The sequence below is a fragment of the Anaerocolumna sp. MB42-C2 genome (assembly GCF_030913705.1).
Taxonomy (GTDB): Bacteria; Bacillota; Clostridia; order Lachnospirales; family Lachnospiraceae; genus Anaerocolumna.
Genome location: NZ_CP133190.1, coordinates 461,371 through 922,743 on the forward strand (window position 1 = coordinate 461,371; position 461,373 = coordinate 922,743).

At 35.9% G+C, this 461,373-nt stretch carries 412 protein-coding genes, 3 tRNA genes, 3 pseudogenes, 2 riboswitches and 2 other annotated features (2 of these 422 cut by a window edge); of the genes and pseudogenes, 57 read left to right on the forward strand and 361 right to left on the reverse strand.

Annotation, left to right across the window (positions count from 1 at the left end):
• Positions 1-662 carry the 5' end (the start) of a 30S ribosomal protein S12 methylthiotransferase RimO gene (gene rimO, locus RBU59_RS02075; RefSeq protein ID WP_308146227.1) on the reverse strand. Its footprint begins 712 nt before the window's first position, so 662 of the gene's 1,374 nt are visible here — the first part of the coding sequence; its start codon is at positions 660-662; its stop codon lies off the left edge, out of view.
• Positions 663-1,007: 345 nt separating this feature from the next.
• On the opposite strand from rimO, the gene RBU59_RS02080 reads away from it, so the two are divergent.
• Entirely contained in the window at positions 1,008-2,615 is a 1,608-nt protein-coding gene (locus RBU59_RS02080; protein WP_308146228.1) for a CvpA family protein, read from the forward strand.
• A 105-nt stretch (positions 2,616-2,720) separates the two neighbouring features.
• Here RBU59_RS02080 and RBU59_RS02085 read toward each other — a convergent pair whose 3' ends face one another.
• The 6 genes from RBU59_RS02085 to RBU59_RS02110 form a co-directional block, all read right to left on the reverse strand.
• On the reverse strand, positions 2,721-3,377 hold the full coding sequence (locus RBU59_RS02085) for a hypothetical protein (protein WP_308146229.1): 657 nt from the start codon (positions 3,375-3,377) through the stop codon (positions 2,721-2,723).
• Positions 3,378-3,395: 18 nt separating this feature from the next.
• A complete protein-coding gene (gene folD / locus RBU59_RS02090) occupies positions 3,396-4,235 on the reverse strand; it encodes a bifunctional methylenetetrahydrofolate dehydrogenase/methenyltetrahydrofolate cyclohydrolase FolD (protein WP_308146230.1) in 840 nt (279 codons plus the stop codon).
• A 127-nt stretch (positions 4,236-4,362) separates the two neighbouring features.
• Entirely contained in the window at positions 4,363-6,657 is a 2,295-nt protein-coding gene (locus RBU59_RS02095; RefSeq protein WP_308146231.1) for a hydratase, read from the reverse strand.
• A 349-nt stretch (positions 6,658-7,006) separates the two neighbouring features.
• Complete coding sequence (locus RBU59_RS02100) at positions 7,007-7,858, reverse strand: sugar phosphate isomerase/epimerase family protein (RefSeq protein ID WP_308146232.1); 852 nt, start codon at positions 7,856-7,858, stop codon at positions 7,007-7,009.
• A gap of 115 nt (positions 7,859-7,973) precedes the next feature.
• Complete coding sequence (locus RBU59_RS02105; RefSeq protein WP_308146233.1) at positions 7,974-9,455, reverse strand: UxaA family hydrolase; 1,482 nt, start codon at positions 9,453-9,455, stop codon at positions 7,974-7,976.
• Positions 9,456-9,470: 15 nt separating this feature from the next.
• Positions 9,471-10,934, reverse strand: a complete 1,464-nt coding sequence (locus tag RBU59_RS02110; RefSeq protein ID WP_308146234.1) for a tagaturonate reductase — start codon at positions 10,932-10,934, stop codon at positions 9,471-9,473.
• Between the two features lie 272 nt (positions 10,935-11,206).
• Between RBU59_RS02110 and RBU59_RS02115 the strand changes: the two genes are divergently transcribed.
• The gene (locus tag RBU59_RS02115; protein WP_308146235.1) at positions 11,207-12,208 is read left to right on the forward strand and encodes a LacI family DNA-binding transcriptional regulator; all 1,002 of its coding nucleotides are present in this window, start codon (positions 11,207-11,209) and stop codon (positions 12,206-12,208) included.
• 18 nt (positions 12,209-12,226) lie between these two features.
• Positions 12,227-13,627: a glucuronate isomerase gene (uxaC, locus tag RBU59_RS02120; protein WP_308146236.1), complete on the forward strand. Its 1,401-nt coding sequence runs from the start codon at positions 12,227-12,229 to the stop codon at positions 13,625-13,627.
• Positions 13,628-13,823: 196 nt separating this feature from the next.
• On the opposite strand, the gene RBU59_RS02125 is transcribed toward uxaC, so the two are convergent.
• From RBU59_RS02125 to RBU59_RS02135, 3 genes are all read right to left on the reverse strand, one after another.
• Entirely contained in the window at positions 13,824-14,012 is a 189-nt protein-coding gene (locus RBU59_RS02125; protein ID WP_308146237.1) for a ferredoxin, read from the reverse strand.
• A gap of 224 nt (positions 14,013-14,236) precedes the next feature.
• Positions 14,237-15,565, reverse strand: a complete 1,329-nt coding sequence (locus RBU59_RS02130) for an FtsX-like permease family protein (RefSeq protein WP_308146238.1) — start codon at positions 15,563-15,565, stop codon at positions 14,237-14,239.
• A complete protein-coding gene (locus RBU59_RS02135; protein ID WP_308146239.1) occupies positions 15,555-16,634 on the reverse strand; it encodes an ATP-binding cassette domain-containing protein in 1,080 nt (359 codons plus the stop codon). Before RBU59_RS02135 ends, RBU59_RS02130 begins: the two co-directional genes overlap by 11 nt.
• A 270-nt stretch (positions 16,635-16,904) precedes the next feature.
• Here RBU59_RS02135 and pyrB point away from each other — a divergent pair, with 270 nt between their 5' ends.
• Both pyrB and RBU59_RS02145 read left to right on the forward strand, forming a co-directional pair.
• Positions 16,905-17,825, forward strand: a complete 921-nt coding sequence (pyrB, locus tag RBU59_RS02140; RefSeq protein ID WP_308146240.1) for an aspartate carbamoyltransferase — start codon at positions 16,905-16,907, stop codon at positions 17,823-17,825.
• Complete coding sequence (locus RBU59_RS02145; RefSeq protein WP_308146241.1) at positions 17,819-18,244, forward strand: aspartate carbamoyltransferase regulatory subunit; 426 nt, start codon at positions 17,819-17,821, stop codon at positions 18,242-18,244. The genes pyrB and RBU59_RS02145 overlap by 7 nt, the downstream gene beginning before the upstream one ends.
• A 216-nt stretch (positions 18,245-18,460) precedes the next feature.
• Here RBU59_RS02145 and RBU59_RS02150 read toward each other — a convergent pair whose 3' ends face one another.
• The gene (locus RBU59_RS02150; RefSeq protein ID WP_308146242.1) at positions 18,461-19,045 is read right to left on the reverse strand and encodes a superoxide dismutase; all 585 of its coding nucleotides are present in this window, start codon (positions 19,043-19,045) and stop codon (positions 18,461-18,463) included.
• Between the two features lie 300 nt (positions 19,046-19,345).
• On the reverse strand, positions 19,346-21,016 hold the full coding sequence (locus RBU59_RS02155; protein ID WP_308146243.1) for a formate--tetrahydrofolate ligase: 1,671 nt from the start codon (positions 21,014-21,016) through the stop codon (positions 19,346-19,348).
• A 393-nt stretch (positions 21,017-21,409) separates the two neighbouring features.
• Between RBU59_RS02155 and RBU59_RS02160 the strand changes: the two genes are divergently transcribed.
• Entirely contained in the window at positions 21,410-22,057 is a 648-nt protein-coding gene (locus RBU59_RS02160) for an HAD family hydrolase (protein WP_308146244.1), read from the forward strand.
• A gap of 156 nt (positions 22,058-22,213) precedes the next feature.
• On the opposite strand, the gene RBU59_RS02165 is transcribed toward RBU59_RS02160, so the two are convergent.
• From RBU59_RS02165 to RBU59_RS02225, 13 genes are all read right to left on the reverse strand, one after another.
• Entirely contained in the window at positions 22,214-23,008 is a 795-nt protein-coding gene (locus RBU59_RS02165) for a flavodoxin family protein (protein ID WP_308146245.1), read from the reverse strand.
• 19 nt (positions 23,009-23,027) lie between these two features.
• Entirely contained in the window at positions 23,028-23,372 is a 345-nt protein-coding gene (locus RBU59_RS02170; protein WP_308146246.1) for a DsrE family protein, read from the reverse strand.
• Between the two features lie 137 nt (positions 23,373-23,509).
• Positions 23,510-24,832: an aspartate--tRNA(Asn) ligase gene (gene aspS / locus RBU59_RS02175; protein ID WP_308146247.1), complete on the reverse strand. Its 1,323-nt coding sequence runs from the start codon at positions 24,830-24,832 to the stop codon at positions 23,510-23,512.
• Positions 24,833-25,323: 491 nt separating this feature from the next.
• Positions 25,324-26,214: an ATP-grasp domain-containing protein gene (locus RBU59_RS02180; RefSeq protein WP_308146248.1), complete on the reverse strand. Its 891-nt coding sequence runs from the start codon at positions 26,212-26,214 to the stop codon at positions 25,324-25,326.
• Between the two features lie 140 nt (positions 26,215-26,354).
• The gene (locus tag RBU59_RS02185) at positions 26,355-27,257 is read right to left on the reverse strand and encodes an ATP-grasp domain-containing protein (RefSeq protein WP_308146249.1); all 903 of its coding nucleotides are present in this window, start codon (positions 27,255-27,257) and stop codon (positions 26,355-26,357) included.
• Positions 27,258-27,362: 105 nt separating this feature from the next.
• The gene (locus tag RBU59_RS02190) at positions 27,363-30,128 is read right to left on the reverse strand and encodes a DNA translocase FtsK (RefSeq protein ID WP_308146250.1); all 2,766 of its coding nucleotides are present in this window, start codon (positions 30,126-30,128) and stop codon (positions 27,363-27,365) included.
• 432 nt (positions 30,129-30,560) lie between these two features.
• The gene (locus RBU59_RS02195) at positions 30,561-30,812 is read right to left on the reverse strand and encodes a YlzJ-like family protein (protein WP_308146251.1); all 252 of its coding nucleotides are present in this window, start codon (positions 30,810-30,812) and stop codon (positions 30,561-30,563) included.
• Positions 30,812-31,525: a ClpP family protease gene (locus RBU59_RS02200; protein WP_308146252.1), complete on the reverse strand. Its 714-nt coding sequence runs from the start codon at positions 31,523-31,525 to the stop codon at positions 30,812-30,814. The genes RBU59_RS02195 and RBU59_RS02200 overlap by 1 nt, the downstream gene beginning before the upstream one ends.
• A gap of 344 nt (positions 31,526-31,869) precedes the next feature.
• Positions 31,870-33,153 carry a sn-glycerol-1-phosphate dehydrogenase gene (locus tag RBU59_RS02205; RefSeq protein WP_308146253.1) on the reverse strand — a complete coding sequence of 428 codons (1,284 nt, stop codon included), beginning with the start codon at positions 33,151-33,153 and terminating at the stop codon, positions 31,870-31,872.
• Positions 33,154-33,471: 318 nt separating this feature from the next.
• Complete coding sequence (locus RBU59_RS02210; RefSeq protein WP_308146254.1) at positions 33,472-34,953, reverse strand: FGGY-family carbohydrate kinase; 1,482 nt, start codon at positions 34,951-34,953, stop codon at positions 33,472-33,474.
• The gene (locus RBU59_RS02215) at positions 34,946-35,884 is read right to left on the reverse strand and encodes a transketolase family protein (protein WP_308146255.1); all 939 of its coding nucleotides are present in this window, start codon (positions 35,882-35,884) and stop codon (positions 34,946-34,948) included. The genes RBU59_RS02210 and RBU59_RS02215 overlap by 8 nt, the downstream gene beginning before the upstream one ends.
• Positions 35,877-36,701: a transketolase gene (locus RBU59_RS02220; protein WP_308146256.1), complete on the reverse strand. Its 825-nt coding sequence runs from the start codon at positions 36,699-36,701 to the stop codon at positions 35,877-35,879. The genes RBU59_RS02215 and RBU59_RS02220 overlap by 8 nt, the downstream gene beginning before the upstream one ends.
• A gap of 9 nt (positions 36,702-36,710) precedes the next feature.
• Positions 36,711-38,114, reverse strand: coding sequence for an L-fucose/L-arabinose isomerase family protein (locus RBU59_RS02225; protein ID WP_308146257.1), 1,404 nt, complete (start codon positions 38,112-38,114; stop codon positions 36,711-36,713).
• A 282-nt stretch (positions 38,115-38,396) separates the two neighbouring features.
• Here RBU59_RS02225 and RBU59_RS02230 point away from each other — a divergent pair, with 282 nt between their 5' ends.
• Complete coding sequence (locus RBU59_RS02230; protein WP_308146258.1) at positions 38,397-39,410, forward strand: LacI family DNA-binding transcriptional regulator; 1,014 nt, start codon at positions 38,397-38,399, stop codon at positions 39,408-39,410.
• Between the two features lie 104 nt (positions 39,411-39,514).
• Here RBU59_RS02230 and RBU59_RS02235 read toward each other — a convergent pair whose 3' ends face one another.
• The 14 genes from RBU59_RS02235 to RBU59_RS02300 all read right to left on the reverse strand — a co-directional run bounded on the left by RBU59_RS02235 (position 39,515) and on the right by RBU59_RS02300 (position 55,924).
• Positions 39,515-40,783 (reverse strand): 4Fe-4S dicluster domain-containing protein, encoded by a 1,269-nt coding sequence (locus RBU59_RS02235; protein ID WP_308146259.1) that lies wholly within the window; start codon positions 40,781-40,783, stop codon positions 39,515-39,517.
• 332 nt (positions 40,784-41,115) lie between these two features.
• A complete protein-coding gene (locus RBU59_RS02240; RefSeq protein WP_308146260.1) occupies positions 41,116-42,390 on the reverse strand; it encodes an O-acetylhomoserine aminocarboxypropyltransferase/cysteine synthase family protein in 1,275 nt (424 codons plus the stop codon).
• A 101-nt stretch (positions 42,391-42,491) separates the two neighbouring features.
• Entirely contained in the window at positions 42,492-43,742 is a 1,251-nt protein-coding gene (locus tag RBU59_RS02245) for a M16 family metallopeptidase (protein WP_308146261.1), read from the reverse strand.
• A gap of 192 nt (positions 43,743-43,934) precedes the next feature.
• On the reverse strand, positions 43,935-45,110 hold the full coding sequence (locus RBU59_RS02250) for a winged helix-turn-helix domain-containing protein (protein WP_308146262.1): 1,176 nt from the start codon (positions 45,108-45,110) through the stop codon (positions 43,935-43,937).
• A 40-nt stretch (positions 45,111-45,150) separates the two neighbouring features.
• Complete coding sequence (locus RBU59_RS02255; RefSeq protein ID WP_308146263.1) at positions 45,151-45,567, reverse strand: DUF3795 domain-containing protein; 417 nt, start codon at positions 45,565-45,567, stop codon at positions 45,151-45,153.
• A 70-nt stretch (positions 45,568-45,637) separates the two neighbouring features.
• Positions 45,638-46,177, reverse strand: a complete 540-nt coding sequence (locus tag RBU59_RS02260; RefSeq protein ID WP_308146264.1) for a GNAT family N-acetyltransferase — start codon at positions 46,175-46,177, stop codon at positions 45,638-45,640.
• 174 nt (positions 46,178-46,351) lie between these two features.
• Positions 46,352-47,269, reverse strand: a complete 918-nt coding sequence (locus RBU59_RS02265) for a helix-turn-helix transcriptional regulator (RefSeq protein ID WP_308146265.1) — start codon at positions 47,267-47,269, stop codon at positions 46,352-46,354.
• A gap of 249 nt (positions 47,270-47,518) precedes the next feature.
• The gene (locus tag RBU59_RS02270) at positions 47,519-47,743 is read right to left on the reverse strand and encodes a CsbD family protein (RefSeq protein WP_308146266.1); all 225 of its coding nucleotides are present in this window, start codon (positions 47,741-47,743) and stop codon (positions 47,519-47,521) included.
• A gap of 196 nt (positions 47,744-47,939) precedes the next feature.
• A complete protein-coding gene (locus RBU59_RS02275) occupies positions 47,940-49,028 on the reverse strand; it encodes a radical SAM protein (protein WP_308146267.1) in 1,089 nt (362 codons plus the stop codon).
• A gap of 362 nt (positions 49,029-49,390) precedes the next feature.
• Entirely contained in the window at positions 49,391-50,431 is a 1,041-nt protein-coding gene (locus RBU59_RS02280; protein WP_308146268.1) for a sulfate/molybdate ABC transporter ATP-binding protein, read from the reverse strand.
• On the reverse strand, positions 50,428-51,108 hold the full coding sequence (gene modB, locus RBU59_RS02285; protein ID WP_308146269.1) for a molybdate ABC transporter permease subunit: 681 nt from the start codon (positions 51,106-51,108) through the stop codon (positions 50,428-50,430). The genes RBU59_RS02280 and modB overlap by 4 nt, the downstream gene beginning before the upstream one ends.
• A gap of 106 nt (positions 51,109-51,214) precedes the next feature.
• Positions 51,215-52,135: a molybdate ABC transporter substrate-binding protein gene (gene modA, locus RBU59_RS02290; protein WP_308146270.1), complete on the reverse strand. Its 921-nt coding sequence runs from the start codon at positions 52,133-52,135 to the stop codon at positions 51,215-51,217.
• Positions 52,136-52,602: 467 nt separating this feature from the next.
• Complete coding sequence (locus tag RBU59_RS02295) at positions 52,603-53,607, reverse strand: helix-turn-helix transcriptional regulator (protein ID WP_308146271.1); 1,005 nt, start codon at positions 53,605-53,607, stop codon at positions 52,603-52,605.
• 229 nt (positions 53,608-53,836) lie between these two features.
• The gene (locus RBU59_RS02300) at positions 53,837-55,924 is read right to left on the reverse strand and encodes a polyribonucleotide nucleotidyltransferase (protein WP_308146272.1); all 2,088 of its coding nucleotides are present in this window, start codon (positions 55,922-55,924) and stop codon (positions 53,837-53,839) included.
• A gap of 578 nt (positions 55,925-56,502) precedes the next feature.
• On the opposite strand from RBU59_RS02300, the gene RBU59_RS02305 reads away from it, so the two are divergent.
• Positions 56,503-57,927, forward strand: coding sequence for an NAD(P)/FAD-dependent oxidoreductase (locus RBU59_RS02305; protein ID WP_308146273.1), 1,425 nt, complete (start codon positions 56,503-56,505; stop codon positions 57,925-57,927).
• A 42-nt stretch (positions 57,928-57,969) separates the two neighbouring features.
• Here RBU59_RS02305 and RBU59_RS02310 read toward each other — a convergent pair whose 3' ends face one another.
• Entirely contained in the window at positions 57,970-59,352 is a 1,383-nt protein-coding gene (locus RBU59_RS02310) for an MATE family efflux transporter (protein ID WP_442871706.1), read from the reverse strand.
• 275 nt (positions 59,353-59,627) lie between these two features.
• Positions 59,628-59,894 (reverse strand): 30S ribosomal protein S15, encoded by a 267-nt coding sequence (gene rpsO / locus RBU59_RS02315; protein WP_308146275.1) that lies wholly within the window; start codon positions 59,892-59,894, stop codon positions 59,628-59,630.
• 358 nt (positions 59,895-60,252) lie between these two features.
• Here rpsO and dpsA point away from each other — a divergent pair, with 358 nt between their 5' ends.
• Together dpsA and RBU59_RS02325 are read left to right on the forward strand one after the other, a co-directional pair.
• Entirely contained in the window at positions 60,253-61,143 is an 891-nt protein-coding gene (dpsA, locus tag RBU59_RS02320) for a dipicolinate synthase subunit DpsA (protein ID WP_308146276.1), read from the forward strand.
• Positions 61,130-61,717 (forward strand): dipicolinate synthase subunit B, encoded by a 588-nt coding sequence (locus RBU59_RS02325; protein WP_308146277.1) that lies wholly within the window; start codon positions 61,130-61,132, stop codon positions 61,715-61,717. The genes dpsA and RBU59_RS02325 overlap by 14 nt, the downstream gene beginning before the upstream one ends.
• 170 nt (positions 61,718-61,887) lie before the next feature.
• Here the strand turns inward: RBU59_RS02325 and RBU59_RS02330 are convergent, their stop codons facing one another.
• The 11 genes from RBU59_RS02330 to RBU59_RS02380 all read right to left on the reverse strand — a co-directional run bounded on the left by RBU59_RS02330 (position 61,888) and on the right by RBU59_RS02380 (position 75,023).
• Positions 61,888-62,547, reverse strand: a complete 660-nt coding sequence (locus tag RBU59_RS02330; RefSeq protein ID WP_308148527.1) for an undecaprenyl diphosphate synthase family protein — start codon at positions 62,545-62,547, stop codon at positions 61,888-61,890.
• A gap of 450 nt (positions 62,548-62,997) precedes the next feature.
• On the reverse strand, positions 62,998-63,483 hold the full coding sequence (locus RBU59_RS28725) for a J domain-containing protein (protein ID WP_308146278.1): 486 nt from the start codon (positions 63,481-63,483) through the stop codon (positions 62,998-63,000).
• A 94-nt stretch (positions 63,484-63,577) separates the two neighbouring features.
• Entirely contained in the window at positions 63,578-65,131 is a 1,554-nt protein-coding gene (locus RBU59_RS02340) for a glycoside hydrolase family 5 protein (RefSeq protein ID WP_308146279.1), read from the reverse strand.
• 13 nt (positions 65,132-65,144) lie between these two features.
• Positions 65,145-65,975 carry a carbohydrate ABC transporter permease gene (locus RBU59_RS02345; RefSeq protein ID WP_308146280.1) on the reverse strand — a complete coding sequence of 277 codons (831 nt, stop codon included), beginning with the start codon at positions 65,973-65,975 and terminating at the stop codon, positions 65,145-65,147.
• Between the two features lies 1 nt (position 65,976).
• Positions 65,977-66,855, reverse strand: coding sequence for a carbohydrate ABC transporter permease (locus tag RBU59_RS02350; protein WP_308146281.1), 879 nt, complete (start codon positions 66,853-66,855; stop codon positions 65,977-65,979).
• Positions 66,856-66,933: 78 nt separating this feature from the next.
• Positions 66,934-68,193: an ABC transporter substrate-binding protein gene (locus tag RBU59_RS02355; RefSeq protein ID WP_308146282.1), complete on the reverse strand. Its 1,260-nt coding sequence runs from the start codon at positions 68,191-68,193 to the stop codon at positions 66,934-66,936.
• A 251-nt stretch (positions 68,194-68,444) separates the two neighbouring features.
• Positions 68,445-69,548 carry a response regulator transcription factor gene (locus tag RBU59_RS02360; RefSeq protein ID WP_308146283.1) on the reverse strand — a complete coding sequence of 368 codons (1,104 nt, stop codon included), beginning with the start codon at positions 69,546-69,548 and terminating at the stop codon, positions 68,445-68,447.
• Entirely contained in the window at positions 69,535-71,304 is a 1,770-nt protein-coding gene (locus tag RBU59_RS02365) for a sensor histidine kinase (RefSeq protein ID WP_308146284.1), read from the reverse strand. Before RBU59_RS02365 ends, RBU59_RS02360 begins: the two co-directional genes overlap by 14 nt.
• A gap of 428 nt (positions 71,305-71,732) precedes the next feature.
• Positions 71,733-72,872, reverse strand: a complete 1,140-nt coding sequence (locus tag RBU59_RS02370; protein ID WP_308146285.1) for a GGDEF domain-containing protein — start codon at positions 72,870-72,872, stop codon at positions 71,733-71,735.
• A 101-nt stretch (positions 72,873-72,973) separates the two neighbouring features.
• Positions 72,974-73,507 (reverse strand): CDP-alcohol phosphatidyltransferase family protein, encoded by a 534-nt coding sequence (locus RBU59_RS02375; RefSeq protein WP_308146286.1) that lies wholly within the window; start codon positions 73,505-73,507, stop codon positions 72,974-72,976.
• Between the two features lie 379 nt (positions 73,508-73,886).
• Entirely contained in the window at positions 73,887-75,023 is a 1,137-nt protein-coding gene (locus RBU59_RS02380) for an aldo/keto reductase (RefSeq protein ID WP_308146287.1), read from the reverse strand.
• 309 nt (positions 75,024-75,332) lie between these two features.
• On the opposite strand from RBU59_RS02380, the gene RBU59_RS02385 reads away from it, so the two are divergent.
• Complete coding sequence (locus RBU59_RS02385) at positions 75,333-75,713, forward strand: MerR family transcriptional regulator (protein WP_308146288.1); 381 nt, start codon at positions 75,333-75,335, stop codon at positions 75,711-75,713.
• Positions 75,714-75,834: 121 nt separating this feature from the next.
• Here the strand turns inward: RBU59_RS02385 and RBU59_RS02390 are convergent, their stop codons facing one another.
• Both RBU59_RS02390 and RBU59_RS02395 read right to left on the reverse strand, forming a co-directional pair.
• The gene (locus tag RBU59_RS02390) at positions 75,835-77,421 is read right to left on the reverse strand and encodes a putative ABC exporter domain-containing protein (RefSeq protein WP_308146289.1); all 1,587 of its coding nucleotides are present in this window, start codon (positions 77,419-77,421) and stop codon (positions 75,835-75,837) included.
• Positions 77,418-78,221, reverse strand: a complete 804-nt coding sequence (locus tag RBU59_RS02395) for an ABC transporter ATP-binding protein (RefSeq protein WP_330698462.1) — start codon at positions 78,219-78,221, stop codon at positions 77,418-77,420. The genes RBU59_RS02390 and RBU59_RS02395 overlap by 4 nt, the downstream gene beginning before the upstream one ends.
• A 210-nt stretch (positions 78,222-78,431) precedes the next feature.
• Between RBU59_RS02395 and pdxR the strand changes: the two genes are divergently transcribed.
• Positions 78,432-79,856: a MocR-like pyridoxine biosynthesis transcription factor PdxR gene (gene pdxR / locus RBU59_RS02400; RefSeq protein WP_308146290.1), complete on the forward strand. Its 1,425-nt coding sequence runs from the start codon at positions 78,432-78,434 to the stop codon at positions 79,854-79,856.
• A 298-nt stretch (positions 79,857-80,154) separates the two neighbouring features.
• On the opposite strand, the gene RBU59_RS02405 is transcribed toward pdxR, so the two are convergent.
• The 32 genes from RBU59_RS02405 to RBU59_RS02560 form a co-directional block, all read right to left on the reverse strand.
• A complete protein-coding gene (locus RBU59_RS02405) occupies positions 80,155-80,583 on the reverse strand; it encodes a hypothetical protein (protein WP_308146291.1) in 429 nt (142 codons plus the stop codon).
• 36 nt (positions 80,584-80,619) lie between these two features.
• Positions 80,620-81,546, reverse strand: a complete 927-nt coding sequence (locus RBU59_RS02410; RefSeq protein ID WP_308146292.1) for a bifunctional riboflavin kinase/FAD synthetase — start codon at positions 81,544-81,546, stop codon at positions 80,620-80,622.
• Positions 81,547-81,788: 242 nt separating this feature from the next.
• Entirely contained in the window at positions 81,789-82,697 is a 909-nt protein-coding gene (truB, locus tag RBU59_RS02415) for a tRNA pseudouridine(55) synthase TruB (protein ID WP_308146293.1), read from the reverse strand.
• Positions 82,694-83,677 carry a DHH family phosphoesterase gene (locus RBU59_RS02420; RefSeq protein WP_308146294.1) on the reverse strand — a complete coding sequence of 328 codons (984 nt, stop codon included), beginning with the start codon at positions 83,675-83,677 and terminating at the stop codon, positions 82,694-82,696. The genes truB and RBU59_RS02420 overlap by 4 nt, the downstream gene beginning before the upstream one ends.
• A 131-nt stretch (positions 83,678-83,808) precedes the next feature.
• A complete protein-coding gene (gene rbfA / locus RBU59_RS02425) occupies positions 83,809-84,303 on the reverse strand; it encodes a 30S ribosome-binding factor RbfA (RefSeq protein WP_330698463.1) in 495 nt (164 codons plus the stop codon).
• Positions 84,304-84,688: 385 nt separating this feature from the next.
• The gene (gene infB / locus RBU59_RS02430) at positions 84,689-87,799 is read right to left on the reverse strand and encodes a translation initiation factor IF-2 (RefSeq protein WP_308146295.1); all 3,111 of its coding nucleotides are present in this window, start codon (positions 87,797-87,799) and stop codon (positions 84,689-84,691) included.
• 18 nt (positions 87,800-87,817) lie between these two features.
• On the reverse strand, positions 87,818-88,198 hold the full coding sequence (locus tag RBU59_RS02435; RefSeq protein WP_308146296.1) for a L7Ae/L30e/S12e/Gadd45 family ribosomal protein: 381 nt from the start codon (positions 88,196-88,198) through the stop codon (positions 87,818-87,820).
• Entirely contained in the window at positions 88,188-88,463 is a 276-nt protein-coding gene (gene rnpM / locus RBU59_RS02440; RefSeq protein WP_161838954.1) for an RNase P modulator RnpM, read from the reverse strand. The genes RBU59_RS02435 and rnpM overlap by 11 nt, the downstream gene beginning before the upstream one ends.
• Positions 88,464-88,470: 7 nt before the next feature.
• Positions 88,471-89,526 (reverse strand): transcription termination factor NusA, encoded by a 1,056-nt coding sequence (gene nusA, locus RBU59_RS02445; protein WP_308146297.1) that lies wholly within the window; start codon positions 89,524-89,526, stop codon positions 88,471-88,473.
• A gap of 54 nt (positions 89,527-89,580) precedes the next feature.
• The gene (rimP, locus tag RBU59_RS02450; RefSeq protein WP_308146298.1) at positions 89,581-90,048 is read right to left on the reverse strand and encodes a ribosome maturation factor RimP; all 468 of its coding nucleotides are present in this window, start codon (positions 90,046-90,048) and stop codon (positions 89,581-89,583) included.
• 405 nt (positions 90,049-90,453) lie between these two features.
• Positions 90,454-91,713: a bifunctional phosphoribosyl-AMP cyclohydrolase/phosphoribosyl-ATP diphosphatase HisIE gene (gene hisIE, locus RBU59_RS02455; RefSeq protein ID WP_308146299.1), complete on the reverse strand. Its 1,260-nt coding sequence runs from the start codon at positions 91,711-91,713 to the stop codon at positions 90,454-90,456.
• A 31-nt stretch (positions 91,714-91,744) separates the two neighbouring features.
• Positions 91,745-92,335: an imidazoleglycerol-phosphate dehydratase HisB gene (gene hisB / locus RBU59_RS02460; RefSeq protein WP_308146300.1), complete on the reverse strand. Its 591-nt coding sequence runs from the start codon at positions 92,333-92,335 to the stop codon at positions 91,745-91,747.
• A gap of 15 nt (positions 92,336-92,350) precedes the next feature.
• On the reverse strand, positions 92,351-93,643 hold the full coding sequence (gene hisD / locus RBU59_RS02465) for a histidinol dehydrogenase (protein ID WP_308146301.1): 1,293 nt from the start codon (positions 93,641-93,643) through the stop codon (positions 92,351-92,353).
• Between the two features lie 4 nt (positions 93,644-93,647).
• On the reverse strand, positions 93,648-94,301 hold the full coding sequence (gene hisG / locus RBU59_RS02470) for an ATP phosphoribosyltransferase (protein ID WP_308146302.1): 654 nt from the start codon (positions 94,299-94,301) through the stop codon (positions 93,648-93,650).
• A 20-nt stretch (positions 94,302-94,321) separates the two neighbouring features.
• Positions 94,322-95,581 (reverse strand): ATP phosphoribosyltransferase regulatory subunit, encoded by a 1,260-nt coding sequence (gene hisZ / locus RBU59_RS02475; protein ID WP_308146303.1) that lies wholly within the window; start codon positions 95,579-95,581, stop codon positions 94,322-94,324.
• A gap of 321 nt (positions 95,582-95,902) precedes the next feature.
• Positions 95,903-96,445, reverse strand: a complete 543-nt coding sequence (locus RBU59_RS02480; RefSeq protein ID WP_308146304.1) for a Holliday junction resolvase RecU — start codon at positions 96,443-96,445, stop codon at positions 95,903-95,905.
• A gap of 20 nt (positions 96,446-96,465) precedes the next feature.
• Positions 96,466-97,428 carry an RluA family pseudouridine synthase gene (locus RBU59_RS02485; RefSeq protein WP_308146305.1) on the reverse strand — a complete coding sequence of 321 codons (963 nt, stop codon included), beginning with the start codon at positions 97,426-97,428 and terminating at the stop codon, positions 96,466-96,468.
• Positions 97,429-97,502: 74 nt separating this feature from the next.
• Positions 97,503-98,147 carry an HAD family hydrolase gene (locus tag RBU59_RS02490; protein ID WP_308148529.1) on the reverse strand — a complete coding sequence of 215 codons (645 nt, stop codon included), beginning with the start codon at positions 98,145-98,147 and terminating at the stop codon, positions 97,503-97,505.
• Between the two features lie 66 nt (positions 98,148-98,213).
• The gene (locus RBU59_RS02495) at positions 98,214-98,936 is read right to left on the reverse strand and encodes a pseudouridine synthase (RefSeq protein ID WP_330698465.1); all 723 of its coding nucleotides are present in this window, start codon (positions 98,934-98,936) and stop codon (positions 98,214-98,216) included.
• Positions 98,937-99,076: 140 nt separating this feature from the next.
• Positions 99,077-100,465, reverse strand: a complete 1,389-nt coding sequence (locus RBU59_RS02500; RefSeq protein WP_308146307.1) for an RsmB/NOP family class I SAM-dependent RNA methyltransferase — start codon at positions 100,463-100,465, stop codon at positions 99,077-99,079.
• A 26-nt stretch (positions 100,466-100,491) separates the two neighbouring features.
• Complete coding sequence (locus RBU59_RS02505; RefSeq protein WP_308146308.1) at positions 100,492-101,295, reverse strand: GTP pyrophosphokinase; 804 nt, start codon at positions 101,293-101,295, stop codon at positions 100,492-100,494.
• 199 nt (positions 101,296-101,494) lie between these two features.
• A complete protein-coding gene (locus tag RBU59_RS02510) occupies positions 101,495-102,538 on the reverse strand; it encodes a M23 family metallopeptidase (protein WP_308146309.1) in 1,044 nt (347 codons plus the stop codon).
• 179 nt (positions 102,539-102,717) lie between these two features.
• A complete protein-coding gene (locus RBU59_RS02515; protein WP_308146310.1) occupies positions 102,718-104,055 on the reverse strand; it encodes an LCP family protein in 1,338 nt (445 codons plus the stop codon).
• A gap of 416 nt (positions 104,056-104,471) precedes the next feature.
• Positions 104,472-105,698, reverse strand: a complete 1,227-nt coding sequence (locus RBU59_RS02520; protein ID WP_308146311.1) for a CapA family protein — start codon at positions 105,696-105,698, stop codon at positions 104,472-104,474.
• 2 nt (positions 105,699-105,700) lie between these two features.
• Positions 105,701-107,152 (reverse strand): aminoacyl-histidine dipeptidase, encoded by a 1,452-nt coding sequence (locus RBU59_RS02525; RefSeq protein WP_308146312.1) that lies wholly within the window; start codon positions 107,150-107,152, stop codon positions 105,701-105,703.
• Between the two features lie 213 nt (positions 107,153-107,365).
• Positions 107,366-108,730 (reverse strand): PFL family protein, encoded by a 1,365-nt coding sequence (locus tag RBU59_RS02530; protein ID WP_308146313.1) that lies wholly within the window; start codon positions 108,728-108,730, stop codon positions 107,366-107,368.
• Between the two features lie 157 nt (positions 108,731-108,887).
• A complete protein-coding gene (locus RBU59_RS02535; protein WP_161838938.1) occupies positions 108,888-109,160 on the reverse strand; it encodes an ACT domain-containing protein in 273 nt (90 codons plus the stop codon).
• Positions 109,161-109,224: 64 nt separating this feature from the next.
• Positions 109,225-110,022: an MBL fold metallo-hydrolase gene (locus RBU59_RS02540; RefSeq protein ID WP_308146314.1), complete on the reverse strand. Its 798-nt coding sequence runs from the start codon at positions 110,020-110,022 to the stop codon at positions 109,225-109,227.
• 226 nt (positions 110,023-110,248) lie between these two features.
• A complete protein-coding gene (locus RBU59_RS02545) occupies positions 110,249-112,366 on the reverse strand; it encodes a cell division FtsA domain-containing protein (protein WP_308146315.1) in 2,118 nt (705 codons plus the stop codon).
• Positions 112,367-112,514: 148 nt separating this feature from the next.
• A complete protein-coding gene (gene coaE / locus RBU59_RS02550) occupies positions 112,515-113,102 on the reverse strand; it encodes a dephospho-CoA kinase (RefSeq protein ID WP_308146316.1) in 588 nt (195 codons plus the stop codon).
• Between the two features lie 100 nt (positions 113,103-113,202).
• A complete protein-coding gene (polA, locus tag RBU59_RS02555; RefSeq protein WP_308146317.1) occupies positions 113,203-115,851 on the reverse strand; it encodes a DNA polymerase I in 2,649 nt (882 codons plus the stop codon).
• A gap of 23 nt (positions 115,852-115,874) precedes the next feature.
• Positions 115,875-116,504, reverse strand: a complete 630-nt coding sequence (locus RBU59_RS02560) for an anti-sigma factor family protein (RefSeq protein WP_308146318.1) — start codon at positions 116,502-116,504, stop codon at positions 115,875-115,877.
• Between the two features lie 215 nt (positions 116,505-116,719).
• Here RBU59_RS02560 and RBU59_RS02565 point away from each other — a divergent pair.
• Positions 116,720-116,802, forward strand: a tRNA-Leu gene (locus tag RBU59_RS02565).
• Between the two features lie 229 nt (positions 116,803-117,031).
• Here the strand turns inward: RBU59_RS02565 and RBU59_RS02570 are convergent.
• A complete protein-coding gene (locus RBU59_RS02570) occupies positions 117,032-117,901 on the reverse strand; it encodes an aminoglycoside 6-adenylyltransferase (RefSeq protein ID WP_308146319.1) in 870 nt (289 codons plus the stop codon).
• Positions 117,902-118,373: 472 nt separating this feature from the next.
• On the opposite strand from RBU59_RS02570, the gene RBU59_RS02575 reads away from it, so the two are divergent.
• Positions 118,374-119,006 (forward strand): hypothetical protein, encoded by a 633-nt coding sequence (locus RBU59_RS02575; RefSeq protein WP_308146320.1) that lies wholly within the window; start codon positions 118,374-118,376, stop codon positions 119,004-119,006.
• Between the two features lie 286 nt (positions 119,007-119,292).
• On the opposite strand, the gene RBU59_RS02580 is transcribed toward RBU59_RS02575, so the two are convergent.
• From RBU59_RS02580 to nrdR, 46 genes are all read right to left on the reverse strand, one after another.
• The gene (locus tag RBU59_RS02580; protein WP_308146321.1) at positions 119,293-119,895 is read right to left on the reverse strand and encodes an endolytic transglycosylase MltG; all 603 of its coding nucleotides are present in this window, start codon (positions 119,893-119,895) and stop codon (positions 119,293-119,295) included.
• A 37-nt stretch (positions 119,896-119,932) separates the two neighbouring features.
• Positions 119,933-120,571: a DUF6115 domain-containing protein gene (locus tag RBU59_RS02585; RefSeq protein ID WP_308146322.1), complete on the reverse strand. Its 639-nt coding sequence runs from the start codon at positions 120,569-120,571 to the stop codon at positions 119,933-119,935.
• Positions 120,572-120,585: 14 nt separating this feature from the next.
• The gene (locus RBU59_RS02590) at positions 120,586-120,900 is read right to left on the reverse strand and encodes a hypothetical protein (RefSeq protein WP_308146323.1); all 315 of its coding nucleotides are present in this window, start codon (positions 120,898-120,900) and stop codon (positions 120,586-120,588) included.
• 14 nt (positions 120,901-120,914) lie between these two features.
• Positions 120,915-122,519 (reverse strand): DUF342 domain-containing protein, encoded by a 1,605-nt coding sequence (locus RBU59_RS02595; protein WP_308146324.1) that lies wholly within the window; start codon positions 122,517-122,519, stop codon positions 120,915-120,917.
• A 15-nt stretch (positions 122,520-122,534) separates the two neighbouring features.
• A complete protein-coding gene (locus RBU59_RS02600; protein ID WP_308146325.1) occupies positions 122,535-123,302 on the reverse strand; it encodes a FliA/WhiG family RNA polymerase sigma factor in 768 nt (255 codons plus the stop codon).
• Between the two features lie 26 nt (positions 123,303-123,328).
• Complete coding sequence (locus RBU59_RS02605; protein ID WP_308146326.1) at positions 123,329-123,595, reverse strand: hypothetical protein; 267 nt, start codon at positions 123,593-123,595, stop codon at positions 123,329-123,331.
• 40 nt (positions 123,596-123,635) lie between these two features.
• Entirely contained in the window at positions 123,636-124,121 is a 486-nt protein-coding gene (locus RBU59_RS02610; RefSeq protein WP_308146327.1) for a chemotaxis protein CheD, read from the reverse strand.
• Positions 124,122-124,128: 7 nt separating this feature from the next.
• Complete coding sequence (locus tag RBU59_RS02615) at positions 124,129-124,743, reverse strand: chemotaxis protein CheC (protein WP_442871697.1); 615 nt, start codon at positions 124,741-124,743, stop codon at positions 124,129-124,131.
• A 12-nt stretch (positions 124,744-124,755) separates the two neighbouring features.
• A complete protein-coding gene (locus RBU59_RS02620; RefSeq protein ID WP_308146329.1) occupies positions 124,756-125,208 on the reverse strand; it encodes a chemotaxis protein CheW in 453 nt (150 codons plus the stop codon).
• A 12-nt stretch (positions 125,209-125,220) separates the two neighbouring features.
• Positions 125,221-127,323, reverse strand: a complete 2,103-nt coding sequence (locus RBU59_RS02625; RefSeq protein ID WP_308146330.1) for a chemotaxis protein CheA — start codon at positions 127,321-127,323, stop codon at positions 125,221-125,223.
• A gap of 1 nt (position 127,324) precedes the next feature.
• On the reverse strand, positions 127,325-128,443 hold the full coding sequence (cheB, locus tag RBU59_RS02630; RefSeq protein WP_308146331.1) for a chemotaxis-specific protein-glutamate methyltransferase CheB: 1,119 nt from the start codon (positions 128,441-128,443) through the stop codon (positions 127,325-127,327).
• 17 nt (positions 128,444-128,460) lie between these two features.
• Complete coding sequence (locus tag RBU59_RS02635) at positions 128,461-129,228, reverse strand: flagellar brake protein (protein ID WP_308146332.1); 768 nt, start codon at positions 129,226-129,228, stop codon at positions 128,461-128,463.
• Between the two features lie 18 nt (positions 129,229-129,246).
• On the reverse strand, positions 129,247-130,164 hold the full coding sequence (locus tag RBU59_RS02640) for a MinD/ParA family protein (RefSeq protein WP_308146333.1): 918 nt from the start codon (positions 130,162-130,164) through the stop codon (positions 129,247-129,249).
• Entirely contained in the window at positions 130,164-131,390 is a 1,227-nt protein-coding gene (gene flhF, locus RBU59_RS02645) for a flagellar biosynthesis protein FlhF (RefSeq protein WP_308146334.1), read from the reverse strand. Before flhF ends, RBU59_RS02640 begins: the two co-directional genes overlap by 1 nt.
• Positions 131,390-133,423, reverse strand: coding sequence for a flagellar biosynthesis protein FlhA (flhA, locus tag RBU59_RS02650; protein ID WP_308146335.1), 2,034 nt, complete (start codon positions 133,421-133,423; stop codon positions 131,390-131,392). Before flhA ends, flhF begins: the two co-directional genes overlap by 1 nt.
• A gap of 258 nt (positions 133,424-133,681) precedes the next feature.
• Positions 133,682-134,791 carry a flagellar biosynthesis protein FlhB gene (flhB, locus tag RBU59_RS02655; RefSeq protein ID WP_308146336.1) on the reverse strand — a complete coding sequence of 370 codons (1,110 nt, stop codon included), beginning with the start codon at positions 134,789-134,791 and terminating at the stop codon, positions 133,682-133,684.
• A 24-nt stretch (positions 134,792-134,815) separates the two neighbouring features.
• Entirely contained in the window at positions 134,816-135,547 is a 732-nt protein-coding gene (gene fliR, locus RBU59_RS02660; protein WP_308146337.1) for a flagellar biosynthetic protein FliR, read from the reverse strand.
• A gap of 32 nt (positions 135,548-135,579) precedes the next feature.
• Positions 135,580-135,852 carry a flagellar biosynthesis protein FliQ gene (gene fliQ / locus RBU59_RS02665; RefSeq protein ID WP_308146338.1) on the reverse strand — a complete coding sequence of 91 codons (273 nt, stop codon included), beginning with the start codon at positions 135,850-135,852 and terminating at the stop codon, positions 135,580-135,582.
• A gap of 49 nt (positions 135,853-135,901) precedes the next feature.
• Positions 135,902-136,768 (reverse strand): flagellar type III secretion system pore protein FliP, encoded by an 867-nt coding sequence (fliP, locus tag RBU59_RS02670; protein WP_308146339.1) that lies wholly within the window; start codon positions 136,766-136,768, stop codon positions 135,902-135,904.
• Between the two features lie 15 nt (positions 136,769-136,783).
• Positions 136,784-137,179, reverse strand: a complete 396-nt coding sequence (locus RBU59_RS02675; RefSeq protein WP_308146340.1) for a flagellar biosynthetic protein FliO — start codon at positions 137,177-137,179, stop codon at positions 136,784-136,786.
• Positions 137,180-137,206: 27 nt separating this feature from the next.
• Positions 137,207-137,569 carry a response regulator gene (locus RBU59_RS02680; protein ID WP_308146341.1) on the reverse strand — a complete coding sequence of 121 codons (363 nt, stop codon included), beginning with the start codon at positions 137,567-137,569 and terminating at the stop codon, positions 137,207-137,209.
• Between the two features lie 36 nt (positions 137,570-137,605).
• The gene (fliY, locus tag RBU59_RS02685; protein WP_308146342.1) at positions 137,606-138,769 is read right to left on the reverse strand and encodes a flagellar motor switch phosphatase FliY; all 1,164 of its coding nucleotides are present in this window, start codon (positions 138,767-138,769) and stop codon (positions 137,606-137,608) included.
• A gap of 6 nt (positions 138,770-138,775) precedes the next feature.
• Positions 138,776-139,753: a flagellar motor switch protein FliM gene (gene fliM / locus RBU59_RS02690; protein ID WP_308146343.1), complete on the reverse strand. Its 978-nt coding sequence runs from the start codon at positions 139,751-139,753 to the stop codon at positions 138,776-138,778.
• A gap of 70 nt (positions 139,754-139,823) precedes the next feature.
• Positions 139,824-140,339, reverse strand: coding sequence for a flagellar basal body-associated FliL family protein (locus RBU59_RS02695; protein ID WP_308146344.1), 516 nt, complete (start codon positions 140,337-140,339; stop codon positions 139,824-139,826).
• 40 nt (positions 140,340-140,379) lie between these two features.
• The gene (locus RBU59_RS02700; protein ID WP_308146345.1) at positions 140,380-141,198 is read right to left on the reverse strand and encodes an OmpA/MotB family protein; all 819 of its coding nucleotides are present in this window, start codon (positions 141,196-141,198) and stop codon (positions 140,380-140,382) included.
• Positions 141,191-142,006 carry a motility protein A gene (locus tag RBU59_RS02705; protein ID WP_308146346.1) on the reverse strand — a complete coding sequence of 272 codons (816 nt, stop codon included), beginning with the start codon at positions 142,004-142,006 and terminating at the stop codon, positions 141,191-141,193. Before RBU59_RS02705 ends, RBU59_RS02700 begins: the two co-directional genes overlap by 8 nt.
• 12 nt (positions 142,007-142,018) lie before the next feature.
• The gene (locus RBU59_RS02710) at positions 142,019-142,228 is read right to left on the reverse strand and encodes a flagellar FlbD family protein (RefSeq protein WP_308146347.1); all 210 of its coding nucleotides are present in this window, start codon (positions 142,226-142,228) and stop codon (positions 142,019-142,021) included.
• A gap of 98 nt (positions 142,229-142,326) precedes the next feature.
• A complete protein-coding gene (locus RBU59_RS02715) occupies positions 142,327-143,799 on the reverse strand; it encodes a flagellar hook protein FlgE (protein WP_308146348.1) in 1,473 nt (490 codons plus the stop codon).
• An 84-nt stretch (positions 143,800-143,883) separates the two neighbouring features.
• Positions 143,884-144,282 (reverse strand): TIGR02530 family flagellar biosynthesis protein, encoded by a 399-nt coding sequence (locus tag RBU59_RS02720; protein WP_308146349.1) that lies wholly within the window; start codon positions 144,280-144,282, stop codon positions 143,884-143,886.
• A 66-nt stretch (positions 144,283-144,348) separates the two neighbouring features.
• Entirely contained in the window at positions 144,349-145,182 is an 834-nt protein-coding gene (locus RBU59_RS02725; protein ID WP_308146350.1) for a flagellar hook capping FlgD N-terminal domain-containing protein, read from the reverse strand.
• 21 nt (positions 145,183-145,203) lie between these two features.
• Entirely contained in the window at positions 145,204-146,619 is a 1,416-nt protein-coding gene (locus RBU59_RS02730; protein WP_308146351.1) for a flagellar hook-length control protein FliK, read from the reverse strand.
• 78 nt (positions 146,620-146,697) lie between these two features.
• The gene (locus RBU59_RS02735) at positions 146,698-147,528 is read right to left on the reverse strand and encodes a MotE family protein (protein WP_308146352.1); all 831 of its coding nucleotides are present in this window, start codon (positions 147,526-147,528) and stop codon (positions 146,698-146,700) included.
• A gap of 11 nt (positions 147,529-147,539) precedes the next feature.
• Complete coding sequence (locus RBU59_RS02740) at positions 147,540-147,992, reverse strand: flagellar export protein FliJ (RefSeq protein WP_308146353.1); 453 nt, start codon at positions 147,990-147,992, stop codon at positions 147,540-147,542.
• 8 nt (positions 147,993-148,000) lie between these two features.
• The gene (fliI, locus tag RBU59_RS02745) at positions 148,001-149,311 is read right to left on the reverse strand and encodes a flagellar protein export ATPase FliI (RefSeq protein WP_308146354.1); all 1,311 of its coding nucleotides are present in this window, start codon (positions 149,309-149,311) and stop codon (positions 148,001-148,003) included.
• A 42-nt stretch (positions 149,312-149,353) separates the two neighbouring features.
• Positions 149,354-150,190 carry a FliH/SctL family protein gene (locus tag RBU59_RS02750; protein WP_308146355.1) on the reverse strand — a complete coding sequence of 279 codons (837 nt, stop codon included), beginning with the start codon at positions 150,188-150,190 and terminating at the stop codon, positions 149,354-149,356.
• Entirely contained in the window at positions 150,174-151,184 is a 1,011-nt protein-coding gene (gene fliG / locus RBU59_RS02755) for a flagellar motor switch protein FliG (RefSeq protein ID WP_308146356.1), read from the reverse strand. The genes RBU59_RS02750 and fliG overlap by 17 nt, the downstream gene beginning before the upstream one ends.
• A 48-nt stretch (positions 151,185-151,232) precedes the next feature.
• The gene (locus RBU59_RS02760; RefSeq protein WP_308146357.1) at positions 151,233-152,828 is read right to left on the reverse strand and encodes a hypothetical protein; all 1,596 of its coding nucleotides are present in this window, start codon (positions 152,826-152,828) and stop codon (positions 151,233-151,235) included.
• Between the two features lie 24 nt (positions 152,829-152,852).
• A complete protein-coding gene (gene fliE, locus RBU59_RS02765; RefSeq protein ID WP_308146358.1) occupies positions 152,853-153,164 on the reverse strand; it encodes a flagellar hook-basal body complex protein FliE in 312 nt (103 codons plus the stop codon).
• 13 nt (positions 153,165-153,177) lie between these two features.
• The gene (gene flgC / locus RBU59_RS02770; protein WP_308146359.1) at positions 153,178-153,618 is read right to left on the reverse strand and encodes a flagellar basal body rod protein FlgC; all 441 of its coding nucleotides are present in this window, start codon (positions 153,616-153,618) and stop codon (positions 153,178-153,180) included.
• A gap of 11 nt (positions 153,619-153,629) precedes the next feature.
• Entirely contained in the window at positions 153,630-154,019 is a 390-nt protein-coding gene (flgB, locus tag RBU59_RS02775) for a flagellar basal body rod protein FlgB (RefSeq protein ID WP_308146360.1), read from the reverse strand.
• Positions 154,020-154,310: 291 nt separating this feature from the next.
• Positions 154,311-155,081, reverse strand: coding sequence for a GTP-sensing pleiotropic transcriptional regulator CodY (gene codY, locus RBU59_RS02780; RefSeq protein ID WP_308146361.1), 771 nt, complete (start codon positions 155,079-155,081; stop codon positions 154,311-154,313).
• A gap of 380 nt (positions 155,082-155,461) precedes the next feature.
• Complete coding sequence (gene topA, locus RBU59_RS02785) at positions 155,462-157,525, reverse strand: type I DNA topoisomerase (RefSeq protein ID WP_308146362.1); 2,064 nt, start codon at positions 157,523-157,525, stop codon at positions 155,462-155,464.
• A gap of 44 nt (positions 157,526-157,569) precedes the next feature.
• Complete coding sequence (gene dprA, locus RBU59_RS02790; RefSeq protein ID WP_308146363.1) at positions 157,570-158,658, reverse strand: DNA-processing protein DprA; 1,089 nt, start codon at positions 158,656-158,658, stop codon at positions 157,570-157,572.
• Positions 158,659-158,740: 82 nt separating this feature from the next.
• Positions 158,741-160,291, reverse strand: a complete 1,551-nt coding sequence (locus RBU59_RS02795; protein ID WP_308146364.1) for a YifB family Mg chelatase-like AAA ATPase — start codon at positions 160,289-160,291, stop codon at positions 158,741-158,743.
• Between the two features lie 222 nt (positions 160,292-160,513).
• A complete protein-coding gene (locus RBU59_RS02800) occupies positions 160,514-161,059 on the reverse strand; it encodes a GNAT family N-acetyltransferase (RefSeq protein ID WP_308146365.1) in 546 nt (181 codons plus the stop codon).
• 39 nt (positions 161,060-161,098) lie between these two features.
• Complete coding sequence (gene nrdR / locus RBU59_RS02805; RefSeq protein WP_308146366.1) at positions 161,099-161,557, reverse strand: transcriptional regulator NrdR; 459 nt, start codon at positions 161,555-161,557, stop codon at positions 161,099-161,101.
• A 367-nt stretch (positions 161,558-161,924) separates the two neighbouring features.
• Between nrdR and RBU59_RS02810 the strand changes: the two genes are divergently transcribed.
• Entirely contained in the window at positions 161,925-162,188 is a 264-nt protein-coding gene (locus tag RBU59_RS02810) for a YlmC/YmxH family sporulation protein (protein WP_308146367.1), read from the forward strand.
• A 95-nt stretch (positions 162,189-162,283) separates the two neighbouring features.
• Here the strand turns inward: RBU59_RS02810 and sigG are convergent, their stop codons facing one another.
• The 30 genes from sigG to RBU59_RS02960 all read right to left on the reverse strand — a co-directional run bounded on the left by sigG (position 162,284) and on the right by RBU59_RS02960 (position 198,076).
• Positions 162,284-163,063 (reverse strand): RNA polymerase sporulation sigma factor SigG, encoded by a 780-nt coding sequence (gene sigG, locus RBU59_RS02815; protein WP_308146368.1) that lies wholly within the window; start codon positions 163,061-163,063, stop codon positions 162,284-162,286.
• A gap of 103 nt (positions 163,064-163,166) precedes the next feature.
• Positions 163,167-163,907, reverse strand: a complete 741-nt coding sequence (sigE, locus tag RBU59_RS02820; RefSeq protein ID WP_308146369.1) for an RNA polymerase sporulation sigma factor SigE — start codon at positions 163,905-163,907, stop codon at positions 163,167-163,169.
• 57 nt (positions 163,908-163,964) lie between these two features.
• Positions 163,965-164,927: a sigma-E processing peptidase SpoIIGA gene (locus RBU59_RS02825; RefSeq protein WP_308146370.1), complete on the reverse strand. Its 963-nt coding sequence runs from the start codon at positions 164,925-164,927 to the stop codon at positions 163,965-163,967.
• Between the two features lie 354 nt (positions 164,928-165,281).
• On the reverse strand, positions 165,282-166,523 hold the full coding sequence (gene ftsZ, locus RBU59_RS02830) for a cell division protein FtsZ (RefSeq protein WP_308146371.1): 1,242 nt from the start codon (positions 166,521-166,523) through the stop codon (positions 165,282-165,284).
• 202 nt (positions 166,524-166,725) lie between these two features.
• Positions 166,726-167,472: a cell division protein FtsQ/DivIB gene (locus RBU59_RS02835; protein ID WP_308146372.1), complete on the reverse strand. Its 747-nt coding sequence runs from the start codon at positions 167,470-167,472 to the stop codon at positions 166,726-166,728.
• A 48-nt stretch (positions 167,473-167,520) separates the two neighbouring features.
• Positions 167,521-168,774 (reverse strand): UDP-N-acetylglucosamine 1-carboxyvinyltransferase, encoded by a 1,254-nt coding sequence (gene murA, locus RBU59_RS02840; protein ID WP_308146373.1) that lies wholly within the window; start codon positions 168,772-168,774, stop codon positions 167,521-167,523.
• Between the two features lie 98 nt (positions 168,775-168,872).
• Positions 168,873-170,018 carry an FtsW/RodA/SpoVE family cell cycle protein gene (locus RBU59_RS02845; protein WP_308146374.1) on the reverse strand — a complete coding sequence of 382 codons (1,146 nt, stop codon included), beginning with the start codon at positions 170,016-170,018 and terminating at the stop codon, positions 168,873-168,875.
• Positions 170,019-170,114: 96 nt separating this feature from the next.
• Complete coding sequence (gene murD / locus RBU59_RS02850; RefSeq protein WP_308146375.1) at positions 170,115-171,473, reverse strand: UDP-N-acetylmuramoyl-L-alanine--D-glutamate ligase; 1,359 nt, start codon at positions 171,471-171,473, stop codon at positions 170,115-170,117.
• A 21-nt stretch (positions 171,474-171,494) separates the two neighbouring features.
• Positions 171,495-172,463 (reverse strand): phospho-N-acetylmuramoyl-pentapeptide-transferase, encoded by a 969-nt coding sequence (mraY, locus tag RBU59_RS02855; RefSeq protein WP_308146376.1) that lies wholly within the window; start codon positions 172,461-172,463, stop codon positions 171,495-171,497.
• A gap of 96 nt (positions 172,464-172,559) precedes the next feature.
• Entirely contained in the window at positions 172,560-174,509 is a 1,950-nt protein-coding gene (locus RBU59_RS02860) for a penicillin-binding transpeptidase domain-containing protein (RefSeq protein WP_308146377.1), read from the reverse strand.
• A gap of 73 nt (positions 174,510-174,582) precedes the next feature.
• The gene (locus RBU59_RS02865; RefSeq protein WP_308146378.1) at positions 174,583-176,727 is read right to left on the reverse strand and encodes a peptidoglycan D,D-transpeptidase FtsI family protein; all 2,145 of its coding nucleotides are present in this window, start codon (positions 176,725-176,727) and stop codon (positions 174,583-174,585) included.
• Between the two features lie 111 nt (positions 176,728-176,838).
• Complete coding sequence (locus RBU59_RS02870) at positions 176,839-177,351, reverse strand: septum formation initiator family protein (RefSeq protein WP_308146379.1); 513 nt, start codon at positions 177,349-177,351, stop codon at positions 176,839-176,841.
• Between the two features lie 19 nt (positions 177,352-177,370).
• On the reverse strand, positions 177,371-178,330 hold the full coding sequence (gene rsmH, locus RBU59_RS02875) for a 16S rRNA (cytosine(1402)-N(4))-methyltransferase RsmH (protein WP_308146380.1): 960 nt from the start codon (positions 178,328-178,330) through the stop codon (positions 177,371-177,373).
• 11 nt (positions 178,331-178,341) lie between these two features.
• On the reverse strand, positions 178,342-178,770 hold the full coding sequence (gene mraZ, locus RBU59_RS02880) for a division/cell wall cluster transcriptional repressor MraZ (RefSeq protein WP_308146381.1): 429 nt from the start codon (positions 178,768-178,770) through the stop codon (positions 178,342-178,344).
• A 329-nt stretch (positions 178,771-179,099) separates the two neighbouring features.
• Entirely contained in the window at positions 179,100-180,038 is a 939-nt protein-coding gene (gene lgt / locus RBU59_RS02885) for a prolipoprotein diacylglyceryl transferase (protein ID WP_308146382.1), read from the reverse strand.
• A gap of 17 nt (positions 180,039-180,055) precedes the next feature.
• Positions 180,056-181,153, reverse strand: coding sequence for a redox-regulated ATPase YchF (ychF, locus tag RBU59_RS02890; protein ID WP_308146383.1), 1,098 nt, complete (start codon positions 181,151-181,153; stop codon positions 180,056-180,058).
• A gap of 13 nt (positions 181,154-181,166) precedes the next feature.
• Positions 181,167-181,823 carry a thiamine diphosphokinase gene (locus RBU59_RS02895; RefSeq protein ID WP_308146384.1) on the reverse strand — a complete coding sequence of 219 codons (657 nt, stop codon included), beginning with the start codon at positions 181,821-181,823 and terminating at the stop codon, positions 181,167-181,169.
• Between the two features lie 21 nt (positions 181,824-181,844).
• Positions 181,845-182,501 (reverse strand): ribulose-phosphate 3-epimerase, encoded by a 657-nt coding sequence (gene rpe / locus RBU59_RS02900; protein WP_308146385.1) that lies wholly within the window; start codon positions 182,499-182,501, stop codon positions 181,845-181,847.
• 84 nt (positions 182,502-182,585) lie between these two features.
• A complete protein-coding gene (gene rsgA / locus RBU59_RS02905) occupies positions 182,586-183,464 on the reverse strand; it encodes a ribosome small subunit-dependent GTPase A (RefSeq protein ID WP_308146386.1) in 879 nt (292 codons plus the stop codon).
• Positions 183,464-185,656: a Stk1 family PASTA domain-containing Ser/Thr kinase gene (gene pknB, locus RBU59_RS02910; protein WP_308146387.1), complete on the reverse strand. Its 2,193-nt coding sequence runs from the start codon at positions 185,654-185,656 to the stop codon at positions 183,464-183,466. The genes rsgA and pknB overlap by 1 nt, the downstream gene beginning before the upstream one ends.
• Positions 185,657-185,672: 16 nt before the next feature.
• A complete protein-coding gene (locus RBU59_RS02915; RefSeq protein WP_308146388.1) occupies positions 185,673-186,395 on the reverse strand; it encodes a Stp1/IreP family PP2C-type Ser/Thr phosphatase in 723 nt (240 codons plus the stop codon).
• Positions 186,396-186,472: 77 nt separating this feature from the next.
• Positions 186,473-187,516 carry a 23S rRNA (adenine(2503)-C(2))-methyltransferase RlmN gene (gene rlmN / locus RBU59_RS02920; protein ID WP_308146389.1) on the reverse strand — a complete coding sequence of 348 codons (1,044 nt, stop codon included), beginning with the start codon at positions 187,514-187,516 and terminating at the stop codon, positions 186,473-186,475.
• Between the two features lie 83 nt (positions 187,517-187,599).
• A complete protein-coding gene (gene rsmB, locus RBU59_RS02925; protein WP_308146390.1) occupies positions 187,600-188,964 on the reverse strand; it encodes a 16S rRNA (cytosine(967)-C(5))-methyltransferase RsmB in 1,365 nt (454 codons plus the stop codon).
• On the reverse strand, positions 188,957-189,652 hold the full coding sequence (locus tag RBU59_RS02930; protein ID WP_308146391.1) for a zinc metallopeptidase: 696 nt from the start codon (positions 189,650-189,652) through the stop codon (positions 188,957-188,959). The genes rsmB and RBU59_RS02930 overlap by 8 nt, the downstream gene beginning before the upstream one ends.
• Before the next feature lie 138 nt (positions 189,653-189,790).
• Positions 189,791-190,732, reverse strand: a complete 942-nt coding sequence (gene fmt / locus RBU59_RS02935; protein ID WP_308146392.1) for a methionyl-tRNA formyltransferase — start codon at positions 190,730-190,732, stop codon at positions 189,791-189,793.
• 187 nt (positions 190,733-190,919) lie between these two features.
• Positions 190,920-191,399, reverse strand: a complete 480-nt coding sequence (gene def / locus RBU59_RS02940) for a peptide deformylase (RefSeq protein ID WP_308146393.1) — start codon at positions 191,397-191,399, stop codon at positions 190,920-190,922.
• 232 nt (positions 191,400-191,631) lie between these two features.
• Entirely contained in the window at positions 191,632-193,899 is a 2,268-nt protein-coding gene (gene priA, locus RBU59_RS02945; protein WP_308146394.1) for a replication restart helicase PriA, read from the reverse strand.
• Positions 193,900-193,946: 47 nt separating this feature from the next.
• Entirely contained in the window at positions 193,947-195,407 is a 1,461-nt protein-coding gene (locus RBU59_RS02950) for a UDP-N-acetylmuramoyl-tripeptide--D-alanyl-D-alanine ligase (protein WP_308146395.1), read from the reverse strand.
• 37 nt (positions 195,408-195,444) lie between these two features.
• Entirely contained in the window at positions 195,445-196,926 is a 1,482-nt protein-coding gene (locus RBU59_RS02955; RefSeq protein WP_308146396.1) for a UDP-N-acetylmuramoyl-L-alanyl-D-glutamate--2,6-diaminopimelate ligase, read from the reverse strand.
• Between the two features lie 301 nt (positions 196,927-197,227).
• Entirely contained in the window at positions 197,228-198,076 is an 849-nt protein-coding gene (locus tag RBU59_RS02960; RefSeq protein WP_308146397.1) for an MBL fold metallo-hydrolase, read from the reverse strand.
• A 225-nt stretch (positions 198,077-198,301) separates the two neighbouring features.
• Between RBU59_RS02960 and RBU59_RS02965 the strand changes: the two genes are divergently transcribed.
• The 3 genes from RBU59_RS02965 to RBU59_RS02975 all read left to right on the forward strand — a co-directional run bounded on the left by RBU59_RS02965 (position 198,302) and on the right by RBU59_RS02975 (position 200,946).
• The gene (locus RBU59_RS02965; RefSeq protein ID WP_308146398.1) at positions 198,302-198,676 is read left to right on the forward strand and encodes a zinc ribbon domain-containing protein; all 375 of its coding nucleotides are present in this window, start codon (positions 198,302-198,304) and stop codon (positions 198,674-198,676) included.
• Between the two features lie 99 nt (positions 198,677-198,775).
• Entirely contained in the window at positions 198,776-199,411 is a 636-nt protein-coding gene (locus RBU59_RS02970) for a TrkA C-terminal domain-containing protein (RefSeq protein WP_308146399.1), read from the forward strand.
• Between the two features lie 584 nt (positions 199,412-199,995).
• A complete protein-coding gene (locus RBU59_RS02975) occupies positions 199,996-200,946 on the forward strand; it encodes an ArsR/SmtB family transcription factor (protein WP_308146400.1) in 951 nt (316 codons plus the stop codon).
• Between the two features lie 214 nt (positions 200,947-201,160).
• On the opposite strand, the gene lepB (RBU59_RS02980) is transcribed toward RBU59_RS02975, so the two are convergent.
• The 7 genes from lepB (RBU59_RS02980) to RBU59_RS03010 all read right to left on the reverse strand — a co-directional run bounded on the left by lepB (RBU59_RS02980) (position 201,161) and on the right by RBU59_RS03010 (position 205,440).
• Positions 201,161-201,814 (reverse strand): signal peptidase I, encoded by a 654-nt coding sequence (gene lepB, locus RBU59_RS02980; protein WP_308146401.1) that lies wholly within the window; start codon positions 201,812-201,814, stop codon positions 201,161-201,163.
• A 30-nt stretch (positions 201,815-201,844) separates the two neighbouring features.
• Positions 201,845-202,354 (reverse strand): signal peptidase I, encoded by a 510-nt coding sequence (gene lepB, locus RBU59_RS02985; protein WP_308148530.1) that lies wholly within the window; start codon positions 202,352-202,354, stop codon positions 201,845-201,847.
• Between the two features lie 298 nt (positions 202,355-202,652).
• The gene (gene rpoZ, locus RBU59_RS02990; protein ID WP_308146402.1) at positions 202,653-202,898 is read right to left on the reverse strand and encodes a DNA-directed RNA polymerase subunit omega; all 246 of its coding nucleotides are present in this window, start codon (positions 202,896-202,898) and stop codon (positions 202,653-202,655) included.
• A 164-nt stretch (positions 202,899-203,062) separates the two neighbouring features.
• Complete coding sequence (locus RBU59_RS02995) at positions 203,063-203,335, reverse strand: DUF370 domain-containing protein (protein ID WP_308146403.1); 273 nt, start codon at positions 203,333-203,335, stop codon at positions 203,063-203,065.
• A 23-nt stretch (positions 203,336-203,358) separates the two neighbouring features.
• Positions 203,359-204,237: a YicC/YloC family endoribonuclease gene (locus RBU59_RS03000; protein WP_308146404.1), complete on the reverse strand. Its 879-nt coding sequence runs from the start codon at positions 204,235-204,237 to the stop codon at positions 203,359-203,361.
• A gap of 275 nt (positions 204,238-204,512) precedes the next feature.
• Complete coding sequence (locus RBU59_RS03005; RefSeq protein ID WP_308146405.1) at positions 204,513-205,028, reverse strand: hypothetical protein; 516 nt, start codon at positions 205,026-205,028, stop codon at positions 204,513-204,515.
• Positions 205,018-205,440: a hypothetical protein gene (locus RBU59_RS03010; RefSeq protein WP_308146406.1), complete on the reverse strand. Its 423-nt coding sequence runs from the start codon at positions 205,438-205,440 to the stop codon at positions 205,018-205,020. The genes RBU59_RS03005 and RBU59_RS03010 overlap by 11 nt, the downstream gene beginning before the upstream one ends.
• A 301-nt stretch (positions 205,441-205,741) precedes the next feature.
• Between RBU59_RS03010 and RBU59_RS03015 the strand changes: the two genes are divergently transcribed.
• The 4 genes from RBU59_RS03015 (at position 205,742) to RBU59_RS03030 (ending at position 209,561) form a co-directional block, all read left to right on the forward strand.
• On the forward strand, positions 205,742-207,499 hold the full coding sequence (locus RBU59_RS03015; RefSeq protein WP_308146407.1) for an Rqc2 family fibronectin-binding protein: 1,758 nt from the start codon (positions 205,742-205,744) through the stop codon (positions 207,497-207,499).
• 102 nt (positions 207,500-207,601) lie between these two features.
• Positions 207,602-207,892, forward strand: a complete 291-nt coding sequence (locus RBU59_RS03020) for a hypothetical protein (RefSeq protein ID WP_308146408.1) — start codon at positions 207,602-207,604, stop codon at positions 207,890-207,892.
• A 486-nt stretch (positions 207,893-208,378) separates the two neighbouring features.
• Complete coding sequence (locus RBU59_RS03025; protein ID WP_308146409.1) at positions 208,379-209,191, forward strand: histidinol-phosphatase HisJ family protein; 813 nt, start codon at positions 208,379-208,381, stop codon at positions 209,189-209,191.
• The gene (locus tag RBU59_RS03030; RefSeq protein WP_308146410.1) at positions 209,178-209,561 is read left to right on the forward strand and encodes a GNAT family N-acetyltransferase; all 384 of its coding nucleotides are present in this window, start codon (positions 209,178-209,180) and stop codon (positions 209,559-209,561) included. Before RBU59_RS03025 ends, RBU59_RS03030 begins: the two co-directional genes overlap by 14 nt.
• A gap of 134 nt (positions 209,562-209,695) precedes the next feature.
• Here RBU59_RS03030 and mnmA read toward each other — a convergent pair whose 3' ends face one another.
• The 4 genes from mnmA to RBU59_RS03050 are packed head-to-tail and all read right to left on the reverse strand — an operon-like array spanning position 209,696 to position 212,976.
• Entirely contained in the window at positions 209,696-210,778 is a 1,083-nt protein-coding gene (gene mnmA, locus RBU59_RS03035; RefSeq protein WP_308146411.1) for a tRNA 2-thiouridine(34) synthase MnmA, read from the reverse strand.
• An 8-nt stretch (positions 210,779-210,786) separates the two neighbouring features.
• A complete protein-coding gene (nifU, locus tag RBU59_RS03040) occupies positions 210,787-211,224 on the reverse strand; it encodes a Fe-S cluster assembly scaffold protein NifU (RefSeq protein ID WP_308146412.1) in 438 nt (145 codons plus the stop codon).
• A 60-nt stretch (positions 211,225-211,284) separates the two neighbouring features.
• Positions 211,285-212,469 (reverse strand): cysteine desulfurase NifS, encoded by a 1,185-nt coding sequence (gene nifS, locus RBU59_RS03045; RefSeq protein ID WP_308146413.1) that lies wholly within the window; start codon positions 212,467-212,469, stop codon positions 211,285-211,287.
• Positions 212,470-212,496: 27 nt separating this feature from the next.
• Complete coding sequence (locus tag RBU59_RS03050) at positions 212,497-212,976, reverse strand: RrF2 family transcriptional regulator (protein ID WP_308148531.1); 480 nt, start codon at positions 212,974-212,976, stop codon at positions 212,497-212,499.
• A 197-nt stretch (positions 212,977-213,173) separates the two neighbouring features.
• Between RBU59_RS03050 and RBU59_RS03055 the strand changes: the two genes are divergently transcribed.
• Positions 213,174-214,712 (forward strand): putative polysaccharide biosynthesis protein, encoded by a 1,539-nt coding sequence (locus RBU59_RS03055; RefSeq protein ID WP_308146414.1) that lies wholly within the window; start codon positions 213,174-213,176, stop codon positions 214,710-214,712.
• On the opposite strand, the gene RBU59_RS03060 is transcribed toward RBU59_RS03055, so the two are convergent.
• The 7 genes from RBU59_RS03060 to RBU59_RS03090 all read right to left on the reverse strand — a co-directional run bounded on the left by RBU59_RS03060 (position 214,705) and on the right by RBU59_RS03090 (position 222,191).
• Entirely contained in the window at positions 214,705-216,087 is a 1,383-nt protein-coding gene (locus RBU59_RS03060) for a sensor domain-containing diguanylate cyclase (RefSeq protein WP_308146415.1), read from the reverse strand. The two genes, RBU59_RS03055 and RBU59_RS03060, sit on opposite strands and share 8 nt — an antisense overlap.
• 489 nt (positions 216,088-216,576) lie before the next feature.
• Positions 216,577-216,662, reverse strand: a riboswitch (cyclic di-GMP riboswitch).
• 497 nt (positions 216,663-217,159) lie between these two features.
• Positions 217,160-218,389 carry a DUF5050 domain-containing protein gene (locus RBU59_RS03065; RefSeq protein WP_308146416.1) on the reverse strand — a complete coding sequence of 410 codons (1,230 nt, stop codon included), beginning with the start codon at positions 218,387-218,389 and terminating at the stop codon, positions 217,160-217,162.
• Positions 218,390-218,612: 223 nt separating this feature from the next.
• Positions 218,613-219,431 (reverse strand): MBL fold metallo-hydrolase, encoded by an 819-nt coding sequence (locus tag RBU59_RS03070; protein WP_308146417.1) that lies wholly within the window; start codon positions 219,429-219,431, stop codon positions 218,613-218,615.
• A gap of 111 nt (positions 219,432-219,542) precedes the next feature.
• Positions 219,543-220,037 carry a hypothetical protein gene (locus tag RBU59_RS03075; RefSeq protein ID WP_308146418.1) on the reverse strand — a complete coding sequence of 165 codons (495 nt, stop codon included), beginning with the start codon at positions 220,035-220,037 and terminating at the stop codon, positions 219,543-219,545.
• A 65-nt stretch (positions 220,038-220,102) separates the two neighbouring features.
• Positions 220,103-220,918 carry a phosphotransferase gene (locus RBU59_RS03080; RefSeq protein ID WP_308146419.1) on the reverse strand — a complete coding sequence of 272 codons (816 nt, stop codon included), beginning with the start codon at positions 220,916-220,918 and terminating at the stop codon, positions 220,103-220,105.
• An 88-nt stretch (positions 220,919-221,006) separates the two neighbouring features.
• Complete coding sequence (locus RBU59_RS03085; RefSeq protein ID WP_308146420.1) at positions 221,007-221,750, reverse strand: N-acetyltransferase; 744 nt, start codon at positions 221,748-221,750, stop codon at positions 221,007-221,009.
• A 192-nt stretch (positions 221,751-221,942) separates the two neighbouring features.
• Positions 221,943-222,191, reverse strand: coding sequence for a hypothetical protein (locus RBU59_RS03090; RefSeq protein ID WP_308146421.1), 249 nt, complete (start codon positions 222,189-222,191; stop codon positions 221,943-221,945).
• A 542-nt stretch (positions 222,192-222,733) separates the two neighbouring features.
• Here RBU59_RS03090 and RBU59_RS03095 point away from each other — a divergent pair.
• From RBU59_RS03095 to RBU59_RS03120, 6 genes are all read left to right on the forward strand, one after another.
• Positions 222,734-223,060, forward strand: a complete 327-nt coding sequence (locus tag RBU59_RS03095) for a LytTR family transcriptional regulator DNA-binding domain-containing protein (protein WP_308146422.1) — start codon at positions 222,734-222,736, stop codon at positions 223,058-223,060.
• Positions 223,061-223,451: 391 nt separating this feature from the next.
• Positions 223,452-223,566, forward strand: a riboswitch (FMN riboswitch).
• 142 nt (positions 223,567-223,708) lie between these two features.
• Entirely contained in the window at positions 223,709-224,824 is a 1,116-nt protein-coding gene (gene ribD, locus RBU59_RS03100; RefSeq protein WP_308146423.1) for a bifunctional diaminohydroxyphosphoribosylaminopyrimidine deaminase/5-amino-6-(5-phosphoribosylamino)uracil reductase RibD, read from the forward strand.
• Positions 224,797-225,426 (forward strand): riboflavin synthase, encoded by a 630-nt coding sequence (locus tag RBU59_RS03105; protein ID WP_308146424.1) that lies wholly within the window; start codon positions 224,797-224,799, stop codon positions 225,424-225,426. Before ribD ends, RBU59_RS03105 begins: the two co-directional genes overlap by 28 nt.
• Positions 225,427-225,435: 9 nt before the next feature.
• Complete coding sequence (locus RBU59_RS03110) at positions 225,436-226,638, forward strand: bifunctional 3,4-dihydroxy-2-butanone-4-phosphate synthase/GTP cyclohydrolase II (protein WP_308146425.1); 1,203 nt, start codon at positions 225,436-225,438, stop codon at positions 226,636-226,638.
• Positions 226,639-226,654: 16 nt separating this feature from the next.
• Positions 226,655-227,128, forward strand: a complete 474-nt coding sequence (gene ribH, locus RBU59_RS03115; protein ID WP_308146426.1) for a 6,7-dimethyl-8-ribityllumazine synthase — start codon at positions 226,655-226,657, stop codon at positions 227,126-227,128.
• Positions 227,121-227,762, forward strand: a complete 642-nt coding sequence (locus RBU59_RS03120) for an HAD family hydrolase (protein ID WP_308146427.1) — start codon at positions 227,121-227,123, stop codon at positions 227,760-227,762. Before ribH ends, RBU59_RS03120 begins: the two co-directional genes overlap by 8 nt.
• 306 nt (positions 227,763-228,068) lie before the next feature.
• On the opposite strand, the gene metA is transcribed toward RBU59_RS03120, so the two are convergent.
• The 4 genes from metA to RBU59_RS03140 form a co-directional block, all read right to left on the reverse strand.
• Positions 228,069-228,974, reverse strand: a complete 906-nt coding sequence (gene metA, locus RBU59_RS03125; RefSeq protein WP_308146428.1) for a homoserine O-acetyltransferase MetA — start codon at positions 228,972-228,974, stop codon at positions 228,069-228,071.
• A 268-nt stretch (positions 228,975-229,242) separates the two neighbouring features.
• Positions 229,243-229,496: a binding site (T-box leader), on the reverse strand.
• A 489-nt stretch (positions 229,497-229,985) separates the two neighbouring features.
• Positions 229,986-231,950 (reverse strand): NAD-dependent DNA ligase LigA, encoded by a 1,965-nt coding sequence (gene ligA / locus RBU59_RS03130; protein WP_308146429.1) that lies wholly within the window; start codon positions 231,948-231,950, stop codon positions 229,986-229,988.
• A 229-nt stretch (positions 231,951-232,179) separates the two neighbouring features.
• Positions 232,180-233,514, reverse strand: a complete 1,335-nt coding sequence (gene rluF / locus RBU59_RS03135; RefSeq protein WP_308146430.1) for a 23S rRNA pseudouridine(2604) synthase RluF — start codon at positions 233,512-233,514, stop codon at positions 232,180-232,182.
• 303 nt (positions 233,515-233,817) lie between these two features.
• On the reverse strand, positions 233,818-234,588 hold the full coding sequence (locus RBU59_RS03140) for a hypothetical protein (RefSeq protein ID WP_308146431.1): 771 nt from the start codon (positions 234,586-234,588) through the stop codon (positions 233,818-233,820).
• Positions 234,589-234,816: 228 nt separating this feature from the next.
• Here RBU59_RS03140 and RBU59_RS03145 point away from each other — a divergent pair.
• Positions 234,817-234,889: transfer RNA gene (locus tag RBU59_RS03145), tRNA-Arg, on the forward strand.
• A 160-nt stretch (positions 234,890-235,049) separates the two neighbouring features.
• Here the strand turns inward: RBU59_RS03145 and RBU59_RS03150 are convergent.
• From RBU59_RS03150 to RBU59_RS03270, 25 genes and pseudogenes are all read right to left on the reverse strand, one after another.
• Entirely contained in the window at positions 235,050-235,700 is a 651-nt protein-coding gene (locus RBU59_RS03150) for a site-specific integrase (RefSeq protein WP_308148532.1), read from the reverse strand.
• A 4-nt stretch (positions 235,701-235,704) separates the two neighbouring features.
• Complete coding sequence (locus RBU59_RS03155; RefSeq protein ID WP_308146432.1) at positions 235,705-236,343, reverse strand: hypothetical protein; 639 nt, start codon at positions 236,341-236,343, stop codon at positions 235,705-235,707.
• A 461-nt stretch (positions 236,344-236,804) separates the two neighbouring features.
• On the reverse strand, positions 236,805-238,835 hold the full coding sequence (locus RBU59_RS03160) for a hypothetical protein (RefSeq protein WP_308146433.1): 2,031 nt from the start codon (positions 238,833-238,835) through the stop codon (positions 236,805-236,807).
• A gap of 65 nt (positions 238,836-238,900) precedes the next feature.
• A complete protein-coding gene (locus tag RBU59_RS03165) occupies positions 238,901-239,299 on the reverse strand; it encodes a hypothetical protein (RefSeq protein WP_308146434.1) in 399 nt (132 codons plus the stop codon).
• A gap of 25 nt (positions 239,300-239,324) precedes the next feature.
• A complete protein-coding gene (locus RBU59_RS03170) occupies positions 239,325-245,540 on the reverse strand; it encodes a helicase-related protein (protein ID WP_308146435.1) in 6,216 nt (2,071 codons plus the stop codon).
• Positions 245,541-245,782: 242 nt separating this feature from the next.
• A complete protein-coding gene (locus tag RBU59_RS03175; protein WP_308146436.1) occupies positions 245,783-246,622 on the reverse strand; it encodes a GNAT family N-acetyltransferase in 840 nt (279 codons plus the stop codon).
• Between the two features lie 97 nt (positions 246,623-246,719).
• Positions 246,720-247,394, reverse strand: a complete 675-nt coding sequence (locus RBU59_RS03180) for a zinc dependent phospholipase C family protein (RefSeq protein WP_308146437.1) — start codon at positions 247,392-247,394, stop codon at positions 246,720-246,722.
• A gap of 79 nt (positions 247,395-247,473) precedes the next feature.
• On the reverse strand, positions 247,474-248,004 hold the full coding sequence (locus RBU59_RS03185) for a chloramphenicol phosphotransferase CPT family protein (protein WP_308146438.1): 531 nt from the start codon (positions 248,002-248,004) through the stop codon (positions 247,474-247,476).
• A 244-nt stretch (positions 248,005-248,248) separates the two neighbouring features.
• Positions 248,249-248,479, reverse strand: a complete 231-nt coding sequence (locus RBU59_RS03190; protein ID WP_308146439.1) for a hypothetical protein — start codon at positions 248,477-248,479, stop codon at positions 248,249-248,251.
• A 1-nt stretch (position 248,480) separates the two neighbouring features.
• A complete protein-coding gene (locus RBU59_RS03195) occupies positions 248,481-249,473 on the reverse strand; it encodes a ParB N-terminal domain-containing protein (protein ID WP_308146440.1) in 993 nt (330 codons plus the stop codon).
• Positions 249,457-250,248, reverse strand: coding sequence for a ParA family protein (locus RBU59_RS03200; RefSeq protein WP_308146441.1), 792 nt, complete (start codon positions 250,246-250,248; stop codon positions 249,457-249,459). Before RBU59_RS03200 ends, RBU59_RS03195 begins: the two co-directional genes overlap by 17 nt.
• Before the next feature lie 306 nt (positions 250,249-250,554).
• Positions 250,555-251,484, reverse strand: coding sequence for a Fic family protein (locus tag RBU59_RS03205; RefSeq protein WP_308146442.1), 930 nt, complete (start codon positions 251,482-251,484; stop codon positions 250,555-250,557).
• Positions 251,485-251,826: 342 nt separating this feature from the next.
• The gene (locus RBU59_RS03210; RefSeq protein ID WP_308146443.1) at positions 251,827-252,231 is read right to left on the reverse strand and encodes a HEPN domain-containing protein; all 405 of its coding nucleotides are present in this window, start codon (positions 252,229-252,231) and stop codon (positions 251,827-251,829) included.
• Positions 252,216-252,542: a nucleotidyltransferase family protein gene (locus tag RBU59_RS03215; RefSeq protein ID WP_308146444.1), complete on the reverse strand. Its 327-nt coding sequence runs from the start codon at positions 252,540-252,542 to the stop codon at positions 252,216-252,218. The genes RBU59_RS03210 and RBU59_RS03215 overlap by 16 nt, the downstream gene beginning before the upstream one ends.
• A 974-nt stretch (positions 252,543-253,516) precedes the next feature.
• Positions 253,517-253,969 carry a MarR family transcriptional regulator gene (locus RBU59_RS03220; RefSeq protein WP_308146445.1) on the reverse strand — a complete coding sequence of 151 codons (453 nt, stop codon included), beginning with the start codon at positions 253,967-253,969 and terminating at the stop codon, positions 253,517-253,519.
• Positions 253,970-254,014: 45 nt separating this feature from the next.
• Entirely contained in the window at positions 254,015-254,677 is a 663-nt protein-coding gene (locus RBU59_RS03225; protein WP_308146446.1) for an L-2-amino-thiazoline-4-carboxylic acid hydrolase, read from the reverse strand.
• A gap of 17 nt (positions 254,678-254,694) precedes the next feature.
• Positions 254,695-255,705: a methyltransferase gene (locus RBU59_RS03230; protein WP_308146447.1), complete on the reverse strand. Its 1,011-nt coding sequence runs from the start codon at positions 255,703-255,705 to the stop codon at positions 254,695-254,697.
• Positions 255,706-256,044: 339 nt separating this feature from the next.
• Entirely contained in the window at positions 256,045-256,797 is a 753-nt protein-coding gene (gene gpmA / locus RBU59_RS03235) for a 2,3-diphosphoglycerate-dependent phosphoglycerate mutase (protein WP_308146448.1), read from the reverse strand.
• Between the two features lie 13 nt (positions 256,798-256,810).
• On the reverse strand, positions 256,811-257,695 hold the full coding sequence (locus tag RBU59_RS03240) for a fructose bisphosphate aldolase (RefSeq protein WP_308146449.1): 885 nt from the start codon (positions 257,693-257,695) through the stop codon (positions 256,811-256,813).
• 338 nt (positions 257,696-258,033) lie between these two features.
• Positions 258,034-258,303 (reverse strand): hypothetical protein, encoded by a 270-nt coding sequence (locus RBU59_RS03245; protein WP_308146450.1) that lies wholly within the window; start codon positions 258,301-258,303, stop codon positions 258,034-258,036.
• 438 nt (positions 258,304-258,741) lie between these two features.
• Positions 258,742-259,314, reverse strand: a complete 573-nt coding sequence (locus tag RBU59_RS03250) for a class I SAM-dependent methyltransferase (RefSeq protein ID WP_308146451.1) — start codon at positions 259,312-259,314, stop codon at positions 258,742-258,744.
• Positions 259,314-260,699, reverse strand: a complete 1,386-nt coding sequence (locus RBU59_RS03255) for an MATE family efflux transporter (RefSeq protein ID WP_308146452.1) — start codon at positions 260,697-260,699, stop codon at positions 259,314-259,316. The genes RBU59_RS03250 and RBU59_RS03255 overlap by 1 nt, the downstream gene beginning before the upstream one ends.
• A gap of 200 nt (positions 260,700-260,899) precedes the next feature.
• Positions 260,900-261,382, reverse strand: coding sequence for a MarR family transcriptional regulator (locus tag RBU59_RS03260; RefSeq protein ID WP_308146453.1), 483 nt, complete (start codon positions 261,380-261,382; stop codon positions 260,900-260,902).
• An 88-nt stretch (positions 261,383-261,470) separates the two neighbouring features.
• The gene (locus RBU59_RS03265) at positions 261,471-262,364 is read right to left on the reverse strand and encodes a DMT family transporter (protein ID WP_308146454.1); all 894 of its coding nucleotides are present in this window, start codon (positions 262,362-262,364) and stop codon (positions 261,471-261,473) included.
• 56 nt (positions 262,365-262,420) lie between these two features.
• Positions 262,421-262,831: pseudogene (locus tag RBU59_RS03270) on the reverse strand (M24 family metallopeptidase); the annotation flags it as partial.
• 2 nt (positions 262,832-262,833) lie between these two features.
• Here RBU59_RS03270 and RBU59_RS28605 point away from each other — a divergent pair.
• A pseudogene (locus tag RBU59_RS28605) lies at positions 262,834-263,115 on the forward strand (type II toxin-antitoxin system YafQ family toxin).
• Positions 263,116-263,324: 209 nt separating this feature from the next.
• Here the strand turns inward: RBU59_RS28605 and RBU59_RS03285 are convergent.
• The 3 genes from RBU59_RS03285 to RBU59_RS03295 all read right to left on the reverse strand — a co-directional run bounded on the left by RBU59_RS03285 (position 263,325) and on the right by RBU59_RS03295 (position 265,949).
• The gene (locus RBU59_RS03285; RefSeq protein ID WP_308146456.1) at positions 263,325-263,957 is read right to left on the reverse strand and encodes a GyrI-like domain-containing protein; all 633 of its coding nucleotides are present in this window, start codon (positions 263,955-263,957) and stop codon (positions 263,325-263,327) included.
• Positions 263,958-264,006: 49 nt separating this feature from the next.
• Positions 264,007-265,062 carry a BtrH N-terminal domain-containing protein gene (locus RBU59_RS03290; protein WP_308146457.1) on the reverse strand — a complete coding sequence of 352 codons (1,056 nt, stop codon included), beginning with the start codon at positions 265,060-265,062 and terminating at the stop codon, positions 264,007-264,009.
• A gap of 68 nt (positions 265,063-265,130) precedes the next feature.
• Complete coding sequence (locus RBU59_RS03295; RefSeq protein ID WP_308146458.1) at positions 265,131-265,949, reverse strand: MerR family transcriptional regulator; 819 nt, start codon at positions 265,947-265,949, stop codon at positions 265,131-265,133.
• Between the two features lie 631 nt (positions 265,950-266,580).
• Between RBU59_RS03295 and RBU59_RS03300 the strand changes: the two genes are divergently transcribed.
• Complete coding sequence (locus RBU59_RS03300) at positions 266,581-266,757, forward strand: winged helix-turn-helix transcriptional regulator (protein WP_308146459.1); 177 nt, start codon at positions 266,581-266,583, stop codon at positions 266,755-266,757.
• A 299-nt stretch (positions 266,758-267,056) separates the two neighbouring features.
• Here the strand turns inward: RBU59_RS03300 and RBU59_RS03305 are convergent, their stop codons facing one another.
• The 15 genes from RBU59_RS03305 to RBU59_RS03370 form a co-directional block, all read right to left on the reverse strand.
• On the reverse strand, positions 267,057-267,689 hold the full coding sequence (locus tag RBU59_RS03305; protein ID WP_308146460.1) for an HAD family hydrolase: 633 nt from the start codon (positions 267,687-267,689) through the stop codon (positions 267,057-267,059).
• A gap of 104 nt (positions 267,690-267,793) precedes the next feature.
• Entirely contained in the window at positions 267,794-268,111 is a 318-nt protein-coding gene (locus RBU59_RS03310; protein WP_308146461.1) for a hypothetical protein, read from the reverse strand.
• Positions 268,112-268,360: 249 nt separating this feature from the next.
• The gene (locus RBU59_RS28730; RefSeq protein ID WP_442871707.1) at positions 268,361-268,507 is read right to left on the reverse strand and encodes a DUF3795 domain-containing protein; all 147 of its coding nucleotides are present in this window, start codon (positions 268,505-268,507) and stop codon (positions 268,361-268,363) included.
• 222 nt (positions 268,508-268,729) lie between these two features.
• On the reverse strand, positions 268,730-269,194 hold the full coding sequence (locus RBU59_RS03315) for a GyrI-like domain-containing protein (protein WP_308146462.1): 465 nt from the start codon (positions 269,192-269,194) through the stop codon (positions 268,730-268,732).
• A gap of 246 nt (positions 269,195-269,440) precedes the next feature.
• Positions 269,441-269,641 carry a hypothetical protein gene (locus RBU59_RS03320; RefSeq protein ID WP_308146463.1) on the reverse strand — a complete coding sequence of 67 codons (201 nt, stop codon included), beginning with the start codon at positions 269,639-269,641 and terminating at the stop codon, positions 269,441-269,443.
• 363 nt (positions 269,642-270,004) lie between these two features.
• Complete coding sequence (gene cpaB, locus RBU59_RS03325; protein ID WP_308146464.1) at positions 270,005-270,748, reverse strand: Flp pilus assembly protein CpaB; 744 nt, start codon at positions 270,746-270,748, stop codon at positions 270,005-270,007.
• A 305-nt stretch (positions 270,749-271,053) separates the two neighbouring features.
• Entirely contained in the window at positions 271,054-271,512 is a 459-nt protein-coding gene (locus tag RBU59_RS03330; RefSeq protein WP_308146465.1) for a hypothetical protein, read from the reverse strand.
• A gap of 209 nt (positions 271,513-271,721) precedes the next feature.
• A complete protein-coding gene (locus tag RBU59_RS03335) occupies positions 271,722-272,132 on the reverse strand; it encodes an L-2-amino-thiazoline-4-carboxylic acid hydrolase (protein ID WP_308148534.1) in 411 nt (136 codons plus the stop codon).
• A 181-nt stretch (positions 272,133-272,313) separates the two neighbouring features.
• Entirely contained in the window at positions 272,314-272,904 is a 591-nt protein-coding gene (locus tag RBU59_RS03340) for a DUF6144 family protein (RefSeq protein WP_308146466.1), read from the reverse strand.
• Between the two features lie 156 nt (positions 272,905-273,060).
• Complete coding sequence (locus RBU59_RS03345; protein WP_308146467.1) at positions 273,061-273,885, reverse strand: phosphorylase family protein; 825 nt, start codon at positions 273,883-273,885, stop codon at positions 273,061-273,063.
• 272 nt (positions 273,886-274,157) lie between these two features.
• Positions 274,158-275,447: a LysM peptidoglycan-binding domain-containing protein gene (locus RBU59_RS03350; RefSeq protein ID WP_308146468.1), complete on the reverse strand. Its 1,290-nt coding sequence runs from the start codon at positions 275,445-275,447 to the stop codon at positions 274,158-274,160.
• Between the two features lie 105 nt (positions 275,448-275,552).
• Positions 275,553-275,849 (reverse strand): hypothetical protein, encoded by a 297-nt coding sequence (locus tag RBU59_RS03355; protein WP_308146469.1) that lies wholly within the window; start codon positions 275,847-275,849, stop codon positions 275,553-275,555.
• A 456-nt stretch (positions 275,850-276,305) separates the two neighbouring features.
• Positions 276,306-277,139, reverse strand: a complete 834-nt coding sequence (locus RBU59_RS03360) for a creatininase family protein (protein WP_308146470.1) — start codon at positions 277,137-277,139, stop codon at positions 276,306-276,308.
• Between the two features lie 536 nt (positions 277,140-277,675).
• Entirely contained in the window at positions 277,676-278,164 is a 489-nt protein-coding gene (locus tag RBU59_RS03365; protein ID WP_308146471.1) for a GNAT family N-acetyltransferase, read from the reverse strand.
• A 98-nt stretch (positions 278,165-278,262) separates the two neighbouring features.
• Positions 278,263-278,475 carry a hypothetical protein gene (locus tag RBU59_RS03370; protein WP_308146472.1) on the reverse strand — a complete coding sequence of 71 codons (213 nt, stop codon included), beginning with the start codon at positions 278,473-278,475 and terminating at the stop codon, positions 278,263-278,265.
• 225 nt (positions 278,476-278,700) lie between these two features.
• Here RBU59_RS03370 and RBU59_RS03375 point away from each other — a divergent pair, with 225 nt between their 5' ends.
• From RBU59_RS03375 to dgoD, 5 genes are all read left to right on the forward strand, one after another.
• Positions 278,701-279,204: a GNAT family N-acetyltransferase gene (locus RBU59_RS03375; protein WP_308146473.1), complete on the forward strand. Its 504-nt coding sequence runs from the start codon at positions 278,701-278,703 to the stop codon at positions 279,202-279,204.
• 235 nt (positions 279,205-279,439) lie between these two features.
• A complete protein-coding gene (locus RBU59_RS03380) occupies positions 279,440-280,222 on the forward strand; it encodes an IclR family transcriptional regulator (RefSeq protein ID WP_308146474.1) in 783 nt (260 codons plus the stop codon).
• Between the two features lie 27 nt (positions 280,223-280,249).
• Positions 280,250-281,197 (forward strand): sugar kinase, encoded by a 948-nt coding sequence (locus RBU59_RS03385; RefSeq protein WP_308146475.1) that lies wholly within the window; start codon positions 280,250-280,252, stop codon positions 281,195-281,197.
• An 82-nt stretch (positions 281,198-281,279) separates the two neighbouring features.
• The gene (locus RBU59_RS03390) at positions 281,280-281,927 is read left to right on the forward strand and encodes a bifunctional 4-hydroxy-2-oxoglutarate aldolase/2-dehydro-3-deoxy-phosphogluconate aldolase (protein WP_308146476.1); all 648 of its coding nucleotides are present in this window, start codon (positions 281,280-281,282) and stop codon (positions 281,925-281,927) included.
• Positions 281,908-283,056: a galactonate dehydratase gene (dgoD, locus tag RBU59_RS03395; protein WP_308146477.1), complete on the forward strand. Its 1,149-nt coding sequence runs from the start codon at positions 281,908-281,910 to the stop codon at positions 283,054-283,056. Before RBU59_RS03390 ends, dgoD begins: the two co-directional genes overlap by 20 nt.
• Before the next feature lie 245 nt (positions 283,057-283,301).
• Here dgoD and RBU59_RS03400 read toward each other — a convergent pair whose 3' ends face one another.
• From RBU59_RS03400 to RBU59_RS03425, 6 genes are all read right to left on the reverse strand, one after another.
• Positions 283,302-284,012 carry a DUF421 domain-containing protein gene (locus RBU59_RS03400; protein ID WP_308146478.1) on the reverse strand — a complete coding sequence of 237 codons (711 nt, stop codon included), beginning with the start codon at positions 284,010-284,012 and terminating at the stop codon, positions 283,302-283,304.
• Between the two features lie 148 nt (positions 284,013-284,160).
• Positions 284,161-285,123 carry a DUF5688 family protein gene (locus RBU59_RS03405; RefSeq protein ID WP_308146479.1) on the reverse strand — a complete coding sequence of 321 codons (963 nt, stop codon included), beginning with the start codon at positions 285,121-285,123 and terminating at the stop codon, positions 284,161-284,163.
• A gap of 659 nt (positions 285,124-285,782) precedes the next feature.
• Complete coding sequence (locus tag RBU59_RS03410) at positions 285,783-286,535, reverse strand: lysoplasmalogenase family protein (protein ID WP_308146480.1); 753 nt, start codon at positions 286,533-286,535, stop codon at positions 285,783-285,785.
• A gap of 112 nt (positions 286,536-286,647) precedes the next feature.
• Positions 286,648-288,237 carry a putative bifunctional diguanylate cyclase/phosphodiesterase gene (locus tag RBU59_RS03415; protein WP_308146481.1) on the reverse strand — a complete coding sequence of 530 codons (1,590 nt, stop codon included), beginning with the start codon at positions 288,235-288,237 and terminating at the stop codon, positions 286,648-286,650.
• A 219-nt stretch (positions 288,238-288,456) separates the two neighbouring features.
• Positions 288,457-289,842 carry an NADPH-dependent glutamate synthase gene (gltA, locus tag RBU59_RS03420; protein WP_308146482.1) on the reverse strand — a complete coding sequence of 462 codons (1,386 nt, stop codon included), beginning with the start codon at positions 289,840-289,842 and terminating at the stop codon, positions 288,457-288,459.
• A gap of 57 nt (positions 289,843-289,899) precedes the next feature.
• Positions 289,900-290,787, reverse strand: coding sequence for a sulfide/dihydroorotate dehydrogenase-like FAD/NAD-binding protein (locus RBU59_RS03425; protein WP_308146483.1), 888 nt, complete (start codon positions 290,785-290,787; stop codon positions 289,900-289,902).
• Positions 290,788-291,180: 393 nt separating this feature from the next.
• Here RBU59_RS03425 and RBU59_RS03430 point away from each other — a divergent pair, with 393 nt between their 5' ends.
• Together RBU59_RS03430 and RBU59_RS03435 are read left to right on the forward strand one after the other, a co-directional pair.
• Complete coding sequence (locus RBU59_RS03430) at positions 291,181-291,876, forward strand: response regulator transcription factor (protein ID WP_308146484.1); 696 nt, start codon at positions 291,181-291,183, stop codon at positions 291,874-291,876.
• A 14-nt stretch (positions 291,877-291,890) separates the two neighbouring features.
• Positions 291,891-294,107 carry a sensor histidine kinase gene (locus RBU59_RS03435; RefSeq protein ID WP_308146485.1) on the forward strand — a complete coding sequence of 739 codons (2,217 nt, stop codon included), beginning with the start codon at positions 291,891-291,893 and terminating at the stop codon, positions 294,105-294,107.
• An 18-nt stretch (positions 294,108-294,125) separates the two neighbouring features.
• Here the strand turns inward: RBU59_RS03435 and RBU59_RS03440 are convergent, their stop codons facing one another.
• On the reverse strand, positions 294,126-294,614 hold the full coding sequence (locus RBU59_RS03440) for a CYTH domain-containing protein (protein WP_308146486.1): 489 nt from the start codon (positions 294,612-294,614) through the stop codon (positions 294,126-294,128).
• A 166-nt stretch (positions 294,615-294,780) separates the two neighbouring features.
• Positions 294,781-295,440, reverse strand: coding sequence for an HD domain-containing protein (locus RBU59_RS03445; RefSeq protein WP_308146487.1), 660 nt, complete (start codon positions 295,438-295,440; stop codon positions 294,781-294,783).
• Between the two features lie 276 nt (positions 295,441-295,716).
• Between RBU59_RS03445 and RBU59_RS03450 the strand changes: the two genes are divergently transcribed.
• Both RBU59_RS03450 and RBU59_RS03455 read left to right on the forward strand, forming a co-directional pair.
• Positions 295,717-296,532, forward strand: coding sequence for an alpha/beta fold hydrolase (locus tag RBU59_RS03450; RefSeq protein ID WP_308146488.1), 816 nt, complete (start codon positions 295,717-295,719; stop codon positions 296,530-296,532).
• A gap of 314 nt (positions 296,533-296,846) precedes the next feature.
• Entirely contained in the window at positions 296,847-298,400 is a 1,554-nt protein-coding gene (locus tag RBU59_RS03455; RefSeq protein WP_308146489.1) for an ABC-F family ATP-binding cassette domain-containing protein, read from the forward strand.
• A 98-nt stretch (positions 298,401-298,498) separates the two neighbouring features.
• On the opposite strand, the gene RBU59_RS03460 is transcribed toward RBU59_RS03455, so the two are convergent.
• The 21 genes from RBU59_RS03460 to speD all read right to left on the reverse strand — a co-directional run bounded on the left by RBU59_RS03460 (position 298,499) and on the right by speD (position 325,521).
• The gene (locus RBU59_RS03460) at positions 298,499-298,948 is read right to left on the reverse strand and encodes a GtrA family protein (protein WP_308146490.1); all 450 of its coding nucleotides are present in this window, start codon (positions 298,946-298,948) and stop codon (positions 298,499-298,501) included.
• An 11-nt stretch (positions 298,949-298,959) separates the two neighbouring features.
• Positions 298,960-303,621, reverse strand: a complete 4,662-nt coding sequence (locus tag RBU59_RS03465; RefSeq protein ID WP_308146491.1) for a DUF5057 domain-containing protein — start codon at positions 303,619-303,621, stop codon at positions 298,960-298,962.
• A gap of 156 nt (positions 303,622-303,777) precedes the next feature.
• Positions 303,778-304,374 carry a PulJ/GspJ family protein gene (locus RBU59_RS03470; RefSeq protein ID WP_308146492.1) on the reverse strand — a complete coding sequence of 199 codons (597 nt, stop codon included), beginning with the start codon at positions 304,372-304,374 and terminating at the stop codon, positions 303,778-303,780.
• 62 nt (positions 304,375-304,436) lie between these two features.
• On the reverse strand, positions 304,437-304,982 hold the full coding sequence (locus RBU59_RS03475) for a pilus assembly FimT family protein (RefSeq protein WP_308146493.1): 546 nt from the start codon (positions 304,980-304,982) through the stop codon (positions 304,437-304,439).
• On the reverse strand, positions 304,979-307,105 hold the full coding sequence (locus RBU59_RS03480) for a hypothetical protein (RefSeq protein WP_308146494.1): 2,127 nt from the start codon (positions 307,103-307,105) through the stop codon (positions 304,979-304,981). The genes RBU59_RS03475 and RBU59_RS03480 overlap by 4 nt, the downstream gene beginning before the upstream one ends.
• A gap of 3 nt (positions 307,106-307,108) precedes the next feature.
• Positions 307,109-308,440, reverse strand: a complete 1,332-nt coding sequence (locus RBU59_RS03485) for a type IV pilus modification PilV family protein (RefSeq protein WP_308146495.1) — start codon at positions 308,438-308,440, stop codon at positions 307,109-307,111.
• Between the two features lie 12 nt (positions 308,441-308,452).
• Positions 308,453-309,286: a hypothetical protein gene (locus RBU59_RS03490; protein ID WP_308146496.1), complete on the reverse strand. Its 834-nt coding sequence runs from the start codon at positions 309,284-309,286 to the stop codon at positions 308,453-308,455.
• A gap of 52 nt (positions 309,287-309,338) precedes the next feature.
• Positions 309,339-310,976, reverse strand: a complete 1,638-nt coding sequence (gene pilM, locus RBU59_RS03495; RefSeq protein ID WP_308146497.1) for a pilus assembly protein PilM — start codon at positions 310,974-310,976, stop codon at positions 309,339-309,341.
• A 9-nt stretch (positions 310,977-310,985) separates the two neighbouring features.
• On the reverse strand, positions 310,986-311,777 hold the full coding sequence (locus tag RBU59_RS03500; RefSeq protein ID WP_308146498.1) for a prepilin peptidase: 792 nt from the start codon (positions 311,775-311,777) through the stop codon (positions 310,986-310,988).
• 126 nt (positions 311,778-311,903) lie between these two features.
• Positions 311,904-312,371 carry a type II secretion system protein gene (locus tag RBU59_RS03505; RefSeq protein ID WP_308146499.1) on the reverse strand — a complete coding sequence of 156 codons (468 nt, stop codon included), beginning with the start codon at positions 312,369-312,371 and terminating at the stop codon, positions 311,904-311,906.
• A gap of 40 nt (positions 312,372-312,411) precedes the next feature.
• Entirely contained in the window at positions 312,412-313,626 is a 1,215-nt protein-coding gene (locus RBU59_RS03510; RefSeq protein ID WP_308146500.1) for a type II secretion system F family protein, read from the reverse strand.
• A 211-nt stretch (positions 313,627-313,837) separates the two neighbouring features.
• Positions 313,838-314,896: a type IV pilus twitching motility protein PilT gene (locus RBU59_RS03515; protein ID WP_308146501.1), complete on the reverse strand. Its 1,059-nt coding sequence runs from the start codon at positions 314,894-314,896 to the stop codon at positions 313,838-313,840.
• Positions 314,897-314,908: 12 nt separating this feature from the next.
• Positions 314,909-316,624, reverse strand: coding sequence for a GspE/PulE family protein (locus RBU59_RS03520; protein ID WP_308146502.1), 1,716 nt, complete (start codon positions 316,622-316,624; stop codon positions 314,909-314,911).
• Positions 316,625-316,885: 261 nt separating this feature from the next.
• Positions 316,886-317,524, reverse strand: a complete 639-nt coding sequence (gene sigK / locus RBU59_RS03525) for an RNA polymerase sporulation sigma factor SigK (protein ID WP_308146503.1) — start codon at positions 317,522-317,524, stop codon at positions 316,886-316,888.
• A gap of 129 nt (positions 317,525-317,653) precedes the next feature.
• A complete protein-coding gene (locus RBU59_RS03530) occupies positions 317,654-319,348 on the reverse strand; it encodes a methyl-accepting chemotaxis protein (protein WP_308146504.1) in 1,695 nt (564 codons plus the stop codon).
• Entirely contained in the window at positions 319,332-319,475 is a 144-nt protein-coding gene (locus RBU59_RS03535; protein ID WP_308146505.1) for a hypothetical protein, read from the reverse strand. Before RBU59_RS03535 ends, RBU59_RS03530 begins: the two co-directional genes overlap by 17 nt.
• 372 nt (positions 319,476-319,847) lie before the next feature.
• On the reverse strand, positions 319,848-320,996 hold the full coding sequence (nspC, locus tag RBU59_RS03540; protein WP_308146506.1) for a carboxynorspermidine decarboxylase: 1,149 nt from the start codon (positions 320,994-320,996) through the stop codon (positions 319,848-319,850).
• A gap of 135 nt (positions 320,997-321,131) precedes the next feature.
• Entirely contained in the window at positions 321,132-322,331 is a 1,200-nt protein-coding gene (locus tag RBU59_RS03545; protein WP_308146507.1) for a saccharopine dehydrogenase family protein, read from the reverse strand.
• Positions 322,332-322,398: 67 nt separating this feature from the next.
• Positions 322,399-323,247: a polyamine aminopropyltransferase gene (gene speE, locus RBU59_RS03550; RefSeq protein WP_308146508.1), complete on the reverse strand. Its 849-nt coding sequence runs from the start codon at positions 323,245-323,247 to the stop codon at positions 322,399-322,401.
• Positions 323,247-324,704, reverse strand: coding sequence for an aminotransferase class I/II-fold pyridoxal phosphate-dependent enzyme (locus RBU59_RS03555; protein WP_308146509.1), 1,458 nt, complete (start codon positions 324,702-324,704; stop codon positions 323,247-323,249). Before RBU59_RS03555 ends, speE begins: the two co-directional genes overlap by 1 nt.
• A 16-nt stretch (positions 324,705-324,720) precedes the next feature.
• The gene (gene speD / locus RBU59_RS03560; protein WP_334307748.1) at positions 324,721-325,521 is read right to left on the reverse strand and encodes an adenosylmethionine decarboxylase; all 801 of its coding nucleotides are present in this window, start codon (positions 325,519-325,521) and stop codon (positions 324,721-324,723) included.
• A gap of 515 nt (positions 325,522-326,036) precedes the next feature.
• On the opposite strand from speD, the gene RBU59_RS03565 reads away from it, so the two are divergent.
• The gene (locus RBU59_RS03565) at positions 326,037-326,555 is read left to right on the forward strand and encodes a hypothetical protein (protein ID WP_308146511.1); all 519 of its coding nucleotides are present in this window, start codon (positions 326,037-326,039) and stop codon (positions 326,553-326,555) included.
• 95 nt (positions 326,556-326,650) lie between these two features.
• On the opposite strand, the gene RBU59_RS03570 is transcribed toward RBU59_RS03565, so the two are convergent.
• The 9 genes from RBU59_RS03570 to mtaB form a co-directional block, all read right to left on the reverse strand.
• The gene (locus RBU59_RS03570) at positions 326,651-327,877 is read right to left on the reverse strand and encodes a peptidase U32 family protein (RefSeq protein ID WP_308148535.1); all 1,227 of its coding nucleotides are present in this window, start codon (positions 327,875-327,877) and stop codon (positions 326,651-326,653) included.
• A 269-nt stretch (positions 327,878-328,146) separates the two neighbouring features.
• Positions 328,147-328,824, reverse strand: a complete 678-nt coding sequence (locus RBU59_RS03575; protein ID WP_308148536.1) for an O-methyltransferase — start codon at positions 328,822-328,824, stop codon at positions 328,147-328,149.
• A gap of 42 nt (positions 328,825-328,866) precedes the next feature.
• Entirely contained in the window at positions 328,867-329,400 is a 534-nt protein-coding gene (locus tag RBU59_RS03580; RefSeq protein WP_308146512.1) for an endolytic transglycosylase MltG, read from the reverse strand.
• Between the two features lie 21 nt (positions 329,401-329,421).
• Complete coding sequence (locus RBU59_RS03585) at positions 329,422-331,095, reverse strand: ribonuclease J (RefSeq protein WP_308146513.1); 1,674 nt, start codon at positions 331,093-331,095, stop codon at positions 329,422-329,424.
• Between the two features lie 80 nt (positions 331,096-331,175).
• On the reverse strand, positions 331,176-331,649 hold the full coding sequence (locus RBU59_RS03590) for a Fur family transcriptional regulator (RefSeq protein ID WP_308146514.1): 474 nt from the start codon (positions 331,647-331,649) through the stop codon (positions 331,176-331,178).
• A gap of 300 nt (positions 331,650-331,949) precedes the next feature.
• The gene (locus RBU59_RS03595) at positions 331,950-332,225 is read right to left on the reverse strand and encodes a DUF1292 domain-containing protein (RefSeq protein WP_308146515.1); all 276 of its coding nucleotides are present in this window, start codon (positions 332,223-332,225) and stop codon (positions 331,950-331,952) included.
• Positions 332,225-332,692: a Holliday junction resolvase RuvX gene (gene ruvX / locus RBU59_RS03600; protein WP_308146516.1), complete on the reverse strand. Its 468-nt coding sequence runs from the start codon at positions 332,690-332,692 to the stop codon at positions 332,225-332,227. Before ruvX ends, RBU59_RS03595 begins: the two co-directional genes overlap by 1 nt.
• Before the next feature lie 282 nt (positions 332,693-332,974).
• Positions 332,975-333,235, reverse strand: a complete 261-nt coding sequence (locus RBU59_RS03605; RefSeq protein WP_308146517.1) for an IreB family regulatory phosphoprotein — start codon at positions 333,233-333,235, stop codon at positions 332,975-332,977.
• Between the two features lie 121 nt (positions 333,236-333,356).
• Positions 333,357-334,805 carry a tRNA (N(6)-L-threonylcarbamoyladenosine(37)-C(2))-methylthiotransferase MtaB gene (gene mtaB, locus RBU59_RS03610; RefSeq protein ID WP_308146518.1) on the reverse strand — a complete coding sequence of 483 codons (1,449 nt, stop codon included), beginning with the start codon at positions 334,803-334,805 and terminating at the stop codon, positions 333,357-333,359.
• A 277-nt stretch (positions 334,806-335,082) separates the two neighbouring features.
• On the opposite strand from mtaB, the gene RBU59_RS03615 reads away from it, so the two are divergent.
• Entirely contained in the window at positions 335,083-335,316 is a 234-nt protein-coding gene (locus RBU59_RS03615) for an HPr family phosphocarrier protein (RefSeq protein ID WP_161838760.1), read from the forward strand.
• Between the two features lie 121 nt (positions 335,317-335,437).
• Here the strand turns inward: RBU59_RS03615 and thiI are convergent, their stop codons facing one another.
• The 13 genes from thiI to gpr all read right to left on the reverse strand — a co-directional run bounded on the left by thiI (position 335,438) and on the right by gpr (position 352,493).
• Positions 335,438-336,613, reverse strand: coding sequence for a tRNA uracil 4-sulfurtransferase ThiI (thiI, locus tag RBU59_RS03620; protein ID WP_308146519.1), 1,176 nt, complete (start codon positions 336,611-336,613; stop codon positions 335,438-335,440).
• 34 nt (positions 336,614-336,647) lie between these two features.
• Complete coding sequence (locus RBU59_RS03625; protein ID WP_308146520.1) at positions 336,648-337,808, reverse strand: cysteine desulfurase family protein; 1,161 nt, start codon at positions 337,806-337,808, stop codon at positions 336,648-336,650.
• 32 nt (positions 337,809-337,840) lie between these two features.
• Positions 337,841-338,587 carry a 16S rRNA (uracil(1498)-N(3))-methyltransferase gene (locus RBU59_RS03630; protein WP_308146521.1) on the reverse strand — a complete coding sequence of 249 codons (747 nt, stop codon included), beginning with the start codon at positions 338,585-338,587 and terminating at the stop codon, positions 337,841-337,843.
• A gap of 52 nt (positions 338,588-338,639) precedes the next feature.
• Positions 338,640-339,593, reverse strand: coding sequence for a 50S ribosomal protein L11 methyltransferase (gene prmA / locus RBU59_RS03635; RefSeq protein WP_308148537.1), 954 nt, complete (start codon positions 339,591-339,593; stop codon positions 338,640-338,642).
• 145 nt (positions 339,594-339,738) lie between these two features.
• Positions 339,739-340,881 (reverse strand): molecular chaperone DnaJ, encoded by a 1,143-nt coding sequence (gene dnaJ / locus RBU59_RS03640; protein ID WP_308146522.1) that lies wholly within the window; start codon positions 340,879-340,881, stop codon positions 339,739-339,741.
• 235 nt (positions 340,882-341,116) lie between these two features.
• A complete protein-coding gene (gene dnaK, locus RBU59_RS03645; protein ID WP_308146523.1) occupies positions 341,117-342,973 on the reverse strand; it encodes a molecular chaperone DnaK in 1,857 nt (618 codons plus the stop codon).
• 114 nt (positions 342,974-343,087) lie between these two features.
• Positions 343,088-343,756 (reverse strand): nucleotide exchange factor GrpE, encoded by a 669-nt coding sequence (gene grpE / locus RBU59_RS03650; protein ID WP_308148538.1) that lies wholly within the window; start codon positions 343,754-343,756, stop codon positions 343,088-343,090.
• Positions 343,757-343,900: 144 nt separating this feature from the next.
• Positions 343,901-344,926 (reverse strand): heat-inducible transcriptional repressor HrcA, encoded by a 1,026-nt coding sequence (gene hrcA / locus RBU59_RS03655; protein WP_308146524.1) that lies wholly within the window; start codon positions 344,924-344,926, stop codon positions 343,901-343,903.
• Between the two features lie 337 nt (positions 344,927-345,263).
• Complete coding sequence (gene hemW / locus RBU59_RS03660; protein ID WP_308146525.1) at positions 345,264-346,421, reverse strand: radical SAM family heme chaperone HemW; 1,158 nt, start codon at positions 346,419-346,421, stop codon at positions 345,264-345,266.
• Between the two features lie 12 nt (positions 346,422-346,433).
• A complete protein-coding gene (gene lepA, locus RBU59_RS03665) occupies positions 346,434-348,242 on the reverse strand; it encodes a translation elongation factor 4 (RefSeq protein ID WP_308146526.1) in 1,809 nt (602 codons plus the stop codon).
• A gap of 286 nt (positions 348,243-348,528) precedes the next feature.
• Entirely contained in the window at positions 348,529-349,686 is a 1,158-nt protein-coding gene (locus tag RBU59_RS03670; RefSeq protein WP_308146527.1) for an Ig-like domain-containing protein, read from the reverse strand.
• Positions 349,687-349,946: 260 nt separating this feature from the next.
• Positions 349,947-351,347, reverse strand: a complete 1,401-nt coding sequence (spoIIP, locus tag RBU59_RS03675) for a stage II sporulation protein P (RefSeq protein WP_308146528.1) — start codon at positions 351,345-351,347, stop codon at positions 349,947-349,949.
• A gap of 216 nt (positions 351,348-351,563) precedes the next feature.
• A complete protein-coding gene (gene gpr, locus RBU59_RS03680) occupies positions 351,564-352,493 on the reverse strand; it encodes a GPR endopeptidase (protein ID WP_308146529.1) in 930 nt (309 codons plus the stop codon).
• 191 nt (positions 352,494-352,684) lie between these two features.
• Here gpr and rpsT point away from each other — a divergent pair, with 191 nt between their 5' ends.
• Positions 352,685-352,948 carry a 30S ribosomal protein S20 gene (gene rpsT / locus RBU59_RS03685; protein ID WP_161838746.1) on the forward strand — a complete coding sequence of 88 codons (264 nt, stop codon included), beginning with the start codon at positions 352,685-352,687 and terminating at the stop codon, positions 352,946-352,948.
• A gap of 198 nt (positions 352,949-353,146) precedes the next feature.
• On the opposite strand, the gene RBU59_RS03690 is transcribed toward rpsT, so the two are convergent.
• The 3 genes from RBU59_RS03690 to RBU59_RS03700 form a co-directional block, all read right to left on the reverse strand.
• Entirely contained in the window at positions 353,147-353,710 is a 564-nt protein-coding gene (locus tag RBU59_RS03690) for an SOS response-associated peptidase (RefSeq protein ID WP_308146530.1), read from the reverse strand.
• 18 nt (positions 353,711-353,728) lie between these two features.
• A complete protein-coding gene (locus RBU59_RS03695; protein WP_308146531.1) occupies positions 353,729-353,998 on the reverse strand; it encodes a late competence development ComFB family protein in 270 nt (89 codons plus the stop codon).
• Between the two features lie 313 nt (positions 353,999-354,311).
• Entirely contained in the window at positions 354,312-356,477 is a 2,166-nt protein-coding gene (locus tag RBU59_RS03700) for a glycoside hydrolase family 3 C-terminal domain-containing protein (protein WP_308146532.1), read from the reverse strand.
• A 358-nt stretch (positions 356,478-356,835) separates the two neighbouring features.
• Between RBU59_RS03700 and RBU59_RS03705 the strand changes: the two genes are divergently transcribed.
• Positions 356,836-357,774: a helix-turn-helix transcriptional regulator gene (locus tag RBU59_RS03705; RefSeq protein WP_308146533.1), complete on the forward strand. Its 939-nt coding sequence runs from the start codon at positions 356,836-356,838 to the stop codon at positions 357,772-357,774.
• A 124-nt stretch (positions 357,775-357,898) separates the two neighbouring features.
• On the opposite strand, the gene RBU59_RS03710 is transcribed toward RBU59_RS03705, so the two are convergent.
• The 11 genes from RBU59_RS03710 to RBU59_RS03760 form a co-directional block, all read right to left on the reverse strand.
• Positions 357,899-359,701, reverse strand: coding sequence for a M56 family metallopeptidase (locus RBU59_RS03710; RefSeq protein ID WP_308146534.1), 1,803 nt, complete (start codon positions 359,699-359,701; stop codon positions 357,899-357,901).
• Positions 359,702-359,704: 3 nt separating this feature from the next.
• Positions 359,705-360,082, reverse strand: coding sequence for a BlaI/MecI/CopY family transcriptional regulator (locus RBU59_RS03715; RefSeq protein ID WP_308146535.1), 378 nt, complete (start codon positions 360,080-360,082; stop codon positions 359,705-359,707).
• A gap of 297 nt (positions 360,083-360,379) precedes the next feature.
• Positions 360,380-361,183, reverse strand: a complete 804-nt coding sequence (locus tag RBU59_RS03720; RefSeq protein ID WP_308146536.1) for a hypothetical protein — start codon at positions 361,181-361,183, stop codon at positions 360,380-360,382.
• A gap of 177 nt (positions 361,184-361,360) precedes the next feature.
• Entirely contained in the window at positions 361,361-362,545 is a 1,185-nt protein-coding gene (locus RBU59_RS03725) for a C40 family peptidase (protein ID WP_308146537.1), read from the reverse strand.
• 506 nt (positions 362,546-363,051) lie between these two features.
• Positions 363,052-363,963, reverse strand: coding sequence for a DUF362 domain-containing protein (locus RBU59_RS03730; protein WP_308146538.1), 912 nt, complete (start codon positions 363,961-363,963; stop codon positions 363,052-363,054).
• 299 nt (positions 363,964-364,262) lie between these two features.
• A complete protein-coding gene (locus RBU59_RS03735) occupies positions 364,263-365,135 on the reverse strand; it encodes an AraC family transcriptional regulator (RefSeq protein ID WP_308146539.1) in 873 nt (290 codons plus the stop codon).
• 546 nt (positions 365,136-365,681) lie between these two features.
• On the reverse strand, positions 365,682-366,725 hold the full coding sequence (locus RBU59_RS03740) for an ABC transporter ATP-binding protein (RefSeq protein ID WP_308146540.1): 1,044 nt from the start codon (positions 366,723-366,725) through the stop codon (positions 365,682-365,684).
• Between the two features lie 158 nt (positions 366,726-366,883).
• Positions 366,884-367,921 carry an ABC transporter ATP-binding protein gene (locus tag RBU59_RS03745; RefSeq protein ID WP_308146541.1) on the reverse strand — a complete coding sequence of 346 codons (1,038 nt, stop codon included), beginning with the start codon at positions 367,919-367,921 and terminating at the stop codon, positions 366,884-366,886.
• The gene (locus tag RBU59_RS03750; protein WP_308146542.1) at positions 367,905-368,834 is read right to left on the reverse strand and encodes an ABC transporter permease; all 930 of its coding nucleotides are present in this window, start codon (positions 368,832-368,834) and stop codon (positions 367,905-367,907) included. Before RBU59_RS03750 ends, RBU59_RS03745 begins: the two co-directional genes overlap by 17 nt.
• Positions 368,835-368,837: 3 nt before the next feature.
• Positions 368,838-369,836, reverse strand: coding sequence for an ABC transporter permease (locus RBU59_RS03755; RefSeq protein WP_308146543.1), 999 nt, complete (start codon positions 369,834-369,836; stop codon positions 368,838-368,840).
• A gap of 123 nt (positions 369,837-369,959) precedes the next feature.
• Positions 369,960-371,894, reverse strand: a complete 1,935-nt coding sequence (locus tag RBU59_RS03760) for an ABC transporter substrate-binding protein (protein WP_308146544.1) — start codon at positions 371,892-371,894, stop codon at positions 369,960-369,962.
• Positions 371,895-372,242: 348 nt separating this feature from the next.
• Here RBU59_RS03760 and RBU59_RS03765 point away from each other — a divergent pair, with 348 nt between their 5' ends.
• The gene (locus tag RBU59_RS03765) at positions 372,243-372,608 is read left to right on the forward strand and encodes a helix-turn-helix domain-containing protein (protein WP_308146545.1); all 366 of its coding nucleotides are present in this window, start codon (positions 372,243-372,245) and stop codon (positions 372,606-372,608) included.
• 25 nt (positions 372,609-372,633) lie between these two features.
• On the opposite strand, the gene RBU59_RS03770 is transcribed toward RBU59_RS03765, so the two are convergent.
• From RBU59_RS03770 to RBU59_RS03790, 5 genes are all read right to left on the reverse strand, one after another.
• Positions 372,634-373,704 carry a hypothetical protein gene (locus tag RBU59_RS03770; protein WP_308146546.1) on the reverse strand — a complete coding sequence of 357 codons (1,071 nt, stop codon included), beginning with the start codon at positions 373,702-373,704 and terminating at the stop codon, positions 372,634-372,636.
• A 200-nt stretch (positions 373,705-373,904) separates the two neighbouring features.
• The gene (locus RBU59_RS03775; protein WP_308146547.1) at positions 373,905-374,738 is read right to left on the reverse strand and encodes an AraC family transcriptional regulator; all 834 of its coding nucleotides are present in this window, start codon (positions 374,736-374,738) and stop codon (positions 373,905-373,907) included.
• A gap of 87 nt (positions 374,739-374,825) precedes the next feature.
• Positions 374,826-375,410, reverse strand: a complete 585-nt coding sequence (locus tag RBU59_RS03780) for a nitroreductase family protein (RefSeq protein WP_308146548.1) — start codon at positions 375,408-375,410, stop codon at positions 374,826-374,828.
• Between the two features lie 190 nt (positions 375,411-375,600).
• The gene (locus RBU59_RS03785; protein WP_308146549.1) at positions 375,601-376,587 is read right to left on the reverse strand and encodes a hypothetical protein; all 987 of its coding nucleotides are present in this window, start codon (positions 376,585-376,587) and stop codon (positions 375,601-375,603) included.
• A gap of 143 nt (positions 376,588-376,730) precedes the next feature.
• Complete coding sequence (locus RBU59_RS03790) at positions 376,731-380,858, reverse strand: DEAD/DEAH box helicase (protein WP_308146550.1); 4,128 nt, start codon at positions 380,856-380,858, stop codon at positions 376,731-376,733.
• A 193-nt stretch (positions 380,859-381,051) separates the two neighbouring features.
• Here RBU59_RS03790 and RBU59_RS03795 point away from each other — a divergent pair, with 193 nt between their 5' ends.
• Positions 381,052-381,735 (forward strand): YjjG family noncanonical pyrimidine nucleotidase, encoded by a 684-nt coding sequence (locus RBU59_RS03795; RefSeq protein ID WP_308146551.1) that lies wholly within the window; start codon positions 381,052-381,054, stop codon positions 381,733-381,735.
• A 106-nt stretch (positions 381,736-381,841) separates the two neighbouring features.
• Here RBU59_RS03795 and RBU59_RS03800 read toward each other — a convergent pair whose 3' ends face one another.
• From RBU59_RS03800 to RBU59_RS03895, 22 genes are all read right to left on the reverse strand, one after another.
• Positions 381,842-383,119: an MFS transporter gene (locus RBU59_RS03800; RefSeq protein WP_308146552.1), complete on the reverse strand. Its 1,278-nt coding sequence runs from the start codon at positions 383,117-383,119 to the stop codon at positions 381,842-381,844.
• Positions 383,120-383,188: 69 nt separating this feature from the next.
• Positions 383,189-384,073 carry a CPBP family intramembrane glutamic endopeptidase gene (locus RBU59_RS03805; RefSeq protein ID WP_308146553.1) on the reverse strand — a complete coding sequence of 295 codons (885 nt, stop codon included), beginning with the start codon at positions 384,071-384,073 and terminating at the stop codon, positions 383,189-383,191.
• Positions 384,074-384,305: 232 nt separating this feature from the next.
• Positions 384,306-384,647 carry an HXXEE domain-containing protein gene (locus RBU59_RS28735; RefSeq protein WP_442871698.1) on the reverse strand — a complete coding sequence of 114 codons (342 nt, stop codon included), beginning with the start codon at positions 384,645-384,647 and terminating at the stop codon, positions 384,306-384,308.
• A 232-nt stretch (positions 384,648-384,879) separates the two neighbouring features.
• Positions 384,880-385,122, reverse strand: coding sequence for a GNAT family N-acetyltransferase (locus RBU59_RS28740; protein WP_442871699.1), 243 nt, complete (start codon positions 385,120-385,122; stop codon positions 384,880-384,882).
• A 7-nt stretch (positions 385,123-385,129) separates the two neighbouring features.
• The gene (locus tag RBU59_RS03810) at positions 385,130-385,348 is read right to left on the reverse strand and encodes a hypothetical protein (RefSeq protein ID WP_308146554.1); all 219 of its coding nucleotides are present in this window, start codon (positions 385,346-385,348) and stop codon (positions 385,130-385,132) included.
• 113 nt (positions 385,349-385,461) lie between these two features.
• Positions 385,462-385,549: transfer RNA gene (locus RBU59_RS03815), tRNA-Ser, on the reverse strand.
• Between the two features lie 25 nt (positions 385,550-385,574).
• A complete protein-coding gene (gene holA / locus RBU59_RS03820) occupies positions 385,575-386,564 on the reverse strand; it encodes a DNA polymerase III subunit delta (protein WP_308146555.1) in 990 nt (329 codons plus the stop codon).
• A 119-nt stretch (positions 386,565-386,683) separates the two neighbouring features.
• A complete protein-coding gene (locus RBU59_RS03825; RefSeq protein ID WP_308146556.1) occupies positions 386,684-387,262 on the reverse strand; it encodes a xanthine phosphoribosyltransferase in 579 nt (192 codons plus the stop codon).
• A gap of 461 nt (positions 387,263-387,723) precedes the next feature.
• On the reverse strand, positions 387,724-388,506 hold the full coding sequence (gene trpA / locus RBU59_RS03830) for a tryptophan synthase subunit alpha (protein WP_308146557.1): 783 nt from the start codon (positions 388,504-388,506) through the stop codon (positions 387,724-387,726).
• A complete protein-coding gene (gene trpB / locus RBU59_RS03835) occupies positions 388,499-389,683 on the reverse strand; it encodes a tryptophan synthase subunit beta (RefSeq protein ID WP_308146558.1) in 1,185 nt (394 codons plus the stop codon). The genes trpA and trpB overlap by 8 nt, the downstream gene beginning before the upstream one ends.
• Positions 389,684-389,808: 125 nt before the next feature.
• On the reverse strand, positions 389,809-390,435 hold the full coding sequence (locus RBU59_RS03840; RefSeq protein WP_308146559.1) for a phosphoribosylanthranilate isomerase: 627 nt from the start codon (positions 390,433-390,435) through the stop codon (positions 389,809-389,811).
• Complete coding sequence (trpC, locus tag RBU59_RS03845) at positions 390,422-391,213, reverse strand: indole-3-glycerol phosphate synthase TrpC (RefSeq protein ID WP_308146560.1); 792 nt, start codon at positions 391,211-391,213, stop codon at positions 390,422-390,424. The genes RBU59_RS03840 and trpC overlap by 14 nt, the downstream gene beginning before the upstream one ends.
• A 26-nt stretch (positions 391,214-391,239) precedes the next feature.
• The gene (gene trpD, locus RBU59_RS03850) at positions 391,240-392,247 is read right to left on the reverse strand and encodes an anthranilate phosphoribosyltransferase (protein ID WP_308146561.1); all 1,008 of its coding nucleotides are present in this window, start codon (positions 392,245-392,247) and stop codon (positions 391,240-391,242) included.
• A gap of 120 nt (positions 392,248-392,367) precedes the next feature.
• Positions 392,368-392,967, reverse strand: coding sequence for an anthranilate synthase component II (locus RBU59_RS03855; protein WP_308146562.1), 600 nt, complete (start codon positions 392,965-392,967; stop codon positions 392,368-392,370).
• On the reverse strand, positions 392,964-394,418 hold the full coding sequence (trpE, locus tag RBU59_RS03860) for an anthranilate synthase component I (protein WP_308146563.1): 1,455 nt from the start codon (positions 394,416-394,418) through the stop codon (positions 392,964-392,966). The genes RBU59_RS03855 and trpE overlap by 4 nt, the downstream gene beginning before the upstream one ends.
• Before the next feature lie 326 nt (positions 394,419-394,744).
• Positions 394,745-394,991 (reverse strand) — a binding site (T-box leader).
• 85 nt (positions 394,992-395,076) lie between these two features.
• A complete protein-coding gene (locus tag RBU59_RS03865) occupies positions 395,077-396,012 on the reverse strand; it encodes an NYN domain-containing protein (protein ID WP_308146564.1) in 936 nt (311 codons plus the stop codon).
• Positions 396,009-396,179: a hypothetical protein gene (locus tag RBU59_RS03870; protein WP_308146565.1), complete on the reverse strand. Its 171-nt coding sequence runs from the start codon at positions 396,177-396,179 to the stop codon at positions 396,009-396,011. The genes RBU59_RS03865 and RBU59_RS03870 overlap by 4 nt, the downstream gene beginning before the upstream one ends.
• Positions 396,180-396,507: 328 nt before the next feature.
• Positions 396,508-397,563: a sugar ABC transporter substrate-binding protein gene (locus RBU59_RS03875; protein WP_308146566.1), complete on the reverse strand. Its 1,056-nt coding sequence runs from the start codon at positions 397,561-397,563 to the stop codon at positions 396,508-396,510.
• A 39-nt stretch (positions 397,564-397,602) separates the two neighbouring features.
• Entirely contained in the window at positions 397,603-397,971 is a 369-nt protein-coding gene (locus RBU59_RS03880) for a response regulator (protein ID WP_308146567.1), read from the reverse strand.
• Positions 397,964-399,490 carry a sensor histidine kinase gene (locus tag RBU59_RS03885; RefSeq protein ID WP_308146568.1) on the reverse strand — a complete coding sequence of 509 codons (1,527 nt, stop codon included), beginning with the start codon at positions 399,488-399,490 and terminating at the stop codon, positions 397,964-397,966. The genes RBU59_RS03880 and RBU59_RS03885 overlap by 8 nt, the downstream gene beginning before the upstream one ends.
• Before the next feature lie 30 nt (positions 399,491-399,520).
• Entirely contained in the window at positions 399,521-400,507 is a 987-nt protein-coding gene (locus RBU59_RS03890; RefSeq protein ID WP_308146569.1) for a sugar ABC transporter substrate-binding protein, read from the reverse strand.
• A 129-nt stretch (positions 400,508-400,636) separates the two neighbouring features.
• Complete coding sequence (locus tag RBU59_RS03895; protein ID WP_308146570.1) at positions 400,637-401,089, reverse strand: hypothetical protein; 453 nt, start codon at positions 401,087-401,089, stop codon at positions 400,637-400,639.
• 214 nt (positions 401,090-401,303) lie between these two features.
• Between RBU59_RS03895 and RBU59_RS03900 the strand changes: the two genes are divergently transcribed.
• Positions 401,304-402,395, forward strand: coding sequence for an aldo/keto reductase (locus RBU59_RS03900; protein ID WP_308146571.1), 1,092 nt, complete (start codon positions 401,304-401,306; stop codon positions 402,393-402,395).
• 397 nt (positions 402,396-402,792) lie between these two features.
• On the opposite strand, the gene RBU59_RS03905 is transcribed toward RBU59_RS03900, so the two are convergent.
• On the reverse strand, positions 402,793-403,434 hold the full coding sequence (locus RBU59_RS03905; protein ID WP_308146572.1) for an SGNH/GDSL hydrolase family protein: 642 nt from the start codon (positions 403,432-403,434) through the stop codon (positions 402,793-402,795).
• A gap of 193 nt (positions 403,435-403,627) precedes the next feature.
• On the opposite strand from RBU59_RS03905, the gene RBU59_RS03910 reads away from it, so the two are divergent.
• Positions 403,628-405,322 (forward strand): S8 family peptidase, encoded by a 1,695-nt coding sequence (locus RBU59_RS03910; protein WP_308146573.1) that lies wholly within the window; start codon positions 403,628-403,630, stop codon positions 405,320-405,322.
• Between the two features lie 158 nt (positions 405,323-405,480).
• Here the strand turns inward: RBU59_RS03910 and RBU59_RS03915 are convergent, their stop codons facing one another.
• The 20 genes from RBU59_RS03915 to rhaB all read right to left on the reverse strand — a co-directional run bounded on the left by RBU59_RS03915 (position 405,481) and on the right by rhaB (position 424,114).
• Positions 405,481-406,437 (reverse strand): AraC family transcriptional regulator, encoded by a 957-nt coding sequence (locus RBU59_RS03915; RefSeq protein ID WP_308146574.1) that lies wholly within the window; start codon positions 406,435-406,437, stop codon positions 405,481-405,483.
• A 66-nt stretch (positions 406,438-406,503) separates the two neighbouring features.
• Positions 406,504-406,947: a EutP/PduV family microcompartment system protein gene (locus tag RBU59_RS03920; RefSeq protein WP_308146575.1), complete on the reverse strand. Its 444-nt coding sequence runs from the start codon at positions 406,945-406,947 to the stop codon at positions 406,504-406,506.
• On the reverse strand, positions 406,944-407,321 hold the full coding sequence (locus RBU59_RS03925; RefSeq protein ID WP_308146576.1) for a BMC domain-containing protein: 378 nt from the start codon (positions 407,319-407,321) through the stop codon (positions 406,944-406,946). The genes RBU59_RS03920 and RBU59_RS03925 overlap by 4 nt, the downstream gene beginning before the upstream one ends.
• Positions 407,322-407,395: 74 nt before the next feature.
• Complete coding sequence (locus tag RBU59_RS03930; RefSeq protein WP_308146577.1) at positions 407,396-408,187, reverse strand: glycyl-radical enzyme activating protein; 792 nt, start codon at positions 408,185-408,187, stop codon at positions 407,396-407,398.
• 32 nt (positions 408,188-408,219) lie between these two features.
• Positions 408,220-410,745 (reverse strand): glycyl radical protein, encoded by a 2,526-nt coding sequence (locus RBU59_RS03935; protein ID WP_308146578.1) that lies wholly within the window; start codon positions 410,743-410,745, stop codon positions 408,220-408,222.
• 159 nt (positions 410,746-410,904) lie between these two features.
• Positions 410,905-411,663 carry a DeoR/GlpR family DNA-binding transcription regulator gene (locus tag RBU59_RS03940; protein WP_308146579.1) on the reverse strand — a complete coding sequence of 253 codons (759 nt, stop codon included), beginning with the start codon at positions 411,661-411,663 and terminating at the stop codon, positions 410,905-410,907.
• Positions 411,664-411,891: 228 nt separating this feature from the next.
• A complete protein-coding gene (locus RBU59_RS03945; protein WP_308146580.1) occupies positions 411,892-412,440 on the reverse strand; it encodes a BMC domain-containing protein in 549 nt (182 codons plus the stop codon).
• Positions 412,441-412,462: 22 nt separating this feature from the next.
• Positions 412,463-413,800 (reverse strand): 4Fe-4S dicluster domain-containing protein, encoded by a 1,338-nt coding sequence (locus RBU59_RS03950; RefSeq protein ID WP_308146581.1) that lies wholly within the window; start codon positions 413,798-413,800, stop codon positions 412,463-412,465.
• 9 nt (positions 413,801-413,809) lie between these two features.
• Complete coding sequence (locus RBU59_RS03955; RefSeq protein ID WP_308146582.1) at positions 413,810-414,076, reverse strand: EutN/CcmL family microcompartment protein; 267 nt, start codon at positions 414,074-414,076, stop codon at positions 413,810-413,812.
• A 105-nt stretch (positions 414,077-414,181) separates the two neighbouring features.
• Positions 414,182-414,826 carry a phosphate propanoyltransferase gene (gene pduL / locus RBU59_RS03960; RefSeq protein ID WP_308146583.1) on the reverse strand — a complete coding sequence of 215 codons (645 nt, stop codon included), beginning with the start codon at positions 414,824-414,826 and terminating at the stop codon, positions 414,182-414,184.
• Positions 414,827-415,017: 191 nt separating this feature from the next.
• The gene (locus RBU59_RS03965; RefSeq protein ID WP_139241294.1) at positions 415,018-415,296 is read right to left on the reverse strand and encodes a BMC domain-containing protein; all 279 of its coding nucleotides are present in this window, start codon (positions 415,294-415,296) and stop codon (positions 415,018-415,020) included.
• A 308-nt stretch (positions 415,297-415,604) separates the two neighbouring features.
• Positions 415,605-415,889 carry a BMC domain-containing protein gene (locus RBU59_RS03970; protein ID WP_308146584.1) on the reverse strand — a complete coding sequence of 95 codons (285 nt, stop codon included), beginning with the start codon at positions 415,887-415,889 and terminating at the stop codon, positions 415,605-415,607.
• Between the two features lie 157 nt (positions 415,890-416,046).
• Positions 416,047-416,322, reverse strand: coding sequence for a propanediol utilization microcompartment protein PduA (gene pduA / locus RBU59_RS03975; protein ID WP_161838678.1), 276 nt, complete (start codon positions 416,320-416,322; stop codon positions 416,047-416,049).
• A gap of 116 nt (positions 416,323-416,438) precedes the next feature.
• The gene (locus RBU59_RS03980) at positions 416,439-416,753 is read right to left on the reverse strand and encodes a BMC domain-containing protein (protein WP_308146585.1); all 315 of its coding nucleotides are present in this window, start codon (positions 416,751-416,753) and stop codon (positions 416,439-416,441) included.
• A 20-nt stretch (positions 416,754-416,773) separates the two neighbouring features.
• On the reverse strand, positions 416,774-417,979 hold the full coding sequence (locus tag RBU59_RS03985) for a zinc-dependent alcohol dehydrogenase (RefSeq protein WP_308146586.1): 1,206 nt from the start codon (positions 417,977-417,979) through the stop codon (positions 416,774-416,776).
• Between the two features lie 63 nt (positions 417,980-418,042).
• Positions 418,043-419,437: an aldehyde dehydrogenase family protein gene (locus tag RBU59_RS03990; RefSeq protein WP_308146587.1), complete on the reverse strand. Its 1,395-nt coding sequence runs from the start codon at positions 419,435-419,437 to the stop codon at positions 418,043-418,045.
• A complete protein-coding gene (locus RBU59_RS03995; RefSeq protein ID WP_308146588.1) occupies positions 419,431-420,075 on the reverse strand; it encodes a GlcG/HbpS family heme-binding protein in 645 nt (214 codons plus the stop codon). Before RBU59_RS03995 ends, RBU59_RS03990 begins: the two co-directional genes overlap by 7 nt.
• 51 nt (positions 420,076-420,126) lie before the next feature.
• Positions 420,127-420,924, reverse strand: a complete 798-nt coding sequence (locus tag RBU59_RS04000) for a class II aldolase/adducin family protein (RefSeq protein WP_308146589.1) — start codon at positions 420,922-420,924, stop codon at positions 420,127-420,129.
• Between the two features lie 359 nt (positions 420,925-421,283).
• Entirely contained in the window at positions 421,284-422,537 is a 1,254-nt protein-coding gene (locus RBU59_RS04005; RefSeq protein WP_308146590.1) for an L-rhamnose isomerase, read from the reverse strand.
• A gap of 158 nt (positions 422,538-422,695) precedes the next feature.
• Entirely contained in the window at positions 422,696-424,114 is a 1,419-nt protein-coding gene (gene rhaB / locus RBU59_RS04010; protein WP_308148539.1) for a rhamnulokinase, read from the reverse strand.
• 903 nt (positions 424,115-425,017) lie between these two features.
• Here rhaB and glmS point away from each other — a divergent pair.
• The 3 genes from glmS to RBU59_RS04025 all read left to right on the forward strand — a co-directional run bounded on the left by glmS (position 425,018) and on the right by RBU59_RS04025 (position 428,541).
• Positions 425,018-426,841, forward strand: coding sequence for a glutamine--fructose-6-phosphate transaminase (isomerizing) (gene glmS, locus RBU59_RS04015; RefSeq protein ID WP_308146591.1), 1,824 nt, complete (start codon positions 425,018-425,020; stop codon positions 426,839-426,841).
• Between the two features lie 484 nt (positions 426,842-427,325).
• A complete protein-coding gene (locus tag RBU59_RS04020) occupies positions 427,326-427,880 on the forward strand; it encodes a chloramphenicol phosphotransferase CPT family protein (protein WP_308146592.1) in 555 nt (184 codons plus the stop codon).
• Between the two features lie 157 nt (positions 427,881-428,037).
• Positions 428,038-428,541: a flavin reductase gene (locus RBU59_RS04025; RefSeq protein WP_308146593.1), complete on the forward strand. Its 504-nt coding sequence runs from the start codon at positions 428,038-428,040 to the stop codon at positions 428,539-428,541.
• Between the two features lie 96 nt (positions 428,542-428,637).
• Here RBU59_RS04025 and RBU59_RS04030 read toward each other — a convergent pair whose 3' ends face one another.
• From RBU59_RS04030 to RBU59_RS04070, 9 genes and pseudogenes are all read right to left on the reverse strand, one after another.
• The gene (locus RBU59_RS04030) at positions 428,638-429,699 is read right to left on the reverse strand and encodes a substrate-binding domain-containing protein (protein WP_308146594.1); all 1,062 of its coding nucleotides are present in this window, start codon (positions 429,697-429,699) and stop codon (positions 428,638-428,640) included.
• Between the two features lie 211 nt (positions 429,700-429,910).
• On the reverse strand, positions 429,911-430,657 hold the full coding sequence (gene truA, locus RBU59_RS04035; RefSeq protein WP_308146595.1) for a tRNA pseudouridine(38-40) synthase TruA: 747 nt from the start codon (positions 430,655-430,657) through the stop codon (positions 429,911-429,913).
• A 440-nt stretch (positions 430,658-431,097) separates the two neighbouring features.
• Positions 431,098-433,203, reverse strand: coding sequence for a glutamine synthetase III family protein (locus RBU59_RS04040; RefSeq protein WP_308146596.1), 2,106 nt, complete (start codon positions 433,201-433,203; stop codon positions 431,098-431,100).
• A 353-nt stretch (positions 433,204-433,556) separates the two neighbouring features.
• Positions 433,557-434,450, reverse strand: a complete 894-nt coding sequence (locus RBU59_RS04045; protein WP_308146597.1) for a mechanosensitive ion channel family protein — start codon at positions 434,448-434,450, stop codon at positions 433,557-433,559.
• Positions 434,451-434,490: 40 nt separating this feature from the next.
• Positions 434,491-436,695 (reverse strand): annotated as a pseudogene (glgB, locus tag RBU59_RS04050) (1,4-alpha-glucan branching protein GlgB); the annotation flags it as partial.
• 34 nt (positions 436,696-436,729) lie between these two features.
• Positions 436,730-437,380 (reverse strand): YesL family protein, encoded by a 651-nt coding sequence (locus RBU59_RS04055; protein ID WP_308146598.1) that lies wholly within the window; start codon positions 437,378-437,380, stop codon positions 436,730-436,732.
• Between the two features lie 69 nt (positions 437,381-437,449).
• Entirely contained in the window at positions 437,450-438,382 is a 933-nt protein-coding gene (manA, locus tag RBU59_RS04060) for a mannose-6-phosphate isomerase, class I (RefSeq protein ID WP_308146599.1), read from the reverse strand.
• A 68-nt stretch (positions 438,383-438,450) separates the two neighbouring features.
• Positions 438,451-440,157 carry a S8 family peptidase gene (locus tag RBU59_RS04065; RefSeq protein ID WP_308146600.1) on the reverse strand — a complete coding sequence of 569 codons (1,707 nt, stop codon included), beginning with the start codon at positions 440,155-440,157 and terminating at the stop codon, positions 438,451-438,453.
• Between the two features lie 153 nt (positions 440,158-440,310).
• On the reverse strand, positions 440,311-442,563 hold the full coding sequence (locus tag RBU59_RS04070; RefSeq protein WP_308146601.1) for a YcdB/YcdC domain-containing protein: 2,253 nt from the start codon (positions 442,561-442,563) through the stop codon (positions 440,311-440,313).
• A 343-nt stretch (positions 442,564-442,906) separates the two neighbouring features.
• On the opposite strand from RBU59_RS04070, the gene RBU59_RS04075 reads away from it, so the two are divergent.
• Both RBU59_RS04075 and RBU59_RS04080 read left to right on the forward strand, forming a co-directional pair.
• Complete coding sequence (locus RBU59_RS04075) at positions 442,907-443,602, forward strand: AzlC family ABC transporter permease (protein ID WP_308146602.1); 696 nt, start codon at positions 442,907-442,909, stop codon at positions 443,600-443,602.
• Positions 443,602-443,934 (forward strand): branched-chain amino acid transporter permease, encoded by a 333-nt coding sequence (locus tag RBU59_RS04080; protein WP_308146603.1) that lies wholly within the window; start codon positions 443,602-443,604, stop codon positions 443,932-443,934. The genes RBU59_RS04075 and RBU59_RS04080 overlap by 1 nt, the downstream gene beginning before the upstream one ends.
• A 106-nt stretch (positions 443,935-444,040) precedes the next feature.
• Here the strand turns inward: RBU59_RS04080 and RBU59_RS04085 are convergent, their stop codons facing one another.
• Complete coding sequence (locus RBU59_RS04085) at positions 444,041-445,282, reverse strand: DUF1015 domain-containing protein (protein WP_308146604.1); 1,242 nt, start codon at positions 445,280-445,282, stop codon at positions 444,041-444,043.
• Positions 445,283-445,726: 444 nt separating this feature from the next.
• Here RBU59_RS04085 and RBU59_RS04090 point away from each other — a divergent pair, with 444 nt between their 5' ends.
• The gene (locus RBU59_RS04090) at positions 445,727-447,265 is read left to right on the forward strand and encodes an alkaline phosphatase (protein WP_308146605.1); all 1,539 of its coding nucleotides are present in this window, start codon (positions 445,727-445,729) and stop codon (positions 447,263-447,265) included.
• A gap of 157 nt (positions 447,266-447,422) precedes the next feature.
• Positions 447,423-448,667, forward strand: a complete 1,245-nt coding sequence (locus RBU59_RS04095) for a YibE/F family protein (RefSeq protein ID WP_330698477.1) — start codon at positions 447,423-447,425, stop codon at positions 448,665-448,667.
• A gap of 214 nt (positions 448,668-448,881) precedes the next feature.
• Here the strand turns inward: RBU59_RS04095 and RBU59_RS04100 are convergent, their stop codons facing one another.
• The 10 genes from RBU59_RS04100 to RBU59_RS04145 form a co-directional block, all read right to left on the reverse strand.
• Positions 448,882-450,042, reverse strand: coding sequence for a phosphoglycerate dehydrogenase (locus RBU59_RS04100; protein WP_308146606.1), 1,161 nt, complete (start codon positions 450,040-450,042; stop codon positions 448,882-448,884).
• 27 nt (positions 450,043-450,069) lie between these two features.
• Complete coding sequence (gene serC, locus RBU59_RS04105) at positions 450,070-451,155, reverse strand: 3-phosphoserine/phosphohydroxythreonine transaminase (protein ID WP_308146607.1); 1,086 nt, start codon at positions 451,153-451,155, stop codon at positions 450,070-450,072.
• A 394-nt stretch (positions 451,156-451,549) separates the two neighbouring features.
• On the reverse strand, positions 451,550-453,232 hold the full coding sequence (gene ilvB, locus RBU59_RS04110) for a biosynthetic-type acetolactate synthase large subunit (protein WP_308146608.1): 1,683 nt from the start codon (positions 453,230-453,232) through the stop codon (positions 451,550-451,552).
• A gap of 56 nt (positions 453,233-453,288) precedes the next feature.
• Entirely contained in the window at positions 453,289-454,959 is a 1,671-nt protein-coding gene (gene ilvD, locus RBU59_RS04115; protein ID WP_308146609.1) for a dihydroxy-acid dehydratase, read from the reverse strand.
• A gap of 175 nt (positions 454,960-455,134) precedes the next feature.
• A complete protein-coding gene (gene pepT / locus RBU59_RS04120; protein WP_308146610.1) occupies positions 455,135-456,361 on the reverse strand; it encodes a peptidase T in 1,227 nt (408 codons plus the stop codon).
• A 425-nt stretch (positions 456,362-456,786) separates the two neighbouring features.
• Entirely contained in the window at positions 456,787-458,292 is a 1,506-nt protein-coding gene (locus RBU59_RS04125; RefSeq protein WP_308146611.1) for a hypothetical protein, read from the reverse strand.
• A 409-nt stretch (positions 458,293-458,701) separates the two neighbouring features.
• Positions 458,702-459,259, reverse strand: coding sequence for an elongation factor P (gene efp / locus RBU59_RS04130; protein WP_308146612.1), 558 nt, complete (start codon positions 459,257-459,259; stop codon positions 458,702-458,704).
• Positions 459,260-459,412: 153 nt separating this feature from the next.
• On the reverse strand, positions 459,413-459,847 hold the full coding sequence (aroQ, locus tag RBU59_RS04135; RefSeq protein WP_308146613.1) for a type II 3-dehydroquinate dehydratase: 435 nt from the start codon (positions 459,845-459,847) through the stop codon (positions 459,413-459,415).
• Positions 459,819-460,355: a shikimate kinase gene (locus RBU59_RS04140; RefSeq protein WP_308146614.1), complete on the reverse strand. Its 537-nt coding sequence runs from the start codon at positions 460,353-460,355 to the stop codon at positions 459,819-459,821. Before RBU59_RS04140 ends, aroQ begins: the two co-directional genes overlap by 29 nt.
• A 52-nt stretch (positions 460,356-460,407) precedes the next feature.
• A complete protein-coding gene (locus RBU59_RS04145; RefSeq protein WP_308146615.1) occupies positions 460,408-460,920 on the reverse strand; it encodes a YqeG family HAD IIIA-type phosphatase in 513 nt (170 codons plus the stop codon).
• A 342-nt stretch (positions 460,921-461,262) separates the two neighbouring features.
• Here RBU59_RS04145 and RBU59_RS04150 point away from each other — a divergent pair, with 342 nt between their 5' ends.
• Positions 461,263-461,373, forward strand: the start of a protein-coding gene (locus RBU59_RS04150) for an aldose 1-epimerase family protein (protein WP_308146616.1). 780 nt of this gene lie beyond the right edge of the window; the window shows 111 of its 891 coding nt (coding positions 1-111); the start codon lies at positions 461,263-461,265; its stop codon lies off the right edge, out of view.

Consider the following 461,373-nt stretch of genomic DNA (forward strand, 5'->3'; position numbering starts at 1 on the left):
CATAATTCTCTTAATAACCTGGGAAGCCTCTTTTCATTATAGATATCTTTACCGTAAAGGGTAGTTTCCTGCGCAACTAATATTAATTCCTTAACGCCACCCTGTACCAAATTCTCTGCTTCCTTAATCAGCCGTTCTATGGGGACACTTCTATAATTTCCCCTGATTTTAGGTATAATACAGTAAGTGCAATGTTTATCGCATCCCTCCGCTATTTTTAAGTATGAAAAATAACCTCCGGTGGTATTAATTCTTTCTGCATCTACAAATGAAATTTCATCCGGTTCTTTGATTGATACCGTTTTTTCACCTTCCAATACCCGGTTTATCACACCTACGATTTCATTATAACTGGAAGTTCCTAAAATAGCATCCACTTCACTGATTTCTTTTTGAATATCTTCTTTATATCTCTGACCTAAACAACCGGTTACAATTAACCCTTTCAGTTTTCCGGTTTTTTTATACTCGGCCATCTCTAAAATAGTGTTAATACTTTCTTCCTTTGCATCATTTATAAAACAACAGGTATTTACTACAATGATATCTGCTTCCTGTTCATCGTTAGTAATCTGATACCCCTTTTCCCGTATTAAGCCTAACATTACCTCGCTGTCCACTAAATTTTTATCACAACCTAGTGAAACAAATAATATATTCATGTGTACCTCCAAATAATATAGTAAAAATATTTTTATATATTCAGTGATATTTATTCTTACACTGTTTTATTATATATAAAAAATATCATCCTTGACATTTTAACAGTTTTTAAATAAAAAGGAAACTATTATTTTAGTTTCGCATGGGATTAAAATAATATTATCTATTTCTAATCTATTTATAATTGACATTTGCCTTGTTTTTGTTATTATTATAGCAAATAAGAAAAGATTGGAGAATCCAGGGCAATGATTTTTCAAATCTTACACACAAAGTTTAAAACTGTTTAATATCTGGTACAAACTTTATATATGCATCATGTATGCATTGAAACGGAGGAATTTATGTTAAAGTCTTTAAAAATATTTATTTCTATTGTTATTCCATTAATTGCTGCGTACATTTATTATTATATCACATTACCCGCAGTTAATATCCATTCACCAGGATTTTGGTTTTTTATTATCGGAGCTTTAGTTGTATTCTGCGTTGTAATCGGTTTAATCGCAGCTAATCGGAGTAGCAGCTTATACCGAGGATCGGTTTTAAAAAGCAAACTGTTCACTGTCCTATCTGGAATCACCATAATCGTTGTATTAATATATATCGTAGGAAGCATCTTATCTTCACCAATGATTAACGCGAAAAAGTACCAGCAGATGTTAAAAATTAAAGATAGTAATTTTACAGAAGATATAAAAGAAATATCTTTAAACAAAATACCAATCCTGGATAAAGACTCCGCCGCTTTGTTAGGCTCCAGAAAAATGGGCAGTATCGTGGAATATGTATCCCAGTTTGAGGTTGGCAACAACTATACCCAGATCAATTTTAAAGGTATTCCCACAAGAGTCTCTCCTTTGCAATACGGAAGTTTCTTTAAATGGATCTCCAACCGTTCAGAGGGTATCCCCGCTTATATGCAGATTGATATGACAACTCAGGAAGTTAATCTGATGAAATTAACCAAAGGGATCCATTATTCGGAATCCGAATACTTTGGCAGAAACATTCACCGTTATTTACGTTTTAATTACCCTACCTATATTTTTGATACCATTAATTTTGAAATTAATGATGAGGGTATCCCCTATTGGATCTGCCCTGTTAAAGATTATACGATTGGATTATTCGGAGGACAGACCATTGGCAAAGTCGTTATGGTAAATGCAATTACCGGAGAAACAAAAGATTATTCCGTATCGGACGTACCCAAATGGGTAGACCGGGTTTTTTCAGCCGAACTATTAATTTCCCTGTACGATTATTACGGAACCCTTAGGCATGGGTACTGGAATTCCGTAATCAGTCAGAAAGATGCACTGCAGACCACCGATGGTTATAACTATGTTGCCTTAAATGATGATGTCTGGGTATATACCGGTGTAACCAGTGTTGCCAGAGATGAATCCAATGTAGGTTTTGTTCTTATGAATCAGCGAACCGCAGAAACCCGTTTTTATCCTGTATCCGGAGCAGAAGAATATTCTGCCATGGCTTCTGCGGAGGGTCAGGTTCAGCATCTGGGTTATAGGGCCACTTTCCCGCTTTTACTTAATATCGGCGGTGAACCTTCTTATTTTATAGCTTTAAAAGATGCTGCAGGGCTGGTTAAAAAATATGCTATGGTTAATATATCCCAATATCAGATTGTTGCCATAGGTGATACTGTTAATGAATGTGAAAAAATATATCTGGAATTAATGAAATCTAATAATATTAAAGTGGAAGACACGTCGAACCTCCCGCAAATCACCGGTACTATTACAAAAATTGCAGAGGGTGTTGTTGACGGCAATTCCCATTATTATATCCTGTTAAATAGCAGCAATGCAATCTTTGATGTTGAAGTGGTTAATTTTATCAATATCATTAAATATAATGTCGGTGATACAATAACTTTCTCTTATTCAGAAGGAACGGAGTCCAATACCGTACTGGGAGTTAAATAAACTTCTATAAAATAAAAAGCCTGTTACTGACCAAACAGTTTGTTGAAATGGTCAGTAACAGGCTTTTTACTGGTTTTTCTTATACTTATTAATTAGTATTTACCTTTATATCTGAAAAGATTTTATACGTGAATAATAGTTTTTAATTTTCTGAGCATAAGATTGAAAAGGAATTTTCTTCTTATTACTGCATTTACTCATTTTACCCGGACGATCATAATCTCCAACAAAAGAAAACTTAATATAATGCTTTATACATTTCATATCCCTGGTTTTATTTAAATTTCTAAGACCTAAATCAAGGTTTTTTCTAACACGTAGCATTGCTTTACTATGATCAATCGTTGTAACCAACCTGCCATCCTGAAAAATAAGTTCCCAAACAACTTTATAGCTGTAGCAGGGAATCTCATCTTCTGTACCATAATTTTTTATGAAAGTATTACCAATCACAATTGCGCCACTGAATTTTACCGATATCATAATATTATTATACTGCACCGTCTCCGGTCCTTTTTCAGAATAAAAAGGTTCCGGTTTAATACCGTTTATGATTGGGTAACCAATGTCTCCCGTTATTATTAAGTTCTTTAAATACAATTGATAATCTTTTATTTCAAAGTCAGAGTTGTATCTAAAGTTCGGATCGTTTGACCATATTGGCGATATGCCAACGTTTTCCGGTTCAAATATGGTTTTCATATCACATTTTAAAATCAAAAAAGTTGATTCATCAGAAATTATAGTATCTTGCGCATCCATCCTTCATCTCCTCTACCATTATTTCCGGATACTTTCAACACAATTATTCATAAGCATGGCTATGGTCATCGGCCCAACTCCTCCTGGTACAGGGGTTATGGCACTGACATGATCAACTACGCTGTTAAAATCCACATCACCGCATAACTTATTGTTTTCATCTCGGTGAATTCCAACATCTATCACGACAGCCCCCTCTTTTATATAATCCTGATTGATAAATCTTGGTTTGCCGATTGCTACAATCAATATATCAGCTCGTCTTGTTACTTCTTTTAAATTTGCTGTCTTGGAATGACATATGGTTACCGTACCGTTTTCTCGTAATAACAATAAAGCCATGGGTTTCCCGACGATATTACTTCTTCCTATAACAACACATTCTTTTCCTTCTATTTTGATACCGGAACGTTTTAATAATTGAATTACACCAGAGGGCGTACAGGAAACAAAACCCTTTTGTCCAATACTTAAGGCACCGACACTTTGGGGGTGAAATCCATCTACATCTTTATCCGGTGCAATCGTCTGTATCACCAAATCTTCGTTAATATGTTTCGGTAGAGGCAGTTGAACTAATATACCATTAACATCGTCTCGTAAATTAAGTTCTTTCACTAGATTCAGAAGCTCTGCTTCTGTTGTTGCTTCCGGAAGCTCATATGCCAAAGAACGAATTCCTATATATTCACAAGCTTTCTTTTTATTTCCAACATAAACACCGGAAGCCGGATCATTACCTACCTGAATTACCGCAAGTGTAATCTGGATTCCCTGAGATTTGAAAACGGATACTTTATCTTTTAATTCATCCTTAATATCCTGGGAAACTTTTTTACCATCAATAATTAATGCCATTCTAATACACCTAACCTTTCCATTTGATTCCTAATGGGCGCCGCTATGGATTAATCTGAATCGGCAATCTTAACAGCATCCCTATTTCATTTATTTATAACTTAACTCAATCCAGATAACCCATTGTTTATTGTTTATTAATATCACGATAAAAGTTAATTAAACAACCTTTTTCAACGATAACTCTCTCATCATCTGTTAGTTCTCCCAGCTTTAAAGTAAATTCCTTCATGTCCTTATTTACTACATATGCCTTGATTTCAGATATTTTATCGATGATAGTTTTTTTAATATCTTTAATCAAGATGTAATCTCCGTTTTCAAACGGTAATTCTTCCGTTAAAATAAAAGGCAGCATACCCCAGTTAATTAAGTTAGAGCGGTATCTTTTCGTTGCATATTCTTTTGCAATATTGGCTAAGCCACCAAGAACTTTCTGACAGCTTGCCGCCTGTTCTCTTGCTGAACCGTCTCCCGGTTTTACCGCATAGATAACACTTCCGATTTCAGTAGATTTTTCATCAATCTGGAATTTAGTATTAATTTTATCAAAAATATCTTTTATTTCTGCATTGGAATTAAATACATCTTCACCGTTTATTCTTGCTTTCTCTGCTTTTTGTATTTCTTTCGCACGTCCGACATATGCCGGATCTTTTCTGGATAAGGTGAATTCCGCAAGTCCTAAAGGATTGGAGCGGTAAGAGGATGTCTCTCCTGATGGAATTAATTCATCCGTGGTAGTAACCGGATCCTGTATAACTGAGACAACTTTTAATACCATATCATCGGTTAAACAAGATATAGCCGGCCAGTCTACAATTCCAGGCCCAAACTTAACTTCCACGTCGGTATCCGGTCTGCCTGTACCATCATAAACACGATTTTCATATATCTTACTGTCAAAGAAATATTTTGGTTTTGAAAATTCAATATCTATATTTTCTGCAGAAGTTAAATAACCTTTGTTAGCAGCTGTTGCAGCAATGGATTTCGCATCCATTAAAGCTACGGATGCAATCTGTCCGCTGGTAACCTTGGAACCCTCTCTATTCGGGAAGTTTCTGGTGGAATGACGGATACTTAATCCATTATTGGGCGGAACATCTCCTGCTCCGAAGCAAGGGCCACAGAAAGCAGTACGGATTGTAGCACCTGTCTCCATTAATTTAGCCGCCACACCATTTTTCACCAATTCCATAAAGATAGGCTGGCTCGCCGGATATACACTTAAAGAGAATTCATCCGCCCCGATATATTTACCGTTTAAAATATCTGCCGCATCACATATGTTTTCAAAACCACCGCCTGCACATCCGGCAATAATACCCTGGTCGATGTACAATTTACCGTTTCTGATTTTATCTCTTAGAGTATATTTAATATTGTTATTACCAAGGCTGATTAAAGCTTTCTTCTCAACTTCTTCCAATATATCGGAAAGATTTGCATTAAGTTCATCAATGGTATACACATTGCTTGGATGAAAAGGCATTGCAATCATAGGTTTGATTTCTGATAAATCCACATAAATCATACCATTGTAGTACGCTACTTTCTTAGGTTTTAATTCCTTAAATTCATCCGGTCTGTTATGGATCTCATAAAATTCCCTAACAGCATCATCTGTGATCCAGATAGAAGAAAGACAAGTTGTTTCCGTGGTCATAACATCAATACCGATACGATAATCCACGCTGAGGTTTTTCACACCGTCACCGATAAATTCCATTACCTTATTATTTACATAACCGCCCTCAAATACAGCACCGATAATTGCTAGAGCAACATCCTGCGGTCCTACGCCTTTCCTTGGTTTACCGGTTAAATAAACGCCAACCACTTCAGGCATATTGATATCATAGGTTCTTGATAAAAGCTGTTTTACTATTTCGGGCCCCCCCTCACCCATTGCCATGGTACCTAATGCACCATAACGGGTATGACTGTCAGAACCTAAAATCATCTTACCGCCGCCGGCAAGCATTTCACGGGCAAATTGATGAATAACTGCTTGATGAGGCGGAACATATACTCCACCATACTTTTTCGCACAGGATAAACCAAACATATGATCATCTTCATTTATGGTACCGCCTACGGCGCATAAACTGTTATGACAGTTAGTAAGTACATAGGGTACGGGAAATTTCTCAAGTCCGCTTGCTCTTGCAGTCTGAATGATACCGACAAATGTTATGTCATGAGAAGTTAATTTATCAAATTTAATCTTTAATTTATCCATATTGCCGGATGTATTGTGAGCTTTTAATATATCATATGCCAAAGTATTCCTGGCAGCTTCCTCCTTTGAATAGCCGACGCCAAGCTTAGCGTTAAGCAGCTCTGCAGATACTTCTTTTTCATCAATTATCTCATTGCCATTTAATACATAGGCACCTTTTTCATATAATTTAATCATATTTCTTATCTCCTTCTGTGGCTTTTTGTTCCTATGGTATAAAGTTTCACACTGCTTTTTATTAAAAGTTACTATGATTGAGTAACAATTTTAACCAGAGAAATCTTATTGTCTCAATGTAAAATTAACATGTCATTCCTAATGATAATATTTATAGAGGAAATAATCAAGAATTTTTTATTTTTTTATAAAAAAATTCATTATATATGTATATATATGCATATTCTAATACCTAGGCAGAATAATTTAAGGGAAGTCAACCGGCTTCCCTTAGTGCTATATTTATCTTATAATATATTCCAGTCAAAACCTTGCCACCCTTTCACAATACTTACATATAACAGTTGTTTTATCCCTCCTTTGCGGAGATATTTTGATAAATTTCTTCTAAGTATTTTCTGGCAGTAACTGACTCAGAAGGTTTAGTACCTTCTAACAACACATGTATAAACGGCTTTTGCTTTTTTATAAACGCTAATAATAATTCATGATGAAAAGAACCGCATCCTGTAGCAGTTTCCACAATCTCTTTATTCTCTACACGAAAATCCTTAGAATGTATCGCTGCAATGTCTTTGCCAAATAATTGAAAAGCACCTTTTATTATGTCGTCCTGTTCCTTATAATTATCATAACTCAAAAGGTTCACAGGATCGAAAATAATCTGCAGATTTGGAGATTTCACTTCACTAATAACTCTGTATGTACGCTCCAGATTAGATACGATATGTTTATATACAGGCTCTATACCGATAATAACACCCATTTTTTCCGCATAATCCACTAATCTCTTAATATTTTCAATAAATATATCCAATGCTGCTTCCGAATGATTGGATTTTTTAAAAGTATAATCCGGGTTAAGCGATCCAGTCTCGGTCCCAACCATACCGCAGCTAAGAAGACTGGCAAATCGGATATGGGTTTTATATGCCTCCAATATTTGTTTGCGTTCCTGATCTATTAGATTCGTTAGATTTAGGTAACACCCGAGAACCGCAATATCCACTTTATTCTTTGCAAATATTTCCTTAATATAGAAAGCCATACCGGGAGTCATGGCATCTATATCGACATTAAATTCAGAAATCGCTTTCTTTACGGCAAGCTGGGCACAGCAAAACCCTTTGCTACTTATATTCTGAATCATTTCCTCAAAAGGTGCTCTCTCCATATCGTGTACACGTATACCAATCCTCATATCTGCTCCTCCCTGTTCTTAACCCTGAAATCCTGTTTACACCAACTGTTCATCTCTAATTTTACTATAATCGCTTTAAAAATACTACCATTTATTATCAATATAATATATTTAATTAAAGCGTAACACCTTTTTTAAATATAGCCATATCGTGGTATCCCTCTTCTTCTGCTTTTACTTTTTTTCCGGAAGCCACTTCCATTACATAGTGCAATAACTGCTCTGCTAACTCGTCCATACCGCTGCCCTCCACCAGCTGACCAGCATTAAAATCAATCCAATTTGCTTTTTTCATAGACAAAGGTGTATTACTGGCTATTTTCACCGTAGGAACCGGTGCTGCAAACGGTGTTCCCCTGCCTGTAGTAAAAAGAACAATATGTGCACCAGCTGCAGCTAAAGCAGTTGAAGCAACCAGATCATTACCTGGAGCGCTTAAGAGATTCAATCCTTTTATCTTTACAGTTTCACCATATGAAAGTACATCGGAAACCGGTGCATTACCCGATTTCTGAGTACATCCCAAAGATTTATCTTCAAGGGTTGAAATTCCCCCCTTTTTATTACCCGGAGATGGATTTTCATAAACAGTCTGGTTATTGCTAATATAATATTGTTTGAAATCATTTATTAATCGAACTGTCTTACCAAACAGCTCATTATTCTTACAACGGTTCATAAGCAGGGTTTCAGCGCCGAACATTTCGGGTACTTCTGTTAAAATAGTAGTTCCGCCTTTGGAAATAGTTAAATCCGAAAAGACTCCTACCAAGGGATTGGCTGTAATTCCGGAGAATCCGTCAGAACCGCCGCATTTTAAACCAATGATTAATTCTTCCGCACTTATCTGCTCTCTTTGAAAGGAATCCGTATAATCCGCTAAATCCTCTAATAAAGTCATAGCTGCTTCCAACTCATCATCAACATCCTGGCACTGAAGAAATTTAACACGCCTCTCGTCATACTTACCGATATAAGGCTTTAATTCAGCAATATTACTATTCTCACAGCCTAATCCTAACACCAGTACCCCGCCGGCATTTGGATGATTGATCATATCTGCCAGTATTTGTCTGGTATTTTCCTGATCATCCCCCATCTGGGAACAACCGTAGGGGTGGGGGAATGATACGATTCCCTCTATATTATTCCGTACAAGGGATACTGCCTGTTTCTCTAATGCAGTTGCTATGGAATTGACACAGCCGACAGTTGGTATAATCCATATCTCATTACGGATTCCCACTTTTCCGTCGTTTCTTTTAAAACCCTGAAAATAGACTTTTTGTGATGGTTTAATATCTTTAACTTCCGGCCGGTATTCATATTCCTGACTTTCATCCAGGGTTGTCTTAATATTATGAGTATGAACCCAGCTGCCGATTTTAATGACTTCTTTTGCAACTCCAATGGTTGAACCATATTTAATAATTTTATGATTAAATCCAATCTCTTTAATGGCAAATTTATGACCTGCCGGAATTGCCTCTATTAACCGAATACTTTTATCATCTATTGGTATAGTGACTCCCTCCTGCAAATCAGTTAATGCCACAGCCACATTATCCAGTTTATGAATTCTTATAAATTTCTGCATATTAGACTCCTATCTTTACCGGGAAACTTTTTTCATCGCTTTACGCATTCCGTTTTTTTCTATATCTTCCATGTATAAGGTAATGATATCAGCCAGGCTTTTGTATTTTTCTATATCATCTCCAAATAAGGACTTATCATTAAGATATGCCTCCACCATTTCTCTGGTCGGACGTTTTGAGTATTTAGCAAAAAAATCCAATACATATTTATCATCCAAAATCATATAAGTTTCATTATCCCTACGGCCGATTAAACTATTTTCACCACGTTCCTCACTGCGGTAGAAACTAAGTAATGCAGCTAAGGAAAAAGTTAAATGAGACGGGATTCTGCCGAATTTACTAACATAACCCTGAAAACTGGGAAGACAGCGTGCTTTCCATTTGGATACGGAATTAAGAGAGATGGATAACAAAGCGTGTTTGATAAAAGGATTTTCAAATCTCTCAATCACCGATTCTGCAAAGGTCATCAGTTCTTCCTTAGGTAAAGATAAGGTTGGTATAATTTCATCAAATAGTGTTTTAGTCATAAACGTTTTAACATCTTGATCTTCCATGGATTCCCGTACATAGTTATTACCCGCAAGATAAGATGCAAGCACAAAAGAAGTATGGGCACCATTTAAAATTCTAACTTTTCTCTCTCTGTAGGGCTTCTGATTCTTGGTAAAGATTACAGGAAGCCCCGCCTTATCTAAAGGTAATTCATTCCATATCTCCTTCTCACTTTCAATTACCCATAATCCGAAGATTTCACCGGTTACTAATAAGGCATCTTCATATCCTAATTCTTTATATATTGCTTCCGATTCCTCTTTGGGATAACCCGTTACAATTCTGTCTACCAGTGTGCTGCAGAATATACAGGCCTCATTGATCCAGTTAAGAAAACCTCCGTCCAGTTTCCACAAGTCGGCATATTTGAAAATGCATTCTTTTAAGGTTCCGCCATTATTTTCAATTAATTCGCAAGGGATCATCACCAAACCTTTGGTTGAATCACCTTTAAAATACGTAAATCGTTCATATAAGAATTTTGTTAATTTACCAGGGTATGTTTTAGGCGGATTTTCTTTAAAAGAATCTGTTTTATCAAAAGCAATACCCGCTTCTGTGGTATTGGATACTATAAATCTTAAGCTTTCCGATTTTGCATACGCACTATATTTATCATATTCCTTGATACAGTCTATCGCATCGGAAACACTAGTAACAATCCGGTTTAATACCTTTGTTTCACCGCTTTCCTTTCCTCTTAAAGAAACGGTATAACAACATTCCTGTTTAAAAAATGCATCCAGATTGCCGTAAGCAATCGGTTTTACAATAGCAATGTTTCCGTTAAAAATTCCCTGCTCATTGGCAATATCAATCATATAATCTACAAAAGCACGCAGAAAATTACCCTCTCCGAATTGTAATATCTTAACCGGCCTTTCTTTCGTGTTCATAATTGATTTGTTCAAACTTTTCATAATCGTCTCCTTGGCTTTTATTTAATAGTATTATTGTCTCTCATTTCCATGGTTTTAATATATGTAAGCACTTACATTTTATTTTAATAGCAATACATGTTGGTGTCAATCCTTTATCAAAAATATTATAAAATATTATGTTAATCTAATGTTATTACCAAAATTTTATTAGATTCATGTATTGTAACTGAAGTAATTATATAGTATAATAAGTCCAGGTTAAGAATCTAATTTGCAGTCAATGTAAGCATTTACATTAATTGAGGTGATTTATGAATATATATGATGTTTCAGAAAAAGCCGGAGTATCCATAGCAACCGTCTCCAGAGTTATCAACAAAAATTCCAAGGTAAGCGATAAAACAAAGCAAAAAGTTATGAAAGTTATGGAAGAACTTGGTTATACTCCTAACGTTTTTGCCAGAGGTCTTGGGTTAAATACTATGAAAACCATAGGAATCATGTGTGCTGATTCTTCTGACCCGTTTTTAGCCAATGCTGTTTATTATTTAGAACGAGAACTTCGTAAAAATGGATATGACTCCTTCTTATGCTGTACCGGATATGAACTAAAGAATAAGCAGAATTATCTGAAACTTCTGCTCTCTAAACGAATAGATGCTTTAGTAATAGTCGGTTCCTACTTTTTAGAAACAAATCCGAAAGATAATACCTATATTATGGAAGCTGCCGAGGAAGTTCCAATCATGCTTATGAACGGAGCTTTAATTAAACACAATATTTATTGTACCTTATGCGATGACCATCAGGCTGTTTATGATGCGGCTTCCCTCTTACTCAATCAAGGGAAAAAAGATATCTTATTCTTATATACCTCCAAATCCTACAGCAGTATTCAAAAAATAAATGGCTTTAAAGCTGCTCTTATGAATCATATTCATACAGTAAAGGAGGAAAACATCTATAAATGCCCGGCTACCATAGAGGGTACCAGGGATTTATTGCTTCATTTATCATCAAATGGTCTTATCTTTGATGCTGTTATCGCCGCTGAGGATATTCTTGGAGTTGGTGCCATTAAATATGCTAAAGCAAAAGGACTTCGTATCCCGGAAGAATTAAGTATCATTGGTTATAATAACTCACTGTTAGCAACCTGCTGTGAACCGGAGCTTACTTCCATCGATAACCATGTAGAAACCTTAAGTATAACAACGGTTAATTCCTTAATGCGCGTAATAAACGGCCAGAAAGTACCAAACAAAACTACCATATCCAATGATCTGGTAGTTCGTTATACAACAAATCTATAATATCAGGAGGATCTAAAAATGAAAGCTTTTTTGGATAAAGATTTTTTATTATCTACCGAAACAGCAAAAGAACTATTCCATAATTATGCGGCTGGTATGCCAATCATCGACTACCACTGCCATATCAGTCCAAGAGAAATTGCAGAAAATATCAGTTTTAAAAATATTACACAGGTTTGGCTTGGAGGCGATCATTACAAATGGCGTTTAATGAGAGCCAATGGGATTGAAGAAAAATATATTACCGGAGATGCCCCGGATAAGGACAAATTTATAAAATGGGCCGAAACGCTTCCAAAGGCAATCGGGAATCCGTTATATCATTGGAGTCATCTGGAATTACAACGCTATTTTGATTATCACGGTGTTTTAAATGTAGATACAGCTGAGGAAGTCTGGAATTTATGTAACGAAAAACTTAACCAGCCTTCCATGAAAGTACATAATATAATAAAGCAGTCCAATGTGGAAATTATCTGTACCACCGACGATCCTGTGGACTCTCTTGAATGGCATAAAAAAATAAAAGAAGATTCTTCTTTTGATGTTAAAGTTCTTCCTGCTTTCCGTCCGGATAAGGCTATGAACATTGAAAAACCGGAATACCTTGATTATTTGTCTGATTTGTCTAAAGCAAGCAAGATATCCATAACTGATTTCGCCTCCCTTTGTAATGCCCTGGGTAACAGAATTAAATTCTTTGATTCCATGGGCTGCAAAATATCGGATCATGGTCTGGAATATATTATGTATCAACCTGCCGGAATGGATGAAATTGAAGCTATTTTCTCAAAAAGGATGTCAGGTATGTTACCAGACGAAGCAGAACAATTAAAATTCAAAACTGCTTTTATGCTATATGTTGGAGGGCAATATAATAAATTCGGCTGGACCATGCAGCTGCATTACGGTACAAAACGCAATAACAACTCCATACAATTTAGCAAATTAGGACCGGATACGGGATTCGACTGTATAAACAGCAACTCTTCTTCCGCACAGATGTCAGAATTTTTAAATGCTTTAAACCGTACGGACGAATTACCTAAAACCATCATCTATTCCTTAAACCCGAATGATAATACAACAATTAATACCGTTATCGGTTGTTTTCAGGATGAGAAAGCCATCGGTAAATTACAGCATGGATCGGCCTGGTGGTTTAATGACCATAAGATGGGTATGACAGATCAGATGTCTGCTCTTGCTAATGTGGGACTTTTATCTAATTTCATTGGTATGTTAACAGACTCCAGGAGTTTTATTTCCTATACAAGACATGAGTATTTCAGGCGTATCCTGTGTGACATGATTGGCAAGTGGGTTGAAAACGGTGAATATCCTCATGATATGAACTATCTGAGTCAGATGGTGAAAGATATTTCTTATAATAACTCTAAGAGATATTTCGGCTTCTAGTCCGTTGAATACATTTCAAACCAGTTTACAAAATTACATAATATGCTAAATAGTTAAAAGGGTTAAGTGTATTTACGTATGGATGATTCCATTCGATACCAATACACTTAACCCTTTTTTAATCCACATGGAAGCAAAGTCAGATTTTACATACCTTTCTTCATGTTATTACGATTATTTTTATATTACTTTGTTATTAATCTAAATCAATTGCACTTGTGGGACAACTGTCACGGGCATTTTCAGCCTCAGCCAGCTTCTCTTCCGGAATGTCTTCCTCGATAGCATGTGCATAGCCATCATCACCCATGCTATATACTTCAGGACAAATATTCGTACATAATTCACATGATATACAAAGATCTGGATCTACTTTAGATTTCATGCTAATTTCCTCCTTAACATAAGACGTCAGAGTTTAAAACGTCATTATTTATTATCATATTTATTATAACATTTTTCTGGATAAAGTATACATATATTCAGTCGACTTTGTTTATCCAAACACATTATCTTCATTCATCATCGAAAATACCTGGTGTTTTATAACAGAATTCTTAAGGAAACGTGCTTCTCTCAACAGTTTTATTTTTATCTAAGTGAGTTAATTTAATATCTATAAGTCAACAACAGTTTTAAATAACGTTTACTGATGATACAAATTATTAGAAAATAGCAAAGATATAATATTGAAAAGCAAATAATAAACCATCCGACAGACTTTATTATTGAATTATGTGCAATATCAGGTAATATCATATTTATCTTATAGTTAACCAATGGTGTGCAAATCAGTAAAAGTACGAAACACATCAATGTTGGCACAAGCAACTTTAGCATTACTTGCGTTTTAAGTAGAAACTTAATCTGAGCCAGACTTTTTCCCATATAGTGAAGAATAAGAATACTTTTTGCTTGTCTCTTTAGCCCAATAATTAGCTGTAAGGATAAAATCGAAAAATAAATTGTCATAAAAATTATACTTATGCTAATCTGCAAAAAACCCATCCAATGCTGCTTTACAGGATTATTAATTACTACGCTCTCATTAAGTAGAAGCGCTCCATTTACATAGGCCATTATTGCGAAAAGTAAGCAGATACTGAAGACAGAATTCAATAAAACATCAGTTTTCGTTCCTGTTGTCATTTCCGCAATACGATAAATCCGATTTCCTTGGTATAAATGCTCTGATAGCTTTAGTCGTTTCGATGAAAAATATGCATATAGCCATTTATAAAATGCAACAATACAACATAGCAAAGGGATAGATATAAAGGGGATAATAGCATAAGTACTTTTTTCTGATAAAAATGTAACTGAGCATAATAATACAAACAGAATTAAAAAGCTGATAGTACACCCGATTAACCAGAAGGTTTTTCTATCCTCTCTCAACGATTGGTTGCGGCGATTCTCAATCATCAATTCAGAAATTTGCAATCCGTACATTTTTTTCCTAATACGAACCGCAGAAAGTCCCTCGACGATAACTAAATAGATAAGTGTATGCAAAATACTTTTAATCATAAATAGCTGTTGAAGTTTCGGACCTCGAAAAGTATTGAATAATATAACAAGATAAGCACCTGATCCAAGTAATCCTCCAAAAACAAAGCATATAATCCCAATGAAACAAAACTCTATAAGAAACATCTGTGATAGTTTGCCTTTTTCCATACCAAGCAATAAGTAGTTTGCAAATTCCTTTGCTCTTAGTTTTATCATAAAAGTATTAATATAGTTCACCAAAACTACCATAATTATAACGATTAGCAATGGTAGCGATGCGGTTTGAAATCCTTCCTGTATATCCCCTAAAATTGCAATACAATTTGATAAATGCATTATGGCACTAAGAATTGTCATGGTTATAATGTACATCAAATAATCAAACGTTGAACGTTTAAAATTACGCAAAGCAAGTTTAATATACATATCCACCCCTTTCTGTAAGCCTAGCCATTACATCTAAAATATTAGCAAAAAAAGTATGTCTATTTTCCTGCCCTCTTTCCAAAACCTCTTTTATTTCTCCATCCTGCATAAATAGTATCTTGTCACAATAACTTGCTGAAAATGCGTCATGTGTAACCATTAAAATCGTAGCAAAGAATTCACTACGAAACATTAATAATATCTCTAACAGTTGCTTAGCAGAATGACTGTCTAATGCCCCCGTAGGCTCATCCGCGAGAATTAGACTTGGATTCACCGCAATCGCCCTTGCACAGGCACAGCGTTGGCGTTGTCCTCCCGATACCTCATAGGGAAATTTATCCAGTACGTCTGCAATTTCAAGTTTATCAGCGATGGCTAAGATCTTGCGTTTCACACTTTCTTTAGGAAATTTCTTTATTGTCAATGCCAGAGCAATGTTTTCGTAAATTGTCAATGTATCCAGTAAATTATATTCTTGAAATATGAAGCCTAAATGCTCTCGACGAAATGCAGCTAAATCCTTTTCTGAAATTTCTGCAATATTTTGACCGCTGATTTCAATTGTCCCACTAGTCGCCTTATCTATGGTAGCTATCATGTTCAGAAGTGTGGATTTTCCAGACCCGGATGCTCCCATAATACCCAAAAAACTTCCTTTGTGAATCTCTAAACTAATGTCATTTACAGCCTTAGTTAATGAATTTTCTGAATTATATACTTTTTTGACGTTTTGCAATCTCAAAACCAGATCTTTATTGTCATATTCTGTGCGTAAATCCCACCGATCTTTACCGAGCCAGCTTGTAATTACTTCTAAAAGAACTTGATTTGACTTTTCTTTTAAATTTTCTTCTAAAATAAAATCACCTAACAACAGTTCATTTAAAGTGATTTCCAATAAATCGCACAATGAAGTAAACAAAGATAAGTCAGGCATAGATTTTCCAGTTTCCCACTTCGATACGGCTTTATCAGTAACGCCTAGCTTTTCAGCTAACTGACTTTGAGTAAAGTTATGTGCCTTTCGGCGCGCAGCAATAAAACTCCCTATTTTCATTTGATTCATTCGATTATAGACCTCCTTTTTGATACTAATCTTACACTATCTATACAAATTGTACACCTACTAACAGTAGAGTAAGCGCAAAGATCAATAATTTCGTATCCTTATGAACCCTCCTCATTATGACACAAATTATGTTATTTACTTATTATATTTTTTAATAAGTATTAATTATATTAATTAATTATAAAATATAAAATGGTTATTGTAATAAAAATCATACTATAGTATAATATGCAGTTGAATAATAAACCTAATTATACGGAGGTGCTTATGAAACATCTGATCAGTCCCCTAGACTTATCTGTTTCCGAATTAAAGGAAATTCTGGATTTAGCGGGTGATATCATTTTAGATCCGGGAAAATATGCTAATGTGTGCCATGGCAAAAAATTAGCGACTCTATTTTATGAACCAAGTACAAGAACCAGATTAAGTTTTGAAGCTGCCATGCTAAATCTTGGCGGCAGTGTTTTAGGTTTTTCTTCTGCAGATTCCAGTTCAGCTGCCAAAGGCGAAAGCGTCGCCGATACAATTCGAGTTATTTCCAGTTATGCTGATATTTGTGCTATGCGTCATCCTAAAGAAGGCGCTCCCTTAGTTGCTTCTACTTATTCTTCCATTCCAGTAATCAATGCCGGTGACGGCGGTCACAATCATCCCACTCAAACACTTACCGATTTATTAACAATTCAAATCTTAAAAGGACGGTTAGATAATCTTACCGTTGGCTTTTGTGGTGACTTAAAATTCGGCCGAACTGTCCATTCCTTAATTAATGCATTAGTTCGATATGAGAATATAAATTTTGTATTAATTTCACCGGATGAATTAAAGATTCCTACTTACTTAAGGGAAGAAGTACTGGATGCCAATCATGTATCATACAAAGAAGTCAAAGTATTGGAAGAAGTTATGCCGCAACTTGATCTACTTTATATGACCAGAGTACAGAAAGAACGTTTTTTCAATGAAGAAGATTATATCCGCTTAAAAGATTCCTTTATTCTTGACACTAAAAAAATGGAATACGCTAAAAAAGACATGCTGGTGCTCCATCCTCTGCCCAGGGTAAATGAAATCGCCACTGAAGTTGATAAAGATCCGAGAGCTGTTTATTTTAAACAGGCTGAGTTTGGAGTTTATGTACGAATGGCACTGATTATGAAATTATTGGAGGATGAATCATGTTAAATATCGGTGGATTAAGTCAGGGAATCGTAATTGATCATATTGAAGCTGGCGGTGCCATGAAGATCTATTCTTATCTAAACTTAGAGAAACTGGACTGCAGCGTAGCAATTATTAAAAATGCCAAAAGCAATAAAATGGGAAAAAAAGATATTATAAAAATTGAGGGTCATTTAGATATTGATCTTGATATTCTGGGTGTTTTAGACCGGAATATCACTGTTAATATCATTGAAAACGGGCAGATTATCACAAAACGTAATTTAAATCTTCCAGAAAAAGTTACCAATATCATTAAATGCAAAAACCCCAGATGTATTACATCCATCGAAAGAGAATTACCCCATAGTTTTAAATTAACAGACAAAGAAAAAGGAGTCTACCGCTGCATCTATTGCGAACAGGCTTTTAAGAGAAATTAATAGTAGTCAATAAATAAAATAAGGCAGACAAAGTATTTATTTGGCCTCCTGATATAAATCATAGGAGGCCAAATTATCTATTATACTGTTGCGATTATCTTTCAATATTCTCTGGTTAAATGTTGGAACATAAGTGATACCCAGTGCATTAAGACACTAACAATGAAAAGTGTATTTTTATCTCATTAGTATAGTTATCTCAGATAAGTTATATCATCACAAGCTTTCAATTCGATCCTTTACGACGCTCCAATCAATATTCTTCATAAAATTGTCTATGTACTCCGCTTTATTATCTGCATATTGGAGAAAATAGGCATGTTCATACATATCCAGGACTAATAATGGAATTGACATGGCTACATTACCGTAATCATGTAAATCCAGGCTTAAGTTTCGCAGCATATCGGAACGGGGATCATAGCTGAGGATTACCCACCCACGGCTGGCTTTTGCTGTAGCCACAAAATGTTTTTTCCACAGATCATAACTTCCGAAAAATCTGGACAGGAAATTCATCTCCACTTCATCCGGTTCATTATGAGTAGATCCGATATTCTCAAAGTAAAACTCGTGTAAAATGACTCCATTTAAAGCATAGGTTTCGCCTCTTTTAATACCTCTGAATTCACTGTAAGTGGCATTTGCATCTTCTAAATCCGGATTATCCGCAAGTAATTCATCAATTTCATTTATTTTTTTAACATAACCCTCATACAATCTCATATGTGCCTCAAATTGTTCCTTATTGATTACGGTGACATCATCTGAATATTCAAAATTCAGCTTTACTATCTCCATTACAAATAAACCTCCATGTTACTCTTATTTTATAATATAAGTATACGCAACACTTGGAGGTTTATTATTAACTATTATGGTTCCAGTGTCAAAAGGTCAATTTAAATTATAGTTCGCTAATTTGCACAATTTTATTTCTGATTACGTGATAGAGGTGCAGATGCGTAATTGACGAACGTAAATTATTTAAATGACTTTTGACACTCAAACCTATTATTTACTGCTTATTTTTCAGTTTCTAGATTCATATCCAAATTAGTTTAACCTAAGGACGTCCTTTTGGTATAATTCTTTAAAAATTTAGAATAATCCGGTTATAACACCATCACTGTTAACATCAATGCCCTCCGCCGCCGGTTTCTTAGGAAGTCCTGGCATAGTCATAACCGTACCGGTTATGGCAACCACAAATCCGGCACCGGCAGAAAGATAAACCTCGCGGATATGGATATTAAAACCGGTTGGTCTTCCAAGCTTAGACGGATCATCCGATAAGGAATATTGATTTTTTGCCATACATACCGGCACTTCTTTAAATCCTAATTCTTCAATATGAGCTATTGCCTTGTCAGCAGCAGGATCATAGGAAACAGTTGCGGCACCATATATTTCTTTAGCAATGGTCTCTATTTTATCTTTCAGCGGAATGTTTAACTTGTATAGAGGTTTAAAATTACTTTCTTTCGTTTCAATAACCTGCAATACTCTGTTAGCTAAATCAATTCCGCCCTCGCCGCCTTTTTCCCATACTTCGGATAAGGAAAAATCACAACCTTTGCTTTCACAGAATTCTTTTACATAGTTTAGTTCTGCATCCGTATCTGTTACAAAACGGTTTAAGGTAACAACAACCGGCACCCCATATTTTTGAAGATTTTCTATATGTTTTTCCAGATTTACAATACCATTCTTTAACGCAGCTAGATTCTCGGCAGCCAAATCTTTCTTTTCTACACCGCCGTTATATTTTAAAGCACGAACCGTCGCTACTAATACAACTGCACTTGGTTTTAAACCGGCACTGACACATTTTATATCAAAGAATTTTTCTGCGCCCAAATCTGCACCGAAACCTGCTTCCGTTACGACAATATCCGCTAATTTTAGAGCAGTTTTGGTGGCTCTGACACTATTACAGCCATGGGCAATATTAGCAAACGGTCCGCCGTGTATAATAGCCGGAGTATTCTCTAAGGTCTGAATAAGATTCGGTTTGATTGCATCTTTTAATAATGCTGCCATCGCTCCTACCGCATTTAAATCTCCGGCTGTTACAGGTTTACCCTCGTAAGTATAGGCAACGATGATTCTGCTAAGTCTATTTTTCAAATCATTTAAATCATCGGCAAGGCAAAAGACTGCCATAATTTCAGAAGCAACCGTTATGATAAAATGATCCTCTCTTACCACACCATCTGCTTTTCTTCCAAGTCCTACCACAATGTTTCTAAGTACTCTGTCATTCATGTCAAGGCAGCGTTTCCATACTATTTGATTTGGATCAATGTTTAATAAATTTCCCTGCTGGATATGATTATCCATCATAGCTGCCAATAAATTATTTGCAGAAGTAATAGCATGAAAATCACCGGTAAAGTGTAAATTAAGATCTTCCATGGGAACTACCTGAGCATACCCTCCGCCGGCTGCTCCTCCTTTAATTCCAAAACACGGTCCTAAGGAAGGTTCTCTTAGTGCAATTACCGCCTTTTTCTCAAGTAATCCCAATGCCTGTCCAAGACCAACTGTTGTAGTTGTTTTACCCTCTCCGGCTGGAGTAGGATTAATCGCGGTTACCAGCACCAGCTTACCATCCGGATTATCTTTTATCTTATCCCATAATTCATCCGAAAATTTAGCTTTATATTTACCGTAATAATCCAAATCTTCTTCCCGTATATTTAGTTTAGCAGCTACTTCTTTAATATGCTGCATTTTTGCTTCCTGAGCTATTTGTATATCGGTTTTCATAAGGTAAGCCTCCTGATTATATTATAATTTACTATTAAACTCATTGCATTTTTTGATAAAAGACGTCATTTTTTGCTGCTTAACATCTGATTATAGGAACAGATTTTTTCGTTTCTATAATATGTTAATGTTTCCAAATCTATTATAGCAAATTAATTTGAGAAAGAAAGGCTTATATTCATTAATATTTGAGATTAATTTCATTAATAAATATACTTTGACCTTATCAATGGTTAGAGTTATAATAAATTTGAATAGCTAAAATGTAATTTAGCAGGGTAATGCAGTAAATTATAAGATTCTTATGCACTACAATTATTTATTATAATTTATTTTAATTCTATGATTTAGGTATCTAATCCCTGCTGCAAAAGAATTGGATTGGAGAAACAAATGAAATATAACACAATAATTTTTGATTTAGATGGTACACTTTTAAATACTCTGGAGGATTTAACCGATAGTGTTAATTATGCTTTAGGTAAATTCGGTTATCCGTTAAGATCTATAGATGAAATTCGCCGGTTTGTCGGCAACGGCGTTAAAGTATTGATAAATCTTGCTGTTCCAAACGGTACCTCTGCCGAAGAATCCGACAAATGTCTGGAACTATATCGAAAACATTATTCCGAAAACTTGCAGAACAAAACCCGTCCATATGATGGAATATCAGAAATGTTAAAATGCTTAAAAGAAATGGGTATAAAACTTGCAGTTGTATCAAATAAGTATGACACTGCGGTAAAAGCTTTATGTAACGATTATTTTAGGGAATTTATCGAAGTTGCCATTGGTGAATCACAGGGTGTAGCAAAAAAACCTGCTCCAGACAGTGTATATGCCGCTCTGAAAGTACTCGGTTCAAATAAAGAAGAAACCCTTTATGTAGGAGATTCAGATGTAGATGTTCATACGGCTCATAATGCAGGTATAAAATGTGTTGGTGTGACCTGGGGTTTTCGTAACCGGGATATTTTAAAAGCCGAAGGTGCTAATTATATCATAGATAAACCGGAAGATTTGTTGCAATATGTGAAATAATATTATTAAAAGATAATATTCTACTATGTACTATTGGGAAAATTTAATAATTTGTAAGAGGAGCCAGTTTATATCTCCTCTTACTTCGTTTATAAGATTAAAAAAATTATATAATTTTACAATTACCTAAGTTAGCAGGGTTAAACCACTTCCATATCAAACAAAAAATTTAGAAATAATCTTTCCCAATGCTCTTGCTGTTTTACTTTTAATCGGTAAACATTTATGATCTATATAATAATTACAATACGGCTCTAACCAACCTTTCGTTTTCCAATACTCATAATCCAGTTTATTTCTCTTACTACTTTCCTTTTGCCAGTAAGTTTGCTGTATTTTAAATATCATATATGAATAGACGGTCGGATGCAAAGGTTTATAATTATCTATGGAATTAAAAAAAACGGTTGCTAATTTATTTACTTTGTCACTATACTTTTTGATAACATCCGGTTCTGCTACTAATGGTCCACCCATACGAAATCTATATTCTTCTGCTATATAAAATCCCCATGTACATAGAGCATTTCTCATAGTTTTTAAGGCATGTTTAGTGGAACTCGCACCTGAAGTTGTAAAAATAAGTGCAGATTTTCCGTAATATGCAGGACGATGGCAATTAAACGCCATACGATCTATCAAATTTTTCATCAATCCATTTACATCTTCAACATATACAGGGCTTCCAAGAATTATTGCGTCTGCTTCCTGTAATTTACTTCTAACCAGAGCAAGATTATCTTTCATTGGGCACAGATCTTCACCTTTTTCAAAACAAAGCCGGCATCCACGGCATGGCTCGATATTTGTTTCTCCAAGAGAAAAGTATTCAATCTCTAGTGTTTTTCCTTTTTCTTTCGCTATTTTAAGCAGGGATTGGTCCATTAGTTGAAATATTCGTTCAGTATTTCCATGTTTTCTAAAACTACTGTTAATTGCAAGAATCTTCATAACATCTCCCATTTTTTTATTAAATGGTTATGAGCTTTTCATCTTCTTTTAAAATTTCAGTTAGCCCCTCTCCCCAGTATTTAACCTCAATCCCTAATTCCGTCAGCTTTTCCGTTACATTTAGCTGTTCTGCGCAGGCCTTGCATGCGGTGAATTTCACACCTGCATGGAGAGCTATTTTAATTTTCTCCTGAATCATCGTATTTTCACTGACAAGTTTTGCTGTTGCACCCCATATAATCACTATTACCTCATTCCACCAATTATTCAGTTTACTATTTAACGCATACATAAGTACCATTTTTTCAGAAGTAATAATATTATCATTCGTCCATAAAATATTTAAAGTATTCGCTTGCTTCATTAGAGAACCCTCCTATAATTTTATCAAGATGCTAACAGCGTAAGCAGTTACATTTAAAAGTTATTTTAACATACTCTGCTTCCATCTTACTCATCTAATATAATACCACATTTTGGAATTCATGTACATTTATTTAATTATGGCACCAAACGGTTCTGGTCTCTTGGAAACAGGGACGCTTCTCTTACATTCTTTTGATTTAACAGACACATAGTAAAACGCTCCAATCCCATTCCCAGACCGCCGTGCGGCGGCATTCCATACTTATGAATCATTAAAAAACTTTCAAATAATTCAGGATTCATATTCCGATATTCCATTTTAGCAATCTGCTCTTTATAATCGTGAATTCGCTGCCCTCCGGTGGTAACCTCTACTCCGCGAAACAATAAGTCAAAGCTAAGTGTATATTCTTTGTTAGCAGGATCCTCCATAGCATAAAACGGTCTCTTAGCTGTCGGATAATGAGTTACAAAAACAAATTCACTTCCGGTGGATTTCTTTATACATTCGCAGAGTAAACGTTCTTCCTCCGGTTCAAAATCCCCCATATCTTTAATTTCCCTTTGATAGGTTTTACTGATTAACTCTTTTGCTTCTGTAAACCGTATGGAGGGTATCTCTGTTAAGTTGGGTATATTCACCTTTAATAATTCAATTTCCGGAGAATAATTTTTTAATAAATGATCCATAACATTCTGCAGCATTCGGACTTCCATTTCCATTATATCTGTAAAATTATCTATATATCCCATTTCAAAATCCAAACCGGTATATTCATTTAAGTGTCTGGACGTATCATGTTTCTCTGCCCTGTAAACCGCACCGATTTCATAAACTCTGTCATATACACCAACCATCATCTGTTTATAAAATTGTGGACTTTGAGCCAGGTAAGCTTCCCTGCCAAAGTAGTCCAGCTTAAAAATATTCGCTCCGCCCTCTGCGCCGGCATATACTATTTTAGGGCTATGAATTTCAGTAAATCTCTGTTCCTGTAAAAATTTTCTTGCCGCAATACAGATACCCTCTTGTATTTTGAAGATGGCACGTTCTTTTTCATTCCGCAAGGTAATAGGTCTGTAGTCGAGAATTGTTTCCAGGGATGCTTTGATCTCTTTATTATTAATTACTACCGGCATTTCTTCTTCCGGTTTCGATAAAACTGATATATCTTTTATACGTACTTCGTACCCCGTCTTGGAACGGCTGTCTTCAACGACCTCCCCGTCTAAATGAATGCAGCTATTTTCTTTTAATTCCTCTATATTATAATCTGTAAATTCTTTACTGAAGATACACTGAACAAGAGAACGTTTCATTCTAAGTATAACGAATGAAAATCCGCTCATATTCCTTATTTTATATACAGAACCTGTTAGTGTAACTTTTTTTCCTATATAATTGTTTAACTCTTCTGCTTCCATATTCTGTTGTATTGTACCTGTTATTTTCATCATAATAGATTCCTCCTTATTGGAAATAGACTTTATAATCAAGCGTTATAACTAATTAATTTCTTAAACATAACATAATTTAAGTCATCGTTCAGCCTATTATTAGATCCTTTCCAACATAATCTATATGCTGCATACTATCACGCCCCTTTATTCTAAGAATATTATGTAAAAATCCAGTTTACCGGACTTTATTGACAACCAATCAGGTCCACCAATTCGTATTTTTTTGAAATAGCCCTACAAAAAAAACCGCATGGATATAATAAAAATAAATTATTATACCAATGCGGTTTTAATTCGTATATTATTAATATGAATCGAATATTAACTCCTGCACAGGTACAAGCCTTTTAGCGCTTATACCTATGGAAATCCACAGCTATAAGCGCCGAATATCGTCGTCCCTATTAAACTGAAAGCTAAATAATTGAATCATATTATAATCTCCTGAAGTCGAAATAAATTTTTCTTAGTTTAGCACCTTACATAGATTATGTCAATGTTATATTTCTATTTGAATATAATACTTTAGATTTTATATAATCCAAATATAAACCAACCAAGTTAATATTGCTGGTCTGATACAGCATTCTTGCGCCAACAACATCCTCGATTTCATTGAAGATCAGTTCATTCCTATCACCAATGATAAAATCGATTCCAACCATACCAAAATCAAACTTGGAAATTATTTTATTCACTAATTGTATTTCAGTGGAGTTCAACTCATATCTTTCTACGTCACCTCCCAATGAAAAGTTCGACTTAAAACCCTCTCTGGCAGTGCGAAGTACACTGGCTATGATTTCTTTTCCAATGATATATACCCTGAGATCCTGATGTCTGGACCCAATGAGTGGCTGTATCACAACATCTGAATTATTAAGTTTCTGATAGAAATCATCCTCAAAATCATTAATATCACCCGGCTTCCTTAAAAAGACCTGGCTTCCGCCATGTCCGGCTACGGCTTTAATAACTGCCGGTTCAGTTATGTTTTCCAATTCCTTTTTTATCAAGGAATTTTTTACGAATTTAGAATCTATCATTGGTATTCCAAGCTGAGCTATATATTGATATGTTTTCGCTTTGTTATTACATATTTCCGCAATATGGGAGTTATTAAAAACCGGTAATCCCATATACTCCAACTGTGCGTTTAACAGGGGATATATGGTTCTGCATATAGCAAAATCCGGAAGTTTTATATCGTTCCTGTTATACGTTAGATACCAACTGTCCCCTCTTACACCAAATACTAATTCTTCAGCTAATATCAATTGTATCGTAATATTGCGAAGCATACCTTCCTCTTTATAAAATTGGATATATCTATGATTCTTTTTCACATCCAGTTTACTATATATCAGCCATCCAACCATGATTTCTCCCAATAAGCTTTTATTAACATCGTATTTACTCTAATTCTAATATTAATAACTGCACCTTACAAATCGATTATCTTAAATCGCAAATAAAATAATTCTATTCTTTTAATACAAAACTTTTCAAGAATTTAATCTTATCTCTTTCCAATACAAATTCTTTTTATTATATAAGCCAGTATAGAGTCTGCCACATTAATTCCGGTACATTCAAATATATTTTTAAAATGCGCATTGGAATTTACTTCACATACAATTGGTTCCTGATTTTTTCCAAATAAAAGATCTACACCTGCAAAATCAAGTCCCATTATTTTACAGCACCGTAATGCTAATTCTATTTGCTTCTGATCCGGTTCATATGGTTTCATTTTACCGCCATTGCTTACATTAGCTCGAAAATCTCCATTCTCTGAATAACGGTACATGGTTGCTACCACTTGATTTCCAACTACCTGCAGTCTTAAATCTCTGCCTTTGCTGTTTTGGATAAATTCCTGAAACAGCATAGGTTTAGCACCAATATCAGTAACACAGTCTATAAGTTCTTGTCTGTTCCCTGCTAAATACACCTGTTGACCAAATGACCCAAAACATTCCTTTATCACAATTGGATAACCTAATTCCCTTACAACACAGTCTAAAAAATCAAGATTTGTATACCCAATATTGGAAAAAGTCATAGGTGCCACAATGGTGCGGGGCATCTTAATACCTGCACTTTGCAGATACAGATGTGTTAATGATTTATCATCACATGCGGCAATAGCCTGGGAAGAATTAAATACTGAAAAGCCTTTTATCTCCAGATATTTTGCCAGTCTGACATCTTTATCCCAGAATAAAATAAAATCCGGTCTTTCATGAGAATTCTTTGATTCTACATTAGTAGAATTTGAATCCAGAAGCACTAAAACTTCTGCATTCGTTTTAATTATTAATTCTACACCCAATTTTTTTGCCGCTTCTGTTAACCAGAGATGAATTTCCGTAAATTTATGGGTATGTAAAAAAGCATTGGTAATTAGCCAGCCCCTCATAATATACTCCTCTCATATCTAACTGAAATAGACGTTGCAAAATTATATTACTTTGAAATACTCCAAAGCTTCTTTAGCCATTATAATTTCACAAATACCTGTTACTTAGATATATTCATCTACATATTGCTCAAACTCCTCCAGGGACATTAATATCTTCCTTGGTTTTGTACCTTCCTCAGGACCTACAACACCCGCTTCAGAAAGCTGATCCATAATTCTTGCAGCCCGGTTAAATCCAATTTTATATACTCTCTGCAACATTCCAATAGAGGCTTTATCTTTATCTATAATAAACTTCCCGGCTTCAATAAAATAGTCATCACGGTCATTTGCAGCAGCACTCGTAGAATTTTCAACTGCCTGTGCATTGGAAATTTTATTGACCACCTCTTCGTTATATTCCGCCGCACTATTCTGGGCCGTTAAAAATTCCACCACAGCACTTACCTCTTTATCTGAAATAAAAGCGCCCTGTACTCGAACCGGTTTGGGATAACCGGAAGGGAAAAACAACATATCTCCTTTACCCAGCAGCTTTTCTGCACCTGAACCATCTATAATCGTTCTGGAATCGATAGCAGAAGATACTGAAAATGCAATTCTGGAGGGAATATTTGCTTTAATAAGGCCTGTAATAACATTAACCGATGGTCTCTGGGTAGCTATAATTAAATGTAACCCAGCCGCACGTGCCATCTGAGCAAGTCTGCAGATAGCATCCTCTACTTCCCCGGGGGCGACCATCATAAGGTCTGCCAGCTCGTCTACGATTATTACTATCTGAGGAAGTTTCTGATATCTTTCATCCTGATATTCAGCAACCGTTGCAACCTTTTCATTATAGCCCTTTACGTCTCTTACTCCTAAGTCAGCAAACTTATTATATCGCTCCGTCATCTCCATAACCGCCCAGTTTAAAGCAGCAGAAGCTTTTTTAGGATCTGTCACAACAGGTATCAAAAGATGAGGTATACCATTATAAACACTTAATTCAACAACCTTAGGATCCACCATAATCATCCTTACATCGGATGGTTTCGCTTTATATAAGATACTCATAATCAAAGTATTGATACATACCGATTTACCGGAACCGGTAGCACCGGCGATGAGTAAATGAGGCATTTTACCAATATCCGTTACAATGGTTTGACCACCAATATCTTTGCCGACCGCAAATGCTATATCGGAAGGATGCTGCTTAAAATCTTTACTTTCGATTAATTCCCGAAACATTACCGCTGAATTCTCTTTATTAGGTACTTCGATACCCACCGCAGCCTTACCCGGTATCGGTGCTTCGATTCTTACATCCGCAGCCGCCAGGTTCAGTTTAATATCATCAGCCAAACCTGTTATCCTGCTTACTTTCACACCTTGTTCCGGCTGTAATTCATATCGGGTTACGGCCGGTCCGCAGCTTACATTGGTTACCGTTACCCGAACTCCGAAACTTTCCAGTGTTTTTTGAAGTTTTAGAGCAGTCTCTTTTAAATCTCTGTCCATCATACCTTTTGTATCATTCTTGGGTTTTGATAATAAATTAAGGGGCGGAAAAATATATGTTTTCTTTTCTTCCGAATTTTGATTAATTTTTATTTCATCCAGATTCGATCCGCCCTCAGCCGTTATAAATTTCTTTTCAGACTTTTCCATAGAGTTTCTTGAGAAATCTGTGGTTTCTGCCGCATTACCGGGTTGAGTTGTGGTTATTTGAGGTTGTTCATCATTTTTAAATGCTTCTGCAGCTTTTTCATTCGTCTGTAATTCAATATCCTCATTTGCAGCATGAAGAAGTTTCTCTATGTCTTCGTCAATACCGGGACGTTCTACATTTGGTTGCATCTCATTTAATTCTTCGGTATTTTTACCGAACTTCAATTTCATCTGTTCATCGATTGTATCTATTTTATCAACAGTGCTTGTCCCATCCGTATATAAGCCACTGCGCTGTATGGAGATATCACTGACCGTACTTGATGTAATCTCTTCCATATCAAAATTAGCTGCGTTGATCGTATCCTCTTTGCCAGGTCTCGTTTTTTTCTTCTTTAACATGCTAAGGAAGCCGTCTTCTGCAGCCTTACCGGAGTTATTGGCTGTTGAATCTTTTATATCTGTTGATAAGTCATTTTTCTTAAGAAGTACTGTTCTGGCTTTTCTTCTAGGAACAGCTTCTTCCTCTGCATTCTCTTCATAAACATCCTCTTCCTCCTGGCGTATTCTTCTCTCCCGTATTTGATTCAGTGATTCTTCACTTTTAGAACTTAAGTATGCAAACAGTGCTTTACCTGTAATAAACATAAAGGATATTATCATAAAAGCGATTAAAATAATATAGGTTCCAACAGCTCCAAATAGCGGATATAATAAACGGCACAGTAAGCCTCCAATAATACCTCCGCCGTTTTTTAATTTGGCAGAACTAATATAGTATTCAGTCAATTTAATATCGGATGAATAGCCAACGATAGTCAGTTGAATTAATGCCGTAAAGATAATACCTAATATAATACTACTGATTAACTTTCGCAGAGCGATGGGATTTCCTCTGTTCGCAATATAAAAGGCAATGCCAAAAAACAGAAAAAAAGGCAATAAATATGCAGCAAATCCAAATAACCCAAAAGTAATTCCGTTAATGGTTTTGCCAAAACTTCCACTCAAATTAAAATTACTTAATATTAGCAGCAGAGATATCACTAAAGTAATTATTAAAGTTATCTCATCATGGTACAGTTCTTTATTAGGATCATCATTTATCTTATTATGTACTTTTTTGCTTCCGGTAGATTTCCTTTTTCCTGTTGTACGATTTGTCTGCCTTTTCGAACCTGATTTGTAACTTTTATTTTGACTTGCAGCCACACCATATCCTCCTTAAGCTACTATAAGTATATATGTTAATATTTTATTTCCGTAATTATATAAAATAATTGGTTCTTTCATTACAATCGCGTAAATAAGAATTGATTCTAAGCCTACCTTCCAAATTGGACAGGTTAACATAGAACCAATTTTATTATACCCTTATTTTACTATTGTTGCAAGGAAAAATATTGAAACTGTCGAAAAAACGTTCGATAAAAGTAACTGTTCACAGGCAACAACGCGACGTGTTTTTTGTGAGTGTATTGTCACAGAAAACCGGAGAATTGCAGCGCCAAAACGCTTTCTTTGCGTTTTGTGTGTATCGCGAAGCGTGTTATTGTTCGCGGAACTGCTGCTTTTTGCAGGGGAGTGAACAGTAACCGATAAAAAACGTAAGAAACAGACCGTAAGTCTTGGTCTGATCTCCTATTAATCAGGAGTAATTACAGATCCGGGAGAATATTCTTTTTTTAGATAATCCCTCATATCTGTAGAATTAATTCCCTCCACTATATAATTTTCCCCCTCTCTTCTGGCACTGATTTTTCCATGTTTCAACGTTATATCCTTAAATTCTACAGCTGTATCCTCTTTTTTATCTTCTTTTTCGTGCGTATTAATTAAGAGACTCTCTGTTCTATTGCTGTAGATTCTTTCTAACGGAACTACGGTATATAACATTATTCTTCACCTCTTCCGGCCATTTGATATAATTTGTTCAAAGCTTCCTTAATTCCGCCGACCTCGTCGATAATTCCCATTTCAATTGCTTCCTTACCGATTAAAATGGAACCCACATCTTTAGCCAGTTGCTTGGTATTATGCATTAAACTTTTTAGTTCTTCTTTATCTATTTTGGAATGGCTGGATACAAAATTTAATATCCTATCCTGTATTTTCTCAAAATAATCGTAAGTCTGAGATACTCCGATTACCGTTCCATTCATTCTGACTGGATGAATAATCATAGTTGCCGTCGGAACAATAAAACTATATTGTGCAGAAACAGCTAAAGGTACACCAATGGAATGGCTTCCGCCTAAAACCAGCGAAACTGTTGGTTTACTTAATGATGCAATCATCTCTGCAATAGCAAGACCGGCTTCCACATCTCCTCCAACAGTATTAATCAATATTAGTAGCCCATCAATATCAGAGCTGTCTTCAATAGCTGCCAGTTGCGGTAAAACATGCTCATATTTTGTTGTTTTATTATGTTGAGGAAGACATTCATGTCCCTCAATTTCTCCAATAATGGATAATAAATGTATTTTAGATTTTCTTTGCTCATTTACAAGTGTTGTTTGTCCATACTCCCGGATTTTACCGTCATCCAATTCTTCTTTCTCTTTTTGCTCTCTTTCCTTGTCAATGTTAGTTGTATTGTTTTCCATATAAATCTCCTTACGAGTTATTATTTAACATAAATATTTTGTTTTATGTCAGCTTTTATTCAGTGTTTTTCCGATAGATAGCATAATGTATAGAAAAAACAGAATTAATCTATAATACTAACTTATTATATGGAAATTTATAATTTTTATTTATCCAGATTTAGTTTTCAATTGACTAACATGATTTGAGCGTCATAGTTCCATTATATATTATGCTTCCGTCATTTATAATTTGTATGGCTTTTGACACTTAATCCTAATAAATAAGCACATAAGATTTAAAAAGATTTTTATTGTATAATAAAAAATGGGGGCTTTTATGAAAAGCTCCCATTAAATAATATTTAAAAAAGTTGTATTAATTTTGTCAGTCTCATAAAGGTAAGCCTGTTTCTAACATAAGGGGATAAGCAGATTGTTTTAGGAATAATATGTTCATCTAACCCAATTTCATGAACGTATTTAACACATCCTCCTTTAGTCAATAATTCATCTATTCGGTCAACGGAAGGAAGTTTATCCAATATATCAGCAATCTGAGGCAATATCCTTTCAAATTCCATAACATCGATCTGTTCCAGCGGGTCCGGTGTATTTTCCTCTAACATTCCCTCGTATAAACCTTTAGGTCCAAAAGATTCCTTTAAATTCAAATAATCTAAACCATTATAGGATATCATTTCATATTGTCCGTTACGTATTGCTTCTTTCATGGTATGGTAAGTTTCAGCAGCAATCATAAGTCCGATAGAAACTTTTTCACCATGATAGGCATCCAGAGGATGGTTAATAACGTCCATTTCCCAGAGATGAGATATATGGTGTTCCGCACCGGATGCCGGCCTGGAATTACCAACCATCTGCATTGCAATACCGGATAAAAGCAAAGCATACATCAATTGTTCATATGCCTTTAATCGTGCTTCTTCGGATACATCGCCCCGCAAATCTTCTAAACAACTGCAAACTTCATTTAAAGCTGTTAACTCTAAATCGCAGACCCGATTGCAGATATATTCATCCGTAACCAGATGAGCGACCTCCCAGTCAACTAATGCCGTATATTTACCTAACAGATCCGAAATACCGGAAGCTGTCAGCCTGTAAGGCGCTTTTGAGAAAATGGTGCTGTCCGCCACCACAAGAATAGGCGAAACTGCCGGAAATGTTTTTTTAAATCCATTCCAGGTCATTGCAGCAACAGTGGAAACAAATCCATCCACACTAGCTGCAGTCGGTACGGAAACAAAGGGAATACCTCTTTTATTTGCAAGGTATCTGCTTAAATCATGTATGGTACCGGAACCTACTGCAAGGATTAATTTAATATGATTCTCTAATTTTTCTTCTGCCAGCTTAACACCGTGATTATCAGCATGAAGTCCTTTAGATGGTAACACGATTACCTTGCAGCCTTTTACTTTATCTTCTACCTGCACTCCGGCGGCCGAATATGTATTATCATCACATATAATACAGATCTCCTCCGGTTTTCCGGTAAAGATTTCAGTTAACAATTCGGGTATTTTATTGATTGCTCCTGCTTCAATTAAGATATCTTTTACATGAATCTTATGTTCTCTGCCACATGGACATGGAGCCGAAAAACTACTTACATCAATTTTCATAACAATCTCTCCCTTAAAATTTTACGTCATTCCAAGTTTACAGTTACGCCAAAAAGTCCCATACAGAACATTATATATGATTGCACTTTTTTCTTCAATCCTATTTTAAGTTTAAATAAATCACATTTCTCTTCTTCTGAAAAAGAGATATAAAAATATCCTTTTGTCTGAGTTACGAAAACCGTTATTTTATAATAAACTTATAATACTATGAAAGAATGTGGATTACATATAATATAATCCACATTCTTTCAATTAGAATAACGTATAAATTTTAGCTGAGGTTCTGTATTAGTAAAAGAATTAAGCAGATATAATTTAATTTAATATGATAGAAACAGCCTGCTTCCAACCCTGGTATTTGATTTCCTTATCGGAAAGATTCATGGAGGGTTTAAATTCTTTTCTATTGATATTATTAAAAATGTCTTCTTTCTGATATAATCCATATTTAATACCTGCACCAAATGCCGCACCCATACCGCTTAATTCCTCTACTTCGGGGACCTGAACAGGAATATCGGTTAAATCACTTTGCAGCTGCATTAAATACTCATTACGGGTGGGACCCCCATCAACCCGTAGACTATCTATTTTAACAGCCGAGTCTTCTGCCATCGCCATAATAATATCTGTAATCTGATAAGCGATACAGTCCAGACCAGCCTTAACAATCTCTGATTTACCGGTTGTTCGGCTCATTCCTACCAATATTGCTTTTGCATCATTTTTCCAATACGGAGCACCTAAGCCGGTAAAAGCAGGAACCAGATAAGTCGTATCAGTAGGGTTTGCTTTTTTCGCCAATTCTTCTGACTCCTCCGCAGAACTGATTAACTGCATATCATCTTTCAGCCAGCTGATAACAGAACCAGAATAATTTAGATTTCCCTCCAATACATATTGAACTTTCCCGTCAAATCCCCAGGCCAGGGATGTAACTAACCCATGGTTACTTTTTATGGGCTTATCTCCTATATTCATCATAATAGAGGAACCGGTGCCGTAAGTAGCTTTTATCATTCCCTTAGCATGACATCCCTGGCCAAAAAGGGCTCCATGTGAATCACCTATAGCGCATAGAATTGGAATCTTCTTATTTAAATATCCGTTAAAATCAGTTTCACCAAAGAATTCATCTGAATTGCAAACCTCAGGTAAATTAAATGTATTTATTCCGAACAGTTTGCCAATTTCTCTGTCCCATTGTAAGGAATACAAATTAAACAACTGTGTTCGGGAGGCATTGGAATAGTCTGTTTTATAGGAAGTGCCATTAGTCAGCCGATAAATTAAATAACTATCCATGGTTCCATATCTTAAATCACCGGCGAGGTCTGTCTCTCTGGCACTGTCTACATTACCAAGTATCCAGGATATTTTTGCTGCAGGAAAATACGGAGAAAGAGGAATCCCTGTTTTTTCTTTCACCAGATCCCCATAACCTTTTTCCGATAATTTTTCTGTTATTTCCTTGGCCCTGGAACACTGCCATACAATAGCCGGTGTAATGGGAAGTCCGGTATTTTTATCCCAGGCAATGGAAGTTTCCCTCTGATTGCTGATACCGACACAGGTTATGTCATTTTTATCAATGGAAGCTTTTTCAACCACCATAGGTATGAGTTTTATGACATTTTCAAAAATTTCATTACCATCATGGGAAACCCAGCCTTTATCATTTACCATTTGCTTATGGGGAAGATCACATCTTGCAACCAGAAAGCCCTCGCTGTTAAATAACAGAGCTTTTGTGCCCTGGGTACTTTGATCAATTCCTAATACATATTTTTCAGACATTTCTCATCAGCTCCAACCCTATTTTAGCAATATTTTCTGCATTTAAACCATAATGGTTAAATATCTCTTTAGAATTACCGGTTACAACCGGAGCATCAGGTAATGACATATTGATGACTTTTTTCGGACATTCGCTGCTTACAATCTGACTTACCATTGCACCAAGACCGCCGATAAAGGTATGCTCCTCTACTGTAATAATTGCTTTTGTTTCTTTTGCTGCTTTTATAACGGCATATCTATCGATAGGCTTTACGCAATACATGTCTATAACTCTTGCGTGTATTCCTTTCTTTTCTAAAATGTCAGCCGCATCTTTTGCAGGTTTTACCATTTCCCCGCAAGCAATAATTGTAATATCATTACCTGATTTAACTTCTGCAGCCTGATCCATAACAAACGGTGTATTAGATTCTTCATAAACATCTTCCACCGGATTTCTTCCTACCCTTAAGTATGCTGGTTTTTCATCCTTAAGCAAAGCTTCTACCAGATATCTGGTCTGAAATCTATCGCTGGGAATATACACACGCATACCCGGAATGGACGCCATAGTAGCAATATCCTGGGCGGAATGATGAGTCATACCCAAAGCACCATAACTTACACCACCGCTGATTCCTATCAGGGTAACGTTAGTACCCGAATAAGCCACATCAACTTTAGCCTGTTCCATACTTCTGGTAGATAAAAAGCAGGCAGGAGAAGCTGCAAATGCTTTTTTTCCACATTTGGCCAGGCCGGCAGCTATACTTACAAGGCTTTGTTCTGCAATTCCTACTTCCACAAATTGGTCCGGATGAGCAGCAGCAAAACCTGTCATAGAGGCAGAACCCCTGGAATCGCTGCATAAAACAACGATATCTTTATCTTCATTTGCTCTTTCTAATAGAACATCACATATAACCTGACGATTTGGAATATTATTCATAGGATGCTTTCCTCCTTGCTTCCAATTCAATAACTGCCTTTTGATACTCTTCTTCACTTGGTACTTTATGATGCCATGGTGCTGAATTTTCTATGAATGATACTCCATAACCTTTAATCGTATCTGCAATTATAACAGTTGGCTTACCCTTAGCAGATTTTGCTTCTTCAAAGGTTTTATCTAATGCTATTATGTCGTTTCCGACAGCATGAATTACATTCCATCCAAAACTTGCCCATCTATCATCCTGTGAGTCCTGGGACATAACTTCTTCCGTACTGCCGGAAATCTGCAATCTGTTTCTATCCACCACCGCACATAAATTGTCTAAATGATAATGGCCGCCTGCCATAGCCCCTTCCCATACGGAGCCCTCTGCCAATTCACCGTCTCCCATAACCGTATAAACACGGTAAGAAGCTTTGCTCATTTTTCCTGCCAAGGCCATACCAACGGAAACGGATAACCCATGGCCCAGAGAACCGGAATTCATCTCGATACCGTTTATTTTATTATTCGGATGTCCTATATATTTTGATTGATACCGAGAATAAGTGAGGAGATCTTCTTTCGGGAAAAATCCTCTATCCGCCAAAACAGCATACAGCGCTTCCACGGAATGCCCTTTACTTAAAATGAATCGGTCACGCTTTGGGTCATTTACCAGTTCTGGGGATATGTTCATCTGTTTATAATAAAGTGTTACTAAAATATCAAGAACACTGAAATCTCCTCCGATATGTCCGCATTTACCGCGGTATATCATATCCAGAATATCTTTTCGGAGTTCATATGCTTTTGCAGTTAAATTTTCCATAAGTTCCTCCTAATTTTCTCCGCGAAGATAAGCTTTTACCTCTTCTTCAATGGGATCGTAAAGGTCCGGTTTCACTTTGATATACTTACATGCTTCATATAAAACAGGTACTACATCTTTATGAATACCGACACAGTGATGGATATACGGTCCTTCAACAATTTTTGCTTCCAGTCTCTTCAGGTTTTCTACTTCTACCCATACAAAAGTACCTTTTGTATGAGGTCCGTCCACACCTTTGGCACGGCCTAACAATAAGGAATATTCTCCGTTGTCTCCATCAAATCTGCAAAGTGTCATATTTCCCTGCTTTGCTTCTGCTTCCACTGCTCCCGGATGTTCAAAAGCAAGAGGATAACCGATGGTAGGTTTTTCTTTCGCAACAGAGATAGGCCATGGTCCGCAGTGCTGAAGCAATTCTCCATTTTCATTATCCGGATGGCGTACGGTCCAATCCGCAAAGAAAGATCTGGTATCATCTAAAGCAGCAGCTTCTACCATTAATGCGGTTATGGCACCGTGTATATCTGTCTCACAGACTACCGGAATTCCCTCTTCATTTAATAAAGAGTTAGCCGCACAGGGCATGATTCCAATCTCACCCTGTAGAGCGTTCCAGCATTGGATTGCAATTGCATTACATCCGTAATGTTCAGCCAGTTGTTTCATTGCAACTTTAAGCGCTGCCACATTTAGAAGCTCATTTTCCTTGATTTTTACGTTCATATTCTCTTTAAGATAAGCAATTACTTTGGCTACTTCACTGCCCTCTGCTTTAACCTTCTTTACTTTCTGTGTTAATTCAGGCATGGGGATAGGGGAAAGCTGTATATTAAATTTTTCCAGCAATTCTCCTTCATTGCACATAGTTGACCAGAAATCAAACGGCCTGGGTGCAATTTGAAGAATTCTGGTATGTTTAAATACCTTAACAACGTTACATACTGCTAAAAAGTCATAAATTCCTCTGGTAAACTCACTGTCTTCGAGACGGCAGTTATTCATATATGTAAACGGTACCTGAAATCTTCTTAATACCTTACCGGTAGCAAATAATCCACATTGGCTGTCACGTAAACGAATACCATTTTCATCCGGCCTTTCATCTCTTGGTCCCCAAATCAGAACCGGAAGATTCATCATTCTGGCTAATCTGGCCAGAACATATTCCGTGCCAAAGTTACAATGGGGAAAGAATAACCCATCTACCTTTTCTTTCGTAAACTTTTCATAAACCTTTTGCATATCCTCATCGTTATATAATAAGCCTTCTTCATTAATATCTGTTATATCAACAAACTCTACACCAAGTTCCTCTAATTTCTTTCGTGTTAGATTTGCGTATTTTACTGCATCCGGTGCACTGAAAATGCTTCTTCTGGTTGGTGCAAACCCTAGTTTTACTTTTTTCATCCTGCTCTCCAATCTGTTCACTAATAGGAACGAAATAAATTTGGTATTTACTTTACTACTTAATTTATTACTGAATTTATAATTTAATTATATTTAACATTTATTAAATTGTCAATCTAATTAACTTAATTATTTGTTGAATTATTAAATAAATTTATTAAACTTAAATTTTCATTGACGTAGACAAGATTTTACTGTACTCTATTTTATGTAACAGGAAATTGCATCCTATTACATAATTAAATTACATATTACGAATAGGTATGTGAATGGAGGTTTTTTATGCCAATCTCTGCAAAAGAACTTGCTGAAATTTTAAATTTATCACCTGCAACGGTTTCCATGGTATTAAATAACAAACCGGGAATAAGTGAAAAGACCAGAAAAATAGTATTGGATACTGCTGCTGAACATGGGTACCAATCTTCAAAGAAACAGCTTCAAAAAAATACTAACAGAACCATTCAATTTGTTATATATAAAAAATATGGTACAGTAGTTACAGATACGCCTTTTTTTTCACAGGTAACAGAAGGTATTAATTATCAATGTTCCGGAAATGGTTATCATCTGCAGATAACATATTTATATGATAATCAGGATAAAAACAAACAAATTGAGGGATTAAAGAAATCTAACTGTGACGGAATTTTACTTTTGGGAACAGAAATGACGGTAGATGATTTAAACCTATTTCAAAGTTTAAAAATCCCATATGTGATTGTAGATAGTTATTTTGATGATATCAATTGTGATTCAGTGTTAATTAATAATGTTCAGGGAGCTTATCTGGCTACGGAATATCTGGTTGCAAAGGGCCATAGAGAGATTGGTTACTTAAGGTCCAATACCCGGATAAGCAACTTTACCGAACGCGAAGACGGTTATTATAAATCTCTGCGCCATAATAATATTCCAACCAGTCACCCTTATGTAGTAAATATCACACCCACAACAGAACAGGCATATATCGATTTTATAGAATATTTAAACGTGGGTCCTGCATTCCCTTCAGCATATTTCGCAGACAATGATATCATTGCCGCAGCAGCTATCAGAGCATTTAAGGAATTTAATATAAAAGTTCCTGAACAGATCTCTATTATAGGTTTTGATGATATGCCAATATGTCAATTTACCGATCCCACTTTAACTACCATGTATGTTCCAAAACAAAGACTGGGTGCTCTTGCAGTTGACCGGTTATTAAACCGAATAGAAGAATCTAATACAGATAATATAAAGATAGAATTAGCAGTTCAGCTGATTGAACGAAATAGTGTAAAAGTAATATAACTCTTAATCTTATCAGATTACATTATATAATAAAACTGGGCTTGGCAAAATCAGACATCAATATAACTGATTCTTTCTTTTGCTTAAGCCCAGTTCTTATTTTTTTATTTTTTAGCCATTGTAATTAGCCTTTCTAAATATATGGATTTCATCTGCTTACTGGCCATAGCCTGCTTTAACGGCGGCATTTTTAATATTGCTGACAAAACTGCTGCCATAGCTCTGTGACTTCCAAAGGCCTGATTATCAAAAATCAGATTCTGCAGGGTTCCTTTTTCTATTGCCATAAGTACGGTTCTATGAACGGAATTTACCGGGGTTATAATTTTCTGGTTTCTTCTTTGAAGCATAATACTGTTCTTACTGCAATTTCTTACACAAACTCCACATCCCAGACAGATATCCTCATTAATTTTCATAAACTGTGTTCCTTTTTCATCTGTAACTTTCTCAATTGCACCGATCGGACAGACTTTCGCACATTTACCGCAATTAATACAGGTATTATCATTAATTTTAGGAATAAAACTAGTGGTCTGTACCGGATGCAGCATACCAAATTTCTTAGCAGCTATCATTGCCTCACAGCAACATCCGCAGCAATTACAGATAAATGTTACATCTTCCCTGACATTTTCACCGCACTGAACCAGATTATGTTCATAAGCTTTATGAAGAAGTTCGATACCCTCTGATGCATCAACTCTTCTGGCATAATTATATTTAATCAGGGAAGCCGCAGCATTTCCAAATGTCATACAGATATCCATGGGGGCATCGCAGGCACGTCCCACATGATGCATTTTATGGCGGCAGTAGCAAGTACTGATTCCAATATGTGATGCACTTTTAATGATATGGCTTGCCCTCTCAAAATCCAGAATCTGTACTTCATTTTCATTAGTAAGCACTCCCTCCTGAACAAAAACTCTGCCAAGTCTGGTTTCCGTACTTAAAAATAATTCCTTAACAAAATCTTCTTCCACATTCAGATATTGATAAAACAATTCTCCCAGCAACTTCTGATCAATATCATCACGAGTTCTCATCATAGAAAACTCAAAAAAACCCGCCATAGGAGGCGGCAGCATAAATTGTTCCGTGCCATGATTATCCATATCCAGAAGTAACGCCCTGCTTGCAAGCTGCTGTAAGAGCTTTCTGGTACTTACTTCATCCATCTTCCAAGCCTTAGCTGCTGTTTTGACAGTAAATGGCCTGATAGGAAGCTGAGCCACGTAAGCCGCTTCTTTCTCGCTAAAAAGTATACTTAAAATCTTATAAAGTGTTTTAGAAGGCGGCGCACCTTGCGGAAATTTATTGATTCTTTCTTCTAAGCTTTTATAAGCTGATTTACCTACTATATGGGACATTTTTCCACCACCAGTCATTTTTATTAGAATATATCACATAAAAATTTTTTAGTAAAGTAACTTTACATAAAATTCGTTACGATAAATTGTACATTTATTACTGTTCACGATGCTGCTGCTTTTTGCAGGGTGAGTGTACAGTAACGTACCTTCTTATACTGATTTCACAAATAACTGCATACTTCTGTATTTTTATAATATAAATTAGATGCTAAATCAGAAACGATTTTTAACTTGAAACTAAATACATGAAAAAGGATTTTAAATCAAGTCTTAAATTCACTAAATTTAAAACGTAATATAAAATCCTTTATATAAATTTAATAATATATTTATATTAGCTCTAATGCCTGTTCTATATCTGAAATAATATCATCTACATATTCAATCCCAATGGACATACGAATTAAATCAGGCGCAACTCCGGCGCTTACCAGTTGTTCATCCGTTAATTGTCTGTGGGTAGTACTCGCAGGGTGAAGAACGCTTGTCCTCGCGTCGGCAACATGAACAACGATAGCTGCTAATTTTAAATGATCCATTAATTTAACGGCGGCTTCTCTTCCACCCTTAACTCCGAAAGATATAACGCCGCAGGTACCATTAGGCATATATTTCTGAGCCAGGTTATAATACTTGCTGCTTTTCAGCCCCGGATAGTTCACCCAGGCAATTTTATCATTTTCCTCCAGCCATTTGGCTACCGTTAAGGCATTACTGCAATGACGCTCCATTCTTAAATGTAAGGTTTCCAGACCAAGGTTTAATAAAAATGCGCTGTTAGGTGACGGGGAGGAACCAAGATCCCTCATTAACTGCACTCTGGCTTTAACAATGTAGGCACTTTTCCCGCAGGCTTTCGTATAAATCATTCCGTGGTAGGATTCATCCGGTGTTGACAACCCTGGAAATTTACCGTTATCCCAGTTAAAATTACCGCTGTCAACAATTACTCCGCCTAATACTACCGCATGTCCATCCATATATTTTGAAGTAGAATGTACTACAATATCCGCGCCAAATTCAAAAGGCCGGCAATTAATCGGCGTCGCAAACGTATTATCAATAATTAAAGGTATTCCGTTCTTATGTGCAACGGTTGCAAACTTTTCAATATCCGTTACGACTAAAGCCGGATTTGCAAGAGTTTCTGCAAAAATCAGCTTAGTATTTTCTCTAATTGCTTTCTGTAATTCTTCTTCGGTAGCTTCCGGATCTACAAAAGTTACTTCTACTCCAAGCTTTTTTAATGTAACAGCAAATAAATTCGTAGTACCTCCATAGATAGCAGCAGATGATATCATATGGTCGCCGGAACCGCAGATGTTTAATATGGCGATTAAACTGGCAGCCTGTCCGGAAGAAGTACACATGGCACCAACCCCTCCCTCTAATGCTGCTATTTTCTTCTCTACACAATCAACTGTAGGATTTGCTAATCTGGTATAGAAAAATCCCTCTTCTTCCAGATCAAATAGTTTTCCTACATGTTCACTGGAATCATATTTGTAAGTTGTGCTTTGATAAATCGGCAGTACTCTGGATTCGCCGTTCTTAGGTGTATAACCCTCCTGAATACATTTGGTATTAATGTGATAATTCTTCATTTTTTTGCCTTTCTTTCGTTCGTTATTTGTATGGAATGTATTGTTGCCCTGGTTAGAGGCAGTAACACTTCTGCCCGCAGATAGTTATGCAAAGGGATCTTTTATGGTAAGAATTTAAGTTTGTCAATGTTTTCTATGTTACCGACTAAAGATACACTGCACTTATCTTTCACTAGATATTTTCTGGTAAAATCCATAATTTCATCTTTCGTAACTTCGTTTACTTTGTCAATCGTTTCTTCCAATGGGATAATATAATTTTTAAGAAGAGTGGATTTGCCGTTACTGTTCATCCTGTTTTTAGCACTTTCATTACCCATGATCAGTTCAGTTTTAATCTGTTCTTTTGACATGGATAACTCATCTTCCGTTAAACCCTTCTCTTTTAAATCTTCAATAACATCAAAAGAATTTTTAAATACCTGTTCCAGCTGGTTAGGATTCATAGCTCCGTATATATGCAGTAAACCGGCTTTTTTATAGGAACTCCCATATGAGTATATAGTATAGGTAAGTCCTAGATTTTCCCGGATAACCTGAAATAACCTGGAATTAATACTGCCGCCTAATACGGAATTTAAAATGGTTAAAGCGTACTTTTCATCTGCATCTGCTACAACGGACTCAAAAGCTATATTTAGATGAAGCTGTTCCACATCTTTTTCCTTAGTGTAAATGGAGGGGTGATAGATTGGTACTGTACAGTCAGGTTGTCTTTGCCCCGCAGGAATACCGGAAAAGCTTGCTTCTAACAGATCCATTACTTCCTCTTCGTTGATATTTCCCGCTACTGATATAACTATATTCTCCGAAACATAATACTTATCTATAAAGTCTAGAATTTCCTGTCTTGTTATTGCTTTGACCGTTTTTTTACTGCCTGAAATCTGGTATCCTAAAGGATGCTTATCCCATATTTTCATTTGAAGCATTTCGTGAACCAAATCTTCCGGTGAATCATCATACATATCGATTTCTTCTATAATAACACCTTTTTCTTTCTCCAGTGCTTTTTCATCAATCAATGAATTATTTAACATATCACCAAGGATGTCGATCGCTATCGACAAATGTTCATCCAAAGTTACCGCATAAAAAGAGGTGCATTCCTTACTGGTGTAAGCATTGATATCTCCTCCGATTCTTGCCATATCATCGGCTATTTGTTTTGCCGTACGATTTTTAGTACCCTTAAAAAGCATGTGCTCAATTATATGTGAAATACCATTATTTTTTTCATTTTCATTGGATGATCCTACCTTGACCCATACACCAAAAGCAGCACTCCTTAAATAAGGCATTGTCTCTAAAACTACAGTTATTCCATTTGATAACTTTTTACGGTTAACCATGAATTACTTCCTTTCTATTTTTCATATAGCCTAAATTGTATCACTAACGATAAGAATATACAATATAAGATTAATTGTAACCGATATAATCTTTGATATTTAGGAAAACATAGCGCATTTTTATGAAATTGGATACAACCTGTTAATTTAAAAAAGACCGGAATTTTCGCAAATCCAATCTTTCTTATCCGATCAATACTGTATAGTATTACATTCATTAAATCCAGCAAATCTGTTAACTGCGCGCTTCAGATTTTCAGCTAATTTTTCCGTTGATTTAATCCCATCTTCCAACCATATATTTTTGACCTGAAGACATTTGTTTTTCCGGTCATTTATAAGCTCTATCCTTCCTATAAATGAGTCACCGTATAAAACAGGGAGTACATAATAACCGTACTTGCGCTCTGTCTGGGGCGTATAGATTTCCCATTTATAATCAAAGTTAAATATTACTTTTATCAGTCTTCTGTCCCATATCATGTTATCCAGGGGAGCGATAAATTCCATACGATTTTTTAGTACGGGATTACTCTGGATCTGTTCTAATATCCTTAAGTCTGATTTAAGACAATAAAACTTCTCTTTTATGTCTTCTACCGTAATTTCCAGAATTTTTTCTTCCCGGAGTAAATCATCAAATACCTGATTTCTTTCATTCGCTTTCATATTACGGATAACTAACCAGGCATCTGAGGGTTTATTCCATAACAGTCCAACAGCTGAAATCCTGCGTAAAACATTCCATTTCATGTATTCCAAATCTACCTGGTTTGGTTCTTCTGCTTTTAGTATCCCCTCAGGTATGTAATCCTCCGACAGAGCATAATATTTTATCGCTCCTTTTTTATGATGGATGATTAACTCACCACGAAAATACATTGTTTCCAATGCCACTCTTGACAGACTGGTACTGTTCCCCCAGTACCAGTCTATCTTCTGACCAAAGTCTATATCTTTGGAGCAGGCCGGTCCGTTTTCTCTTATAAAATCTTTAATCCGATCAGCTACCGCATCTACCGCAGCCTTATTTCTGCTGCTATTTCTATAATATTCCCTGATCCGTCCGAAATATTTCCAATCCTCAATCGCTATTATTGCAAGGTTTTTATCATAGTAATCAATTAATAACCGTTCTTTATACAGTAGTTCATAAAGCATCTGTTTTGAGAATCCTTTAATCCTTGACTGTAATACCAACTCGGCATTTTTACCGCAGATATCAATAGGATCAAATTGAATACAGCCTGCCTGTCCGATAAATTCTAATATACCTCGTTTACCGGAAAACATAAAACTTCCTATCAGACCCTGCTTAAGCAAAATAAATCTTCGTGCCTGTTTATTTGTTAGATATATTGGTTCCATATATTACTCCCTATAATCAATCATAATTACCTATTGATGCTTATTTTGCATATTTACTATTTAATCCATTATGTAATAAATCAATAACTGCTTCTTCATATTCTAAATTATCATAATCTTTGTTCCAACCATAAATAATACCAATTTTTTGATTTTCAACAACATATTCTGCTAGTTTTTCTATGCTCTCATTTTTGGCTACTTTTACAAAAGTGCGATTTCTAATATCGTGATTTTCACCGAACATATCTCTATCACAAGGTCCTTCTTCACATTCCCAACAACCATTTATCCCTTTTTTAACACAACAGTTAAATTGAAAGCAGCCTTCATCACTTAAATATTTCCCGCAACAGTTACTTTCGGATTTACATCCAGCACATTTATCCGCCTCATGGCATAATGTACAGACTAAACCGCAATACCCTATATTTTGAGCAATATGTGTTATATCCACTTAAAATCCCCCTTGCTTAATCGGTTCGCTACATGATACGATTACTTTTCATTTCTTTTTATCTTATGTATTAATCCCCATATGGAATAATGGAACCATTCTCTAATTTAGAATATCCGCAGTTTAAAAGTGCTGAAATTCTTTCTATCGCCGTAGGAATTGCTTTTGTAAATACTTTATTAACTTGAAATAAATCATAGAGATTTTTATTTACTGCTTTTATAAGTTCTGTTATAATCTCTTCTTTTTCATAAGAAGAGGAGATATCTAATCGTAATACTCCTAATTTCCCAAACCCCTCTGCCTTTTTTAACCAAGGGCAAAATTCTATGATTCCAATAACACGCTTATTGCTTTTATCAATAATACTAAACCTGACATATACTTTATCCAGATATTCACGTTCCCATACATTCATATATGCCAACATCTCATTAAGGGTCTGAAAGTAAAAATTAGTATGGCAATTATCTGCATTAAAAAACTTTACTGCTTCCTGGTCCGAATAACATTGTAAAAGATCTTCTGCATCTTCCGGTATTGTCTTTCTTAACTGGAAATTGACGGTTTCAAAAGACTGGCATTGTTCAAATGGATTCATTTTAGACATAATATATACCTTTCAATATGTATTGGAATAACAAAACCATGATACTTACCTGCTTTATTTTGTTATTCCTGAAAATATCTTATCATAGGATATACGACATCAGTATGTCAGAGTTATTGATGTGCAAATCGACGAATATAAATTGTTTGTATGGCATTTGACGCTCAAATCATATTATGTATATAAATCATATAACCCACGAGCAACGGTTTTCATCCGCTCTTTTAATATATCAGGCTCAAGAACTTCTATATCCTTTCCAAACCCCATTAATAAAGAAAACCACATTCTTTCCTGGGTTGGTTCCTGTAACTGAAGAATAAAAAAATTGTCATTCTCTTCCAATATAACACCTCTTAAATACTCCTGAACGGGTATTTTGACTTCATTTTTGCATTTTAATTTTATAGTTATATAACTCTGATTATCTTCCGCTTCTATTCGTTTTATTAATTGCTCAGCAGCTTCATGTTCTCTGGAAAATGGTATATTGGTTTCAACCAGTTCACGCATACGGATCAGTTTATACCACCTGTAATTTTTACTCATATGGCAGTAAGCAAGCAAATACCATGCATACCATTTATATTGCAAGGCAATTGGCTCTACTTCTTTCGCCGATGTCTGATTATTAGAATTCGTATAAGTAAATTGGATACAGTTTTTATCCGTTATGGATTTTTCTATACACTTTAGGTAATCATCCATATAATTGCCCTCATGACATACGGTTAAATCCATGAAAATATTCTGTTTTATTTCTTTATCCGATGTATTATGTAATATTTTTTCAAAAGTATCCCGTACTCCTTTCTGATTATAACCGGACTGAAACCCCTGTAATGCAGTGAGAATATAGGAATAATCTTCTTCATCCATAAGCTTGCTGTCTAATTTATAATTATCCAATATTTTATATCCCCCGCCGGTACCGTACAGGGACGTGATCGGAATACCGGATAAGCTGAGAGTTTCCATATCCCTTAAAATAGTACGTATGGATACTTCGAATTCTTCTGCCAGTACTCTGGCACTGACCACACCATGATTCAACAGATAAATGGTTATTCCTAGTAAACGGTCAATTTTCATAATACCCCCATTGCGTAACACATCTGCAGGCAAATGTATTACTGTCATATAATACACGAAACATGTTACACCAGATTTTAATTATCCGAACAAAGTTTCTGTTCATTATATTGTAATATTATATATTTAAAATATCAAGTATAATCGGCTGTAACAAACTTTGTTCATTTACCGGCACAATTAAAAAAGCCTTCCCGGAATACTCCGAGAAAGCTTACTTTTCTCAGGCGAATCATATGATATTATTATTCATTTTTTCTTTTTATCCTCAATTACTACATTAGCTTTATCTAAAAGATCATTTGCTTTTCCTACTACATCATCTTTCATATCATCTGCTTTTTCCCCAATGACAGCTTTCATACCTTGAACTTTACCCTGGAATTCCAGATCTTCATCATCCATCCATTTCCCTGCTTTTTCTTTCATTTTACCTATGGCTTTATCTTTGCCATTCTCCAATTTGTCCATCATATTACTTCCTCCTAAACTAATTAATTTATGTTAATAATTGTGTTATAGGAACAAAAGCGTGTTCCTATAATCGGAAGCACGGCAAAAAGCACCGGCTTATATCGGAAAATAAAAGCTATTTCCGATAAGTAATAATATTAGCAAATTGATGAAAGACTATGCAAAAGGGACCGATTGCTGCAATATATTAATAATTTTAGTTAATTAGTGTTTCTACTATGTCCTTATTCTCAAACAGGATACAGCCTCCTTTATGTTCACCCAATAAAATATTGTTGTTTCTTAACTTTTTAAAAAAAGGCGACTGTAATGCTTCTTTTAACGTTATTGATTTTAAATTTGTGTCCGAATAGGGCGAGAAAGGACAAGGCTCTACCCCACCCTGATAATTAATATGGAAAAAACCCCTTCCAGCCGCCAGGCATCCTCCTGATGACTTTTCATCTCCGGGAAATGAGATAAAAATCATATCGTCATAGATTTTTCTTAAGGCTAATAATTGTTTCTCCAGATACAATCTGTCATCTTCTGAGGGCGCTATATCTATGGTATCTGTTGTTACAGGAACATATTCTACATAAAATATTACCTTGCAGCCCAAATTATTAAGAGCGGATAAAAAACTTTTTTGGGTTACTTCTTCTAAATTCTTTTTACTAACTGTTATGGATGTTCCATAAAGAATTCCTTTATTTTTCATTTCATTCATACCCAACAATAATTTGGAATAAATACCAGCTCCTCTTCTTTCATCCGTCGTTAAAGAATCACCCTCTATACTAAATACTGGAATTAAATTTCGGTTATGATTTAATAACGTTATGTAATCTTCGTCTATTAAAGTACCATTTGTAAAAATGGGAAATATAATATTTTTATGTTTGGCTGCTGTCTGAATTACTTCTTTACGTAACATGGGTTCACCACCGGCAAGTAAAATAAATGAAATGCCGATTTCACCTGCCTCTTCAAAAATCAAATTCCATTCCTTATCTGTAAGCTGATTATCAGGATCTTTATCTGTACAGGATTTATTTGCTCTGGCATAACAGCCTTTACAGTGAAGATTACAGGAATTCGTAATACTTGCAATAAGAAATGGCGGAATATGTTCTCCTGCAGCCTCCTGTTTCTGTCTGATTTTTCTGGATTTTTTAACCTCCAGCATATAATTTGCTATAAATACACTTTCTTTTGGATTCTTTAATGAAGCTTTGATTGCACCTTTTACTATATTTTCCACACCATTACTTAAGTATTCTTCTAACTTAAATTCTATATTCATCCCTGTCTCCCAACTTAATATTTTTCATGCTGCTTTCTAGCTTTTAATTGCCTTAACCATATTTTAATGACTTTTGTTTTGATCTAATATTTTTATTTTACCACTATTATATTCACATTTCTATCTTTCGGTAAATCCTAATGAAGTTTTAACGTTTTGTTAATCTGTTTTATTACTCATTTATAAGCCTTGGCAGAAACAGAAAAAACCGGTCGAAAAGATGATATTGTACCTCATCTGCATCAACCGGTTAATATAAATATGATTACTGTCGTGTCTATTCAGTCTCCTATGTTCTAACTTTATGTATGTTAAACACTTAAAAACTTTATTTAAAATTATAGATTATAAAAAAATAATATTTATTCCAGTAACATCAGATGTTCTTTGGGCAGCCTAATATAATCAGGTAATTTCTCATTTAGTGTATTAACCCAGTAAGATTTACTGATTTTCCACCATAATTCATTGGAATTACTGTTAATAATTAAATTTTTTTCAAAAGGACTATCAGTTATACGAATACTATTGCATGGCAGTGAATTTTCCATTGTTTTATCCTCAGAAGGCCGGATATCATGAGCACGGATTCCTACATATCTTATATTTTCATTAACTTCTTCTTTCGTTTTTAATAACATTCCCCAGTCTAAGGCTTCTACTGTATAATCCGACTGTTTTTTTACTCTTGATATATTCTTACATCCCGTCATTCTTGCCGCTGACAGTTTAACGGGTTTATCAAAGAGTTCTTTCGTGTTACCGCTTAATATCAAATTACCTGTATCCATAATAGCAATGCTGTCACATAAACCATAAATCTCATCCCTGTTATGGGATACAATAATAGTATCTCCGTGATATACTTTTAAAACTTCTAACAGTTCCTGCCAAAGATTTTCCTTAAGATAAGAATCCAGCGCTGAAAAGGGTTCATCCAATAAGACTACATCCGGTTCATACGCCAGTATTCTCGCTAATGCAACTCTCTGCTGCTGGCCGCCGGATAACTGCATGGGGTATCTTTTTTCTAAACCTTTTAAATGGAGGAATTCTACCATTTGGTCAACTCTGGGTTTTTTATTTTTTCTAGAGCCTTTTAATCCGCATCCAATATTTTCTTCCACTGTCATATTGGGAAATAGAGCATAATTTTGAAATAAATAACCGACATTTCTTTCCTGAGGCGGCAAATCAATCTTCTTTTTTGAATCATATAATAACCTGCCATTTAAAATAATACTTCCTTCATCCGGCTTTTCTATTCCGGCTATGCATTTTAATGTCATACTTTTGCCGCATCCGGAAGCCCCCAGGAGTCCCCTTCTTTCTTTATCCATATTCGTTTTAACATTCAGTGAGAAATTTCCTAATTTTTTTTTGATATCCACGGATAAGCTCATTTAATTTCCTCCCCGGTTCCGAATTTTTTCTTCCTGTTTGGCAGATAATTCATAAAGAAAACAACAGTAAATGATATTAAAACAATCAGTATGACCCAGATAGCGGCCCGATCCATCCTGCTTCCCTGAACTGCCATATAAATTGCAACTGGAATCGTCTGGGTTACTTTAGGTATATTACCGGCAATCATAAGAGTCGCACCAAACTCTCCCAAGGCCCTTGCAAATGCCAGTATTCCCCCTGATATGATTCCCGGAAGTGCAAGGGGCATGGTAATCTTCCAGAATATTTTCCACTCAGATATTCCCAGTGTCCTGGCTGCAAATAATAAATTGATATCAATCTGCTCAAATGCCGCCTTTGCGGAACGGTACATCAGAGGAAATGCGATCACAACCGCCGCCACCACCGTAGCAGACCAATGAAAGACAACCTGTATGCCTATGAAAGATAAAAGTTTACCCCCAGGACCGTGCTTTCCTAGCAAAACAAGGAGGAAAAAACCTGCTACGGTAGGCGGTAAAACAAGGGGAAGAGTAAACAAACCATCCAGAAACCATAGCAACCTGCCTCTTATTTTCAGAACCTGTTTAGCTGTATAAATACCAAGAAAAAATGTAATTATGGTAGCTGTTATTGCAGTTTTTAATGATATCAATAAAGGTGACCAGTCCATTTTCTTTATTCCTTCCTTTTATTAGTTTAGCTATATAAGTATTTGCGAAACAAATTATTGCACCTGTATACCATATAATTTATACAATTTCAAACTATATCCAGCCTTATTTATAAGGCGTAAATCCATATTTTTCAAAAACACCCTGAGCTTCCTCCGTTGTCAGATACTCTACAAATGCTTTAGCAGTTTCGGCTGCTTTCGTATCTTTCACAACAGCAGCCGGATAAATCACCTTAGAAGTACTTCCCTCCGGAGCTTCTGCTACAACTGTTACCGCATCACTGGATTTGGCATCCGTAGCATATACAACTCCTGCATCTGCATTACCGGTACCGACCCAGGACAATACTTCCGTTACATCTTTACCATAGGTTGCCTGTTTTTTTACATCCTCTAAGTTATTCAAGGAAGTAAATACTTCTTCCGCATATTGTCCCACAGGAACACTTTCCGCATCCCCTAAGGCGATTGTAGGTGCTTTTAATATATCCTTAAAACTAGTAATTCCAAGTTTACTGTCTTTTGGAACAATTAGTACTACCTTATTTTCTAATAATTCTTTTTTGGTTCCATCTAAGATCAATCCTTCTTGTTCCAATGCCTCCATTTGTTTTAATGCCGCAGACATAAATACATCCACCGGTGCACCCTGCTCAATCTGTTCCTGTAAGGTACCGGAACTGCCAAATGTGTAGGTTACCGTAATACCCGGGTTTTCTTTCTGATAGATTTTACCGATCTCTTCCATAGAATTTTGTAAGCTGGCGGCAGCCGCTACAAGAATCTCAACCGGTTTTGTCTCATTTAATCCGCTATCCTTAGTAGAATCGGTAATTTCCCTTGCTGCTGTATTACTGTCCGTATTACTTTCTTCGTTACTGCTTTCTGCCGTATCCTTTACAACTTCAGCTGTAGAACTGTTTGCCGAACCACTGACTGCATCGGTATCCTTTGCAGTACATCCGACTGTTAACAATACTGTCAAACAAATAATTAGTAATAATAAATACTTTCCTTTTTTCATACAAAGGTACTCCTTCCATATTGCTAACTAAACACAACCTAATATATACGCTTAACTGAGAGGTGTGTATTTCCCACCCGGAGGGCTTTTTATGCAATAGGACGCAACTACCTATTGCATAAAAAAGTGCCTAAGACATATTGTCTTAGACACCTTTGTCTTACCACAGTACTTTGTTTAAATTCATAGGTACTAATGGCAATTTAATTATTAATTTTATGTTTTATTAAGTTCTATTATGTTTAGTTATGTTTTGACTTGTTTCGTTTGTTTTTATGTTCTGTATTTTACTCGTATAAAAAAAGAATGTCAAGTAAAAAATATTATTTAATCATAATTTTTAATTATCTTTAATCATATCATCCATTCACGCTAAATTGTATTTAAAAAGCCTGTATAAACCTATTACATGCAAATTAAGATTATATAATAGTATCTACAGGCTTTTCTGTATTTTTGTTTTATTTTTAATCTAATATCTTTCCGATATCCGTAATATCATACCCGGATAAACCCTCTAATTCTTCTTTAAATTCCCTGGAATTAATAATCTGAACTAACGTATGATACCAGCTATACCTGGTTGCTTCCATTTTTACAACCATATCATAACTTTCCATCTGGATAGGTATAAATTCTATTCCCTTTAACTCTTTACTGTTCCGCTCATTACCCATCGATACATCTACGCTTCCTCTGGCAACTGCTCCTGCACAAGCAAGATGGGATGTTACTTCTTTCTCATACCCCTTAATCTGTGACGTTTTAATCCCCATTTTTAATAAATACTGATCTAATAAAATCCTGGTTCCGCTGCCTTTCTCACGGTTTATCATAATAACATCCTCCCGGACCAGATCCTTAAAATCTTTAATCTGCTTCGGGTTTCCTGCTCTTACGTAAAATCCCAACATCCGGCTGACTAGATGGATTCTCCGGTATGGAATTCCGGGAAGCATTTTTTTAACATATTCTTTATTATACTCTCCTGTCTCACCATCCCATAAATGTGCAGTTGCTACATCCACCTTTCCCTGATATAACGAATACAACCCATTATAACTACCAAGATAGGACCGGAATATAGGAAGCTCCTCAAATTGCACCGAGAGATAATTACATAATATTTCCAGCAAAATATCCTGTCCGCAAATAATAACTCCGCGATTATTATAAGATTCCCTGGTTATTTCCTCCCGTCTCTCCAATCCCGGATTTACATGCATCTCTTCCATATTTTGAAACTCATTTGTTTTTTCACTTTCCATTGAATGCTGAATATAAATTTCCTTTTCCAACGACTCCGATTTAGCTGCATTCAAATATTCTTCCAGATCATCATTACGGATCCTTAATTGTTTTCCTATCTTTCTGCATTTTAAGTCACCACGTTTAATAAGCTCATATACTGTATTCTTTTTGATTTTTAATAAGTCAGCTACTTCCTGTGGAGTAAATAGTTTATCACTCAATGTAAGCTCCTTTTTGTAAGCAAATAGTATGATCAATTGGTATCTTATATAGAAACTTTTATTTCAGACTTTTTATAAATTATAGTTGCAGGTGAAAATTTTGTCAACTCCAGAAAAGCACAAAAAACGAGGCAGTTACACATAGCATTTTTACGGCTAATGAATAACTACCTCAATTGTATATTAGTAATCTTATATCTTGCCAGATTATAAAAGTAATTCTTGCATTTTATTTTACATCCTTCATGCTAAAGCTGATTCTTCCCATTTTATCTTTACCAAGGCATACGACTTTAACAACATCACCCAAAGTAAGGACATCTTCAACACGGTCAATTCTATCTTTTGAAATCTTAGAAATATGAACCATACCCTCTTTACCTGGTGCAAATTCAAGGAAAGCACCAAATTCCTTAATACTTACTACTTTACCCTCAAAGATTTGACCCTCTTCAAAGTCAGTAACTATGGTCTGGATGATTTTAATTGCTTTCTGAATGCTATCGGAATCAACTCCGCAAACAGAAACAGCACCGTCATCCGTAATATCAATCTTAACACCGGTTTGGTCAATAATTGCGTTAATAGTCTTGCCTCTCTGACCAACTACATCACCAATTTTAGTCGGATCAATCTTGATCTGAACAATCTTAGGTGAATAAGGTCCTACTTCCGGACGAGGTACGGAAATACAAGGCGACATAATGTCATCTAAAATATAAGTCCTGGCTTCTTTCGTTCTATAGATCGCTTTTTCAATAATTTCTCTTGTTAATCCATGAATCTTGATATCCATCTGAATTGCTGTAATACCTTTATGGGTACCGGCTACCTTAAAGTCCATATCTCCAAAGAAATCTTCCAGACCTTGAATATCCGTTAATATAATATAATCATCATCACTTTCTCCGGTAACAAGACCTACGGAAATACCGGCTACCATTCTTTTAATGGGTACACCTGCAGCCATTAAGGATAATGTGGATGCACAGATACTGCCTTGAGAAGTAGATCCGTTAGATTCTAAAACTTCAGAAACGGTACGGATTGCATAAGGGAATTCTTCTTCTGTCGGAAGTACCGGAATTAATGCTCTCTCTGCTAATGCACCATGACCGATTTCACGTCTTCCCGGACCTCTTGATGGTTTTGTTTCACCAACAGAGTAAGACGGGAAATTATAGTGATGCATATATCTTTTAGAAGTTTCATTCTCATCGATACCATCTAATTTTTGAATTTCAGCCAAGGCACCTAAGGTTGTTATGGTAAGAACTTGTGTCTGACCACGGGTAAACATAGCAGATCCATGAGTTCTTGGCAAGATATCCACTTCTGCTGCTAAATGTCTGATTTGAGTAATGTCTCTTCCATCCGGACGTTTCTTATCTTTTAAAATCATCTTACGAACTGTCTTCTTCTGGAATTTATACACGGCTTCATCAAGAAGCGGAATCCAGTCGGGATTCGTTTCTTCATATCTTGCTGTTAATTTATCCTTGATTTCTCTGATATTGGCTTCTCTTACCTGCTTAACATCAGTAAAAACCGCTTCTTCCATCGCTTCCGGTGTGATAAAGGAAACCATATCCTTCCATAACTCATCCGGTGTATCACATTTTACATAATCATGTTTTGGTTTACCGCATTCCGCTACAATCGTATCGATAAATTCAATAATTTTCCTGTTTAAATCATGTGCCGCAAAAATTGCTTCTATCATTTTATCTTCCGGTAATTCATTGGCACCGGCTTCTATCATGATAACTTTATCTCTTGTAGATGCTACGGTTAAAGATAAAGTTGACTTTTCTCTTTGAGAACTTGTCGGATTAAATACGAATTCCCCATCAACCATTCCAACCATTGTGGAAGCGGTAGGACCATCGAAAGGAATATCAGAAATTGCGGTTGCAATTGCAGAACCTAACATAGCGGTTAATTCAGGACTGCAGTCCTGATCCACACACATAACCAGGTTATTAAGCGTTACATCATTGCGGTAATCTTTAGGAAATAACGGTCTCATTGGTCTGTCAATTACACGGGAAGTAAGGATGGCATTATCGGATGCTTTTCCTTCTCTTTTGATAAACCCTCCCGGAATTTTACCAACTGCGTATAATTTTTCTTCATATTCAACACTTAAAGGGAAGAAATCAATTCCCTCTCTTGGCTTATCGGATGCTGTTGCTGTTGATAAAACAACCGTATCGCCATAATGCATAAATGCAGCACCGTTTGCCTGTGCCGCAACTCTACCTACTTCAACGGTAAGAGTTCTTCCGGCTAAATCCATGGAAAAACTTTTGTACATATTTTGCTCTCCTTTGAAAGAATAATTTTTGTTGGAGATGCCGAAACTACTGAAAAACTCACCGAATCTATAGAAAAAAGTATTAAAAAAATTACTTTAACTCGATAATCTTTTCAGAAGTCTCGGAATATATCTCCAACATTCACTGATTAAAAAGGGTAAAAAGGCCCTCTAATAGTATATTATAGCACTAAAATGATAAAATTACTACTAAATTTTTCATTTTTTCTATCAATCTATTCCATTTTTGTTACTGTTCACTCTCCTGCAAAAAGCAGCAGTTCCGTGAACAATAACACGCTTCGCGTTGTTGCCTGTGAACATTAACCCATTTTTTAATATATAATTATAATTATAACCAGTTTTTCAAAAAATCCGATTCTCTATTGATTATTCGTATTTTTACTGTTGTACACACCGCTAATGTTTATATAACTCTAATTAACGAAATATATATTTTCTTGCATATTTATAAAATCTATGATAGAATTTCTGTTGGCAATCAGACATAAACACAGACGGTATTTAAGCTGAAACTAATTATTCAACTTAATATTAACGAATATCTAATCAGGGATATGATATTCAGAAAAGAGGTTACTATGCAAAAATATGATGTAATTATTATAGGAGCCGGCCCATCCGGTATTTTTTGTGCTTATGAATTAATAAAAGAAAATAAAGATTTAAAAATTTTAATGGTAGAAAAGGGACGTCCCATTGAAAAAAGAATGTGTCCTAAACGAACGACAAAACAATGTGTAGGTTGCAAACCCTGCTCAATAACGACCGGATTTGCAGGCGCAGGTGCCTTTTCAGACGGTAAACTTTCCTTATCCCCAGACGTTGGCGGGAACCTTCCTGACATCTTAGGTTATGAGAACACCATTGAACTGTTAAAGGAATCCGACGACATCTATCTTAAATTTGGTGCTGATACCAATGTATACGGAATCGATAAAGAGAATGAAATACATGAAATAAGAAGACGTGCGATCAACGCTAATCTTAAGCTAATCGAATGTCCTATCAGACATCTGGGTACGGAAGAGGGTTATAAAATTTATACCCGCCTGCAGGAACATCTGTTAGCTTCCGGTGTTGAGATGTTATTTAACACCATGGTTCAGGACATTGTTATAGAAGACCAACAGGCGAAAGGTATTATCATCAGTGACGGAACTACTTATTATGCCGATGAAATCGTATCTGCTATCGGCCGTGAGGGTTCGGACTGGTTCAGCCATATTTGCGCTTCCCACGGAATAGAAACAAAAGTAGGCACCGTCGATATTGGTGTTCGTGTTGAAGTTCGTGATGAGGTTATGGAGTTTTTAAATAAGAATCTATATGAAGCAAAATTGGTTTATTATACGCCAACTTTTGATGATAAAGTACGTACATTCTGCTCCAATCCATCCGGAGAAGTCGCAACAGAATATTATGAGAATGGTCTTGCGGTAGTAAATGGCCACGCTTATAAATCCAAAGAATATAAAACAAATAATACGAACTTTGCTATCCTGGTTTCCAAAAATTTTACAAAACCATTTAAAACTCCCATAGAATATGGTAAATATATTGCACAGTTAAGCAACATGTTATGTGACGGCAGGATTCTCGTACAGACATTCGGTGATTTCCAAAGAGGAAGAAGAACAACGGAAGAAAGGCTTTGCAGAAATAACCTTATTCCTACTTTAAAGGATGCCGTTCCAGGAGATTTATCCTTAGTCTTCCCACATAGAATTATGGTAGATATTAAAGAGATGATTCTTGCTCTGGATAAAGTAACACCTGGTATTGCCAGTGATGAGACTCTGCTTTATGGGGTGGAAGTTAAATTCTATTCCAACAAAGTAGTGGTAAACAAAGATTTTGAAACAAGCATTAACGGACTTCGAGCCATCGGTGACGGTGCTTCCGTTACCAGGGGATTACAACAGGCATCTGCCAATGGAATCAGTGTAGCAAGAAGTATCCTGTTTAAAATGAATCAGTAATTAAAAAAATGTTTCCTGCCGTCAGTCAGGAAACATTTTTTATTAAAATTCAGTTGCAACTAAATTCCTCAGCCACTTTTTCTTGCGATAACGTTTTATCCCAAGAATAAATTTATATACTTCTTCTATTAATACCATTGCATATACCGTATAAATTGGTAAATGCAAAACTAATCCGCCGATAAAAGCCATTGGTATTCCAATAAACCAAACTCCGGTACAGTCTAAGAATAAACAGGCTTTCGTATCTCCACCGCTTCTTAAAATCCCGACAATATTAATTGTATTAAACATTTTAAAGGGAAGATATAATATAAACACCATAAAGCATAATTTTACATATCCGGCAACTTCTGCTGTAGCTTCAAATAATCCGATTACAGGCTGTCTTATAAACAGACACAGAATACCTACAAATACAGTTAAGGTCAACTGAATAAATACAAGGTCTTTTGCATGCTTTTCAGCATCTTTTAAATGTCCTGCCCCCATTTCATTTCCAAGGATAACCGCAGCCGCATTACTTAACCCCATAAAAACAACCTGCATAATCTGTTCAACCGTCTGGGTAATTGTAATTGCTGCAACAGCAGTATCTCCCATTCTACCATATGCCAGTGAATATAAGGTTACTCCCAATCCCCACATAAATTCATTGGCAATAACCGGTGATACCGTTGTAAAATATTTTTGTATAAAATTCATATCAAGTGATAACATTTGCTTTATCTTTCCTGCCGCCGGTCCATTATCCTTATAAACATATATCAGCAAAACAGTACATTCAAAAATCCTAGCTATTAGTGTACCAATCGCAGATCCTGCAACACCCAGTTCAGGGAACCCATATTTACCATAAATCAGCAAGTAATTAAATGCTAAATTAATTAATATGGAAATACTGCTGATGACAACCGGAGCTTTGACCTGATTGATTCCTCTTAGCAGTGATACGTAAGCATTGGTGATCGCCGTAAACGGGTAACTGATCACAACAACAGCAAGATAGATAGCTCCTAATCTTATGGTCTCTTCACTATTGGTAAAAATACTCATCACAAATTTGGGAGCTAAGATACACGGCACTACAAAGAAAACAGACGCAGATAATACTAAAAGCAATGAGATTCCCAATACTTTGCGTATGTTAATGATCTCCCGTTTTCCCCAATATTGAGCTGTGAGAACTCCGGAACCGCTAATAATTCCAAAAACAAGAAGGGTAAATACAAAAAACACCTTATTTGCAAGTCCTACCCCTGCTATGGCATTTTCACCCAGTTTACCTATCATTAAAATATCAGCAAAATTCAGGGAAGTATTTAATAGTCCCTGAAATGCTATTGGGATAGCTATTGATATGGTTTTACTAAGAAATGACTTATCCTTAATTATATTTTTAATTCTATTTGTTATGTACATTATTTACCCCTAATCATTTCATATTTCTTCGAAATAAGATAAGAAAGAGTCTGGTTTACCAGACTCTAGCGCTGGCGCGCTGTCACTTTAGTGACAATCTACCCTAAAGGATATTATCCTTTTGCGTGTTCATGTGCATCCTGCCCGGTAGGTTTTTCAAACTTCTAAAACATAAAAAAGGATGGATAAAATCCACCCTTTCCGGTTTTTAAAACAGAATGTTCACGAAGTTATAATCTATGTTCCTGTAAAACAGCAACGAATCCTAAAGTTTTGAATTATTTTCTTAATCCTAAACGTTCAATTAAAGTACGATATCCTTCAATGTTCGTATTCTTTAAGTATTCCAATAAACCTCTTCTTTGACCTACCATTTTAAGAAGACCTCTTCTGGAGTGATGATCTTTCTTGTTAATCTTTAAATGCTCTGTTAATTCATTAATTCTAGCGGATAAAAGAGCGATCTGTACTTCAGGTGAACCGGTATCTTCCGGTGTTCTTCCATAGTTTGCAATTATTTCTTGTTTCTTTTCTTTACTAATCATGATTTTTTCCTCCTAAATTTTAAACGCCTGATACTAAGATTAAGGTCGGAGTGTCCTTATTCTGAGCATTGGCTTATTGACGTTTTTTATCATAGCATAGTATCGGTAAAAAGTAAACAGCTAATTCAAGATTTATATTATAAATACGTAAAATTTACATTTTTAGATTCCATTTTCTTCCATTATATTCCGAATAAATTAGACTAAACTCATATATTGTCATATAAAAATTTACGTTATCCATAATAGCCATGGATTATACAAGAACTTTTTCAATGAAATACCATATATTGAAGCATGCAGTACTTATTAACTGAAGAGTTTTTATAAACATTTTAATAAATTTGGGAGGCTTAGTATGAATCCTACTAGTTATGATTTTGCAATTATAGGCGGTGATAAGCGGCAGATATTTATGGCAAATGATTTAATCGCCCGTAATTACTCTGTTATTGTATACGGTCTTATGGATCAATTATTGGACTTAACCTGTACTACTGCCGATTCCTTAGCTGACGCTATTGATTCCAGTCAAATCATAATCACCCCAATTCCCGTTTCAAAGGATGGAAATAATATAATTGCTCAAACCACACAATCTGATTTAACAATACCCCAGTTGTGCAATTTACTTTCTTCCGGTCAAAAATTATATGGTGGGTGCCTTACAAAGGAAATGAAAAAACACTGTGATAATTCAGGTATCTATTATCATGATTTCATGGAACAGGAAGAAGTTATTCTCTTTAATACAATTGCAACTGCCGAGGGTACTATAGCAGAGGCAATTTTAGCAAGTACTACTAATCTTCACGGAAGTTCCTGCCTTATTCTGGGATTTGGACGTTGTGCCAGGACTTTAGCTGATAAACTTAGAGGTCTGTGCGGTCATATAGATATAGCTGCCCGCTCTCCCTTAGCTTTAGCTGCTGCAAATGCAGCTTCTTTTGGTACAGTGCCTCTTTTGACCCTGGGAGAAAAAATTGACCAGTACGATTACATTTTCAACACCATCCCCTCTCTAATAGTAACAAGAGAGCTGCTGGTCAAAACCAATCCAAATGTTGTAATTATCGATATCTCCTCTGCACCAGGAGGAATCGATTATGAAGCAGCAAAAGAGTTATCCAGAAATGCCAAACTCTGTCTTGGGCTTCCGGGTAAATATGCCCCTAAATCCTCTGCGACTTATTTAATTAATTACCTGCTAACTAATCTAGAAAGAAGTGATTCGTATGTCTTTGCATAATAAAAATATAGGAATAGCATTAACCGGTTCCTTCTGCACCTTTGATAAAGCATTTGATGAAATTGAACACCTTCTTGCCGAAAATGTCAACGTTTATCCGATACTTTCCTTTAATTCACAAAAAATTAACAGCCGGTTCGGCAAAGCCGCCGATTTCTACGACAGGTTAAAACAAATGACCGGCAAAGAACCGATAACTACCATTGAGGATGCCGAACAGATCGGTCCGAAAAGTATGTTCGATATTATGGCTATCATTCCCTGCACCGGTAATACCTTGGCAAAACTAGCAAATGGAATCACTGATACACCTGTTTTAATGGCAGCAAAAGCTCATATCCGCAACAGTAAACCGCTGGTAATATCCGTTGCTACCAACGATGCTCTTGGTTTAAACCTGAAAAATATTGGAACTTTATTAAACACGAAAGATATCTATTTTGTACCTTTTGGTCAGGATAGCCCGGACAATAAACCAAAATCCATGATAGCACATACCCACCTGTTAAAATTAACAATAGAAAGCGCCCTGGAAGGCAAACAGCTGCAGCCGGTTGTTATTAGTCCATTCTGATAGCCATCCTTCTTAAACGATTCATTCTCTTAATTAAACTAATCCTAACAGACAATATATGAAATTTAATTCTGTTATAAAGCAATTTGATAATTATGGGATACATGTATTAATTTATAAGATTATTCATGATATCCCTTACATATATTTTAGTTCGTCGCTTTGTTCTATCAGCCCCCCCTTGTTACGTCCTGGGTCTGGTACCACTCCAGAGCTTCATATAAATGCTGTATTTTAAATTCCGGCCACATATCATCTATTATATAAAAATCAGCATATATAGACTGAATTGGTAGAAATCCACTTAACCTTCTCCTTCCGCCCCACCTTATAATTAAATCAATTCTTGAAATGTCTGAGGACGCAATACCGGTATTAAAATAATCTTTCTGACCCTCCCGCGCGTTTTTTATGGATTGACTTAAATCCCAATCCCACCCATAGTTAACCAGAAAATTTACATTCATTAGGCCCTTTCCCAGGGTTACCCTCTTCGTAAAGGGAAGCAGTTCCTTAGGAAATAAAGGAGAACCGGTATTTCCTACTACCAAAAGATTTGCGTCCTGTCCCGTTAACTGCATAACAGAATCTACACAGGCTTTTTGAAATGCTTTCGTCTGAATGGCAGGCCTTTTGGTATTATCCTGGGTGAACCCATAAAAAGTCATTTCCTTAATACCCAATTCAATACATTCCCTATATAATTCAAACCCCGGGTTTATACCATGCTCGTATCCATCTTCTTTATTTAATCCGTTACTTAATGCCCATCTTCTATTTCCATCTGGTATGATACCAATATGCCGGGGAAGTCTTTTGAATTGCTGCATTTTTATTTCCTTTCTTTTTGACAAATGTTCTTCTTTTGTATAAGTTTCCTTGATGTATGTTTCTTTTATCATAGTACCAATAATATGTCTTGTTGTCATCCGTTTCTTTTACCGCAGTACATTTTTTTGTTTTAAATTAAGGTATATAACGTATGATGATACATATTTGGAATTATTATACGGTTATATGATGTTAAAAGTAGCATTTATTCTTAACCTGGTTTGAATAAACCCCATAAAGAAAATGACCCACAGCAGATGCAAATGGATCATTTTTAAAATTATTTTCAGGATTTAAGTGTCAAAAGGTCAATCTTGCTTTTTTGAATGAATACCAGTATATATTTAATTTAGCTGCCTGGCTTGATTTCTGGTCAGAGTAAAATATAAGTTATATATTTTATTATGTATTATTTAGTAAATATATTGATACAATAAAGTTTTAACCTGTTATTTTATATGAAGTGATTCAAATTGCTCAAGTAATTCAATAAATTTAGCTTCATCTCCGCCCGCATCCGGATGATAGATTTTAGCCAGTTCGCGAAATCTTTTCTTAATTGTACTTATGTCCGCATCAAACGGCAGTCCTAACTGTGCAAGTATATCCGGATCGTAAAAACTCATGTCCAGCATCCCGTTATCTTTATAGAACTGATAATAAACACCATAATAAAATTCACTAATGATATTTTTCAATTCATCCTTGTTCATTTTAGCTAATCGTTTTAACGGATATTTAACCGATTTTGAAGTACTCTCATGAAGGTCAAAGAAATCATCCCAGATCAGATTGGCATTGTTCATTTTCGTCCATATATTTTTATTATTACTATCAGAAAAATCCATTACATGAAAACGTATCTTAAGTTCCACTTTCTTTAAATTTCTAATTTTACGTTTAATATCACCATAACTAATATAACAATCCGACATTTCTACCCCCACGGCTTTGTGATCCTATTTTATGAAAGCAGGTTAATTAATGTTATTGTAGACTTTTACTCTTGTAATTGCAATACTAATCTGGTTATTCGAGTTTAATCCTATCTAATCGTATCCTTCCTTTTTCGCAGATTAAATTAATTTTCTTCTTACTATCTGTATCACACCGAAAGATAGCTGTATATGTTTTACAGATACCTACCGTATATTTTATTATTTCATCATCAATCTGAATCCGTAAGGTACCGCATCCGCTTGCAGTAACAAAAGCTGTAACAATTGGCTGCTTACTTATAAATTCATAACCGACAAGATCACCGGCGGTAAGCTGAATACAAATAGTTTCATTCTCAGGCTGTTCTTCTCCTCCATATCGTTTATAATCAACCTCACCGGATTTGCCATTTTTAAATAATAATGTTACAGGGTCTGTCATTCTAAGTATAACCCCCGGAATTCGAATTGATCTGATAGTAAAATCATCATAAGCTTCACAAGGAATATTTACCGGCACCTGTCTTTTTAAGGCACAAAAAACATTCCGATTTACTTTTCTTAAGGATATACAAGCAAGAAATTGATTAAATATCTCCTTCGCCCTCGTTGTATCCAAATTTTTTTTACCTTCGATCCAGTCCATCAGTTCATTCCAGCCAGCGGGTACAGAAAAGGTGATAGGGGAATTATCACAATCCATTTTCTTATAGGACCAGAATGACCAGCTAATATTCAAGCGTTCGTACAAAGGAAACATTGTAGTATACCATTCACAATTATTTTCTCCGCCTTCTCCCATATATAAAGGCACCTTAAGCCTTTTAGCCGTATCTGTAAAAGATTCCAGACTTTCTTTGTCCGGATTACTCCAGTATTTATGAAATTGCAGCATAATATTATCTTGGGCTTCTTCTTTCGTAAATTCCTGAAAAATACAGAAATCAGTTGCCCAATGAACTCCTTCCAGAATAATCAGATGGTTTTGATCTACTTTTCTTATTTCCTTAATCAGTTTACGGTATAAGGGCAAAACCATATGATTATATTGACTAAACCAGTTTGGCAGAGGTTCGTTTATTAAATCATAACCTGCAACCACTTCCTCATTTACATATCTCTCTGCAAGCTTTACCCAGATAGCTGCCAATTCTTCCTGGTATTTTACTTCTATAAATAATCCCGGTTCATCATTTTCACTGTCATCAATATTCTGCCCGGTTTGTCCGCCCGATGCTCCATGCATATCTAATATAACATAGATATTATATTTTTTACACCAGTCTATTAATTGATCAATTCTTTCTATTGTTTCCTTTATAAATATCAATTCACTATTATCTCTATCGCATAGTAACCTTGCATTGAGTGGTAATCTTATTGAATTAAATCCCTCTCCTGCTATTAATTCTATATCTTTCTCTGTTATATAACGTTCAAAATACTGATGCCAGAAATAATCAGCATATGTTTTTCCACAGAGTTCTTCAATCATTTTTTCCATTCTGCGTGGTCTGTCGCATTTCGTATAAAGTTTCCACATATACCCTTCCGGTAAAAACCAGCCGCCAAGACCAAAACCCCTGAGCAGAATTGGTTCTCCTTTGCAACTAAGTCCATTTGGAGTTGCTTTTATAAAATCCATATCTTCCTCATTTCTATCCTTTTATTGCACCGTCTGCGATTCCTTTTAATATTTGCTTTTGGAAAATGGCGTAAAAAATAATAACGGGAACCGCCGCTAATATCAGTGCGCTTAAGATGGCGGTCCAATCGCTGTTGTACTGACCGAATAATGTATTCGTCGATAAGAGTAAACTATATTTTTTGTTATCTGATATCGTAATTAATGGTAATAAGAAGTCGTTCCATATCCATAATACATTGGTAATGCAAATGGTGGCAGTAATTGGTTTTAGCATAGGCATTATTACTAATAGAAAAGTTTTAATCTTACTGCAGCCGTCAATGGAAGCTGCTTCCTCAAGCTCCGTTGGTATTCCCTTTACAAAACCATGATATAAAAAGATAGCCATACTGACTCCAAGACCGGCATATACAAACGAAAGCCCAAGAAGAGAATTCTTAATATGTAATAGTAATACCACCCTATACAACGGAATCATAATGGAGCTGAAAGGAATCAGCATAGAGACAACAAACAGACCGAATATTACAGTAGATAATTTTGTTTTCGTACGGCATAATCTCCACCCTGCCAGTGCGGAAAATAATATAATCATTCCCACACCGGTAAAAGATACAAATACCGTATTCATAAAACTGCGTATAAAATGCATCTTCTCTATGGTTCGTATATAGTTATCAAAACGGATAAAAGCCGGCAGGGATATTACGTTGGTTAGTAATTCCCCATTCGTTTTAAAGGAGTTCATAAAGGCCATCATTAATGGATAAAGCCAAAAAAATGCCGTTAGAATAAGGAGTGTATAAATAATTATGTTATTGAATAATCTTTTCTGCTTCATTTTATAACTCCTGCTCCCTTCTTTTCATTAACATTAATTGAATAACTGTGATAAGGAGTACGATTATAAATAAAACCGTAGACTTGGCTGTCGCATAACCAAACCGTATATTACCTGTAAAAGCTTCTTCATAAATATTAATTGCTGCAGATTGTGTTGCACGTCCGGGCCCGCCTCCCGTGAGAGAATAGATTACGTCAAACACCTGGAAGGATGAATTTAGCGTCCAGAATACACAGATCGTAACTGCATGCCGTATCATAGGAAAGGATACCCTCCAAAATTTCTGCCATCCGGTTGCACCGTCTAAGCCGGCGGCTTCTATCAAATAAACCGGAACTCCCTGTAGTGCTGCCATATAAATAATCATTAAATACCCTGCCATTCCCCATGCTGATACGATAATAATCGCTATAAAAGAATACTTCGGATCACCAATCCAGGATTTATCCAGGAATTTAATATTCCAGTTATCTGCCATATAATAACACACCTTTGTAAAGATAAAAGTCCACATATAACCTCCGATGATCATACTGATCATATTAGGCATATAAAAAAGGGTGCGGAAAAATCCTTTCCCCCTCTTCCTGCTTTCAATTCCTACCGCTAATAATAGTGCTACTATATTTGCAGCCAGTACCATTACGAATACATATTTTATAGTAAATATCATGGAATTCCAGAAATTAATATCCTGAAAAATCTCGATAAAATTAGTAAGTCCCACAAAATGATATGTTTTATTCAAACCATTCCAATCTGTCATGGAATAAAAAATTCCGGAAAATGCAGGGAACAGTTTAAAAATAATATAAACTATCAAAGCAGGAGCTGTAAATAATAATAAACTGAGATTTTGATTTTTTTTCTTAGTCAAATTGTCTTTCTCCTTTACCTTATTAAGGGCGGGCAACCCGCCCGCCCTCTATTTACCTGTGCGAAAACAAACCTGTTTTTAGTTCAAAGCATTGGCATCTTTAAAGGTCTTATCCAAATCTTTTATAATGTCCTCTTTCGTTATAGAACCAACATAATATGCCTGCAAAAGTTTTCCCTGCTCATCCGTTACTGCGGATGGTAACACTAAATCCTGATATGAACGCCCCTCCTCCACATATTTGGAGGCCTCAGCCACCCATGAGGAAGATTCATAATTATGACAAGTTGCTAAAGGATTAAAAGAACAGGATTTAAACAAAGCAGAGGAATCTTTGTCATCTAATACATAATTAGCAAATTTTAATGCTAAATCCAGCTCTTTACTACCTGGATATACGCCTAAAGTAGTGGAAGTTGAAAGATTAACTAATGTGCAGTCTTTATTATTGTTGATCGGTAGTGGAAATACACCCATATGCATATCCGCATTGGTTGTCATTATGGTTTGTGCCGCCCAGGTACCCTGAACAAACATAGCCGCTTTTCCGTTTGCAAAGTCCGCACTGGCTGCTTCACTTCCTTCTTCCATTGCTCTGTCTGTACCATTAGCAATAATCAGATCAATCGGATCAAAGATGTCTTTGATTTCCTCATAAGAACCCTGATCCTTGTACATACGTTTAAGCCAATCCGTTGTTTCACCGGAAACTTTACCGCCTATGGTAAGAGCCGTCATTAATTGAGGAACCCATTGTTCCTGAAATGCTAACAGAAATGGAGTATACCCTTTTCCTTTTAAAACTTCACACACATTTTTCAAATCATCTAATGTCTCCGGAACGCTTAACCCACAATCTTTAAATATATCCTTGTTATACAGAACCCCCCAGGCCTGGCTTTCAATCGGTACTGCATATAACTTTCCATCTGTGGATACGGTTTCTTTCACATTGTCATAGATTTTATCCGCTAATGCTTCTTTTGATATATCTGCCAAATTACCCGCCTTCGCATAGGCAGAGATATTGTTACTATGTAAAGTATATAAATCCGGTGCATCATCCCCTGACAATCTCGCCTGAAGTACACTGTCATACTGATCGGAACTTGGCATTTCAAGATTTACCTTTACTTTAATATTCTCTTCTTTTAGCATCTTATCTTCAAATTGTTTGCAGTAAGTTTCCCACTGATCCATATATTGCGGAAAACTCATCATAATATTTAATTCGGCTTCCTTAGTGACCTGTTCCCCATCGGTTGCTTTTGATTTACCGCAGGCAGCTAGAGATACTGCCATACAGATTGTAAGTGCTAGTGCAATAAACTTTTTCATATTTTACACCCATTGCATACCGCAGACAGGTCTGCGGTACTGCCACAATAAAAATGGTTGAAAGAATTCATATGTGGCATTCCTTCCATTTATTAAATTTTCTTTCAACTTTTTCCTCTCCATGTTCTTTTTACATATAATAATTTGGGGTAGCTACACCTGTAGTTAATACAAATATTGTGATTAACTATAGTAAGATAATACAACTATTACTGCAAAAAGGCATTTTCTATTTTAAGTATAATTTATTGTCAATTATTAAACTCCCTTATTTCTCCGGGTGTTTTACTGTAATATTTCTTAAAAGTTTTATAAAAATGAGCCTGATCCACATATCCGACTAAACTTCCCGCCTCTTTTATTGGTATTTTATAATCCAGAATTAGCTCCTTTGCTTTTTCCATTCTTAAAGCCGTTACATATTCCGAAAAGCCTTTCCCAATGGATGCTTTAAAAGTTTTACTTAAATATTCTTTACTGACATAAAACAATTCCGCAGTTTGTTCTAAGGTGATTCCCTCTGTATAATGTTCCATAACATAACCTTTTATTTTCCCGATATCCAGTTTATTTCGGTTTCTGGTCAATTCCTGTATCACTGAGGCAGCTTTTAAGTATAAGTGACAAACGAAAGATAACATCTCCTCTAATGTGCTTTCACTGCTGAAAACAAATGTTGTTGTTTCATCGGAAAAGACTTCATCCGGTTCATATTCCCTGCTTATGATAAATCTCTGTAAAACATTCATCAACGTATAATAAATACAGATCATATTTCCTTTTGATAAAGGTATATTCTGATTTTCCAGGATAATTAACTTCCTGACCGCCTCAAATTTCTGCTGTATTACCTGTAAATCGCAGGAGCATAATGCATCATATAACGCATCCCTTAAACCGTTAAATTTACCTGCCCAGCTTACATTAAGAAATCCCTCTTCTATATTAATAACTGCCCTGGTACTTTCTTTTTTATCCGATAGTAAGGCCAAACAATGGTCCAGCTGATTATTTAATTCTTCTTTTTTAATTGGTTTTAACAGATAATCTACCACCTCCAATTTAAGAGCACTACGGATATAGGCGTAATTATCATATCCGCTGATAAATATTACCAGTGATTTATTACCCTCTCTTCTTAAACTATCTATCAATTCGATACCGCTTAGCTGAGGCATCTTTACATCCGTAAGTATTATGTCCGGCGACGTCTGTCTGATTAATTCTAATCCATACTCCCCGTCCGAGGCTTCGCCGACAATTTCAAGTCCCTTATTCTCCCACTCCCCCAGACTTTTGATAACTTGTCTTGTCCATGGCTCATCATCAATAATAACTACTTTATATCTGATCATAATATACAACCTCCTTTACTGCTTTTAATAATACTTGTACCTTGGTTCCTTGACCGGCTGTACTGTCAATCGTTACGCCATAGTTATCACCGGGATACTTCAGTTTTATACGGGAATGTACATTACAAAGTCCTATATGGGAGCTTGCTTTTAATGCTTTTTCTGCATCATTCCCTAACATCTCTCTAATATCCTTTAATCTTTCTGGAGTAATTCCAATCCCGTTATCGGTAACGATCAAAAGCAAATCACTCTGCTCCGTTATAAGGCATTCCAGTTCAATGCTCCATTTACCGGATTTATTCGTAAGTCCATGCTCAAAACTGTTTTCCACAATTGGCTGTAAAATTAATTTTGGTATCATATAATCCATTAATTCTCTGGATATGTGCAAGTTTAAGTCGATGCGGTTACCAAATCTTTCATTCTGTATCATGAGATAACTTTGCAGATAATGAATTTCCTCCCTTAAAATAACCATTTCCTTAGAGAAATTTAATGTGTACCTCATGATATCGCTTAAAGCGGTAGTAACCGAATAAATCTCGGGAGCCTGTTTTTTAAGGGACATCCCTCCGATAACCTGAAGCGTGTTATACATAAAATGAGGATTGATCTGAGCCTGTAATGCCCGCAGTTGTGCATCTCTTTTATCAATTTTGCTCTGATATTCCTGCCTGATCAATCTCTGGTTACGTTCCAGCATGGTTGCAAAGCTATCCTGCAAAACACCGATCTCATCAGCTCGTTCTTCTGATTTCACATCTGAGTAATCATCCAGCATGACAGTAGTCATTTTTGCTGACAATTCAATTATTGGCTTGCTATATACCCGTGAAAAAAGTATGGATCCAATTACAGAGATGATAACGGCAAAAAACGCCACTAATAAACCACCCAATATAGTATTACTTAATGCAAATACAATGGTGCGGTTCGGAACAGTTAAAAGAACTTTTAATTTGGCGCCGTTTACGGATCTGTAAAACCAGAAATTGCCGTCTTCAAATGTTTCCTGCAAATGGGATTTATCCAACTTCGACATAATATGAACTGCCTTATCTGCATGTATTACCGAATTATTTCCGTAATCTGCTTCGATTAATTCATTCTGGTCATTATAAATCATAATGGATTCGTCCGCAGTCATTTTAATGTCCTCTAAAATGTCCTGAATTTCGTACGGACGCATTTGCATGGTAATTAAGGCAATCGGCTTATGGTTATAAAAATTATAAATTTGATGAGCGGCAGTAATTTCCTTACCATTTCTTAAGAATACCAGATTGGTCTGCAGACTGGAATCTCTTTGTTTCCACTTTGAAAGTCTGTCATCAGTCGGCATCAGGGAGGCTCCGGACCGTTTTGCCAATAACACCAGATTGCCTGACAGATTATATAATTCCATGGAATTAAGATTACTGTCCATGCTGATGGTTTCGTTTAAGGCAGAAATCAATCTTAATTTAGATTTATAATCCAATTCGTTTAATCTGCACCATTTTTTAATATCCGTTTTAATATCTTTATCAACTTCAAACTCATAAAAACGGTCCGTGTAATTCTTAAGTTCCAGGTCCAACCTGTCCTGCACCCATCGTACACTCATCCTGCGGTTATAGATTAACTGATCTTTCATTGTGTTATATGTAATATAAGCTGCTATCACAGTAATTAAAACAACCAGAAATACCGAGAAAGTTAACATACTGATTAATAATTTTTTGCGTATGGATAAGTTTTTGTTTCGTTGCATTTTGCCCTCCCGGCATTATATTGGTTTATATTTTATGTTATAATTTACTATTATATCATGTAAAGCTAAAAGCATAATGATTTTCTTTTGTATTTATTTAATCTGGATTATTGTATTTTATTAAACTTAATTACAAATCGTTTTTTTATTTTATGGGGCAGTTCGCAGAACCCACCTATGAAACGAAAAGAGTCTGGCGAGCCAGACTCTAGCGCTGACGCGCTGTCACGACAGTGACATCTTCCTTAAGTGCGTCAAACGCATCCTGCCTGGAAAGTTTTTTTATTGCATAGGTAAGTTCGGAGAACTTTCTATGCAATAAAAAAACCAGCATCACTATCTGATACTGGTCTTACAAAATTTTTTTACTTCCATATAATCTGTTAACAATGTTTATGTTCACTTTCAACCGATTGGCCACTAAGTAATTAATTTAGTTTCTTTTCTTTGGTAATCTGTTTATTATCATACATATATTTATCAATCAATTTCTGAAATTCTTTCGTACTTAGGTTCGAATTAAAATCATAAACAGAATAACCCATACTGAAGCTTAAATTAAAAGGCTCCGCATTGGTACAGTTATATTTTTCTAAAGCATATCTGATTTTTGTAACAGTCTCTTCTAGTTTTATTTCATCCGATATATCAAGAATGACACAAAACTCATCCCCTCCGAAACGCGAAATGAAATCATTTGAACGTAAGCACCCTCTTAATAATTTGGCCGATATCTGCAAAGCACGGTCACCTGTATCATGTCCATAGGTATCATTTATTGATTTAAAGTTATCCAAATCCAGCATTATTGCGGAAAAGGTCCTGGCGTTCGTACTTAAACTGATTTTCTGTTTTAAATATAATTCGAGTTTTTTTCGGTTATATACCCCTGTAAGATAATCAGTATATATATTATTGTTTTGGACATACAATGCCACAATTAATAAAGAAAATACAATTCCATGTAAAACAATGGATAAACCATAGAAATTAATCTGTATTATAATACAGACAAACGGTGAAACACCGCAAAAAATAAGTGAAAAAAAATGTTTCTTATCAATTCTGTCCCGATTGATTAGGGTTAGTATAAAAGCTGCCAGAACAAAACCTGTAGTCACAAGTGCTGCAAACAAAAAAAGTGGACCTCTATGATATATATTATCGGTATCAATATAATAATACCAACCGAAAAATTGTGTGCAAATTAGTAATACCAGATTCAAACCATTTACTGCATTTATTAATAATAGCAGGTATTTGGGTTTTTCTATTTTATGATATATCTGGTCATATACATAAACCAGCCATAAAGATGACATAATCGGGTTAAGCAAAAATACTACAAAATTACCAATATGGTTGATTAACGGGTAGAAAGGTTCTGTCTTACCGTCAAATCTGCTTAATATATCTACGAAAAGCATCAATATGGTGATTTTCAACAGCCATTTATATAGTTTATTCTGAAGAGAATTTTCTTCATTATGTTTTAATGAGAAGATATAGATGACTATAAGAATCCCGGTCGAATACATATTTATAATAATGTTACTAGCTAAATTCATATGCATGCTCCTTATTATAATTACTGGCTATAAAAGTTTTATATGTATTAAGTAATAGCTATTATCATATTCTCAATATATACTTCTATAATTCGATAAAACTATTTATCTATTAGAAATAAACTTTTTCGATCCCTGTTAAGCTGCTTTGAAGAAAGATGTATTAAGGTTTCTTCCAATGCGGATAAAACTGCTATGCAGATCAGCCAAAAAATTACACTCTGATGAGTAAAACTGATTATAGGAATAAAAAAGACAAATAATCCGGTAAGTTTATTACCCCAGGTATGTAATATAACAAAAGTATGATATTTAAATATTCCTATGCCAATATTAATCAGGCGAATAATCAAAATTAGTATAATAAATGGGATAAATCTGATGAAATCAATTCCCATCCACAATATAATGGATACCATGATTACAGCAAAAAAGAATAGATCAGCAATGGAATCTAATTTTGCCCCAAGTTCGGTTTGAGTATTTGTTTTTCGTGCAATATATCCGTCTAAAAGATCACTCGCGCCGCAAATAATATATAAGATTATAAATATCTGCGGATATCGGAACATAAAAAATAATATGAGGGATAAAAAAATTCTTGATACCGTGATTATATTAGCTATATATTTCAATGTTTACTCTCGCTCCTGTTTTCTTTCTCTCTCACTAAATCATTTAACTGGAATCTTCCAATATGTGGCATACCATTCTTTTATTACAATTTTTTTACGCTATGAATCATTATACCATCTTTTTTAAATTTTACTATATAAAATGTTAAATTTTCTCAAATTTAGGCAAATCTTGAAACTGGGGTTTGGTTCTCCATTTGTTATATCTCTAGTATTATGGCAAGTGAGGCTCCAATATTTACACTTTAATTTTATGTAAATAAAAACAGCTTTCCGTGATTCATAATACCTCAAATCACAGAAAGCTGGCACTTAAAACTATATTAACAGAAAGATTTAAATCATTTATAATTAATGTTATGACTACTGGATTCCTATATTATATGGCAGCTAAAATACTCTCGACTCGGCTTAATTCCTTACGGATTTTAAGCTTCTGAGGACATTTCTTTTCACAGAGGCCGCAATTTTTACAATTTTCAATTGTTTTGCCAGCTTCTGCTTTATATTTATTCATTTCTGATTTTGCATAATCCGTTAATCCATATACATTATGATAAGTATATAGGTTAAAAATGTGAGGAATATTAATACCCACCGGACATGGCTGGCAATAAGAACATCCGGTGCAATATAATTCACTGAATTTTTTAAGCTGCTCTACCGCATCACCTAATTGAGTCCATTCTTCTTTGGAAAGTAACGTATTATCACTACCGATAGCTAAATTTTTCTCTACCATATCGATATTCTGCATTCCTGACAAAGCACAGCTTAAATACGGATTACCTAATACAAATTTAAATGCCAGTTCATATGTAGCAATGGAGGGTTTACCGGTTAATTTGGTATAAAGGTCCGTAGGTGCAGCAAGTCTTCCTCCGCCAACCGGTCCCATTGCTACTACACCAAGACCTTTGGCACCTGCATAATTTATCATCTCTTCATTACTTCTGTCAAGCAGATTATACTGGACCAGCATGGTTTCCATCGGAATACCTTTTTCTTCAGCAGTATCAATAATATACTTAATATTCTGTGCATCATCATGAAATGAAAAGGAAATATGACGGATTAACCCTTCCTCTTTCGCTTTCTTAGCTTCTTCTAATAAATGCATTCCTATAATTCCCTCATCAAAAGATTTTTTATTGATACCCCAGAAATGATAAAAATCTATATATGGTGTATCTAATTTAGCAAGACTTTTTTCTAAAAATTTTCTGTAATCTCCGGTGGACTTACAATCAGTTACCGGTATCTTTGTAGATATCATAATCTTCTCGCGAACAGCCTTTAACGCTTTTCCCACTGCTTCTTCACTGTTAGAATGACAATAATATGGCGCAGTATCAAAATAATTAACTCCATTTTCATAGGCATGTAACAACATCTCTGTTGCTTTTTCCTGATCGACAAACCATTTACCGTCTTCTTCGTATTCCGGAAGCCTCATGCAGCCAAATCCAAGTGCAGATATTTTCTCACCGGTATTACCAAATTTTCTGTAATTCATTTTAAACTCCTTTCAAACCAATACATAATAGCTTATCATAAGTTACTTATCAAGCTTCTGATAAAAGGCGCTGTTTTTGCGTCGTGTATTTGACTATAGGAACAGATTTTTGCTTCTATAGCATAAACATAATTCGAGTATAGTCCATAGAGTTAACTCTAGGTCAATGTTTTTTTCTCATTCTATGTAAAATGAATAACCAGATATATGAATGTTATATCAAAAAAACGTATGATAATTGACACAATTTTTTTAATATGTTATTTTATATAGGATGGGGAAACTTAGGAGACAATGGAGGACGTTAGCATGGAATATACGATAAAACAGGTTTCAGAAAAAACCGGACTTTCCATATACGCTTTACGATATTATGATAAAGAGGGTTTATTGCCTCTGGTGAAAAGAAGCCCAAGTGGGATACGGAAGTTTACAGATAACGATATTGATTGGATTGGGTTAATCTGTTGCCTGAAGAATTCAGGAATGTCAATTGATAACATTAAAGAGTTTATGAATTTGTGCTTGCAAGGAAATGAAACAGTGGAGATACGAAAAAATATTCTTTTAAAACACAAAGAAAATATATTATCACAGATGAAACAATTAGAAAGCAGTTTAAGTACTGTTAATTATAAAATAGAACATTATAAGGAAATCGGAATTTTTCATATAGACAGTGAACACTAATTCAATTGAAATTATTAGGACTAGGTGCTTATAAACCAACTTAAGCACCTATTTGTTTCTTACACAAGCACTCTGTCATAACCTATACTGTCAGCCGGCTGACGCTCTATCTATAATTCTTTTATTTGCCTGTATATTCAGCTTTATCCAATAAATCCCCGCAAACCGCAAATATAAATATTGATATAACAATACAGCAGAATGTAAAAGGCACTGTTCCAAGAAACGAAAATGCTTTTGGCAATAATAGGATTGCTGCTACACTTGTACCTATTCCGGGAGCCATAACAATCATAAATAAAGACAGACCTAACATTGATGAAATTACTTTATTAGGCTGATTTCCAAGAACTCTCTGACACAATAAGGTATAACTGACAAAAATAACACCGGAAGAAGCATATGCAAGGCCCAAAAATATATTTAAGAGTGGTGAAGTTTTACTGATTATAGTGACGACAGTAAATATAATAACAGCATCAAAAAAAGGTTTGATAATACTGGTCATTGACGCCGATAACACTTTCCTAATTGACTTTTCAGGTATCAGATAAATATATGGCTTGGATAATTCATCCGATAACTTGCCCAATACAGTCAAAAAGAACTGGATATAAACTATAATTCCAAGTACAATATAAACCGAGTACTCCGTTTTCATAAAATAGCATAAGAAACCGGCACCTGCTGCCGTCAAAATCGTATAAGTATCAAGAAAAAGGAAACTGCTGGTTCTCTTCTGTTCTAATAAATGTTTATAGAATATGGCACTGTATCCTTTACCGCCCTGCAGCCCGATCTGTTCTTTTTTTATTTTTACCTTTTTTCTATTAGCTGCTCTTTTACCATTTTTAGCATCCTGAAGCCTATTATATGTCATCTCCGTGCTGACCAATACATCTTCATAATAATCAGCTTCACCAGTCGTAAACATGGATATAATAATGATACTGCTTATTAAAAATAACAATAAAGAAAGAAGCAGTGAAGCAACATTGCCCTCCACTGTAGCACTCATGAATAATACTGACCACCCCACAACAGGCATGAACTGAAATGGTTTATAGGTCATTAAATTTAATAAAGCATTTAATATGGTCCCACTATGTTGTAAATATTGAACATAGATTTCCAAAGCCGTTACTATAAACAATCCATATAAAACTGAGCTTATCAGATTCTTTCGTCTTTTATTCCCATTGGTAAATATATAAATTCCAATAGATAATAATTGGCAGAAAAATATGACTATAGCATAGACTAAAAATAAACTAAAGATAGCACCTAATCCCAGTCCAAAACTACTCCGTATTGATCGTATTTGGTAAAATATAAATATGGCACTTAAAAAAGTGGCAGCCATTTGCTTAATCAGTCCATAAATCAGTATCTTTCTTGTAGCTATTGGTGCCACAAAAAGAAGTCCAACATCTGCCATGGTAAATAAGGTAGATCCCGTTGACAAACCGGTATTAACAAAAGAAAATAAAAATATTGCTCCAATGCCTGCTACAATAGCATATAAGACCCGAATATCCGAATAATGTTTCGAGTTAGAAACACTACTTCCCGTTTGTATGGAAGAAATTATCATAAGCACAATTACAACCGCTATAATACCATACAAAACTAAATATGCAGGTTTTTTCCTAAGATTTAATATTCTGTTTTTAAATGTCGTTCTCATAAGGTAAATTAATGCTTTCATACTTTCACCTCAACTTGAGCATTTTTATTTCTTTCCGTAATTTCAAAAAACAGTTTTTCTAAATCTTCTCCGGTGCCCTCTATTTCCCTGCGCGATCTGGATGCAACGATTTTACCATTCATCATAATGTTTGTACTGTCCCAAAATTCAGAAACACTGTCAAGCATATGAGTACTTAATAATATTGCAGTACCATTCTGCTTGTATTCCACAAACAGATTTTTTAATTCTTTAATGGCATGCGGATCTAACCCAACTAAAGGTTCATCAAATAACAGTACTTTTGGATCTGGCAGAAGACCGCAGCAGATACTTACCTTTTGCTGCATACCTTTTGACAGTTCATTACCTAATTTATTCTTTTTATCATCCAATTCAAACCTTTGGAATAATTCTTCCGCCTTACCTTTCCAATTCTCAAGAGAATAAGCCCTGGCTATAAATTCCATATGCTCCCATATCGTCAGCATATCATAAAGGGCAGGTAATTCTGGAATATATCCTAAGTTGCGTTTAGCCTCTGTTGTTTTATTCTTTTTACCGCAGATTAAGATTTCACCTTGAAATCTTAATAAACCGGCGATACTTTTGATTATGGTAGACTTACCAGCTCCATTAGGACCAACCAGTATAGAAATTTCACCGGGAAAAACCTTAAAACTCAATGAATCATTCGCCAGGAACTTACCATATTTTTTTGTAACGTTTTTAACTTCTATCATACTAAAAATTTTTGCAGAACTACCGCAAAATCCCTCCTTTATTTTTATATAGTAACAGGCAACTGCAATTTGAAACATTTAATAAAATCTTAAACAATGAGTTATATTATTTCTGTATCCTTAATGCTTTCAGCTCTAAAAATCCGGAAATACCTGTACTACATGGTTTTGATTATCTCATACATATTATGGAAATGCAATAATAACTTGCTAAACAATTAAACAACTGGTATGATTCTATTATTATATAATTAACATTGTTACCATACCAATTTAGGAGGTATCCACATGCTTACTATTAATATTGATCCCCATTCATCCCTGCCAATGTATGAACAAATCTATAATTATATAAAAAACGAGATTAAAAACGGAACACTTCCTTATCGTTATAAATTACCTTCTACCAGGAGCTTAGCAATAAATCTGCAGGTAAGCCGGAATACGGTGGATATGTCCTATTCACAGTTGGTTTCAGAAGGATATATTGAATCCATACCCAAAAGCGGATATTATGTGGCTATGGTATCCGACCTGATGCATATAAATCCACATGGTCCTTCAGTATTAAAAACATCAATACAAACCAAACAGCAATATCGGTATGACTTCTCACCGTTTGCCATTGATATTAATAATTTTCCTTATAATATCTGGCGTAAGTTGTCTAAAAACTGTATGAATGAGTATAATAACGCTCTGTTTCTCTTAGGCGATAATCAGGGTGACGAAAGTCTTCGATATGCCATAAGCCGATATCTTTTTGAATCCCGCGGTGTTAATTGCAGTGAAGAGCAGATTATTGTTGGAGCAGGGGCGGATTACCTGCTTCAGCTGCTTTCCCAGCTTTTTCAATATGTAAATACCATTAGAACCATAGCCATGGAGGATCCAACCTACAAACAGGCATATAAAATATTTACCGGACTGCATTATTCCGTATTACCAATAGACTTAGATCATAATGGTATTAAGATGCAGCCGTTATATGAATCGGAAGCCAGTGTAGTATATGTAACTCCCTCTCATCAATATCCGCTTGGAATTGTTATGCCAATTAAACGCCGTATGGAATTATTACAATGGGCCGATAAGGATCCTGACCGTTATATTATTGAAGATGATCATGACAGTGAATTCCGATACAAAGGAAAACCGATTCCGGCCTTGCAGGGTATTGATTCCTCCGGTAAGGTTATTTATCTTGGAACCTTTTCCAGAGCAGTAGCACCGGCTATTCGTGTTGGTTATATGGTCTTGCCAAAAAGGCTTCTTGAATTGTATAAAAAACATTTATACTATTACTCTTCTACGGTATCCCGAGTAGATCAGAACATAATTACACACTTTATTACGGACGGATACTTTGAACGGCATTTAAATAAAATGAGAAAAATTTATAAAAGTAAACATGACCTGTTAGTTCAATGTTTGAAATTATTCAGAGAAAAAGTAGTTATTGAGGGCGAAAACGGTGGTTTACATCTAGTATTGCATTTTAATAGTAAGGCAACCGAGAATGAAATAATAGAAATAGCTAAAAAAAAGGAAATTAAATTGTACGGACTTAATGAACATTATATAAAAAAGGTTGATACTTTTTCTTCACCCTCAATTCTGTTAGGTTACGCCAATGTACCGGAAGATACTATTCCAGACGGAATTAATGCTTTATATGAAGTACTAAACAGTTACCTGGATCCTATGTTATAAAAAGAATATTATATTTTCACGACGCGCGCAGTCAGCAAATCTGTCAGAATATTGCACAGGAGTGCACATAATGAAAGGGGGAATAATATTCCCCCTTTCATTATGCTTAATTTTATAAAGTTATTTTATCCAAAAATGAATCAAAATATTTATTAGATTCTTGTTTATTTGTTAAAAGTATTATTGCTTTAAAATAAACAATTCCACAAATTATATTTTCAAAATAAGTTTTAAATACGAAGCATTAAACCATAAAACCTAAATTATGTAAATAAAAAATCCATATTTTCCGCTAATACTACTTTTTTAATACGGATAAAATTAAATTAGCCGGAAATAACCGTTGCTCGAACAAAAGAGTCAAAGATAATATACCTTGAACGAACCCTATCAAAAAAAATATTACATGAAGGGACGCAACAGCCTGAAGCATAATACATTGTACAATAATCCAAATAACTAACGCTCCGCTTATAACTCCGCTAAAATACCCTTGATACCGTATCTTAAAGCGAAACAGAAAAGCACAAAAAATATTTCCCAGACCCATAACGATAAACAATACGATCCCAGGTATAAAAAAATTATGAAAAGGGGAGAGTTTCAGAGCCTCGACTGTAATACCAAGAGGATTCCACGGATTGGATATCGCAGCATAACCACCTGCCATAGCCCCAAAACCAACAAATAAATGCAGTATCAGTAAAGTACGGTGTATTATTTTCATTCTTATTCCTCCTCATTATAATAAAAGGCAATTTCTTTAATACTTTATCTTTGAAAAATATTCTCGTCCGAATAGTATATCTTTTTGCATCTGCGCTTTCAGTTCATCTAATGACTGAAATTTAACTTCACGTCTCTCTTGGTTATATAAACAAACTTCAATGGTTGTACCGTATAAATCCGAATCAAAATCAAAAATATATGTTTCAACCCTGCGTTCCGGCGTAGTACCCACGGTCGGATTAAATCCAATATTGGTAACACCGGGATATTTTTTACCGTTTATAATAGTAATGGACGCATAAACACCATTCGGAGGCAATAATTTATGTTCTGCCGGGATCAGATTCGTAGTAGGAAATCCCAACGTACGTCCAATTTTTCTGCCATGCTGCACCTCTCCGATTATGGAAAACGGTCTGCCTAACATGGAGTTCGCCTTTTCTAAATTGCCTTCCAAAAGTTCATTCCGTATATAAGAGCTGCTGATTACCTGATCTTCCAATTTTATTTTATCAAATACAACTAATTCATAACCATAGATACCGGACATAGCTTCAAGCAAGGTTACATTTCCTCTCCGATTATGTCCAAAGCGAAAGTCCGAACCGACAACTATCATCCTTGCATCCAGGTTGTTAATTAAAACATCTTTTATAAAATCCTCCGGTTCTATGGAAGCGGTTTCTTCCGTAAAAGGGTATGAGACTAAGACATCCAAACCGCTTTGTTCTAATAAATACCGCTTTTCCTCTTCCGTATAGATGATATCAATTTCTATATCTGAAAACAGGTTGTTTGGATGAAACATAAAAGTAAACATCACAGCCTGATATCCTTTACTTTTTTGCTCTAATATCTTATCCAGCAAAAGCTGATGCCCGCGATGTATTCCATCAAACTTTCCTAAAGATACGACTGAATTATGAAGTTTAAAATCCGTTTTACCAGTTATATATTTCATATTTTCCACCCATCGCATATCGCAGGCCAACCTGCGATACTGCCACAAATAAGAAAAAGTGAAAGAATCCACATGTGGCATCTTTCTTTTCTAAATTTTCTTTCACTCTTCCAGACATGATGCCGCTCTGGCAGCATCCCAAATAATACATGAAGAAGCTTGCAATGAGTACCTTTTGCTCTCATTGTAAGGTTCTTCCAGTGGGAAAGCGTTTTTCTATCACGCTTGTACTTCTATTAAACTTACAAAAACATTTTTACCGGTTTAAATACTTTCTCTTTAAATACATATTCATATATCCCGATAAATTGATACTGCCAGTCATAAACCCGTAACTTTCTGTTATTATCATAATTTACAACAGTTTCTTCTTTTATCTGCTCCTTATAAAAAGAGTTCCCGTTATAAATTAATTTCGTATATTCCTCAGATACAATAATTTGGGGATAATCAGGGAACATATCATCTACTTTTATTATATAATTCTGTAAACGGTCTTGCACGAAAGCATCCTGAATTTCAGATAATTTTAAACTTTTTTCCAGAGAAAAGGCTCCGGCTTTGGTTCTTAACAGACTTTTCATACAGCCGCCGCATCCTAAAAAGGCACCGATATCATGGCATAAAGTTCTGATATAAGTACCTTTTGAACATTCCACTGATATTCTTATTTCATGTTTTTCTACATTAAAATCAAGAATTCGGATATTATGTATCCTTACTTTCCTGGTCTCCCTTTCAATCTCTTTGCCTTCCCTGGCCAGTTCATACAAGCGTTTACCGCCAACTTTTATAGCAGAATACATAGGCGGTAATTGATTGTAATCACCTACAAAACTAAAAATAGCTTTCTCAATCTGCTCTCTGTCTGCAGTAACCTCAGAAGTATTTAATACAGTACCGGATATGTCCTGCGTATCCGTAGTGAATCCAAGTAACAGAACAGCTTCATAAATTTTATCCCTTTCTGTCAGCATATCACATAGTTTTGTTGCATTTCCAAGACAAACAGGCAGTACCCCTTCTGCATCAGGATCAAGGGTGCCGGTATGTCCGATTTTTTTCTGTTTAATAATACCTCTTAATTTAGCAACGACATCATGGGAAGTAAATCCTTTTTCTTTATATACATTGATAATTCCGTTAATCAATATTCCGACTCCTGTTCACTTGTTAAATTCGCTAATTGATGTTCTATGTGCCCAGTCAGATTATTTACTACGTCGTGAATGGTACCGTGCATCGTACAACCGGCTGCCTTAATATGTCCTCCGCCGCCGAAATAAGAGGCGATCTTTCTGACATCAACTTCTCCGTTGGCTCTCATACTTACTTTGTATTCGTGAAAATCTGTTTCATAAAGCAGTATGGCTACCTCCACACCTTTCGTAATCCTGAGCTGGTCTATAATACCATCCAAATCTGCAGAGGTTGAATCATAAAATTCCAGCATTCTTTTACTAACGGAAGTTACAATACACTTGCCGCCCAGAATTAATATACTCTCTAACAGACACCGGCCTAAGATCTGGTTCTGATGATAGTTTTTTATATAGAATGTTTCATCAATTATTTGAGAAAAGGGAACACCTTTTGAAATAAGTTTACCTGCTATATTCATGGTTTTCTCCGAAGTATTGGAATGCTTAAATACCCCGGTATCATGAATAATTCCGAGATATAACGCTTTTGCTATGGATATTTCAATTTTATCTTCTTCAAATAAATCAAAAAGAACTTCACAGGTTGAACTTGCTTCCTCTTCTACGTGATTGACATCAGCAAAATTCAAATTACTGATATGATGATCTATATTTATAGTTTTATGTGCCTGCTCAAAATAAATCTGTGCAAATCCTAAACGATCTAAACTGCTGCTGTCTAAAGATATAAAAACATCATAAATAATACCTTCGGTATTCTCTTTCTTAATTACTTCGGTATCTCCAATGATTTTAAACTTCTCAGGAATTGTCTCCAGATATAAATCGATAACCGGATTTCCAGACAGATTTTTCTTTAAATAATGATATAATGCCAGACAGGAACCTGCACAGTCACCGTCTGGTCTAATGTGACCTGCAATTCCTATGGTTCTGGCATCTCTCAATTCATCTAATACATTTTTCATACTAACCTCCATACACAAACAATACCAGTAAAGCAATACAAATTCTGCTTCTTAACTACTTATGCCGCTTCTTAAGGTATCCCTCCATGTTTGTACCATTTTGGACTGTTTTCCTTTTTGTTTAGAAATCATTATTCTTCATCTGGTTTTGATTCATTTATTACTTTAATATCGTCTTCTACATCGTCTTCTACATCATCTTCTGACTCTTCATCAGAGTCATAACCGTCATCTTCCACTTCCGCAGAAGAATCCTCAGTTTGTTCATCTTCTAAATCTTTATTAACTTCATGAATCAACCGGGACATATTAACACCATATTCTATAGATTGATCTAAGATAAAGGTAAGTTCCGGTGTATTGCGTAAATTGATACTTCTGGCTAACTGTCCTCTCATATAAGGAGCTGCACTTCTTAAACCTGCCAGAGTGTTTTTCTGTGACTCTTCATCACCCAGAACACTGATATAAACTTTTGCATGTTTTAGATCCGGAGCTACTTCAACAGCAACTACTGAGGTCATTGGATTAATTCTTGGATCCTTAATTTCTCTGTTAATAAGCTGACTTAATTCCCGCTGAACTTCACCGTTAATTCTGGTATTCTTAATACTGTTTTTTCTCATTTTTACACCCATTACATACCGCTAACTGGTTTGCGGTACTGCCTCAATGAAAAGAGGTTGAAAGAATCCATCTGCGGCATCCTTTCACTTTCTATATTTTCTTTCAACCTTTCCGACATGACGCCGCTTAGGCGGCATCTCAAATAATGGAGGAAGAAGTCTGGAATGAGCACACTTTGTGCTCATTTCGAGGTTCTTCCCAAGTGAATTAATATGCATAATTCACTTTGTGAAGATGTTTTTTTCTTCACATTTAACCCATTGCATACCGCAAGAAAAATGCCTCAATTAATATAGCAGCGCCATAAAGGTACTATATAACAGCCCGTTTTTATGGCGCATATATTTTATCTTATTTATAAATTGGTATAATTACACGTATTTATTATCTGGGAACTTCCTGCATAATATACAGTTCTACCATATCAAATTCTTTAATATCATTGAATTTTTCAAATACAAGACCACATTCATATCCTGAAGCCACTTCTTTTACATCATCTTTAAATCTCTTTAAGGAAGCCAGGGTACCCTCAAAAATAAGTTCACCCTCTCTTGTTATTCTTGCAGAACAACCTCTCGTAATTTTTCCGTCAAGAACATAGGAACCGGCAATCGTTCCAAGTCCGGAAGCTTTAAATACCTGCCTAACTTCTGCATGACCGATTACTTTTTCCTCATAAGTAGGATCAAGCATACCTTTCATGGCGGCTTCCACATCTTCTATCGCATTATAGATTACACGGTATAATCTTAAATCTACCTTTTCACGGTCTGCAAGTTCCTTAGCCGTATTGTCAGGACGAACATTAAAACCAATGATAATAGCGTTGGAGGTACTTGCCAGTGACACGTCGGATTCATTAATAGTACCTACACCACCATGGATAATACGTACTGCTACTTCATCATTGCTAAGTTTAACCAAACTTTGTTTAACCGCTTCCACAGAACCCTGAACGTCCGCTTTAATAATCAGATTAAGTTCTTTCACATTGCCGGCTTTAATTTGTGAGAATAAGCCGTCTAACGATAACTTTGCTTTGGTATCAGCTAAAAGTCGTTCCCTGCCTTGTGATATATAAGTTTCTGAAATGGAACGTGCTTCTTTTTCATTATCTGTTGCAATAAAGATCTCTCCTGCATCCGGTACTTCATTTAAGCCTAATATTTCTACAGGAGTAGACGGAGTTGCTTCTTTTACACGTCTACCTTTATCATCCATCATCGCCCTTACTTTTCCGTAGGATGATCCTATGGCTATGGCATCTCCCACATGTAATGTACCTTTTTGTACAAGAATGGTGGCTACCGGACCGCGTCCTTTATCTAATTCCGCTTCAATTACAATACCTCGGGCATTACGGTTAGGATTAGCTTTTAATTCAACCATTTCTGCAGTAAGTATGATCATTTCCAATAACTGCTCAATACCTTCCCTGGTATGGGCCGAAACCGGAACAAATACCGTATCACCGCCCCAGTCTTCCGCAACCAGTTCATATTCTGTTAATTCCTGCTTCACTCTTTCGATATTAGCACTTGGTTTATCTATTTTATTAATTGCTACGATGATTTGAATACCGGCAGCTTTCGCATGACTGATAGCTTCAACCGTCTGCGGCATAACACCGTCGTCGGCAGCGACTACTAAAATGGCAATATCCGTAGATTGTGCTCCTCTCATTCTCATAGAGGTAAACGCTTCATGACCAGGCGTATCTAAAAATGTAATTTTTTCACCGTTAACTTCAACCACATAAGCACCAATATGCTGGGTGATTCCACCTGCTTCATGGGAAGTCACATTCGTTTCACGAATCGCATCCAAAAGTGATGTTTTACCATGATCAACGTGACCCATAACGCAGACAACCGGAGGACGTTTTACTAAATTCTCTTCATCTTCCTCTTTTTCTTTCAGCAATTCTTCAATAACGTCTATCTTAACTTCATGTTCTGCTATAATATCAAATTCAATTGCAATTTCTTCTGCTTCTTCAAATGTTATCTCCTGGTTAATAGATACCATTTTACCGGCTAAGAATAGTTTCTTTACCAAAGCAGAAGCAGGTAATTTCATTTTATCTGCCAATTCCTTAATCGTTAAAATATCCGGAAGTGTTATCGTTTTAATCTCATCTGCTTTTGCTTCCTGTATTTGAACCGGCTTTGGTTTAATAAACTGTCCTTTTTTCGGTATTTTAATTTCATCTAAGTTTTCCGTATCGATCTGTTTATGACTATAATTATTTTTCGTGTTTTTAACACTTTTATTAGCTCTGCTGTTTCTGTTGTTTGCAGAGTCACTTCTTGACATTCCTATCGGAGCATCAAATTTCTTTGTGTCACCGCTTCTGGTATCTGATCTGCCGGGCGTTCTTTTTCTAGCGTCTCCATCTTTATTATAATCATCTTTGTCTTTGTTCATACCGCCGTAACCGGGAGTATAGTTTCTATTCTGGTAACCGCCGGAGCCCTCTGAACCACCCTGTGGCCTGTTATAGTTATTGTATCCGCCGTTTTGACCCGGTCTGTTGTTTTGAGAATTATAGGGTCTTGCACCGCCTTGATTCGGTCTGTCATTTCCATTATTATAAGTATTCGGTCTGCCCTGTCCGTTATTCATTGGACGGTTTTGATCCTGATTATAAGGACGGTTTTGACGATACTGTCCGCCAGATTGATTATTCTGACCATAGGGACGGTTCTGTCCTGATGATGCGCCTTGACCGGCCGGACGATTCTGACCCTGTCCACCTCCCTGACCATAGGAATTGCCCTGATTATACGGACGACTTTGGCCCTGCCCATTTTGATTATACGGACGGTTTTGGCCTTGCCCATTCTGATTATACGGACGGTTTTGGCCTTGCCCATTCTGACCGTAGGGAGTACGGTTCTGATCGCCTTGATTATTCTGATTATATGGACGGTTCTGACTCTGCCCATTATTTTGCCCGTAGTTACGGTTTTGGGAAGAGGAATGTTGATTACCCTGACCGTATGTTCTCATACCATTGTCACCGGTATTTCTCTGACCTTGCTGATCTCCCTGCGGTCTGTTATACGGACGGTTTTGGCCTTGCCCATTTTGATTATACGGACGGTTTTGATTATATTGTCCAGATGTTCTTTGATCGCCTGAACTACCCTGGTTATACCTGGTATTTCCCTGGTTATTCTGGCCGGAATAACCGTTTCCTGCTGGTCTGTTGTTTTGCTGTGTAACTGAAGCTGTATGAACTGCAGTATTGGAAGCCGGTGCGGATGGAGCTGGAGCTGTTTTGGAAACATAATCTGTTTTAACTGCCGGTTGAGCCTCTGCCGGTTTAACATTAGGTCCAAAATGACTTTTAACCATAGAAACAGTACTATCATCAATACTGCTCATATGACTTTTTACTTCCATACCCTTTTCATTTAAAAAAGTAATAATATCCTTACTATGTTTATCTATTTCTTTTGCTAATTCATATATTTTAATTTTTGCCATACTTACTACCTCCACTTTTTACGACCTGGTGTATGTATCCATACTACCATCCTTGTTGATTGTGTTCAGTTGCTTTTCTACCATATCAGCCAAGCCTTGGTCTAACAGAACCAGAGATGCTCTGAATTCTTTTCCTATTGCATGGCCGAGATTTGTTTTTTCACCAAAAAAGTAAATCGGCACTTTATAGTAAGTACACATATTGGTAAACATTTTTTTCGTATTATTTGATGCATCCTCAGCAATAATTACTAATTTGGCTTTTCCTTCCTTAACGGCCTTTTCTGTCATAAATTCACCGCTTGTAAGATAACCTGCTTTGGCTGCTATTCCAATATAAGAAAATACTTTTTTTTGTGCAATAGGCCTGGGCCCGGTACTATCCTTTTCATAATTCAAGTCCACTCAGCTCCTTTTCTAATTCCTCATAGACTTCACGAGGAATACTCACCTTTAAGGAACGTTCCAGTCCACGGCTTTTTGCGGCTTTCTGAAGGCATTCTGTCGATTTGCATATGTATGCTCCTCTTCCGTTCTTCTTGCCGGTAGCGTCGATAATGATATTCTCTTCCGGTGTTTTTATAACCCTGATCATATCTTTTTTATTTTTCATTTCCCCACATCCGATACATTGTCTTTGGGGAATTTTTTTCGCAACACTCATTAATTACCTACTCCCATCCATACCCTTCTGCTTGCGATTCACTCTTAATATCTATTTTATAACCGGTAAGTCTGGCAGCTAATCTTGCATTCTGGCCTTCTTTACCGATGGCAAGAGATAATTGATAATCCGGCACGATTACGCGGGCACTTTTCTCGCCCTCTTCAACGTAAACGGATACTACTTTTGCAGGACTTAAGGCATTTTCAATTAAAATAGCAGGATCATCATTCCAATTAATAATGTCTATTTTCTCGCCTCTTAATTCACTCACAATCGCATTTACCCTGGCACCATTCATACCAACACAGGCACCAACAGGATCTACATCCGAATTATTGGAATATACCGCCATTTTTGTTCTGGAACCTGCTTCTCTGGAAATACTCTTTATTTCCACTGTACCATCCTTTACTTCAGTTACTTCTGCTTCAAACAACCTTTTTACCAATTCCGGATGGGTTCTTGAGACAGTGATCCTGGGACCTTTTGTAGTATCTTTTACTTCTAATACATATAACTTAATACGATCCGTAGGTTTGAAATGTTCTGTTTTAACCTGTTCATTTTCCGTTAGAACAGCATCTACTTTTCCAAGATTGATACTTACATTATTGCCTACATAACGCTGAACAATACCGGTTACTACATCTTTTTCCTTACTGTAATACTGATTAAATAAAACTTTTCTTTCTTCTTCCCTGATTTTTTGTACCACTACCTGTTTGGCTTTCTGGGCAGCAATACGTCCGAAATTTTTAGGAGTTACTTCAACATTAACGATATCACCAATATTATTTTTTGGATATTTTAATTTTGCTTCCACGGCGTTGATTTGTGTTACAGGATCCACAACGGTTTCAACAATTTCCCTTTCGGCATAAACAGCAACTGCACCGGTATCCCTATTAATATTTACCCTGATATTATCTGCTTTGCCGAAATGATTTTTACAGGCTGCAACTAAGGAATTCTCCATAGCTTCCAATAATATTTCTTTACTGATATCTTTTTCTCTTTCAATCTGATTTAATGCATCAATTAACTCTTTGTTGTTATTCATTTTCTGCTGATCCTCCTCATAAATGTTCTTATTTCTATCCCTTAAAATTAAGTCTTAAAAATCAAAAGCTAAACGAATGAGTGCCGTATTGGAACGCGGGATATCTATAGTACTTTCATCATCCAGTTTAATTATAAATTTGTCATCATCGTAACCAACCAGATAACCTACGATTTCTTTCTGTTTATTAATCGGTTTATAAAATTTTATTTCAACTTCTTTATTTATACTCCTTGCATAATCCTTTTCTTTCTTTAACTGCCTGCCTAAACCAGGTGAACTTACTTCTAGGATATATGCATCCGGTATATAATCAAACTGATCCAATAAATCACCCAGCGCTCTGTTTACCAGTTCGCAATCATCTACCGTAATACCGCCTTCCTTATCAATATAAGCACGAAGGTACCAGTTACCGCCTTCTTTCACATATTCCACATCAACAAGTTCAAAATTATTTTCTTGTATTATCGGTTCTAACAGTTTTTCTGTTTTCTGTTCATATTCTTCTCTTTTAGTCATATAATAACCAAACCTTTCTCACAACCAGCAAACTTTGAGCCGCAGGCACAAATATGCGTGTGAAAAATTTATTTTCCACACTAACGTCAATGCTTTATGGGTATAAATCCTTAAGAATAGCTGCTTTTGCTATTCTTTTAATGGCTCGCATGTTCTTGGCGAGACTATTCACACTACACATATGCTCTTTGGGTTTAATTCCGGAAAAACATCGCTTTTGCCATTCTTCTGGAGTCTCTTATCCGAAGCTTTTGGCTCGAATATACTATGCGAGCCTATCCACACAAATATAAAGAGTGGACTTTCGTCCACTCCCATTCGTCACTGTATCATACTTACATTAGCATATTATAGCACTTATCATTTTATAATGCAAGTGATAATTTAAAAATTTTTCCATTTCACTTATCTTCTATGTGCAAGTTCCTTGACAATGTCTGACCAATCCAAGTTACACTCCGCCATAAGTACCATCATATGGTAAAGAAAATCCGATATTTCATATTTTAGCTCTTCCGAATCCGGGTTCTTAGCTGCAATAATTATTTCTGTAGCCTCTTCTCCGCATTTTTTTAATATCTTATCAATTCCTTTTTCAAACAGATAATTGGTATAGGAGCCTTCCTTGGGATTTTTTTTACGATCCAGAATAACATTAAATACCTCATTAAATACTGTAAGCGGGTTGGTATCATCATATTCTTTCTTAACCAGTTCCGTATAAAAACAGGATACATTACCGGTATGACAGGCGGGACCAATCTGGAAAACTTTTGCTAAGATAGTATCCTTATCACAGTCTAACATAAGTGCTTTAACGTATTGATAATGCCCTGAGGTTTCGCCCTTGGTCCATAATGTGCTTCTGCTCCTGCTGTAATACGTCATTTTACCGGTTTCAATTGTTTTTCTAAAGGCTGCTTCATTCATATAAGCCACCATTAAAACTTCGCTGGTCTTATATTCCTGGACAACTACCGGAATCAAACCATCCTTATTTAATTTAAATTCATTGAAATCAATACTGCTGTCAAAGGTATTCACCTCTATATTCTGCGCTTTTAAAGACAACTTTGCCTTGAACATATCTTTATTTTTAAAATAATTGGTTGAAATACCAAGTACGGTGACCGGTTCTAACAAAGAGGCTATATCATTATTGGAAAGACTGTCCCGTATTATTACCGGTAGTTTAATTGAATTAATCGTGTTAATTAAATCCTTGGTTAATTCAACATGTTTTAGTAATAAAGCATAAACCCCCAAGTCTTTCATTGTGTCTATAAATTCTTCATTCTGAATGTCCTTATAATTTTCCAGTTCAAGAATAATAGTATCCTTACCGAATCGTTCGGAAGCTTCTTTTACTACATTATTGTTTTTGAGTAATGAGTATTTTATCATTACATAGGAAGCACCGCTATACAAAGCTTTTTTAACATCTTCAAATCGTTCCACATAACAGCCTATATAAACAGGTATGTCAATCTGTTTAGTAATTTCTTTTACTGCACCTAAAAATTCCTCCCGGGATGTTTCATCCTTAGAATAATTATATACAAATAATTCATCTGCTCCGCCGATTTCATACTGAACGGCCTCTGATATAACATTAACCGGCAGTTCATTTTCACAATTTATAAAAGGAATAATTTTTTTATACAATGCAAGACCTCCAAAAATGCTATTTTTATTACTAATCTACCGTACCTTTCGTTGAAAGTACATCCGATATCCGGGCATCCTGTCCGACAGCTTCATCAAGTGCCCGAGCAAAACCTTTAAATGCAGCTTCTATAATATGATGATTGTTTGAACCATGAAGCAATTTTAGATGCAGATTCATTCCCGCAGCATAACTTACCGCATAAAAAAATTCTTTTACTAATTCCGTATCCATATAACCCACACGGTCTATGGTTAATGGTACATCATAAACCAGAAATGGTCTGCCTGATAAATCAATCGCACACATTACCAGTGAATCATCCATAGGAAGGATGGAATCGCCGTATCTTTTTATTCCTTTTTTATCTCCCAAAGCCGCTTTGATGGCCTGACCTAATACAATTCCTGTATCTTCCACAGTATGATGGGCATCTACATGCAAATCTCCCACAGTATTTAACTTTAAATCAAAAAAACCATGTCTGGCAAAGCTGTTTAGCATATGATCAAAAAAACCGATTCCTGTATCGATGTCTGATATTCCGGTTCCATCTAAATTAAGCTGTAATACAATACTGGTTTCATTTGTTTTTCTTTGAATTTCCGCTGTCCTTTCCATTTTTATCCCTCCTTTTTAAGATTCAAACCGAACGGATATAGAATTAGCATGGGCCGTCAAACCTTCTGCTTTAGCAAATCTGACAATATCCGGGTAGATTGGTTTAAGTGCCTCTTTAGAATAAGAAATAATGCTGGATTTTTTGATAAAGTCATCCACACTAAGGGGCGAGAAAAATTTAGCAGTGCCATTGGTCGGTAAAACATGGTTAGGTCCTGCAAAATAATCTCCTAAGGGTTCACTGCTGTATTCTCCTAAGAAAATAGCACCGGCATTATGAATTTTGGTCATAATTAAAAACGGATCTCTGGTTATTATCTCCAAATGCTCGGAAGCTATATCGTTAGCCGTTTCAATTGCATCCTCCATAGAATCAGCTAATAAAATATAGCCATAATTATCTAACGATTTCTGGATGATATCTCTTCTTGATAATTGTTCCGTGAATTTAGCAACTTCAACAGATACCTGTTCTGCGATTTCTTTGCTGGTGGTGATCAATATGGCAGAAGCTAGTTCATCATGTTCAGCCTGAGACAAAAGATCGGCAGCGACATATCTTGGATTTGCTGTTTCATCAGCGATTACTAAAATTTCACTGGGACCGGCTATAGAATCTATGCTTACATGTCCATAAACTGCCTTTTTAGCTAATGCAACGTATATATTGCCTGGTCCGACAATTTTATCTACTTTTTTAATACTTTCCGTCCCATGGGCCAAAGCTGCTATTGCCTGTGCTCCACCCACTTTATATATTTCCGTAACCCCTGCTTCCCTGGCAGCGACTAAAGTTCCACAATATACCTTGCCGTCTTTATCCGGAGGTGTTACCATAGCAATTCTCTTAACGCCGGCTACTTTGGCAGGTATGACATTCATTAATACGGAAGAGGGATAGGCAGCCTTTCCGCCCGGAACATAAACACCCACAGATCCGATCGCAGTTACCTTCTGTCCTAAAATAATACCATTAGGCTCACTGTCAAACCAGCTGTATTGTTTTTGTTTTGCATGATATGTTTCTATGTTAAAAGCGGCTTTACGGATTACCTCCAAAACGGATGGATCAATTAAAGAGTATGCTTCCTTAATTTCTTCCTCAGTAACACGAATATTCCCTTCATTTAGATCTGCTTTGTCAAATTGTTTCGTATAGTAGAATAATGCCTGGTCTTTTTTGGATTTAACCTCTTCAATAATTTCACTTACTGTTTTCGCATAGTTTTCATATTGACTGGGACTTCTTTTTAGTAAATTCTCCAGAATACCTTTTTTAGATTCTGAATCCAACTTAATTATCTTCATGCACTTAAACCTCCTTGGTACTTAATAGGACTTCCTTTAAATCGTTTATTAATTTGGTTATCCTTTCATGTTCCATCTTCATACTTACCTGGTTCACTACCATACGTGCGGAAAGCTGGCATATTTCTTCCAATACTTCCAATCCGTTCTCCTTAAGTGTAGAGCCAGTCTCAACGATATCAACAATAACTTCAGACAAGCCGACAATTGGGGCTAATTCGATGGAACCATTTAATTTAATGATTTCGACCGTCTGATGTTTTTTATTATAAAAATAATCCTTAGCTATATTGGGGTATTTCGTTGCAACACGGATCAGTTCACCATGCCTTAATAATTCACCGGCTTCTTTCGGGCCTGCCACACACATTCTGCATTTACCAAGTCCTAAGTCAATTACCTCATATAACTTACGGCCTTCTTCCAGTATAGTATCCCTGCCGACCACACCGATATCAGCAGCCCCATATTCTACATAGGTAGGTACATCGTTGGCTTTTGCAAGAAAAATTTTAATTTTAAGCTCTTCATTAACAAAAATTAATTTCCGGGAATGGGGATCTTTCATTTCTTCACATGTAATTCCAATTTCTTCCAATATCTCAAGGGTCTTTTTTGCTAATCTGCCCTTAGCCAAAGCAAATGTTAAATATCTCATAAAACCTCCTTCTCTAAAACCTACCTCATAAAATCCTGAATATTTGCCTCCTGTACTTCACCGCTTTCCGAATTAATTACTTTAATCAGTTCCGCAGATTCGTAATACAGAATACCTCCATTTCCGTTACGTTTTGAATATGCTATATATTCTTCCAAGAGTGTATTCTCTTTTACACGTAATAATTCTATATTCATTCCCTGGTTTCTGAAATGATTCGCCAAAACGATGGCATTCTCTAAAAGGTTATGTTTATATAAAATCAAGGTATTTTCTGTTTCCGGTTTTATGTCAATCTTTTGTCTGGACAAAGCAAGCATAAGCTGGTCGACCATAATGGCTAATCCAATTGCAGGTGCATCTTTACCAAACTGCCCCACCAGATTATCATATCGTCCTCCGTTTGCAATGGTATCACCGGTTCCGTAAGTATAAGCCCGGAAGATAATTCCTGTATAGTAATTATATTTACTTAACATACCAAGATCAAAAGTAATATACTTCTCAAGACCATAAGCCGTTAAAATAGTATATAATTGTTCCAGACGTTCAATCGCATTTAATGCTCTATAATTCGTTGTTAATGACTTAGCACTAATTAGTTTATCTATTGTTCCAAATAATTCGGGCAAAGTAAGAAATACATTTTTTAATTCATCACTGATGTCTTTGCTGGAAATTAATTCTTCAACTCCAAACATATTTTTCTTTTCAATTAATATTCGCAGCTGATACTCTTCTTCTTCATCAAACCCGGCCTCTTCCACTAAACCGCGGAAAAAGTCTGCTTCTCCGATTTCAACCTGAAACTCGTTAAGGCCGGCTTCCAATAAGCATTCTATCGTTAAGGCCAGCATCTCAGCATCGGCATCCGTGGAACTGTCATTGATTAATTCTGCACCTAACTGGGTAGATTCCTTTAATTTCCCCTGATAACTGTTGTTGTTGATAAAGGTGCTGCCTATATAGGATAACCGTATGGGAAAAGACTCTTCTTTATAATATTTTGCAGCACATCTTGCTATTGATGGGGTAATATCCGGTCTAAGCACTAAAGTATTACCATCTCTGTCAAAAAATTTATACATATCTTTTGCAGCAACCGTACCACGTTCTTTACTGAATATATCAAAAAATTCAAAAGTTGGTGTCTGTATATCCTTAAAACCATGGAGTTTCATAACATGATGCAGACGGTTTTGTAATTGTAATTTTCTCTCGCATTCTGCATTATAGATATCCCTTACCCCTTCCGGCGTATGTAGTAATTTTTCTATCATAGTTTCCTCCAAGCTTTCATAAATATGCTTCTGTTTCATGGTGCTTTCATTTGATTTGCTTCATTGTGGTAACGTGATAATTCACTACCACGATAATGTTAACTATTATAGTACAATCATTTCATTAAGTCAACCGTCTGAATCTTTTTTGTAAGTCTTATTCTGTCTGATTTTATCCTGTCTGATTTTTTTTATAAGTCTCATCTGATATATCTTAAATAAAAGCCTTATCATATTTATAACCGTCCTGGCTTATTACATATATCTAATCTGTTGTTATAATTCAAACTTAATTAGACCGTAACGCCCTAATTCGTTATTTTACTGGTCCGGCTCTCTGCACTCTATATCTTTAGCGATATTCTCAAGATAATGTATAAATAAATTATTTTTACATGGTATTTCATTTTCCAAATCTAATTCCTCAAAACGAAAGCTCTTTCTTCCGCCGGTTTGAGCTCGATCCCAAAACCAGGACAATTGTTTGAACGGAAGATAATAATAAAAATTTCTCTTGGAATAATAAATCAACAGGAAAGCAATTCCTCCCTGTTCTTCAAAATCCCTCATAAAGTTGACCTGATGTTCATGTACATTCTGCAGTGCAAAGGTATCGGCCGCGCATTCTTTCGCGTCAAAGCATACCGGTACTCCCTGGACAACACCAATATAATCTACCGTACTTTTCTCTTCAAAATAAGCAAGTGTAATATGTCTATTCTCTTTATCAATATTGGTTGGTGTAATTGGTGTAGGAATCTTCTGTATCAGCGCCAGTTTTTTTTCCCGGTATCTCGCATTAGTCATATTAATTAATTCTTCCAGTGCAGAACCTCTAAGGCCTCTGGAATTCCATGAAGGCATATGCTTTCTCCTTTACTGTGCTACAATAATGTGTTCTGTATATTTTGAAAATAGTCCGGCACCTTAGCGATCAATTCTTTTCCTGACAAATCCTCAAATTCACTGTACATTTGCGGAAATATAAGCTGATAAGCATGTAATAACTGATGTTCTAATCCAAACTCTTTTCTTAATTCGGCATTAAGCATCTTATTTCCATATTTACCGTCTCCTGCTATAGGATGTCCTATACTGCTAAGGTGTGCACGTATCTGATGTGTCTTACCGGTAATCAGCTTGACCTTTAATAAGGTATATTTATCATTGTACCTAATCGGCTGGTATTCGGTCTGAATCGGCTCACTTCCCTGCAAATACATATCTGTTATTGATACTTTATTTGTTTTCTCATCTTTTTTTAAATATCCGGTTATTTTCTGAAATTCTTTAATCGTACCTTTCACGATACATAGATAAAATTTATCCAAAGTCCTTTCCCTAAACAACTCCGACATAGTCTGTAAACCCTGCAGCGTTTTGCCTGCCACTACCAATCCGCTGGTATTTCTGTCTAACCGATTGCAGACTCCTGGTTTAAAAGTTTGAAGTTCTTCTATATTAATCTCACCTTTTGATAGTAGGTAGGAAATTATATGCTCCACTAAAGATACGTCATCTTTAACTGCTTTTTGAGATAATAATCCGGCTGGTTTATTAACTACAAGGATATTGGAATCCTCATAAACAACTGTAAAATCATATTCTACAATCGTAGTGCGGAATGATTCGCTGAAATTTTCTATCGTTTCCTCAGATAAAAAAAGCTTAATTTCATCATTGAGCTGTGTTTTCTCAGAACCGTCCGCTTTTTTCCCGTTTAGAGTAATATTTTTCTTACGGAGCATTTTATAAATGAAACTTTTCGGCGCTTTATTTAATTGTTTTAAAAGAAGCTTATCCAGGCGCTGACCAGCTTCATTTTTGTCCACTGTTATTATTTTCATGTTTTTCTTCGTTTCCTGTTAAATATATTTAAATGAATATATTTACATATTGTTATTCTAAAAAAAAGAATCTGTCAAAACAGTTCTATGAAAGATTCAATATAATAATCTGCAAGCTCCTGTTTCTTATGGTTATCTTCCCTGGTAAAATGATCATAGACTGCACAAACTTTCATACCGGCATTTTTACCGGCCATAATTCCCTGTATAACATCCTCAAAAACCAGGCATTTATCCGCAGATACCTTTAAATCATTAGCAACTAACAGATAAATATCAGGTGCCGGTTTCCCCTTTTCTACCTCACAGGAAGTACGGATTGATGAAAAATATTCTTTCACATTTAATTTGTCAATTACTAAATCAACCAGTTCCCTTGAATTACTGGTTGCTATCCCCGCTTTGATCTGATTGTCCCTTAAGAATTGCAGCAGCTTAAAAGCCCCTGTTTTTAATGGAACCTGTGTCATATATTTTTCCCACGCCATCTGATTCCATTCTGTCTTTATTTCTTCAATGGTTAACTTCAAAGCAAAACGTGTTTTAAAATATATTGCCGTTTCCGAAAAACTCATTCCTTCTATTTCACTCTGCAGATTATCAGGAAATTCTATCCCGTATTTACTCAAAAACTCAATATCAATATCACGCCACATCCACATAGAATCAACCAAAGTTCCATCCAGATCAAATATCACAGCGTTAATATCTTGAAACATTCCATCCATTTTTTATACCCATTCCCTATCTCAGACAAGTCTGGGATAGAGAAATTTCTTTCCTGCTTATTCATTTCCTTTTAATTTATTTAATTCATATTCGGTAAGCTTACGATACTCTCCCGGTGCCAGAGATTCGTCCAAATATAATTCCCCCATACTTAATCTTTTTAAATAGAGAACCTCTTTAGAAACTGCCTCAAACATTCTCTTTACCTGGTGGAATTTCCCCTCATAAATAGTTACTTTAATATCTGAGATATCACCGGCTTCCAATATATCAAGCCGCGCCGGAAGCGTAATAAAATCTTCATCTAATTGTATACCCGACCTAAATGTTTCTACATCTTCCTTAGTTACCATACCTTTTATTCGTGCATAATATACTTTGGGAACATGTTTTTTGGGAGAAAGTAAACGGTGTGCCAAATCACCGTCATTAGTTATTAATAATAACCCCTCCGTATCTTTATCCAGCCGGCCTACCGGAAATAAATCTTTATTCCTGCCGCTTTTAATTAATTCTACAACTGTCTCACAATGGTTATCCACCGTTGCAGATACCACACCGGCAGGTTTATTCAGCATATAATATTCAACCGTTTCGTATACAATAGGTTCATTATCAAAATATACTTCTGAACTTATGGTGTTAATCTTGATATCCGGCTCTTTTACAATAATTCCGTTTATCTTTACTCTTCCCTTTCTGATATAAGTCTTGACTTCGCTTCTGGTGCCAATACCCATATCAGCAAGATACTTATCTAATCGGACTGGTGTACTCATACCCGCCATCCTCTCTTATTTAATTCATTTTCAGGTAATTACAAAACTTGCCCTTAGGGCAACTGAAGCTATGAAATTTGTATCAATTGTATGGCAGATTCTAAAAACTATATAGTTTCACAATTGCCTATAAATTTATATTACATCCATCGCCAACCTGGAAGATATTTATTCTTTAAGACATTATTGGTTAACTTTCCCCAACCCAGAGGATATCCATCAACATTTATCAGGTTCCAGCTTTCCTGATATTCACCTGTAACCGTTATCGTTTCACATTTTAGATATTTTATTACATCCGGATTGTCTGCCGTGAAATTAATGCTTTTCGGATAATCCCAGCTTTTTAAGGCACAGGCTAAAGCCTGGCTCGGTTCAAACCGGTTCTTTTTCATTTCACCGAGGAATAATCCAGGTCTTAATATGCGTAGACCCTTAATACTTGGAATATCTTCAGGTAACAGATATATTTTATCTTCTCTTAAACTCAGGTTTTTATAATCTATGGTCAGCCCTAGTTGATTTAAGAATTCCACCGCCTCCCCGGATAAACTTACTTTATCCTTATTCTCTCCATAAGAACCTGTCACTGTACCATCCGATGCTTTCTCCAACAAGGTTATAAAATGCCCTTCTCCATGTATTCGGTGAGGCCATAACCGAATACAGTTTGATAACTCCTCCGGTCCCTCCACCCATTCCGGCCTACCAAAAGAAAACCCCTCATATGAAACATCATTTGCATATTCGTCCTTTAACGGATTTAATATATGAAAATCCGGATATTGCTCCAGTAAGAATTTAATGGTACCCTCATTCTCTTCCGGTGAAAAGGTACAGGTAGAATAGAGTATTTTGCCTCCTGGTTTTAACATTCTGGCAGCGCTTAATATAATCTCTTTTTGCAGCTTATTATAATAATCCACACCATACTGTTCCCAGTTTTTCATAATGGAGGGTGTTTTTCGAAACATTCCCTCGCCTGAGCAGGGCGCATCTACTAAGATCTTATCAAAATATCCCTCAAAATAATTTACTAATTTTGCCGGAGCTTCACTCACCACAATCGCATTCTTAACGCCAAACAGTTCTATGTTTTTTAACAGTGCTTTTGCTCTGGAATTACTGATATCATTTGCAACCAGTACTCCCTCTCCTTTAAGCTTTGCTGCTAATTCCGTACTTTTTCCGCCTGGAGCGGCACATAAATCCAAGACTTTATCTCCAGGTTTAACCGGGAGTAAATTAGCAGGCGTCATTGCGCTGGGTTCCTGTATATAATATAAACCGGCATAATAATACGGATGCCTTGCCGGCTGTTCTTTTCCAATATAATAATAGCCATTTTCAATCCATGGAATTCTTTTGATCTCAAAAGGACAAATTTTTTCAAATTCTTCCGGTGTTATTTTTAAAGTATTGATCCTTAATCCACTGTAATGTTTCTCTTCAAAGCATTTTATATAATCTTCATATTCTTCCCCTAACAACTCCCTCATCCGGTTCTCAAAAAGCTTTGGTAATGTCATCTGTTTCTCCTTAAACTGTACTTTTCTTATCTTAGGCTTTGTGCCCGATATCCCTCCGATATAATATCCAATTCTTTGTTAAAACGTTCTAACTGTTCCAAATCGCCGGATTCGTAAATTTGGAAGAACTCATCCTGTATCTTAACAACTTCTCTTTTATTTGCCACTTTATATAGATTCTGAATGTTGGTCAATATATCTGCAACCATATTGGCCTTAATTTTAAAAGAATTTTGGGCATCCATGATTTCATCCCGGACAGAAGACATCTCCTGGTCTAATACAATAACAGCATCTGCTGCTTTGGAAAGCCTGTCCCGGATATGCTCCGGCATATTCTGCTTATATTTATATTGCAGGGAATGCTCTATCGTAGACCAGAAATTCATAGCCAATGTACGTATCTGTATTTCTGCCTGTAATTCTTTGGTCCCTTTAAGCGTCTGAACGGTATAATAAATTATAATATGATAACTTCGATAACCGCTTGGTTTCATCTTTGTAATATAATCCTTTTCACTTTTGATTCTCATATCGGTTCTTTTCTTAATTATCTCCACTACTTTCTGGATATCTTCAACGAACTGGCAGATAATACGGATTCCTGCAATATCTTCCACCTTTTCTTCCATATCCTCTAAAGGTATCTGCTTTTTTTGTGCTTTCTCCAATATACTGGAAATAGTTTTAACACGGCCGTTAACCTGTTCAATAGGGGAATAATCTCCCATCTTCCGATATTCTTCAATAATATGGTTAAATTTTACAACTAATTCATCTACCGCTAAAAAATATGGATCCAGTATTTCCCTCCATAATTGTATTTCCATCTAACCTCACTCCTTGTCCCCCATAAAATTAATACTTATCATAAACCAAAACTCCTATTTATGACTCTTGTTATAATTGGAATTTACTAGTAATCAGGCAATTCCTCATTCCGCTACATTATAACATAAACCCATTTGTTTGTGGAAAATATTTTATATTTACGACGATTTCAATGGAAGATTGTATCTGTCCCACCGGTTATTTTTTTTGACTTTTGTTTATGGAATCTAAATAAAGCAGAACAGAATAGGGATTCACGCTTAATTCTCCAAAATCCGTTTCAACATAAATTCCCACATGCAAATGAACATCAAATTTACCGACGGTTCCTTCTGTCCCATATCCGCTGTCTCCCATGTATCCTAAGAAGTCTCCTGCTTTTATACTGTCACCGATTTTTAGACCAGGCGCATACGACTCTAAATGTGCATAATAATAATAAGCACCATATGTACCGCGGATTCCGATTCGATAACCTCCCTTCTCCAGCCATCCCAGCTTTTCTACGGTTCCGTCCGTCATACTGACAATCGGATATACTCCTCTTATATTTTCCTTAGACATAATATCTGTACCCTCATGCCTTCTGCTGCCACCGTAACTTCGGTAGGCATTCCAGGTATCGATAAAATTAACATTTAAATCTCCGTCAGAATCAGGAATTACAGGGAAACATATGATATCGGAAAGTATGGCTTTATAATATGCTTTCAATTCCATAAAGCTTTTACTTTGAAATAACCTGCTTATTAGAAAATCACTGTTACTCTTACCAATTTTTCTGGTATTATTTAAATTATATCTGTTTAGCAACATGTCTAAGGTTATATAATCCATCGTATCATATTTCTGTGATTTATTATTTTCATATTTATTATTTTTTTGATATTTTTCACTTTTTTCATTTGTTTCTAATTCCTTATCCAATTTTCGTTTTATATCTTTTATCATTTTTGCCGGTATTAACATCTCGCGGAAAGAATCATAATCAATTCCCTCTTCCTTTACCTGTTGAACTACAATATTTAATTCAATCCGGTTTAAGGTAATTCCCACGATACATGTGCTTATGATAAATAACAGAATATAAAATCGAAGCTGCCCTCCGGTAATGAAACTATCACCCTTGTTATATCTATTAAAAGCATAAGGAATAGACTTTCTATACTTATATTGGGTTTTTCTTCTTATATAACGATTCTGTAATCTCCTGTTATTATAGATTTTTTTGCTCGTAAACATAATTATCTCCGGAAATAGTCTGGACGTCCTTATTATTATATGTTTACACAAAAAAGATATGCTAAAAACACAGTACGAAAAGGGCAATTGTAAGATTCTTATTGTATAAACCTGTTGTTACCAAGTCTTTATAATAAAAATTTACATCGCCCTTATTAATAGTAAGCCGGTAAAAGCCATTATTTATTTGAAATGTATTTCTTTCCAAAAATGAATTCATGTAATATCTTAACATTCTCCTGAAGGTCCGGAATTAAAACGGACATTTTACGTACATACCCCTCATCAAAAGTATGATCGGCAGGAAGTCTTAAATTTTGTATTTCTGTTAACCCCAATGACATGGCCGTTCTTAAATAGGTTTCAAAATCATCTTGTTTAATATCAGTCGTAATCAGGGGCAATATATCATTCATTAATAGTACCAGTTCCGGCATACTTTTAGATTTGTATTGATCAAAGATGGCATTTAATACAATTCTTTGTCTGGATGTTCTTCCAAAGTCATTAATTTGATCATCTCCTGTTGCTACATAACGAACTCTGCAATAGCCCAATGCCTGATTTCCATTTAAAACCTGGGAACCGCCCACGACATTTCTGAATTCCGGTTTTGAGATATAATTTGTCGTATTTAAATAATTTGCTTCCTCATCCGTTAATGTGATTTTAACCCCGCCAAGTTTATTGATAACATTTTCGAAATCATCAAAACCAACTAAAACATAACCATCTAGTTTAACATCAAAATTCAACTCTATTGTTTTATAAAGTAAAGGGATTCCCCCAATCTCATAGGCTGCATTTAATTTATTATCTTTATTATCCGGTATCTGTACCAGCATATCTCTCATTAATGAAGTTAATTTAAAGGATTTATCTATTGTATTCATAGTAGCAATCATCATTATATCCGTTCGACCCCGACCATTGCCGGAATCTATCGCTTCTTCTCCTAATAACAAAATGTTGGTTATCCCCTCTTCTATTCTGGCACTTTCGTCTGTTGTATTGGTATCCCATTGCACCGGAGTTTCCGTAGGTTTGACCGGTAATTCTGTTGAATCTTCTTCCACATCATCAACCACTTCCTGGGCAACTACATTTAGACCATCATCATAATTCATTTTACCATAAGCATAATTTGCAGCAGTCTGCCACAAAAAATTTCTGCCTAAAGGAGTCAAAAATAAAAATACAAAAATAAATAAAAGAGTCCCAACACCTGCAAGTGTATATTTCATCTTAGATGGCTTACCCTTTTTTCCTCCTTTTTGATCCATCTTGCTTTGTATTTCCATTTCAGTTAAAACTTGTCTGCCTAATGATTTATTTAAATTATCAAATATCTCTTCATCATTATTAATAACGATTTCTTTCTCTATAGGTTCTTCTGCCATTAGCTCCTCAATAAACTGCATATAATCAAATTCTTCTTCGGATAACTTGTCTGTTTTACCTTTATCGAATGTGGATTCCTCAGATACATCTGGGTTATTTTGGTTCTGCTTCTTCATATAATAACTCCTGCATATTTTTATTCGCAATTTATTTTCCAAATACTGGTATGGAATATTATAGCATGGTTCCCACAGAATGTAAAATTGTTTTTAAGCAAATGTAAATTATTCTATTACGGTGCTACTGTTCACTCCCCTGCAAAAAGCAGCTGTTCCGCGAACAATAACACGCTTCGCGATGCACACAAAACGAGGAGGCAGCGTTCCTACGCTGCAATTCTCCGGTTTTCTGTGACAATACGTCACAAAAAACACGTCGCGTTGTTACCTGTAAACAGTAACATTACAGTACTATAAAAACTCCCTTATTATTAGAGTTAACTATATTAATCTCTAATAATAAGGGAGTTTTTATTAACTTTAGGAAATTATCTACAGCGCAATATAGTTCTATCAACTTTTCTCCAATATATCTATTCCGAAATAATATTACCCTCTTCATCAAAATGAATACCGAAAGAGATATTCGTCATATACTTATAAAAATCATTTTTATCCGAATCGTTATCCAGTCCAATCGTTCGGGAATTTTCAGCTTTCCCTGGAAGTAATCGAATTTTTGCTTCATTTTGTTCATTCAGACTTACTTTCAGGAGGGCTGTTTGCTTTATAGAACTATAGAATATGAAATTGCCTAAACTATATATGATTGGTTTGCCGTTGTAATATTCAATTCCCTGTAATACATGGGGATGACTTCCAATAATCAAATCAGCTCCCGCATCTATGTATTGTTTAGCCAGATTACGCTGGTATTCTTCCGGTGAATCGTGCCTTTCTTTTCCCCAATGAACATAAACTACTACAAAATCACTTTGCGATTTGGCAGTTTTAATATCTTCAAGAAGAAACGCCGGATCATAGGTGGTTAACATACCTGGCTTAGTTTTATAAGCATTCCATTCAGGCTTTGGAATAACTCTGGAAGCTGCCAGATATGCTATCTTTTTACCATAAACTTCAAAATAATTTATATTTCTGGCTTCGTCCAAGTTATTACCTGCACCGGCATATTTTATGCCGGCGCCTTTTAAGGTGTTAAAAGAATCGGTTAATCCCTCTATTCCAAAATCCATGGTATGATTATTTGCCAAGGCAACCACATCGATCTGCATATCCTTAAATACCTGTACATTTTGAGGATCTACACGAAAGGTATACTGTTTATCTTCTGCTTTTTTCCCTCTGTTGGTGAAAGCAAACTCCTGATTAACCATAGTGATATCAGCAGTATGAAATTCTTCCTGTAAATCGTTTGAAAGAATACCGCTTAACCCATTTTGCTCATACTGATTTAAAACATAATCAGATAAATAGATATCTCCGCAAAAAAGCAAGTTTATATCTTTCCATAGGTGTTTAGTTTCATCGGTTTGGTTACTGTTTGTATCTTCTATTGTTTCGGGCAAAACGGCAGAATCAGTCTCCCCATCCCGTGTGGAAGTATCTGCTGATGCTGATGTTTCGCTTAGATTTCCATCAGCCGAACTTTCTGGTTTACTGGCGGTTTGTAATTCATTATTCGTTTGCTCTTCTGTACGATTTAAATATCGGTTAAATTCTACAGTTATTACAACAGCCAGTAAGCCAAATGTAAATAGTATAAATGCCAATAGACGATACATCTTCTTTTTACTCATTATTATTTCAATCCTTCAATTGCTTTCTCCAGGTATTTATAAACACGAATCGCTGAAGAAATACTTAGACGTTCTTTTGGTGTATGAATATCAAACATATCAGGTCCCAGAGATACAATATCCACGCCTGGAATTTTTTCTGCAAAAAAGCTGCATTCCAATCCGGCATGAATCGCTTCCAATTCAGGTTCCCTGCCATATTGTTCTTTAAATACTTTAATTAAGTATTCTCTTAGTGGAGATTCTTTTTTATATTCCCAGGCAGGATACTGTGACCTTACATAAAATTCTCCCCCAAGGAACTGGGACATATAACCTAATTTATCACATAAATATTGCTTATAGCTATTTACAGAACTACGCACGGAGAAACAGAACATTGCTTTCTCTTCCTCAACACGAAAAACTCCTAAATTAACGGAACTTTCAACCAGCCCAGGAATATCTGTGCTCATTACCTGTACGCCATTTGGAGTATTTAACAGCATAAATAACATTTTTTCAAAAGAGGTCGGATGCAGGTATTTAAACTCACCCTCTCCTAAATCATTCATCTGTATCTCCAGATTAGGTTCACTGGATACTAATTCATTTTTATATTTTTTAACCAATTCCTCAAATCCTGATTGAAACTCTTCTAAATCCTCCGGCTTTAAAAACAGATTAGCCACTGCATCCCTGGGGATTGCATTATCTTTTAAACCACCCATCATGTCAATTAATCCGAAATGAACATAATTTCTTAATTCAAACAGCATTCTGCCCATTAGTTTGGTTGCATTCGTCCTGTTCTTATGAATTTCTGCACCGGAATGACCGCCTTGTAATTCACTGACTGCTATATTAATTTTGATACCTTTAGCAGAAATACGGTTCACAGGCAAATCACAGGTACCGGTAAGTCCTCCTGCCGAACTGGTCCATAAGGAACCCTCATTTTCTGAATCAACATTAAGTAGATACTTTCCTTTTAATACAGAAACATCAACTCCGATTGCTCCATCCATTCCGGTTTCCTCATCTGTGGTGAAAACCGCTTCAATTCTGGGGTGCTTTAAACCTGCATCATCTAACAGCGCCAAGGCATATGCAACGGCTATTCCATTATCTGCACCTAAAGTAGTACGGTCTGCATGAACATAATCCCCATCTACAAATAGTTCAATCCCTTGCGTCAGGAAATCATGTGTACAGTCGTTGGTTTTTTCACAGACCATATCCATATGTCCCTGTATAATAATGGCCGGAGCATTTTCATATCCAGGGGCTGCTTCCTTTATTATTACCACATTTTCAAATTCGTCCTGAACATATTCTAAATTCCGCTTCTTGGCAAAATCCGCCAAATAGTTACTGATTGCTGTATTATTCCTTGATCCTCTGGGAACAGCTGATATTTCACTGAAGAAATGAAATACATTTTTATAATCCAGTTCTTGTAATTGCTGATTCATAATGGTAACCCTTTATACCGCATACTTTTTTGCGGTACTGCCACAACATAGAATGTGAAATAAGCTTCACAGGTGAAAGAATTCCTTGTGGCATCCTTTCTATCCATATTTTCTTTCATTTATTGATATTAATTTTAATTACATAACATAAAGCTTTGCCCTTTAACAGAAGTTAAAGGCAATTTCCTATAAATTCTATTAACATAAAAATCATTAATTTTTAAAACTATGAATTGGAGCAGGGATTCTTCCGCCTCGGTTAATAAATGCATCACAGCTGAAAGAATTTACCGGCATAACAGGAGCATATCCTAATAAACCTCCGAATTCAACCATATCTCCAACCTTTTTACCGATAACCGGTATCAGACGAACTGCGGTTGTCTTCTGGTTCACCATACCGATAGCCATCTCATCCGCTATAATTCCGGATATAGTCGTAGCTTTCGTATCTCCCGGTATTGCTATCATATCCAATCCAACGGAACATACACAAGTCATAGCTTCCAGTTTCTCTAAGGTAAGCGCTCCTGCCTGTACCGCATCAATCATTCCCTGATCCTCACTAACCGGTATAAATGCACCGCTTAATCCTCCTACATAAGAAGATGCCATAACACCACCCTTTTTTACCTGGTCATTTAAAAGCGCTAATGCGGCAGTTGTACCCGGAGCACCTGCATGTTCCAAACCAATTTCTTGAAAAATTTCAGCGACACTGTCTCCGACTGCCGGAGTAGGTGCTAAAGATAAATCTATAATACCAAACGGAATATTTAATCTTCTGGAGGCTTCCTGGGCAACTAACTGTCCGACTCTGGTTATTTTAAACGCAGTTGTCTTAATTGTTTCACATAAAGTTCCGAAATCAGCACCTCTGACATTCTGTAAAGCCGTTTTTACAACACCCGGTCCGCTTACACCTACATTAATAATAGAATCTCCTTCCGTAATGCCGTGGAAAGCTCCTGCCATAAAGGGATTATCATCCGGCGCGTTACAGAATACAACCAGTTTGGCACATCCTAAGGAATCCCTATCTTTCGTCTGTTTCGCGGTTTCTAATATAATTTCACCTAATAGTTTTACCGCATCCATATCAATACCTGTTTTTGTAGATCCTACATTAACCGAACTGCATACTCTTTCCGTGATAGCTAATGCTTTCGGAATTGAATTAATTAAGTTCAGATCACTGGTTGTCATCCCTTTGGAAACCAGAGCAGAGTAACCCCCGATAAAATTAACGCCTACTTTCTTTGCCGCATCATCCAGAGTCTGAGCAATCGTAACATAATCGTCCGGGCTTTTACATGCTGCTGCCCCAACTAAAGAAATAGGAGTAACGGAGATCCTTTTATTTACAATAGGAATACCGAATTCTCTTTCAATCGCTTTACCGGTTGCCACCAAATCTTTAGCAACGGTAGTAATTTTTTCAAAGATTTTTCGATTTACTTCAGCTAAATTATTATCCGCACAATCCAATAGGCTTATTCCTAATGTAATCGTCCGGACATCCAGATTTTCCTGTTCTATCATTTTATTGGTTTCAATAACTTCATTTATATTTATCATAGCAATACCCATTGCATAACACATCTGCCAAAAGATGTGTCACTGCCACATAATAAAATGTGAAACAAATTTCACAGGTGAAAGAATCGATGTGGCATACCTTTCTTTTATTATATTTTCTTTCGTCGCAAGCGGTGATCCTAAATTATCGAATTATTTATAGACGATGCATTTTATTAAAGATGTCCTCATGCTGCGCTTTAATGATAACACCAATTTCTTCACCAATCTGCTCTAATTCTGTTGCAAGATCTTCAAAATTCTTCGGAGCATCATTGGCATCAACGATCATCATCATATTAAAATATCCCTGTACAATGGTTTGGGAAATATCTAAAATATTCACTTTATTATTCGCCAGATACGTACATACCTTTGCAATAATTCCCACACAGTCTTTTCCAACAACAGTAATAATTGTTTTTTTCATTTTTTATCCTCCATAAATCTATGATATTAATTATAATGACGATTAAAATATCGCCCTAATGTATCTATAAGGTTGACAGCATGTCGGAAACCACATCTCTTTTCGCAACACTTAATATGGATTCTAAACTTTTATCCTGGGTATACTGGTTTAATTCTACCCGAACTGTCTCATATGCTAACTCTTCATAGTTATTTTCCTTACTTAAGTGAGCTAAGGTGATATATTTTAATTTTTCATGAAATAACCTGCAAATTAACCTGGCGGAATTCTCGTTGGATAGATGTCCCCTGTCACCTAAAATTCTTTGTTTTAAGTAATAAGGATAACCACCTACCATCAACATATTCACATCATGATTTGCTTCTAATAGAAGGATTTCAGATTCAGTTAATTTTGATATAATGTAATCGTCATATTTTCCCAAATCCGTAGCCATACCGATTTTATGACCGTCTGCCTGAAAGGTATAGCAAACCGGATTCGAAGCATCATGAGAGGTTGAAAATGGCTCCACCATAATATCATTTATCTGGAAAGCTTCATCCGGTACCACATAATGCAGCAACTCATCCGAAATACGTCCGATACTATTCATTTTAAGTATGGAATTAATGGTTTCTGCAGTACCATAAATCGGAGTATTGTAACGCCTGGCAAGTACACCCAGACCTTGAATGTGGTCTGCATGCTCATGAGTTATTAATATTCCTTGTATATCCTGCGGCGAAACATCTATACTGTTTAAACCGTTTTCAATTTTTTTCCCGCTGATTCCCGCATCCACCAACAGTTTTGTATGTTCGCTGCCTACAAAGGTACAATTCCCACTGCTGCCGCTTGCTATACTGCATAAATTCATAAGTACCTCCCTGACTTGATTTCAATAAAATTATGTAACTTGAGATTCTTTGATGTGTTACTGCTTAATAAGTATGTTATACACTTTGTTACATTACTTATTATGTCGGTTATACATCTTGCTGTATCATGAAAAAGTATCCCCTATTCCGTATGATTTGTCAACATAATATTTTCACGGATAAATCTGCTTTTAATGTTTATTCTGTTTTGCAGGAATGATTGGATTATTCCTTCCAATAGAGTTCAATTACATCCCGTTCTTTTAAAGGAGACGTAAAATCAGCTTTTTCCCCATTTAAGTTTACCACCAGTTCCGAACCTCCAATCTTTTTTAGATCAAAAGGATAGAAATCAAAGATATCAACAAATATATATTTACTTTTATTGGATAGTTTTACCGGTTCCTGATTAATAATTACATATAAGTCCGTTTTGGGATCGTTTCCCACTTTTTTACTGTTTTCTGTTTCGTTATTCTTAACGGCAGCAGCTGACACTTCAGTTTTAGAATTTAAGTCCTCGTACTCAGATTCCTCATATTGATCAGGCATTTCGCCCATGGCATCAAAAATCTCTTCTGACTGATCTTCTTTTAATTCACACTGAATAGTAAAATTTTCATAAACCTTTTCATCCATTTTAGCAGGCATATTATTTACGTATATGGTACCTTTAGTTTCTATATCCATAAATTCCAGTATCTGCTGCAAGGTATAATAATTCAAAATTTGAATTTCATCCTGATCCTCAATATTATAGAATTCAGAAACCAGCTTCCCGTTTGCCATAACAAATTTAGGGCATAATATACTTTGCCCGTTACATATAAATGATATAGTACCATTATATTCGGAAAGTTGTCTTACTTCGTAAACAGCATCTTCACCCACTGTTGATTCTATAATCTCGATTTTATCATTTTGTACGATACTATGGCTGATTCCAACCAACTCACCGTTTAATTTTACAACAGCTGCTTCACCCAGCTCGCCACGGACTAATCTCTTATTTCCGTTTAAGGTAAAATTAATCGCTTTTCCTCTTCTTGGAAATAATTTTTCATTGGGGAATCCTACTTGTATTGCCGCATCCACAATGGTAAGTTTATTATTATCATATAATTTTACACGTTCACCGTTCACATTAACAAAGATAAAATTATTGGTTTGATCATAGAAATTCAGACATATTCCAATCGGTGTTACCAGAAGCGGATCTTTTTTTATATTTTCCTGAAGGAAAGTAACATCTCCCAACACCTCTTCTCCACGAAGAGCGACTCTGTCCTTAGGAAGATTCAAATATTCTGCCAGACTGGTTACAAACCCGGGTATTTTTCCGCCACCGCCTACTACAAAAACGGCACTGACGGACTTTCCGCCATTGAGTTCAATAATTTTCTCCGCAACGCATTTCGTTATCTTATGTACTGCTTCGGAAACCGTATCAATGATTTCCTCAGTAGTTACTTTATGGCTGATTCCCATAATATCCTTATAGGTAACTTTTTTCTTCCTTAAACAGGCCAATTTCATAACTTCTGCCGTTTTAAATTCCACCAGATAATTTTGCACAATTGCATCTGTTATTTCATCGCCGGCAAAAGGAATCATACCGTAGGCAATGATACTTCCGTCCTTGGTTATGGATATATCCGAGGTTCCGGCCCCTACATCAATCATAGCTATGTTTAATAGACGAAATTTCTCCGGAATGGCCACATTAATAGCCGCGATAGGCTCCAATGTCAGATTCGCTACCTGCAGACCGGCGCGTTCTACAGCTGTATACAAACCATCAATAACCTCATCCGGTAAAAAGGTGGCTAATAATTCCGTCCCGATTTTACTGGCTTTATGCCCTTCTAATTTTACCATGGAATAACCGTTTAAAAAGTATCGTATCACAGAATAACCTACACAGTAAAAATTAATTTTATCATCTTTAACCTCTTCCCTGAGAGTATCGTATGCTTTTTCCACGCCAATTAATTCCAGGGAATGTATATGTTCTTCATTTAAAGTTGTTTCACTAGGGAATTCATATTCTGCACTTACCGTTACTGTTTTTAATACCCTGCCGGCGGCCGCAATACAAACATCCGTCAGCTTTCTGCCAATCTGGGCTTCTAATTCTTTTTTTACTTCAAGAATTGTTTCGGAAACTTTCAGAATATCGTGAATCTGTCCATCCATCATAGCACGTGTCTCATGCTCCCTTACACATTGGGCAACTACGATGAAATTTTGGTTGTTCTCCCGGTAGCCTACTGTGCCAACAATACTTCTGGTTCCGATATCTAATCCAAATACTAAATGCTCCGGATATCTTTTGTTTTCCATATAAAATCCCCCACAACTTATGCCTAAATTATTGATTGTTTAATCCTTTCATGAATATTAACCATGTCCATGAGCTTATTGTTCCGTTCTAAAAATGCAAGTAAACTTGTATTTTCCTCTCTCCGTTCTTATTATATCGTAACTTTGGTTATTTCTCTAGTAAAACTTCGATTTGCTCCAGTATTTTTTCCCTGGAGCAATCATTAATTATTACCTGGGTGCTGTTGTTACGGTACTCTGAATCGCTGATTTGATTCTTAAATATTTGATCTATTTTTTGCTCATCATAATTTCTTGATTGTTTCAGACGGTCCCTTCTAATATCTTCCGGAGCAAAAACATACCATATAGCATCGCAAAAATCTTTAAGTCCCGCTTGCAACGGTAAAGCAGTTTCCACGCAGATCAGATTCTCATCTTCTTCTCTTTTTTCTTCAATTAGTTTTTTTACATGAGCCATAACATAGGGATGAGTAAAAGAATTTAATATCAAGAGCTTTTCCGGTGTTTGATAAACGATGCTCCCTAAAGCTATCCGGTTAATATCACCGGATGAATTTAAAATTCCCTCCCCAAAATAATTAACTATGAGATTGTAACATACCTTTCCTTTTTCCATCAGTGCATGCGCAATCTGGTCCGTATTTATCAAATAAGCATGATAATGCTCTTTCATAATCTCTGCGATCAAGGATTTACCGCTGCCAACACCACCGGTAATGCCAATTACTTTCATATTCTTCTCCCGTATATAATGTTAGTTCGCTGTTATTCAGCCATAGATACATCGAAATCTCTTATGAAATGCTGCTAAACTGTAAGGCTTGGAATCGGCTTTATTTTGCTTCGTACCAGTTCGTACCTGTTTTAACTTCTACCTCTAACGGTATACTCATATCAGCAGCTTTCTGCATCTCTTCTTTTAAGATGCCGCTCACTTCATCCATTTCATCCTTAAAAGCTTCTATTAATAATTCATCATGAATCTGTAAAATCAGTCTGGAGCGGAGTTTTAATTCTTTCAGCCGTTCGTTGACACGAATCATGGCAATTTTAATAATATCGGCTGCCGTTCCTTGAATCGGTGAATTCATGGCAACTCTTTCTCCAAATGACCGCTGCATAAAGTTAGAAGAACTTAATTCCGGTATTGGTCTTCGTCTGCCGAAAAAGGTAGTAACATATCCATCTTTCTTTCCATTTAAAACCAAATCATCCAAATATTGCTTTACCCTGGGATAAGTTTCAAAATACCTGTTAATATAATTTTCGGCTTCTTTTCTGGATATATTTAGACCTTGTCCTAATCCGAAAGAGCTAATCCCATATACAATACCAAAATTTACTGCTTTTGCATTACTTCGCTGTAATGGAGTAACTTCATCAAGAGGTGTATGGAATACCTGGGAAGCGGTGATTCGATGAATATCCTGAGCCTCTTTGTAAGCAGCAATCAATCTTTCATCTCCCGACATATGAGCTAATACCCTTAGCTCAATCTGTGAATAATCCGCATCAAGAAAGATATATCCCTCTTCCGGAATAAATACCTTTCTTATTTCTCTGCCCAATTCCATTCGTATGGGAATATTCTGAAGATTTGGTTCCGTACTGCTGATTCTTCCCGTAGCGGCAATCGTTTGATGAAATTTGCCATGGATTCTTTCGTCGTTATCAATATATACAGCCAGCCCATCTGCATAGGTGGATTTTAACTTAGTTAACTGCCTGTATTCCAGGATCATGCTGACAACAGGATGCTCATTTGCCAGTTTATCCAAAATATCGGCAGAAGTGGAATAACCGGTTTTTGTCTTTTTACCAAAAGGAAGTCTTAATTTTTCGAATAAAACCACACCCAATTGCTTTGGAGAATTAATATTAAATTCTTCTCCTACCAAATCATAGATTTTAGATTCCAACTCTGCGATTCCCACAGCAAGTTTTTCCCCGTATTTCTTTAATTCCCCGCGATTTATATGAATTCCCCGCACTTCCATATCATATAGCGTATAAACCAACGGCATTTCAATTGTAACGAATAATTGATACATGTCCGTATTTTTTAAAGCACCAACTAAAGGCTCATATGCTTTGTAGCAGACATAACTCTGATAGCAGCAGTAGTTACGAAATTCTTTATTATTTTCAGGGTTTAAGTCCGCTATATCCGTTTTCCCAAATAAATCATTCATGGATGGTATAGTCATTTTCAAATAATCTCGTGCAATATCATCATAATAATAGGTACTATTTAAGGGATTTAAAAGATATGCGGCAATCCCTTCATCAAAAACATTACTTTTCTCAGTCGCCCTGATAAAATCTAATTGTGGTTTCAGATTTATTGTAGTCAGGCAGATAGAAGTGTTAAGCAAATTGCTTACCTTATCCTTTAAATATTCCTCGGTAATAAAGCCTTCCACCCTAATAAAGTAAATATCTTTATCACTGTAGGTTAAAGATAATCCTAAAATCTTATCACCTGCTGTTATAAACTGAATTCCTGCTGTCATTTGCGCTGATTCTGACTTTAACAGTTTATTAAAAACTGTCTCTGCCTGCTCCAAATCATTAAGTACTTTAAAATATTCTTCAATTCCCTCATAATGGGTCACTTCCAATTGAAAACGGTTTAACAGACTCTTAAATTCCAGTCTTTTGAAGAAAGAATAGGCACCTTCATTATATAAATTACCTAACAGCGCATCTTCCAGATGAAAATCGATGTCGCAATCTATTTTAATAGTTGCCAATGCCTTACTCAAAATGGCCAAATCATGGTTATTTCTTAAAGCTTCTTTTGCTTTGGCAGGGCCTATTTCTTCTAAATGTTCGTAAGCATTTTCAATGGAATCATAAGCGGATATGATTTTTCCAGCAGTTTTCTCTCCGATACCGGGAACCCCTGGTATATTATCGGAAGTATCTCCCATCAAACCTTTTAAATCAATAAATTGCTTGGGTGTCACACCATAGGTTTCTATAACATCCTTGGTGTTATAGTTTTCAATTTCAGTTCCGCCTTTTTTAGTTTTTGGAATACGTATTTTGATATTATCACTGGCCAGCTGCAATAAATCCCTGTCTCCGGATACTAAAGATACCTGATATCCATCCTGTTCACAGGTCTTTGCTATGGTCCCCAGAACATCATCTGCTTCAAAACCCGGCTTTTCCATAATGGTTATACCCATGGCTTTCAGTACCTCTTTCATAAGCGGAACCTGTCCGCGCAATTCCTCAGGCATAGATTTTCTGGTTCCTTTATACTGTTCAAACATCTCATGACGGAAAGTCGGCTGATGAACGTCAAAGGCTACCGTAAGATATTCCGGTTTCTCCTCATCTAATATTTTAAACATAATATTTAAGAAACCCAATATGGCATTGGTATGAATACCCTCGGAATTGGTCAAATCAGGTATCGCATAAAATGCACGATTTAATATACTATGGCCGTCAATTAAAACTATTTTTTTCACTTTGCTTCTCTCCTCATTCCTATTTAATAATTCCACAAAATCCAATCATTTAAGTCAAATTCCATTCCTATGCTTTTCTGAATTTCTGTATCTTTCCAAATCCGGTCGCCAAATTTTTCTTCCATTCGTTTTGCTCCATCCGGATCCGTTGTTTTAAGATAAACATATATATCAGATAGGTGCCTTACTGCTGTACCGGATAAACTATTCGTATCATACTCTTTATCTGTATTATTAAATGCTGCCGGTTTGTCTACCAGAAATATATTTTCTACTAAGAAATCGCTTTTCTTATTATCATTATTTAATACATCCTCTACTACAAATTCACCAATTCGGAAACTTGAGACGATTGCTACTAAAGTAATCACGATAATTAATATGATCCGTTTTCTGATATGTAAAAATTTGTCATGTATAATCCGGTCTTCCGCCAGTCTTAATATATCCATTAAATCCTGATGAAAGTTATTAGACAGCTCTTTGTCCTCGTCTAATTGTTTCATCCCGGCTAAAAGTACATAATGTACTTCTAATTCTTCCATGCAGTTTGGACACGAATGAACATGATGAATGAATTCCTCCAATTGACTTATATTTAATTCATCATTTATAAATGGCACAATGAGCCTTTGAATATCACTGCAATTCATAAATATCCTCCTGCGTATACAACTAGTAAATATTGTATCCGTTAATAATTCATTTTACCCTTTTTTGCGCAAGGTTTCAACTAATCTTTTGCATTTTGTGAGAATCATACGGCTCTTATTCAAATATATAGATAATTTAGAATTTTTTTCATTTCTTTCATATTAAGACTTGCATTATGAAATTAATTATGTTAGAATAATCTTCGCTGGTTCACGCGGATGTGGCGGAATGGCAGACGCAGCAGACTCAAAATCTGCCAAGGGTGACCTTGTGAGGGTTCGAGTCCCTCTATCCGCACTTTTAAACTCCTCAGAGCTTTGTTGTTAAAGGCTTTGAGGAGTTTTGTTGTTTCAAGAGTTAGATTACACTATAGTTCTTCTGAGGTAACAGAATTTTTACAATAAATATTTCATTCATCAAATCGTCTCCTCATATCTGTGTCCACCGGGGCATTCATAGGTACTTCGTTACTCGTGCTTACAGAATGCCCATTTCCCTTGACTTTTAGAAACAATAACATCAAATTTTAATAGAACTCTTTCCTATTTAACTTTCTCTGAACCAAGAAATCCCGTACTCTTTTTGTCTCTTCTTTGTCACAAATAAAGTTAAAGTGTTTTGCAACCTCCGATTCCAGTTCTTCAAAATAATCATACATGAGAAAAAGCTTATCCCATATATCTGCATACTCTCCATTTGGAAAAACACCTTGTACACGTTTCATTTCTTCTTCTGTAAGATACCTTTTTAAGTACTTACTATGTCCTCCGGTTGTAACCTTAAAAGCATAATGTATACCGATTTTCCAATTTAACATTTTTATGAACATTTCCATGATAAGAACCTCGTAACTGTATTTGGAATAATAGAATTCTTCTCTACATAACCCCTTCGATATGTAAATTGACAACCATCGAAATTCATTGGTAGTGTTATAGAATTCCATCTCTGTTGGTGCCTTAATATAAAATGCATTTTCACTCTCGATTGGTATCAGCTCTTTATAATTATCCTTGTTCAACAGAATGATTCTAGGCTCATCATTGCATTTTTCCTTTTCTATATTACATATATCTACAATCGACAGGTCAATTCGATTACCGTCTGCAAATTGTATCAGATAAGCGAATGTATCTCTACTTGTATAGTCATAGGGGTGCGAATACCAATCCATTGAATACTGAACAATCAATATATCACCAAAACACTTAACCCAGCTTTTATCTTTTGTGAATTCACGAACATCTGTGACAAAATAGACAATATCAAAGTCACTATATTGGTCATGAACAGCATTTCTATTTGCTCTTGAACCATCCATGGTAACAGCGCGTATTCTATCATCATTCATCGCCTTGCCCATAATTAAATCCATCATCTCTGCTTCTGTACGCATAAATTATTCACCTCCACTTATTCAAATCTTCAATTCCAGTCTATCTAGACCGCCAGATTGCTTTATTATCATGAAATGTAACATTTAGATTTGCTCGAACAATATTTTTCAAATAACCGCTGCACTATTTTCGTCTACCATACGAGCAACCTTTAAAAATTCTGATTAGCTTCTGTTATTGATATCAGATTCTTTAAATCAACTATATAATAACACAGTTCTATCCGTAATAATATTATATCGTTTTTCTAGGATGATTCAACCTACAATATGAATATAGTTTTAGTATTGGAACAAATAATGACGGAAATACGTTGGAAAGAAATATGAAAATCGAAGGATGTTAAACAGAAATGATACCAAAATATAATAAAGAGTAATTGTAATTTCCATCATAGAATAATTCTATTTATTTGGGGTAATAATTTAATGAATACAAGATATCATTATATGTATATAAGGAGGCTAAACAATGAAATTTAAAGTCTTATTTTTAACTTTATTATTATTCACTGTATTATTTACAGGTTGCACGAAAAAAAATACTGATCAAGGTCAGAATACCCAAGGTGAAACAACACCTACCGCAACACCTGCAGATACTAATACTGAAACTGATACGGCATCAAATACAGGCGAAACCACAACGGATGATCAACCGGATACGGTAACAACTGCTTCTATCGTAGATTCAGAAGATGCATTTGTTAAAGCAATTAGCAAAGATGGAACCTGGATTATCGCCACATTAAAGGATTTAACTATTAATCAGGATCTTAACTTAGAGGGTGAATTTAAAAACGGTAAAAAAGATGATCAGGGTAAAGATGTAATCCAACGTAAAATAGCACTATATACTCAAGATGAAAATAGAACTGTTACCGCAAGATTTACTTTAACCGCACCGAAAATAACAATAAACAGCCCTATGGCCAGTATTCAGCATGGTACCTTTAAAGGGGATGTATATGTAAATGTAAGTGATTTTCAATTAGTTGATGCCACTGTAGACGGAAATGTATATTTTACTACCGATGAAGCCAAGTCCACTTTCAAAATGGATGAAACCAGTAAAATAACCGGTAAACAGGAATTAAAGAAGTAATTTTATCGTTATAATTTGAGGAAGCTGCAGTATTATTAAAGATATCGGCATAAGATTTATTTAAGTCTATTCTTCATAATCTAACAGCTTCCTAATATTCTTTCTAATTTGCTGCTCCTGGCGCTGATACGCTTTCACTTCAATGACAGCTAAAACTTGAGCGTTATGTGTGTCCTGCCGTTCGAGCTTTTTATTTTCATGGAAAGTTCGGAGAACTTTCTTATGAAATAAAAAAGACAAATAACTTAATACGATAAATTATTTGCCAAGTGTTCCTGCTCATATCTTATTTCGTTATAATAGCATCTGCTATATCTTCATAAGAAGAGTATTTTTCTATCTGATATTCACCAATATTAATATCGGTAGTATACTTATTGATTTTTAAATATTGATTAAATGCTTTAGAATCTTCAATAATCCCTTTATTTTTTAATAGATTAGATACATCTTCCGAAGTCATTCCTGATGTAATTCGAAACGTAATACCTTTTTGATCTGTTTTATTCACTTCCGGTGTTGCAGCAGACGTATCGGTATTAGTTGTCTCCGGTTCATCTGCAGGTACAGAATCCGGGCTTTTTGCAGGTTTCACTTCCTTTGTATCAGTGGGTTTAACCGTAGGTTCAGCCGTCGGAGTCGCGGTCGGTTGTACTGTAGGAATTGCGGATGGATCCTTGGCAGGTTCTGCGGCAGGAGTTACTGATGGTTTAATAATATCATCCAAATCAGTATCACTTTGTTTTACCATGCCCAGATTTTCTGCCCGTTTAATAATCTCATCGTCGGATAACTGAGTTTTAGAGGATACATGATAAGAAGTTGCTAAAATAACGGTCGCAAATAAAATACCCACTCCCATACCTCTTAAATAATACTTTAGTTTCATATTAAATTCAAACCTTTCAATTTTCTAAGACCTACGATTATTTATCTTTATACAAATCAATAACCAGCTTTACTTCACCTTGTCCAAGTTCTAAGGTTCTGGATATATCTATCACAGAAAATCCTTGCGAATACATTTCAAGTATTTTTTGATTATGATTATTTAAAGTTTCCGTATCCGTATTTACGTTTAGGTTTTCTATCTCCTCTTTTACGGCTTTACGACTGACAGATTTAGAGTTGTTTTTAGCTTTAACGGCTTCCGGCTCCGTTTTATTCATTTCTGCTAAATTCATTTTTGCCTTATCAATATTCTTAACAGTTTCTTTTAGTTCTGTTTCTTTCTCGTTCAGCATATTGTATAAAAATACAACTTCCTCGTGATTTTGGTTTATTTTCTCCATTACCTGATTTGAAAAATCATTTACAGCAATAATCTTTTCATTTGATAACTGACTTAACTTATCTTCTGTTTTTGCTGTGATTTGCTCGGAAACTTCGGAAATTAATGTCTCAACTTTATCTTTTATGCCCTCCATTTCAGTCAGGCTTAATTCCCGCGCATTAGCAAGTGTTGCGTAGACATCACCGCTATTGCCTGATTTATCTACTAAGAAGCAACTCAGTATTAGGATTCCTGCTCCTACTATGATTAAAAAAATTACCAAAGGTGTCATTCTATTCTCTCCTGTTATATTTTAATATCTATGGAACCAGATCGAAATTTATCTTTAGGTACTGCTCCTTTGTTGTTCTTCTTTTTTTTCTTTTCTTTCGAACCGGAATAAGAATTATTACCTTTTTCTTTCGCATCATAACGGTATTCCTTATTCTCGCTTTTAATTGTTTCCACGGTTTGTTGGCTGTTATGTTTAATATGATTATTAATTTGCTGCCCTATCACGATCTGATCATTTAAAGGCTTTTGACTTTCCTGATGTTTATAAAGAGACGCCTCTTGTGATTTGGGAGCCATCGCTGCAATTTCAATCGGTGTAATTGGCATCGATATTCCCTCCTTTATAATCCCACTATCTTAATATCCGCTCTGTCACGAACGAACTTAGAATAATGAACTTCGCTGCGTACGTAATAATTGACATTTGAAATTACTATTTTAACACCGGGATAAGCAATGTTTTCTACTTTAATACTGCCGCTGTCACTGTTATTCATTTCAATTCGTAATTGGTCATATCGAATATTCGATTCTTTAATCTTACTTCTGAGAGTAAGGCAATTTTCCGTGGCGATTCTGACATAATCAAGTTTATCCTGTGACAATTTTTCTCCGGAGTTCAGTTTCTTCTTATATGTCTCCAGAATTGGCAAAATTTTTTCCATATCCGCATTCATACTTTGAATATTTTTCTCAAGATTTCGAAACTCTTCAATGATAGCAGGATCGATACCTACTTCCAATAAAGTACTGGTTCCCATAGTAGAGCCTGCGTTTTTGACGGTTATTGTAGTACCTGAATGGATTTCACCACCAGTAATAAAACCTTTCTTACCACCTACTATGATATCTCCTTTCGCAGATACTTTACTATGTAAAATTGCCTCCGTCGTAATATATCCGCCTGCTTTAACCTCAGCATTTTCTATAAATTTAGTGATAATATTACTTCCGGCTTCCATCTTACCTTTACTCATTCCCTGCATACCCCGCTTAAGAATGATTTGCCCTCCTGCAACCAAGTCAGCTCCTTCGACAACACCGTTTACGATAATATCACCTTTTGCCGTTATGGAGTATCCTGTTATCACATTCCCTTTGACGGATACATTACCCTCATAAACAATATCTCCGGTTGAAGCATCTACATCCGCCAGTACTTCGTAAGTATTCGATACGAAAACTTTTCCGTCTGTTACCACAGCATGTCCGCTTACATCGGAGTACATAACTAATCCATCCTCGGATAGATGAATATCACGCCCGTGTTTTAATATTTTATTTATAACTTTTTTAGGTGGAATAGGATTACCGCATACATCCATTCCTGTTTTCCCCTGTACGGCAGGACTTAAGGTAGCCAAAATATCCCCTTTGTTGATAGAACTAATCGTGTCCAATTGATGAAAATCTACAGTACCATCCTCATTTAACTTCGGTTTCAAAGTATTGTCAGTATTAAAATTATATGTTATGATGGCATCTTTACCTTCTACAGGATTTACGCCTCTTGCCAGTATATAGTCTTCACAGTATTTTCGATTAGTTAAAAAAGACTCAATACTGTTAGCTTGAATCCCATACTTAACGCCCGCCTGTTTTAAGCTGTTCAGAATATCATTCATCGTTAACGGACTACCCTGAGTAGAGGGCGGATAAAATCTTCCGACGGCATACATCCTGTCCGGATAAACATTAATTCTTACATATTCATTTTCCGGTAAAACGCTAACCGGAGTCAGTTTAACTTCAATTATCTGGTCACTTAAAGCAGTAATAGCACGCCCCAATGCTTTGTCGTCATAATCATAAATTCTTTTGTCATTTAAATAATTGTTGATTTCATCATAATTAATTGATTTTCCGATTCCAACTGCAGGATACAGTTTTAAATAGGTTCCATCCTGTTTTAAAACAAGACTGAAATAACTGTTTTGACTCTCCATAAGGTTCCCTCCCCATTAAGTCCTTATTAAAATATCAACATTACTTCCAAGCTTTAGCTTCATCTTCTGTAGCGCTTTTGTATGCAGTTGAGAAATTCTAGACTCCGATACTTCCAATATTGAGCTAATTTCTTTTAATGTTAAATCTTCATAATAATATAAAATTATCACCTTTTTCTCCTTTTCCGTTAAGGAATCCAAGGTTTTAATTAATATTTCTTTTAATTCCTGTTTTTCAATAATTTTTTCCGGAGTTTCATATTGTGCACTAAGGCTCGATTCCATCTTAACCTCACTGCCCTGTTCCATATACTCATCTAGAGAAAGGAGATTCGATACTTTTGTCTGGCTTTGCCAAACATCAAATTCTTCCAATGAAATCTCCAATTCGCTTGCAACTTCTTCGTCAGTTGCTACTCTTCCTTGCTCTGATTCTATTTTTTGGTATGCAGCATCAATTTTTCTCTGTTTTTGCCTTAAGGTTCTTGGTATCCAATCCATCTTACGGATTTCATCCAATATTGCCCCACGTATCCTGAAACTCGCATATGTTTCAAATTTTACACCTTTGCTGTAATCATATTTATCAACCGCATCGATCAACCCGAAAATCCCATATCCGACTAAATCGTCATATTCCACATTATAGCCTAAATACATGCTTAATCGTCCTGCCACAATTTTCACTAAACCAGCATATTCAATTATGATTTTTTCGCGACTTTCGGTAGATTTATATTTACTATAATCCTCCCAAAGTTTAGCTTTGCATTCCGCATTCATAATAGTGCTCCTTTTGTATCATGTGTTTATACGTCCTTATTTTCTTCTGTTTCTTCGGTTATACCTTCTTCTTCCATTGGGATGTTTTCTTCTATACTATCAGGTTCTTTCTCTGTCGCTGTTACTTTTCTAATGATTCTGGCAGCGATTCTCCCCAGTATGTAAAATAAAATCAGTACGAGTAATAATCGTTCCAGACCTTTTAAAAAGTCAATACCATTAATTATATTAAAAATGCTGACTACTGCCCCTGCAACCAACATAATGGCGGGAGCAATATATCTATCCCTCATATCATCACCCTCTTCTGATTAACATAAATCATTTGTTTACCTATAATATCTTTAGCGGTTTCCCTACTGATTTTATGTACAACTGTCCCGTTTCCGGATAAAATTCTATGGTTCTACCATAATCTAATCCGGTATCTTCAGCCATAATACGTATCCCTAAGGATTGCAACTTTAATTTACTGGCTTCCGTATTCCGTTCACCTATACGTAGCATATCATTATTTGAACTAAAAGCGAACATTTGCGCTCCGCCCGCTATCTTGGCAATTAAACGATTTCTGTTAGCTCCTATGGAAATTAATTTAGAAATCAAAGCATCGATTCCTGTGTCAGCAAATTTTGCTACATTCTCATTGTTTTTAATCTTGGTGCTGTCCGGTAACATAACATGCACCATTCCAGCAGTTTTACTCAATGAGTCATATAAAACTATACCGACACAGGAACCAAGTCCCAGTGTAGTCAACGCTTCCGGCGCCGCACAGACATTTAAATCTGCCATTCCAACTTTTATCATTACACTCATATTCCCCCTATAATCCCAAAGATGTCAGTATTACATCATATGATTCTATAGTAGGGATTAATATGAAATAACCATTTACATCAGAATCGTCTTTACTAAATTGTGTTTCAATAATTAGAGCTTTGTCACCGACTTTTCCAAATTCGATAGCTGGAACGCTTAAAATAGCACCGGCCATATCAATAGACATATATGGAACACTGGCATCGATTCTAATATTAATCAGTGTTGACAGGGAGGATAGATACGCCCCTGCGATAATGTTGCCGATTTCTTTTAATGCTGATAATTCCATTTCGCTAAATACCTCGTTTTCAACGGAATTTCCCATTAAAAGATTGACTAAATGATAAGCAGATTTTTGTTCCATCATAAACATCATCATACCGCTAATTTCCCCCTCCAGGGTAATTAAGATACCAACAACAATATTTTCTGCACCGCCTACCATATCAGGAAGCTCTTTAAATTCAAGTAGTGCAACTTTTGGAACACACATATCTACCTTACCGTTTATCATGGTAGAAAGGGCTGTAGTAGCATTACCTGCACCGATATTTCCTATTTCTTTTAATACGTCGAACTGCATACTATCAATTTGATCAAAGTTTATGTTTGACAATGGTAACACTCCTTAAACTGTTTCTTTTTCAATGATTACGCTGGAAATATTCAATAAGGAAATTAATCCTTCTTTATGTTTACCGATTCCGCTTAAGTAACCATATTTATCTTCTACGGCACTGTTTGTAACTTTCTCTATCATTGTATCGTCCAAAGTAACAACTTCCTTAACCTCATCCACAATAATACCTACGGCTGACTGGGGTTCTAATTTAATAATAATTATTCTGGTAGCGTTGGTAACCACATCATCTTCCAGTCCGAATTTCAGTCTCATACTCATAACCGGAATAATCTCACCTCGGAGATTGATAACACCTTTAAAAAAGGACTGCGCCTTAGGAACTCTGGTTATTCTCTGCATTCTAACAATATTATCCACATATTTAATATCTATACCATATTGTTCAATACCAATTTTCACCACTATAAACTGTTTTGAATCATTTACATTTGCTTCCATCGTTTCCACCCCCTAGACTAAAGTATTTACATCAAGTATCAGGGCAACTTCGCCATCACCAAGAATGGTTGCACCACCAATAATTTTATTATTGTTAATGTACTTACCAATGGATTTAATAACAATTTCCTGTTGTCCGATTAAGTTATCTACCACAATGCCGGCTAACCTGTCTCCCTTGGAAACAATAACTACTGTAAGGTTTTCCTGTTGTTTTTCTGTTTTTGGCACTTCCAACAGATTATCCAGCCGGATAAGTGGAATAACAGTGCCTCTTAAATTAATTACTTCTTTGGAATGTACATATTTAATTTCCGAATTAGCAACATCTTCTATAGTCTGAATACTTCCTAATGGAATAGCATATTTTTCAGGTCCCAGTTCCACCATAAGCGCCTGTATAATAGCAAGAGTTAATGGAAGACGGATAATAAAATTACTTCCTTCTCCTAATTTTGTCTTTGCTTCAATATCACCGCCAAGTGCCTCAATCTTAGTTTTTACTACATCAAGACCTACACCCCTGCCTGAAACATCAGATATTACTTCGGCAGTAGAAAAGCTTGGTTTGAATAACAAATCAATAACTTCCTTATCGGTCATTACTTCAGCCTGTTCGACAGTAATCGTTCCCTTTTCCACTGCTTTTTTCTTAACTTTCTCAACATTAATACCGGCACCGTCATCCCGAACCTCGATAACTACATTATTACCATCCTGGTATGCATCCAGGTAAATAGAACCCACCGCAGGCTTACCGGCAGCAACACGCTCTTCATTACTTTCCAGACCATGGTCAGCTGCATTACGAAGTAAATGCATTAATGGATCACCAATTTCGTCAATAACTGTACGATCCAGTTCTGTTTCCTCACCGGTCATATACAGTTCCATCTTCTTATCCAGTTTTTTAGATAAGTCACGGATCATTCTAGGGAAGCGGTTTACTACACTTTCAATAGGAACCATTCTGACTTTCATAACTGATTCATGAAGATTGGTCGTAACTCGTTCCAGATATTCAATCTGTTCATTAAATCCGGACTCATTTTTCGTATTCTTCTCATTGGCGCTAATAGACACCAATCCGTTTTTCGCAATGATTAATTCACTAACTAAGTTCATTAAAACATCCAGCTTTTCAATATCTACACGAACAGACCGGTTAACAACCGGTTTCGATGATGATTGTTTCGCTGCCGCTTGGGACCCTTTGCCGGTTAATACTGTCTGACTTGCTGCCTTTTCCTGATTTGTTTCCACTGTAACGCTATTTTCGTCAACATTATCGTTAATCTCACTATTGTCTACTCTGATTTGTTCAATAGCAACATCTTTGACTTCGGAAACATTCATAATCAGGCTTTTAATCTTATCTACATTTGCTTTTGTTAATAAAATTACGCTAAAATCCAGATCAAATTTTTCATCTTCAATATCCTGTACTTCCGGTTGGGATTTTATCACATCACCAAGTTCTTCCAAAGCTTTAAATACTAAAAATGCCCTGGCTGCTTTTAAAATACAATATTCCTGAATAAAAACAGTAATTCCGAAAGCATTGATTCCCATACCCTCCGCTTTATTAATTGCTCTTTTTTCATAATCGGCAATTGTCAGGTTATTATACTTAATGATAGTATTCTTCGTTATATTAGCTGCAGTACCGGCTGCTGACACAGTCGATTCCGCTGTATCTTTCTTGGGTTCCTTAGCTGTCTCTTTGCCTAAACCAATATTTAATATTGTATTTAATTGATTTATTATGTCTTCGTAGTCTTCGGTTCCCTCGTCCGCACTTTCCTGTATATTACTTAAATACGCTTCTAATGCATCCAGCCCTTTAAACAATACATCTACTAAATCTGCAGTAACGCTCATCTTACCATTTCTGATTTCGGAAAATACATTTTCCATATCGTGGGTAAGTCTCTGCATTCTCTTATATCCCATGGTACCTGCCATACCTTTAAGGGAGTGAGCGGCTCTGAAAATTTCATTAATTGTTTCAGTATTTTCCGGCTCAGTTTCTAAAACCAATAACTGTTCATTCAGACTCTGTAAATGTTCTTTTGTTTCATCGATAAAAATTTCAAGATATTGACTAACGTCCATCTTAACGCACCCCCAAGTTCTTTAGTATAGCACCGGATATTTGGTCTAAGGGAACAATTTCGTTCACAAGACCTGCTTCTGCAACTACCTTTGGCATACCATAAACCGTACTGGTTGCTTCATCCTGCGCTATAACATAAATATTTTTTTTCTCTTTTAATTTTTTGATACCTTTTGTACCATCGCCACCCATTCCGGTTAATACAACACAGATGATTTCCGTAAAATCCGTATCAACTAATGATTCATACATAATATCAGCACATGGTCTTAAGCCGTTCCTTGCCGGTTCTTCCGTAACGGATAACTGCCATGAACCATTTCCTGCCGGTGTTAAACGCATCTGTTTACCACCTTTTGCAATATAAGCCGCTCCGTTTTTAATTATTTCTTTATCTGCCGCTTCGCTTACCTGAATTTTACTCATCTCATTCAGCCGGTTTGCTAAGGAAGCTGTAAATCCTTCCGGCATATGCTGGACTATCAGTACACTGCAACCCAAATTATCCGTTAATAAAGGTACAACCTGTGCAAGTGCTTTTGGCCCTCCTGTAGAACAGGCAATCGCCACTAGTTTTTTAGTATTTAATGATTTATTAACAGGTCTTTCTGCTTGTACTAATTGAATGTTAGGCTTTTTCTTAGATTCATAGGGAATGATTTTTGGCATGTTCGGCTGTTCCTGAGGTAACACATCTTTTGCCGTCTCCTGGTATAGTTTCGTTGCAACTGCCAGGCAGTCGATAATCTTATTTTTAAAATTATCACTTTTCACATCAAAAAAGCTATCCGGTTTTGTTACAAAATCAAAAGCTCCTAATTCCAATGCACGGATTGTTTCTTTCGCACCTTCTTTCGCTACCGTACTTACTATAATTACTGTAGCTTTTACTTTATGCTTATCTAATTGTTCCAGTAATTCCAGTCCGCTCATCTTAGGCATATTTATATCTAATATGATAGCGTCATAAACTTCTCTTTCCTGAACTAAAAGATTAAATGCCTCCAACCCGTTTATTGCTATTTTTGTAACATGAAACCTTGAATCTAAATTTATTATATCAGAGAGCACTCTTCTCATGAGTGCAGAGTCATCAACAACTAAAACTTTTTTCTGCATTTTCCGCCTCCATTATACTAAGTTCGCCCTTTTTCTTTTTTTCTTTGACGACGTTCCTCTTCAAAAATAAATTTTATAATAGCCTCTCTCTCTTCTTTTAAGATATCTATGAATTGAACACGATGTTCATAAAATCCCTGACGATTTATCATTTTATTTGAAGATATAATCATAGCCTGTATAGTAAAATCTTTTGTACCTAAGCTGTTATTAAATTCCACAGACATCTGTACCATATTGCCATGTTCATGTCCATGTTCTGAAACAAATCTTGCTCCTCCGCCGCTTATATCTAAAATCGTCCCGGATAAACATTCTTTTTTTAAGTTATCCAAGGTTTGGATGTATTCTTGCTTTTCTTCTTCATCTTTAAAACTATTATTACGCAGTTTATTTAAAATCGATATTTCCATATCGGTAATTAAATAATATTTAAATTCCAGTAAGTATTCTAGTCTGTAATATTTTCTTCTCTGGTATTTTTCCAGATCTGAAGTGAATTGAACGTTCAAAATATAAATATTATTAATCCGTCCACGTTCTGTTATTACACATTTACATTGAAAAAGGCCTTTTTTGGTAAAAAAGCAAATATTATATTTGTCACCAACTGATAAAGGGATTATCCTGCCTCCTTCTATGGGCATTAAAATACTGGCTGTATCATCGCTGATAAAATCTAAAACCTGACTTTTATAAACTCTTTCATCTTCAACTTTTTTTGTACTGAAGTTTAATAATTTTAATTCCAGTTTATCACCTATGGATACTACATCACTAACCATAAACAGCCTCCCTGCCCATTATTTTTTGAATTTTAAACGTATTAAATTAGAAAAAAGTCCTGTTATTCCATTTATGGAATGTACTTTATTTGTAACGTTATTACACAATATATTAGCCAACTCAAAAACTGCTCTGGAAGAGGACGAATTGGGATACAAGGTAGAATAGGGTTTCTGTTGCATTACAGCTTTTGTTACATTAGAATCCTGTGGAACTGCCCCTAAAAAATCCATCTTTACAGTAAGAAACTTCTCTACTACCAAGTTTAATTTAGTATATAATTGCTTGGCTTCCTCATGGGAATCCACACGATTCGCGATCATTTTAATCACTGTACTCTCCGAAGAAATATCCATTTTACGGTTCAGGGTTTTAAGTAATGCATAGGCATCCGTTATAGATGTAGGTTCCGGCGTCACTACCAATAATACTTCCGAACTGGCAGTCACAAATTCCAGCACACTATCCGTTATACCGGCTCCGGTATCAATAATTATAATATCAGCTAATTCATCCAATTCATAAAGTTTCTGTGTTAAAAACAGTATTTGATCTCTGTTTATATTAGCTAATTCATGTATACCGGAGCCACCGGATATAAATCCAATATTCTCGGGACCTTTCGTAATGATATCCGAAATACCCTTCCCCCGAAACATTAAATCTGCCAAATTAAACTGTGGTCTGATTCCCAGCATAACTTCGACATTGGCTAACCCAAAATCAGCGTCCAAGATAATAACACGTTTTCCCAATCGGCTCATCTGTATGGCTAGGTTTACAGATATATTAGACTTGCCAACACCGCCTTTCCCGCTGGTCACAGTTATAACGCGGGCCATTTTTCTGGGTTGGTTTTGGTTATTAAGAGTTGGCTGACTCTGGCAGGCAGCGTTTTTTTTAATAATATTCCTTAATTGTTCTGCCTGATCCATTAATCATTGCCTCCTAACAACTTCTTAGCAGTTTCCTGAGTGTCAATCTTACCAATATCATCCGGAACATTTTGTCCATAGGTCGCGTAAGATAAATCAGCATTGGTTAACATTTTAATATTAAATATATTTCCAACCGATATGGTTTCATCCAACTTAGTAAAAATAAGCCTGTAATTGGTTATCTCAGAATAACTTTCCGTAATTTTGATTAAATCTTTATATTTGGTGGTAGCACTTAAAACCAGATATATTTCTCTTTCTTCTATATCTGCCGATTGGATTAAGCGTTCGATATCATCTCTTTGTTCACGGTTTTTATGGGACCTGCCGGCCGTATCGATTAGAACCACATCATAATCTTTAAATTCTTCTTTGGCATCCTTAATTTCATCTTCGGAATAAATTACTTTCATGGGAACTCCCAGAATATTAGCATAAGTTCTAAGCTGTTCTACAGCGGCAATTCGATAGGTATCTGAAGTCAACATAGCTACTTTAGCCTTTTTATTCAACTTTAAATTAGATGCAATTTTAGCGATAGTAGTGGTTTTTCCAACCCCTGTAGGTCCGATAAAAAATATATATTTTGTTTGATTATCCAACAGTTCAATTGTTTTAGGCTGCCCTAATTTCAAAATAATCTTTTGATAGACATTTGCCAGAACATTATCTATGGAGGCATCTTTTTTAAACTTATTTTCTATTTCACTTAATATTTGATTTGCATATTTTTCATCCATTTCATTCCTGACAAGTTGATTGTAAATCAGCTGAACATAGGGAAGATTTTTGTCTTCCTCTTTTTTTATCTCAGTCTTTTCCTCCATTTTTTTCTCATTCAACTGTCTTTCTAATAAATTCTGAAGATTATTCAATTTTTTTTCAATTGCTGAGGTTTCATCCGTGTCTTCTGTTAATTTATTTTCGTTTTCAATACCGGTTAAAGAACTTTCATAAATAATATTAGGATTAAATTTAAAACTACTCTTTTCTGTTTTCGTGATATCTTGTTTCATAGTATCTTGATTAGCAGTATCCTTTTTTGGGGTAACGGTATCATCAATTGCTGCCGTTATCTCAACAGAAGCTTTCCGGAATAGTTTATAAATTCCTTTGGGTGAAACTGTTTTTATGTTCATTACAATAGCGTCTTTACCCAACTCATCTTTAGCAAGCATAATAGCCTCAGTTTCTGTACCTGCTTGAAATTTCTTGATTATCACTATACTGTCACCATCCCTACCGACTGTAATTCTACATTAGATTCAATTTCATTATAAGATATAACAATTAAATCTTTAAAATAGTCTTGTGTTAATTTTTTAAAATACATTCTCACGATCGGAGAAGTAATAACAATAGGATTTTTACCGATATTCTCTAATTTCTGTATTTCTTCTTCCACAGAATGTATTATGTTTTGCGTCTTATCAGGATCTAATGCCAGATATGCACCCTGTTCTGTTTGTTTTACAGAACCCATGATTTCCTGTTCAATCTTTGGATCAAGAGTCACGACACTAGTAGTTTCACTGGAAGGAAAATATTTATTTGAGATTGCTCTTTTTAAACTTTGTCTTACATACTCTGTTAATACATCCGTGTCTCTGGTGGTAGCCGCATAATCTGCCAAGGTTTCAAAAATAGTTATTAAGTCCCTTATAGAAATACTTTCTTTCAGAAGATTTTGTAATACTTTCTGAACTTCACCCACACTTAATAGTTTTGGAACTAATTCTGTTATCAGCGTAGGATTTGCTTCCTGTACATTATTAATAAGGTTTTGTACATCCTGTCTGGTTAATAATTCATGTATGTGACCTCTTATAATTTCCGTTAAATGTGTTGCGATAATCGACGGAGGATCTACTACGGTATAACCCACAGATTCAGCTCTTTCCCTCTGATTTTCTGTTATCCAGATTGCGGGAAGATGGAATGAAGGTTCAAAAGTTGGTATTCCTGTAATTTCTTCTTCTACAAAGCCGGGGTTCATTGCCATATAGTGATCAAATAAAATTTCACCGTCGCTTACCGGTATTCCTTTTATCTTAATTACATACTGATTCGGATTAAGCTGGATATTATCCCTAAGACGTATCATTGGTACAACACAGCCAAGCTCTAATGCTATTTGTCTTCGAATCAGAACAACCCGGTCTAACAAGTCACCTCCCTGATTCACATCAGCAAGCGGGATGATACCATAACCGAATTCTAATTCAATTGGATCAACCTGCAACAAAGAGACTACATTTTCAGGCTTTCTGATTTCTTCTCCCGACATTTCATCCATAGAGGCCTGTTCTTCAATATCATCAACTTCAATCCTTCCGGCTATAACCCTTCCGCATATAATAAATACCACACCATAGGTACAGAACACAAGAGCGCTTAACGGGGTAACAATACCAAGAAAAATTAAAGTACCGCCAACCATGTATAGAACTTTCGGTATGGAAAACAATTGCTTAACCAGTAAATCTCCAAAATCTGCTTCTTTAGATACTTTTGTAACAAGAATACCGGTTGCCAAAGAAATCAACAGGGATGGTATCTGGCTTACTAAGCCGTCACCAATGGTTAATATGGTATATTTATCAAAAGCTTCTGCCATTGGAATCCCCTGTCTTATAACACCCATAGCGATTCCACCTGCAAAATTGATTACTGTAATGATTAAGCCGGCTACCGCATCCCCTTTTACATATTTGGTAGCACCATCCATAGAACCGAAGAAGCTTGATTCTTCCTGAATTTTTTCACGCCGTTCTCTCGCTTGTGTATCCGTAATCGCACCAGTGTTAAGATCCGCATCAATTGCCATCTGTTTACCGGGCATTGCATCTAAGGTAAATCTGGCCGTAACCTCTGCAACTCTTTCAGAACCTTTATTAATTACCATAAACTGAACTAAAATAAGAATGATAAACACAACAATACCAACGATCGGATCTCCGCCACCGACAAATCTACCAAAGGTCTCTACCACATTACCTGGTTCACCGGTTGTAAGAATTAGTCTTGTGGAAGATACATTTAAAGAAATACGGAAAATTGTAGTAAATAACAGGATAGTTGGGAAAGAAGCCATATTTAGTACTTCTTTTGTAAATAAAGCGTTAAAGAGGACGATTAAAGCTACTGAAATATTCATAGCTAATAAAATATCCAATAAACCGGAAGGAATTGGTACAATCAGAAAGATTATTGCAGCCAGAAGATACAGGCCTATGGCTAAATCTGCTTTTTTCATTTATACACCCATCGCATATCGTAAGCCTGCTTGCGATATTGCCACTAATAAATGCGGTTGAAAGATTTATAAAGTGGCATCCTTTCTTTCATTATATTTTCTCTCAACCATCCATTATGATACCGCCCGACATCTCAGCTCATAGAGGAAGAAGTTTGAAATCGGCACCTTTTATTTCCATTTTATTCTTCTAATGGCTCGTTTTGTCTTGGCGAAGCTATTCATACTTGCTACCCCAGGTAATCTTAGCAATGCATATTAAACCTGTTTATTCTTTAAACTATATACATAAGCCAGAACTTCAGCCGTCATCTGGTAAAGCTCCGGCGGAATCTCATTTCCAATTTCCACATTATAGTATAACATTCTTGCAAGAGGTTTATTTTCTACAATTTCAATCTTGTTCTCCCTTGCGACTTCTTTTATTTTTTGTGCTAAATAATCCGCACCTTTTGCAATAAGAATCGGCGCTTCTGAGGTTTCTTTATCATACTTAATTGCAGCAGCAAAATGAGTTGGGTTTGTAATAACTACATCTGCTTCCGGTAAATGCTGCATCATTCTTCGTTGAGAAGCTTCTCTCATCTTCGAACGTATTTTACCTTTAACCTGAGGATCTCCTTCTGCTTGTTTGTACTCATCTTTGACTTCCTGCTTGCTCATCCTCATATCTTTTTTAAATTTAAATTTCTGGTATATGTAATCAGCAAAACCAATCATAAGAAATATAATACTGATCTTATAACCCAAATCTAAGACGATATTACCGATTAAATAAATCGCCTGTAATAATTCCATATCATAAAGTTTTAAAAGCAAATCTTTATGTTTTATTAGAGTATCGTAAGCAAGGTAAATGATAACTCCAATTTTTATAACTTCTTTAATCAGTTCTACGATTTTATCTTTTGAAAATATCTTTTTAAATCCTTTAATCGGATTAAATTTACTGAATTTGGGCTGTAGCGGTTTGCCTGTAATCTGCCATTTTACCTGTGCTACATTGGTTATGATTGCTACTACAAAAGCTGATATAAATACCGGTATGGATATTCTGATAATTGTAAATGCTGTATCCTGAAAGATCCATTGCGCCGTGGCATGAGTAAAATCATCTTTCGCAAAGATTTCTATACTGTTATAGGTTTTTATAAATGTGCCGATAAAATTGTTTCCAATTGTTCCAACGAAAGTCTTTAAGGTCCAAAATAATGCTAAAAGCGCTGCTGCCGTAATTAAATCTGTACTTTTCGCAACCTGGCCTTCTTTTCTTGCATCCGTCAATTTTTTGGAGGTAGCTTCTTCTGTTTTTTCCCCCCCGGCTCCTTCTGCAAAATATTGCAGATTATACTTTAAAAGCCTCTCCATGCATTTAACCTCCCATACACTCCCTTAAGATAATGCTTCTATCGCTGATTTCATCATGGTTAACATCTCATCAAATATAAACCCTGAAACCGTCTGCGTAAAACCTACCAGCAGAAACAGTATTAATAACCCAACAAAAACTTTCAGCTGTAAGCCGATTACAAACATGTTTAATTGAGGTGCTATTTTTGCTAAAATTGCCAAAATAGAATTTACGATCAGCATTCCTGCAAATACTGGTAAAACAATGCGAAATCCAATAATAAAATAGTCTTTTATAAATTTCAGCATAAGAATATATAAATTGGGGTTAATAGAGGCTCCTCCTACCGGTATTACTTTAAAAGCATCAACCATTGCAATAATAATGTAGTGATGTAAATTTGTTACTAACATCATTAACATGACAATATACGAATAATAATTACTGGTAATAGTTGTCTGTATATTGGATACGGGATCGAACTCATTTACCATGGAAAATCCGATTTCCATATCCATCATACTGCCTGCAAAACTTAATATATAATAACTGACATTAGTAAAAAAGCCAATCACTAAGCCAACCATCATTTCATTGAATACTAAAGCAGCAAAACCAATAACTCCATCATATTGTATCTGTCCCGGTACTGTCTGAAATAATATCAACGAAAAGAACAGGGAAAACCCTACTTTAACTTTCTGAGGAACATTCTTTAAGCTAAAAAACGGTGCAACATAGATGAATGCTGTTATCCTCACTAGTATCAGCAAAAAAATCTCAAAATTATGTACTGTAAATGTCATTAGGACTTGATGTAGTAGCCGATATTTGTTATCAGATTAATTGTAAAATCTCTGACTTCTGTCATAATCCAACTTCCAAATAACATAATAACTAAAAACACGGCAATTAACTTTGGAACAAAAGTGAGGGTTTGTTCTTGAATCGATGTTACTGTCTGCAGGATACTTACAACAAGACCTACTATTAAGGATGTTAGCAGCATCGGTGCTGATACTTTAATAATTAACCAAAGTGTATCTCGGGCAATGTCAATAATAATATTTTCATTCATTTTAACCTCTCTTCCTGATAACTCCTTTCTGACTAAAGTACATAATAAATCAATAAAATGTTTTTACTAATTCACCTATAATCAGTCCCCATCCGTCTGCCAATATAAATAACAGTATTTTAAATGGCATAGATATTGTTGTAGGGGGAAGCATCATCATACCCATAGACATTAACGTCGATGCAACGACCATATCTATTACTATAAATGGGATATAGATAACAAAACCTATTATAAATGCAATACGTAATTCACTTATAATAAATGCAGGAATTATAACTGTTGTTGGAATCTTGTCGACTGATTCAACAGTCCCAATTTCAGCAATATCCATAAAGAGTTTTAAGTCTTTGGGTTTTACCTGTTTTAGCATAAACTCCCGAAGCGGAGCAACACCGGCTGTGATAGCCTGCTCCTGGGTTATCTCCCCGTTTGATAATGGTTTTACAGCATCATTATTAATTTGTGTAAATACCGGTGACATTATAAAAAATGTCAAAAACAATGCTAAGCCGATTAATATTTGATTCGGCGGAGTTGTTTGTGTTCCAAGAGCAGATCTTACAAAATGAAGTACTATTAATATTCGGGTAAAGGATGTAACCATTATGATAATGGAAGGGGCTAAAGATATCAGGGTTAAGACAACTAATATCTGCAAAGTGGAGGTTAATCCGCCATCCTCTCCTCCGGTATCCAGGTTAAATTCAAAAGGTCCTATATTACCCTTCAGATTCGAATCGGAATTATTTACTGTGTTTGCATTTTCTTCCGTCTTGGTATCTGGCGTTTTATTGTTACCCGTTTCCGTAGCATAAACAGGCGTAGCAAAAATAAAGGTTAATATACATATCACAAATAAGATTCTGATCTTTTCATACATGCTTCTTAAGTGCCGTTTAATAGATATATTCATGAATACCAACCTTTACTATTGATCATTTTTCTGATCATTTTTATTTTTATCTTTTAACTTCTTTAGTGAACTATTAAACAGATCCGTAAAGCTGCTTTTTTGCAGTTTTATATCATCCTGTTTTAAAATTTCATTTTCATTTAACTCTGTTAAAAACCGAATGTCATCTTTACTAACTGAGATAACAAAATATCTTGTACCTATTTGAATTAACTGAAGATATTTATTCTGAGCAATTTTATAAGTCTCAAGTACTTTAAAATTACTGTTTTTTGTAATGCTTAGCTTGGCTCCGCCAACAAATTTTGTTGTATAATAAGTTATAACAAGTATAAAAATAAATAAAATACTTACTCCAAGTAATTGAAGCAGATTATCTATATTTGAAATTCCTGCCGTTAAAATTATCATAATTGCTCCCATTGCATTACTGTAAAATTAACCAACAGCCTTTTTAACCGCCTCAAGTACTCTATCTGCCTGAAATGGTTTAACAATAAAATCCTTTGCTCCGGATTGGATGGATTCGATAACCATGGCTTGCTGTCCCATAGCAGAACACATAATAATATTTGCACTGGGATCTGCAGCTTTAATTTTCTTTAAAGCCTGGATTCCATCCATCTCAGGCATAGTAATATCCATCATTACTAAATCCGGTCTGGTTTCATTATATTTTTCTACTGCTTTTACTCCATTTTCAGCTTCGCCAACGATTGTATAACCATTCTTACTTAAAATATCCTTAATCATCATCCTCATAAAAGCTGCATCATCACAAATTAATATACTTTTTGCCATTATTTTAATCTCCTATCATATGTTTTATATATTAGTTTATTTAATTATTTCTGTAACCCGGATACCAAAGGATTCTTCGATGACAACAACCTCACCTTTTGCTACAAACTTACCATTTACTAAAACATCTATCGGTTCACCTGCAAGTTTATTTAATTCAATAATAGTACCAGGCGAAAATTCAAGTATTTCTTTTATTGATTTACTTGTTCTTCCTAATTCAACGGTTACCTCTAACGGTACATCCATTATCAAGTCTATATTTTCAGGCTGAATAACCGGATTCTGAGGTACCATAAACGGTTGGAACTGAGCTGGCTGTACATTTACATCTTGAACTGGTGGCATCATAAAATTCATCCCCCCATACATATTTTGTGTGCCTTGCATTGGCTGCATATACGGTATCTGTCCTTGCGGCATCTGCGTATTACTGGATGCGGTGTTATTTACCGGTTCTGCTTGTTTTATCTGCGGCTGCGGCACTTCTGCAGCTTTTTGTGAATTATTTTCTGACTGATTTTCTTTAATAAATTTTCTATATAAATCCCTTGCAAAATCAAACGGATATAATTGTAACAATTCGCTGTCTACCAAATCTCCTATTTGCATTTTAAAAGATACTTTCGTGAACCGGCTTTTCAGGAATGGAGAAATATCTGATGCATCAATTGTATCATTCAAATCAACCAGCTTGGCAATCGGAGGACTGATATCCACTCTTTTTTCCAACATCGATGAAATAGATGTTGACGCAGACCCCATCATCTGATTCATAGCTTCACTGATTGCACTTAAATGCAGTTCGGAGAGTTCACCATCTACATTAGTACCGTCCCCGCCCATCATTAAATCGGTTATGATCTTAACATCGGACTCTTTGAGTATTAAGATATTATTTCCATCCAATCCATCCTTATAATAAATCTGAATAAAGACACAGGGCCTTGTATAATTATCTGCCAAGTCATCCCATGTAGCATAAGAAACCACCGGTGTAGTAATAATAACCTTTTGATTAACCAGGGAAGATAAAGTAGTTGCTGCTGTTCCCATACTTATATTAGAAATTTCACCTATTGCATCTTTTTCAGCATCGGATAATGATTCTAAATCTGTGTTAGTTTCCGCACCCTCTTCGTTAGAACTCATCCCACTTAGAAGCGCATTAATCTCTTCTTGAGATAACATACCATCCATATTCTGTTACTCCTCTCTCATAATTGATGAAATTCTTACTGCATAAGAATCTGAAGATGCACCCGGTAATGCTTTAAATTTATTGATATTTCCAACATAAATATTCAGCTCATCCTCTACTTTTGTATTTAACTTAATAATATCGCCTCTCTGCAAACCAAGAAAATCATTAACTGAGATCGCGCTTTTACCAAGTACTGCTTTAATAGGAATTTTCGCTTTTGCTATTGCAACTTCAATTAGTTCTTTATACGTTTCGTCATCTTTAACCTGCATAGTTGAGAACCAGTATTTCGTATTTAATTTATCTATTACACTCTCCAAACACGCATATGGCAGACAGACATTCATCATACCTTCCACATTACCAATCTTTATATTCATAGTTACTATGGAAGTCATTTCACTTGGTGCAATAATCTGCGCAAACTGTGAATTCGTTTCGATTCGAATTAATCTTGGGTCTACGTGAATGACATTCTCCCATGGTTCACTTAACAGATTGGTACATACATTAAATATTCTTTCAATAATGGTTAATTCAATCTCGGTAAAATCTCTTGCTTTCTCTAATGGTGCACCACCTCCGCCTAACATACGGTCAACCATCGCATATCCGAGATTGTCTGCAATTTCAATAATGATATTACCTTCCAATGGTGAGAAATCTACGATTCCTAATAAAACCGGATTTGACAATGCATTGGTAAATTCAGAATAGGCAACTGCCTCAGAATTCATAACTTCAACCTGTACATTTTTCCTAAAATATGCCGGTAAATTCGTAGAAAGCAATCTCCCATAATGTTCAAATATAATCTCTAAAGTTCTAAGATGCTCTTTTGAGAACTTTGACGGTCTGGCAAAATCATAATTTTTTACCTGTTTTTCACCATTCCCCTTAAATTCGTCCGCGTCTAGTTCGCCACTGCTTAACGCCTTAAGCAGATTGTCAATCTCATTTTGAGACAAGACGTCGCCCATTGTCATTACCTCCCGGGTGATTACTTAATACTATATTATCACATAGTTCGAATAAAATCACCAAAATATTTTATTCAACGACTAATTTCCCGACTGAAATACTTATTATAAAATCTGATTTAAAATGTTCCTGTATCTTTTTTAATATCTCAGTTTTTATTTTTTCTTTATTATCATTTACAGTGGAAACCGTGTATTTCGAAAATTCATCGTTAATAATTTCTGTAATTGAACTTTGATTCGTTGCAATTGTGGGTTGCAGAGATTTATAATCCTCCGATTTTGTATTAATAGACAGGGATACGGATACTAATGCATAATGACTTTTTGTATCACCCGGGTCCTGCTTCAGGTTTATTGTCAAATCCTCCGGTATCTGATAAACCTCAATGTCAGCAATATCAACCTGCTCTGCATCCTTTTCATCCGGACTCTCAAGTTCCAAGTCAATGGTTGATGCTACTTTGGATATCAGATTGTTTGTTCTCATCGTTGTAGGTACTACAGCAAATACAATAACAGCTGTTAAGATCATGTTTAATATCCCTAATGCTAAGATGATAATCGTTAAGAAGTTTTTTTTCATAGTGTCTCCCATCTGCCTATTCAGGCAAGTTTCTTATGTCTTAATTATTTATATTATTATATATTTTAATCTCAACACGTCTGTTCTTTGCTCTGCCTTCAGGCGTAGCATTACTTGCAACCGGATCATATTCTCCCCTGCCTGTCCAGCTTAACGTTTTCGGATTTAATCTCTTTTCGTTCATTAGATAGGTAGCAGCATTTAATGCTCTGGCAGAAGATAACCAATTATTATTTTTAAAAGTATTGTTACGATTCACCGGTACATTATCCGTATGCCCTTCTAATTCAATATGATAATCCTTATAGACTTGTAAAATATCCCCCACCTTACTAAAAATTGGTACTGCTTCAGGTTTGATATCAGCCTTTCCGGAATCAAAAAGAATGGAACCGCTAAGTGAAATTTTAACAAACCGGTAATTGGTGTCTATACTTAATTCAATATAATCATCCAGTTTTTTTTGTTCTGCTAAATCAGAAACTTTATCATAAATAGCTTGGGTGGCTGCTTTATTTTGCTCTAATAATTCCTGCATGGCTTCAGATTGTTCCTCCTCACTGGGAGATGACGAATCCTCCGTACTCTTTCCAGTCGTATTATAATAATCGGATAAATCATTCAGCTGTGATATACCTGTTGAAATTAATCTTCCCTCATCTATGGCAGAACCGCCGCCGCTAAATATACTAAAACTGCTTGACATGGAAGCAACTATTTCTTCATATTTTTCGGCATCTACTGTGGAGGAAGCAAAAAGCAAAACAAAGAAGCATAGCAGCAGATTCATTAAATCTGCGAAAGTACTTAACCATGGGGCACCTGCACCACCGTCTTCCGCCTTTTTTTTTCTAGCCATCTATTTCACCGCCTTCAGCCTGATCAAACTCCAGACGATTTACAGGATTTAAGAAAGATTTTAATTTTTCTTCAATAACTCTTGGATTTTCACCTGCCTGAATCGATAATAAACCTTCAACAATAACTTCTTTCATCTGTATTTCAGAAGAATTGGTTATTTTTAATTTATTTACGACCGGTATACATACCCAGTTTGCCAACAAAGAACCATAAAACGTAGTAACTAATGCTACTGCCATATTCGGACCAATTGTAGATGGGTCATTTAAATTTTTTAACATGTTAATCAAACCGATTAAGGTACCGATCATACCCCAGGCAGGACCCATTGCAGAAAGCTTATCCCAAAATCCGATTACATCATTATGCCTTCCCTCAATGCAATTAAGTTCTGTTTCCAGAATACTTCGTACTAATTCAGGGTCAGTACCATCTACAATTAGTAAAATGCCCTTTTTTAAAAATTCATCTTCAATGCCATTCGCTGTTTCTTCTAATGCTAAAAGACCCTCTTTTCTGGCTACATTGGATAATTCAATAATACTTCTAATCGTTTCAATATCATTTACAGCAGGAGTTTTTAAAACCAGGCGGAAAGAAGCTAACTTTTCCAAGTAAGATTTCAAGCTTGGTTCCATAGTGATTAATGTGGTAAAAGAGCCACCGAAAGTTATTAACATTGAAGGAATATCTAAAAAATTCATTATTTTATGAAATTCAAAACTCATGGTATCCTGATTAAATACCATACCAAAAATCATTATTATAATTCCGCTTAATAAACCTAAAATAGAAGCTATATTCAAAACGCCACCTACCTAACTGTATTCTTTATCGTTAATATAACGCGAAAAAAGTTCTTTTTTGTATAATTTTACAAGATTAACAATCTCTTGTCTACTCTCTTTTACCAGTAATTTCTTCCCAGTCGTAAGTGTAATGACTGTATCAGGAGTTTCTTCTATTGTCTCAATAAGATCTGAATTTATTGTTATATTCATATTATTCATTTTCGTTACATTAATCATTAAACTCCCCCTATATTCGATATAAACTTGTTTGCTTTACCATTTTGGTTTTCTGATGGCAGATAACTGTCTGCCATCAGATATGTATTATATTACTTCTAACGTTTTAAATTAATTAATTCTTCTAACAGTGTATCTGAAGTTGTTATAATCCTGGAGTTTGCCTGAAACCCTCTCTGGGTTGTAATCATATCTGTAAACTGGGCTGATAAATCCACGTTGGACATTTCCAGGATACCTGAGGTCATAGCGCCGCCGTCACTGGTAACATCGTGACCGATTCCATCAAAATTTCCTGAATTCTGAGTCTCCGCAAACATATTGTCTCCTACCGATTCCAAACCTGAGGGATTCGAAAATGACGCAACTGCAATCTGACCTAATAATCTGCTATCACCATTGTCGTATTTACCATAAATTTTACCGGCTGTATCAATGCCGATACCGTTCATGGTTCCTGCTTTTCTACCACCGTTTTTGCCATCCGTAGTACCATTATCTCCTTCTATTGTGGTTGTTCCACTGGCACCGTATTGGGTTATGGTGGAGAAATCAACATTAATATTTTTAAAGGGATTATTTCCGGTAACGGTAATACTTAATTCTAATTTCTTTGATGTATCAGAAGGCGTGGTTGGAGGTGTCGCCGTTTCATCAATACCGATAAACTTACCGGCTGCATTAAAAGACATCGTATTATTTCCGGTGGAAGCCGGCCATGTTATTTTACCTGTTACCGGATCCACATTCGTATCCGTTATTTTCGGTAATGTCTGACCGCCGAATTTAACATTACCGATTGCAGTATTGGCTACATATTTTTTGTTGGCTTCATCATATTTTACAAATATAGATTTACCGTTTTTATCTGTAATATCTGTTAATGATACATCATATGCACTAGTAGAACCTCCTGTCTGTAATACCTTATATTTAGCAGTATATTCCTGTCCAATACTGTCATAAAAAGATGTTGAAACAAATTTACCACTTCCGCTGTGAACAATGTCCTTATCCTGAGGATCAATATTACCTGCGATATTTGCTTCTGTCGTAGCCTCCGGAGGAGAAAACAGATTCTCCGGTGATATAATTCTAAGAGGTGATACCGTATCTTTTAAGATCGTTGTCGGATCAGCGGGATCCGGTTTCCAACCCATAACGACGGCACCGCTTGAAGTAGCTAATGTACCATTTTTATCCGGCAGAAAATCACCGGCTTTGGTGAAATAGTTCGTGCCTCCTTTGTTAACGATAAAAAATGAATCTCCCGAAATCATAACGTCATATGGATTATCCGTTCTTTGAGATCCTCCGGTCTGGGTAATTGATGCAACGATGGAAGCTACACTTGCCCCAAGACCGATCTGTTTTGCATTTTGTCCTGCTGCACCGGTTGTTTCATTTGGCCCGGTTGCACTTTGTAAAGTCTGATAATATATATCGGAAAAATTTACGGAACTGGCTTTAAAACCAACTGTATTAACATTTGCTATATTGTTACCTATAACATCCATCTTTGTCTGGTGAACCCTTAAACCCGAAACACCAGAATATAATGACCTCATCATAATGAAATGACCTCCTTATTATTATGTGCTAGCGTACCCAATCAATCAGTCAAGGGTACTATGCCTCCCTTAGGTCCGGCATATTTAAATAATGATAGCACCGTCAATATTTGTAAAAACTTTATCATCACTGTCATTTACAGCAGTTACCACTGTTTTATTTTTAATGTTAACAATAAAAGCTATATTGTCAACCAAAACCAGTGACTCATTAATTCCCTTCTCTTGTGCCTTTTTAGCACCAGTGTTCAGCCTTTCCAGCTGTTCTTCGGACAAATCAATCTTCCGGCTGGTAAGCCTGTCATTGGCATGTTTTGAAAATTTTAATTTACCAGTTTCAACAGCCTGCTGTTTTTCCAATAAATCCAGGAAAGAAACTTTGCTGCTATCTGAAACCTGACTTGTAACGGTACTCTTATTTTTTAAGAGCTGTCCAGTCATTGACTCAATGGAAGTAAAATTAGCTTGTGATATAGGATTCATACAAACCTCTTTTCTGTCTTGTCAGTACTAGCCTTAACAATCACTGATTATATTAATGGTTATCTATTAAACTGTTCCATCCCCGGTATCAGGCTCCTCCTTTGTATCTGGATCCTCTCCTGTGTCTTTATCATCCCCGGTATCTGGAACCTCCGCAGGTGCTTCACCTTTTACTGTTATGGCTATTTCATCTGTAATTGTGGTATATAACGCATCATTAAAAACTAAAGCCGGCTTATAAACTCCATTCTCTAAGTCTTTAAAAGCTTCTTTCTTGATCGTTACTGTAGTACCTTTAACCGATACCAGCTTTTCATCCACTGCTTTTCCTCCAATGACTATTGCCACATCGGTAGCTACCGTTTCACCTTTACCTAGATTAACCTCGAAGGATATGTCCTTAGGATCTGATTTATCAAAAGTCGCCTCAACTTTCTTAGGTATATAGGGAAGACCTTGTTTAATCAGATAAGTATTATCAATTACCTGCTCTAACTGATCCAGAGTATATAAATTCTTCAAATCACCGTTAATTGCTAATTTAGCGGTTCCGTTTGTTATAACTACACAATCTACTGTTCCGCTGGTTTCAATACTCTTACCGGAAGAATCCGCTGTTTTCACAATAACATTCTTACCAACTAATCCAAATGCCTGGGAATTGGAATAAGTCTGATTCAGATTCTGCATCTGTTCCAACTGGGAAAAGGTTGCTAATTGTTCTACAAACTGAGTATCTGAACTAGGATTTAATGGATCCTGGTATTTCATCTGGGTTACCAGTAACTGCAGAAAAGCATCTTTACCTAAAGAGCTGTCTCCGGTTTTTGATGATGATTCTCTGCCTGCATTTGCTTGGTTTCTCAAACTATTAATAATTGATTGTGTTGTTTCGCTCATTCTTTTCTCCTTTCTCTTAGATTAAGCGGTATAATCAATACTGCTGCCGGTTTGGTTCATCGAACCGTTATCCTGCGTTTCATTTTCATTGGCATTCATAAGTTGATCTGCCTCAGCCGCATTCAGTTCATGATTCTCTGAATGATTCTGCTTCCCTTTTTCACTTTCGCCTGGCGTCTGACTGCTTTGGTCAAAAGAAAAATCTGAAACCGTTACTTCGATGGATTCAACTTTTAATCCCTGATTGTTCAGGTTATCCTTTAAAACCTGCATTTGACTTTCGATAGCTTCTTTCGCTAATTCATTTTGAGCCGTAAAATGTGCTGTCATAATACCGTCTTTAGCAACAACGGACAGATTGATTTTGCCAAGGTTTTCCGGATTTAATTGTATTTCCATGGAAGTCTGTTCAGGTTTAATAAAAATTTTGATCTGTTCTACGATTTGTCTTGTAATATCCTGCATTTGTCTTACATTAGCAATCTGTTCCGTAAAACTTAACCCGTTATCATTTCCCTTAACAGCAAGATTCTGAATAAACGTCTCAATAGGTGATTGAGTTTTTACTTCTGATTTTTTCTGATCGGAATCCTTGCTGAAAGACTGATTTGAATCTGTATCAGCATTCTTATCCGTAAAATTATGTATTTCAAAATTAATATCCTTTTGTTTATCATCTGTTACGTTGCTTATTTCAGGATCTTTTATTTCCGGCATTGTTTTTAATTCAGCAGCCTGAGCCGGTGTATCAGTTAATTGATCTTTCTGAAAGCGGCTTATAATATCTGAAAGCTCCTCTTTTGATATCGGTAAATCCGGATTCTCTTTTAAATCTTCTACAGCCTGTAGAAGCTGGTTAATTGTGTCAGCCAGATTTTCATCCGTTAAAATGTCTGAAACGTCATCGACTCCATTTATTTGCAGAACCAACTGCTTCAGTTTATCCGGATCAAATAAATCCATTGTTGTAAAACCAAGGTCTTCCATTGCCTTATTAAGTTCATCTTCATTAATTCCCAGACTTGTTTGTACTGTATTTTGCAGCATGCTTAGAATATTTTGAATAATTTCCATATAACCGGCTGATTCTGTGTTATTCTCTGCAGATTCCTCAGTTTGAAGTTTATCCGGTTTTTCATTATTTACCTTTTTACCGGTTGCCTGAGCATTATTATTAACCGTCTTAGTATCTACAACAGTATCTTGCCTTGTAACAGTTTTATTATCTGTATCCGGTGTTTTGGTATTGCCTTTACTGTTGTCAGCCTTATCATTCACAGTACTTTTCTCGTTTTTATCGGTACCTTGGGATTTTAAATTGCTGTCCATAATACTGCTGAAATTTTTACCGGAACTTTTAGCCACTGAAGATGTGTTACCGGCTTTTAAATCAGAGAATAAATTAACTGTCTGCGCTTTTATGCTTTGGGGCGTCATAGGTTCTCCTCCTTTCTCTCATAATATTTATACTTAAGCGGTATGAATAGGAAATACCGACATAAGTCTCTGGTAAAACTAGTTATTTGATGTACTGTCACTTTCCGTCGAATTTGTATTTGTTGTTTTCCTTATACTTTTATTCAGCTTTTCAGCATCCATATCAAGCATCTTTTTTGTAATTTTTGCCGCAGCTGTCGGATCCATCTGAGCCAATATCAGGGAACTTTCCGATGGTCTCATCGCTAACAGCATCTCGGATACAAAATCTATATCAGCAGTCATTGTTTGAAGAACCGCGGCTGCTTGCGCAGGTTTCATCTTACGGTAAATATCGGCTTTCTCCTTAATAGCTTGTGAGTATTGCAGCTGTTCAATAACCTGTCTGTATATTTCCTCCGCATGAGTCGGGTCAATACTCTCATAATATTTTTTATATTCTTCAATGTCCGGAGCCTGATCCGCAAAAACCACATTATCCTCAAATTCTTTTACCTTTTCTTCAAAAGCAGTTTGATTATCTTCAAAGACTTTTAATCTCTTAACCTCGGCGTTTAATTCTTTCACTTTATCAGCAGTGGACTTTTTGCTCTCTTTTTGAGTATCAAGTTCTGCTTCTAATTCTTTAATGCGATTAATCGCCTCTTCCAAGGTGGAATAAGGATAATCTTTTTCATAAGCAATCTGTTCTTCAGGCACATCCGGAAGAATCTTATTTACTAATGGCACATCTTTTAATAAAGGCCTAAGAATCGAGTTACCAAATCCGCCTACATCAAGTTTAATCAATACCGCAAAAACTGCAAGCCAGATAAGAACAATAAACAATACGATAACGGCTGCAATTATTTTACTCCCCGCGCTTTTTTCATTGTCATTATTATCAAGTTCCTTATTTTTTTTAGCCATTTTCTTTCCTCCTAGTAATCGGTAGGATTATTATATTTAAAACTGATTAATTCATCGATTTCTTTTCTTTGATCTGATTCATATTCTATAAAAAAATTAGTCAGAGCATTTTCTTTTAATTTTTCATGGGTTTTACGGTCAAGCATTGCGGCATTTAGGCGTACACGCATATTTTCAAGTTGTTTCTCCGCTTTTTTTACGGCATTTTGCTGCTGCTCGATCAGATGTTTCGTAACCTCAATTGCTTCCTCGCATTTTCTTATTTCAAGAAGTTTTAATCGGGATAACATGAGATTTTTTTTATGCTCCTGGTAAAGAATTGACTTATTTTTAAGAGCAAATAATTTATCTTCCTCTTCTGTAAGTTTCATACGTGCTAAACCGTAAGCTGTTTTTGCCTGATCTTCCATTTTATATTTAACGGATAAAATATTTTCCATCTTATAGACAAACTTAGTAGCCATTTAATCACCTAATCCTCAAAAATCTCCGCTAAGGAATCTATGATTTCTCCAAATTCCAATTTATCATCAACATCCTGTTTTAAAAATTCATTTACTGAATCAATTTTAGATATAGCATAATCAATGTTTTTGTTGGATCCGTTTTTATATGCACCAATATTTATCAAATCTTCCGCTTCACTATAAGTTGCTAAAACCATTTTTAACTTTCCTGCGGCTGTTTTATGTTCTTTTGTAACAATAGATGACATAACCCGGGATATACTCTGCAGTACGTCAATAGCCGGATAGTGGTTTTTGTTGGCTAATTTTCTGGTCAGCATAATGTGCCCGTCTAATATTCCTCTTGCTGTATCCGTTATGGGTTCGTTAAAATCATCACCATCCACCAATACGGTATAAAGACCGGTTATCGAACCGTGTTCGGAATTACCCGCACGTTCCAATAATTTAGGCATTTCAGAATATACACTGGGCGGGTATCCCCTGGAAACCGGCGGTTCACCGGAAGCTAAACCTATTTCTCTTTGTGCCATGGAAAAACGGGTAAGAGAATCCATCATTAACAATACGTCTTTCCCCTGATCCCTGAAAAATTCTGCTATGGCAGTTGCCGTTTTAGCTGCCTTTTTACGGATTAGAGCTGGTTTGTCCGAGGTAGCAACAACCACCACCGAACGTTTTAAGCCTTCTTCACCTAAATCTCTTTCAATAAATTCCCTTACCTCTCTTCCCCGCTCACCGATTAATGCGATAACATTGATATCCGCTTTCGTATTTCGTGCAAACATGCCAAGAAGAGTACTCTTTCCTACACCGCTGCCGGCAAATATTCCAATACGCTGTCCCTTACCGACTGTTATCATAGCATCTACAGCTTTAACCCCTAACGGAAGTACTTCATCAATTAATTTTCGTTTCATAGGATCCGGTGGTTCTGCTTCAACCGAATAGCTTTTAGCTAATTCTATACCGGAATTATCTATCGGCCTTCCTAATCCATCTAAGGTTTTACCGAGAAGACTTTCACCGACCCATACTTTTAACGGTTCTTTGGTGGATTCCACCGTACTTCCAACCCCAACACCTTCCACATTACCATAAGGCATTAATAAAATCCGATTATCCCGAAATCCTACTACTTCTGCCATAACTGTCTGCTTTTTGTCTTTTGAAACAATTAGGCATAAATCATTCAGATTTGCTTTGGGACCAATGGATTCAATGGTTAAGCCAACAACTTTAACTACTTTCCCCAGAGATTTTTCATATGATTTGTCAACTAAATTCCTGTACTTATTAAAATCTACAGTAATCATAAATGGCTCCCATTTCATAGTTTTATATTATATATAAATCTGCTAATTTAGACTGCTGGATAAAAGTTTAATATCCTGTATTAAATTGCTTAATTGAACATCCAGACTGCAGTCAATTACACTTGCATCCGTTTCAATCAGACATTGATTTTTTTGAAGTTCTTTATCCAAAATAATGTCAACTGTGGTATCTTCTTTTCCAAGAGCTATTAATTCGTCTTTTTTCGACATTATAAAGTCGAAATCATCCGCCGAAGATCTGATTGTATAGGTTTTACTGTTATCAGAATTTAACATTGCTTTATGTATCAGATAATGGATTACTTCCTTTTTATCTTCCACAATAATTCCGGTAACCCGTTCAACCAATAAAGCTACGATTTCAGCAAACTGTGGTTCCAGCTTATTGATCTGATCCAGGTATTCTAGATTCTGTTTCTGGGTTAACTGCTCCAGTTCTATTTCTTTTTGCTGTATTTCTGACATTCCTTTTTCAAAACCATCCTGATACCCTTTATTACGTGCTTCCTCATAAAGTAATTCGCTGGTTTTCTTTGCCTCTTCCTCTGCTGATTTTAAAATTCGCTCAGCTTGCTCTCTTGCTTCGCTTAAGATTTCTTCCCGTTTCTGGTTCGATAATTCATCTTCCTCTACCTCTGAAACAGTCTCAATAACAGTTGCATTAATACCCTCAATAAAAGTTATATTTTCCTCTTCTTTTGTGGCTGCTGTTTCTTCCCTGACGGATTCTGTTTTCATTTGTTTCGTAAGATTGATTAGGCGAAATTGTTCGCTTCTTTCATTTGAATCAATAACTTTTTTATTCTCACCATTTAAATAAATAAACCTTGACTTTATAATATTAGACAATAATCTCATCACCTCCACCTCTGGAAATAATAATTTCAGCGGAGTCCTCTAATTTTCTTATTATATTAACAATCTTTTGCTGTGCTTCTTCAACATCTTTTAATCTGATAGGACCCATAAATTCCATATCTTCCTTAATCATTGCGGCAAGACGTTTTGATAGGTTGTTAAATATAACTGTCTGTACTTCTTCATTGGAGCCTTTTAAGGCAACTGCCAATTCGTTATTGTCGACTTCTCGAAGCACTCTCTGTATCGATTTATCATCAAGAGAAAGGATATCTTCAAATACGAACATCTTTCTTCTTATTTCATCAGCTAATTCTGGTTCTTCGATTTCCAATGTTTCCATAATATGTTTTTCAGTACCACGATCAACTGTATTTAATATAGCTACGATGGAATCTACACCACCAACGATAGTATAATCCTGATTTACCAAAGAGGATAACTTACGTTCCAATACTCTTTCCACTTCTTTAATAACATCTGGTGAAGTACGGTCCATTTGAGCAATACGCTTTGCTACATCTGCCTGTTTATCCGGAGGCAATGCTGAAATTATGGATGAGGCCTGACCCGAAGAAAGGTAGGACAAAATAAGGGCAATCGTCTGTGGATGTTCATCCTGTATAAAGTTTAACATCTGACTGGCATCGGTTTTTCTTACAAATTCAAACGGACGAACCTGTAAGGAAGCTGTCAGTTTGCCAATTACATCTTTAGCTTTTTCTTCTCCTAAAGCTTTTTCCAAAAGTTCTTTGGCATAAGCGATACCACCTTCGGCAATATACTGCTGAGCTAAACAAATTTCATAAAATTCATCCAAGACCTGTTCTTTTGTAGCCGGTGAAACGCTACGGGTATTGGCAATTTCTAATGTCAGCTGTTCTATTTCATCTTCTTTGAGGTGTTTAAAAATACTGGCCGATTTTTCGGGTCCAAGGGCAATTAAAAGAACCGCTGCTTTTTGGACTCCTGTTATTTCACTATTCTTAGCCATATGGTATACTCCTTTAAGTTACTTACTAAAAACTGTAATACAGTTTCATTAACCCCATTCATCATTCAGCCAGTTTCTCAATAATTGAGCCACTGCTTCAGGGTTTTCATCCACAAATTTTTCAATCATCTTCTTAGTCTCAGATTTTTCACTAAATTCTATATCATCCAAAGATTGATTTTCTTTTGTTGTAGCCAAAAGCTGTTCTACCGATAATTCCGGTTCTAATTCTGTTACTTCAACCGGCGAAGTGCCTTTAAATACTACATATACTAATAAGGCTATAATTAACAGTGCAAGAATAATCTGGAGATAAAAAGTGAGTCCTCTTCCATTTGATTCTATCGGTACAAAAACCGGTTGTTCATATGCAACAATTGATAACCGGTCCACTGGTATACCCGTAGCATTTGAAACCATATTGTATATATCATCACCGATCGTAATCGGCTTTCGTTCCTGATTTTGTGCAACATATTGATCAAACGTCATATTATCTAAAGCACCTTGCGCTTTTAAGTCTTCCTCTTTATAAGTTACAACTTTGGTACATACGATACTTCCTGAAGATTGATCCGGTACTACTGCACCTACTTCATATTCCGTATTGGTTACTCTTTCACTTGGTAAATACTCTATTTTAACTTGTGAGGATGAGGAACCTTGATTCTTATCTGTCTGTACATCATAAGAAGTTTCATCATTAGAATCGGTACCCGGTGTCCCCCCTGCATCATTACTTGTGTTTTGGGTATCATAGGAATAATATGTTTTATATAAGCCCTGATCCGAACCTTCTGCCGGGATTTGTTCAGTATATAATTGAGTAACCTTATCCATATTAAGCACCCAATTAAACATAGGCTGAACGTCATTATATCCTAATTTCATCATTAGCATATAGATATTGTTGTTGTATGTATTCTGAAGTTTTTCGCGATAATCCAAGACAGAGTTGGCACTTCCAGAATACAAATCATCTTTGCCACCGAATAAGAGGTTGCCATTCTGATCAATTACCTTTATTTTCTCTGTAGATTCGTTACCAATTGCCGCAGCAACATATTCTGCAACAGCCTGGGCCGTAGATATATTAAAATCATCTGTAATGGTTAAAGCTACACTGGCCGGATAATCCTTTTTTTCAGATAAAACACTGAAAGTAGTTTCCTGAGGTACATATGTAACCTGTGCATCTTTAATACCAGTCATTGTAATTAAATATTTTCTGATTTCTGATTGTATATATAAATGGTTCTTTAAATTTCTGTCACTATTAGTAGTACTCAAGTCATTTTTCATCAGTTGTTCCATGGTTAACCCAGAGGTAGGAACATCACTGCTGTAAACTAAAAGAAGTGCATCCGAATATTTCTTTTTATCTACCATAATAGTAACTTTATCTGCATCAAGTTTGTACGGAATACCCTTGTCCTCTAATAGTTTGGCTACTTCACTTGCATCCTTTGTTGTTTCATTTTCAATTAAAGTTTTATACTGAACCCGATTCATAAGTGTCACTACAATAATCAATGCCAAAAAAACAGTCGCAATCACACAAATAATTATTGTTTTCTGCTTACTGGTATATTTATTCCATTGATTTAATAGCTGAACCGGAATCTGCTTTAGTTTCTCTACCATGTTACTGCTCCTCTAGTCATCGAGTTAGAATTGGAGATTCATAATCTCTTTATAAGATTCTAATACCTTATTTCTTACTGCTACTGTATATTGCAGTGATAGGTTGGCTTTTTGCTGTGCAACCTGCAAATCATGGGTATTTTCATTAAAACCCAATGCATAAGACATCTCCGCATTCTTTGCAGCATTCGTTAAATCATTTGTATTATTCACCATGGAGAGCGCTGATTGAAACAGGTTTTCAAAAGTTTCATTCTTATTTGTTTTATTTACTGCAGCTGTATTTCTGTCAAATGTACTAAGATCCGATATACCATTTAATAATGCTATGTCCATAAGTTACCCCCTATTATTTCCCTACTTCTAATCCCTTCAAAGCCATATTCTTAGTAGCATTAAAGGCTGTTACATTTGCTTCATATGACCTGCTTGCATCAATTAAGTTTGTCATTTCTGTTACTGCATTCACATTTGGGTATGCAACATATCCTTCTTCATTTGCATCAGGATGAGAAGGATCGTAAACCATCTCCATTGGCGTCTTGGTATCTTCTATAATCTGAGTCACTTTCACTCCATTACCAACTCTTTCTCCTGTTTTACTATGTAATATATCTGCAAATGAATCCGTTCCTTTTTCTGCAAATACTACCATCTTTCGTCTGTATACTTCCCCGTTTTCATCCCTTGTTGTCTTAACGTTCGCAATATTCTGTGAGATGATGTCCATTCTTAATCTCTGTGCAGTCATTCCACTGGCACTGACATTCATTCCATCCATTATAGACATATACTACCCTCCTAATTATTCACCAAAACAGATTTAATTCTGCTAAATTCCTGTGTCATAGAATCTAATAAAGCATAATATCTGATCTGATTCTCCGCCTCATTTGCTGATTCCGTATCAATATCAACATTATTTCCGTCAAGGCGGTAACTTAATGAAGCATGATCTGTATATACAGATGCTTCCAATGAATTCAGGTCTATCCCGGCAACTTTCTGATCTAAGGTACCCTCCCCTTTTAGCTCATCTGCCAGATAAGTCTGAAATTCTATATCTTTTCTTTTATAATTAGGTGTGCTCACGTTCGCAAGATTATTGGTTATTAACTTATTTCTCATCCAACTGGCATCTGCTGCTTTATCCAAGACATTGATATAATTAAATGCATTTGAACCTATCATTTATTTACACTCCTTTCGTATCTGGTATAATTATAATTATTTTATGACAAAAAAACAAGCAATTTTTAAACAACTAGTACTATTATATCATAAAATGTAGTATTTTATCGACAAGATTGTAGTAAAACATCAAAAAAAGAGATTTATGAGTTAAATTCATCATAAATCTCTTTCATTTTTTAAGATATTGTTTCAATTTTTTAAAAAACAAAGTCCAACTGTAATTATTTTATTTTATTTAAAATAAAAATTTATAAATTTTCAAAATATTAATAAAATTCATTATTATAATTATTTATTCAATTTTTTTAATTCATCAAATACCACATCATTTAACACTTTAATATAAGTACCTTTCATTCCGGAGGACCTGGATTCAATTACTCCAGCACTTTCGAACTTGCGTAATGCATTAACGATAACGGATCTTGTTATACCAACCCTATCAGCTATTTTACTGGCAACTAAGATACCCTCATTGCCTTCTAACTCTTCAAATATATGAATAATAGCTTCTAATTCAGAAAATGACAGTGTACTGATAGCTGATTTAACAATTTGAACTTTCCTGCTCTCTTCAGCATTTTCTTCATTCACAGAACGCATCATTTCAAGACCGACAACTGTGGTACCATATTCACTCAATATAATATCATCCAGATCATATTGTTTACTGCTTTTATATAGGAACAAAGTTCCAAGCCTTTCACCCGCTATATCTATTGGGTTTATGATCGCCTGATAATTATTCCCCTCTATAAATTCAAAACCTAAAGTCAGCAAATTAACATTCTCTTTTGTAGACAATATATTCAGCAATCTTTCATTTAATAATTGGTCGATATATCCGCCTACGGTGTCCTTAATTAATTCCTTGATTTCAGTGATATCATCCCTGTTCTTAATGCCTAATACTTTACCTTTTTTACTAATTACAAGAATATTGGATTCCAAAATTTCACTTAATACTTCACAGATATCATTAAAGACAACCTTATGGGAATTATTATTGTGTAATAGTTTGTTAATCTTTCTTGTCTTGTCTAGCAACTGTACGCTCATGAAACATCCTCCCAGTACCCCCACCGATTTGATACTTATCTTTCTCCCAGTATCCATCTGTACTAATTCAATAATTAATTTACCGACATTCAATTTTTGAAATGCTGATAAAGGCGGTGTACCTTACCGCCGTACATCTGATTATAGAATCCTATCATATTACTTATCAGAAGTTGATTCTTAAGCTTCTGACAGTAGGCGCTGTTTTTGCGCCGTGCATCCGATTATAGGAATACGATCTTTGTTCCTATATTTATTACGAATATGCCTTACAATTGTGTCATCAGATAAATCTTACCATACATTTTTCATAAAAACAATAGTTATTCACGTATTTTGACACATGCACACTAAAAAAATTGATATTTTTAACTTATTTATCAGTTTTTCGCAATAATGCATCCGCATTTTTCGTCATTACATACTAAACTCGTTCCCTTTTCAACCATAATTCCATTACATTTTGGGCAGCTTACTTCTGATGGCTTTTGCCATGTCATAAATTCACATTCAGGATTATTCTCACAACCATAATATCGTCGACCTTTTTTTGTCTTACGGATAACTACATCCTTACCGCATAACGGGCATGCTATCCCAATCTTCTCCAGATAAGGTTTTGTATTCCGGCAATCAGGAAATCCCGGGCAAGCTAAGAATTTGCCGTGAGGGCCATATTTAATAACCATATTACGTCCGCATTCTTCACATATTACATCGGTTTTCTCATCTTCTATCTTAATCTCATCCAGGCTTTCTTCTGCTTGAGATACAGCAGCCTCCAAATCAGGATAAAAATTACGAACTACCGTTTTCCATGCAACTGAGCCATCTTCAACCCTGTCGAGGAGAGATTCCAGATTCACCGTGAAATTTACATCAACAATACTTGGAAACGCTTGTTTCATAATATTATTAACGACTTCTCCAAGCTCCGTTACATATAAATTTTTATTTTCTTTCACAACATACCTGCGGGCCAGTATCGTTGATATAGTAGGCGCGTAAGTACTTGGCCTTCCAATTCCTAATTCCTCTAAAGTTTTAACCAGAGATGCTTCCGTATAATGTGCTGAGGGTTGCGTAAAATGCTGTGAAGGACTATAGTCCTTTAATATTAGTTCGGCATTTTCCGTTAAATTCTTTAGCATAGAATTATTTTGCTTTTCATCTTCTTCTGTTGTATATACGGACATATAACCATCGAATATTAATTTAGAACCTGAAGTAGAAAATCGATATCCATTTCCTTCTATTTTAACAGAAATTGTTTCGTATTTAGCAGGTTGCATTCTACTGGCTATAAACCGTTTCCAGATTAACTGGTATAAACGGAATTGATCCCTGCTTAAAGAATCTTTAACCAATACCGGTGTCAGATCAACATAAGTAGGACGGATTGCTTCATGAGCATCCTGTATTTTTTTGCCGTTATCCTTACTTTTTTCCTTATCTGCAACAAAGTCACTCCCATAATTGGTCGAGATAAAATCTCTTGCAGCTACATCGGCTTCCTCTGAAATTCTGACAGAATCTGTACGTAGATAAGTAATTAAACCAACCGTACCGTGATTTGTAACGTCCACCCCTTCATATAATTGTTGGGCCAAACGCATGGTTTTAGAAGTTGAAAAATTTAAATTCTTAGCAGCTTCCTGTTGCAATGTACTGGTTGTAAAAGGAAGCGGTGATTTCTTCTGTCTTTCTCCCCGTTTTATTTCATTAATTTTATATTCGGCATCCTTAAGCTTATCTAAAATACCATTTAATTCATCTTCCGAATGAATTACTATTTTATCATTGCCATAACCGTTAAATTTAGCCGTCAGAGAATTTTTGTCTCCTTTTACATCAAATACAGCTTCCAAATTCCAGTATTCTTCAGGTACAAAGGCATTAATTTCTTCTTCTCTGTCACAAATAATCCGAAGAGCAACAGATTGAACGCGCCCCGCACTTAATCCGCGTTTTACCTTAGCCCATAAAACAGGACTGATTCCATACCCAACCATACGGTCCAATATTCTTCTGGTTTGCTGAGAGTCCACCAGATTCATATCTATATCTCGCGCCTGTTTAATAGAAGATTTTACTGCATTTTTTGTAATTTCATTAAAAGTGATTCTGCTGGATTTTGTTTCATCTAATTTTAATGTTTTTGATAAATGCCAGGAGATAGCTTCTCCTTCCCGGTCAGGGTCAGTTGCTAAATAAACTTTATCTGCTTTTTTCACTTCTTTTCTAATTTTAGCTAATAATTCGCCTTTTCCTCTTATTGTAATATATTTAGGTTCAAAATCATTTTCTACATCAATCCCCAACTGGCTTTTGGGCAAATCCCTCACATGTCCGTTTGACGCAATTACTTCATAATTATTGCCTAAGAACTTTTTTATCGTTTTAGCCTTCGCCGGTGATTCCACTATAACTAGATTTTTTGACATATACCCACTCCCCTTATTTGGTTCTAATACATTTTAATATATAATTAAGATATATAAGCATAGTAATTTTTTCTGATCTGTTTAATGTAATTTTTCATTTCTAAATTCATAAGAATTTCCGTTAATTCCATTATACTTAGATTAGTCTCTCCAGCTATTTCATTCATATGCTTGGGAAAGAAACTTAAACAAGCATACACTATTTTTTCTTTGGTTTCAAGTAATTTATCAATTTTTTTCAATTGGGTTTTACAATTTTTATAAATTATCCCATAATCATCCAGTATATCTTCCGGTCCTGTAACCATTTTGGCACCTATTTTTATGAGATTATTACATCCCGCACTAAAAATATCATTAATACGTCCCGGAATGGAATAAATATTTTTCCCCTGCTCCAAGCCCATATCCACTGTAATCAGAGAACCGCTTTTTTCTTTTGCTTCTATTACCAGTATACCATCGGACATACCGCTGATTAAGCGGTTTCTCATTGGGAAATTACCGGCTTTAGGATAGCAATTTAGTCCGTATTCCGATATAATTCCTCCTTTTTGCTGCATTTCCATATAGATGTTAAAGTTCTCTTTGGGATAACAGATATCAACACTGCACCCCTCCACTGCACAGGTATAACCTCCTGCTAAAAGAGCACCCTCATGAGCATAACCGTCAATTCCCCTTGCCAATCCACTAATTATCTGGACACCAGCACTTGCCAATTCGCTGGAAATATTTCTGGATATCTCTTTACCATAATCAGAACAGTTTCTGGCCCCTACTATTGCTATACTTAACCTGTCCTCTTTCGGTAATTCCCCTTTAACATAAAGTCCATAAGGCGGATTGTATATATTATGCAGCTTTGATGGATAATGAGCCTCATCTTTCGTTAAAAAATATATGCCTTTGCTAATTAATTTAGCATAGTTATCTTGTATTCTTCCCACGTCTTTACTTTTTATAATTGTATTTCTATCAGCTTCTGATAATATTCCGATTTGATCAAGCCCAGTACCTTTATCCATAAAAGCCTGTTCGGGTGTTTCAAAAAACTCTAAAATAGCCTGCGTTTTCTTTATACCAATCCCATCCAGATTGCATAACCAAAACCAATATTCTTTCTGTATCATCTTTTTCCTCACTTATTATAAATTCCTTTATATACAAATCAATCTTGCTTATGTATATACTCTCGTAATGCTTATTATTTATCTAATCTTCCCAATATTTCCTGTCTAATGATCTATAACAGATAGCTTCACTTAAATGTTTTTCCTTAATATCCTCCGAACCATCCAAATCAGCTATCGTTCTCGATACTTTTAGTATTCTGTGATATGCCCGCGCGCTTAAGTTCATCTTCGTAAAAGCTTTTTCTATCAGACTCTTTTCTTTTTTACCCAGCTTGCAATAACGGCTTATTGTTTTAGGTGTCAATTGAGAATTAAAATAAAATATTTCATCCTTGTAACGTTCTAACTGTATATCTCTGGCTGCCATTATCCTCTTCCGGATATTTTCCGAAGTCTCTGACAGTTTATGATTCTCCAGTTCTTTATAGTTAACCTGCAGAGCTTCAATACAGATATCTATCCGGTCTAATAATGGCCGGCTTATTTTTCCTATATACCTCTTTACTTGATTTATGGAGCAGTTACATTTATTACGGTCCGGATAATATCCGCAGGAACATGGATTCATTGCGGCAACCAGCATAAAATCCGCCGGATATTTGTAAGTTCCGTAAAGTCTTGCAATAGTAACTTCGTTTTCCTCCAGGGGTTGTCTTAAAATTTCAATGGTATTACGGTTAAATTCAGGAAATTCGTCCAGAAACAGGACGCCGAGATGGGCTAAACTTATTTCACCCGGAATAGGAGTTCTGCCGCCTCCGGCTAGTGCCGCAGCAGTGATTGTATGATGGGGAGAGCGAAAAGGTCTTTTTTTAATCAGGGAACAATTATTATTCAGCAAACCAGATACACTGTAGATTTTTGAAATCTCTAAACTTTCTTCAAAGTTAAGTTCCGGCATAATCGTTGGAATTCTTTTAGCCAGCATAGTTTTACCGGCCCCGGGAGGACCGATCATTAGTAAATTGTGCATTCCGGATACTGCTATCTCGATAGCTCTTTTCGCGAGTTCCTGTCCGGTAACATCCGAAAAGTCCAGATTGTCCATGTCTTCTCTTATAAAAGACAAATCTTCCGTATGAATAAAATATGGTTCCAAGATTGTTTCATTATTTAAAAATCTTACTGCCTCCTGCAGATTATTAACACCGTAAACATCAATACCCTGTACCACTGCACCTTCCTTAACATTTTCAAAGGGAACGACACAACGTTTAAACCCCAGCTTATATGCATTATAAACGATGGGCAGTACACCATTAACCTTATTAATTTTACCATTTAGACTCATTTCACCTATAAAAATTGTTTTATTCAGATTTTCTTGGGGAATATAACCGAAAGCGGTTAAAATTGCGATTGCAATAGGCAGATCAAATGCAGTACCCTCTTTTCTAAGGTCTGCGGGAGATAAATTAATGGTAATTCTCTTAGCCGGCAGCTGATAACCTGAATTTTTAAGAGAGATTCTGACTCTTTCCCTGGCCTCTCTTACTTCGGAACCCAGGTAACCAACCAGATCAAAAATTGGTAATCCGTCACTGACATCCGCTTCCACGGATACAATGATGCCATCGATTCCGTTTACAGCAGCACTGTAAGCTTTACTAAACATATTTGCTCCTTTCATTGTCTCTCCAATAAAAGGAAACATCATCCAGATTCAGTATAACAAAGAACCTGAATTCTTACAAGATAATTTTCTACAAAATATAAAGGTTTTGTCAAATATTAAATTATAAATTTACTGTATAATATGGTAAAACAAAAACATTTATTCCCATATTTAAATAATAAATTGTATAATTTAAGATTAGCAAAACCTATTATCCTGAAAGTATTATAATTCTTTTTACTGTGTAACTAATCCTAAAAGCCATTCTTCCTTTTTAATGGAGTAACATATATCGTCATATACCTTTCCATTATAAATCTGACTTCCCATTCGTAAAATCCCTTCATATGTAAAACCGCATTTTTCTATTACCCGTTTGGATTGCACATTAAAAGGATAATGATAAATCGATAACAATGCCAAATCCAACTCTTCGAAAGAATAGCGGATTACTTCTCTTACCGCCTCCGGAATCAGCCCCATTCCCCAGTAATCTTCGGATAGCACATAACCAAGCATTTTAATATTAGCTGAATTTCTTTTACTGTCATTATGCAGTCCGATAGATCCGATTACTTTCCGATTTACTCTATATACAACCGCCCAGACTTCCTCCCGCTCTATAAATGAATTTAGTATTTTCCGTGATTCGTCAAGACTTTCATGAGGTTTCCATCCGGCCATTGGCCCTACATTAGGATTTTTTGCATACTCATAAAAATCTTCCAAATCAGAAATCTCCCAGTTTCTAAGCAGTAACCTGTCCGTTTCCAATACTTTCATCACTATCTCCCCTTATTACGAATTTTATAATTACATTTTCTAGTTGTCCTTGTCCAGTATCTTCTTTAATTCATTCATAAAAGTATTTACATCCTTAAATTCTCTGTAAACGGATGCAAATCTCACATATGCAACCGGATCCAAATCTTTTAGTTTATCCATAAGTATTTCGCCGATAATAGAACTGGGGACTTCCTTTTCTTCCAGATTAAAAATAGCATTTTCTACTTCATCCACTAAAGCGTTAATCTGGTCAACCGATATTGGTCTCTTATGGCAGGATCTGAATACACCCGCTTCAATCTTGGCCCTGTCATAAGGTTCTCTGTTATTATCTTTTTTAATAACTACCAACGGAATTGCTTCAACCTTTTCATAGGTTGTAAATCGTTTGGAACATTCATCACATTGACGTCTTCTCCTGATCGAACTGTTATCATCCGCAGGTCTTGAATCGATAACCCTGGTATTTTCTTTACCGCAAAATGGACACTTCATTGTTTACACCCATTGCAATCTGCAATTGCATACCGCAGACAAACCTGCGGTACTGCCACATAATAAAATGTGAAACAAGTTTCACAGGTTGAAAGAATCTGTATGTGGCATCCTTTCTTTTCTTATATTTTCTTTCAACCTAATACTTCTTCTTTTTATCAATTTTGCTAATTAACCCTAAATTAACGTAAAATCCTTCCTATATTAATTTAGTTCTTTTCTTTCCAATATTTTAATATAATTATAGCTCGATTATATTGAAGTTTTGCCTTTTGGTCAAGTCATTTTCTACATATATCCATATTTTGAAACATATATTAAATAATAAATGCAGCTGCTTAACCGAATCCAGTGAGGTGTTAGCAAGATGAGAATGTGTGAATTAAAAGAAAAAGAAGTAATAAACTGCAGAGACGGTGAAAGACTTGGCTATATTTGTGATTTGGAAATTGATATCCATACCGGAATTGTTGTTCGTCTTATTGTGCCCGGTCCATGTAAGATATGGGGTATCTTAGGCAGAGATCAGGAATATATCATTGATTATACCTGTATAAAACAGATTGGTGCTGATGTAATCCTTGTAGATATTGATGCGGAAAAAGCTCTTGTAAAATCCGCTTTTCTTTAAAATTGGTTGTCGCAAAATTTAGTAAATAATATAAATAAAATAGGATTTATATTTTAAAATTTTGCAACAACCTTTATTATTTTATATTCTGAAATTTATTGCACCAAATAATTTTTCATACTTTTTAATGCCGATTTTTCAAGTCTGGAAACTTGAGCCTGGGAGATACATATTTCTTTTGCTACCTCCATCTGTGTTTTACCTTCATAAAAGCGAAGTTCAATTATATTTCTTTCACGTTCAGATAATTTGGATAGGGCCTCTTTTAAAGAAATTTCCTCAACCCAGTTTTCTTCCTTATTTTTTTTATCACTGACCTGATCCATAATATAAAGTGTATCGCCGCCTTCCGAATAAACAGGCTCATAAAGTGAGACCGGGCTTTGTATTGCATCTAATGCAAATACGATATCCTCTTTGCTCAAGCCTATTTCATCAGCGATTTCACAAACGGTCGGTTCTTTGTCATTCTTTTTTAATAAAGCTTCTTTTGCATAAATAGCTTTATAGGCGGTATCCCTAAGAGAACGGCTGACACGTATGCTGTTATTATCTCTTAAATAGCGCCTTATTTCACCAATTATCATTGGGACAGCATAAGTTGAGAATTTAACATTTTGAGTAATGTCAAAATTATCAATGGCTTTCATAAGTCCTATACAGCCTATTTGAAATAAATCATCCACATTTTCATTACTATTGGAAAAACGTTGTATAATACTAAGTACTAACCGAAGATTACCTTTTATATATAATTCCCTTGCTTCTTTATCCCCCTTTAATATACGCTTAAATAATTCTTCCTTTTCACTATTGTTCAATAATGGTAATTTAGACGTATTTACACCACATATTTCTACCTTATAAAGAGCCATATTGAAACCTCCCAAATTATATTTCTAAATTAATGATTCACTATTTGGGTTCTCTTTATACGATAAATTAGAATGTAATAATTTCCTTTTTTGGCAATAAATTTTATTCCAGCCTTAACATTTCTTTTTTCAACCTTTTTATTATTTTCTTTTCTAATCTGGAAATATATGATTGAGAAATTCCTAAGAGATCCGCCACTTCTTTCTGGGTTCTCTCATTCCCATCCTCCGTGTTTAAGCCAAATCTTAACTGTACTATAATTCGTTCTCTTTCACTGAGTTTTGATAAAGCTTTTCCTAAAAGTTTCCGATCCACCTCTTCTTCAATATTTTTATAGATAACATCTTCTTCCGTACCTAAAATATCGGATAAAAGCAATTCGTTTCCATCCCAGTCCACATTTAAAGGCTCATCAATGGATACTTCCAGTTTTGTTTTATTATTTCTCCTTAAATACATTAATATTTCATTTTCGATACATCTGGAAGCATATGTTGCAAGCTTAATATTTTTGTCCGGATTATATGTATTAATTGCTTTAATTAAACCGATTGTACCTATGGAAATCAAATCTTCCACCCCGACACCGGTATTATCAAACTTTTTAGCTATATATACTACCAACCGCAAATTATGTTCAACCAAAATAGATTTTGCCTCTGAATCATATTCCGTTCCCAGTTTTGCAATTTCCTCCGCTTCCCTTTCTGCATCTAACGGTGCGGGAAGAACCTCTGCTCCACCAATATAATGTATATCTCCATGACCGCTAAATAATATACTTCTAAAGTCAGGAATAACCCTAAATTGAATTTTATTTGGTATTGTAATTTTCAATAGCATTTTTTACTTTTCCTCCCTTTACACTTTCACCCAATGCACCACTTCCGTACCTATCTGTCACATAATACCCCTATGTAAAATAACCTGATATTCCCGTCTTTTTGACAACTTTTCTTTGTTAATGGCCGTATATACTTTCTCACTGTATATCTTTTCATCACCATTAAATATAACTACCCGATTCATCACTATTGCAGGTAACATACCGTTTTTTTTACCGATTGAATGATATGGAATCATCATAATATTAAAAAACTCCTCTTCCTGCTCCTGTAAACTGCTGTTTTGTAATGAATTTTCCCTATCATTTAAAAAGGTGCGCCCTCCATCTAAAGTATCTGACAGTATTTGCAGTCGATTCTTTTGATGTACCGTTAATAACGGTTCTAATGCAGCTAATTCTGCAATTATTACCGGCTTTCCATAAATCGGATCATGTAAATCATTACCTGTATCTAACAATCCGATTATTCGAACACTCTTGTCTCCATAGGTTAATTCTGTCTCGTAAGTCTGTAATTCTTTGCTGCGTAAGTTTTTTAAAGTGAGAATAAAGATCTTCACTGCTAAAGTACCTACAAGGACCGCCAGGACAAAATAAGCCATGTTTTGATTCTGAAATAATCTTCCATGAATTAACTCTGTGAAATAATATCCCAACATGGAATGATAATAAAGAGAATTTAATACTCCACCTAAAAAAAATGTGGTAATATAAAGTATAGCAACCGCTTTTAATGTAGCTGCCAGGTTTCTAAACTGAAATGAAACAATTATCATAGCAAAACAAATTACGACATAAGCAGCTAAAAATTGTATCAGACCGTTTAGCCCCTGTAAAACCGCCAGTATACAAGCTCCCAAGGCTCCTATTGCAGCTCCTGACAATAATCGGAATATTGAATTTTTATACTTTAATATTTTCCTTACTATCCATAGTAATAGGATATCCATGATAAAATTAATAATAAAAATTACATCTACATAAATCTCAAGGTACAAGTCCACCCCCGCTTCCATAACTTGTATTTCTTTACCTATTATAGCTTCTTTACCTTGTATAATTTGTCATTTTCTGGTAATTAATTTCTCTTTTTCATTTACTCATACTTACAAAATAATAGTTATATATCACTTAGGTGCTTAAATATGTAATAATTTTACATTTTTTATCTTTTAATCGCAGCATATTATGTCCTGTCAGTTCCCTGTTACCGGAAACAGTATGCTGGTTCACTTCATCTGATGTATGTATAAATTGGTTAAAAATACATATAAATTCTTATTCTGTTACACGAAAAAAAACCTGTCCCAACTTTATGAAAAGTTGAGACAGGCTCTTATTAAATATTTATTTAATTATTTATTTATGAATTATTTATGATTCCTATTTTTCTGAAGAAATTCCGGTATTTTTATTCCGCTTGGTTCTGCCGTACCGGTATTAAATGGACTACTGCCGGAAGAAACAGGACTTGAACCTGGGTAGTTTTGTGAAGGTGTTCTATTTATATTGTTGCTGGTACTTGTGGCTGCCACCTGTGATTGTGCTTTCGAATAAGAGGAGGAAGTATTTACTCCACTGTTAAATTTATACTCTGGCCTGGTATTGGGTTGTTTTAAAAAACTAGGTCCTGATACATGTTGTTCTCCTGCTGCTGATGTTTTACTGTCTAAACCCGTAGCAATAACGGTAATAGTAGCCTCATCCGGAGTCGTATCATCATACATAGCACCAAAAATAATATTCGCTGCATCACCGGATAGTTCCTGAACCATTGTTGCAGCTTCATTGGCTTCAATAAGACTTATATCACCGGAAATATTAATGATAACATGAGAAGCTCCCTTAATAGTAGTTTCCAATAATGGGCTGGTGATAGCCTGATTTACTGCATTCACGCACTTATCGTCACCTTTGCCAACACCAATACCGATGTGTGCTACTCCTTTATCTTTCATAACTGTCTGTACATCAGCAAAATCCAGGTTAATCAGACCCGGAACATTGATTAAATCCGTAATTCCCTGTACACCCTGCTGTAATACTTCATCTGCTTTTCTAAGTGCATCCGGCATAGTAGTTCTTCGGTCTACAATCTCAAGTAATTTATCATTAGGAATTACAATCAAGGTATCTACATGTTCCTTCAGTTTTTCGATTCCGCTTAATGCGTTGTTCATACGGGCTTTTGCTTCAAATTTAAACGGTTTTGTTACAATTCCTACCGTTAAGATCCCCATCTCTTTGGCAATCTGAGCAACCACCGGTGCTGCGCCGGTTCCAGTTCCGCCACCCATACCACAGGTAACAAACACCATATCCGAGCCTTTGATAATTTCAGTTAACTCTTCTCTGCTCTCTTCAGCGGCCTGGGCTCCGATTTCAGGCTGAGCACCTGCTCCTAACCCTTTCGTTAACTTTTCGCCAATTTGAACACACTGTGGTGCTTTACAATTTTTTAAGTGTTGTTTATCCGTATTAACACAAATAAAATCCACTCCGATAATATTCTCTTCAATCATTCTATTAACAGCGTTATTCCCTGCACCCCCTACTCCAATAACAAGTATTTTTGCAGATGAATCAGCTTCATTTGTTCTTATCTCAAGCAAGGTACTTCCTCCTTCACTATACTAATCGTTCTAGACTATATTTCATAACCCTTATAAACTAATAACATATTCAAATGACAATTAATTTTTCCTTTTATATGCTTGTCCTACTTGTATGTATAATTAGACGAGTATATTCTTTAATCCTATAGTATATAATATCTTTAATTACTAAAATAATCAACCCTAAATTTATATTTTTTTACTCTAAGGGTTTGGCAATTATTTCATCTTGTTTCTCATTAAAGTCCGTCATATCCAAAATTATTTTTCTGCCTTTTGCTTTTGGTAGTACATTCTTTAATTCAGCAATCTGTTCATCATAAGTATCTCTTTTTCCTAATAAAATCTTAATATCTCCGCTGTATAACGTCACTTCTAAATTTGGATTAAATTGAATCGTATTTATTTTTAATCCAAATTTCTTAATCAGCTGTGTAATATTAAGAATTATATGAAACATGGACTTTTTCTGAACGTCAAGTTTCTCATATAAAATAATCCGGTCAAAGCTTAATCCGGTTATAAACGGAACCTCGTCCAGTTTTTCATTCGAACTCTCCACAACAATACCATCTTTATCAAAATACATGTAACCACCCATAAATTCTATGCAGCCGGTGACCACTTTCTCATATACATGGATTTTGACTGTATTTTTGTTAACCAGTTCAACATCTATATCTTCGACAAATGGAATACTCTCTACCTTTCCGTATTTATATCGCAGATAAAGTAAGATTGTATTCCAATCTGTCTTTTTCGTAATCACTTTGTCTTGTAATTCTTCATCTGTATAATGATTGCTGCCTTCTACAATTACCGTATCCAGCCTGCAGGTTACAAACAGTATAAACGCAGGAATGATTATAACAAGGCAGAGAATCAGCAATTTCATGAAACCCAGTAATAAACCGTTATTATGATATTTTTCCCTCTGTTCCCTCATATCAGCTCCTATCGTATTCCCTGTGCACTGTTTGCTGCTTTTGTTATACTAGGCCAGCATTTTAATATCTGCTCCTAACCCTCTTAAGTCTCTACATATATCCTCATATCCTCTTTCAATAAAATTAGGATTATATATAGTTGTTTTACCTTTTGCCATAAGTCCAGCTATAACCAGTGCTGCACCACCCCTTAATTCGCTGGCATATACTTCACATCCCATAAGCTCAGGTACACCATTTATAGTAGCTTCCCTGCCTAAGATGCGAATATCTGCTCCAAATTTAATCTGTTCTTTTACATTTTGATATCTTCCCTCAAATATCTCTTCTACAATCTTGCTGGTGCCTGCAGCCATCATAAGAACCGACATAAACTGTGACTGCATATCGGTTGGAAAACCAGGATAAGGCATAGTACGGATAAAAGGTATTGGTTTTGGTCTTCCCGAAGAAGCAATAATAATATAGTTTTCTCCGGTTAATATACTACAGCCCATTTCTCGTAATAACTTAATAACAGTGTGAAGGCTGTCACCTCCAATCCCTGTTAATACCGCTTCTCCCCCTGTTCCGGCTACAGCGGCTAAATACGTGCCTGCCACAATTCTGTCAGAGCAAGCGGTGAATTCAATAGGATACAAAAATTCAACTCCCACGATTTCAATTGTTTCCGTTCCTGCACCTCTGATCTTTGCTCCAGCGGAATTTAAAAATTTACATAATTCTGTTATTTCCGGTTCTTTTGCAGCATTAATTATACTGGTTCTGCCTGAGGCCAATACTGCAGCAAGTATTACATTCTCTGTCGCCCCAACACTTGGGAATTTTAAGAAGATTTCATTGCCTTTTATACCGGTAGTAGTACATTTAATCAGCCCGTCCTCTTCTTCCAATGAGATGTTCATATCCTGAAAAGCGCTTAAATGATAATCAATTGGTCTCGCGCCAATGGTACACCCTCCCGGATACGTAATGGTTACCGAATGTGTACGGCCTAACAAAGCACCCATTAATATGATGGAAGATCGCATCATTTTTACATATTCTTCCGGAACTGTCGATGTATTAAGCTTAGTAGTATCTATAATGAGTGAAGATTTTTCCCACCATACGATACAGCCGATTGCCTCTAATATTTTAATCATATGAAAAACATCCAATATTTTTGGGCAATTATTCAGCTTTATTATTCCATTTACCAGTACAGTAGCTGCCAAAATCGGTAATACTGCATTTTTTGAACCTTGTATGTTAACTTCACCATTCAGCTGCTTTCCTCCATTGATCTCTATAAATGCCATGGTGCACCTCATCAAACCCTAATATATAATTACTATATGAAATATTCTTTGATTTGTGCCATCAGCCAAATGGTAATAGTAAATACCAATTATTCGTACTATCGTTCGTATTTAATCTGATTTGAAACGCTGAGTGCAATACCCATTTCAAACAGTAAAACCATTAAAGAACTGCCTCCGTAACTAATGAAAGGCAGCGGAATTCCTGTGGAGGGAATCGTATTGGTAACTACGGCGATATTAAGTAATACCTGTACCGCTATATGGGTCAACACCCCTGTAGCAATCAATCCTCCATACAAATCAGATGCATTAATTGCAATTACAAATAATCTCCACACCATTAAAACAAACAGCATAATTACGGCAACTGCACCAAAAAGGCCAAGTTCCTCACAAATTACGGAAAAAATCATATCATTGTGTGATTCCGGTATAAAACCCAGTTTTTGCATACTTTCACCCAGACCTTTGCCAAAGATTCCTCCGGAAGCAATAGCATACAATCCCTGCAAAATCTGATACCCCTTCGGATGGGTTTCAACGTTCCTCCAAACATCAATACGAGTGCTGCGGTAACTTACCCCAAATACAAAGGCAGCACCGATTCCTCCCATTATGATTCCCGATACGATAAAATATAATTTTTTTCTGCTGGCAACAAAACAAATTGCAACCATGATTGCCGACATAACTAATGCCGTGCTAAAGTTCGGAATTAAAACCAATACGATTAGTGGTGCAATAAATACCGCTACCCTAATAAAACCTTTGAATTTATCCAGTTTCACTGGTGATAAATTTACTATGTACGCAGTAAATAAAATTACTGCTATCTTAGAGAGCTCCGAGGGTTGAAACCTGCCAAGAGAGCCCAAACTAATCCATCGTCTTGCACCATTAATTTTTTGTCCAAAAAACAAAACATAAGTCTGTAATAGAATACAGAGTATAAATAATAAAGTAACTGGTTTCACTTTTAATACCGGTAATTTAGTAATGTAAATACGATAGTCTATTTTTGATACAATTAGCATAACCACCGTGCCAAGTATTGCAAATGCACCTTGTTTTTCCAAATAATACGCAGGGTTACCATAATCCCTGCTTGCATTATACGAGCTGGTGCTATAAATCATAACCAACCCAAAGCATACCAGAAACAGCGTTAAGAACAGAAGACTGTAATCGTAATAGCTATGGAATTTTTTTAATTTTCCCTGATCTCTTTCTGCTCTTGTCATTGATTGCTCCTATCTGTACGAGATGTACCTATATACTGCCGGTTTAACTTTATTTATATTCAGATGAAAGTAACTTTATTCTATTTTAGTGATTTATTACACCAGATTTCTTACATATTCTTTAAATAAACGTCCGCGTTCCTCGAAATTTTTAAACATTCCCCAACTTGCACAGGCAGGTGACAAAAGAACGGAATCACCTTGATTGGCTTTTATAGCACATACATCAACAGCTTCTTTAAGACTTTCTACTATAATAATGTTTTCAAAGCCATGACGTTTCGCTGTATCTGCTATTTTATCCCGAGTCTGACCTAATAACACTAAAAAGCGGATCTTACCGTCAAAAGCTTCCAGCCACTCATCATAATCGGAACCTTTGTCATAACCACCGGCAATTAAAAGCGTCGGTGTCTGCATGGATTCAATTGCTTTCATGGATGCATCCGGATTCGTACCTTTGGAATCATTATAATATTTAACTCCGTGTTTCGTTGTAACATATTCGATTCGATGCTCCACAGCAACAAAATTCGTAATTGCAGTTTTAATTTTATCCATAGGAACACCAAGTGAAATTCCGCAGGCAACAGCAGCCATTACATTTTCATAACTGTGACGTCCGAAGATATTTAACTCCTTTATATTACAGACTAAGATTTTATTCTGTCCGTTTTTGTAAATAATATTTTCGTCCTCCAGGTAAATTCCCTTATCCAAAATATGCAAACTGCTAAAATAGAACACTTTTGTTTTTAGTTCCTGACCAATTTTTCTTAAAACTTCATCTTCATAATTTAATATACAAACATCCTTACTGTCCTGATTTAAGGTAATGTTTTTTTTCGCTTCTATATATTTTTCCATAGTATGATGTCTGTTTAAATGATCCGGCGTTATATTTAAGATAGCACTTACATTAGGTTTAAAAGATTCAATGGTCTCTAATTGAAAGCTGCTCATTTCTGCAACGGTAACAGATTCTTCTGTAGTATTTAAAACCATTTCCGTATAAGGCACTCCGATATTGCCAACAACAAATACACTATTAAAATAGGTTTTCATAATTTCGCCGACCAGTGTTGTCGTAGTTGTTTTACCGTTTGTGCCTGTAATACCTACAATTTTTCCCTTGGAAAAATAATAGGCAAGTTCTACTTCTCCCCAGATTGGAATCTTTTTATCCCTCATTTGATTTACTAAATTTAAATCAGTAGGTACACCAGGACTTAAAATCACCAAATCAAGAGTATTTATTAATTCTTCCGGAACAGCCCCCAAAAGAATGGTACCCTTAAAATCCTCAGGTAATTTAGATTTTATTTCATCTTTATCTAACTTATCGTTGCCATCATATAGGATAATATCAGCTGCCGCTTTCTGTAACAATTTCGCAGCAGAAATGCCGCTTATGCCGGTTCCAAATATTAAAATCCGTTTATCATTTAGTTTCATCGTCTTAAATCCTCCCAGATGTTATATTCCCATTAGAGCTATTAAGCAAAGAATTGCTGTTATAATAGAGAAAACTGCCACTACTCTTGTCTCCGCCCAACCGCATAATTCAAAATGATGGTGAATCGGGGCCATCTTAAAAATCCTCTTACCACCGGTTAATTTAAAATAACCGACTTGGAGTATAACTGACAGAACCTCAACCAGATAGATTAATCCTACAATTAGTATAAATAGAGGCATTCGTAGCATATAAGCCGAAGCCGCTACAAATCCTCCCAAAGCCAGGGAGCCTGTATCCCCCATAAATACTCTTGCAGGGTAAATATTAAATACCAGAAAACCTAACAAACTTCCAGCAACAGCACAGGTGATGGGAGAAATTCCGCTATGAATTCCAATTGCTACCACTGAAAAAAATGTAGCAATTAGAAGTGTTACGCTGCTCGCTAAACCATCCAGACCATCTGTAAAATTGGCACCGTTTACAGTACCTAATACAACCAAAAATAATAAAGGAATAAATAAATAGGATGTATCTAAATACATACCACCTTTAAAACCTCCGGTAAAAGGTATAAGCATAGTCGAACCAACATCGGTATAATTTACTAAATAATAACCAAAAATTGCAGTAACCAATATCTGTCCTACCAGTTTCTGCCATGCCCTTAATCCCATAGATCTTTTCATCACAATCTTGATATAATCATCCAGTAAACCGATAATGCCAAATCCAACTGTTGAGAATAAGACCGGTATCATATCCGGAAAATTACCGATATAAATTAAAGAAGTTAGGGTAACACTAAGCAATATAATAATTCCACCCATCGTTGGTGTACCCGATTTCTTTAAATGACTCTCCGGCCCGTCATCACGTACAAACTGCCCAAATTTTAATCTTTTTAAAAAAGGTATTAAAATCGGACATAAAATTACACTGATGACAAATGATATAATAACTGGCATTAATATTTTAAAATCCATCTTTTTTTCCTCCCAAGTGAATCCTCTTGTTATTTCTTTTGTAAAACCAACGTGACTATTAAGACAATCGTTTCAAACCAACTTTCTTATTATATGCTATTCCAAATATAGAATCAAGTCACTATTTAGATTTATCTTCTCACCTGGTAATGGGAATTGTTCCTTGATTGTTTCACCCTCACCTAAATAATAGATGTCACCATAATCGGTATCTTTTAAAATTTCTTTTATCTCATCTTTTTTCTTACCTACCAGATTGGGCATTTCTATGGTACCAACATTAAATTCTTTCGTTTCGGCTTCTGTATAATGGGGTTCAACGCCTAAGTAAGGAAGTACATTGTCAAATACCTCAGCAATAACCGGTGCTGCTATAGTACCGCCATAATAGATCCCGGTCGGTTCATCGATTAAAACGATTGCCATAACCTGTGGATTGTCTGCCGGTGCAAATCCTAGAAAGGAGGATATGTATTTGTTGCTGCTGCGAGGTAATTTTTCTGATGTCGCTGTCTTTCCCCCGATTTTAAATCCGGGTAAATAAGCTCTTTTACCGGTACCCTCAGAAACAACTGCTTCCAATAATTTTTTCATGGTTTCCGATGTTTCTTTTGAAACTGCACCTGGCGCGCCTTCATATTTAAAGGTTTTTACTGTAGTGCCCTCTGGACTTTTTACCTGAACACCAAAATGAGGAGTTACGATATTGCCTCCGTTAACAACTGCACTTGCTGCAACCAACAACTGGAGCGGTGTTATCTGAAATGACTGGCCGAAAGATATGGTCGCTAGTTCAACTGCTCCCACATTCTCAGGTTTATGCATGATTGATTTTGCTTCCCCTGGCAGATCTATACCTGTTTTATTGAAAAGTCCCAATCTGCCGAAATACTTATACATATTGGTGACACCAACCCGAGCTCCGATTTCCATAAAAACCGGATTACAGGAATTCTTTATGCCCTCTACGAAAGTTTCACTGCCGTGACCGCCCACCTTATGGCACCGTATTCTTCGGTCTTCTACTATTTTATAACCCGGACAGAAGAATTTATCATCCAGCTTAACGACCTTTTCTTCAAGTGCTGCAGTAGCTGTTACAATTTTAAAACAGGAACCCGGCTCATAGGTATCGCTGATACAGGCATTTCTCCACATATTATTCAACAGATCGTTGGTTTGTTTACTGGTTAAAGAAGATGCATCGGCACCTTTTAGCATATTATCCGTTAAGGTATACGGATCATTTAAGTCAAATTCAGGAACGTTAACCATTGCATATAATTCACCATTCTGTGGATTCATCAGTATCATCTTTACATTATTTGCATTTTTGGCTTCCATAATTTTCAAAGCGGCCTGCTCTGCGTATTTTTGGATATTTACATCCAGGCTGATATATAGATTATTACCGGCTTTTGGTTCTATCCGGTCCTCTGCGGCATTGTCAATCTCCACACCATAAGCTGTAGTTAAAGTCAGAATCGTACCATCGATTCCTTTTAAATATTTATCATATGCAACTTCCAAACCAATAATACCCTGGTTATCGCTACCGGTAAAACCAATTACTTTTGAAGCTAAACTGCCGTACGGATAATATCTTTTGTAATCCTCATCCACCATAACTCCGTCTAAATCATACTCACGGATCTTATCTGCAATTTCTTTATCTACATTGGATTTTATTCTTTCTATAGAAGATACTTTTTCAACCCTCTTCCTTACTTTTTCTTCACTCAGACCAAGTAAATCGCATAAAACCTGGATTACCCTTTCGGGGTCTTTGATCTGGCTATGTATAACAGAAATAGTACTGACAGGCTTATTCGTCGCAATAGCTATTCCATTTTTATCATATATGGTTCCTCTCTCCGCTTTGATTGCCCGCTCTCTTTCATGCAGATCTTCCGCACGTTGTGCATAGTCGGCTGATTTGAGAATCATCAGATAACCCAGTCTGACTGTCAATCCTATTGCTGCTATCAAAATTATGGCGGCAATAACGAGAACATTACGGCGGTTAAAGGTTTTATTACGTGCCATAAGGATAACCTCACTTATCTTATCGTTTTATTTTATTACAAACTTTATGAGGTTATGATAATATATTTATAAACTAATTGTTATTATCAGATTGTATATCCGACCCATTGTCGCTTTCTGAGGTATCCGGTATAAAATCAAGAATTTCACCATCTTCATCCGATTCCGGAAAAGTATTCTCATTGTTATATTCTAAACTGTCACCCTCTAATGAATCTGCAGTATTGACGGAATCTATATTATCTTTCTTATTTGTATCCTTATTATCTGCATCTGTAGTGCTCCCATCGGCATTATCTTCATTGGGATTCCCATTAGTCGTATCGGTATCCCCCAAGGTTTTCTTATCTGATTTTGCTTTTGTACCAGTACTGGGCAGGGCCGGAGTTGACTTCGATGTATTAAGCCCTTTTGTAGATTCGGTAGGATATATCTCTAAAAACGGCAATATATCTTTTAAGATTTCACCTGCAAATTTTGTAGCGATACCGCTTGATTGTGCTGAAGGCTCAATCTTCTGCGGATCATCAAGAACAACATATATAACCATTTCAGGTTTGTCTGCCGGTACGGCACCAATAAAGGATAACAGATGTCTTTTATCTTTTCTGGGGAATTTTTGCGCAGTACCGGTTTTGCCGCCTACTTTATAACCCGGAACCTTTGCTCCAGACGCAGTCCCGCCTTCCCCCTCTACGGTTAGATACATAGCATTTTTAATAAAATTAGAGGTTTCACTGGAAACAGATTCCTTTACCAGTACTTTGTCGATATTTTGTAAAGTTGCACCTCCCTGATTAATTATTTGCTTAACAATATGAGGCTCATAATAATAGCCGCCATTTACCAGAGAGGAGAATCCACTTGCCATCTGGATCATAGTAACAGTAAAAGTTTGCCCAAAGCTACTGATAGCTAAATCTACCGGACTTAATTTGTTTTCAGGAACTAAGATACCTACCGCTTCACCGGGGAGGTCTATTCCTGTCTTACGTCCCATCCCAAATGAATTCTGATAGTCATAAAACAGTTTCTTTCCTTCTTTGGCTCCAATCTGCATCAGTGCGTCATTGCAGGATTTCATAAGTGCTTGAGTCAGGTCAACTGTACCATGTATATGGGAACACCCAATTTTAACTCCGTTAATGCTTTGCCCTCCATCACAAACATAAGTATCATTCGGATGAATAATATTTTCTTCCAGACCTGCGGAGACAGTAAATGGTTTAAATGTAGATCCTGGCTCATACATATCACTGATAGTATAATTCCTCCAGATTGCATTCAGTGCATCTAATCTTTCCTTATCAGTCATTCTGTCAATTTCTTTTTTTGTGTAAAAAGAAGTCAGATCCGTTGGATTATTTAAATCATATTCTTCATTGGAGGCCATGGCTAATATCTCGCCGTTGTTTGGATTCATTACGATAACGCCTATATTTAAACAATCCATATCCTTATTAAATTTTTTAATGTGTTCCTGAACGATACCCTGAACATTTGCATCGATGGTTGATACAATGGTATTACCGTTTATTGCCGGTTTTGTCGTCTGTTCCAATTTTAATTCAGAATCAATATAACCATATTCAATGCCGTTTACTCCGTTCAACTGATCGTTATAAAATTGTTCTATCCCCCAGTTACCTACATTACCGCTGGATGTGAAACCAATTACATCGCTTGCTAATGTTTTATACGGATATTTTCTCACATAATCCTCTTCAAACCAGACGCCTTTTATGTTATTATCTTTTTCTTCTTTGTCCTTAAATTGCATCATTTTCTCGTAATTGATACCTTTTTTCAGGATGACATATCTGCTTTCCGGTCTTTTATTCACCAAATCCATTACAGTCTCTTCTTTGATACTGTCATAACAATCGGTTAATGCTTTGATTGTTGGGGTCAAATACTTTTTATCCTCCAACATAAATTTAACATCCAGAATAATATTATATACTTTCTCACTGGTTGCTAAAACAGTTCCTTTTCTGTCAAGAATACTTCCCCTTTGAAAAGGTATAACAGTACTTGTATACGTTTGCTGGGATAATACTTTTTTTGCGTATCGTTCCCCATCGGTACGGTTAATATGAACCAGCCTTACAATCAGGCCTATCATTGTGATGATAATAATGCAAAATACAAGCAATAACTTTGCTTGCATTTTATTTGTAAATTTTTTTATTTTTTTTTCTCTTAACGCATTTCTCATAGATACCCCTCAGCTAGATTAATTTATCAATTATGTCCGAAATATCTTTACTATCTTTATTATTTCATTAAGGCGGCTTAAGCAACATTCTCCTACAGATATATCGGATAATTATTTTAATATCCTATCTAGTAAATCAGAACCATTTTCTTCCGGTATATCTTCATATTGTCTTACATAATCGCTTAAATTACTTTTATATGATATGATCTGGTTATCTTTTGGATAAACCATACCAAGCTCTTTTGTTGCAACTTTATAGATATAAGCTAAATCCAGTGAGGTATTCAGTTCTGATAAAGCATCTTTGTTTTGATTCTGCAGTTTCAATAAACTGTGTTCTAATTCAGCTATTTCCTTATTTTGTTCCGTTAGACCCGTTTGAACCTGAAGATAATTAATACAGGTATATAAGGTCACAATAATAGCAATGGTTAAAAAAAATACAGAAAATAAATCGATACCGATATCAGCTTTCGGTTTTCTTCTTTTTTCTCTAACCGGCAATTTTCTGGGGTCTAACTCTTCTGGTTCGTTGTAACACGGAATAACCTGTAATTTTCTCGCATTGTTTCCATCTATGGAATAATTATTATATTGATAACGATGTCTTTTCGCCTCCATGCTTTTCTCCCCTCAATTCCTATAAATGTCTCTCAAAAACTCTAAGTTTTGAACTTTTTGATCTCTTGTTATCAATAATCTCCTGATCCGTCGGTAAGATTGGTTTTCTGGTAATAACCTTTCCTTTTGATACATTTCCGCAAACACAAACAGGAAAGTTTGGTGGGCAAGTACAAGGATCTTCATTATTTCTAAAACTGCTTTTTACAATTCTGTCTTCCAGGGAATGAAAGGTAATGATACATAATCTGCCATTATCCGCCAACATTCCGATCATATCATCCAGTGATTTAATTAAAACTTCCAGCTCCCGATTTAATTCAATTCGTATTGCCTGAAATGTTTTCTTAGCAGGATGACCTGTATTTTTTCTGATTTTCATTGGAATAGCCGCTTTAATTGCTTCTGTCAGTTCATCTGTTGTCTCAATGGTTTTTTCTTCTCTCACACGAACAATATGCTTTGCAATGTTCTTAGCGAACTTGTCCTCACCGTAGTCTCTAATAATACGATACAGATCAAATTCACTATACCCATTTACAATATCTTTTGCTGTTCTGTCATACCTGGTATCCATTCGCATATCCAGCGGTGCATTTTCTTTATAAGAAAATCCACGTTCTATGGTATCCAGTTGATAGGAAGAAACGCCCAAATCCAGTAATATACCATCTACCTTGTGAATCCCAAGCTCAGTAAGTACTCTCTTCATATCGGAATAATTGCTTCTTACTATGGTTACTTTATCTTTATATTCTGCGAGTCGTTCGCTTCCGGCCTTTATAGCTGCTTCATCCTGATCAATGCCGATTAATCTACCGGTTCCTGACAACCGTCTGCATATTTCATAAGAGTGGCCGCCTCCCCCTAAGGTTCCGTCTACATATATTCCATCCGGTTTTATATTAAGTGCTTTAATTGTTTCATCTAATAGTACGGATTTGTGTTTAAAATTAAAATTTTCTGATAAAGTGTCCAATCTAAAACCCCCTAAAAGCTTAGTCCGAACTCCGACATGTGTTCTGCAATCTGATCCATATCATCATAATCATTATTGCTTTCCCATTTATCTTTGCTCCAAATTTCTATTTTACTTAAGACTCCGACAAACACAATATCTTTTTCCAAACCAGCCTGTTCTCTTAACTTGTTTGGAATCAGTATTCTTCCCTGCTTGTCCACTTCACATGTGGCAGCTCCGGCCATAAAATAACGCTGTAATTGTCTGGCTTCTTTACTTCCGGGGAGATTTTTAAGCTGAGTGACGAAGTTCATCCATTCCTCATTAGGATATACAAATAAGCAGCCATCTAAACCTTGGGTAACAACAAATTCATCACCTAAAGCTTCTCTGAACTTGGATGGTATTATTATTCTACCCTTGGTATCAATCGTATGATTGTATTCTCCCATGAACATGGATCTCACCACCTATCTACCACTTACTACCACTTCGCACCACTTTCCTCCACTTCTAATGATATTTTATACCACTTATGGGAATTTATCAAGCATTTCTGCATAAAAAAAAGACAAGCAGCCATGGTTATATTTGGCAGCTTGCAACTTTATACATAACATGTACAATATATTGTATAAAATAAGTAAATGTACTTTATTTCAACTATATCTAGGCACAAAAAAAGGAATAGTCATTTGGTCCTATTCCTCAATGTCTTAACCTGTAAAAAGTTTGTCTCTATTATCGTGTTTTGATAATTTTAACAATATATATTGGTTAAATTAAATTATTTTATTGTAATCTTCTTTTTTAAAGAAATACGTTTGAAGATAATAACTGCTACAGCGGATATAACTAATAAACCGGATAATAACTGGGATACAGCAAATGGTGTATTCCACAAAAATAACTGATCCGTTCTTAAACCTTCTATCCAGACTCTTCCTAAACCATATCCTGCCAGGTATAATAAAAATATTTCACCATTAAATTTTTTATGTTTAGAATAGATTATCAATAATATCAAAACACATAAATTCCAAACAGATTCATAAAGAAAAGTAGGATGAACCTGAATATACGTTATTCCACTAATAACTACCGGATTCTCCCTGATCTCCATGATTCGCTTCAGTGCATCCGGTTTGCCCGAATATTTTTCAGTCAGATACGATACGGGAGCCGTATAATCACTGCTTACGTCCTTAATATCCAAAAGCATGGCAAACGGATTATTGGTATATTTGCCAAATGCCTCGCGGTTAAAAAAGTTACCCCACCTGCCTATCATCTGACCGGTTATTAAACCAAGACATCCGGTATCGGCTAAAAGGGCAAAGGAATATTTTTTGATCCTGGTGTATACAAAGGCTGTGATAATAGCGGTGATTACACCGCCATAGATAGCAAGTCCTCCATTCCTGATATTAAATATCTGTATCGGATCCGCCTTAAATTCATCCCAGGCAAAAATTACATAATATACTCTGGCTCCGATAACTGATAATATAATTGCATATAGTGCAAAATCCAGATACAAGTCTTTATCCTGACCGGTGCGTTTTGCCTGCCACTCCGCAACCAGATAACCAAGTGCCATTCCGCAGGCAATTACAATACCATAATAAGCGATTTCAAACCCAAAGACACTGATGTGCGAGCCCACATTTTTCAGTTCAATACCTAAATTAGGAAACCAGATACTAGTTGCAGCACTTATTAACATATTAGTTCACCACTTTCTTATACATTAAAACGGAATAATACTACATCGCCGTCCTGAACTACGTACTCTTTGCCTTCCGAACGTACTAAACCTTTATCTTTCGCTAAATTATAACTGCCGCATTCTACAAGATTCGCATAATTTACAATCTCTGCACGGATGAACCCTCTCTCGAAATCCGTATGGATTTTGCCAGCCGCACCCGGAGCTTTGGTCCCTTTCACAATCGTCCAGGCTTTGGTTTCTTTCGGTCCGGCTGTTAAATAACTGATTAAACCTAAAATATGATAGCTCGCACGAATTAATTTTTCAAGTCCTGATTCCTTAAGTCCCATATCCTCTAAAAACAATTTTTTCTCATCGTCGTCAAGTTCAGCAATTTCTTGTTCAATCTGGGCACATATTACAAAAACTTCAGAGTTTTCTTTTGTGGCAAATTCCTTAACCTTTTTAACAAAACCGTTTCCTGCACCATCATCAGCTAAATCATCTTCTTTTACATTGGCAGCATAGATCACCGGTTTATAAGTCAACAAATTATATCCGTTTAACAAAACAAGTTCTTCTTCATCGTCTGTCATAAAACCTTTAGCCATATTGCCTGCTTCCAGGTGTCCTTTCAGACGTTCCAATAAATCTAATTCCTTAGCAAGAGTTTTATCATTTTTAGATCCCTTGGATGTGCGGCTCATTCTTCTTTCAATGATATCCAGGTCAGAGAATATTAATTCTAGGTTTATGGTCTCAATATCCCTAAGTGGGTCAATCGACCCGTCAACATGGATTATATTGGTATCTTCAAAACATCTTACAACATGAACAATGGCATCTACCTCTCTGATATTGGAAAGGAACTGATTTCCTAATCCCTCACCCTTGGAAGCACCTTTCACCAATCCTGCAATATCCACAAATTCAATCGCTGCAGGTACTACCTTTTCTGAATGATATAAATCACCCAATACTTTCAATCTCTCATCCGGTACCGCAACAATTCCTATATTCGGATCTATTGTACAAAAGGGATAATTGGCGGATTCAGCGCCGGCTTTCGTTAGTGAATTAAATAATGTGCTCTTTCCTACATTGGGTAAACCTACTATACCTAATTTCATATGTGTCTTCCTTTCAATCTTTTGCTTCTATTACAATAAGTACGCCATCCTGCAATAAAATATCTGCTTGTTCCTCTACTACTTCGTTACTGGTGCCTATACTGTCACCTTTATACATTGTATAATCTTTTAAGGGGTATTTAAATCCCCTTAATGTAATTCCTTTTACAACCTCTGTAAAAGGCTGAAGCGAAACAAATGGACCAAACAGCTTATCTTTATATATGGTTGTACTTCTATTAATCATATATATTTTATTATGTTCATCTATAATAGAAGCTTTTATATTTTTATTCAGAGGTAAATATAATAAATGAATATTAGCCAGCATATGGTCAATACGAGTACCTGTCGCTCCTAATATAACAATTTCACCGCCATTTAACTCTATCCCTAAGTTTAATGCAATATGTGTATCAGTAGCATCTTTCTCAGGATTATATTCTTTAATGATAACAGCATTATCACTTCGGTAACTTTCTATTAATTCAGGCGGTACGGAATCAAAGTCACCTACTATATACTGTAGAGAAATTCCCAATTTACTGGCTGTAACCAGTCCGCTGTCAACAGCTATTGTAATATCAAACTTATTCTCTTTCAAAAAACCCCTTGCAAATTCGATTGATATGACTCCGCCTGTAATGATCAGAATACGATTTTCTTTCATTTATTTACCCGTACCTTCGATTTAGAAGTTATTAAATATTTTTTTAAAGTCAGCGATATTTTTCTGAATATCACCTTTAAATACTGCGGTCCCGGCTACAATAACATTCGCACCTGCTTCTATTACCTGTTCAACATTGGACGCAGATATACCACCATCCACCTCAATATCTATCTGGCAGTTTCTTTCACGTGCCATACTTTTTAAAGTACTTATCTTCTCAAGCATAAACGGTAGAAAAGTTTGTCCACCAAATCCCGGATTTACACTCATTAGTAGAATCATATCCACATCTTTAAGAACATATTCAAGTTCGGATAAAGGAGTTGTCGGATTGAGAGACACGCAGGTTTTCACTCCGTTTTCTTTGATTTTAGACAAGGTACGGTTTAAATGTCTGCATGCTTCCGCATGAACAGTGATTAAATCTGCACCGGCTTTTGCAAACTCGTCAATAAAACGAATCGGTTCCTCCACCATTAAATGAACATCAAAAAAAAGCTTTGTAACAGGACGTATTGCCTGTATAATGGGAACACCAAAAGATATACTCGGAACAAAAGCTCCATCCATTACATCAATGTGAAGATAATCCGCTCCTGCCTTTTCTACCTGTAGAATATCATTACCCAGATTAGCAAAGTCTGCTGCCAGAATAGATGGTGCTAACTTAATCATAATAATAACCAAACCTTTCTCACGACCTGCAGACTTAAACATCGCAGTCAAATAGCCGTAAATTTAATTATCTGTCAGTTTTTCTTAATATCTCTTTTGATTCTTAATTTCTTCATATATTTCTGTATAATTGTTATAACGGACTTTACTGATTTTTCCTAACTTTAATGCTTCTTTTACTGCACAGCCGGGTTCATTTAAATGGGCACAGCCATGAAACCTGCAATTACCTTCATATTCATGAAATTCAGCAAAATAATCTTTTAATTCCTCTTTCTCCATATCCTGAATATACAGGGAACTAAATCCAGGGGTATCCATAATAAAAGTGTTACCCTGTATATAAAATAATTCGGAATGTCTTGTGGTATGCTTACCTCTTTGTATTTTTTCACTGATCCTACCGGTCTGCATATTTGCATCCGGATGAATATTATTAATAATAGAAGATTTGCCTACACCGGACGGCCCTGCCAGAACTGTCGTCTTATCTATTAACAGTTCAGACAGGGTTTTAATCCCATCCTCAGTATACGTACTGGTAAAAATAACTTTATAACCGCATTTAATATATGCATCTTCTAAAAGACTGATTTCTTTTTCCGTTACAATATCTTTTTTATTAAAACAGATCACTGTTTCCACCTGTTGTTTTAACATTAAGATTAATAAGCGGTCCAATAAGTTCAGATTAGGGGCAGGCGCCGCAGCCGCAAAAATTATCAGTGCCTGATCCACATTAGCAACAGCGGGACGTAAAAGTTCATTCTTTCGTTCCAATATATCGCTAATATTACCTTTTTTCTCATTTTCATCAATTACATCAATAATTACATTATCACCAACTAAAGGTTTTATCTTTTGATTACGAAAGATTCCTTTCGCTTTGCATTCATACAAACCGAACGTTTTTACATAAACATAGTAAAAACCTGCGATACCTTTTATAATCTTGCCTTCCATTATTCTTCCACCGGTGTAAATTCAACTTGCCATGTTGTAGGATATTGTTCATATTTTATCAGCTTACCATTCTCACTGACAGCTCCGTCATCACCGTCTGCCGCTTCCCTGCCGACATACATCTTAACAGTTCCTTTTGAGCCGCTATCACTGGGATAATCGCCTATATTTAACGGGAAGCTGTCGTAATCCAGCTCTTCTTTTAAAAGCGTTGTTGTATTGCCATCCTGAATAAGCTGAATTTTAACAATTCCGCTGTCACCGGCATAGTCAAACGGATTTTCATCTATCTCTATATGACCGATATAAGTCTGGTTATTATCCTCCGGCGGATCAACTACACCAGCACCTAAACTGACTACGAAATCAATTGCCGTACCACTGTCTAATTCTGTTCCTTCTCCCTTACTTTGGGACATAACCTGACCTTTTGGATAGGTATCCGAATAATCCGTAGCAACTTCACCTTTTTTTAGTCCTGCAGCTTCTAACTTCTGAATTGCTTTTTTCTCAGTAAGACCCAGAATAGCCGGCACTTTAACCGTTTTGATTTCCGGACCGTTACTGATAATAACCGTAATCGTATCCCCTTTAACCGCATCCGTATCTCTGGCCGGTTTTGTTTCAATTACTCTTCCCTCTTCTGTCTCATCGCTGTAAGCATAGTCATGCTGTACAACAAGTCCTGCATCTTGTAATTTAGTTACCGCCTGATTATCCGTTAAGTTATATACATTAGGAACCGGGAAAGGTTTCGATCCAAGGCTGACTACCAAGCTAACCTCAGCATCGGATTCTACTTCTGTATCCTGCACCGGATACTGTTTCATAACCATTCCCTTTTCATATTCGTCCGAATATTGTTCCGTGGAAGTTACTTTTAAGAATTCCGATTTCGCATATAACGTATCCTCAGCATCTTTTAATTTTAATCCGACTACAGGAGGGATAACGATAGTTTCACTGGTCGCTTCTTCCGTTGTGGTTGAGTCTATCGATTCCTCTGATGTTGTTTCTGTAGTATTAATAACAGGATTCTTATCCGAACCCGGGAATAACTTAAAGAAACGCACTACAAAGAAAATGATCAATATGGTTAGAATTACACCTGCTGCAATGGAACCTACTAAAATTATTTTCTCAACTCTTGGATCTACACTGTCAAGTTCTTCCTCTTCCTCGGTTTCCTCCTGGTTATAATTAGTATCTGCCATCCTCCGCCCATCCGTATTCTGATAGATATCTCTGGAAGTGTCATAACCGGCTCCTGACATTTTCGTTGCACTTTTGATGTGATTTACTTCATCGTCCGATATGGTAATGGTTGGTGAATCATTTACCGATGCATTCGGAATTACAACAAAATCACCATTCGGATTGGAAATGGAACGTTTTAAATCTGCAATTAATTCCGAAGCAGAAAGATATCTGCGTTCCGGTTTTTTCTGCATACATTTCTGTACAATCCGGTCTACACTAAGCGGTATATTCGGATCCAGTTCTCTAAGAGGAGCTGCCTCACCCTGTATATGCAAAAGTGCTACGGAAACCGTATTATCCCCGGCAAAAGGTACTTGTCCTGAAAGCATCTCATATAAAGTAACACCGAGGGAATAGATATCACTCTTTTCATCACTGTAACCGCCCCTTGCCTGTTCCGGAGACAAATAATGTACGGAACCCATGGCATTAGAGGTAATCGTATTGGAAGTAGTCGCTTTAGCTATACCAAAGTCTGTTACCTTTACTTTACCTTCTCTGGAAATGATTATGTTCTGAGGTTTTATATCTCTATGGATAATATGATTCATATGCGCGGCTTCCATACCCATAGCAATCTGGATAGCAATACCGACAGCTTCCTTAACCTCTAATTTACCTTTTCTTTCAATAAAATTTTTTAAAGTAATACCCTCAACCAGTTCCATTACAATATAATGAAGACCGTTGTCATCACCGACATCATAAACATTTACTATATTCGGGTGGGATAAACCTGCCGCCGATTGTGCTTCCCCTCTAAACTTCTTAACAAAATTTTTATCATCACTATATTCAGGTTTCAGCACCTTAATGGCAACGAAACGATTTAACCTGTGACATCTGGCTTTATAGACATCTGCCATACCTCCAGAACCTACTTTATCAATTATTTCGTATCGGTCACTAATAAACATACCCGGTTTTAACATTCTTCCTCACCTCTTTCTATAGTTTAACAAGTACAATGGATATATTGTCATTCCCACCGTTTTCATTGGCTTTGTTTACCAACGTATTTGCAGCCATCTTAAGATCCTCGGGATATTCTCTGACAACCTCCAGGATATCTTTATCTTCCATCATATTCGTCAGTCCATCTGAACACATTAATACAATATCATCTTTATTTAATTCTACCTCAAAATAATCCGGTGTTACTGTCGCATTAGCACCCAAGGCTCTTGTAATAATGTTTTTATTCGGATGAAACCTTACATCCTTCCTATCAATTTCACCGGTTTTTACCATTTCTTCTACAAGGGAATGGTCCTCGGTAATTTGTTTTATATTGTCACGGATGACATAGAGTCTGCTGTCACCAACATTTGCCACATACATTATGTTTTCAATGATTGTTGCAAGTACGAACGTGGTACCCATCCCCTGAAGATCATTCTTCGTATTGGCTTCTTCCAATAACAAGTCATTGGTATATTGTAAAGCTTCTGATATCATTCCAATTGGGGTTTTTTGCTGATTCGTTCTGATTTTCTCCGTAAAGACTTCAACACAGAATCTAGACGCATAATCACCGGCATTATGACCACCCATTCCATCTGCAACAATAAACAGATTCGGAAGACCACCAATACTATTTTCCTCACAAAAAACGTAATCTTGGTTAATTTGTCTTTTCTCTCCAATATCCGTTATTGAAAATGATCGCATGCTTACACCTCCTTGAATTTCAATACCAGGCAAACCGACTGATTTGCTGGTTTCCATTTGAAATACAGAATTATTGCTTAACCAGAAGTTTTATCCATATAGCTTTTTCTTAATTGACCACAGGCAGCATCAATATCGGTACCCATTTCTCTTCTAATAGTAACATTAATTCTATATTTTTCAAGTATATTTTTGAAATTTTGTATACTTTTCATTTGTGATTGCTTATAATTTCTCTCTTTTATAGGGTTAACCGGAATTAAATTTACATGGCAGTTAAGGCCTTTAATACGCTTATATAATTCAAGTGCGTGCTCGGGTAAATCGTTTAATCCTTCTACCATACTGTATTCAAATGTTATTCGCCGCCCGGTCTTTTCATAGTAATAAATACAGGCTTTTAATGCAGAATCCATATCAAATCTTTCCGCAATAGGCATTAGCTGCTTTCTTACTGTATCATTAGACGCATGTAAGGAGAGTGCAAGGGTAATCTGAAGGTTTTCATCTGCCAGGGCTTTAATTTTATCTACCAGTCCGCAAGTTGATACGGTAATGTTTCTCTGACTAATATTTAAACCGTTTTCATCCGATAACATGTGTATAAAACGAACGAGATTGTCGTAATTATCCAGAGGTTCCCCTGTACCCATTACCACGACATTAGATACTCTTTCTCCGGAAATCCTTTGAATACAGTAGATTTGATCCAGCATCTCGGATACGGTTAAGTTTCTTTCAAAACCTCCTATGGTAGAAGCACAGAATTTGCATCCCATCTTGCAACCAACCTGGGAGGATATACAGACGGAATTACCGTGATGATATTTCATAAGAACACTTTCCAAAACCTGTCCGTCCCATAAACGGAATAAAAACTTTGTGGTTTCACCGTCTTCTGAATCCAATTTCTTAACCACTGTAAGGTTGGTAATTTCACTGATTTCATTTAACTGTTCTCTTAATTGTTTCGAAATATTAGTCATTTCGTCAAAATCAGAGACCAGCTTAACATGAAGCCATTCATAAATTTGCTTTGCACGAAACGGTTTGTCCCCTATTTGTTTGAGCAAATCCTTTAGTTCTTCTAAGTTTAATGCTTTAATATCAATTTTTGACATATTACTTCCTTTGTCTGATATAGTTCAAAAATGCCGCAGCATTTTTTGATTATTTATATTATGATAGTTGTGATAACTCAAAATCAATTTTTTCTTCGCAATTTTGCAATAAAAAAACCATCCGTATTATGAATTCCAGGCAGCAGCTGAATATAACCTTCCTTAGAAGTGTCACATAATAGGGATGACGGAAGAAATTCATCTATACTTTCCATTCTATAATCAAAATGTTCTGTAAACCATCGAACATTCTCAAGGTTTTCTTCTATATTTACCGTACAGGTACTATATAACAAGGTACCGCCTTTTTTCACATATTGCTGCACCACTGTTAGAATGTCCCGTTGCAACTTTACCAGATTCTTTTGTTTTTCCCTGGTCATATTATATTTAATATCCGGCTTTTTACTGATCACTCCCAGGCCGGAACAGGGTAGATCTGCTATAACAATATCTGCTTTTTCAATGCTTTCTTCATCAAGAATAAGAGCATCCGTTACGTAAGCTTTTATGTTGGTGTATCCGTTACGTAAGATATTCTCATTTATTAAGTTAACCTTAGCCTCCGATACATCTCTGGAATCCACGTGCCCGCTGGATTTTAACAACTCAGCAAGATGAAGAGATTTTCCGCCGGGTGCGGCACATACGTCTATAATGTAATCACCGCTTCTTACACCGGAAACAGCTCCTACTAACATTGAACTCTCATCCTGTACCTGAAAATACCCCTTTTTAAAGGCATTAAGCTGTCCCAGAAAGTTATAATCCCAGATCTTAAGTGCATAAGGAAGATATGTTCCAGGTTCCACAGTTACCTTATTCTGTTTCAGTAAAACTGTTAAATCTTCGACTGTTATTTTATCGGTATTACAGCGTATGATTGTCTTCTTATCCTGAAAAGAAGCCTCTAACATACTTTTAACCAAAGTATAATCATATTGGGAAAGAAAGTGTTTCACCAGCCATTCCGGTACGGAATAAACCACGCTTAAGAAAAACTCTTTTTCGGTTTCTTCATTGGGAAAGCTTACCTTTTTGGTATCCCGGACAATATTTCTTAAAACACCGTTTACAAATCCGGACAAATTCCCAAAACCTCTTTTTTTAGCTAATTTGACAGCTTCATTACAGGCTGCGGAATCAGGAATCTGATCCATATATTTAACTTGATATAGACTCATTCGGAGAAGGTTACGTATCAAAGGTTTCATTTTATTCACTTTAACACTGGAATACTGATTTAAAATATAGTCCAAGGTCAGCATTCGTTCTATAGTCCCCTCACAAAGCCGGGTAATAAAAGCTCTGTCCTGTTTTTCAAGGTATTGGTACTGATTCAGAGTACGACTCATAACCGTGTGACTGAAATTACTGTTCTGAACGATATCCATTAATATACCCAGTGCAATTTCCCTGGCGCTTATTTGCTCCTTTTTATCAGTCACGATTTCTTCCTCCAAACAGAATTAGCAGTCTTAAAAGCTGCAGTATGGAAGCCGCCGCTGCCGCAACATAAGTTAAAGCGGCTGCACCTAATACTTTCTTGGTATGAGACACTTCTTCTCCATATAATATACCCGTTTCATCTAATATCTTCACCGCTCTGGCAGAAGCATTCAGCTCCACCGGCAGGGTAATAAGCTGGAATAATACCGCACAGGAAAATAAGATTATACCTAAATAAATTAATGTTTGTGATCCTCCTAAAAATATGCCAATAAGAATCAACGGCCAGGATATGGTAGCACCGATATTGGCAACCGGGACAAAGGCGGTTCGTAAACGTAAAGGTACATAACCTTTGTCATGCTGGATGGCATGCCCGCATTCATGAGCTGCAACCCCAATGGCTGCAACAGATGTTTGCCCATATACATTATCCGACAATTTTAAAGTTTTATCTCTGGGATCATAATGATCTGTTAAATTTCCGCTTACATGCTGTACGGATACGTCATAAATACCTGCTGAATGCAGAATTCTCTCAGCGGCCTGTGCACCGGTCATTCCCGACAAGCTTCTGACCCTGTTATATTTGGCAAAGGTTGTTTGAACCATTGCAGAAGCACCTAAAGACAGAATGATACCAATGATAACCAGAATGTATGTTGGATCAAAAAATGGATAATACATAAGTTCCCTCCTATCTGTAAACTGTTAGCTGTTAGTAGACTCTAACCTTATTTGTTTAATACAAACGTTATTACTTCCTACCGATTGTTATTTGGGTTACAATTTCCGATTTAATTCAATTTGTTACTATTATATTCCTTACATGTTTTTATTATTTAGTATTTTTCCCGTATCAATAGAATAACCTCTTAAAAAAGCCTCCACCGTCATTCGTTTCTTACCCTCTAATTGAAGTTCTTTCATAGCCAGACTTCCTTTAGAAGTTTTAATTACTATAGTATCCTTTGTTACCTTTACGATTTCACCCGGAATTCCTGCAGTTTCCTCTGCAATTACATCCGCATCCCAGATTTTAAGAGTTTTTCCGTCCAAAAATGTATAAGCACTTGGCCACGGATTTAATCCTCTTATGAGACGTTCCAGCTCAATTGCCGGACGGTTAAAATCAATCAATCCCATGGATTTGTCCAATATTTTAGTATGGCAGGACTCTTCATCCTTTTGCTTTTCTCTGGGTGCAGTACCATCTTCAATAGCCTTTAAAGCTTCTAACAGTAATTCACCGCCGCATTCCGCTAATTTATCGTGCAAACTTCCACCGGTTTCTTTTAAATCTATTGGAACTTCTGCTTTCATAATCATATCACCGGTATCCACACCTGCATCCATATGCATAATAGTAACTCCGGTCTTATCTTCGCCATTTATAATGGACCATTGAATCGGTGCAGCACCGCGATATTTGGGTAAAAGTGACGCATGTACGTTTATACATCCATACCTGGGAAGCTCTAAAATTGATTTTGGTAAAATCTGTCCAAAAGCTGCAACCACGATTGCTTCCGGATTTAACTCTTTTAATATTGGAAGAAAACCTTCTTCTTTCACCCTGTTAGGTTGTAATATCGGGATATTATACTGTAATGCCAGTTCCTTAACCGGTGTAAATTGGACCTGCTTTCCTCTTCCTTTCGGTCTATCTGGTTGAGTTACCACGGCAAGAATGTCGTGCTCCGAATGAATTAATTTATCTAATACGACTGCCGCTAAATCGGGTGTTCCCATAAAAACTATATTCATGTATGAATGCCTCCTGTTACACAAAATCTGTCGTAAGGGACTGCTTTAAAAATCAAATGGTTATTATTTAACAACCCCTACGCTCATTATATAAGAATAAAAAAGCAAAATCTACAGATTAAGAAAGACTTTATATTATTTAAGAGTTTTTTAATCTTTATTCGTGACTGGTTTTTGACTAACTATATTATTCTTCTTTCTCTTCGTTAGAGTGTAAACCTCCGATTACTTTATCCACATATAAGATACCATTTAAGTGATCAATCTCATGACATAGTGCTCTGGCCAACAGTTCAGTACCCTCCACAATGATCTCTTCAAAATTTTCATTCAGTGCCTTCACCTTAGCATAATTAGGTCTCGTTACCAGTCCTGATTTTCCCGGAACACTTAAACAGCCCTCTTCTCCTGTTTGTTCGCCGCTTGTTTCAAGTATCTCAGGGTTAATTAATATAATAGGACTGTCACCCTCCGGTGATACATCTATTACAACCAGTCTTTTTAATATACCAATCTGAGGAGCTGCAAGTCCAACCCCTTCTGCTTTATGCATGGTATCGATCATATCGCCGATCAGTATTTTCAGTTTAGGTGTCTTCTCTGTTATTTCTTTGGATTTCTTGGTTAATATATTATCTCCTATCAATCGAATATTTCTAATCGCCATGTTATCTGTCCTTCCCGTTAAAATTAATCATTTATTTCATAAACGGCTGATTTAATGAATATATCTATAAAATTCTGCCGAATAAATAATCATATCCTTAAATTCACATTATGTCAATCAGTGGATTTAAAAATTACAGTCTTATTGTTACAAATTAGCCACAGGCCAAGCTGTAACTTTTCGTTTTTACTGATAAGTTAATTATATGAAAAGAGAATTAATGTTGCTAATATCAGTAACTGTTCATAGGGTTAAAATCAAATTGTACATTGCATGTTTCAAAATGTTCAGAAAAATTAATATAACCCTCCAGGTAGTTTTTTAATAGAATTAAATAATTATAATTAGATTGTTTTACATATATCATATAGCGATAAAAGTCATTTGCTTTGGATAAAACTGCCAAAGCCGGTCCTATAATAATAGTTTCTTCGGATATCTGCTCCGTTTTTACCCATTCTTTCGCCGCACCGCCAAGAAGTTTGGCTGCAAAAATTGCTTTATTTTCGTCTTTTGAAGTTATAAGTACCGCAAGAATATGAGCCGCCGGCGGATATTTTAGTAAATCCCTGTAGTTCATCTCCTGATTGTAAAAACCATCGTAGTCATTATTACTGGCCGCAGATATACTGTAGTGCTCCGGCTGATAGGTCTGTATCACAACCTCCCCGGGAAGTCTTCCGCGGCCTGCCCTGCCCGACGCCTGAACTAAAAGCTGATAGGTTCTCTCAGCCGCCCGGTAATCCGAAGCATATAAAGATAAATCAGCCGCAAGAATACCAACTAATGTAACCATGGGAAAATCATGGCCCTTTACAATCATCTGTGTACCTACTAAAATATCCGCCTCCTGATTAGCAAAGGCTGACAATATTTTCTCGTGCCCATCCTTTGTTTTAGTCGTATCCGTATCCATCCGTAATACCCTGGCCTCCGGAAATTCACGTTTCACCAGTTCTTCCACCTTCTGGGTACCGGTCCCAAAGGCAGCAATATACTTGGATCCACAGCTTGGACATTTCGTAGGAATCGCTTCTTCATGTCCGCAATAATGACATACAAGTGTCCCATTATTATGTGCTGTCAAAGAAACATCGCAGTGCGGACATTTCATTACATAACCGCAACTTCTGCAGGAGACAAATCCTGCGTAACCTCTTCGGTTAATAAATAATATTATCTGTTCTTTCTTATTGAGTCTATCCTTTATTAAATCTTTTAGATGCAGACTAAAGATTGATTTATTTTTTTTCTTTAATTCTTCCCTTAAGTCTTCAATCCAAATCTTCGGCATTCTTCCTTCCCCGTTTCGGGAGGGTAATGTAAATAATTTATATTCACCCTGCAGTGCTTTCTTATACGACTCCAGGGACGGTGTCGCTGATCCTAATATAATACTGGCTCCGGATAATTCCCCGCGTTTTATAGCTACTTCCCTGGCATGGTATTTGGGCGGATTCTCACTTTTATAACTGCCTTCATGCTCTTCATCCATAATAATTAATCCCAAGTCTTTAAAGGGAGTAAATAACGCGGATCTGGGACCAATCATAATATCAATGTCTCCATTCTTAGCCCGCATGAACTGATCATAACGTTCACCCTGGGATAACCTGGAATTCATAATGGATATACGGCTGCCAAATCGTTTATAAAATCGCATTACAGTCTGGTAAGTTAATGCTATTTCCGGAATCAGCATTATTACTTTCTTTCCCTGTTTTATAACTGAAGATATTATCTCTAAATAAACTTCGGTTTTCCCACTTCCCGTAACACCGTGAATCAGATAAGTTTTTCGTTTTCCGGCATTATAGTCACGAATTATTTCCTCTGTAACAAACTGCTGTTCCCTTGACAATATTACCGATTCTTTTTCAGATTCTTTATTGTTTAAAGGATTCCGGTATAACTTTTCTACTTCTGTAGTAATAACACCCATCTTTTCTAAATCCTGAATGGTAGTTCTTGCAATATTTAACTTATTTACTGCCAGCTCATATTCAAGCTCATCGATACCCTTAGACTGTACGGCCGAATCACCGAGGAAAGCTTCTAGCAAACGGACTCTGCCTTTATTATTTTTCTTCTTAAATACTTCCAGATAGTTTTCGGCTTCTTCGACTGAGACTGCCAGTCTGATTGTTTTCTTTTCTATGGATTTCACTGATTTTTTAACCGGAATAACCGTTTTCAGAGCATCATTCATAGTAGCTCCAAAGGTCTCCTTAATCCAATATGCCAGACTGATTAACTGACTTTCTATTACCAGACCACCGGGTACGATTTGGTGAATCGGCTTAATTAATTCTACTTTCCATTTTGGTGTTTCTGATAAACCGACGATATAACCATTTATAAATCGGTTGCCCTTTCCAAAGGGAACAATTACTAAAGCTCCTATTACTGCTTCCTCCCTGAATTCCTCAGGTATGGAGTATTGGTATGATTTATCTAAGTTTTCATGAGAAATATCTACTATAATATCTGCATAAGACATACCAAATCACCGCCTTTAATTCATCCCGACTGCCTTTGTGCAGCCTTTTATATTGTCCCTTTACTGATTGCTTTAACAATCTCATCCGTTTTCATTCCTCTGGAGCCTTTAATTAAGACACCGTCTCCGGCTTTTAAATGTTCTGACAAATATGTTATAACCTCTTGATTATTAGAAAATGTATGAGTTACAATATCCGCCTTTTTATCCTGAATCGCTTTGGCAATATGATAAGCCTCTTTACCAATGGTAATTACCTCATCGATTTTCTGGTCCGCAATATAAGCTCCCACATCATAATGCAGTTGTCCTGATAGCTCGCCCAATTCCCAGACATCGGCTAATACAGCGATTCTTCTTGTTATACCGTCTAATTCCAGTAATACATGAATACCGCTTTTCATAGAATCCGGACTTGCATTATAAGAATCATCAATAATTTTAACCTGATTCGCTTCTATAATCTGGCCTCTCATGGCGATTGGCCGGTACTCATAAAGACCTGCTTTGGCAATAGAAACCGGAATATTATATTGCTCAGCAACAGCTAATGCTGCCAAGGCATTAAATACATTATGCATTCCCAATACAGACAGTACTATTTCTTCGCCGTCACCATATAAACCCGAATCCTTGTCTTGTTTCTTCCTTAATATAAAATGAGTTTCCCCATTCATTGTCTGTATGTTCTCTGCTCTATAGTCACAGAACTCTTCCGTTCCAAACGCTGTTACTTTGGCGGTCAAGTATTTTTCCCTTGTCTTTTCACAGAGATTAAGATTGGTTAAAGGAGTATTATTATCTTTATATAATTTACTCAACAGATCATCATTACCATTTATAAATAAAACCGAGTCTTTCTGGAAACAGTTAATAATATTTAATTTCTCCCTACGGATATTTTCCCTTGTTTTAAGTTGTGCTATATGAGAAACTCCGATATTGGTCATAATAGCCGTCTCCGGTTTAGCAATAACCGCCAGTTTCTCCATTTCCCCCTCTTCACTCATACCCATTTCAATTACTGCAATATCATGCTCGGCATTTATACGAAGCATCATAAGAGGAAGCCCCACCTGGCTATTCATATTGCCATCTGTCTTTAGAACATTGTATTTTGTAGCTAATGCCGCGGCAACCATTTCTTTTGTAGTAGTTTTACCAACACTGCCGGTTATTCCGATAACCGGTATATCAAATCTACTTCTGTAGAATGTTCCTAACACCTGTAATGCCTTTAAGGTATCCGCTACTTTTATATATACTTTATCCGTCTTTTCTACCGTATCCGTATGCCTGCTGGTAAAACAGGCTGCTGCACCATTAGCAAAGGCATCCTCAATAAAATCGTGTGCATCTACTCTTTCCCCTGCAATTGGGACAAAAAGAGCTTTCGATTCCATATTCTTAGAATTGGTACTCACTGAAGTGATTTGAGTATTTTCATCACCACTTAAAATTATCCCGTCAACTGCCTTTGCAATTTCTCTTACACTTAATGCTTCCATTTGATTCCTGCCTTCTTACTTCTATACTTTTTTAAACTTAGATGATCTGGATTCCTTCTTTTTTTAAATCGTCCAATACCTCCTTAATTAAATCCCTTTCATCCATTTTATATTTTACACCTTTTATTTCCTGATAATCTTCATGCCCCTTACCTGCCAGAATGATTACATCACCGGTTTGTGCATTTTGGATGCAGTAACGAATTGCTTCTTTCCGGTCAATAATTGATATATAGTTTCCCGGACCCTTTTTCACTCCGGTTATTATATCATCAATAATATCCTGAGGTTCTTCATTTCTTGGATTGTCTGACGTAACCACGGTAAGATCTGCCAGTTTTGATGAAATTTCTCCCATCTCATATCTTCTTAATTTAGAACGGTTGCCGCCACATCCAAACAAACAGACCAGTCTTTTGGGATTATATTCTTTTAACGTTGTTAGCAGGCTTTCCAGACTCATGGCATTATGGGCATAATCAATCATTAAGGTAAAATTATCTGATATCGTTATCGGCTCAACTCTGCCTTTTACCTTTACAACCCTTAAAGCTTTTTGTATGATTTCTGCCGGAATTTCAAAATGCCTGCAGATGGCAATGGCTGTTAAAGAATTATATACACTGAATCTTCCGGGTACATTCATCTTCACTTCAAAATTCATCAGCCCTTCTGCCCTGTATTTGACACCCAGGCTTCCACCCATACTGTGTAAATCTATGTCTGCCGCACGTAAATCTGCATTAGCTGACAAACCATAGGTCTCCAATAAACAGGTGTGGCCCTCAAGCACTTTCCATACATGATTGTCATCCATATTAACGATACCGACTTTGCAGTTCTTAAATAACAGCCCTTTACAAAACATATATTCTTCAAAATCTTTATGCTCATTGGGCCCGATATGATCCGGCTCGATATTGGTAAAGATACCGAAATCAAATGTAAAACCTGCAACACGATTCAGCATTAACCCCTGTGAAGAGACTTCCATAACGACACAGGTACAACCGGCATCTGCCATCTTACGGAAATACTCCTGAACTACATAGGATTCCGGAGTTGTATTATTTGCAGGCATCACTTCATCACCAATAATTGCCTCAATCGTTCCGATTAAACCGGTTTTAATTCCTGCTCCCTCTAATATAGAACGTACCATATAAGTTGTTGTTGTTTTACCCTTTGTACCGGTTATACCGATTGTTTTAAGCTGTTTTGCCGGATATCCAAAATAAGCCGCCGACATCTGGGCTAAAACAAGCCTGGTATCTGTCACACGAATTACAGTAATCTCTTCCGGTACAGAAACTTCTTTTTCTACAACAACTGCCGTGGCACCTTGTTTTATTACTTCCGGAATAAATTCATGACCATCTCTTACAGCTCCTGAAATACAAACAAAGACAGAACCCGGAATTACCTTTCTGGAATCATAAACCAAGGCCGTTATCTCTCTCTTAAAATCACCTTGAAGACATGAATACTCTGCTTTTTCAAGCATATACTTTAAATTCATTGGAACCCTCCATATTTTATTACATATTAATTTCATTACTTATTCAAAAATTACTTTTATACTCCTGATAAAAAAAGTGCTTTTTACTATTCTATATTACAAAATCCCATCCAAAATATTCTCCGGATGGGAATGAATCAAAACAATAATACAATATGCCAAATAGAATATATGGTTTCCATAGTTTACTTTCACTTGGTATATTTCTCCGTTTATTATATAACAGGATATATGGCTTGTCAAATTTCTTTTCCTATTTGAACTACTGATTTTTCCTAAATATTTGGCACAATTAACAGACTTATAGATGTATCCGCATATTATCATAAGCAAAAAAAACATTCTTGTAGTTCTTTTCCATTGCTTGATAATCCTCATAAGTTTTACCCCAATCTTCTTCCAGATGGGTAATTATTACTTTTTTAATGTTATAATAATTTTGCAGTTCCAATATTTCATCCAGAGTAAAAAGTTCCTTACGTAACCCATTGTCTTTTTCTAAACGGAATCCATCTTTTAACATATCACCGACAATCGTATTACCGATAATTAAATAGTCTGCCTTATCAAACAATTTATTTTTAGGAAAAGGCTTAACATCACAAGGTGCATAAATTAATTTTTTATTATTTTGCTCAAATAAAAATATAGTTACATCTGCCTTACTATTTACCGGAAGTAACGTAATTTTAATATCCTCAATTATAATAGCGTCACTGATCTGTTCACGGACAATCAAATTCATGGACTTATAATACTCCATAATAGAGCCATATTTGGTATGTATTGCATTAATATCCTCCATAACAATAGGTAATGCCATAACTTTAATGGGATCTTTACACCGGATACCCACAGACATAGAAAGCCAGTCCAGTCTTAGCTGCTCGATTACTCTTAATCCCAGTGTATGGTCCGGATCTAAATGACTATATAAAATATAATCAATGGCATTAATATCACAATGATTTAAACCATGGACAATATCCTCCGGCGTATCGATTAATAAATTAATATCCTTTAATACCAGACTACAGCCGCATCTGGCATAAGGGTATCCCTTTAACCTTGCTTCCTTACATACCTTGCAGCCGCATAACGGTCTAGGCGTACATACACAACCTCCGGAACCTGTTATAATAAATTCCATATAATCTCCTCCTATGCCATTTACTATTATGCTATTTCATCATATTTTATTACAATCAATAGTATCATATTATGGAATTTTGTGGAATAATAAATTTACAGATTAGCGTTTGCTTTTTTATATTATAAGATTTAAATAAGTAGAAAATATTATTTCGCTGTGCTATACTTGACAAGTATACAAAATCAAGTATATTTAAAAATAAGGCATACAGAGGTGAATATTATGTTTTTTATTATGGGGATATCCTCCGGTCAGAAAAAGTTAGAATTTGTACAGACTATATTTTGTTCAAAATGCAGCCAATTCGGAAGGTTAGAACTTTATATCACATATACTTCTTTTACTTTATTTTTTATCCCGATTTTTAAATGGAATAAAAAATATTATGCTAAGGCTGCCTGCTGCGGCGCCCTGTATACAATAGAGGCAGAAATTGGTAAGAAAATTGCAAACAAAGAAACCATAACATTAACAGAACAGGATTTACATTTAATAAATAATCCGAATTCCTATACAAATGATAATCCATGTCCAAACTGCGGATATGCATTATATCCTGATTATTCATATTGTCCAAAATGCGGTTTCAGGCTTTAAATAACTGAGATAACATGATAAAATTATATGTCGATTATAATAAAGTAACGGAAATACTAATTATTAAAACGGAATATCGGACAAAAGACAGGAGATAAAATGGAAAAAAAAACCCAGATTACTAATCCAAGATATCAGCAGATAGCTATGGATATCGCATCGAAAATTGTAGATAAACATTACAGCATCGGTGATAAAATATATGCCAGGTCATCAGTGGCAAGCCAATACGGAGTATCTTCCGAAACAGCCAGAAGAGCTATGTGCATACTTTCGGACCTAAATATTGTGGATACCACCAAGGGAAGCGGAGTGCTTATAAAATCTTATGAGAATGCATTAAAATTTGTACGGCAATACAATGATATTCAAACCATCACCAATCTGAAGAAGGAAATAATGGACAGTGTTAATCGTCAATCAAAAGAAATTGATTACTTTAGTCAATGCCTTGAGAAATTAATCGATTATACCGACCGTTTTCGCTCAATTAACCCATTTGTACCATCCGAACTGGAGATTACCTCCAAATCTCCCTTTCTTAATAAAACGATTGAAGAAGTTAATTTCTGGCATAATACCAGTGCTACTATTATTGGAATAAAAAGAGACGTTTCGTTAATTTTATCGCCGGGTCCTTATGCTGTATTCTTAGAACATGATATATTATATTTTATCGGTGATGAAAACAGCTATGATAGAGTACGAAACTTTATGTATCCGCGCAAGAGTTAAAAGCTTATTAAACAACAGCACTGACCTGTTGGAATTCTATTTTTTATATCCCATGAGATAAGCCTTATACAAGTCAAACCGATTTGTATAAGGTTTTTTAATGGTTAATTTGACAAAGTATCAACTTATAATTTTTGTTAAGTTATTACTTCCGAATAATCTCTTTATTACAAAAGGCTTCCGCATATCCTTTCAATTGCTTAAATATATATTGATATTTAATAAATTATTCCTTGAATAATTTAAAATAATCACAAATAATTTAGTATTTTTAGATTAATATTAAGATACTAAATTATTTTTTTTATTCATATATTAATTTACATTCTTTTCGTTTCGAACTTATAGAACTCCAAATTTTATATAATAATTAATAAAATCTATGCAAAAAAAATAAAACTCATACAAAAACATTAAAAACTTATACAAAAAGTATTAACATTATAAAATAATTATTTTATTATTTTAAATTTATCTATATTAAATTTATCAGGTATAACAGGAACCACTCTTGCTTTATTTTAGATATTGCTTTATAATAATTTATAGGAAAAATATACAAAAAGAAGAGGGAGGTGTCCTACATGTTGCATATAAAAACATTGGATGAAGGCTTGGACGTATTCAAAGCTCTTGGTTCGGAGATCAGGATATCTATCATTAAGTTATTATTAAAAAATAAAGGTATGAATATGAACGAACTGGCCAGCAGTTTAAACATTACAAACGGTGCTCTTACCAGTCACATAAAAAAATTGGAAGATTGCGGAATCGTCACAATTGTAAGTGAATCAGCAGGACACGGCAATCAAAAGAAATGTATGGTACATCTGGATAAAATATTAGTCGAATTTGACAGCGAAGAACAAAAGAAAAATATCTATGAAACCGAACTTAAAATCGGGCATTATTCCGATTATAAGATATATCCCACCTGCGGTTTAGCAACTGTTAATCAACTTATCGGTGAAGTGGATGATGCCAGATATTTTGCTCATCCAAGCCGCATAGACAGTGATATATTATGGTTTACAAAAGGGTATGTGGAATATATTATTCCAAACTTTTTACCGGTGCAGCAAAAAATAGACCAGATAACTATCTCTGCAGAATTAGGTTCAGAGGCACCTGGAGTTAATGATATATGGCCCTCCGATATCCACTTTTTCTTAAATGAAAAATGTCTCGGAATGTGGACCAGTCCCGGAGATTTCGGTGACGTAAAAGGAATTTTTACACCTGATTGGTGGTATCCTAACTGGAATCAATATGGATTACTTAAATTAATTGTAATTAATAATGCCGGCACATTTATCGATGGGCTGCAAATATCAGGTGTATCCCTAAAGGATCTAAATCTTGATTACAGAAGTACGCTTAAATTCAAATTTGCTGTACCGGACGATGCGGAACATGTAGGCGGTTTAACTATATTCGGACGTAATTTCGGTAATTATAATCAAGATATTAAAGTGCGTATCCATTACAGTCCTATTGACGATAATTCTAATCAATCTAATATGGATTCCTTGTAAATATATAGGTATATAATTCAAAACATACTTTGAACTATATACCTTTTATTAATATGACTTCTGAGCCCATATTTAATGAAATACACCTTTTGCGGTTCATACGCATCACCGGCCAGGTTTTTATTTCATAGGAGAATTTCCAATGAAATAAAAGACAGTTACACATTGTGTTTCAACCAATCTGTAACTGTTTCCTACCATATTTTAATTATTATTATTTTTGATTTAATAGGCCAAATTTTTTAAGAGGCCATATTCGAAGAATTGCACGTCCGCCGATGTTTTCTTTCGGAACAACTCCTACTTCCTCATAGCGGCTGTCTAAGCTTACTTCCCGATTATCTCCCATAACAAAATATTCATCGTCTCCTAATGTCAGCGGTTCTTCTGCTGTACCGGCAAAGGTAATCGGTTCTTTTCCGTAATTTTCTTTCAGAATTTCACCATTGATATAAATATCGCTGCCTTTTATCTGTATCGTCTCTCCCGGCAAACCAATAATTCGCTTTACATAATACTCTTCGTTCTTCCTGCCATGAGGATAAAACACGACAATATCAAAACGTTTTAACTTATCTAAATGATAACTGATTTTTTCTACCATAAGGTGTTCCCCGTTATGCAACGTGTTTTCCATTGATGGACCATCTACTATAGTTCTTTGTATTACATAAGTCGGAATCAAATAAATACATGTATATATTATAATTGCATATATAATAATATCTGTCAGGATAGACAAGCGTTTCCGCTTTTTATCTTCTTTCTTTGTTCCCGTTTGGTCAATTGCATTATAAGGCTCGAATTCTTCTATATTCTCTATACCGTTTTCTTCTTCGTAATCTTCTGTTTTTTTCTCTCCGCTCATTATTCTAATCTCCAATCAGCTTTCAGTAATTTATTGATGCTCCAATACACCAAAATTCTCAAATGGCCAGATTCTTACCCATGCACGTCCGATGATAGCTTTTCTATCTACGGTGCCAATACTGGAATCCCGGCTGTCCTTACTGTTATTTCTATTATCTCCCAATAGAAAGTATTCATTTTTTCCTAAAACAATAGGTTCTTTCGCTATACCACCGTCTGCTATGGGGTTATTTCCATAATCTTCATTAAGGAGTTGATCATTAATATAGATATCACTTCCGATTATTTGAACCGTCTCTCCGGGAAGTCCTATTACCCTTTTTATATAGTAAGTATCTTTATCCTCCTGATAAGGTCTGAAGACAACAATATCAAAGCGCTTTGGTTTATTTATTTCATAAGATACCTTTTCCAATATTAAATGATCTTCGTTATGTAGCGTACTCTCCATGGAACTGCCGCTAACTTCTATCTGCTGCCCCACAAATTGATGTATTAACAACACAGATACAATGACCACAACAAAGTATAGAATCATTTCACTAATTTCTTTTCCGTAATTTATCTGTTTTTCCTTTGATTCCTCTTCCTGGCCATCCGTCGTATTTGTCTCTTCCGATACCCTTAACCAGGATCTATCCTTATTGTCTTCCATATAGATCTCCCATCTTAGGCTAAGGCTTATTAAGCCAAAGCATAATATATGATAAAGCACTCTCGCAGGATACCTTATTATTTTATGATGATTCTATAATTCTGCTATAGAATCTCAAATAATAATAAAGGATCACACGAAAGTGCTCATGAGAGCTCATCTAAATCATAACGAGCTAATATTATGCTTCTTTTGTTTCATCGTCATTCACTATTTTTACTTTTGACTGATATAATTCTTCCACTGCTATGGACAATGGTTTTGCGGAAGTTGCACGTACCAAAGGGTCAACTCCGTTAATCAGCTGCCTGGCTCTTTTAGCGGTTGCTAAAACGATGGAATATCTGCTATTTACTACAGGTTGTTCACCTGGCTCTACCTCACTGTTTACTACTTTCATTAAATCTGTATATGATGGATGTAACATAATAATCTCCTTCCGCAAGCTATAAGCTTCCTAAAAAATATTTAAATATGATATCTATATTTATCAATTTATATATAATAAATATAATTGTATACTTTTGTTTTATTTGTATACTTTTATTTATATATTTTCATTTATATATTCTTATTTATATATTTTTATCTTTAATCATTGTAATATACAGTTGTTTCAGTTTCTTCTTTTATATTTATGCGGTTTGCTATGGTTTCAGGCAACAAGGCAGATAATACCAGATGCCCGCTGTCTGTTACAATAACGGCTTTTGTTTTCCTGCCGCAGGTTGCATCTATAGCTGTCCCTGCATCCTTGGCACTTTGTACCATTCTTTTAATCGGTGCCGCTTCAGGGCTAATGATTCCAACTATTTTGTTCGAATTGACTACATTACCAAATCCAATATTAATTAATCGATTCAATTTCTGTACCTCATTTCGACATGTTATTCTATGTTCTGAATCTGTTCTCTTATTTTCTCAATTTCGGTTTTTAAATCTATCGCTTTATTCGTTATATGAATATCATTTGCTTTTGATAATATCGTATTAGCCTCTCGATTCATCTCCTGAGCAATAAAATCCAGTTTGCGGCCTATTTCTTCTCCGACTTCCAACGTATTTTTCATATTCATAATATGACTTCTTAACCTTACGGTTTCTTCATCCACACAAATCTTATCTGCAAATACAGTAACTTCGGTTGCAAGGATACTTTCCTCTAATTTGGTATCACCTAATAATTCATATACTTTAGCAGTAAGTTTTTGTCTGTATTCCGAAACAATCTGAGGTGATCTTTCTTCAATATAATTGATGTAATCAACCATGCCATCTAATTTAACGTATAAATCATTTTTCAGATTCAAACCTTCCGCAATTCTTGCCTCTACCAATTGCTCTGCAGCAGCTCTAACTGCTTTCTCAACTAATTTCCACAATTCCTGCTCATCTATGGTTTGTTCTTCCAGGGTAAATATATCCGGAAATCTGGATAAATTTGATACTCTTATATCATTCTCAATCTGAAAAGTTTCACTCATTTGAGACAGATATTTTAAATATTCTTTTGCAATGTCTTCATTATATTTTACACAAACATTATTCTCAGTAAAATCTTCATACGTGATAAATACATCCACTTTACCACGTCCAATATATTGTTTTAAAACATTTCGTATACCTGCTTCAAAAAAGCTAAGTTTCTTGGGCATCTTAATAGAAATGTCACAATACCGGTGGTTCACTGCCTTCATTTCAACAATTATCTTTCGTTCTACTCTTACTTCTTCACATCTACCGAAGCCAGTCATACTTTTTAACATATTCGCACGTTCTTTCAATATAAAGTTTATAATGCCTGGATTTACAATGATTCATCCCACCTTGTAATCTTTTACAGGCATTTGAATTTATTATAGTTGATATACTACGACAAGTCAAGACTGGTTCATAAAATATGTCAGAAAAATGTTACAATTCAGCCTTACGACTGAATTGTAACAAAAGACGCACTGCATATATGTCTTAGATTTTTAAGTGAGTTATACCCGGGTCAATTTATTCTGGAATAGATTAAATCAAAACCCGGGACGTACAGTCAACTATCTGACTCAGTTCTGCTGAAATTTTTAAAAAGCTTTATATTGTTTATGGCATCAATAATCTCCCAGCAGTTTGCACTTGCAAAACTCTCCATTGGATATGCTCCTCCCTGATTATTGCGTTCCCAATACCAACCGTTTGCATTTACCTTCCATACATTAAGCTCCTTAAGTCTGCTGGTCATCTTATCAATCTGCCATTCAAGTTCTTTCGACATGATTTCCTCGTTACCCTTATAATATACGCTGTTGGGCGATTTGATAAAAAAAGACGGTCTTCCGCACCAGCCGGTCCATTTAAGAGGTTCTCTCTCCATATATGTATTAACAGCCACCGTTAAACTATCTTTAACAGGTTTGATATCAAAACGTGACGTTAGATTATACTTTTCTATTTTACTGACCAAATCGCAATAACTTGAAATAGTAAAAAAATCGGTAAGAGCATCACTGAATCTACTAATAATACTCTCTAATAACGCTGCTGCCTTTTTACATATTTCAGTGTTCATTTAGAATATGGTATACAGCGTTAAAAAGATTATGGTTATCCATAGTATTTAAATATTTTTCTAAAAGAAACTTTTCTGTTAAACGAATCCGGTCACTGATGTTTCGGTTACGAATAAGCATATCTTCAAAAAAATTTTTCCAACCTTTAAAATAAACATCCATATCGCCGAAAACTCCATAGCTGTCTCTCATGTGACAGCTCGTAAATAAATGAGCCGACCAAAAATAGAACTGTATGGCAAACCGGGAAATATTGCTTTCGGACTTAATGGAGGCAGCGAGTGTCGGTTTGTCATAGATGCCGCAATAACCGCAAGAGGTATGTACCTTTGACGAAATAAATGGCTGTGCAGTTATCGGTTGATAAAAAAAATTCAGTTGAACCAATGGTTTTCCCTTTCTCAGCCTCATAAATCAGGATACCTGTTTCAGTAATTGGTATAGTAAATTCAGATACTTACATAATTTTCTACTTTTTTATATTATACCATGTGCAGTTATTTCTGTCATTGTTTACCTCATATGGATTATCGTTATAAAATTATTGCTTCTCATTCTGTCTAATGTTATACTATTTGGTATTAATTACTGTTTTATGAAGTTGTTCTATCATCAATAGAAGTATTACAAATCTTCTGTACTTACTCATAAATAAACATGGAGCAATTTTTATATAATAAGTTGTATCCACTTAATATAAAGGAGAAATAACATGGCTTTAGATGGACTTGTCCTATCCAACTTAATTTATGAATTAAAAACAAAACTCATAGACGGCAGAATCAGTAAAATCTCCCAGCCTGAGAAAGATGAGTTAGTTCTTACTATAAAAAATAACCGGGATAACTACAAACTGTTTCTTTCTGCAAACGCAAGTTTACCGTTAGTTTATTTAACGGAAGAAAGCAAACAAAATCCAATGACCGCACCGGGATTCTGTATGCTGCTCAGAAAACATTTAAACAGTGCAAGAATTTTAGATATTACGCAGCCGGGGCTTGAGAGAATTATGAGGTTTAAAATAGAACATCTCAATGAAATGGGTGATTTATGTATCAAATACCTCGTCCTTGAGGTAATGGGTAAACACAGTAACATTATCTTTCTGGATGACGAAGATATGATTATTGATAGTATAAAACACATTTCCCATTTAGTAAGCTCTGTACGTGAAGTACTTCCGGGCAGAGAATATTTTCTACCCTTAACCGGAGAGAAAAAAGATCCATTGACCTTAAATCAAGAAGATTTTAAGGAATCTGTTTTAAATAAGCCGCTTCCAATCGGCAAAGCGATTTATACTTCACTTACCGGATTCAGTCCGTTAATGGCTAATGAAGTCTGTTACCGTTCATCCATTGATTCGGAAGCTTCCACCAGCTCTCTTTCAGAGTCAGAGGGATTGCATTTATATAAGAATCTGGATCGTTTAATTTCTGATATTAAGAACCATAATTATAACCCTAATATCGTATTAGAGGACGGAGTTCCAATTGAATTCTCCTGTTTTCCCCTGACTTGTTATGATGGGCTTGAAAAGAAAGAATTTGAATCCATTTCAGAGGTTTTAGAATCTTTTTTTGCCGCTAAAAATACAGTTACCCGTATCCGCCAGAAATCTGTGGATTTGCGTAAGATTGTAGCCAATGCAATTGAAAGGAATACAAAGAAATACGAGCTTCAACTAAAGCAATTAAAAGATACGGAAAAAAGAGATAAATATAAAGTATACGGCGAACTGATTAATACCTACGGATACAGTTTGGAACCGGGTGTCAAGTCATTGACTGCTCTGAATTACTATACCAATGAAGAGATCACGATTCCTTTAGATCCAACAATTACTCCGGCCGAGAACGCCAAACATTATTTTGAAAAATACAACAAATTAAAACGTACCTATGAAGCGTTGTCAACTTTTATAGAAGAAACCAAGATGGATCTGGTTCATTTGGACTCTATACGAACTTCTCTGGATATCGCACTGGCGGAAGAAGATTTAGCCCAGCTAAAAGAAGAACTCATGGAATATGGATATATGAAACGTAAATACACCGCTGGCAAACCAGGTGCTAAAATTAAAAAACAAAAAATTACCAGTAAACCGTTTCACTATATTTCATCTGATGGTTATCATATCTATGTGGGAAAAAATAATTACCAGAACGACGAGTTGACTTTTAAGTTTGCCGTGGGTGCCGATTGGTGGTTTCATGCTAAAAAAATTGCCGGTTCTCATGTTATTATACAGACCGGAGGTAACGAGATACCGGACAGGACGTTTGAAGAAGCCGCAAGACTTGCCGCATATTACTCAAAATCCAGAGATGCAGACAAGGTAGAAATCGATTATACGGAAAAGAAAAACGTTAAAAAACCAAGCGGCGGAAAACCTGGTTTTGTAGTATATTATACGAACTATTCCATGCTGGTATCACCTGATATTTCCGGAATTGTTCAAATCTCATAAGCCGTGGTATAAATTCCCCTAAATTTCCCTGGATTTGCGTATTGATTTTTCGAACATTTGTTTGTATAATATATAACAACTACTTTAAGTGAGGTATATATTATGTCATTTTTCGAACCGGATCGGACTACGGAATATAAAATTGATTACAATAACCGTCAACCGGTGTCTGTGATTGCCGCCTTTAATCCCATGGGCGATTTTAAGCCGGTGAACTTCGGTATTATGGATTTATATGGTAATATTTGCAAAGTTAAAATCGAGGGGATTAAATATGCGAAAGAGGTGCGCGGCGGTAAGTCTTTCTGTTGTGTCTACCGGTCTTCCGATCAGCAAAAGGAATGTATATTGACTTATTATGTTTCGGATCACAGATGGGTATTGGGAATTTGAAATTGTTCACATTAACTTAACATTATTATCAAACCCTGTACACATATGAACGATATACTAAGTTCATAAGATAACAACAAGGTTCCCCGCCTTGCTAATATAAATCTTTTTTCATAAAACGGCCAGCAGGACAGACCTGCTGGCCCCTCCTCTTGTTTGGAGTTAATTTTATTTTATTAGATTCTCTAGATCCATTAATCTGTCGTACCGGGATACGATATGGAAAAATTTTGGCTTTACATCCTACCGATATTGATTTAAAATTAAAAATTATACCAGTTTATACATTAACCAGAGATTGATATAAATGGGCACACTACTTACTTTCGTTTAGCGCAAACTAAACGACCCATGTAATATTTAACCATTTTTCAAAATTAATATGAAAGTTTTTAAGATAAAGACCTATTACATACAGTAAAGAAGCAGTTTAACAGATATAAATACGGTGCACATACTCTAAACACTGCTTTATAGGAGGTTAAAATGATTATAGCCGATTACCATGTACATTCCTCTTTCTCAAGTGATTCTACTGCTTCCATGGAAGCTATGGTTGAAAAGGCCATCTCTCTCGGAATGAGTAAAATATGCTTTACTGACCATATGGATTATGATTTTCCCTCTTCCTATGGTCTGCCCTTTCTATTTAATCCGGAGGAATATTTTAAGAAATTAGCTGATATCACCCAGCAATATAAGTCAAAAATTAAGGTTTTAAAAGGAATCGAGCTTGGATTGCAGCCATACCTTGCTCCCAGGTACGAAGAATTAATCCAGAAGTATGATTTTGATTTTGCTATTGGTTCTTCTCATCTGGTTAACGGCTTGGATCCTTATTATCCCGAATATTGGATGAAACAATCACCGGAAGAAGGGGTTGACATGTACTTTCAAAGTATTATTGATAATACGAAAGCTTTCTCCGGGTTTCAAGTATACGGACATTTGGATTATGTTATCCGTTATATCCCTGATAAAGCTCTGATACAGACTTATTCTTATAAAAAACATGCAGATATTATTGATGAGGTACTAAGAACCATTATTCAACACGGTAAAGGAATCGAAGTAAATACTGCCGGCTATAAATACGGTCTTGGATTTGCTCATCCCCATAGTGATATTTTAATCAGATATAAAGAATTAGGAGGTGAGATAATCACCATAGGTTCTGATGGTCACGCTCCCGAACATCTGGGATATGACTTTCCAAAAGCTGAGGAATTATTACACTCCCTTGGTTTTAAGTATTATGTAACTTTTGAAAACAGAAAACCTATCTTTGAGAAACTATAATTACCGTCCCTTTTCTGAAGAACAGACAATTCGTGCGCTTGAAAATAGTCTTTATAATATCATAGCCGTTGATGATAAAGATGTTGTCGGTATGGGCAGATTAATCGGTGACGGATTGTATTTTACTGTTGTAGATATAGTTGTAGCCCCAGAATATCAGGGTAAAGGGATAGGGAGCGAGCTAATAAAAAGGATATTGAATTATGCAGATAGCCAAACACCTCCCGGTGGCCGAGCCAGTGTTCAATTAATTTCCGAAAAAGGGAAAGAGTCTTTTTATGAAAAAGCGGGATTTAAAAAGATTCCTCACCAATATTGTGGTTTTGGAATGAGAAAAGTCATACATAAGGAAAACCGAATACAAATTTGACTTAGTTAGGTCTATCATAATATCATAAAAGCAGATAATCAACATTGGATTATCTGCTTTGTTTACTATCATTCTCTAAATTATTAAAGCAAATACCTGCATCTTAATATTGTAAATATACATGCAAATACAAATTATGCCCGGACAATTGTACCTCCGCCGACAACATAATCACCATCGTAAAATACAACAGCCTGTCCGGGGGTTACTGCCCTTTGCGGCTCTTCAAAAGTACATTCTATTTTATTCTCATCCACTTTACGGATAATACATTTTGATCCTTTATGACTGTAACGAATCTTGGCAGTCACTTCCATATCCCCTGCTAAATCCTCGATGGACATAAAATTCAGATTATCAGCATACAACTTATTGCAGAAAACTTCTTCACTGTTACCAATTACAACTTCGTTTGTCTCGGGACGTATAGCGAGAACAAATACGGGATGTCCCATAGCAAGGTTTAATCCTTTTCGCTGCCCTACGGTATAATGTATGATTCCTTTATGTTTGCCGATAACCTTCCCATCCGCGGTAACAAAATTACCTTCCTCCGGTGCTTTACCGGAATATTCCGTAATGAATTTAGCATAATCATTATCCGGGATAAAGCAGATTTCCTGGCTGTCCGGTTTATTGGCAACTCTTAGATTAATATTAGTGGCAATACTACGAATCTCATCCTTCGTGTATTCACCCACCGGCATCAGGGTATGTGCAAGCTGATACTGTGTCAGGTTATACAAGGCATAGGTCTGGTCTTTTTCTGACGTTGCAGATTTTTTTAAAGTATATCTCCCATTATCCAATTGTACCACTCTTGCATAATGACCGGTAGCAATATAATCGGCACCTATATCCAAGGAACGTTTTAAAAGGGATTCCCACTTCACATAACGGTTACATGCGATACATGGATTCGGTGTGTTGCCTTTTACATATTCCTCAGCAAAATAATCTATAACAGCATCTTTAAATTCATTTTTAAAATTCATTACATAATAAGGTATATCCAGGGCAAAAGCTACCCTTCTCGCATCATCTACTGCACTTAATCCACAGCAGCCTCCGCTCTCTTCCTGTGCCGCCACCTCTTCATCCTGCCAAATCTGCATGGTAACACCAATTACATCGTAACCGGCATTTTTAAGCAGATATGCTGCAACAGAAGAATCAACTCCACCTGACATGCCTACTACTACTTTCTTTCTATCCATTAAACCTCCTAGTAGACTTCCTCTTCTTCCTCTTCACTGATATCTGATTTGGGCTTTTCCAATCCTTCAATCTCAATGTTATTCTTAGTCGCATAATCCCATAAAGCTGCATGAATGGCTTCTTCTGCTAATAAAGAACAATGAACTTTTACTGCCGGCAAACCATCTAGTGCATCCATAACCGCTTTATTGGTTATCTGTAGTGCTTCCTGAACATTTTTACCTTTTACTAATTCTGTAGCCATACTGCTTGTAGCTACAGCTGCACCACATCCAAAGGTTTTAAATTTAACATCATCGATAATTCCATCTTTATTAATATCCAGGTATATTCTCATAATATCACCGCATTTTGCATTACCGACAGTACCAACACCGCTGGCATTCTCTATTTCTCCAACATTTCTGGGGTTAGTAAAATGATCCATTACTTTCTCACTATACATCTCAATTCCTCCTTCATTATAAGACCATCACCAAATGGTGCAATTTTTATTTATACAAAATTACTTGTTGCTGCTTTTAACAAAATCCTCATATAGAGGTGACATAGATCGTAATTTCTCTACAATCTCTTTAATACGTTCGACTACATAATCCATCTCGTCTTCCGTATTATCTTCGCATAAAGTCAGCCTTAAAGAACCATGTGCAATTTCATGAGGTAGTCCAATTGCTAATAATACATGGGACGGATCCAGGGAACCGGAAGTACAGGCTGAACCACTGGACGCACAAATATTCTGCATATCAAGCATAATCAGAAGAGATTCTCCCTCGATAAACTGAAAACTAAAGTTTGCATTATTGGGAAGACGTTTCGTTCTGTGTCCGTTTAAACGTACATAAGGTACCTCTGATAAAATTCTCTTAATCAGCTTATCCCTTAATTCAATTTCTTTTTGCTGACGGTCTTTTAGAGTTTCCATAGCAATTTCAACTGCTTTACCAAATCCGACGATGGCTGGAACATTTTCAGTTCCGGCTCTTCTATGTCTTTCCTGTGCGCCGCCGTGTACAAAAGATTTTAATTTTAAGCCTTTACGAATATAAAGAAACCCAATGCCTTTTGGACCGTTTAATTTATGTCCGCTGGCGCTTAACATATCTATATTTAATTCATTCACATCAATAGCTAGCTGACCGAATGCCTGGACAGCATCTGTGTGAAATAATATATTATTTGCTTTTGCTATTTCACCGATCTCCTTGATCGGTTGAATGGTACCGATTTCATTATTGGCAAACATAACAGAGATTAAGATGGTAGTCGGACGGATTGCTTTCTTTAACTCATCTAATTTAATAACACCATTCTCGTCCACATCAATATAAGATACTTCCATACCATGTTTCTCCAGGTATTCGCAGGTATGCAAAATGGCATGATGCTCAATTCTGGAGGTAATAATATGATTGCCTTTTGAAGCATAAGCTTCTGCGGTAGCCTTTAATGCCCAGTTGTCAGATTCCGTACCGCCAGCCGTAAAATATATATCTGATATTTCCGTATTCAGAGCTTTTGCAATAATACCCCTGGCCTCATCTACTGCCTTTTTATTCTGTGTTGCAAGTTCGTACACGCTGGAAGGATTGCCAAAGCTCTCCGTAAAATATGGGAGCATAGCTTCCACTACTGCCGGACGTGTTTTTGTCGTAGCTGCATTATCTAAATAAATCTTTTTCTCCATCTGTGTCATCTCCTATTATAAAATTTACTATTGCCCGCAGGTCGGTCTTTTACGGCTATCACTTTCTAAAACTCCATGTTCGGATCGAATCTTTTCACTTTCTTCCATTAATTCAGATAGTTTCATGGTATCAACGGTATTGTTTATACTATCACTAATACGCATCCAAACATATTTTGTTACACAAAGATCCGCACCGGTGCAAGATGATCCACTGCCTATAATTTCGGCACAATCTACGGGATTTAAATCCCCTTCCAAGGCTCTTAGTATATCACCAACGGATATTTCTTCCGGCTTCTTAGCCAATACATATCCGCCCTGTGCACCTCTGATACTGTTTACGATCCCTGCTTTTTTCAATTTGGCGATTAATTGTTCCAAATAACTAATGGAAATATCCTGGCGCTCCGCAATTCCGCTTAAAGCAACTGCTTCATTTTTCCCATTGACCGCTAAATCCAAAACTGCGCGTAATCCATATCTACCCTTTGTAGATAGTTTCATCATACCACCTCACTTTTATCCATTTCGGGAGTTTAATTCCTACTATTTCATTTCCTAGCATTTTATTTCCTACTAAAACAGTGCACTTTCTTGTTACATATTATCATCACAGTTCCAATTTGTCAATAGATTAGGAATTGTTTTATACTCTCCGAATATATTTAAATAAGTTCTATTATTATCGGCAGGAAATATACATGACCAGAAATAAGAGCAATTTAATTAAAGGTACCGCAGTACTCACATTAGCGGGTCTGGCCACCCGTTTTATCGGTTTTTTTTACCGCATTTTTTTATCCAACGCGATGGGTGCTGAGATCATGGGAATCTATCAGCTGATATTTCCGATTTATATGATCTGTTTTACCATATTTGCTTCCGGCATTCAGACAGCCATATCAACCTTGGTGGCCAACGAACTAGGTAAAAAACATTATAAAAATCTACAGAACGTACTGAAGATCGGCATTATTATGTCATTAAGTGCAGCTATAGTATTAGCCTTTCTTGTATTCCGCTATTCCAATACGATTGCAGCCAATATACTAAGAGAACCAAGCTGTGCCTCCTCTTTACGGATACTTGCTTATGCTTTCCCTTTCTGCGGTATAACGGCCTGCATTAATGGTTATTATTATGGTTTAAAAAAAGCAGGAGTACCCGCAACTACTCAATTATTAGAACAAATAATACGTGTGATTTTTGTTTATATCGTTGCCACATATGTTGGAAAGGGAGATATAAAAATCACCAGCGAATTGGCAGTCTTAGGTGTTGTAATCGGGGAGATTGCATCACAGGTTTATAATATAGCGTCCCTGTATTGTACCAGCACTCCAAGGGAGTTATCACACCTTGCTAAATCTGCACCAACGTCGGCTTATAAAAACGAAAAAATAACCGGCCGTCTGTTTCGATTGACTGTTCCTCTGACGGCAAACCGGTTGCTAATTAGTATATTACATAGTGTGGAGGCTATTCTTATACCGAATATGCTGAAAAAATATGGCTTAAGCAATTCGGAAGCATTAAGCATTTACGGTATCTTAAACGGTATGTCCATGCCTTTTATTATGTTTCCCTCAGCAATAACAAATTCCTTATCCGTATTACTGCTTCCAACCATTTCAGAAGCCAGGTCCTTAAGTAATGATAACATGATTAAAAAAACTACTGCAATTTCTATTAAATATAGTATGTTAATCGGTATTTTAAGTGCCGGAATTTTTGTCAGTTTCGGCCAGGAATTAGGTAATATCATATTTCATAACGAACTTGCCGGAAGCCTGCTTACTATCTTAGCCTGGTTATGTCCGTTCCTGTATATTACCACAACATTAAGCAGCATTATTAATGGTTTAGGATTGGCCCATTTAACCTTTGCCAATTCCGTAGTCGGTATGTCCATCCGTATATTACTGATACTTTATCTGGTACCGAAACAGGGTATGAATGGTTATTTAATCAGTCTCTTAATCAGTCAATTAGTAATTACAGCCTTTGATGGTTTCATCGTAATTAAAAGAATAAAACCTCCTTTTGATGCAGCGGATTTTATATTAAAACCGGGAATTATTGTAGCCTTAAGCGGTTACCTGTTATACAGGTTATATGAATATATAGCACCGGCGGCTGGAAGTCTTTCCTTTGTGTTAGGATGCTGTTTTTTAGTCTGCGTATCTTTTATATTATTACTTGGCATAACAAAAGCTGTTTCCTTAAAAGATTTTAAGTAAACAGCTTAAATCCATCCTTGCCTTGGTCTTTCACGTCATATAAAGCTTTATCTGCACAATTTAGCAATTGGTTATAATTTATTCCGTCCCTTGGATATAAGGAAACTCCAATACTGCCGGAAACGGATATTTCATACTCTTCTTCCCGATAAACAGATCTTAATGCACGCTGCAGCAAATCTGCTTTTATAAAAACTGTTTCTTTATTGGAGATATCTCCTATAAACACTGCAAATTCATCTCCGCCGATTCTTCCTATGATTTCACCTGAAGTAAAAATCATCTTTACCTGATTAATTACAAAAGATAATATCTTATCTCCCTGCAAATGCCCATATCTATCATTAATGCTTTTAAAATCGTCAATATCCACGATCATAAAAATGTGTCTTGTATCACTGTGTTTTTGTATGTAATGGTCAATTAAATCCTTTGTAGCACTTTTGTTGTATACACCGGTTAATGGATCCCTTTTTGCTTTGTATTCTAATGTCTGCAGTTCTTTTTTGTGTAAATCAATATTAACTATCTTACCGATAACCCGGGTGGCACGTTTATAATCATCATAAATTGTTTTACCTCTGGTATGGCACCATACATAATCACTTTTAATGTCCTTGATACGAAATTCTGATTCAATCATCTCTTTACCGCTGCGCAGTGCCCTGCAATACTCAGAAAATACCCCCATATCTTCCGGATGAATCATGATTTCCGCATTGGTCTTTAGATCTGAAAAATGAGGTATTACCGGGGCCCTGCCATATAGCTCCTTATATTTATCTGCAAAGGTCATCAAGTCCTCATCAATCTCATATTCAAATAAAATGTCATTGGATATTTCGGCTGCTACCCGATACCGTTCCTCTTCCAATAAAAGTCTTTCCTGCATTAATTTTGATTCCGTTATATCGATCAGTACAGCGGATACGGTATGTTTTCCGTCTTTATCTTCAATATAATTACCATTTAATAATATCCAAATGATATTACCGCTTTTGGTTTTCATCCTGATTTCCTTTTGAATGTATTCCCCATTAAGGAAGTCATCTTTCAGTGCCGTAAATTTATCCAAATCATCCTGACAGACTAATGTTGTAACACTGTTCTCTAATTCCTGTTGTATTTCTTCTTTGCTGTAGCCTATAATATCATAATAACCGTTACTTGCATAAATTATCTCATAATTATGCTCCAAATTAAAATTAACAAAACCTGCATGAATACTGTTGGTTATATGCCTTAACTCCAGGGAAGCTTCTTTTACTTTTTTTTCACTGGTATACTTTAATCTTAAAATAATAATAATCGCCAGTATACACAATAAAACTAAGCAGAAGCAAAATACAGCAAAATAAACGGTATTCGAATACATATAAGAATCTTCCGTTAAATTTTCCTGAGCGTTAACTATTTTCGAAGAAAAAAATAAGACCAGTATAATATTTACGAATAAAATTGAGACAAATCTGCTACGCAAAGCTTTGTGAAAAATACAACATAATGTTGTCCCTTTTTTCACCTGATTCCACCTTCTTTAATTCACATTAATATTTATCATTACTGTTCTCTTTTGTAAATAAAACTCTGCAACATTCATTAGCATAAACCGGAAGAAACATTATGATTTATTTCTTCGGTTCGCGTGTGCACTTACATTCCTTAAAGCTTGCTTGCAAATGCTAGTTTTACCAACGCGTAATAATGACGCCCACTTGTTGAACGTCTTTAAATTAAACGCTATCCGCTCAAGTGAACGTCTTATGCAAATTATAACATCGGTTTAGAGCAGATGTTAAATTAAAAAAAGCCCTGTGAATAACACAGAGCTTAAATTGCATAGAAACAGTAATCTAAATTACCTTTGTGCAACCGGCTGTCGTATCTGTAATCAGATTTAGACCCTAAGCTTTGCGTCCTTATCTTTCGATAAGTTTGCCCTTACCAAATATAGGAATATTGTACTACATATTCCCATCTTATGCAACACCTTTTATTAATTTAAAACAAAATATTAACGACATACATTCGCATATTTAGCTTTAAAATCATTTTATTTTCATAACTTTTTCATATTAACACTAAATGATAATTTTTACAACTCATTTTTATACCATTTGAGTAATATTTTAAACAAGCTGCTTGTCTTATCCTCTTATCTTTCAAACATAAAATAACCTCGAATGGCTCGGGGTCAAGTCTGTTTAAAAAATAACTATCTGCCAGCGATTATTTTTTCAATCTGTACTCTTTCCGGCATTGACCGAATAGCACCTTTTTTCGTTGTTACCAGATATGCAGCAGCGTTAGCAAAAGTAAGCATATACTCTAAATCATCTTTATCTAAATTGTGTAGCCCGTTTATGACTCAAGTTGGTGAAACTTTTAACTTCTGAATTATAAACTTTCTTTTGTTCTGAATCTTATCCGCATATTCTAATATAGTTTTACTGAAACTGTGCGAGTATCTTGCCGTCAGAATCAGCGATATACCAGGTAACACTAACACACCTGCCTCTCCATCCATTGTTGGCATTATAATCCATACATGTCACGGGAATAAGTAGATAATCGCCATATTTTTTCACATGTGCAATATAATCAAGTTCCTTTTCTTGCTTGAAAGTAATATTAATAAACGATTTAATCAAATTGTTTTTGTTGGTTCCAGATGTAAAACAGGATATCAAAATCGATTCTTTACCGTCCGCTTTTGCACAATAGGTTTTATCTCCCAGAATATTGAAAGATTCTGTACCAGTGGTTTTATAAATATAAGAAGAGGTTTTACCGGTTTTTGTGTTGAATTGATAATGTTTTTCGCTATTATCGGTTCCATTATAGAAGATAATGTTATCGTTATGATATATTTGCTCCTCATATAATTGCTTTTCAATCACAGTTTTTATATTTGTTCTGGTATCTAATTTTATTAATGTTCCGTACCAATAGTTTCCGGTCCCTTCATAGGTACCATATTGATAATAGATACCTCCGTTTATTTTTTTAATATCTGACACCTCCGGAGATGTCCGTTCACTTCCATCTAACGCAATCTTGTCTGTGGTCAAAACAGCAAGCTTTTTTCGCTTCGCCGTCAAAACGTATAATGTAAGTTTTGAAGAGGTTTCATTAAATTCAGTAAAATACAATGTGTTGTCTGAGTTTTTTACAAAACGAAAAGTCATGTTACCTTTATAAATCAAAGTACTTTTCTTGCTCTCATAATCTCTTTTATACAACTTACTCACTTTGCCCTTAGTAACGGTATAGTAAATACTGGTGTCATCAAGACATACAAAGCAGCCGTTACATATAGTTTTTTTATCTTTGCCATCATTGGAAACCGAATAAGTCCGATAGATGTCTTTTTCCCCATCATAACTGGTATAATACAGCGTCTCTTTATGAATATCCATATTTATAATATCATTCTTTGACGATACCAGTTTAGTTTTATTACCCGAAGCAACCTCTAAGCGGTATATATCATATGAATATTCATCCCCCTCTATTGTCTGAATATAATAGATATCTCCTCCGTCCTCTAGCATGGGAGAATATTCGTAAACCATTGCGTTAGTGGCTGCACTGGTAATAAGGATATTCTCTGATTGTAAAAAGACAACTAAAAAGACTAAAATAAAACTAAGTATTTGTTTTGTTATTTTGTTCATTCCATTCTCCTTATTCTGAAATAGTATATATATAATAGTATTTATTTAGCAGTTTATGGTATTGACCTGGATTTACTTCAATTCATAGTTTTCACATATTAATTTCATAATCAATATATTCACCAGAAAAAAAGAATATCTTTATTCTCTCTCCTTTGATGAAGATTAAATCCAGAACTTTCAAAAATATGTTGAGCAGGAACTAATTTTGAATCTTTACGAATTAATCCTCAAGATTGATTACCAAACCTACCGAAAGTTGATGAACCATTTCTCCCAATTCTTCCTGTAAGATATTAAATGAACGGTTACCTGTGCAATGCCCCGTATAAATGTCCTCTACTCCTGTCATTTTAATTCTTCTAGCCAGCTCCCTGACTTCATCTTTTGACTTATTAAAAATATGAAGACCACCCACCAAAGCTTTAATTTTTTTATCAGGATAGGTTGCTGAGACTTCATTAATAATGTTATCCGCTCCTCCATGACAACAGCTATTGAAAATAATGAGCCCTGATGGAGTTTCAAAAACAAGACTTTGCTCATGGGAAAAATCATCCGGTATCCAACCTTTTTCATTACGTATGTACATCATGTTTTTCTTACCGATATCTGAAAGGCTTTTTGTCTTATGTGGAATCAATGATGCTCCAGGGAACATAGTGTAATCTCCCTCTGCATAAACAATACGCTCTTTATATTCATCCAATATATTCTTTGGAATACCGATATATTTACGAATAAACCATTTCTTCATATAACAATTTTCACCACAGCCATATCGTAGATAAAATTTAGCCCTGTTATTTGTTATGAAAAAATTCTTCATGCCATCTGCATGGTCATAATGCGCATGAGATAAAACAGCATAATCTATATTCTGAATATCAATTCCAAGTTTTTCTGCATTATCCAAAAACAGTCCTGATGCCCCAGTATCAAGTAAAATTTTCTTTTCACCATATTCAATAAATATACATAATCCCCATTCTCCTGATATATTTTCTTTTGAAATATTATCTACCACTACTGTAGCTTTCATAAAAAATTTTCCTTTCATTACATTCATCAATATTTTTTTCTTCTTAAAAATTTAATTAAATAATACGATGTGATATTACAATTACCTCTTTGAAATCTAAATTCAGAAATGTTAATTTACATATACTGTTACCGGAATAATTTTTCCCTTAACATCATAGAGTTCAAAACTCTTACAATTATCTGGAAGAATGACAGCAAAGGGTTTTGCAGGATCAACTAATATTGGAGAAATATCTTTATTTCCAAAAACAATTTTTTCTACCTTTTTACGGTTCATAGACAAAAGTGCTGAACCGTAATATTCATAGGTATATTCTGCCACTCCATCCGTTATTGCCTCAACGGAACCACCTGCATAAAAGAAGTAACCAAAAGAAAATCCTTTCCTGTTCAGGTAAATAGAAAATATCGATTCATCCGGCTGTTTTCCATAAAAAAGCATTGCACCTATATTATCACTGACTGCTTTTTCAGCAGACCAGGATTTATCAATATGTTGACTGCTTCTGGCATCCGATTCTAATTTTGATGCTGTGACTCCTATTATATCGGTACTATAGAGGAGCAGGAATATAAAAATAGTACTCACGACAGCAACAATCATTAATTTAACTTTTTTCTTTATAGCAACTCACCCCGCTTTGCTTCTAATTTATTTCCATGAAATAATTAATTTTCTATTTCGTTGCAATACTTATTTACCAATTCGAGCAGTATTTTCTTTTCATTTTCTGAAATCCATTCGCATAATCTTGCTGCTGCAACGGGTAATTCCCAACTATTAATATCCTCCATGCTTCTTTGCGATATTGTAAGATATTCTCTTATATATACTATGTAAATATGGTGCTGTATAAATGAAATTACCTTTCGTATAATCCAAGGTGCATGGGAAACTTCGCCATATTTCAACAGTAAACATGTCCGTGCAACATCAGCGCATGCATCTCCCCTGCAAGCTGTCATCCAATCTAAAATAACCTCTTTATTATTTGCTACCATCACATTTCCTGGATGAAAATCAAAATGGCACAGTTCATTGCCGTCAGGTAATTGCTTTAAGTATTTTCGAACAATTTCTTTGTTTTCATCTGAAAGTATATCAACACTATGTAAATCCGCTTCCAATTTTTCTTTTACAGTACATAGATTATCAATCACCGGCTTTTGTATGGATAAATGATAATGTGCTAATTCTTTAGCATAAACATTAATTTTCCATAAAGAACCCATCATGATTTTCAGCATGTCTTTTCCAAGGATTTCCTCATATATAATTCCATACCTGCCATTTATTTCAACCATTTCATATACTTTAGGCACACATTCCAAAACATTTTGTATGATAATACCGTTTTGATATTCTTTCTCAATAATACCCTTATTTAGCCCAATTCGAAACAGTTTCAGTATTTTGTTATCATCCAGTCTGTATATTTCAGCAGTATTTCCCTGACCTATCATTTGCTTTTTCCTTATTTCCATATGGTACTCCTCATATCTATAATAATTTAAACCGGAATCCTTATTGGATGAAAACTTTTATCGTGGTATGTGGGGACGATTGTGCATTTTATTTTTTAAGTATTCTCTTTAAGTAGGCGATATCTAACAAATTCACTGTCTCAAAACTCCCTTTATAAAACACACACCAGTTATTGAAAACACAAGGCAATTCCTTTGCTTTTTGTAGCGTATCCACATGAATTAAAGATACAGGAACATCATTCAGCTCACAATACTGTTTTATCAGCATGGCCCTTTCATAGACAAAGGGGCATTGCATATCATAATAAATTGTTAGCTCTTTGCTTTCAATTTCTTGCTTTTTAGCATTTTCTGCGAACTTTGGCCTTGTTCCGTCAAAAGAAAGTGCAAGCAATTCATATCCATTATCGGTAGAATCAACAACCTCAAAGCCGAACTTCTTCGCAAATGATTGGTTAGAAAGCCAAGCTTTTTGTTTTTTTGCTCCAAGCATACAAATACCAGATTTGCCACTTTCTTTGGCATCAGCCAAACAATACTCCATCAGTGATTTCCCATACCCTTTTCCTTTTTGACTACTCCATAAACAATACAAATAATAATAGTTGTCACCATTTATAGGAACCCAAGCTGTTTCAAGGGGAGCATATTCAATAAAAACCGGAGCCTTTACATTTAACTTTCTAAGGACATGACCTTCCTTTAGCCGGTCTGAAAGCCATTGTCGCTTTGCTTCAATACCTTGATGGGGCTTTTTACTGCGGATAATACAGCATAAATGCTCATTATCAAGGTTTTCTGCTGTTAGATTTACAAAATCAGTACACATATTTAAATTTCCTCTCTTACAATTCCTGTTTATCGCTTTCCAGTCTCAATAAATTTCATCAATTCATTTATATCATCAAAGCTATCATAATCACCATAAGTCTGCATCCATGAAGAATATAATAATTGTAAAAATATAATCTTAATGGCCTCCTAATCGTTATTTACCACTATGCCATCTTTCATTACAAAATTAACACTTTGATAGTAGATATGGCATTTCATACGGATTTCCTTTTACTGCAATGAGGTCAGCGATACAATTTTCTTCTATTTTGCCGTAATCTTCTCGGTCTAATATTTTAGCCCCATCTAAGGTAGCAGGAAAATCGAGATTTTCTCTGGATACCTTTAGGATTTTCTTATCATCAGTTAATATGTGAACAGTTACTCTTTCTCCGCAGCTGTCAACAATCGTTGCATTTTTCAGTAAGCATCTCATCTCTTTATTTACCTTCCATTTCTTGTATATACCAATGAATAACTAAAAAAACCATGACAAATATTTGCACACAACAAAACAAAATAATTGTTTCTCCACTTTTCATATTCAAAAATGTGTGATTAACGCGAGACGGGACCATAAATTGGATTTTTAATAAAAACCATTAAGTATTTTTAAATCAACTGACCTGTTGCACCATTTACCAAAACATTCATAATAGCTTCTCCTTTGCAAATTCCTATTTGCTACCGAGTTATTATAAAATTGTTTTTCCTTGTCTAAAATAATATCGCACATTTAGTCACATTATATCATTACAGAATATGGATTTCTACCTTTTTTTACCATCAACTCTTATCCACCTGCAACCTCAATTATCCTATAGGCGGTAATTTACTACATATTCTGTTTGTTTGAATATTAATTATCCTTGAGCACTTTCATTAATAATTAATTTTCAGTATAATATGCATGTTGGTAGTACTCCCATTGTATAGATAATTTTTGTCATCTATACTTGATATGAAAGGAGAACTTGATTGCTAATTAATTTAGAAAAAAACGTAAATCTAAAGGATATTGAAGTGTTAATTAAATATGCCAGTATGAATCCGACCCTCAATCGACTCATTACCTTGCTTAAATCAATGAACCGCGAATTAAAATGTATTAGTAATGAGAACAATCAAATATGGATTAGTGTTTTAGATATCTATTATGTTGAGAGTGTTGATAAAAAAACTTATGTTTATTGCGATAAAGCAGTATACCGTTCTTCTTTCTCAATATATAAATTGCAGCATATTCCTCTTCCAGTTCTTTTTTCACGCTTTCATAGATTTTCATTAGTTCCGGCATTTCCGTAAGCGATACCGATCGGACAATTTGGTTCTGAATCAAATAAGAATCCTCCAAAAATGAAGATAAAGATAATAATGAATCTGTCTGGCTTTATGGTTACAAGATTCTTAGTAATGGTTAACTTTTTATCTATTCCTTACTTTTACTAACATATTATTAAAAATGAGTATATCTGAACAATAGTAACCAATAATATCCTTATATATGCAGTGTTTCAGATGCTAGATATTATTAAATATTTTATTCAAGCTTTTCATCCTACTGGCTGTTTTACAATTCCAGTGAAGAGAACTTATTAGAGCCTGAAAGATATTTTATTTTTTTAATTTTAGTTATTTTCCATTTTATGTTATTTGACAATCATTATTAGAGTTGCTATAATGGCAGTAAATTAATATATGTCTTCAGGGCAGGGTGTAATTCCCTACCGGTGGTATAGCCCACGAACCGCAAGGTATGATTCGGTGTAACTCCGAAGCCGACAGTAAAGTCTGGATGAAAGAAGATTTTAAAGCCGCTTTTAGCGTTTTTCTTTGAACATTGCTCTGAAATGATTTATTCATTTCAGATTTTTTGTTTATAAAGATTAATTATTAATGTGAGCTACTGCCTTGAACTGTATGTTTAAGGCAGTTTTTTTATGGAGGAATCATATGACGGATGAAAAATATATGAACCTTGCTCTAACCCTTGCGACAAAAGGTATTGGTTTCGTAAATCCTAATCCCTTAGTAGGTGCAGTTATCGTAAAAGACGGTAAAATAATCGGCCAGGGTTGGCATGAAAAATACGGTGGATGGCACGCTGAAAGAAATGCACTAAGTAATTGTAGTGAAAGTCCAAATGGCGCAAGCATGTATGTTACCTTGGAACCTTGCTGCCATTATGGGAAAACTCCTCCTTGTACGGAAGCCATCTTACAAAATGGAATAAAAAAAGTGGTTATTGGTAGCTTAGACCCAAATACACTTGTTTCAGGAAAAGGAGTTGCTATTTTGCGCGAAGCAGGTATCGATGTAGTTACAGGAATACTGCAGGATAAATGCATAGAACTAAACGAGGTTTTCTTTCACTATATTAAAACAAAAACACCTTATGTTGTTATGAAATATGCTATGACAATGGATGGAAAAATTGCATCAGCCAGCGGTAAATCTAAGTGGATTACAGGACAAAAAGCCCGTGTACATGTTCATAAAAGCCGTAACCAATACTCTTCCATTATGGTTGGTGTTGGCACAGTAATTGCTGACAACCCCTCCCTTACCTGCCGCATTGATGGAGGTAGGAACCCAATACGCATCATCTGTGACACATATTTACGTACACCGCTGGAATCTACTATTGTTACCACTGCAAAAGAAGTAAGAACGATTATTGCTACTGCTTGCAATAATCCGGAAAAGCATAAACCATATCTTTCTAGCGGTTGTGAGATTCTAGAAATTCGACTTAAAGATAATCATATTGATTTAAACCATTTAATGCAGGAACTTGGTGCAAAAGGTATTGACAGTATCCTTTTAGAAGGAGGCTCTTCCCTTAATTTTTCCGCTCTGCAATGCAGGATTGTTAATAAAGTTCAAGCTTATATCGCACCGAAACTATTTGGCGGCAGTCAGTCAAAAACACCTGTAGGAGGCGTAGGTATTCAAAAAGTAAGTGACTGCTTTCACTTAAAAAATCAAACAATCACATGGTTTGATGAGGACATTCTGATGGAAGGAGTAGTAGATTATACATGTTTACAGGAATCATCGAGGAAATAGGTATTGTTAGAAATATAAAAAAGGGAGCGAAATCTGCAAGTTTGATTGTTGAATGTAAAAAAATTTTTGATGACTTAAAGTTAGGTGATAGTGTATCAACAAACGGTGTCTGCCTAACCGTAACTAATATAAGTAATTCTTCCTTTTCAGCTGATGTTATGAATGAAACTCTTTCCAAATCTTCACTTGGGAGCTTGAATATCGGAAGCAGAGTTAATTTAGAACGTGCAATGCCCGCAAACGGAAGATTTGGAGGGCATATAGTATCGGGACATATCGATGGAACCGGTAAGATTACGTCAATAAAAAAAGACGATATTGCCATCTGGTATACTATTATAGCCAGCCCTAAAGTAATGCATTATATCGTAGAAAAAGGCTCGATTGCTATAGACGGAATCAGTCTTACCGTAGCACAAGTTACACATGATAGCTTTTCCGTGTCAATCATTCCACACACTGCCGGAGAAACAACACTTTCAGAAAAAAATATAGGCAGTTTAGTTAATCTTGAAAATGATATTGTTGGCAAGTATATCGAAAAATTCTCACAAAGTAACAATTGCATAACCAGAGAATTTTTATATAAAAATGGATTTTAGGAGGTCTTTATGTTTCAATTTAATACAATTCCAAAAGCCTTGGAAGCTTTACGAAAAGGTGAAATCATTCTTGTTACGGATGATGAAAACCGTGAAAATGAAGGTGATTTTATCTGTGCTGCTGAATATGCCACGACAGAAAACATTAATTTTATGGCGATTCACGGTAAAGGTTTAATCTGCATGCCAATGAGTGAAGAAATATGCACACGCCTGCGGTTTCCTCAGATGGTATCAAATAATACCGAGAAGCATACAACGTCTTTTACCGTATCAATTGACCATGTGGATACCACGACCGGTATCTCCGCAGCTGAACGAAGCATCACCGCTCTTAAAGTGGTGGACGATAACGCTAAACCGGAGGATTTCCGCCGTCCAGGACATATGTTCCCTCTTCTGGCAAGGAAGAATGGAGTTTTAGAGCGTGATGGTCATACGGAAGCTACCGTAGATTTGATGCGTCTTGCAGGTCTGAAAGAGTGTGGTCTTTGTTGTGAAATTATGCGGGAAGATGGGTACATGATGCGGACTCCTGAGTTAACCTTGCTAGCGCAAAAGTGGAATATGAAGTTTATAACTATCAAGGCATTACAGGATTATCGAAAGAAATTTGATAATCTGGTAGAGCGTGTTGCAAGCCCTTTACTTCCAACTTCTTATGGTAATTTTCGCGCTTATGGTTATAGGAACAAAATAAACGGCGAACATCATGTAGCTTTAGTAAAAGGCGATATCGGTGAAGGACAAGCGGTTTTGTGCAGGGTTCATTCCGAATGCCTGACCGGTGATGTATTCCATTCCTCTCGTTGCGACTGCGGTGAACAATTAGCTCAGGCCCTGAAGATGATTGAACAAGAAGGACGTGGAGTTCTTCTATATATGCGACAGGAAGGAAGAGGTATTGGTTTACTGAATAAATTAAAAGCTTATGAGCTTCAAAGTCAAGGAATGGATACTGTAGAAGCAAACATTGCACTTGGTTTTGAAGAGGATTTGCGAGAGTATTATATCGGTGCACAAATACTTCATGATTTGGGAGTAAAAACCATGCGACTAATTACAAATAATCCCGATAAGGTATATCAGCTTTCCGATTTTGGTATTGAAATTACTGAGCGTGTGCCGGTGGAAATTGAAGCAAATGAACATGATGAACATTATTTAAGGACAAAACAATCAAAAATGGGGCATTTTTTAAATTTAAAATAAAGGAGTAACTATTATTATGAAAACTTATGAAGGAAAATTAGTATCAAAGGACATTAAAATTGGCATCGTTGCTGCAAGATTTAATGAATTTATTACATCCAAACTACTTGGAGGTGCCGTGGATGCTCTGGTTAGACATGAAGTGAACGAGGACAATATTGAAGTTGCCTGGGTTCCTGGAGCCTTTGAAATTCCGCTTATCGCTTCAAAGATGGCAAAAAGTAAAAAATATGATGCAATTATTTGTCTTGGGGCCGTCATCCGCGGGAGCACAACTCATTATGACTATGTTTGTAGTGAAGTATCCAAAGGGATTGCCCATGTGTCCTTAAACAGCGACATACCTGTAATGTTCGGAGTCCTTACAACCGAAAACATTGAACAGGCGATTGAACGCGCCGGAAGCAAAGCCGGTAATAAAGGATTTGACTCTGCAGTCGGAGCCATTGAAATGGTAAATCTTATTAGGAATATCGGAAGTAATGACTAATTTCCTTTTTGATTATGATGGTACCCTCCACAACAGCATAAAAATATATGCTCCTGCATTTCGTACAGCTTATACTTATCTTATAGAAAATGGTTTTGCTGACTCTAAGGAATTTACAGACCAGGAAATCTCCTATTGGCTTGGATTTACTGCTGATGATATGTGGAAGATTTTTTTACCCAACCTACCAGAGGAAGAGAAAAAGAAATGCAGTGCTATGATTGGTAAAGAAATGATACGTCTTGTTAATAATGGTATGGCAGAACTTTACCCTCAGGCTGAAAATATATTGCAGAAATTGAAAGACCTTGGTTATAACCTGATATTTCTAAGTAACTGTAAACGTGCTTATATGGAAGCTAACATCCGTCAATTTCGTCTTGACCGTTTCTTCTCTGCCTTTTACTGTTCAGAAGATTTTGGATTCATCCCCAAGCATGAAATTTTTATAACTATTAAAGAAAACTGTTCAGGTGATTATATCGTGATTGGCGATAGATTTCAAGATATGGAAATATCAGAAATGCATAATTTACAATCAATTGGATGTTTTTATGGATATGGGTCATCTAATGAATTACAACATGCAACTTATCGAATTAATAATTTATCAGATATTTTACTGTTCTTTTAAAAATATTTAAATCATTAGTATGACTTCCTCTGAGCCCCCACAAAAATACATTATGTATGCAAGCCGGATGTCCGAAATGGGTAAAAAAACAGACCTGAGACGGGGCGGTTTAATGCCCTATCTAGGTCTGAAATTTTTATTATTCTGCGATGTTTTCGCATTATTTTCTATTATGTCTACGAGGATAAACGAGGTTGCCTTTTGGTTATTGAGGTTTACCCGGCGACATAGTAGTTTTCAGAACATAATATCATTATATATAATTTACAGCCAAGCTTCAATAATATTGCTATAAAGCGGTTTTCATCAAAGCTCATACGGCGTCACCTGATATACATAATAATTCAGCCAATTTGTATACATCGCATTGGCATGGGCGCGCCAGATTAGATTTGGTCTTAGGTCATCCTTGTTATCGGGGTAATAATTTTTAGGCACTTGAATTTCTAATCCTTTTCCCTTATCCCGTTTGTATTCTTTATCTAAGGTTATCCTGTCATATTCCGGATGCCCCATAACAAATATCCGCTTACCCTCTTTAGCTGTTACGATAAATACACCTGCTTCATCGGACTCCGCTAATATGGTCAATTCGGGATTATTAATAATATCTTCTCTTGAAACGGTTGTATGCCTAGAGTGGGGTGCATAAAAAACATCATCAAAGCCACGGACAAACGGCACTTTGCGGTTTAAAACCTGATGAAGGAAAACTCCGAACATCTTCTCTTCCAAAGGTATTTTATGAATTCCGTAATGATAATAAAGGCCGGCCTGGGCTCCCCAACAGATATGAAGGGTGGAGGTAACATTTGTTTTTGACCAATCCATGATTTCCACTAATTCATCCCAGTAATCCACTTCTTCAAATTCCATTTGTTCTACCGGGGCTCCGGTTATAATGAGCCCATCAAACTTTTGATTCTTAACCTCTGCATAAGTTAAATAAAACTGATCCAGGTGGCTGGCTGCCGTATTTTTTCCCACATAGGAACCGGTTGTCAAAAAGGTGACATCAACCTGTAACGGAGTGTTAGATAAACTGCGCAGCAACTGAACTTCCGTATCTTCCTTCAAAGGCATCAGATTTAATATTGCTATACGAAGCGGACGTATATCCTGGTGCATAGCTCTGGTTTCATCCATGATAAATATATTTTCATCTTCTAATATTTTTTTAGCAGGTAAATCACTTTGTACCTTAATAGGCATATTATCACCATCTTTTCTACTATTTTTTAACTGCCCAACACTTCGGCAGTATTACTTTCATATTATTTAATATATACAAGATATAAATTATTTCCTTTAGCAACTTCCTATATAGGAATTATTACTTACTTCGAAAATAACGAGAGAATGCTTTGTATTCTTCTAAAAATCAGATTTATACTTATTGTCTCATTAATATTAAGAACAACATTTATTTCTCGTCAGATATTATCAGGGTACAAAAAAGCTATCCTCCTTTACTTATAATTTCAAGGACGATAGCATATATGCTTCGTGATACCACCTTAATTTATCTATATCTCACAATACAGACCTCTGCAAGTACGGAATTCGCTTCGATACTCTGATGCTATAATGGGCACTCCCATCGCAGCCTATACAAAAAATGTAGTCGGTGCGCAGCTCCAAGACCATCTTCTGCAATGTATTCTGTGCTTATTCTCACCATTAAAGCTCTCTGTTACATATTCCACTGCTTACTTTTCTTTTCATAGCCTTTATTTATTTTATAATCTTATACTATAATATTTTTATTAAAAAGTCAATCTTACAATCATTATCACAGCAGATAATTATTAGTATTATGTTATTGTTCACTCCCCTGCAAAAAGCAGCAGTTCCGTGAAAAATAACACGCTTGCGCGATGCACACAAAACGAGAAAGCAGCGTTCCTGCGCTGCAATTCTCCGGTTTTCTGTGACAATACGCTCACATAAAACATGTCGCGTTTGTTGACTGGGAAAGTGACAAAATTATCTGCTATACACAGTATCTCTAAATATTTATTTTTAACTTTAAACTCAATCTAAAATCTAATTATATAATTGCATTAAAAATTACATTTATTAATATCTTTATCAATAATTAATTATCGTACTTATTACATTCTGTACCTCTTATATGATTAAGATATTATCTGTATATATCGGCTATACTTTTTAATTATTCTTTTATTATTTTTATAATAGATTATTCATTATTATACAACATTATTCTTTGATCATTTGTATAAACTCTTCTTCAGTTATAACTGGGATTCCAAGTTCTTTTGCTTTTTTATTTTTCGAAGAATTCGAAAGATTATCGTTATTGATTAAGTAGTCGGTTTTGGCAGTGACAGAACCTGTTACCTTTCCGCCTTTTTGCTCAATCACTTCCTTTAGTTCATTTCGGTTGGTATAGTGTTCTACCGAACCGGTAATTACAAAGGTCTTACCCTCTAGCTTTTTTGCATTTTCTTCAGATACTTCAGATTGTTCAAACTGTATTTCCTTTAATAAATCATCAATCATAATCTGATTGCTTTCGTTTCTGAAAAATTCGATAAAAGCATCTGCTATAACACCGCCTATGCCGGGTATCGTTAACAGTCTTTCTCTCTCTGCATTTCTTATCTCTTCAAATTTATTTTTATATTCTTTACAGATTAACTTTGCATTGGATAAACCGATATTCTGAATTCCTAAACTGTATAAAAATTTGGCTGTAGTGGTAGATCTTGCTTTTTCAACGGAAGCAATAAGATTCTTATAGGATTTATCGCCAAAGCCCTCCATTGTGACAATCTCATCCTTATATTTCTTTAAATGAAACAAATCCGCTAATTCATGAATCATTCCCTTTGCAATAAATTTCTCAATAGTTGCTTCCGATAATCCCTCCATATTCATTGCATCCCGGCTTACAAAATGGGTAAAGGATTTGATTTTCTTCGCCAGGCATTCTGAATTGGTACAGAATAAAGCTTTCACATCATTTACCTTTTTTACCTGAGCCGGATGGGAACAGACGGGACAGACCTCCGGTATATCTATATGTCCGCTTCTGGTTAAATTGTCCGCAATCTGCGGTATAATCATATTGGCTTTATAAACCTGTATGGTATCTCCGATTCCAAGTTCTAAAGCTTCCATTATGCTGATATTATGAATACTGGCACGGCTTACCGTAGTTCCCTCCAATTCCACCGGATCAAATACGGCTATAGGATTGATAAGGCCGGTTCTGGATGCACTCCATTCTATCTCCTTTAAAGTTGTTTCCCGAATCTCGTCCACCCATTTAAATGCAATGGAATCCCTTGGGAATTTGGCTGTAGTTCCGAGAGAGATTCCATAACTTATGTTATCATAAGTTAATACCAGGCCATCGGATGGAAAATCATTTTTTGCCACATGCTCGGCAAACCATCTGACTGTCTCTTCCAGATTATCTTCCGTAACACTTTTATTTTCAACAATATCAAATCCCAAGCTTTTAAGCCAAAGCAGCTGTTTCTTTCTGGAATTATGAAATTCCACCTCTCCTGCCGTACTAACTAAACCAAAGGCGAAAAAATGTACCTTTCTGCTTGCCGTAATTTCATTATTTAATTGCCTTACACTTCCGCTGCAAAGATTTCTGGGATTCTTATATTTTGCTTCCACATCTGCTATTTCCTCATTAATCTTTTCGAAATCAGAATATTTGATTACTGCTTCTCCACGTAGCACCATATCTCCCTTATAAGCAACATTAAGAGGTATATTTTTAAACACCTTGGCGTTATTCGTAATAACTTCTCCATATTCACCATTTCCTCTGGTAACAGCACTGAATAATTTACCCTCTTTATAAGTCAATACGATTGTAAGTCCGTCCAGTTTCCAGGATAACAGGCCCTCTTGCCTACCAAGCCATTCCTGTAACGTCGGAACCTCTTTTGTTTTATCCAGGGATAACATAGGTTTTTCATGTCTAACCTTTGGCAGTTCACTTAAAATCTCATAACCAACATGTATGGACGGACTGTTTGATAAAACAATTCCGGTTTCCTTTTCTAACTCCAATAACTGGTCATACAGAGCATCATACTCAAAATTAGTCATGATTTCCCTGTTTTCCTGATAATAAGTCTTACCGGCTTCATTTAAACGATTGACCAGTTCTTTTATTTGCTCCATTTTATCTTCCATTTTAATACCTATTGCATAACACATCTTGTTTAGCAGACGTGTTACTGCCACACAATAAAATGTGAAACTAAGTTTCACAAAGTAAACAAATCATTATGTGGCATACCTTTCCTATCAATTTTCTTTCACTATTACAAAAAGGAACTGGCTAATAGTTTCTATTTTTCTTTTCGTAATGAGGTGACATGGCAGCTTATAGCAGCCACAAATGGCACATAATCCCGGATTATTATTTATTTCCACGCGAAGAGCTTTTGAATGATTTATTGAAAGTCTTTGTTTTTGGTTTGAATGAATTACTGCCTGAACCGCTGTTGCCCTTTGTATGATTAAACTTATTTCTTGTATTACCTTTTTCATTATCTTTAGTATAAACCTTACTATTATCTTTTGCATAAACTTTAGCATTATCTTTTACACTATCTTTTGAATAACTTTTACTATTACCTTTTATATTATTTTTCTGCAGATTTTTCTTATAAATAATCTCTTTATCATCTGATTCTCTATTTAATTTGGTTACAACTAATTCTTTACCATTTGTGATTTTTTTATTAAAGTCTTTATTATTAGTGCTTTTATCCTTTGTACTTCTATTATTTATAGTTTTATTATTTGTAGTTTTATTATTTGCATTTTTATTACTTACGCTATTCTTAGATATATCTTTTTTAGTTTTTCCCTGTTTAACTGCAGTAAATGCCTCATTTTTTCCATATGAATTATTGAATGTTTTAAAATGTTTTACCTTTGAATTTTTATCGTTGTTATCAACCGATGTCTCTTCTAATGAATTCCATACATCATCCGGAGTATTAACAGAATTGCTGATTAATTCATTTAATCCGGCAATTTCTTTCTCCGTAACATTACGATATCCACCTATCTGCATATATCCTAAATTTATATTCATGATTCTGATTCTTTTCAGTGCTAATACCTTATAATCAAAATATTCGCACATTCTTCTTATCTGCCGGTTTAACCCCTGGGTCAGTATAATTTGAAAAGTAAATTTATCTAAAGCTTTTATTTGACAGGGGCGGGTAACCGTATCTAAAATAGGTACCCCACTTTCCATTCCTTTTAGAAATTCCGATGTAATTGCTTTATTTAGTGTTACTATATATTCCTTTTCATGATTATTGCCTGCACGTAATATTTTATTAACGATATCACCGTCATTCGTAAGTAGAATTAATCCCTCTGAGTCTTTATCAAGTCTTCCTATCGGGTATATTCTCTTGGGATATTGAATAAAATCTATGATATTATCTTTCTCTCTTTTGTCTGTAGTACAGACGATTCCTCTCGGTTTATTAAATGCAATAAGAACCAGTGATTCATCTTTATTCACTGGTTTCCCATCTAATAAAATAACCTGGCCTTTTTTTACTTTAGACCCCATAACAGCTGTTATTCCATCTATTGTAATCTTACCTTCCGCGATATATTTATCGGCTTCTCTTCGGGAACACACACCTGCATCACTTAAGTACTTATTTAATCTGATATCCGTATCATTTGAAATAGTTTCAATTAATTTTTTTGTCCTTTTGGCCATATCCGTTCCTTCTCTGCGTTTTTAACGCCTGTACAAATCTTATAAGTAGTTTGTACACTTCTTAAATATTATAACAGCACTCAATAAAAAGTACAAGCGAAAGCTTACGTTTAAGGAGATAAATCAAATGTATGTTCGTATAGATTCCACACTTCGCTTTAGCGCAAAAGAACGAAAACTAAATATTGAGTGAGACAAAAAAATCTATCCCAATTGATATTGGGATAGACAACTATACGGTAATCTCGATCAGTATTAGCAAAACATAATAAAAATTTAACTTCTCATTACTAACAGGATAGATTAATTATTCATTGTTACATTTTTAGCAGACTCTTCAAGTTTCGAATAGAATTCATGCAACTCTTTATCATCTGCTACTACTTTCTGTAATTTATCATTAACGTCATAAATTAAATTCATTACCTCATCTGATTCACGCACTTCATCCAGATATTGCTTGGTTGCATTATTAATTTCACCTAAATAAATATAAGGCTCACCCTTTTCATTCATTTTTACATAGAATTCGTTCATGGCCGGTGCAAGTGCTTTAATGCTGGTAAATTTAACTTCATGGTATGCATAAACTATATAAGAACCTTCCTCAGGTCCTTTCTTTGTATAACAGGTTACGTTCTTATAACCTTCTATATACTTGGTTTTTCTTGCTATATCTTTCAAATCTATATAACTTACATCATTAACTAATGGTTTGAATTTATTAATTTTTTTACTTAACTTAGCGTTCAAATAGTTTTTAATCAATGTATTGATTTCTTTATGAGCATTCTTTTCCAAAGGACCCGCTTGATTCGACGCCTCATCGTCCTTAGTTTCCGGTACTTCTGTCGGTGTCGGTGTAACTGATGGTAATATAGAAGCAGCTTTCAAGGAAGCTTTACTTATATCCTCTGTCTCTATACTAGCTTTAACTTTAACCGCATCATCGCTTGAATTTTCTACTACTGTAGTGCTTTTATCTGATGGTCTGGAAATAGAAAAAGTAACTAATCCGATTCCCATTGTACACATAGTAATCATTACTACCAATTTTTTATATTTAAGTTTCATTGTAATCTCCTTTATTTAATCAACAGAGCCTTTTCAATTATCTATTTCCTATAATAACAAATTTTTGAAAAAAATGCAATACTATGTTTTTTCTTTTTCGTAATATATTTAATAATTATGTAATAATTATTGGAAGTTTATGTCAAATGGGCAAGATATTTTTTAAAATTTTTAAAATTTTAAAAAATATCTTGCCCATTTTCAATTTTTCATGTACAATGTGTCTATGCATCTATAGCTCAGTGGATAGAGCAGAAGCTTCCGAAGCTTCGTGTCGGGGGTTCGAGTCCCTTTAGGTGCATTTTTTGTTGCCAGGAAACAGGATGTGAATATGCCTGAAAGTATTGATTTTTCTGGATTTATACAGCATGAACAACTGCTCTATAAAATCCATTTCTACCGTTACGGTTCATTTTGGTTCGTTTAAAATCGTTTGTTTTGTAATCTTTTTATAATCAGATTTATATAACATCTAATAACTCTAAAGCCTGTGCTTTCTGATCTTTAATGATATGAATATACTTATTATAAGTTAAATTTATATCACTATGGCCAAGAATTTCGGATACCACCTTAATATCTATTTTACCTGTTGATAAAGCCATAGATCCCATGGTATGTCTTAAACTATGTATACTGTGATGTTTATAATCATCACCCATTCCCTTTTTTAATACCCTATCAAGTGTTCTTTGTAAATTTCTCTCATTTACCATGGCACCTTTGTCATTAGATACTACAAGATTAGTCTGAATATTATAATATTGATTATAATCCTGAATTTGTTTTAAAGCGTTAATAGCCGTATTGTTCAGCGGAATATATCTATCACCGTTAATTGTTTTAGTATCTGTGATGATTACTTTAGTTTTATTTTCAATGTCATTTTCATCCCTGTTTTTAATAATACTAACACTCTTACTAACATGAAGTACTTTTTTATCAAAGTCAATATCACTAAATTCTAGAGCAAGAACTCCTCCACATCTTAATCCAGTATTTAATATTAAAACAAAAACCGGAGCATGTTTATGTTTTCTCGATTTTTTACACATTACATCATTAGTGATATCTTTAATAACACTAACTTCTTTATCTGTTAATATATCTATTTTTTTAGTCTTTTATAGCCATTGAATTCTGTCTGGGCAATATTACTGCGTCACATGGATTTTTATGAATAACGCCAACCAAAACAGCATGTTTAAAACATGGTCTTAATAATTCAATTATTTTCTTAACACTAGAATATGATAAAGATTTACTCATTTTATTAATAAGTTTCTGTATATCATTTGACGTAATATTACCCATTTGATAGTATCCTATAGAGTCTTTTACATAATTATTGAATACACTTTCAAGCCTATCATAGGATGCCGGTTTCAATGAATAGAATTTATAAGCTTTTAACCACCTCTCTATATATTCTGCAACAGTTAGTTTTGATACCTCATTAATACCCTTTGCTATTTCTTTCTTATACTCTTTTAACTTACGTTTACATTCTGGTTCGGTTTTTCCGTATAATGCTTTTATTTTAGGCTTTCCGTCAAGCGTTTTACCTATCTGTATACGTTTACCGGCGTTTTTATTAAACCATTCCTGCATTTGTGCATCGGTAGTTACCCACTGCTTACCAATTTTAACTACAGGTAATAAACCGGAATTTAACACCTGTGACATCTTTGTTTTGCCAAACCCAAACATCACTTGTAAATCCTTACTATTTAAAATCTTTAATTCTTTCTCCATTAACCCAATCCTTTCTTAAATATAATGCATAAAAATAAGAGGACATTGCTGCCCCCCTTATGCCACTTCTAATTTTAATAAGCGTTGTTCTAATTCTTCTAATTTATTTTGTAACTGTTCATTTTCTGCTTTTAACTTTTGTACCTCATATACTGTCATAGTAGTCAATTCTTCATTGCCTCTGCTTGTTCCGCAATTTTATTAGCTGTATGCCTCCCTGCTCCAATTGTTGCTATGAAATTCTCCTTAGTCATTGTAATAGCTTCTTCATCTCTGATTCATATCTTTTATGTCCTAGCCCATCCTCCTGGATAACTCTGAGATATTTGTCCCATTTGCTTTTTGTATATCAGCTTCACTGTACTTATAATAGGATTATTCTGCACCGGTTTTGGTGCGATAAGTTATTCTCTCCATCTTCACGCTCCCTTACTATAAAGACAGGGTAATCATTCCTACGATTACCCTGCTTCATGCACCAGTTCTTCCGTTACTGTTATCATTTGTTCATATTCTTCCCGAATCATTTGCAGCTGCTTTTCCGTAACCGGTGAGTTTTGCTGCTCAACCGGTAGATGTTCGATCCATTTCTCGGCTACCTTACTGCCGTACACAATCCCTAATGTTCGTTCAAAAATCTTTGTTTTCTGTCCATTTTCAATCGAGCTATCACTTAGGATTTTACTTGTAAATTCGATTAGCATTTCGTTATACTTGTTTTCATTATCGAAGAATTGTTCAACATATTCCTCCTGCAGGCTCTCATAAGCTGCTTCCTGCAAATGTTCCATTTCCTTTTCTTCAATCAGTTCATCCACTGCTTTATAAACTTCACTGTGGTTTTGAGCTGCAACGGTATCATCCATTTCTCTGGCTTTATGCAGCACTTCCCATAGAGCATCAACGATTGCCTCTTTCTTTTGATCAATGGGTAAATCCTGTAGTTCTTCTTCCATGGAATAATAGATTTCCTCGATTGCATCCTTAAGTTCGTAAACTGCTTCTTTTTCAGTATCTATGGTATCTGACCCATCCTGATATTTCGCACCGATGTCTGCTGTTTCTGTATGTATTCCTTTATTTTCTCTCTCATAAACGATATTTCTCTCAAGTAAAGATATAATGCTGTAGTATAAGTTACGTAAATGGAGTTTAATACTATCCAGGATTCGGTTGATGGTTAATGTCATCCGTATTGCATGAATATCTTTTGCGGTGTAATTACCACTACTTAAGTTCTTCATCTCATACATATCATTCTGCAGACCAAGACGTAATTCTTTCATAACCTCATGGTCCAGATTACTGTAAGCATAAATGGCAACCGCCTCTGCTGTTAGTCCGTTTATGTAACCCAGACGGATTTCTCTGGCCTGCTCTGTGCTGAAGATGAACTGATTATTTTTATCTTTAAAAACCTCCAGACTAATACCATTTTGTAAGGCAAGTCGCATTTCCTTCATATATTCCGCACTGAGCCGGGGTGAATTTATTTCACCTGCATTTATTCCGCGGCTAATTGCTAACTTCAATTGATGCATCTGCTCCGGATTTAAATCCGGATTATCATATTCTGAAACATCAATACCCCAGCGATAACCGGATAAAATTTCTGATAGCTGCTCCTTGGACATTGTTTTCTTTTTGGCTTGTTTTTCAGCCGTTATCTCTGGTACAGCTTCTGAATAAACTTCCTGCGCACCGTTAACCGTTGCCGTATTCTCACCTGTCCCGGCTTCAATTGGACTACTCTCTTCCTCTGCATTCAAATCAGGTTCAAGAATATTTTCAGCAAATAACTTATTCGGTATTATCTGCCTGTCTTCTGTAAAAGCTATCATTTCTTCCAATGCTTCCTGCCTGTTATAGCCCTGTACTTTCATAGCCAATCCAATGATATCCTCATTACGGATTCCCTGCGTATTCCAATCCCATGTATTGGTCTGGTTATAGATAATCAATCCCTCATATCTTTTATCAGCAATAACAGCAAATTTACCACTATGCAGTTCTTTCACCGGAAGTCCTAATACCTTTAAATATTCCACGATTGGTATTTCTTTTACGACTCGGAACTCCTGATTGTTCCTTGCCATCCGGTCGGAAGATACCTCTCTATCTTCCTGGTTCTGTTCGTTCAGTTCCTCTAAATAAGCTCTGTTATATTCCTCCGCAGATAAATACTCCGCCCTCTCTTCTAACAGAATACTCATTGCCTCTTTCCAATCCGTATTCTCAACCTTTGCTACGAAGCGTATGGTATTACCATAATTATTTTCTTCCTCTTCACTGTCGGTTTTCCAGGAGTTATTTTCCTTGTATACGGTTATTACACTGGTTTCCGTATCTGCTATTCTGGCTACATTCTGATCTTCATACAATACTTCAATATTATTTTTGTAGGCATAATCCAGAATACTGACACTGTTGGCAATGTCCACTTTGGAGATTTGATTCTCCTCTTTTTTTGACCTGCTGTTGCTTTTGTCCATTTGCTTCCTCCTTTTTATATAAAAAAAGAACAGTAATTTTTACTGTTCCGGTTTCGGGTTACCAATTAAAATTTAAAATCTTTATTTGAATTAATCCGGTTAAGATATAGGAGCTTCTTTATCCCTGAGTGCAACTTTTTTATAATGAATCCGATTAGTTCAAACAGAATGTCCAATAAACACACCCCTATCCACACGATTCCTCCCAAAAGCGGTACCACAGTTAATGCTGCAAGCTTCCATAAGATAAGGTTATCCAGTTCATTAAATTTCCACATCAAAATATAAGGAATTAATCCTATGACAATAAATAAAATACCTGTAACAAGATTACTTAAATGATAAAATACATTTGCTATTTTTTTAGGAAGTTTTTCTTTTACTAAATCATAAAGGTACAGAAGCATGAAGCAACCTATGATTCCATAATAAATTCTGAATAACTCTCCTCTTATTAATTCCATTCTTCAACTCCTCTGTGCGCTTTTCTTATGGCTCTAGCTCATAATCTTCACTCTGTTCAGCCTGATAGTTCCTGAACTCGTTTGTGGTATTGGCCAGATTCTTAATTTCTGTTTCCATATCTTCATCCGCCAGTACCTCATCTTTTTTATCAATTTCAAGCATCTGATTTAATACCATCTGGCGGTTGATCTTGGCCTGTAATTCTTCCTCATATTGAAAAACCTTGTTGCAGTTACTCTTTGCTTCCTTTAAATTCTCCTTTGCAATCTCTAATCGTTCCTTAAAGTTTTCCAACTTATCTTCAAGACCATTGATTAGATTCTCTAATCTGCTTATATTTCCAAGGCCGCTGGTACCAATCTCCAGACTGTATGTTGTATTGCCCTCAACACTGATATAGCTCCTCATATGTACTGTTTCGGAAGTTATGGAACACAAACGAAATCCCCGGTACACACCAATCTCTTTTGGTATTTCACTCATAGTCATAATAGCCAGTAAGGTTTCGCCAGCTCTGGCCCGTTCCATATAAACAGCTCCCTGCAGGTTGATTAAAAATGAATCTTCGCTGATCGGCTGAGAATCCCTAAGTTCAATATCTTTTTGTGTAATTCTTATTTTCTCTTTATATTCGTCAATCTGAGCGGGATAAACTTTATGGACTCCTTCTTCATATTTATATTTCTCATTCAGGAAACCTGCCATAAGCATCTTTAACCTTGCCACTTCCGTATCAATATCCATCTTTTCTTTAATATATGGATTACCGGTTGCCAGTGCTTTCACTTCGGCATAGGACAATACAGTTTCATCAATATCCTCACAGGTACGCTCCACAAACTTATTGGTCATAATCTGTGAAATAAATTTCTGTTTCTGTTCCACCAACTGCCAGTTATAAGCGTCAAAGGTATTTTTTGTAACATAGCGGTAAATGGCGATTTCCTCATTCATATTTCCCTGCCGCAATCCACGGCCGCTTCTCTGTTCCAGATCGGCAGGCCTCCAGGGGCAATCCAGATCATGTAAGGCAACCAGTCTTTTCTGAATATTCACTCCGGTTCCCATCTTTGGCGTACTGCCTATTATAATTCTTTTAGTACCGTTTCTTAAATCTTCAAAAAGCCTTTCTCTTTGTTTTTCCGTATTCGCATCATGGATAAAACAGATTTCATTCTCCGGTATCCCAAAGCGTATTAACTCTTCCTTTATGTAATTATAAACAGACCATCTTCCGTCCTTATTCGGTGTGCCTACATCACAGAAAATAATTTGTGTTCCTTTGACAGGAGTACTGTTACGGTATTCTTCATAGACATTTTCAATACATTGATTCACTTTACTGTCAGGTTCATTTGGTGCGGCGGGATCCAGGAGCCGTGGATCTGTTCCCAATAATCTGGCTTCATTTGTAATCTTAAGCATATTGTCGATATAAGGTTTTACTTCTCCATTACGAATCGCTTCGGCTCTTTCCGCAAATATCTTCATGACCTCACTGGTGTATTCACCCGGTTCTGAAACCACGATATTATATTTACCGTTCTTTAACTTTGGAACCGGCAGATTCAGCATATCCGGAAGCTGTACATCTGCTATCTCACGAAACATAGTCATTAATTCCGGAAGATTGGTAAATCTGGCAAATCGGTTTTTAAAGCGGTAGCCGGTTCCCTCCGGTGCCAGCTCAAGGGAAGAGATTACTTCCCCGAAATTGGCAGCCCAGGCATCAAAATGTTCAATTCCTTTTTCTTTCAAGATTTGATTCTGCAAATATCGCTGCATGACATAGAGCTCCGTCATGGAATTCGATACCGGAGTTCCTGTGGCGAACACAACACCCCTGCCGCCGTTGATTTCCTGTATGTACTGGCATTTCATCAGCATATCCGTAGACTTTTTTGCCTTACTGGTGGATATGCCCGCTACATTTCGCATCTTGGAAAATACCGCACAATTTTTATAATAATGGGCTTCATCAACAAATAAGGTGTCAATTCCTAGTTCTTCAAAACATATCACATTGTCTCTGTTACTGTCTCTTAAGGAAAGCAGTTCAGTTTCCAGGCTCTTTTTAAACTTCTCCATCTGTTTTACCGACCAGTTCTCTCCATTATCCTCTTTAATCCGTTCAATAGCTGCCTCTGCCTGATTTATCTGTTCCTCAATCATTGCCTGCTCTCTTTCCGGAGATATAGGTATTTTCTCAAACTGGGTATGTCCGATTATAATAGCATCGTATTCTCCCGTTGCGATTTTACTGATAAACGTCTTGCGGTTTAACGGCTCAAAATCCGCCTTGGTTGCCACAAGTATATTTGCCGCCGGATAAAGCTTAATAAAATCATTACCAATCTTCTCTGTTAAATGGTTTGGTACACACAGCATAGACTTGCTGGCCAGTCCAACTCTTTTTAATTCCATGGCGCTGGCAATCATTTCATAAGTTTTACCGGCGCCAACACAGTGTGCCAGAAGTGCATTCCCTCCGTATAGAACCCGTGCTATGGCATTTTTTTGGTGTGGACGTAATTCAATTGCAGGATTCATACCGGGAAATTGCAGGTTCGAGCCGTCATATTCCCGAAGCCTGATATTATTAAACATATCGTTGTATTTTCGAACATATTTATCTCGTCTGTTTATATCAGACCAGAACCACTCTTTAAATCTTTCCTTAATCAGGCTCTGCTTTTCTCTTGCTAGGATCGTCTCTTTCTTATTCACAACATAATAATAATTACCGTCTTCATTAACCATTCTGTCCTTTACGACCACTGTCTTTAAGTTCAGGCTGTCTTCTATAATGAGATAAGCATTCATGCGGCTGGTTCCGTAGGTCTCAGAGGCACGTAGCCGTTCTGTAACATCATAAACTTTATTCGTTACGGAATAAGCAGAAGTAAAGTTGTTATATCGGATCGCTGTCACCCTTTCATTTTCCCGTCTGTCCTTTTCCAATCGGTAGGATTTTGGTGTTTCCAGCAGTTCGTACATGAATTGATTCAGATCTTCCTCCTCAATCCAGGTGGTTCCCAGCCTGACTTCTATATCACTGGCAGTTAGGTCTTCCGGTTGTACTTTGTTTAAATCAACTACATTCGCTTCAAAAATTTGATTCGTTTTTAAATACATTTCTGCTATCCTTAGCTTTGCTCTTACATTCCCGGAAAGGTATTCATCTTCTGTTTCATACCCTGAATAAGGCGATTCTTCGTCCATTTTTTCCGGATTCAGAAAGATTTCACCTTGTAGCTCCTTTACTACCTGTTCCGGGGTTATGCCTGCAAGCCCTGCTATATAAGGAATATCAACACCGCCTTTTTCCATCATGGATACTATCAATCCCTCCCTGGCCGTCTCCACATGTTCCACTACTTTATAAGGCTTTATGGTACGCTTTGAAAAGATATCAGCTTTTGCAACCTTGTTATCTTTATCTATATACTCCAGAGATAAAAGTAAGGGATAATCTGCATCCAGTTTAAATAAAGTATTATTTTTTCCGGATAAAACACCGTACTTCTTAACAAAAGGATGATAGGTTTCTTTCAGCTTCCTCTGTAATTCCATTAATTCCTTGTCGGTACAGTTATCCAGCTGGGCATCAATGAGGACTCTGGCAGCCATACGGATATCAATCAGGCCTTTTATCTGTTCTTCTTTGGATTTAGATACTTTAACCTCCTTCATGATAGAATTTTCACGGTAATATACTTTTTCATCTCTTATAGCGTAGCAAAAATTCTTTACTAATGGATCCGCCGGAATGCTATCTGTTTCCTCTTCTTTTACTTCATCCTTTTCTTGTTCGGAACCCTGTGCAATTGGTTTATTTAACTTTCCAACTGCCTGTATATAATCTTTGATCAAGTTCTCCGGATGTTCATTTACCAGTGTGGTATATTTACTGTCTTCCCCAAACATCTTCGTATCAAACACCATTTTTCCAAGCATCCTATCCGGATGTTCTATGTAATATTGGTTTACCGGAACCTGATCTTTTGTAAATCCCGTAAACACCCATTCCGGTTCGGTTACCTGCAGCCGTTCTCTTTTCTGAAAGAAGAGAATATCGCTGGTTACTTCTGTGTTGGCTTCTTTGAAAGCCATATTCGGCAGACGGATTGCTCCGATTAAGTCCACGCGCTCAGCCAGATATTTTCTTACGGACGGATTTGCTTTATCCAGAGTTCCTTTGCTGGTTATAAAGGCGATAATCCCTCCGGTTCTTACCTGATCGATGGTTTTTGCGAAGAAATACTCGTGGATACGGAAGTTGTGCTTCTTGTAGCGTTTATCAAAAACTTTGTAATCGCCAAAAGGAATATTTCCAATGGCAGCATCGAAGAAATTATCTGGAAAGTCAGACTGCTCATAACCACAAATCCGGATATCTGCTTTCTGATATAATTGTGTGGCGATTCGACCGGAGATGCTGTCCATTTCTATACCATAAAGCTTTGTTTTACTTTCTATGGACTCCGGTATATGGGAAAAGAACCTGCCGGTCCCCAGTGATGGTTCCAAAACATTTCCTCCCTGAAATCCAAACTGATGCAGTGCCTGATAGATTCCCTGAATAATTTCAGCCGGAGTATAAAAAGCGGTAGTTGTGGATGCTCTTGCACTTTTATATTCCTCATCCGTAAGTACTCCCTTAAGTTCTACATACTCGTTAGCCCAGGTGGTGTTATTTTCATCAAAGACTGAGGCTAAACCACCCCAACCGATATACCTGTTTAAAATAATCTGCTCATCCGGTGCAGCCAGACGATTCTCTGCTTCAATCTTTTTTAATAAAGTAATCGCAGTAATATTATTCTGATACCTTGTCTTTAAACTGCCTTCCATTCCGGGATCCGGCTGATAATGATAATTCCGTCTTTCATGTGTTAACTTGGTTTCTTGTAATATCTCAGCATTATGCGATATCTTGGCATCTTGTGATATTTGTGTTTCATTATCTATTAAAACCTTATTAATACTAAAGCTTTTTGTATCGGTCTCCGCTGGTTGCTCCCTGGCCTCTCCCGGCAGGTTTTCCAAAATCTCCTGGGATTGCTCCGTACTTTTTCCCATAAAAAAAGAAGAAGTAACAAGATGTCCTTCTTCTTTTTCTGTATTCTTATTTAATTGCCCAAAATCAAGTTCTAACTGTATATCACTTCCTGCAGCACGATTTCTTCCGCCTGATCGTGAATCCTTTGCCTGTGCCGGTAAGCTTCCATGGTGTTGCCCGGGTTCCTGATCGGATCCTCTTTCAGCATTTTCTCCTGAAGCTCGTCCATCATTTCCTCGGCCCTTGTCTGAATCTTGTGCATGGTCTCCATCAGATTTCCCTCTATCATTAGCATCTGCAATTCTACCGGTTTCTCTTCCTCCCAGTATTTCATTGCCAGGTTGCCGTATTTGCTCAGAGGTTTGCAATATTCTTTGTTCTGCTCCCCTTCCACTACTGCGAACCAGATTCCGTCCCTCTCTTCGTATTCCATCTGCATCCCGTTGGGCAGTTCTTCTATCTTCCTGTCTCCGTTCATTTTCATTCTCCTTCCTCATTTCAATAGCGATTTCCTTACTGTTTAGCAATAACTCCCTTGCTGCTTTAACAGCGTAGTAACCTATGGTATGTAGGGTGGTTTCATTAATCTCTTCGGGTTTATCCGTAAAATAAGCTTTCCTAGCTTTCTCCGTAAGGCAATTACAACGATATTGTACCATATAATCAATACTCTGGAACAAAAAATCGGTCATAAGTGCATTTCTGATTTCCATATTATTCTGTTCTTTGCTAATTGCCAACTTCCATTGCTCTATTATCATATTTTCTCTGACTGCTTCAAAGGATGTATAGAACTCATTTTGATACTTCTGATTTTTTAATAAGAACCGGGAAATAAATTCTTCACTGTCTTCCTCTTTTATTTCCCATATCCAGGGTTTCTGCTCCCCGTAAAGTTGTGTGATATCAAATAAATGAGCAACGCCATGTAGATTTTTAACCAGCACCGGAATACTTTTTTCTCCACGTTTAACCTGTCTTCCAACGGACTTCCAGGCTTCATAGGTTGCCAGCTGTGTATAGCTTTTATTTTGTTCATAAGCAGTGACTAAAGTTGCAAAGTCATACTTATACATATTCCCGGCATACTGCAGAAACTCTTTCCACTTTGATGGATCCTTAAGCATGTCCGATACGGAATAGTAATAGAGCAGTTTCAGTTTTTCTAGTTTATCCATGCTTCACCTTTCTATTATTTTTTGAATCCCCTCCTTTTATAGACTCTTAATTGTTTAAGAATCTATAAAAAAAGGGGACATTGTTGAGTTAACAATATCCCTGAGTTTGTTTATATTTTCGTTATTATATTTCTAAACCCTTGTCCAGATTTCTTTCTCGCTGGTATTGATAGTTGATAGACATATACCTATTCTTTATTTTTTAATACTCTATTGTGAAGTTAAATAACTTCAGATTATGCTCATATCATGCGTCTGGACATGTTTGTAAATCTTGGCCCAGACATAAAACCCATTTGACGATATATAAATTCCGCAGTATTGCCAACGTAAACAAATAACTTTATAAATGGTGCTATGCCATTTGATTCCGTTACAACCTTTCCTATCATGAATTTTGCTAGTCCAATACCCCTGAATTGAGGTAAAACACATAAGTCGGCAATTTCAACATAATCATTAACATAGTTTCTTCCTCTGCCAGCTAAGCAAACAGCCACTATTCTATTTGTTGTTTTTTCAACGATTACATGCGATAAGTCTTTATGTGAATACACCTCTAGCACTTTTTCTGCATCTTCAATAGCTTTCTCTAACGACGCAGCTCCATTTATTTCATCACAGATTCCTCCGGCATAACTTTGTATAATAACATCGCCAATTTCCTTTGCTTCCGCATTAATATTAACAGCACGACATATAAAGCCATTGGGTAAATTATGAGTTATGCAGTCTGCAGGACGACACATAACTTGATTGACAGTGTCAATTTTATAGCCAAACATAGGTAAAATGACAGAATCAATATCTAGAACACCTTTGATTCTTTCCCTACCGGAATGTTTTAAAACAAATGTCCAAAATGCTGTTCTGTCACAAAAAGGTGGAATTATAAATGGAAACATTATGGTATCGTCTGTGATAATGATACCACCGATCTTATGCCCATCTAATAGAACAAAATAGCATTGGTCTGTCCATTTCGTATCATCAAGTCGCTTTTTCCAATCAAACCACATTTCAATATCTGCATTAGAGTATATAGTTTGATAAATCGAAAATAAATCTTTATCTGCTTGCATAAGTGAATATTCCAAAACTCCAACCCTCTTCCTATTATATAAATATGTAGTTCCTACGCTAAGGCTTAGGTTTCCTACACTGTAATGATATTTTATTTCATAAATACTCTTCTTTCAGTATATTACATATTTTCTCAGCACTTTCATTAACAAATCGGTCCATCTCTATTTCACTTAAATATGTATATTCTCTCTCCAAATCATCTTTTTCTTTACTATAAAAACTCGTAATATATTCTCTTCTAATATCAAATGCATCGGCAACGAAAAAATCTATATATTCATTAAGGAAGCCAACTGCATTCTTATAAATTGAAAATGCTCTGAAATTAGGGTTATTTCTAATATAAAGAAAATCAAGATCATACCAATCTTTTTTTAATGTCCATATCCATTCAGTTCTGTCCTTATAATATAGATATTTAAACTTATCTTTGCATGGTCGAACTATAAGATTAGCCCACATCATATCTGTTAAAAGATGCGTCAGATAACCAAGATAAAAGGACTTCTGTTTACTGCTATATCGCTTTCTTTGCTCTATGGAAAAATACTGTTCCACATATTCGTTTAAATGAATATCTTTGAGGCCATCAGCATCTGTTGTTTTAAAATGTGAAACATCCCCACTTGGAGTAAAAACTGACCAATCATCATTGGGAATACCACTATCAGGTGCTATATTCCCAACTACAAATTCTGTATAGGAAAGGTTACATAATTCATCCAGTAATTTGTCTGTTATACGTAGATGTACCATCCAAGAAGCCATTTAGTTCTCCTTTTCATATATTACGCTGTTTAGAACATATGCGAACCAACTAAATCTCATTTTAAAAATCCGTTTCGTTTTATTTGAAAGTTTTATATATTTTTTGGGCACATTCTTGTAAAGACATTTTGTTTGTATCAACTACAACATCATAGCCGTCAAGAGGATACAATCCTTGCTTTACTTGCCATTCAGCATTTCCAATATCTCTATCCCCTCTGCTGACTTCTCGTCTCTTTAGCTCTTCTAATGAACATATCACTTTCACAAAGGTGAGTGGATAATTTTTTAATGTATCTCTACAAGAATTAAACAGGTTTTGCTCTTTACCATCTTCTTGATTAAGAACAACATGATCTACAATAACATTTAATCCCATATCTGAGTATGTCCTTATTGTATGATACATTGCATCGACAGCCATATACCATAAAGAATCGCCATCTATTCCGTTAAAATATCCACTCTCACAGGGTGCAATAATATCTGTAAATGTATCTTGTCCAATACAAAAATATGGTACTGGAAATATCTTTTGCAATTCTTGCGTCAATGACGACTTACCAGAGCTTGATACTCCATTAAGCCATATAATTTGCCCTTTCTCCATTTTCTTTATCCTCCAAATTCTTGTATTTTGTTTTTAATTTATAATCACTGTTCGCAATCACTACCAACAACGAATCAATATTTATACTATATCATACTGATCAGATCAATTCTACCTTTTTATTCCAACTCTATCAACTATCTATATTCATTTTTCAATGTACTTAATTCATTAAATCCTAATTCAGTAAGTAAATTTTGTTCACATATCTAATTTATTACAATCCCTTTTCAATTTTATTGAATTAGTTTACTATCTTAGGTAGCACAGCAATGTCTTCGTATATAGCTCCTTTTTCCCAGTAAACAATAATCACAGTTCCATCAGCCAGACGGTAAGTGAAAGAATTCACCACTTTTCTCATCATTTCGTATCCTATATTCTTATACTCTTTAAATAACTCAGTAATTGCATCAGGAACTGTCAGAATATCTTCATGAACTTTTAAAATATGCTTATACTCCGTATTAACCATCTTATTTCCCCTCATAATACTTTTCCAAGGCTTTATCAATAATTTCTTCTACTTCTTTCGCTGTCTGTTTTTCATTAAAGTACTTCTTCAGTATATTTGACTTTACTTTTATTCCACTAAAAATGGAGTGCGCCTTAACCGGTTTGTCATAGGTACCGGCTAAAACACTCTCCATAACAGATTCTGTCAGCTTATTCAGTTTTTGAAGTTCCCTTAGCCTGACAGCAGTTTTTATATCCACTTTATATTTATTATTATTTAAGATATCCACAAGATAAATCTGATTATCTTCACTTAGATAGGATAATTCAACACCGGCACGAATGCTTATTTCCTCAGAATCTATAAACCTTTTAAGCTCCTCACTTAATGAATCAATCCTCAAATACCTGGATACTGTCCTGCCTGAGAGGTCATATTCTCGGCCGGTTTCATCATCAGAATTTATCTTTTCGCCCACTGGGCGAGAAGTTATAGAATCGCCGTTTTCTTCTTCACTTAGAAGCATTTTTACCTCATTAATTAAATCCAATCTCTTACCCTGGCATTTCAATGCTTCATGGTGTCTTGCCAGAACCAGGGCCCTTTCTGAATGAAGTAAATCAGCGAAGGAGCGCTGCATTAAATTTGTTTCAGTTACGATCAGCATTGCTTCTTCATCGGTTAGTCCTTCCATTATTATAATTGGAACTTCCAGCATTCCTATATCTCTGGCGGCATTCCACCTATTATGACCTGCCAGTATTTCGAACTTGCTGTTATCTGCTTTATAAGGTCTTACTATTAAAGGCTGCAGGATTCCGTAATCTTTTATGCTTCGCACCATATCATCAAACCTTTTACCATAATATAATTTAAAGGGATGCTTTTCGAAAGGAACCAGAAGTTCTATTTTTATTTGTCTCTTCTCGGTATCGCTGTATTCCTCCGGTTCTTTATTACCGCCGAATAAGTCATCCAGGGATTGCAGTTTTTTCTTAATTGGCTGCGCCACGTTCTAACACCTCCTGGGCAAATTGCTTATAAGCTAATGATACTTTATTTTTATTTGCATATTCAATCACGGATTTATTATGTAGTATGGAATATCCAACCTGCACTGACTTTGGTACCCGACTCTCAAAAATGTGAATTTGACCTCCATAAGCCACTTCTATCATTTCCGTAATATCCTTTGAAAGGTTTGTCCGTTCAACAAACATGGTGAGCAGAATCCCATCTATTTCTATTTTGGGATTCAGTCTTTTTTTCACCCGGATGATGTTTTTTAATAATAACTCCAGTCCTTTTGCACTTAAATATTCCGGCGTAACAGGTATAATTACACTGTCACAGGCTGCCAAAGCATTGATTGTAAGCATACCCAGACTCGGTGAACAATCTATAATAATGTAATCATAGAATTCCTTTATTTCATCAATAATAGATTTCAGAATCAGTTCCCTGCTCATAGCATTTACCAGACTTACTTCAATTGCCGATAGCTCAATATTACAAGGAATTAGATCGATATTACCGGCTTTTACAATATAAAGTTCTCTGTCCGGCAGCTTTTCTTCCTCGATTGCCATTGCCATCAACGTAGCAATAGTAATATTGATATAGTCATTATCATCATAACCTAATGATACGGTTAAACTTCCCTGGGGATCCAAATCGATTTCCAGTACTTTCTTTCCTTGATATGCCAAGGCATATCCCAGATTGGATGCCGTGGTCGTTTTACCGACACCACCCTTTTGATTAACGATTGCTGTTACTTTACACATTACTATCTCCTTCTTTCTTTTTTATATTTACTCATCTCCGTTCATAGTTTAAGGTGGCGTTGCAACACCACCTTAAGAAAGAGATAAGTATTTGTGTCCCCGTCATGCCGATAGGTCAGCAATAAAAAAAGATATGGAAAAGAAAACTTTCTTTTTCATATCTTTTTATTTTAATAATACCTAAGATTCTTTCCTAACATACTAAAACCAAAAGAGGTTAACTTTTCGCCCAGTGGGCGAAAAGTAATCATGTAACCTATTTTATGATTAATTTACTCGCAGTTTATAAAAATAGAATAATATAACTCAAACATCTTCCTGCAGCATTTCCAAATACCTATCCAGCTCATTTTCAACATAAGCAGCCACCATCCTAATTATTGGTTCTGCATCTGCTTCTTGATGGTACGAGGTAAAGCAATCATAATACTTTCTTCTGTCTGTAAATTTTACATTAATCGGTAAATATCCATTCTGCATTAGTTCAAAATTCAATAAGAGCCTTCCTGTTCTGCCGTTTCCGTCAATAAACGGATGAATCCTTTCGAAATCCATATGAAATCTGGAGACTAATTCAATAATATGGAGTCTTTTTTTCATCTCAATATGCTCTTTCATAAGCTTTTCCATTAATACCGGAACCATATATGGCTGCGGGGGCTCATTTGCTGCTCCCATAATCCGGACAGGTATTTTGCGATATACGCCTCTGTCTTCCCGTCTGTCCATGAGAACCAGAGAATGAATTTCCTTTATTATTTTCTCAGAAAATTCCTGTTGATCCGATACAAGCTGTTTTACATACTCGAATGCTTCTTTATGTCCAACCGCTTCCAAATGATCTTTTAAGGGCTTTTTATCTATCGTTATACCCTCAAGAACCATTGCAGTTTCCTGCAAGGTGAGTGTATTGCCCTCTATAGCATTGGAATTATAGGTGAATTCCAGAAGAAATTCTTCCTGTAAACGTTTTAGCTCTCCCTGCGTCAAAGGCCTGCGAGAAGCGAGTTCTTCTTTTTTGGAATCAATTCTACGGAATAAGGCTCTATATTTTTCATCAATTTCTTTTCCTCGAAAAGTTCTTCCATCGAGAGGCTTAACCGCATCAATAGGAATCTGATAGGATCGTCCCTGTTTTATGACTCCTTCTATCATTCCCTCACTGCACATTAATCTTACTCTTCTGTCGCTTATATTCCACTTATCCGCTGCCTGACTGACTGTGATATATTCCATTTTAAACACCACCTTTCTTTTGGGAGTTATTATAGCACATTATCGGAATATTATCAATTAAAGTTTTACCTTTTAGCATGTGTATTATTCCTATAATAACATTTAATTATCTTCCTGAACTGTCAAACATATCTCAGGTTAATGCTCTGGTCATCTTATCGACACTACCCCCAAAAATAGATATCCATTTGTGTCCCTGCCTCACTGATAGATTAGCAACATATAAAAAAAGATATGATCAAGGAAATAGTTTCCTTCCATATCTTATTTACCCAAAATAAAACACCTGAAATCCGGATGTTTTTTGCAGTTTGATTTACCACTACATTTGAATGGTAGGTTCTACTTAAGTACTTGGCTTTCTTTCAGATAACCTTTAATAATTTCCAGAAAACCATCGGCTTTTACTAATTGCTCATGTGAATCCTGTTTTGAGGCAATATAGAAATCTACATAGTCTGATTTTTCCCTTAATTTTGATGCACTTGCAATTACTTTGGATAACTCTTTATCAAAAATACCGGTTTTTATATAGTTCTGATTAAAAAAAGCGATAATTCCTGAATGCTTTGACGAATCAAAATCATTCAGTATAGTAACCGCTCTCATTCCATGGAAGATAGCGTAATATGAACGATTGATTGATGCTTTATACATTGCGTTATTGTGATTCATCCTGGCTGTTTCCAGATCCTCTTCCGCCTTTTCAAAGCGATATTTTGCCAAGTCATTTATGCTGCCTTCCATAGTACCACACCATCTTTCTTAACATTCTTAAAAAATGGAAGTGTGTTTTCCCATTTTATAAAATCAGACACCTTTATATCAATGATAGAAAACACTCGATCATACTTTAAATTCATATCAACTATAAAATCCAATAATGGTTCTTCGTAATCCTTTGTGTTAATTGTATCAAGTATTACTGCTATATCAATATCTGATTCGGAAGTATTCGTATTTCTAGCTACGGATCCATATAAGATAACTTGCAATAAAACAGTTCCATAAATAGTATTTAAACCGTATAGTAGTTCCTGTATCATATTATCATTCACTAAAGGACACCTCTTTTCAAATAGTTTTTATACCAAGCAGCTTAAATTAATTATATCCTGTAATTATATTTTAACACATTTTTCCCAGTAATAAAACGATATTTAATCCATTCTTATTTAATTGACTAAAAAATAGCCATAAGGTTTCCTTATCATAAATAGTTTTTTTATCAGATGCATTGTAGTTTTACAATGCAATGTAACAATAAGCAAATAGTTGAACCTAAACCTTGACATATAGATGGGAGCATCCCAAGGTTTGTGTAAACATCTAATTGATGTAAAATAAAATTACTTCGTTTGGAAGTTTATAAAAACATTGGTATACTCCTATAAAACCAATTATTTCTTTTTTTTAACAAATTTATAAATAACAATAATTACTGCTCCAGAAGCTATGATATTTAAAATAGTCCAGAAAATATTTATAACATTAAAAATATTAATCACCCACCTTTATTTTTTTGCATGTAAATTATAAACAATATAATATTCAATATTAGTAACAAATGGCTTTTACCTTTATTTGTATTATAGGATTGTTATTTTTAATGTCAATATTAATTTTCGACCATATTTGAATATTAATTTATAGAATATACTCAACCTAAAATCATATATGCAGTCCGGTTTGTAATCATATTGTAATCATCAATGTTTTTCAAATTTAATTTATATAGTAAAATCAGTCATTTCAGTGATTTTTTTCAAGGTTCGAGTCCCTTTAGGTGCATTTTTTGTTGCAAGGAAACTGGATGCGAAAATGCCTGAAAATATTGATTTTACTGGATTTATACAGCATGAACAACTGCTCTGTAAAATCCATTTTTACCGTCATCAGATACTACAAGATTAGTCTGAATCTTATAATATTGATTATAATCCTGAATTTGTTTTAAAGCATTAATAGCCGTATTGTTCAGCGGAATATATCTATCAAGAGGAAGGATAATAACATTAATCCTCCAGTTATTTTAAAAATGATTTTCAATCAAAGCCTTTGCGTGCTTCAAAAATTCCTGAATGATATGAAGTTCGTTGTCATTCAAACTTTCAAGATAAGCAAACAACGGACGGTCATATTCCTGATGATACTGGTTATGAAGCTTATAAGCCATCTTCCCTTTTTCTGTAAGAAAAAGACAGAATCGCTTTTTATCCTCGTCATCTTCCTTTTTCTCGAGAAAGCCGTTTTCTTCAAGCTTTCGGACAGTTTTTGCTACTACAGCACGTGTTACATTAAAGCCTCGTGCCATTTCAGAAATAAATATACCTGGATGATCACCCACCATTTTAATCATATGGATTTCTCCACGATAGAATTTCATTTCTTCTAAGCCAAAATTTAATACATTTGTCTTTCCATTGGCTATTCGCTCTGTCATCTGTATAAAATCATTAATCACAAGTTTTTGTAGCTTTTCCATCTTGGATACCTCCTGTTTTATTAAGTAAAATGTTTAAAAGCAACCTTATTTTCTGTTTTCAAATCCTTCTTCTGGCGCCCACCTGCATATACCTCCTATTTCATAGTGGCAATTGCAACAATCATCTCCATCCCCAAGAGTTTTTGTTCGTGTAAATCCCAAATGAAGATATTCGCCAATCATATAATCCACCCGACATACTGCTGGGAATATACCAAGTGCATCAAAATCTGCAGCAATCGTTCTCATCCCACATCTTGTAATATCAATACCAAATCGCCTTTTGTCTTTTGGAATAAAATGAATGAAAAAATCATAGACGTGGACTTTTCCCTGTATTTCCTTTTTTTCATGTATTGGTGCTTTTTTACAAAAACTATTAAGATATATTCTTCCGCAGGTTTTGCGAAAAAACGGGGGAATGGTAGTAATTATCTTTTCACTCATCAGCCACAGGAGCTTTTGTATATCGTTATCGTTTGCACCAAGTTCGACGGCGGTTTTATACCACGCAATATAGGCGGGAGCAAAAGCATAATTAAACGCAAAAACGGATTTACCAATATCGGGCGTTTTTCGGTTGACCTGTATAAAGTATCTGTCTGACGTTGCGGTAAAGCGCATTGTGTATTCTTTCCCGAACTTTTTTTCCATTACACTGTGTGAGCGTATCATTCCGAGATGATATATCAAACCGTACAGCTTCATTTATCTGTCACCCACTTTCATTTTTTTAAGTAAAATTCACCTTGCAGCCCTTCAAATACTCCACCATCATCATCACTATGAATATGTTGAAATCCATGCATTATTAAAGCATTTTCAATATCCTTTTTTGTAAGCAGTACATCCAATCCATCCAAATGGCTGGACAACCAGCCAAGAATACTCTCAGGCGGATTCTGGTAATCCTCACTGACATTATGCGTAACAATATATAGGTAACCATTTGATGTTAAAGCGTCATATAATTTGCTCATCACGGAATCCAAATGGTCTTTTGCAAAATCCAGAACTCCTGAGGCAATAATCAGATCATATCCTTTTCCGATATCGTCTGCATTAAAGTCTCCCTCTATCACACTTACATGCTCGGAAAGATTTCGCTCTGACACTAATTCGCGTGGCAGCTGTGCTACGTTAGGGTGCTCAAAAACAACGCTTTTGCAATTCGGAAAAGTAATTGCAAGTTCTATTGCAAGAATCCCTGATCCTCCTCCGAGGTCAAGTATCTTATCAGGGGTTTTGTTTCCATAAAGACTTGTAACAGCCTGAATCAAAGACTGAACACGCCCTGTATACATTTCAGGAATACTCACACGTGCAGCCTCATAAAAATCATATACCTCTATCCCTTGATTATTATGAAGAACATTTTTGTCGGGACCGTTTATCAAACGCTCTTCGATATTTTGCAGAGACATCATTTTCTCTCTAAAAAGAATACTTTCTCCCAAATAAACGAGACTGTCTGGATTCAAAAAAACATTACTCTGCTTAGTATTTCTATAAGCTTCGCTGTTTTTTTCAAGTAATCCTATGCATGCTAATGCGTTTAGCACAAAAGATAAATTTCGCTCATTTAAGCCTGATTTCGTTGCAACAGCTTTTGGAGTTTCCCAGCTTTCCAGATAAGAGAACAACTTCACCCTTAATGCAGATAAAAGCAGCTCTGTTTCTCGTTTCTGATGAAGCATTTTATAATACAGCTTTTGATTTTCTTTTAACTGATACATTATTTCACTTCCTTACATTGGTTAGTTATCTCTAACTTATTGTATGCCAAGTATACATTCTTTTTATTTGTATGTCAAGCATACAAATAAATTAAATTTATCATTAACGAATATGTTTTCTTAATATATTTAGATTGACTTAATATAATAATCCTTATAGGAATAGCCACACCGCTTTTAAAAAAACAATGTGGCTATAAAGAAAATACTTTATTAAGGTAACTTAGCTCAATTAAAAACAGCTTACTTACTTTTATCCAATTTATAATTGTGCCTTAAAATGATATTAGATCATTTTTTCTAGTATTCGCTACCTCCTTGTATCTCATTGAGCGCTTTCTATTGTTTTACTTTTCCCTGATTTTCTACCATTTTCATTTTTGCGGCTATCACATCAGGATTTCCTAAAAACTGCTTTTTAATGACCGAGAGTGTATCATCTAGTCTATATTCCAACGGTATGCCCGTAGCCAGATTAAGTCCTATGATTTCCTCCTGGGAAAGATGCTCCAGATACATAACAAGCGCCCTCAGGGAATTTCCATGAGCTGTAATCAGTACCCTTTTTCCTGCCATAAGTTGTGGTCTGATCTGCTTCTCAAAGTATGGAATGACCCGTACAATGGTGTCTTTCAGACTTTCCGCTAACGGCAATTCATTTCCCACCACATTATGATATGCTTTCTGACGAGCGGGATTTCTTTCATCCTGCGGCTCTAAAGACGGTGGCTGTACATCAAAAGAACGCCGCCAGATTCTCACCTGTTCCTCTCCATATTTTTCAGACGTCTGTGACTTATTTAATCCCTGTAATGTCCCATAATGGCGCTCATTAAGCTGCCAGGCCTTTATTACAGGCAGCCATTCTGCATCCATTTCCTCCAGAGTTAAATTCAGCGTATGGATTGCACGTTTCAGATAAGAGGTATAGCAGATGTCAAACTCATATCCTTGCTCCTTAAACAAGCGACCCGCTTCTCTTGCTTCTTCTTTGCCGGCTTCTGATAAGTCAACATCCGTCCAGCCGGTAAACAAATTTTCTAAATTCCAGATACTTTCTCCATGACGGAGTAATACTAATTGATGACTCATATTCAGTCCCTCCCTATAAGGATGCTTCGTAAATTTCAATAATTGTTTTCAATAATACCGCATCAAATTCCTTCTGTGTCTGCTTTACAGAAAGATCGGAAAGAAGTGCTCTGGAAAAGCTGGCTATCAGCTTCGGGTTCTTTCTCAACAGTTCATTTGCCTCTTTACGGCTGTAACCACCGGAAAGTGCCACAATTCGCACAACTCTCGGATCATTCATTAGCCCATTGTAAGTTCCGGCTACAGAAGGGATAGACACCTTCAGCATAATGTTCATTGAATCATCCAGTTTTTTTAGATGGCTTATCATTTCCGCGATCAACATTTCCTCTGCTTCTTGTTTGCTATTGCTATGAATGTCTACCTCCGGTTCTAAAATCGGCACAAATCCGGCATCGGAAATTTTCTTACCTAATTCAAACTGCTGTTCTACAATCGCATGAATACCATCACCATTTGCTTCATGGATAACGGAACGCATCTTTGTCCCAAAAATATTTTTAGCGGTCGCTCTATTCAAAAGTTCATCCAGCTTAGGAATCGGCTTCATCAACTGAACCCCGTCTTTTTCTTCATCCAGTCCATTGTCAATTTTCAAAAAAGGAACAATCCCCTTTTTCTCCCATAGATAATCCGAAGTATACAGGTTGTCAATTTTACGTTCCATTGTTTTTTCAAATAGGATTGTCCCTAATATATGTTTGGATGAAAATGCCTTGCTTGCGATAACCCTGCTTCTCATCTGCTGAATCAGATCATACATTTCATCCTCTGTATGGTATTCTGACGTCTCAATTCCATAGTCTCTCAGAGCCTTCGGTGTGCTTCCTCCGCTCTGATCCAATGCTGCTATGAATCCTGCTCCATATTTTATTCGTTCTAATTGTTCTTTTATCATGTTATACATAGCCTCCTTTGTCTTCTAAGCCGTTTTCCAGAGCTGATAAAAACAGTTCTGCCTCTTGTTTATGAAAATAACTTCATCCTTAATATTGATGAAGACTTTTCTAATACTTCTTTTGACTGATACACTATTTCACATCCTTTCGCTGGTTAGTATTAACTAACTTATTTCTATAATAAGTATGCATCCTTTTTAATTGTATGTCAAGCATACGATTAAAACAATTAATTAAAAGCCTTCTCTGATAAAACGGAACAGGGTTTATCAATCTGGCTTCCCTGTCCCATTTTATTCATGACAATTGAAATTTCGCAAAGCGTACTTTCAATTGTTTAATTACTTCTTCTTACTGAGTTTTCAAATAGACTCAACTTCTTGAGAATACTGATAGCAAATATGATGGTAACAATCGTGGTCAATAAATCCGTAACAGCCTGGGAGTATATAATCCCTGTCAAACCTAGCATTGTCGGCAAAAGCAAAATTACCGGAATAAACATAATTCCCTGACGGCATACGTTCAAAATCCGGCCTGACAGAGCTTTCCCCATAGCCAGATACAACGTAGAATAAGTAAACTGCAAGCCAAATGTAAAAAACATGATTGTATTCGCCCTAAGTACGGAACCGCAATGCTTAATACCTGTGGATCATTACTGAACAAAGAAAGAATAGAATCAAAACAATGCAAATCATTTTGGATGCCAAATTACGTTTTTTCGTTCCATATTTCTCTACCAGACGATTCCCCACAATAAAGCACAGGCCATGTCACTACAAGCACCACACACTCTGACAAAACAAGTTTCCAGTTAATAAAAAAAGTACCAATCAGAATCAGCAATGCCATCACCACAGTTTTTACAATGGATGGGAGATTTTTTCTGTTTGTATACTTTTCTTTAATCAAAATTTGTCTGGAAACAATACTTGTTGTGTTCATCTAATTTTCATAGAAGCAGGCATCTTCAAAATATCGGATGCCTACTTTTATGAAAATCTTACATATTGTTCTAAGATCATTATTAGTTTTGAAATGATTATTTGTTCCTATCCTTTTGAAATATGTTAAATGACTGTCCCTTTAAAAAATTGAACGTATTAAGTTGAATAAAACCGGCTTTGTATAGCACTTCTTGTATTTCCGTTTCTGCTGCGCAGTACCCAGCTCGGCTTACATAACTTCCTCTCTCATTTGGAAGCCATTCGACAACTACAACTCTGCCACTCTGTTTGAGAACTCCATTAATATCTCTGAAATAGGAAACCGAATCTGAAAGGTGATGGAATACATTCCTCAAAAAAACAAGATCACAGCTTTCCTTTTGCAAAGGGCATCCATTACCTTTTCCGATAATGGTTTCAACATTACAAATATGTTGCTTTTTCATAGATTTATCTATATATGACAGTAGTTTTCTGTTCGTGTCCACAGCAAACACCTTGCCATTTTCTCCTACAGCTTTTGCAAACCGTTCCGAAAAGTATCCACCACCAGAGCCAATATCTGCGACAGTCTGTCCTTTCACTATTCCAATCGATTCGAGAAGCTTTTGGAAATCTCTTTTGGCCCTATTGTTAAGCATTATTGCTTGTATTTCTGTCCAGCACATTATAAATTCTCCTTCCTCATCCTTGTATCAGAAGCTGCCTCTAATGCTTTCATATTTTTGTTAAGAACCAGTGCAAGCACTGCCGTCAAAATAACTGTTAGTAAATCAGCCACGGGTTGTGTCCAAATAACACCTTCAATTCCAAGCAGATGCGGCATAATCAGGATAGCTGGGATAAAAAACAATCCTTGACGGCTGATGCTAAGGATACCGCCTTCTCTTCCTTTGCCCATAGCAAGGAACAGCGACATATATACCTGCTCAAATCCAAACAAGATAAAAACAATTCCATTTACCCGCAACGCCCTAACGCCGATATCAATTAATACAGCATCGTTTTTTGAAAAAAGTGAAATAATCGGTTCAGGAATAATGATCAGCAAAAGTGCTGCGGCTGCACAGAATATTGTTGACCACTTAAGCGACACTTTAATAGCTTCATTCAGTCGATTATAGTTTTTAGCACCATAATTATATCCTGCTACCGGCTGGAAGCCTTTCATAAAACCAAATACTATATAGGTTCCGATAGCCATAATGCGGGTTACCACCCCAATTGCTGCCACTGCAGAATCGCCATATGTACTCGCCGCTGAATTGGAAAGCCCCATAGCCGCACTAGACAGAAGCTGATAAACGAGAATAGGAATACCGACCTTGAAAATCTCCCCATAAATCGCACCGCTAAAAGTAATACTACGAATTGAAAAACGCAGATAACCTTTTTTACACAAGATATACCATAGGTAAAGACTAGTCGTTACAGCTTGAGAAATGACTGTAGCAATAGCGGCGCCTTGAATACCAAAGCCCAGCGGAAAAATAAATATGGGATCTAATATTACATTGAGTCCTCCGCCAATCAGCATGGATATCATGGTCAGCTTCGACCTGCCTTCGGCGATGATGATATTGTTCATGGTGACATTAAAAATACTCAGAATGGAACCTGCAATATATATAATGGCATACTCCCTTGCATAAGGAAGTATGGTTTCCGTCGCTCCCAGAGCGACCAGTATGTTGTCGAGAAAACACAGGGATATCACGATGGATACAACCCCGACAAAAAGGCTGGAAAACAATGCTGTTGATGCCGTCCGGTTCGCATTTTCGGTATCTTCTCCTCCCAAGAGTCGGGATATGTAGGATGCCGCTCCGCTGCCGAAGGTCATGCCAAGCCCAATAATAATTTGTACCACGGGGAACACGATAGATACAGCACCCATCTGACTGGTACCCAGCCCCCCGACAAAGTAGGCGTCCACCACGCTGTAAAGAGCTGAGACCATCATGCCGATCATGGTTGGCATTCCCATTTTAATTAGTAGCTTTGGGATTTTTTCATCCCTCATCATTTGAATTCTTTGGTCATTTGAGTTCATATTAATCAAATCCTTTCCTATGTTGTGTATACCTGCTATACGCTTATTTTAAAAAATATAAATCTTATATTAATTTGTTTCACTTTAAATTAAGGTGGTTTTGCATAATTTGTTTGCATAAAGAGTGTAGCAACTATACGCTTTACGCAAAAAAACACTGTACTTGTAAACACTAGCATATCATTATTGCCCTTTCATAATCATAATTCAATATGTTCTTCTTTTTCGAAAATGTCAATTTGCTCGTCAAATGAGTTGAGAAAACTTTTCAGAAACGCTTTGTTTTCCTCTGTTGCATTTTTGAGTACGCCATTAAAAAGCTCATCATATTTCTGATGCAGCTTTTCATGATGCAGATATGCAGTTTCACCTTTTGAAGTCAGTCTTAGCACTAGCCTTGACAGATTACGCGGATCGGTATCTTTGATGATCATGCCCTTATGCTCAAGCTTCATAATAATCTGGGAAACTGCGCCTTTCGTCACGCCCAGCATATCTGCCAAACCCGTTACGTGAATACCTTCATTCTCTTTGATGGATTTGATCATGTGAATTTCAGCTTCGTATAATGGATGATCCGTCCCATAATACCGAGTTTTCCTGTCAAGTTCGGAAATCTTTGTAACTATCCGCAAAAAAGTGTAGCTCATTTTGGTTCTGTTCTTAAATTTCATATTCATCATGAAAATAGTATATAGCTGCTAAACACTTTTGTCAAGCGATTACACATGAACAATATGCAAATCATGTTCTATTTTCTCCATCTGCATATTATCCTTCCATGCCTAGTATTATGATACCAATTGCAGCAATGGCAATGACAAGATACTGCTTCCATGAGAGCTTTTCCTTCAAAGTAATTCTTGCCCATACAAGTGAAAAAATGCAGTAAGATGAAATCAATGGAGCCGCTACAATAGCATTATTACCCAATGCATAGATATATGCAAATTGTCCTGCAGTTTCAAATACACCTGCAAGCAGCTTTGGCTTTTCTGCGTATAGTTTAATTTTTTGCTTTTTAATAAAGACCACATACGCCAAAGCAAAAATCGCCATAATAAAAAATGTAAACTCATATGCGATATTGGCAGATTCTTCTTTGATATACCTGTCAAGAATCAAAGCATCTGCAAATGTACCCAGTCCATCAATGATGCAATAAAAAACAGGAAAGAAAATAGCAACAAAGCTGTGCGTATATTTTCTGTCCGGGACTATACCAGCTTGCATGCGTTCTGCATCATCCTGTTTCTTTTCAAAAACAGAAAGCAAAAAAATACCAATACATACCAACGCTACCGCAACAAACTGTAACCCGCTCATTGCCTCTTTCAGAATGAGAAAGCACAGAAGAGCTGCAACTGCGCCTGATGAATTACAAATCGGCGTAGAAACGGAAAGCACTACATAACGCAGACCGATATAACCAAGTATCATTGCAAAAATATATAAAAAAGATACTGGTAAATATGTAAAGATATCTGAAAGTCTAAACTCAGCTCCACGTGAAAGTTCAATAATAGCGTGAATACCCATAACCGTACCAACCGCGATAACCATTTTCCAATGGCTGTATTTATCCTCTGGCTTTGAACCTATTTTTGAAAAAAGGTCAGAGCCGCTCCAAAAAATTATTGCAACAAGTGAAAACCAAAACCACATTGTATTTCTCCTATCGTTACCATTTTCGGCTTGAATATATTGCTGATTTGCTGGCATTAATAGGCTAGTATCTCATAGCCATCATTAGTGACTAAAACCATAACTTCCCATTGGGCTGATGGCATTCCATCTGCCGTATAAACTGTCCAGCCATCATTATCATCTACAAAAGTTTCATCAGTTCCCATGTTCACCATTGGCTCAATCGTAAATACCATACCTGGGACTAAAAGCATTTCTGTTCCATTTTTTGAAACATAGCTTACCCACGGTTCCTCATGAAATTGCAAGCCAATACCATGTCCCCCTATTTCCTGTACAACCGTATATCCATTACTCATAGCATGTTCATGCACTGCTTGCCCCATATCACCTAAAAATCCCCATGGCTTTATTTGTGCTAATCCTAATTCAATTCAATCCTTAACCACATCCACCAGTTTCTTTTTTTCAGGACTTACATTGCCGGATGAAGCCTAAGTATGGAGTTACAGTTACTAATCAGTATAAAAAGGATATAAAAGTAGCAAAAAAGAGAAAGCTTGACATAGACTTTTTAGAAGCCATTGTTGCCAAGTTAGCGAATGGTGAAGTTGTTGACCCCTAAATTCTAAACCCCGCTCTCACAGGTAATTACAGAGGGTACAAGGAGTGTCACATTAACCCCGACTGGTTACTGTTATATAAGGTACAGGATGATATACTAATACTTACCCTGCAAAGAACAGAAAGCCACAGCGATTTATTCTAAATAAAAGGAAGCTTGAAGTTAATAGCTGTATGCTCCCTTTTTTTTGATTATATTTCAATTTTTCGATAAATAAATTAAAATTTTCTTAATATTTCCATATTGTATTTACAAATTAATTTGTCCACGTCATTATTATTCCAGATATTAGCATAATATGGATATATAAGGAGTTTATCTGTTTCCGATTGTGCTGATAATATTCAGAAGCATTAAGCCTTTTTAATCGGATGACGTATAACTGTTTTCCATTTTGAGGATTCGACTTTGCGAGCATCCGAAAGATAGATTTCATGGTGTAACCGGGTATCTGATAAATCATTTATATATCCGTTTTCATTCAAATACTTATTCATAATCGCAACGGTGGCAGGTTCATCATCAAATGGACCTATGTGCATGATTTGCACACATAGACCCTCTTCGACTGTTAGGTACTCTGCCAAAGAGCAATCCAGCTTTTTCTTTTTCGTCGCTTCTACTACCGCCCAATCGAAATCATTTTTTGACACAAAGTCCGGCAGACGGATAACTGAAATCCAGTGAAACGAGTCCTTATTTCCATAGTCAACACCCTCAACATTATCCTGCCACCAAAAGCCTTCCAGCGGAGGCACTACATATTCAAAAAAGCCCTCAATCTTATGTGAACCCTTATAGCTCATTTTGATTGTATATGCAATTGCATAAAGAATGCCAATAGCTTGCTGATATGTTCCGCCTTCTTGATTTGGGTTTCCTATACCTCTTACAGCGATATAATTTGTGACCGGAACAATTACTATTTCCGGTGTGTTCTTAGGCATATAAAACTCTTTGTACTCTTTCTTAAAATCAAAAGCCATACTTCTACCTCCAAGTTTAATTTATTATCATTGGATTAAGTCGGGAATGTTAACTTCCTAAAATAACAAACCCATCCGTCATGATGTTCATTACCTTTGTGAACAATCCCGGCAGTTCGTTTGTCTTGTCCTTTTCCCCAACGAGATAGGTTACGATTACATTTGTAATTTCAGAAATGATTTCGGCTCCTTTTTCAAAATGTTCGGATGCCTCAAGCCACACCTCATTTCCATATTCTCTTCCCATGTCAAGGAGAATACGGCTCATTTTATCAAATCCACCACCAAAGCTCATCTCATCCGGCTCCTTGAATCCCCTTAAAGCGTTTGGAACAGTTGGCACCGTGCCGAAAAACGCTACCATATTGGAGAGTATCTTATTGTAATCCTCTTTCATAAGTTCGCTTTTCAGCATGGGCAACTCATGAATGAATTTTTCAAATCCCTTCCTGCCGACAAATCCCACCGGCGGGTTCAAAAACACCTCGCCCTTTTTGTCTAACGCTTCCTTTGCTATCTGGTATTTATTCTTCGTAGTGTTCATTCTGACCGCGCAGACAGTGTTAGGTTTTGATAGACCCGGGTAGCTGCAATTCCAAGCGTAACGCAGTTCATCGTAGGAAATCATCTGCACCTCCTCGCGTCCACAGTCAAGCAGATAAATACACTGTGCAACATCGTCATACCCAACCATCAAAACATAATGAAAAGGAATATGTTCTCTATGATATAGTTTTGAAAAGTAAGGCAGATAGTACATATCCAAAGCTCCCAAAACAGTTGGATACCCGTTATAAATTTCCGCCCTGGCTTTTTTCATTGCCTGTTCAAACGTTTCATACTCGTAATGCTTGTATTCAAATCCCACAATGGGAGCAAGAAATTCATACATCTGTTTCGTTCGCCCGTCCCCAAACGCAACCATTCGCTTAAGTTCTGACTTCGGCGTTTTCATGTAACAGAACGAGCCAAATGAGGAAAGGCTGAAAAAGAAGCTCGGGGGAAGGTTTTCTCCGGTATCCCGGATATATAAATCCTCTATACCATTCCACATACATTCGTAGTCGTCTGCATGGTGCTTTAACTTAATCAATTTCTCTTGCATAAATTGTATCCTCCTATCGTTTATATCATTCTTACAATAGGAGCATAAACCCTCGCATCGTGCGAGAGTCAAGAACTATTTTTGATAGGGTAGCAAATTTCGGTGACAAAGTTCTCCGGGTTTGGTTCATTTTCCGGAGATATATAATACACATTGAACGCCTTTCCTGATATCCTATAACCATTTTCCACAATCCAATGATAAATGTATCTATTGATATCACCTAACCGACTGTATTTGCCCTGAAACGCCACGACAGCCGCTTCAGTTTCAAGCATCTCCGAAAATTGCAGTCCCTCTATGTTCGATCCAGCCTGCTCGACGACTCTAAAGACCTCAGTGTCGATTAATTTATTTTCAAAATTCACGCTGTGCGTCATTGCTATACAATATTGCACATCCGCAAGCCTGACTCCATTTGCCCTGCATGCCATATCTAGGCGTTCCCACAGCAGCCCTTCTTCGGTGAATTCCCTTATAACATCGCGCAGGCTGACAACTCTGCGTGAGGAAAGTCTCTTAACGCTTACTGACAATGTGCATCCGTTCTGCGTATCAAGCTCATTGAGCGCCTGCCACATCTGCGCGATCTGCCTTTCCGTTATAGATAGGCTTTCTTCTTTTTCCCTTATCTTGCTTTCCAGAAAAGTTCTGATTCTTTCGTCTGTAGTGTTATCCATCAGTATTTCGGATATTTCATTTAGACCAAAACCAAGGCTTTTTAGCACTTGAATATGATTTGCACGGACAATTTGCTTTTCGCCGTAAAATCGGTAGTTGTTCATATGGTCTATTTGTTCCGGCTTAAGTAGCCCAATCTTGTCATAGTTTCGGAGCATATGGATGCTGATTCCGGACAGATTTGAGAATTCTCCGATTTTTAGCATAGTTCACCTCTTATGCTTATTCTGCATTATATAAATAACCAGAAATTCGATCTGCTCTATCAATTCCAGTTTATGGGTAACTTTAACAGCTGCATTTTTCTATCAGTATACCAGTAAACGGCTGTTCTATCAATAAAAAATACCTATTCTGTAAATTATATTTGCATTCACAATATCCCTTCCATGGTATGTGAAGGAGCAAAAGAGTTTACTACTAAGAAGAAACGTTAACTTTTTCTCAATATCGGTATTCCTTGTACCTGCCTTCCGTCATTGTCTTCTTTCATGACAGGACTTGCATAAGGATTGCCTATTGCTTTTATCCCAGAATAGTAAATCCTATTGAGTGAACAACATTTCTCACACATTTTTCTATATCCATGAGTTCCTTACCTTTATACAAATATAGCAAAATTATTTCTTATAACTCGTCAGTTTTTTCAAGTTAATAAAACGCACGTCTCTACGTGCGTTGAATGGTCAAAAAAGATACCGCTTGAACCTGGTGGTACCTTAGCGGTAGAGTGTACTTGTAATAACAGGATGATATGCTATGGAAATTGTATCTTAACTATGCAGATATTTTTTATATTACAATTCAACCTATAATTATGCTTATTGTGTAGGTGGTGTGCTAGGAATTTATCCAGCTAAAGAAGACTGTCTAATTATTCGCCATCAATACAATGAAATTCCACCAAGAGTAGAATATGAATTATCAGAGCTTAGTCAAAAACTCATAGTTGTTTTACAGTCTCTTGGTGAATGGGGGGGTGAAGTTTATAAATATAAAAAACTATCTGACTAATATAAGCCTATAGTTGATACATTTTATAATGAACTATCATTTTTCCGAAAATACAATTACCTATTAACAGCTCTTTTTCATTGTCAGTAATACCAGGTATCTTTCAAATGAAGAAATTGTATTTCAAAGAATAGCTGTTAGATAACCGTTGTCTATCCATGTATTACCTCCTGCAATTTATATTGAAATAAAAAAACCATCAACCGATATTGATAGGTGATGGGTATATACCTCTTACTTATTAATTTTATTTAGTACATAATACATTATTTATAAATGTTGCGAATCAAATGTTACACTCATAATACATTTAACAATTCATCTAAATTCGTAATTTCTGTATCTGGAAAGAATTCTTCTGTCTTGGGATTCTGCATTCCACCAAAACCTTGCTTAATCCATATTGTTTTCATTCCAATGACCTTTGCCGGAAATATATCGTTATCTAATCGGTCTCCTACCATAACTGTTTCAGAAGCGTTGTATCCTGATTGTTCGAGAGCTATTTGAAAGAGTTTAATATCTGGTTTCATAATTTGATAATCCCAGGATGAAATGATAAATGAAAAATACTTTAATATTCCCCATGAATTTAACCTATCTACAAGCCCATCTGTTTGATTAGCAATGATACCAAGTTTATATTTATGTGATAATGACTGCAAAACTAAATCAGTGTTATCGTATAGCTTTTCAAGTTCATGGCGATACGGAGCAGATTTTAAAAACCCAAACTTCTGTATAACTGTTCTATATTGAGGTTTATATGCTATCGTTGCACGAATGATTTCCTCATATATTTGCTTATGGGAAAGACCCAAAATTTTTACGTCTTCCATTTCTGCTTGTTCTATACATCGTTGCACCCATACATCATCCTCATTAATCAACGTATAACCAATATCGAAAAATATACATTTAATATTTTTCATTACATTCCTCCGGGTTAATTACCACTTAGTTCGTCATAGGGGTCTACAGCCAACCATACTCATATTATACCCCATAATTAGATTTATCGATATTTATTGAAATTCTAATCTAAGTTTACTAAGTAATTGACCTTTATCCCTTTTGCTAACGCATACTTGATTTCAGATTTTGTACTACTGCCGATATATCCGTCTACATTAACTACATAGATTTCATCGGCCATATCAATCTTCCTCTTATGCATATCATCAAGCATTTCCTTTGTTCCTTCAATCCAAACTTCATTATCACCAGAATGTCCGAACAATCCAACAGAAATAACAATAATGCCCTGGAGAGTTAATTGCTTTTGTGCTTCCAGAAAAGCATCTTTAAATTTCGTACTTCCGCACAAAGTAATGACTTTATATTTTCCTACCATAAGATCTCCTATCTTAGTCCGCTAAATCCTAATTACCTAAATACTTGTTCGATATAATCACTATTTAGCAATATAAAACTATTGTTACTCAATATGTAACATTGTGAAGTAAAACAATATATACGCTATTATCTGCAAATAAAACACTCTTCATTATTTTGTTCTTTGTAGGTTATCGCAAGATTTCTTAAATGCTCAACCACATTGGGATTCCAAGTAACTTTTTTAGTAAGCCAATCGCATGTAAATTCATTGCATAAACCGCAAAAATGAAACATTATGCTTATTAGCACATTTGTAAATCGGGCATCCGCCTGATTGCGACCATTCTTTGCAGTTTCCATCAGTTTCTATGCAACCTTTACATATATCTTCTCTAAGGAAATTGTCTGCTATCGAATGTCACTCAACATTAACTTATTATTTTGTGAAAGAAAATTATTCACATCCACCTCAATATTTCCAGTTAACTCGGTTATATTGATGTATTGGTAATTACTAATATTCATTGCTCACGTATAATCCAAATATCTCAGATGGTAATTGGATTATTTCCTTTCTCCCAAAAATTACTGGGTATTTCACCTCATATTCTCTATAATTCGTTACAATTGTGAATTATATTGCTATGATGGGAACAAAATTATCAGATAGGTGATATCCCATTTTATCTTTAAATATTTTTGGTGTTAACACATGAGCCATTGTATAACGTATAGTTGTATCATTTTCTTCCGTTGATAATTCAAAGCAACCACTTTCAATTACCCATTTACAAATTTGTTCTTTCGTAATATTACTATCCTCATCAGTGTCCCTTGACGTTGCAACAGCATATAGACCGCCTGGAAAATCTACTAATTTGTATTTATCAAAGTTGTCATAATTGTCAGGGACGGCAAAAACCCATTCCATATATTCTTCTTTCTCGTTATACCACATAAAGTCCCGAGGTGTGATATAATGACTTACGTCTATTGCCGACCACCATTTATCAAACGCCTCGAATTCTTCCATATTAGTTATTGCTCCTGAACTTACCACTTTTAATTGCGGTATATTGATTATTCTTATATTCTGCATGTAAATGTCCTCTTATTTTATTGTTTTTTCTATGCTTTATTCGTATTTGAAACCAACAGCGAATCAATATTTATACTATATCATACTGATTAGATTATTTCTACCTTTTTATTCCAATTATATCAGCTATCAATATTCAATTATTAATGTACTTAATTCACCAAATCCCAATTTACCTTTCTAATACAATATCAGTATTATCCACTCCCTGATATTAGTATTAAAGCAATTCTTTTTAACCCTCCATCAATGAAATGGTATTTCTTCATCCAAACTATCCGGCACCCTTACAAAACCTTCTCCACTTGCCTGACCGGTTTCCTGTTGCATCCCACGAGTTTTACTTTCCGCGAATTCCAGTTCATCAACCATTATTTTAATACCATATATCTTCTGTCCTTCCATATTAATGTAATTATCATTCTGGATTCTTCCCACAATAGCCAATATTTAAATTCGAAAGATAATTCATCTAACGATGTTCCGGTTTTGTGCTTTTTTCGGATTTCCTAATTGCGTAGTTTGTAATAATTTCGGGCGCCTGATTGCTCACCCCATTGTTTTTTCGACTTGATATTTGGAATATAAAGTGTTTCACCCGAAATATATGTTTGTAACTCTTGCAACTGTTTATCCGGTAGAATATCCTGTGCGTTTTTATATTTCATTTAGAAAATCCTCAAAGCAATCATATTCTCTAATGATTCCGCCGCCACCTGTAATTAGCTCTTTAACCTTGCTTTCTATAGCGTTTGCTTGAACCATAAACCCAGAGAGATTTTCTGAATTAAATTTTGACATCAATTCAAATTAATCAATACCAAAATCACTACACACACGATTTAATTCTTCTTGAAGCATTATTCCCCATATATATGTTTTGGTAACATCTTTTTTGTCCGCGTATTTACGGATTCTTAACCATGTGTATGACAATTCGGCATACCAATCAGCTAAATCTTGATAATTATTTTCCATACAAGGTTGAAGTGTCTCTTCCTCCGTATCTTCTTTATTTTTCGTATCTTCTTTCACATCGTTTCCCTTTGCGGTTGTACTGGCCAGCACTTTTACATACTTCAATTCTTCCGGTATATGGGTTTCATTCGTATTGGAATCCGTGGTTATGATACTTACAATATCCCCTGATAAAAGCTTACCGGATAAACCTGCTGCAAATGACTGCAAGGTAATACTCACTGCACTTTTTGTGCCGTCAAGATCCATAAGATATTCATCTTTGGATAAGGGCGAAGAAAATAGTTTCTTGGGAATGATATATTCGGATGGATACATTTCGATTGCCGCATATTTACCGATAACTTCGTTTTTTGACCGAATAACATCATCCGGCAGGTTATAACTCCCGACCTCTACGACCTTAATATCATCCTCTTCTATTAACATGCCTTTTTCAATTGACTTATCAATCTGGATCACTTTCGTTTTGGCTTCCAGTGATTTAGTGTATAACAGGGTCAGTATAAAGCAAATTAATATCCCGAATACAATGGCTATTATGCCAATGATAGTTTTATTTTTTAGTAATTTCATTTCATTTTCCTTTCTCTTTTTTAATTTTTTATGGTTTCGAAAACAGTAATAAGTATCAGCTTCTTTCTTTAAAATACACGAAAAAAAGTGCCCTCAATATCAATAATGATAAATGATTGCACTTAATTGTTTCATAGCATATTCCATAGCTTGTGTTTCGTTAAAGAAATGAATCTCTAAATTACCCTCATGCTAACGCCTATGCTATTTGGGCATAAATCCAGAAGAAAAGCGTCTTTTGCTATTCTTTTCAAGCCTCGTATCCGAGGCTTTTGGCCCGCATGTACTTGGCGAGACTATTCATACTAATTTTCATTCTTTAATTCTATTGTCTGAGTAGTACCATCTATAGCAATATTAACTTCTATTATTTCATCTGCACTTTCAATTGCGCCGCCTGAACTTGCTGAACTTAAAGTAAATACTCTTTCGGTTGGCTGAGCATCCTCATAATTTTCTTCTAATGTGCCACCGCTCACACTGCTTTTATATGATATCATTAAATTTTTCGTTGATGATAATTCTGATAGATCTTTCTGGTAAGTTGCTGTTAATACCTTACTGACATTGTTTTCATAACTTAACGTGCCTTTTTTCTCTGTAAATGTTTCTTCAGCATTAATATTTAGTTCAACGTTCCAAAGTTCATTTTCACCTTTAAAAGTATAGGTACTAATTTTGGTATCTTTATCAGTGTCCTTTTTATTAGAACAACCTGAAAACATAAGACATATTACAGTTAATAAAATAATTACTTTCCTCATACTTAACCCCACTTATTTTTTAGTTTGGCTCTATTAGATAATTAAATAAGGTATATAAAGATAAAATATCTTTTGTGACATTATCATATTGTATCACTCAATAATCCTCCCTTTTTTACATTCTACTATATGAGTTTTTGCTTTACAACAGATAAAGAATGCGAATTAACTCATATTCACATAATGCATCTTTTCATGTATAACGGCAACTATACTTTCACATAAATTTTATGGATACAACAATCATTCCCGCCCATAAGTGTTTGTATTACATCACAACCCAATTTACTGTTGAAACCATGGACGAAATCCTCGTCCATATTATAATGCAATGCATAGATCAGTTCATCTCTATTTATGTCATAAGCAATTTTTCCCACTAGGCATCCTGTAGACTTAATTAAGACGTGTTTATCATCTTTCTCAATAATGTTTTCATCAATTCCATGTGAAAAAGCAGGAATAATATCCATCACTTCAGAACCAAAAGCAATTCTCAATGATTCTATCAACATAAGCGTTCTCTCAAGATGCCATCGATATAATCCATAAGTGTCAATACCTTTTTCTTGAATTACTCTTAACGTTTCATCACCGAACTTTTCACGAACAGCGTCAATCCATACTTCAAAGAGTCAAGCCTAAACAAAGAATATATAAATTTTCTACTTCACAATAGATAACGATTTCGAACGATACAAACCATACCGATAAATTTTCAATTACCGCTTTGAATTATAAAAATAATGGGAACTCAGTATGACTAGTCTGACTTCTGGTTTTGCACTTTTTATGTACCAATTACTTATCTGTATACCAAACCTTAAAAATACAGTCTTTCCCATCTGTTGCAAATGTCTCAATAATATCCATGTTGCATAATTTTTCTGGAAAAACAAATTGGAAAATACTTTTTAATGTTCCCTGACAGCATCTACACCATGTAGTTGAGGGTGGATTTTTCCATCCTCCTTTAATAACATAACACACACAGCTATTTCCAAAACTAAAATGAGAATAAAATACGCCTTCCCTGTATTCAACTTTTCTTCCAGCACGGCCTCTGCCATCCAAAAATTCCGCTACTGCCTGCATATATTCTATATCTTCTTGATGTTTTGCACGTAATTCCTTGAAATATTTCGTATTATAAGTAGAATATTTATTAGCTTTAATACATGCACATTCTTCTCTAATTGATATTAACTCTTGTTCTTCAATGGATTCTTCTAGGCGTTTTGTCAATTTTTCTGCCCATTGTGCAATTTGTGTAGAACTTTCTTCTCCGGATAAATAGTCAAGTCCAGTAAGTATTTTATCAGCTTGTTCTTTACCAAATTTTAAAGTAATTTGTTTATGTAATTTTTCCAAATGCTTAATTGCATTATCCATAGAATTATATACCTCCTTTTATATATACAGCTATTGCCCAAGCACATATGCGAAATTGGCAAGGTTCCTTAAATCCTCCAGCGCAACATTGACGCCAAGCCGTTTAGCTTAAAATTTATTAATATCGTGTATTAAGTATATTGCAGATTATTTTTGTCAGGTACATCTGCCCGCTTTGATGAGATTGAGTATAATATTAGGCACAACCTCCCTTCTGACAAGCTGGCGATAATCTTCCTCAGTTTGTGTTCTTCCGCTTATCAACGATTTATTTGCCATCGTATTGTCAGAAGCGCAGAATAGGGCAACCAGAGGTTTTTTCATTAGTTTTGCTGCCCTGAATGCCACAGCCGTTTCCATGTCTAGGAGATTGCATCCCGTATTTATGATGCTATCAATATGAGGAAATTGTGCAAAAATCGTGTCAGTGCAGAAAGCCCTGCCGATATGCCATTTGACATTATTTTTATTGCAAATATTTTCCGTTTCTATTTTAAGAAGTTTGAGTAAGGATGTATCGGGATAAGCTTTTTCACCAAAGGTATCCACACCGAGTTTGTCCGAGGCTATGTATCGGCTTGCACCGTCACCACAGACAGAATACTCAGGGATAACAATATCCCCTATGCCTATTTCTGTATCCAAAGCACCAGCAGAACTGATAAATATAATTCTTTTACATTTTGATATACCCAAAGGTAGTAAAGTGTCCATGAATGCAGGAGCACCACAACCCGTCTTAATAAAAGTCATTTCCATATCACCATTTTTTATATTCCACACTTTAGAACCATATAATGGTGCAGATGAGGTAAGCAATTCCGCTTTGCCAAGACCAGGCATCTTTTGTGGCTCCCAACCAGGTGAAATAATTACATCATCGTTAATCATATTTGAAGCAATTCCTAAACTATTAATACATACATCCTCGTCACAGGCTCCAAACCGCTTCATGCCTGATATCAAATCGTTATAATCCATCAAGACCATCCCCCATAATAATATAATTTTAAGATTACTTTTTGTTACTACAGTGAATTTTATTATACTACCATAAACAGATTAGTTCTACCTTTTTATTCCAACTTTATCATTTATCAATATACAGTTTTTAATGTACTTAATTCACTAAATCTTAATTTACTTGATGGTATAAATTTTAGTTTAATACATTAAAAACTACCAACTGAATTTGATAGCTGGTAGTAAATTTGATTCTGTGTTAATCATATTAAAATCACTGTATAGCATAACTATATTAATTTAATTATATCAAAACTTGAGTTTATAGCTGTCCATAATTGTTGATAATAAACCATTATATTCCATACTCCACTTCCATAAAGGCCATATTCTATAATTATTTGATTTAGCGCGTCTATACTTCTTACGTCGATAAACCACACAATATGTTGAGCTGGATAGCCATAGATAAACTCATTATAGTAAAAGTATGGTGTTTGAGAAGCTTCATCAAATTGTATTATCGCATCTACATTATATGCTAATTCTAGTGCAGAATTAACAGTAAGTGAAAAAGCAACTGTCCTGTTGGGTACATATGGTAACTGCCAATCATAACCTATAACTGGCTTCCCAATAAAAATTTTATCTGATGATACTCCGGAAGCTACATAATCAATTAATACCCTTATATTATTTATATTGCTCACAGGTGCAGGCGGATTATTATTATAACCCCATACAAATTTTAAGAATATTAAACCATTTACATAATCACTTAGACTGGAATAATTAATTTGTTCAACTGATATTAAATTATTCGTTTCCTGTTCAGAATAGTTAATTGATATAAAAAATAATAATCCTTGCTGTAGAAGACGATTTGATATTTTTTTTGCAAAGTTCAGATAAAGTGACTGATTATTTTCATTTAAAAAATTAAAAACGAAATTAATACCCATATAACCCTGCTTTTTAATTATATTGATACATTCGTTAATAATTCTCTCCTGGTATACATCATTTAACAATATATTATATGCAGCTTCAGCTTTAGCAAATCCTTGAGGTGTCAGAACAGTTAACATTAAGAGAGGAATAACACCGTAATCTATTGCTGTTTTAATAGTATCTGAATCATCATGATAAGTGATTATACCGCCTCTATCTGTTATTGTATAATTAAAAATAGTCAGATAAGTTAAATTTGGTAAAGTTCTTATAAGTATGTCTTTTCTTATATAAGGATATGCAAAACCGTTTATTGCTATACTTTTACTCGTATTATAGCTAATAACTAATGTTTCCCCGGGATTAATATAATCCAGGGCAGCGTGACTGGGATTATTTCTTATAATTTGCATTAGTGTTACATTATAGAAATCAGCAATACTTTGTAAGGTTTCTCCTTCCTGCACTGTATGTGTCTGCTTAGGAAATGTTATTATCAAAGCCTGCCCGTTAACTAAATTATATGGATATATCAAGCCATTATCATCTACCAATTTATCAGGTGAAATCGCATATCTTTCAGCAATTGAATATATGCTATCACCTTGTTGAACTACATATATTTCCATAAAAATCCTCGATATTATAAATTACCTATTATCAATATTTATTTATCATTACAACATTTTATTACTTAATTAAATCCTATTTTACTTGATGAAAACAAATGTGAATTATATTGCTACGATTGGAACAAAATTATCAGATAGATGATATCCCATCTTTTCTTTAAATATTTTTGGTGTTAACACGTGAACCATTGTATAGAGTATAGTTGTATCATTTTCTTCCGTTGATAATTCAAAGCAACCACTTTCAGTTACCCATTTACAAATTTGCTCTCTAGTAACATTACAATCCTCATCAGTGTCCTTTGACGTTGCAACTGCATATAGACCGCCTGGAAAATTTACTAATTTAAATTTATCAAAGTCATCATAATTGTCAGGGATAGCAAATACCCATTCCATATATTTTTCTTTCTCGTTATACCACATAAAGTCACGAGGTGTGATATAATGACTTACGTCTATTGCCGACCACCATTTATCAAACGTTTCCTATTCCTCCATATTAGTTATTGCTCCTGAGCTTACCACTTTTAATTGAGGTATTTTGATTATTCTTATATTCTGCATGTAATCCTCTTTAATTATTATTTTTCTGTACTTAATTTGCTTTTAAACCTATAATGAATTTATGCTCAAATAATACCACAATACTCAGATTATCTCTACCTTTTTATTCCAATTTTATCAACTTTCAATATTCAGTTTTCTATGTGCCTAATTCGCTAAATCTTAATTTAATCATAGTGAGTAAATTTTAGTTTGTTTACCTAAATAAAAAAACTACTGACTTTATATTGATAGTTAGTAGTTTTGGTAAATGTATTCAATTATTTTAATTTCACCGATAAACTTGAGTTATGCTTTCAATGCCCTTGCAATATCCTTAGCCAAAAGCTTATCTATTTCTCGGAGATGACTTACGATATACTTGCTTGATGCAGGATCTCCACAATATCCGTTTGCAATAAGATATCTGTCCTCTGCTTTTCCTTCACACCATTTTCTAATCTGCTCGCTGTGAAGCATTGTCGGTTCCGCATCGATCAAGGTATCTTCTCTTACATACTCATTACAAATTTCACGCATTGTTGCAGTCTCAAAAGCCCCCGCATGTACGTCAAATTCATCGCGTGGCATCTGTTTACATTCAAACATCTCCTCAAACTTCACTGGTGTAAGTGGAAGCAAATAGGCCTCGTCACCTTTCCAGCCATGACTTTCCATATCGTCCTCATACTCCATCCAATATGGTCTGATTTTCATGTTCTCGGAAGTATATTTGATAGCCTCTAATATAGCATCAATATGAAGTCTATCTCCGTGATCATTGAAAAACACAATCTTATTAAATCCTGCATTTTCCAGACTCTCAAGAATATCTGTAATACAAGCCACTATTGTTTCCCTTTTGCAGGTGAATGTACCCGGAAACTGTCTTGTTAATGCGCAAATACCTCCCCAATAAAACGGAGGTGCGATAACACTTGGCACTCCCATGACTGACAATTCTTTCCATACATCATGTGCCTGTTCATAAGCAATGTAAATATCTGTTCCATGAGGCAGATGGTGACCGTGTTCCTCTATTACTCCAACAGGAAAAAGTACAATTGCATCTTCTTTAGCAAGTGACTCTATTTCATCCCATGTCATTTCGGCCATTGTATCTTTCAAAATATTTATTCCCAAAATTCTATCCTCCTCTTGCAACTTACAATTTTTCTGTGTTTTAAATGTATATCAAAAATATAATACTACTTATCCCACCAACTATCAATATTCAGTTTTCAATGTACCGAATTAACTAATTCATAATTCAATAAGTAAATTTTGTTCACATATCTAAGTTATCACAATCCCTTTTCAATTTTATCGAATCAGTTTACTATCTTAGATAGCGCAGCAATGTCTTCGTAAATAGCTCCTTTTTCCCAGTAAACAATTATCACTGTTCCATCAGTCAGACGGTAGTGAAAGAATTCACCACTTTTCTCATCATTTCGTATCCCATATTTTTATACTCTTTAAATAACTCTGTAACAGTTTTTTAGAATATGTAGATCTTCCAACGCATATTTTCCCACATATAAGCGTTATTTTAGCCATTTATTTTTCCTCCGCAATATGTAATTCCACTGCATTAAAAGAAATCTTCTTTATTCGCATTCGTTAATGATGGCGAAGCATACCTCCCCCAAAATTGGAATTTATCAAAGTAAGCACATCTACAATTTTTTCTTTAAATACATTCCATAATCCATTTCTCTCAAGAATACATATCCACTTTTGGCATATAAATTTTGAGCCGGTTCATTCTCTTTTGCCACAAATAAAATACTTTCCTTACAACCAAATTCTGTGGCATTCCTTTCCATTTCACTTAGAGCCTCTGTCGCATATCCTTTTCTCCGTTCTGATTCATCTATTACAAAATCACATAAAAAAACCTGCTGTACACCATCGGTCTCTTCATACAAATACCACACAAACCCAATATTTCTATTATTAGCTGTATTTTCTATAACCATTAAAGAATTATTTTCGGTATTTATTCCATTAGGCAGCATTTCCTGTTCTTCCGCTTCTGTTTGTTTTAACGCATCCTCTAAAGACATATTCGTATCTTTTATCAATTCTCTTATATGATTATTTCTACTCCATTCAAAAAATTCATCATATTCCTTTGATGTCATTTTTCTAAGACTAATGCTCATAAAATGAACCTCCTCAAAAATTTCAAATTTATCACTACACTTCCACAAAATCTTTAGTTCGCTATCGCTACCTACAGCGAATAATTGATCATATTATATCACCCTAAGCACATTATCTCTACCTTTTTATTCCAATTCATCGTTATTACGCTTTGTATCACCTGAATCCCAATCAGAATAGTTATTTCAAAAATCTTAGATACATTCTTAATTAAGAAAAAACTGCAATCTCTGGATGACTTATTCGGCTGTAATAAAGAACCGGAGGAATACAGTGATACCGAGAAGAGACAGATCAGTTCTCTGCTCATAGCATTTCCATCCTTACTTCAATTGCCGATAGCTCAATATTACAAGGAATTAGATCGATATTACCGGCTTTTACAATATAAAATTCTCTGTCCGGAAGCTTTTCTTCTTCAATTGTCATTTACATATTGATTTTTTATAAATGTCTAAAGTATAATATTACCATCTATTCACTTACTAAATGTCTATATTTATAAAATAGTTTAGATACAACGGAGGTAAATATTATGATTCAAGGGATTGAACAGCCGGATATCATACAAATAAATTCAAGTTTAAGATTAAAAAAATTTGACGGGTATTATGACTTTGCTTATCAATGGTACCTGGATAAAGAAACGGTTCGGCTTGTTGACGGAGAAGATGCAACAATATACGATATGGAGAAACTTCATAGAATGTATGATTATCTAAATAATCATGGTGAGTTATACTTTATAGAAATAAAGGAACTGAATAAGTATATTCCTATTGGCGATGTTACCTTCTGGCAAGAAGATATGCCAATTGTGATTGGCGACAAAAACTATCGAAATTGCGGAATTGGACTCCTTGTAATTAAAACTTTGATAAAACGGGCAATAACTATTGGATATAAGACCATTTATGTAAATGAAATTTATGATTACAATGAAAGTTCAAAAGCAGTATTTATAAAAGCCGGATTTAACGAATATAAGAAAACAGAACTTGGTTCTGCCTATCTGTTGAATTTAGAAAATTATAAATGAATAATAGATTTGTAATTCTTTAACATAAACAAAAGGAGGGAGATGATATCCCTCCTTTTGTTTATTACATTATCTATCTCCCCTAATTCTACTAAATAAATGTTACTAACTATTACCAGATAAATACTTTCCCTTAAATTGACATCTATGTACAATAATGTTATAATATTACTAGTTCTTATATAGGAACTGTGTTCCTATATTCGTAACACAAATAATCAATAGGAGGTTTTTGATGCCGGAAGATAAAAATAATCATCGTTCCACCAGCCGTGTACTGGATGTTCTAGAGCTTATCGCTTCCAATCATAATGGCTATACCTATACGGAGATATGTGAAAAAATAGACGCCCCTAAAAGCAGTATGTTTCCCATACTTCATACGTTAGTAGATCGCCACTATTTATTTGTCGATAATAAATCCAGATATAAAATTGACCGTGTTACTTTTCAGATTGGCAACAGCTATCTGGAGCATCTTAACTTTTTAGAAGAAGTCCAGAGCTTATTGCTTAATATAGTTAATATCTGTGCTGAAACATGTCATTTTGCCATATTAAGCGAAGGGGATGTTCTATATTTAAGGAAAATAGATTCTCCGGAATCTATCCGTATGATCTCCAACGTAGGCAAAAGAATTCCTGCCTATGGTACCGCCTTGGGCAAAGCCCTGTTAATGGATTACAATTTGAATGGATTAAAGAAACTTTATCCGGGCGGATTAGTTCCTCTCACGGATAATACTATAATAGATTTTGATCAGTTAGCAGATCAGTTATTAAAAGCCAGAACAGAAGGTTTTGCTTATGAGATAGAGGAATCCAATCAATATATTCGTTGTATTGCAGTGCCTATACATCATAAAGGTGTTATTGTTGCAGCAATTAGTGTTGCCGTTCCTACTTTTCGTTACTCTGAGGAAAAAAGTACACTCATTAAAGTGCTATTATCCGATGCACAAAATAAATTAGAGAATATATTAAAAAACTTTGATACAGACTTTAGAAATCTAATATAAAAATAAAACAAAAGAAGGGATTCATTTATGGATTTAGTAACAATCGGGGAAACTATGGTTTCCTTTGTTCCAAAGGGTTTCAATTCCATCCAATACGGAGCAGACTTTTCCATGCGTATTGCAGGCGCGGAAAGTAATACAGCCATAGGTATTCGAAAACTGGGTCATTCAGCCGGATGGATAAGCCGTGTGGGAAAAGACGAATTTGGGCAATTCGTTTTACGTATGATTCGGGCAGAGGATATTGATACCACACAAGTTACGACAGATAACGATCATAAAACCGGAATAATGTTTAAATCGACTTCTCCCTCAAATGAAACACGGGTATCTTATTACCGTGATTTATCTGCTGCCACATATTTAGAACCCTCATTGATTAACAAGTCCTATATTGCAAATGCTAAAATTCTTCATATAACCGGAATTACTCCAATATTAAGTAAAAGTTGTTATGAAACATTAAGATATGCGATAACAACAGCGAGGGCAAATCATACTCTGGTCAGTTTTGATCCCAATATTCGCTTCAAATTATGGAAAAATCAAGACCACAGTGATATGATGAAAGAATTAATTTCTTTATCGGATATACTGTTAATAGGACGTGAGGAAGCCGATTTTTTATTTTATAGTAATCAGATTGACACCATTTTTGAAATGATATTTTCTTCCTACAATCTACAATATGTGGCTATAAAAGATGGAAGCCGCGGAGCCTGGGCAGCTGATAAAACGCATACCCATTTTATACCTGCCGTAAAATGCAAGTCCATCGATCCCATTGGTGCCGGTGATGCTTTTAATGCAGGATTTTTGTCCGGCCTTCTAGACAATCTGGATCTTAATACCTGCGGCCGGTTAGGTGGAATTGCAGGGGCTTATGCAACAACTACATTCGGAGATATCGAGGGGTTATTATCAAAAGAAGAAATGTTGGATATCCTAAACAATAAAACCGTTGTAACAAGATAATTAGGATATATATAATTAGTTTTTTAAACTAAATCATCGTAATAAACAGAAATAAATTATATTTGTTAAATCGGAGGATACCATGCGTAATATCATTAAAGAAAGCCCAATTATTTCCATAATGAGAAACATACCCCTTTCCATTACCACGGAATATATAGAAAGTATTGCAAAAGGCGGAATCAATTGTTTTGAAATCGCACTGAATTCACAGGATGCTGTCAAACAGATAAAGAAGGTCAGACAGATCAGTAAGAAAGGAATTCTAATAGGTGCAGGAACCGTATTATCCGTAGAGGATGTAAAAAAATCTTTGGATGCCGGAGCACAGTTTCTTCTATCACCCTCAATTAATACGGAGGTACTGGAATACTGCGCCGTTAATAAAATCAAACTGCTTCCCGGAGTTATGACACCTACTGATGTAAGTTACTGTATCCGTTACGGTTTTGATGTCATGAAATTATTTCCTGCCTCTGATCTTCCCCTGAATTATATCAAAAGCCTGAAAGGGCCTTTTGACAAAACGGATTATGTGGCAGTCGGAGGAGTAAATACAAAAAACTATACGGAATTTTTAAATCATGGGTTTCTGGGTGTAGGTTTCGGAAGTAATTTAGTATCAAAAGAGCTATTGCATACCAAACAATGGGCACAGATTACCCTGGATATAAAAGGATTAGTAAATTCAATCAGAAAGGATAACATTTATGAAGATAACAAAAATTAATACTTATTTGGTAAGACCACGCTGGTGTTTTGTTGAAATTGAAACAGATGCCGAAATAACCGGCTGGGGTGAGGCAGTAATCGAGGGAAAAGCAGCAACGGTTAAAGCTTGCGTAGAAGAAATGAAAGATTATTTATTAGGTGTTGATCCTAAAAATATTGAGGATATATGGAATACCCTGTACCGTGGAGGTTTTTACCGGGGAGGTCCAATCCTAATGAGCGCTATCTCCGGCATTGACCAGGCCCTGTGGGATATCAAAGGAAAATATTATAAAACACCTGTCTATGATTTAATCGGCGGCAGCTGCAGAAAGAATATTAGAGTTTATTCCTGGATTGGCGGAGATCGTCCATCTGATGTGGCAAATGCGGCAAAAGAAAAGAAAGCAGAGGGCTTTACAGCTATTAAAATGAATGCAACAGAAGAATTACAATATATTGATACCTATGAGAAAGTCGATCAGGTTCTTGAACGGGTATCTTCCATACGTGATGCTGTAGGAAAATATTTTGGAATAGCAATTGATTTTCATGGCAGAGTACATAAACCAATGGCCAAAATTTTAGCTAAAAAATTAGAAGAATTTAATCCGATGTTTATAGAAGAACCTGTTCTTTGCGATAATATGGAAAGCTTTGTTGAAGTGGCTCGTTATACGAATATTCCGATTGCAACCGGTGAGCGGCTTTTCTCCAGGTGGGACTTTAAGCGATTGCTATCCTTAGGCTGCATTGATATTATTCAACCTGATTTATCCCATGCAGGTGGAATCACTGAAGTCAAGAAAATCGCATCCATGGCAGAAGCTTATGATGTGGCTCTTGCTCCGCACTGCCCTCTTGGTCCTATCGCATTATCAGCTTGTATTCAGGTTGATGCAACCTGCCACAATGCAATTATACAGGAGCAAAGTATGGGTATCCACTATAATGAAAATCGCAGCGTCCTGGATTATGTTATGAACAAAGAAGATTTTAAATTTATAGATGGTGATCTTATCTTGCCTGTTAAACCGGGATTAGGTGTCGAAGTAAATAAAGCATTAGTCTTGGAGGAAAATGAAACTCCTCATAATTGGAAAAATCCAGTATGGCGTCACAGGGATGGTTCCATAGCTGAATGGTAATTATTATACTTTTAAAGAAGAGTCTGGTCTGCCGAACTCTAGCGCTGACGCGCTGTTACTTCAGTGACAATGCACCAAAGGCTATTATCCTTTTGTCTGTTCCTGTGCATCCTGCCGGTCGGACTTTTATTTCATGGGAAAAATCGGAGTACTTTCCTGAAAATAATAAAAGAAGCAGCCATTCACTGCCCTAGGGTCATATCCTGGCTGCTTCTAAATAAAATATTATAAATGTAGCAGAATATCTAATCAAATAAATCCCCTTTTGTCTTCTCATGTAATTTGACATAGATATTCAATTTGTCACTGCCTGAATCATAAGATGCTAATATAACTTCTTTCATATTCGTTACTCCAAAAGCACTTAATTGTCTATCCAGCCATTTTTCATTTTTACCGGTTGCTTGTAGATTTTTTCTTAATACTTTTCCGTCAATGATAACATCTGCCAGTATTTCGTTTTGCTGCAAATTTAATTTCATATCAGACGTTGTAACAGGACGATTTTTTACTGCAGGAATAATACTCAACTTGCCGTTAGTTTCAAGTAATGCGGTATGAATTTCTTCCAGATCAAAATATCCGCTGGTCCTGCACATTGCTAAAAATTCATTAATATCTATTTTAGCTCTTAATAAGTTTCTTTCATATACTTGTCCATTATGATAAAGAATTAAAGAATGCCCTTCAAAAAATCTTCTTAAAATAACCGATTTGCATGTTAAATATGATATTAAAAAGGATGCTACACCATAAACAATCATAGCTGTCAGCGGTTTTATAAAATCTCCTTCCAGAGAGGTTGCCATTTCTGCCGCTATGGATCCAATGGTAATACTGTTGATGTAATCAAACATACTTAATTGTGACAATTCCCTTTTACCCATTAATTTCGTAAGTAAATATAGTGTCACAATAGAACCTATGGATACTATAATTATCTTTAGTACCTCCATAAAGATTTCCTCCTGTACTTATGAAAATTCATCTGTAGGTTAGGATATGCTAAAGATAAAAAATTATTATAGTCATACATAAAAAACTAAATTTCCCCTAGAATATTTTGTCTTACAATATATAAGATTATCATGTATTTATATTTCATTACATAGTTATAGCATTACGCTCACGGGAATAAAAATATACATTATCCGATAATATATCCTCCTCCGGTACCTGAGTGCGGTTTATATCTATTACCATCTCACGGAATATATTTTTATCCATATTATGTGTTCCTTTCAATATAATGATTTCATGTATGCTGCTTGGAAGAATATATAAATCGGAGTCTAATTCCTCTGCCAGATTCTTTATTACATCAGGATAAATTAAACAGCTGGCTCCATTAATACCTTTTCGATTAGAAACCACAAACATATTGTTGGTACTTGGCATCTCGTTTTGTTCCAAGAGATTTCTATTCTTAATTCCATCGGGTGAAGATTCCTCCGGTAATTCATTATTAATTAACTCTAAGATAACTTCATCCATTGATTTAATTACCGTAGGAAATAAAATAGGCGTATTAATCCGGGCTGCATTTTTTAAATCTTCCAAGGTAATGTTCCAATTTTTAATATGTTCATTTGTAATGCGGATCGTACAGATACCATTTTCATTATTCTTAACCAGGCAATGGAAAGATATCGCCAGATCCATAAATCGAATATGAGGAATACTGTTCAATATTTTCCTGTTTTTATCATAATTTATGAGTCGGTAAATGATACAGGATTTCATCTTATTAAATTCAAAACAAATATTAGCCGCTTCCCTGTCTCCCTTTTCTCTTGAATTTCTGTAAATACATATAATTTCATCTGCTAATTTATTAATTGGTTCTCCATTTATGTAACGTTCGTAATAGGCATTCATATAAATATTTGGTGTTAAATATTCTTCTTTCTTTTTAATAATCAGGCCATCAAGTTCAATGGAATTATTTTTTATAACATGATTAATTTCTACCTGATAATCCTCACCAATCTCCTTTTTTACAGATGTTTTCATAAATGCAAGAAATTCCTGAAATCCAGTTAATTCAAATGTCTCCTTATTTGTCATATGTTGATCTCCTTTTATAAGTTGGTATCATTATTATATATTCCATTAATTTTAATTTAGAAATTACTATGTCTTTAATTGGTTAATCTAATAATAATCCTTCAAGCATTTTTAGACATTCCTGTCAATATTTTTAGTCTTGTTACATGATTTACTTAAAATTATGGGTGTTTTGATTAAAATTTCGAATAGATCAAAGATTAATAGCTTAAAAGATAATTAAAAAGATTGAAATATTACAAAGTATTACTATAGATAGATGTAAATAAAATTACTTAATTCTGTATAAGTGGAATCAATCAATATCTTACTTATGGATTAAATTAAAATATTATTTCCTGAAAACAGGATAAATAAATCAGAATTAAGAAAAACAATGAAAGAATAAAAAATTAACGGAACATATGTTTTAATAAAATAATTTTAGCAAAATAAAGTTAACGAAGCAAGTGATTTTTTCTAAAATAACGGAGATTTTTTCTTATTGTTTTTGTATATTTTTACATAGTCCCATGTAATTTAATTTCTATTTTTGCTTACTATTCGTTATTTATTATTACTATCTATTATTTCATTAACTATTTCAGTTTATTAATATTGTTTACTATATCTAATAATTATCTTATTAACTGTTTCTATTTATTTTATTAACTGTTATATTATTTTTTCATTTGTCCGCTTAGAGAAATACCAACCTGTGCAGGCAAATAAAACATCCACATAGCTATTGTCGAAAAACTATAAAGTAAAGCAAACCACTTACTGTTTATACAGATAAAATCCGACAGATTAAAAACACCTACATTAATATCACATAATATGAATAACATCATACTCACTGCAAATATAACTTTGTTTTTATCCTTAGCCCTAACTGTAAGCAGGATGGAATCAATAACATTAAAGAGTATACTAATAAAATAGAAACAGGATATAATTATCATCCCCTCAAGCTTAATCCTGACCACCGTTAAAATAAGCAGAGCAATAATAGTAATAACAAAGTTTCTAATAAAATTCTTTAAAATAAGACTGCCTGCATCCGTACCCTTTAACTTTTTATTCCAAAGTCCCAAGCGGATTAAATATAGACTTTGTACAATACAAAAGGTCACTAAACCTACTATATAATAATCCAATATTAAAATAAATAAATCCGAAATCACGGTAAAAAACAAAGCTCCTCTGAGGATACTGATATCTTTTCGATCACAGCTGTGAGTATAAAACAAATAAGTAAAAATAAAGCAAAGTAGGATACCGGAGAACTTCAGGAAACTTGAAGTAATATAAAAACTGCTTTCTGTAATGTCAATAGTCATAAAACTAATATATATCAATATCTGAATTAATATATACATGATAACCATTCTTTTTTTACCACCGGTTTTTTTATTATCAGCAATTCCCATTCCTTTTTTCCTCGGATTATATTCGTTGTTGTTGTAATTCACTTAGAAAGACCACTGATTTATTACATTCCCTGTAATTATCAGTGGCCTTATTATTTCGTAAAACAGTTGTTTATAAAGTTCCTATCTTCTTTAGAACCTGGCTTGCCATATCAACGGATACCGGTTCACTGAATAAGAAACCTTGAGCTTTATTACACTTCACACTCTTAAGAAATTGTGCCTGTTCGTTTTTCTCAACACCTTCAGCGATAACTAATATATCCAGGTTTTGTGCTAAAGAGATAATAGTTTGAACTATCGTTTGCTCACTGTGATTATCTGTTACACTCTCTAAGAAACTCTTATCAATCTTAAGGTTATTAATTGGTAACCGTTTCAGATAATTCATAGAGGAATAATCCGTTCCAAAATTATCAAGTGAGAATTTTACCCCTATATCCTTAAGCTTCTGTATCATAGCAACTGAGTATTCTAAATCCAGTAATGCAATAGCCTCTGTTATTTCTAATTCAAGATTACCCGGATTGATTCCGGTTTCATTGATTGTATCTCTAACCATATTAGCAAAGTCCTGATCCTTAAATTGACGTGCGGAAATATTCACCGCAACGGACAGATTCCGAAAACCATCCTTCTCCCATTTTTTCAGCTGGCTGCAGGCACTTTTTAATACCCAATAACCAATAGGAACGATCAATCCCGTCTCTTCTGTTAATGCAATAAAATCGGAGGGGGATAATATTCCTTTCTCGGGATGGTTCCATCGGATTAAGGCTTCAAATCCAACAATCTTTTCTGTATTTAAGTCAATCTGCGGTTGGTAGTACACGATAAATTCTTTATTTTCAATGGCTTTTCTAAGTTCTGATTGGATTTGTATTTTATCCATTAGCTTCTCATTGATAGAATCATTAAAATAAACAAATGTGTTTTTGCCATTAGCCTTAGCTGCGTACATTGCAGAATCTGCATTTTTAATTAATACCTGAGTTGTTTTTCCGTCTTTGGGAGCAAGGGCGATGCCGATACTGACAGTAATAAAATATTCCTTCATAGATAAAACAAAAGGATAATCAAATATTTTCTTTATTTTCTTAATCTTAGCCTCGTACTCGCCGATATCCGTAAGATTTTGAGTAAGTACAACAAATTCGTCTCCACCGTATCTTGCAAGATAATCATTGTCATCCATAGCCTGTTTCAGGCGATGGGTAACGTCAATTAACAGTTCATCACCATAGGAATGTCCTAACGTATCATTAATTGCTTTAAAATTATCGATATTGACATTCATTATGGCAATCACTTCTTCATTCCTGAGAGTAAGCATTACTCCATCTAATACTTCCGTAAAAGCCAGCCGATTCGGAAGCTCCGTCAGATAATCAGAATAAGCTAACTTCTGCATCTTATCTTTGCTGCGCTTTAGTTCATCATATTTTAAGCTAAGTTCATTTCTAGCTGTAGAAATTTCTTCGTAAGCAGTTTCCAGTTCCATGTAATTATCATTTAATTTCCGCTTCTCTAATAATGCAGCCTGTTCCCTTTTTGTTTTACGAAAACTACCAACTAAAAGGATTATCAAAAGGATTATTAAAACAAGTGCAGCTAAAATAATTATATTGCCAATACCCCAATCAACTATATAAGCTTTCCCGCCATCTGTTAGTGTTTGCAGTTCTATCTTATTATATTGCATTCATTGCACCCCAAATAATTTAGTCCTTCCGCTTTACCAGTACTAAAAGCTCTGTTTAATATCTATTATACCAATAATCAATACATTAGGCAATCTTTTTTTCCATATCATACAACGTGATTCGTATATGCGAACAAATGATTATAATTATGTTTTCCAAATAATTAAATTCCGTCCCGGAAAATAACATTCTCCGAGACGGCACTATTACATCGTTGCTTATTTACTTTTAAGATATTCATCAATACCTTTGGCTGCAGCTTTTCCTGCACCCATAGCAAGAATCACGGTTGCCGCACCGGTTACTGCATCTCCGCCGGCAAATACACCCGCTTTCGTGGTTTGACCGTTCTCTTCATTTGCAATGATACATCTGTATTTATTGATATCAAGGCCTTTGGTCGTGGATGAAATAAGAGGATTAGGACTTGTTCCCAAAGACATAATAACTGTGTCAACTTCCAGTTCGAATTCAGAATCAGGTTTCTCCACAGGTCTTCTTCTTCCTGACGTATCAGGTTCACCAAGTTCCATCTCTACACAGAGCATGCCCTTAACCCATCCGTTTTCATCAACCAATATTTCTTTCGGATTCGTTAATAATTTAAAGACAATTCCCTCTTCCTTTGCATGATGTACTTCTTCAACCCTGGCCGGAAGCTCTTCTTCACTTCTTCTGTATACGATATATACCTCTGCCCCTAGTCTAAGCGCAGTTCTGGCAGCATCCATAGCTACGTTTCCACCGCCTACAACAGCAACTTTTTTCCCCGCAGCAATAGGGGTATCATAACTTTCATCAAAAGCTTTCATAAGATTACTTCTTGTAAGATATTCATTTGCAGAAAAAACGCCGTTGGCATTCTCACCGGGAATACCCATGAATTTAGGAAGTCCGGCACCAGAACCTACAAATACGGCATCAAAACCCTCTTCTTCCATTAATTCATCGATCGTTGTGGATTTTCCGATAACCACATTTGTTTCAATTTTAACACCTAAAGCTTTAACATTCTCAATTTCCGTTTTAACAACGGTATCTTTAGGCAGACGAAATTCCGGTATACCATATACTAAGACTCCGCCCGGTTCATGTAAGGCTTCAAATATGGTTACATCGTAACCCATCTTAGCTAAATCACCGGCACAGGTTAAACCGGCAGGACCGGAACCGATAACAGCGATTTTCTTACCGTTCTTTACGGACGGAATCTCCGGTTTAATATTATTCTCTCTAGACCAGTCGGCAACAAAACGTTCCAGTTTGCCGATGGACACCGGCTCTCCTTTAATTCCGCGGATACATCTTTCTTCGCACTGGGACTCCTGAGGACATACCCTGCCGCAGACAGCAGGAAGCGCTGAATACTGACTGATTACTTTACTGGCAGATTCAATATTACCTGCTTCTACTTCCTTAATAAATCCCGGTATATCAATAGATACGGGACAGCCGGTTATACATTTTGCATTTTTACATTTTAAACAGCGGCTGGCCTCTTCCATAGCCTCTTCTATATCATATCCTAAACATACTTCACTGAAGTTATGTGCTCTTACTTCCGGATCCTGCTCTCTGACAGGTATTCTTTTTAATACATCCATCTTTCTAACTCCTATCTGTTGTATTAAATGCCTCAAAAGGCATAACCTTAGTTGTAATTAGTCATCACTGCAGCCGCAGCCGCCTCCTTTGTGAGTTGCGCCTTCTTTTTCTTTTAAGATGGCTCTTCCCTCAACAGTCTTATACATCTGCTGTCTTTTCATAGATTCATCGAAATCTACAAGATGACCGTCAAATTCAGGACCGTCCACACAGGCAAATTTAACCTGTCCGCCAACAGTTAATCGGCAGGCGCCGCACATTCCGGTCCCGTCTACCATGATAGGATTCATACTTACAATTGTATGGATACCTAATTCTTTTGTAAGGATACATACAAACTTCATCATAATGATCGGACCAATGGCGATAACCAGATCATAATGTTTTCGCTGATTATTGACCAGATCCTTAATGCAGTCATTTACATTTCCTTTAAAACCATAGGAACCGTCGTCGGTTGCTACATATACATTTTCAGCGACCTTTTTCATCTCTTCTTCTAAGATAATCAGCTCTTTATTTCTGGCGCCTATAATGCAGTCTACATCAATCCCAAGATTTTTCATGTATTTGACCTGGGGGTACACAGGCGCCGTACCTACACCGCCTGCAACAAAAAGTATATTTTTCTTTTGTAATTCCTCGATAGGCTCATCCACCAATTCGGATTTACAACCCAAAGGACCGGTAAAATCGCGGAAACCTTCTCCTGTTTCATATTCTGCCATTCGTTTCGTAGAATTTCCCAACGCCTGAAACACAATGGTAACCGTACCAGCTTCACTGTTATAGTCACATATAGTTAAGGGAATTCTTTCTCCCTTTTCGTCCATTTTCACAATTACAAATTGACCCGGATAACAAGATTTTGCCACCCTGGGTGCGTGTATATCCATAAGATAAATATTCGGTGCCAAAATTTCTTTTTTCAATATTTCATACATGCTGTCTTCCTCCACTTCCGTAAAACTGCTTAAAACTCAAGTATTTAACAACTTTCTACATTATAGAATATTATCTTTGAAAAATCCAGTATTTTTATTTACGAAAGGGAAATAATAGTTACAGTGCATACTTAATTCATAAATTCTTAAGATTTTTTATCTGTCAAATTTATTTTTACATGATAAACTAAAGCATGTTTGCTTAAAAACTTTTTTGAGCAGAATAAGATAGGACAATATGACAAATCAGTACCGCTGAAGAATTTTTAAGAAAGCTGCAACTCAACAGCGATGAATTTAATTGTTTACCGTACTACATAAATATAGAAGTTTTCTCCAGAATAATATATAATAATATAAGATATTACACAGGGAACCAGGGAGGATCGATTAATGTATAACATATTAGTATGTGATGATGATAAAGATATTGTAGAAGCAATTCAAATTTATCTGAATGCAGAGGGTTATAATGTAATTAAAGCCTACAACGGAAAAGAAGCGATTGAAATTATTAATTCCAATGAAATACACCTGGCTTTATTAGATATTATGATGCCCCAGATGGATGGAATCCGTGTCACTATGAAATTAAGAGAAAACAACAGTACTCTTCCTATAATATTATTGACTGCCAAATCAGAGGACAGTGATAAAGTTCTGGGATTAAATGTTGGTGCGGATGATTATATAACAAAACCTTTTAACCCTTTAGAATTAATTGCCCGGGTGAAATCCGCACTCAGACGTTATACCAAACTTGGAAGTATTGTTACAGAGGAACAGAATATATATTCTTCCGGCGGTTTGGTGGTAAATGATGACCGTAAGGAAGTATATGTTGATGATGAACTTATAAAACTAACTCCAATTGAATATAACCTGTTGAAATTATTAGTAAAAAATAAAGGTAGAGTTTTTTCCATCAATGAAATATATGAGTTGATCTGGAATGAGCCTTCTTATGGTGCTGACAATATTGTTGCCGTTCATATCCGGCATATACGTGAAAAAATAGAAATCAACCCAAAAGAGCCGAAATATTTAAAAGTTGCATGGGGGATTGGATATAAAGTAGAAAAATACTGAAAGGAAATTGTACAATGAATAAAGTGAAAGGTTCCTTCCTTATGAAGGTTTTAGTACATATAGCTCTATTTCTGTGCGGCCTTAATCTTCTGATCGGGTCCTATCATATATTAAATTATCTGGATTCCTATTCTGCCAGTACGAATGATTTTAAAGAAACCTCTGAATTTCAAAGTAAATACTTAAAGTATGTTGAACGTGTGGCAGTATACACTGACTACCGGGAGAAAGGTTACACCGGCAGTTTAGGTTATAACTCTTCTTCCATGGATTTATCCGAATTATTTAAGACAGACAAAGAAAAACCCAGATATTCCGATACGGAAGAACAACAGGCAGATTTTGATTATTATAATGCAATTTTAAACCAGCCTAACAGTAATTTTTTATATTATGTCAAAAATCTGAAAACAGGTAAGATTTATTATTCCTCCGATCTTGAAAAAACTCTGGCGGCCTTGAACAAAAAATACGGCAGCGATGCTATGGATGCCTATCTGGAAAGTGTAAGAACAAATCCTGCATATCTGATCATTAACACTAAAACGGAACGTTATGCCACAAATGTAAACCGGGACTATCAATACCTTAATGATGAGAATCTTAGGTGGGTAATGGATTATATTAACGGTAATTTTGTAAGTAAATATGTAAAACCGGATGAAAGCCGAGGAGAATATATTATCTGTACTACCATAGTAAACAGCTTTCCAAACCATAATGACGAATTCGGTTTCATGTATCAGGAATTTCAGAAACTGCATGATAATTACCTGAATTCCTTATATCCGGTTCCTGTATCCTTTCTGTTTCTATTGTTATTTTTGGGAATCGCCATTACTTTATCCGGTCATAAAAAGGGTACGGACACCATTATAGTAAATGGTTTTGACCGATGGTTTACCGAACTCGGATTTTGTTTTGTGGTATCGGGAATTATTCTATTAAGTCTTATAGCATATAATGTCTGCTTAATATTACATCGGCAATTTAGATTAGATATGTATTTTTTAATTTTGCTGGCATATTTAATATTATATCCTTTCTGTATGTTTGGATTATTAAGTCTGATTCGTAGAATTAAAGCAAATATACTATTTGAGAATTCCCTTATAGTTCGTTTTTTAAAAAATCTCCACCTGTTTATCCATGATTTTTTTGCACAGCAAAATATAACTTATCGTGTTCTTGCCATTTTAATGTTATTTGCAGCAATACAATTCGTTGCTTTTTATTTATATAACTATCCTGTTTTTTTCCATGGAAAAGAAGAATTTTTAGTGGTTTCTGCAGCCGGTTATCTCTATTTAGGTTACATTTTCTTAAAAGCCGCAATTGATTACAATATAATTACAAAAGAGATTAAAAAAATAGCGGATGGTAACCTGACACATAAAATACCTGTTTCACCTATGAATGAACCCGCTCTTACGTTAGCTGAGTATATTAATAATATTGGTGATGGTCTTTCTGCCGCTGTAGATGAAAAATTAAAAAGTGAACGGCTTAAGACTGAATTAATTGCTAATGTGTCCCATGATATTAAGACACCTTTAACATCTATTATAAATTATGTGGATTTGTTAAAGAAAGAAAATCTGGAAAACGATACTGCCAAAGGTTATCTGGATATTTTATCTACCAAAACCTGGAGGCTGAAAACATTAATCGAAGACCTCATGGAAGCCTCCAAGGCATCCTCTGGCGCTATTTCCTTAAACTTGGAATGCCTCAACCTGGTTGAACTGGTCAGACAGTCCATCGGAGAATTTGAAGACCGTTTTATCGATCATAATTTAGAAGTGGTTTTAAACATGAAAGAAGAACCCATTTATATTATGGCAGATGGTCGGAGTACCTATCGGATCATTGAAAATATCTTCTCTAATGCAAATAAATATGCTTTAAGCGGCACCAGAATCTACGTTGATATTATTACTGATGATCATAACGTAACGGTTTCTGTAAAAAATATATCTGCGAATAAGTTAAATATTAATTCCGACGAATTAATGGAGCGTTTTGTCCGAGGCGATTTAGCCCGTAATACGGAAGGCAGTGGTTTAGGTTTGTCTATCGCTAAAAGTTTGGCATCACTCCAGGATGCAGTATTTGATATTGAACTGGACGGAGATTTATTCAAAGCCATCTTAAGGTTTAAGCGATTCCATATTAAGAAAGAGTCTGGCTTGTCAGACTCTGGCGCTGATGACGCGCTGTCACGACAGTGACATCTTCCTCTCCTGATATTAAAGCTCAAAAAGACTGTTAATCGTTGCAAGATAATTGTTTTTATAACGTTTATCAAAAGATACATCTTTTCCAAACCATTCCGGAGGTTGAAAAGCTTCAGCCTTTTCTTCATCCGGGAATTCCACCTCAACAAATATTAATCCCTCCAGAGATCCATGAAATTCATCTAATTCCGCAATATAATTATTACCAATAGGAATCAGATACCGGGTTTTTGTAATCAGATGATCATCCACCTTATTTCTTAGATGCTCATATGCTTCTTTACTTAAGGGCAATTCCACTTCTTCGCAAGCCAACGCAATACCCTTTGGATTTTCTTTCATATTTAGTCTGGATTTGTAAGTTAAATAATATTCTTCATTACTTTTACGAATGCGTATAACCGGATCTGTGCAAAGATAACCCTGCTCAATTTGTTTTTTGTGGTATCGGTTTAGCCCCTCCGGTTTGTGAATTATTTTAAATTTACGTTCTATTTCCATGTTTTACACCTATTGCATATCCCAAAACTGCCTGGGATGCTTTTCCGGTTATTCCTTTCGCTGAATCTATTTTTCTATAACTTCCTTAATACCATAATGTTTATTGCCATCAACTGTGACAGGTTCTGACCTTTATTAATTATTTCCTCAGGTTTTTAATAATTAACTATAATAATTTTTGTCCATTTATAACAAGCTGGAATCTAAGCTTTAATTTCTCAGCGGCTTTTTTGCATAAGATCATACGTTCAAGAAATATTTCAAAATAATCCATTACAGAAGAAAATTCCGTATCTACTGTAAGATTAAGCGATATTTTGGTTTTTTCTTCATTAATAATCGTTTTTGATTCTTTGACCGCATAATTAACTCTGTCATGGATATCAAAGCTGGTAAAATCCCTGTTTCTGACTCTTGTATAACGTACATCGGTTTTATCTGCCAATATTAATGCTGCTGCCACTTCGTTTACCGGTACGGCAGTACTTTCATCATGATTCCCTATGGCTGAAATAATAGTTGCTATTTCATTTGCATCCACGCCTATTTTATCTAAAATACGAAAAGCCATAACTGCCCCGCTCTGAGCATGATCCACACGGTTTATTACATTACCGATATCATGCATATATCCTGCTATTTGAGCAAGTTCAATGGTCCTTTCAGGATATCCCATAGTAGTTAATATATATTTTGCCATTTCAGCAACGATTCCCACATGAGCAAAACTATGTTCCGTATATCCTAATGCGATTAACGATTCATCTGCTTTTTGTATATATGTTTTTATTTGTCTGTTCTTTTTAATTTCATTATAAGTTATCATGAATTATCTCCTTAAGATTTCTTCCCATTTATTTATTCAAATCTGCAGAAAAACTAATATCATACTTCCCTGAAATTTCATAATTAACCATATAAACACTTTTTGATATTATACACTTCTTGACCCTGAAGTACAAGAAACACTTTTACATATTTACATCATCGTAATGTTAATACACTGTAAAGTTTATACCGGAATTTAATATTTTCTATACTTGATAACATATTTAATTTCCGGGAATAAACTAATAGAAAAGTATATTATGGAGGTATTTTATTGGGATACTATATAAATGTGGAACAGGATGTAAATCTTTATTGTGAAGATATCAATCCCAAGGGTCTAAAAACGATTTTATTCTTACACGGCTGGCCCGGAAGTCACGATTTATTCGAATATCAGTTTAACAATCTGCCGAAATTAGGTTACCGCTGCATCGGCTTAGATCAAAGAGGTTATGGTTTATCCGACAGGCCATTTGACGGTTATGATTATAACCGTCTATCCGATGATGTTCGTTGTGTCATTGATACTTTAGGATTAAATAACATTACACTGGTAGGTCATTCCACCGGAGGAGCTATTGCCGTTCGTTATATGGCAAGGCATCGGGAATATGGCGTTGCTAAGCTGGTTTTATGCGCAGCCGCAGCTCCAAGTCTGATCAGAAGACCTTATTTTCCATATGGCCAGACCAGGGAAGCTGTAATGGATATTATTAAAGGAACTTATCATAACCGGCCGAAAATGCTTCGTGACTTTGGAGATATCTTTTTTTATCAGCAGGTAGGGGAACCAATGAAAGACTGGTTATTTAGTCTGGGGCTTATGGCTGCTTCCTGGGCTACTGCTAAAATTGCAAATACCTGGCTTGGTGAAGAAAGTCTGTTTTTTGATTTAACTGCAATCGTTGCACCAACCTTAATACTTCATGGTGTGCATGATGAGGTATGTTATTTTCCGCTGGGCCAGGCACAAAATGAATTAATCAGAAATTCTCGTCTTATCCCCTTCCTTAACAGCGGTCATGCTTTATTTTATGAAGAACATGGGAAATTTAATCTGGAATTGAGGAAATTCATTGAAACATAATTATATTATGAATTATTACAAGGTTTGAACGGATATGGGGTTATATTTCTCAGGTAATTTATGTATCGTTTATTTTTTCTCATATAGTATGTAACATTTCCGTAAACAATGTAACCTTAATTACCAGGAAATATAACTCTCTCACCTGATTGAAACCAGTTATTTTAAGAGTGTAACCTATTACCGTACCTTATCAATAAAAACATTTATTGTAATAATTACATAAAATATTTCACTTGAATTTATATAAAATTTATGTATAATCTATAAGGTAACCCTTAAGTTACACATAATAAATCGAGCAAGGAGCATGTATGAGCATCTTAAATGTATCGAATCTCACTCATGGTTTTGGAGACAGAGCTATTTTTAATAACGTATCATTTCGTCTTTTAAAAGGGGAACATATCGGTCTGGTCGGTGCCAACGGGGAAGGCAAATCTACATTCTTAAATATTGTAACCGGTAAGTTAATGCCTGATGAGGGTAATATTGAATGGGCTAAAAATGTCAGAGTTGGTTATCTGGATCAGCATTCCGTACTTAAAAAAGGTATGACTATCCGCCAGGTTCTAAAATCCGCCTTTTCTTATTTGTATGAATTAGAAGCAAAAATGAATTCACTCTGTAACCAGATGGCTGATGCAGATCCTGATGCACTTATGATTATTATGGAGGAATTCGGAACAATACAGGATGTTCTGGATAACAATAATTTCTATGTAATTGATTCAAAAGTAGAAGAAATCGGCCGGGCTCTTGGACTGGACGCGATTGGCTTAGACCAGGATGTTACGGAACTAAGCGGCGGTCAAAGAACAAAGGTTTTATTAGGTAAATTATTATTAGAAAAACCGGACATATTATTATTGGACGAGCCCACCAATTATCTGGACACGGTACACATAGAATGGCTTAAGCGTTATTTGTTGGACTATGAAAATGCATTTATATTAATTTCACATGACATACCCTTTATTAACAGTGTAATTAATATCGTCTATCATATGGAAAATGCTGAATTAAACCGTTATGTCGGAAATTATGATAAATTTTTAGAAGTATATGAGGTAAAAAAAGCCCAGCTGGAATCTGCTTATAAAAAGCAGCAGCAGGAAATCAACGAACTACAGGATTTCGTTGCCAGGAATAAAGCCAGGGTTTCTACCCGCAACATGGCTATGTCAAGACAAAAAAAGCTGGACAAGATGGATGTAATTGAACTTGCTAAAGAAAAACCAAAGCCGGAATTTAACTTTAAAGAAGCCAGGGCGGCCGGACGATTTATCTTTCAGACGGAACATCTGGTAATCGGTTATGATGAACCTTTGTCAAAACCATTAACTTTAACCATGGAACGCGGAGATAAAATTGTGTTAAAGGGAGCTAACGGTATTGGTAAAACAACTCTTTTAAAGAGTATTATCGGTCTGATCCCCCCAATTGAGGGTAAAGTCACCCTTGGAGATTATTTATATCAGGGGTATTTTGAACAGGAAATGAGCGGAGCTAAGAATAATACCTGTATTGAAGAAATCTGGCGGGATTTTCCATCCTTTACCCAGTACGAAGTTCGTTCCGCCCTTGCTAAATGCGGTCTTACTACAAAGCATATAGAAAGTATGGTAAGGGTTTTAAGCGGCGGCGAGCAGGCAAAAGTACGATTATGCAAGTTAATTAACAGAGAATCCAATGTTTTATTATTGGACGAACCGACCAACCACTTAGATGTGGATGCAAAAGCAGAATTAAAAAGAGCTCTTACCGAATATAAAGGAAGTATTCTTTTAATTTGCCACGAACCTGATTTTTATGAAGATTTTGCAACGAAAGTCTGGGATTGTACGGATTGGTCTACAAGAATTTAAAATGAATGATAACTAATAGGGGCTATTGCATAACCAAAAATGATGCAATAGCCCTTAATTATATAATATGGCCTGCCTGACAAAACCATACGAAGGATCTAAACTATTTCAATCCTACTTTTTTTAAAAATATAGAGCTTGCTGAAGAAATAATTTAAAATGATTACAATCACTGCCAGAGCAGCTTTTACTACGAGATTATTTAAGGATAACAAATCTACGAATAGGAATAAACCGGCTTCTTCCACAATAAGAGAAAACAATCTGGCACCGAAAAATTTAATAACTTTAATAACTTCAAGCCGAATATTTGATATATGATCTTTAAATACCCATATATCGTTAATAACATACGCAAAAATTACTGCTATTATCCAGGCTATTATATTAGCGATCAGATTCTCTATTCCGATTCTGTTGCAGAATATATAATATGCCGCATAATTTACCAGAGTAGTCAGAACTCCTGCGATTCCATAGGTGACTGTCTCCCTGTTTACAACTCTTTTCCATATGGCTTTAAATGCTTCCGGTGAATTTTGGAACATTGATTTCTCCTTTAGTCTAAATCAAATAAACCTCTTCGGAATAAAGTAAACTCTTTAACCGATGTAAGTGTATTTTCTAAGTTTCCATCATAGGTCAGAAATACCTTGATGGATATATCTTTTCCTTTATTATACATCGCTAAATCCGTTAATGGTAGCTCAATATAATACTCTTCTCCGCTTTTTATTTGTCCCGTCTCTTCGTTGGAACTTGACAGTTTTGTTTTGATATTCGTTAATTCCGATTCGGTTCTGGTGCCATCCTTCTGATCGGTTATCTCAAAATATTTTACAGTTAATTTTTTATTCGGAAGTGAATTGGAATCTAAAATCTCAAATTTTACTTTCTGCATCTGTATATCTCCATCTATTATATCGGAACCGAATCCCCGTGATGTATCATATATATCGTAATCGATATATATATAATCCTTACCGTTTTCACCCGTGGATTTATTGCTGTTATTTATTACGATCTGAGGCGCTTTCGGTACAGCTGTATAGGCGGCGGCTATCGTATTGATAAATAATTTCATTTCCATGTCGCTGACCTGCTCCGTATTACCCAAACCGGAATAAGTAAGATTGCCTTTACTGTATAAGTAATAATTATTCCGTACATCATTCGGGGTGGAACTATATAAACCGGCATCCGTACCTGATGTTGAATTAATTAATTTACTTTTCTCATCTGACAGGCAATACCACACGATTAGATCTTTATTTTCCATATCCAATTGATAATACTGGCTGTGAGTAGTACCGACCTGAAAATTTTGATCTATCACGTACGGATAGGATGTTATACGGCCCTTGTTGACATTCGTTACATACTTAGTATCCAGGTTAAGGCTGTTATTGGGATTGGCATAAATATTAAAGCCGTACCGGTTTATTATATCACCGATTGGATTAGCTTCTGCATTAGAGCTTAGCAGCAGATTGGTAAATCCTTGCCCCAGAATTTCGTTTTCCTTACCTAAAGCTCCTGTGACTCCAAACCGGTCCATTCCCAGCATGTTCCTGAAAGTTTGATTTATCTTATATCCCCAATACGAACTTTCTGTTCCGCCATATTGTTTGTACCTTGTCAGGCTTGTATTAATATAGGAAGTTGTATCATGTGTAAATATAACCGATTTTCCTGTTTTAATAAAATCCTTTATATTCTGCAGTGCATTTCTTGAATTAATATCCGTATACCTATGAGCAAATCCCAGAATTAACATATCTACTTCATAGAAACCGTCACCATCATCATCCAAGTATGGAACTGCTTTATTTAAATCCCTGTTAATAGAATTATTATCCTCATTATCCTCGAGAATATACTGATACTCACCACCTTGACATTTTAGTATCAATTCCTCTACCGTCCAGGTTATGATATGGAGATTATAATCCGTTAAATTTTCTGTATATGCTAAAAATTTAGAATTACCTGATAAATCAATTGTATTATCATCATTAGACTTTATTTGCAGGATATTCAGATCTTTTTTAACATTAGCTTTTACAGCACAATAATTTATGGCAGAATCACGTATACTTGAATTATTATTCGAAAAAATCAAAAGTTTCCAGGGTAATACCCCTGAAAAATCAGGTTCCAGTTTATACGTTAGTGTATAATTTGTATTTCCTTTTAACTGATTTAAAGTCACAGCATTTCCGCTTTCAGACAATATTGTTACATTCTCTGCACACTCAGATTTTTCGTCAAATCGACCGTCACCGTTAATATCCGTATACAATTTAACCGTATAATCAGTATCTGATCCTGTTTTGATATTCAATCTGTATTGTAATGTCCTGTTGTTCCTGTCAAGACCGTTGATATAGATTTTATCATCGGATAAAGCAGTATTTTCCGATATTGTCTTATCTTTATACACAACCGGATAATCAATGCCCTCTATAGGACTTGAGTTGTTATTCCACCCAAGCTTCAGTGTTGTTTCCGGTTGGGATAATAAGTCTTCCAGTTTATCAGTGGAAATACCATCCGCATAAAATAATTCATCCTGAGGCCCATTAGCCAGGTCATATATATATGACTCCGCATCAATTTTGACAGAATTAACCCGTTTTCCGGAATCCGTATAGAATCCGGTATCCAATATAATTGGTTTACCTCCCTCCATAAAATTCTTAAGTTCATCCAACTTAAGTTTGGTAATATCATTACCGGAAAAAGTATAGATATCCGTATAGTCATAATCTCCGCCTAAGGTTCCCCGCAGTTTCTTTATCCCTAATATTTTATCACCGTTATGAAGATATACTTTACCATTTAATAAAATATCGTTATATAATGGAATATTATTCATCCAGGTTCCGTTAATTGAAGTATTTCCTTTGTTAAAAAGTCCGTCTGACAGACCGAAAAAAATCATATCATAATTGGCATTCAAGTCTGTTTTAGAACCGATAAATTCGGAGGAGGTTATGGTCTGAATCATAACCTTTCCATGAAAATTCGGGAATAATTTAGTAAAATAATTTCTGGCATAAGGAGAACCATTACCGTTCTCTTTTCCTGTCTCCCAGGTACTAAAATCACCGTCCCATATAAAATCATTACAAGGTTCAATTTCAAGTATTCTTAGAACATCTTTATCATAGCGGATTTTATGCTGGTGCAGCAAATAATAAACTGCTTCTGCAGGAGAGATGGAATTTGGTCTGGTACCTTTTAACTCCTCAAAAAAGTCAAAAGCTTCCTTACGGTAAATATTCTCGCTTATGCCGGAATTCATAAAAAGCTGTGTTATACTGTTATCTCCGTTATAAGTATAAGCATTATGCCTTACGCTTACATTGGAGGCCCCGCCGTCAACAATGATACGATAGTTATCAATTCCAATGGTTTCCCATACCTTATTATTATCTAAATCGAAATAATTTTTAAATAGTTCATAAGGAAGAAAGGTCTGATTGGACCAATAAATAGCGCTTTTTTCATTTGTTTGTTCCGTATAATAACCTGTCGTCATTCTTGTTCCGTATTTATCTACTTCTTTATTCTTTGCATTTTTCGTAGGGACAGATATAATTCTGCCGGTTTTTATGTATTCATTATAAAATTTGCCCGGCTCCATCTGTTCTGTCATCAAAAATAATTTAGCTATATTACTGCAATAGCCATTTGCTTTTAACATATTTTTATCTACCGGTTTTCCGTCACTGTAATACTTATCCGGTGAATCGTTCATTTTATAAGCACTTGATATCTCAGTATAAACCGTAACATCAAAAATAAGCGGTGCCGAATCCTTTGACACTGCTGCCTTTTTTACTATTTTAACCGTTGTCTCCCAGGTTAAATCCATATCTGCAAGCTCTTTTGGAGGATTATTTAACTTTTTCTCTATATGGTACTTCTCCCAAACTGCAACTAAATCTCCGTTAAAATGATCCCTGGAAGTAAAATAAATTAAATCAGCCCGATCTATAATGGATTGATTTTCAACACGGTTAAGTTCCTGGGGAGTAACTGTAATCACCTGGATATTATATGGATGTGACTTTCCCTCCCCGTCCGTATAATAATTATTTATTTTATTTTCCGGGATACCTAAGCACTCCGTCAGGAAATAATTTTTATTTGTTAAGGTATATTTCATTCTTCGGTAATAATAGCGGTTACGGTAAGTATGAACTTTATCTCCGATTTTTATGGCATTATGGTTCGTGGATAAATTTTTACTGTCTTCATTCGGTACCCATACGAAATTTCCATTACCGGCACCCACATCGGTGTAATCTGCTTTTGTTATAGTTACATTGTATTTTCCATTTGGTCTGCCGTTCTGATCAACCGTCGGTATATAAACATCTGATTTTTTATATGTAATCATAATATCATCCCAGCTTATATAACCGCTTGAGGGTATTACTTCCGCGATATATCTGCCATTCACTTCATCACGGTGAAAAGAAACATTCACACTGCCACGGCCGCTGTCATTAAATGTGTATAGACCTGTTTTATTATCATAGGTATAAAACTTTTTACTGCTGTATTGGTCAATTACTTCCGCTGAATAACGTATAACATCAGGAGGTGTCTGCTCCGTGACGGGAATAAATTTTACCTTCGTATCATACAGGGTATAATAATTGTCTTTGGAATACAGATTGGTCTTATTATATCCCCCATTTCCTGCCGGAGCTTCCAAGACAGTCTGAGAAGTAATATTTTGAACAAAATTACCCTTCCCATTTTCAACTTTTTCATAATATCCATATTGAGCCATGGTCTGATAATTGACGTATTCCCAGTCTTTTGGCCCTCTGCCCAGCGTATCCCCTGTTTCTAAATCAAATTTATACTCGTATCCGTAAGAATAATTCAAAGTCTTCGTAGATGCAACAATTCCGGCAGCTTGTGCATCCTGAGCTAACTCTTCCAATTTTACCGGTTCACATCCACCGATCAAATAACCGATTTCCGCATAACCCTCGTATGGAACCACCTCAAGTATAACAAACGGATTATTAGCTGTGCCCTGTACTCCCTCCTCTTTGGGAACCGGAATGATACCATCTGTACCATAGATAGCAGCGGAAGCTTTTGTAACTTCTTCTTTCTGTGTATAGCTTGAAATACCTTTTAGCATAATAATTGCTGAAATTACGAACAAGATACTTCCAAGTATGTATTTTTTCATTCCGGTTCTCCTCTCTATGAGATAATTCTCCTAAAGGCATGTGAAGCTATAAAATTCGTATGAATTGTATGGAATATTTATGTAACTATGTTGTTTCGCAATCACCTAGAATATACCATTTGGCAATGGCGGAACAGGTTATTGTAATTAATTCGTTTATGGTTCCTTAACTTTATTGCGCAAATGAATATTAAGAACCGCCGGATAAACCTGTTTACCTAATTCAAAACTGATTTCTATCTGAATCTTACTGTCTTTTTTTAGAACCTCTGAACTTGTCGGCACATTAAATTTTGTTATATTCTCTGCCATCAGATTTTCTTCATCAGTATAAGAAATACGAGACACCAAAGCAACATCTGTTATATTTTCTTCATCAACCAGATATAGTTTTTTTAATTCCCTGTCCCAAAATACAATATCAACATTGTCAGTTTTATATAATAATAAGGCTTTTACATTAGTAGAAACCCCAACAAAATCGATCCAGTAAGCTTCAATTGCCAAATCTTCTATCTGATTCAGTACAATTTGCGAATCCATCTGTAAATCTGCTTCGTTCCTGGTTTTTGTATAACTTTTCGCACCGTAGGATAAAAAAGATACGGTTATGGATAATACAATTACGAATATTGCCATGGACGCAATTAATTCTATGAGTGTAAACCCGTTATTATCTATTTTATTATCCTTATCAAAGTATACCGGATCTGATTGATTATATATTACTTCTGGCACCGTTACTTTCTTCATGATTTACCTCTTCACCTGAATTTAAGATCTCTAACATTATTCAGCTTACATTAAAAATGGAATTACTTAATATAATGGTTGCCTGTCTTTGTCACCATATGAATAGATGAGATTATCCCTTTCGACTCTAGGGTAATTTGTTTCCATTCGCTTGCATATGCTCCGGATTCAGCCTTATAACTTATAATTAACGGTGATTTCTCCTTTAAGTCTACCAAGCCGGTTCCATCTGACCTGTTTGTATAAGAGATATTGACCTTACCAGAAGCTAATTTTTGGGGATAACTTAATATCTGTGCTTTTTCCTCCCAATTAAATTCATCTAATTCTTCATCACTTACAGCAGTCACCATATAATATGTCTCCTCCGTCGCATCAAAGCGGAGGATGAGATAACAATACTCTGTACTTCTGCTTACCGATTCCACTTTCAGATTACGAATGCTCTCATTAAGGTTCCTTGCACACTTTGTTACATCTCCATAATTAAGTAAGTTTAATGAAAATGCTGCGCCTCCGATTAATACAGCACCAATCGCGATTACAATCAGCAGCTCTAACAAACTAAATCCTTTATTATTTTTCATTGATTCCCTTAAGTTTATCATTTTTTCTTCCAATTCTCATATTGAATCAAATCAGTAATAGCAAATTTCTGAAAAGAAGCTCCTGTTTCATCTTCATTATTAGTGTCAAATTCTTTAAAATACCTGCGTACCTTAGCATTCTCACTTAAGATGGAGGATATAAGTTCTGAATCCGCGTTTAAATTGGCCCCGTTATATAAAGTTATTTTACCTCCGGAAATAATTAATCCCTTAAAATCCGAACATACTTCGATATCACCTGTAGCGATAATAATTCCTTCTTTATTCGTTTCCTTAAAAAACAAGGGAACTCCAAATGACCTGTTATCTACCACGTTTACATAATAATAACCGTTATTGATCAGTAAGGCTTGTCCTCCCTTTAAGGCTCCGTCTTCCTTAATTCTGTCTCCGTGTATAAGGTAATCAAACACAGTTCCCTCTCCTGTAATATTTTTTTCCAGAGTTTTAGAAAGATTACTATATTGAAGTTCATAGTTGTTGGTAAACAAACCGTTATTTCCCGGGGTGATTTTCAGACTGTCTTCATAAGTTAATAGATTACCGGCACTATTAACTGTATCTGGGGAATGATTTATGGTAATTTCCGTAATTGGAAAACCATTATAAATTTTTCCGGGATAACAGATTTCATAATTTTTTAAATAGTCCGTGGCCGCTTCTTTGGATTTAAAATTCAGATAGAAATATACCACATTAGAGTCTAATCCGAATTTATAAAATTCTTTTTTAAACGGCTTCACTGGGTCAACATAATAATATAATTTACTTTCTTCCGCTGAGATGGATGGATTAGTAAATACAATGGAGTCTTCTGTTAATTTAATTAAATCCTTGTCAGGATTATTGTAATAATTAGTATATTCATCCCAGGTAATAGGATTGTGACCTGCCGAAATAAATTTATCAGGTAAGAGGTAAGCTCCCTGACTTCCTTTTACAATTAAGGATTCGCCAGTTAATATATTACTGTTAGCCCGGTCTGAAACCCCGTGTTCCTGGTCCAGTTCATAAGTAACATTGGTATTATCCATGGAAATAAAAGCCCGTCCTGCCAGGTATAATTTACTTAAGCCTTTAAGCTGCAGTGAGGAATTTATTGCATTTATCATGATTGCACTGTTACTCGCGGCATCCGTGCCGTTACTGTAACCGTAATATTCACCAGTTAATTCAACCTTGCTTTTTTTTGCATCAAGGATTAGATCATCTTTAATATAACAGTGACCATCTATCCGAAGTGATGTTTCCAGGTTTGTATTTGCTTTTTTGTCTGAGCCTGATGTTATAAGATTTGTGGCCCAAATCTCCGCACCGTTTCCGTTAATAAGAAGCTTTGATTTATCCATGGCTTCTATATTACCTGCCGAAATAATTTTTGTACCGTTTATTTTCATGGTGTTTCCTTCATTACTCACTAACAGCCCATCTGCTCCGGCATATACACTTCCCTTTATGTTGTGGGAACTGAAACCTGCCGTTATAGCCTGGTTTCCTATCAAAGCAAAATCTTTGTATGGCATATGTGCAAATCCCGTTGTGGATTTACGGGATGATATATCAGGGACGGTTATTTTCAGATCGGTAGTAATCGATTGAGTATATCCATCCAGTGAATATACTACTTTAATATTCTGTATCATCACAGATTTATCATTTTTAAGGGTATCCTTAAAAACCGGAGTACCTATAATTTCAGCTCCGTTATGAGAGTTTTCTGCTTTTTTTGTTTCTTTTAATAGGTCTTTTATAACCGCAGCCGGAATAATCTGATCGGATGGGGACACCTGTAACTCCATTTTGATGCCGTCTAAAAAAGTATTTATAAAAATTTTATTTCGCTGTGCCGTATTAGTAGAGGAATATTCTTTTAAGACAGTTTCATAAGAATCAGCCATTACGTTTGCCGTTATTTCCGTAATTCCGGCTTTAATTTCTTCTAAGGCTGCTTCTGCAGAGTAAAAATCTTCTTTGGATTTCTTATCCACTGTTTTCATAGTAATATTTTTTACAGCAGCCGTAGCAACGATCGTACCAAGCACTGATATGAAACCTAATGCTATTACTACCAGAAGAAAAGAAACACCGCGATTATTTAGATTCCGGTGAGAAAATGTTTTCATATCTTATTCCTCCTTGGCAGAAGTAAGAACTGCGTACGTTTTGGTTAACTGACCGGATTGTATTGCTCCGGCCGGATAAATAGAAACGGTTATGGTATAAACGCGGTCACTATCTTCTGTTTTAGTGATAAGATTATAATCGTCAACAGGGAAATTAACATCAAGCTGATAACTTTTTAAATTCGTATAAAGTGTTGTAATTGGGTTATTGATTTCTTCCTTCCGAATCGTTACACGGGTATCAGCTTTTTCGTTTTGATTGGCTATATAGATTGCAGCATCAACACTGTCATTTTGTATCCTTATAGAATCCCTGTCTATGAATTGAGACGGAGTATAAAACATATAAACCTGACATTGATAATTACTGTCTGGGAAATAAGGATAAACTCCGGATATCAAATTTACCTGCGGTAATTTTTCCGTTTCCCCGTTTTCATTTAAATCCAGGCCACACCGGTAAGTAATACGACATTCCACCATTACCTGTTTTAATGTATCATCTTTCGTTAAATAAACTTCAATATCTTTTGTTATTTTATCCTTGATTTCATCCATGCCAATCGGATCGGTATCTTCTGATTGTGAATCAGCTAACGCCCGATGGGATAAATAAATGTTATAAAAGTCCAAAATTGCCTGTTCATCTGTTGAGATATGTCCGGTAGGCTCCGCATTCTCCGAGTCATCCGACCAAGTTGTGTTAATTCCTTCCAGATCCAGAATTGCCACGGTATTCTCATTTAATTCAGACAGGCTTGGCATTTTGTAATTATTCATGGTATCGTCATACTTTATCCTGTCACTGTAAACGGATGTATCCAAAGTGATAAGGGCATCATATCCAGTTTCCCCATCCAGTAAATTCTGTACTCCAAAAACAAAACTCGTACGGTTTTCAGGGGGATTAAATATATGGTTATGGGTTGTCCCATCCCCGAGGACAGTTAAAACACTGGATCTTGGACTCGTTACTTCGGTGATTTTCTGATAAATCCCATCGCCATAAGTATAATATTCACCATAACCATCCTGCGAATAATCTTTTAACTGATAATTACCAGTACTATATCCATTTAAATTACTGTTTATAATTTGAAAAAGCTCAGCATTATTAAACTGTAATGCGGTTTCTTCCAAAGTCATGGCCTGAATCGACTCCATGATATTACCGGCAAGTACTGTAGCTTTTTGATTTTTCTTCCCAATCACATTTACTTTGGCTGTAGTCACAAAACTGCCAAGAAGAGGGACAATTAATAAACCGAGAACGGCTATACATAAAAGAGCTTCAATTAAAGTAAAGCCGGCATTGCTTAATTTCTTTTGTTCCATAACAAACTCCCATTAATTAGGATTAAAATCAATCGTTCCAAATATATTATCAAGACCGATACCCGTTCCTCCCAAAATTGGTTCCGTATATTCCCTTCCGGTTCCAATCAGATTATACATGTTGATTTTCATAGAGCCAGTCAAATTCCCGGTCTCCGAATCATAGGCAAGAGTAATTTCATCAATATTTCTTTTTTCCGGATAATTATTTATATAATCAATACATCGCTTTAAACCATCATAACTCACTTTAAAAGTAATGGTTAAGGTTGACCTGTACCCTTTTATTTTCTGCATATCTATGGTTTTTGTAGCACCTATCCCATGGATTTGCTCCGAATTCGTTTCATTTTCTTCCCCGTCAGATTCTAATTTCTCTATTTCTGATAATTGATTTGATGTATTCGGCATATCATAGTCCGTAGTATCCGTACCGGCCGGCTTTGCCGACCCATTGCTGTTATTATTTTGATCGTTTTCGTTTCCATTTAGGAAATATTCCGGTTTAGAGAATATTGCAGTGTCTATTTTTATATCTGTATTTTTTTCCATTTCGCTTATGAATACTATACTTTTTTCTTCTGTTGTACCGCTTCCATATGACACGATTTTCGTATTAATTTGCTGTGTTAAGGATTCATTTTCTTTCAGGATTGAATCCCTGTTCGCCTGTTTCGCCTGCAAATCGGACAAGGTTTCTGAGAGAGTTGTTATGTTGGTTTTAACTTCCTTTATATCCTTACTATTTTTTTTATATACCAGCTGATAGTTTAAAAGGATAATTAATAAGGAAAAAAAAACAAGAGCAGGTATTATTAATCCTTTTAACTGTATTTTATTTTTCATATACAAAATCCCTCCTAACTGCTTTATCCGCCTGAAAGCTCCATATGGCTCACTACTTTTCCCCTGATACCAGTGCATAATTTGCTGTAACAGAAAAATTCACTTCTGTAATTCCATACTCATCCGCCTGCTCTGATACTGAGTCGGTTGTTACATTGGTTAGTAAACTTACTTTTTTTAACTGGCTAAGCGTCATAGCCGCAGTTTCTTTCGAATCAACGGTAATATCCATTAAGATATCCATACCGGTAGCACGAAAGGAACGAATAATAACTTTGTCTGGGAGTTTTTGCTGTAATTCCAGCAATAATTTCCCTAAATTCTCATTATTGCTATAACTATAGCCATCTATGGATTCCATCGTAATAAAGGCATATTTGATGCTTTTATTTTCTGTATAGATGTCTTCAATATCCTTTATTTCTTCTATCCGGGACATGATATGACCTTGTTTATCATATACGCTTTTAAGCATAACGTCAGAACCGACTGCCGACATGGAGGAAATGATAACGGCCAAAACGCATACTACCCCAGTTATCTGGGTGGAGCTTCTTATTGCACTTTTACCAATCAGGTGACCCGGCTTTATATTAACTGGATTTAATACTGCTCCAATACAAGTGATAAAATCACTCTGTGTAAAACTTTCCGGTAAGACGCCCGGCTTAAATTGTATACCCTTTAGATTCGTAAGCTTACTGGTAAGATAACCCACTTCATTCGTAAATAATTGATCTATACCAAGGAATCCTGATCCGCTGCCGGTTAGATAAATAGATTGGATTCTTTCTCCCTGGTTTTTTGACGTAAAATAATCCATAACCCTGAGAATATTATTTATTAAATAATGAAGTGTATCCGTAACATCTTCTCTTGCAGATATTTCTTCGTATTGATTCACATATTCCTCTGAGGCTGCGGTAGCTGATACGATCTCATCCATCTGGTTGCCGAACCGTGTATAAAGTATTTCTTTCATATTAAGCATGGAAACAGCCTGGGATTCTGTTTCAGCTGCAAATAAAGTATTTTCAGTTATTGCTTCTAAAACAGCTTCATAACCATAAGAAACCGTACGCTGTAATACCAGGATATCATCTCGTAAGATATTTATTAAAGTGTCCTGTTTATTGATCTGTATAAACATATTTATCCCGCTGTTAGCCTGTTTACGAACCATTTGAAAGATACTGTTGCCGGCATAATCCAAGGCTTTAATCTTAAGTTTTAATAACTTAGCTAATTCATAATAGGACATAATCAGATTATTCTGAACTGCAAGCACCAGAAGTCTATAGTACTTTTCCTTTTCCCGTTTGACTTTTTCCAATATTGTATAGGTAACATTATATTCCGATATATCGATGGGAAAATAATCCTCAATTCCTGCATGAATGACTGTGGGAATTTTATTTACTTTTACCAAAGGTATGATTACCTCTCTGTTAGCAATTTTCGAGGAGGATATGGTAAAAATAACATTTCTTGTCCTGATTTTTGCTTCACTTAATTTCTTTCTGATTATATCTGCTAAAGCAGCAGTATTTTTAATATACCCATCATCAAAACCAGCCTCCGGCGTATCTAAAACATAAGCCTGAGATACCCTGGTTTTTTTCTTCCCAGCATCGATCAGACAGAGTTTAGTTGTATTTAAACCAATTTCAATACTTAATACTTTTGCCATTGAAACCTCCTAATGAAAAAAGACACCAAGATACCAATTCCATATCGTATCACCAAATAACATTGCGATAAACATGCCAATTGACAGATATGGCCCTAAAGCCAATACCCTTCCGGTGTTTGTAATTTTCATTCTTAACAAATGAAAAACGGATCCCAAAATACAACCAAGTAAAAATGCCATCCAGATATTTTTCCAGCCTAACAGCAAACCTCCGGCTGCCATTAACTTAATATCTCCGCCTCCAATTGCATTTCCTTTTGTAATAAAATAAATAATATATAAAAATACACTGACCGTAAAAAATCCAATCAGATAATTCCTCCAGTTACGGGAATCCAGCATAATATGAACAAACCCGATTACCACCAAAAAATAATTAATACAAACTGGAATCTCATATATTCTAAAATCAATAATACTTAAAACAAGGTAAGCGGAAGCTGCTAAACAAAATAATACCGTAGTTTTGTTATATTGCATTATTTCAACTGTTCCAATATGAACATTTCTTACGGCAAAAACAAATACATAAAGTAAACCATTCACAAATTCCACGATGGGATATTGTATGCTGATCTTCTTTCCGCATTTTCTACAGCGGCCTTTTAACATAAGGTAACTTATTAACGGAATAAGATCGAACCACCTTAACTGATAACCACAGTAAGAACAATAGGACCGTTGTATAATTTTTTCCTGGTTGGGTATTCGGCAGATACATAGATTTATAAAACCGCCGGCTAAAATTCCGGATAGAAAGATTAGAAAATAAATTATTATATAATTGAAAGCAGTCATATGTATCTCTCTTTCATGGCTACCAATAAATTAAGTAGGCAATTGTTTTCCTTAACTGATACAATATAAGATTATGTTATTGAAAGGCGGAGATTAACTCCGCCTTAGCATATTTTTATGTATCAGTTAGTTGGTAACCGGTCCGATATTATCAGCATTATTCATATTTCCACTTTTTGAGATATATACTGATAATTTTCCAGCCTCTGTGTAATCAACATATAAAGTACCGTCATGTCCTTTTTTGGATAAGCATTTATCTTTAAAATCAGAATCTTGATCTAAATCAGGACCTAATAAATCTTTTATTTCGTTTTTAGTTTCAGTAGAAAATTCCGTATAAGTGTCTAATAAATTACCCAGCGGTTTATGGTCTATTACACCAACCGGTTTCTCTGATGTCGCAATTCCTGTCTGTACAGCGGTAAATACTGTGCTTACCAATTGTAAATCTCTTGATTCTCTTGATTTCTCAACATACTTATTAACCTGAGGCGCAATTGCTCCTACCAAAATAGCCATAATAGCCATTACTACTAATAACTCAACCAATGAAAATCCTTTGTCATTTTTAATTTTAATCCTTTTTTTCATGAATGTAATCTCCTTTATAATTTTTTATTTTAACTGTAATTTAAATTTGATCCAAATTCTGATACATAGCCAGCAGCGGTTTAATTATTGCAAATAATAAAACACTGACTATTAATGAAAGAATTATGATTATCATTGGTTCAAGTATGGCAACTAAAGCTTGAGAAGTATTTTCCACTTCTTCTTCATAGTACGCTGCGATTTTATTAAGCATTTGTTCAAGATGGCCTGTTTCCTCCCCTATACCAATCATGTGATATACCATTGGCGGAAAAACACCGGAGGCTGCCAGGGGTTCTGATAACGGTACTCCACGTGCCACTTCTTCTTTTGCCTCAATCAAAACCTTTTTTATAATAACATTATCCATATTCTTAGCTGTTATATCAATCGCTTCCAGAAGCGGAATTCCGGCATCTAATAAAGTTCCTAAGGTTTTACCCAAACGTGCGGATGAAGTTTTCACAATTAAATTACCAAACAGCGGCAACCGCAGACCAAATTTACTGAATATAAGTTTACCGGAATCTGTTTTCTTAACTTTAACTAGAAAGAAAATGAGAAAAGCCAGAAATAAAATAATAAAATACCAGTACGCAATTATAAAATTGCTCATATGAATCACTGTCAAAGTAATCGTGGGTAATTCCATATCCATTCCACGAAACATACCCATAAAATTTGGCACAACAACTAGAAGCATAAGAATAATAACACCAAGGGATACACCCCCGATAAATGCAGGATAGATAAAAGCTCTGCCAAGCATAGCCTTTAGTTTAGCATCTTTTTCAAAATGAATCGACATACGTTCCAAAGATAAATCTAACTTACCGGATGCCTCGCCTGCTTCTATCATATTAATTAAAATTGGGGGAAAAACATCACCTTGCAGCTTCATTGCCGCTGCTAAAGTTTCACCCTTTTCAATTCCGGCCTGAGTTTCCTTAATTGCCTTATGTAATGCTTTATTCTCAGTCTGCTCTCCTAACATTTCCAATGCATGAATAATACTGATACCTGCGGAGATGATACTGTGAAACTGCCTGCAAAATACTGCTAATTCTCTGGGTTTAACAATACTGCCGATTGAAAAGTTGATATCTTTCGTAAACAAATTCTGCTCTTTTACCTTAATTGGTATTTTATCCTCTGCCTTTAAAGTCAGGATTACTTTATCCTTATCTACCGCTTCCATTGTTCCTGTCTTCTGCTTACCGTTTTGGTCAATGAAAACATATCGAAAGCTTGCCACTATTTCCTCCTTTGTATCGTAGAATAAATACTATTCTTTCATAACGTATCTGATTACTGCTTTAAATTATAGGCCTATTGTACTACTGGCTTTGTATGCCTGTCAACATAGTGAATACTGGAAGTTTAAAAATCATTCCCTATAATTCCCAATAATCAGACTTTATAATACAACGTTTTCCATATCTTTCATTCTACCAACATAAATAGAGTTATAAATTTATTTTTCGCTCCATGGCTATGGAATCCCCTGCGAATTCATTGGCCTTTTCTGCAGTTATAGTTCTGTTTAGATATAATTCGAAAATTGCATCATCCATAGTTTGCATTCCGATTTTTTTATTTGTCTGGATTATTGTATTAATTTGATGGGTTTTACCCTCGCGTATTAGATTCTTAATTGCCGGAGTCGCATGCATTACTTCATATGCTGCGATTCTTCCGCTTCCTTCCGCCGTAGGTATTAATTGCTGGGAAATAACCGAATCCAATACGGAAGATAGCTGCACACGAATCTGCTGTTGCTGATGTGGCGGAAATACATCTATAATACGGTCTATTGTATTTGCTGCCCCCGTTGTATGAAGTGTCGACAAAACAAGATGTCCTGTTTCGGCTGCGGTAATGGCAATTGATATGGTATCTAAATCCCTCATTTCCCCAACCAAAATAACATCCGGATCCTCTCTTAACGCTGCTCTTAAAGCGCTTGCATAACTTGTTGTATCAAGTCCAATCTCTCTCTGATTAACAATAGCCTTTTTGTGGCTATGAAGATATTCAATAGGATCTTCCAGTGTAATAATATGGGAATTATAATTAGTATTAATTACATCTATTAATGAGGCTAAAGTAGTTGACTTACCGCTTCCGGTAGGTCCGGTCACTAAGATTAAACCTCTTTTTTTCTTAGTTAAGTCTACAACTGACAATGGAATATTTAAATCATTCGGTTTTGGTATATCAGTCCCCACTAAACGCATAACACAGGCATAGGAACCTCTCTGCCTAAAGATGTTTACACGGTATCTGCCAAGTTCAGGAATTGAATATGATAGATCTACTTCCCCCATTTCATTGAATATATTTTTTGTATGCTCATTAAAAACAGGTTCTAATAAGCTCACCATATCTTCCGGAAGCATTTTATCATAACCCAGATCCGTTAATTCCCCGTTGATACGGCAAATAGGCGGAATACCTGCCGTAACATGCAGATCGGATGCTTTTTTTTCTTTTGCAACGGTTAATAGCTCTTTTAATGTTACCATAATTTACTCCTTCTAAATCATATCTTCCAATGTAACACGCTTCATTTCATCTAAAGAAGTTATACCTTCTAAAACATATTTTGAAGCATTCACTCTTAATATCCGCATCCCCTCTTCTAACGCAACAGCCATAATTTCATCTGCCGTCTTTCTTTTACTTATGATTTCACGTATTTTGGGGGTTATCGGCATTATCTCGTATATACCGATACGTCCGTAAAATCCGGTATCGTTACATAGTTGACAGCCACAAGGTTCATATATTACCTGCTCTTTATCAGGTGTTATGTTTAACAATTCTTTTTCGGCGGACGTTGCATATCTTGCTTTTTTACATTTGCACAAACGTCTGACTAACCGCTGTGCTATAACACCAGCCATGGCATCTGCCAATAAGAAAGGCTCAATCCCCATATCCACCAGACGGGTAATGGTACTTGCTGCATTATTGGTATGAAGGGTACTTACTACTAAATGTCCGGTGATAGATGCTTTTACAGCTATACTTGCGGTTTCTTCATCTCTTATTTCACCAATCATAATAATATCAGGATCCTGGCGTAAAATTGACCTAAGTGCATTGGCAAAGGTTAAATCTGATTTAGGATTTACCTGAACCTGATTAACACCGGTAATATTAGCTTCTACCGGATCTTCTACCGTAACGATATTAACATTGTTTTTATTAATTTCATTCAGTGCAGTATAAAGAGTAGTTGATTTTCCGCTTCCGGTAGGTCCCGTTACTAATATCATACCGTGAGGTTTTAATAAAAGCCGGTCGAATTTAACCATATCCTCTTCTGTAAGTCCTAATTCCTTTTTCGCTTTACTAAGGTTTTTCTTAGAGGTAAGACGTAAAACAACCTTTTCTCCAAATACGGTAGGAAGGATGGAAATACGAATATCAAATTCCTGTCGGTCAACAGTCATAGTCATACGGCCATCCTGCGGTTTTCTTTTTTCTGAAATATCCATATCTCCGATTATTTTAATTCTCGCCACAATAGCTGAGAGCAAATCTGCCTGATATGTCATAGCTTCGTATAAAATTCCATCTACACGGTAACGGACACGGACTTTTTCTTCCATGGCTTCAATATGTATATCGCTGGCACGTTGTCTTACAGCTTGTTCTATTATCGTTCTTACAAGGATAACAATAGGAGAATTGTTGACATCGGCATTATATGCTGACACAAGTTCTGCTTCCGCCTGATATTGCTGTTCTTTTTCCTGAGAATACTTGGCCGCTACTGCTAAAACTTCTGCATTGCCAAAATATTTATCAATGGCGGCAGCTATTTCTCTGGTTGTAGACACTACAGGTTCAACCTGCAGATTGGTTAATATTCTTAAATCATCCATGGCTACTATATCCATTGGATCTGCCATGGCTACCCTAAGCACATTGGGGTTATTATCTTTAAAAGCAAAGGGGATAATCATGTTTTTTCTTAAGACTGTCTGGTCACTGATTAATTTTAAAATTTCACCAGGAATCCGTATTCCTGATAACATAACCATATCCAGGCGAAGCTGTTCCTTTAACGCATCCGCAATTTCTATCTCATCGGTAAATCCCAGATCAATAAGCGTTTCTCCGAGCTTTCTGCCTTTTACTTTCTTTTGTTCCTTTAAGGCTATATTTAACTGGTCTTCTACAATGATTCCCGCATCAATAAGAAGATCACCAAGCCTTTTTTTTATTCTGGTATTACTCCCCATTTCTGTCTCCAATCTGCCCTAAAGCAGGCTTTTGTATTAAATATGAATACTACTTATATTCATTTTTTATCTAATAGGCAATAACTTTATTCTACACCACATATATTTTTCTGTCCAGATATAATGGGTACAGTTAAAATTTGCATAATTGGTATAACCTTTCCGTAAGGTGCGAATTCTGCCGGTCGGGCTTTTATTTTATAAAAAAAGCTAAGTCAAGCGAATTATCTTTTATGAAATCCGTTTGACTTAGCCCTGAAGCTATAACCCTTTATTATCTTTTTCGAAACTTTCTCGTAGTTTTTTCAGTGCTTTTTTCTCAATTCTTGATACATAAGAGCGGGATATTCCGATTTTATTAGCAATTTCTCTTTGCGTAATTTCTTCCTGCATATTTAATCCATACCGCATTTCTATGATCTGTCTTTCTCTTTTAGTTAAAACTTTATTGACTAATTCATAAAGTTTCTTTACATTGCCCTGTAATTCCAATTCATCTACTATATCGGTGTCTGAACTTTCAATAATATCTAATAAATTAATTTCGTGACCTTCTTTATCGGATCCAATAGGTTCATATAAGTACACTTCTTTTGCCTGTCTTTTTCCACTTCTTAGCATCATTAACAATTCATTGTCAATACACCTGGATGCATAGGTTGCAAGTCTGATACCCTTATCTGCATCAAAGGTGTCTATGGCTTTAATTAAGCCGATTGTGCCAATGGATATAAGGTCATCTATCTCTTTATCCGCTGTATTATATTTCTTAACAATATGTGCAACCAGACGGAGATTTCGTTCAATCAGGATGTCTCTAGCTTCCTTACTTCCTTCCATGCATTGGTTTAAGATTTCCGTTTCTTCCTTGGCGCTCAGTGGCTTGGGAAAGGATTTCACTGAAAAAGCACCTCAACGATTAGGGTTTATTACTAGTCTATGATGTGGGTATAAATTAAGTGCCTTTCCTATTTAATTAAAATAATATTATTTAAAAAGTTTTTGGTTAATCTTTTGTATTTTTAACTATCACTCTGTTTTGAACCGTTTTGTTTCATCTTTTAAAGTCTGTGCTATATTATTTAACTCTGTGATGCTGGTATTTATTTTTTCAAAAGTTTGTACCTGTTTCGTAACATTATTACTGATAAGGACTGATGATGCAGCGCTTTCCTGGGTGGAGGAAGAGATCTCCTCCATCGCTTTAGACATCTCATTTGTGACTACAGATTGTTGTCTCGCAGCTTCCGAAATAGTGGTAATCTTTTGCGAGGTATCACCAATCAGTGAAAGTATATTCTTAAATTGTGAATCGGTTTCCCCTGCTTTCCTGACACTTCCATCCACTAAATCCTGTTCTGTTTTTACAGCATCATAAGTACATGCTACTTTATCTTCAACTGTTTTTATCAGACCTTTAATATCATCAGCTGATTGTTTGCTTCCTTCGGCAAGTTTTCTTACCTCTTCTGCTACTACCGCAAAACCTTTTCCTTCTTCCCCAGCTCTGGCAGCTTCAATGGCAGCATTTAATGCTAAAAGGTTTGTTTGTTCCGAGATTCCCGTAATTAAAGATGCGATTTCATTAATTTGCCCTGATGTATTCTTTAATTCCTCAATCATCTGATAGATCTGTACGGAGGATTTTTGTACATTTTCCATTGTTCCTACCATTTCTTTTAGCTTCAGAACACCCTCTGAGGCAACATCCAAAACAGTATTACTGTATTTCGCAGCATCCTCGGCTTCCTTGGAAACTAATACAGCTCCACTTGCCATTTCTTCTATACTTGCGGTTGCTTCTTCTATAATCCCGGCATTGTTTTGTAAGCCATCCGTAATACGATTAATTTCATTTGCAATATTATCAATTTCCTGATTTGCCTGGTCGGATGCGGAAGTTAATTGTATGGACGAAGCCGCTATGATATCCGCATTTTTCTGCACAATACCTACAGTATTTTTTATCTTATAAATAAACTGGTTAAACCAGGATGCTAAAGTCCCTAATTCCTCTTTCGTATTAATTGACAGTTGTTTGGTTAAATCACCGTCACCCTCAGCAATATCACGAAGCATATCGTTTGTCTGATTAATAGGTTTTGTGATTACTTTCGATACATATAAACTAAAAAGCAGTACAATCAGTATAATTACAACTGTAGTTATAATTACTATTTTAATTATGGTTTCCACCTCTGAATTTATATTTTCTAATATTAGATTATGAAATTCAGTAAGCATCGGTGTCAATTTTGCTATTGCAGCCTGATATTTATCATAATCTTCAAAACCAATTTTGTTTATATTCTCAGCAACATTTAGAAAATTATCATGATATTCGGAAACAGTATTTAATATATCCGTAAGTTTACTTCTCAGTTCTTCGTTATCTTGAATATCCTGATTGTTTTTTACGCTGTTAAGATTAGTTATGAGATCATTATAATTTTTTTCAAATTGGTCTATATAATCAATTTTACTTTCTTTAAAATGTTGAACCTCTGATGTCTTTAATAACAGAAAATCCTTTTCACTGTTTCTCATTTCAAGTAATTCTGTATTGATTGCCTCATTTGCCAGTACCAGTGGTATCTTATTACCGGTAAAATCCACCATAGCAGAATAAGATCTTATAATTACATATAAAAAGAAAAACGTAAGAGCTATCAATGACATTAATATTTTCGTTCTTATCTTCCAATCTTTAAATCGCAGCTTCATATTTTACACCCATTGCATATCGCAGGCAGGCCTGCGATACTGCCACAGAATAAAATGCGAAACAAAAGTTTCGCAGAGTGAAAGAATCACACAGTGGCAACCTTTCTTTTTCAAATTTTTCTTTCACTCTTTTCCTCCCTTTCTATTTATTAGTAATATTTAAAGTACAGAAAGTATACACTACAATTTAATAAAATGAAATCAACAAACCGGGAACAATATTAAATAATCATAAAAAAAGAATTATAAAAAACTGAAAAAGGTATCTTGAATGATTAGAGCCCAAAAAATAATCACTTTCCCATATCAGAAAAGTGATTATTCTGTAATTCACCCTACAAAATCCATATGATGAATTTTCAATTGTTGATTAGCACATCTATAACTCAACATTACGCATTCAAGAAATAAATTATACAGATGACAGAGCCATACTATAAAATTGGCTTTTGTCAGGCTGATCATTCTATAGAATTACAAACGATTTAAGTTAGATCTTTTAGGATAACCTCATTTTAAAGTCATCATAACCAAACTGCCTGATTATTCTAATTCCCCTCTCCGGGCTCCAGGCTGCTATGGCAGGTAATCCGATTCCGTTAAAAGTATTATTCTTAACCATGGAGTAATGAGCCATATCACAAAACACTAAAGTATCCCCGGGTTTTAACGCTTCTTTAAAAGAGTAATCTCCGATAACATCTCCGGCCAGGCAGGTCGGACCTCCAAGTCGGTAAGTAAAAGGATGTTCTCCAGGTTTTCCGGCATCAATCACTTCCGGGCGGTAAGGCATCTCAAGAACATCGGGCATATGGCAGGCTGCCGAAGTATCCAGTATAGCAATATCCATACCGTTTACCAAAGTATCCAAAACCTTTGTAACCAAAAAACCGGTATTCAGAGCCACCGCTTCACCAGGTTCTAAGTATACCTCTACCCCATATTTTTCTTTCATAAACCGTATGGAGTTGATTAAGGTATCAATATCATAATCCGGTCGCGTAATATGATGGCCTCCGCCAAAATTAAGCCATTTCATCTTGCTGATAAACTTGCCGAATTTTTTATCTACTACGTCTACCGTTCGCTCCAAAACATCGGAATTCTGTTCACACATCGTATGAAAATGAAGACCGTTTATTCCCTCTAAATTCTCCGTTTCCAAAAAATGCTCAAATTGGGACAGGGTTATACCAAATCTTGAGCCAGGAATACAAGGATTATATAAATCCGTTTCAATCTCAGAATATTCCGGATTGATTCGAAGCCCGCAATCTACTTTTTTACCCGAGGCTTCTATTACCGGATTAAATTTTTTATATTGGAAAAAGGAATTAAATACCATGTGGTCACAAAGAGATATGATTTCATCTATTTCATCTTCACGATAAGCAGGAGAAAATATATGTACTTCCCCCTTCATCTCTTCCCTGCCTAGTCTCGCTTCGTATAACGAACTGGCAGTCGTTCCCTGTAAATATTTCCCAACTAAAGAATATTCAGAATACATGGAGAAAGCTTTTTGTGCCAGTAGTATTTTACAGCCTGTGGCATCGGACACCTGTTTTAATACTTCCAGGTTTTTCTTTAAAAGGCTTTCGTCTACAATATAAATTGGTGTAGGTAGGTTTTTTACATCAAAATTCATGCTAACTCCTATCTGCGTAATCTACACGCATTAAATGCATTCAAGCTGTTGCAAAATCGACTAATTTATACTTAAGAAAAATTAGTGTTGTATTTGCAACAGCTTCTTTTTATCAGCTGCCTAAGCGGCATTTATTTAATCTACTAAACTCGGATTAAAATCCTCTTTCCAGGGAAGTCCCTGTTTATTTAATTGTTCCATAAACGGATCGGGATCAAACTCTTCCACATTAAATACACCGGGTTTTTTCCATTTACCGGTTAATACCATCATTGCTCCTATCATGGCAGGAACACCAGTGGTATAGGAAATAGCCTGAGAACCAACCTCTTTATAACATTCTTCATGATCACAAACATTATATACATAATAATTTTTAGGCTGGCCGTCTTTTGTTCCCTGATAGATACATCCGATATTGGTTTTTCCTTTGGTTCTTGGCCCAAGGGAAGCCGGATCCGGAAGCACTGCCTTTAAAAACTGAAGAGGTACAATCTGTTTTCCTTCGAATTCTATCGGCTCAATCGATGTCATACCAACATTCTCAAGTACTTTAAGATGGGTTAAATAACGTTCGGAAAAAGTCATCCAGAAACGAATCTTTTTAATTCCATTTATATTTAAAGCAAGAGATTCCATTTCCTCATGATGGAGCAGATACATATCCTTATCACCGATTTCAGGGAAATTATATACTCGTTTGATTGACATAGGTTCCGTTTCAATAAATTCACCGTTTTCAAAATAACTGCCGTTAGCAGTAACTTCACGAATATTAATCTCCGGATTAAAATTCGTTGCAAAAGGATATCCATGATCCCCTGCATTAGCATCCAAAATATCAATCTGTTTAATTTCATCAAAATAATGCTTCATGGCGTAAGCCGAAAATACACCGGTTACACCAGGGTCAAAACCGCAGCCTAATACTGCCGTAATACCGGCTTCCTTAAATTTCTCCCTATAAGCCCATTGCCAGCTATATTCAAATTTAGCGGTATCGATTGGTTCATAATTAGCCGTATCCAGATAATCTACCTTAGTGGCCAGGCAGGCATCCATAATAGTCAAATCCTGATAAGGAAGTGCCACATTAATTACAATGTCCGGCTTAAATTTATTAATTAAAGCAATGATTTCTTCGGTATTGTCTGCATCCAACTGTGCAGTCGATATTTTGGTTTTACCACCTTGTAATTTTTCTTTTAAAGTTTCACATTTCGATACGGTTCTGCTTGCTATTAAGATTTCCTCAAAAATATCCGGATTCTGACAGCATTTATGAACTACAACACTGGCTACGCCGCCAGCACCAATGATCAACGCTTTTCCCATGTATATTCCTCCTATTCATCTGTTCATTAAATCAGAATTCATAAATTTATATTCTAAAAATAACCTTTTAATACGATTCCAATTGTTCCTTTACATAATTTGGAATAGCAAAGGCACCTACATGTAAATCTGTATTATAATATTTGGTTTTTATTCCCAAGTTATTCCAATGCTTTGCATCCAGGTCTCCCACCGGATCATACTTCTTAGAAGCGAATCCAAACAGCCAATGTCCCGAGGGATAAGTCGGTATATGAGCCTGATATATCTTGGCTATAGGAAAAGTTTCTTTTATCCTCTGATGGGCACGTTTCATGGAAGCTGCATAGGACGAATAATACATACTTTCATGCTGGTTAACCAGGATTCCCTCTTCATTTAGAGCACGGTAACAATTACCGTAAAATTCTTTCGTAAAGAGTCCTTCCCCCGGACCGAAAGGATCCGTGGAATCAACAATAATCAGATCGTATTCCCTTTCCTTATGTCTTACAAATTTTAAACCATCTTCAAAAAAGAGGTGTACTCTTTCATTGGTAAGACTGTTAGCCGTAAAAGGTAAATACTCCTTGCATAACCTTACTACTTCTTCATCGATTTCCACCATATCAATATGAGTTATGGTATCATAGCGCAGTAATTCCCGAACCGTTCCGCCATCTCCTGCACCAATCACCAATACATTTTTAATATTAGGATTTGCAGCCATTGGAACATGGGTTATCATATCATGATAAATAAACTCATCCTTTTCCGTTACCATAAGATAACCGTCCAGAGTCAGAATTCTTCCGAATTCCCTGGATTCAAATATATCTATTCTTTGAAACTCACTCTGCTTACTGACTAACTGCCGGTCGATTTTAATAGAGAATCGTGCTTCTTCCGTATGATTCTCCGTGTACCATAAGTCCATTAATCTACCTCCACCACATTAATATTGTTAACAGCCATATCTTCTGTACCGGTGAGCAGGCAACCTTTTTCCTTGGCATATAGTATATAATTTACGATATCCTCCGTAATTTTCTCGCCTGGAGCAAGAATCGGTATTCCCGGTGGGTAACACATAACAAATTCCCCGCAGATTTTTCCAACTGATTTTTTGATAGGCAGTGATTTCTTGGAACTGTAAAATGCCTGCTGGGGTGCAAATACTACATCGGGATTAATATATTCATGGTCAAACATATCTGATTTATCATCTTTACCATATAATCGCTTAATTTCTGAAAGGGATGCTATTAAACGCTCAATTTCAAGTGCTCTGTCTCCGGCAGATATAATAGCAAGAAAATTGCTGATATCACCAAATTCTATCTGAATATCATACTCATCTCTTAACAGATCGTAAACCTCAATACCGGCAAGTCCTATGTTCCTGGTGTGTACGGATAACTTCGTCGGATCAAAATCGAATACGGCTTCTTTATCGATTAACTCTTTTCCAAAAGCATAATATCCGCCCAGTTTATTAATCTCGCCCCTGGCATATTCCGCTATTTCTACAGTTTTCCGAATCAATTCCTTACCGTGTAAACTAAGATTTTTCCTTGCTATATCAAGGGATACCAGTAACAGATAGGAACCGCTTGTAGTCTGGGTCAAATTAATAACCTGTCTTACATGATGGGGATTAACTCCATTTCCGCAAAGTAAAAAAGAACTCTGAGTAAGAGAACCCCCAGTTTTATGCATACTTACTGCTGCCATATCTGCTCCTGCCGCCATTGCAGAAACCGGCATGTCTTCACCGAAATAAAAATGGGTCCCATGAGCCTCATCTACAAGTACTTTTACCCCGTGCTCATGGGCAAATTCCACGATTCCTCTTAAGTCAGAGCATATACCATAATAGGTTGGATTATTCACTAAAATAGCTTTTGCATCGGGATTATTAAGAATAACTTCCTTAACATCGGACAAAGACATTCCTAAAGGGATTCCTAAATCCTTATTTACTCCCGGATTCACATACACAGGAATGGCACCGCAGACTACTAAAGCATTGATAGCACTCCGGTGCACATTTCTTGGCATAATAATCTTATCCCCTGCTTTACAGACGGACATAATCATCCCCTGTACAGAGGCTGTTGTTCCATTGACGATAAAAAATGCTGCCTTAGCACCAAATGCATCGGCTGCAATTTGTTCCGCTTCACGAATGACAGAAGTAGGATGGCAGAGGTTGTCCAGGGGTTTCATGGAATTAACGTCAACTTTCAGGCAGTTTTCACCTAAAAAATCAGTTAGTTCTTTATTTCCCCGGCCTCCTTTATGTCCTGGTACATCAAACGGAACAACCCTGTTTGACTTATGTCTTAACAGCGCTTCGTGAATCGGCGCTTTTTGTTGTAAAAGTAAATTCATATCTCTACCTCCACAACTAATATATATTCATGCCGCTGAATATCTCAATCATCTCTTTGCGTAAATTACTCGTTATTTCAAGCCTTTGCTTGGGCGGTAATTCATATACGTCAAGATTAAAAAGATAATTCTGCAGTTCTATTTCTTTAATCAGCATCTTGGTATGAAATATATTGGATTGATATACATTCACATCAATTGCATCGTATTTGGTTAAGGTAACATCATCGATATAATCCTGTATTGATGTTATATCATGGTCAATATAATATTTTTTGCCCTCAACATCTCTGGTAAAACCTCTGACTCTGTAATCAATCGTTATAATGTCAGAGTCGAAACTACCGATTAGATAATCCAGCGCGTTAAGTGGTGATATCTCACCGCAGGTAGATACATCAATATCTACACGAAAAGTGGAAATGGAGTTATCAGGATGATACTCCGGAAATGTATGCACTGTAACGTGACTTTTATCCAAATGGGCATGTACCGTATCTCTTAACTCAGAGTATTTTCCCTGGTTACAGGATTCATCAATATGCTCGGAAGATAAATCTCCTTCTGCTATTAAGATATTAACTGAGGCACCCTGAGGATCATAATCCTGTTTAGAAATATTTAGTATATGAGCTCCAATTGTTTGCGTTACATCGCATAAGATTTTTGTTAATCTTTCAGAATTATATTGTTCATCGATATAGGCAATATAATCCTTTTGTTCTCTCTCACTTTTTGCATAGCAAACATCATAGATGTTGAAGCTAAGTGTTTTTGTGAGGTTGTTAAAGCCATACAAAGTCAGCTTTTTTTCCAACCCTAACATCACAACCTTTCTAATTAATAATCGGGTTACATTGTAGCACGTTTAACCCTAAAAATCAATGGATATTTTTGATTTAACCCCATTAGTATCCCTGTATTTATTAAGGTTTTCTAAATTGGGTAATAAGTATCTGGGTTATCATTTTTTTGTTTACAACTCTATAGGATGAAAGTCAATGATATATAGCCACAATTTACTTATTCCAATGTTTATTATTACTGTTTATTATTACTGTTTCTCTTAAATATTATTTAATCTATGTTCATTACAAGGTTCGACATTGAGTTATTATAAATAATGAATTGCAAGAAAGATTCCATTGATTGTGTACTATCTCAGTAATAAATATAATTTTTACTGTTTACTCTTATTTAAAGTAGGAATATAATATGTTTATAAATCAGACCTTATTTTCAGTGAACTTATTGCTACTAGATTCTTGTATCTGATTAAAATATGGTTGCCTTTCGTTAATATCAATAGTAAGGAGCAAGTAATAAAACGTCATGAATATACCCAATAAATATAAAAAGTTGCTAATTGCAGTGGCTCTGGTAATCGTCGTAACCATAATTATTGCTGTAATTATATTTGCCGCAAGAAGCAGGAGAGACAATGGAGAAAAAGTGGCAAAAACTGTACTTACATTAACTTATGGTGCCACAGTAAAAGATTATGAATACCTGACCAACACACTAACTCAAAGTCTGAAAAATAATAAAATACTTTTTGATTATCTTCGCACGGTATATGGAGAACGATTAACCGAAAATGGCTATAAAATATTTCTTGATAACCGTATCCCTTCCATAGCGGCTAACACTGCCCATAAAGAAAATTCAGATTTAAAGTTGTCCACTATTAAATTAGAACCGAAAGATGCATTAGAGGGAAGTAAACGTTATGCTTTTACTATACAGGTCCAAACTGAAAAGGATGTTTCTAAAACAATTACTTTTAAAGGAAGTATCACATTGATACGGGAAAACGGTCACTGGAAAGTGGATGGCGTTTCTCCCAACTAACTATAGTAAACCGGTACTTAACTAAAGTTTCCGAAATACAGAGGAGCGGCTGAAAAACCAACCTATAAAGTTGATGTGCAGCCGCTCCTCAAATATTAATCTTCTTTTCTTCTTAAAAGGTCATTAATATCCAAATCCACACCAAAGTCTGCGAAGATTTTTTGTTTAGGATGAGGACAGTTTTCCATCTCATTTCCCTCTTCATCCGTAATCTTCTTGACGGTTACGATTAGATTTTTGCCGTCAGGTTTCATTACTTCGATTTCTTCTCCCACTGTGAATTTATTTCTCTGCTCCAGCTCATAAAGGCCTGATTCACTTTTGCCATTTATGATACCCAGATATGTGTATTCTTTAACATAGGTATTATTATCATAAATTTGGGCTTCTTCATTTGGTTTTCCGAAGAAAAATCCGGTTGTAAACTGCCTGTAAGTACATTTTGATATTTCTTCTTTATAGTAAGGTATATTTTTTTTATATAATTCCGGTGATTCAAAATAATCATCTATGGCTTTACGGTAGGTTCTGGCTACGGAAGCTACATAAAGTGCCGTTTTCATCCTGCCTTCTACTTTAAAACTGTCTATACCGGCCCTAACTAATTCAGGTATATATTCAATCATACATAAGTCTTTCGAGTTAAAGATATAGGTTCCTCTTTCGTTTTCTTCCACCGGCAGATATTCACCCGGCCTGGTTTCTTCAGTGAGGTAATATTTCCATCTGCAGGGATGAGTACAGGCTCCTCTGTTTGCATCTCTTCCGGTAAAATAATTACTTAATAAACATCTGCCGGAGTAAGCAATACACATGGCACCATGAACGAAGGTTTCAATTTCTAAATCATAGGGTATATTTTCACGAATTCCTTTTATTTCTTCTAAAGATAATTCTCTGGCAGAAACTACCCTGGATACTCCCATCCTGTGCCAGAAACGGTAGGTTCCATAATTGACGTTATTTGCCTGAGTACTGATATGAATATCAATCTCAGGAACAATCTCCTTTGCTATCTCAAATACTCCGGGATCTGATATGATTAAGGCATCCGGTTTGATTTCTTTTAGTTCTTCAAAGTAGCGGGTTACACCGGATAAATCCTCGTTATGTGCGGTAATATTAGCTGTTACATACACTTTTTTACCATAGGAATGAGCAAAATTGATTCCTTCCTTCATATCTTCCAAACTGAAATTTTTAGCCTTTGCCCTTAGTCCATACATTTCTCCACCGATATAGACTGCATCGGCTCCATATATAATTGCTGTTTTTAATACTTCCAGATTACTTGCCGGAATTAATAACTCGGGTTTCTTAATTCCAAAAGGTACTTCCTTCTTTTGGGTTTCTGTGTTAAATTTAAGCATCTGCTCATTGCAGGCTGCATTATTTTCTGTCATACTGCTCCTAACCTTTCTCTGATTGGTAGTACTGTTTTGTTTTTATATAGTTTCTATTATCATATATTTCTTTTCATATAGTTCATATTACAGATAATTCTTTTTCAGGTGATTCTTTTTCAGATAATTCTTATTCAGATAATTCTTATTCAGATAATTCTTATTCGTATAATCTTTATCTAAAACTCTTATTTTAATTTTGTACTGACTGTTACTCCGTCTCCTACCGGTATTACCGCTGTTTCCAGTTCCTCCATATGGGTTATGGTATAGAGATATTCCCTCATCCTTGTGTGTATGGTACGGTCCCTCCTGGTTATTCCGTATCGTGATTCTGCTACTGTTCCGTCCTGCAAGACGTTATCCGTTACTAATAGTCCGCCTTTTGCTAATAGTTTCATTATCTCAGGCAGAAAGTTCATATATTGTGCCTTTGCAGCATCTAAAAAAATAAAATCATACTCTGCTTTTCTCTTCATAGCCATTTTTTTTAATAATAATAGAGCATCACCCTCTAAAAGGGTTATCTTATCTTTCCTGGGAGCTGATGCTATGTTTTTTCTGGCTTTTACTAACCGCATTTCCACTTTTTCAATCGTGGTTATGTTACAATCTTCCGGCATGTATTCACTCATAAATAATGCCGAAAATCCCACTGCCGCTCCTATCTCCAGGATTTGACATGGATTTTTAACCGCCAGTAAAAACCTTAGGAAAGTTTGAGTCTCTTTCCTTATGATTGGGACCCCCTCTGTCAGCGCGGTCTTTTCCAACTCATATAGATAGGACGGCAATTCTTTCTCCAATGTATTAATATATGCGGTTATTCTCTCATCAACAATCATATAATTATTCCTTAATTTAATTAGGCGAACCAAAACAGCCAGCCTTGGTTCGCCTCTATTGTATTAATTATCTCCGGTAACGTCTGTATCATTTGTTACGTCAGAATCGTCAGTATCGCTTGAATTGTCCGTTTTTGACCTATCGTCTGCTGTACTTTTCCCATCCTTGTTACCACTTGTATCAGAATCTCCGTTATTGGTATCTGTCTCCTCTGATGACGGTACGGTAATGATGGCAAATATCTCATCATAAGTCATAGAAGTATTCAGGGCATAAGTACCCGGCATAATCGTATGCTTCTTAAGCTTTGCTTTTACATAAAACGAATATTTATTTACAATAATTCTGTTTAACTCCAGCTTACTGGCTACATTCATAGTTGATTCACCTTTGCTGATCTCAATCTCTATGTCGCGTCCAGGTTCTTCTGATACCGTTACTTGTCCAAATATCTGGTAACAGAAATCATAAGTAATTTTACTGGCTCTTGCAATTAAAATTACAACTATGGTATAAAACAAAATGTTCAATAACATCCGCAATATAAAGCTGGTTATTTTTAAAACTAGTTGTGCAGAAGTAGGCCTAGAAGTCATACTTACTATCTCCTTTTAAAATCAATTTACTTCCATGATAATAGGGAGTATCATAGGATTTCTCTTCGTTTTTTTCCATAAGTAATCGCTTAAAGAATCCTTAATTTCATTTTTCATCTTTCCCCAGTCTGCATTGTTTTTGCTAAGGCATTTATCCAGAGCATCGCTTACAACAATCCGGGCTTCATCCATCAAATTCTCAGATTCTCTGACATATACAAATCCGCGGGAAACAATATCCGGTCCGGATAGAATTTGGTTTGTATATTTTTCTAACGTTACCACTACAATTAATAATCCGTTCTCTGATAAATGCTGTCTGTCGCGAAGAACGATATTACCTACATCCCCAACGCCTAAACCATCTACAAATATACCCTGTGCGGGAACTTTACCAACCACACCGGCTTTCTGGTCTGAAACTTCTAAAACATCACCGGATGATATGATAAAGGTATTTTCTTTCGGAATTCCCATATTCTGTGCTAACTCAGCATGTTTCATTAAATGTCTGTACTCACCGTGAACCGGAATCGCATATTTCGGTTTGGTTAATGCATAAATAAGCTTAATCTCTTCCTGGCAGGCATGACCTGAAACATGTGTATCCTGGAAAATAACTTTAGCACCTTTCATGGATAAATCATTAATTACTTTAAATACCGGCTTCTCATTACCAGGAATAGGCGTAGAACTAAAAATTACTGTATCTCCCGGTTTAATCGAAATCTTTTTATGAATGGATGCTGCCATACGCGGCAGGGCTGCCATGGCTTCTCCCTGACTGCCGGTAGTTATTAAGACGATCTTCTCGTCCGGATAATTTTTCATTTGCTCAATATCTATCATAATATTATTAGGCATATTAATATATCCAAGTTCTGATGCCGTAGTAATGATATTTACCATACTTCTGCCTTCAATAACTACTTTTCTGCCGTATTTTTCGGCAGAGTTAATAATCTGCTGTACACGGTCGACATTAGATGCAAAAGTTGCAACGATAATTCGACTGCGAATACTTTCTGCAAATATATTATCAAAGGTTTTACCGACTGTCTTTTCAGAGGGGGTATACCCTGGTCTTTCTACATTAGTGCTATCACACATTAAAGCTAAGACACCTTTTTTACCTAGTTCACCAAATCTCTGCAAATCTATGGTACTTCCAAATACCGGTGTATAATCAACTTTAAAATCGCCGGTATGAACAATGATTCCGGCTGGGGTAAATATGGCTAATGCGGCTGCATCTGCAATACTATGGTTTGACCTTATAAATTCAATACGAAAACATCCTAAATTAATAGATTGGCCATATTTAATCACTTTTCTCTTTGTTGTTTTTAATAAATTATGCTCTTTTAATTTATTCTCAATAATGCCGATGGTTAATTTTGTAGCATAAATCGGTACATTAATATCTCTAAGAATATAGGGCAAAGCACCAATATGATCTTCATGCCCGTGGGTAATTACAAATCCTTTTACCTTGCTGATATTGTCTTTTAAATAAGTTACATCCGGTATTACCAGATCAATTCCAAGCATATCATCTTCCGGAAAGGACAAACCGCAATCGACAACAATAATACTGTCTTCATATTCGAATGCTGTAATATTCATTCCTATCTGTTCTAATCCACCTAAAGGTATAATTTTTACACCCTTTACATCTGTTAAATTTTCTTTCAAACAATGCACCTCCAATAGTTAGTTTATGTATTATTGACCATTATATTTAAAGTGCACTCCATATTTAATTAGATCCGATTTCAATTCTTATCACGTTTTTCCTGAATTGCTTTACGACAAGCCTTGCAATATCCGAACATTTTTACCTCATGGTCTACTACTTCAAAATCCATAGCTTCTTGAATTCTCTGTTCCAGGGTTTCTAATAAATCACCTTGAAAGGTAAAAACATTTCCGCAATTTAAGCAAATCAAATGATGATGATGGTGGGCAGTATCTTCACATCCTTGACTTCCGATTTCATAACGAATAAAACCATCACCCAAATTTAGCTTATCGATAAGGTTTAACTCTGCCAATAATTGAATTGTCCTATATACGGTAGCTAACCCGATATCCGGGTTTTTTACTCTCACACATTCATATATTTCCTCAGCAGTTAAATGCTTATCCGGTCTGTTTTCCAAAGCTTCAAGAATATCTATTCTTTGTGTTGTTACCTTAAGTCCATTTTGTTTTAATAAAGTTTTGAATCGATCCTGTTTGTCAGGCATGCATATCACCTTCCTGATTTTATAACAGCTGTTATAAAATCCATGAAATCAATAAATCTAATTAAATAATTCGCACTTTTATATCTTTTTCATTTTATTATTTATTCTTTAATATATTATATGTTATATCTTATTGTGTTAAATTTTATACCAATTTGACATTTTTTGACATTTTTATATTTGTCATTACTATTTCAAGTATTAAACTTTAACCATTTAATATTTTAAGTATTCATTTTATATTTTTATAACTATTTTAAACTTTTATATTACGCTCATTTGATCTTTGTTAAAGTTTTTCTATGTCTCTATATCGACATCTTCTAATAATTCTTCAAATATTTTTGCAATAGACTCTAATTCACTCTCATCTTCAACAATATCATACAGGGCAGATTCATCCTCATCCTTAGATAAATCTTTTAATATATAAGCAGTTCCTTCCTCATCTTCCTTCTCTGAATCCGTAACTAAAAGATAAGTGATTCCATTTAATTTTGTCTGTTCTAAAACGCAGAATTCGACTTGTTCATTATCTTCTGTTGTAAAAATAACTTTATTTTTCTGCTCTTCCATTACAATTCTCCTGTATCTATCCTGTTTCCTTGATTTTCTTTTCTCTGATTACTCAAAAAATCCAGATACCCCTGTAAAATTAATACCGCTGCCAACTTATCTACTACCTTACCTCGTTCTTCTCGTCTGACATCACCTAAGATTAAAGTCTGATGAGCTGCTACCGTAGTCAGTCTTTCATCCCACAATACTACTAAAAGCCCGGTTCTCTTACGTAAAACCTCTGCAAATTCTTCAGACTTTACAGCGCGCTCACCAATGGTATTATTCATATTCTTTGGGTATCCAAGTACGATTCGTTCAACAGCATATTCTTTGATGAGTTCATCAATTCTTGCCAGCGTCTGCCGCAATTTCGTCTCATGTTTCCTTTGGATTGTCTCAATTCCCTGGGCAGTTATTAATAATTCATCACTTATCGCTACACCTACAGTGACGGAACCGTAATCCAGTCCCATAATCCTCATGTTTCCTCCTAAATATCTGAATCGATAAAATAATGTAACTATTCCGCCGCCTCGGTATATTCGAAGAACCTTTAATTGCTCAGCACAAAAACTACTTTTGCATGTTTGGCCCATTAATTCATAATAGAGGCATCGATAAAACAGTAACAAAATCATGAAACAATAGGATTACCCGAATTGTATCGATTCATACCGGCTTAAAACATTCCTTACGTGAATCTGATGACTGAAAGTTTTTTTGCTAACTATCCATCCTGGTTTTCTTCTTGCTCAATCTATCTATTAATTCAAATTGTGTTTAATATAATCATTTAATAGTTCTTCTAAAATTTCGTCTCTCTCAACCTTCATAATCATACTTCTGGCGCCCTTATGGTTGGTTATGTAGGTTGGATCACCTGACATGACGTATCCAACGATTTGATTAACCGGATTATATCCCTTTTCTGTCATCGCTGCAAAAACAGCAGAAATTATTTCTCTTACTGAAATTTCATTTTCTTTCTGTACTTTGAAATATTGTGTATTGTTAAAATCCTGCATAACATCACGTCCTTTATCTTTCTATCTATATCTTTAATGAATATTTTGCCATTGCGAAATAAGAATGAATTCGAATTTTCACGATCTATTATATATATATTAATATAAAACCTCAGAAATTTCAATCCATTATTTCACAGAACATAATATCTTTATTAAGAAATCCGGAAACTCTCCCCTTTATCATTTGATTCGTTAAATCCTTATCGGAAGTAACAGCTAATTTCATATATCTTTCGTTATGACCCATTTGATAAGTCTTACCATCAACAGTAATTGTCTCTTCTATTAAGATATTCTCTGTTTTATCTAAAAATAAAGATCGGTATTCCTTAGCCATCACTTCTTCCAGCTTTATAAGTGCATTACTTCTATCCGTCTTAATTTCATCTCTTACCTGATTTGGCATTCGTTCAGCGGCAGTACCTTTCCTGATGGAAAACTTGAAGATGTGCATTTGTGCAAAAGATACTTTTTTTAAGAACTCTTTTGTACAAGTAAATTCTTCTTCTGTTTCACCCGGAAAACCTACTATAACATCTGTAGTAATTGCCGGGTTAGTGAAATATTTACGTAAAAGCAAACATTTCTCATAATACTCCTTTGCAGCGTACTTTCTATTCATACGTTTCAGAGTGGCATCACAACCGCTTTGAAGGGAAAGATGAAAATGCGGACAGATTTTAGTATTATCAGATAGAGTCTCGGCAAATTCCTCCGTAATTATTCTTGGTTCCAATGAACCCAAGCGAATTCTTTTTAAGCCGTCTATTTTACTTAAATTAACAATTAATTGTAGTAGCTGGTTTTCTTTTTCTAAATCAATACCATAGGAAGAAAGATGTATACCAGTTAGTACAATCTCTTTATAACCTTTTAAAACTAAATTTTCGACTTCCTTTATGATAGATTTTTCTTCCCTGCTGCGTACCCGTCCTCTTGCATAAGGAATAATACAATAAGAGCAGAACTGATTACATCCATCCTGTATCTTAATATAAGCTCTGGTTTTTTCCGACACCGATTCGATACTTAGATCTTCATACTCTGTTTCTGCGGCTATATCGATTACATTATCCTTTAACGTAGCAGTAAAGCGCTTTTCCTTATCTAGTTCTGCATTTATATGTGATTTCTCTATATCAATGTTGTATTCTAAATCCTCTTCTTTTTCATCTGATTTATTATTTCTGTTTCTTTCGTAATATTCATCCAGTATATGGATGATATCTTTCTTTTTATTGTTTCCGATAACAACATCAATTGCTTCATCCTGTTCTAAGATTTCCTCTGCTGTCTGTACATAACAGCCAACAGCAACCACTACCGCATCCTCATTCATTTTCCTTGCTTTATGAAGCATTTGCCTGGATTTTCTGTCTGCAATATTGGTTACTGTACAGGTATTTACAACATACACATCAGAATGCTGGTTAAAATCAACAGTCCTGTACCCTGCATCTTCAAAAATCTTTTGCATTGCTTCCGTTTCATAAGAATTTACCTTACATCCTAATGTCAGAAAAGCAACTGATTTACAATTTGGATCTTGTCTTTTATTTATGTTCATTTGAATCCTTTCTAAACTTCTTTACATTTGGTTCTTAATTACATTTTACATATTTTTACTAATATTTTTATTACTTTTGCATATATTTATAAAGGTCAGCGATACTAGATTGAAATAAAAAACCTTGATAAATCATATTTTGGTGAAATGTGTCCTAGTTATCCGCTTTTTTTATTTACTTTGTATATTGACTTTTAAATTGCTAAAATGTAGTATATACTTGTAGTTAAGATAGTTTTACTATCCTATAAAAATCTATGTAAAAGGAGGAGTTACAATGAAAACAGTAAAAATCTCTCTCAATTCAATTGATAAGGTTAAATCCTTTGTAAATGACGTAACTAAATTTGATTCCGATTTTGATTTAGTTTCCGGTAGATATGTAATCGATGCCAAATCAATCATGGGTATTTTTAGTTTGGATTTATCTAAACCTATTGATTTAAATATCCATAGTGAAGATAACGTTGATAAAATTCTTAGTATTTTGAAACCTTATATTGTTGAATAAGGTAAATTGAATAAAGAAGGTTTTAAACTTACTTATGGGGGATACTTATGTATCCTCTTTTTAGCAGCAAGTGAACAATCATTAGGCGAACCCTGATTGTTCACTTGCTGCAGCTTTAGTACTATTGAACGAAAACGATTTCTCTGTTATCCATAGCTGTTTTAACCATTTCCTCAATATTTTCTTCCAGACTACGTTCGGAATGTCGAATAACTTTTAAACTGGGTTTTGTAACAGGGTGCTTTGCAACAAATATAGTACAGCAATCCTCGAACGGTAATATAGATGTTTCATACGTATTGATTCTCTCCGCTATATCTACGATATCCTGTTTATCAAAGGCTATTAACGGTCGGTATACCGGCAGCTTACATACTTCATTGGTTGAAGCTAAGCTGTGAAGCGTCTGGCTTGCTACCTGTCCGATACTTTCTCCGGTAATTAAACCAAGGCAGCCTGATTCTTCTGCTATTTTCTCTGCAATACGCATCATATATCTGCGCATAATAATCGTCAGTTCTTCGTGAGGACATTTTTCATAGATATAAAGCTGTATTTCTGTGAAATTAATCACATTAAGTTTAATTGGTCCTGTATATTTGGATATGAGTTTCGCCAGGTCTACTACCTTTTGTTTTGCTCTTTCGCTGGTATAAGGGGGAGCATGAAAATAAACCGCATCGATGGTTACACCTCGTTTGGCTATCATATATCCTGCAACCGGACTGTCAATACCGCCGGACAGCAAAAGCATTGCTTTTCCGTTAGTACCCACCGGCATTCCTCCGGGTCCCATAATAACCTCAGAATACACATAGGATCGATTCCTTACCTCCACCATGATTCGTACAGAGGGATTGTGTACATCCACTTTCATTTCCGGAAAACGGCGCAGTAAATAGGCCCCCATATCAGCACAGATTTCCGGTGAAGTTCTGGGATAATTCTTATCACTGCGTTTTGCTTCCATCTTAAAAGTAAAATTTTTATCCGGATATCTTTGTTCTACATAATCACCCACTGCCTGTGTTAACGGTTCCCATTCTATGGTATCTATAATCATCACCGGACAGATCTGAGCTATTCCAAATACACTCTGTAGAGCTTCTACAGTCTCTTCGTAATCATATTCCTCCGGGCATTCAATATAGATTCTTCCCTGTTCTTTGGTTACAAGATAATCACCAAGATTACGAACGGAATTTTTAATCTGATCTCTTAAAGCGTTCTCAAATATATATCGGTTTTTTCCTTTTATACCTATTTCTGCATACTTAATTAAAAATGCTTTATACATGCTTTATCCTCTCTTAGTGACCTTTAGTCACAATTTAATGCCTGCTGTATTTTCTTAAAACCGGTACCAGCTCATTTAATATGTTAATGGCATACTCAATATCTTCCATAGTCGTAAAAACAGAAAAACTAAACCTCAGGGTAGAATCTAACAAATTCTCCTTAAGTCCGATTGCTTTCAGTGTTCCGCTTAAACTTGGATGATTGGATGCACAAGCAGAGCCTGAAGAAACATAAATTCCTTTACTCTCTAATGCATGTAATAAAACTTCACTTCGAATTCCATCAAAACTTACGCTTACGATATGGGGAGCTGAATCAGTTAGGGTATTGCCAATACAATTAACAGTTACACCCTCTATCTGTTTGACTCCCTCTATGAATGTCTTTTTTAACTGGTATAGAGTTTCTCTTTTTTGTTCATGGTTTTCATATATATCAGAAACAGCCTGTCCGATTCCTGCAATTGCCGGTACATTTTCCGTACCGGATCGCATTCCTTTTTGCTGACCGCCGCCGAATAATATTGGTTTAATTTTTATCTTATCCCGGACATACAATACTCCGCTGCCTTTTGGCCCATGGATTTTATGACCGCTTACGGACAGTAGATCGATGCCCTCCCTTCTCGGATAGATTCTATATTTACCAAATGCCTGAATTGCATCTACATGTAATAAGACCTTGGGATTTTTCTCTTTTATTCGTTTGGAGATTTCACTAATATTTTGTACCGATCCAATTTCATTATTCACATACATTACCGAAACCAGTATCGTATCATCACAAACCGCATTTAAAAGTTCCTCCATGATAACGTTACCATTCTGATCTACCGGTATATAGGATACCCGATATCCATTTTCTTCCAGAAAAAAAAGAGGATTATGTATGGACGGATGCTCTATCTTTGTAGTTATAATATGATTACCGCTGCGCTTATACCCATAAGCGGTACCAATCACAGCCATATTATTGGATTCCGTACCACCGGATGTAAATATGATCTCTTTGGAATCTACTTTCAAACTTTTAGCGATGATCTCTCTTGCATTTTTTATATATTTTTCTGCATCAATTCCTTTTTGGTGCATAGAAGATGGATTGCCATAATCTACACCCAAAGTTTCCATCATTATATTTTTAACTGAATCAAATACCCTGGTAGTTGCGGCATTGTCCAAATAAACTTCCATTTTTTCTCCGTTTCTGCGCAGGAATTTGCGAATTATCTTGCGCTTTCCAACTGCAGCATTAACATGGCTAAAACAGCCAATCCGGCTGTTTCCGTACGCAATATTCTTCTACCCAAGGTAATTGGAATTATCCCGGCGTTCCTAGCCTGTTCAATTTCCTGTTCCTCAAAACCACCCTCAGGCCCGATAAAAATACCTACCGAGTGATTACTTTTAATACTTTCTATTATTTTCCTTGTATTGGTAATATCGTCTGCTTTTTCATAGGGAATCACCTTACAATCCAGGTTTTTTGCATACGAAACAGCTTCTTTCATTGTGAAAGTGTCCGTTACTTTAGGTATGATACCGCGTCCTGACTGTTTTGCAGCACTGGCAGAAATCGACTGCCAACGTTCTAACTTTTTTAATTCTTTTCTCTTATCTTCCAATTTCACAACGGTTCTTTTGGTCATTACCGGAATTATCTCGTAAACTCCTAATTCCACAGCTTTCTGTATAATTAACTCCATCTTGTCTTTTTTGGGTATCCCCTGAAAAAGATAAAGTTTACCCCCTAATTCCGTATCGGTATCAATTACTTCTTGAATTTCTGTCGTAATCTGACTGCCGGATTCATCCTTTATTATACAATAAAAGTCTTTTCCCTGTCCATTGCAGATAATTATTTTATCACCGGGTGTCATTCGCAGCACATTTTTAATGTGATTCACATCGGACCCTGTTATATTTATATTAATTTCACCGATCTGGTTCGGTTCTACATAAAAGCGGTACATAAACGCACCAAACCTTTCTATTTATACTTACTATTATAACATTTCACATCTGTTATTTCTGTGCTACGATGGATACCCAGTCTCCCATTTCATTTATTTCAAGGATTTTAAATCCGTTCTTTAAGATAGCTTCTTTAACCTGCTCTTTTTTTGTATTTATAATACCGGAACTTATAAATATTCCGTCCGGTTTCATATGCTGACCGATGACAGCCGACAACGGTATGATTATATCAGCTAAAATATTAGCTACTGCCATATCATAACAATCAAAACCCACTTCCTGCTGCATCGTTGTATCCGTTATAATATCACCGCTAATAATCTTTACTGTTTCACCTGTAACATGATTTACTTCTGCATTTTCGATTGCAGCGTTTACAGCATTAGGATCAATATCCGTACCAAGTACATGTTTTGCACCTAATTTAGCTCCGATGATAGAAAGGATTCCGCTGCCGCATCCAACATCCAATAAACTGATTCCGTCTTTTATATATTTCTTGATTCCGAGGATACATAACTTGGTAGTCTCATGGGAACCTGTTCCAAAAGCGGTGCCCGGATCAATTTCAATCACCAGATCCGTGTCTTTCACATTCTCTAATTTTTCCCAGGTAGGTTTAATCACAATGGTATCATCTATACGAAATGGTTTAAAATATGCTTTCCAATTATTAATCCAATCCAGATCCTCTGTTTCTGATATTTCAATTAAACCACTGCCTATATCCATAAAGACGGATAATTCTCTCATACCTGATTGAATTTTATCCATCATACCCTGAATATCTTCATTTTCCTCCAGATAAAAACTGATTAAAGCCGTTTTATCCTCCGTATTTAATTCCGGAAGGATATCGATAAACATGGCTTTCTTTTCATTTTCCGTTATAGGCACATTATCAATAATTTCAATACCCTCAATTCCTAATTCACTAAGCATATTACTTACCAGATCCACAGCATCCGCCATAGTCGATAAGGTTAATTTCGTCCATTTCATTGTTTTTCCCATTGAATACTCATAACAAATTGAAAGAATTTGTATGGTGTTCCTTTCCCTGATAATTTTCTTTCAATATACAGTTTAATTAAAATATTTTTAATGCCTGTTTTAATTGCAGCATATTACTTTAGTCACTGCAATCTTACTTCCAGAACTTCTTTTTGCCTTTTTCTCTCTCTTTTTCCGGTTCAGGTGAATCAGTATCGCCTTTTTTCATTGCTATATCATATTTTTCCAAAGCATCTTTTTGCTCACCAGTGAGTTTAGTTGGCACCTGTACTACCAGAGTAACATAATGATCCCCTCTGATTTGTTTATTACGTAAGGTAGGCACACCTTTTCCTTTTAATCTTACTTTCGTATCTGTCTGTGTACCCGGTTTTACCGTATATAAAACATCTCCGTCAACGGTACTGATTCTCACATCTCCGCCTAAAGCAGCCTGAACGAAAGATATCGGCGCAGTTGAATAGATATCATAATCCTGTCTCTGGAAAATAGGATGTCTGCTAACGCTCACTTCTACCAAAAGGTCACCTCTTTCACCGCCATTGGTTCCAGGTTCCCCTTTTTCACGTATACGAATGCTTTGCCCGTTATCAATTCCTGCCGGGATGGATACCTGAATTTTCTTTCTTCTGCTCACATAACCGGATCCATAACAATCCGGGCATTTATCTTTTATCACCTTACCGGTACCGTTACAATCCGGGCAGGTCTGCACATTACGTACCATTCCAAATAAAGACTGCTGGGTATATACAACCTGGCCTTTTCCGCCGCATTTTTTACAGGTTTCTGTACTGGTACCCGGTTTAGCTCCAGTACCGTTGCATGTAGTACATTCCTCTTTTAAATTTAGTTCCAATTCCTTATCTACGCCGGTTACAGCTTCCTGGAATGTTATCCTTACACCGGTACGTACATTAGGTCCTTTCATTGGTCCATTACTTGTCCGTCTGGTCCTGCCGCCGAATAAATCTCCGAAGATATCTCCAAAGATATCTCCCATATCCATACTGTTAAAATCAAATCCGCCTGCACCGCCTGCGCCCCCGTCAAAAGCGGAATGTCCGAACTGATCGTATTGTCTCCTCTTATCGGCATCACTTAATATGGCATATGCCTCTGATGCCTCTTTAAACTTTGCCTCTGCATCTTTATCACCGGGATTGGCATCCGGGTGGTATTTTTTAGCTAACTGTCTGTATGCTTTCTTTATATCATCCTCTGACGCTGACCTGGATATCCCCAAGACCTCGTAATAATCACGTTTATCTGCCATGCTCTAGTCCATCCTCCTTATTATGCAACTATTTAACTTGTGACATAATGTCACCGGTTTTTATGAACTTATTTCTTTATATCGACAAATAGGCAGTCGCTAGACCGCCTATTTGTTGCTGTTACGGGACGACCCATAACCTTTATACTGATTCTTCGATTCGACAAGTCAAATCATATTGTAATGAATTATTCCAGAATCGTCAAGTTAAAACTTATTTCTAAAAATTTCATCATTACACTTCTCTATAATCTCCGTCTACCACATCATCTGCCCCGCCGGTGGTTTCCTGTGCTCCTGACATATCCGGAGCCGGGCCGCCTGCCGCCTGAGCCTGTTCGTAAACCTTAGCAAATAATGCCTGTGCACTTTCCATTAATGTTTCTTTTGCTGCTTTAATATCGGCAACTTCTCCATCAGACATAACTTCCGGATTGGATTTTTCAACTAATTCTTTTAAACGATTTAAGTCAGCTTCCACTTTGGATTTATCATCAGGACTAATCTTATCACCGACTTCATTTAATGCTTTTTCAGTCTGGAATACCATAGAATCAGCATCATTTCTGGTTTCAACCGCTTCTTTACGTTTCTTATCCTGGGCTTCGTATTCAGCTGCTTCTTTTACTGCTTTATCAATATCGGAATCTGATAAATTAGATCCTGCTGTAATTGTTATGTGTTGTTCTCTGCCTGTACCTAAATCTTTAGCCGATACATTAACAATACCATTGGCATCAATATCAAAGGTTACTTCAATCTGAGGAACGCCTCTTCTTGCCGGTGGAATTCCATCCAGTCTGAATTGGCCAAGGCTCTTGTTGTCTTTCGCAAACTGTCTTTCACCCTGTACTACATTAATATCAACCGCACTCTGATTATCTGCAGCTGTTGAGAAAATCTGGCTCTTCTTAGTCGGTATGGTTGTATTTCTTTCGATTAATCTGGTTGCAACACCACCCATAGTTTCAATACTTAAGGACAGTGGTGTAACATCAAGAAGTAAAATGTCTCCTGCGCCGGCGTCACCTGCTAATTTACCACCCTGAATGGAAGCACCGATTGCTACACATTCATCAGGATTTAAAGATTTAGACGGTTCATGTCCTGTCAATTGTTTTACCTTATCCTGTACGGCAGGAATACGGGTTGAACCACCTACTAATAATACCTTCTTTAATTCAGAAGAGGTCATACCGGCATCTCTTAATGCATTCTGCACCGGAGTTGCTGTTCTTTCAACTAAATCATGAGTTAATTCATCAAACTTAGCACGGGTTAAGTTCATATCGAAATGTTTTGGTCCTTCTGCCGTTGCAGTGATGAAAGGAAGATTAATGTTAGTAGTTGTTGCAGATGATAATTCTTTCTTTGCTTTTTCTGCTGCTTCTTTTAATCTTTGAAGAGCCATTTTGTCTAAGGATAAGTCAACACCTTCTGTTTTCTTAAACTCATCGATCATATATCTGGTAACTCTTTCATCGAAGTCATCACCACCGAGTCTATTATCACCGGAAGTTGCTAATACTTCAATAACGCCATCACCAATTTCAATAATGGATACATCGAAAGTACCACCACCTAAATCGTATACCATGATTTTTTGTTCATGTTCGTTATCAAGACCATAAGCTAAAGCTGCTGCTGTAGGTTCGTTTATAATTCTTTTAACATCCAGACCGGCAATTTTACCGGCATCTTTGGTTGCCTGTCTCTGTGCATCGTTAAAATATGCAGGTACGGTAATAACAGCTTCTGTAACTTTTTCTCCTAAATAGCTTTCAGCATCTGCTTTTAATTTCTGCAATACCATTGCGGAAATTTCTTGTGGTGTATATTTCTTATCGTCAATACTTACCCTGTAATCAGTTCCCATATGTCTTTTGATGGAAGATATGGTTTTATCCGAATTGGTTACAGCCTGACGTTTTGCAGATTCACCAACCAATCTTTCTCCTGTTTTTGTAAAGGCTACTACGGACGGAGTGGTTCTTGCACCTTCCGTATTTGCTATAACAACAGGTTTTCCACCTTCCATAACAGCCACGCATGAATTCGTTGTACCTAAGTCAATTCCTATGATTTTACCCATAATATATTCCTCCTAATAATAAATTCAAGATTTAAATGTTAATATATTGAAAAGTGAATATTCATATACCTCTTTAAATGTTCACTTTGAATTGTTAATATACCTGTAATGAAACTAATTCACTACTTTTACCATACTGTGGCGCACCACGGTATCTCTGTACATATAACCTTTTTGAAATTCTTCCGCTATCAGGTTCTCTCCCTGTTCGGGATCTTCCGCATGCATTACCGCATTATGGAAATTCGGATCAAAAGCTTTACCTACTGCTTCAATTGGTTTTAAACCGGCTTCGGTTAATGTAGTAACCATCTGTTTGTAGATTTTTTCAATTCCTTGAGCGAAAGCACCTTCTTTTTCTTCCTCCGTAATGGCACCTAAACCTCTTTCAAAATTATCAATAACAGGAAGTACTTTTTCTATAATATCCCTTGCCCCTATTTCAAACATCTGTGCTTTTTCTTTTTCGGAACGTTTGCGGTAATTATCAAACTCAGCCATGGTTCTTATCAGTTTATCATTTAATTCCTCTATTTTAAGGTCTTTCTTATCTTTCTTATCTTTTCGGAAAAATGATTTTACTGTCTTTTTTTCACCGCCAGCTTCTTCTGTTTCCTCATCCATTTCTTCTTCCATGTTTTCAGCACAGGTATCTGAATCAGTCTCCGTATTCGTTACGTTTTCACTCTCGGCTTTCGTATCTGACGTTTCGTCTGTTTTTACGGTTTCTTCACTTTCTGATTCCACTTCCTGATTCACAATATCTTCTATCTTTTCATCCATAGAATTCTTCTTTTCTTCCACTCTTGTAACCACCTTTCTTTATGTTAGGTTTTTCTAGTAACTATTCAGTACACCCGAGAAATTCATAGAATTTCAAGTTGTTCTATGAAAACATTAAAAAATAAGAACCGCGTTGACTGAAAGTCACTTTTTCTTAAATATTTCATCCAACTGCACCATAAGTGTATGCAGTGTACCGACTACTTTTTCGTAATCCATCCTTTTGGGACCGATAATACCAATCTTACCATAAACACCATCTTCAATTTCATAAGTTGCAGTAACTACGGAACAGTCTTTCATAGCTTCCATTGGTGTTTCACTTCCGATATATACCTGTATTCCTCCGTTATCGGAGTTTTCTGTTTTATTAATGAGCTCCGTAAGTTGCTTCTGTTCTTCAAAAGTTCCCATTAATTCGGTTATCTTATCCATATCGGTAAGTTCCGGATATTTTAGAATGTTCGTAGCGCCGCTGGTATAAATCTCTACTTCTTCCTCTTCACTGATAGCCTGTGCTATGGCATCCAGAATATCACTGACCAGATTACTGTAATTACCAGCCTGTTCTTTAATTTTTTGAATTACATTCATATTAATTTCTGTTAAATCTAACCCTTGAAGAAAGGTATTAAATACAATGTTCAGTTTTAAAATAATTTCTTTGTCCAGTTCTTCCGTAACTGCAATCATTTTATTTTTTACAATATTGCCTTCTAAGACAATAATTGCAAGCAGATTATCAGCTTCCACTTCTGTCAGCTGTATGAATTTAACTTTTTTACTTCTGTATTGCGGTTTTGTTACTAAACTTGCATAATTCGTGTTGACAGCCAGAAGTTTAGCAATCTGTTTCAGCAGCAAATCTATCTTATCCGCTTTTTCGATTAAAAGTTCTTTCATATTTTCTACTTCATTAACTTTATCTTCTAACATAGTATCTACATACAAGCGATAGCCTTTGTCAGATGGTATACGGCCGGCAGAAGTATGCGGCTGGATAATAAATCCCAATTCCTCTAAATCTGCCATTTCATTTCTTATAGTAGCGGAGCTTAGATTTAAATCGGTATACTTTGAAATTGTCCGTGATCCGACAGGCTCACCGGTTTCCAGATAATTACGGATAATAGCCTGTAATATCTTCAACTTTCTTTCATCCAATTGCATCTAATCCCTCCTGCTTTTTGATTGTTAGCACTCGCTTTGATAGAGTGCTAATATCTTTATACTTAAAATAGCACTATCAATATACTTTGTCAAGTGCTATTTTTCAATTTTTATATTCCTTTTTCCAGCTGAACTGGATCACACTGTTCCTCATAATTATATTAAATATTGTACCTATCCGCTTTTATTTTCGGTTCATCCAATTGTGAGTCTGTTACGAATAAACCGTATTCTGTATCACACCGGACAAAATATAAATCGTATAAATCGTACAAATTAACGAACTCATTATATATATTTGTCCTAAACGATTGAATCATTCTTTAATCCAATACAATTAATCCAGAAGAAATCTTGATAAAACAAGGTTGCTTATATCAACACCTTTATCAGTCAGGTATATTTTATCTCCTTTTACTTTTATTAATCCTTCTTTCACTGTTTTATTTATAGCTTCGCCATATATGGAATCAATTGGCATATGAAACATTTTATTAAAATTATTTTTACTTACACCTTCGCTCATTCTTAAACCCAAAAACATAAATTCTTCCATCTGCTGTTTTTTAGAAAGAGGTTCCTGGTTTTTTCTTATATCACGATAATCTGCTGAGTTCTTAAGATAAGCAGTTAAATTATCTTCATTCTGATATCTGATATTATTTAGCAACGAAGATGCACCAAGTCCCAACCCCAGATAATCGGTCCGGACCCAGTATGACGAGTTATGCCTGGATTCAAATCCGGGTTTGGCATAATTGGATATTTCATACCGGTAATAACCTGTTTTCTCTAAATACTCTTTCGTTTTGGCATAAATCTTACGGTCCAGTTCCTCATCCTGATCTTCTTCCCTGTAACGCAAATAAAATGGGGTTCCTTCCTCAATAATCAGACTGTAGGCTGAAATATGCTCAGGGTTTAATTTTACCGCTTCCTGTAAGGTGTATAACCATTTTTCCATAGTTTGCCCCGGCAGACCTGACATTAAGTCAATATTTATATTATTAAATCCAACTTCTCTGGCAAGATTAAAGTTTTCCTTAAATGTTTCAAACGTATGGATTCTTCCCAATAACTTAAGTTCTTCATTATCCGCTGACTGCAGCCCAAAGCTTAAGCGGTTGATTCCTGACCTTTTATAACAAAGCAGTTTCTCCCCTGTTATTGTTCCGGGATTCATCTCTATGGTGATTTCAGGCTGCTCTTCTGTTTCATAAGAAACCGAAAACACTGTTTGGATAGCTTCCATAATAAGTTCTATTAATTTTCCCTCCAAAGAAGAGGGAGTACCTCCTCCGATAAATATCGTCTTTACAAGGTACTCCTCACTAATTTGTTTATAACTTTTGATTTCCGCCATCAAAGCTTTTACGTATTTATATTTGATTTCCTCATCTGCCGGAGCAGAAAGAAAATCACAATAGTCGCACTTCCTGACACAAAAGGGAATATGAATATAAATGCCTAAATCCTTTTTCTGTCCATTAATCATAGTCTCTCCTCTTTATTTATCATCCAGCTTTAAAACGCTCATAAAAGCTTTCTGGGGGATTTCAACATTACCTACCTGTCTCATACGTTTTTTACCCTCTTTTTGTTTCTCTAGCAGTTTTCTCTTACGACTGATATCACCGCCGTAACATTTGGCAAGTACGTCTTTACGCATAGCTTTAACCGTTTCCCTGGCTATTATCTTGCTGCCTATCGCAGCCTGAATAGGAACTTCAAAGAGCTGTCTTGGAATTTCTTCCTTTAATTTCTCACACATCTTTCTGCCACGTTCATAAGCAGATTCACCGTGTACGATAAAGGATAATGCATCTACTTCTTCTTTATTAATCAGGATATCCAGTTTAACCAGTTCAGACTGCACATACCCTTTAATTTCATAGTCAAAGGATGCATAACCCCTCGATCTGGATTTTAAAGCGTCAAAGAAATCGTAAATAATTTCGTTTAAAGGAAGCTCATATTTTAACAACGCTCTTGTGGCTTCCATATATTCCATTCCCAAATAAATACCGCGGCGTTCCTGGCACAGATTCATTATGGCGCCAACAAATTCCGTAGTAACCATAATTTCCGCACTTACCATTGGTTCTTCCATATATTGAATTTCCGATGGATCCGGTAAATTGGACGGATTCGTTATGTCAAGCACTTGTCCATCTGTTTTGTATACCTTATAAACAACACCTGGTGCTGTGGTTACAATATCTAAGTTATATTCTCTCTCTAATCTTTCCTGTATGATTTCCAGATGTAATAAGCCTAAGAAACCGCAGCGGAAACCAAATCCTAAGGCAATGGATGTCTCCGGTTCGAATTGGAGGGCAGCATCATTTAGCTGGAGTTTCTCCAGCGCATCTCTCAAATCCGGATATTTTGCACCGTCTGCCGGATACATACCGCAATATACCATAGAATTGACTTTCTTATATCCAGGCAAAGCCTGCTTGCAGGGATTCTTGGCGTCCGTCACGGTATCACCTACTCGGGTGTCTCTTACATTTTTCAGGCTGGCTGTCATATACCCAACCATACCGGCGGTTAATTCCTCACAAGGTATAAATTGCCCTGCTCCAAATGTACCAATTTCAACTACTTCAGCAACTGCCCCGGTAGCCATCATCTTAATCTCCGTTCCTTTGGTAACACGGCCTTCCATGATACGGCAGAATATAATAACACCTTTGTAGGAGTCATATTTGGAGTCAAAAATCAAGGCCTGAAGAGGTGCGTTAACCTCCCCTTTCGGAGGAGATATCTTCGTTACAATCTGTTCTAATACTTCTTCTATATTAATACCGACTTTAGCGGAAATTAATGGTGCATCTGCAGCCTCTAATCCGATTACATCTTCTATCTCGGCTTTAACCCGTTCCGGTTCTGCACTGGGTAAGTCAATTTTGTTAATAACGGGCATAATATCCAGATTATGATCCAATGCCAGATATACATTAGCCAGTGTCTGAGCTTCAATACCCTGCGCCGCATCAACTACCAGTATTGCTCCTTCACAGGCTGCCAGACTTCTGGATACTTCATAATTAAAGTCCACATGTCCGGGAGTATCAATAAGATTAAAAATATATTCTTCGCCGTCTTTCGCTTTATACACCGTACGTACTGTTTGTGCTTTAATCGTAATGCCTCTTTCGCGCTCCAGTTCCATATTATCCAGCACCTGAGCCTGCATTTCCCTGCTGGTTAATAATCCGGTCTTTTCAATAATCCGGTCGGCTAAAGTTGACTTTCCATGATCTATATGAGCAATTATGCAAAAATTACGTATTTTGCTTTGATTTATCATTCATATTCCTCCTGCAATACCTAGTTATTTTATGTTGTATTATAGCATAGACCTTACTTACTTACAAGAAAAAGGTTGGTTTCCCAAAAAGCATACATCAGTTTTAAGAGTCTGGCTAGCCAGATTCTTAAACAGGTGAAATAAAAACGAAGCATGAAAAGATAATGTCTAAAAGTATATACTCTTTTAGAAGTTATTTTTCATGCTCAATTATAGTTAAGAAAATATGTTATTCCTTTATTTTTCGTACACTTTAAGATTTATCATACTTTATCAATTACTAAGATCAGTAAGATAATACTGTAATACTGAATTTAACAGAAAAATCACCGCAGGATGCTGTAATTACTGCATTTCCACCTTTTACCGGTTCTACATATCCGGCCTGATCCACTTTTACAATCGACTCATCACTGGAGGTAAACATTACCGATGTAGTACCATTATAAGGTTCCTTAACAAGATATTCGCTTAAAGAAAAATCACCTTTATTACCAACGTAATAAGTTAAAGGCAGGGAACCATCTTCTTCTAGATAATAATTTTCTATTTTCATAGAAGTTATCGGAATCTCTTTCACTGTCACCTCTACCGTTCCGATGGTTCTTTTTACGCCTGCATAGGTCTCGTAAATAGTTACGTTAGTAGTTCCTGGGTTAACTCCTTTTAATATTGTTTCAGTGTCCCCCAATCCGTCCTCTTTTGATTCGAAAGAAACAATTTTGCTGTCAGCTGATTCATAGGAATAAACCGAATCCCAGGAACTGCTGACAATAGGAATAATATCATAAACATTATTGTCAGAATTAACACCGACGGTTATTTTCTTACTTTCATCGCTTATGGAGGATTCTGTCACGTTTACCGTAATAGCACCTAAAGTTCTCTGTTCTTTTTTATATGTTTCCGTTACAGTCAGAATCGCCGATCCGCCTTTTAAACCAACGATAAAGCCATCTTTATCCGTTGTTACTATGGATGGGTCAGAGGATGTATATGTATATTTTGCTTTATTATTCATATATTGTATTTGGGCAAGGTATCCGGTATGTGCAACTACTTCCATACTGTTTCCGTCAAGTAATGAATTTACTACAGATATCGTTTTAGTTTCAATCTTTGTCTTTTTACCTTGATAGGTTTCGTATGTTGTAATCTTTACAGTACCTGCTCCGACACCGGTAATTTTACCGTCTTTACTTACTGTTGCTATCTCTGTATTACTGGATACATAGGTGTATTGGGCACCGCTTTTAGCGTTTACAATATATAAATACTCCGGAGTACTGCAAATACCCACAATCTTATTGTTTAACTCTACTTTTACATTTGCCGCCGCCTCTACTTTTGTAATGTCCTGAGTTGATGATATGCAATTTAATACCGCAGGTGTAATAAACATTACACAGAGAAGTACGGCGATTTTCTTAAATAATTTGTTCATTTAATTCCTCCTGTTAACCTTCGGAACCAGATTCCTTAGGCTTTCCTAATGTTTTTAGGCCCGGACTTATTCCTTTGCTTTAACAGTCTATTGTTCGAAAAGTCGTAATATGTCAGATTGAGCCACCTTTTATAGTCATTGGTATTATATTACAAATTGTCTGAAAAGTCAATGAAATACTTGCTTTTATTTAGTTAATTCAACAGGTAAATGTTACTAAATACTCCACAGTTTATGTAAGTACCCGTTTATTTCTAATACTATTTATTGTCTCCAGAGAGAACATTATTTAGAATTTCTGCCAGATAGTCCATTGAATTCTTCGCCTCTTCCAGTGTATTCTTATCAGTTCCTAATTCTATTAACAGAGATTTCTTTCTCAAATGTAAGTTATACCGATATGCTTTCAGATAGTTTTTATACATTAAACCGGGATACATTTCACGACCCTTTAATTGCATTTGAAGACTGAATGCTAAATTATCCTGTATATATGGATTTTTCAAATGAATATTATCCTCTCCCTTTGCATTCCTGCTTAAGCCATTAAAAAACATAATCTGCGCCACATCTTTTCCGTCTATTTTAGTCACACGCTTATTATTTGCACCATCTCTGTGTAAGTCTATAACTACTTCAATACTAGGATTTTTGTCTAATATTTTCTCAACACCATCACAGGCATAATTATAAGCCAAACTTCTGTCCAGCTCTCCTCCCATAATATCATACTTTGTCTTATCATGTATAACGTTATATCCGTATTTATCTTCCAGTAATTTTGTCAGATAGGATCCTACCCCTACTACCGTATCCGCTTCTTTCCCATGTCTGCTGTCACTGTAATTCTCCTGGGAATGGGTATGATAGATTAGAATCTGCGGCTTGTCTTTCGGTGTTTTCATACTCAGATCTTCACCCAACAATTTGTCTGCATTAAATAAGTCATCCGTAACAACCGTTGTAGAGTCAATAATATAAAAGTTATTATATAAGAACTGCCGGTTTAACAATTGGTTCAAAGTAAAACTCTGCCCATTAATCATTCCCAACGTTTCTTTCGCATCTTCATTCGAAATGTTAGTTTCCTCATTTTCTAAATAAACTTCTCCGTTTATAATATCAACAGGCATGAAACCGTTTGTTCCACTCACTGCCACAGCCGTTTCGCCGTTGTGTGAATTAGTGTTTTTGCCATTGATATTATTGTACGTCTGATTATGTACGTACCGTTTATTATAACTATTAATTCCCTCTAATATTTTACTAACATATAGGTCATTATTAAATAAGGTATAATTGCCCTCTGAAAATAAAAGCGTATTATTTTGATCTTCTATGAAATTATTTTCTGATCCGTCGCTTGCCTGAGCTATGTAACGATTAATAGGAAAATTTCCTATCATTGTATTAAGTATAAAATTTCTATTACTGTTTTCCTCACTGCCGGATATGTAACCTAATATGGGAAGATTGGATTGCATCATATAATTGCAGGCTGCTGTAACAATATTTGACTCGAAGGAATCACCGGGATTGCCGCCGGAATCCGGTCCCAGTATACGAATACATTTAATCAGTACGTTTAAGCTAAGAAATAAAATTATACTCCAAAGCGCTATATGAAACAGTCTTGCAATCCTGTATTTATACCTTCTCATAAATCTCTCCCATCTGAAGTTTTAACCATAAGAAACATAAAATAAACCTTCTACTTAATCTATCATATGCTTCAGTTTTCAATCTGATAACGTTTCGGGTGCTATTTTATAAAATTTTTTAGACAGGCTATGCCAGTAGCCAAAACCTAAAGTCATTTTAAAATAATTCATATTCGGCTAAATTATTTTTGGCTTTAGGGCTTGGCGAAACCTGTCTTAAGCGAAACATTTATTTAAAGCCTCAGAGATGGTATAACTAATGCGTTTTATCGATTCGTCAATATTTTTTGGTGTAACAAACATATTACCCATAGTTTCCTCATTGAGTTCCGTCATGAACTGATGAATTTCATTATCACCAAAACCCTGCTTTGACATAAATTGCTCCATGGTATCACTGACGATGGTAAAAGCGTCAACTACGGTTGGAACTCCCAGCGCAATCACATCAACTCCAAGGCTTTCTTTATTTAAAGCTTTTCTGTTATTACCTACTCCGGATCCGGGACTGATACCGGTATCCGTAATCTGCACCGTTTTATTCAGCCGGTTTATGCTTCTGGCTGCTAATGCATCGATTACAATTACTAATTTGGGCATAGTTTCCCGAATAATTCCTCTTAATACTTCACTGGTTTCCATACCTGTCTGAGCCATTACCCCCGGTGAAATAGCACTGATATTACCCATTTTATTCTCTTCCAAGAAACTGCTGCCAAACTCTTTCACCAGATGTCTCGTAACAAATAAGTTATCTACTACCTGGGGTCCTAAAGCATCCGGCGTAACCTCCCGATTACCTAGTCCTGCTATGAGTATTTCTCTTTTAGAAGCATCACCGGCTAATTGCTTAATATATTTTGCAATTTCTTTTGTTATAGGTTCGTGGAAACTTTCATCTTCCTCTCCCAGCTTGGGAGCTTCTATAGTAATATAAGTACCAATGGGTTTACCCATGGCATCCGCACCTTTTTGATCTTTAATGGTTACCGTAGTTACGCGTATATCTTTTTTCTTATCATAATCTTCCTTTAAAACCACGCCTTGTATTTCTACATTGTCTTCATCAAAGGTTTCTCTCACTTCTAATGCAAGGTCCGTCCTCGGAACTCCTGCTATCTTGTTATTTTCTTCTTTTTTGTCCATACTCTAAGATTTTACCTTTCTATGTTTAAAGTTATTCTCTTATATTTTCTTCATTTTTTTTCAAAATATGTATTGACAGAATTATGGCTTTATACTACTATATAATAGTATGTTTGCATTAGAACGTCCGTGTCCGGATTTAATGAAACAAATAATTCAATTAAAAATAGAACATTTTGGAGGTGTACGATTTGGCTAACATTAAATCTGCTAAGAAAAGAATCTTAGTTAATGAAACTAAGGCTTTAAGAAATAAGGCGATTAAATCTAAGGTTAAGACTGTTATAAAGAAAGTTGATGCTGCTGTGGCTGCCAGCGACAAAGAACTTGCTAAAGCAAGCTTAATCACTGCAATTTCTGAAATTGATAAAGCTACATCTAAAGGCGTTTATCATAAGAATACTGCATCTAGAAAAGTATCCCGTTTAAGCAAAGCCGTTAATTCTATTGCTTAATAACTATAGATTCGGGAAGGGGCTTAACCCACTCCGTCCTGTATAAGTTGAATATTTCTTTATTCACAAAAATAAGACGCTTGATTAAGCGTCTTATTTTAAACTCTTTTGGCTCTCTTTATTTGGTGATTTCAGATATACTCTCCTTTTAAAACAGAATACCGGAATATAGGATCAATTATATGCAGAAATTTGTAGCTAAGATATCCGCGCCAAAGCGGGCGGAACCTGATTTAATATCCTGCCTGTACTGTTATTGTCCTGTATCCATTGTTCTATTTCTTCCTGATCCAGGACCACCGGCATACGGTCATGAATACCATTCATGGATTGATTCGCTTGTGTCGTTAATATAACAAAACGGCATTCCTCATTAAAAAAATTATAAACTCCTGCCATATAAAGAATCTCTGTATTTTCTCTTTTAAAATAGAACTTTTTCTTACTGCTGTCCCACTCGTAAAACCCGCTGGATGGAATAACACATCTTCTGCTTAATACACTTTCACGAAAAGTCTTTTTATCCAGTACTGTTTCTGCTCTGGCATTAATCAATACACCTTTCTTATAATAATTAGGAAATCCCCATATCGACACTTCCGGCTCAATGTTCTTCCCAAAAGCTGCCAGTATTGGTGCAGTGTCAGTGGGAAATATTTCACCGGTTTTCCTGTTATTATTCTCATATTTAGCATCCAACTGCTCCAATATCTTACGTATTTCCCTTGATGTTTCGTCATCTACATAATAACGGCCGCACATAAGAAAAACCCCCTTGCTTTATATGTAATGTTTCGGATGCTCCGTAACAATTCTAACCGATGTGGCAATCGCTTTTACAATTTCAAACTCATAATCTGCAGATAAAATGCACAAACGAGCAAATAATTCTCCTTCTCTGGTTACAACATATTTAGGATTCATTTGATTTAATGTACATGCAATAATGTCATTACGACATTTTTCACATTTGCAGCAATCTAAATTATCCCAGATTTCGTCTAACTTCTCTTCAACTAATGTCTCCATGACATTATAATATTTTTCCATAGACTTCCCCTTTGCATCTGCTTTTATCCTATAAGTATCATATTTTATTTATATTTAATGCAAGATTCTGAAAAATCTTCCCATGTAGTGTGTATTAAAATAAAAATTGAATTTATTTACCATTATTATATAAATCAGTATAACATGGAAAAATTCAATTGTAACTAATCTATTAAGACTAGTTATCTTAACTTATTTTCGCAATTATACAAGGGATATGGATATTTATGAAAAGATGTACAAGTTTTAAATGTAATACACAAATAGAAGCTGCTTCAAAATTTATTATTTTGCAGCAGCCACTACAATCTGATTATGCCTCTATTACAGATGTTTCTTTACAGCTTACTTTAAAAACTTCCGGTTGTTTTCCGGTTAAGCAGATGCTTCTCTTATCCGGTTGTGACGTTCCGATGTAAACTTCATAAACACCTGCATTTAATACCAATTTACCCTCTTCATCAAATAAAGCGAAAGCTTGTGCCGGAAGAACCATTTGAACATCCACTTCTTCTCCAGCTTTTAAGAATATTTTCTTAATTCCTTTTAATTGATAAACCGGTGCATCCTTAACATCCAATGCTTTAATATAAACCTGTACGGTTTCCGCTCCGTCCATTTTGCCGATATTCGCTACCTTAACACTGCAAACCACATTTGTATCCGCATTTATTTCGTTCCGGCTGACAGAGGTTTCTTTAAGAGCAAATTCCGTATAACTTAATCCATATGCAAATGGATATAATGCATCCTGTTTCATGTAACGATAAGTACGCCCTGTCATATTATAATCCGTAAAATCCGGAAGCTCTTCTGAAGTACGATAGAAAGTTACCGGCAACTTACCCTCAGGTGAGAATTCACCAAATAACATCTGAGCAATACCGCGGCCTCCCTGAGCCCCCGGATACCATGCCTCTACAATAGCAGGAATGTGTTCATCCGCCCAGGTTACTGCCAATGCACTGCCGGATAGTAAAACTAATACAACCGGTTTACCGCTCTCATAGAGAACTTTTAAAATATCCTCCTGTAATCCCGGAAGTTTCAGATTTGGTTTATCACCGCTGGCGAATTCATTACCCTCATCTCCCTCTTCTCCTTCCAGTCCGGCATCAAGACCTAAACATGCTATGATAACATCGGATGCATCGGCTACAGCCCTGACTTCTGCAATACGATCATTGGATCTTGAAAGTCCCTGTACTTTATCTTTAAACAAATGGCATCCCTCGGAAAAACGAACGGTTACATCCTCTCCCAGATACTCTCTGATACCTTCTAATACGGTTACATATTCGGAAGCAGTTCCCTCATAATTACCGATTAATGCTTTACGGTTATCTGCATTCGGTCCTATCACACCAACATTTTTCAGCTTATTCTTATCAAGCGGCAGTAGTCCGTTTTTATTTTTTAGTAATACAATGGATTTTTTAGCTGCTTTTACATTTAGCTCCTTATGCTCCTTACTGTCCACTACATCATAGTTAATAGTATTATAAGGTACTTTCTCGGGAGCATCAAATAAACCAAGTTTCATTCTGGTAGTAAATAATCTCGTGACTGCCTGTGTTATGGTTTCTTCTTTTACTAATCCATCTCTTACAGCCTGCAATAAATGTACGAACATATTACCGCAGTTAAGATCACAGCCATTATTCATCGCCAATGCTACGGATTCTACAGGTGTAGATGTTACCATATGATGTTCATGAAAATCTTTAATCGCCCAGCAATCCGATGTTACATGTCCCTTAAATCCCCATTTATCCCGAAGTGTCTCTTTAAGCAGAGTTTTACTTCCGCAGCAGGGTTCACCATTGGTACGGTTATACGCGCCCATAACTGCCTCAACTTTTCCTTCCTGTACACAGGCTTTAAAAGCCGGCAGATATGTTTCATTTAAATCTTTCTTAGAGACCTTAGCATCAAAACTATGGCGAAGATCTTCCGGTCCGGAATGAACTGCAAAATGTTTTGCACAGGCCGCCGCTTTCATATATTTTTCATTATTTCCCTGTAAGCCTTTAACAAAACTAACGCCCAGACGGGAAGTCAGATAAGGGTCTTCTCCATAAGTTTCATGACCTCTGCCCCACCTGGGGTCACGGAAGATATTTACATTAGGAGACCAGAATGTCAAACCTTTGTATATATCTGTATCTCCGTATTTCTGCTGCATATTGAATTTGGCACGGCCCTCTGTTGAGATACAGTCAGCCACCTGACCTATAAATTCTTCATCAAAAGTTGCTGCCAATCCGATTGCCTGTGGAAATACTGTTGCTACCCCAGCTCTGGCTACGCCGTGAAGTGCTTCATTCCAGTAATTATAAGCTTTTACCCCCAGGTGCTTAATTTCAGCTGATCCGTGAAGGGTCTGATAAACCTTTTCCTCCAGTGTCATTTCGGATACCAGTGCCGCAGCTCTTTCTTCAAAAGATAATGATTCATCTAAATACTTTTTAGATTCCATTTTGAAAATTCCTCCTCGCTTTTTCTTGTCCAAATTCTTTTTTTATGATGTTATTATATTATAAAAAAGCTAAATACTCTTATCAATTATTGCTACTCAGCATTCAGTAATTGCTAAGTTATAATATTTACCTATTTTATAAAAACTATTTACTTTACCTGCATCCTATAATAAAATATGAATAGATTCCTTACGTTATCCCAAATGAATCAAAATCTATGCTCCTGTATATAATATGTTATTTGACATACCAATTAGTAAATTAGTCTCATATTTTAGCAATATATGATTGTTGCAAGGTTTTCAAATGTTTTATAGTTACTGTGATAACTCAAATAAGATATTTCAAGAGGATAATATGACTGATAAACAATTAACAAAAAATAATCCTGCATATGATCCTGACTTTACGCGTAAGGTGGAGGGAACCTTTGAAAAGGTCGGTTATTCGGATAATTCCTCGGTACTCTTATGGGTAAACCAGAATAATATAAATTTTCCTCTTCATTGGCATTCCGCTGTAGAAATCATTATGCCTTTATCAAATTCTTATACCGTAACTATAAATAAAATAGTCTATACTTTGTTTGAAGGCGATATTTTAATCATCCCGCCGGGAGACCTTCATGAGCTTTATGCTCCGCCACAAGGTTCAAGAATTATTATACTGTTTGATTTCACACTTATGAGCAGACAAAAAGGTTTTTCCGGTATTACCCCTGTACTAACCCAGCCGAATGTTATTACTTCTGTAAATTCACCCGAAATTTATAAAGAAGCTTATGAATTGTTAATACAAATTAAAGAAGAATATATTAATGCTATCCCCCTATGGGAAGCTTCCATCTATAATTTAATAATAAGGCTGTTTATTTTAATCGGACGTAATCATATGGGTGCTAATACCATCTTACCTCAGACAGGACTTAATAAACAAAAAGAATATATAGAGAAAATGAATATGATCTATGATTACATTGACCGTGGTTATATGGACAATATTACATTAGAAAATGCTGCTTCCTTAGCCGGGTTTTCCAAATTTCATTTTTCAAGATTGTTTAAACAAATGACATCAACTTCTTTTTATGATTATTTAACCTTAAGAAGAATTAAAGCAGCCGAAAGCCTGTTGCTTAATCCTGAATTACCAATCATTGAAGTTGCTCTCCAGTCCGGTTTTGCCAGTATTTCAACTTTTAACCGGGTATTTAAAACCATTAAAAAATGTACGCCAACGGAATTCAAAGAATTTTATAGAATGCAAGACCATGATTCTCAGGTCAGTTCCGACTAACTATTCCTGCAGATTTCTGTTAACCATTACTATATTACGCCCAAAGAAAATAATTATATAATATACAAGAGCTGCAGCAAAGTTCAGTACTAATTAAACTTTACCATAGCTCTTGTATAGGAGTTTACTTATTGGATGTTATATTCTCAGTTGGTGTTAACGGAGCATTTTCCATAATTTCTTCTACTTCTTCAAACCCGGCCGGATAGGCAAAGTTATATCTTGCCGGTAATGCAAATACATAGTTGGAATTACGTCCAAATTCATCCGGATTAATAGGTGCAGCGCCGATATGGAATTTATCCTGCTGCATAGCCTCCCATTGACTTAATGTAAATATCATAATCGGAATATCCTGACGCGGTTGACCTGAAGTCCATAAGGGGTGTCTGATAGAGATAAGTGGGCCGGTTTCCGTCACTTTCTGCGATTCATTAAAATCGACTCCTTCCCATTTGTCCGTTAGTATAGTATAACCTTTCCAGCTGGAGGGCAGCGTAAACTCAAAACCATATTGATTATTATTATAAATAATTGAATCCCCCTTACTAATGGAACCATCCATGGTATCAGAGTCAGACGAATTACCGTCACTGTTTAACTCTGTATTACCGGATGTTTCTGATACATCGCTACCTGTTTTGGCTGGTTCTGTCGGATTCGTATCAGTGACGCCCTTAGTATGGATGCCCTTATAACCATTGTTACCTGTTACTGTAATGGGAACCGTATTATCCTCCGAATCCGCTGAATCAGTTTCATCTGTACTATTAGGTATTTCCGGCAGATCTTGATTGTCCACCTGCTCAGAAGCCCCAAACCTATTATCTCCATATATAATCTGATTATCTTTTTTTGCCCCTTTATTACCACTACCACTATTATCAGAAGTATCAATAGTGCTATTTGTGTCTTCCGGAGCATTCTCTTTATGTTTGCAGGCAACCAAACTGCCGATCAGACAGACCGCTGCCAGTATAAAGCATATCGAGACAATGCCCTGTTTCTTTTTACCATTGTCGAATATGTTTGCGAAACGTTTCTTCATCGTTTTCTTCCCTCCATGAATATAAGTTGAAAATGCAGTATTATGTACTCTGCCATTATGGATTGCCAAAATAATTGTTTCACTGTATTTACGTTTAAAGGTTATATCCTTTTCCTTTATAATTTCGGTATCACATACCATTTCCAAATCTTTCTCGGATAGATTTTTCATAAGATAGACCAGCGGATTAAACCAGTGGATTCCATTAGCTAATAATAGTAATGCTTTATACCATATATCTTTCCGCATATAGTGAATCAATTCATGTTTTAAGATTAGACCCAAATAATCCTTATCCAGCTCAAGCTCCGGTAATATCAAAACAGGATTAAAAAAACCTGTCATCATAGGGCTGATACCTTTTTTACAGTAATATACCCTTATATTTCTAGTAACTTTTAACTCTTTTTTGACTTTATTAAATAATTCGATAACTCTATTTTCCTCAACCGGTCTGATAAACCGTTTAATAGAATTTCTAAATACTATATATCCCCCTATATAATAAAGTATAAATAGCACAAAACCCGACAACCATATCGTTGCAAAAATTCCTGTAATGGGTATGGATTCTTTTGTACCAGTATCTTTCACAGTCTGGGGAATCATTAAATAATGAGAAGCCGGAATGCTTGCCGGTTTATGTAATGTTAACTTAATATCTACACTTTGAGCGGGTGTGGCTATCTCAATAGGCGGGTTATGTATTGACAAGTTAAAAGGAATCACCAATCTGACCGCAATTATCAGCCATACCCAATACCTCCATTTTGCCGAATAATTTTTACGAAACAATGGGAGCATAAGTATAATTATTCCTATAAGAATAGAAGTAGTGATTGACACATTTATAATATTTAGGAAGATTTCCTGCAGCATATGTTATTCCCCCTTAGATGCTTTATCAATAAATAGGCGAAGTTCTGTTATATCTTCCTCACTGATTGTTTTACTTTTATAAAGTGCCGTAACAAAATTAGTCAGGGAATTCCCATATAATTTTTCCAGAATGGATTTACTTTCACTTACCAAGTATTCCTGCTCACCGATAAGCGGAAAATATATATTAACCTTACCCTCTCTTGTGCTTGACAGAAAACCCTTATCTACTAATCTGGACAGAAATGTAAGTACTGACGTAATCTTCCATTCTTTTTTATATTTTAGTTTTTCACTGACAAATGCACTTGTTACAGGTTCTTTTGCCTCCCATATTATCATCATGATTTCCAATTCCGAATCAGGCAGCCTTTTAAGCATTTTTCTTTTGTTTCACCTCTTTCTACGTTTGACGAATCCATTTATGAATATATTCTACATTTGACGAATCAAAAAATCAATTACGATCTTATTAAGTTTTTCTTACAGAAATGTGTAAGAAGAATATGGTCTGTCAGACCTAGCGTTGACGCGCTGTCACTTCAGTGACATCTACCTTAAGTACATCATGCGCATCCTGCCTGGAAGGCTTTTTATTGCATAGGAAAGTTCTCCGAACTTTCCTATGCAATAAAAAAAAGGCCTTCTGAAACTTCTTTCAGAAAACCTTTTCGGTAACTATTTTAAATAATCCATAAATCCTTGAAGTGCAGTATCTTTTTTCACTGCTTTCGTTAATTTAGCATTAACATCATTAATAACTTTTTTAATATCTTTTTCTTTCGATAATTTATTAATATAATCGTTTAGCTTTTTATTATCTTGTTCCTTATTAATAATTAGATTACCAGTCTCATCTCTGTTAATAACCATGGAACTCATTCCGGGAACTAAGGTATCTATATTAAATAATTTAATATTATATCTAGTAAATACTACATAGGAATTTTTCTCTAATCCTGGTTTAATATAGGTTTTAATATCTTGATATTTCTCAATAATTTCATTATCAGCTTCTTTACTATCCAATGTCTGTTTTTTAACAGATTTATTCCCTTCTGACTGCTTATCTGACGACTGACTTTCCTTTTTTGTTTTACCCGAATCCTGATCATCAGCCGTTTTTTTATCACTTGCTTGATCTTTCCTATCCAAACTTTCTTTATTTTGATCCCCTAGTGCATTATAATATGTTTTAATAAAGCTATTAATATCTGCTTTTATTTCATCTTCTGAAACGCTTTGTTCCTGGTTTACTTCTTTATCGTTTGCCACTGATTTTTCTTCGGTAGATAAAATTGAAGCCGTTTCGGCTTCTTCGGAAGTAGTTTCCACTTCAGTCTGTAAATTTTCCTGTACCATCGTACTGTTTTTTACAGGCTCGGTTTCCGCTTTAATCCCGTTGTTTTTAATACTGAGAGCCAAAACTAAAACCAGGGCTGCGGCTCCCGCCGCGGCCAAGTATTTTCTCCATTGCTTCATCTTTTATAGATTCCTCATTTCTGTATCATTAATTAGGATTCGGGTATCAAAGTCATACAAATCCCATTTGTCAATTTGCACATCAACACCCTAATCCTATTACTTTTTGTGGAGCTGAAATTAAAATTATCATACTTTTGACTTAAATAAAGTTTAGACTATCTTCGATTCTATATTTTAGTTAATATAACTTACTGCTTTAACAGGCTGTCTATAATTGTAACTGCGTACCACAATGCCTGTTTTGGGACTGCTTGCACTAATAACCTGTCCATTACCTATGTAAAGAGCAACGTGATTAATCGAACCGTTTCTTGAATAAAAAATTAAATCTCCCGGTCTGATATCGGATATGGAAACCGATTTTCCGCTGGATGCCTGGGATCTTGAATCCCTGGGTATATAAATTCCATTATTAGAAAAAACCGATTGTGTAAAACCGGAACAATCCGTTCCATTGGTCAAACTTGTTCCCCCATAGACATAAGGATTTCCTTGAAACTTTAGGGCATAACTTACAATCTTGTCCCGGGAAGAAGAACTGTTAGAGCTGCTGTTACTTGAAATTTTATCCTGAGATGATATATTGTTTGATTTTGCTGAATAACGAGCCGTATTACTTGAGGAATTATTCGAGGAGTTGTTATTAGCGGAAGAATCCGTTGACTGAGATTGTTCTGCGGCCTTTCTGGCTGCTTCTTCTGCTGCCAGTTTTGCTTTTTCTTCTTCAATGGAAACTGCTTCTGTAAATTCCGTCGATAAATCCACATAATCAGCAGAAACATAACCGGTTCCCTGGCTGCCCAAAGATACTTTAATCCATCCGTCCATTTCTTTTTTAACTTTTAATTCTTCCCCGATTGGAAGTAAAGTGATTATAGGTGCATCCGTACTGGTTTCTTTTCTTACTTTCAGGGTAGTTGTATTTACAGTTGCAACTTTGCTACCAACGGAACCCGCTACTTCTGCTGCTTCCTTACCTGTAACTAGATAATCGGATTTTATGTACCCTGTAACGGTTCCTGATTTCACCTTATACCATTCACCTTTTTTAGAAATTATTGTAGCTGCTGAATTATTATATAATTTTCCGATTATTTTACTTTCTTCACTTGGTTTTTTTCTAATGTTTACATAGTCGGTTACCTGCGCGAAAGATATATCCGCATATTCTTTGAAGAAATCAGAGGACAAATAATTTTTAATATCTTTATAATCTTTATCCGTATTCTGATAAAAATCACTTAATAAAACATCTATACCCGCAATCGGCACCTCGGCAGCATTCGAAATAACAGTACGGCTGGCAAAAGCTATTGTCCCTATCATGCAATATGTAACTATCTTTCTTACTTTTATCATTTGAAACCTCCAAACTCATTTATTACGAATTTATTAAATATGTTACAAATTTATTGTAAATTAAAATCAGAAATATTGCACTAGGTATATGTTGGAAATTATGTGAATTCTTATATCTACATCTGAATCCTTACATTCCCATAATAAACCAAAAGAGGTTTTCGCAAAATTCCTAATACATAAAGATGTGAAAATAAAAGCACATATTAAGCATTATAAAATTTTGCAAAAACCTCTTACATTTTTATATTTTTTATGTGAGGCTAACAGCCTCTTAAGATTTGCCTTAAAACAGTCATTAATATATTCCTATTTGCTTTTATAATTTTTTTCATGTTATGCACCCTTTCTGAAGATATTTATTATAAGGCATTCAAACTTTCTCCTAAGTGATACCTAATAATCTGTATTTATTTTATATTATTTGATAACTTAAGTTTAGACCTTATTTAATTATAAATATTTTTTCCCCGCTGATTCATAATATTCCATTCTGACAAGAGCCATTAACATCTCTTAAATTTCATTTTTTTATCTGTTATATCAGCTCCGATTACTTTAATTTTATTTAAGTCCGATATCCCCAAAGCCTCTTTGGCGGCCAAGGTGACATGACTTACTTCCTCTAAAGTAAATCCCATAAAGTCGAGTGCAACGCTATCTACGGCAACCGGGTCAACTCCTGCCAAAACTATATTGGATTGAACCGGTCGAACCCCCAACGGTCCGAAGCCTTCACCACCAGCAATACCGTCAATTACCACAAAATCCGGTTTTCTTATTTTATTTATATCTACAATAGATTTCTCTAGACCCCATAGATGCAGATTTAACTTGGTGCCTATCCCATAAAAATGGGTTGGCGGTACTCCGATAGAATTTTTTAAGCTTAAAGTAACACCGGCTTCGGCATGTGTCTTTAACTTTGCTACACCAATTACAATGTCGGCATCCATATATATTTTCGGTATAAGTAAATCTTCATTCGTTAAACTGTTTTCCGGTTTTAGCCTATAACAGTCCTCTTCCTTGCATTCATTCATATCAATCAAAACGGCCCCAGCTATTTGATTATATAAAGCTGCTTCAAATACATTCCCATAAGGTGTTGCTTCTGTTATTATTATTTTACTGGCACCACATTCTTTTACCATATTGACTACTTCTTGAACAACTCTATAATCTGTTGTTACTGCCTCGTTCGGTAAGGACGGTTTAACCAGATTAGGTTTTATTACTACCGTATCATTTACTTTAATTAAATTTTCAAGTCCTCCCGCATTTAATATAGCAGTCCTTGTGGTTTTATCATGTTTCTCACCCAAACCAATACCAACAATTGATTCCGAATTCATTTTTCTTAAGGATCTTTTCATTTTTTCTTCTACATGTACTGGTATTGGTATTGAATTATACATTTGAGACCTCCCATATATTAAATATTTAATTTTATATAAAATTTATAATTAACAAAATTTTAACTTTTATGTTAAGCATATATATTCCCAACTATATTGTTATAATATGTTTTTTTACAATTTTCGTGTCTTTTTGCGCCTTAATGATACTAACAAAAAGGCTGTCGAAAATTTATAATTTTATTAACTTGTGTGTAATGCAAGTAATAAAATATATAAATTTTAGAACAGCCTCTTTTCATTCATTTCTTGTTATTTGACTCACAATGTCTTACACTCATCAGCGTTAGTTAGTGTATTTATCTTTTCGGAACTACCCTATACCAGGCTTCTTCATAACATTTTCCGTCAAAAGTGTCATAATACATTTCAAATTCATATCCCGGAACCAAATCATAGTTAGAGGTCGGAAGCCAGTCTGTATAAACTCTTGCAATCAGAGCTTGTGTTTCCTTGGTTGTATCCTCCATGCTGTGAGGTTCGTTTACAAACAAAACCCAGGTTGCAGCCGGAACATCCACAACCGTGTAACCTGTTGTGTCGGAAAGGGAAGTCTTTAGACTACATACCATATATGGAAATTTCGTTCCCTCCATTTCTCTGTATCCGCATACCGCATTAACGGAACTGGGATAATTTGCTGATTTAGCCAACTTATCAAACTCTCCGTTGTCCATAAGTTCTTTCCAGAATTTTGGTATATCTTTTAAATTTTCTCCATCCTTTGTATCAAAAATCCTCTCGATACCATATACCTGGAATGCTTGTTTTTGTACGACTCTGTAATTCATTTCGCTATCTCCTTTAATTGTTATTTGAAAAGAAATACGTGGATAGGCTTTTATATAGGTACCTAACTTGCGGGCCGCCGTGGGGGTGATGCCATGTAATAATTGAAAAGCTCTGGTAAAGGATTCCGGTGAATCATAACCATATTTCAATGCCAGATCAATGATTTTAATGTCACTGTTCTGAAGCTCAAACGCTGCCATTGTCATCTTTCTTCGTCTAATATACTCGGAAAGCGGAATATTTGTCATAAAAGAAAACATTCGCTGGAAATGATAAACAGAACAACAGGCAGCATGCGCTACTTTCTCGTAATCCATTTTCTCCTGAAGATTATTTTCAATATACTCTATCGCATTATTCATGTTTTCAAGCCATTTCACTTGTATCTCCTCCTTTCTATTAAAGTATAGCAATTATGAATTCACAATACCTTGCATTTATTGCAAAATAATGCAAGGTAACAGCATTAATGCAGTTAGTTATTATGCCCTGCTTCGTTTTTACTCCAGCAAACGGCTCTTTTTATTTTTATTATTATCTTACCATATTCAGTACTGTTATCCAATCTTATAAGTCTAAAAAAGATGCTTTAATATTGGATTTTTATTTTTGTTAATTTATTTATTATTGATTTGTTAATATATTATTTTTGATATTTATTTTTCTTTGCCTTTCGAACGGATACCTTTAGCCTTAAAATAAAGTATTACTATCAATATACTGTTAATGATGAATGTAATAACACTCAAAACAAAAGAAAGTGAATGAAAATCACCCCTCGTATTCAACATGCAATATAACGATAATAATAAACATACCAATGCTATTTTTATATAAGGCTGGGTTAAAAACAGAATCGATTCATCCAGATCAGTCAAACCCCTATGTAAAGTTTTTTTCCTGCCTGACACAATACACACCCCTTCTTATTGATTCTCTGCTATTTTATCATAAAGCTCAAACTTCGGCAATTCTTCAACCAGGTGGCAGGCAACCATGGAAGCTCCATACTGTCTGGTCTGAGGCTGCTCTGATTTACAAATCTCTTTACAGTACAAACACCGGGTATGATATCTGCACCCCGACGGCATATTTGAAAGGGAGGGCAAATCAGTCTCCATAATAATTGCTTTTTTCCTGCTTCGTGACAAACGCGGATCCGGTATGGGTACTGCGGAAAGTAATGCCTGCAGATAGGGATGCTTCGGGTTGGCAAGAACCTCCTGCACATTACCCGTCTCTACAATCTGCCCTAAATACATAACTGCAATACGTCCGTTTCTGCCTACATACCGGGCCGTCGCCAGATCATGGGTAATATAAAGGATGGCAATACCCCTTTCCTGATTCAAACGTGCAAGTAAATTCAGTATAGAAACTCTAAGTGATACATCAATCATCGATACAGGTTCATCAGCCAAAATAAGTTGTGGATTCATGGCCAGGGCTCTTGCAATCAGAATACGCTGTCTCTGCCCTCCCGAGAGTTGATGGGAATATTTATTGATAAAGTGGTCTGTTGGTGTTAACTCAACTGTTTCCAAAACTTTACTGACTTTCTCCAACAGATTACTCTTATTGGCAATTTTTTTAATCAGCATAGGGTCGCCCAGGGATTTTATCATGGTTCTCATAGGATTAAGTGCGGCATAGGAATCCTGTTGTATCATCTGTATACTGCTTCTATACTCGGAAATCTGCTCTTTTGTCATAGATGTAATCTCATGACCGTTAAATTTATAGCTGCCGTCTGTTTTCTTAATTTGTCCGGAGATCACATTAGCCATTGTAGTTTTACCGCTGCCGCTTTCACCGACCACTACCACAATCTCTCCCCTATCGATTGTGAAATCAATTTTATGTAACACATTTAATCTCTGTGGATTGGTTAGTATCCCTTTTCGTTTATAAAAATCCACCTCCAGATTATCCAGCTGAACGATTGGTACTCCGTTATTTTTTTCATTCATAATAGCACCCGTTACATAACACATCTGTTCACAGATATATTACTGCCATATAATAAATGTAAATCAAGTATCACAGATTGAGATACTCTTTTTATGGCATTCCTTTCTTTTCTTAAATTTTCTTTCAACTAGCTTTTTCACTAACCGCTCTTTAAATATCAACTCTTAGGTTTGTCATTTACTAATTCTTTATTAATTTTGTGACAGGCAACAGTATGACCTTGAGAAACCGTTACTGTCTTAGGTTCGGTTTGCCTGCATTCCTCCCCGCACAAAGGACACCGGTTTCCGAATATACATCCTTCCCGTTTCTTCATAAGATCAGGTGCAGTTCCCGGTATGGCTGTACGCTCTTTTAATTCACCCACCAGTGAGGGTGCAGCCTTTATTAATAATTTCGTATAAGGATGACTTGGAGATTCAAATATGTCAAATATGTTTCCCATTTCCACTATACAGCCTCCATACATAACTGCCATATAATCACAGGTCTTTGCTACAACTGCAATATCATGAGTGGACAAAAGCATGGTCATATGGGTTTTTTCATGGATAGTCTGTAATATGTCAAAAATATAGTCCTGCGTAATAACGTCCAGGGCAGTGGTTGGTTCATCTAAAAAAAGTATGGCAGGTTCCAGAATCTGCGCAAAAGCAATCATGACCCTTTGTTTCATACCACCCGACATCTCGTGGGGATAGGATCGTAATACACGTTCTGCATCCAGTCTTACACCTTTTAGCAGTTTTTCCGAAAGAACTGTGATTTCACTTACACTCAAATCTTTTTTATGAGCCAGGTAAGTTTCAATAAACTGCTCTTTTATGGTCATAGAAGGGTTTAGGCAGTTCTGGGCAGCCTGAAATACCATCGCTGCCTTTTGCCATCTGTAATTTTTAAGATCTTTATCAGAAAATGCCAGAATATCTTTTCCCTCATACATAATATGACCCTGTGTAATTTTACCTGGATTGGATACCGTGCGGAGAACAGCACTTGTTAATGTGGTTTTCCCGCTGCCGCTTTCACCTACAAGCCCTGTAATCTTTCCCCCAGGTAAATCAAAATTCAAATAATTAACGGCACGTAAGACTCCATTGGGCAGAAAAAAATCCACACATAAATCTCTTATCTCCAATATAGAAGTCATTTCCTCTGGTCTGCCGTTTTCAAAAAGTTTATCTTGTGTCTGCATGGCAATATTCCTTTCTTTTCCATGGCGGAAGCTTTCCTGATTTTTTATTACCTGTTTTATAGGTAGCACGAAGTCTTGGATTTAAGGCTTCATCCAATCCATTTGCAAAAAAGATCAGAGACATCTGCAATAATATGAATGCAGCGGTGGGTACCATCATATTAAAAATTCCTGCTGTATTCATTCCGCTGTTAGCCTGGGTAGATGCATTGGACAGCATGATTGACCAGTGCGTTGCGTCATATGGTGCCATCCCCAAAAGCATAAGACCAACACTGGCCGCAATCGCCGAGTTTGTATTGAGTACAAAGGTCGAAGCCAGATAAGATGTTACATTTGGCAGTATTTCTTTGAATATAATGTGATATTTCGGCAATCCCATGATACGGCACACTAACACAAATTCCCTCTGTTTTAAAGAAAGAATAGACGCACGGACATTTCTTGCCAGCCACGCCCAGCTTAAAACCGCTAATACAATGGCAAGCATAATGACATTGCGGACAGGAAATACAACTGCAATAATTAATTGAATCGGGAAAACAGGGATGCTGATTAATATTTGAATCAGCATAGAGATTATTTTGTCTGTAAATCCGCCTGCAAAACCTGCCAGGGCACCTAAGGCAAACCCCAGTATCACTGTAAAAAACGATGCTAACAATCCAATAAATAACACCGAGCGCGAACCGTATACGATTTGTTGGAACAGATCATTACCAACATAGTCTGTTCCCAGGAGATGGTGAAAGGATGGCCACTGGTAACGGTTTAAAAAATCTGTTCCCATATCCAGAGGAATAACTAAGGGGCCTATAACCGCCATAATAAGGAAAAATGCTAATATGATCATACCGGTAAAAGCTTGTTTATTATTGTACATAACCCGGAAAAAAGATTTAATCACTCCCATATTCTAATCCTCCATTTTAATTCTTGGATCAAGTTTTGGCATCAGAAAATCCACAAACAGGCTGGCTAAAACTGTAGCGGCGGTCGTTATAAGCAAAAGTCCCTGACATACGGTAAAATCACGGTTACCAAGAGCTTTTCCCAATTGGGACCCAATACCCGGATAAACAAATGGTCCCTCCATATAAGTTGCTCCGCCTAACATCGCTCCAAAACTAATGGCCAGAGCGGTATATAACGGAAGCAGTGCATTTTTTTTCACATATTTTTGTCTTATTATCCGGTCAGATAATCCCCTGGCATATGCAGCAGTGACATAATCCTCTGCCATAACACCGATACAGCTGCCCTTCATATTCATAACCCAGGTATTAATCTGAGTACAGGTATAAGCAAATACAGGCAGGGCTGCATGCCAAAGAACATCTTTAATAAACTGCCAGTTAAATCCGGGATTAACCTGTATGGAATAAGCACCCTGAATTGGAAACCACCCAAGTCCAAACGCAAATATGGAAAGAACAAAGGTAGGAACCAATGCCGGTGGTATTGCATTAACAATTGTTGCATAAGCAGCGATCAGAGAACTGAGAATTGATTTTCTTCTCCAGGCCATAAGGCTGCCTAACCAAATCCCCAGAAAATAACTTAGAGTTAATGCTATGGAAACTAAAAAAAGTGTCCAAGGCATATAATAAGTAATTATTTCATTAACCGTTATGGAGCTGTTAGTCATGGAAGTACCCAGATTACCGTGGAATAACGCGGAATAATACCGGCTCATTTGTTTTAACACCGGCTCAGTCGGATCATAATTATACATCCTGGTTACTAATATTTTGGCTTCATTATAATCAAGTCCCCTTGCCACAGCCAGATCTCTGGCTTTAACATCAAATACATCTCCTGGCATCATACGAAATAATATAAAAGTAAGTAATGAGCAAACCATTATTGTAAGGAATGCCATTCCTATTTTATTGACATAATACCGTGAATTCATATCTTTTCCTTCTCCTTCTGAATATGATTTCCTGCATTTACCGTTTCCGGCCGCAGGTACCCAAACAGGTACCTGTAACCGGATTATTTAGCATTTAAGAACGCTGCGGTTGATTAGTTACGTTTATTTTAACTTAGGAGAAAGCATCCACATTTTACGTACACCACCGGAAAAACCCCAGTTCAGATTGTAAGTTGCAATTTTTTCTTCTTCTGTTTCGGGAAAAGGCATCCAACGGTTTTCGGTCATTTTATCCAGCATAGGAAGACCATCCGTAGTTGCCAGGTTCTCCCATGCAGCAGTTACGTTCTGATAAAAATTAATAGCAAATGCATTCTCATTCGTTGCCCAGATAATACGTTCCCAATGATCTTTACGTACCCCATCGTCTGTTTCATTCTGCATTCCGGCGAGCCAATTCCAGATATTAATGGTATTGCCGTCCCAATCTTTAACCTCCAGAGTTGTTATATTGGTTTTTTTATCAAAAGGAAAATTCATTTTTTTAGCAGGTCCGCTGGTATGTTCATAATAATTTTTTAACGGGAAATAAGGATAAGAAAATGACCAGGCAATATCAATCCAATCCCAGCTCATGTCAAATGCATGTTCTACTTCAGACTGATTTGCATATACGGTGCTGTCAACTGCCATAACTTCACAATCAATACCAAATTGTTTTAACTGATCAGCATAGATAGGTGATACTAAAGTTGCAATATACCAGCCTTTATCCAGACCGATGGTTAATTTAATCGGTGTTCCGTCAGGGTTATACCATTTGCCGTTAACTTTGGTACAACCGATACTTTCAAGAAGTTCCGCCGCTTTTTTCTCATCATGGGAATATTTTCTCATTTTGTCAATAACATCCTGATCCACATATTTCTTAAGCATGGATGGTGGTAATCCCAGGGATGACCATGTATGTATTTCTGATTGATAAGATCCGATATCCCGCAATGCTTCTCTATTAGCAATATAATTCAAGGCCTGCCTGAATTCCTTTTTTGACATCGGCGAAGTTTTGGAATCCTGGTTAAAATATAAACCATGACAGCCCGCATCTTCCATAGGATAATATACAAGATTTTTGTTAGAGGCCAATATAGAATCCATTAAATCTTTTGGAAGAGTACCATCCATATTCTGAATTTCTTCCGATTTCATCATGGAGGCTTTTGTAGCATCCGTCGTTGCTTTGATTATTATTTTATCGTAAGTCTGTTTATCAGGATTCCAATAATATGGGTTTTTACTCATACTTCCTTCATTGATGGTATGCCCCACGTCATTAATATACGGACCTGTACCGACTATGACATGTTCTTTATTAGGCGGCGTTACAATATATTCTTTCCAGATATCATCCAGTTGTGATACAATTTCCTTATTATTAAATACGTCTCTTCCATACGGCCCTTGTAATCCGTTTGCTTTTTGTTCTTCCGTCAGTAAAGGAAGCTGTTGGACTAAAGCAGCCCTTTTATCTGCAAATTTTTTGTAAATGTGATAGGGTATTCGCCCATGATGAACTTCCTGTGCTATTAACATAATACGGAGATCGTCAAAAGGTGCAGGCTCCTGCCAGACAAACTCAACCGTCAAATCGTCCGGTGTTTCAATAGAGGTCAGATAATTCACAGGTGAATTATGACATATTTGATAAAATGCCCAGATATCTTTACTGGTAAAAGCTTCCCCGTCACTCCATTTAATATTAGGGCGTAATTTAAAGATGGTTTTATTACCTACATTCTCATAACTCTCCGCCAGTTGTAACTCAATATCGTCAGTGCCTCGCTGATAACGTATTAATCCCTCAAAAGCAAAATCACCGAAAGAATTCGTACCGGTTTCAGAATTCTGATTTGCAATAAATAATGCCGGGTCCGGAAGTCCCCCCTGGCGAATATAGATACTTTTTCCATTCGCCTCTTGCTTCCCACCGGATGACAAAACATCATCTGTTGCGGGTGTCCTGGAACATGCTGATACAACAGCTGTCAGAAGCAGCATTAAAAGTCCAGGTAAGATTGATTTTTTCAATTTCTTCATAAAATACATCCTCCGATTCTTAGGATTGATCCCATATTCAACCCTATTGATTATTTTTACGGCTAAACAGACCTTCTTAAAACTCTATGGCCGTAAATATATATAAATTTTACTGTGACAAAAGGATTAGTTGATATGACCTTTATTGCACAGAGTAAAATTTATTACGACAGATAGTACCGGATTACCAAGATGCTGCAGAAAAGAATTACCATATAAATACATTTTACTTTTACTAGGATTATATTCCTTTTATAGGTGATTGTCAATTATGAATTCTATTTTTTTGGGATAATCAAGATTTTTATGTTAAATATATTATAATATTGACAAAAGAGGAGGTATCATATGAATACATTAGGGGATCGCTTACGTGAACTTCGAGAAAATATAGGATTAATGCAGATAACGGTATCAAAGAGAATTGGCATCAGTAATAAAGTTTTATCAAACTATGAAAATAATATCAGCACTCCTGATTTGCAAACTTTAATATTAATCTGTAATTATTACAACATATCATCGGATTATCTGTTGGGATTGGATATAAATGACAATTTTATTATGGAATCTAAAATAAATGATGACGAGAAAAAGGTATTGAATTATTATAATAGATTAAATGAAGAAAATAAGGACGCCTCTAAAGGTTACATGATTAATTTATACAGAGAGCAGCAAAATACCGAAGCAAATAAAAAGGATACTTTTTAATCGCATCGATAGAAATTACTAATTTTTATCTTATTTTTAGTACTGTGTCAATAAAAGAAAGACACTGTATCATATGATCGGCCAGCTCTTCATTAATATCCGTAAAACAGTAATTAAACCCCGGAAACAAAAGGCATAAGTTATAATCCTTACCTCTGTTAACGGTAATATAATTAGGCTTTCTTGCACCTGTCTTATCTGTCTGTGTACAGTAGCCGCAGTTATCACATTTCTTATTATACTTTATTATGAAATCCTGAAGTTCCTTCTCCATATCATTAAAAGCAGACAGAATTTCTTTCGTTTTGGGCATACGCAGGCAGAGATATACCGGCTGCCATACAAAAGGATCGTATTTTATGGAAATTCCGCCATGTGTACGCTCTGCCCATGCATCTTTAACCTGCTGCTCCCTGAAATCGTAATTCTTAACATAATCAAGAGATATCTGATTATCTCTGTTATCAATACGAATATAACCGTTTTCCTCCAGAAAGTGAATCAGCTTCTCAAGATTCCCTTTCTTACCGAAAAGGAGTTTGTAAATGTCACTAGCATAAGAGTGCTTATCATTATACATACATCTTGAAAAAGATAATACGGATGCCCCTTGTTTGTCCGTAAGCAATTTCCATCCATAAAATAAATCGTTATACTCTTTATGACTTAAGATTTTACGGTTATTCTCCACTCTATATATTAGTCCTACCGAATTAAAAATATTTAGATGATTTTTATTTATTTTCTGTTCATTCTCAATAATAAGTCTGTTTTTATCCAAACTCCCTTTATTTCCTATTGTAAATAAAAAGGCCAGAAAATCCTCCATTTTTTTACTGATACGCCTCATCAGATTTGTTAATTCCGGTTTTTTGTCCGCACTTTTATTAAAACGGTATGTATGGGCATCGTCTGCATGTCTGCTTGTAAACAATAAACCAGGGTTATCATATAAAGTCCGGTAAGTATCCTTCATAAAATCATAAAACTGTCTTTGAGCCTGCAGAGATACGGCTTCATCAAATACGGGGACAAAATCCGGAAATGTATCCATATACATATGTATGATTCTTTGTTCTAAATTTTGAAATTCCATAATACCCTCCACTCAAACATTTTAATTATATATTAACATACTTTACCATATAATCATATCTAAAAAAAAATTATTAACATGCTATATAACATTCTTTGAATAAGAAAAAAATAAACGGAAGTATTTTTTCTAAATACGACCGTTTATTAAGGACTATTCTTATTCATTCTGTGGCTAATTCTAAAGCCTGTTCAATCATTCTACTTAATAACCACAGGAATCCGGATTTCAACCCTGCAGGTATCCGCAGCCTCGTCCCATTCCACATATTTTTCAATGGTAGGTAAACCGGATTTCCTATATTTGCTTTGAGGAAGAAATTCCTGATTGATACGATGCCAGGTACTTCCAAGAATATTATCTGAAATCGCTCCTTTCGCTTCAAATATAAGCCAGGTAGCCTCAGGATATACGAAACTGTCATATCCGGGAATATTCTCTTTCTCCCATTCAATACCGCACATATAGTCATTACTTCCGTCTTCTCCAAAGCCAAAACATAATCCTAAATCACATAAATGTCCGCTTAGTTCTTTCATAAACTCAGCACTGCCGTCGCTTTTTACAATTGCCCAAGTACCCCCTCCGTATGGAGTCGTTCTTCTTCGGCCGATTACCTTAAATGGTTCCCGATTTACTTTTGTGTAATTCATCTTGTAAACCCCCTTTATAGTAAGTTCGAAGTGCAGCCGGCAATAGAATGCCAGCTTTACATCCGGTTTTCTGGCCATAATAGGCATAACACCGTGCAGCCGCTTAAACGCAACACTGAATGCATCCGCTGATTCATAACCATATTTCATGGCAATATCTATCACTTTATCATCCGTATTCTGCAGATCATAAGCTGCACAGGTAAGTTTTCTGTTCCGGACATATTCCGATAAGGGTATACCGGTAATCTGCGTAAAAGAACGTTGAAATACAGAAATAGAGCAGCCCATTATTTTACTTATTTGATCATAATCTATTTCGTTATTTAGATTCTTTTCCACATAATCCATTGCACTATTCATTCTATCAACCCAATCCATTGCTTCACCTCCTGAATATAGTATAAAGAGTTTTCATTTCATATGCCCGTCATTTTCCATACAGATAATAACGGGTTGAGTCGTGTCTTATTTTATAATATGAACGGTACCCTCCTTACGTAACGGTGCATTTGACTCCTTGCCGATATATCCAATCGCTGCAGAAGAACAAATGGTATGCTCTTTTGGAATTCCCAGTTCAAACAGGTAATCCCGCAGCTTTGTATCATTACGAAGCCAATGAAGCTGATTAATATAACAGCTGCCTAGACCCATGGATTGGGCTGCCAGAAAAATATTCTCCAGGGCAAGAGCGCAATCTGCCATGGCATTTTCATAATTGGGACGATTAGAGGCTATAATAAGTGTTGGAGCATGATAGTAAAAATTATAATCTTCTCTTTGTGAGCTTAATTTAGCTCCTTGTTTCCCGGGATAATCATCATCCGGAATCCAAATCTGAAATCCCTCCCGAACCATTTTATTAATCTTTAATAAGATCTCTTTATTCTGGATCGCAGTGAACAACCAGCTTTGATTATTACCTCCGCTGGGAGCCCATCTGGCTGCTTCCAGTAACGTTTCCAGTTGCACATCATCAATCTTCTGCTCCGTAAACTTTCGTGTACTTCTCCTGGCAAAAATACCGTTTACTATTTCATTTTGAATCATTTCTATCACTCCTTTTTGTTTTTTATATAAATTAATCTGATAATAAAACAGTCTGTCCATTTATGAAATACTATCTGACATTTCATATAAGAGATATCATTAACTATATTTTACACCGGAAAAAGTAAGAAAAGCAAGTTTTAATCCTAAAAGAGGTTGCTGCAAACTAGTTGCAGCAACCTCTGATTTATTAGCTTATATTTTTTATAATTTCAATATCCGGCTTTTTTCTATCCTTCGGTTGTTTTAATAACGGCGGATTTCCGGTTATAAATATCCTGAGAATTTTTGGTGAAGCTATAAAGACAGGTGTATTCCCGGCCTCATCGGAAAGTACTACGACCCCAAATTCGTTCCGGTAAACATCTCCTGAAGCAGATACTGCCGGCCCTAGTCTCATTTCCACTGAAGTGCCAACTAAAAGATAAGATTGTATGGCCGCAAGCATATCTGAATCACAGCTTACCGGAAGCGGATCCGGCGGAGTAAGGTAAGTAAATGCAGGATTATATACCGTTCCGTCTCCAGGGTAAATAACAGTAATGTTCTCGATTGGTATTAGTTCATAATCACCATTAATATCAACCAAACGCAATAACCCCGGATTCACTGCATCCGGTGCAGTATATAAGTCTAGCGGTACACCGGAGTAAGAAGAAAGCGATTCGGAATATACTGTCCAGGTATTGGTTGCATACGTGGTTATCATTTGAGAAAGTACATGAATCAGTTGACTTACGGCAAAACAATACATATTAGGCGGTTCTGCCGTTGCATCATCCTTTGTAAGAATCAATGATGCTTTAATTGGAATCTGATCGGAATAGTAATAATTTCCGTTCGTTGTATTTTTTAAAGAAAGTGTGGCAGGTGCCGTTATAATTTCAATAACTCCCATACCGGTAATTTGCCCTGACTTCACATTTGTATTACCTGTTATCTCAGTTCTCTCAGAAGAGGTTAAGGTAAGGACTACACCATTTGCATAACTGGATGACTTTAAAACGACTACCCAATTTACTATATATCTTCCGGTTTCATTAAAAGTAATGAGACCTGTGGTATTATCATAATTTATATTGCCTGCAGAATATGGAATTATGTCAAATATAACATTTTCTGCCGGTCCTACATTTCCTAAAAGTGTACGTTCTATCTGTAAAGCTACATTTCCCATAATTGAAAGACTCCTTTATTTATATGACATTATTGGCCTGTACCTCTTACTTAGAATATGTCTATTCTAGACGTAATTTGTCATTATAGAATATGCATAAATATGATAAAGGTTCCTTCAATATAGAATTAAACATTATTTAGTTATTTTCTATACAAAGTATAGTCCTGCATTTCTCTGATAAATCCTGCTTCCGATAGTGCTTTTGCAGCTTCTTTGGGGTATTGCTTTACCGTTATCCGATTAAGTAAAGGAAACAGACGATGACTATTAAAATCATGGATAAATTCAGAAAGGGCATCCGTCAAATATTTTTCTTCAAAAACCCGCAGTACTTTACCCTGCTTTTCAAATACAGCTATAGGTATACCTGCCTTTAAAGCTACAACTGTACCTGCAACATTAATAAAAGCCCTATCCGGTTTATGGGGCAGTATTTTACCCCAGGGCTGGGCAGGGTCGGCTGCCGGCTGCCATATCATCTGATTACCGGGTTGTTCCAATGCAAGGATTGTCCCAGCATAATCTCTTTCTCTTATATACTGCATTCCGGAAAGACCCTCAATAAAATATCCTCTCCGTACACGGCCGGTATACTCCCAGATGCGCAAAACTTCAAGTGCTGCCGCCCAATTAATATCTTTAGCAGTTTCACGGCATAAAAGAACTACACGGTCAAATACCCGTTCTAATTGCTGTTCCATAGTCAGCTGCTTTAGAGGTCTTAACACTTCCCATCTGCCGGTTGTCAGAGCTTTGCTCCTGGCGCTGACTCTTTGCCTTGGGGAGGCTTTCTCCATCTTTTCATTCATTTGCAATATACGTACCGGCAGAAAACTGTCCGCAAAGACAAGTCCTTTTTCTGCAAGATTAAGCAGGCTGTTATATGGAGATCCTCCTTCTATAAGCGGAGAAAGCCTTTGCATAAAACTAGCTCCCTTTTTTAATAAGGCTTCATACAGGATCTTCTCATCTTTGTCCAAAGAGCCCCCGGCCAAAGATAAGTCGGCTTCCCAATCCATATCATCATACATATGAAAACTAAGCCCTCCATCCTCCGACAATTTCCAAAATGCAAATCCCTGTGAAAGAAGGGTATCAAGAAGCTCTGCTCTATAACCTGAGACCCTCGCCGGGAAAATTATATTCTCCCACATAGCAGCCGGATATGTCTGTCCGCAAAGGACAGGCATTGCATTTTTTAACTGTTCCAGAGGCGGTCCCATTTTTTTAATACGGTATGCCGCAAATGCTGCATATCTTTCAGATGGCAGAGTTTTAACCTGTAAACGACGTTGTTTGACCGTTTCTCTTTGTGCACGATCAAACAGCTCCCCATGATAGTATATGCCTTCCCTTTCTATAACCAGCTTTTGCTGACAAAGAGCAGTTAGTACCTCTCGTGCAGTTTCCTCCGACCAAATGTATCGTTCGCCGATTTGTTCCGCTGTAAAGCTCCCCCGGTATCTTAAAACCTGACGTACGATTAGCATTCTGGCATCTTTATCATCTTCTTCCAAAGCGGTTTGATATCTATCCTTATGCTCTGCTGCTATCCATAAACCCGGTTCAATATATAATGCTTTCCCCTCCCTGACCAGATTTACCAGCCATTCAACAGGCACTGTTAGTTCTCCGGCAATCAAATCACCTTCTGCCATTAGCAGCGAATGAAGCTGTTTTTCATCCTCCGGGAGTCTATTCCGTTCAGATACCTTTGCCAGTGCCTCAGGTTCCGGCATTGTAACCTGTGCCTGTTCTAATGCTTCTTTCGCTGCAACTTGGACACCCGTTGGTGTTGGTGAATAATCGTACATCATGGAGGCTTCTGTCTGCTGCCGTAAAAGCATTGACATAGGGGACGGTGTTTCCAGATACATTTCCCGAATTTGGATCGTTCCGGCCTGTATCCCATTTAAAATTCTCTCGACTCCCGGCAGATCCCAATAATCCTCCAGACACTCTCGTTTTGTTTCCCTGATTAACGGATGTTTCTCCACTTTAACCAGTGAGTCCAACATTTCGGCACTGCGAATCCGCTGCACCCATAAAGGCTGACGTCCGGCTTTTCTCACTCCCATCATCAAAGCTCTGGCAGAATTGTACCGAAAGTTCATGTTAAATAATGGTGTGGCCGGAAGAAGTGCTGTCAACACGGCTTTAGCCGTATCCGGATGAATCCGGTACAGCAATCCCTCCGGAACTGCTTCCTCCCCATATGGCAGGAGTAAAAAACCGTCATCATCATCCACATAGTTAATATTCATGTTCAATTCATTTCTGGCTGTTTCCCCTGCAAGAATTGCGAGGGGACTGTTTACCTGGCGCCCAAATACCGAGTGTACCATCATCTGATAACCGGTTTCATCCTTAAAATGTTCAATAATTATGGTCTTATCATCCGGCAGTCCTTCAGTCGCATTAATCTGCCGTTTTACATAATCTCCGGCATCCGCTGCCGCTTCCTTATCCAGCCCTAATCCCATTAATTCATCAATAAGTCTGCCTGACCGAGACGCTGTCTCTAATTTATTAAAAATCTTTCCAAAAGCCAACCCAGTCTGCAGGCATCGGCCTTTTATCTCACCTTTCCAGAACGGAAGTCTGGCACCGGTTACCGCAGCCGAAGATACAATTACCGTATCTTTTTGTACACTGGTAATCTTCCAGGCAAAAGTGCCCAACAAAAACCGGTCCCCTATCCGGGATTCATAAACAAATTCTTCATCCAATTCCCCAAGCTTCACTCCTGTTTCTGTTTTTACAGTATATAACCCTTTATCCGGTATGGTACCGCCTGTAGAAACCGCCAGCATCCGGCTGTAAGTATCCCCCTCTACATATCCGTGAATTCTGTCATAAAGAATTCTTGGTCGAACCGGTATATCACGGTCATGTTCATAATCCCCGGAAAGCATACATAATACCTCGTGAACATCCTCGCGTGTTACTTCACGGAAAGGATAAGCACGGGCTAATAATTCCATAACTTCCTCCAGCGTATATCCTGAGTTAACGGCCATAGATACCAGATGCTGTGCCAATACGTCCAAACACAATCTTGGCGGGTGAGAATATTCCACACCTTTATTTCTGGCAACTTCTGCAGTCATTCCACAATACAGGCATTCTGCAGCTGCTCTTGGAAACATATGCATTACACTGACACGACCGGGATTATGTCCGGCACGGCCTAGTCTTTGCATGGTACTGGATATGGAACGGGGACATCCAATCTGAAATACCTGATCGATATCACCCACATCAATTCCCAGTTCCATGGAAGAAGTGGCACATAATAGACGCAGGTCTCCGTGTCTTAACGACTGCTCTACTTCAAACCGCTGTTCCTTGGATAAGCTTCCATGATGGGTTCTTGCAAACCCCTCCCCCCCTAACTGATTGACGTAATAGGCAAGCTTTTCTGCATACATTCGCCCTTCTACAAAGGCAATAACGCTTTTTGTATCTTTACAATAAGAATAAACTATACCAGCAAGTTCCTGCCAGATGGGGTCCCTGCTTAATGATTTTTTCTCGGCAAAGGGACTGGTAATGATGAACTTTACTTCTTTTTCCATATCAGGGGCTACAATGGTTACAGGATCCGGTGATAAATACTCGGCTGCACGGCTTAACGGTTCAATCGTCGCCGACAGCCCAATTCTCTGCAAGGGTTTATTACAAAGCTTGTCAAGTCTGGCAAGAGAAAGCATTAAATGGGCTCCTCTTTTTGAATCGATCAATGCATGCAGTTCATCTATGATAATATACCGCGCCGTCTTAAGAATCATCCGCCCGCTTTTGCCGGTCAGCATCAAATATAAAGATTCCGGTGTGGTAATCAGTATATGCGGTGGGGTTTTTATCATCTTTCGCCGCTCATTTTGGGGTGTATCACCGGTCCGGATGGCAATATCCAAATCCATTGGTTTATTTACTCCATGTGCTATCTCCTCGTTTCGGATTCCATCTAAGGGAGCTCGCAGATTTTCTCGAATATCGCCAGCCAGAGCTTTCAGCGGAGAAACATAAATTAATTGCAGTTCCTGCCTTAAAGTTCCCTCCCTGGCCTGTGTTTTCAGCCTGTCAATAAACACCAGAAATGCGGACAACGTCTTACCGGTTCCGGTTGGTGCCGATACCAAAGTATCTCTGCCTCCTGCTATAGCCGGCCAGGCCGCTTTTTGTACCTTTGTCGGATTTCCGAGAGAACTTCTAAACCAATCTATTGTATGTTGATTGAAAAACTTGAGGGAGTCTGATGTCATAGGTTGTCCTCCTATTAGTGAAAATTTACCATAATTGTATAACCACCAGGAATAAAATGCAATCGTAATAACAAATTAGTTCTATTTTAATCTGATTCATGTTATAATAGCTGAAATTACAGGAATATCAATAGCCCCGCTTTATCTTTGGGACTACCTTTAGTTTTGACAAATTACCGGAAAGGATAACGACATGAAATATAAAAATTTGCTCTTTGATTTAGATGATACTCTCTTAGACTTTGCAGCCAATGAAGCAGATTCTTTAAATAAATTGTTTTCTTTTAATGATATTATCTTCACTGATGAAATTTTTAAATTGTACCATTCTGTGAACAGACAATTATGGACGGCTTATGAAAACGGAATTATTGCATTGGATGAAGTATTAAATACAAGATTTTCTATCACTTTAGATAAACTTAGTAAAACGGTTGACGGCAAAGTATGGGAAAAACAGTACCGTGAACTTCTTGGCAACGGTCATCAACTAATCGACGGCGCTTTAGAGGTGTGCCAAACTCTGTCAAAAAACCACAGGCTTTTTGTTGTAACCAACGGTGTTACCGTAACCCAGATAAAACGTTTACAGCATGCCGGTTTATATAATTTGTTTGAAAATATTTTCACCTCAGAAACGATCGGCTATCAAAAACCCCAGAAAGAATTTTTTGATTATGTAACAATTCATATCGCAGATTTTTGCCGGAAAGATTCCCTTATTATCGGAGATTCCCTAAGTACCGATATCAAAGGAGGTAATCTTTCCGGAATTGATACCTGTTGGTTCAATAAAAAAACATTGGCCAAATCAGAAACGGTAAAAAGTACTTTTACTATCTCGGATTTACACGAATTATATAAAATCTGTGAATAATAATGCCCTCAGGAAATAGTCAACCAGTTCAGACTCTAGCGCTGAGCGTGGTCAGCAATGTTTACAAAATCAGGAGCAGCTCAAACTGCTCCTGAAAATTTCATTATTATAGTGCTTGCTGCTTCATTAATTTTGTTTCACTACGGTAGAATAAGGCCGTAGCCAAAATACCTGACAGCAGTAGGGCAATACTTAGAACAAAGGGCAATACCCTTGAAATATCGCTAAGCAGTCCGCCTATGTATCCAAATGGTACACTCACCAGCATAACCGTTGTCTGAAGTAAAGCCATAATTCCTGAACGTTCCGCAGGATCAACATGTATGGCCACCAGTGACTCTCTGAGTGTGTTTAATACGGCTGAACCCAATGCCTCAAACAATAGCGAAACTAACAGGATCGCATAACCCCAAACCCCGGTGTTTGATATGGTTATCAACAACAGACAGCTGATAATGGCACTGATAAACCCACCAAATAACGGCCATTTTAACTTCGATTGCTTAATATGCGAGATCACTGTGAAGAAAAGCAGAATAGATAATATACTCCGTATCATCGGAAAAATAGGCAGTAACGTATCCGGTACCCCAATACGACGGGATGCAATAATTTGCCAGAAAGTCGTTCCAATCATTCCTACAATCTCAACCAATATACTGATTATTATAGCAAATATCGTCCCTCGTGAGGTAAATATCAATCGCAGTGCAACTTTGTAACCGGATAACATCTCAACCCATGACATTATACGGGCCGCTTCCTGCCTGATCTTCCCGACGGCCGTTTCTTTTGAGCACTTATATAAGATAAACAACTTTGCTGTCATGATTACAAAAGCATTTATGTAGAGTATTCGTATAGCCGGTGTTAAGGTCAGCTTTGCTACCAATATTGAAGATATTGGCGCGAAGATTGCTGAGAGATTGCCACAGATGATAACCCATGAATAGATTTGAGTTATTTTATCCCTTGGTGCATCCTCTACCAGCAGACAATCCCAGGATACCGTAGTTATCTTCATGGTACCGTTAAGCAGTGCCGCTATGGCAAAAAACCAAAAACCCTGACTGGAAGCCCATATCAGACACGGTAAGCTCCACGCCAGGAAGTCAAAAACCATAGTGCTAAGTCTGCGCCCCATCTTATCAACGATAATACCGGAAAGGAAAGCAAAAATCATTTGGGAAAACATATAAATAGAAGTTACTACTCCTACTTGTACATCGTTCATACCAAAGGTCAGCATGTAAACCGTGGCATATGGCAGACATAGGTTCATGGATAAACCCCACATAGGTTCTGTGTAAACACAAGCCCGCGGATTACCTCGTAACTCTACAAGTGTACGTAATAAATGGTGTTTTAATAAAAAATTTTTCATGTCCCCTCCTATCTAAAAAACAATGTACAGGGACGCAAAAGACTCTGTTCTTGTTTGTAATTTAACATATTATGCCGGTTCATTCGGCGGATAAAAATGTTCTTGGCGAAAAGTACTCTTTTTTTGTGCACCGCTCTTAAAGTAAATAAAAAGAACAATAAGGAAAGATACCGTTTGGGCGATTGAGATACGAATAACTTGCAAATCATCCGCTCCGGAAGTTGTTGCAATATGTAAAATATTAATGATTGTGTTATTTAGAAAGTGATCTGCCATAGCCATCCAAAGTGAGCCTGTAATTTTCGTCAATAAACAAAATTTTGCTCCAGTAAGTCCAGCGGTAAGAATATACATAATGGAATATATAACTGCCCCTGTTATGCTCATTTCTCCGTCCAATAAATTACGAATAGGAGCTGCAATATGCCAAATACCAAAAAGGACAGAGGATAGTGTAACCGACTTTATAAATGTAACTCTTGACTCCGCCAGTTTAATAAATAATCCTCGAAAGACACCTTCTTCCATAACTACATTGATAATATTTCCAAGGATACAAATAGTATAAAATAAAAGCGCTGTTTGTCTGCCTTGATTGCCTCCAATAGCATAACTGGACACATAGAACAGTAATGTAGGATTATTGCCGGTCAAAAGCTGTATCAAGTATTCGGTTCCATAGGCGATAAAAAATACAATTGTACCAAGTATAAAACCATATATCAAATATTTCCCTACTGACCAGGATGTAAAACCTATTTCTGACCATTTTAAGGAAAAATAATGTAATGACAACGCAAGTATAAGGATACCCAATAATTTATGTATGAAAGCTTCACCGAAAACAGATTGATCCGTACGAATGAACAAATATTCAATTAATCTGAACACAAAACAGATGCTGTAAATGATTATAATAAATATAATCGGATTCCACGATTTATTTACTTTCATAATAGCTCTCCTATCATAATGAGTTTTAATACAAAATACTATTCTTTGTATTTCAGATCATAATACATGGTTAAGTATATCATAAATTTTGTAAAAGCAAAAGACTTAAACCACAAGGTTCAAATTCTTTTGCTTCATTTATTGGGCATCTTCATTTTTACACGGCAGATTTGAACCACCATTTGAGATTTTAGCTTTTTTTATTTCAACATCTGGATATTTGGATAACAAATCAGACCAATAACCCATAAGTCTGTGAAGTACCTGAAAGAAGATATACGTTAGTATAATACCTAAAAGGCATGCAAATAGTATTTTTCCAAAAATGCAATATCTGTTCTGCTTTATATAATATCCAAATACCTGGAAACAGAAAAATCACCGAAGTCAATATTCCAGGTACATACCCTTTAAATCTTATGCTAAGAAATATGTGGATTAATACATAATGCAAGATTAACCCAATATAAGCTCCATACCAAAGAAAATATCCTTGAAAAATCCCAGAAAATAAACTAATAAGTGAAAATCCCAGAAATTCAACACCTACTGCGATGGAAATCCATCCAATCAAAACTATGGATGGAAGAATCTTTACTTGAACTAATGCAAACAGAAAAATATCAAGAAATAACCATCCAGCAGATTACTGATTATGCCGGGCTTACAAGACGCATAGATTAATTTGAGGCGATTATATCACGAAACTTACCACAAAAAAAATCCATGTAGGTCCGAATCCCGACACATGGATTTAATTGAGAAGTTAGGTAATAAAAGATGCCATTTCTCTCTTCTCATTTTGCTTAATATGTGTATGTCATAACTTGAAAACTCTTTTGTGTTTTTCGATGAGTGACAATTAAAAAAGGTTGGAAACCGATCTTTTCATAAATGCGAATCGCCCGAGTATTAAATGCAGCTACCGTTAGTCTTATTTGTTTGATATTAAAGTTGCCTTGAGCAAAATCCAGCCCGGATTTCACGAAAGAGTATCCATAACCTTTTCCACATAGAATTGGTTTCATACCGAGTCCTATATCAAGCATTTCAGGATCATAAACCCCCCTTTTCGATGGTAGGGATCTGAGCAGATTTTCCAAAGCAAAAATAGCCTAACAGGTCATTGTACCGGTCAAGGCATGCATAATATTCACCTTTCATTAGCTCTTTAACCGTATCGTCATTTTGATGGAAAGTATAAATCGAATACTCATTTTCATATATCCATTCAGATATTTGACTAGCATAAACTATAGACATAGGTATAATCATGGTGGCCTTAATCTCCTTCCGCGGATTATAAATAATCTGCGTTTAGAATACCATAAAAAGCAAAAGAACTCAACCCACGAGGGTTCAAGTCCTTTTGCTTTATTTTTCATTGACGGAGAAGATGGGATTTGAACCCATGCGCCGGTCGCCCGACCTACCGCATTTCGAGTGCGGACCCTTCAGCCACTTGGGTACTTCTCCAAAATATATAAATTAATTATACTGTTTATACGGCGCTGTACTTAACAATCAGAAGTTCCACACCAATAATATCCATTAATCGGCCGGTTTTGATCTGTTCTTCAATTTCTGCACAAGTCTGCAGGGCTTCTTTTAATGTCTGCATCGTAAAATTCTTGCCCTGGCTTAGATACTTATTGATTGTAAAAGGCATCAGGCCCGTTTTCTGACTGATTATCGTATTATTGTAACCTAAAGCAGCTAAGTCCTTTACCTGAATCAGTATATTAAACTGCCTGGTAATTAAAAATAAAATAGACATCGGTTTCTCTTTTAGGGCCAGCAAGTCATAATATAAATCCAAAGCCTGTTTCTGTTTCCTGCTTCCAATGGCATCAATCATTAAAAAAATCTTACCGCTGATTTGGGTTGTGCAGACTGCATCAATATCTTCTGAGGTGATTACCGCCCTATCCATAGCATAACAGATTAATTTTTCCACTTCATTCTGGATATTTTCCATATCAGTTCCAGTCTTACTTAATAAATATAGAATGGTATCACCTGTAATTTTCTTTTTTTCCTTATCCAGTAAAGAAGCAATCCATAACTTTAAATTATTTTCATCCATACCGTTCATTTCCGATATGGTACCTGCATCTTTAACAGCTTTAAATAAGCGGTTTCTCTTATCTATTTCCGTTTCCACAAATACGATATGAGTGGTCTCCGGAATGGATTTAATATAATCAGCTAAGTTATTCTGACTTTTAAATAAATTGCTGTTTTCAATGATAATCAATCTTCTGTCGCTGAAAAAAGGCAATGTATCGGCTGCAGCAATGATTTGAGGAACTTCCGCTCCTTTCCCTTCAAAATAGGAGTAATTCATTTCATCGCTGTCTCCCAGTATTGCTGTCTTTAACTTATCTTTATATAATTTCTTAAGATAACTTTCAGATCCATACAGCAAATACACCGGTTTAAACTGATTCAGTCTGATATGCTCTTTAATATTTTTCATATTAATAACCATACCTTTCTCATAATCAATACTTTTTTAACAGCACATCTATTTTACTAAGAAATAGCAAAATAAGCAAGTGAAAATTTAAAATAGATGAATTATCTGCACAATTTTTTCATTCATACGTCTTAATCCCGAAAAACAATACTTCCGTCTTCTGCATTCATACTATCAATTATAGCCAGGGATTCTAATTTAACACCCATATTACGTATCATTTCTCCACCGCTTTGAAATCCTTTTTCTATTACAATGCCGATTCCTTCCACACTGGCCCCTGAACTTCTTACCAGATCAATTAATCCTGCCAGTGCACAGCCGTTAGCTAAAAAATCATCAATAATCAGTACCTTATCTTCCGGATTTAAAAATTTCTTAGACACAATTACATCATAAGTTTTTTTGTGTGTAAATGATTCTATTTTTGTGGAATAAACTTCCCCATCAATATTAATACTTTGTGCTTTCTTAGCAAAAACAACAGGTACGTTAAAGTATTGAGCCGTAATGCAGGCGATTCCAATTCCGGATGCTTCTATTGTTAATATCTTTGTGATTTTATAGTCATGAAATAGCCGTTTAAATTCTTTTCCTATTTCATTAAACAATTCAATATCCATCTGATGGTTCAAAAAATTATCTACTTTCAGCACATTTCCACTTTTAACATTGCCGTCTTTTGCTATTCTTTCCTGTAATAATTTCATCTCAGTAACCTTTCTTCAATAACCTGTTTATGTAAAAATCAACACGTTTTAGATTATACATGATTACTCTATCGATTACAATTATTTTTAAGATATTTGTATAACTTTATTATCCTAAATGACATTGGTTCACTCCCCTCTCAAAAGCAGCAGTTCCGTGAACAATAACACGCTTCGCGATGCACACAAAACGAGGAGGCAGCGTTCCTGCACTGCACTTCTCCGGTTTTCTGTGACAATACCCTCTCAAAAAACACGTCGCGTTGCTGCCTGCGAAACAGTAATTCCTTACGTGAGATTGATATAAAACCCTTTTTTAGTAATCAAAAGATGCAGGCAATCCGGAATTATTTTACAGTGACTCCCTTAAAGCTGCTTTTTTCTGCAATCAGCGTTTTTGGGAAGAAAATTTTGACACTTAAATCAATTCCTTTCCTGTTTATTATTACCCTGGTATCCATCTAATAGTTACAGTTACGAACCGCCTCTTTCATAGCTTTTACATAGTCATAAACCGGTTTTTCACTGTTTTTGCCGTACTGGGCAACGATTTTTACAATCGCACTTCCCACAATCGCTCCATCTGACAAGGTGGCAAACTTGGCAGCCTGCTCTGTAGTAGATATACCAAATCCTACGGCGCAGGGCACTGCAGTTGACTCCCTGACTAATTGAATCATAGAATTGATATCCGTCTTGATTTCTGAACGGACACCGGTTACTCCCATGGAGGATACACAATATATAAATCCTTTTGCCTGCTCGGCTATCATTCTAATCCTCTCATTGGAAGTCGGGGCAATCAATGATATTAAATCTACTCCATATTTTAAACAATCCGGTTCCAGTTCTTCTTTTTCTTCAAAAGGAAGATCAGGAACAATGATGCCATCTACACCTGTCTCTTTACATTTTAACATAAATTTATCTTTGCCGTAAGTATAAATTGGATTGATATATGTTAAAAAGACAAGCGGTACCTGGACTTTTTCACGTACTTTAGCTACCATTTCAAATAGCTTATCTGTGGTACATCCTGCTAAAAGCGCCCTTTCATTGGCTTCCTGAATAACAATTCCTTCTGCTATCGGATCTGAAAAGGGTACCCCTATTTCAATCAGGTCTGCCCCTGCTTCTTCCATAGTATAGATTAATTTTTCCGTTGTATCAATATCCGGATCTCCTCCGGTAACAAAAGCGATAAAAGCCTTCCCATGATCAAATGCTTTCCCGATTCTACTCATAAATGTTAACCCCCCTGTATCTTGCAATTGCTGCTACATCCTTATCACCACGGCCGGAAATGTTAATAACCATAATTTTATCTTTATCATAAGCGGATGCCGCTTTCATGGCATAAGCCACTGCATGGGCACTCTCCACAGCAGGTATAATGCCCTCCGTACGTGACAGATATTCAAAAGCTCTCACGGCCTCCTCATCCGTAATGGGAACATACCTGGCACGGCCAGTGTCATTTAACATGGCATGTTCCGGCCCTATTCCGGGATAGTCAAGACCTGCCGATATGGAATATACCGGTGCAATCTGTCCGTATTCATCCTGGCAGAAAATAGATTTCATTCCATGGAAGATTCCCTCACTTCCATTGGCAATTGTGGCTGCATTTTTCGGATTATCCGCTCCAAGTCCGGCTGCCTCACAGCCAATTAATTCTACGTTCTTTTCTTCTATAAATTCGTAAAATGCTCCCATGGCATTACTTCCGCCCCCCACACAGGCAACTACTGCATCAGGTAATCTTCCTTCTTTTTCTTTTAATTGCTCTTTGATTTCTTTTCCTATAATTTTCTGAAAATCCCTTACTATAGTAGGAAACGGATGCGGCCCCATAACCGAGCCAAGTACATACAGCGTATCATCAACCCGTTTTGTCCACTCTCGCATAGTTTCATTTACCGCATCCTTTAAGGTTTTGGTACCACTGGTAACCGGATGAACTTTCGCCCCAAGAAGTTCCATTCGAAATACATTTAAAGCCTGACGTTCTGTATCCTCCTTACCCATAAAAATCTCGCATTCCATTCCCATAAGTGCCGCTGCGGTTGCGGTTGCAACTCCGTGCTGTCCTGCGCCAGTCTCCGCAATTACTCTTGTTTTACCCATTTTTTTTGCTAAAAGCACCTGACCTAAGACATTATTGATCTTATGGGAGCCGGTATGATTTAAGTCCTCTCTTTTTAAATATATCTTAGCCCCTCCCAAATCTTTAGTCATTTTTTCGGCATAATATAATAACGACGGCCGGCCGGCATAATTTTTATACAAATCATTTAATTCTTCTACAAACTGAGGGTCATTTTTGTAATATTCATAAGCTTTTTCTACTTCCTGCACAGCATTCATTAAAGTCTCCGGTATATATTGACCTCCGTATTGCCCAAATCTCCCATTTTTCATTTTTATTTCATTCCTTTCCTTGTTAAATTTTCTTACGCCTGACATATATTCTGGCTTAGCTCTAATAAAATTCTGACAAATCAGAGTTTCTCATATGCCAGTATTCTTTAACTGACATAAATTAATTAATACTCTGCTTTATTCTGGTTCCGCACCAATTCGATTAGCTCTTTAATTTTAATCTCATCCTTAATACCGTTTGTTTCAACTCCGCTGCTGATATCCACACAATAAGGATGACACTCTTCTATTACCTTAAGTATATTTTCTGCCTTTAATCCTCCGGCTAAAAAAAATGAATTCATATTTTCTGGTATTAATTCCAAATTAAACGTTAACCCGCTGCCGCCATACTGCTCCTTATTATAGGTATCAAAAAGAATGTGACTGCAAGAAAATTTTTGTATGTCCTCAGGACCTAATGCTTCCTTTAGGCGGATTGCTTTAATAATCTCATTAGGAATTCGCTGCTTAAGTTCCTTAATATATGTTTCTTCTTCATCTCCATGCAGTTGTACCAGATCTATTACATTTTCCCGACATAATGCAGTAATATGCTCTATTGGTTCATTTACAAACACACCAACTGCCTTTATCCGCTTATCTAAGGCTCTCTTTAACTGGGAGGCCGTGGCATCGTCAACCATCCGTTTACTTTTAGCAAATATAAAACCTATATAATCCGGGAGATATTTATTTACATAGGTTATGTCCTCAAGCCTTTTTAGACCGCATATTTTAATTTTTGTCATGGCTGCCCCTTAATTCGTTTAACATTTCCTTTTTGTCCTTACTTCGCATTAAGGTTTCTCCAATTAAAACGGCATTTACCTTAGAATCTCTTAATATTTTAATATCTAAAGCAGTTTTAATCCCGCTTTCTGCAACAAACAGAATGTTATCGGGCACCGATTTTCTGAGACGTTCACTGTTACGGATATCCACTTCAAAGGTTTTTAAGTTCCGGTTATTTACACCGATCATTCTTGCACCTGCATTTACTGCAGCAGCAATTTCCTCTTCATCAAAAACTTCCACTAATGCAGAAAGACCTAATTTATCACATATATGAATATATTCCTTTATCATTTTTTCATCTAACAGGGAACATATTAGCAAGATACAATCTGCTCCAATTACTTTAGCCTGATAAATCTGGTAAGGTTCAAGTATAAAATCCTTACGGAGTACCGGAATACTTACATTTTTCTTAATCTCTGTCAGATATTCATTACATCCTTTAAAAAAATCAGGCTCAGTCAATACTGAAATACAGCTTGCTCCAGCCCTCTCATAATCCTTTGCAATCTCCACATATGGAAAATCTTCTGCTATGATACCTTTAGAGGGAGATGCTTTTTTAACTTCACAGATAAAACTGATATCCCCGTTTCTTATGGCCTTTTCAAAAGGAAATAAAGTATTATGGTTCATTTTTTCTGCCAAATCCTTGATGGCTTCAAGTGGAATCTGCTGTTTGTCATTTTTTATACGAAATTTTGTAGCTTCCGCTATTTTATTCAGTATCATAATATCTATCCTTTCTGTTTACTGCCCTACCGATTCGTAAGTTCTATAAATTTCTCCAGCTGAGCCAATGCCTTACCGCTGTCAATCATTTCTGCCGCTTCCGTTACTGCCTCTTTTAAAGTAATATTATCTCTTACCATATAGATACAGGCAGCCGCATTCATTAACACCGCATCTCTTTTAGGGCCTTTTTCTCCTTTTAAGATAGCCAGTGTTATCTCTGCATTTTCTTTCGGTCCGCCTCCAACTAAATCTTCCTTTTTGCATTGGGAAAAACCAAAATCCCTTGGTTCCAGCTTATAGGAGGTAACTTTTCCATCACGGATTTCACAGCAGGTTGTAGGTGCACTAAGGGATATTTCATCAATTCCGTCATTTCCATAAGCTACTATCCCGCGTTTCACACCCAGATTAGCTAATACCTGTGCCAGTGGTTCTACCAGCGCTTCATCATATACTCCTAAAAGCTGCATATTAGCACCTGCCGGATTAGCGAGCGGCCCTAAAATATTAAATATTGTACGAATACCAAGTTCTCTTCTTACCGGAGCAACATATTTCATTGCGGTATGGTAACTTTGTGCGAACATAAAACATAATCCGATTTCTTTTAAAACATCTGCACTTTCTGCCGGACTTATCATAATATTTACCCCTAATGCTTCTAACACATCTGCTGCACCGCATTTACTGGAAACACTGCGGTTACCGTGTTTTGCAACCGGAATTCCTGCAGCGGATACAATTAGTGAAGCTGTTGTGGAAATATTAAAAGTATAGGCTTCATCCCCGCCCGTACCCACTATTTCGAGTACATCCATATTATGAAGTAACCGTATACAGTGTTTTCTCATACCCGCCGCACTCGCCGTAATCTCCGTGATGGTTTCACCTTTCATACGAAGCCCTGTCAGGTATGCTCCGATATGTATGTCAGATGCTTCTCCGCTCATAATTTCATCCATTACACTCTCCGCCAATTCGTATGTCAGATTTTCCTTATTCGTAATCTTATAAATTGCTTCCTTAATCATTTTTACCCGTATCCTTTCTACTTCTTATATTTTCTAACCCACAGTTGCCTATTATTTTTGAACTAATAAATATTATAAAAATTCAAATAAAAGTTATTACCTATTAAAAATCCTAAAAATTCATATTTTACTAACTAAAAAATTTTCCATCATTTTTTTACCGTTTGGCGTAAGTACGGATTCAGGATGAAACTGTAAGCCATAAACTTCATATTGATTATGTTTTACAGCCATGATGTCTCCGTCATCGGCTAAACCTATTACCTTTAACTCCTCCGGTAAAGTATCAGGTTTCGCTGCAAGGGAATGGTATCTTCCTACCGGTATTGTTTCCGGGAGTCCTTTAAATATGCTGCTGCCGGTATCTACTTTAACAATACTCTGTTTTCCGTGCATTAAGGTACTTGCATAAGTTATGGTGGCACCAAATACTTCACAGATACCCTGATGTCCTAAACAGACACCTAAGATAGGTGTTGATTCTTTCATTTCTTTCACCACCTCTTCACACACTCCGGCATCCATTGGGCGCCCTGGACCAGGCGAAAGAATGATGTGGGAGGGCTTTAATGCTTTGATTTCTTTTACCGTTAACTCATCATTACGGATTACTTTGATTTCAGTTTTTGCATCAGTACCTTTTTTCTCTTCGATTATACTTCCAATTAACTGTACCAGATTATAAGAAAAACTGTCATAGTTATCAATTAATAAAATCATATCTCTACCTCACATGCTTTCTTAATCGCTTCCATTACTGCACCGGCTTTGTTAGCACATTCTTCATATTCTTTCTCAGGAATACTGTCTGCCACAATACCGGCACCTGCCTGAACATATACCTTATTTCCTTTTTTTACAGCGGTTCGTATGGCAATACACACATCCAGATTACCCGAAAAGTCAAGATATCCTATGGCTCCCCCGTAGATTCCCCTGGACACAGGTTCCAACTCATCAATTATTTCACACGCCCTGAATTTTGGGGCCCCGGATAAGGTTCCTGCCGGTAACAGTGCTGCTACCGTATCGCAGCTGTCTTTACTCTCATCAATCTGCCCGGTTACTACGGAAGCAATGTGCATTACCTTGGAAAACCGGTGTATTTTCATATATTCTTCCACCTTGACACTGCCATATTTCGCAATTTTACCTACATCATTTCTTGCCAAATCCACCAGCATATTATGTTCCGATAATTCTTTCTCATCCGCAAGCAATTCTTTCTCCAGTTCCATATCATCTTCCGGTGATTTGCCCCGGGGTCTGGTTCCTGCTACCGGAAATGTTGTTAATTTACCATCCACCAGCTTAATCATTGTCTCCGGAGATGCCCCTGCAATCTGGACGTCCTCACACTGGATAAAATACATATAAGGGGATGGATTCGTGGTTCTTAATACTCGGTAAGTATTTAACAGACTGCAGTTATAATCTGCTTCAAACCTCCTGGATATTACTGCCTGAAAAATATCACCTTCACGGATATATTTCTTCGTCCGTTCTACCATTTCACAATAAGTCTCTTTTGATATATTGCAGGTAAATTGGGGATTGGAATCTGCTTTTAATTCCTGTAAAGGAGCCGGATCATTAATTAAATGAATGATTTTCTCGATTTCCAGTAATGCAGCATGGTAACCTAATTCTCCGTCCTCAGACTTATAATTGACTACAATGCTTATCTTCTGTCTTAAGTGGTCAAAGGCGATGACTTTATCAAAAAGCATTAAATCATAATCTTTAAAATTATTTTTTTTAATTTTCAGTTTAGGCTCCGCATAACCTATCATTTCATAAGAGAAATAACCTACAAAACCTCCGGCAAAGGGAGGCAGTCCATTCATACGGGGTGCTTTATATTTATTCATAAGTCCCCTTAAAACCCTCATCGGATCATCTGCAGTTTTTGTTATTATTTCTCCGCTTTTAATAGCAACCTCTCCATTCTCACAAGTTACGTGCAATAATGGATTAAATCCCAAAAAAGAGTACCTGCCCCAACGTTCTCCGCCCTCAACACTTTCCAGCAGATAATAATTTTTATCTATCTGTGCTAATTTCCTTAATAAAATAATCGGCGTAATGATATCAGCAAAGATCTCTTTGCAAACAGGTATTAAGTTAAATTCCTTTTCATATTGCTGCATTTTTTCATAACTGGCATTCATTTTAAAATCCTCCTTTTATTATTAATGAATAAAGTGTCAACGTACTGACACTTTATATCCTGAGTACGGTCAGCTTAGCCGATATTATTCCATACACATATGAGCATCCCTGTCCCATAGGACTTTTTATTTTATAAGGAAGTATAGCGAAATTTCTTTGAATCAAGTAAGAGTCTGGTTTACCAGACTCTAGCGCTTACGCGCTGTCACGACAGTGACATCTTCCTTAAGTGCGTCATGCGCATCCTGCCTGGAAGGCTTTTTTATTGCATCGGTAAGTTCGGAGAACTTTCCTATGCAATAAAAAAAAGCCTTCGTCCCCTAATCTAAGGGACAAAAGCTTATAACCTCTGCGATACCACCCATATTGATGTCCTAAAACATCCTCTCTGTTTGTATACAATCATATACACCCCGCTGATAACGGTTGGGGTTCCCGTTGACATCTACTTCCTTACGGTTTCAAGCCACCCTCACAAGTCCATTCAATAAAATCCGTCTTATCGCGTTCACACCATACAGCGACTCTCTGAAAGATTTTTTTTACCTACTTCTCTTGTTCATCGGTTTTATCATTAAATTGACTTAAGTATAACTTTAACATTTTAATTTGTCAATAGTCAAATTAAATAATTATTCATTTTTATTATATAAATAATTATACGGTTTTCTTCTTTCTATAGGCTTTTCTTTTTCTGTTTTTATGAGGATTTACGGAGTTTTTAGTACCAGAACTATTAACTTCTTCCTCTTTTTGATTCAAATCTGTTTTTAATGATACCCACATGGAAGAACCTTCTTTGCCCATTGCTTTGATTTCGAGAAAATCAAATTTTCTTAAGAATTTGGATAATTTGGTATCGCCATAATTTCTTACATCAAAATCAGGATACCTTTTTACCAGCCGGCTTCCCAGTTCTCCCATATTCATGCTTTGTTCCTCCGACTCATTCATCATCTTAATGATCGTATTTTTAATGACGCTAAGATCCGTCATATTCTTAACGATATCCTGTGATTCCGTTAACAGTAATCCTTTTGATTCTTTATTATTTGAGATACCATCCTCTGTTTTTTTAGCATCTGTGTTCTTATCTTCCGCTGCGTTTTCATTTACAGGCAGATTTGTTTCTTCCATCTCAATACCTTTTTTCTCTGATGCTGCTAAAACATCTAGGTACTTAAACTGATTACACGCAGCTATAAATGGTTTTGGGGTTTTCTTTTCACCCATACCAACTACCAGCATACCTGATTCTCTGAGTCTGGAAGATAATTTGGTGAAGTCACTGTCACTGGATACTATACAAAAACCTTCCACATTACCGGAATAAAGTATGTCCATTGCATCTATGATCATAGCTGAATCCGTGGCATTTTTGCCCACAGTATAGCTATATTGCTGTACCGGTGTCACAGAGTTTTCCAATAAGACATCTTTCCAGGAAGCTGCTGTGGATTTTGTCCAATCTCCATAAATCCTTTTGTAGGTAGCGATACCATAATTGGATATCTCATCCAGAATGTTCTTAATATATTTTGCGGATACATTATCAGCATCTATTAAAACAGCAAAACGCTTATCATCTGTCATAAAGTACTCCTTTTATTATTCTTTATGGTACTTGCTATCAGCCTGTCCCAGATATCATTGACACTGAATCCCAGAATTACCTCTGTAAATAAAATATAAAGGATATATAGGGGCAATATGATATACTTATTTGATTTTATTTTATTCTTCTCCTGTTTCAAAACCATATTTCTTCCTCTCATTACATAATTGTATTAATTCCATAATAACAAAATATATTACTTTTTACTATATCCCCTTATTAATTACTATCTTAATCATACCTTATTCACCGGAAAATAGCAATATTTTCCTTTTATTTCTTTTTATTCTTTTTTATTTATGTTACTGTCCATTTCCCTGCAAAAAGCAGCAGTTCCGCGAACAATAACACATTTCGCTATGTTCGCAAAAAACAAAGGCAGCGTTCCTACGCTGCAATTGTCCGTTTTTTGTGAGTTTAAATCGAAAGTCACAGAAATTAGTTATAACTTAAGCTGGAAGGCTGGACTGTAACTAATTTTTAACCTGATATACGTCCTCATACAGATGAAAGCCATCTTTTATAACCGTTTCGTCAATATTATCCTTTGTTACAGCCTGTACTCCAATAAATATGTATGGTACATCATACGTTCCGTCATTGATGGTACCATCACTTACTATTTTCTCTCCATTTACAAGCTGTACACATAGATCCACTGTTTTTTCCACTAGATCTTTTATTGGTTTATATACGGTTAACGCCTGTTTTCCCGTAACAATTCTCTGGCAGGCAACTAAATCCGCATCCTGTCCAACCACCTGAACCTTTTCTGCTATTTGTGCTTCTGACAGTGCATCGATTGCACCCCAGGCTAAGGAATCATTTCCACAAATAATGGCCTTCACTTCATCTTTATGTGTTTTTAATTCATCAAATAAAAAATTATAGGCGGTTTCTCGTATCCAGCCATCCACCCAGGTCTGGGCCAGTATCTGTATCTTATTATTATCAATAAATGGCTTTAATACACTCATTGCTCCTTCGTATAACATTTTACTGTTACTGTCATTTTCAGAACCGCCGATAATGATATAACCACCCTCCGGAACATGGTCCGTAAGGTAGGTAGCCATTATTTTACCCACCTGATTATTGTCAAAAGAAATATATACATCCACATTACTATCATGAACCAAACGGTCATAGGATATTACCGGAATATTTTTATCTTTGGCTGCCTTAACACATCTCGCATCTTTGTTACTGTCATTGGGTGCAATTACAAGTACATCAATGCCCTGCTTAATCATCTCCTGCACCTGTTTGTACTGAAGATCAGAATCCTTATTTGCATTATTAACTATGACTTCGATTCCCTCCTGCTGGGCTTTTGACATAAATATGTCCCTGTCTCTGATCCATCTGTCCTCCATTAAAGTTCCCAGTGATAAACCAACAACAATCTTTTTCTCTTTTTCAGGACCTTTCGGAAGTTCATCTTTTCTGCTGCACCCAAACATAACTGCCGTACTAAAAACAAGAAACAACAATACTGCGAGTTGTAGTATTTGCTTTTTCTTTCCCATAAAACCCTCCTCAAAAACTTAAAATTTTCAGCACATTTATCATAATATGATCTTTTTTAATGCTTTATTTAAAGTTTCAATAAATTTCGTTTCCTTCACAGGCTTTAATATATATTCTTCTATCCCCATTGCCTCTGATTCAGCATAAAAATCGTAAGCTGAGATAACAATAAAACTTACATTCGGAATATGCAGTCTTATCTCTTTCATTACGTCCAGTCCATTCATACCTGGCATATTAATATCCATAAAGACAATATCAGGATGAAACTTATATGCCTTTTCTATTGCATCTTTTCCGGAACGGGAAGTTCCTATGATATCAATAGAATCAAAATTTTTATTTATCATATATACTACGGATTCAACCGCTATCGGTTCATCATCTACAACTAATACTTTATACATTTTCTGTCGTCCTATATTCTGCTTCTTTTTTAAAGTTAAGCGGCAAGGATAATATTACGTTGGTTTTTCCATCCACACAGGTTATATTCATAACGTCATTTTCTTCATAAAATAACCTGAGACGGTTTAATACATTGTCTAGTCCGATACCTGTTGTATGTCCCTTTTTGGATGGATCTTTCTGTGCTTTAAATTTACGGTTTAAAATCATTTCTATGGTTTCCTTTGGAAATTCATCTCCGGTATTGGAAATGGTGATGTTTATCCGATTTCCATCTTTTGCTGTTTTAAGCTCAATAATGCCTCCATCTTCAAACTTGCTGACACCATGGATATATGCATTTTCTACTAAAGGCTGCAGCGTCATTCTAGGCATTATAAAGTTTTTTATACTGTCATCTTCTGGCTCTGATAGTCTAAAATCAATAATATCCCCAAATCGGGTTATTAATAAATTCATATATGCTGCAACATTATTGATCTCTTCCTGTAAGGTCGCATTATAATCCAACCCCTTAAGATTATAACGGAAGATATCTGCAAAATTTTCCAGATACTCACAGGTAATATCATCTCCCTGAAGCATGGCAACTTTTGCCCCGATATTAATCGAGTTAAAGATAAAATGCGGATTAACCTGGGACTGCAAAGCCAGTAATTCCGCTTCATGAAGTGCATTTTTCATCTTCAGGTTGTCTAATTTTTCTTCAATTAACGTACGTTCTAATCTCTGCTTTTCTTTTAACTCGTTAACATATTCCTTAATACTTATCGTCATTCTATGAAAGGTCTGGTATAGAATACTGATTTCACTGCTTGTCTTTTCGTCGGTGATTTCCACATCAAAATTACCGTCAGAAACCTCTTTTGCATAAGAAACCAGTTTGGAAATTGGCTTGGTTATTTCGATACTGAATAATACTAAAATAACTGAGATTAATATTATAGTAATACCAAAAAGAAAATAGTTAATCATTGCTGTCTGATCGGCTTCTTTCTTAAGTTCTATATATTTCTGGGCACTGTCGCTTAAGTCTGTACTCATGATTTCCTGTATATAATTACCGATATAATTATATTCTTTTACTGCTTCCTGATAACCAGAGGTATATTCGTTGATTTTTTTATTTCTTTTATCCACTACCGTCTCGTCCAATATTTTCAGATAATGGTCTACCATACCGGTAAGATTTTTAATCTTAATTCCTCTGTCAGAAAAACCTTCATCGGATTTTAAAATACTATTATTGTATGTTATAGAATTGCTGTGGTCATAAAAAGACTGCAGACTGTCCGAACTTCTGGTTGACAGATAAACCTCCAGATTATTCTGAATCTGGTTTAATTCGTTATAAACCGTAGTCAATTCCTGGCTTTTATTTAACATATCCGTCATATTCTTCATCAAAACCCGTGAAGAGGTATAATTGTATAATCCGACCAAAGTTGTTATAACTGTAGCCAGTAAAAAGAAACCAATTAACTTTGTTCGATACGTTAGTCCCTGTTTTTCCTTCATCTTCTTAATTCCCCTTATATGACACCGCGGTTATTTTAATACATTGTTATATTGATTAACGTTTTTTGCATCTATGGAATAAACTTCCGTAGGTGTATAATCGCTGATTTGTTCCCCTTTAAGGCTTTGGGTCAATTGTTTCACCGTATAATATCCGATTTCATAAGAATTGGGACAAACCGTTCCATAAATAACACCTCGTTTTATATAATCCAGTGTCTGTGGCATAAATCCGTAACCTATTATTTTAACATCCCCAACCATATTGTTATCCACCAATACCTGGGCTACTGCCGGTGTACTTCTTTCATCTAAGCAAATAATTAAATCTACATTTTTAACATCCGAAATAATGGAGGATGTTACTCTCTCCGCTTCAAACATATCCTTATTCAAAGTAAAAATATCTCTTATATTAATTGTACCATATTTTGAAAACGACTCCATAATGCCCTGAATTAATAAATTACGATACAGAACATCCCCCTGTTCACCGGCTTCGTTCATAACAACCACTACATTACTTTTTCCGTTCGTAGCATTCACTGCCATATTTCCGGCCATAGTACCTATGTTATAACTGCTGGATCCTACCATTGGTGTATTAGGGATGTTAAAACTGTCATTTTCATAGGTAAGGAGTCCAATTCCCTGTTTTTTTGCTTCCGCAAGAATATCCTGTGTCTGTTTGGTATCTGCAGGCTGAAATGCAATGCCATCCACTCCGGCATTGATTCCTTTTTCAACTGCTTCCTTAATTACACCGGCATCTTTTCTGGACACGGGAACAAATTCCACATAAACACCATATTCCCGTTCTGCTGCTTTGGCTCCCTCTTTAAAAAAACTCCAAAAGTACTCATCTGTATTCTGTACTATGATTTGCAGATGATATTCCGGCTTTTCCACGGATTCCTGATTTCCCTTATCCTCATTCGTATTATATAAAAGCTGGCCAAACATTACCAAAATCAAAAGAAGCATTCCAAATAACATACCAAAAATCCATCTTATCATTACTTCTACCTATACCCTCCGTTCCCTTTCCTCACCTTGTCTATTTACAAATTTTATCTATTCATTTTTCATTGTATTGCATGAAATAAAAATAAGCAAATACTTTTTGGATTCCAAAAGGAATTGAATTTATATGTCAATTTTTTCATAAATGGGCTTAAAATCAGCACTGTCAGCACAAAGAAAACCATTCCATTCTTCCAACAGAATCTTCAAAACCGGTTTAAACAGATCAACAGTTCCCTTCTCTAGTGTAACTGCAAAAATTGTTTTAATATTACGATTTTTGATAAAATACACATCCGACGGTTCTTTAAAGGAATACCCTAACGGTTCAAAATCAACTGTTCTCTTATCAGCTAATTCAATCTGCAGAATATTCATTGCCTCCCATAATTCTATCTCTCTAAAACCTTGTATCCTAAGCCTGTCCGCAATCATCTTTGCATTAACCTCGAAAGGAGTCATATAATACCAGTCTGTAATAATAACCTTCTTATTTTTATCAGATTCTGTATTAGACTTAAATGTATTTGTACTTTTATGGTTCTTTTTACTTAGGCTTTTAACTTGTTTGTTCATTTTCTTCCTCCATTTATGTTAAATTAACTAATTTCGTTAGTTCGATATACCTATTTTAGCATAAATATGAATACAATGGCAAGGCAGTACATTAGATATATGGAAATTTCAGTTGTACTAAACTTAATAAATATGTTATACTACACCAATAATATCTTACTTAGATATTGATGCAATAAAAGTAAGTACCATCTACAAACTTCGGAGGTCTAATATGTATTATAAACAATATGGCAATACAGAATACCAGGTTTCAGCAATTGGTATGGGGTGTATGCGTTATGATGAAACGGACGTAAAAGCTGGGGATTTTAATAAATGCGCAGAAGTCGCTTTATATGCCGCTGAAAAAGGTATCAATTATTTCGATACTGCACCCTTTTATTGTGATGATAAAAGTGAAATAATAACCGGTATGGCGCTGTCCCAGCTGCCCAGAGACAGTTATTATGTTTCATCCAAAACAAATATGGGAACGGTTGGAGGACAAGGTACTGCGGATGACTATCGCAGAAGACTGGAAACTACTTTATCAAGGCTTAAAGTAGATTACCTGGACTTTTACCATTTATGGTGTATTTTAAATCTGGATTCCTTTAAAAAGCAGTGTGATTCCTTATATAGCTTTTTTGAAAAAGCAAAAGCAGACGGTTTAATCCGTAATATCGTATTTTCTTCCCATATGCAGGGTAATGACCTGGAAGAAGCAGTAGCATCCGACCTTTTTAAGGGTATGTTAATCGGATATAACGCACTTAACTACCGTTTCCGTCAGACAGGTATTGAAGCCGCTTATCAAAAGGGCATGGGCGTTGTTGTTATGAATCCTCTAGGGGGAGGACTGATTCCCAATAATCCGAAGACTTTCAGTTATCTGGCAGAAGGCACTGACTTAACCGTTCCTCAGGCAGCTCTGAATTTTGTAGCTTCCCACAAGGAAATAACTATTACTTTAGCCGGATGTACAACAAAGTCCCATATTGACGATGCCTGTAAGGCAGTGGAGAATCTGGTTGAGAGACCGGCAAGAGATATTTATGAGGAATATGAAAACAAAGGCGTTGCCCTTAATAATCTGTGTACCGGATGTGCTTATTGCAAGCATTGTCCAAAAGAGATTGATATTCCGAAATTCATGGATGCATACAATGAAAAATTATTAGGTAATAATCTCCATGACCGTTTAAAATATCATTGGCAAATACCGGCTGAAATGGCTGCAGAATGTATTAAATGCGGTAAATGCGAAAACTTATGTACACAACATCTGCCTATTATGGAAAGGCTGTCTGAAATAGCAGGTTAATTTAGAAAAGAATTTAATAATTGATAAAATAATACCCCCAATATTAAATGAAAATGACCACAGAATATTGGGAGGTATTATTCTTTATATTATGATTCAAGTGTTAAAGGCCAATTTTATATTACGGTATCGTTAATTTGCACAATTTATATTTTGATTGCGTGACGCAGAATATAGTTCATTCGTAACACGCTCTCGCTTGGATGAAGTACGTAGTGGTACATAAGTCTCTAAAATGCAGGACCTAAGTACCAACGACTTCATACAGTTACTCATCGAACTATATTCCGCTCACGCTAAGGTTGAGTTATAGACATGCAAATCGACGATTGTGAATTATTTGTATGGCTTTTGACGCACGAATCATATTATAGATTATGTAATTTATTCCGATTAGCTAGTTGCCCTTGGCCAATGCCTTAAGATATTCCCTTGCAATAATACTGTGGCCGATTGCACTTGGATGAACTCCATCCTCAGTTATTTGTTTACAGGTGTACTCCTCCACTTCCGCTTTTGCAAAGATTCCATCTAACGGTAAGTAATAATCTGCATATTCTTTGGCAAGCTTTCTGGCTACCTGTATCTTAGGATTAAGGTCTTCCCTCCATTGTTCACGGTCAGGCAGGGAATATAAAACAAATGGCTCCATGATCATAATCCTGCACTCAGGCATATCTGACTTTATCTTGTTTAAAAGAAATCTGTAATTTCTCTCATACTCTTCTGCACTGGTGGGATCGTTACTGTCATATCTTCTCCAGGTATCATTAATTCCTATCAGAATAGAAATAAAATCAGGGTTTATACTCTTAAAATCTTCGTTATAACGCTCCACCAAATCTTTTACCCTGTTACCGGAAATACCTTTATTAATAAAAGTAACTCCATTTTCCGGAAATAATAGGTTATACATTTTAGCAATAACACCGGGATATCCTTCCGACAGTGATGTATTATCTTCTCTGTTTCTTCCACAATCGGTTATACTATCTCCTTGAAATAAAACTATTTGTCCTTTTTTAAATATCTCTTTCATGACTATCTCCTACCTGCTTTTGTATTCTTTTATAACTGTAACCATCCGAATTATTTTGAAGAACCTCGAATTTCTTATTGCATTATAACAGATTTTACCATAAAAAACAACGTTGTAGATTTATAAATAAAGATAAATTTTTATTTATAATCATATAATAAATAAACATAATTAATCTGAAAGTTGTTTGAGGATGAATGAGGAAGAAAGAAGAAAAATAATAAGCGAAGATTATGGAGACGGCATTGTTGAATTTGCCATCAGTCCGGAAGAATTTGCAAGATTTGCAGGTGAGACAATTAATTTTATTAGTGATAAATATGCAGCGATATATGTTCCTCTTTCCAGAATACCTGACAGATTAACAGGATCCGTTGCTTATTCCGTCATACCAAAACTTTATGCACCGCTGGATATATTAAGCCTTGAGGAAATGGGAGTGGCAAAAGTGCAAAAGTCCCCGTTAGCGCTGAAAGGAAATGGTGTTTTGTTAGGGTTTATTGATACCGGAATAGATTATCTCAACCCATTATTTCAGTATACTGACCGTACTACCCGAATTGTTTCTATTTGGGATCAGACAATCAAAAATATGCAGGCTTCTGCTGATATCTTTTATTATGGAACAGAATATACCAGAGATCAGATTAATACTGCCATTCAGAGTGAATCACCTCTTAGTATTGTGCCAAGTATTGACGAATACGGCCATGGAACAACACTTGCAGGACTTGCAGGAGGCGCCTCAAATGCGACACCGGACTTTTCCGGAGTTGTTCCTTATTCAGACTATGTAATAGTTAAATTAAAACCTGCAAAACCAAATATAAAAGATTATTTTGGAATACCTGATAACGTAATCTGCTATCAGGAGAATGATATTATGTTTGGTTTGGCATATCTTGTTAATACGGCACGAAAATTAAACCGTCCCATTGCCATATGCATCGGATTAGGAACCAGCCAGGGCAGTCATGAAGGATTAGGGCCTCTAAATGACCTGATCTCAACTTACTCAAATAAGGTGGGGATTGCTATAATCGTTGCAGTTGGTAATGAGGGTAATTCCAAACATCATTTTTTTGGTGAGATTGACAGTGCAGTCGGAAGTACCCTGGTAGAATTAAAGGTGGGAAATAACGAAAATAACTTTTCCATGGAATTATGGGGTAATACCCCGGGGACTTATTCCATTGACATAGTTTCTCCCTCCGGAGAATATATTCCCCGTATTCCTGCACGAATAGGAGAATTTAGAAATATTAGATTTATTTTCGAAAGCACTAATATTATAATCGATTATGTGGTGGTAGAATCCCAAACAGGAGATGAACTTATTCTGATTCGTTTTAGAAAACCTGCTCCGGGCATATGGAAAATAAAAGTCTATGGCTCTAAAATTACTTCCGGATTTCATATTTGGCTCCCGGTCAGAGGTTTTATCTCTGATGGAACTTTTTTCATCTCACCGAACCAGTTTACAACAATAACAGATCCTGGAAATAATTTGTCTGCTATTACTTCGACAGCTTATAATCCTGCCAATCAAAGTCTTTTTATAGAAGCCAGCAGAGGTTATACTCGTTACAATCAAATTAATCCTGATTTAGCCGCGCCTGGCGTGAATATCTATTCTCCTTTACCAGACAACCAATATGGTTTAGCCTCAGGGACCAGTCTTGCTGCAGCATATGTGACCGGAGTTTCAGCTATGCTGCTTGAATGGGGAATTGTAAGAGGCAATGACCGCTCCATGGACACTTATCAGATTAAAAAATATTTAATTCGTGGTGTAAATAGGAATCCTGCCCTTACCTATCCCAATCGGGAATGGGGTTATGGTACGGTTAATATTTACGGTACTTTTGAAAGTTTAAGCGGAGAATAAAAGAGAATGAAAAACGCTTTTACTCTGGAGGGTAGAAGGAAACTAATATCAAAGAACGGACACCTTTTATAATTTTTAATCTTTTTTGCTTCGGTATCACCCTTGTTACAAAGGCATACCGCAAAAGGTATAAATATATAGCCCGGAATGCTGCCTTATTACATCCTGAATTGTTTTGGGGTCATTTGATATTTTTTCTTAAAAACCCGGTGGAAATAACTTGTATTATCATAACCTACCACTGCAATAATATCCGATATGGACAATTTTGTATTGGTCAGTAATTCCACAGCTTTATTAAAACGTTTCATTTGGAGCAGCTCTTTATAAGTATGTCCGGTATTCCGTTTTATTAACTTACTTAAACTGTAAACCGACTGGTTTAAATCCTCTGCAAGTTTTGTTAGTCTTGCCTCCCTGTAATTTTCCTCAATATAGCGAAGTACTGACAGAGTCAAATAATTATCATAAGGATCATTACCCGGCTGTTCAATTTTATCCGTATAATTAAGAAGCTGTAAAAATAACAGCCCCATGGTTGTCTGATTGATTTTATGATTATTCGGCTGCTTATTTAGCAAAGACCAAATCATGTTCTCTATCAGATTCTGTATGGGTAAGATATTGGCAACTTTAAAATGAAGATAACTGGACGTTCCGGTATCCTGCCGTAAAGAATCAACAATAAAGTCTTTCAGCATATTTTCTCCGTTAAGCATACTGAATGCTACATCAAAAAATTCCGGCAGCACTATAAAATTAATAGCTATATCTTTTTCTCCGGCAGGTAAGATTTCCTGAAAGGCATTCTGGTTTAAAAATAATAAATCTCCCTCTTCAAGAATTACCTGATTGATATCGTTAATAATATGGGTAGTGCTACCCTTACACATGTATATAATTTCAACAAAATTATGCTTATGCTTCGGAAAATGGGTAAACCGGGTGTGCGTTCTTACATCAATCAATTTTCCTTTTTCAAGCATTTTTTTACTGTCAATAATAAAATCTTTTTTCGAAGTATACAGATTTTTAACCACGGAATTTCTGCCGGATAAAATCAATTCTTCTTCCTTTGTAATTTTCTCTAAAATGTGTAATAAATCAATATTCATGGAATCACCATCCCCATAAGTAAATCAATCCGTTTATAATTATACAAAAGGCTGAACATGTTGATATTACTGTTCAGCCTGTTCCAATTCATTTAAATAATTTAAAAGTTTATCAATTCCTTCCCCGGTACAGGCACTGACAAAAAATATCTTTTTACATCCGGTAAGTCTAAGCCACTCCCCTGCCCGTGTCGGTTTAGCATCCGGCTGATCAATCTGGGTCACTATACCAATTACTTCCCGGTTTACTAAACTGGTGATATTAGGGCTGTACAGAGAATACTGTTCCGTTGCACTTAAAAGAAGTCCCACTACATCCGCCTCATAAGCATACAGGGCCAGAGCACCGGCTAATACTTTATTTTCTGCATATTCTCCAGGCGTATCAATAATTAAGTCATAATGATTCATGTATTGTGTTTTCTGGTATTTTATCTGTTCTCCCCTTAAAGCCTGGGTCAAGGTAGTTTTACCGCATTCACTTCTGCCCATAAAAATAATTTTTTTCATGTTCTCGTAATTTCACAAACGGTAAAATATAACTTTTCTCTTGCATAATCAACTACAGCATTCAGGGAAGTCTCTACTTCAGAGACAGTACCGGTAACAATTAAGGTTCCGCTAAAACGATCTACAAACCCTAATTCCACACCTGAAGTCTTCATAGCAATATCACTGGCAATAATTGCCGTTTCACTGGGTGTCATTGTTACTATGCCAATAGCAGCTTTTGAATAATCCACCTCCGGATTTAGTCCCAGTTTTTTATATAGAATCGTATCAGGGTTAGCAATAACATGGGCAATGGTAATTTGCTTTCCCGGTACAATTTCCTGAATTATTCTCATTTTATTATCGTTTGTTAATATATCCTGAATATTCAAAGTATCCTCCAAAAGCATCAGCTAGTTTTTCTGTATCCTGCCTGTAATCCTTATCTGCCTTATATTACATATGGTTAACCGCCGATCTGACATAACAAGCCAGACAATTTTGCGGCTTCTAACAATTCTTCCATATACTCATTACTTAGAGGTTCTAATGAAGCAAGCGTATATTCCCTGCCAAGTCCCTCATATTTATCCTGTCCTAAACGGTGATAGGGAAGTAAATGCAGTTCTTTTACCCCAGTAAGAGTTTTGGCAAAAGCAGCGATTTCCTTAATCTCCTCTTTCGTATGATTAAAGCTTGGTATAACCGGTACCCGTATAATCAGATTTGTTCCGGTTTCCGCAATTTTCCTTGCATTCTTAAGTATCTGCTCATTGGGTTTTGAAGTAAATTTCTCATGTTTTGCGCAGTTTATATGTTTAATATCCATTAAATATATGTCAAGATAAGGCAGATATTTTTCAATTACATTAAAATCAGCATATCCTGTACTTTCCATAGCCGTATTAATACCATATTCTTTACAGGCCTGAAGTAATGCTGTTGCAAATTCCGGCTGACAGAGAGCCTCTCCACCGGATAATGTTACTCCGCCGCCGCTTCTTCGATAGTATGGAAGGTCTTTTTTAATTTCTTCCATGACTTCTTCCACAGTCACATCCGTGCCGATGATTTTAGGTTTTCCCTGTACCATCATAGTCTGTATGTCATATTCCTGTGATTCCGGATTACAACACCATTTGCATCGGAGCACACAGCCTTTTAAAAAAATAATAGTTCGTATTCCAGGCCCATCATGTATGGAAAATCTCTGAACATCAAATATCCGTCCTTTCACTTTCATTATATCCATTTCCATCTGCTCCTCCCCATGTCTTGCTGTAATATAAACTAAAAGCCTTGTTCCGTTCTGGAAATAATATCATTCTGTAAAGATCTGGAAAGGGAAGTGAACAGCGCACTGTATCCGGCAACACGTACTACCAGACTTTTATAATTTTCCGGATGTTTCTGTGCATCCACTAAGGTATCCCTGCTTACAACATTAAACTGCATATGGCTCCCTTTTTGATCAAAATAAGCACGAATCAGGGAAATAAAGTTTTCAAGCCCTTTTACACCGCTTAATGCTGACGGATGGAATTTCTGGTTAAATAACGTTCCGTTAGATGCAATGAAATGATCCAGCTTTGCTACGGAATTGGCTGCTGCCGTCGGCCCGTGGATATCCTTTCCTGAGGATGGTGAAACACCGTCTGCAACAGGGGTATAAGCGAGTCTTCCGTCCGGAGTTGCTCCGGTTTGCGCACCTAAAGGTACATTGGCTGAGACAGGATACAGACCTGCCTGATACTGGCCTCCCCGGGGATTTCTATAGGTTTCCAGCGGTTTGGTGTAGGTATACGCAACTTCTCTGGCAAATTCATCAACTTCTGATACATCATTACCGTACTTGGGAACTTCTGCAATCAAATCCAGCAAGTTATCATATTTTTGTTTATCTTCTGTTGAGACACCGCCATTTAAAGCAATGGTAAAGATATCTGCAATTTCTTTCTCCGTCACCTTATTCCCGTCTGCGACTAACTTCTGAACGATTTCCATCGTCACTTTTTCAGCTACCGATTTATCAAGTCCTTTTCCATAATTCATTACAAGTGCTTTTTTAAACTCGGTAAGCGTTAATTTCTTATCTTCAAATACTAATTTCTTAATGGTATATAAGGAATCAGTCATATTAGCAATACCAAATCCCTGAGGACCTGTAAAGTTATAGATTGCACCGCCTTCCTGAACACTTTTGCCCCGTCCGATACAATCTTCGATCATACTGGATAAAAACGGAAGCGGACATCTCTCTGCATGGGCAACATCAATTGCATTATCTGCATTGACCAAAAGACCGATCATATAATTCATCTGTTTCTGGTAGGCTGTAAAAAATTCTTCAAAAGAATTCATGTTCTCTACTTCGCCGGTCTCTATACTGATCTGAACGCCTTGATCCATACCGTTATTGAAGACTAATTCCAAAGGTCTGCACATATTGAAGAAAGCGGCATCATGCCATCCGTCTGTTTTACCGGCTTTTTGCGGCTCTACACAGCCGATAATGTTATATTCTCTTGCATCTGCCAATGTTAATCCTCGATTGACTAAAGCAGGAATGATTACCTCATCATTATAATAAGCAGGGAGTCCGATTCCGGTACGGGTTAACTTCGCTGCTTTCATCATAAATTCGTGAGGGGTTTTGTTCCATACCCTGACGGATAAAGATGGCTGTGGCAGTGCTACATGCATAGAAGCCTCAATGCACATAAAAGATAAATCATTTGTCACATCAACACCATCTTTATTCTGTCCGCCTGCTATCAGGTTCTGGAATAAGCTGTATCCTGCAAAACCCTCTGCGGACGCAGCATCACGTGCTTTATTTAAATCATTTAATTTTACCCAGATACAATCCATTAGTTCCTGTGCATATTCACATGTAATTCTGCCTGCCTTGATATCTGCATCATAATAAGGATACATATACTGGTCAAAACGCCCCGGAGAAATGGAATGACCGCTGGATTCTATCTGCAATAACATCTGAACAAACCAGAAAGACTGGCATGCTTCATAAAAGTTAGCTGCCCCTCTTTCAGGAACATTGGCACAATTTTCTGCTATCGTTAATAGTTCGGCCTTGCGGTTGGTATCCTGACAGTTTTTTGCTTCTTCCAAAGCAAGTAAAGCATAACGGCGGCCATAATCAACTGCAGCCTGACAGCTTATCATAACAGCTTCCAGGAAAGTATGACGCCTTACATAGTCCATATCGGATACGTTTAAGCTATCCATGGCAGCCTGCACTTCTTTTATAATACCCGCATAACCAACCGCAAGAATCTTTTCGTACGAAACAGTAACATGTCCTACTCCGTTATAAAAATAGTTGCCGGGTGTAAAAATATTATGGTCAATCGCTTGTTTTGCTTCCGGAGCCATATAAGCGGTTGCCAGCTCACTGGTCGTTTTACCCATCCAATATTTATATACTTCATGTAGAATTTTCTTAGTATCTTCTGAAATAAAGAAAGGATCTGAAGTACGGGTGCTTATGGTGTCAAATTCTTCTTCCAGCCAGGCATAAGAAAATTCAGGGAACACCTGACATCCTCTGGGAGCTTTCGTTGCACTGCCGACAATTAATTCATTCTCCCTTATAGTAATAGGAATATTTTTAAGGATATGTTTAAAAGCCTTAGCACGTCGAATGATAATAGGCTCTGCTTCCGTCTGCTTATAACTCTCCGTAAGTAAATAGGCACGATCTGCTTCAATTTCCGGCATATTGGCATATAAATTATCCACTAATTTCTGTATTCTGGGACTTTTTGCTATTTCCATATCATTATATTTCTTCATACTGTACTCCCATCTACGTGCCTTAGCACGTCTTATATAAGGGAAGAAGCTTAAAATAAGCACCCTCTATGCTCATTTTAAGGTTTTTTCAGTGTAAAAAGTGGTTTTCTTTTTACACTTGCTCCCATCTACGTGCCTATAACTTTCACTGCTTTTACTCTAATAATGTGTTTCTACTTTAATGGTATTAAAAACCTGTTTCCACTTATCATCCAGCTCGGTATCCGTAATTAGGATATCAATATCTGTTAAGTCACCAATCTTCGTAAAGGATATTTTATTAAATTTAGAATTGTCTGCTGCCAATATCTTTTTATTAGCAGACTCCAACATTAATTTCTTTATATGTGCGTCCATTTCGTTGGAATCGGTAATACCTTTTTCCATATCGATACCCTTACAGGATATGATTGCCTTATCTACATGATAGTTTGTAATCATTTTTTCTGCCTGGTATCCCACTAAGGATAATGAACCTTCCCTTAAGGTACCACCGGTAGATAAAACTTTCCAGCCGGCAACTTCAGATAATTCCAATAAAATTTCAATAGAATTCGTTATAATTGTAATATTCTTTTTATTTTTTAAATGTTTTGCCACATATACCGCCGTAGAACTTGCATCCATCATAATATGATCACCATCTTCAATTATAGAACTTATAATATCAGCAATATACTCCTTATTTGTTACATTCGCTTTCTTTCTCACCGTATAAGGTAAATCCACATTCAGGCTTTCATTAACAATAGCCCCGCCGTAGGTTTTTTTTGCAAAACCTTCCTTTTCGAGTTTTTCCAGATCCCGCCTGATCGTTTCTTCCGTTACATTAAAACTCGCACTTAGATCGCTGACAACAACCCGGCTGTCCCTCTGTAACATAGCAAGTATTTTATTTCTTCTTTCAATTGCAAGCATATTTCATTCCTACTTTCATACATGGTATACCATTTAATTTTAATAACACAAGCAGTCCTAAGATTATCCGCTTTAACTATTATTAGTAATATTATAATAAATTTTTCAGAAATTGGAAACCAATTCTTGCCTTTAATTATAGGAACATGGTTTCTGTGTAACTGTTCACTCCCCTGCAAAAAACAGCAGTTCCTTGAACAATAACGTTTTCGTTTTTGTCCTATAACACTATAATATACTTTTACACAGTTTATCATCCGGATTTGCTATAATAGCAGCATCTAAAAGCATAGCATTTTCACCTACCGCCGCTTTTGCTTTTGTGATAGCAGCTTCTACCGCAGCAACTTCACCTGTTAATATTAAATACGATTTTCCGCACATGCCTCTTGCGATTCTTAGTTCAATTAATTCAACCTCAGCTGTTTTAGCGGCTTCATCCGCTGCAACGATAATGGAAGCTGCAGAAAATGTCTCCAGTATACCAAGAGCATTGATTTTATCAATTTGTGTTGCACCATAAATGGCAGCAAAAATGGATTCATGGGGGTTACCCAGTATAAAGCTGTCAATCAGATGTTCACTGAATCTTGTCCTGGCTGTTTCTATGCAGGTTTTGATTGCACTAAGGTCTCCCCTTAATAATACGATGTATTTACCGGGACAAACCGTTTGTGCTTCAATTATTTCTACCTGAGCAGTTTTTAACATGGTATCTGCCACTAATAATCCTGTTGAAACTGTTTTGTATTCCACCATTCCAATTGCCTTACTCATAAAGTGTACATCCTCCCTGTATTCAGTCACCAATTGATTTTATGATTATAAAACTGTCATTAACCTCTATGATTTCACCGGATATAGAGGCATGAACAGAAGCAGACAGCTTACCCTCTTCGGCTTTTGCTATCATGTCTCCCCTGTTTACCAGAGTATTTTTTTTAACTACTGCCAGGGCTTTAGCACCTATATGCTGACTAAGGCTGATTTTTACCTGGCTTGCTGCCACATCTTTCTCGTCAAGTGGAGCATCCACATCATATTCCAATAACCCTAATCTTGCGGTTAACCGCTCCATAGGTACCTTTCGGTATTCTCTCATAGGATCTGTATCTTTTGATGGAATTCCCTTTGGTATAGGAATTCCTTTATTTCTTAAACCGGCTTTATATTCCGTGATTAATTTTCTTGGAGATAAATCCTGGGGACAGGCAAACATTTCACAGATTCCGCAGGAACAACAGAACATGGTATCCAAAAACGGGGCAAGATCCTGAGTGACTCCGCTGGTTGCCGCCCTCATAAATAAATGAGGAGTTATGGGATGACCCAATAAATGTCTCGGACATAAATCCGTACACATCTCACATTGACAGCAGGAGGCCATTGCTCTTTTCATATCAATAGAAGAATTACCTGTTTTTTTATGAACTACCGTGTGGTCACTTTGCAGAACTAAAATTGCATTGGTTGTCTTTTTAACAGTATCATAAGCATCTGCAATATTTCCTGTCATCGGGCCGCCCATAATATAAACATGATTTTTTGTTTTACTTCCGCCTGCTAATTCCACAGCAGCTTCTACTGACATTCCAATTGGTGCTTTTATAGTAATCGGCGTCTTCACTTCACCGGCAACTGTCAGATATTTACTATGGACCGGCTCATTATTGGTCACGGCTTTATATATATTAAATACTGTTTCTACATTAAACACCGCTATACCTGCTTCAATAGGAATACTTCCCGGCGGTACCTTTTTACCTGTTGTTTCATAAATTAAAACAACCTCGTCTCCCATGGGATATACTTCATTAAGCAGTTTTAACTTTATCCCCGGAAAGGAACCCAGATTCGCTTTTACCGCTTCTACTGTTTTGGTATATGTTTCTTTTACTGATATAATTACTTCATTGGCTTCTACAGCTACTGCTATTATGTCAAGTGCTGACATGATTTCGTAAGCATACTTTTGAAGTAATTGTCTGTGAACTTTTAATAAGGGTTCACATTCTGCACAATTTAAAATAATCGTATCAGCCTTTTTATCTATTTTCGCATAGGTTGGGAATCCGGCTCCGCCGGCTCCGACAATTCCGCATTCCCTAAGCCTGCTTGTCAGTTCCTTAATATCCATATATCAGCTCTACTCCAGTCCGATTCCATCATCCACGATTCCAACAATTGCAGCGTCAATAGGTGCATCATTCAAATTACAGCCGATACGTGCCGCACTGCCTTTTGCAACAAGTACAATTTCGCCGATACCTGCTCCAACATTGTCGATTGCAACGATTCTTCCCTTTCCCTGCTCCATAGAATCAAACGGTTCAACGATTAAGAATTTACTGCCTACCAGATTTTCATTTTTTCTTGTTGCTACTAGACTGCCCACAACTTTACCTACGATCATATTCTCACCTACTTATCATTTTTAAGTGAATAAGCCTTATATTTATTTAATTGACTTAAGTAACAACCTTGTTAACTATGCTGCACTTACTTCTGTCATTACATTCTATTTTATTATAACTGCAGTATCACCTGTACTGATTTTAGCTGCATTCGCTTCATCCGTATCCATATGCATTTCCAATGTGAAACTTTTGTCTACACGGATTTGTACATGATTAAATGTAGTACCTCTTTCATTTTCTACCTTTACGGATACGGTATCACCATTCTTAACACCTGCATTCACAGCATCTTCCGGTGACATATGGATATGTCTTTTTGCTATGATACAGCCCTCCTGCAAATAAACTACACCTTTGGGACCTACAATTGCAATAGGAGCGGAGCCTTTAATATCTCCGGATTCCCTAATTGGTGTCTTAATACCAAGTTTTATTGCATCGGTTGCAGATATTTCTACCTGGGATTCTTTACGTACCGGTCCTAATATTCTTACATTTTCCATTGCTCTGAGTTTTAAGCCTACAATGGTAACCACTTCATTGGATGCAAACTGTCCACCCATTAATTCTTTTTTCTTGGTTAATTCATATCCACTTCCAAATAAAGTTTCCACATCTTTCTGCGTCAGATGGACATGTCTGGCTGATACGCCAATGGGAACAATAAATCCCTGTTCCATTGCTTTAGGTTGATTCATTGCTTCCATTACAAGTTTCGTAATCATTTCAATCGTTTTTTCTTCCAAGAAATTCACCTGCTCTTTTCCTATTCAGATATTTTGTACCTAACACTCTTTCCGTTTTTATTAATATTGACAGTACTGTTATGTTCTTTTTCTGTAACTTTATTGTCACCTTTGTTAAAGAATTTTATGGGTTTTACAGCCCTATGTAACCTTTCAGTTACAAAGAGCTGTATCCTGGGAATCAAAACAGATTATTTTAATGTGGGAAGAATCTTTTCAACATCTGTATGAGGTCTTGGGATTACGTGGGTAGCAACTAATTCGCCAAGTTTACTTGCTGAGCTTGCTCCGGATTCAACCGCTGCTTTCACAGCTCCAACATCACCTCTTACCATAACACTCACAAGACCGGAACCGATTTTTTCTGTTCCTACTAATGTTACATTAGCAGCTTTTAACATTGCATCTGCAGCTTCAATTGCTGCCACTAAACCTCTGGTTTCTACCATTCCTAATGCTTCCTGTGCCATTCTTTTTTCCTCCTTAACAGTTGTTTTAACTGTTTCTTTTTTAATTGGTTTTGTAGTTTCTTTTCCTGTTTCTTTTACTTCTTTTGTGTCTTCCTTTATTGTCTCTTTTGTTATTGCTTTTACTTCAGGCTTTTTTTCTTCTGCCATACATACACCCATTGCATATCACATCAATTTACTGATGTGATACTGCCATAAAAATAAGTTGAAAGAATAAAAATTTGGCAGACCTTTCTTACTTTAATTTTCTTTCAACCTGGTTTCTGCTGATAACCCCCGCGATCTGCGGTTTCATAATTTATCTTCGATCATTTTTTACTAATTCTTCCGGCACTTATATTAACCATCTTAACTGTCTCTTCATGGGGATTGGGAATTACGGCGTGGACACATGGTTTCATTGCTCTGCCGGCTGCGGTTTCGACCGCCTGTGTAACTGCAGAAACATCACCCTGTACAATGATTGTCACCAATCTTCCGCCTAATTTTCTCTCCCAGGTAACGAATTCCACATCTGCTGTTTTACACATGGTATCAAGTGCTTCAATTGCTGCTGTTACGCTTGGGATTTCAATAAATCCGTATGACTTCATAAATGTTATGCTCCCGTCTATGTGCCTTGTCACATTTTAAATCAGGGGATGTAAAAGTGGTTTTTTACATTTGCTCCCGTCTCCGTGCTTTGGCACGCTAATAATCAGGGGATGCAAAAGTGGTTTCCTTTTACATTTGCTCCCATTTTAATATAGATCAAATCTTCGGAAGAATTTTTTCTACATCCGTATGTGGTCTTGGAATTACATGGACTGCAACTAATTCTCCAAGTCTTGTAGCTGCAGCTGCACCTACTTCTGTAGCTGCCTTTACAGCACCGACATCACCACGCACTAAAACTGTTACAAGTCCGGAACCTATTTTTTCTGTTCCTACTAATACAACCTCTGCTGCTTTTACCATTGCATCCGCTGCTTCAATAGCGGCTGTTAATCCTCTGGTTTCTACCATTCCTAAAGCTTCTTGTGCCATTTTTATTATCCTCCTGATTAATTGATTGCTTGCTTAAAAAGTTTAATTTTAATTTATATTTAAATAAAATGTCTATTATTCTTGAATGTCTATTAACTTATCAATTTCTGAACTACTTAGTTTTTATCGAGTCCGTTTAAGGCAAGCATCTTCTCCGTATCCTTTTCCGGATTAGCAATAACGTGCTTTGTAATAACTCCGGATACTTTGTTTGCAGCAGTTTCTGCTGCTTCAACCGCTGCCTTTACATCTTCTACACTTCCACGAAACTTTACCATAACAATTAAAGGGACCGGAAGGCTGTCTGCATTCGCAGGTTTATTTCGATCGAAAGTCTCAATCGTGACATTCGCTGCTTTACAGCCTGCATCTCCTGCAACAAAAGCAGCAACAAGACCGAATACTTCTATCATTCCAACAGCATTAACCATACATCTACGCCTTTCTTTTCCTATTCATTTACAACAGCAATCTTTAATCCTTCCATTTTAAGATTCGTAGCAAATCCTTCGTTAATCTGACTTAAAGGATATTTGTGGGTGATTAATTTCTCAATAGGAAGACCGATTCCTTTTGCTCTCTTTAAGAAATCAAAGGTGGTGGCATAATCTCTTAAGGTATATACCCAGGAACCAACCGTTGTAATTTCTTTTGCGCAGATATCAAAATGAGGATTAATGATGGCATCTCCACCGTTGATGAAGAAACCAAGTTCACAAAGACCGCCGCCGTTACGGATAAATTTATAGATATTGGCATGTCCTGCCGGGGAACCCGTACATTGGAATGCAAAATCTGCTAAATGTCCGCCGAATGCATTTTCCACACCTTTTGCCAAAGCTTCTATTCCTTTGTATTCTTTAAAGTTTACAGAGGTCTCCGCACCCATTTGCTTTGCAAAGTCAAGCCTCTTCTGTTCCCCGTCAACTGCTACGATATTCTCAATACCCATGGTACGAAGTACAGCGATACAGATCAGTCCGATCGGTCCGCAGCCTTGAACAACGACTCTGCTGTTAAATCTTAAGATTCCGGTAGTTTTAGCCCTTTCCACAGCATGAATCAGAACTGCACAGGGTTCAATTAAGATTCTGGAGTCTAAATCCAGATCACTTACATTAAATATGGTGGAACCGCCGCGGATTACGATATAATCTGCAAACCATCCGTTAAGATGTGTGTCGTCATCCGGAAGCAATCCGTAAACGTCCGCTCCGCCTACATTTTGTTTATTTAAGTCAAACATGGTAATATCGGGATTGTCTTTAAAGATCATACAGGAAACAACCTTATCTCCTATGTTAAGAGGTTTTCCTGCGCTGTCTTTTTTCACGTTTTTACCCATTTTAACAACTTCTCCGGTACCCTCATGTCCTAAAACAACCGGTATCAAGCTAAATGGATCTCTTTTGAATTCATGGGCATCCGTACCGCAGATACCGCATCCCTCTACTTTTACAAGAATATCGTCATCACCCAGCTCAGGAATTGGATATTCTTTTATTTCAAACTGCTCCAATTTAGAAAGTAATGCTGCCCTGCTGGTTTTCGGAATAACTTCTGCAACAGAAGTAGCCGATTCAGCAGTGGGTGCACCAGTTATTTCTTTCAGAACCTGTTTCACAATTTCTTCTATTTTTGATGAATTTACATCCATTACAAATCCTCCATTATTAAATTCCATTGCCTTAACCTTATACAGTTATCTTATTTTGTCTATTTACCTTATGCATAGACTGTCGGACATAACACAGCGCCTTTGTTTCGTAAAGGTATGAGCTGATGTCAGACCCTCACCGGTTCTGCTTGCTATCGTAAAGGTGCAAAAACCTTCCCCTCCGAATCCTAATGCTGCATAAGACGGTGCATTTTTAACAAAGATTGCTGTATCAATTGCTTTTCCGAAACGAGTGATATTGTCTATATTCTTGGAATGCATGTGAGCGGAATGACGGTTACCGTGTTCTAACCATACGGCTTTTTCAATCGCGTCATCAATATCTTTTGCACGTACAATACCAAGTATCGGCATCATTAACTCTTCTGCAATAAGAGGATGTTCTTTCTCTCCTTCGAAGATAATACATCTTATGTTGTCAGGAGCATTTATACCAATCATGGAAAGTAAAGTACAAGCGTCTTTACCTACACATTTTCTATTTAATTTATTATCTTTTAATACTACGGCAGTTAATTTATCCTGTTCTTCTTTGGATATTTCGTAACAATCGTTTTCCAGAAGGTGGTATTTTAATTCATCAACGATCTGATTTACGGCAACGATTTCTTTTTCTGCGATACAAGGTAGATTGTTATCAAAGGTACAGCCATTTACAATATCCATAGCCGCTTTCTCAATATCTGCTGTTTCATCTACCAGCACAGGAGGATTTCCAGCTCCAGCTCCGATGCCGCGTTTACCCGAGGAAAGTACTGTAGTAACAACTCCAGGACCGCCGGTGGCGACAATTAGAGGAATATCTTTATGTTTTAACATGATATCACTGGTTGCCATGGTAGGTTTTGTTACGGATACAGCAACGTTGGCAGGTCCGCCCACTTCTACAGAAGCTTCATTTATCAGGTTCACCGCGAAATTTGAGACCCTGATCGCTGCCGGATGAGGATTAAATACAACAGTGTTACCTCCGGCAATCATTCCTATACTGTTACAAAGGATTGTCTCACTTGGGTTGGTACATGGTGTAATCGCCCCGATGACCCCAAAAGGTCCCATTTCAATCAGGGTTAGACCTCTGTCTCCTGACCAGGCTGTTGTTGTTATATCTTCTGTACCGGGGGTTTTTTCTGCCAGTAACTGATGTTTTAATATTTTATGTCCCACATTCCCCATACCGGTTTCTTCAACGCCCATCTTTGCCATAATTTCAGCATTTTCTATGGTTTTCTTACGAATATTGCTTATTATTTTTTCACGGCAGTCCATGGATAATTTCTGCATCACTGCCTGAGCTTTTTTAGAAGCATTAATTGCTTCGTTCATATCTTCAAAGACACCGGATAATATCTTACTGTTACCGTTATTTCCTGTCTCAGGTTGCAGCTTTAGTAATACTTTCTTAACTATGTCTTCTAGTTGCGCCTCATTTACCACGCCATAACCTCCTCTAATTTCTTTCTGCCAAAGACCGCCAGATCCCGATCCTCTTCTTCCGTTCCGCCGCTTACCCCCAGGGCACCAATTAGTTTCCCCTTAAAAAACAACGGTTCGCCGCCTCCGAAGATAACAATTTTGCCTCCGTTTGTATTTTGAATTCCATATAATTCCTGTCCGGGTTGACTAAGATTTTTTAGCTCCGTGGTAGACATTTTTAAAGCTGCTGATGTATATGCTTTATTTTCCGCTACATCAAAGCTGGCGATATAAGAATCATCCATACAATGGATAGCAACCGGTCTGGCTGCGCTGCTATAAACTGCTATTACGACTTTCATTCCCATATCTTTTGCTTTTTTCTCTATTTCGTCTATTAACGCAACAGCTTGTCTCAAACTGATATCTCTTATCTCTTCCTTATGGGTTGGTATATATTCACCCACGACATTTTTTACAACGGATTCAATCATCTGTTTCTGAGCTTTTTGTACGTTATGTTTCACTAGCTTGAGATTACTGTTTAATTCTATCTGATTAGACTTATCCAGTAATTGATTTATAGATTCCTTTAATTTATTTAAATCATCATAGATATCCGAAAGGTTATAATTCTCTTTTTTATTTATAACAGGCATCATCATTCCCCTTTTCTATAGAATGATTCTGTGGCTTATCCGTCACTTCACTTATTTTAACCCTAGTTGTTCAATTACTCTTTTTGTGATTTCGGAAACCAGTTCATTCGTATCTGCGCTTTGATGTTCTTTGCCGTTACATCCGAAGCAGTTTGCTTTTCCGTCTTTTTTGTTCTGGCACAGATCTGCAGGATGTTTACCTGTCATACCAAACTGTCTGCGGATTTCGTATAATCTTTGTACCTGTGTTTCGCTTAATTCCTTGGGTCCGCCGATTTGTTTTGCGATGAATAATAACTGCGCATAGAATTCAACGGATTCCATCTTGTGGTATGCAGCTAATAAAGAATCTGCATATGTTAATGCACCATGGTTTTCTAATAATACGGCATCATAATATGGAAGATATTTTGAAACTGCATCTGGTATCTCTTCCGTAGATGGTGTACCATATTCCGCAATCGGAACACATCCGAGGGAAATAACTGCTTCCGGCATAATTGGCTGAGTTAAAGGTATACCTGCAATAGCAAAACCTGTCGCATACATAGGATGTGCATGAACTACAGAAACAACATCGGGTCTTTCTTTATATACACGCATATGCATCTTAATTTCGGAAGAAGGTTTAAAATTACCATTCGCCTGAATTACTTTACCGTCTTTATCAACTTTACAGATGTAATCAGGAGTCATGAACCCTTTACTTACACCGGTAGGGGTGCATAAGAATTCATTATCATTTAATTTAACGGAAATGTTACCATCGTTAGCTGCTACCATACCTTTGTTATAAATTCTTCTTCCTATTTCACATATTTCTTTCTTGATTTCGTATTCAGATGTCATAAAATATCTCCTTTATGTGTGGTTTTTGTTTGTTTTGTGTTTGTTTAACTGTATTGTATCATTTTTATTTATTTGCGTCAACTATTATATTGCGTTTTTTGTTGTTTTTATTGTTATATTATTTGTTTGTTATTTTATATGTATATTATTAAAATCGAATTTCATATATTTTGAAAACTTATATTGAAAAAACAGCCTGATATAAAGAATCTCACAGAACATCTCATATCAGGCTGTCTCTCTTTTATAACTTTTTGATTAAATTTTATCTATCTATTTGAGTTAAAACTAAAACAATATTAAATATGGCTATTAGATAATTTAACTGGGATTGTAATAAAATATTTTATCTTTCTTAATTAACCTCTCTTAATTAATACTTCCATCTCATATTCTTTTATGGCCTTAAACCAATCTTCTTTTTCAGGTACATTGTTTAATTCACAGAAATAATTCCATACATCACCAAACGGATAGAATTTAAGCTCTTCCTGGAACATCATAAGTTCTGTATAATTTCTTTGGTTTTGTATCTCTGCAAGCTTTTTGCTTGGTGATAACATTGCATACAAAAGAGCTTTCTGCATATTTCTCATACCTACTACCCACGCAGCTACCCGGTTGATACTTGCATCAAAGTAATCCAATCCGATTAATACTCTGTCAAGAGCATTACACCTTACAATCTCTTTTGCTATTTCTTTTAATTCATCATCAAATAATACTACATGATCACTATCCCATCTGATGGGCCTTGTTACATGAAGGGCAAGCTTATCTGAGAAAAGAAGCATGGACGGAATTTTATCCGAAACTACTTCCGTCGGATGATAATGTCCGTTATCCAATAAACATAAAATATTATTTTTAGCAGCGTAATTCATGTAAAACTCATGAGAACCAACTGTGCAGGCTTCCAAACCGATACCGAATACTTTGGATTCAACCGCAACATTTACAAGCTTTCTATCATAATCCACGGATAATATCTGGTCCAGTGAATCTTTTAATCTGGCTCTTGGGCTCATCCGGTCGGCCGGAATATCTTTAAAGCCGTCCGGAATCCAGATATTCATTAAGCAGGGCTTATTTAACTCTTTTGCAAAATATTCGGAAATTCGAAGGCAGGCTTTACCGTGGTTTATCCAAAATTCTCTGATGGATTCATCCTCACTGGACAACGTTAAACCGTCAGCCTTCGGATGAGAGAAGTAAGTAGGATTAAAATCTAAACCAAGACCTCTGGCTTTCGCAAATTCTACCCATTTTGCAAAATGTTTCGGTTCTAACTTATCACGATCCACCTCTTCACCGGGCGCAAAAATTGCATAGTTTGCATGCAGGTTTATTCTGTGAGTTCCCGGAATGAGACTAAGTGCCTTATCGATGTCTGCCATTAGTTCTTCCGGATTTCTGGCTTTACCGGGATAATTACCGGTTGCCTGAATACCACCGGATAACTGTCCGTCACCTTCAAATCCGGCTACATCATCCCCTTGCCAGCAGTGCATGGAAATAGATATATTTTTTAAACGATTTAACACCTCATCGGTATCTATACCGATATTATTATAGATTTCTTTTGCTGATTCATATCTTTGTTTTGTTGTCATTATTCTATTCTCCTTTACATTTCTATTCTTATTAAATAATTGGGAAAAACTAAATATTGCATCGGTGAGCCAAGCAATTAATAAATTACTAAGCTGAACTAACCCAGAGAGCAATTGAAATTAGAAATAAGTATCAATTGTATGGTAGATTCATATAATTATATAGTTTTACAATTTCTATTAAATTCCTTAATAGGGAAAGAATTGAATACACTCGTTCTTGCATCCTCTAGAGTTTTATATTCATCTGCTTTCAGCATTTGTGCAAGTATGTTACCAATTGCTGTTGCCTCTGTCGGACCGGCATATACAGCCTTTTTTGTATAGTTTGCAGTTAGTTCACTTAAATAATCTGCATTGGATCCGCCGCCTACTATATGAATTCTGGAATATGTTCTTCCGGTTATCTTTTCAATTTCCTTAACCGTATCAGCGTAACTTTCAGCTAAACTATGATAAATACAGGCAGCAAGTTCTCCAACCGTAGCAGGCTCTTTCTGATTTGTATCTCTCAAGTATTTCTTTACTGCTTCCGTCATATTATCAGGAGATAAGAAACAATCTGCATTTACATTAACTCTGGACGTAAAAACATTGGCTTCCCTTGCCAGTTCACATAACTTTGCAAAGGAGAAAACATCGTTTAATTCATGCCTGACAGACTGTATCATCCATAATCCCATGATATTTTTCAGATAACGGAAACGATAATCATAACCACCTTCGTTAGTTAAGTTCGCAGCTTTGCTTACCTGACTGCATTCTGCCTCCATTCTTTCAATCCCCATTAATGACCAGGTTCCCGAACTGATATATATATAATCATCATCATTGGCAGGAACAGATAATACGGCAGAACCAGTATCATGGGTAGCCGGTAATATTACTTCACAGTCAAATCCGATTTCTTCCTTTACCTGATCTGAAAACTTACCAACCACCGTCTTAGGGAGAGAGATTTCACAGAATATCTTTCTGTTAAATCCTAATTGGTTTATTAAATCATCATCCCAATCTTTCGTTATCGGATTTACCAGTTGTGTTGTTGTTGCATTGGTATATTCATTAAGTTTATTCCCGGTAAGTAAATAATTAAAATAATCCGGTATCATTAAGAAACTCTCCGCTTTTTCCATATAATCGGGATTTTGTGTTTTAACAGCCATTAATTGATATATGGTATTAAAAATTTGCTTCTGTATACCTGTTCTATTATATAATTCATCTTCAGCAATCTTATTATAAACTATAACATCCATACCTGAAGTTCTTTTGTCACGGTACCCTACCGTATTGCCAAGAATCTGATTCTCAGCATCCAATAATACAAAATCTACTGCCCAGGTATCAATTCCCATACTGGTTGGAATCTTACCAATTTCTTTACATTTTTTCAGTCCATTTTTGATTTCTTCAAAAAGCCTGTCCAGTTCCCAGCATAAATTACCGCCTTTCTTTACCATTCCATTTTCAAAACGGTAAATTTCTTCTAATGTTATTATACCATTCTTAAGACATGCTAATATATGCCTGCCGCTGGATGCACCAATATCTACTGCTAAATAATATTTCTGCATATAAATCCTCACTTCCTCCATATATACATTCTCCTGAAATCGGATGTATGTTCGGCATATACACTGCCTTTTATCAGAAAGTTCAAACCAACTTCTCATAAATTTATTATACCGTAATTACATAAAAAATTAAGGACGTTATTTAATTTAGCTTACGTCCTTATTTGCACAAGAAAATATTATATAAAATGTAATTTTACTTACAGTTACATTGACTTTTCTTCATTTTCATGTTACCATGACACCATCGTAAGAATCAAAGTTGCTGAATCACTTTAAACTAGTAACAGAAAGGAGTGTTAATACATATATTGATTTTGTGATAATCTTAACTCATTAATTAGGTCAACCCAAGATCTGTCTAACAGAAATGTTTAAATTAGCGCCATGCACCTCTATTGGGCAAAGAGTAATAAACGCTCTAAAGAGTAAAAACACTCTTGTGAGTTAAAACACTCCTTGGAGTAAATAACACTTTTAAAAGTAAGAAATACTCCTTTTATTTAGAGGTTAACGAGGTAGAGAGTCATCGAATTATTCGGCGGATGCTCTCTCACATACTTGGATGTGTGATATGACGAAAAAACTCCGGGTAACCGGAACACAAAAACGGCATAACCAAGAAATCAGAATTAGGTATAGCTCTGACTTCAATATTTAAATTGAAGCTTAGTAATACTGTGAATTTTGACCGAATCTTAACATCAAAACTGAAACTGAACATTGAAAACTAAATTTAAACCGTAAATCGGTTTGCTATTTCGTGTACTTTAACTGAATGACCATTATAATTTACAGACAGATAAACAGTCCCGGGCTCCTAAGGAACTGTTGTTTTCTTTGCTTAAAATTATATTCTCATTCGGCTTATTGTTATGCGAAAATAAGGAAGGAGATTATTTTATGTGTGGAATTATCGGTTTTACAGGATACTTAGATGCTAAAAATGTACTTTTGGATGGACTTACTGCATTGGAATATCGAGGATATGACAGTGCGGGAATTGCATTCTTTCATAAAAACAGCATTCAAACAATTAAAACAACCGGAAAGGTATCCTCACTTCGTGATAAGGTGACCTCTTCCTCCGAGTTTACCAGTACCTGTGGTATTGGGCATACCCGTTGGGCTACTCATGGAGGTGTCTCTGATACAAACTCACATCCCCATACATTTGGCCGTGTTACTTTAATTCATAATGGTATCATTGAAAATTATCATGATTTAGAGTTAGAACTGGCTGCCTTAGGAAAACATCCTGTATCACAAACCGATACAGAAATCGCAGCTATGTTACTAGACAGTTTATACGAAGGTGATGCCGTTGCCGCCATAAAAAAAGCCATTAAACGTTTGGAGGGTGCTTACGCTTTTTGCATTCTATTTGCCGATGAACCTGAGGTGATTTACTGTTTGCGTAACGGAAGTCCTTTGGTTGCCTGTCAAACAAAAGAAGGTTCTGTTATCGCATCCGATATGGTTGCATTAATCAGGTATTCCAAAGACTATTTTGTATTGCCGGAAATGCATATTGCGCGTTTAACTAAGGATAATATCACAGTTACTGATTTAGACGATGTTATTATTAATCCCAAAATGCTTCACGTTAATTGGGATATGACGGCAGCCAGGAAAGGTGGATATCCGCATTTTATGTTAAAAGAAATCCATGAACAGCCTGAATCGATCCGTTCAACCATCGCACCTCGTATTAAAAACAAACGGCTTCCCGACTTTTCTGCGGATGAAATACCGGATCAGGTATTTGATCATATCCATCGAATTGTAATCGTTGCATGCGGTACTGCTATGCATGCAGGATTAGTAGGTAAAGTGATGATGGAAAAATTGCTTCGCATACCGGTTACCGTTGAAATAGCTTCGGAATTTCGTTATCAGGATCCGATTATTGATACTAATACATTGCTTATTACAATTTCCCAATCCGGAGAAACGGCAGATACATTAGCTGCACTAAGGCTCGCTAATGAACATCAGTCCAAAACTTTATCTATCGTTAATGTGAAAGGTTCGTCCATAGCAAGAGAAAGTGATTATGTATTATATACTCACGCAGGCCCCGAAATTGCTGTTGCAAGTACCAAAGCATATACCGCACAGTTATCTTGTCTGTATCTTATTGCATATCATTTTGCATTAATAAAAGGTACAATTACAGAAAATGATTGTGTGAAGCAAATTGAAGAACTGCAAGCTGTTATTCCAGCTATTGAAAAGACTCTGACTTTGGCAGATGAAATCAATAAGATCTGCTTAAATCTATCGGAAAAAGAAGATTTATTTTTTATTGGACGCGGACTTGATTATGCTCTGTCCTGCGAGGGTTCTATTAAATTAAAGGAAATCAGCTACATCCATTCGGAAGCTTATGCCGCCGGAGAATTAAAGCATGGCACTCTTTCACTTGTTACTGAGGGTATACCGGTAATCGCACTGGCTACCCAGTCCAATGTATATAACAAAATGATTTCTAACATCCGTGAGGTACGTGCAAGAGAAGCCTTGGTTATATTAATAACCAATGGCGAATCCGATGTAGATTCTTCCATTTACGATTATCATATTACTTTGCCTAAGTTATCGGACACTATGGCACCCTTTACAACAGCCGTTGTATTGCAGTTACTGGCTTATTATACTTCTGTTCACCGTGGATTAAATGTGGATCAGCCTCGTAACTTAGCAAAATCCGTTACTGTGGAATAGTTTTTATTAAAATTAAAGACTGGTTCTTGATAAATAAATACAAGTGAATTTGGTATATAATAGGTAACTTGATAAATATTACAATATTTTATGGTTCTATACCTAATCTTCTAAGGAACGTCAAAAAAGTTTATATAATAAAAAAGCATCATTGTAGGAAAGGGATTTACTCATTCTTTCATATGGTGCTCTTTTATTATAAAGATTCTGTTACATAAGCAGTGTTAGAAAATAGTTTAACCGGTTCCGCCTCTGTAATCGATTGGTCAGCCAGATTATCAATGAAAACTATCACAAAAGAAAAATATCTTTTTTTACACTTATATTATAACACATAATTACCATAAAAAACAGACTGTTTTTTACTTAATTTCCCATTTATAATTAATTTATCCTAAATTTGGAAAGGATAAAAATGAGAATAGTAAGAACAAATAATGATTGCAGCAGAATAAAAACCATATTGTATTAAGGGGGATTAATAATGGAATTCGGGAAAATAATTTTACTTAATGGAGTATCAAGCTCAGGTAAGACTACTTTGGCAAAGGAATTGCAAAAGGTTTTGCAAGAGCCATATTTTCATTTGTCTTATGACACATTTTTTTTTATGATGCCTCAAAAATATTTTGGTTACGATAATGAAGTTTGTGAAAGTATGATAAATTTACTGCATAACTGTATAGTAACCTTTACTAAGCTAAAAGCAAATGTTATCATTGACCATGTCTTTTACAAAAAATCAATGCTGTTAGATTGCATAAATCTGTTAAAGGATTACCCTGTTTTATTTGTTGGTGTTCATTGCCCACTGAATGAGTTAGAGCGCAGGGAAAAGGAACGTGGAAATAGAAGGGTGGGTCAAGCTAAAGAGCAATTGGAGTTTTTTCATAAAAATGAGATATATGATATTGAAGTGGATACCTTTAATAACACAATATCAGAATGTGCACAGCTGATTACGGATAAGCTGGTTACATATGAATTTTCAAAAGCATTTACGGAAATGTATGATAGATATAAAAATGAAATCATATAGCAAACAGGTTATTAGGTTACATATCTTATTAAATAAATAGGAAACATAAGATTATCTTTTTACTTGCTTCTGGGAATAATATAGTATTATAATGTAAATTAATATCTTTCTTTAGAGGTATTTTTGTATTCTTAAGATTAGAAAGGAGTTGCAAAACATGTTTAAAGAAATTTCACCCGCACAACTTAAGGGTAATCCTTTTCAAATGATCGGTCAGGATTGGATGTTAATTACAGCGGAAAAAGAGGGTAAAATAAATACAATGACCGCTTCCTGGGGCGGACTTGGTATTATGTGGGGTAAAAATGTTGCATTTATTGTTATCCGCCCGCAGCGCTATACCAAAGAATTTGTTGATGCAGCAGATTCTTTTTCCTTAAGTTTTTATGATGACAGTTTTCATAAAGTTTTAGGTTATTTAGGTACCGTTTCCGGCCGTGACGAAGATAAGGTACCAAAATCCGGTTTAACAATTCTTCACGAGGATATGATTCCTTATTTCTCAGAAGCTAACACCGTATTATTCTGTAAAAAATTATTTAAACAGCAATATGAAGAAAAAAGCTTCATTGATACCAAATTGCCCGGAATCCATTACCCGGAAAAAGATTATCATTATCTCTATATAGCAGAAATATCAAAAATATTCGAAAAAGAATAATGACAGACTAGAATTATCTTAAACGGGTTTATTATTTCAAAAAATATTTAAAAAAGGCATTTTCAAAACCTTAGTTTTGAGAATGCCTTTTCTCTATTAGATATATTGTTTTAATCCTTCTTTAATCTTATGGTCTAATTTATCCGTTTTACGTTCCAATTTGGCAACAGAATCACGATGTATTAATTTACCGGTTATTACTTTTCTTCCAATAGTAAGCTTGACTCCGCTGATTTTTTGTATTACCACATCTACTGCTGTTTCAGTCATTGCTTCTATATCTACTTCAACCGTAGTTAACTTAGGAATTGAAATACTTGCTACTATATCATTATCAAAACCTACCACGGAAATTTCAGACGGTACATTATAGCCAAGCTTTTTCAATTTATTCATAAATAAATAGGCAACTCCGTCGTTATTACATACGAAAGCCGTTGGCATCTGATCCGGAAGCTTAAAGTCTATATATTCTCCTTCTTCGCTTCGGTCATTAAGTATCCAATCTTCTCTCACAATAAATCCATTCGATATCAAGGCTTTATAATATCCCAGATACCGGTCCAGAATACTGCTGGTTGAAAAGATATTACCGACAAACCCAATTTCTCTGTGTCCTTGGGATATTAAATAATTGGTAATTTCATATGAGCCATAAAAGCTATCGCTGATAATAGCATCTACATCCAGAAGTTCGTCATAAAAATCCAAAAGCACTAATGGCATTGCGGTATTTTTAATAAGATTCACGTAATTTAAGTTCATTTGACCCAAAATAATGATTCCATCAACTTTATTATCCGATAGAATATTGGGTAATGCAGCTTTTTTCTCGGAATCTGACGAGATTATTTCCATAATACCGTAATAGTTAACCTTTGATAAAGCCTTTACGACTCCCTGGTACATTTTAAGATAAAAAGCATCTCCGTCGTCCCGTATAAAACGGTCAGCTATGAGTATACCGATATTGTAACTTCTTCCCTCTTTCATGCCTTTTGCCAGAGAATTATAACGATACCCCATCTCTTCCGCAATACTTTTAATTTTATCTCTTAATTCATTACTTACTCCATCCTTATCAGATAATGCTTTTGATACGGTTACAGTACTTATATTCAGCCTATCAGCTATATCTTTCATTGTTACATTTTTCATAGATATCCTCCCCAACTCTTATCTTTGAAAATTATATACCTTTTCATTATATATGGCAATAAAATATAACCTAATTTTCTAATTAAATTTCTAATTAAATTTATATAGAATTAATAAAAATTAGTTAATTTAAATTCAAAAATTATATAAAATTAGCTAACTATTTCTACATAATATGCTGGTGAATAATTTCTGATATCATAGATCCGAATTACAGATAAATTACTTCCTGTAAAAATAATCCTCTCGCTTCTGCTGTCATTCCAGCCAAATCCCTGTTACCGCTTTCTAATATTTCTTTCATGGAATCAGGTTCTCTGCTGCCCTCTCCTATTTCAATCAATGTTCCAACTATTATTCTTGCCATATTCGGCCAAAAATCATCCGCCTCAATAGTAATAACCACTTCATTAATATCTGAGTAAACATCAACTTGATTAATGGTTCTTTCCGTTGATTTTTTCATTCGTTTATTATCAGAAAAAGCCTTAAAGTCATGTTTACCTATTAAATAACCGGCACCCTGTTTCATTTTTAATATATCCAGTTTATGAAAACTGTAATAATTATATTTACGTTCAAAAACAGACGGAACTTCTCCCATGGATATCTTATACTCATAACGAAATGCTTTTGCATTAAAACTGCTATGGAACCGTTCCGGTACTTCAGCCACCTCCAGAACAGCAATATCTCTGGGAAGAAACCGGTTAAGATAATGTTTGATTTCATATAACTTCATATCTGATTTTGTTGTAAAATTTGCTATCTGTGCATAAGCATGTACACCTGCCTCTGTCCTTAATGCGCCGATTACAGTTACCGGTTCATTTTCCATTTTGGATAATACGCTTTCTAACTTGTCCTGTATGCTAATGCTCTTGGAATTACCAGCCTGTTTCTGCCAGCCGTCATAGCGGGATCCGTCATATTCCAATACTAACTTTATATTCCGCATAATTACTCCTTTAAAAATTATTTATTACTGCAGAATAAGGAATACTTCCATATTCTGCTATACTAACGATTTAATTATCCAACATATTAGAATAAATGTCCAGTTATATTAAATGGTATTTTTTCCCATTAGCCAGAATCTGGCTTGCCCTACTCCAGGGCTGACGCTGTCACCTCAGTGACATTTTACTTCTGACCTCTCATTTACATCCTGTCCGCAGGGTTAATTTATCTTATAGCTCGTAATTTAAGATAAATTAGGCTGCCCGTTAAGGCAGCCCAATTTGATAATTAATTTTGAAAACGGATATTCTCAATCACAACGATATTTTCAGAACTTATACCTTAATATAGGTATTTGAGTCAAAGGCAGAACTCCTACTAAAACAAATAAGTTCATCGTTTACGATTTGTATACGGTGAACTTACTTGCCGAGTTAATTATACTTCAAATAATAAATCGCCATAAGTTGGAACCGGCCATATTTCTTTATCAACGATTAACTCAAGTTCATCAATCGGTGTTCTAAGACTTGACATAGCAGGGAATACTACTTTTCGGAAATACAATGCCTGTTCAGCACCTTCTTTTTCAGCCGCTGCTGCCACATAGGAAGTAAGGGCACCTACTGCAGTTTTAGCGCTAGCTAAAAGGGAAGAAGTTTCCTTTAATAAACTTTCCTGTACGCTTACATCCGCATCCGGAACAGCTGATTTAATAGCATTAATGGATGCTGCTAAACTGGAAGCATATTTAATAACAGCCGGAATATAAAGTTTGTTAGCCATTTCAATCATAGTCTTAGCTTCAATATTAATGGTCTTAGAGTATGCTTCGTATTCAATTTCGGCACGGGAATGAAGTTCTACCTCTGAGAATACTTTGTATTTGCTAAATAATTTAACCGCTTTATCACTAACCATACATGGTATTGCTTCCACCATGGATTTGATATTTGGTAAGCCTCTCTTTTCAGCTTCTTCTACCCATTCATCAGAATAACCATTTCCGTTGAATACAATTTTTTGATGTTCCGTAACAGTTTTCTTAATTAAGTCATGAACTGCCACATCGAAGTTATCCGCTTTTTCCAATTGGTCTGCGAAATCACATAATACATCAGCAACGATTGTATTTAACGTTGTATTTGGTCCGGCTATTGACATAGAGGAACCAACCATTCTAAATTCAAATTTATTGCCGGTAAAAGCAAATGGTGATGTACGGTTTCTATCTGTTGCATCTTTTCTGAATTCAGGTATTGTATGAACACCAATATTTAATTTGCCGCCTTGTTTACTGCTGGTAGCTTCTCCGGTTTCAATTAGCTGCGTTAAGACATCTGCTAACTGATCACCAAGGAATACGGAAATAATGGCAGGAGGCGCTTCGTTTGCACCTAATCTGTGGTCATTACCAGGATTAGAAGCTGACAGACGCAGAAGATCCGCATGGTCATCAACAGCCTTTAAAACAGCAGCTAAAAATAATAGAAATTGTACATTTTCATGAGGTGTCTTACCGGGATCAAGAAGATTTTTACCGGTATCTGTAACCATTGACCAGTTGTCATGTTTACCGGAACCATTTACACCTGCAAAAGGTTTTTCATGAAGTAAACAAGCTAAACCATGGCGGTTAGCAACTTTTTTCATAACTTCCATAACTAATTGGTTATGATCGGTAGCAATATTAGCAGTTGCATAGATGGGTGCTAATTCGTGCTGTGCAGGAGCAACTTCATTATGTTGTGTTTTAGCTAAGATACCAAGTTTCCAGCATTCTTCATTTACTTCTTTCATGAAAGCAGAAATTCTTTCCTTCAGGCTTCCGAAATAGTGATCTTCCATTTCCTGGCCTTTTGGAGGCATTGCTCCAAATAAAGTACGTCCGCTGAAAATCAAGTCTTCTCTTTTTAAGTATTTTGCTTTATCTACTAAGAAATATTCCTGTTCAGGTCCTACAGAACAGGAGACGGATTTTACATTATCATGTCCGAATAATTTTAATATACGAACAGCCTGATCGCTGATTGCTTCCATTGAACGTAATAAAGGAGTTTTCTTATCCAGGGCTTCTCCGGTATAGGAGCAGAATGCTGTAGGAATACATAAAGTAACGCCTGCCGCATCTTCTCTTAAAAATGCCGGTGAAGTACAATCCCAAGCAGTATAACCTCTAGCTTCAAAGGTTGCTCTTAACCCGCCGGAAGGAAAGGACGATGCATCCGGTTCACCTTTAATTAATTCTTTGCCGGAAAACTCCATTAAAATTTTACCGCCTGCAGCAGGACTGATAAAAGAATCATGTTTTTCTGCAGTGATACCGGTCATTGGCTGGAACCAATGAGTAAAATGTGTTGCACCTCTTTCAATTGCCCAATCTTTCATCGCATTTGCAACAACATCAGCTACAGCAGGATCTAAATCCTCTCCATTTTGGATTGTTTTCTTTAATGCGGCATAAGTTTTTTTTGGTAAACGTTCAATCATGGTTGTTTCATCAAATACATCAATTCCAAAAATTTCTGTTAATTTTTCTGCCATAATAAAACTCCTTCCATTCATTATATATTTTATATTTTCTTAATTATTTAAGTTATACAAAATTGGTTTTTCCAATAATTGTATAATAAAAAAGTGTTCTCAAAAAAGACTTTGAGAACACCATTGCTCTAACGAATATTTCGTCTAAAGATAAAATACCACTTTTTTAATAAAAAGAAAAGCTTTTTTTTAAAAAAAGTGATTTTTTTTTGCAAAACGTTATTTCTTACGGAATTTAATAAAAAAGGACATATTTTTTTCATCAAAATACATAAATTTTGTATTCCAAATCCTGAACTCACTTCCTTAACCCAATTAATGATTCTCAATAACATTAATTATCACAAAAGTTGTTAAGGATTATTTCTTATATTTACATCCAATTGGTCAAAAGGAATCGTAATTTCATTTTTATCAAATTGCGTTTTTATTAATTCCAATAACTCGCATTTTAAAGTCCAGTAGTTTTCTTTTATAACCCACACCCTGATCCCGATATTAATAGCACTGGAATCAAAACTATTTACGAAGACCGAGATATCCTGATCTTTTAATACCAACTCATGATTTTCCGCAATTTCAGTTAATATATCTTTGACTTTTTTTATATTCTCCGAATAATCTATAAGAACCGAGATATCAAGTCTGCGTACAGGTTCATAAGTTACATTGATAATATTGGCATTGGATAACGAGCCATTGGGCATTACTAAAAGTCTGTTATCTACGGTTAATAGTCTGGTATAAAATATATCTATGGCAGTAACAGTACCTTCATTTCCTCCTGTTATGATGTAATCACCGACCCGAAAAGGTTTTAGAAGCAATATCAGGACTCCACCTGCAAAATTAGACAGGCTTCCCTGCAGGGCTAATCCAATACTAAGGCCGGCTGAACCCAGAATGGCTATTATCGGAGCACTTGCTACACCGATTACTTGTATTATAATAAACGCTGCAAGCGTAATATACAAAATTGCACGAATCATTGCCTGTAAAAATCCAGCAACACTGGCCTCCATCTTCGTACGATTAAAGTATTTGGTTAATAAACCAATAAAATAATGGATTAACTTCTTGCCAATAACTAATATTATTACAGCAATCAGTAATCGTTTTATAAAATCTAATCCTTCATTAAGAAATCCTTTTAATCCGCTATTAACAAAATCCCCCAGAATATTATTAAAATCACTATTTGTTCCTGCCTCTAATACGGATAAACAACGATATATATATGGTCCCATTCTTAAATCCTTTCAAAACAAGTTCTTAGTTTGGTATTACCGGGGTACAGGTAAATACAGCAATCCCTAATGGAGGTACGGTAAGACTGATTGACTGGTCTCTACCGTCTGACTCCAGTTTCTTCGATTGTTTCTGCCTGGGATTCGTGTTACCGTTTCCTCCGTAAATTACTTTATCACTATTAAAAATTTCCTTATATTTTCCGGCAAAAGGAACTCCGATTAAAAAATTTTTGTATACAACCGGTGTAAAGTTACATACTACCAGTATAGTTTCTTCTAATATTAGGGTTTTTCGGATAAACACAATAATACTATGGTCAGCATCCATACAGCTGATCCACTCAAATCCCCTCTCATCATAATCTAACTGATAAAACGCTTTATAGGAACGGTAAAGCTTATTCAGTTCTTTTACATAACGATTCAGTTTACCGTTTTGGTTTTCATTTAATAAATCCCAATCCAGACTTTTTGCTTCATTCCATTCCGCATATTGCGCAAAATCCTGACCCATAAACAATAATTTTTTACCGGGATGGCTCATCATAAAACCATAAGCAACCCGCAGGTTTGCAAATTTCTGTTCTGTACTGCCGGGCATTTTATTTATCATGGAACCTTTTCCATGTACTACTTCATCATGTGAAAGGACCAGCATAAATTTCTCACTATAGGCATAAATCATACTGAATGTAAGTTCTCCGTGTCTTCCTTTCCGAAACAGCGGATCACATTTCATATAATTAGTGAAATCATTCATCCAACCTAAATTCCATTTTAAATCAAATCCCAGTCCGCCCTCTTTCACATCTCCTGTTACTTCCGGCCATGCAGTTGATTCTTCTGCAATAATCAGCGAACCGTCTTTTCTCTTTTTAAATATGGAATTCAGATGTTTTAATAACTCCATAGCTTCCAGATTCTCGTTACCGCCATAAATATTAGCAACCCATTCCCCGGCTTTTTTACCATAATCCAGATAAAGCATAGAAGCAACTGCATCCATCCGGATACCGTCTGCATGATATTTCTCTATCCAAAATAAGGCATTGGCTAATAAAAAATTAGAGACCTGGGGTCTTCCGTAATTATATATTAAAGTTCCCCAGTGAGGATGAGCACCTTGCCTGGGATCTTTATGTTCATAAAGGCAGGTACCGTCAAAATTAGCCAGCCCAAATGTATCTCTTGGAAAATGTGCAGGAACCCAATCTAATATCACTCCGATTCCCTGTGCATGCATATAGTCCATAAAATACATAAAATCAGAAGGTGTTCCATACCTTGCTGTCGGTGCATAATAACCGGTAACCTGATATCCCCAGGAACCATCAAAAGGATGCTCCATGACAGGCAGCAATTCTATATGAGTATAACCCATGTCCTTTACATATCCGGCAAGCATAGGTGCCAGTTCCCTGTAATTATAAAATTCTCTTCCATCCTTTACAGGAGGTTTCTTCCAGGAGCCTAAATGTACCTCATAAACACTCATTGGTTCGGACTCATATTGCTTTCCTGCCCTTTCCTGAATCCAAGTACCATCCTGCCATTCGTACTCGTTCAGATTGCAAACGATAGAGGCACTATTAGGTCTTAATTCAGCCTGGTTAGCGTATGGATCTGCTTTTAAAACAATTAAGCCACCTTTTATTTTTATTTCATATTTATAAATTTCTCCGGATTTAAGATTCGGAATAAATAATTCGAATATACCCGAATCATATAATCTTCGCATAGCATGCCGTCTGCCGTCCCAATTATTAAAATTACCTACTACACTGATACGGACTGCATTAGGAGCCCACACGGCAAATAATATTCCGTTTACACCGTTTATTTCCATCCTGTGGGCACCTAATTTGTCATAAATATTATAATGAATCCCACCTGCAAAACGGGTCAAATCCATCGGATCAATCACAGGTTCAAAAGAATACGGATCCCTGATTTCCTCAGTGAAATCATTATCGTAAGTAACAATCAAAGTATATGGAATTACTTTATTACCTGGTATAATTACAGAAAAAAATCCCTCCTTATCCTTGCAAACCATAGAATGTACCTGCCCCGAACCGGTTATTTTAACAGCAATGTGAACAGCGGTTGGAATAAATGCATTAATAAGAATTCCTTTCTCAGTAACATGGGCACCCAGAAGACTATGCGGATTATCATGTTCTGAGTTAATAATTTTAATGGCTTTTGTCCAATCTATTAAATCATAAAGTAACTCTTCCATATACGAGTCCTCCTAAACTAGGATTATTATAACCTTATTCCAAATACCATTCATCTCTTCCGGAACTTTCCGCTTCCTCGGATTTTTCAGGCATATATTTTTTAAATACTCTTTCTAACAAGAAAGACTCAAGAAGGATACATAATGCCGGTGAAATCAGTATAGCAATCGGCATAATATAAGTTCCTAAACTAATGGCAGCAAAAATAATAATTAACAGAATCGTTGTAGGCAGATGTTTCATAGCCATAAAAACAGCAGTTTTAAACAATTGTTTGATTCCCATAGTAAATCTTGAGAGAAGCGGGAAAAGATACAGTGTGACACAAATGAGAAGAAAAATCATGGCATTAAATATACTCAGCAAAATAAAGCCTTGATTTCCGGTCATCGTAGTTGCAAATTTGCGGTCAAATACCAAAACTGCAAATAATACAGTTAATATAATCCCTGCAATAAGCCCTGTTTTAAAATTAGTTTTAAAAGAATGGAAAAATTCACGTACCAGATATCCCCGTTCTCTTCTAATTACTTTAACAACAGCGTAATACAGGGAAGTAGTAGCCGGTCCTATCGTAACTACCGGAATACATAAAATCAGCCAGACCAAACTGATTATAATTAAATCTACAAATTTGCCCAAGGCTGTAAAAAACCCATTATCCATATTAAAAAAATTACCCATTTGAAATCTCCTTCTTATCTATAATAAAAGCAACTATTTCTAAATCCGTTTTGCTGCTTTCTTGTAAGATTAAATATGTGATGTAATAAGCTGTAAATTACCCTCTATCGTATAATCTCCGTAACCGTCAGGTAATATGAAATGGTCACCTTTTGCTATTTTAATACCATCAACCGCTCCATCTCCGTCAATAACACTAAGTATGGTGAAAGGTTCAGATTGTCCAAATACCTGTTTTCCTAAAACAGATATTTTTCTCACCGAATAAAATTCACAGGTTACTAATTCTTCAACTTCAGCCTGTTCCAGATTTATCTTCTTTCTGTCTGCATTAACATCCTTATGAGGGCATTTTATTACATCAATACTTTTATCAATATGAAGTTCCCGGGGTTTTCCATCAGATAATCTGTCATAATCATATAAACGATAGGTGATATCACTGTTCTGCTGGGTTTCTAAAATAACGGTTCCACCCTTTATTGCATGTACCGTTCCAGGTTCAATCTGAAAAAAATCTCCTTGTTTTATGGGTAATACACGGATCAACTCGTTCCATCTGCGATCGGCTATCATAGTTTTTAATTCTTCTTTATCCTTCGCATTATGTCCCACCACAATTTTACCGTCTTTATCACAATCGAGAATATACCAGCATTCCGTTTTACCTAAGGATCCGTTCTCATATTTATTCGCATATTCATCATCCGGATGTACCTGTATACTTAAATCAGTTTTGGCATCAATTATTTTAATGAGCAAAGGAAAGGTATCACCTTTTATTCCTCCGAATAATTCTCTGTGGTTTGTCCATAAACTGCTTAATTTTTGACCTTTATATTTCCCGCCTTTAACGGTACAATCGCCATTGGTATGTGCGCTGACTGCCCAGCATTCTCCCGTATTGTCACTTGGTATATCATAACCGAAATCGGTTTTTAAGCGGTTACCGCCCCAGATCATTTCTTTAAATACTGGTTCCAAAAATATTACTTCTTTCATTGCTGCCTCCTAAAGTATTATAGCTTGCCTTTATTTTACCACATTTTTGCTGTATACAAAAGTGAAAATTATCTAAATTTTGGACTAAACATGTTTAACGTACTTTGAATATCCAGTATCCCAAATCCCCACTTCTGATTAGGATAAGATAAATCAGGAAATCTATACGCACCCGCAAGCAGCATTTTTTTAAGAGTTAAATTATTCATTAGCGGCATATTTCCCCTTACGATTCCCCATTCCAGCAGCATAGCAGCCACTCCTGAAGTATGCGCGGCGGCAATGCTGGTACCCGTCGCCTGAATAAACATATTACCTATAAACGGTGCTGTTATATTTACTCCCGGTGCTGTTATATCAGGCTTAGGGGCATTGTTTTTTGTAAACCCCCTGCTGGAATAATAAAATATACTTTGATCATCAGGATAATACGCTGTGACTGCTGTTACATTATCTGTATTAGCAGGCATAGATAAGGTTGTATCGGAATTAGAATCTTCAAAAAAAGTTCCGTCCAGTATATAGTTATAGATCGGCAGCCATATGTGATATTTTGTAACCAGATCACTTTGACCGGTAATGTAAAACCGCCAGATACCACTCTGTGGATTCTGGAATCGGATAAAAATAAATTGATCATCGGTCCTTGTTTCACTGAATTTATTATTTATTATTATAGTGGTATTATTATATACGGCTTCTATGGTCTCTTCTTCCCTTAAATGCTCAGGTATACGGGTTACGAATGTATTATCCGGCGCATAGATATCCATCGTAACTATACTAGGCGCAAATCCCCAATATTCCATCGAGAAACCTGTTTCATTTTCCGCAACATTTAATTCGACCATTCCCTGGCCTTCCGAGGGAACTAACTCTCCATAAAAATGATGTCCCCGGTTTGCTTCATTACCTGCCGCTATTATTACAGAATTACCGACTAACTGACTGATATCATTAAAATACTGGCACAGAATACATTGTCCCTCATGAGCTCCCTGATTCGTTCCTAATCCCAGACAAATGGCAATAGGCCGGTTTAATCGTCTGGCAACATCAAGAAGATATTTTACTCCTAACATTATATCATTTTCCTGGTAGCATATTCTGCCCTCCGGTATGCGTAAAAATTCTCTTAAATACGGTTTTGCCGGTTTTAATTTAACAATTGCGATTTCCGCATCCGGTGCTGTCCCAGAAAATTCATATTCCGGAACCGGTGTACCCGCCGCTACACCTGCAAGCATGGTGCCATGACCTATTGTGTCGGTACTTGGCACATAGGTGTATGGCTCTGAAGTTTTAAGCGCATCATTAATCTGCTTCTGTGTATATTCAGTCCCATAGTACAGTCCCTCCGGATAATTATCCCTGTTGTCAATTGTCTGATCCCATATTGATACGATTCTTGTAGTTCCATCCGCATTACGGAATACAGGGTTTGTATAATCAATTCCTGTATCTACGATTCCAATTAATACACCATACCCCTTCAAATTAAAATCCGGTTCCTGGTTGAATTTTATGATGTCTTGTGTTACCTGATTTACAGTTGATAAGAGAGCAAAAATTTTGGGGATAGAGGCATAACCAAATTTCTGAACACTATCCGCTGTCATCTCACTGACGGGAATGTATGCTACAGCATATTTACCGTCTATGACATTAATGGTATAATCTGGATTATTTATAAGACTATTAATTTCGTCATAGCCGTCTAATATTAAATCAGCAAATTCATTACTGGTAATCTTGTATCTGTCTTCCGGCTCCATCCATTTACCGCCATATTCAATCTTACTATTAAATATGTATTTCAATACAAAATGTGCATAATTTAACCAAAAAGAAGCTGTGGAAATATCCTGCCTCTTCCTTCATCAGAGTTTACAAGATTAGTTTTCCACAGCCCATTTCTGTAAATAGTATTATTCTTCTGCGCTTAACATGCCAATTAACATATCCGCTGCTTCTGCACGTGTCAATTTATCATTTGGTCTATATTCATTGTCTTTGTTACTTGTAACCAAATTTAAACCTTGAGCCAATGCCGCATAACCGAGATTTGTATCGGAAATTTCACTTATATCCTTAAAATTTGTGCTATAAATACCTGTCAACTTTGCAATACTTTCATATCCTAATATCTGAACGCTTATTTTGGCTGCATCAATCCTTGCTAGGGTTGAGTCATCATTCTTTAGTTTGTATTTATTACTCTTATAATAGATACCTGCTTCATTTAAAAATTCCGTTAATTCTTTTGTGGTCACAGCTTTATCCGGTATAAACTCGCCGCCTTTAAATCCAATACCGATTTCAGCTAAAAGCCTGATATTACGATTGGAAGCGTTATCACTAATATCACTATAATAAAACATTCTATCCGGATCTGCATATTCTTCTCCGTCATAATTCAATTGTTTTCCGGTAAACGGAGATATATAATTCGGAGAAATATCGGTTCTGTATACTAACCTTACTTCGTTATCCACGGAGTAGGCATCTGTTTTAATTATTCTTTTTGCCGAACTGTTATTTATAGTGTGAATATTGTTGATTTCGTAAACAAGATGATAACCTTTATTTCCAATATATGCATCAAATGCTTTTTGAGCGTTGATAATATTTTTAGGAGATTCGAAAGTTACCTCATTATCCCAGTAATAAGAGTAAGAATAAATTTTACCGGTTACCCCATCAACGGCTCCGTATATGCTGTTAAATGAATATTCAATACCCGCATTAATTCTGTTATAGTTATAATCGTAACCACCATAAACTTCTTTGCCGTCTTTGTATGCAATAACATAAGAGTCATTATTATCTGTTAATTTTGAATATTTAAATTTCTCCGGGATCTGATCTTTTAAAAAATTCTCCAGTATTGTCTGACCTTGTTCTTTTGTATATTTTACTTTAACGGCTTCCCATTCCTGTTTGCTCATATTATAATAATCTTTTACACTAGCCTGAAAAGATACCAGCTTGCCGGTAGCTGCATCCACTGTCGCATTGGCATACGCCCTGTAAGTGTCTGAATTGCTATCCTTAACCTCTCTGGGATCGGATAAGCTGATATTCCATATATATTTGGATTCTTTGCTGCTGCGGTAAGAAACGCCCTGTTTATAAAGAGATGCTGATACAGATTTTAAGTGTTCATCCAATAATAAACTCTTATTTCCTGTAACCGCATTAATTGCCTCTTCCTTAGTAATAAGACCTTTCATCTCAACTAATTTAGTTTCCTCTTCTTTGGTTAAATTACCGTAGGCACCTCCGTCTGCTTTCTCTTTGCTTGAAGCCGTATCTGCTGTTTCAATCCATTCATTTTGTGTCGTGTAAACCTCACCGGTTTTTGCGTCTACGGCTGCATAGGAATTATCCGGTGAATATACGAGGAAAGCTTTGATCTTGGTTTCACCGTTCTTATCAGTTATATATGCATTCTGATAGGATAATTTCATTGTCACGGCTTTACCGATTTTCCCGACCGCTTCATTTTTTGTAATTTTGACTTCCGCCGATGGAATATTAACCGTATACAGCCAGTTGGAATTAAATGAAGTAACTTCACCAGTCTGATAATTTACACCAACAGTCACTGAATTATCCGGCATCGGTATACCGTTTTCCATACGTTGAAACTGATAATTATACTGCCCGCTGTAAGTTCCGTCGGACGTTACCCCAACATACTCGATTTTACCTGCAATGTCGGGAGCTACTTTTTTAATAAACTCATTTGCTTTATTTTTTAATTCAGATTTAAAGTATTTTGGCACATATTTGTCTGATTTATTATCATAAGAAGAGAAGTTCAATATATTACCGCTCTGGTCACAGGAAACAGATATACGTCCAGCATCCTCTTTTGCATACCAGTTTAAATTCCATATGGCGGCTCCGGTATAATTATCCGTGTTGAAATTATAATCAAACTGTGTTAGCTCCTCCGGTATCGTTATTTTGGACTTTACAATTGTTATAATACGTTCAAGGTCATCCGCTGTAGGTTCTTTTGATGTATCACCGGTGACTACTGCAGCTTCTGTAGCCGGTATATCAACGGAGGCAGCTCTGGTGTCACTTTCTTCTGCCGCTAATACCACTGACGGTAAACTTGATGTAAGCAAACATCCTGCAAGAAACAATGGTACTAATTTTTTACTAAACATATAAATTCCTCCTTTTTATTTTTACATTTATATATTAGACGATGAAAAATATGGTTTGGTTCCATTTATTTTCTAAATTTTATATCTATCATTTTATTTTCTTATAATGGCTTAATATTTCATTTGTTGGTGTTATATAGAAACGAGTTCTTTTAATAAATTCGAATTTATATAGATTCGTCATTGCCTAAATATAAATAATATATTATTATTAAATATTATGTTTGGTCTTCTATACCCTTAATACAATCTACACTTATTACTTAGTATACTTTTACTTCAATTTATTATAAAAATAAATAATAAATAAAAGTATTTATAATTATACATAAGGAGTTAAACAATGAATATTAAAAAAAACGCTTTGAGGGCTGCATTTCCATTAACAATTCCTGTTTTTACCGGATATATTATACTTGGAACGGCATATGGAATCTTATTAAGCAGCAAAGGCTACTCTTTTCTCTGGGCTGCTTTCACCAGTATTTTTATATATGCCGGCTCCATGCAGTTCGTTTCCGTAAGTCTTTTAACTGCGGGATTTCATCCTCTATATACCTGTTTTATGACTTTAATGGTTAATGCCAGGCACTTATTTTATGGTATCTCAATGCTTACCAAGTTTCAGGGTACAGGTAAGAAAAAGCCCTATCTTATTTTAGGTCTAACTGATGAAACTTTTTCCATATTATGTTCGACACAGCCACCCGATGGGGTGGATAAAGGATGGTTTCTGTTTTTTATCACCCTGCTTAATCAGATATATTGGGTCAGCGGTTCCATTTTAGGTAATATATTAGGCAGTTTTTTGCACTTTAATACTAAGGGAATTGATTTTGTACTCACCGCACTTTTTGTGGTTATATTTATCAACCAGTGGAAGTCTTCGGACAATCATACCCCCGTTCTGATCGGATTAAGTGCTTCAATAATATGCCGGCTCCTGTTTGGTTCAGCAAATTTCATTATTCCCTCAATGATTGTTATATTGCTTTTAGTAACCATTTTTCAAAATAAAATAGAATCGAGGAATATATAATGCCGTTTTCAATAGGTGAATCAATTATATTTTTTGTTATAATCAGCTTAACTACAATGTTACTCAGGGTCCTGCCCTTTCTTCTTTTTCCTGAGAATAAAGAAACCCCAAAATACATAACCTATTTAGGGAATGTATTACCTTATACTATAATCAGTATGCTGGTGGTTTATTGTATAAAAGATACTTCTTTTATACAATCCCCTTTTGGTTTACCTGAGGTTATCTCCATCGCCGTTATAACTATCCTGCATATATGGAAAAGCAATACTTTCTTGAGTATCGGAGCAGGTACCGTTATCTATATGTTACTGGTTCAATTTGTATTTTAGTGTTATTAATTGGAAGTTATAAGTCCAATATAGGATTTTAAGGAATACCTAAAATGTCATTAGCACTCAGCTTTTTACTTGCTGATTATCAGTTTAACCTGCTCGCTTAACTCAGTTTATGTATAAATAAGCCACTTCTTAATTTAGGTTCAAACCAGGTTGATTTAGGCGGCATTAATTTTCCTGCATCCGATACCGCAAATAATTCCGTAATACCGGTAGGATACATGGAAAACGCTATTTCCATATCTTCATTCGCCCTTTTTTCCAATTCACTTAACCCCCGGATGCCTCCGATAAAATCAATTCTTTTATCAGTACGTGGATCTTTTATGTCAAGGATATTACTTAAGATATAATTCTGCAGTATGGACACATCTAAAGCTTCCACCGGATCTGCATTTTTTCTAATATCCTCATGTGCAGTAAGTTTATACCAGCTGCCGGCAGTATACATGCCAAAACATCCCTTATCTTCCGGTGCATAAGGCTGTTTTCCAAGGTGTGTTACTTCAAAATGCACTTTCACTTTCTCAATAAATTCACTTAACCTATTTCCATTCAGATCTTTAATTACCCGGTTATAAGGCATTATCATCAGCTGATCTTCCGGAAATAGTACGGATAAAAAATAATTAAATTCTTCCTTACCAAGAAACCCTGGATTAGCTTCTCTTCTTTTTAAACCGACTTTTACAGCCGATGCAGCTCTGTGGTGACCGTCAGCAATATAGATACTCTTAACACCATTAAAAGCATTACGTATTTCCCTTACCTTATCTTCTTCCTTTATCACCCATACATGATGAATAATTCCGTCGGACAATTGAAAATCATATAAAGCTTCACCTTGTTTTACTTCATCAATTATTTGATTTATTTCCTCGCGGGAGCGGTAAGCCAGAAAAATAGGCCCGGTTTGCGCATTGCAGGTATCAACATGGCGTATCCGGTCCACTTCTTTATTTTCTCTGGTATTTTCGTGCTTTTTAATAACATTATGTATATAATCATCTATGGAGGCGCAAGCCACCAGACCGGTTTGTGACCGCCCATTCATAATAAGCTCATAAATATAATAACATTCTTTGGTTTCCGTAACAAAAGAACCATCCGCTATCATTCCCTCCAGCAGCTCTCTTGCCATATCGTAAACTCTGTCATCATATGTGTCCACGCTGTCTTCAAACTGTGTTTCCGGTCGATCTATACGAAGAAATGATAATGGTTCTATTTGTATTTCTTTTTTCGCTTCTTCCCTGTTATATACATCATATGGCAGGGCAGCTATTCTCCCCGCAACTTCCCTTTTCGGCCTGATACACTGAAATGGTTTCACATCTGCCATGAAGCAATTCCTCCTGATTGTAATTTACTATTTTTAAATGCATACTTATACACCCATTATAATTCATTTCCAATAAAAAGCAAGTCTGCTGGAATTATAAGCAGGGCAGGGGAGTGATGGAGTGAACAGTAACGTTATTTTTTAATATGGAAATGTAAGATTATCTTAAAATATGTAAAGTAAAATTTCCTATAGTAAAGCTTATGTTAATTGTAGCCTGCACCTATTGATATCCCCTTTTAAATATGATATTTATGAATTGTACCATATTTTACTAATATCTGGGAATCTAGAGAAGTTAAATTATTCACTTGAGATGGGAGGAATGTTATGAAAAGTTTTATCTCAAACCGGTAAATCTAAACGTTCAATTAAAGCTGTATATTCAAAAAATGTAAACATTAAATTATTTAGCCTATGAGTTTGATAGGAACGGAGGAATTTATGAATAAGAAAATTAAAAGAATTATAGCTGGTACTGCTGTAAGTTTATTAACTTTATCAGCCGTTTTTATGACTTCATCTGTTAATTCTACCAGTATTGCAGCAGAAAGTCCGAAAGTAACCGAAGCAGCCATAACCGATGCACCGAAATATGTATTTTTATTTATTGGAGACGGAATGAGTTACCCACAGATTCAGGCAGCAAGCGATTACCTTGGTGCCGTTGGTCAGAATAGAAACTCCAAAGTTTTAACCGGTAATAAATATCTTGATTTTATGAAATTTCCGGTAGCCGGTTCTGCCGTTACCTATGATTCAACTTCATTTTGCCCTGATTCAGCTTCTACTGCTACTTCTCTCTCTACAGGACATAAAACTTACAGCGGAACAATTAATATGGATGAGACACAAACGGTTGCCTACGAGACCATATCAGAAAAGTTAAAAAAGCAATTGGGATATAAGATTGGAATTATATCAACCGTAAATCTAAATCATGCAACTCCCGCTGCTTTTTATTCACATCAGGCCTCCAGAAATAATTATTATGAGATTGGTTTGGAAATGGTTCAAAGTAACTTTGATTATTTTGCAGGAGGAGCTTTAAAGAATGTAACCGGCAATGATAAAACAAAACCACAGGAAGACCTCTATACGTTAGCTACAAAAAATGGATATAAAGTTATTAAAACTCAAGCTGAAGCTTCTAAACTTACCTCTGACAGCGGTAAAGCAATTGTTATCGGAGAAACCCTTGCAGACAGTGATTCCTTGTCATATGCAAATGATGTGAAAGCTAATGAATGGGAATTGAAAGATTATGTAAAAAAAGGAATCGAAGTGCTGGATAATGACAAAGGCTTCTTTATGATGATTGAAGGTGGTAAAATCGACTGGGCATGCCATGCTAATGATGCCGGTTCAACCATTGCAGATACTATTGCCTTAGACAATGCTGTAGATGAAGCAATTACTTTCTATAACGATCATCCGACTGAGACATTAATTATTGTAACCGGTGACCATGAAACCGGTGGTCTAACTATTGGTTATGCAGGTACCGATTACGATACCTACTTAGCTAACCTTACTAACCAAAAATTATCCTACGCTAAATTTGACTCCGCTTATGTAAAGAAGTATAAAGATAATAAAACGTCTTTTAATGAAGTTCTGACCGATGTAAAAGAGAACTTTGGCTTATTGACTGAGACAGACCGTGATGCTGCTGATAATCCAAAACTTGTGCTAACTAAATATGAATATAATCTTTTAAAAACTGCTTATGAGAAAACTTTAAGTGCAGATAGTTCTGAAAGATCCCAGCAGGAATATATACTGTATGGAACTTATGAACCATTGACCGTAACCATTACACATCTTTTAAATAACAAGTCCGGTATTAACTTTTCGTCTTACGCACACACAGGCCTACCGGTAGGTGTCTTCGCAAAAGGAGCAGGAGCAGATCTCTTCGAGGGTTATTATGATAATACGGAAATATATTATAATTTAGCTAATTTATTAAAAGTAAAATAATTACTTAAATAAACTAATATTGGGGAAAAGGGGCTGTTTTTATGACAGCCTCTTAATTATAAAATATACCAATCTATAAGCAAGTCAACTTAGTTAATAATGTACTAGCTAAATTCTAAAGGACGAATAAAATCAGAAAGAAAGTTAAGGTAGCCTTATGGAGAATAAACGGTCTTTTAAGTCAAATAAAATGTTCTATAACAAAAAAAACAAAATAGATTTTCAATATTATTTACCCGTTATTGTATGTTTGATTATTATAACAATTCTTTGCCTTATACCTACGGGATTTGAAGATGCGGTTATTTATCAAGGAACCGACCGGTGTTCCGCACAAATTTTATCTGTAGACAACCACAATATCATTGATACCGGTTTAGTCCGTTCTGGTGAGCAGACTTGTCAGGTAAAATTATTAGGAGGAAAATTTAAAGGCAAAATGGTTGAAGCCTTTAATTTACTAAACGGTTCTCTTGAATCGGATAAAATTTTTTCTGAGGGAGATGAAGCTTTAGTAGTAATTAGTTATGAGAATAATCAAATTTTATCCGTTAACCTTATTGATCATTACCGTATTCATAACGAAGCTATTCTGGCTCTTGCTTTTATTATCGTTTTAATTATTACCGCAGGAAAAACCGGTATCCGCGCTATTCTTGCCTTTATAACTACAATTTTATTAATATGGAAAATACTGGTACCCGCATATTTAAATGGCTATAATCCGATTTACTTTGGATTACTAATAACTATAGTACTGATATTTATTACCATTTCCCTGGTTTATGGTTTTAATAGAAAAACTTTATCCGCAGTCTCTGGTTCTTTTCTCGGAATACTGGTTACCTGTATACTTGGTATATTTTTTACCGGTGCATTTAAAATACACGGAGCAATCATGCCAAATTCAGAAAGTTTGCTTTATAGCGGATACCAGAATCTAAATCTTACTAAGATTTTTATGGCAAGTATTTTTATCGGTTCCTCGGGTGCGGTTATGGATTTGGCGGTAGATATCACCTCATCGGTAAACGAAGTTATTGATAAAAGACCTGGTTTAACCTGGATCGAAGCATGTAAATCCGGAATGAATGTAGGAAAAGCTGCTATGGGTACCATGACCACCACCCTGCTGCTCGCTTATTCCGGAGGTTATATTGCACTTCTTATGGTCTTTATGGCACAAGGTACACCGATTTATAATATATTAAATTATAAATATGTTTCAGCAGAAATTATAGAAACTATTATAGGCAGCTTCGGTTTGGTTACGGTAGCTCCATTTACCGCATTAACCAGCGGATTCCTGTTAACAAGAAATAAACAAACCTTAGAAGAATTGCCCAAAAACCCCAAAAACGAACATGATGAAAAAGAATATACGGAAACAGTCTGTGAATAAAAATACGTATACAGGTTTTATTGCAAGTTCCCTGTAACGCCGGTTTTGCTCTCCATAAATTAGCTATAACCACAAACTAAAGAGCTGTTGCAAAATAAATTTATCATAAGTAGGATTAAAGATACTAATTTTTCCCAAAACAAGATAAATTTTAGATTTTGTAACAGCCTTTTTGCAATTAATTTTATACCGTTTTATACTATTTTTAATATTATTACAGTATTCTTACCTTTAATACTCCATTAATAGATTTTAATTTCTGTGCGGAGGAATCGGATACATTCCCTTCAATATCAAGTACGGTATAAGCAAAATCGCCTTTGCTCTTGTTAATCATATTAGAGATATTAATGTTTTCAACAGAAAATAATCCTGTAAATTGTGTCAGCATATTTGGTATGTTCTTATGGCATATGGTAATACGTTTTCCGGATACACATACCCCTGCATCACAATCCGGATAATTAACGGAATTTTTGATTGTACCGTATTCCATATATTCCATTATTTCTTTCACTGCCATAACAGCACAATTATCTTCTGATTCTTCTGTTGATGCTCCCAGATGGGGGATGGCAATCGCACCTTCCATATTTGCTGTTTTTGCATTTGGGAAATCTGTAACGTAACTAGCTACTTTGCCTGTTTTTAATGCTTCTGCCATATCTTCATCATTTACCAGTAGATCTCTTGCAAAATTTAATACAATTACACCATCTTTCATTAAAGCAATTGTATCTTTGTTAATCATTTTCTTGGTATCATCTAAAAGCGGAACATGTACGGTAATATAATCACAGGTACGATATATTTCTTCTTTTGTTTTTACATAAATTATGTCTCTGGATAAGTTCCAGGCGTGCTTCACTGATATGTACGGATCGCATCCATAAACTTCCATACCCAGACGTTTTGCAGCATTAGCAACTAAAACCCCGATGGCACCAAGACCGATAACACCTAATTTTTTACCCTCTATTTCTTTCCCTGCAAATTTAGATTTCCCTTTTTCAACTAATTTTGCAACATTTTCATCATCCTTAACAGTCTGCACCCAGTTAATACCGCCTACAATATTACGGGAAGCCAGCATTAAGCCGGCAATAACCAATTCTTTTACACCGTTGGCATTAGCTCCCGGAGTATTAAATACAACGATACCCTTCTCGGCACATTTTTCAATTGGTATATTATTCACACCCGCTCCGGCTCTTGCAATCGCTTTTAAATTATCCGGCAATTCCATATCCAGCATGGACGCACTTCTTACCAGTACAGAATCTGCTTCTTCAATTTTATCTACTTTCTCATAGTCTTCCGTAAATAAATCCAGGCCAATCGGTGCAATGGGATTTAAGCAATTATATTTTACCATAATAGATCTCCTTTTATTTATAAAACATCATTTTATGTTATCTTCTTCGAATTTTTTCATAAATTCTACTAATTTTTCTACACCCTCCATTGGCATGGCGTTATAAATACTTGCTCTCATACCACCAACGGTTCTATGGCCTTTTAAATTCTCAAATCCGACAGCTTTTGCTTCTTTTACGAATTTAGCGTCTAGTTCTTCCTTGCCGGTGATAAAAGGAACATTCATTAAAGAACGGTCTTCCTTGACTACCGTTCCCTTAAATAACTTACTTTGATCCAGATAATCATAAAGAATCGCTGCTTTCTTTTCATTAATGGCTTTCATAGCTTCTAATCCACCTAATTTCTTAAGCCATTTAAACACTTTACCGCAAATATAGATACCGTAAGCAGGTGGAGTATTATATAAGGATTCGTTATCCGCATGTATTTTATATTTTAGCATAGTAGGTGTTCCGGGCAAAGTATCTTCCGTAATTAAATCCTCTCGGATAATTACAATAACGACACCTGCTGGCCCAACGTTCTTTTGAACACCGCCGTAAATAACACCATATTTGGTTACATCAACGGGCTCAGAAAGAAAACAGGAGGATACATCTGCAACTAATGTTTTACCTTTTGTATTAGGAAGTTTTTTAAATTTAGTGCCATAGATCGTATTATTTTCACATATGTATACATAATCCGCGTCTTCACTAATCGGAAGATCTGAACAGTCGGGGATATAGGAGAATGTCTTATCGGCAGAGGATGCAATTGCATTTGCTTTACCATATATTTGTGCTTCCTGATAAGCCTTTTTTGCCCATTGACCGGTAATAATATAATCCGCCACTTTATTTTTCATTAGATTCATCGGTATCATGGCAAATTGCTGAGATGCTCCGCCCTGTAAAAATAATACCCTATAATTGTCCGGTATGTTCATTAAATCTCTTAAATCCTGTTCGGCTTCCTTAATTATGGTTTCATAAGCCTTGGATCTGTGGCTCATTTCCATAACTGACATTCCGGTGCCTTTGTAATCTAACATCTCTGCTGCAGCTTCCTTAAGCACTTCCTCAGGTAAAACAGCCGGACCTGCTGAAAAATTATAAACTCTTCCCACTTGTATATCCTCCTTTAATATAAACATAATGATTACTTTTATTTAGTAATAACTGTATCATAATTTCCAGATATGATTCCATAAAAAAGTGTCAATTCTTTAGTTGTTTTTCACTTGACCACTTTAATCTACTACATTATAAAACTTAGTTAAATTATAGTCAATATAATATTTTAAAACGACCTGCGGAGTAAGGCTTTAACCACAAGTGCATATCTGTTTTATCCCCTATATTAACTGCTTAATTAATCTTATAATTATGTAAGGCGGACTCTCAAACAAAATATGGTAACCATTCATTTACTGAAATAAATGATATTTTGTTCAAAAAGTGTCCGCCAATTCTCTGTTCCTCTTTGAACTTAAGATGAACTCACTTTATGTTTTTCTGTGATTACTTTTTCAGCTGTAAATCTTCTTCTGTAAATACTTCTTCAATTGCTGCTCCCGGAGCTACCATCGGCCATACTTTATCATCACTGGCGATCTGACAATCCAGAACTACCGGAACATTTAAAGAAATAGCTTCCCTAATTACTGCTTCTACTTCTTCTTTCTTGGTGATACGGTAAGCTTTCGCTCCCATCGCTTCTGCAAGTTTAACAAAATCCACACTGTCATTTAAGGTTGTATGGGAATATCTCTGCCCATAGAATAATGACTGCCACTGCCTTACCATACCCAATACATGATTATTAAAAACAATCTGAATGATAGGAATATTATAACGTGCTGCAGTTGCAATCTCATTCATATTCATTCGAAAACAACCGTCACCTGCTATATTCACAACGATTTTATCCGGGTTGCCGACCTTAGCTCCGATACATGCTCCCAATCCGTAACCCATTGTTCCAAGACCTCCGGAGGTTATAAATGTCCTTGGTTTTTTATATTTATAATATTGTGCCGACCACATCTGATGCTGACCGACCTCTGTTGTTATAATAGCGTCTCCGCCGGTTATCTCATATAATTTCTCCAAGATATAAGGACCTGTTAAAACTTCAGGATGATATTTTAAGGGAAATTGTTGTTTCATTCCCAAAACATGATCAACCCATTGTTTGTTATCATGTTGTTCTAATTTATCATTAAGAATCTTTAAAACTTCTTTTATATCACCGATAATACAATGACTGACAATAACATTTTTGTTAATCTCAACCGGATCAATATCTATCTGAAGTATTTTAGCATTTCTAGCAAATTTCTGTGCATTACCGGTCACACGGTCACTGAATCTGGCACCTATGGTGATTAAAAGATCACATTCTGTTACACTTAAATTTGCCGTTTTGGTACCATGCATTCCAAGCATGCCAGTATAATAAGTTTCTTCACCGCTAAAAGCACCTTTGCCCATTAAGGTATCGGTTACAGGAGCATCCACTTTATAAACAAATTCTTTTACTTCTTTATCCGCATCAGAGATAACGGCCCCGCCCCCTATGAAAATCATAGGTTTTTTAGCTTCTTTAATCATAGCTAATGCAATGCTAACATCTTCATCCGTTATGGTATCCTTTATCCGCTCCACCGATGGTATCTCTGCTTTCGTATATTCTGCTTTATTAGCAGTAACATCTTTCGCAATATCAACTAAAACCGGGCCCGGCCTTCCTGTCTGCGCAATCTGAAACGCTCTCCGCAAGGTATCCGCTAATTTATTAACATCCTTAACGATAAAATTATGTTTCGTTATTGGCATGGTAATTCCGGCTATATCAACCTCCTGAAAACTATCCTTGCCAAGTAAGTTTACCGTAACATTACCTGTAATAGCAACCATAGGAACGGAATCCATATAAGCAGTGGCTATACCTGTAACCAGATTCGTAGCTCCCGGTCCGCTGGTTGCCAGACATACACCTACTTTACCGGTTGATCGGGCGTAACCATCAGCAGCATGGGAAGCTCCCTGCTCATGGGAGGTTAAGATATGGCGTATTTCATCCTGATGCCGGTATAATTCATCATATATATTTAAAACAGAACCACCCGGATATCCAAATATGGTATCAACGCCCTGCTCTTTTAAACATTCAACTAATATCTGTGAACCTGTTAACTGCATTTTGCACCTCTTTCATTAAAATTCCTTATCTATTTGCGGCTATTCAGCCACTGTGTTTATTTTTTAGGTATCTCAAGAATAGCTCCTCTATTCCCGCTTGTAACCATAGAAGCATATCTTGCCAAATAACCTGTTGTAATCTTTGGTTCCCTCGGTTTCCAGTTTGAGCGTCTCTTTTCCAATTCTTCCTCAGAAATTTTAAAATTTAAGGAATTGGCATTGATATCGATCTGAATGATATCACCTTCCTCTACTAATGCAATATTACCTCCTACTGCTGCTTCCGGAGATACATGGCCGATAGAAGCGCCGCGGGATGCACCTGAGAAACGTCCGTCGGTAATGAGTGCCACGGAAGAACCAAGTCCCATTCCCATTATTGCGGAGGTGGGATTGAGCATTTCCCTCATGCCGGGACCTCCTTTGGGTCCTTCATAACGAATTATCACCACATCGCCCGGTACAATCTTACCGCCCTTAATTGCAGTAATGGCATCATCTTCACTGTCAAATACCCTTGCAGGACCTTCATGTTTCATCATTTCAGGTGCAACGGCAGAACGTTTTACCACTGCTGAATCCGGTGCCAGATTACCTTTTAGAACTGCGATTCCACCTGTCTCACTATATGGATTCTCTATAGGTCTTATGATATCCGTATTACGGTTCAAACAGCCTTCTATATTCTCCCCGACGGTTTTACCAGTCACGGTAATTAAATCGGTATATAATAAACTCTTTTTATTTAATTCATTCATTACGGCATAAACACCACCAGCTTCATTCAAATCTTCCATATATGCGTGGCCTGCCGGAGCCAGGTGGCACAGATTCGGTGTTTTTTCACTGATTTCATTTGCTATATCCACGTTTAAATCATATCCTGCTTCGTGAGCTATTGCCGGTAAATGCAGCATACTGTTTGTAGAACAGCCCAAGGCCATATCTACAGTCAAAGCATTTAAAAATGCTTTTTCTGTCATAATATCTTTGGGTCTGATATTTTTTTCATATAACTCCATAATCTTCATTCCGGCATGCTTTGCCAAACGGATTCTTTCGGAATATACAGCCGGTATCGTCCCATTTCCCTGCAAGCCCATGCCTAAGACTTCTGTCAGACAGTTCATACTGTTTGCAGTATACATTCCCGAACAGGAGCCAGCCGTGGGACAAGTTTTACATGCATATTCTTCTACTTCTTCTTCACTCATTTTTCCTGCACTGTAAGCACCGACTGCTTCAAACATACTGGAAAGACTGGTCTTTTCTCCATGTACTCTTCCGGCCAACATAGGTCCGCCGCTGACAAACACTGTGGGTATGTTAATACGCGCTGCAGCCATTAAGAGCCCCGGCACATTTTTGTCACAATTAGGTACCATAACAAGGGCATCAAATGCATGTGCCATAGCCATAGCTTCCGTAGAATCAGCAATCAAATCCCTCGTAACTAAAGAATATTTCATCCCTGTATGTCCCATGGCTATTCCGTCGCATACCGCAATTGCCGGAAATACAATTGGTGTTCCCCCTGCCATAGCTACACCTAGTTTAACAGCTTCAACAATTTTATCCAAATTCATATGACCTGGAACTATTTCATTATAGGAACTAACAATACCTATCATTGGTTTACGCAGTTCCTCTTGCGTTAGTCCCAGGGCATTAAACAGCGATCTATGAGGAGCCTGCTGTATTCCTGATTTTACTGCATCACTATTCATAATCATAACCACCTTTTCTATAAAATTGAATTTTCCTATTATTCAGTCTGCTATAACTGCAGAATGAGTCCGAATTTTATACATTTAAAATGTATAAAATTTCGGGTTTCTGTTTATAATAACTTATTTCGGATGAAAAATCAATCAATTTTTATAATTATGGTGATTTTACAGATTATTGATTCGTATATAGAGCAATAATCTTTAATAATACTTCTGTGATTTTTTCCATGGATTGGATAGAGATGTATTCATATCTTCCGTGAAAATTATTACCACCGGTACATAGATTCGGGCACGGAAGTTTCATATAAGACAATCTGGCACCATCCGTACCGCCGCGGATAGGAACTACAATAGGCGTTACACCAAGTTCTTCCATTGCTTTTCTGGCATTCTCTATCAAATGGATATGCGGCTCAATCATTTCTTTCATATTGTAGTAAGAGTCTTTAATGGAGGCCTTAACCGTTCCGGCACCATATTTATCATTCAGATAATCTGCAATTTTCTGAAATCTTACTTTTTTCTCTTCAAATTTAGCTTTATCATGATCACGAATTATATAACTTGCTTTAGCAGTATCTATAGAGCCTTCTATGGAATACAACATAAAAAATCCTTCATAATTTTCAGTATACATTGGGTTTTGTTCAACCGGCAGCATGTTTTGGAATTCCATAGCCAGTAATAAAGCATTTATCATTTTGCCTTTTGCGGAACCAGGATGTATACTGGTGCCTTGAAACATAAGTTTTGCAGCCGCAGCGTTAAAGTTCTCATATTCAATCTCTCCTAATTCACCGCCGTCTATGGTATAAGCAAAATCTGCTCCAAAGCCCTCTACGTCAAAAAAGTCAACTCCTCGTCCTACTTCTTCGTCCGGTGTAAAACCAATCTGGATGGTTCCATGGGGAATCTCCGGGTGAGTTAGTAATGTTTCAGCCATAAACATGATTTCAGCAATCCCAGCTTTATCATCCGCTCCTAATAATGTGGTTCCGTCCGTAACGATCAGATCCTGACCCGTATATTTTTCCAGAGCCGGATATTGTGATGTTTCCATTGTTATTTTTAATTCTTCATTCAAAACAATGTCCTTGCCGTCATAGTTTTCGACAATTCTTGGATTTACATCTTTACCGCTGATTGCGTTGGAGGTATCCATATGTGCAATAAAACCAAGTACAGGTATTTTTTTATCAATGGTAGCCGGAATGGTACCATAAACATAACCATGCTCATCCGTTCTTACATTTTTAGCTCCGATTTCTTTTAACTCTTCTGCTAATACCGATGCAAGTTTCTTTTGTTTTTCTGTACTGGGAACAGTATCCATATCTTCTAAGGATTGTGTATCATATTTAACATACTTTAAAAATCTTTCTACGACATTTTTCATAATAACCTCTTTTCTTAAGATAAATTTTCTATAGATATAATTTTCTGTAACTTTATTTAATTATATTACTTTTTAGTACCTAAAATCAATACGATATGAATAATAAACGGTATGAAACCTATGTTAATGTTCACAGGCAATGTCATTGGTTCACAGGTAACAAACGCGACGTGTTTTTAGTGAATGTGCGAAGCGAAAGTCACAGAAAACCGGAGAATTGCAGCGTAGGAACACTGCCTCCTCGTTTTGTGTGCATCGCGAAGCATGTTATTCTTCGCGGAACTGCTGCCTGCTTTTTACAGGAAAATAAACAGTAACAAATCTATTAAGAATATAAAAACCAAATAAATATTTGAGTTTCATATAAATTTAAAACCCTTGATTTCTCAAGGGTTTCTCGATTACTATTCAATTATTTAATATATTTACTCTACCTTTACCGTATAAGCAATAGAACTGGTTTTATCGGTTTTGTAAATTTTAAGATAATAGGTTCCCTTATCAAAGGAATAACCACGATAAATCCCATAACTATAAAATCCCTGCGGTAAAGTTTTACTATATACCTGTTTACCTTTCGTATTATATAAAACACATTTTAAAGCACCATCGGATTTCAAATCAATGCTTATCCTGGAAGCATTGGAATTAACATTAATCTTATACCAATCCGCACTTCCAGCTGTTTCTGAGTTTAATATATAACCTTTAGCGGAAACTCCTCCAGGTTTTATTACTTTAGCACTCGCTTTCGTTTTACCTGATTGGTCCGTTCTGGCACCAAACAGATATCTAACCTCAAAATAATTATAATAACTGTCTACCTGTATATAATATGTACCTTTTTTTAACATATAATACTTATCCGCATATCCATAGGTGCCATCTTCGTTATCCGCATCTTTTATAGTCAGCGCTTTGGATATCTTCTTTTTGTTCCTATCTAATAATTGAAAATTATATGAACCTTGATCATACTTGCTTATTGATCCGGCAATAATTGAAACCAGTCCGGTTTTAGGAACGTTAATTTTAAATGTTGAGTTTGATTTATCCTGATATGCCAGATATCCTTTATTTGCCGAAAGAGTCCTTGTGCTGCTGCCGACAGATAAAAGCCGTATATTATATTCCTGCTGTTCATATTGAATATAATCACCTGCAAGGGCAAATTTAATGTAATATGTTCCTGCTTTGGGAAGAGTAACACTTAAAATTCCTTGATCATCACTGGTCTTTAAAGTCATAACTTTCCCTATCGGTTTCGTACATTCTTTATCCCTATATACCTTAGCCGTTAATGTTCCATCACTAAAACTCGTTGAATAGATCTGACCCAGTATTCCCCCTGCCTGTTTCGTTGTAAAGGGAAGTATTAGCTCTGTTGTTGCTCCGCCCAATGTAATAGTATCATATTTATCCTTGATATCATTGGTCAACGATATCGTCTGCGTAGTTAATTTTGTGATATTATCTAAGACCGGAGGGGTGGGAGGATCATTTAAAGTTATATTCCCTGTCACTTTTACCGAAGTGTAGAACAAATCCTCATCTTCATAATTATACAAAACAGATTCAATAAGATAATCCCCGGCATCCAGATCAATGACTAAATCTTTGATATCCTGGTCACTGGTAACTCCGGTGATATTCTTAACAACTTGTGTATATCCCACGTTACTATCTTTCTTCTTAATAATAAAATCCATTTTTCCCGGAAGTAAACCGGTATCTTCCATATTCACATTTAATGTAACACTGCCATCTCTTGGCATAGTAAATACATCCCTGATATTTGACTCTTTAACCATGGGCAAGTTAAGATTTAATGTATAAATTTCTTCTTCAGCACAGACCATCTTACCGTTACTTAGTACTAAGAGTCCTAACGCAAAACACCAAACCAATAAGTTACATAATTTCCTTTTCATTATGTTGTCTCTCTTTCATGTCCTTATCTATAGTTCAATTAACATATTACATTTTACCTTATTCTACATAAATTTGCAATGTTATCCATATGTTTAATCTTTTGACAATACAATTTTAGATTTGACTAACTTTTAATTGTTTGATAAGCAGCAAAAAAGGCGCAATTTATAGAAATACATTTGATAACTCATTGCGAGAACAAAATGCTAGTTTAGCAGCATAGTCAAAATCAATGATCATCATGATCTAAAACTTGCAAATTACTGCAAACTAATTTCAACGCAGGTTTTTATAATTATAATACTTTATCCATATAGATTTTAGTCCATTATATTCATAAAAAAAGCGCAACCATCAGAAAACCTTGATTTTCCTTGGATTGCGCTATATAAAATTCTTGATATTCGACTATACTCTCTTTAAATACTCTCCGGTTCTGGTATCAATACTAATCTTATCCCCTTGTTCAACAAACAAAGGAACATAAACTGTAGCACCGGTTTCAACTGTAGCCGGTTTTGTTGCGCCTTGTGCAGTATCACCTTTAAATCCTGGTTCCGTATCTGTAATCACTAATTCCACGAACAACGGCGGTTCAATAGCAAATACCTGTCCGTTATGAGACAGCATCTTAACCATATCATTTTCCTTAACAAATTTTAAGGAATCGCCGATTGATTCTTCATTTAATGCAAATTGATCATAAGTATTCACATCCATAAAGTGATATAAGTCACCGTCTTTATATAAATATTGCATATCGGAACGTTCTATATGAGCCTGTGGACATTTTTCAGTAGGTCTGAAAGTTCTTTCGACCACACCACCACTCTTAATATTTCTTAATTTTGTTCTAACGAAAGCAGCGCCTTTACCAGGTTTTACATGCTGGAATTCTATAACCTGAAATATATTATTGTCTAATTCGATTGTTAAGCCATTTCTAAAATCGCCTGCTGATACCATATATGATATTTTCCTCCTTAAATTAACTACTCTATAGTTTATCTTATCTGACAAGTTTTTTCAACTATTTTTTATTAAATCGAAAAAATATATACAAAATTAACTCTAGTATAACCTAACATAGAGCCGCTAACTTTTTTAAGTTTTATATAATTATTGTATCATGTTTAATATTGCATCCACTGCCAAAATATAACCATGGAGTCCCAGTCCAACCACCTGCCCGGTACATACAGGCGCCGTTACTGACACATTCCTGAATTCCTCTCTCTTGTGGACATTCGAAATATGTACTTCAATTTTGGGCATGTCCATGGAAGCTAGCGCATCCCTGATTGCGTAACTATAGTGGGTAAACGCACCAGGATTAATAATAATACCCTGAGTTCCGTCAAAATATGCTTCCTGAATACGGTCAATAATCTGGCCTTCACAATTACTTTGAAATGGTTCAATCGTGATATTTTCTTTTTTTGCCTTCTCACTGATTAAAGATAATAAAAATTGATAATCCTGATTACCATATACCTCTTTTTCGCGGATACCTAAAAAGTTAAGATTAGGTCCGTTGATCACTAATAATTTCATGTTGAACTCCTGTTCTTTTTATAATTTCATCTATTATATCACCAAACATTCTGCCATCTGTAGTAACTGTCAGATGGGCTGCTGCTTCGTATATAGGTGCCCGAAAGCTTAAAAGAGTTTCAATTCTTTTCTCCTGATCTCCCGCAAGTAAAGGCCTGGTTGTATCACCGGATAAGCGTTTCAATATGGTGTCCTTGGAAGTTTTCAGATATATTACTTGCCCAAGATCCCGTATTAATTTCTCATTTCCGGTTTGAATGGGAAGTCCTCCTCCAACAGACAATACGGTAGCCTTAAGCCTCCCTTTTAATTCTTTTATCGTTTCTGTTTCTAATTGCCTAAAATATTCTTCACCTTTTGATTCAAAGATATGATTGATTGTATCTTTAGCTTTTTCTTCAATAATCTGATCAGTGTCACAGAATTTAAAATTCAACTGCTTAGCCAACTGCAAACCTACACTGGTTTTTCCGCAGCCCATAAATCCGATTAAAATTAGATTATTCATAGATTCCTCATTTCTCTTACGTAAATAATAAATACCTGTTATCTTTTTTTAATTACCTTACTTGCTTATAACGGTATCTTCTTCTGTAAAAATATAAAACAATACGCTCTAAATAACGTTTTAATATAATCTGAATTTCTTTTTCCGGGCCAATGGGTTTTACAAAATAACTTTTAATTCCAGCTCGTTTTGCACCATATACATCTGTAAACAACTGATCGCCGATAAATATTGTGTTCGATTGATTGGTATTCATCAGCTGCATAGCTTTAATATAATTTTTGACAGAAGGTTTGTGTGCATTATATATATTTTTAACTTTAATCTTTTTATTAAAGCGCTTTACTCTTTCTTCACCATTATTGGAAATCAGACAGATGTTAAAACCCATTAACTTCAATTTGTTCATAAGATTTATAGATCTTGTATCTGCATCAGCGCCATGTTCTACTAAAGTATTGTCTATATCAAAAAGCAATCCCCGGTAACCTTGTTTATAGAGGTCATCGTAATGTATATCATAGGCGGAATCCGCACTTTCATCTGGATAAAATTCTTGGAACATTCCTACCTCCCAAACATTAATTAAATATCTTATGTTTATCATTATAGCAGAAGCCCTTTAAATTTGGCAAGTGCAACCATAGAAAGGCTCTGTATATATTAGTAGTCAGGTTACTGTTCACAGAAAACATGTTTCGTTGTTACCAGTGAACCGTAACGTATTCGGAAACTACTGTATTGATCTCACTGATTGATTAATTTATTATTCTCCTATGAAACAGGGATGGAAAATATATTCATCTCGTGTTACAATATGCGTAATTATTTAATAAAATATACAAAATACTTCTAAATTAAAACTACAAATATAAGGTTTTTTTAGAAGTAAAAACAGGAGGTAATTATGACTGATTATATACTGAAAAATAAGGAACTTTCATTATCTGTTAACAGCTTTGGTGCAGAACTTACAAGGATATCCGATATAAAAACGGACACCGATTATTTATGGCAC

Bases quoted from the DNA above. Each gene is read 5' to 3' on its own strand.
- RBU59_RS02080 (WP_308146228.1), top strand. From the start codon at position 1,008: ATGTTAAAGTCTTTAAAAATATTTATTTCTATTGTTATTCCATTAATT.
- RBU59_RS02085 (WP_308146229.1), bottom strand. From the start codon at position 3,377: ATGGATGCGCAAGATACTATAATTTCTGATGAATCAACTTTTTTGATT.
- folD (WP_308146230.1), bottom strand. From the start codon at position 4,235: ATGGCATTAATTATTGATGGTAAAAAAGTTTCCCAGGATATTAAGGAT.
- RBU59_RS02095 (WP_308146231.1), bottom strand. From the start codon at position 6,657: ATGATTAAATTATATGAAAAAGGTGCCTATGTATTAAATGGCAATGAG.
- RBU59_RS02100 (WP_308146232.1), bottom strand. From the start codon at position 7,858: ATGAGGATTGGTATACGTGTACACGATATGGAGAGAGCACCTTTTGAG.
- RBU59_RS02105 (WP_308146233.1), bottom strand. From the start codon at position 9,455: ATGCAGAAATTTATAAGAATTCATAAACTGGATAATGTGGCTGTGGCA.
- RBU59_RS02110 (WP_308146234.1), bottom strand. From the start codon at position 10,934: ATGAAAAGTTTGAACAAATCAATTATGAACACGAAAGAAAGGCCGGTT.
- RBU59_RS02115 (WP_308146235.1), top strand. From the start codon at position 11,207: ATGAATATATATGATGTTTCAGAAAAAGCCGGAGTATCCATAGCAACC.
- uxaC (WP_308146236.1), top strand. From the start codon at position 12,227: ATGAAAGCTTTTTTGGATAAAGATTTTTTATTATCTACCGAAACAGCA.
- RBU59_RS02125 (WP_308146237.1), bottom strand. From the start codon at position 14,012: ATGAAATCTAAAGTAGATCCAGATCTTTGTATATCATGTGAATTATGT.
- RBU59_RS02130 (WP_308146238.1), bottom strand. From the start codon at position 15,565: ATGTATATTAAACTTGCTTTGCGTAATTTTAAACGTTCAACGTTTGAT.
- RBU59_RS02135 (WP_308146239.1), bottom strand. From the start codon at position 16,634: ATGAATCAAATGAAAATAGGGAGTTTTATTGCTGCGCGCCGAAAGGCA.
- pyrB (WP_308146240.1), top strand. From the start codon at position 16,905: ATGAAACATCTGATCAGTCCCCTAGACTTATCTGTTTCCGAATTAAAG.
- RBU59_RS02145 (WP_308146241.1), top strand. From the start codon at position 17,819: ATGTTAAATATCGGTGGATTAAGTCAGGGAATCGTAATTGATCATATT.
- RBU59_RS02150 (WP_308146242.1), bottom strand. From the start codon at position 19,045: ATGGAGATAGTAAAGCTGAATTTTGAATATTCAGATGATGTCACCGTA.
- RBU59_RS02155 (WP_308146243.1), bottom strand. From the start codon at position 21,016: ATGAAAACCGATATACAAATAGCTCAGGAAGCAAAAATGCAGCATATT.
- RBU59_RS02160 (WP_308146244.1), top strand. From the start codon at position 21,410: ATGAAATATAACACAATAATTTTTGATTTAGATGGTACACTTTTAAAT.
- RBU59_RS02165 (WP_308146245.1), bottom strand. From the start codon at position 23,008: ATGAAGATTCTTGCAATTAACAGTAGTTTTAGAAAACATGGAAATACT.
- RBU59_RS02170 (WP_308146246.1), bottom strand. From the start codon at position 23,372: ATGAAGCAAGCGAATACTTTAAATATTTTATGGACGAATGATAATATT.
- aspS (WP_308146247.1), bottom strand. From the start codon at position 24,832: ATGATGAAAATAACAGGTACAATACAACAGAATATGGAAGCAGAAGAG.
- RBU59_RS02180 (WP_308146248.1), bottom strand. From the start codon at position 26,214: ATGGTTGGATGGCTGATATATAGTAAACTGGATGTGAAAAAGAATCAT.
- RBU59_RS02185 (WP_308146249.1), bottom strand. From the start codon at position 27,257: ATGAGGGGCTGGCTAATTACCAATGCTTTTTTACATACCCATAAATTT.
- RBU59_RS02195 (WP_308146251.1), bottom strand. From the start codon at position 30,812: ATGTTATATACCGTAGTTCCGTTAGAAAGAATCTACAGCAATAGAACA.
- RBU59_RS02200 (WP_308146252.1), bottom strand. From the start codon at position 31,525: ATGGAAAACAATACAACTAACATTGACAAGGAAAGAGAGCAAAAAGAG.
- RBU59_RS02205 (WP_308146253.1), bottom strand. From the start codon at position 33,153: ATGAAAATTGATGTAAGTAGTTTTTCGGCTCCATGTCCATGTGGCAGA.
- RBU59_RS02210 (WP_308146254.1), bottom strand. From the start codon at position 34,953: ATGTCTGAAAAATATGTATTAGGAATTGATCAAAGTACCCAGGGCACA.
- RBU59_RS02215 (WP_308146255.1), bottom strand. From the start codon at position 35,884: ATGAATAATATTCCAAATCGTCAGGTTATATGTGATGTTCTATTAGAA.
- RBU59_RS02220 (WP_308146256.1), bottom strand. From the start codon at position 36,701: ATGGAAAATTTAACTGCAAAAGCATATGAACTCCGAAAAGATATTCTG.
- RBU59_RS02225 (WP_308146257.1), bottom strand. From the start codon at position 38,114: ATGAAAAAAGTAAAACTAGGGTTTGCACCAACCAGAAGAAGCATTTTC.
- RBU59_RS02230 (WP_308146258.1), top strand. From the start codon at position 38,397: ATGCCAATCTCTGCAAAAGAACTTGCTGAAATTTTAAATTTATCACCT.
- RBU59_RS02235 (WP_308146259.1), bottom strand. From the start codon at position 40,783: ATGTCCCATATAGTAGGTAAATCAGCTTATAAAAGCTTAGAAGAAAGA.
- RBU59_RS02240 (WP_308146260.1), bottom strand. From the start codon at position 42,390: ATGAAGAATTATCACATTAATACCAAATGTATTCAGGAGGGTTATACA.
- RBU59_RS02245 (WP_308146261.1), bottom strand. From the start codon at position 43,742: ATGGTTAACCGTAAAAAGTTATCAAATGGAATAACTGTAGTTTTAGAG.
- RBU59_RS02250 (WP_308146262.1), bottom strand. From the start codon at position 45,110: ATGGAACCAATATATCTAACAAATAAACAGGCACGAAGATTTATTTTG.
- RBU59_RS02260 (WP_308146264.1), bottom strand. From the start codon at position 46,177: ATGTCTAAAATGAATCCATTTGAACAATGCCAGTCTTTTGAAACCGTC.
- RBU59_RS02265 (WP_308146265.1), bottom strand. From the start codon at position 47,269: ATGAAAATTGACCGTTTACTAGGAATAACCATTTATCTGTTGAATCAT.
- RBU59_RS02270 (WP_308146266.1), bottom strand. From the start codon at position 47,743: ATGATGGACAAATTGGAGAATGGCAAAGATAAAGCCATAGGTAAAATG.
- RBU59_RS02275 (WP_308146267.1), bottom strand. From the start codon at position 49,028: ATGAATATAGAATTTAAGTTAGAAGAATACTTAAGTAATGGTGTGGAA.
- RBU59_RS02280 (WP_308146268.1), bottom strand. From the start codon at position 50,431: ATGAGCTTATCCGTGGATATCAAAAAAAAATTAGGAAATTTCTCACTG.
- modB (WP_308146269.1), bottom strand. From the start codon at position 51,108: ATGGACTGGTCACCTTTATTGATATCATTAAAAACTGCAATAACAGCT.
- modA (WP_308146270.1), bottom strand. From the start codon at position 52,135: ATGAAAAAAGGAAAGTATTTATTATTACTAATTATTTGTTTGACAGTA.
- RBU59_RS02300 (WP_308146272.1), bottom strand. From the start codon at position 55,924: ATGTACAAAAGTTTTTCCATGGATTTAGCCGGAAGAACTCTTACCGTT.
- RBU59_RS02305 (WP_308146273.1), top strand. From the start codon at position 56,503: ATGATATTCAGAAAAGAGGTTACTATGCAAAAATATGATGTAATTATT.
- rpsO (WP_308146275.1), bottom strand. From the start codon at position 59,894: ATGATTAGTAAAGAAAAGAAACAAGAAATAATTGCAAACTATGGAAGA.
- dpsA (WP_308146276.1), top strand. From the start codon at position 60,253: ATGAATCCTACTAGTTATGATTTTGCAATTATAGGCGGTGATAAGCGG.
- RBU59_RS02325 (WP_308146277.1), top strand. From the start codon at position 61,130: ATGTCTTTGCATAATAAAAATATAGGAATAGCATTAACCGGTTCCTTC.
- RBU59_RS02330 (WP_308148527.1), bottom strand. From the start codon at position 62,547: ATGCAGCAATTCAAAAGACTTCCCCGGCATATTGGTATCATACCAGAT.
- RBU59_RS28725 (WP_308146278.1), bottom strand. From the start codon at position 63,483: ATGTCGGATTGTTATATTAGTTATGGTGATATTAAACGTAAAATTAGA.
- RBU59_RS02340 (WP_308146279.1), bottom strand. From the start codon at position 65,131: ATGGATTTTATAAAAGCAACTCCAAATGGACTTAGTTGCAAAGGAGAA.
- RBU59_RS02345 (WP_308146280.1), bottom strand. From the start codon at position 65,975: ATGAAGCAGAAAAGATTATTCAATAACATAATTATTTATACACTCCTT.
- RBU59_RS02355 (WP_308146282.1), bottom strand. From the start codon at position 68,193: ATGAAAAAGTTTATTGCACTAGCACTTACAATCTGTATGGCAGTATCT.
- RBU59_RS02360 (WP_308146283.1), bottom strand. From the start codon at position 69,548: ATGATCAGATATAAAGTAGTTATTATTGATGATGAGCCATGGACAAGA.
- RBU59_RS02365 (WP_308146284.1), bottom strand. From the start codon at position 71,304: ATGCAACGAAACAAAAACTTATCCATACGCAAAAAATTATTAATCAGT.
- RBU59_RS02370 (WP_308146285.1), bottom strand. From the start codon at position 72,872: ATGAATTTAGCTAGTAACATTATTATAAATATGTATTCGACCGGGATT.
- RBU59_RS02380 (WP_308146287.1), bottom strand. From the start codon at position 75,023: ATGAATTACAGAAAATTTGGTAATACCGGTGAGAAAATATCTGCACTT.
- RBU59_RS02385 (WP_308146288.1), top strand. From the start codon at position 75,333: ATGGAATATACGATAAAACAGGTTTCAGAAAAAACCGGACTTTCCATA.
- RBU59_RS02390 (WP_308146289.1), bottom strand. From the start codon at position 77,421: ATGAAAGCATTAATTTACCTTATGAGAACGACATTTAAAAACAGAATA.
- RBU59_RS02395 (WP_330698462.1), bottom strand. From the start codon at position 78,221: ATGTTTCAAATTGCAGTTGCCTGTTACTATATAAAAATAAAGGAGGGA.
- pdxR (WP_308146290.1), top strand. From the start codon at position 78,432: ATGCTTACTATTAATATTGATCCCCATTCATCCCTGCCAATGTATGAA.
- RBU59_RS02405 (WP_308146291.1), bottom strand. From the start codon at position 80,583: ATGAAAATAATACACCGTACTTTACTGATACTGCATTTATTTGTTGGT.
- RBU59_RS02410 (WP_308146292.1), bottom strand. From the start codon at position 81,546: ATGAAATATATAACTGGTAAAACGGATTTTAAACTTCATAATTCAGTC.
- RBU59_RS02420 (WP_308146294.1), bottom strand. From the start codon at position 83,677: ATGAAAAATGTATTAGATGAATTGAGAGATGCCAGAACCATAGGAATT.
- rbfA (WP_330698463.1), bottom strand. From the start codon at position 84,303: ATGAGAAAAAACAGTATTAAGAATACCAGAATTAACGGTGAAGTTCAG.
- infB (WP_308146295.1), bottom strand. From the start codon at position 87,799: ATGGCAAAAATTAAAATATATGAATTAGCAAAAGAAATAGATAAACAT.
- rnpM (WP_161838954.1), bottom strand. From the start codon at position 88,463: ATGAGTGTTGCGAAAAAAATTCCCCAAAGACAATGTATCGGATGTGGG.
- nusA (WP_308146297.1), bottom strand. From the start codon at position 89,526: ATGAATAACAACAAAGAGTTAATTGATGCATTAAATCAGATTGAAAGA.
- rimP (WP_308146298.1), bottom strand. From the start codon at position 90,048: ATGACTAAAAGAGAAGAATATGAACAGAAAACAGAAAAACTGTTAGAA.
- hisB (WP_308146300.1), bottom strand. From the start codon at position 92,335: ATGGAAAGGACAGCGGAAATTCAAAGAAAAACAAATGAAACCAGTATT.
- hisD (WP_308146301.1), bottom strand. From the start codon at position 93,643: ATGAAGATAATTAAGTTGGATTCAGAATCTAAAAAAGGTATTCTGGAG.
- hisG (WP_308146302.1), bottom strand. From the start codon at position 94,301: ATGAGATATTTAACATTTGCTTTGGCTAAGGGCAGATTAGCAAAAAAG.
- hisZ (WP_308146303.1), bottom strand. From the start codon at position 95,581: ATGATAGAAAAATTACTACATACGCCGGAAGGGGTAAGGGATATCTAT.
- RBU59_RS02480 (WP_308146304.1), bottom strand. From the start codon at position 96,445: ATGCCTTCATGGAATTCCAGAGGCCTTAGAGGTTCTGCACTGGAAGAA.
- RBU59_RS02485 (WP_308146305.1), bottom strand. From the start codon at position 97,428: ATGAAAATAATAACAGTGGACAAAAATGAAGCTGGTCAGCGCCTGGAT.
- RBU59_RS02490 (WP_308148529.1), bottom strand. From the start codon at position 98,147: ATGTTTCAAGATATTAACGCTGTGATATTTGATCTGGATGGAACTTTG.
- RBU59_RS02495 (WP_330698465.1), bottom strand. From the start codon at position 98,936: ATGAGTACACCAGTCCGATTAGATAAGTATCTTGCTGATATGGGTATT.
- RBU59_RS02500 (WP_308146307.1), bottom strand. From the start codon at position 100,465: ATGACATTACCAAAGCTTTTTGAGAACCGGATGAGGGAGTTGTTAGGG.
- RBU59_RS02505 (WP_308146308.1), bottom strand. From the start codon at position 101,295: ATGGAAATACAATTATGGAGGGAAATACTGGATCCATATTTTTTAGCG.
- RBU59_RS02510 (WP_308146309.1), bottom strand. From the start codon at position 102,538: ATGTTTACGAGCAAAAAAATCTATAATAACAGGAGATTACAGAATCGT.
- RBU59_RS02515 (WP_308146310.1), bottom strand. From the start codon at position 104,055: ATGAAGAAGCAGAACCAAAATAACCCAGATGTATCTGAGGAATCCACA.
- RBU59_RS02520 (WP_308146311.1), bottom strand. From the start codon at position 105,698: ATGAGTAAAAAGAAGATGTATCGTCTATTGGCATTTATACTATTTACA.
- RBU59_RS02525 (WP_308146312.1), bottom strand. From the start codon at position 107,152: ATGAATCAGCAATTACAAGAACTGGATTATAAAAATGTATTTCATTTC.
- RBU59_RS02530 (WP_308146313.1), bottom strand. From the start codon at position 108,730: ATGATAAATATAAATGAAGTTATTGAAACCAATAAAATGATAGAACAG.
- RBU59_RS02535 (WP_161838938.1), bottom strand. From the start codon at position 109,160: ATGAAAAAAACAATTATTACTGTTGTTGGAAAAGACTGTGTGGGAATT.
- RBU59_RS02540 (WP_308146314.1), bottom strand. From the start codon at position 110,022: ATGAATTTATGCAGTATAGCAAGCGGCAGCAGTGGGAATTGTACCTTT.
- RBU59_RS02545 (WP_308146315.1), bottom strand. From the start codon at position 112,366: ATGGAAAACAAAAGATATCCGGAGCATTTAGTATTTGGATTAGATATC.
- coaE (WP_308146316.1), bottom strand. From the start codon at position 113,102: ATGAAAGTAATTGGCATTACCGGTGGTGTTGGCAGCGGTAAATCCTTG.
- RBU59_RS02560 (WP_308146318.1), bottom strand. From the start codon at position 116,504: ATGAATTGCAGTGATATTCAAAGGCTCATTGTGCCATTTATAAATGAT.
- RBU59_RS02570 (WP_308146319.1), bottom strand. From the start codon at position 117,901: ATGCGTACAGAAGCAGAGATGATGGATTTAATTATGGGCAAGGCGATG.
- RBU59_RS02575 (WP_308146320.1), top strand. From the start codon at position 118,374: ATGAAATTTAAAGTCTTATTTTTAACTTTATTATTATTCACTGTATTA.
- RBU59_RS02580 (WP_308146321.1), bottom strand. From the start codon at position 119,895: ATGAAACTAAAGTATTATTTAAGAGGTATGGGAGTGGGTATTTTATTT.
- RBU59_RS02585 (WP_308146322.1), bottom strand. From the start codon at position 120,571: ATGACACCTTTGGTAATTTTTTTAATCATAGTAGGAGCAGGAATCCTA.
- RBU59_RS02590 (WP_308146323.1), bottom strand. From the start codon at position 120,900: ATGCCAATTACACCGATTGAAATTGCAGCGATGGCTCCCAAATCACAA.
- RBU59_RS02595 (WP_308146324.1), bottom strand. From the start codon at position 122,519: ATGGAGAGTCAAAACAGTTATTTCAGTCTTGTTTTAAAACAGGATGGA.
- RBU59_RS02600 (WP_308146325.1), bottom strand. From the start codon at position 123,302: ATGAATGCGGAATGCAAAGCTAAACTTTGGGAGGATTATAGTAAATAT.
- RBU59_RS02605 (WP_308146326.1), bottom strand. From the start codon at position 123,595: ATGAGGGATAGATATATTGCTCCCGCCATTATGTTGGTTGCAGGGGCA.
- RBU59_RS02610 (WP_308146327.1), bottom strand. From the start codon at position 124,121: ATGAGTGTAATGATAAAAGTTGGAATGGCAGATTTAAATGTCTGTGCG.
- RBU59_RS02620 (WP_308146329.1), bottom strand. From the start codon at position 125,208: ATGGAAGCAAATGTAAATGATTCAAAACAGTTTATAGTGGTGAAAATT.
- RBU59_RS02625 (WP_308146330.1), bottom strand. From the start codon at position 127,323: ATGGACGTTAGTCAATATCTTGAAATTTTTATCGATGAAACAAAAGAA.
- cheB (WP_308146331.1), bottom strand. From the start codon at position 128,443: ATGCAGAAAAAAGTTTTAGTTGTTGATGACTCTGCACTCATGAGAAGA.
- RBU59_RS02635 (WP_308146332.1), bottom strand. From the start codon at position 129,228: ATGGTTAGTGATGTAGTATCCATAGGTGATAAACTGGAATTAAAATTA.
- RBU59_RS02640 (WP_308146333.1), bottom strand. From the start codon at position 130,164: ATGGATCAGGCAGAACAATTAAGGAATATTATTAAAAAAAACGCTGCC.
- flhA (WP_308146335.1), bottom strand. From the start codon at position 133,423: ATGAAAAAAGCAGATTTAGCCATAGGCCTGTATCTTCTGGCTGCAATA.
- flhB (WP_308146336.1), bottom strand. From the start codon at position 134,791: ATGGAGAGGCTTTTAAAGTATAATCTGCAATATTTTGCAGAAGGAGCC.
- fliQ (WP_308146338.1), bottom strand. From the start codon at position 135,852: ATGAATGAAAATATTATTATTGACATTGCCCGAGATACACTTTGGTTA.
- fliP (WP_308146339.1), bottom strand. From the start codon at position 136,768: ATGAATATATCTATTAAACGGCACTTAAGAAGCATGTATGAAAAGATC.
- RBU59_RS02675 (WP_308146340.1), bottom strand. From the start codon at position 137,179: ATGATAATTTTAACGGCAGGAATTTCAAATATAGATAATCTGCTTCAA.
- RBU59_RS02680 (WP_308146341.1), bottom strand. From the start codon at position 137,569: ATGGCAAAAAGTATATTAATTTGTGATGATGCAGCTTTTATGAGGATG.
- fliY (WP_308146342.1), bottom strand. From the start codon at position 138,769: ATGGATGGTATGTTATCTCAAGAAGAGATTAATGCGCTTCTAAGTGGG.
- fliM (WP_308146343.1), bottom strand. From the start codon at position 139,753: ATGGGCGACGTCTTGTCTCAAAATGAGATTGACAATCTGCTTAAGGCG.
- RBU59_RS02695 (WP_308146344.1), bottom strand. From the start codon at position 140,339: ATGAAAAAAAACTTCTTAACGATTATCATCTTAGCATTAGGGATATTA.
- RBU59_RS02700 (WP_308146345.1), bottom strand. From the start codon at position 141,198: ATGGCTAGAAAAAAAAAGGCGGAAGACGGTGGTGCAGGTGCCCCATGG.
- RBU59_RS02710 (WP_308146347.1), bottom strand. From the start codon at position 142,228: ATGATTAATGTAACGAAAATGAATAATATGAATATAACAATAAATTCA.
- RBU59_RS02715 (WP_308146348.1), bottom strand. From the start codon at position 143,799: ATGATGAGGTCATTATATTCTGGTGTTTCGGGTTTAAGGGTTCACCAG.
- RBU59_RS02720 (WP_308146349.1), bottom strand. From the start codon at position 144,282: ATGAATCCTATATCACAAGCTAATTTTACTTCCATTGAGTCAATGACT.
- RBU59_RS02725 (WP_308146350.1), bottom strand. From the start codon at position 145,182: ATGAGCGAAACAACACAATCAATTATTAATAGTTTGAGAAACCAAGCA.
- RBU59_RS02730 (WP_308146351.1), bottom strand. From the start codon at position 146,619: ATGACGCCCCAAAGCATAAAAGCGCAGACAGTTAATTTATTCTCTGAT.
- RBU59_RS02735 (WP_308146352.1), bottom strand. From the start codon at position 147,528: ATGGCTAAAAAAAATAAGGAACTTGATAATAATGACAATGAAAAAAGC.
- RBU59_RS02740 (WP_308146353.1), bottom strand. From the start codon at position 147,992: ATGGCTACTAAGTTTGTCTATAAGATGGAAAATATTTTATCCGTTAAA.
- fliI (WP_308146354.1), bottom strand. From the start codon at position 149,311: ATGATTACTGTAGATTTTAATAAGTACAGGAATTTAGTTGACAAATCA.
- RBU59_RS02750 (WP_308146355.1), bottom strand. From the start codon at position 150,190: ATGAGATTATTGTCTAATATTATAAAGTCAAGGTTTATTTATTTAAAT.
- fliG (WP_308146356.1), bottom strand. From the start codon at position 151,184: ATGGCTAAGAATAGTGAAATAACAGGAGTCCAAAAAGCAGCGGTTCTT.
- RBU59_RS02760 (WP_308146357.1), bottom strand. From the start codon at position 152,828: ATGGTAGAGAAACTAAAGCAGATTCCGGTTCAGCTATTAAATCAATGG.
- fliE (WP_308146358.1), bottom strand. From the start codon at position 153,164: ATGGACATAGCATTATTAAATGGTATATCGGATCTTAGTACATTTGAC.
- flgC (WP_308146359.1), bottom strand. From the start codon at position 153,618: ATGTCTATAATGGATGGAATGAATGTCAGTGCCAGTGGAATGACTGCA.
- flgB (WP_308146360.1), bottom strand. From the start codon at position 154,019: ATGATAGGTTCAAATGCATTTAATTATATCAATGTCTTGGATAAAGCA.
- codY (WP_308146361.1), bottom strand. From the start codon at position 155,081: ATGAGCGTACAGTTGCTAGACAAGACAAGAAAGATTAACAAACTATTA.
- topA (WP_308146362.1), bottom strand. From the start codon at position 157,525: ATGTCAAAAAATCTAGTTATAGTGGAATCACCGGCGAAGGCTAAAACG.
- dprA (WP_308146363.1), bottom strand. From the start codon at position 158,658: ATGATACAGAAAGAATATTGGTTTTGGTTATGCAATCTGGATGGGATT.
- RBU59_RS02795 (WP_308146364.1), bottom strand. From the start codon at position 160,291: ATGAAAGGAGCAAATATGTTTAGTAAAGCTTACAGTGCTGCTGTAAAC.
- RBU59_RS02800 (WP_308146365.1), bottom strand. From the start codon at position 161,059: ATGAAAGTATTGGAAACGGACAGGTTACTGCTTAGAAACTGGGAGATT.
- nrdR (WP_308146366.1), bottom strand. From the start codon at position 161,557: ATGAAGTGTCCATTTTGCGGTAAAGAAAATACCAGGGTTATCGATTCA.
- RBU59_RS02810 (WP_308146367.1), top strand. From the start codon at position 161,925: ATGAGAATGTGTGAATTAAAAGAAAAAGAAGTAATAAACTGCAGAGAC.
- sigG (WP_308146368.1), bottom strand. From the start codon at position 163,063: ATGGCTCTTTATAAGGTAGAAATATGTGGTGTAAATACGTCTAAATTA.
- sigE (WP_308146369.1), bottom strand. From the start codon at position 163,907: ATGCTATTGAAAATTACAATACCAAATAAAATTCAATTTAGGGTTATT.
- RBU59_RS02825 (WP_308146370.1), bottom strand. From the start codon at position 164,927: ATGGAAGCGGGGGTGGACTTGTACCTTGAGATTTATGTAGATGTAATT.
- RBU59_RS02835 (WP_308146372.1), bottom strand. From the start codon at position 167,472: ATGAGGGAACAGAGGGAAAAATATCATAATAACGGTTTATTACTGGGT.
- murA (WP_308146373.1), bottom strand. From the start codon at position 168,774: ATGGCATTTATAGAGATCAATGGAGGAAAGCAGCTGAATGGTGAAGTT.
- RBU59_RS02845 (WP_308146374.1), bottom strand. From the start codon at position 170,018: ATGACAAGAGCAGAAAGAGATCAGGGAAAATTAAAAAAATTCCATAGC.
- murD (WP_308146375.1), bottom strand. From the start codon at position 171,473: ATGAAACTAAATGATAAACGGATTTTAATATTTGGAACCGGCATAAGC.
- mraY (WP_308146376.1), bottom strand. From the start codon at position 172,463: ATGGATTTTAAAATATTAATGCCAGTTATTATATCATTTGTCATCAGT.
- RBU59_RS02860 (WP_308146377.1), bottom strand. From the start codon at position 174,509: ATGGCACGTAATAAAACCTTTAACCGCCGTAATGTTCTCGTTATTGCC.
- RBU59_RS02865 (WP_308146378.1), bottom strand. From the start codon at position 176,727: ATGAGAAATGCGTTAAGAGAAAAAAAAATAAAAAAATTTACAAATAAA.
- RBU59_RS02870 (WP_308146379.1), bottom strand. From the start codon at position 177,351: ATGGAGGCGAAAAGACATCGTTATCAATATAATAATTATTCCATAGAT.
- mraZ (WP_308146381.1), bottom strand. From the start codon at position 178,770: ATGTTCATGGGAGAATACAATCATACGATTGATACCAAGGGTAGAATA.
- lgt (WP_308146382.1), bottom strand. From the start codon at position 180,038: ATGTTAATAAGTGCTGCAACTAGTATCTGGTTTCCTAATTTAGGTATT.
- ychF (WP_308146383.1), bottom strand. From the start codon at position 181,153: ATGAAATTAGGTATAGTAGGTTTACCCAATGTAGGAAAGAGCACATTA.
- RBU59_RS02895 (WP_308146384.1), bottom strand. From the start codon at position 181,823: ATGAAAGAAAATCGTATTCTGATCATTACAGGCGGAGTCATATCAATC.
- rpe (WP_308146385.1), bottom strand. From the start codon at position 182,501: ATGATTAAGTTAGCACCATCTATTCTGGCAGCAGACTTTGCTAATCTG.
- rsgA (WP_308146386.1), bottom strand. From the start codon at position 183,464: ATGGAAGGCAAGATTATAAAAGGTATCGCAGGTTTTTACTATGTTTAT.
- pknB (WP_308146387.1), bottom strand. From the start codon at position 185,656: ATGTTAAAACCGGGTATGTTTATTAGTGACCGATACGAAATAATTGAT.
- RBU59_RS02915 (WP_308146388.1), bottom strand. From the start codon at position 186,395: ATGCGATCATTTTCAATAACGGATATTGGAGAGAAAAGACAAATTAAC.
- rlmN (WP_308146389.1), bottom strand. From the start codon at position 187,516: ATGTCAAAAATTGATATTAAAGCATTAAACTTAGAAGAACTAAAGGAT.
- RBU59_RS02930 (WP_308146391.1), bottom strand. From the start codon at position 189,652: ATGTATTATCCATTTTTTGATCCAACATACATTCTGGTTATCATTGGT.
- fmt (WP_308146392.1), bottom strand. From the start codon at position 190,732: ATGAATATAGTTTTTATGGGAACACCCGATTTAGCGGCAGTCGTATTA.
- def (WP_308146393.1), bottom strand. From the start codon at position 191,399: ATGGCGATTAGAAATATTCGATTGATAGGAGATAATATATTAACCAAG.
- priA (WP_308146394.1), bottom strand. From the start codon at position 193,899: ATGTCTTATGCAGATATTATAGTAGATATTTCTCATGAAAACTTAGAT.
- RBU59_RS02950 (WP_308146395.1), bottom strand. From the start codon at position 195,407: ATGGAAGCATTAAGTGTAAGAGAAATTGCAAAGGCAGTTGACGGGATA.
- RBU59_RS02955 (WP_308146396.1), bottom strand. From the start codon at position 196,926: ATGAATTTAAAGTATATGCTTGAAAAAGCAGAGTATTCATGTCTTCAA.
- RBU59_RS02960 (WP_308146397.1), bottom strand. From the start codon at position 198,076: ATGGAATTTATTATAACAGGTTCCGGAGGTTGTGTATGTACGCCTAGA.
- RBU59_RS02965 (WP_308146398.1), top strand. From the start codon at position 198,302: ATGTTTTTTATTATGGGGATATCCTCCGGTCAGAAAAAGTTAGAATTT.
- RBU59_RS02970 (WP_308146399.1), top strand. From the start codon at position 198,776: ATGGAAAAAAAAACCCAGATTACTAATCCAAGATATCAGCAGATAGCT.
- RBU59_RS02975 (WP_308146400.1), top strand. From the start codon at position 199,996: ATGTTGCATATAAAAACATTGGATGAAGGCTTGGACGTATTCAAAGCT.
- lepB (WP_308146401.1), bottom strand. From the start codon at position 201,814: ATGAGCGGAGAGAAAAAAACAGAAGATTACGAAGAAGAAAACGGTATA.
- lepB (WP_308148530.1), bottom strand. From the start codon at position 202,354: ATGATTCTATACTTTGTTGTGGTCATTGTATCTGTGTTGTTAATACAT.
- rpoZ (WP_308146402.1), bottom strand. From the start codon at position 202,898: ATGTTACATCCATCATATACAGATTTAATGAAAGTAGTAAACAGTGAG.
- RBU59_RS03000 (WP_308146404.1), bottom strand. From the start codon at position 204,237: ATGTTAAAAAGTATGACTGGCTTCGGTAGATGTGAAGAAGTAAGAGTA.
- RBU59_RS03005 (WP_308146405.1), bottom strand. From the start codon at position 205,028: ATGAACACTGAAATATGTAAAAAGGCAGCAGCGTTATTAGAGAGTATT.
- RBU59_RS03010 (WP_308146406.1), bottom strand. From the start codon at position 205,440: ATGAGGCTGAGAAAGGGAAAACCATTGGTTCAACTGAATTTTTTTTAT.
- RBU59_RS03015 (WP_308146407.1), top strand. From the start codon at position 205,742: ATGGCTTTAGATGGACTTGTCCTATCCAACTTAATTTATGAATTAAAA.
- RBU59_RS03020 (WP_308146408.1), top strand. From the start codon at position 207,602: ATGTCATTTTTCGAACCGGATCGGACTACGGAATATAAAATTGATTAC.
- RBU59_RS03025 (WP_308146409.1), top strand. From the start codon at position 208,379: ATGATTATAGCCGATTACCATGTACATTCCTCTTTCTCAAGTGATTCT.
- mnmA (WP_308146411.1), bottom strand. From the start codon at position 210,778: ATGGATAGAAAGAAAGTAGTAGTAGGCATGTCAGGTGGAGTTGATTCT.
- nifU (WP_308146412.1), bottom strand. From the start codon at position 211,224: ATGTATAGTGAGAAAGTAATGGATCATTTTACTAACCCCAGAAATGTT.
- nifS (WP_308146413.1), bottom strand. From the start codon at position 212,469: ATGGAGAAAAAGATTTATTTAGATAATGCAGCTACGACAAAAACACGT.
- RBU59_RS03050 (WP_308148531.1), bottom strand. From the start codon at position 212,976: ATGAAACTATCTACAAAGGGTAGATATGGATTACGCGCAGTTTTGGAT.
- RBU59_RS03055 (WP_308146414.1), top strand. From the start codon at position 213,174: ATGACCAGAAATAAGAGCAATTTAATTAAAGGTACCGCAGTACTCACA.
- RBU59_RS03060 (WP_308146415.1), bottom strand. From the start codon at position 216,087: ATGTATTCGAATACCGTTTATTTTGCTGTATTTTGCTTCTGCTTAGTT.
- RBU59_RS03065 (WP_308146416.1), bottom strand. From the start codon at position 218,389: ATGAACAAAATAACAAAACAAATACTTAGTTTTATTTTAGTCTTTTTA.
- RBU59_RS03070 (WP_308146417.1), bottom strand. From the start codon at position 219,431: ATGAAAGCTACAGTAGTGGTAGATAATATTTCAAAAGAAAATATATCA.
- RBU59_RS03075 (WP_308146418.1), bottom strand. From the start codon at position 220,037: ATGATTGTTGCTGTCGTGAGTACTATTTTTATATTCCTGCTCCTCTAT.
- RBU59_RS03080 (WP_308146419.1), bottom strand. From the start codon at position 220,918: ATGGAAATAAGGAAAAAGCAAATGATAGGTCAGGGAAATACTGCTGAA.
- RBU59_RS03085 (WP_308146420.1), bottom strand. From the start codon at position 221,750: ATGTGTACTGATTTTGTAAATCTAACAGCAGAAAACCTTGATAATGAG.
- RBU59_RS03090 (WP_308146421.1), bottom strand. From the start codon at position 222,191: ATGAGATGCTTACTGAAAAATGCAACGATTGTTGACAGCTGCGGAGAA.
- ribD (WP_308146423.1), top strand. From the start codon at position 223,709: ATGACGGATGAAAAATATATGAACCTTGCTCTAACCCTTGCGACAAAA.
- RBU59_RS03105 (WP_308146424.1), top strand. From the start codon at position 224,797: ATGTTTACAGGAATCATCGAGGAAATAGGTATTGTTAGAAATATAAAA.
- RBU59_RS03110 (WP_308146425.1), top strand. From the start codon at position 225,436: ATGTTTCAATTTAATACAATTCCAAAAGCCTTGGAAGCTTTACGAAAA.
- ribH (WP_308146426.1), top strand. From the start codon at position 226,655: ATGAAAACTTATGAAGGAAAATTAGTATCAAAGGACATTAAAATTGGC.
- RBU59_RS03120 (WP_308146427.1), top strand. From the start codon at position 227,121: ATGACTAATTTCCTTTTTGATTATGATGGTACCCTCCACAACAGCATA.
- metA (WP_308146428.1), bottom strand. From the start codon at position 228,974: ATGCCTATTAAGGTACAAAGTGATTTACCTGCTAAAAAAATATTAGAA.
- ligA (WP_308146429.1), bottom strand. From the start codon at position 231,950: ATGGAAGATAAAATGGAGCAAATAAAAGAACTGGTCAATCGTTTAAAT.
- rluF (WP_308146430.1), bottom strand. From the start codon at position 233,514: ATGGCCAAAAGGACAAAAAAATTAATTGAAACTATTTCAAATGATACG.
- RBU59_RS03140 (WP_308146431.1), bottom strand. From the start codon at position 234,588: ATGAAACTTAAATATAAAAAATTGGTAGTAATGATTACTATGTGTACA.
- RBU59_RS03155 (WP_308146432.1), bottom strand. From the start codon at position 236,343: ATGGAGAAAGAATTAAAGATTTTAAATAGTAAGGATTTACAAGTGATG.
- RBU59_RS03160 (WP_308146433.1), bottom strand. From the start codon at position 238,835: ATGGACAAAAGCAACAGCAGGTCAAAAAAAGAGGAGAATCAAATCTCC.
- RBU59_RS03165 (WP_308146434.1), bottom strand. From the start codon at position 239,299: ATGGAATTAATAAGAGGAGAGTTATTCAGAATTTATTATGGAATCATA.
- RBU59_RS03170 (WP_308146435.1), bottom strand. From the start codon at position 245,540: ATGGATAAACTAGAAAAACTGAAACTGCTCTATTACTATTCCGTATCG.
- RBU59_RS03175 (WP_308146436.1), bottom strand. From the start codon at position 246,622: ATGCAAGCAGATAAAGATTTATTTTCGATTTATCAAACTATATACTCT.
- RBU59_RS03180 (WP_308146437.1), bottom strand. From the start codon at position 247,394: ATGGCTTCTTGGATGGTACATCTACGTATAACAGACAAATTACTGGAT.
- RBU59_RS03185 (WP_308146438.1), bottom strand. From the start codon at position 248,004: ATGGAGAAAGGGCAAATTATATGGCTTAATGGAGTATCAAGCTCTGGT.
- RBU59_RS03190 (WP_308146439.1), bottom strand. From the start codon at position 248,479: ATGGTTAATACGGAGTATAAGCATATTTTAAAAGTTCATGAAGATATT.
- RBU59_RS03200 (WP_308146441.1), bottom strand. From the start codon at position 250,248: ATGTGTAAAGTAACAGCAATCGTTAATCAAAAGGGTGGTGTCGGTAAA.
- RBU59_RS03205 (WP_308146442.1), bottom strand. From the start codon at position 251,484: ATGGAATATATCACAGTCAGTCAGGCAGCGGATAAGTGGAATATAAGC.
- RBU59_RS03210 (WP_308146443.1), bottom strand. From the start codon at position 252,231: ATGGAAGGCAGCATAAATGACTTGGCAAAATATCGCTTTGAAAAGGCG.
- RBU59_RS03220 (WP_308146445.1), bottom strand. From the start codon at position 253,969: ATGGAAAAGCTACAAAAACTTGTGATTAATGATTTTATACAGATGACA.
- RBU59_RS03225 (WP_308146446.1), bottom strand. From the start codon at position 254,677: ATGAAGCTGTACGGTTTGATATATCATCTCGGAATGATACGCTCACAC.
- RBU59_RS03230 (WP_308146447.1), bottom strand. From the start codon at position 255,705: ATGTATCAGTTAAAAGAAAATCAAAAGCTGTATTATAAAATGCTTCAT.
- gpmA (WP_308146448.1), bottom strand. From the start codon at position 256,797: ATGAGTCATCAATTAGTATTACTCCGTCATGGAGAAAGTATCTGGAAT.
- RBU59_RS03240 (WP_308146449.1), bottom strand. From the start codon at position 257,695: ATGATAAAAGAACAATTAGAACGAATAAAATATGGAGCAGGATTCATA.
- RBU59_RS03245 (WP_308146450.1), bottom strand. From the start codon at position 258,303: ATGTTTTTTACATTTGGCTTGCAGTTTACTTATTCTACGTTGTATCTG.
- RBU59_RS03250 (WP_308146451.1), bottom strand. From the start codon at position 259,314: ATGTGCTGGACAGAAATACAAGCAATAATGCTTAACAATAGGGCCAAA.
- RBU59_RS03255 (WP_308146452.1), bottom strand. From the start codon at position 260,699: ATGAACTCAAATGACCAAAGAATTCAAATGATGAGGGATGAAAAAATC.
- RBU59_RS03260 (WP_308146453.1), bottom strand. From the start codon at position 261,382: ATGATGAATATGAAATTTAAGAACAGAACCAAAATGAGCTACACTTTT.
- RBU59_RS03265 (WP_308146454.1), bottom strand. From the start codon at position 262,364: ATGTGGTTTTGGTTTTCACTTGTTGCAATAATTTTTTGGAGCGGCTCT.
- RBU59_RS03285 (WP_308146456.1), bottom strand. From the start codon at position 263,957: ATGGCTTTTGATTTTAAGAAAGAGTACAAAGAGTTTTATATGCCTAAG.
- RBU59_RS03290 (WP_308146457.1), bottom strand. From the start codon at position 265,062: ATGCAAGAGAAATTGATTAAGTTAAAGCACCATGCAGACGACTACGAA.
- RBU59_RS03295 (WP_308146458.1), bottom strand. From the start codon at position 265,949: ATGCTAAAAATCGGAGAATTCTCAAATCTGTCCGGAATCAGCATCCAT.
- RBU59_RS03305 (WP_308146460.1), bottom strand. From the start codon at position 267,689: ATGAAAAATATTAAATGTATATTTTTCGATATTGGTTATACGTTGATT.
- RBU59_RS03310 (WP_308146461.1), bottom strand. From the start codon at position 268,111: ATGGTAGGAAAATATAAAGTCATTACTTTGTGCGGAAGTACGAAATTT.
- RBU59_RS03315 (WP_308146462.1), bottom strand. From the start codon at position 269,194: ATGCAGAATATAAGAATAATCAATATACCGCAATTAAAAGTGGTAAGT.
- cpaB (WP_308146464.1), bottom strand. From the start codon at position 270,748: ATGAAATTACTAAAAAATAAAACTATCATTGGCATAATAGCCATTGTA.
- RBU59_RS03330 (WP_308146465.1), bottom strand. From the start codon at position 271,512: ATGAGGAAAGTAATTATTTTATTAACTGTAATATGTCTTATGTTTTCA.
- RBU59_RS03340 (WP_308146466.1), bottom strand. From the start codon at position 272,904: ATGGATAATGCAATTAAGCATTTGGAAAAATTACATAAACAAATTACT.
- RBU59_RS03345 (WP_308146467.1), bottom strand. From the start codon at position 273,885: ATGGATTATAACGATTTGATATCAGGCATGAAGCGGTTTGGAGCCTGT.
- RBU59_RS03350 (WP_308146468.1), bottom strand. From the start codon at position 275,447: ATGGAAATATATGTAGTTCAACAAGGTGATAGCATATATTCAATTGCT.
- RBU59_RS03355 (WP_308146469.1), bottom strand. From the start codon at position 275,849: ATGGAATGGGTATTTGCTATCCCTGACAATTATGATGACTTTGATAAA.
- RBU59_RS03365 (WP_308146471.1), bottom strand. From the start codon at position 278,164: ATGAGCATTAGTCTTAGAAAAATGACATCAAAGGAATATGATGAATTT.
- RBU59_RS03370 (WP_308146472.1), bottom strand. From the start codon at position 278,475: ATGAGCAGAGAACTGATCTGTCTCTTCTCGGTATCACTGTATTCCTCC.
- RBU59_RS03375 (WP_308146473.1), top strand. From the start codon at position 278,701: ATGATTCAAGGGATTGAACAGCCGGATATCATACAAATAAATTCAAGT.
- RBU59_RS03380 (WP_308146474.1), top strand. From the start codon at position 279,440: ATGCCGGAAGATAAAAATAATCATCGTTCCACCAGCCGTGTACTGGAT.
- RBU59_RS03385 (WP_308146475.1), top strand. From the start codon at position 280,250: ATGGATTTAGTAACAATCGGGGAAACTATGGTTTCCTTTGTTCCAAAG.
- RBU59_RS03390 (WP_308146476.1), top strand. From the start codon at position 281,280: ATGCGTAATATCATTAAAGAAAGCCCAATTATTTCCATAATGAGAAAC.
- dgoD (WP_308146477.1), top strand. From the start codon at position 281,908: ATGAAGATAACAAAAATTAATACTTATTTGGTAAGACCACGCTGGTGT.
- RBU59_RS03400 (WP_308146478.1), bottom strand. From the start codon at position 284,012: ATGGAGGTACTAAAGATAATTATAGTATCCATAGGTTCTATTGTGACA.
- RBU59_RS03405 (WP_308146479.1), bottom strand. From the start codon at position 285,123: ATGACAAATAAGGAGACATTTGAATTAACTGGATTTCAGGAATTTCTT.
- RBU59_RS03410 (WP_308146480.1), bottom strand. From the start codon at position 286,535: ATGGGAATTGCTGATAATAAAAAAACCGGTGGTAAAAAAAGAATGGTT.
- RBU59_RS03415 (WP_308146481.1), bottom strand. From the start codon at position 288,237: ATGCAATATAATAAGATAGAACTGCAAACACTAACAGATGGCGGGAAA.
- gltA (WP_308146482.1), bottom strand. From the start codon at position 289,842: ATGGATGTATTAAAAAGAATACCTGTCAGAGAGCAGGATCCGGAAGTA.
- RBU59_RS03425 (WP_308146483.1), bottom strand. From the start codon at position 290,787: ATGTATGAAATATTGAAAAAAGAAATTTTGGCACCGAATATTTATCTT.
- RBU59_RS03430 (WP_308146484.1), top strand. From the start codon at position 291,181: ATGTATAACATATTAGTATGTGATGATGATAAAGATATTGTAGAAGCA.
- RBU59_RS03435 (WP_308146485.1), top strand. From the start codon at position 291,891: ATGAATAAAGTGAAAGGTTCCTTCCTTATGAAGGTTTTAGTACATATA.
- RBU59_RS03440 (WP_308146486.1), bottom strand. From the start codon at position 294,614: ATGGAAATAGAACGTAAATTTAAAATAATTCACAAACCGGAGGGGCTA.
- RBU59_RS03445 (WP_308146487.1), bottom strand. From the start codon at position 295,440: ATGATAACTTATAATGAAATTAAAAAGAACAGACAAATAAAAACATAT.
- RBU59_RS03455 (WP_308146489.1), top strand. From the start codon at position 296,847: ATGAGCATCTTAAATGTATCGAATCTCACTCATGGTTTTGGAGACAGA.
- RBU59_RS03460 (WP_308146490.1), bottom strand. From the start codon at position 298,948: ATGTTCCAAAATTCACCGGAAGCATTTAAAGCCATATGGAAAAGAGTT.
- RBU59_RS03465 (WP_308146491.1), bottom strand. From the start codon at position 303,621: ATGAAAAAATACATACTTGGAAGTATCTTGTTCGTAATTTCAGCAATT.
- RBU59_RS03470 (WP_308146492.1), bottom strand. From the start codon at position 304,374: ATGAAGAAAGTAACGGTGCCAGAAGTAATATATAATCAATCAGATCCG.
- RBU59_RS03475 (WP_308146493.1), bottom strand. From the start codon at position 304,982: ATGATAAACTTAAGGGAATCAATGAAAAATAATAAAGGATTTAGTTTG.
- RBU59_RS03480 (WP_308146494.1), bottom strand. From the start codon at position 307,105: ATGAAAACATTTTCTCACCGGAATCTAAATAATCGCGGTGTTTCTTTT.
- RBU59_RS03485 (WP_308146495.1), bottom strand. From the start codon at position 308,440: ATGGAACAAAAGAAATTAAGCAATGCCGGCTTTACTTTAATTGAAGCT.
- RBU59_RS03490 (WP_308146496.1), bottom strand. From the start codon at position 309,286: ATGAAAAATAAAATACAGTTAAAAGGATTAATAATACCTGCTCTTGTT.
- pilM (WP_308146497.1), bottom strand. From the start codon at position 310,976: ATGGCAAAAGTATTAAGTATTGAAATTGGTTTAAATACAACTAAACTC.
- RBU59_RS03500 (WP_308146498.1), bottom strand. From the start codon at position 311,777: ATGACTGCTTTCAATTATATAATAATTTATTTTCTAATCTTTCTATCC.
- RBU59_RS03505 (WP_308146499.1), bottom strand. From the start codon at position 312,371: ATGAAAAAAAGGATTAAAATTAAAAATGACAAAGGATTTTCATTGGTT.
- RBU59_RS03515 (WP_308146501.1), bottom strand. From the start codon at position 314,896: ATGGTAACATTAAAAGAGCTATTAACCGTTGCAAAAGAAAAAAAAGCA.
- RBU59_RS03520 (WP_308146502.1), bottom strand. From the start codon at position 316,624: ATGGGGAGTAATACCAGAATAAAAAAAAGGCTTGGTGATCTTCTTATT.
- RBU59_RS03530 (WP_308146504.1), bottom strand. From the start codon at position 319,348: ATGAAGCTGCGATTTAAAGATTGGAAGATAAGAACGAAAATATTAATG.
- nspC (WP_308146506.1), bottom strand. From the start codon at position 320,996: ATGAATTTTGATGTAAAAAACCTACCTACACCAATTTATATTGTAGAC.
- RBU59_RS03545 (WP_308146507.1), bottom strand. From the start codon at position 322,331: ATGGGAAAAGCGTTGATCATTGGTGCTGGCGGCGTAGCCAGTGTTGTA.
- speE (WP_308146508.1), bottom strand. From the start codon at position 323,247: ATGGACTTATGGTACACGGAGAATCATACGGAAGAAGCACGATTCTCT.
- RBU59_RS03555 (WP_308146509.1), bottom strand. From the start codon at position 324,704: ATGAATTTACTTTTACAACAAAAAGCGCCGATTCACGAAGCGCTGTTA.
- RBU59_RS03565 (WP_308146511.1), top strand. From the start codon at position 326,037: ATGAATATACCCAATAAATATAAAAAGTTGCTAATTGCAGTGGCTCTG.
- RBU59_RS03580 (WP_308146512.1), bottom strand. From the start codon at position 329,400: ATGACTTCTAGGCCTACTTCTGCACAACTAGTTTTAAAAATAACCAGC.
- RBU59_RS03590 (WP_308146514.1), bottom strand. From the start codon at position 331,649: ATGCCTGACAAACAGGATCGATTCAAAACTTTATTAAAACAAAATGGA.
- RBU59_RS03595 (WP_308146515.1), bottom strand. From the start codon at position 332,225: ATGGAAGAGCAGAAAAATAAAGTTATTTTTACAACAGAAGATAATGAA.
- ruvX (WP_308146516.1), bottom strand. From the start codon at position 332,692: ATGAGGATTATGGGACTGGATTACGGTTCCGTCACTGTAGGTGTAGCG.
- RBU59_RS03605 (WP_308146517.1), bottom strand. From the start codon at position 333,235: ATGCAGGATTTTAACAATACACAATATTTCAAAGTACAGAAAGAAAAT.
- mtaB (WP_308146518.1), bottom strand. From the start codon at position 334,805: ATGAACATAAATAAAAGACAAGATCCAAATTGTAAATCAGTTGCTTTT.
- RBU59_RS03615 (WP_161838760.1), top strand. From the start codon at position 335,083: ATGAAAACAGTAAAAATCTCTCTCAATTCAATTGATAAGGTTAAATCC.
- thiI (WP_308146519.1), bottom strand. From the start codon at position 336,613: ATGTATAAAGCATTTTTAATTAAGTATGCAGAAATAGGTATAAAAGGA.
- RBU59_RS03625 (WP_308146520.1), bottom strand. From the start codon at position 337,808: ATGGAAGTTTATTTGGACAATGCCGCAACTACCAGGGTATTTGATTCA.
- RBU59_RS03630 (WP_308146521.1), bottom strand. From the start codon at position 338,587: ATGTACCGCTTTTATGTAGAACCGAACCAGATCGGTGAAATTAATATA.
- prmA (WP_308148537.1), bottom strand. From the start codon at position 339,593: ATGAAATGGACGAAATTAACCTTATCGACTATGGCGGATGCTGTGGAT.
- dnaJ (WP_308146522.1), bottom strand. From the start codon at position 340,881: ATGGCAGATAAACGTGATTATTACGAGGTCTTGGGGATATCCAGGTCA.
- dnaK (WP_308146523.1), bottom strand. From the start codon at position 342,973: ATGGGTAAAATCATAGGAATTGACTTAGGTACAACGAATTCATGCGTG.
- grpE (WP_308148538.1), bottom strand. From the start codon at position 343,756: ATGGATGAAAAGATAGAAGATATTGTGAATCAGGAAGTGGAATCAGAA.
- hrcA (WP_308146524.1), bottom strand. From the start codon at position 344,926: ATGCAATTGGATGAAAGAAAGTTGAAGATATTACAGGCTATTATCCGT.
- hemW (WP_308146525.1), bottom strand. From the start codon at position 346,421: ATGATTAATGGACAGAAAAAGGATTTAGGCATTTATATTCATATTCCC.
- lepA (WP_308146526.1), bottom strand. From the start codon at position 348,242: ATGATAAATCAAAGCAAAATACGTAATTTTTGCATAATTGCTCATATA.
- RBU59_RS03670 (WP_308146527.1), bottom strand. From the start codon at position 349,686: ATGAACAAATTATTTAAGAAAATCGCCGTACTTCTCTGTGTAATGTTT.
- spoIIP (WP_308146528.1), bottom strand. From the start codon at position 351,347: ATGAGAAGGTATAAATACAGGATTGCAAGACTGTTTCATATAGCGCTT.
- gpr (WP_308146529.1), bottom strand. From the start codon at position 352,493: ATGGACAAAAAAGAAGAAAATAACAAGATAGCAGGAGTTCCGAGGACG.
- RBU59_RS03690 (WP_308146530.1), bottom strand. From the start codon at position 353,710: ATGTGCGGCCGTTATTATGTAGATGACGAAACATCAAGGGAAATACGT.
- RBU59_RS03695 (WP_308146531.1), bottom strand. From the start codon at position 353,998: ATGGAAAAATATTATAATGTCATGGAGACATTAGTTGAAGAGAAGTTA.
- RBU59_RS03700 (WP_308146532.1), bottom strand. From the start codon at position 356,477: ATGGAATCTAAAAAGTATTTAGATGAATCATTATCTTTTGAAGAAAGA.
- RBU59_RS03705 (WP_308146533.1), top strand. From the start codon at position 356,836: ATGACTGATAAACAATTAACAAAAAATAATCCTGCATATGATCCTGAC.
- RBU59_RS03710 (WP_308146534.1), bottom strand. From the start codon at position 359,701: ATGCTGCAGGAAATCTTCCTAAATATTATAAATGTGTCAATCACTACT.
- RBU59_RS03715 (WP_308146535.1), bottom strand. From the start codon at position 360,082: ATGCTTAAAAGGCTGCCTGATTCGGAATTGGAAATCATGATGATAATA.
- RBU59_RS03720 (WP_308146536.1), bottom strand. From the start codon at position 361,183: ATGAAGCAATGGAGAAAATACTTGGCCGCGGCGGGAGCCGCAGCCCTG.
- RBU59_RS03725 (WP_308146537.1), bottom strand. From the start codon at position 362,545: ATGATAAAAGTAAGAAAGATAGTTACATATTGCATGATAGGGACAATA.
- RBU59_RS03730 (WP_308146538.1), bottom strand. From the start codon at position 363,963: ATGTATAATTCAATACCAATACCAGTACATGTAGAAGAAAAAATGAAA.
- RBU59_RS03740 (WP_308146540.1), bottom strand. From the start codon at position 366,725: ATGAATGAAAAAAATAACGGAGTACCAATCGTTCAGCTGGATAATCTG.
- RBU59_RS03745 (WP_308146541.1), bottom strand. From the start codon at position 367,921: ATGCAGACACAAGATAAACTTTTTGAAAACGGCAGACCAGAGGAAATG.
- RBU59_RS03750 (WP_308146542.1), bottom strand. From the start codon at position 368,834: ATGGGAGTGATTAAATCTTTTTTCCGGGTTATGTACAATAATAAACAA.
- RBU59_RS03755 (WP_308146543.1), bottom strand. From the start codon at position 369,836: ATGAATTCACGGTATTATGTCAATAAAATAGGAATGGCATTCCTTACA.
- RBU59_RS03760 (WP_308146544.1), bottom strand. From the start codon at position 371,894: ATGAAGAAATTGAAAAAATCAATCTTACCTGGACTTTTAATGCTGCTT.
- RBU59_RS03765 (WP_308146545.1), top strand. From the start codon at position 372,243: ATGAATACATTAGGGGATCGCTTACGTGAACTTCGAGAAAATATAGGA.
- RBU59_RS03770 (WP_308146546.1), bottom strand. From the start codon at position 373,704: ATGGAATTTCAAAATTTAGAACAAAGAATCATACATATGTATATGGAT.
- RBU59_RS03775 (WP_308146547.1), bottom strand. From the start codon at position 374,738: ATGGATTGGGTTGATAGAATGAATAGTGCAATGGATTATGTGGAAAAG.
- RBU59_RS03780 (WP_308146548.1), bottom strand. From the start codon at position 375,410: ATGATTCAAAATGAAATAGTAAACGGTATTTTTGCCAGGAGAAGTACA.
- RBU59_RS03785 (WP_308146549.1), bottom strand. From the start codon at position 376,587: ATGGGAAATGTAGCTTTACAGATAGAACGTACACTTTTAGGAAATGTA.
- RBU59_RS03790 (WP_308146550.1), bottom strand. From the start codon at position 380,858: ATGACATCAGACTCCCTCAAGTTTTTCAATCAACATACAATAGATTGG.
- RBU59_RS03795 (WP_308146551.1), top strand. From the start codon at position 381,052: ATGAAATATAAAAATTTGCTCTTTGATTTAGATGATACTCTCTTAGAC.
- RBU59_RS03800 (WP_308146552.1), bottom strand. From the start codon at position 383,119: ATGAAAAATTTTTTATTAAAACACCATTTATTACGTACACTTGTAGAG.
- RBU59_RS03805 (WP_308146553.1), bottom strand. From the start codon at position 384,073: ATGAAAGTAAATAAATCGTGGAATCCGATTATATTTATTATAATCATT.
- RBU59_RS28740 (WP_442871699.1), bottom strand. From the start codon at position 385,122: ATGCTTGATATAGGACTCGGTATGAAACCAATTCTATGTGGAAAAGGT.
- RBU59_RS03810 (WP_308146554.1), bottom strand. From the start codon at position 385,348: ATGATTATACCTATGTCTATAGTTTATGCTAGTCAAATATCTGAATGG.
- holA (WP_308146555.1), bottom strand. From the start codon at position 386,564: ATGGTTATTAATATGAAAAATATTAAAGAGCATATCAGACTGAATCAG.
- RBU59_RS03825 (WP_308146556.1), bottom strand. From the start codon at position 387,262: ATGAAATTATTACAGGAAAGAATAGCAAAAGACGGCAATGTTAAAAGT.
- trpA (WP_308146557.1), bottom strand. From the start codon at position 388,506: ATGAGTAGAATCGGGAAAGCATTTGATCATGGGAAGGCTTTTATCGCT.
- trpB (WP_308146558.1), bottom strand. From the start codon at position 389,683: ATGAAAAATGGGAGATTTGGGCAATACGGAGGTCAATATATACCGGAG.
- RBU59_RS03840 (WP_308146559.1), bottom strand. From the start codon at position 390,435: ATGACAAAAATTAAAATATGCGGTCTAAAAAGGCTTGAGGACATAACC.
- trpC (WP_308146560.1), bottom strand. From the start codon at position 391,213: ATGATACTGAATAAAATAGCGGAAGCTACAAAATTTCGTATAAAAAAT.
- trpD (WP_308146561.1), bottom strand. From the start codon at position 392,247: ATGATTAAGGAAGCAATTTATAAGATTACGAATAAGGAAAATCTGACA.
- RBU59_RS03855 (WP_308146562.1), bottom strand. From the start codon at position 392,967: ATGATTTTATTAATTGATAACTATGACAGTTTTTCTTATAATCTGGTA.
- trpE (WP_308146563.1), bottom strand. From the start codon at position 394,418: ATGAATGCCAGTTATGAAAAAATGCAGCAATATGAAAAGGAATTTAAC.
- RBU59_RS03865 (WP_308146564.1), bottom strand. From the start codon at position 396,012: ATGACAGATGATAAGCGTTTTGCTGTTTTAATAGATGCTGATAATGTA.
- RBU59_RS03870 (WP_308146565.1), bottom strand. From the start codon at position 396,179: ATGGTTTTGAAACAGGAGAAGAATAAAATAAAATCAAATAAGTATATC.
- RBU59_RS03875 (WP_308146566.1), bottom strand. From the start codon at position 397,563: ATGGGAAAGAAAAAGCAAATACTACAACTCGCAGTATTGTTGTTTCTT.
- RBU59_RS03880 (WP_308146567.1), bottom strand. From the start codon at position 397,971: ATGTATAAAGTATTAGTTGTAGATGATGAACCGATAGCGGTTGAATCC.
- RBU59_RS03885 (WP_308146568.1), bottom strand. From the start codon at position 399,490: ATGAAGGAAAAACAGGGACTAACGTATCGAACAAAGTTAATTGGTTTC.
- RBU59_RS03890 (WP_308146569.1), bottom strand. From the start codon at position 400,507: ATGATAAGATGGATTTTTGGTATGTTATTTGGAATGCTTCTTTTGATT.
- RBU59_RS03895 (WP_308146570.1), bottom strand. From the start codon at position 401,089: ATGAACAAACAAGTTAAAAGCCTAAGTAAAAAGAACCATAAAAGTACA.
- RBU59_RS03900 (WP_308146571.1), top strand. From the start codon at position 401,304: ATGTATTATAAACAATATGGCAATACAGAATACCAGGTTTCAGCAATT.
- RBU59_RS03905 (WP_308146572.1), bottom strand. From the start codon at position 403,434: ATGAAAGAGATATTTAAAAAAGGACAAATAGTTTTATTTCAAGGAGAT.
- RBU59_RS03910 (WP_308146573.1), top strand. From the start codon at position 403,628: ATGAATGAGGAAGAAAGAAGAAAAATAATAAGCGAAGATTATGGAGAC.
- RBU59_RS03915 (WP_308146574.1), bottom strand. From the start codon at position 406,437: ATGAATATTGATTTATTACACATTTTAGAGAAAATTACAAAGGAAGAA.
- RBU59_RS03920 (WP_308146575.1), bottom strand. From the start codon at position 406,947: ATGAAAAAAATTATTTTTATGGGCAGAAGTGAATGCGGTAAAACTACC.
- RBU59_RS03930 (WP_308146577.1), bottom strand. From the start codon at position 408,187: ATGGAAATGGATATAATGAAAGTGAAAGGACGGATATTTGATGTTCAG.
- RBU59_RS03935 (WP_308146578.1), bottom strand. From the start codon at position 410,745: ATGAAGAAATATAATGATATGGAAATAGCAAAAAGTCCCAGAATACAG.
- RBU59_RS03940 (WP_308146579.1), bottom strand. From the start codon at position 411,663: ATGCTTGCAATTGAAAGAAGAAATAAAATACTTGCTATGTTACAGAGG.
- RBU59_RS03945 (WP_308146580.1), bottom strand. From the start codon at position 412,440: ATGAGTAAGGCAATTGGAATGGTGGAATACAAAACAGTTTCAACAGGA.
- RBU59_RS03950 (WP_308146581.1), bottom strand. From the start codon at position 413,800: ATGGATATTAAGGAACTGACAAGCAGGCTTAGGGAATGCGGAATTGTC.
- RBU59_RS03955 (WP_308146582.1), bottom strand. From the start codon at position 414,076: ATGATCGTAGGTAAAGTTGTGGGCAGTCTAGTAGCAACAAGAAAAAAT.
- RBU59_RS03965 (WP_139241294.1), bottom strand. From the start codon at position 415,296: ATGGCACAGGAAGCATTAGGAATGGTAGAAACCAGAGGTTTAGTGGCA.
- RBU59_RS03970 (WP_308146584.1), bottom strand. From the start codon at position 415,889: ATGAAGTCATACGGATTTATTGAAATCCCAAGCGTAACAGCAGCAATT.
- pduA (WP_161838678.1), bottom strand. From the start codon at position 416,322: ATGGCACAAGAAGCTTTAGGAATGGTAGAAACCAGAGGATTAACAGCC.
- RBU59_RS03980 (WP_308146585.1), bottom strand. From the start codon at position 416,753: ATGGTTAATGCTGTTGGAATGATAGAAGTATTCGGTCTTGTTGCTGCT.
- RBU59_RS03985 (WP_308146586.1), bottom strand. From the start codon at position 417,979: ATGGATGTAAATTCATCAAAAATAGAAGAAATTGTGAAACAGGTTCTG.
- RBU59_RS03995 (WP_308146588.1), bottom strand. From the start codon at position 420,075: ATGCCTGTTATAAATAAAAAAGAGAATTATAACCTTTCGGATATCTAT.
- RBU59_RS04000 (WP_308146589.1), bottom strand. From the start codon at position 420,924: ATGACATCTGAATACGAAATCAAGAAAGAAATATGTGAAATAGGAAGA.
- RBU59_RS04005 (WP_308146590.1), bottom strand. From the start codon at position 422,537: ATGACAACAAAACAAAGATATGAATCAGCAAAAGAAATCTATAATAAT.
- rhaB (WP_308148539.1), bottom strand. From the start codon at position 424,114: ATGCAGAAATATTATTTAGCAGTAGATATTGGTGCATCCAGCGGCAGG.
- glmS (WP_308146591.1), top strand. From the start codon at position 425,018: ATGTGTGGAATTATCGGTTTTACAGGATACTTAGATGCTAAAAATGTA.
- RBU59_RS04020 (WP_308146592.1), top strand. From the start codon at position 427,326: ATGGAATTCGGGAAAATAATTTTACTTAATGGAGTATCAAGCTCAGGT.
- RBU59_RS04025 (WP_308146593.1), top strand. From the start codon at position 428,038: ATGTTTAAAGAAATTTCACCCGCACAACTTAAGGGTAATCCTTTTCAA.
- RBU59_RS04030 (WP_308146594.1), bottom strand. From the start codon at position 429,699: ATGAAAAATGTAACAATGAAAGATATAGCTGATAGGCTGAATATAAGT.
- truA (WP_308146595.1), bottom strand. From the start codon at position 430,657: ATGCGGAATATAAAGTTAGTATTGGAATATGACGGATCCCGCTATGAC.
- RBU59_RS04040 (WP_308146596.1), bottom strand. From the start codon at position 433,203: ATGGCAGAAAAATTAACAGAAATTTTTGGAATTGATGTATTTGATGAA.
- RBU59_RS04045 (WP_308146597.1), bottom strand. From the start codon at position 434,450: ATGGGACCATATATATATCGTTGTTTATCCGTATTAGAGGCAGGAACA.
- RBU59_RS04055 (WP_308146598.1), bottom strand. From the start codon at position 437,380: ATGGGTAATTTTTTTAATATGGATAATGGGTTTTTTACAGCCTTGGGC.
- manA (WP_308146599.1), bottom strand. From the start codon at position 438,382: ATGAAAGAAGTAATATTTTTGGAACCAGTATTTAAAGAAATGATCTGG.
- RBU59_RS04065 (WP_308146600.1), bottom strand. From the start codon at position 440,157: ATGGAGCCGGAAGACAGATACAAGATTACCAGTAATGAATTTGCTGAT.
- RBU59_RS04070 (WP_308146601.1), bottom strand. From the start codon at position 442,563: ATGTTTAGTAAAAAATTAGTACCATTGTTTCTTGCAGGATGTTTGCTT.
- RBU59_RS04075 (WP_308146602.1), top strand. From the start codon at position 442,907: ATGAATATTAAAAAAAACGCTTTGAGGGCTGCATTTCCATTAACAATT.
- RBU59_RS04080 (WP_308146603.1), top strand. From the start codon at position 443,602: ATGCCGTTTTCAATAGGTGAATCAATTATATTTTTTGTTATAATCAGC.
- RBU59_RS04085 (WP_308146604.1), bottom strand. From the start codon at position 445,282: ATGGCAGATGTGAAACCATTTCAGTGTATCAGGCCGAAAAGGGAAGTT.
- RBU59_RS04090 (WP_308146605.1), top strand. From the start codon at position 445,727: ATGAATAAGAAAATTAAAAGAATTATAGCTGGTACTGCTGTAAGTTTA.
- RBU59_RS04095 (WP_330698477.1), top strand. From the start codon at position 447,423: ATGGAGAATAAACGGTCTTTTAAGTCAAATAAAATGTTCTATAACAAA.
- RBU59_RS04100 (WP_308146606.1), bottom strand. From the start codon at position 450,042: ATGGTAAAATATAATTGCTTAAATCCCATTGCACCGATTGGCCTGGAT.
- ilvB (WP_308146608.1), bottom strand. From the start codon at position 453,232: ATGCAGTTAACAGGTTCACAGATATTAGTTGAATGTTTAAAAGAGCAG.
- ilvD (WP_308146609.1), bottom strand. From the start codon at position 454,959: ATGAATAGTGATGCAGTAAAATCAGGAATACAGCAGGCTCCTCATAGA.
- pepT (WP_308146610.1), bottom strand. From the start codon at position 456,361: ATGAAAAATGTCGTAGAAAGATTTTTAAAGTATGTTAAATATGATACA.
- RBU59_RS04125 (WP_308146611.1), bottom strand. From the start codon at position 458,292: ATGAAAAGGAAATTATGTAACTTATTGGTTTGGTGTTTTGCGTTAGGA.
- efp (WP_308146612.1), bottom strand. From the start codon at position 459,259: ATGGTATCAGCAGGCGATTTTAGAAATGGCTTAACAATCGAATTAGAC.
- aroQ (WP_308146613.1), bottom strand. From the start codon at position 459,847: ATGAAATTATTAGTGATCAACGGACCTAATCTTAACTTTTTAGGTATC.
- RBU59_RS04140 (WP_308146614.1), bottom strand. From the start codon at position 460,355: ATGAATAATCTAATTTTAATCGGATTTATGGGCTGCGGAAAAACCAGT.
- RBU59_RS04145 (WP_308146615.1), bottom strand. From the start codon at position 460,920: ATGTTCCAAGAATTTTATCCAGATGAAAGTGCGGATTCCGCCTATGAT.